Genomic DNA, 449,396 nt, shown 5'->3' with positions numbered 1-449,396 from the left:
TTACGGGCGCGCCTGCGCCCGAACAGGCGGCCAAGGCTGACCGCCCAGTTGAGCAACGCCACCAGCAGCAGGCACAGCATCATCGCCTCGGTGCCGCCGCTGACGATCAGCTGCCCGGCCAGCCAGGGAAAGCCGAACACCCCGAGAAAGTACGCCAGGCTGAATAGCAGCAAGGCCTGCGGGGTATGCCCGGGCGGTGCCTGGTTGGCGGCCAGGCCGTTGATTACCGAATAGTTCAGACCGTATCCAACCCCCAGCAGCGCCGCGGCCAGCAGATAGCCAAGGTTGCCCTGTACCCACCAGCCCAGCGCCAGCACGGCGAGCACGATAAAGCCCGAGAGCAGGCACGAGGCACGGTAGGCATCACGCTTGACCACCCAGCCGGCGATCAGCAAACGGCAACTGATGGCCGCACTCATGAAGCCGATGAAGAACAACGAATAATCCAGGCCGCGCCCGGCGGCATAAGAGGTCTGGAAGCTGCCCAGACCACCGAAGATCGCGCCGCCCAGGCCGACCATGAGAACCGGCCAGCGTGCGGGCGAGGCCAGTACGGTTGCGCCAGCGCGGCGGCTGATGCCAACCGGCTGAGTGGCGTGCCGTGGCTGGCGGGCTAGATGGTTGAAGATCAGCAGGCCCGCGACTGCGGCACCCGCGGCGGTGTAGAACGCCGTCTGCACCGGCAGTTGCAACAGCGCTGCCAGCTTGCCCGCCAGCGGCCCGGAACCGATGCCGCTCATCATGCTGCCCGAGAGCAAAGCGAAGCAGTGGGTACGCCGCTGGGCTTCGACCCGCTCGGCCACCAGGATCGGGCCCAGGGTGTAAAAAGCCCCCCAACCCAGGCCCAGCATCAGGCCGCAGAGCATCAAGCCCGCGCCGGTGCCAGGCACCAGGGCGAAGCCCAGGCAAGCCGCCACCAGGCTCAGCGCCGACAGGGCGATGGCTCGTGCCGAACCCAAGCGGTCGGCCAGATGGCCACTACCAAGTACGGCGACGATGGTGCTAAGCATGGCAACTGAAATGATCTGCCCGGCATCCTGCTCGTTGCCGCCACGGCTGCTGACCAACAGCGACAACAGGAAGGTCGAGCCATAGGACAACGACAGCAGGTAGCTGGCCAGGCACAGCAGGCCAAAGCCAGGGGCAGCTTGTTCGGTACGGATGGCGGACATGCTCGGACGTCACTCGGCGAAGTGGAGCTGCTTTGTAGCATGGCCTTGCTCCACGACCGTTATAAAACTGCCGGAGTTGGGTTCAGCCGGCAGCGAACTGTGCCTGCGCGCGGCCTATCCAGCGGTCAGTGCAACAGCTCGGCGCATTCCTTCATCACGCCAGCCTTCAACCGCAGGTAGTGCTCGAAAATCTCTCGCGCCGCCGCCTGGTCGATATTGATCTGCATGGCTTCGACAAACTGCTCGACCGCCGCCACCGCGTGGGCAAAGTGATTGCTCTCGGTGCCGCCAGTGTGCACGGTGACCCAGGCCACCGTTGCCCGCGCGCGCTCTGCCGGTATGCCCATGTCACGGACGAACCACTGCTTGAACAACGGATGAATGAACTCGACCTCGCCGTGGGTATAAACCTCATGCACCAGGGTGGTCAGCAGGCCTTGCAGCAGGTCGCGCTCGCGCAGGCGCTGGCGATCGGTCCAGTCCTTGAAGGACTGGGCCGAAGGCAGGCAGTTGGCCTTGAGCATCCACTGATCATCACCGCAGAGGGGCGTCGCCATGTTGTAGAACAAATCGGCGTGCAGGGTATTGCCCAGGGCCCCGAGGTCTTCATCGGTGATCCGCTGCAGGCTGCCGCAGGCCCGATACAGCTGGTCGGCAGCCATGGAGCCGGCGTCGGAGCGGGCCAGCAGGGTCAGGCGGTTGGCAAGGCCCGAGACACTGGCCGCGGAGTTGTTGGTTTTCGACCAGCTGGCGAAGAACTTGCGCAGCACTGCCGGTGAATGCTTGCGCTCAGTCAACAGGGCAAAGGCCTTTTCAATCTCCATCAGCTCTTCTTCTACCGCCCAGAAGGCTTCGAACAACGCGTGCTTGAGGGTGCTGGCCGGCATGTCATTGAGGACCGGCTCGACGATCGAAAGCAGCTTGCTGTGCAGGGCTATCACGGTGTTCATTGGCGTATTTACGTCCTTGTAATGGAGGGGTCAGCGGTTTCTTTGAACGCGTTCTTGTCGGTGGAATCGGTGGGCTGCCAGCCGAACCAGGCGATCAGCATCACCAGCAACTGCGCGGCCATGATCAGCGGCACACAGCCTGACCAGCCCCAGCGCTGCCACAGCAGCGCCGGCAACAGCGCACCGACGCTGCCGCCCAGGTAATAGAACGTCAGATAGCAGCCCACCGCGCCGGCCTTGTTGTGCCTGGCAGTGGACGTAACAAAGGCATTGGCCGCCGCCTGGGCCAGGAACACCCCGGTGGAACTGAGCGCCAGCCCCAGCACGATCCACCACAGGCTGCTGAGCAAGGTCAGCATCGAGCCCAGCAGCCCCAGTACCCCGGCGAATACCACCAAGTGCGCCGGCGGCCTGGCGCTGGCCAGCTTGCCGGCAATCGGCGTGACCACCAGCGCCAGCAAAAACACCGCATAAACCGAACCCAGCGCGGCAACGCCAAGGTTGAACGGCGCGGCCAGCAGGTGCAGGCCGACATAGGTGAAGGTGGCGATCTGCGAAAACAGCACACAGAAACCAACCAGATAGGCCGCCAGCAACGGTCGGTTGCGCAGCATGCTGATACGACTGTTGGCGATGGTGATTTCGATCAGGCGCGCGCCGCTGGGTAGCAGCCGGTGAATGCTCAGGCCGATCAGCACGGTCAGCAACGCCAGCAGGATGAACGCTTCGCGCCAGCCCAGGTATTGGGTCATGACCCCGGTCAGGAAACGCCCGGCGAAACCGCCGAGAATGGTCCCGGCGACGTACAGGCTGGTAACTTCGGTGACTTTCGCCCCCTGCCAGCGCTCGCCGACGTAAGCCACGCTGGTGGCGAAGATCACCGGGATCAGCATGCCCTGGACAAAGCGCCAGAACAGCAGGCTGTTGAGGTCACTGGCCCCTGCCAGCATCAAGCCCGGCACGCTGAGCAACAGGGTTGCCGCCACCAGCACGGTCTTCTGGCTCCAGCGCCGGGTCAGCACGCCGACAAAGGGCGCGACCAGGGCCACGGCCAGGGTCGTGGCGGTGATGCTCCAGCTGACGTGCCGCGCATCCACGGCGAAGCTCTGCGCCAGCTCGGCGAGGATGCCCTGGGTAGCGTAGAGCGGCAGAAACGCGGCGCATCCGCAGAGGAACATCGCGATTCGTGCGGCAGACAGGCGCGATTGCATGGGAAAACTCGTTACAGTGACGAGTATTGTTTATAAGGTGCGGTCATTGGCACTGGCCAATACCGATTTCCGACCGATTGATACCTCAAGGTGCAACATGCTCGATGTGCGAAAGCTGCGCTATTTCATTGCCGTCGCCGACGACCTGCATTTCGGCCGCGCCGCGCAGCGCCTGCACCTGGCGCAACCGGCACTGACCCGGCAGATCTCGGCCCTGGAAAGCCAGCTGGGTTTTCGCCTGTTCGAGCGCAGCAGCCGTGCAGTCAGTCTGACCGGCGAAGGCCAGCAGTTCCTGCCTTACGCCCGCGGGGTACTGGAGCAACTGACACGCAGCGAAAGCTTCGCCGCCAAGCTGGCCGCCGGCACAGCCGGGCAGTTGAGCATCGGCTATGCCAGCTCGGTGGCCTTGAGTGACCACTTCACCCAGGCAATCCAGCAGTTTTCCCACGCCTACCCGCAGGTTCGCCTGACCCTGGTTGAAGAAGCCTCCAGCGCGCAATGGCGCAACATCGTCGAAGGCACCCTGGAAATCGGCCTCAGTCGGCTGTTGCCACCCCAGGAGTTCACGGAGCTGCACGTCCAGCCACTCGACCAGGAGCCGCTGCTGGTGGCACTGGCCACGAACGATCCGCTGGCGGCACTCGACACCATCAGCCTCACCCAGCTGCAAGCGCATCCTGTGGTGCTGTACACCGACGAGCAAGGCACCGGGCTCAACGATGCCATCGAGCGCTTGTTCCAGCATTGCCAGTTGCCCTTGCTGCGGGGCCCGCGCGGACGGCAGATCACTTCGATCATTGCCCTGGTAGCCGCCGGCCAGGGCATTGCCCTGGTGCCTGCCTGCACCCGTGCCCTGAACCAGCGCGGCGTGTGCTACCGGCCCCTGAACGAAGCAGCCGCCAGCATCGACCTGCTCGCCATCAGCCACCGCCAGCGGCGCTCGCGGGCAGCCGAGGCGTTTCTGCAAATACTTGCCCGGGCAACCACTCCCTGCGCATGAGCACGGCCCTCTGGCAAGCACGCCCAGGATAAAAGTGTTTTACCGAAACCACTGGTTTTCTGGCGGGACGCTTTGCCTATCCTAGGAAGGATCTCTCATATCAGCGGAAGATCCATGAAAGCTTCGCTTCCCAGCCGCTACGCCTGCCTTGTCGGCTGTCTCGTTTTCAGTTTTGCCAGCCTGCCGTTTGTTTCTGCCCATTCCTGGTTGTGGCCGTTCACCCTGATCAGCGCCCTGCTCAGCCTGGTCGGCCTCAATGACCTGCGCCAGAGCCACCACGCGGTGCGGCGCAACTACCCGATCCTGGGCAACATTCGCTACCTGATCGAAACCATCCGCCCGGAGATCCGCCAGTACTTGCTGGAAGGCGACGATGACAAGCTGCCGTTCTCCCGGGCCCAGCGCTCGCTGGTGTATGCACGGGCCAAGAACGAGAGCGCCGAGAAGGCCTTTGGTACGCTCAACGATGTCTACCGGCCAGGCTTCGAGTTCATCAGCCATTCCATGCTGCCAGTCGAAACCCCCGACCCTGCCTCATTTCGCATCAACATCGGCGGCCCGCAGTGCCGCCAGCCTTACTCGGCGTCGATCTTCAATATCTCGGCGATGAGCTTTGGGGCACTCAGTGCAAATGCCATTGCCGCGCTGAACAAGGGCGCAAAACGTGGCCGCTTCGCCCATGACACCGGCGAAGGCAGCATCAGCCCCCATCACCGCGAGCACGGTGGCGACCTGATCTGGGAAATCGGCAGCGGCTATTTTGGCTGCCGCACCCCGGAGGGTCGTTTCGATCCGCAGCGTTTCGCCGAACAGGCCGGCGACCCACAGGTGAAAATGATCGAGGTCAAGCTCAGCCAGGGCGCCAAACCCGGCCACGGCGGGATCCTGCCTGGGCACAAGGTCAGCGCCGAAATCGCCGCCACCCGTGGCGTGCTGATGGGCCAGGACTGCATCTCACCGGCGGCGCACAGCGCCTTCCGTAGCCCCGTGCAACTGCTGCAGTTCATTGGCCAGTTGCGTGAGCTGTCTGGCGGTAAACCGGTGGGCTTCAAGTTCTGCCTTGGCCACCCGTGGGAATTCATGGGTATCGCCAAGGCCATGCTGGCTACCGGCATCGTCCCGGACTTCATTGTCGTCGACGGCAAGGAAGGCGGCACCGGCGCCGCGCCACGGGAGTTCAGCGACAACATCGGCGTGCCGATGCGCGAAGGGCTGATGTTCGTGCACAACACCCTGGTGGGCCTGAACCTGCGCGACAAGATTCGCATTGGTGCCGGCGGCAAGATCGTCAGCGCCTTCGACATTGCCAGCGTGCTGGCCATTGGCGCCGACTGGGTCAACTCGGCCCGCGGCTTCATGTTCGCCATCGGCTGCATCCAGTCGCAAAGCTGCCACACCAACAAATGCCCGACCGGCGTGGCGACCCAGGATCCGTTACGCCAACGCGCCCTGGTGGTGCCGGAAAAGGCCGACAGGGTTTACAGCTTCCATCGCAACACCCTGCATGCCCTGGCCGAAATGCTGGCTGCTGCAGGCCTGGATCACCCGGCCGAGCTCAAGCCCAAGCACCTGGTTCGGCGCATCAGCGCCAGCGAGATCCGCCTGTTTTCGCAGTTGCATGTGTTCCTCAAGCCCGGTGAGTTGCTCAGCGGCTCGATCGACAGTGAATTCTATGCACGGATGTGGCGCATGGCCCGCAGCGACAGCTTCGAGCCGGAGAGCGGCGAGGTGCAGGCGATCAAACCTGCTGTGCGGCGAAAACAAACAACCCCGGCCTAGGCCGGGGTTGCTGGAGACACCAGACAGCTATCAGAGGATGCTGATCGGGTACTCGACGAACACGCGAACTTCGTTGCCGTCGTCGTTGTAGCCGTTCTGACGAACGCTTTCGGAGGTACGCAGGAACGAGCTACGCAGTTTGACGGACAGGTCCTTGGCCGGGCCTTCCTGAACCACGTACTTGAACTGGTTGAAGATTTCGCGCTCTTTACCTTCGCCGAAGCCGTGGGTGTTGATGTTGTCACCACGCACGTAGGCCACTTTGTAGGTCAGGCCCGGTACGCCGAAGGCGCCGAAGTCCAGGCCGTAGCCCAGCTGCCAGGAACGCTCGTCTTCAGCGTTGAAGTCGGACCAGTAGGAGTTGGCCAGGTAGATGGTCGAGCCACCGTCACCCACGCCACCGGCGTTCTGGTAGAAGCCGTACTGATAACCGGTGTCGCCAGTGCTGCGCTGGTGGGCGATGGTAATCGAGTGCGGGCCGAAGGCGTAGGTAGCCGCCAGGCTCCAGATGGTGTTGGAGTCACCGGTCAGGTCGGCGGCAGCGACGTACTTCTTGTCGATGTCCGACTTGTAGCCGTTGAAGTCCAGGGTCAGCGACTGGTCGTCGGCGATCGGGTGAACGTAGTTCACGCCCAGGTAGTGCTTCTTCAGCACGTCTTCGACGTCGGAGGTGTACAGCGAAGCCGAGAGGTTTTCGCTGAACTTGTAGCTGCCGCCGAATACGTTGATCGACTTCAGGCCACCGCTGTCACGGCCTTCAGCACTTTTACGGGCTTCCTGGGTGAAACGACCGGCGTTCAGTTCCAGGCCCTTGATCTCCTTGGAGGTGATCAGGGTACCGGTGTAGCTTTCTGGCAGCAGGCGACCATCGTCGTACTGCAGCACTGGCAGCTCAGGCATCTGGTCACCGTACTTCAGTACAGTGTTGGAGATGCGGAACTTGATTGCTGCGCCACCACGGGCCAGGTTGTGCGGGGAGTTCTGCTGGTTGGTCGGCGAGTCGCCGTCCGCCGGCTTGAAGAAGTCGATACCGCCACCGCCGTTGCGGCCTTTACCACCGTCCAGACGCACTGCGTACAGGCCGAAGGCGTCGACACCGACACCAACGGTGCCCTGGGTGTAGCCGGAGGAGAACTTGCCGATGAAGGCCTGGCCCCACTCGCTCTGGTCGTTGGTATGGTGCTTCTTGTCACGATTGATGAAGGCATTGCGCAGCAGAACGCTGGCTTTGCTGTCTTCTACGAAGCCCTTGGCCTCGGCCTGGTCATTGGCCATAGCCTGAGTCGCGGCCATAAGCCCCAGCGCGACCAGACTGATCCTGGTTTTCAACATTTTATTTTCCTTATTACTTAGTCAAAGACGCTCTGCGACCAAACGCCAAAAACCACGCCCCCTGCGTGGGTTGACGCTCACGGGTCTGAAAATAAAAAGCCCGCCTGCGAGTGTTCGCAGCGGGCCTTTTTTCTGGACTCTTGGCCGATGGGCCTACAGGCGTTGACCGAATCCTATCCGTGTGCGGATCAGCATGTCAAAAATTCGTGAAAAGTAAGTGTTTCTGCTTACAGATCGCAGCCATCCGCGGCACAGAACGCCGCGTTTGCGGTATCTTTCTCCGCGCTCAGATAGAACTCCCTGTCCAGCCAATGCACGAAGGCCTCAGGCTTGCCGAGGAAAGGACCGATGTCGATGACCTGCAGCCGCCCTTCGCGTTCCAGCACCAGGGTTGGATAGCCCTGGCCACCGACGCTGGCCATGAACGCACGACTGGTGCGCATATGGCTCTGGGTATCCACATCGCGCAATGCACTGGCAAAGGCGGGTGCAGGCAGGCCCATCTCGGCGGCGATGGCCTTGAGCACGCCATCATCGGCAATCCGCCGGCCTTCCACGTAGTGCGCACGCTGCAAGCGCGCCAGCAACTCCAGGCCACGCCCGGCGAGCTGCTCTGCTGCCAGGATCGCCGCTATGGGTGGCTGTGAATCGAAGACGGCGTCGTTGTCACGCAACAGGCCCTCGAAGTAGTCCTGGCCGAAGGGCTGCCCGGTGTACTCGGCAATACGCCGGTCATGGGGCATGACGAAGTCGCGCAACTGCGCCGAGACCTTCTGGCGATTGGCTCCGGCCATCATCCCGCCACCGTGCAGCACAACCGGCATCAGCCCGCTGGCCGCATTGATCAACGGCTCGGCGCCGTAGCACCAGCCGCACAGCGGATCGAACACATAGTGAAGGGTGGTTTGTACCGGCATGAGCGCCTCCTGAAAAAATGATGACGTCAGGTTAGGCCGGATGAAGGTTGCGAAAAACGCTGCACGGGTTACAGCTTTGTTGCGAAAAACAGTACAAATTCACCGCTAAAACTAAAGGCTGATAGACAGAAATATTTTGAAACAAACAGCTCGTCGATAGATCCAGAAACAATTAACGTTAGTAAATGGCAAGCATTATCATTCGCGCAAAATTTCCTCACTCTAATAAATGCCCGGATGTCCGTCATGCTTGCCCCTTGCCGCCTCTCTCCCCTGACCCTGGGCCTGTCGCTGTTTTTCAGCTCAGGGTTGGTCACTGCTGCCACCACCACGTTGCCCGAAGTCTCGGTTACCGCCGAGTCTGACCGTGAACGCGATGACCCGCGGGTACGTGAAGTCAGCACCGCAACCCGTACCGCCACGCCCGCCCGCTACGTGCCGCAGGCTATCGATTCGGTGAAGACCAGCAACGTGCTGGATTACGGCAGCAACGACCTTGGCAAAGCCCTGAGCGGCATCCCCAACGTCAGCAGCGGCGCCGATACGCGCTTTGACAGCGTGCGCATCCGTGGCTTCGATGCCAGCAACGACTTCTACCTCGACGGTATTCGCGACGACAGCCAATACGTGCGCGACCTGCACAATATCGAGCGGGTCGAGGTGCTCAAGGGCCCTGCCGCGGTGCTCTATGGCCGTGGCAGCCAGGGCGGGATCGTCAACCGGGTGAGCAAGATGCCGGAAGCCGGCCGCCGTTCCAGCATCGAGGCCCAGGGCGGCAGCGAGGACCTGCGCAGCCTGTATGCCGACCTCAGCGCCGACCCGAGCGACAACATCAGCCTGCGCCTGAACATGGGCAACCAGGACAACAACAGTTTCCGCGACGGCATCGACGGCAGCCGCCAGCTGTTCGCTCCCTCGATGAGCTGGCAGCTGACACCGCAGCTGAACTGGCTGGTGCAATACGAGTACAGCCGCTACAACCGTACCCCCGATCGCGGCATCCCCAGTGTCAACGGCCGCCCGGCCGACGTTGGTCGCGACACCACCTACGGCGATACCCAGCGCGACTTCATCGACGACAAGGCGCAATCGCTGCGCTCGCGCCTGAACTACCAGCTCAACGACACCTGGCAAGTGCGCCACACCCTGGGCCTGTTCAAGCTCAACAGCGATTTCGACAACACTTACCTGACCGGCTACAACGCCACCACCAACCAGGTTACCCGCCAGCGCTGGCAGCAGGACCTGAACACCCGCAACCTGTTCAACAACCTGGAACTGGAAGGCAATTTCGACACCTTCGGCCTGCAGCACACCCTGCTCACCGGCCTTGAGTTCGGTAACCAGCGCCGCGATCCGATCCTATACACTGCAGCGACTTCCGGCGCAGGCGCTCGCCCGGTGCCGGGCCTGGACCTGAACAACCCCAACCGTAACCTGCAGCACAACGGCACCATGGTGGTCTCCAGCAACAACCACACCGTGGTCGACAGCCGCGGCCTGTACCTTCAGGACCAACTGCGCCTGAATGATCAGTGGCAAGTGCTGGCCGGGGTGCGTTTCGACCAGTTCGAAGTGCAAACCACCAACAAGGTCCGCGGTATCTCCGAGAAGCAGGACAGCAACAGCACCAGCCCGCGTCTGGGCGTGGTCTATTCGCCGTGGAAGGAACACTCCTTCTATGCCTCCTGGAGCAAGACCTTCTCGCCAGTCGGCGGCGGCCTGATCGGCATTACCCCGGGTGCGGCCGGCAATACCAACGAAACCAGCCCGGAGCAGACCCGGCAGAAGGAAATCGGGGTCAAGAGCGACTGGCTCGACGAACGCCTGAGCACCACTCTGGCGGTCTATGAGCTGGAACTCTACAACCGCCGCACCAGCGACCCGAACAACCCGGGCATCACCTTGCTCAGCGGCCTGCAGCGCTCACGCGGCGTCGAGCTGACCGCCACCGGCAACATCGTTGGCAACTGGTACGTACGCGGCGGTATCGGTATCCAGGATGCAACCATCGTCGAGGACAACAACGGCCAGGAAGGCAACCGCGTGAGCAACGTTGCCAAGCGCAACGGCAGCCTGTTCGTTACCTGGAAACCGGAAATGGGCTGGTACGGCGAAACCGGCCTGACCCTGGTCGGCGAGCGCTATGCCGACAACCAGAACACCGCCGTGCTGCCCGGCTATGGCCGTTGGGACGCGCTGGCGGGCTTTCGTACCAAGGACTGGGACCTGCGCGCGGCGCTCAACAACATCACCGATAAAACCTACTACAGCTCGGCCACCAGCGCCGCGCAGATCCAGTTTGGCGACCCGCGCAGCCTGATCGTGACCGGCACCTACAGCTTCTAAACACCAGGCAATAAAAAAGGGCGGCATTGTTCAGGCAATGCCGCCCTTTTCATTGTTGTTGCCGAACCCTCTAGCGGCTGCCATCACCCAGCAGCGCTTCCAGCTCTGCCTCGCTCAGCAGGCCTGCCGGATAACGCGCCAGTAACGAGCGACGCTGATCGGCCTTCCTGACCCGGTTTGCTCCATGGTGTTTCAACCATTGCGCCACGCGCTGGAGGGACTCGTGATTCACCGCTGATGGGGGCGAAGCCGGCTCACTTGCTGCATTCATTTCGACACGTACTCCCTGGGGCCGTGAGCGGCTAACCTACTCAAACTTTGTGACAGAACCATGCTGGTCTATCTGTTTGAAATACAATGCAAAACAAATACAAGAGGTGTGCCAGAAGACTATGCCGGTCGTCGTCCACGCATAAAAAAGCCCGTCAATCGACGGGCTGTTTTCTTACTGCACTTCAGCCTTTGGCTGGCGCCGGTTGTTGCTGGGTCAGGCAATGGATGTTGCCGCCGCCCAGGAGCATCTCGCGCCCGGGGATCATGACCACTTCATGGTCAGGGAACACCCGCGCCAGAATCGCTCTAGCCTCGGCATCTGCCGGGTCGTCGAAGCTCGGGGCGATGATGCCGCCGTTGACGATCAGGAAGTTGACGTAGGAGCCAGCCAGGCGCACCGACGGGTTGCGCTCCTGGCTGCCGGCCACCGGATCGACCCCGGCGCACTCTTCTTCAGTGGCGAACAGCGGCCCCGGAATCGGCATCTTGTGCACGGTGAAGGCGCGACCTTTGGCGTCACGGCTGTTTTCCAGCACCTCAAGTGCGCTATGGCAGCGTGCATAGTTGGGGTCTTGCGGATCATCGGTCCAGGCCAGTAACACTTCTCCTGGGCGGACGTAACAACAGAAGTTGTCGACGTGGCCGTCGGTTTCGTCGTTGTACAGACCATCGGGCAGCCAGATGATGCTGTCCACGGCCAGGTGGTCACGCAGGATGGCTTCGATCTGCTCGCGGTTCAGGTGCGGGTTGCGGTTGTGGTTGAGCAGGCATTCTTCAGTGGTGATCAGGGTGCCTTCACCGTCGACATGGATCGAGCCGCCTTCGAGCACGAAGCCTTCGGTGTGGTAGCGCTGGCAGCGCTCCATCTCCAGCACCTTGCTGGCCAGTTGCTCGTCGCGGTTCCACGGCGCGTACAGGCCACCCTCGAAGCCGCCCCAGGCATTGAAACCCCAGTCGACGCCGCGTACTTCACCGCTGTCGTTGATGACGAAGGTCGGGCCGGTATCACGCACCCAGGCGTCGTCGTTGCTGATTTCCACCACGCGGATGTTCGGCAGGTCCAGACGGGCCTGGGCGTTGTCGTACTGCGCGGCCGAGACGGCAACGGTCACCGGCTCGAAACGGGCGATGGCCTTGGCCAGGGTCACGTGGGCAGCCTGTACCGGCTTGCCACCCAGGCGCCAGTTGTCCGGGCGCTCGGGCCAGACCATCCAGACCTGGGTTTGTGGCGCCCATTCGGCAGGCATGTGGAAGCCGTCGGCGCGCGGGGTACTGGTAAGCGTTTTCATAGAGGATCCTTGCTGAACTTTCAGGATTGCAGCGCGCCGTCGAGGGTCTTCAGCGGGCCGTACAGATTCGGACGACGGTCGCGGAAAGTACCCCAGGCACTGCGGGTGTGCTCAAGTTTATCGAGGTCGAAAGTATGCACCAGCACACCCTCCTCGGTCTCGTTCAGCGCCTGGACCTTCTCGCCGTACTGGTCGGCGATGAAGGAGGAGCCGTAGAAGGTGATGTCGTAGCCGTCCTGTTGTTCGCGGCCGATACGGTTACTGGCCACCAGCGGCATCAGGTTGGCACCGGCATGACCTTGCTGCACACGCTGCCAGTGGTCGCGCGAGCAGATGCTCTGGTCGTGCGGCTCGCTACCGATGGCGGTCGGGTAGAACAGCACCTCGGCGCCGAGCAGGGCCATGCTGCGTGCGCACTCGGGGAACCACTGGTCCCAGCAGATGCCGACGCCGATTTTCGCGTAGCGGGTCTGCCAGACCTTGAAGCCGGTGTCGCCCGGGTTGAAGTAGTACTTTTCGTGGTAGCCGGGGCCATCCGGAATGTGGGTCTTGCGGTACACACCGAGGTTGCTGCCGTCGGCATCGATGATCGCGATGCTGTTGAAACGCGCACGCCCGGCCAGCTCGTAGAAGCTGATCGGCAGCACCACCTGCAGCTCTTTGGCGAGCTTCTGGAAATGACCGATGGCGGCGTTGGTTTCAACCGCTGTGGCCAGTTGCAGGTAGTCCGGATTGGGCTTCTGGCAGAAGTACGGGGTTTCGAACAGTTCCTGGATCAGGATGATCTGCGCGCCCTTGGCAGCCGCTTCGCGGACCAGCCGTTCGGCGGTTTCCAGGTTGCCCTGGCGGTCCCAGGAGCAGGCCATCTGGGTGGCGGCAACAGTGACAGTGCGGCTCATGCATTCCTCCTCGGCAGGTGCTCGGGCCAACAAGGCCAGGCCACCCTGGTGATAATGGAGGCATTTATATCCGATAAATATCGGCTTTAAAAGTGGAAAATGGAAAATATCAGGCGTAAAAAAGCCGGTTAATTCGATAACAATCGGATTAACCGGCTTTAGCTCAAGGGTTACAGGTCTTCCGACAGTACCCGGTCGATGCTGTCGACGAAGAAGTCCACGCTCGCGCGGGTGGTGCACATCGGCGGCTTGATCTTGAGAATGTTCAGGTAATCGCCAGTGGGCTGCATGAAGATACCCAGGTCACGCAGGCGGTTGCACAGAAGGGTAGTCTCGGCACTGGCCGGCTCCAGGCTCTGGCGGTCACGCACCAGTTCCAGCCCCAGGTAGAAGCCGGAGCCGTGTACGGCACCCGCCAGCGGATGTTTATCGACCAATTGTTGCAGCCGTGACTTGAAGTAGCCGCCGACTTCCCGGGCGTTGTCCCATAGCCCTTCTTCTTCCATGACATCAAGCACGGCCATGCCGATTCGGCAACTGACTGGGCTGCCGCCGGCGGAGGAGAAGAAATAGCCCTCGGCTTCCAGCGCCTCGGCAATCTCGCGGCGGGTGATGACCGCGCCCAGTGGCTGGCCGTTGCCCATGCCCTTGGCCATGGTGATGATGTCCGGCACCACGCCCTGCTCTTCAAAACCCCAAAACCAGGTGCCCAGCCGGCCATAGCCGACCTGCACTTCGTCGGCGATGCATACCCCGCCCGCAGCACGCACCTTGGCATAGGCTTGCTGCAGGTAACCCGCAGGCAACGAGATGCCGCCGGCATTGCCGTACACCGGCTCGCAGATGAACCCGGCCAGTTGCCGCTGCTCGGCAGCCAGCGCGTCGAGCTTGGCATCGACGTCGCGCAGATAGTCGGCGGCGCTCTCGGCGCCACGGTAGGCGCCGCGATAGGTGTTGGGCGCAATCACCGGGTGAACCCAGTCCGGCCGGGTGCTCAAGGCCTGGGGGTTGTCGGCGATGGAGGTGGAAATCGCATCGGTGGCCACCGACCAGCCGTGATAGGCCTCAAGTACGCTCAGCAGGTCACGCCCACCGCTGTAGGCCCAGGCCAGGCGGATCGCCAGGTCATTGGCCTCGGTGCCGCTGTTGACCAGAAATACCCGGTCCATGCCGCTTGGTGCCAGGGCCAGCAAGCGCTCGGAGAATTCGGCGATGGCGGCATAATGAAAACGCGAGTTGGTATTGAGCAACGACCATTGCCGCGCCGACTCGGCGACCATGCGCGGGTGCCCGTGGCCGAGCACCGCAACGTTGTTGAGCATGTCCAGGTAGGCCCGCCCCTGCATGTCGAACAAGTAGTTGCGCCAGCCGCGCTCGATATGCGGCGGCTGCTGGTAATAGTGTTTTTGCGAGCGGGCGAAACTGGCATCGCGCCGAGCCAGCAAAGCCTGGGCATCGACCAGCGGTTCGGCGTCGCAGGCAAAGCCGAGGATGGCTTGCGGCGAGGGGCACAGTGCCTGCCAGGCCTGGGCCCGCGAAGGCACGACAAAAGCTGGCGGATACAAGCCGGCCACCCGGCATAACTGGACCGTCAACAATGCGCCAGTGGCGCCCAGAGACTGTCCGATGGCCAATGCCTGCCCGTCGGCCGGCGTCTGATCCAGCCCGTGCAACCACAGGCTGCATTCACTGCCCTCAAGGCAGCCACTGTCTTCGCCATATTGGTGCCAGGTCCCGGCCCAAGGTGCCTGGAGCACCGTGGCGCAAGGCAGATGCAGTTCGACATGCAGGGCGCACGTCGCAGGTTCCGCGGGATTGTCGATGTGGGTCTGCGACAGGCGGTACTGCCCATACAGGCTGCTGGCAGCGCCTGAAGCACTGGCCTGCTGCGCCAGCACGCGCTGGTCAATGCCGGCTTGCTCCCAGTTGCCGGCCTGGTAATGCTCGCTTAGCACGCCCAGGTCCACACCAATCACCTGGGCAGCCACCGGGTTCGGCAGGAGTGGCGCCGAGCCTTCCAGCGCCAGCGCAGGCAGCTCATGCCCGCTCGACTGCAGAATCGCCGCCTGCATCAGTTCGGAAGGCACGCTGGTAGCGACGTCGAAAATTTCCCACTCATGGGCCAGATTGTCCCGGCTATAGCTGTTGCCGGGGTCGACGCTCAGTTGTTGCTCGCTGCTCAATACCAGCACCGCAGCGCGGGCCACCACCAATGGCCACAAGGCGTTGAGTTCGGCGGCGCTCAGCGGGTTGAGCGCATGATAAGCCTCGATCGCCGGCAAGATGCGCAGGGGATCGCCTTCGGCGTGGTGCAGCAAGGCCGCGCAGGTGACCGAGAGGTCGGCAATGCGCCAGGTGTGCATCAGGTCGCCGAAATCGATGACCCCCTGCAGTTGCCACTGGCGTTGCTCATCGCGCGCCCATACGGCGTTGTCATCGGTGATGTCCAGGTGCACGGCTTGCGATGGCAGATCGTTGATCAAGGGTTGCAGCTGTTCCCGGGCCTGATCTGCGGCGGCTTTTACCCTGGCTTGCTGCGGGTTGTTATCCAGTATCGGCAACAGGTGATTGATCAACGCCTGGGCATGGCGCGGATCCCACTGCAATGTGCGCTCAAGGCCCGGGTGGGTGAAACTGGCCAGAGCCTGGTCGACCCGCGCGCACAGGCGGCCGAGTTCCGCCACCAAACGCGGCTCCATGTGCTTGATGCGGGTCAGTGACTGGCCTTCTATATAGTCGAGCAGGCGCACGCGTAGCGGTTGGCCGTCGACAGTCACCGTCAGCAGTTGCTCACCGGATCGGGCAGCCTGCACCGCAGGCACTGGCAGCCCCTGATCGCGCAGGAAGCCGAGGGCGGCATGCTGGGCTTGCAGTTCCTGCTCGGCATAGGCGCCATGGCAAACCTTCAGCACGTAGCGCCCATGGTCCGAATCGATAAGAAAATTCAGGTCTTGCTGGCTGCCCAATGCCTGCAATGAGCCGCTCAGGCCAAAGTGTTCCTGCAACAGGGTTGCGGCCTGCTGTTCACTGACTTCAGGGCATGGCTGGCTGGAGCGATGGATCAGGGTACTGAGCGACATGGGCAGGGGACCTCATTTTTTTGTTGCCTATATCGCCACTGCTTGTGCCGGTTGGCAAGAATAACGGCTAAAATTGCGCAACATTTGCTCAGTTTCATCGAGCAGCCCGGGTAAGAAGGACTGTTCGGCGCTTTTTGCTTGCGCCTGCCTGCACCCGGCCACAAGCTGTGCACCCTAAGTTCAATGTCAGTTACGGAAGAAAGGCAGTCCGACATGCGAATTCTTATCACCGGCGGGGCCGGCTTTATCGGCTCGGCGCTGGTGCGTCACCTGATCACCAATACCGAGCACGAAGTGCTCAACCTCGACAAACTGACCTATGCAGGCAATCTGGAATCGCTGACCAGTATCGCGACCGACACCCGCTATGAGTTCGTCCAGGCGGATATCGTCGATCAGGCCACCGTTAGCGCTGTGCTTGAGCGCTTCAAGCCACATGCGATCATGCACCTGGCGGCAGAGTCGCATGTCGACCGCTCGATTGACGGCCCTTCGGACTTCATCCAGACCAATATCGTCGGCACCTACAGCCTGCTCGAGGCCACCCGCGCCTACTGGCTGGGCTTGCCGGCCGATGAGCGTGGCGCGTTCCGCTTCCATCACATTTCCACCGACGAAGTGTATGGCGACCTGCATGGCGTCGATGACCTGTTCACCGAAACCACGCCTTACGCTCCAAGCTCGCCCTACTCCGCCAGCAAGGCTGCGTCCGACCACCTGGTCCGCGCCTGGCAGCGCACCTATGGCCTGCCGGTGCTGATCACCAACTGCTCGAACAACTACGGGCCGTTCCACTTCCCGGAAAAACTCATTCCGCTGGTGATCCTCAATGCCCTGGCGGGCAAGCCGTTGCCTGTGTATGGCAACGGCCTGCAGGTGCGTGACTGGCTGTTCGTCGAAGACCATGCCCGCGCCCTGCTCAAGGTGGTAACCGAAGGCAAAGTTGGCGAGACCTACAACATTGGCGGCCACAACGAGCAGAAGAACATCGACGTCGTACGCGGCATCTGTGCCCTGCTCGAAGAGCTGGCGCCACAACGTCCGGCTGGCATTGCCAACTACGCCGACCTGATCACCTACGTTCAGGATCGCCCTGGCCACGACCAGCGCTACGCGATCGATGCCAGCAAGATCGAGCGTGAACTGGGCTGGGTTCCCGAAGAAACCTTCGAGACCGGGCTGCGCAAGACCGTACAGTGGTACCTGGACAACCTGCAATGGTGCCAGCGGGTACAAGACGGCAGTTATCAAGGCCAGCGCCTGGGCGCCAGCGAATTCAAGGATCTGATTGCATGACCAAAGGTATCGTCCTGGCGGGCGGCTCCGGCACCCGCCTGCACCCCATCACCCTGGGTGTTTCCAAGCAACTGCTGCCGATCTACGACAAACCGATGATCTACTACCCGATCTCGGTACTGATGCTGGCCGGTATTCGCGAAATCCTGTTGATCTCCACCCCGCAGGATCTTCCGCACTACAAGCAACTGCTGGGTGATGGCAGCCAGTTCGGTATCGAAATGAGCTATGCCGAGCAGCCCTCTCCGGACGGCCTGGCACAGGCCTTCCTGATCGGCGAAGAATTCATTGGTGATGATTCGGTGTGCCTGATCCTGGGCGACAACATTTTCCACGGTCAGGGCTTCACTCCGCAGTTGCGCAAGGCAGCCCAGCAGGGTGCCGGTGCCACCGTGTTCGGCTACTGGGTCAAGGACCCGGAGCGTTTCGGCGTCGTCGAATTCGACGATGAAGGCCGCGCCCTTTCCATCGAAGAGAAACCGGCACAACCCAAGTCCAGTTACGCAGTGACAGGCCTGTATTTCTACGATAACGACGTGGTCGAGATCGCCAAGGCGGTCAAACCTTCGCCACGCGGCGAGCTGGAGATCACCGACATCAACAACGCCTATCTCAAGCGCGGCGACCTCAATGTCCAGTTGCTCGGGCGCGGTTTCGCCTGGCTGGACACCGGCACCCACGACAGTCTCCTGGAAGCATCGCAATACGTGCAGACCATCGAACACCGTCAGGGCCTCAAGGTCGCCTGCCTTGAAGAAATCGCGTACCAGCAGGGCTGGATCGATGAAGCGCATCTGCTGGAGCGAGGCAAGATGTTCGGCAAGACCGGCTACGGTCAGTACCTGTTCGGTCTCGTAGGGAAACGTTAATGAAAGTAACAGCCAGCGCGCTGCCTGATGTTCTTGTGATCGAGCCGAAGGTCTTCGGTGATGAACGAGGCTTTTTCTTCGAGAGCTTCAATGAGCGCTCGTTCCAGGAAGCAACAGGCATCGATGCCCACTTTGTTCAGGACAATCATTCCGGCTCACAAAAAAATGTGCTGCGCGGTTTGCATTACCAGGTTGAACATACCCAGGACAAGCTTGTGCGGGTAACTGCAGGCGAAGTGCTGGATGTGGCCGTCGATATCCGCCGCCACTCACCGACCTTTGGCCGTTGGGTCAGTGTCAGGCTTTCGGCCCAGAACAATCGCCAGTTGTGGATTCCCAAGGGCTTTGCCCATGGTTTTCTGGTGCTGAGCGACTTCGCCGAGTTTCTCTACAAGACCACTGACTACTATGTGCCGTCTGCCGAGCGCTGCATCCGCTGGGATGACCCGGACCTGGCGATCGACTGGGAACTTGAAAGCGCACCGGTGCTTTCAGCCAAGGACCAGGTCGGCAAGTTCCTGCATGAGGCAGACCTGTTCCCGTGAAGCACAGCCAACCGCGCATCCTTATCGCCGGCCGCAACGGCCAGGTTTCCCAGGCGCTGCAACAGCAACTGGGCAACCTGGCGCAGTTGCACGTCCTGGGCAGTGACCAGCTCGACCTGGCGTACCCCGAAGCCATCCGTGGCCAGGTGCAGCAGCTCAAGCCCGACCTGATCATCAACGCCGCGGCCCACACTGCGGTGGATCAGGCCGAAAACGAGCCGGATCTGGCCTTTGCGATCAACGCCCAGGCCCCTGGCATTTTTGCCGAGGAAGCCGCGAAGCTTGGCATTCCGCTGATCCACTACTCCACCGACTACGTGTTCGATGGCAGCAAGGCCACCCCTTACACGGAGGGCGACGAGCCCAACCCGCTCGGCGTCTACGGCCACAGCAAGCTGGCCGGCGAACAGGCGATTGCCGCGGTAGGTGGCCAGCATCTGATCCTGCGTACCAGCTGGGTGTACTCACGCCACGGACGCAACTTCCTGCTGACCATGCAGCGCCTGCTGCAGGATAAGCCCGAGCTGCGCATCGTCGCCGACCAGATCGGCGCGCCGACCTGGGCGGGCACCATCGCCCGCAGCACCCGTGCCCTGGTCGAACGCTGGCAGGCTGGCCAGGCCGGTGCCTGGGGTGTCTATCACCTGACCGCGCAAGGGGAGACCTCGTGGTTCGGTTTTGCCCAGGCCATTGGCGAGCAACTCAAGGTTCAAGGCCTGCCCTGCGCCAAGCTGTTGCCAATCGCCTCCAGCGACTATCCGACCCCGGCTCGCCGCCCGCTGAACTCGCGCCTCGATTGCAGCCGCCTGCAACGCGAGTGGCACGTCAGCCAGCCGCACTGGCAGCAGGCGCTGATCGACTGCCTGAAGTAGCGCATAATGCGCCAGATCATTCTGGCGCAGTTGCGATGAACATAACTCCACCCGTACCCCGCCGCCCTCGCTGGCGCAGCCTGGCCATCCTTGCCGTGTGCCTGGCACCCTTGCTGTGGCCGTTGCAGCACCTCGCCGAGCGCTACTACCAGGACGAACTGGCCGGACAGAACCGCCAGACCCTCGACCTCTACGTGGCCAACCTGCTCGGCACCCTGCACCGTTACGAAACCCTGCCGCAGATCCTCGGCGACCTGCCGGCCCTGCGCGCAGTGCTGGCCGACCCGCTGCGCCTGGAAACCCTGACCAACGCCAACCGCCTGCTCAAGGACATCGCCACCCAGACCGGCGCCGAAGTCATGTACCTGATGGACGCCAACGGCAACACCCTGGCGGCCTCCAACTGGGACAAGCACGACAGTTTCATCGGCCGCAACTTTGCCTTCCGCCCTTATTTCAGCGAAGCCATTGCCGGGCGCCTGGGGCGCTTCTTCGGCCAGGGTACTACCTCGGCCAAGCGTGGTTACTTCTTCGCCGCCGCGGTGCGCGACCGCGATCAGGTGATCGGCGCGCTGGTGGTCAAGGTCGATCTGGACCATACCGAAACCCTCTGGGGCAAGACCCCGGAGCAGTTGCTGCTGACCGACCACAATGGCGTGGTGATCCTGACCTCGCGCCCCGACTGGCGCTTCCGTGCCACCCGGCCATTGAGCGACGCCGAGCGCGAAGCCATCGTTGCCATCCAGCCCTACCCGACCCAGTCACCCAAGCCGCTGACCCTCGACCCCAAGGCCTGGCTGACCCAGACCCAGGCCATCGACGAGACCGGCTGGCAGGTCAGCATCCTCGCCCCGCGCACGCTGATCGACCGCTCGGTACGCACGGTGGTGGCCATCGGCGGCGCCACCTTGCTGGTGCTGATGTTGCTGCTCGGCCTGATCATGCAGCGGCGCCGCCACTACATGGACCGCATCGACTTTGAAGCCCACGGCCGCCAGGAACTGGAAAAGCGCGTGATCGAGCGCACCGCCGACCTCGAAGGCCTCAACAGCCGCCTCAAGGAAGAAGTGCTGGAGCGCGAACAGGCCCAGCAAGAACTGGTGCGCGCCCAGGACGAGCTGGTGCAGGCCGGCAAGTTGTCGGTACTGGGCACCATGTCGGCAAGCATCAGCCACGAACTCAACCAGCCGCTGGCGGCGATCCGCAGCTACGCCGAGAACGCCGAGATCCTCCTCGATCACCAGCGTACCGACGATGCCCGCAGCAACCTTAAGCTGATCAGCGAACTGACCGGGCGCATGGCCTCGATCATCGCCCATCTGCGCGCCTTCGCCCGCCGCGACCGCCACGCCCCGGAAAGCGTGGCCCTGCAACCGGCGCTGGACGATGCACTGGCGCTGCTGGCCAAACGTCGGCGGGCAATGGCCGTGGAACTGGTGCGCGACCTGCCAGAGGCAACCCTGTGGGTCCAGGCCGGCGAAACCCGCTTGCGCCAGGTGCTCGGCAACCTGCTGGCCAACGCCCTCGACGCGCTGACCGAAAAAGCCAACCCGCGCAAACTCTGGCTCAGTGCCGAACAGCGCGATGGCAACGTCTACCTGTACATACGCGACAACGGTCCGGGCTTCAGCAGCCAGGCCCTGGCCCGCGCCCGCGAGCCGTTTTTCACCACCAAGACGCGCACCCAGGGCCTTGGCCTGGGCCTGGCAATCTGCGATACCTTGATGCGGGCGCTGGGCGGCGAGCTGCTACTGGGCAACCACCCGGAAGGCGGCGCCCTGCTTACCCTGCAACTGCGCATCGCCAAGCCCGGCGCCACCCTACCCACTTCGGAGGACCCATCGGCATGACGACCGAGCCGCTCATCGACAGCCGCACGCAGGTGATTCTGGTCGACGATGACCCGCACCTGCGCCAGGCGCTGAGCCAGACCCTCGACCTCGCCGGGCTGAAGATCCTGCCCCTGAGCGACGCCCAGGGCCTGGCCGGGCGCATCGAGCGCGACTGGCCGGGCGTGGTGGTCAGCGATATCCGCATGCCTGGCATCGACGGCCTCGAGTTGCTGCAGCAACTGCACGCCCAGGACCCGGAGCTGCCGGTGCTGCTGATCACCGGCCACGGCGACGTGCCGCTGGCGGTGCAGGCCATGCGTGCCGGCGCCTACGACTTTCTGGAGAAACCCTTCGCCAGCGATGCCCTGCTCGACAGTGTGCGCCGCGCCCTGGCCCTGCGCCGCCTGGTGCTGGACAACCGCAGCCTGCGCCTGGCCCTGAGCGATCGCCAGGAGTTGAGCACGCGCCTAGTCGGTCACTCGGCGCCGATGCTGCGCCTGCGCGAGCAAATTGGCGCATTGGCCGGCACCCGCGCCGATGTGCTGATCCTTGGCGAAACCGGCGCCGGCAAAGAGGTGGTGGCCCGCGCCCTGCACGACCTGTCGAGCCGCCGCGACGGCCCGTTCGTGGCCATCAACGCCGGCGCCCTGGCCGAATCGGTGGTCGAGAGCGAGCTGTTCGGCCACGAGCCAGGGGCTTTCACCGGCGCGCAGAAGCGTCGCATCGGCAAATTCGAATTCGCCAACGGCGGCACGTTGTTTCTCGATGAAATCGAAAGCATGAGCCTGGATGTCCAGGTCAAGCTGCTGCGCCTGCTGCAGGAGCGTGTAGTCGAGCGCCTGGGCGGCAACCAGTTGATCCCGCTGGATATCCGCATCATTGCCGCAACCAAGGAAGACCTGCGCCAGGCCGCTGACCAGGGGCGCTTTCGCGCCGACCTGTATTACCGCCTGAACGTCGCGCCACTGCGCATTCCGCCGCTGCGCGAGCGCGGCGAAGACATCCTGGTGCTGTTCCAGCACTTTGCCCACGCCGCCGGCGAGCGCCACGGCCTGCCAGTGCCGGCATTGCAACCGGCGCAACGGGCGTTGCTGCTGCGCCATGAATGGCCGGGCAACGTCCGTGAGCTGCAAAACGCTGCCGAGCGCTTCGCCCTGGGCCTGGAACTGGCCCTGGACGGTGACCTGCCGCCTGCGGCCGACGGTCCCGTGGCCAGCATCGGCAGCGGCAACCTCAGCGAACAGGTCGAGCAATTCGAACGCTCGCTGATCGCCGCGGAGCTGGCGCGCTCGCACAGTTCACTACGCAGCCTGGCCGAGGCCCTCGGCATCCCGCGCAAGACCCTGCACGACAAGCTGCGTAAACACGGCCTGAGCTTCGGCGACAACCATCACAGCGATGACCTGGAGGACAACCGTCCATGAGCACGGACAGCCACTACCTCGAATCGGTACTGCACAGCGACATCCCGCTGACCCGGCAAATGGGCCTGCAGGTGCTCGACTGGCAGCAACATTGCCTGCGCCTGCAGCTACCGCTGGAGGCCAACGTCAACCACAAGAGCACCATGTTCGGCGGCAGCCTGTACTGCGCGGCGGTGCTGGTCGGTTGGGGCTGGCTGCACCTGAGGCTGCGCGAAGCGGGGGTCGATGACGGGCATATCGTCATTCAGGAAGGCCAGATCAGTTATCCGCTGCCGGTCACCGGCACAGCCATCGCCACCTGCGCGGCACCGGAGGAGAAGGTCTGGGAGCGTTTCATCGCCACCTATCAGCGCCGGGGCCGGGCGCGGCTGAACCTGCATACCCAGGTCAGCAATGCCGGCAGCAGCGAGGCTGCCGTGCTATTCAGCGGCCAGTACGTGCTACACCGCTAGGGCTTGTTGCAGCAGCTTGTCGCGCCACGGCGCGGCCGCCGGCAAGGCCAGGAAGAACGGGTTGAGCAAGGACTCGCGCGCAGGGTAGACGAAGGCCTGGCCATCGAGGCCAAGCACTTCGCCGCCGGCGCCTTCGAGCACGCCCTGGGCTGCTGCGGTGTCCCACTGCGAGGTCGGTGCCAGGCGCGGGTAGCAATCGGCAACGCCCTCAGCCAATAAGCAGAACTTCAGCGAACTGCCGATATTGGCCAGCTCCAGCTCCCCTACCGACTGGCTCAGGCCGGCCAGCAAGGCTTCCTGTTGCGGGCTGGAGTGCCGGCGGCTGGCAACCACGGTAAATCGCTCACCCGCAGTCGGCGCGTTGCGCACGCTGATGGCCTTAGGCACGCCGCCCGCTTCCGCCAGCCAGGCCCCGAAGCCCTTGCCGCCGTAATAGCAACGCCCGTTGGTGGGAATCGCCACCACGCCAAACACCACCTGGCCTTGCTCGATGAGAGCGATGTTGACGGTGAATTCTTCAGTGCCGGCAATGAATTCCTTGGTGCCATCCAGCGGATCGACCAGCCACCAGCGCTGCCAGCCTTGCCGTTCGCCCAGGGGAATATCGCAGTCCTCTTCCGACAACACCGGGATCTGCGGCGCCAGGGCGCGCAAACCCTCGGCAATGACGTCATGGGCAGCCAGGTCGGCGGCGGTGACCGGCGATTCGTCGGCCTTGGCCGTCACCGCCACATCGGCACGCCAGAACGGCAAAATGGCCTTGCCCGCCTGGCGAGCCAGCTCCACCACGTGCTGCATCAGTTCAATGTCGTTCATAGCGGGAACACCCCACGCTGGCTCAGCAAGTCGCGCACCAGGTACAGCGCCGCCAGGGCCCGGCCTTCGGAAAACTGCGGATGCTGGGCCAGGGCCGAGAGCTCGCGCAGGTTGATCTTGTCGACACGCATCGGCTCGGGCTCATCGCCTTCCAGGCGTTCCTCGTAGAGGTCGGTGGCCAGCACCACCTGGATCTTCTGGCTCATGTAACCCGGTGACAGCGAAAGCTCGGTCAGGTGCTCCAGTTGCCGGGCACCGAAACCTGCTTCTTCCTTGAGCTCTCGGTCGGCCGCCGCCAGCACGTCTTCGCCCGGTTCGATCAGGCCCTTGGGCAACGACAGCTCGTACTCGTCGGTACCGCCGCAGTACTCCTCCACCAGCACCGCGTGCTCGGTGTCGAGCATCGCCACGATCATCACCGCGCCATAGCCGTTGCCGCGCCCGACCAGGCGCTCATAGGTGCGCTCGGCGCCGTTGGCAAAGCGCAATTGCACGGCTTCGACGCGAAACAGGCGACTGCTGGCGACAATCTCGCGAGAGAGGACGGTGGGTTTCTGGCGCATGGGGCGGCTCCTTGGCGTGAACGGGTTACTATACCGTGGCTTGCCCGGCCGCTGCCTAATGACTGTTCGAGAATTTCATATGCCCGTTTTAGCCTGGTCCACCATCGATACCGTCCTGCTGGACATGGACGGCACCCTGCTCGACCTGCACTTCGACAACCATTTCTGGCTCGAGCAGCTGCCCCAGCGCTACGCCGAACTGCACGGCATCAGCCGGGCCATGGCCGAGCTCGAGCTGCAGCCGCTGTTCGAGCAGCACGCCGGCTCGCTGAACTGGTACTGCCTGGACTTCTGGAGCCGCGAGCTGAACCTCCCGGTGCGCGAGCTGAAGCTTGAGACCGCCCACCTGATCGCCCTGCGCCCGGATGCCGACACCTTTTTGCAGGCGATCAAACAGGCCGGCAAGCGGGTGATCTTGATCACCAACGCCCATCGCGATTCGCTGTCGCTGAAACTGGAGCGGGTGGAGCTGGCGCCTTACTTCGAGCGCCTGATCAGCTCCCATGACTACGGCTACCCCAAGGAGAACCCGCAGTTCTGGAGCGCCCTGCAGGCCGATATCGGCTTCAGCCCGCAACGCAGCCTGTTTATCGATGACACCTTGTCGATCCTGCGCAGCGCCCGCGACTTCGGCGTGGCGCACCTGCTTGCGGTGCGCCAGCCCGATAGCCGCAAATGGCCGCGGGATACCGAAGAGTTCGCCGCGGTGGAAGACTACCGGGCGTTGCTCGAAGGGTTGTGATTACTCGGGGATGCGCAGGGTCTGGCCCGGGTAGATCTTGTCCGGGTGGCTGAGCAGCGGCTTGTTGGCTTCAAAAATCTTGTTGTACTGGTTGGCATTGCCGTACACGGCCAGGGAAATGGCGCTCAGGGTGTCGCCTTTCTTGACCACGACGAAGCGGGCCGCCGCAACAACCGGGCCGGTAACGGTGATCTGGTCATCCACCGACTCCACACCTGCAATGTTGCCCAGGGCCAGGAGGATTTTTTCCTTCTCTTCCTGGGTCGCCACCTCGCCGGTGACCGTCACCTTGCTGCCCTCGACAGTTGTCTGAATGTTCGGATTGCCCAAGCCTACCTTGGAGACATGCTCCTTCAACTGCTCGCTGGCATTGGCATTACCCGGGGTCAACAGGTCGATAAGTTTCTCGCCTGCTTCTTTGACGAAACTGAAAATGCTCATACCGCTCTCCTTGGTGATGAATCTCGGAGCCTGGAGTCTAGGACAGGTTAGAATGCTTCGCCTGCTTTGCGCCGTGGAGCGACGATGGACATCAAACAACTCAAATTCCTCATCGCCCTGGATGAAACCCGCCACTTCGGCCAGGCCGCCGCCCGCTGCCACGTGACCCAGCCAACCCTGTCGATGCGCTTGCGCAACCTGGAGCAAGAGCTGGACCTGGCCCTGGTCAACCGTGGCCAGCGCTTCGAGGGTTTCACCGCCCAGGGCGAGCGGGTGCTGGCCTGGGCGCGCTCGGTGATCGCCGCCTACGATGGCCTGAACGCCGAAGCGGCCGCCTGCCGTGGCCACCTGGTCGGTACCCTGCGCCTGGGCGTGGTGCCGTTGTCGAGCTTCGACCCCTTGCCATTGTTACGGCGCATGCACCAGCAGCACCCGGAACTGCGCTTCGAACTCAGCGCCCTGAGCTCCGAGCAGATCCTCGAACAGCTGACCAGCAACCAGCTGGACCTGGGCGTGTCATACCTCGACCGGCTCGACCACGAACGCTTCCAGGCGCTGCCGCTGGGCGAGACGCGCATGGGGCTTTTATATGATCCAGATCATTTCCGCTTCGACGAGCAGCCCCTAAGCTGGCAACAGCTGACCGAACTGCCGCTGGGCTTGCTCACCGCCGGCATGCATTTTCGCCAGTCGATCGACCATAACTTTCACAGCCGCGGCCTGACCCCGCAGCTGTTGCTGCAGACCGATGCCGTCCATCAGTTGGCTCAGGCCGTCAGCGGCGGCCTGTGCTGCGCGATCATGCCGTTGGCGGCAGGGCTGGAAGTGCTCACCGAACGGCTGCGCCTGCAACCGATCGAACAGGCCTGCACCCTGGCACCATTGGGCCTGATCATGCGTCGCACGGCGCCGCGCTCGGCCCTGGCCGAGGTGTGCCTGGGCGAATATCAAGCGCTGCGCGGCGAGGCTTGATCGACGCCGTCTATCAAAGCATCAGCATTAGCGATTAGACGATACCCGAGCGCAAGCCTAGGCTTAAAGCTGAACAGCCGCCGGTACCTCTGCTGATGAGCACTAAACCCCCGGCCTGTGCGGCGTCCACCCCGCTTGTGACTGCGCCCGCGGCCAGCAACACCTACGACTACTGCCACCTTGACGACGACAGCCAGGCCCATACCGCACTGGCCGAGGAAGTCGCGCTGGCGATCGCCTATAACGGCATCAGCCAGGCCGTGATGCTGGTCAGCCCCACGGACCTTGAAGACTTTATCGTCGGTTTCAGCATCGGCAGCGGCATCATCGCTTCGGCCAACGAGATCTACGACGTCAAGTTCACCGGCAACGGTTCTGCCGTGCATGCCGAAGTCGAGATTGCCAACCGCGCCTTCTGGAACCTCAAGACCCAGCGCCGGCAACTGGCCGGCACCAGTGGCTGTGGCCTGTGCGGTGTTGAGGCGGTGGAGCAGGCGCTGCCCGACCTTGCCGTGCTGCCCGGTGCTCCGCTGCCACCCGCGCAATGGCTGGCCGGCCTGCGCCAGCGCATGGATGCCTTCCAGCCCCTGGGCCAGCACTGCGGCGCGGTGCATGCGGCACTGTTCATGAACAACCAGGGCGAGATCCTCCTGGGCCGCGAAGACATCGGCCGGCACAACGCCCTCGACAAGTTGATCGGTGCCCTGGTGCGCCAGCACATCAGCCTCGACGGCGGCCTGGCGATCGTCACCAGCCGCTGCAGCCTGGAGTTGATCCAGAAGGTGCTGCGCGCCGGCATCCAGACCCTGGTCAGCCTGTCCTCGCCTACCGGCCTGGCCCTGCAGTGGGCACGGCGGCACAACCTCAACCTTATTCACCTGCCCAAACACAGCGCACCACGGGTGTTCAGCCCCGTGCGGGAGAACCGAACGTGAGCCTGCATCACCAAGCCGACCACAAGCCTGTGCCCCGCTACAAACCCTACCACGGCGCCGCTGGCGGCTGGGGCGCGCTGCGCAGCGTGGCCCAGGCCTGGATCGGCAGCGACAATGCCCTGAAGAACATCCGCGCGCTGCTCAAGACCAACCAGAACGGCGGCTTCGACTGCCCTGGCTGCGCCTGGGGCGACTCGCCGGAAAGCGGCATGGTCAAGTTCTGCGAAAACGGCGCCAAGGCGGTGAACTGGGAAGCGACCAAGCGCCGCGTCGATGCCGCGTTCTTCGCCCGCCACAGCGTCACTTCGCTGCTGGCCCAGAGCGACTACTGGCTCGAATACCAGGGCCGGCTGACCGAACCGATGGTCTACGACGCCAGCACCGACCGCTACCAACCAATCGACTGGGATGGCGCCTTCGCCCTGATCGCCGAACACCTGCAACAGCTCGAAAGCCCGGACCAGGCCGAGTTCTATACCTCTGGCCGGGCCAGCAACGAGGCGGCCTACCTGTACCAACTGTTTGTGCGCGCCTACGGCACCAACAACTTCCCCGACTGCTCGAACATGTGCCACGAGGCCAGCGGCGTGGCGCTTGGGCAGAGTGTCGGGGTCGGTAAAGGCACGGTGACTTTCGACGATTTCGAACATGCCGACGCGATCTTCGTCTGGGGCCAGAACCCCGGCACCAACCATCCGCGCATGCTCGAACCGCTGCGCGAAGCGGTCAAGCGCGGCGCCCAGGTGGTCTGCGTCAACCCGCTGAAAGAACGCGGCCTGGAACGTTTCCAGCACCCGCAGCACCCGCTGGAGATGCTCACCAACGGCGACCGCCCGACCAACACCGCCTACTTCCGCCCAGCCCTGGGCGGCGACATGGCGGTGCTGCGCGGCATGGCCAAGTTCCTATTGCAGTGGGAGCGTGAAGCCCAGGCCAGCGGTGCCCCGGCAATTTTCGATCACGACTTTCTCAACCAGCACACCCAGGACGTACTGGGCTACCTGGCCGCGGTCGACGCCACCTCCTGGGAGCAGATCACCGCGCAGTCGGGCCTGACCCTGGCCGAGATCAAGCAAGCCGCGCGCATGTACTGCAAGGCCAAGAAGGTCATCATGTGCTGGGCCATGGGCATCACCCAGCATCGCCATTCGGTGGCGACCATCCAGGAAATCGCCAACCTGATGCTGCTGCGCGGTAACCTCGGCGTTCCCGGTGCCGGCCTGTGCCCGGTGCGTGGCCACAGCAACGTGCAGGGCGACCGCACCATGGGCATCAACGAACGGCCGCCGGTGGCCCTGCTCGACGCCCTGGAGCGCCGCTTCGGCTTCAAGGTACCGCGCCACAATGGCCACAACACCGTCGAGGCGATCCGCGCCATGGCCGACGGCCAGGCCAAGGTGTTTATTGCCCTGGGCGGCAACTTCGCCCAAGCCACCCCGGACACCGAACGCACCGCCCAGGCCCTGCGCAACTGCGCGCTGACCGTGCAGATCAGCACCAAGCTCAACCGCAGCCACCTGCTGCATGGCAAGCAGGCGCTGATTCTGCCGTGCCTGGGCCGGACCGATATCGACCTGCAGGGCCAAGGCCCTCAGGCAGTAACGGTGGAAGACTCGTTCAGCATGGTCCACGCCTCCAATGGCCAGTTGCAGCCACTGTCGCGGCAAATGCGCTCAGAGCCTGCAGTGATCGCCGGGATTGCCAACGCCACCCTCGGTGCCAAGCCTGTGGACTGGAACTGGCTGATCGCCGATTACGGGCGCATCCGCGACCTGATCGACCAGACCATCCCCGGCTTTGACAACTTCAACCAGCGCCTGCAAAACCCGGGCGGCTTCTACCTGGGTAACAGCGCCGGCCAGCGGCAATGGAAGACCGCCAGCGGCCGGGCCAACTTCAAGGCCAACGCCCTGCCGGACGACCTGCTGCACGAGCGTGTGCGCGCCAGCGGCCAGGTGCCGGACCTGATCATGCAGTCGATGCGCTCGCACGATCAGTACAACACCACCATCTATGGCCTGGATGACCGCTACCGTGGGGTCAAGGGCCAGCGCAACGTGCTGTTCGCCAATGAGGCCGACATCGTCCGCCTGGGCTTCCACCCCGGGGACAAGGCCGATATCGTCTCGTTGTGGAGCGATGGTCGCGAGCGGCGGGTCAAGGGCTTCACCCTGCTGGCCTTCGATATTCCGGCTGGCCAGGCGGCGGCCTACTATCCGGAGGTCAACCCGCTGGTACCGCTGGAGAGCGTGGGCGATGGCAGCCACACGCCGACCTCCAAGTTCGTCGCGATCCAGTTGCAACCTGCCAGCGACAACGCCCGGATCCTCTGACAGAATCGGCGGCAAACAGGCACAAAAAAGGCCCTGACATCACTGTCAGGGCCGCGTTCCAAGTAAGCTCAGACACGCGAAAAACGATAAAGTTTCACAGTGAAAACAGTAACTTAGAAAATTGTGTACAACTCGTGTTACTCGTCGGATTTCGTTTGCCAGCCCCCCTCCCCAGCCTCAGGATCGCCTCGTCATCCCTATGAGGCTTTCTTGATGAAGTACTCCTCGATTCTGTTGTTGTCTCTTGGCCTGCTCAGCGGCGTTGCCTCGGCAGGTGGCACCACCGAAGCCGGTATTGGCGGCGCATTGGGTGGGGTACTGGGCTCGGTGGTCGGTCAGTCGATCGGCGGCAGCACCGGCGGTGCAATCGGTGCGGGCCTGGGCGGCGCAGCCGGCAGTGCGGTCGGTGCCGACAAGCGCCAGCGCGGTGAAGCCGCAATCGGTGGTGCCCTGGGCGCAGCCGGCGGCAACGTGGTCGGCCGCAGCATGGGCGGCACCACCGGTAGCTATATCGGTGCGGCCGCAGGCGGTGGTGCCGGCGGCGCGCTGGGTAACTACATGGGCAACAAGGCCGATGAAGACGAGCGCGATGACCGTCGCTACCGTCGCGGCTACGACGACCGTCGTTACTACGACCGTGGCCACCACTACGGCCACCGCAAGCACAAAAAGCACTGGCGTCACCGCTGAAGCCTTTCGGGCTTAAGCCAAACTCCTAGTCCCTGCCCCCATGGGCAGGGATCGCTGCATCACCCCGCGCGTTACCGATCAAGCCCTGCAGGCCGATCTTCCGGCCAGTCCCGGCAGGCCCTGAATTCCCTTCTGCTTGCCAGCCACCTGTGACCTAGGGGCAACCCCGATTCTGGCGGTTATAGCCAGTAGCTATCATCGGCCGTTCCCAATCAGCCAATGGACGCAGGGAATGCGCAGCTATCACGCAAAGACGGCCCGATTGCCCTGTGCACGAGGGGTGTGAGATGCCTGCCGGCAGCCGCCCTCCGTTACTGAGCGAAGCCCAGTTCCTGCGCTTTCGCACCCTGGTCAGCCAGCGCACCGGCGTGTTCCTCGCCGCCGACCGCCGCGCCGCCGTGGCAGCGCGCCTGGGAAAGCGCCTGCGGCACCTGCAACTGGCCTCCTTCGAACAGTACCTGCATCTGGTCGAACAGCCTGATCAGCAGCAGGAACAACAGCGGGTGCTCGACCTGCTGGTTGCCCGCGACAGCTACTTCTTCCGCGAACATCGCCATTTCGAATTCCTCGCCCAGTGGCTGCGCGACATGCCCCGCCCGTTAAGGCTCTGGAGCGCTGCCTGCGCCTCTGGCGAAGAAGCCTACAGCCTGGCCATGGTCGCCAGCGAACACGCCGTGAACGACGACTGGAGCGTGCTGGCCAGCGACGTCAGCCGCAACCTGCTCGAGCAGGCAGGCGAAGGCATCTATGACGTCGCCCAGGCCCGTTACTTTCCCGAAGGCTGGCTGCAACGCTACTGCTTGTGCGGCGTCGGCGAAATGGCCGGGCGCATGCGCATGGTGGCGTCCCTGCGCGAGCGCCTGCGGTTTCGCCCGATCAACCTGATCCAGTCGCTGCCCACCGACCTGGGCCTGTTCGATGTGATTTTTCTGCGCAATTTGCTGACCTATTTCAGTCAGGATGAGAAGCAGCGCGTGGTTCATCGCCTGCTGGCCTGCCTGCGCCCGGGTGGCCTGCTGCTGATCGGGCATAGCGAGAGCATCCACGGCCTCGACCTGCCCTTGCGGCCGATCCTGCCCTCGGTGTTCGAACGCCTATGATGGCCGGCGCTGTCGGGACCTGCGGCAGGCCCCCGATACTGATCGCGCCACCGCGCGGCAGCGCTCATCCGGACCGAGCAAACCTGCCGCCCCTCTTCTTTTGCGAAACAGGCTCGAACCCATGCTTTGCCGAATACTACTTGCCGATGACTCGCCGCTCTTTCGAGCGGGCCTGCGAGCGCTGCTCGAACAAAAAAAACAATACGCCGTAGTCGGTGACGCAGGCGACGGCATGACCGCTGTCGCCCTGGCCGAGAATCTCAAGCCCGACATCATCCTGCTGGACATGACCGCCGACACCCTCGACAGCGAGCAGATCCTGCGTGAGCTGTTTTTGCGCGTGCCCTCAAGCCATGTATTGATGCTCTCGTCGCGCTCGGAGCTGGACTTCGTCATGCGTTGCCTGCAGCTGGGTGCTCACGGGTTTCTGCTCAAGAGCGCCACCGTACTGGAGCTGGAGCAAGCCCTGCAGGCGCTGAAAAACGGCGGCCAGTACCTGTCGTCAGCGGTGCTGCCGATGGTCATTGGCCAGGCGGTGAAGCACAGCCGCAAGCGTCCCAACGGCAGCACCACGATGCAGTTGACTGCGCGCCAGCTGGAAATCCTGCGCTTGATTGCCCGCGGCGAGTCGACCCGCTCGATTGCCGACGGCCTCGGCCTGAGCGTGAAGACTATCGAGGCGCACCGCTCGCAGATCATGCATCGCCTGCAGATTCACGATGTACCCGGCCTGGTGCTGTTTGCCGTACGCGAAGGCATCATCCGCCTCAACGATTGAGCGGTCTCAGCCTTGCAAGCGCTCCAGTGCCGCCTGCAGCGTGGCCGGCAACTGCGCCGGCCGCCCTGACTCGCGCTCGACGAACACCTGCACCACCTTGCCGGCCGCGCAAGGCTGCCCGTCCTCGACCCGGAACAACGCCAACTGGTACTCCACCGAACTGCCCGCCAGGCGTGCCACCCGCAGGCCGACTTCAAGGGTGTCGGGGAAGGCCGGCAAGGCGAAAAAATCCGCCGCCGAACTGACCACGAACCCGGCCACCTCGCCTTCCTGCAAATCCAGCCCGGCCTGTTGCAGCAGGTAGGCCTGGATCGCAGTGTCGAAGTAGGCGTAAACCGTGGCACCGGCGATATGACCATTGAGGTCGCTGTCCTGCCAGCGGCTGAGGATCGGGTGCAGATGGCGGAAGGCTTGGCGTTGTGGGAGTTCGGACATGAGGGACCTGAGACACTTGTGGAAGAGTGCGAAGCTTCCCACAAACACTTCAGAAGCCCTATAGTTGCAATCAACTATAGATTGCATAGCATGGATCGACCTTATGAAGCAGAGACATTCACCCATGCCAACTCATAACATGGACCATGCCGAACTCAGCAAGATGGTCGAGATTGGCTGCATCAACACCACGCATGTAGTCGCGCAAGCGGGGGGCTGGGCTGTTCAAGTCTCCGCCAGGGACCAGGAGCACATACTCACTGCACAACGCAGTGGCAATGTCCGGTTGTTCAAAAAACTCGAGACGCTGGTGAGCTATCTCCAGGCGCTAGGCATTGACTACTTCAAGGTCGACACTTCCAGCTACGACCCCGAGACACTCCAGACCTATCAAAGACCTGATCGTGCCCAGGCCCTTAAAACAGCACATGAAGCGGCGGCCTACGAAACCTGGTTCAGCGCACAAGTCGAAGCCAGCCTGCAGGACACTACTCCGTCAATCGAGGATGATGAAGCTCGCCGCTTGTTCGCCGAGCGCCGCGCAGCGCTGAAAGCTCGTTCGCATTGATGAGACTGGTGTGGCGAGCCATGGCACTGAGCGACCGCGAACTGATCATGGACCACATTGCAGCCGACAACCCGGAAGCGGCAATCGCGCTGGACGAGGCTTTTGAAAGCAAAGCCCGGAAAGCGCAATACTCACCGACGATGTACAAAGCGGGAAGATTTCCCGGTACGCATGAAATCGTGGTTCGTCCCAACTACTTAATGATCTATCGCGTGGTGGAAGACTGCGTCGAGATCATCCGGGTGCTGCATGCCAGGCAACAATGGCCATGATTGAACAGCCGGAAAACAAAAAGCCGCCCCTGAGGGCGGCTTCTTGTTTACGCAGGCTTCAGCTTACAGCTGTGGGCCAGCAGCCTTGATGGCGTCGGACACTTCGAACTTCTTGAAGTTTTCGATGAACAAGCCAGCCAGGGCTTTTGCAGCTTCATCGTAAGCAGCCTGGTCAGCCCAGGTGTTGCGTGGGTTGAGCAGGTTGGTTTCAACGCCCGGTACGGCCAGTGGCACGTCGAGGTTGATGGTGTCCAGGTGCTCGGTTTCGCTGCCGATCAGGGCGCCGCTCTGGATCGCTGCGATCACCGCGCGGGTGGTCGGGATGTTGAAGCGCTTGCCCACACCGTAGCCACCGCCGGTCCAGCCGGTGTTGACCAGGTAGACCTTGGAGCCGAAACCGCGGATACGCTTGATCAGCAGCTCTGCGTATTCGCCAGCCGGACGCGGGAAGAACGGCGCGCCGAAGCAGGTGGAGAAGGTCGACTTGATGCCGCTGCCCGAACCCATTTCGGTCGAGCCCACCAGAGCGGTGTAGCCGGACAGGAAGTGGTAGGCCGCTTGTTCTTCGTTGAGGATCGACACTGGCGGCAGCACGCCGGTCAGGTCGCAGGTCAGGAAGATGACCGCGTTAGGCTCGCCACCGAGGTTCTTCTCGGAACGCTTGGCAACGTGCTCCAGCGGGTAGGCGGCGCGGCTGTTCTGGGTCAGGCTGACATCGGTGTAGTCGGCGTGCTTGGCATCGTCGATGACGACGTTTTCCAGTACTGCGCCGTGCTTGATGGCTTTCCAGATGACCGGCTCGTTCTTCTCGGACAAGTCGATGCACTTGGCGTAGCAGCCACCTTCGATGTTGAAGACAACGCCTTCGCCCCAACCGTGCTCGTCGTCGCCGATCAGGTAGCGGCTTTCGTCAGCCGACAGGGTGGTCTTGCCGGTACCCGACAGACCGAAGAACAGGGTCACGTCGCCCTCTTCGCCGATGTTGGCGGCGCAGTGCATTGGCAGCACGTCGGCAGCCGGCAGCAGGAAGTTCTGTACCGAGAACATGGCCTTTTTCATTTCACCGGCGTAACGCATGCCGGCGATCAGGACTTTCTTCTGGGCGAAGTTGAGGATCACGCAACCATCGGAATTGGTGCCGTCACGCTCAGGCACGCACTCGAAGTTGGCAACGTTGAGCACTTGCCACTGATCACGGCCAGCAGGGTTGTACTGTTCAGGATTGATGAACAGGCAACGACCGAACAGGTTCTGCCAGGCAGTCTGGGTGGTCATCTTCACTGGCAGGTAGTGATCGGCAGCCGCGCCTACGTGAACGTAGGAAACGAAGTGATCCTGGGCGTTGTTGAACGCCTCGACGCGGTCCCACAGGGCATCGAACTTGTCGGCCGGGAACTTGCGGTTGATCGGGCCCCAGGCGATGGCGTCCTGAGTGGACGGCTCTTCGACGATGAAACGATCCACCGGCGAACGACCGGTACGGTGACCGGTTTTCACGACCAGCGCGCCAGTATCGGCCAGCTCGCCTTCACCGCGGTTCAGCGCTTCTTTTACCAGCTCATCGACGCTCAGGTCGGTATAGACGGTGTTGTTGGCTTGCGTCATGAGATTCCCCATCCGGCCTGCGGCCGAGTGCTCCAAACGTTTTGTAGTAGAGCTTTGAAAACTACTACAGCGAAAAAAGTGGCCGGATTATGCCAGAAACGCCCAAAAAAAGTAGGGCCCTCCTGTCAGAACGGCGTGTTTCCGGCGTTAGACAGGAGATTTACCTGTGGTGAAACGTTTTAGTGACGAGTATCTGACGGTGTGTCTACACCGCCACCGGCGAACAATTGCTCGATATCGGCGGCATCAAATTGGTAGCGCTGATTGCAGAACTGGCAATCGACTTCGATCTGGCCGCCATGCTCGTTGATCAGCTCCAGCGCGTCATGCTTGCCCAGGCTCACCAGGGCATTGCCGGAGCGCTCACGGGAGCAGCTGCAGCGAAAATGCAGCGGCTGGATATCGAACAGGCGCACGGCATCCTCGTGATACAGGCGATGCAGAACGGTCTCGTTGTCCAGGCCTAGTAATTCCTCAGCCTTCAGGGTATTGGCCAGCGCCTTGACGTGGTTCCAGCTTTCCTCGCGTTCCTCAATGTCCTTCTGGCGGTCGGCCGGCAGCTGCTGCACCAGCAGACCACGGGCACGAATGCCGTCGGCGGCCAGGGTGATGCAGGTGTTGACCTGCTGGGACATGACGAAATAGTTGGTGAAGCATTCCGACAGATCCTTGCCGTCCAGTTCCACCGTGCCCTGATAGCGCTGGCCGTTGACCGGAATGATGGTCAGCACCAGGTGGCCGCCAGGCATCAGATCGGCGAGGGTTGCATCATCCTTGATCTGCTCGGCCGCATAACGGGCCAGGCCACGAATTTCGTGCTCGCTGGTGCACTCGATAGCCAGCAGGGGCACCGGCCCGCTCGACTGCGCCTGGAGGATCAGCAGGCCATCGAACTTCAGCGTACCGACCAGCAGCGCGGCTGCCGCCATCAGCTCGCCGAGCAGCTGTGCCACAGGCTGCGGATAAGGGTGCTTGGCCAGCACTTCGGCGTAGCTGCGCTCCAGCCCGACCATTTCACCGCGAACGTCGCGGTCGTCGAAAAGGAAGCGTTGTGTGTAGTCGGTATCTGGCAAATCGGACATGGGCTTTGGCTATCTGAATGATGACAAAATAATTTCAAGGGCCTATAAAGCCCAGTCTAGAGCACCAGAATGGTGCACTCGTGGTTCGCAGCAAAGAGGTAGTTTATGGACAATTCTTCACTGTTCCAAGCAAGGTGGGCTTGGGGTCCCTTGATTCTCTGCACGGTTTTGCCCGTTGCTCTACTGTGTTTCTGGTTGTGGCCTGTTGGCCAGATCATCTGCCTGACTTTCGACGAATGGCTGTTTCACCTGCTCAACCGGCCACTGGCCGACAATAGCGTCTGGCGTTACATCTGGACCGTCGGCAGCCTGCGCCCGTTCGATATTGTCGTCGGCCTGATCCTCCTCAGCCTGCTGATCCGTGGCGACTGGGTATTCAAGGCCAGCCAGGTGCGCCAGGCCTTCTTCGGCTTCTTCGCTACCCTGGTCCTGCTGCTGGTGATCCGCGCGCTGTTCTCGAAATGGATGAACGCCATGGGCTGGCAGCACAACAGCCCGTCGATGGTGTTCAGCGATGCCATTCACCTCAGCGATTTCTACCCGCAACTTGAAGCACGCTGGGAACTCAAGGACCGCTCCAGCCAGAGCTTCCCTGGCGATCACGCCTCGGTGCTGCTGATCTGGGCGATGTTCATGAGTCTGTTCAGCCGCAAGCTGCTACAGCAATTGCTGGTCTGGGCCCTGGCGCTGCTGTTCATGTTGCCGCGCCTGGTGGCCGGCGCGCACTGGGGCCAGGACGACTACATCGGCGGCGTGCTGATGGCGGTACTGGCCTTGGGCTGGAGCTGCTATACCCCGTTTGCCGCCAAGGCCAGCGCTGCCCTGATGCGCCTGAGCGCACCGCTGTTCGAGCTCATGGCGCGGCTGCCACTGCTCGGGCGCCTGAATGTGGTCAACCCGCGCGCTTAACCGGCGCTGTCATGCAACTGATGCAGCTGGCGCCGCTGTTTCTTGGTGGGCCGGCCATCAGTGCTGACCCCCAGGGCACCGGCCTTGCGCATCGCCGCAGCCTGTTCCCGGCGGGCGATGCTCTGCGCGGTTTCCTCGTATAGCGCCTGAGCTTCAGGCGCGCCGCGACGCACTACCGACAGCGCCTTGACCACCACCGTACGCTCGTCAAAGCCGGTACGCAGGACGAACTCATCGCCCAACCGCGGCTCCTTGCCCGGCTTGCAGCGCTCGCCCCGGCAATGCACCTTGCCGCTTTCGATGGCCGCCTTGGCCAGCGCCCGGGTCTTGTAGAAGCGCGCCGCCCATAGCCATTTATCCAGACGGACCTTGTCATCCTCTTCCGGCTTTTGTGCCATGACATTTCCCCACTTATTTTCGTAAAGGGAACTGTACTACCGTATCTGGCGGATGCAAAAAACACGCGGCGTGCTTACAGTTCACCGACCTGTCGTTCATGCCCGCCCTGGTGCCTGACGACTTACTACGCTGGTTGAGCATTTTGAAGACATTTGACCATTTGACCGTGATCGGCCTGCGCGAGTGGGTGGCCCTGCCGGACCTCGGCCTGGCCGGCCTGCGGGCCAAGATCGACACCGGCGCCAGCACCTCGAGCCTGCACGCCACCGAAGTCGAACCCTTCGAGCGCGATGGCGAGCAGTGGGTGCGTTTCAACGCCCATCTGGGTTCGGTGGTACAACTGCGTCACCGGCGCTGCGAGGCGCCGCTGGTGACGATGAAAACCATCAAGAGCTCCAACGGCCAGGCCCAGACCCGCTACGTGATCCGCACGCCCCTGGCGCTGGGTGACCGGGTGTGGGAGGTGGAATTCACCCTGGCCTGCCGCAAGGCCATGCGCTATCGCCTGTTGCTCGGTTCCAAAGCCCTGATCCATGGCCAGTTGGTGGTCAACCCGGGGCTCAAGTACGTTCAGGACAAGCCGGCATTCCCGGCCACTATCACTCCCTCCACAGGTGTTGCATGAAGATCGCCGTGCTGTCGCGAAACCCGCGTCTGTATTCCACTCGTCGCCTGGTCGAAGCCGGTACCGAACGAGGCCATGAGGTGGTTGTGATCGACACCCTGCGCGCCTATATGAACATTGCCAGCCATAAACCGCAGATCCACTACCGCGGCAAGCCGCTGGAAAACTTCGACGCGGTGATCCCACGAATCGGCGCTTCGGTGACCTTCTACGGCTGCGCGGTGCTGCGCCAGTTCGAAATGATGGGGGTGTTCCCGCTCAACGAATCGGTGGCCATCGCCCGCTCGCGGGACAAGCTGCGCTCGCTGCAGCTGTTGTCGCGCCGGGGTATCGGCCTGCCGGTCACCGGTTTTGCCCACTCGCCGGACGACATCCCCGACCTGATCCAGATGGTCAATGGCGCGCCGCTGGTGATCAAGGTGCTCGAAGGCACCCAGGGCATCGGCGTGGTGTTGTGCGAAACCACCAAGGCGGCCGAGTCGGTGATCGAAGCCTTCATGGGCCTGAAGCAGAACATCATGGTCCAGGAATACATCAAGGAAGCCGGAGGCGCCGATATCCGCTGTTTCGTGGTCGGCGACAAGGTCATCGCCTCGATGAAGCGCCAGGCCAAGCCCGGTGAGTTTCGCTCCAACCTGCACCGCGGCGGCAGCGCCAGCCTGATCAAGATCACCCCGGAAGAGCGCATGACCGCCATCCGCGCCGCTAAGGTCATGGGCCTGAGCGTGGCCGGTGTGGATATCCTGCGCTCCAATCACGGCCCGCTGGTGATGGAGGTCAACTCCTCGCCTGGCCTGGAAGGCATCGAAGTCACCACCGGCAAGAACGTCGCCGGGATGATCATCGAACACCTGGAGAAGAATGGCGGGCCGAACCTGACCCGCACCAAGGGCAAAGGCTAAACAGCGTCGCGCGGCAGCATCAGCCCCAGCGGCAGCCGCACCCGCGCCTCCAGGCCGCCGCCTGAACGGTTGCGCAACTGCACGTTGCCACCGTGCTGGGCGGCGATCCGCTTGACGATCGCCAGGCCCAGCCCGGTGCCCTTGCCGCTGCGGGCACGGTCGCCGCGGATGAACGGGTTGAAGATGCCCTCCAGCTCGCCCGGGTCGATCCCGGCGCCGCGGTCGAGCACGCTCAATACCACGTAGGGCGCGCCATTCTCGCCAGACACATAGGCCGCCACTTCAACGCCCTTGCCGGCGTGGTACAGGGCGTTGCCGATCAGGTTGTTGAGCAAGCGCTTGAGCGACACCCGGCGCAGCGGGAACGGCGGGATCGGCTCCAGGCACAGGCGCACCTGTTCCTCCGGCTGGTTGAACGGCGCCACCACCTCACGCACCAGTTCACTGAAATCGACCTCTTCGACCGGCTCATCGCGACCATCGCGGATGAACGCCAAAAACTGGTCGAGAATCGCGTCCATGTCTTCGATATCGCGGACCATGTCGTCGGTCAGGTCGCTTTCGTTGGCCAGCAACGACAACGACAGGCGCAGGCGCGTCAGCGGTGTGCGCAGGTCATGGGAGACCCCGGCGAGCATCAGTTCACGTTCGCGCCCGGCCTGCTCGACATCCTCGGCCATCTGGTTGAAGGCACGGTACACCTCGGTCATTTCACTCGGCGTATCGCTGATCGGCAAGCGCACGCTGCGCCCCTGGCCCAATTGCCGGGCGGCGAACACCAGACGCTTGAGCGGCTGGTTGAGCTGGCGCACGAAAATCCAGGCCGAGGCGGTCGACAACAGGCCGATGGCCAGGAACCAGCCAAGCACGCTCCAGATCTTCTGCCCACGCAGCGGATGCGGATACAGCGGCACCTTCAGCCAGCCATCGCCCAGGCTCGGCGCCCGTACCCACAAGGCCGGCGGCGCATGTACACGCAGGCGCACCTCGGTGTCGGCGCCAAGTTCGGCCTGCATCTGGCGCTGGTAGATTTCGCTGTACGGCCAGTGCTGCTCACCCTCGGGCACCCCGGAGCCAACCACCCGGATCAGCCCCGCCGCCTCGGCGATCTTGTCGCGATCGGACTCATCGGCAGCCCAGTAGGCGCGCAGGGTCAGGGCCACGCCATGGCTGTATTGGCGGTCGACCAGCACGTCCTCGTTCATCAGCAGGTACACCAGGGTCAGGGCCTTGGAGAACAGCACAACGATCAGCACCAGCCAGAGGGTGCGGGCGAAGAAGCTTTGCGGGAACCACAGGGGCGTTTTCATCGACAACGGCTACACACTATGCGGGAACGAGCGGGGCTCGCAGGCTTTGCAAAGCGCTGCACAGGCAAAAACAGGGCAACCCCGAAGGCCTGCCCTGCTGGCGGTGAGCTACTCCTGCAAACGAAATATCACTTGCTGGCATTACCATCCGGCACAAACACATAACCAACGCCCCAGACGGTCTGGATGTAACGCGGCTTGGACGGGTCGGGTTCGATCATCCGGCGCAGGCGCGAGATCTGCACGTCGATGGAGCGTTCGAGGGCGTCCCACTCGCGGCCACGGGCCAGGTTCATCAGCTTGTCGCGGGTCAACGGCTCGCGGGCGTGCATCACCAGCGCCTTGAGCACGGCGAACTCACCGGTGGTGAGCATGTGCACTTCTTCGCCGCGCTTGAGTTCGCGGGTGGCCAGCGACAGCTCGTAGTCGCCGAAGGTGACGGTTTCGTCCTCGCTGCCCGGTGCACCCGGTACTGCCGGGGCCTGGCGGCGCAGCACGGCCTTGACCCGGGCCATCAGTTCGTCGGGGTTGAACGGCTTGGCCAGGTAGTCGTCGGCACCCAGCTCCAGGCCCTTGATGCGGCTCAGCTCGTCGCCCTTGGCGGTGAGCATGATGATCGGGATCTGGTTGTTGGCGGCGCGCAGGCGGCGGCAGGCGGTCAGGCCGTCTTCGCCGGGCAGCATCAGGTCGAGCACCACCAGGTTGAAAACCTCGCGGGCCAGCAGGCGGTCCATCTGTTCGGTATTGGGTACTGCACGGGCGCGATAACCCTTGCTGGTGAAGAACCGTTCCAGCAGGCTGCTCAGGCCCGGGTCATCGTCGACGATGAGAATTTTGTCGCCTTCGGCGGTTTGTGCAGTGCTGCTCATGGGTAGCTCCTCTAATCTCGGCACGCATTATGGCTTAGCCATCAATGGCCGTGCCGTGTGCATTGTTAGCAGATTTTTCCCCGGGTGCCAGTATTGCCGGGCCGACAACTGGCCTGCTGCTATCACCGCAAGCCGGACGCGCTGGGTATAATGCGCCGCTTTCAGCCAGCGCCGCATTGACCACAAGCGCTCTACAGCGCCCGCCCGCGGCCTTTGTATTCACAATTTGTCAGGTGGTTTTATGGACAGCATCAACAGCCGCATCGCCGAGGAACTCGGTGTCCGCCCACAACAGGTCGAAGCGGCCGTGGCTCTACTTGATGAAGGTTCGACCGTGCCTTTTATCGCCCGTTACCGGAAAGAAGTCACCGGTAGCCTGGATGACACCCAGCTGCGTCACCTTGAAGAGCGCCTGCGCTACTTGCGCGAGCTGGACGAACGGCGTGTCAGCATCCTTGCCAGCATCGAAGAGCAAGGCAAGCTGACCCCGGAACTGGCCCGTGAAATCAAATTGGCCGACACCAAGACCCGCCTCGAAGACCTGTACCTGCCGTACAAGCAAAAGCGCCGCACCAAGGGCCAGATCGCCCTGGAAGCCGGCCTCGGCGAGCTGGCCGACGGCCTGCTGAGCGACCCGCAACTGAGCCCTGAAACCGAAGCCGCGCGTTTCGTCGACGCCGAAAAAGGCGTGGCCGATGTCAAAGCCGCCCTCGAAGGCGCCAAGTACATCCTCATGGAGCGCTTTGCCGAAGACGCCAGCCTGCTCGACAAGCTGCGCAGCTTTCTCAAGCAGGAAGCGGTGCTCAGCGCCCGCCTGGTGGCCGGCAAGGAAGAGGAAGGGGCGAAGTTCCGTGACTACTTCGAGCACGACGAAGTGCTCAAGAGCGTACCGTCGCACCGCGCCCTGGCGATTTTCCGCGGCCGCAACGAAGGCGTGCTGTCCGCTTCGCTGAAAGTCGGCGAAGAACTGCCGGGCACCCTGCACCCGTGCGAAATGATGATCGCCGAGCGTTTCGGCCTGCAAAATCAGAACCGTCCTGCCGACAAATGGCTGGCCGAAGTGGTGCGCTGGACCTGGAAGGTCAAGCTCTACAGCCACCTTGAAACCGACCTGTTCGGCGAGCTGCGCGACAACGCCGAAGGCGAGGCGATCAACGTCTTCGCCCACAACCTGCACGACCTGCTGCTGGCCGCCCCGGCCGGCCCGCGCGCCACCCTGGGCCTGGACCCGGGCCTGCGCACCGGTTGCAAGGTCGCCGTGGTCGATGCCACCGGCAAGCTGCTGGACACCGCCACCGTCTACCCGCACGTACCAAAAAACCAGTGGGACCAGACCATCGCCGTGCTCGCCGCGCTGTGCGCCAAGCACTCGGTCGAGCTGATCGCCATCGGTAACGGCACCGCCAGCCGCGAAACCGACAAGCTCGCCGCCGAACTGATCAAAAAATATCCAGCGCTGAAAATGACCAAGGTCATGGTCTCCGAAGCCGGTGCTTCGGTGTACTCGGCCTCGGAGCTGGCGGCCAAGGAGTTCCCGGACCTCGACGTGTCGATCCGTGGCGCTGTGTCGATCGCCCGCCGCCTGCAAGACCCGCTGGCGGAACTGGTGAAGATCGAGCCGAAATCCATCGGTGTCGGCCAGTACCAGCACGATGTTTCGCAGTTGAAGCTGGCCCGTGGCCTGGATGCGGTGGTCGAGGACTGCGTGAACGCCGTCGGCGTCGACGTCAACACCGCGTCGGTGGCGCTACTGGCGCGCATCTCCGGCCTCAACAGCACCCTGGCACAGAACATCGTCGCCCACCGCGACGCCAACGGCGCCTTCAAGACCCGCGCCGCGCTGAAGAAAGTCAGCCGCCTGGGCGAAAAAACCTTCGAACAGGCCGCAGGCTTTCTGCGCGTCATGAACGGCGACAACCCGCTGGACGCCTCGGCGGTGCACCCGGAAGCCTACCCGCTGGTGCAACGCATTGCCGCCGAGACCGACCGTGACATCCGTTCGCTGATCGGCGACAGCGGCTTCCTCAAGCGCCTGGACCCGAAGAAGTTCACCGACGAAACCTTCGGCCTGCCGACGGTCACCGACATCCTCCAGGAACTGGACAAACCCGGCCGCGACCCACGCCCGGAGTTCAAGACCGCCGAGTTCCAGGAAGGCGTCGAAGACCTCAAGGACCTGCAACTGGGGATGATCCTCGAAGGCGTGGTGACCAACGTCACCAACTTCGGTGCCTTTGTCGACATCGGCGTGCACCAGGATGGCCTGGTGCATATCTCGGCGCTGTCGGAGAAGTTCATCAAGGATCCGCGTGAAGCGGTCAAGGCCGGCGACGTGGTCAAGGTCAAGGTCATGGAAGTCGACATCCCGCGCAAACGCGTCGGCCTGTCGATGCGCATGAGCGACACCCCGGGCGAGAAGATCGACGGCGCCCGTGGCAGCCGCCCGGGCTCGGCCCCGCGCCAACAGAGTGCCCCAGCCCGCGCCAAGGAAACCCCGGCACCGGCCAACAACGCCATGGCCTCGCTGTTCGCCAACGCCAAGCAGCTGAAGAAGAAGTGATGACGGTTCCCGACGACGTCGTCTTCAGCGCCTTCAGCCAGTTGCTCGGCTGCCGTCTGCAACGCCTGGAAAACGGCGTTGCCGAGGTGGCCATGGCCCTGGAGCCGCACCTGCGCAACCGCGGCGGCAAGCTGCATGGCGGGGCAATCTTCAGCCTGGTCGACACCACCATGGGCCTGGCCTGCTCCAGTTCCCATGGTTTCGACCAGCAGAGCGTGACCCTCGAATGCAAGATCAACTACCTGCGCGCGGTCAGCGAAGGTGACGTGCTGTGCATCGCCCGGGTGCTGCATGCCGGGCGGCGCACGCTGGTGGTCGACGCCGATGTACTCCAGGGCGACAAACTGGTGGCAAAAGCACAGGGGACTTTCGTCGTCCTCTAGCCGCAAATGGCCAAACTGCGGTACTTTCGGCAGAGCGCAGGCGCTGCCGAAAGCCGGCCAAAACCAGGCGACAACGCCAGTTCCTCTGTCCACCCTTGTAGACCGTCATCTCTACCCCCATATTGGGGCGACTGACGCGTGAAGGAATCCATCTTGAGCGAACTTCTCAACCGCCGCCTGAGCCTGCTCGGCCAAGGCGACAACCTCTCCCTGCTCAAGCAGTGCCTGCACGGCATCGAGCGTGAATGCCTGCGTGTGACCGAGGAAGGTCGTCTGGCCCAGACTCCGCACCCCGAAGCCCTGGGCGCGGCGTTGACCCACGAGCAGATCACCACGGACTACTCGGAGTCGCTGCTGGAGTTCATCACCCCAGCCCTGGCGGACCCGGCGCAGACCCTCGAAAGCCTGGAGAACATCCACCGCTTCGCTTACACCAAGCTTGGCAACGAGTTCCTCTGGAGCCCGTCGATGCCCTGCCCGCTGCCGGCCGAGGAAGACATTCCGATCGCCTGGTACGGCACCTCCAACATCGGTCAGCTCAAGTACGTCTACCGCAAGGGCCTGGCCCTGCGCTACGGCCGCACCATGCAGTGCATCGCCGGGATTCACTACAATTTCTCGCTGCCAGAAAAACTCTGGCCGCTGCTGCGCGAAGCGGAACACAGCACGGTGGATGATCGCGACTATCAGTCGTCGGCCTACATCGCCCTGATCCGCAACTTCCGTCGCTACAGCTGGCTGCTGATGTACCTGTTCGGCGCCTCGCCGGCCCTGGATGCCGGCTTCTTGCGTGGCCGCCCGCACCAGCTTGAGCAGTTCGACGCCGACACCCTGTACCTGCCCTACGCCACCAGCCTGCGTATGAGCGACCTGGGTTACCAGAGCAACGCCCAGGCCGGCCTGACGCCGTGCTACAACAACCTCGCCAGCTACACCGACAGCCTGCGCAAGGCGGTGGCCACGCCGTACGCGCCCTATGTCGAGATCGGTACGCACAAGGATGGCGAGTGGGTTCAGCTGAACACCAACATCCTGCAGATCGAAAACGAGTACTACTCCAACATTCGCCCCAAGCGCGTCACCTACAGCGGCGAGCGGCCGATCCAGGCGCTGATGGCCCGTGGCATCCAGTACGTCGAAGTGCGCTGCCTGGACATCAACCCGTTCCTGCCCACCGGTATCGACCTGCCGCAAGCGCGTTTCCTCGACGCCTTCCTGCTGTTCTGCGCCCTGGAAGACAGCCCGCTGCTGGGCAACCAGGAATGCGGTAACTGCACCGGCAACTTCCTCAGCGTGGTCAAGGAAGGTCGCCGCCCGGGCCTGCAACTGCAGCGTGACGGCCAGCCGGTCGAACTCAAGCAGTGGGCCGATGAATTGCTCGAACGCATCGCGCCACTGGCCGAACTGCTTGACCGCAGCCAGGGCGGCGACGAACACGCCAAGGCCCTGCAGGCGCAGAAAGCCAAGGTCAGCGACCCTGCCCTGACGCCATCGGCGCAGGTGCTGGCGAGCATGACCGAGCACAAGGAAAGCTTCAGCCGCTTCGCCTTGCGCCAAAGCCAGGTGCATGCCGAGTTCTTCCGCGCCCAAGCCCTTTCAGCCGAGCAGCAGCAAGGTTTCGAAAGCGCAGCGCGCCAGTCCCTGGAAGCCCAGGCCAAGCTTGAGCGTGAAGAGGACAAGGCTGATTTCGACCTGTTCGTCAGCGCTTACCAGGCGAGCATCCTGGCGATCAGCAACTGACATGACCCGCACCGTTACCCCGCGCAAACCCCGGGCCCGCAGCCAGGCGAGGATCGATTCGATCCTCGAGGCGGCGCGCACGCTGCTGGCCAGCGAAGGGGTGGCCAGCCTGTCGATTTACAGCGTGGCCGAGCGCGCGCAGATTCCGCCGTCGTCGGTGTATCACTTCTTCGCCAGTGTCCCGGCGTTGCTTGAAGCACTCACCGCCGACGTGCACGGCGCCTTTCGCGCCTGCCTTGAAGCACCGATTGATTCAGCGGCGCTGAACACCTGGCACGACCTGTCGCGCCTGGTCGAGCAGCGCATGCTGGTGATCTACAACGAAGACGCCGCGGCCCGGCAATTGATTCTCGCCCAGCATGGCCTGAGCGAAGTGACCCAGGCTGACCGCCAGCACGACATCGAGCTGGGCGACCTGATGCACAGGCTGTTTGCCGCGCATTTCCAGTTGCCGGTGTTACCGGAAGATGTCGATGTGTTTGCCCTGGCCATGGAGCTGGGAGACCGGGTGTATGCCCGTTCGGTGCAGTTGCATGGGCAGATTACGCCGCGCATGGCCGAGGAAGGGATGCGGGTGTTTGATGCGTATCTGGGCTTGTACCTACCGCCCTTTCTGCCTAAACGCTGACGGCCTCATCGCGGGTCAAGCCCGCTCCTACAGGGAGCGGGCTTGACCCGCGATTTTCAGAGCTTGGCGATCGACACTTCGGTCGACTTCACAAAGGCAATCACCTCGCTGCCAATAGTCAATTCCAGCTCACGCACCGAACGGGTGGTGATCACCGAGGTGACGATACCCGAGGCGGTCTGCACATCGATTTCCGACAATACCGGGCCTTCGAGGATTTCTTTGACGGTGCCTTTGAACTGGTTGCGTACGTTGATCGCTTTGATAGTCATCTGCTTGGTTCCTTACAGGTCAGAGAGCCCAACGCAATTGCGTCGGCAAAGGTGCGACAGGTTCCGGCTCGGGCGGTGTGCCCGGAATCGACAGAACCCGGTTGAGAACTTCGGTTTCCAGTGCAGCCAGGCGATGTGAGCCGCGTACCCGCGGGCGTGGCAGGTCGACGATAAGGTCCAGGCCCACCTCGCCGTCTTCGATGAGAATCACCCGGTCGGCTACCGCCACCGCCTCGCTGACGTCGTGGGTAACCAGCAACACGGTGAAGCCGTGCTGGCGCCACAGCCGTTCGATCAACTGCTGCATCTCGATCCGGGTCAGGGCATCCAGTGCCCCCAGCGGCTCATCAAGCAGCAACAGGCGTGGCTGGTGAATCAGTGCCCGGGCCAGGGCCACGCGCTGCTTCTGGCCACCCGACAAGGCCGCCGGCCATTCATTGGCACGCTCGGCCAGGCCGACCGCTGCCAGCGCTTCCAGCGCCCGTGGCCGCCAGTTGCCCGAGAGGCCCAGGCCAACGTTGTCGATAACCTTCTTCCACGGCAGCAGGCGCGCTTCCTGGAACATCAGGCGGGTGTCTTCCTGGGCTTCGCGCAGCGGCGCGGAACCTGCCAGCAACTCGCCGCCACTGGGTTGGTCGAGGCCGGCGAGCAAGCGCAGCAAGGTGCTCTTGCCGCAGCCACTGCGCCCGACAATGGCGACGAACTGCCCAGCCGGAATGTGCAGGTCGATATCGCGCAGTACCTGGCGCTGGCCGAAGGTCTTCTGCAGGTTCTGCGCCGCCAGCGGAATCCCGCGCAGCAGCCGTGGTGGTGGATCCTTGAGGATGGTCATGCGCCCTCTCCCCTGCTCGCTTGATAGGCCGGATGCCAGCGCAGCCAGACCCGCTCGAGGCCGCGTGCGGCCAGATCGGCAAGCTTGCCGAGCACGGCATAGAGAACGATCGCCAGGACCACCACATCGGTCTGCAGGAACTCGCGGGCGTTCATTGCCAGGTAGCCGATGCCGGCGTTAGCCGAAATGGTTTCGGCAACGATCAGGGTCAGCCACATAAAGCCCAGGGCAAAGCGCACGCCGACCAGGATCGACGGCAAGGCACCGGGCAGAATCACCTGGCGAAACAGCTCGAAGCCGGACAAACCATAGCTGCGGGCCATTTCCACCAGCGCCGGGTCGACGTTGCGGATGCCGTGGTAGGTGTTCAGGTAGATCGGGAACAAAGTGCCCAGGGCCACCAGAAAAATCTTTGCCGACTCGTCGATGCCGAACCACAGGATCACCAGCGGAATCAGCGCCAGGTGAGGTACGTTGCGGATCATCTGCACCGAACTGTCGAGCAGGCGTTCGCCCCATTTCGACAGGCCGGTGATAAAGCCCAGCGCCAGGCCGATGGCACCGCCAATCACAAAACCGACGGCGGCGCGCCAGCCACTGATTGCCAGGTGGGTCCAGATCTCGCCGCTGCGTACCAGCTCGACGCCAGCGCTTAATACCGCGCTGGGCGCCGGCAAAATCCGCGTCGACAGCCAGCCGACGCTGACTGCCAGTTGCCAGACCGCCAACAACAGCAGCGGCAACGCCCAGGGCGCCAGGCGTTGCTGCCAGGGAGTGGATTTACGACTCATGGCCCGGCCCTCAGCGCTGCGCCGAGGATTTAGGCAGGATGTCGTTGGCGACCATCTCGCCGAACGGGCTCACGTAGCCACCGCTTTGCGGCAGTTGCGGGCGCTCCACGTCCAGGTGCGGGAACAGCAGCTCGGCGACCCGGTACGACTCTTCCAGGTGTGGATAACCGGAGAAGATGAAGGTATCGATGCCCAATGCTGCGTATTCCTTGACCCGCTCGGCCACGGTCGGGCCGTCGCCGACCAGCGCCGTGCCGGCACCGCCGCGCACCAGGCCGACACCGGCCCAGAGGTTGGGGCTGACTTCGAGGTTGTCGCGGTTGCCGCCATGCAGCGCGGCCATGCGTTGCTGGCCGACCGAATCGAAGCGTGCCAGCGAGGCCTGGGCGCGGGCGATGGTGTCGTCGTCCAGGTGCGAGATCAGCCGCTCGGCGGCCTGCCAGGCTTCGGCGTTGGTTTCACGCACGATCACGTGCAGGCGGATGCCGAAGCGCACCGTGCGGCCTTGCTTGGCGGCCTTGGCGCGCACTTGCTCGATCTTCTCGGCCACCGCCGCAGGCGGCTCGCCCCAGGTCAGGTACAGCTCGACCTGCTCGGCTGCCAGGTCCTGGGCCGCTTCTGAAGAGCCGCCAAAGTACAGCGGCGGACGCGGCTGCTGGATCGGCGGATAGAGCAGCTTGGCGCCTTTGACCTGGATGTGCTGGCCGTCGTAGTCGACGGTTTCGCCTTCCAGCACCCGGCGCCAGATGCGGGTAAATTCCACCGAGGCCTGGTAGCGCTCTTCATGGCTGAGGAACAGGCCGTCACCGGACAGCTCTTCCGGATCGCCGCCGGTGACCAGGTTGAACAAGGCACGGCCACCGGAAAGACGATCCAGGGTTGCCGCCTGACGCGCCGCCACGGTCGGCGAGATGATCCCCGGGCGCAGCGCGACCAGGAACTTCAGGCGCTGGGTTACCGGGATCAGCGACGCGGCAACCAGCCAGGAGTCCTCGCAGGAACGCCCGGTCGGAATCAACACGCCACCAAAACCGAGGCGGTCGGCGGCCTGGGCAATCTGCTGCAGGTAGCCGTGATCGACGGCGCGCGCGCCCTCGGCGGTGCCAAGGTAATGGCCGTCGCCATGGGTGGGAAGAAACCAGAATACGTTGAGGCTCATTGGAGTTGTCTCCTAGGGGTGGCGCAGACCGGGGCGGCGCCCCGGCGCGGGCAAATCGTCAAGGGGCGCTGGCGACCTTGGCCGGTGGGGTCCAGATCACATCCTTGATGCTCAAGGGCTTGGGAATCAGCTTGAGCGTCTTGAAGGTGTCGGCGATCTTCTGCTGGGCAGCGATCACTTGCGGGGTCAGGAAGGCAGCGCCATAGCCCTGGCGCTTGACCGAGGTCAGGGTGATGTCGCCCGGCAGGCCGAGCAGCGGCGCGACCTGGTCAGTGACTTCCTGCGGGTTGGCCTTGGACCACTCGCCCACCGCGCGCACTTCATCGACCAGCGCGCTGATCACTTCAGGGTGCTTTTGCGCATAAGGCTTGGTCGCCAGGTAGAACTGGTGGTTGTCGACGATGCCCTGGCCATCGCGCAGGGTGCGCGCCTGCAGCTGCTGCTCGGCAGCCGCCTGGTACGGGTCCCAGATCACCCAGGCATCGACGCTGCCGCGCTCGAAGGCGGCGCGGGCATCGGCGGGCGGCAGGAACACCGGCTGGATGTCGCTGTACTTGAGGCCGGCGTCCTCCAGGGCGCGGACCAGCAGGTAGTGAACGTTGGAGCCTTTGTTCAGCGCGACTTTCTTGCCCTTGAGCTCTTGCACCGACTGGATCGGCGAGCCCTTGGGCACCAGGATCGCTTCGCTGTGCGGTGCCGGCGGCTCGTAGGCGACATACAGCAGGTCGGCGCCAGCGGCCTGGGCGAACACCGGCGGGGTTTCGCCGGTGACGCCGAAGTCGATCGAGCCGACATTCAGGCCTTCGAGCAGTTGCGGGCCACCGGGGAATTCAGTCCATTGCACCTGCACGCCCTGGGCGGCAAGGCGTTTTTCCAGCGTGCCCTTGGCTTTGAGCAACACCAGGGTGCCGTACTTCTGGTAACCGATACGCAGGCTTTCAGCCTGGGCTTGAGTAATGGCGCCGAAGGACACAGCCGCAGCAAACAGAGCGACCAGACCACGACGCAAAATGACAGTGCGCATAGCGCTCTCCTTTGCTGTTGGGGTTCAGGCTGCACCTGCTTGCCCGTTGGCGGGCGAGTAAGGTGGGAATTACAGGTAACGGATGGAAAGCCTCAGATGCTCCAGCGAGCACTGAGCAGACGTTCATTCAACACGCCCGGGGCAACCGGTTTGGGTCGACGCGCCAGGGCGCTGTGGAACAGTTCGAGCGATTCCAGCAGGCGCTGCTCCAGCGCCGGCGCCAGTTGCGCGGCGGCACTGCCTTCGCCGTAGGCGATCTGGCTGTCGTCGGCGAAGATGCCTTGCAGGGTTTCCTGGGCCTTGAGCGCAGACAGTACCGGCTTGAGCGCGTAGTCCACAGCGAGCATGTGGGCGATGCTGCCGCCGGTTGCGATCGGCAGCACCACCTTGTGGTTCAGGGCGCGTTCGGGCAGCAGGTCGAGCAGGGTTTTCAGCGCACCGGCAAACGAAGCCTTGTACACCGGAGTGGCAACCACCAAGCCGTCGGCCTGCTCTACCAACTGCAGAAAATGCTGCACCCTGGGGCTGTCGAAGCGTGCATGCAGCAGGTCTTCGGCGGGAAAGTCGCGCACCTGGAATGTCACCACTTCCACGCCCTGGCCCTGCAGCCACTGGCGGCTGCGCTCAAGCAGGACGCCGGAGCGCGAACGCAGACTGGGACTACCACCGAGAGAAACAACCAGCATTGGAGCGCATCCTTGATCGTGTTCTAGAGGGCCGCGAGTTGCAGTTCTCGCTGGAGTGGAGTGACCTTAACAGCTCGATACATATATCTATAAATCATATTTTTTCATTTGTTTATTCTTTACGGAACTATAGGAGCATCGCGGGGCAAGCCCGCTCCTACCGGCCTCCAGGGGAATAAAAAAAGGGCCGTAAACGGCCCGAGTTCCCTGCTATGGCTAAAGATCAACGATTGGGTTGCGGGGTCAGGCGCAGGTATGGCTTGACCGCCCGGTAACCCTTGGGAAAGCGGCGCTTGATTTCGTCTTCATCCTTGAGCGATGGCACGATCACCACTTCGTCACCGTCCTGCCAGTTGGCCGGGGTGGCAACCTTGTGGTTGTCGGTCAGTTGCAGCGAATCGATTACCCGCAAGATCTCATGGAAGTTGCGCCCGGTGCTGGCCGGGTAGGTGATGGTCAGGCGGATCTTCTTGTTCGGGTCGATGACGAACAGGGAACGCACCGTCAGGGTGTCGCTGGCATTGGGATGAATCAGGTCGTAGAGGTCAGAAACCTTGCGATCGGCATCAGCCAGGATCGGGAAGTTGACGACAGTGTTCTGGGTTTCGTTGATGTCTTCGATCCAGCGGTGGTGCGAATCGACCGGGTCCACCGACAGGGCAATGGCCTTGACTCCGCGCTCGGCGAACTGCTCCTTGAGCTTGGCGGTGAAACCCAGTTCGGTGGTGCACACCGGAGTAAAGTCGGCCGGGTGGGAGAACAGCACGCCCCAGCTGTCGCCCAGCCATTCGTGGAAGCGGATCTTGCCGGCGCTGGAATCCTGTTCGAAGTCGGGGGCGATATCGCCGAGTCTGAGGCTCATGGTGCGGCTCCTTGGCTGGGTTCGTTATGGCTTCACTGTGCCTGCTTCCTGCTGAAATTAAAAAGAATAAATATTGATTTATTTAGAACTAACAGAAACATCAAAAAACAGGCAAAACAACGCCCGCGCGGCACAGGGCCGGGCGGGCGCGCTTTTCTCGCCTTACAGCAGCGGGATGGAGTAGCTGAGGATCAGACGGTTTTCGTCCTGGTCCTTGGTGTTGGCAATGTCGCTGCGCCAAGTGGCGTTTTTCCACATGATGCCCAGGCCCTTGAGGGTGCCTTCCGGTACCACGTAGGCCACGGTGATATCACGCTCCCACTCGGTACGGTCACCGATTGCCGAATCGATGTTATCGCCTTTGAGGTAGGTGACGCCGGCAGTAGCGCCCGCCAGGCCGACCTTGGCGAAATCGTAGGAGTAGCGAGCCTGCCAGGTACGCTCACCGGCACGGCCGAACTTCTGGATCTGCGAGTCGGTGATGGTGTAGTTGGACGAGCCGTCACCCTGGTTCAGCCAAGGGAAGTCGCTGTCACCGCTAGAGACCTGGTAACCGCCACCGAAGGTGTGACCCTGGACGGTGTAGAGGAACAGGGCGCTGTACAGATCGTTATCAACCTTGCCCTTGGTGCCGTTGCCGTACCAGCCGCTGGTGAAGTAGGCCGGATCGTTGCTGTTGGCGCCGTCGTCAGTGCTGTGGAAGTAACGGAAGTCGGACTTCAGCACGCCCGGGCCGATTGCCCAGTTGTGTACCGCACCCAGGAAGTGCTGTTTGTAGAAGTCTTCCAGGTTGCCATAGTAGTACTGCAGCAGCAGGTCCTTGGTGACCTTGTAGTCGGCACCGGCGTAGAGGAACTTGTTGCTGAACTTGCCGGTACGGGCGTTGTTGGCGCCAGCGATCGACATTTCTTCGTTGTTGCTGGAGTTACGGCCTTTGACGTGCTCGATCTGACCACCGATCAGGGTCAGGTCCTTGAACTCGTTCGAGGTGATCTGACCACCTTCGAAGGTTTGCGGCAGCAGGCGACCATCGTTGTACGAGATGACCGGCAGCTTCGGCAGCAGGGTGCCGTAGCGCAGTTCGGTCTGGGAAATCTTGGCCTTGGCGGTCAGGCCCAGGCTGGAGTACTCGTCAACTGCACGACCGTTGCTGTCGGTCGGGAACACCGAACCGCCATAGGAGGCGCTGGTCGGGTTGCCATGACGGCCCTTGCCCGAGTCCAGACGCACGCCCAACAGGGCAATAGCGTCAACACCAAAGCCGACGGTGCCCTGGGTGAAGCCCGAGGCGTAATCGACCTGGAAGCCCTGACCCCATTCTTCCTGGTAGTTGGTGCTGGTGTTGGTACCGTGGTTACGGTTGTCGGTGTTGATATAGAAGTTGCGCAGCTTCAGTGTTGCCTTGCTGTCTTCGATGAAGCCGGCAGCACCCGCCTGCTGGGCCAGAACCCCAACGGCCACGGCAAGTGCCAAGGTGGACTTGTACATGTTTTGCTCCTCTACGTTCTAATTCTTGTGTGTCGCTTACGGCAGGATCTTTGTGTCCCGCTCGACGTCGATGGGCGATTAGCACCAAAGGGTGACCGTCAAGTCAATCGTAACTATTCATTTCACTACTTTGGTCTAATGCACCAGCGGTGGGGGTGAAGGATAATGACAATCCTATAAATCCAAAAAGACTTATTTCGTAATTTTTCAGATTATTACGGAATATCACCCAAGATTTTTCTTCGCTGCCGTTATCGGCACATAAGCTAATTCCTAAAGGATATTTCAAAGCGGTTTTTTAGATCGCTTAGCTTCGCCGATCCTTCCCCTTCGACAAAGTAGCCCTCATGGCCAGGCCATCATTGCGTTTCCTCTGCGCCCTGACCTTGACCAGCGTCACTTTTGTCGCCCAGGCCGATGGCGCCTATAGGCTGGAGCGGACTTGCCCCGCGATGACTCCCCCCTTTCGCAAGCCTTAAATCAATTGGCTCCTAAGCTAATGCTAAAAAGTTATTTATTTTAACTTTCTTAGATCATCTAGTCTTATCCCACACCAACACAATCGCCCGCCTGACAAGGAGTTAACCATGACCCTGCATGCTCCCCTGCGCCTGTTCGCCGCCCTGACCCTGGCCGGCACCAGCTGGTTTGCCCAGGCGGCCGACCTGACGGTGGCCTACCAGACCACCGTCGACCCGGCGAAAGTCGCCCAGGTCGACGGCACCTACGAGAAAACCAGCAAGGCCGATATCGACTGGCGCAAATTCGACAGCGGCGCCGACGTGATCACCGCCGTGGCCTCCGGCGACGTGCAGATCGGCTACCTCGGCTCCAGCCCGCTGGCCGCCGCTGCGACCCGCAAACTGCCGGTGGAAACCTTCCTGATCGCCACCCAGATCGGCGCAGCCGAAGCCCTGGTCGCCCGCGACGGCGCCGGCATCAACTCGCCACAGGACCTGATCGGCAAGAAGATTGCCGTGCCGTTCGTCTCCACCGGTCACTACAGCCTGCTGGCCGCACTCAAGCAATGGAACATCGACCCGGCCAAGGTACAGATCCTCAACCTCGCGCCACCGGCAATCATCGCCGCCTGGAAGCGCGGCGACATCGACGCCACCTACGTCTGGGACCCGGCCCTGGGCGTGGCCAAGGAAAACGGCAAGGTGCTGATCACCTCCGCTGAGCTGGCCGAAAAAGGCGCGCCGACTTTCGATGCCTGGATCGTGCGCAAGGACTTCGCCGCCAAGCACCCGGAGATCGTCAAGGCCTTCGCCAAGGTCACCCTGGATGCCTACGCCGACTACCGCAAGGACCCGCAAGCGTGGCTGGCAAACCAGAGTAACGTCGACAAGCTGGTCAAGCTCTCCGGCGCCAAGGCGGCTGACATCCCTGGCCTGCTGCAAGGCAACGTGTTCCCGCTGGCCGCTGACCAGGTCGCAGCACTCGGTGCACCGACCACCCAGGCAATCACCGACACCGCCACCTTCCTCAAGGAGCAAGGCAAGGTCGAAGCGGTGCTGCCGGACTACGCGCCTTACGTCAGCGCCAAATTCATCGCCAACTGAGACTCGGAGCAGACCATGGCCCTGTTACAACTGGAGCGCATCAGCGCACAGTACCCCGGCGCGGCCGAGCCGGTGCTGGCCGATATCAACCTGAGCCTGGGCCCGCAGCAATTGCTGGTGGCCCTCGGCCCTTCGGGCAGCGGCAAGACCTCGTTGCTCAACCTGATTGCCGGTTTCGTGGCGCCCAGCAGTGGCCGTATCACCCTCGACGGCGAGCCGGTACAAGGTCCGGGCGCCGAGCGCGGCGTGGTGTTCCAGGATGATGCTCTACTGCCCTGGCAAGACGTGCTGGCCAACGTCGCCTTCGGCCTGGAACTGGCCGGCGTGCCACGCGCCAGCCGCGAGAAAAAGGCCCGCGAAATGCTCGCCCTGGTCGACCTGGCGGACTTCGGCAACCGGCGCATCTGGCAATTGTCCGGTGGCCAGAAGCAGCGCGTGGGCCTGGCCCGGGCGCTGGCCGCCGATCCGCGGGTTCTGCTGATGGACGAGCCGTTCGGCGCGCTGGATGCCTTTACCCGTGAACAGATGCAGGAGTTGCTGTTGCAGGTCTGGCAGCGTACCGCCAAGCCGGTATTCCTGATTACCCACGACATTGAAGAGGCGGTGTTCCTCGCCACCGAACTGGTGTTGCTGGCGCCGAACCCCGGGCAGATCGTCGAACGCCTGCAACTGGACTTTGGCCAGCGCTACAGCGCCGGCGAGTCGGCCCGTTCGATCAAGTCCGACCCGCGCTTTATCGAAACCCGCGAGCACGTGCTGGCCCGGGTGTTCTCCCAACGCAGTGCCGCAACGCGGCAGGAGTCCGCATGAGCAGCCTGGATGTCCCGGTAGCGAGCAAACGCACCGCCAGCCACACTGCGCCGAGCAAACCCCGGCGCAGCCTGAGCACCCGCTGGATCAGCGGCCTGACCCTGGCCACGCTGTTGCTGCTGTGGTGGGCGGTGACCGCCGCCGAATGGATCGAGCCACTTTTTTTGCCCTCGCCGGAAGCGGTGCTGGGCAAGGCCTGGTTGCTGCTGACCCAGGGCTACATGGAGTCCACCCTGTGGCAGCACCTGGGCGCCAGCCTGCAACGTATCGGCCTGGCCCTTGGCGCGGCGATTGTCACGGCAATCCCGATCGGCATCGCCATCGGCCATAACCGTATAGCCCGCGGCATTCTCGACCCGCTGATCGAGTTCTACCGGCCGATTCCGCCCCTGGCCTACCTGCCACTGATCGTGATCTGGTGCGGTATCGGCGAGCTGTCGAAAGTGCTGCTGATTTACCTGGCGATCTTCGCCCCGATCGCCATTGCCACCGCCACTGGCGTGCGCACCGTCGACCCGACCAGGCTGCGCGCGGCGCAGTCGCTGGGCGCCACCCGTTGGCAGCTGATTCGCCACGTGATTTTGCCCAGCGCCCTGCCCGACATTCTTACCGGCGTACGCATTGGCCTGGGGGTTGGCTGGTCAACCCTGGTGGCCGCCGAGCTGATCGCCGCCACCAGCGGCCTGGGTTTCATGGTGCAGTCGGCGGCGCAGTTTTTGGTCACCGACGTGGTGGTGCTGGGCATCCTGGTGATCGCCTTGATTGCCTTTGCCCTGGAAATGGGCCTGCGCGCCCTGCAGCGCAAGCTGGTGCCCTGGCACGGCCAGAGCCATTGAAAACGAACAGAGAACAACCATGAGCCTGACCATTACCCCGCTGAGCCCGGCGCTCGGCGCCCAGATCAGCGGCATCGACCTCAGCCGCGAAATCAACAAAGAACAACGCGACGCCATCGAACAGGCGCTGCTCAAGCACCAGGTACTGTTCTTTCGCGACCAGCCGATCAACCCGCAGCAGCAGGCCGATTTCGCCGCGCGCTTTGGCGACCTGCATATCCACCCGATCTACCCCAATGTACCGGAAACCCCGCAGGTGCTGGTGCTCGACACCGCCGTCACCGACGTGCGCGACAACGCCATCTGGCACACCGATGTGACCTTCCTGCCAACCCCGGCACTGGGTGCGGTGCTCAGTGCCAAGCAACTGCCGGCCTACGGTGGCGATACCTTGTGGGCCAGTGGCATTGCTGCCTATGAGGCACTGTCGGCACCGCTGCAGCAGCTGTTGGCTGGCCTCACCGCCACCCATGATTTCACCAAGTCGTTCCCGCTGGAGCGTTTCGGCACCACCCCTGAGGACCTGGCGCGCTGGGAAACGGCACGGCGTAACAACCCGCCGCTGTCGCACCCGGTAATCCGTACCCACCCGGTGAGCAAGCGCAAGGCACTGTTCGTCAATGAGGGCTTCACCACCCGCATCAACGAACTGAGCGAGGCTGAAAGCGAGGCGATTCTCAAGCTGCTGTTCGCCCACGCGACCCGCCCGGAGTTCACCATTCGCTGGCGCTGGCAGGAAAACGACGTGGCGTTCTGGGATAACCGCGTGACCCAGCATTACGCGGTGGATGATTACCGGCCGGCGCGGCGGGTGATGCACCGGGCGACGATTCTCGGGGATGCGCCGTTTTAAGATCCATCGCGGTCTTGCCCGCTCCCAGCAGTCCACACTGTGGGAGCGGGCAAGACCGCGATGCTTTTAGCGCACCAGATGCAAGAACTGCATATGCCGTTCGTACTGATCCAGAATGTCGTTGATGATCTGCTCCTTGCTGTAGCCCACCAGGTCATAGTCCTGGCTGCCCTCGCTCAGGTGCACCTCGGCACGGTAGTAACGACGGTTCTTCAGCTCCTGGGTACCCAGGCCGCCCAAGGCAAATGACGGCGTGAAGTAACCGCGCATCTGCACCTGGTAAATGAACGGCTGCTCTTCGCCATGGCCGATCTTCAAGCTGACGTTGTCGTGGCTCGGGTCTTCCTGGGTGATGACGTGCAGGCCCTTCTCGCTAAACACCTCGGTCACCTCGGCAATCGCCGGGCGCACCACGTCGTCCATGAAGCGGTACACCTCGTCGCGTGACGGGAAGTGCACGGCCTGGCTCAGGCGCTGACGCCAGCCACCGCGGCCGCGCCGCGAATTGGCGAACGGCGCCAGCGAATGCAACTGGGCGATCTGTCGTTGCGACTCCAGATAGAAGGCCTTGTGCAGGCCCCACATCATCAGCAACAAGATCACCGAGAACGGCAGCGAGGTGAGCACTACCGCCGATTTCAGCGAATCGATACTGCCGGCGAACAGCAAGCCGCTGGTCACCAGTGCGGTCATCGCGCCCCAGAACACCCGCAGCCAGTTCGGCCCGTCTTCATCGGCATTGCCGCCACGGGCGGAGAGGGTCGAGAGCACCACGGTGCCAGAGTCTGCCGAGGTGACGAAGAACACGAAGCTGATGAACACCGTGACGGCGATCACCGCCTTGCTCCACGGGTAGGTTTCCAGCAACAGGTAGAGGGTCATCGACGGGTTGTCGAGGGCCGACTGGCCCAGCGCGGTCATGCCGTGCTCGAGCACCTGGAACAACGCGCTGTTACCAAAGATCGACATCCACGCCAGAGTGAAGCCCAGCGGAATCAGCAACACGCCGAAGACGAACTCGCGGATGGTCCGGCCGCGGGAAATCCGCGCGATGAACAGGCCGACAAACGGCGCCCAGGCAATCCACCAGGCCCAGTAGAACACCGTCCAGCCGCCCAGCCACTCATTGGCCTGGTTGTAGGCATAAACGTCAAAGCTCTTGCGCGGCAAGGCGCCAAGATAGTCACCGAGGTTCTGGATCAGGGTGTTGAACAGGTGCTGGGTAGGGCCGGCGAACAGCACAAACAGCAGCAGCGCGCAGGCCAGGAACATGTTGATGTCGGACATCACCCGCACGCCCTTCTCGACCCCGGCAACCGCCACCGCGACCGCCGCGCCCATCATCAGGGTGATGAGGATCACCTGCACCCACTGGGTGTGCGGCACGCCGAACAGGTAGTCCAGGCCGGAGTTCAGGTGCAACACGCCAAAGCCCATGTCGGCGCCCAGGCCGAACACCGTGGCGATGATGCCGAAGCCGTCGACGGCATAACCAATCGGACCGTTGATGCGCTTGCCGATCAACGGATACAGCGCCGAGCGCAGGGCCAGCGGCAGGTTATGGCGGTAGGCGAAATAGGCCAGGGCCATGCCGACAAAGGCGAACACCCCCCAGCCATGCAGGCCCCAGTGCAGGAACAGCAACTGCATGGCCTGGCGCCCGGCCTCGACCGTGCCGGCCTCGCCTTGCGGCGGCTGCAGCATGTGGGTCAGGGGTTCGGAGACGCAGAAAAAGAACAGGGTAATGCTGATGCCGGCGGCGAACAGCATGCCGGCCCAGGACAGGTAGCTGAACTCGGGCTCGTCGTGGTCGGCACCGAGCTTGATCTTGCCGTAGCCAGACAAGGCGGTGACCACCACGAAGACCAGGTACAGGGTCATCGCCAGCATGTAGTACCAGCCAACGGTGTTGGCCGCCCAGTTCTGCGCCGCCAGCAGCCACTCGCCAGCGGCTTGCGGGTTGCTGATGACCACCAGGCCGAATATCAGGATAAAGCTCGCCGCGAAGTAGAAAACCGGCGGGTTCATGCGGATCTTGCCGCTGGATTCGGAGCTGGGTGCACTCATTGGTTGTGCACCTCGCCGAGGGGGGAGAAGCTTGGATTGAACGGGTTCAGCAAAGGGTTTCCTCCTGTTGAACACCGGCAGCGGACCACCGTTTTAACTTGAACAAGCGTTCAAGTTAAACATGGATGGGGGTCGCGATGCGACCCGTTGCCGCAAGCCAAGCCTCGGATTGCCTACTTCTGGGTACCGTCATCATGCTGCAGATTGGCCTGGGTCAGGTTGCTGCCCGGCGCCACGCTGCGGGTCAGCCAGACGTTACCGCCGATGGTCGAACCCTTGCCAATGGTGATTCGTCCCAGAATAGTCGCGCCGGCATAAATCACCACGTCGTCCTCGACAATCGGGTGGCGCGGATGGCCCTTCTGCAACTGCCCGTCCTCGTCCGCAGGGAAGCGCTTGGCGCCCAGGGTCACGGCCTGGTAGATGCGTACCCGCTCGCCGATGATCGCCGTTTCGCCGATCACCACGCCGGTACCGTGGTCGATGAAGAAGCTCGGGCCGATCTGCGCCCCCGGGTGAATGTCGATGCCGGTGGCCGAATGCGCCAGCTCCGAGCTGATCCGCGCCAGCAATGGCAGGCCAGCGCGGTACAGATGGTGGGCCAGGCGGTGGTGAATCACCGCGAGGATGCCCGGGTAGCACAGCAGCACTTCATCGACGCTGCGCGCCGCCGGGTCGCCATGAAAAGCGGCCAGCACATCGGTATCGAGGATGCTGCGCAGGCTTGGCAGGGCGGCGGCAAAGTCCTGGATCAGGCGCAGCGCCGTGGCGTCGATCTCGGCCGTGGCCTGCTTGCCGTGGCGCGCCACGTAGCGCAGCTCCAGGCGCGCCTGGGCGAGCAAGGCGGTCAGCGCGGCATCGAGGGTATGGCCAACATAGAAGTCTTCGCTCTCTTCACGCAGGTCGACCGGGCCCAGGCGCATGGGGAACAGGGCACCACACAACTGCTCGAGAATATGGCGCATGGCCTCGCGTGACGGCAGCTCGCGGCCGCCCTGCTCGCCGCTGCTGCGCCCGTTACTGCTGCGCCACTGGTCGCGGGCGGCACGCAGCTGGCCGACGATGGTCTGCAACTGCCAATGCCCTGTTTGCGCGTTGTCGCTCACGGTTACCTCTCCTGCTGCAGCGGCGGTCGGTGGATGGTGGTGCCGCCGAAGTGCCGATTACTTTACGGCAATTTCCTGCGACAGAAAAAATAACCCTTTATTCCAGAACGCAATAAAGGGGGCATAAGCCCGGGAGTTGCCCACCTGCCCCGGGCTGCCTATAGTCGAATTTTACCTAGCCGACGTGACCCCATGATCGACCGACAGCTTGCCCGCTTCAATCGTCTGGACCTGCTTGGCGCCCCTACCGCGCTGGAAAAACTGCATCGGCTGTCAGCCTGGGCCGGCCGCGACATCTACGTCAAACGCGACGACTGCACGCCGTTGGCGCTGGGCGGCAACAAACTACGCAAGCTCGAATACCTGGCCGCCGATGCCCTGGCCAAGGGCGCCGACACCCTGGTCACCGCAGGCGCCATCCAGTCCAACCATGTGCGCCAGACCGCGGCGCTGGCCGCGCAACTGGGCCTGGCCTGCGTAGCCTTGCTGGAAAACCCGATCGCCAGCGACTCAGCCAACTACCAGCACAACGGCAACCGCCTGTTGCTGGAGCTGTTCGACGCCAAGGTCGAGCTGGTCGATAACCTCGACAATGCCGACGAACAACTGCAAGCCCTGGCTGTGCGCCTGCACGCCAGTGGCCGCAAGCCCTACATCGTGCCGATTGGCGGCTCCAACGCCCTCGGTGCCCTGGGGTATGTACGCGCAGGCCTGGAGCTGGCCGAACAGATCGAACATTGCGGCGAGCAGTTCGCCGGGGTGCTGCTGGCCTCCGGCAGTGCCGGTACCCACAGCGGCCTGGCCATCGCCCTGGCAGAAAAACTGCCGAAGCTGCCGGTGATCGGCGTCACCGTGTCGCGCAGCGACGAAGACCAGCGCCCGAAAGTCCAAGGCCTGGCCGAGCGCACCGCCGAGCTGCTGGGCCTGCGCCTGCCGGCCACCTTCAAGATCGAATTGTGGGATGAGTACTTCGCCCCGCGCTATGGCGAACCGAACGCCGGTACCCTCGCCGCCATCCGCCTGCTGGCCAGCCAGGAAGGCTTGCTGCTTGACCCGGTATACACCGGCAAGGCCATGGCCGGGCTGCTTGATGGTATTGCCCGTCAGCGATTCGATGACGGCCCACTGATTTTTCTGCATACCGGTGGGGCCCCGGCATTATTCGCCTACCCTGAGGTCTGGAACGGCTAACTAACTTATTTGAAAATAATATAAGAAAATGAATTTATATTATTTTTAAGACTAAAAGCGTCACCCTATAGTCAGCGCCACACTCACAACAACATTGGGGCTAACCATGAAGATTTCCGCTTTCGGTAAACAGGCAGTCGCCGCAGGCCTCGGCTTGCTGCTCGGCGCCAGCCTGCTCGGCCAGGCTGTCGCTGGTGAGCAACTGCAGCAGATCAAAGACAAGGGCGTGATCAACATCGGCCTTGAAGGCACTTATCCACCGTTCAGCTTCGTCGACGCCGACGGCAAGCTGGCCGGCTTCGAAGTGGAGCTTTCCGAAGCCCTGGCCAAGGAGCTGGGGGTCAAGGTCAAGCTGCAGCCAACCAAGTGGGATGGCATCCTCGCGGCACTGGAGTCCAAGCGCCTGGACGCGGTGGTGAACCAGGTGACCATCTCCGATGAGCGCAAGAAGAAGTATGACTTCTCCGCGCCCTACACCGTTTCCGGGATTCAGGCGCTGGTGCTGACGAAAAAGGCCGCCGAGCTGAACATCAAGTCCGCTGCCGACCTGGGCGGCAAGAAAGTCGGCGTGGGCCTGGGCACCAACTACGAACAGTGGGTCAAAGCCAACGTGCCGACCGCGGACGTGCGCACCTACGAAGACGATCCGACCAAGTTCCAGGACCTGCGCGTCGGCCGGATCGACGCCATCCTGATCGACCGTCTGGCGGCGCTGGAATACGCCAAGAAAGCCAAGGACACCACTGCCGCCGGTGACGCCTTCTCCCGCCAGGAAGCCGGTATTGCCCTGCGCAAAGGCGAGCCGGAACTGCTGGCAGCAGTGAACAAAGCTCTCGACAAGCTACGCGCCGACGGCACACTGAAAAAGCTTTCGGAAAAGTACTTCAACGCTGACGTCACCCAATAATGGAAGCAGCTTTGCAACTGGCGCTGGAGTCCGCGCCCTTTTTGCTCAAGGGCGCGTACTTTACGGTCATTCTCAGCCTCGGCGGGATGTTCTTTGGCCTGTTGCTGGGCTTTGGCCTGGCGCTGATGCGCCTGTCGTCGATCAAGCTGCTGAGCTGGACGGCGCGGGTCTACGTGTCGTTCTTTCGCGGCACGCCGCTGCTGGTGCAGCTGTTCATGATCTACTACGGCCTGCCGCAACTGGGCATCGAGCTCGACCCGCTGCCCGCAGCGTTGATCGGCTTCTCGCTGAACATGGCCGCCTATGCCTGTGAAATTCTCCGTGCCGCGATCAGTTCCATCGACCGCGGCCAGTGGGAGGCTGCCGCCAGCATCGGCATGACCCGTGGCCAGGCCATGCGCCGGGCAATCCTGCCGCAAGCGGCGCGCACCGCCTTGCCGCCACTGGGCAACAGCTTTATTTCGCTGGTCAAGGACACAGCCCTGGCCGCCACCATCCAGGTGCCGGAGCTATTCCGCCAGGCGCAGCTGATTACTGCGCGCACCTTCGAGATCTTCACCATGTACCTTGCCGCCGCACTGATCTACTGGGTGCTGGCCAGCGTTCTCGCGCACCTGCAGAACCGCCTGGAAGCGCGGGTCAACCGGCACGACCAGGAGTCCTGAGGCATGATCGAGGTACAACGACTGAGCAAGCAGTTCAACGGCCAGACCGTGCTCGATGACATCAGCCTCAAGGTCGAGGCCGGCGAGGTGATCGCCATCATCGGCCCCAGCGGCTCGGGCAAGACCACCTTCCTGCGTTGCCTGAACCTGCTGGAAACCCCCAGCAGCGGGCGCATCAAGGTCGGCAAGGTAGAAATCGACGCCAACCGCCCGCTGGGCCAGCAAAGCGGGCTGATCCGCCAGTTGCGCCAGGAAGTCGGCTTCGTGTTTCAGAACTTCAACCTGTTCCCCCATCGTACGGCGCTGGAGAACGTCATCGAAGGCCCGCTGGTGGTCAAGAAAACTCCGCACGAACAAGCCGTGGCCCTGGGCATGAAGCTGCTGGCCAAGGTCGGCCTGGCCGGCAAGGAAGCCGCCTACCCGCGCAAGCTCTCCGGCGGTCAGCAGCAGCGGGTAGCGATTGCCCGGGCCCTGGCGATGGAGCCGGAAGTGATCCTCTTCGACGAGCCGACCTCGGCGCTCGACCCCGAGCTGGTCGGCGAAGTGCTGGCGACCATTCGTGGCCTGGCTGAAGAAAAGCGCACCATGATCATCGTCACCCACGAGATGAGTTTTGCCCGCGACGTGGCCAACCGGGTGATCTTCTTCGACAAGGGCGTGATCGTTGAACAGGGCGAAGCCAAGGCGCTGTTCGCCCACCCCAAGGAAGACCGCACACGCCAGTTCCTGAGCAAGTTCCTCGGTACGCAGAACACCGGCTACTGAGTTTTCCCCGCCCTTTCCCCGCCCCTCTTACAGCGCCTGCCCAGCTCCGGCAGGCGTTCGTCCAGCGACCGCCAAGTACTTCTATATTTATTCCTAAAAGTTAGTTTATTTAATTTTTATACGCTATTAGGGTATATGCACCGGACCACCGGACCAGCGCAATTTTGTCGTCGCAACCCGCGCCGACGTTTTCAATTCGTGAGGTAGGTATGGTCAGGAACACAATCACCCCAGTGCGTAACGCCAGGGCATTGAGTGCAGCCAAGGAGCGGTACTGATGTCCAATCTGGCAGAAACCACAGTCCACAGCGATCTGGACAGCGCCCCGCTGTTGCTGCCGGCCAAGGTGCTGAGCAACGACGAACAAGCCCTGCAGGCAGCCCACGAGCTGGCCGAAGCAGCACGCACCCAGGCGGCCAAGCGCGACCAGCAGCGCAAGCTGCCCTGGGCAGAAATCGAGCAGTTCACCCGCAGCGGCCTGGGCAGCATCAGCATCCCGCGCGCCTTTGGCGGCGCGCAGGTGTCGTTTGTCACCATCGCGGAAGTCTTTCGCATCATCAGCGCCGCCGACCCGGCGCTGGGGCAGATCCCGCAAAACCAGTTCGGCATCCTGCAACTGCTCAAAGGCACCGCCACGGAGCGGCAGAAAGAGCTGCTGTTCACCTCGGTGCTCGATGGCTGGCGCATCGGCAATGCCGGGCCGGAACGCGGCACCAAGCACACCCTGGACCTCAAGGCACGGATCACCCGCGAGGGCGATCACTATGTGCTCAGCGGCCAGAAGTTCTATTCCACCGGCGCCCTGTTTGCCCATTGGGTCGCGGTCAAGGCGTTGAACGATGACGGCCGTCAGGTCATGGCCTTTGTCCGCCGCGGCACCCCGGGCCTGCGCATCGTCGATGACTGGTCGGGTTTCGGCCAGCGCACCACCGCCAGCGGCACCGTGCTGCTGGACAAGGTGCAGGTCGATGCGGAGCTGGTGATCGACACCTGGAAACAGAGCGAAGTAGCAAACATCCAGGGCGCGGCTTCGCAGCTGATCCAGGCGGCCATCGATGCCGGTATCGCCGAAGCGGCGATTGCCGACACCATCGCCTTCGTTCGCGACAAAGCCCGGCCATGGATCGACGCCAAGGTCGATCGTGCCAGCGATGATCTCTATGTAATCGCCGACGTCGGCCGCCTGCAGCTTGAACTGCATGCCGCCCAGGCGCTGCTTTCCAAGGCTGCGCGGGTGCTCGACGAAGTCAGCGCCGCGCCGGTCGATGCCGCTGCGGCCGCTCGCGCTTCGATTGCCGTGGCCGAAGCCAAGGTGCTGACCACCGAGATTTCGCTGCTGGCTAGCGAGAAGCTCTTCGAGCTCTCCGGCAGCCGCGCCACCCTGGCCGAGTTCAACCTCGACCGGCACTGGCGCAATGCCCGCGTGCACACCCTGCACGATCCGGTGCGCTGGAAATACCACGCCGTCGGCGCCTATCACCTCAACGGTACCTTGCCTGCCCGGCACTCCTGGATTTGACCAGACCACTGGAGCCCTGTTTATGAGCCTTTTGCCACAACCGCACGCCAACGTCGCGGTCATCCACACTGACGCCCAGGCATTGCAAGTCGCCGAGGAAATCGCCGTCCAGCTGCGCCGCGACAGCGCCCTGCGCGACCGCGAACGACGCCTGCCACACCCTGAACTTGAACTGTTCTCGCGCTCCGGCCTGTGGGGCATCAGCGTACCCAAGGCCTTTGGTGGCGCAGGCGTATCGAGCGTCACCCTGGCCAAGGTCATCGCCCGCATCGCCCAGGCGGACGCCTCGCTGGGGCAGATTCCGCAGAACCACTTCTATGCCCTCGAAGTGCTGCGGGTCAACGGCAGCGCGGCGCAACAGCAGCGCCTGTACGCCGAAGTACTGGCCGGCCAGCGCTTGGGCAATGCCCTGGCCGAGCTGGGCACCAAGACCGCCCACGACCGCACCACCGCCCTTAGCCGCGACGGCGATGCTTACCGCATCAACGGGCGCAAGTTCTACGCCACCGGTGCGCTCTATGCCCAGCGCATTCCCACCTCGGTTGTCGATGAGGACGGCATCCAGCGCCTGGCCTTCGTCCCGGCAGACAGTACCGGGCTGAAGGTCATCGACGACTGGAGCGGCTTCGGCCAGCGCACCACCGGCAGCGGTTCGGTGCTGTTCGATAACGTCCAGGTTGGCGCCGAAGACGTGCTGCCGTTCCAGAGCGCCTTCGAGCGCCCGACCACGGTCGGCCCGCTGGCGCAGATCCTCCACGCCGCCATCGACACCGGCATCGCCCGCGCCGCCTACGAAGATGCCCTGCACTTCGTGCGCACCCGCAGCCGGCCATGGGTCGACTCCGGGGTCGATAAGGCCAGCGAAGATCCACTGACGCTGAAATCCTTCGGCCACCTGGCGATCCGTTTGCACGCCACTGAAGCGCTGCTCGAACGCGCCGGCGAATACCTCGACCGCGCCCAGGCCGAGCCCAATGCCGCAACCGTCGCCGCCGCCTCCATCGCCGTGGCCGAAGCGCGGGCGATCAGCACCGAGATTTCCCTCGCCGCCGGCACCACTCTGTTCGAGCTGTCGGGCAGCCAGGCCACCCTGGCCGAGCATGGCCTCGACCGGCACTGGCGCAACGCCCGGGTGCACACCCTGCACGACCCGGTGCGCTGGAAGTACCACGCCATCGGCAACTACTACCTCAACGATGAAAACCCACCGTTGCGGGGCACCATCTGATGGCCAAGAAAAAGATCCTGCTCAACGCCTTCAACATGAACTGCGTTGGCCATATCAACCACGGCCTGTGGACCCACCCGCGGGACAACTCGAGCCAGTACAAAACCCTCGAATACTGGACCGAGCTTGCCCAGTTGCTCGAGCGCGGGCTGTTCGACGGGCTGTTCATCGCCGATATCGTCGGTGTCTACGACGTCTACCAGCAGTCGGTCGATGTACCGCTCAAAGAGTCGATCCAGCTACCGGTCAACGACCCGCTGCTGCTGGTCTCGGCCATGGCCGCGGTCACCCGCAACCTGGGTTTCGGCCTGACCGCCAACCTCACCTACGAGCCGCCGTACCTGTTTGCCCGGCGCCTTTCCACCCTCGACCACCTGAGCGGTGGCCGGGTCGGCTGGAACATCGTCACCGGCTACCTCGACAGCGCTGCCAAGGCCATGGGCCTGGACCAGCAACCCGAGCACGACCGCCGCTATGACCAGGCCGACGAGTACCTGCAGGTGCTGTACAAGCTCTGGGAAGGCAGCTGGGAAGACGGCGCGGTGCTCAACGACCGCCAGCAGCGGATCTACGCCCAGCCGGACAAGGTGCACAAGGTCAAGCATCAAGGCGAGTTCTACCGGGTCGAGGGCTATCACCTCTGCGAGCCGTCGCCGCAGCGTACGCCGGTGCTGTTCCAGGCTGGCAGCTCCGAGCGTGGCCTGGGCTTTGCCGGCAACCATGCCGAATGCGTTTTCATCAGCGGCCAGAACAAGGCCGCCACCCGCGCCCAGGTCGACAAGGTCCGCGCTGCCGCCGTCGCAGCCGGGCGCGACCCGCAGGCCATCAAGGTGTTCATGGGCCTGACGGTGATCGTCGCCCGCACCGAAGAACAGGCCAAGGCCAAGCACGCCGAGTACCTACGCTATGCCAGCCCCGAGGCCGGTGTTGCGCACTTTGCCAGTTCCACCGCTATCGATTTTTCCGAGTACGAACTGGACGAGCCGATCCAGTACGTGAAAAGCAATGCCATCCAGTCTGCCACCAGGAACCTGCAGAACAACGACTGGACCCGGCGCAAGCTGCTCGAACAGCACGCTCTGGGCGGGCGCTACATCACCCTGATCGGCTCGCCGACCCAGGTCGCCGACGCGCTGGAAAGCTGGATCGCCGAAACCGGCCTCGACGGTTTCAACCTGGCGCGCACGGTCACCCCGGAAAGCTATGTCGACTTCATCGACCTGGTCATCCCCGAGTTGCAACGCCGCGGCTCGTACAAGACCGCCTACGAACAGGGCAGCCTGCGCGAAAAACTCTTCGCCAGCGACCAGCCTCACCTGCCGGCAGACCATCCTGGCGCCAGCTATCGCCACACCACCACGACCCCGACGGGAGCGCTACAGCATGCTTAAAACCTTTATTGCCCGCCCGGTCGCAGCCCTGGCCTTGAGCCTCGGCCTGCTCGGCGCCGCCCAGGCCGCCGATGCCCTGAAAGTCGGCACCACCGCAGCCTTCTCGATCCCGCTTGAAGCCGCCGTCAGCGAGGCCAAGAAACAGGGCCTGGACGTCGAACTGATCGAGTTCAGCGACTGGATCGCGCCGAATGTCAGCCTGGCGGCCGGCGACATCGACGTGAACTACTTCCAGCACATCCCGTTCCTGGAAAACGCCAAGGCTGCTGCCGGTTTCGACCTGGTGCCCTTCGCCCCGGGGATCATCAACAACGTCGGCCTGTATTCGAAAAAGTACAAGAGCTTCGCCGAGCTGCCCGAGGGCGCCAGCGTGGCCATCGCCAACGACCCGATCAACAGCGGCCGCGGTTTGCAGTTGCTGGCCAAGGCCGGCCTGATCACCCTCAAGCCCGGCGTCGGCTACAAGGCCACCGAAGAAGACATTGTCGCCAATCCGAAGAAGCTGAAGATCCTCCAGGTTGAAGCAGTACAACTGGTGCGTGCCTACGACGACGCCGACCTGGTCCAGGGCTACCCGGCCTACATCCGCCTGGCCAAGACCTTCGACGCCACTTCGGCGCTGCTGTTCGACGGCCTCGACCACAAGGAATACGTGATCCAGTTCGTCATCCGCCCGCAGAGCAAGGACGACCCGCGCCTGGCCAGGTTCATCGACATCTACCAGCACTCGCCGGTGGTGCGTGCTGCCCTCGACCAGGCCCACGGCAAGCTCTACCAAGCCGGCTGGGAGAGCTGAAATGAGCGCCATCAGCGCCCGCGTGGCGCAGGAGCAGCAGGCCACTTTCGCGCCCCTGCAACAGGCCCGGCAACGGGCCTTGCACCCGGAGCTGGGCAACGCCCATGTACGCTTCATTGGCCTCGGCAAGACGTACCCTGGCCAACAGGCCCCGGCGCTGGACCGCATCGACCTGAACATCCAGCACGGTGAGATCTTCGGCATCATCGGCCGCAGCGGCGCCGGCAAGTCGTCGCTGATCCGCACCATCAACCGCCTCGAGCAACCCAGCCAGGGTCGGGTGCTGATCGACCAGGTAGACATCGGCGAGTACGACGAAGACCGCCTGGTGCGCCTGCGCCGGCGCATCGGCATGATCTTCCAGCACTTCAACCTGATGTCGGCCAAGACCGTCTGGCAGAACGTCGAGCTACCGCTCAAGGTCGCCGGGGTGCCCAAGGCCGAGCGCCAGCGCAAGGTTGCCCAATTGCTGGAACTGGTCGGCCTGCAGGAGAAGCATCACGTCTACCCGGCGCAGTTGTCCGGCGGGCAGAAGCAGCGCGTCGGCATTGCCCGGGCGCTGGTGCATGACCCCGAGATCCTGCTGTGTGACGAGGCTACGTCGGCACTCGACCCGGAAACCACCGAGTCGATCCTCGGCCTGCTACGCGATATCAACCAGCGCCTGGGTTTGACCATCGTGTTGATCACCCACGAGATGGCGGTGATCCGCGATATCTGCCACCGGGTAGTGGTGCTCGAGCGTGGGCGCATCGTTGAACAAGGCGCTGTCTGGCAGGTGTTCGGCGATCCGCAGCATGAGGTCAGCAAGACCCTGCTCGCGCCCTTGCAGCCTGCTCTGCCAGCTGCGTTGCAGGCTCGCTTGCAGCCGCAACCGGCGGGGCCTGAGGCAGCACTGGTGTTGAGCTTGCGGGTGAGTGGCAAAGACAAGCAGGCGCCGGAATTGTCTTCATTATTCGCCTTGCTCGGCGGTCGGATCAGCTTGCTGCAAGGCGGCATCGAACCGATCCAGGGCCGCGCGTTGGGGCAGCTTGTTGTGTCGGTGGCCAACTCGCCGCACCGCCACGAGCAAGTGATTGAGCGCGCCCGGCAATGGGCGGCACAAGTGGAGGTATTGGGTTATGTGGTTTGATCGCTTGCTCCAGGGCGTGCTCGACACCCTGCTGATGGTCGGCGTCTCATCGCTGATCGCCCTGCTCGCCGGCGTGCCGCTGGCGGTGATCCTGGTCACCAGTGGCAAGGGCGGGATCTTTGAAGCGCCTGCCCTGAACCGGGTGCTCGGCGCCTTCGTCAACCTGTTCCGCTCGATTCCGTTCCTGATCCTGATGGTGGCCTTGATTCCCTTCACCCGCTTGATCGTCGGCACCACCTACGGCGTCTGGGCGGCAGTGGTACCGCTGACCATTGCCGCCACACCGTTCTTTGCGCGCATTGCCGAAGTCAGCCTGCGCGAGGTCGACCACGGCCTGATCGAAGCGGCCCAGGCCATGGGCTGCCGGCGCTGGCATATCGTCTGGCATGTACTGCTGCCCGAAGCCCTGCCGGGCATCGTTGGCGGCTTTACCATCACCCTGGTGACCATGATCAACTCCTCGGCCATGGCCGGCGCCATCGGTGCCGGAGGCCTGGGCGACATTGCCTACCGCTATGGCTACCAGCGCTTCGACAGCCAGATCATGCTGACGGTGATCGTCATGCTGGTGGTGCTGGTGGCGTTGATTCAGCTGGGCGGGGACCGGTTGGCGAAGGGCTTGAACAAGCGCTGAATTTATCGCGGGTCAAGTCGAGACGTCGTACCACCCCCACATCTATGGCACAGGGAAACATTCTGTTTTCAAGACCTCCATGCTCCCCCAGCGAGTCCAGCTACCTTGAAGTTTCAAACTCAAGGAAGTCGACATGGACCGTCCACACTCCAAGCTCCTGCGACGGGGGCGAATTTCCGAACCCGGCAGGTTGTATCTACTGACGAGCATCACTGAAAACCGGGCCCCCATACTCAGAGAGTTTGGCTTGGCCCGGCTCGTCGTTGCCCAATTCAAACTAGCTGAGCAAGAAGGCGCTGCGCGATCACTGGCCTGGGTAGTAATGCCTGATCACTTTCATTGGCTCATCGAGTTGCAGTCCTGCACATTGAAAACACTAATGCGCAGGCTCAAGTCACGCAGTGGCTGCGCCATTTGCAAGGCGTGCAAACTCAAAAGCAGACTCTGGCAGCCTGGGTTTCATGATCGTGCATTGCGCTATGAAGAAGATGTCCAGGCAGTAGCTCGTTACATTGTTGCCAACCCTATTCGTGCAGGGCTGGTGCAGCGAATTGGTGACTATCCTCATTGGGATGCGGTCTGGATCTAAAAGCATCGCGGGTCAAGCCCGCTCCCACAGAATACACCGTTGAAACTGTGGGAGCGGGCTGGACCCGCGATGGCGTAATCACTGGCGCTGCGGCTCGCGGATCTTGTACCAGGCCACGTACAGCGCCGGCAAAAACAGCAGGGTCAGCAAGGTGGCGACGATGATCCCGCCGATCATGGCGTAGGCCATCGGCCCCCAGAACACTTCGCGGGCGATCGGGATCATGCCCAGGCTCGCCGCTGCCGCAGTCAGCAAAATCGGCCGGCGCCTGTGGTTGGTCGCTTCCAGCACCGCATCCCAGGGCGAGTAGCCCTGGGCTTCGTACTCGTCGATCTGGGTCACCAGGATCACCGAGTTGCGGATGATGATGCCGATCAGCGCAAGAATCCCCAGGATCGCCACAAAGCCCATCGGCGTGCCGGTCGGCACCAGCGCCAGGACCACGCCGATCAAGCCCAGCGGCGCCACGCTGGCGACCAGGAACAGCTTCTGCACGCTGTGCAGCTGGATCATCAGGAAGGTGCCCATCATGAACAGCATCAGCGGCACCACCTTGGCGATCGGGCCCTGGGCCTTGCCGCTTTCTTCTACGGTACCGCCGGTGGCCACGGCGTAACCCACCGGCAGTTTGCTGGCGAATTCGTCGATCTGCGGCTTGAGCTCGGCCACCAGGTCGGTCGGCTGGATTTCGCCGCGCACCGAGGCCTTGATGGTGATGGTCGGTTTGCGGTCGCGACGCCATACCAGCGGCTGTTCCAGCTCATAGCGCACGGTGGCGAAGGCCAGCAGCGGGATCGAGGTGCCGTTGGGGGTGACGATCTGCAGGTTTTGCAGGGTCTGCGGCGTGCCGCGCTCGCTGTCTACGGCGCGCGCGATGACGTCGATCAGGTAGATGTTGTCGTTGACCTCGGTCACCGGCGCGCCGCTGACGATGCTGTTCATCACATTGGCCACGTCTTCGGACGACAACCCGAGCTGGCGCGCCTTGTCTTGGGCGATCTCGACCCGCAGCACCTTGCCCGGCTCGTTCCAGTCGTAAATCATCTCGCCGATGTGCTCGTTCTGGTCGAGCAGCGAGGCCAGGGCAATGGCGTGCTTGCGCACTTCATCGATGTCCTTGCCGCTGACCCGGTACTGGATTGGTCGCCCGACCGGCGGGCCCATTTCCAGTGACTGGACGTTGCTGCCAATGCCGACGAAGTCTTCACGCAGACGCTTTTGCAGGCGCGCCATCAATGCCTCGCGCGACTCCAGGCCTTTGCTGACAATCACCAGCTGGGCGTAGTACGGGTTCTGCAGTTGCTGGTCCAGCGGCAGGTAGAAACGGATCGCGCCCTGGCCGATGTAAGTGCTCCAGCGCACGATATCCGGGTCGCCCTTGAGCGTCGCTTCCAGGCGATCCACCGCCTTGCGGGTTTCCTCGATCGAGGCGTTTTGCGGCAGGTTGAGGTCGACGAGAATTTCCGGGCGGTCCGAGGACGGGAAGAACTGGTTCTGCACGAATCGCATGCAGAACACCGCCAGCACGAACAGCAACACAGTGCCGATGATGGTCAGCCAGCGATGACGCATGCACCACAGCAGGCTGTTGCCAAAGGCCTTGCCGATACGCCCCGGCTCTTCGCTGTGCGGTTTGACCTTGGTGCTGAGGATATGCACGCCGAGTACCGGGGCAAATACTACGGCCACCACCCAGGACACCAGCAAGGCGGCCGCGATCACCGCGAACAGGGTGTAGGTGTACTCCCCTGCCGAGCTGGCATTGAGGCCGATCGGCACGAAGCCCGCGACCGTCACCAGGGTACCGGTAAGCATCGGAAAGGCGGTCGAGGTGTAGGCAAAGGTGGCTGCCTGCTCCTTGCTCTCGCCCATTTCCAGGCGCGTGACCATGACCTCGACGGTGATCATCGCATCGTCCACCAACAGGCCCAGGGCAATGATCAGCGCGCCCAGGGAGATCCGCTGCATGGTGATGCCGCTGTATTCCATGAAGATGAAGACCATGGCCAGCACCAGCGGAATCGAACAGGCCACCACCAGACCGGCGCGTACCCCGAGGCTGATGAAGCTGACCACCAGGACGATCACCACCGCCTCGAACAGGGCGCTGGTAAAGCCGCCCACGGCCTCCTCTACTACCACCGCCTGGTCAGACACCGTATGCACGCCAACACCAACCGGCAACTCGGAGACCACGCGGTCCATCATCTTGTGCAGGTCGGCACCGAACACCTGGATGTTGCCGCCGGCCTTCATGCCGATGGCAAGACCAATGGCGGTCTGGCCGTTGTAGCGAAACATCGGCGCGGGTGGGTCGACAAAGCCTCGCTGGATCTCGGCGATATCCGCCAGGCGGAAAAAACGGTCGTTTATCCGCAGGTTGACCGCTTCCAGGTCTTTTTCCGAAGCGAACTGCCCGGTGGTGCGTACCGAAATGCGCTCGGGACCGGCTTCGATAACCCCCGCCGGGGTGACTGCGTTCTGGCTCTGCAGGGCCTGCAATACTTGGCGCTGGTCGATGCCGAACGACGCCAGCTTGCGGGTCGAGAAGTTCAGGTAGAGCACCTCGTCCTGGGTGCCGATCATTTCCACCTTGCCCAGGTTGGGCACTTCACGGATCTCGGCGCGCACCTGTTCGACGTAGTCGCGCAGCTGGCGCATGCTCAGGCCATCGGCGGTAAAGGCGTAGATCGAGCCGAACACGTCACCGAACTCATCGTTGAAACCCGGGCCCTGAATGCCTTGGGGAAACTCGCCGCGAATATCCTGGATCTTCTTGCGCACCTGATACCAGATCTGCGGGATGTCCGCCGCCTTGGTGGTGTCGCGCAGGTTGACGTACACGGTTGACTCGCCCGGGCGGGTGTAGCTTTTCACATAGTCGAGGGAGTCCAGCTCTTCGAGCTTCTTTTCGATGCGGTCGGTGACCTGGTACAGGGTTTCATCCTGGGTCGCACCCGGCCAGCGGGTCTGAATGACCATGGTCTTGATGGTGAACGAAGGGTCTTCCTCACGCCCCAGGTTCATGTAGGAAAACACGCCCATCAGCAAGCCGACGAACATCAGGTACCAGACAAAGGATTGGTGCTTCAGCGCCCACTCCGACAGGTTGAAGCTTCCATTCATTGCGGGTCTTCCTCGTCGACGATGACCTTCTGGCCCGGTTTGAGACTGTTTACACCGGCGGTTACTACTCGCTCGCCAGGCTGTACGCCCGAGGCCAGCACTACGCTGCCGGGGGTACGCTCAAGCAGCTTCACATCACGTGTGGCGACGGTTTTTTGCTGCGGATCGACCACCCATACCCGGGTCTTGCCGTCGCTTTCGAGCAAGGCCGACGCCGGCAGTTCGGTGCGTGGCGAAACCGCCGAGGTCAGGGTGACGCTGATAGCCGTGCCGAGACGGAACGCATTCGGCGTATCGACCAAGGTCAGGCGGGCGCGACGGGTGCGCGTGGTGGCATCGGCCTGCGGCTCCAGCTCACGCAGGGTCGCTGTGGTGTTGATATCCGGGTCCAGTTGCGAGGCCACCAGGAACTGAAGCTGCGTGTTCAATTGCTCGGCCAGGCTGGTCGGCAGGTCGATCACCGCTTCCTTGATATCCGGTCGCGCCAGGGTCACCACGGCCTGGCCGGCACTCACCGTTTGCCCGGCCTCGGCCTGCCAATTGGTGACTACGGCGCCATGGTCGGCCTTCAGCTCGCTGTAACCCAGTTGATCACGGGCCTGGTCAACCGCCGCCCGCGCCTGCTTGAGGGAGGCTCCAGTGGTCTTCAGGTCGGTCTGCGCGATGTCCAGCTGGGCCTGCGCACCCACGCCGCGATCAAACAACTGCTGCTGACGTCGGGCGTTGGCCTGGGCGTTGATCCACTGCGCCTGGATCTTCGCCAGGTCGCCCTCAGCGGCGCGCAACTGGTTGCGCTGGTCGGTGGGATCAAGGCTGGCAAGCACATCGCCTGGTTGCACTTGACTGCCGACATCGACCCAGCGCCGGGCAATCCGGCCCCCCACACGAAAGCCCAGGGTGCTTTCAAAACGGGCCTGGATGCTGCCAGCGAAACGTCCAAGATTGGCCTGTACCTGCGGCTGGGCAATGACCGACAGCACTGGTCGCACAGGTTCTGGCGCACTGGCTTGCTTGCCGCAACCTACGAGCAGTAGTGCGCCGCCCAAGACAAACGTGATTGCTTTCATTGCGCCACCCCGCTGTCCTTGAGCGGCGCGATTTCCACCTGCATGCCCGGATTTAGCAGTTGCCCGCCAGTTACCACAACGGTTTCCCCACCTTTGAGGCCATCGCCCACCACCACCTTGCCGGTCAGGTAGCGCATCACCTTGACCTTCTGCAAGCGCACCTTGTCACCCTCGCCCACCAGCCACACCGCCGGCTCATGCAGGTCTTTGGTCAGCGCTGACCAGGGCAACTCTACGCTCGGCTTGCCCTGAACTTTGCCTGTGGCAGTAACTGGCGAGCCCAGGTCCATGCCGGGCGGCACATCATTCAATGCCACCTTGACCTGCACCGTGCCGCTTTGCGCCGAAACCGTCGGGGTGACCTCACGGATGTAACCCTGAGCCTGGATTTTCGGGTTATCCACCAGGCTGACCTTGATTGCCTCACGGGTGGCCGGGGCCACCAGCAAGGCTTCGTAGACATTGAACACCGCATCGCGCTCACCATCGCGGGCCAGGCTGAAGATCGGCACCGTGGCCTGAACCACCTGGCCGACCTCGGCCTGGCGCTCGGTGATCACCCCGTCCGCCTCGGCGACCAGCGCGGTGTAGCTCAACTGCTCTCGGGCGTTGGCCAGTTGCGCCTGGGCGGCCTTGAGTGCGCTCTGGCTGCTGCGCAAGGCGGCTTCGGCCGAGTCGTACTCGCTCTGGCTGGTGTAGCCCTTGGGCAACAGTTTTTGCTGGCGAACAAAGGCCGCGGCAGTCTGGGTCACGCGCGCCTGCTCGGCGAAGACCTCGGCCTTGGCCGAGTCGACGTTGGTCTGCAGGTCCTTGGGGTCAAGCCTGGCCAGTACCTGGTTGGCCTTGATGTGATCGCCGACATCGACGCTGCGGGCAATGATCTTGCCGCCCACGCGAAAGGAAAGATCGGTCTGCACCCGCGCCTGAACATCGCCGGTCAGGGTTACGGACGCTGCGAAATCACTGGGCTGAACACGTTGAACACCAACCCTGGGCAGTTCGGCTTCAGGGGCTTTTTTTTCCCCGCATCCCGTCAGCACCAGCGACACCCCCAGGCAGACGAGCGATAAAGGACGCAACACCCTCATGCAGGCTCCTTGCATGTGCCAGATCTATTTAGGAATGCGAGTGTTAGCGTAGATCAGGGTTCCCTTGATCGCTTGTCGGTGTACACAATTCGTTCACCACGCGGAATCGGCGATACTGCCCTCTTTACCTGAATGGACGCTGCCATGCTGACCACCCTGGCTGTCGCCAACTACCGCTCGATCAATCACCTGGTACTGCCACTGGCACGCCTTAACGTCATCACCGGGCCCAACGGCAGCGGCAAGTCCAACCTGTACAAGGCCCTGCGCCTGCTCGCCGAAACGGCGCAAGGCGGTGTGGTCAACGCCCTGGCGGTGGAGGGCGGGCTGGAGTCGACGTTCTGGGCCGGCCCCGAGCAGATCAGCCGGCGCATGAGCAACGGCGAAGTCGCCATCCAGGGCGGCCCGCGCCAGCATGCACGGCGCTTGCGCCTGGGCTTTGGCGACGAAGAATTCGGCTACGCCATCGGTCTCGGCCTGCCGGAGCCGAGCAGGTCATCTTTCGCCCTCGACCCGCAGATCAAGCGCGAAAGCATCTGGGCAGGTCCGTTGTACCGCCCGGCCAGCCTGCTGGTGGACCGCCAGGGGCCGATGGTCAAGGTCCGTGAAGGCCGCCAATGGGAGGTGCTGGCGCAGCACACGCCGAGCTTCGACAGCCTGTTCGACCAGGTCGGCAACCTGCGCTCCTCACCGGAGGTGTTGCTGCTGCGCGAGCGCATCCGTGGCTGGCGCTTCTACGATCACTTTCGCACCGACCGTGATGCCCCGGCCCGCCGCCGGCAACTGGGTACGCGCACGCCGGTACTGCACCACGACGGCCGCGACCTGGCCGCCGCGCTGCAGACCATCATCGAGATCGGCGACCCGCAGGCCTTGCAGACAACCATCGCCGATGCCTTCCCGGGCGCACGCCTGGAGATCGATGCAGTGCCGGGTGGGGCGTTCGGGGTGTTGTTTCATCAAGAGGGCTTGTTGCGGCCGCTGAGCGCCGCCGAGCTATCGGACGGTACCTTGCGCTACCTGCTGCTGGTCGCCGCGCTGCTGACGCCAAGGCCGCCGACCATGATGGTGCTGAACGAGCCGGAAACCAGCTTGCACCCGGATTTGCTGCCAGCGTTGGCGCGCTTGATCGTTCGCGCCTCGGAGCAGTGTCAGGTGTGGGTGGTGTCACATGCACGCCGCCTGGTGGCAGCGCTGGAACAGGATGCGAGCTGCAATTCGATCGTGCTGGAGAAGGTGCTGGGGCAGACCCGCGTTGCCGGTCAGGGGATGCTCGATGAGCCGGCCTGGCACTGGCCGGAGTGAAAACCAATCGCGGGGCAAGCCCGCTCCTACCCATTTGTAGGAGCGGGCTTGCCCCGCGAAGGGTTTCAGATCACGCCGAAACCGGCGCCGGCGCGCGACGCACGTCCGGTTGTTTCCACGAGTCGGCAGCGCTTTCTTCGATAGCCTGCTGGATCGCCCGACGGCGACGCTCTTCGGCCTGACGGCTGAAGTACCAGACCATGAAGGTCACCAGCGACACGCTGAGCAGGATCAGGCTGGCCACGGCGTTGATTTCCGGCTTCACGCCCAGACGCACGGCAGAGAAGACTTCCATCGGCAGGGTGGTCGAACCCGGGCCCGAGACGAAGCTGGCCAGTACCAGGTCATCCAGCGACAGGGCAAAGGACATCATCCCGCCCGCTGCCAGCGACGGTGCGATCATCGGGATGGTGATCAGGAAGAACACCTTCCACGGCCGGGCACCGAGGTCCATGGCCGCTTCTTCGATCGACAGGTCGAGCTCACGCAGGCGCGCCGACACCACTACCGCCACATAGGCTGCGCAGAAGGTGGTGTGGGCGATCCAGATGGTGACGATGCCACGCTCCTGCGGCCAGCCGATCATCTGCGCCATGGCCACGAACAGCAGCAACAGCGACAGACCGGTGATCACCTCGGGCATTACCAACGGTGCGGTAACCAGGCCACCGAACAGCGTGCGGCCCTTGAAGCGGGTGACCCGGGTCAGCACGAAGGCGGCCAGGGTGCCCAGCGCCACGGCGGCGATCGCGGTGTAGCAGGCGATCTCCAGCGAGCGCATCACCGAGCCCATCAACTGGGTGTTGTCGAGCAGGCCGACGTACCACTTCACCGACCAGCCGCCCCACACCGTCACCAGCTTGGAGGCGTTGAACGAGTAGATCACCAGGATCAGCATGGGCAGGTAGATGAACAGCAGGCCCAGGACCAACATCAATTTGGAGAAACTGAAACGCTTCATGCCCTGCCCTCCATCTCTTTGGCCTGACTACGGTTGAAGAGCAGGATCGGTACGATCAGGATCGCCAGCATCACTACCGCCAGGGCAGAGGCCACTGGCCAGTCACGGTTGTTGAAGAACTCTTGCCAGAGCACTTTACCGATCATCAGGGTTTCCGGGCCGCCAAGCAGCTCAGGAATGACGAACTCGCCCACCACCGGAATGAACACCAGCATGCAGCCGGCGATGATGCCGTTCTTCGACAGCGGCACGGTGATTTTCCAGAAGCTGTTGAAGGTGCTCGAACCCAGGTCCGAGGCGGCTTCAAGCAGGCTCTGGTCATGCTTCACCAGGTTGGCGTAGAGCGGCAGGATCATGAACGGCAGGTACGAATAGACCACGCCGATATACACCGCAAGGTTGGTGTTGAGGATCTGCAACGGCTGATCGATCCAGCCCAGCCACAGCAGCAGGGCGTTGAGCAGGCCGTTGTTGCTGAGGATGCCCATCCAGGCATAGACACGGATCAGGATTGCGGTCCAGGTCGGCATCATGATCAGCAGCAACAGTACCGTCTGGGTTTCCTTGCGCGCGTTGGCGATGGCGTAGGCCATCGGATAGCCGATCAGCAGGCACAGCAGCGTGCTGACGAAGGCCATCTTCAACGACCCCAGGTACGCCGAGATGTACAGTTCGTCTTCGGTCAACAGGCCATAGTTGGCCAGGTTGAGCACCAGCTGCACCTTGTCTTCGACGTAACTGTAAATCTCGGTGTACGGCGGGATCGCCACGTCGGCTTCGGCGAAGCTGATCTTCAGAACGATGAAGAACGGCAGCATGAAGAACAGGAACAGCCAGATGAACGGCACGCCGATCACCACATGGCGCCCCTCGGGCTTTATTCGGTTGAAGGCTCGCTTGAGCTTGCGGGCGTTCATGAGCGCAGTACCACGCCGCTGTCATCCTCCCACCAGACGTAGACCTGGTCGTCCCAGGTCGGCCGGGTGCCCTGGCGCTCGGCGTTGGCAACGAACGACTGGACGATCTTGCCGCCAGGCAGCTCGACGTAGAACACCGAATGGCCACCCAGGTAGGCGATGTCGTGGACCTTGCCGCGCGACCAGTTGTGCTCGCAGGTCGGCTGCTCGGTGGTCACCAGCAGTTTTTCCGGGCGCAGGGCGTAGGTGATGCGCTTGTCTTCCACCGAAGTGGTGACACCGTGGCCGACGTAGATCTTGCGCTCAAGCTCGGGGCTGGCGATCACCGCGTGGCCTTCGGCATCGTCGACCACTTCGCCCTCGAACAGGTTGACGTTGCCGATGAACTCGCAAACCAGGCGGCTGGTCGGGGTTTCATAGATGTCGATCGGGCTGCCGATCTGGGCGATCCAGCCCAGGTGCATGATGGCGATGCGCTGGGCCATGGTCATGGCCTCTTCCTGATCGTGGGTCACCATCACACAGGTCACGCCGACCCGCTCGATGATCTCCACCAGCTCCAGTTGCATCTGCGAGCGCAGCTTCTTGTCCAGCGCGCCCATCGGCTCATCGAGCAGCAGCAGTTTCGGCCGCTTGGCCAGCGAACGGGCCAGGGCCACACGCTGACGCTGGCCACCGGAGAGCTGGTGCGGCTTGCGCTTGGCGTACTGGGTCATGTGCACCAGCTTGAGCATCTCGGCCACGCGGGCGTCGATCTCAGACCTGGGCATGCGGTCCTGCTGCAGGCCGAAGGCGATGTTCTGCGCCACGGTCATGTGCGGGAACAATGCGTACGACTGGAACATCATGTTGATCGGCCGCTCGTAGGGCGGCATATCGGTGATGTCTACACCATCGAGGAAGATACGCCCTTCGGTGGGCCGTTCGAAGCCGGCGAGCATGCGCAGCAAGGTGGATTTGCCCGAACCGGAACCACCGAGCAGGGCGAAGATCTCGCCCTTCTTGATTTCCAGGGACACATCGTCCACGGCGACCGTTTCGTCGAACTTTTTCGTGACCCGGTCGATTTTGACCAGCACCTGTTTAGGTTGCTGGTCGCCCTCGAGGGCTTTCTTATAGGCACCGGAGGCAACTGCCATTTGTGAAACTCCCAACAAGATTTTTTGCGTCCGCCCCTGCCGTGACGGACCCTGGATTTTTACTTGCCCGACTTGACCTTGGTCCAGCTACGGGTCATCAACCGTTGCACCTTGGGAGGCAGCTCGGAGTTGACGTACAACTTGTCCAGCACTTCTTGCGGTGGGTAAACCGCTGCGTCGGTTCGCACGCTCTGGTCCATCAGATCGCCAGCCTTGGGGTTCGGGTTGGCGTAACCGACGTAATCACTGACCTGGGCAATTACCTCAGGCTGCAGCAAATAGTTGATGAAGGCATGGGCCTCTTTGACATTCTTGGAGTCCTTGGGGATCGCCAGCATGTCGAACCAGAGGTTGCCGCCTTCCTTGGGAATCGCATAGGCCACCTTGACGCCCTTGCCGGCTTCTTCGGCGCGGGACTTGGCCTGGAATACATCGCCGGAGAAACCGGCAGCCACGCAGATGTCGCCGTTGGCAAGATCCGAGATGTACTTGGAGGAGTGGAAGTAGGTCACGTAGGGACGTACGGCCAAAAGCTTTTTCTCGGCATCGGCGTAGTCCTTGGGGTTGGTGCTGTTGGGGTCGCGCCCCATGTAGTTGAGCACCGCCGGGAGCATCTCGTCGGCCGAGTCGAGGAACGCGACTCCGCACTTGGAGAGCTTCTTGATGTTCTCCGGCTCGAGCAGCACGGCCCAGGAATCGATCTTGTCGGTACCCAGCGCCGCCTTGACCTTGTCGACGTTATAGCCGATGCCATTGGTGCCCCACAGGTAGGGGACGGCGTACTGGTTGCCCGGGTCGTTCTTTTCCAGGCGCTTCATCAGCGCCGGGTCGAGGTTCGCATAGTTTGGCAGCAGCGCCTTGTCGAGCTTCTGAAACGCGCCCGCCTTGATCTGCTTGCCGAGGAAATGGTTGGACGGCACCACCACGTCATAGCCGGTGCGACCAGCCAGCAGTTTGCCTTCCAGGGTTTCGTTGGAGTCGAAGACATCTTGCACCGGCTTGATGCCAGTGGCTTTTTCGAAGTCCGCGAGGGTGGTCTGACCGATGTAGTCGGACCAGTTATAAATGTGCACCGTGGGCGCCGCTTGGACGCTGATCGCCAGCGTCAGACCCGCTCCAGCCAACATGGCCTTGCGAAATACAGAAATAGACAAGTGGGAGGTCCTCACAAATGTGCCCGTGGCAAACGGCAGAAATACCTGCCGGATAAGCAAACCGGCGCGCAACTTACCTTCGATGCACTCATGCCGCAAAAAAAATTTGTGCTTTCATGCTCCCCGGGCGGGATTTACACCGCGCCCAGGGAGGTCACCGCTGTTACTTGCCCGACTTGATCTTGGTCCAGCTGCGCGTGATTTCGCGCTGGGCCTTGGCACCCGGGTCAGCAATTGCGTACAGCTGCTTCTTCACATCAGCCGGTGGGTAGATGCTCGGATCGCCCGAGATGTCCTTGTCCACCAGTGCGGTGGCCGCCTTGTTGCCGTTCGGGAAACGGACGGCATTGGTGATCTCGGCCATGATTTCCGGCTGCATCAGGAAATCCATGAACTTGTAGGCGGCGTCGACGTTGACGGCATCTTTAGGGATGGCAACCATGTCGTAGAAGGTACCGGCGCCTTCTTTCGGAATGATGTAGTCGAGCTTGACCTTGTCGCCGGCTTCGTGGGCACGTGCCTTGGACTGCTCCAGGTCACCCGAATAACCTACGGCCACGCAGATGTTGCCGTTGGCCAGGTCCGAGATGTACTTGGAGGAGTGGAAGTAGCCGATCGAAGGACGCACGCTGAGGAACAGGTCTTCGGCGGCTTTGAGGTCTTCTTTTTTCGTGCTGTTGGTCGGCTTGCCCAAGTAGTGCAGCGCCGCCGGAATCATCTCGGTCGGGGCATCGAGGAAGCTCACGCCGCAGCTTTTGAGCTTGGCGATGTTTTCCGGCTTGAACACCACGTCCCAGGAATCGATCTTGTCGACGCCCAGCGCCGCCTTGACCTTCTCCGGGTTGTAGCCGATGCCGATGGAGCCCCACATGTACGGGAACGCATGCTTGTTGCCCGGGTCGCTGGCATCGCCAACGGCCTTGAGCAGGTCTTCGTCGAGGTTCTTCCAGTTTGGCAGCTTGGACTTGTCCAGCTCCTGATAGACGCCAGCCTTGATCTGCTTGGCCAGGAAGTTGTTCGACGGTACCACCACGTCGTAACCGGACTTGCCTGCCAGCAACTTGGCTTCGAGGGTTTCGTTGCTGTCGAAGACGTCGTAGACGACCTTGATACCGGACTGTTTCTCGAACTTGGCGACGGTGTCTGGTGCGATGTAGTCGGACCAGTTATAGACGTGCAGTACTTTGTCATCCGCCTGAACAGCACTGGCCATGGCGCCCATCAGGGACACGGCCAACAACGTCTTGCCCAATTTCTTCATGCGTAATGCTCCAGAATTTTTTATTTAGCCATCTGTTCAGCGGCCGGCTTATTCGGCGCAAGCTCCGAGCGACTGAAACAGCCGCTAGTCTGGCAAGTTACAAGGCGCTCTTTCAACAACAGAGGCGCCTTGAAACCCATTGATGCCATTACGCCAGCCTAGCACCTGGCTATTTCAGCGCTTCGAGCGTCAGGTCCAGGCATTTGCGCGCCTTTTCCACCAGCTCGTCGATCTCGGCGTGGCTGATCACCAGCGGCGGCGCGATGATCATGGTGTCGCCCACGGCGCGCATGATCAGGCCGTTGTCGAAGCAGAACTGGCGGCAGATCATGCCGGCACCCTGGCCTTCGTAACGGGCACGGGTGGCCTTGTCCTTGACCAGCTCGATGGCACCGAGCATGCCCAGGCCACGCACTTCGCCCACCAGCGGGTGATCGTTGAGCTCACGCAGACGTTTCTGCAAATACGGTGCCGTTTCGGCCTGAACCCGCTCGATGATCTTCTCGTCGCGCAGGATCCGCAGGTTTTCCAGGCCTACCGCCGCCGCCACCGGGTGGCCGGAGTAAGTGAAGCCGTGGTTGAAGTCGCCGCCTTGGCTAAGCACCTTGGCCACTTCGTCACGTACGATCACACCGCCCATGGGGATGTAACCGGAGGTCAGGCCCTTGGCGATGGTCATCAGGTCGGGCTTGAGGTCGTAGTAATCGGAACCGAACCACTCGCCAGTGCGACCGAAGCCACAGATCACTTCGTCGGCAATGAACAGGATGTCGTACTTGGCGAGGATCTCCTTGATCTTCGGCCAGTAGGTTTCTGGCGGAATGATCACCCCGCCGGCGCCCTGGATCGGCTCGGCAATAAAGGCGGCGACCTTGTCTTCGCCGACTTCGAGGATTTTCTTTTCCAGCTGCTCGGCAGCCCAGACCCCGAACTCGTCCGGGGTCATGTCACCGCCCTCACCGAACCAGTATGGCTGCGGGATGTGCTCGATGCCCGGCAGCGTGCCACCCTGGGCATGCATGCCGCTCATGCCGCCCAGGGCGGCGCCGGCCACGGTGGAGCCGTGATAGCCATTGATACGGCCAATGATCACCTGTTTCTGCGGCTTGCCCTTGAGCGCCCAGTAGTGGCGGACCATGCGCAGGTTGGTGTCGTTGCCTTCAGAACCGGAACCGGTGAAGAACACATGGGTCATGCCCTTGGGTGCCACGGCGGTAACCGCCTTGGCCAGCTCCAGTGCCGGTGGGTGGGCAGTCTGGAAGAACAGGTTGTAGTACGGCAGCTCGCGCATCTGCTTGGCGGCCACTTCAACCAGCTCTTCACGGCCATAACCGACCGCCACGCACCACAGGCCCGCCATGCCATCGAGGATTTTGTTGCCCTCGCTGTCCCACAGGTGCACGCCCTCGGCTTTGGTGATGATCCGCGGCCCCTTCTCTTTCAGCTGTTGGTAGTCACTGAAAGGTGCCAGGTGATGCTCACTGCTAAGGGTTTGCCACTCACGGGTTTGCGGGTTGTTGACGCTCATGTGCTTCTCCGTTTGTTGACGGCCGCGGTCCTGCGGCTCCGGGTTGATCAGACCGCAAACAGCAGGAACTCACGTTCCCAGGAGCTGATTACGCGTTTGAAGTTTTCATGCTCGGCGCGTTTGGTGGCGACGTAGCCGGTAATGAATTTCTTGCCCAGGTAGGGTTCCAGGGCCTTGCAGTTTTCCATGCGCTCGAGGGCGTCCTCGATGGTCAGCGGCAGGCGCAGGTTACGCCGCTCGTAACCACGACCCTGTACCGGCGCGCTCGGCTTGATGCCTTCGACCATGCCGATGAAACCGCACAGCAGGCTGGCGGCGATCGCCAGGTAGGGGTTGGCGTCGGCGCCTGGCAGGCGGTTCTCGACCCGGCGGTTCTGCGGGCCGGCATCCGGTACGCGCAGGCCGACGGTACGGTTCTCTTCGCCCCACTCGACGTTCACCGGCGCCGAGGTGTCGGGCAGGAAGCGGCGGAACGAGTTGACGTTGGGGGCGAACAGCGGCAGCACCACCGGGATGAACTTCTGCAGGCCGCCGACGTGGTTGAGGAACAGCTCGCTCATGCGCCCGTCTTCGTCCGAGAAGATGTTCTTGCCGGTGTGCACGTCGATGATGCTCTGGTGCAGGTGCATGGCGCTGCCCGGCTCGCCGGTCATCGGCTTGGCCATGAAGGTGGCGGCGACGTTGTGCTTGAGCGCAGCCTCGCGCATGGTGCGCTTGAACACCAGAATCTGGTCGGCCAGCGACAAGGCATTCCCGTGACGGAAGTTGATTTCCATCTGCGCCGTGCCGTCTTCGTGGATCAGCGTGTCGAGGTCCAGGTTCTGCAGCTCGCACCAGTCGTAGACGTCCTCGAACAGCGGGTCGAATTCGTTGGCCGCTTCAATAGAGAAGGACTGGCGACCGGTTTCCGGGCGCCCGGAGCGGCCAATCGGCGGCTGCAGGGGGAAGTCCGGGTCTTCGCAGCGCTTGGTCAGGTAGAACTCCATCTCTGGCGCCACGATCGGCTGCCAGCCCTTGTCGGCGTAGAGCTTCAAAACCTTCTTGAGCACGTTGCGCGGCGACAGCTCGACCGGGTTGCCCTGCTTGTCGTAGGTGTCGTGGATCACCTGGGCGGTCGGCTCGATGGCCCAGGGCACGAGAAACACCGCGTTCTCGTCGGGGCGGCAGATCATGTCGATGTCGGCCGGGTCGAGCAGTTCGTAATAGATGTCGTCATCGACATAGTCGCCGGTCACGGTCTGCAGCAACACGCTCTCGGGCAGGCGCATGCCTTTTTCGGCGATGAACTTGTTGGTCGGCGAGATCTTGCCGCGGGTGATACCGGTGAGGTCGCTGATCAGGCACTCGACTTCGGTGATCTTGTGTTCTTTCAACCAATCGGTGAGCTGGTCGAGGTTGCTACTCATAAATACCTCAGGAGGTAAATGTCTGGACTGACGTCAGGACGTGACCCGGAGTGGGCCGTCCCAGACATTCTGGATGCCCCACGGGGCTAAAGCAAAAGTCAGGCGCAGGGAGGCCGCAACGGGCAGTTCCCGCAAGGCTGACGAGCCCGCTATAGTGATGGCAGAGGTCATTCGAAGTAGCGTCGACAGCAGGCAGGACGCCTGGGCCGTCAATTATTTCAGCCGGGGCGCAAGGTGCTGGCGCAGGGCGCAAGCCACCCGCGAGGAATGCGTGCAAACCGTTCTGTGAACGGCGGGCGATGATGCCGGTTGTCGGCAGGCGTGACATGTAACCCCCGGTATTATTGGTGTTATGGGTTGCCACCGAGCTTAGCCTTGTTCATTTTTTTACACAACACCCCCGTAAAAAATAGAACACGGCCCGCTCAAGATCGCCGTTACCGTACGAAAGCAGCCCTTGTCGGCGCCCCCAATTGCAGCAAAAATGCCGCTTGAGGGCCATTTTAGGGCATCATGGGGCTGGCTTGACTTCAGCAAGGCTTTCCGATTGACTGAACCTGCAAGCCCCCATTGATTGATATTTTTAACAACAAAGGTGTTGCATCATGTCGGTACCCCCGCGTGCCGTTCAGCTTAACGAAGCGAACGCGTTCCTTAAGGAACATCCTGAGGTTCTCTACGTTGACCTTCTGATTGCAGATATGAATGGTGTGGTGCGCGGCAAGCGCATCGAGCGCACCAGCCTCCACAAGGTTTACGAGAAAGGCATCAACCTGCCGGCCTCCCTCTTCGCCCTGGATATCAACGGCTCGACCGTCGAAAGCACCGGCCTTGGCCTGGACATCGGCGATGCCGACCGCATCTGCTATCCAATCCCGGACACCCTGTCCAACGAGCCCTGGCAAAAGCGCCCGACCGCGCAACTGCTGATGACCATGCACGAGCTCGAAGGCGAACCGTTCTTCGCTGACCCGCGGGAAGTCCTGCGCCAGGTCGTGAGCAAGTTCGACGAGCTGGGCCTGACCATCTGCGCCGCATTCGAGCTTGAGTTCTACCTGATCGACCAGGAGAACGTGAACGGCCGCCCGCAACCGCCGCGCTCGCCGATCTCCGGCAAACGCCCGATCTCGACCCAGGTCTACCTGATCGACGACCTCGACGAATACGTCGACTGCCTCCAGGACATCCTCGAGGGTGCCAAGGAACAAGGCATTCCGGCTGACGCCATCGTCAAGGAAAGCGCCCCGGCACAGTTCGAAGTCAACCTGCACCACGTTGCCGACCCGATGAAGGCCTGCGACTACGCGGTACTGCTCAAGCGCCTGATCAAGAACATTGCCTACGACCATGAGATGGACACCACCTTCATGGCCAAGCCCTACCCGGGCCAGGCGGGTAATGGTCTGCATGTCCATATCTCGGTGCTGGACAAAGATGGCAAGAACATCTTCACCAGCGAGGATCCCGAGCAGAACGCCGCACTGCGTCACGCGATCGGCGGTGTGCTCGAGACCCTACCGGCGTCGATGGCGTTCCTGTGCCCGAACGTCAACTCGTACCGCCGTTTTGGTGCCCAGTTCTACGTGCCGAACTCGCCTAGCTGGGGCCTGGACAACCGTACCGTGGCCCTGCGCGTGCCGACCGGCACCCCGGACGCCGTGCGCATCGAACACCGCGTAGCCGGTGCCGATGCCAACCCGTACCTGCTGATGGCCGCTGTACTGGCCGGTGTTCACCATGGCCTGACCAACAAGGTCGACCCGGGCGAACCGGTTGAAGGCAACTCCTACGAGCAGAACGAGCAGAGCCTGCCGAACAACCTGCGTGATGCCCTGCGCGAGCTGGACGACAGCGAGATCCTGGCCCGGTACATCGATCCGAAATACATCGATATCTTCGTGGCCTGTAAAGAGAGCGAGCTGGAGGAGTTCGAACACTCCATCTCCGACCTTGAGTACAACTGGTATCTGCATACCGTTTGATGCTTGAGGGCCTTATCGCGGGTCAAGCCCGCTCCCACAAATATCTTCTGTGGGAGCGGGCTTGACCCGCGATGCTTTACAGCGCTTTTTCGAAGATCTTCGAATTGCGCTGATAGTTGTACAGCGATGCCCGCGCCGCCGGCAGCCGCTCGACCCCGCTCGGCACAAACCCCCGCTCCCTGAACCAGTGCGCCGTGCGCGTGGTCAGCACAAACAGGGTATTGAGCCCCATCGCGCGCGCCCGCGTTTCGATGCGCTCAAGCAGCTCGTCACCGCGACCGCCGTGGCGATACTCCGGGTTGACCGCCAGGCACGCCAGCTCGCCCGCTTCGGAATCGGCAATCGGGTACAGCGCCGCACAGGCGATGATCATGCCCTCGCGCTCGACCACACTGAACTGCTCGATCTCACGCTCCAGCACCTCACGCGAACGGCGCACGAGAATGCCCTGCTCCTCCAGCGGGCTGATCAGGTCGAGCAAGCCGCCGACATCCTCGATCGCGGCTTCACGCACCTTCTCGAACTGTTCCTGGGCCACCAGGGTACCGCCACCATCGCGGGTGAACAGCTCGGTGAGCAAGGCGCCATCTTCGCCATAGCTGACGATATGACTGCGCGCCACACCGCCCCGGCAGGCTTCGGCGGCGGCATCAAGCAGCTCGCCCTGGTAGTCGCTGCCCAGACGCTGCAGGTGCGCCGGCACTTGCTGGGGGCGCAGTTCGCGTACCAGCCGGCCCTGTTCATCGAGCAGGCCGCGCTCGGCGCCGAACAGCAGCAGCTTGTCAGCATTCAGTTCAATCGCGGCGCGAGTGGCGACGTCTTCACAGGCGAGGTTGAAGATCTCGCCGGTGGGCGAATAGCCCAAAGGCGAAAGCACGACGATAGAGCGCTCGTCGAGCAGGCGATTGATACCTTTGCGGTCGACCCGGCGCACTTCGCCGGTGTGGTGGTAATCAACGCCTTCGACCACGCCGATCGGCCGCGCGGTAACCAGGTTGCCGGCAGCCACGCGCAGGCGTGAGCCCTGCATCGGCGAGGCGGCCATATCCATCGACAGGCGCGCCTCGATGGCGATGCGCAAGTGGCCTACGGCATCGATCACGCATTCAAGCGTCGCCGCATCGGTGATGCGCATGCCGCGGTGGTAGTGCGGGGTCAGGCCGCGGGCCGCCAGGCGGCTTTCGATCTGCGGGCGCGAGCCGTGGACCAGCACCAGGCGCACGCCAAGGCTGTGCAACAGCACCAGGTCGTGAACGATATTGCCGAAGTTGGGGTGCTCGACGCCGTCACCGGGCAGCATGACCACAAAGGTGCAGTCGCGGTGGGCGTTGATGTAAGGCGAAGCATGACGCAGCCAATTGACGTATTCGGGCATAACCGGAGAGCCTGTAGAAAATAGGGACAAGAACGGGAAAGCACACAGCGCTCGAAGGGTTATCGTCGGAACAGGCTTGGCGTCACGCGCAATCTCCTCTGCAAAACGGTTCAGCTCAGCGGGCAATTACCGGGCTGAGGCAATAATGTTCGATCAACTCACGCAATAGACGCACGGTAGGCTGCAAGCGTGACATTTCAAGGTATTCGCCCGGCTGGTGGGCGCAGGCGATGTCGCCGGGGCCCAGTACCAGGGTCTCGCAACCCAGGCGCTGAAGATAAGGCGCTTCGGTGCCAAAGGCTACCGCTTCGGCGCGATGGCCGGTAAGACGTTCGGCGACCCGTACCAGTTCCGCATCGGCGGCCTGCTCGAACGGCGGTACCTCGGGGAACAGCGGCGCGTAGTCGATGCGCACCTGATGCTGCTCGGCCAGCGGCGCCAGTTTGTGCCGGATGGCGTTGCGCAGTACTTCAGGGTCCATGCCCGGCAGCGGGCGCAGGTCGAACTCCAGGGCGCACTGCCCGCAGATGCGGTTGGGGTTGTCGCCGCCGTGGATGCAGCCGAAGTTCATCGTCGGTTGCGGCACGCTGAACTGGGCATTGTTGTATTCCCGCTGCCACTGCCGGCGCAGGCTCATCAGCTCGCCCATCACCTGGTGCATGGCCTCCAGCGCGCTGTGGCCCAGGCTCGGATCGGACGAATGGCCACTGCGCCCAAGAATGTCGATGCGCTCCATCATCACCCCTTTGTGCAGGCGGATCGGCTTGAGCCCGGTCGGCTCGCCGATCACCGCCGCACGGCCCAGCGGCCGGCCGGCCTCGGCCAGGGCGCGGGCGCCGGCCATCGAGCTCTCTTCGTCACAGGTGGCGAGAATCAACAATGGCTGCTTGAAGTCATGCGTCAGCAGCGGCTGCACGGCCTCGATGATCAGGGCGAAGAAGCCCTTCATGTCGCAACTGCCCAGGCCCACCCAGCGGCCGTCGACCTCGGTCAGCTTGAGCGGGTCGGTCTGCCACAGCTCAGGATCATACGGCACGGTATCGCTGTGCCCGGCCAGCACCAGGCCGCCCGGGCCGCTGCCGTAGCTCGCCAGCAGGTTGTACTTGCCCGGGGTCACCTGCTGAATGTCACAGGCAAAACCCAGGTCCCCCAGCCAGCCGGCCAGCAGGTCTATCACCGCACGGTTGGACTGATCCAGCGACGGCTGGGTACAGCTGACCGATGGCGCGGCGATCAGGGCGGCGAACTGCTCTTTGAGCGATGGCAACGGCATGCGCTTTCTCCTTGGGCGAAGCTCATCATAGGGCCATCCGGCACCGGGAATAAACCGCCGCGAGCCGACTCCTGTACACTGCACCCCCAAGACGCTCCCTGTCATTCGAGCCTGGATTACCCAGCAATGCATAAAGAAACCGAAATCAAACTGCGGGTCAGCCGCGAGACCCTCGCCGCCCTGCGTGAACACCCATTGCTGAACAAGCGCAACAAGTCCGGGTGGCAAAGCCGCGAACTGCTCAACCAGTACTTCGACACTCCGGAGCGCGACCTGGCCGCCGCCAAGGTCGCCCTGCGCCTGCGCCGCGACGGCGAGGTGGTCATCCAGACCCTCAAGACCCGCGGCCAGAGCGTCGCCGGCCTGTCCCAGCGCAACGAGTTCGAATGGCAGTTGCCCAAGGCCAAGCTCGACCTGAAAAAGCTCGACGCCGAGTGCTGGCCAGAGCAACTGGCCGATGTCGACAAAAAAACCATCAAGGCGCTGTTCACCACCGATTTCACCCGTGAGTACGCCGAAATCGCCTGGGGCCGCGGCAAGGCCAAAGTGGTAATCGAAGCCGCCCTGGACCTCGGCACCGTGGTCGCCGGCAAGCAAAAAGAAGAGATCTGCGAGCTGGAGCTCGAGCTGCGCGAAGGCGCCCCCGAAGCCCTGCTGGAACTGGCCGCCGAGCTGTCAGCCAAGCTGCCGCTGATGCCCTGCGACATCAGCAAGGCCGAGCGCGGCTACCGCCTGCTCGACGCCGGCAGCTACGCCCTGAGCCTGCCAGCCGCCGAACTGAACGCCGAAATGACCCTCGACGACGCCTTCGCCGCGTTGGCCTGGCAGTTGCTCGGCAGCAGCCAGCGCCTGGCCGAACAGTACCGTTTCAACGGTCACTGGCGCCTGCTGCAGGACTGGGTCGAAAACCTCTGGGAACTGCGTGCCCTGGCCAGCAGCCTCGGCCAGGCCGGCCCACGCGCCAGCACCCGCGAGTTGCGCAACAGCCTCGACGCCCTGCTCGAAGACTGGCGCCCGCTGGTGCTCGCCGGTGCCGACGACGAAGATGTACGCCGCGCAGCGCCCGAGCAGTTCGCCGAGGAGCTGCTGGAAACCCGCTGGGGCCAGTTCTCCCTGGAGACCTCGCGCTGGCTGCTGGCCCGTGCCTGGACCGTCGAGCGCAACAAGCGCGGCGACCGCCAGGGCGCCGCACAACTGGCCAACTGGCTGAACGTGCTGCTGGCCGAAGAAGCCAAGGCCCTCAACCTGCCGCTGTATCATCGCCAGCCCGAAGACCTGGCCGAGCAGCTGCCGCGCATCGAGCGCCTGCTGGCCTGGCTACATCATGCCCGCCAGGTGCTGGAAAGCCCGGACCTGGACCGCCTGTTCGGCGAGCTGAACAAGCTCCAGGAACTGGCCAACCTGCCGATCAGCGACGAAGTGCTCGAAGCCCGCGTCCACCAGGCCATGGCCGTGTTCCAGAGCCGCGGCTGGAAACACCTGCTGCGCAAGTAAGGCTCAAGGCAATACCGGCAAACTCGTCGTGGACTTGATTTCGGACAAGGCCACGGTCGAGTTGACCTCCTGGATCCCCGGCACCATCGACAGCTTTTCGAAAAAGAACCGTTCGTAGGCTTCGATGTCCGGGGTGACAATGCGCAGCAGAAAATCCACTGCGCCCATCAGCACATAACACTCCAACACTTCCGGAAAACCGCGGATCGCCTCGGTAAACTCGGTGAAGTTGGAGCGCCCGTGGGCGTTGAGTTTGACCTCGGCGAAGATCTGCGTGTTCAGGCCGATCTTCTTGCGGTCGAGCAGGGTCACCTGGGCGCGAATCACCCCCTCCTCTTTCAGACGCTGAATGCGCCGCCAGCACGGTGACTGCGACAGGCCTACACGCTCAGCGATCTGTGCGCTGGAGAGCGAGGCATCTTCCTGCAACAAAGCCAGAATGCGCCGGTCATAGCCGTCCAGTTCGCTGTGCATGATTTTTTCTCCAAAGTCGGTTGATTCGAATTGAGCTATTCAATAATCCGCAATATCTCACGATCATAGAGAAGAAATACCCCAGCCCGCATGTAAAAATTTCTCCACTTTCTGCGGAGAAACCCATGAGCGCTCTCGAACGGCTGGACAGCCCCCTTACGCCCTTGCGCCACGATGTCTGGGCCGCCAACAACGCCCACAGCGATGTCTGCTATCAACTGCAGGTCGAAGCCGAACCCGACAGCCTGTGCCGGGTGCTCAACCTGTTTGCCCTGCAATTTCTGGTACCACATCGCTTGAATGTCGAGCAGCAGGATGACCTGCTCAACATCGAGATTGGCATCAGCGGCCTTAGCTGGCACCGCGCCGAGCTGATTGCGCAAAAAATGCGCAACCTGATTTGCGTAAGCGAAGTGCAGTTGAGCACTGCCGGAAAAGCCTGGTAACCCTTGTTCAGCGGGAAGCCCCGGCTCAGCCGCTAACCTTGCTCAAGCCATCACTGTCGGTGGCGCGGCAAGGAAGCCCGCAGCCATGCACAACCTTAGCGAAGATCGCTGGCTTGACCTGAACACCCTGCTGGACGAGCTGCTGGCCGAGCAACGCATCAGCCCGGCTGATCGCGGCAATTGCCCGCCGGTGCCGCACGACCAGCACCCGCTGGAGTGGATCGCCAGCCAGCAGCTTGCCGACCTGCTTAATCCCGGCCAGCACCTGGACCTCGATAGCCTGTGCCAATGGCTGGCCAGGCAGGCCGGGCAGCCGTACCTGCGTATCGATCCCCTGGAGATCGACCCCGCCCGCCTCACCGGCCTGATGTCTGCAGGCTTCGCCCGGCGCCACGGCATCCTCGCGGTGGCCGCCGATGCCAGCGGCGTCACCGTGGCCAGCGCACAACCTTATGTACGCGCCTGGGAAGCGGACCTGACGCAGGTGCTGCAACGGCCAATCAAGCGCGTGCTGGCCAGCCCGGTGCAGATCCGTCAGCTCAGCCAGACGTTTTTCCAGGTCGCGCAATCGGTTAGCGGCGCCAGTCAGCAGCAGTCGACGCCAATCGCTGCGGGTAATCTTGAGCAGTTGCTTGAGCTGGGCGCGCGCGGGGCTGAAGCACAAGCCAACGATGCGCACATTGTCAGCATCGTCGACTGGCTGTTGCAGTACGCCTTCGAGCAGCGCGCCAGCGATATCCACCTCGAGCCCCGGCGCGACCAGGGCCAGCTGCGCTTTCGCATCGACGGCGTGCTGCACCCGGTCTACCAGTTTCCGGGGCCGGTGACTCTGGCGGTGGTCAGCCGCCTGAAAAGCCTGGGGCGCATGAATGTCGCAGAAAAACGCCGGCCCCAGGACGGCCGGATCAAGACCCGCCTGCCAGGCGGCGCAGAGGTCGAGCTGCGGCTGTCGACCCTGCCGACCACATTCGGTGAAAAGCTCGTACTGCGTGTTTTCGATCCACAGTTGCTGCAACAGGACTTTGCCCAACTGGGCCTCGGCGGCGCCGACCTCAAGCGCTGGCTGGCCATGCTCGACCATCGCCACGGCATTATCCTGGTCACCGGGCCTACCGGCTCGGGCAAAACCAGCACCCTGTACGCCAGCCTCAAACACCTGGCTACCCCGCAGATCAACCTGTGCACCGTCGAAGACCCGATCGAGATGGTAGAACCGGCCTTCAACCAGTTGCAGGTGCAACCAGCCATCGACCTCGACTTTGCCGCCGGCACCCGCGCCCTGCTGCGCCAGGACCCGGATGTCATCATGATCGGCGAAATACGCGACCTGGAAACCGCTCAGGTGGCGATTAAGGCCGCCCTCACCGGCCACCTGGTGCTCTCGACCCTGCATACAAACGATGCCTGCAGCGCCATCACCCGCCTGCTGGAGCTGGGCATTGCGCCCTACCTGCTCAAGGCCAGCCTGATCGGGGTCATGGCCCAGCGCCTGGTGCGTACCCTGTGCCGGCACTGCAAGGGAGCGCCGCTGGGGTGCCGGGAATGCCGGCAGACCGGGTATCACGGCCGTAGCGCGATCTTCGAGTTGCTGGGCATCAGCGATGCGCTCAAGTCACTCATCAACCGTGAAGCCGACCTGCCTGGCCTGCGCCAACTGGCGTTGAAGGAAGGGATGCACAGCCTCAGGCAAAGTGGCCTGGACAAAGTCGCGGCCGGGCAGACAAGCCAGGCTGAAGTGCTTCGCGTCACGGCCTGAGGCTGCGCCAAAGCTTTTACCCGGGCAGGGAACTAGATCTGCGCAAAGCCGATCAAAGGCCCCAGTTCACCTCACGTTGGAGTCCCCCCCGATGCGCCTCAAATTCGCAGTCGCAACCCTCGCCCTGCTGTCCCTGCCGGTTGGTTCTGCCATGGCCGATACCTTCTGGCGCAACGTCATCTCGTCCGGCGCCACCACCGGTTCCACCTACCTGACCTTCAAGGACCACAAACTGGTCATGGCGGCCCAGGATGATGCCGGCAGCTACGTCGCCAGCGAAGGCGCGATTCGCGGCCCGTACCTGGAAGCGGCGATGCACAAAGTGCGCGCCGACAACCCGGGGCTGCAAGTCAGCGACATGGAACTGGCCAATGCGATCCTGGCCAAGAATGCGCTAGCCAGCGAGTAAGCTCGCGACCGCTGTGGGAGCGGATAAATCCCCTCCCACACCAATAGCGCTTCAACGATAGTCATCCACCGGCACACAGGCGCAAAACAGGTTCCTGTCGCCATACACATTGTCGACGCGATTCACTGCCGGCCAGTACTTGTGCTGCCGCGCATGGGCACTGGGCGCCACGCCCTGGGCAATGCTGTAGGGCCGCTCCCACACCCCTAGCACATCCTCCAGCGTATGCGGCGCATGCTTGAGCGGGTTGTCTTCGGCCGGCCAGTTACCCTCCTGCACTTCACGGATCTCGGCGCGAATGCTCAGCATCGCCTCGACAAAGCGATCCAGCTCGGCCTTCGACTCGCTCTCGGTCGGCTCGACCATCAGGGTGCCCGGCACCGGGAACGACATGGTCGGCGCGTGGAAACCGTAATCCATCAAGCGCTTGGCCACATCCTCCTCGGTGATGCCGGTCAAGGCCTTGAGCGGGCGCAGATCGAGGATGCATTCATGGGCCACCCGTTCGTTGCGCCCGCGATAAAGCACCGGGAAGGCGCCGCCCAATTGCTCGGCCAGGTAGTTGGCCGAGAGGATCGCCACCTCGCTGGCATCGGCCAGTTGCGGGCCCATCATGGCGATGTACATCCAGCTGATCGGCAAAATGCTCGCGCTGCCCCAGGGCGCGGCGCTGACTGCGGTGTTCTGCGGGTCGGGGCCAGGCAGCGGGATGACCGGGTGGCTGGCGACAAACGGCGCCAGGTGTGCGCGCACACCGATCGGGCCCATGCCCGGGCCGCCACCGCCGTGGGGGATGCAGAAGGTCTTGTGCAGGTTCATGTGCGAGACGTCGGCGCCGATATCCGCTGGCCGCGCCAGGCCGACCTGGGCATTGAGGTTGGCACCGTCCATGTACACCTGGCCGCCGTGCGTGTGGATAACCTCGCAGATCTCGCTGATGCCTTCCTCGTACACACCATGGGTCGATGGGTAGGTCGCCATCAGGCACGACAGCTTGTCGCCAGCCGCCTGCGCCTTGGCTTTGAGGTCGGCCAGGTCGACGTTGCCGGCCTGGTCGCACTCGACGATCACCACCTGCATCCCGGCCATCTGCGCCGAGGCCGGGTTGGTGCCATGGGCCGAGGCCGGGATCAGGCAGATATCACGTTGCGGTTGATGACGGCTGCGGTGGTACTTGGCAATTGCCATCAGCCCGGCATACTCGCCCTGAGCGCCGGAGTTGGGTTGCATGCAGATGGCATCGAAGCCGGTGATCGCGCACAGCCAGCTTTCCAGCTCGTCGATCATCGCCTTGTAGCCCTGCACCTGCGCGGCCGGGGCAAAGGGGTGCAGCAGGGCGAAACCCGGCCAGGTGATCGGGATCATCTCGCTACTGGCATTGAGTTTCATCGTGCACGAGCCCAGCGGGATCATCGACTGGTTCAGCGCCAGGTCCTTGTTCTCCAGCTGCTTGAGGTAGCGCAGCATCTCGGTTTCGCTGTGGTGCAGGTTGAACACCGGGTGGCTGAGAAAAGCCGAGCGTCGCACCAATGCCGACGGAATGCCCTCGGGCTGCGCCAGAGCATCCAGCGCGGCGATATCCAGGCCGTGGTCGGCGCCCAGGAAGTTATCGAACAGGCGCATCACCGTGGTTTCGTCACAGGTCTCGTCGAGGCTCACGCCCAGTTGCCCGCGACCCAGAATCCGCAGGTTGATCTGCGCCGCCTCGGCGCTTTCGATAATGGCCGTCTGGCTGCCGCCGACTTCCAGGGTCAGGGTGTCGAAGAAGTGCTCGTTGAGGCGCTTGATGCCCTTGCTCTCCAGACCTGCAGCCAGCACGAAGGTCAACGCATGCACGCGCTGGGCGATGCGCTGCAGGCCTTCCGGGCCGTGGTACACCGCATAGAAGGCGGCGATGTTGGCCAGCAGCACCTGGGCGGTGCAGATGTTGGAGTTAGCCTTCTCGCGGCGGATATGCTGTTCGCGGGTTTGCAGGGCCATGCGCAACGCGGTGTTGCCGCGGGCATCCTTGGACACGCCGATGATGCGCCCAGGCATGGCCCGCTTGAATTCGTCCCGGCAGGCAAAGTACGCCGCATGCGGGCCACCAAAGCCCATGGGCACGCCGAAGCGCTGGGAGGAGCCCAGTACCACGTCGGCGCCCTGCTCACCCGGCGGCATCAGCATCACCAGGCTGAGCAGATCGGCAGCGACGCAGGCCAGCGCCTGCTGGGCATGCAGCTGAGTGATCAGCGGCCGCAAGTCACGCACTTCGCCGTGGGTATCGGGGTATTGCAGCAAGGCCCCGAACACCTGGTAGTTCGCGAGGTTATCCACAGCGTCGACGATCAGTTCGAAACCAAAGCCCTCGGCGCGGGTCTGCAGCACCGAGAGGGTTTGCGGGTGGCAGTGTTCATCGGCGAAGAAGGCATTGCTTTTCGACTTGGCCACGCGCTTGGCCAGAGCCATGGCTTCTGCCGCGGCAGTGGCTTCGTCGAGCAACGAGGCGTTGGCGAGGTCCAGGCCGGTGAGGTCGATGATCATTTGCTGGAAATTGAGCAAGGCTTCCAGGCGGCCCTGGGCGATTTCCGGTTGATACGGGGTATAGGCGGTGTACCAGCCCGGGTTTTCGAGGACGTTACGCAAAATGACGGTTGGCGTGATGGTGCCGTGATAACCCATGCCGATCAGGCTGGTCCACACCTGGTTCTGCTCGGCATAGCCCTTGAGCTTGGCCAGGGCAGCCTGTTCATCGAGGGCCTCAGGCAGCTCCAGTGGCCGGTTCAAACGGATGCCCGGCGGCACGGTCTGTTCGATCAGCTCGCGGCGGCTGCCAACCCCGAGGGTGGCGAGCATGGCCTGCTGCTCTGAGGCATCGGGGCCCAGGTGGCGACGCAGAAAAGGATTGCGGTCTTGCAGTTGGCTCAGGGACGGCGACTGGGACATAGCGGCTCTCTCTTCCTCGACCAAGCCTCGAGCACTCGAGGCATATTGAGTCTAGGAAGAGATTGCCGCCTGCGTGAAACTACTCGCCGATGGCGGCTTTGTAACCAGCGGCGTCGAGCAGTTTGTCCAGCTCGGCCTTGTCGCTTGGCTTGAGTTTGAAGATCCAGCTGGCATATGGGTCGCTGTTCAGCGACTCGGGGCTATCGGCCAGCTCTTCGTTTACCGCGATCACTTCACCGCTGACCGGTGCGTAGATATCGGAAGCGGCCTTGACCGACTCGACCACGCCCGCCGCATCGCCGGCGGCAAAGACCTTGCCCACTTCCGCCAGCTCGACGAACACCACGTCACCCAGGGCTTCCTGGGCATGGTCGCTGATCCCGACAGTCACAGAGCCATCGGCTTCCAGCCGGGCCCATTCGTGGCTTTCGGCAAAACGCAGGTCGGCGGGGATATTGCTCATAATTGTTGTCCTCGATTGGGTCAGCGGTTGGCCCGCCAGAATTGGGTTCAGATCAGGATCTTGCCATGGCGCACGAAGGTCGGCTTGACCACCCGCACCGGGTACCACTTGCCGCGAATCTCCACCTCGGCACGATCGGCGGTGGCCATCGGCACCCGCGCCAGGGCAATGGATTTGCTCAGCGTAGGAGAGAAACTACCACTGGTGATCTCCCCTTCGCCAATCCCGGCGACACGGACCACCTGATGGGCGCGTAAAACCCCGCGCTCTTCGAGCACCAGGCCGACCAGTTTCTGCTCGACGCCATGCTCGATTTCTTCCAGCAGGCCCTTGCGACCGATGAAGTCACGCGCTGCCGGCTCCCAGGCGATGCTCCAGCCCAGGTTCGAGGTCAGCGGCGTGTGGGCTTCGTCGATGTCCTGGCCATACAGGTTCATGCCCGCTTCCAGGCGCAGGGTATCGCGGGCGCCAAGGCCGCTGGGGGCGATGCCGGCGCCGACCAGGTCGTTGAAAAACGCCGGGGCCTGTACCGCCGGGAAAATGATTTCCAGGCCATCCTCACCGGTATAACCGGTGCGGGCGATGAACCAGTCACCATCGGCCAGGCCTTCGAAGGGCTTGAGTTCACGGATCAAAGCGGCGCGGGCAGCGGTTACCAGCTCCGCGACCTTTTCTCGCGCCTGCGGGCCCTGGATGGCAAGGATGGCCAGTTCCGGGCGCTCGCTCAGCTCGACCTCGAAGCCGATCATCCGCGCCTGCAGCCAGGCCAGGTCCTTGTCGCGGGTCGAGGCGTTGACCACCAGGCGGTAACCGTCTTCACAGCGGTAGACGATCATGTCGTCGATCACCCCGCCCTGCTCGTTGAGCATGGTGCTGTACAGGGCCTTGCCGGTGGCGTTCAGGCGCGCGACATCATTGGCCAGCACCTGTTGCAGCCAGGCACCGGCCTGGGCGCCACGGATATCGATCACGGTCATATGGGATACATCGAAGACCCCGCAGGCCTGGCGCACCTGATGGTGTTCCTCGACTTGCGAGCCGTAATGCAGGGGCATATCCCAACCGCCAAAATCGACCATCTTGGCGCCGAGGGCCAAGTGCAGGTCATAAAGAGGCGTACGCTGTCCCATGGGTTTCTCCTTCCGGGCGTGGCGAGGCTACGGCGGCTGGCAGCGTTGCAGCTACCCGGTCTGTAGGACCGGCCGCAGCGAATGCCGCGCATTGTAGCTGCAAGCAAGCAGGCTTACACCCTCAGCGCGTTTGACCGGGGTGGCGGGCCGAACGTCGAATCAGGCCGATGACCGGCAGCAAGCCGACCAGCACCAGGGTCAGCGCCGGTAGCGAAGCCCGCGACCATTCGCCTTCGCTGGTCATCTCGAATACCCGAACCGCCAGGGTATCCCAGCCAAAGGGGCGCATCAGCAAGGTCGCCGGCATTTCCTTGAGCACGTCGACGAATACCAGCAGCGCCGCGCTCATGGCACCGGGCACCAGCAAGGGTAGATACACCTTGAAAAACAATCTCGGGCCACTGACCCCCAGGCTGCGCGAAGCTTCCGGCAAGGACGGGCGAATCCGTCCCAGGCTGTTTTCCAGCGGGCCGTAGGCCACGGCGATAAAGCGCACCAGATACGCCAGCAACAAGGCCGACAGGCTGCCGAGCAGCAACGGCTTGCCGGCACCACCGAGCCAGCCGGACAGCGGCACCACCAAGTGGTTATCGAGGTAACTGAAGGCCAGCATGATCGACACTGCCAGCACCGAGCCGGGCAAGGCATAGCCCAGGTTGGCCAGGCCGACGCCGGCGCGGATGGTCGAGGTCGGCGCCTGGCGCCGGGCAAACGCCAGCATCAGGGCAACACACACAGTAATCAGTGCCGCCATGGCGCCCAGGTACAGGGTATGCAGGATCAGCCCGGCATAGCGCTCGTCAAGGTCGAAACGCCCCCGCTGCCAGAACCACACCAGCAACTGCAGCATCGGCACCACGAAGGCACAGGCGAAGACCAGCAGGCACCAGCTGCTGGCGGCCAGGGCCTTGATGCCCCGCAAGTGATACAAGGCCTTGCCGCGCGGGCGTTCGTTGCTGCTGCGCACGGCGCCACGGGCCCGGCGCTCGCCGTACAGCACCAGCATCACCGCCAGCAACAGCAGGCTGGCCAGTTGCGCGGCGCTTGAGAGGCTGAAGAAGCCATACCAGGTCTTGTAGATGGCGGTAGTGAAGGTGTCGAAGTTGAACACTGACACCGCGCCAAAATCCGCCAGGGTTTCCATCAATGCCAGGGCCACCCCGGCACCGATGGCCGGCCGCGCCATGGGCATGGCAACCCGCCAGAATGCCTGCAGCGGCGACAGACCCAGAACCCGCGCCGCTTCCATCAGGCCCTTGCCCTGGGCCAGGAAGGCGTTACGGGCCAGCAGGTAGACGTAGGGGTAGAACACCAACACCAGCACGGTGATGACCCCGCCGGTAGAACGCACCCGCGGCAGGCGCAAGGGTCCGAACCATTCGCGCAACAAGCTTTGCACCGGCCCGGCGAAATCCAGCAGGCCGACAAACACGAACGCCAGCACATAGGCCGGAATCGCGAACGGTAGCATCAAGGCCCAGTCGAGCCAGCGCCGCCCGGGGAACTCGCACAGGCTGGTGAGCCAGGCCAGGCTCACGCCCAGCACCGTCACACCAATGCCGACACCGAGGATCAGCGTCAGGGTGTTGCCCAGCAGGCGGCTCATCTGGGTATCGAGCAGGTGCGACCAGATCTGCAGGTCGACCGACTGCCAGGACAACAACAGCACGCTCAGCGGCAGCAGCACCAGGGCGGCGATGATGAAGACCAGGGGGTACCAGCGGCGTTGGGCGGGGTGGGCCAAAAGGAAAAATCTCTATGTAGAAGCACAGGCTCTGTGGGAGCGGCCTTGCCCCGCGATTGCATTGTGTCAGTCACATTGCAATCGCGGGGCAAGCCCGCTCCCACAGGGGGCCGATAAGGGCCCCGGAAGGATAAAGCCTGGCGCTTAGTTCCAGCCAGCCCGATCCATCAGGCGGATGGCTTCGGCCTGGCGTTTGCCGGCCACTTCCACAGCAATGCTGTCGGCCTTGAAGGTGCCCCAGGCAGCCACTTCTTCAGATGGCGCCACGGCCGGGTTGGCCGGGAACTCCTGGTTCACGCCGGCGAAGATTTTCTGCGCCTCGGCACCGGTCATCCATTCGACCAGCTTCTTCGCCGCCTCAGGGTGCGGCGCATATTTGGTCAGGCCGATACCCGAGAGGTTGACGTGCACGCCACGGTCAGCCTGGTTGGGCCAGAACAGCTTGACTGCCAGCTTGGGGTTTTCCTTGTGCAGGCGGCCGTAGTAGTAGGTGTTGACGATGCCGACGTCGCACTGGCCGGCGTTGATCGCCTGGAGCAAGGCGGTGTCGTCGGAGAACACATCGGTGGACAGGTTGTTGACCCAGCCCTTGATGATCTCTTCGGTTTTTTGCTCGCCATGGGTTTCGATCAGGGTAGCGGTCAGCGACTGGTTGTAGACCTTCTTCGCCGTACGCAGGCACAGGCGACCTTCCCAGTTTTTGTCGGCCAGGGCCTCGTAGGTGCTCAGCTCTTCGGGTTTGACCCGCTCGGTGGAGTAGGCGATGGTCCGTGCGCGCAGGCTCAGGCCGGTCCAGTCGTGGGACGAGGCGCGGTACTGGGCGGGGATGTTCTTGTCGATGACGTCCGACTTGATCGGCTGCAGGATGCCCATCTGCTCGGCCTGCCAGAGGTTGCCGGCGTCGACGGTGAGCAGCAGGTCGGCGGTGGCGTTCTCGCCCTCGGCCTTGATCCGCTGCATCAGCGGCGCTTCCTTGTCGGTGATGAACTTGATCTTCACCCCGGTTTCTTTGGTGTAGGCATCGAATACCGGTTTGATCAGCTCGTCGATGCGCGAGGAATACACCACCACTTCGTCCGCCGCCTGGGCGGCCGTGCCGAACAGGGTCAGAGCCAGGGCGGCCATTACGTGCTTGCGTGGCAACATGGTGCAGTCCTCGGAATTCATGAGAGGCGCAAATGGTAGTTAATCCCATTTGCCTTCTCAACCGAACTCACAAGGGAGGAGTTACCAGATGTTGCGGGGCCCTCAGGCCCGCGCCAGTTCCGGCAGGTCACCGCTCAAGCCCAAGGCCTGGCGCACGAACAGGGCCTTGGCTTCCGGCAATTGCTCGATCCATTTCAGGCCGCTGTTGCGCAACCAGCGCAACGGCAGTGGATCGGCCTGGAACAAGCGCTCGAAGCCTTCCATCGCCGCCATCAAGGCCAGGTTGTGCGGCATGCGTCGGCGCTCGAAACGGCTCAGCACGCGAATATCAGCCAGGCGCTCGCCACGCTCGTAGGCATGCAGCAGCTCTTCGGCCAGTACCGCGGCATCGAGGAAACCGAGGTTGACGCCCTGCCCGGCCAGCGGGTGGATGGTGTGCGCGGCATCGCCGATCAGCGCCAGGCCTTCGGCCACGTAACGCTTGGCGTGACGCTGGCGCAGCGGCACGCAAACCCGTGGGTCGGCCTGCAGGACGCCGCCCAGGCGCCCTTCGAAGGCGCGCTCAAGCTCGGCGCAGAACGCCTCGTCGCTCAAGGCCATCAAGTGTTCAGCCTGCTCGGGGGTGGTCGACCAGACGATCGAGCACCAGTCCTGCTGGCCATCACGCAACAGCGGCAGGAACGCCAGCGGCCCCTCGTCGGTAAAGCGCTGCCAGGCGGTCGCCTGATGCGGCCGGGCACAACGCACGCTGGTGACGATGGCGTGGTGCAGATAATCCCACTCGCGGGTCTCGCAGCCAGTCAGGCGGCGCACCGCCGAGTTGGCGCCGTCGGCAGCAATCACCAGCGGCGCACGCAGGGTACGGCCGTCGGCCAGGGTCAGCAGCCAGTCGTCGCCGGAGCGACGCATCTGCTCCAGACGGGCATTGGCCAGCAGGCCGATTTCGCTGTCGTGCAGACGCTCCAGCAGGCCATCCTGCACTACCCGATTCTCGACGATATGGCCAAGCACTTCGGCGTGCACGCTGGCCGCCGAGAAGTGGATCTGACCGGTGCCGCTGCCATCCCACACGTGCATGTCCGAGTAGGGGCTCAGACGTCGCTCGCTGACTCCCTGCCAGGCGCCCAGGCGTTCGAGAATGCGCTGGCTGGCCGCCGACAAGGCGCTGACCCGCGGCTCGAACGCCGACTGCTGGTCGAAGGGTTTGATCGACAAGGGGCTGCCGTCGAGCAAGAGAATTTCCAGGCCGCTGTGCTGCAACGCCAGGGCCAGGGCGCTGCCGACCATACCGGCACCGACAATCAACAGATCTGCGCGCATTTCCATGCCTTAAGCCTGTCTCGCTTGCGGCTTGAGCCGCACGTAAAGGGTTTTGTCGACCCGCGCCACCAGTTCACCGGCGGCGTCGCGGATATCGACCTGAAGTCGTGGCAGGTACTTTTTGCCGCCGGCGGTGTGCTGGCGGATGTCGTCGAGCAGGGCATCGTCGATGCGCAGGTCGGCGAACACCGGGCCCTTGCCCGGCGACACGAAATCGATGCTGGCGGCCTTGTCCCAGACGATGTACTCACGCCCGAGCAGCTCCATCAGCATCAGCATGTAGAACGGGTCGACCATCGAGTACAGGCTGCCGCCGAACTGGGTGCCGACATAGTTGCGGTTGAACCAGCGCAGGCCCATGCGCACGCGGATGTGGCGCAGGTCGGGGCTGACGCTGAGCACGCGAATGCCCGCGCCCAGGTACGGCGGGTAGATATTCAGCAGCCAGCGCAGCCTGCGCGCGCGCCGGGCCAGTTTGCGCGGGTCGCTCATGCTCAGCTCCGTGGATCCGGGCGAGTTCCCAGGCCCATGGCCTGGCGGGCGAACCAGCGCTTGGCCGGAGGCAACAGGTCGAGGCCGAGCAGGCCCAGGTTGCGGCCGGTAGCGACCAAGGGTTGGGCGCTGCCGAACAATCGGGTGACGCGGTCGGAGAAGCCCACGGTCAGGTCCTGGTCCAGGCGCTGACGCTCACGGTAGGCCTGCAGGGTGGCGAAATCACCCGGCACTCCAGGGCTGGCCAGCAAGCCGTCGGCCAGCGACTGCACATCGCGCAGTGACAGGTTGAAGCCCTGCCCGGCAATCGGGTGCAGGCTGTGCGCAGCGTTGCCAAGGACTACCAGATGCGGGCGCACCTGCTCCTGGGCCTCGACCAGCGACAACGGATACAAGTGCCGGGCGCCGACCTGGCGCAGCGCACCGAGGCGGTAGCCAAACACGTCCTGCAGCTCGCTGAGGAAGCTGCGTTCGTCCAGCTCGGCCAGGCGCTTGGCGTCCATACCGGCGCGGGTCCAGACCAGCGCGCAGCGGTTCTCCGGCAATGGCAGCAAGGCCATCGGCCCTTCGTCGGTAAAGCGCTCGAAAGCCTGGCCGCAGTGGGCTTCGCTCGGGGTGATATTGGCGATCAGGGCGCTCTGGTTGTACGGCCGCTGGCTGACATGAATACCCAGTTGCTCGCGCAGGCCGGAGCGGCCGCCATCGGCCAGTACCGCCAGGTCGCATTCAAGCGTGGTGTCGTCGTTGAGCGACAGCCGGTAACCGTCTTCCAGCGGCTGCAGGGCGGTGACCTCCGCCGGGCAGCGCCAGCTCACCACCTCAGCGTCCAGGCCCTGCCACAGGCACTGGCCAAGCCAGGCGTTCTCGACCACGTAGCCGAGCGCCGGTACCCCTTCTTCCAGGGCGTCCAGGCGGGTGGCGCCAAAACGGCCACGGTCGGAGACCTGGATCTGACGGATCGGCTCGGCGCGGCGGCTGATCTGTTGCCACAGGCCAAGACGCTCGTAGATTTGCCGGGTACCGAAAGACAACGCCGAAGAGCGGGCGTCATAGCTCGGCTGGAAACTGTCACCCGGGGCGAACGGTTCGATCAGCAGGATCTTCCAGCCACGCGCCTTGGCGCCGGCTTGCAGGGCCAGGGCCAGGCTGGCGCCGACCAGGCCGCCGCCAATGATCGCAAGGTTGACCCGGCTCATGCTGCGGCACTGCGCGCAGCAGCCATCAAGGCTTCGATTTCGGCAACCGTCTTGGGTACGCCGGAGGTCAGGATTTCACAGCCCTGCTTGGTTACCACTACGTCATCCTCGATTCGCACACCGATGCCACGCCATTTTTTCGCGACACTCTGGTTATCGGCACCAATGTAAATGCCAGGTTCAACAGTCAGGGACATGCCCGGCTCGAGCACTCGCCACTGGCCGCCGACCTTGTACTCGCCGACATCATGCACATCCATGCCCAGCCAGTGCCCGGCGCGGTGCATGTAGAAAGCCCGATAGGCTTCGCTTTCAATCAGTTCGTGCACCTGGCCCTTGAGCAGGCCCAGTTCCACCAGGCCTTCGGTAATCACTTGCACCGTGGCCTCATGGGCGTGATTCCAGTGCTTGCCCGGGGCGATGACCGCAAAGGCCGCTTCCTGGGCCTTGAGCACCAGCTCGTAGATGGCCTTCTGCTCCGGCGAAAAACGCCCGCTGACCGGGAAAGTGCGGGTGATGTCGCTGGCGTAGCAGTCAATCTCGCAACCGGCGTCGATCAGCACCAAGTCGCCGTCCTTGAGCAGCGCGTCGTTCTCCTGGTAATGCAGGATGCAGCTGTTGCGCCCGGCGGCGACGATCGAGCCGTAGGCCGGCATCTTCGCCCCGCCCTTGCGGAACTCGTAGTCGAGCTCGGCTTCCAGGCTGTATTCGCGCAGACCGGCGCGGCAGGCCTGCATGGCCCGCACGTGGGCACGGGCGGAAATCGCCGCGGCCTCGCGCATCACTTTCACTTCCGCCGCCGATTTATACAGGCGCATGTCGTGCAGCAGATGATCCAGGGCAACGAATTCGTTCGGCGGCTGCGCACCCAGCCGCGCTTTGGAGCGGATGACGTTGATCCACTCCATCAAGTGGCGGTCGAACTCGGCGTTGCTGCCCATGGCCGAATACACCCGGTCGCGACCTTCGATCAGGCCGGGGAGGATGTCGTCGATATCGGTGATGGGGAAAGCATCATCGGCGCCAAAATCGCGGATCGCCCCTTCCTGGCCAGCGCGCAGGCCGTCCCAGAGCTCGCGCTCGGGATTGCGCTCGCGGCAGAACAATACGTACTCGCCGTGCTCGCGGCCGGGGATCAGGGCGATCACCGCCTCGGGCTCGGGGAAGCCGCTGAGGTACTGGAAGTCGCTGTCCTGGCGGTACACGTGCTCGACGTCGCGGTTGCGGATGGCAACCGCGGCGGCGGGCAGGATGGCGATGCTGTTGGGTTCCATCTGCGCCATCAGCGCCTTGCGTCGACGGGCGTATTCCGACTTGGGGATGTGGCTCATGGGCAGTGGCAGTCCGTGGTTGATCAGTGCAACGAAGGTTTGGCCGCAGGCTCGACCGGCTGCTTCAGCTCGGTGTAGAGCAGCAGCGGGGCGACGCGCAGGTATTCCATGACTTCCATATAGTCGTTTTCGCCGTCTTCGGACTCTTCCAGGGCGTCCTGGACCTGAGAGATCGCGACCAGGTCCTGTAGCACTTCCTTGGCCTCGGTGCTCAGGTCCTTGCCACCGGCATTCAAACCGAAACCGGCAATGAAGCCCTGGCACCATTGACCCAGGGCGGTGGCACGCTCGGTCAGCGGCTCATCATCACCCGGCAGCAACAGCACCACGGTGATATCGTCGCTGGTCAGTTCGCCCTTGACCATTTCTTGCAGGCCGATCAAGGCGTTACGAACGTTGTCTGCCGGTTCGCTTTCCAGCAGGCCGGCGGCGTCTGCCAACCATGCCTCGGCATCGAAGCCGGCACCGGCGCAGCTGCGCCCGAGCAACAGCCCGTGCAGTTCGGCAGGGGAAACAGGATGCCCGTTGCTGCTGAGCAAGGTGGCGAAGGCGGTGTACGGCGAATTGATATTGGGCATGGGCAACTAGGCGCCAGACGGCGCAATGACTAGAATGAAGACCTTGTATCCTAGCACCGGCAGGCGCGCCAAGACCATCGACGCGGCCAACTCCGGGCCGGCCAGGGCATAAACCGGGCAACCACCCGCACGACCGAATCGAGTGGCAACCAATGCAAGAGAACGATCTGCAAGCGCTGATGGGCCGATTCGAACTGCTGATTGAGCGGGTCGAGCAACTAAAACGGCAAAACGCACTCTTATTAGCTCAGGAAAAATCCTGGCGCGAAGAGCGCGCCCACCTCATCGAAAAAAATGAAATCGCCCGGCGTAAGGTCGAATCGATGATTTTGCGACTCAAGGCCCTGGAGCAAGACTCATGAGCTCAAGCAATAGCGTCACTGTTCAGATTCTCGACAAAGAATATTCGATCATCTGTCCGCCGGAAGAACGCAGCAACCTGGTCAGCGCCGCGCGCTACCTGGACGGCAAGATGCGCGAAATCCGCAGCAGCGGCAAAGTCATCGGTGCCGACCGCATCGCCGTGATGGCTGCGCTGAACATTACCCACGACCTGCTGCATAACCAGGAACGCCCGCAAGCGACCGGCACTGGCGTCAACCGTGAACAGGTACGCGACCTGCTTGAACGCGTCGATCAGGCATTGGCCGACGATCAAGATTCAAATAAGGGTTGAGTATCGGTATACTGGCGCCACTCCCTGGAGTGCTTGCCAGTCGGTCATGTCCCTGAGCCGATACGCACAACCACGGGGGTTGCACGTGGGGCCGGTGTGCATGTCCGCTTGACGGAAAGCCTTAACGCCTCCTGCAATCTCCACCTTGAACTTTCGGGTTCAAGGGCTACACCGACAGCGGTTCGTCGGGGAGCCTGAATTCTTTGCCCGCCCTTCTGCGCGGGCAATCGAGCTGTCACCCGGCGGGTGGCAGCCCTCTCTGGGACCGCCCGTGCCATGACCGACACCGCGCCGCTGACCCGCCCCCAACTTCGCCGCCTGCTTCGCGATGCCCGCCGTGCCCTGACGCCGGCCGAACAACGCCAGGCAGCCCGTGGCCTGTATCGTCAGCTGGCACAGCATCCGTTGTTTCGCCGGGCCCGGCACATCGCCCTGTACCTGCCCAATGATTGCGAGATCGACCCGCGCCTGCTGATGCGTGAAGCCCAGCGCCGTGGCAAACGCACCTACCTGCCGGTACTGCACGCCTGGCCAAAAACCAAGATGGTGTTCCAGCGCATCGAAGCCGGCGAGAAGCTGCGGCGCAACCGCTTTCGCATCCCCGAGCCGCACATCAGCCTGGCCCGGCAACGACCGATCTGGGCGCTGGACCTGATCCTGCTACCGCTGGTGGGTTTTGATGAAGTGGGTGGCCGGCTGGGCATGGGCGGCGGTTTCTATGACCGCAGCCTGGCCTATCAGGCCCGCCGCAAGGCCTGGAAAAAACCCTTGCTGCTGGGCCTGGCGCATGAATGCCAGAAGGTCGAACGACTGGCGCAAGCCAGCTGGGATGTGCCGCTGCAGGGGACGGTCTCGGACCGTGGCTGGTACCTGGCTATCAACGTTGTTGCGGATTGACCGGCATTTCGTAAGGGGCGTCGAGTTTGCGTTCCCAAAGGCTTTGCGCATAACCGGTAGTGACAACACCCAAACCGAACAGAAACACCAGAATCCAGAGCAAATCCGGTTTGCGATTCATCGATTGCCCCCCTCAGGCAAACTGATCACGTTGTCAGCAACGTTTTTGTTGTTGCAGCAGCGTCAAGCTTAAAATGCGCGCATTCTCCGACAACCTGAGGCGACACGCAAACGTTGACGCCAACCGACCGTCGGTTTCCTGAAACAGGTTATTTCAAACATTGTCTGGAGCACCACCCATGGCCTACTGGCTGATGAAATCCGAGCCCGACGAACTCTCGATCAAGGACCTCGCGCGGCTGGGCGAAGCGCGCTGGGATGGCGTGCGCAACTACCAGGCGCGCAATTTCTTGCGTGCCATGGCAGTCGGTGACCAGTTCTTCTTCTACCACTCCAGTTGCCCGGAGCCGGGCATTGCCGGCATTGCCCGCATCAGTGCCGCAGCCTATCCCGACCCCACTGCACTCGACCCGCAAAGCCACTACTTCGACGCCAAGGCCAACGACGCCAAGAACCCCTGGAGCGCTGTCGATGTCGCCCATGTCGAAACCTTCGGCAGGGTCCTGCAACTGGGCTACCTCAAGCAGCAAACCGCCCTTGCCGAACTGGCGCTGGTACAGAAAGGCAGCCGCCTTTCAGTGATGCCGGTGACCGCCGAACAGTGGGCAGCGGTACTCGCACTGCGTTAAACAGGGTAGGATGGCCGCTCATTTGACGAACATCAACGCACCAGGACCGGTGCGGCGTCACAATTTGACGTTAATGCAGCAAGGATTGCCCAACCATGTCGATGAGCCAACACGCCCCGAAATTCTTCGCCGGTGCCTTGATCGCCCTGCTCCTGGCCGCGGGTGGCCTGGGCTACTGGAAGTCCCTGCATGACCGCCTGCCCGAAGGCCTGAGCATGGGCAACGGCAGGCTCGAAGCCACCGAAGTGCAGATCGCCAGCAAGATCCCCGGGCGCCTGGCCGAGGTGCTGGTCGACGAAGGCGATACCGTCAAGCAGGGCCAGTTGCTCGCCCGCATCGACACCCGCACCCTCGAAGCCCAGCGCAACCAGGCCGAAGCCGAAGTGCTACGGGCCCGGGAAAACTACTCCGCCGCCCAGGCCACGGTGCAATTGCGCCAGAGCGAACAACTGCTGGCCAGCCAGGAGCTCAAGCGCGTCCGCGAGATCTTCCAGCGCAAATATGCCAGCCAGCAGCTGCTCGACCAGCAGCAGGCCCGCTACGACACCAGCAACTCCGCCGTGGTCGCCGCCCGCGCGCAACTGGCGGCAATCAAGGCCGCCATCGGCGCCGCTGAAGCCCAGGAGGCACAGCTGACCAGCGAAATCGACGACAGCAGCCTGCGCGCGCCAATCAACGGCGTGATCCAGCTGCGCCTGGCCGAGCCAGGTGAAGTGCTCGGTGCCGGCGGCCGCGTGCTGATGCTGATCGACCCCAGCGACCAGTACATGAACCTTTACCTGCCCGCCTCCACGACCGGCCGCCTGACCGTCGGCGACCAGGCGCGCATCGTTCTCGACGCCCTGCCCGACCGGGCCTTGCCGGCGAAGATCGCCTTCGTCGCGGCCAAGGCGCAGTTCACCCCCAAGCAGGTGGAAACCCGTGACGAGCGCCAGAAGCTGGTGTTCCGGGTCAAGCTGCGCCTGACCGAACCAAGCGCCGTGCCCCAGGCCAAACCCGGCATGCCGGGCGCAGGCTATGTGCGCACCGCTGATGTGGACTGGCCGGCCAACCTGCAATGAGCGCGCTGGCGCTGCACGCCGAGGGCATCAACCACCGCTACGGCGGGCTGAACGCCCTGCAGGACATTGCCTTCAGCCTGCCGGCCGGCACCCGCTGCGGCCTGATCGGCCCGGACGGCGCCGGCAAGTCGAGCCTGCTCGGGCTGATCGCCGGGGTGAAGAAGCTGCAAAGCGGCGAACTGCAGGTGCTTGGCGGCTCGATCCGCCAGCGCCGCCATCGCAACAGCCTCTACCCGCGTATCGCCTTCATGCCCCAGGGGTTGGGCGGCAACCTTTACCCCGAGCTGTCGATCAGCGAGAACATCCGCTTCTTCGCCACCCTGTTCGGCCTTGGCGCCACGGAGTGCGAGCAGCGCATGCACAACCTGCTGCTGGCCACCGACCTGCTGCGCTTTGCCGAACGCCCGGCGGGCAAGTTGTCGGGCGGCATGAAGCAGAAGCTCGGCCTGTGCTGTGCGCTGATCCACGAACCGGACCTGCTGATCCTCGACGAACCCACCACTGGCGTCGACCCGCTGTCGCGCCGGCGCTTCTGGGAGCTGGTCGAGCAGGTGCGCCAGGAACGCCCGCAACTGACCCTGCTGGTCGCCACGGCCTACATGGAAGAGGCCGAACAGTTCGAACACTGTCTGATGCTCGATCGTGGCCGGCTGATTGCCGCAGGCTTGAGCGAAGAGCTGGCCGCAGCCACCGCCAGCCACAAGCTCGATGACGCCTTTACCCACTTTCAGGGCGACAGCCAGCGCAGCCAGCAGCCCCTGGTGATCCCGCCGCGCGATAGCGGCGATGCCGAGATCGCTATCGAAGCCCATGAACTGACCTTGCGCTTTGGTGACTTCACCGCCGTGAACAAGGTCAGTTTCGCCATCGGCCGTGGCGAGATCTTCGGTTTTCTCGGCTCCAACGGCTGCGGCAAGACCACCACCATGAAGGTGCTCACCGGGCTGATGCCGGCCAGCGAGGGCAGCGCCACCCTGCTCGGTCGCCCGGTGAACGCCAAGGACCTGGCCACGCGTAAGCGCGTTGGCTTCATGTCCCAAAGCTTCTCGCTGTATGGCGAACTCAGCGTGCGGCAGAACCTTGAACTGCATGCGCGGCTGTTCGACCTGCCCAAGGCCGACAGCGGCCCGCGCATCGCCGAGCTGATCGAGCGTTTCGATCTGGGCGCCATCGCCGACCAGCAGTCCGGCGCCCTGCCCCTGGGTTTGCGCCAGCGCCTGTCGCTGGCAGTGGCGGTACTGCACCGTCCGGAAGTGCTGATCCTCGACGAACCGACCTCAGGTGTGGACCCGGCAGCGCGCGACGACTTCTGGCGCCTGCTGATCGAGCTGTCGCGCGATCAGGGGGTGACGATCTTCCTCTCTACTCATTTCATGAACGAGGCCCTGCGCTGCGACCGGATCTCCCTGATGCATGCCGGCAAGGTCCTGGCCTGCGACACCCCGGCGGCGCTGCAGCAGCAGTTCGGCGGTGAAACCCTGGAAGATGCCTTCGTCACCTGCCTGGAACAGGCCCAGGGCGCCAGCGAAGCGCCAACGGCCCCAACCCAGTTCGACAGCCCGGCCAATACAGCAACGCAACCCCTGCGCCATGGCTTCAGCCTCAAGCGCCTGGTCGCCGTCGCCACCCGCGAAGGCAAGGAACTGCTGCGCGACAAAGTGCGCCTGGCGTTCGCCCTGCTTGGCGCGCTGTTCATGATGGTGATCTTCGGCTACGGCATCTCCCTGGACGTGGAAAACCTCGCTTTCGCCGTTTATGACCAGGACCAGAGCCCGCAAAGCCGCGCTTATCTTGAAGCCTTCCGCGGCTCGCGCTACTTCGCCGAACAGACGCCGATTCGCGATGCCGCACAGTTACACAAACGCCTGCAGCGCTCGGAAATCAAGCTGGCCCTGGAGATTCCACCAGGTTTTGGTCGCGATCTGCACGCCGGTCGCCAGCCGGTGGTAGCAGCCTGGCTGGACGGCGGCATGCCATTTCGCGCCGAGACCAGCCGTAACTATGTCGAAGCCGTGCACCAGGGCAACCTCGAACAACTGGCAGCGCTGAGCAGCAAGGCCCGGGCCGGGCAAACTCCAGTGCGCCTGGAAACCCGCTTTCGCTACAACCAGGACGTGGTCAGCGTCAACGCCATCGGCCCCGGGGTCATGGCGCTGATCCTGGCGTTCATTCCGGCAATGCTCACCGCACTGGGGATCGTGCGCGAAAAAGAGCTGGGCTCGATCACCAACTTCTATGCCACGCCCCTGACCCGCCTGGAGTTCCTGCTCGGCAAACAGGCGCCCTACCTCGCGGTAAGCCTGGTCAACCTGGCGCTGCTGGTAGCAATGAACCGCTGGCTGTTCGGCGTGCCGTTCAAGGGCAGCGCCCTGGCCCTGGCCTGCGGCGGCGTGCTCTACCTGCTGGCGACCACCAGCCTGGGCCTGCTGATCTCGGCGTTCACCCGCACGCAGATCGCCGCGATCCTCGGCACCATGATCATCACCAGCCTGCCGACCATTCAGTTCTCCGGGCTGATCGTGCCGCGTTCCTCGCTCGATGGCGCGGCGGCCTTGATGGGCCAGTTGTTCCCGGCCGGTTACTTTCTCGATATCGCCGTCGGCACCTTTACCAAAGCCCTGGACCTGCGCGAACTCTGGCCCCAGTGCCTGGCGCTGCTGGGCTTCTTTGTCGGTTTCACTGGCCTGAGTCTGGCCATGCTGAAGAAGCAGGAGGTCTGATGCATCGTCTGGCACATACCCTGCGCCTGGGGCTCAAGGAGCTGACCAGCCTGCGCCACGACAGCGTGCTGCTGTTGTTCCTGCTGTACGCCTTCAGCGTGGCGATCTACATGCCGGCCGCAGGCTCGGTGATCGGCGTGCACAACGCCAGCGTGGCGATCATCGACGAAGACCACAGCCTGGTCTCGCGCAAGCTCGCCGAGGCCCTGCAACCACCGGAATTCCAGCACGCCGTGCCGTTGCCCTACGACCAGCTCGACCAGGCCCTGGACAGCGGCCGCTACACCTTCGTGATCAACGTACCGGTGAACTTCCAGACCGACCTGCTGGCCGGGCGCTCGCCCGAGCTGCAAGTCAACGTCGACGCCACGGCCATGAGCCAGGCGTTCATGGGCGCCGGTTACATCGGCAGGATCGTCGAGCGCGAGCTGCTCGACTATGCCAAGCAGGGCTCGGCTACCGCCGGCAGCCCGGCGCTGCTCAGTGCCCGGGCGTTGTTCAACCCCAACCTTGAGGGCGGCTGGTTTCTGGCGGTGATCCAGATCGTCAACAACATCACCATCCTGGCCATCATCCTCACCGGCACGGCACTGCTGCGCGAGCGCGAGCACGGCACCCTCGACCACCTGCTGGTGCTGCCGCTGACCGCGCTGGAAATCATGCTGGCGAAGATCGCCAGCAACGCCCTGGTGGTGGTGCTGTGCACCTGGGTATCGCTTGAGGTGATCGTCAAGGGCGCGCTGGGGGTACCGCTGGCGGGATCGTTGGGGTTGTTCCTGGCGGTGACGGCGCTGTACCTGTTCGCCAGCACCGCATTGGGGATCTTCCTCGCCACCCTGGCGCGCTCGACTCCGCAATTCGGCCTGCTGGCGATTCCGGTGATCATCCCGATGCTGTTGCTGTCAGGCGGCAGCACGCCGCTGGACAGCATGCCGCAATGGCTGCAGTGGGTCATGCAGGGCTCGCCCTCGACCCACTTCGTCAGCCTCAGCGCGGCGATCCTGTTCCGTGACGCCGGGCTGGCAGTGGTCTGGCCAGACATCGCGGCGCTCGCCGCCATTGGCCTGGCCTTCTTCGCCATTGCCCTGGCGCGTTTTCGCCGCAGCCTGACCTCGTGATTACTGGACGATCAGGTTGTTGAACAGCAGGTCGTCGACGGTCGGCTTGCCTTCTTCGGATTCGAGCACCTGCTGGACCTGCTTCAGAGCTTCCTGACGCAGTTTTTCCTTGGCCTCGACGTTACTCATGGCCTCCAGGTTCTGCTGGGTGAACAGCGCCACCAGCTGGTTGCGGATCAGCGGCTCATGATGCTTTACCGCTGCGGCGGCGGCATCGCTGTTGACCCGCAGGGCCACGTCGGCCTTGTACACGCGCAGCTTCGGCCCGCCATCAAGGGCGTAGTTGCCCACAAAAGGCGGGCTCAGGGAAATGTAGGAGACCTTCGGTTCCCCTTCCTTGGCTTCCTCGGCCATGGCCGCCATCGGCAGCATCAGCGCCAGTACCATCAAGATCCACGCTTTCACGAATTCGCTCCTCATACAGTTGGCGCCAGCATACCCAGCGCACCGGTCAAACCCAAGCCCGGGCTTATGCCGGCCTATCAGGGCGGGCCATGCTCGTTGACCCGGCACCTCGCCCACCTACACTTATCGGCCACTACGCGCAAAGGAATAGTCCCGATGAAAGCAGTGTTGTGCAAAGCCCTTGGCCCGGCGCAAAACCTGGTCCTGGAAGAAGTCGCCAGCCCCGTGCCGAAAAAGAACGAGATCCTCCTCGACGTGCAGGCCGCCGGGGTCAACTTTCCCGACACCCTGATCATCGAAGGCAAGTACCAGTTCCAGCCGCCGCTGCCGTTCTCCCCTGGGGGCGAAGCCGCCGGCGTGGTCAGCGCCGTGGGTGAAAAAGCCGGCAACCTGAAGATCGGCGACCGGGTCATGGCCCTGACCGGCTGGGGCAGCTTTGCCGAAAAAGTGGCGGTGCCGGCCTACAACGTATTGCCGATCCCGGCGCAGATGGACTTCACCACGGCGGCGGCCTTCGGCATGACCTACGGCACCTCGATGCATGCGCTCAGCCAGCGCGGCCAGCTCAAGGCCGGGGAAACCCTGCTGGTGCTGGGCGCCTCGGGCGGGGTTGGCCTGGCGGCGGTGGAAATCGGCAAGGCCATGGGCGCGCGGGTGATTGCCGCCGCCAGCAGCGCCGAGAAACTTGCCGTAGCCAAGGCGGCAGGCGCCGACGAGCTGATCAACTACAGCGAAACCAGCCTCAAGGACGAAATCAAGCGCCTGACCGGCGGCAACGGCGCCGATGTGATCTACGACCCGGTTGGCGGCGATCTGTTTGACCAGGCGGTGCGCGGCATTGCCTGGAATGGCCGGCTGCTGGTGGTCGGTTTTGCCAGCGGGCGCATCCCCGAGCTGCCAGTGAACCTGGCGCTACTCAAAGGTGCAGCGGTGCTCGGGGTGTTCTGGGGCGCCTTTGCCCAGCGCCAGCCGGCCGACAATGCGGCGAACTTCCAGCAGCTGTTTGCCTGGTTCGCCGAAGGCAAGCTCAAGCCGCTGGTATCGCAGACCTTCCCGCTGGCTGAAGCAGGTGCAGCCATCGAGATGCTGGGCCAGCGCAAGGCGGTGGGCAAGCTGGTGGTGACCATGGCCTGAACAGCTGAGCCCGCTCCTACCTGGAATGGCAGCGCCGAAAACGCGCCTCCAGGTTGCGATCGGGCATGGCATGGCTGCGCAAGGCATTGAGGGTCTGCTCGACATAATCGCGAGTGCTGCCGTAACGGCCCTTGGCATTGGCAAATATCTGGCTGAGCAAGGTGTCCGGCAGGTTGCCGGCATAGCATGGCAAATGCCGCTCCAGCACAAACCCCAGGGCCTGGACCTTGCTGCCGTCCTCAAGCCGGCAATTGAGCCAGTGCGGGCGGTACGCAGGGTAAGGCATTTCTCGTTGCCACAAGGCCAGCAACGAATCTTCCAGGCAGTCGTCCGGCAGGCGGTAGGCAAAACCGCTGCATGAACCACCACGATCAAGACCGAATACCAGCCCGGGGCATTCCGGCGTGCCGCGGTGCTCGTGGGACCACAAATACAGCCCGCGATGATAGCCGTGCACCCGTGCCCGTCGCCGTTCGGCGGCATTGCACTCCGGGCGCCAGATCAATGAGCCGTAGGCAAACAACCATACCGGGCCACCCTGGTGCCGGGACATGGTGTGTTGAACTGAATGCACAAGTTGCTCGCGAGTTAACTGTTCGCCGAAATCAAGCAACGGCGGATAGGCCACATTCAAAGATACCGTTTCGATCGCCGACATAGCTGCCGCCACACTTCCCCATGAATTACCAACGCATTGCACTATAAAGCAACGCACTGTGCACAGAGTTACCGTACGGCAGATAAGCGCCGCAATACAAGCCCCCAGACGCCATGAGACGGCGATAAAGGCCGCACCGGTGCGATAACAGGTGCACTGTTTCAAGTGTAGCGAAAGTTATTTTCGTTGCCGGCAATAATTAGTGGCTTATAACCGCTGGCGGCACCGGCAGTTATTTAAACCGGCACGCTGTTGCAGCGTGCCTTATTCCGTCAATCAATTGCGCGGGGCATAAGCGAATACATCGGCGCGCATTTGATGCGCGTCCATGCCGGCGTCGACCAGTGCGTCGAGGGTGGCGTAGATCATGTTTGGCGAACCGCTGGCGTACACATGCACGCCGGCCAGGTCACTGATGTCTTCGCATACCGCCTCGTGCAACAGGCCGCAGCGCCCTTCCCAGCCGCACAGGTCGCTGACCACCTTGTGCAGGAACAGGTTGGGCAGACTCTCCCACTCGGCCCAGTGCTCGATCTGGTAGAAGTCGTCCGGTAGGCGCACGCCCCAGTACAGGTGCACCGGGTGCTTGAAGCCGCTGGCCCGGCAATGTTCGATCAGGCTGTGCATCTGCGCCATGCCGGTGCCGGCCGCGATCAGCACCAGCGGGCCGTCCGGCAATTCGGCCAGGTGGGTGTCACCAAAGGGCATCTGCAGCCGCGCCATGCCGTTGCGCCGCAACTGAGCGATCAGCTCCAGGGCACTGTTCTCGCGGGCCAGTACATGCAGCTCGAGGTCGCGGCCACTGTGCGGCGCCGAGGCCAGCGAGAAGGCAGCCTTGTCGCCGCTGTCTCGCTCGATCATCAGGTACTGGCCAGCATGGTAGCGCGGTGGCTTGCCGGCAGGCGCCCGCAGGCGCACGCGCCAGACGTCGCCGCCGACTTCGACACACTCGCTGAGCTGACAGGCCAGGGTCCGTACCGGCAGCTCGCCCAGGGCCAGCACGCCATCCCACAACAAGACGCAATCCTCCAGTGGCTCGGCGATGCAGGTGAACAGCTCGCCATGATCACGCTCGACGCCATCCTGACGCACCCGGCCCTCGACCAGCAGCGCGGCGCAGACATGGCAGTTGCCATTGCGACAGCTTTGCGGGCAGTCGTAGCCCAGGCGTCGCGCCGCATCCAGAATCCTTTCTCCGGGCTTGAGCGCCAACACGGCCCCGGACGGCTGCAAGGTTACCTGCATTTAGTCTATTCCCAACTGGTTCCACAGCTCATCGATCCGCCGGGTGACGGCTTCGTCCTTGACGATGACCCGTCCCCACTCGCGGGTGGTTTCACCCGGCCACTTGTGCGTCGCATCCAGGCCCATCTTCGACCCCAAACCGGACACCGGCGAAGCGAAGTCCAGGTAGTCAATCGGGGTGTTGTCGATCATTACCGTGTCGCGCTTGGGGTCCATGCGCGTGGTAATCGCCCAGATCACGTCGTTCCAGTCCCGCGCGTTGATATCGTCGTCCGTGACGATAACGAACTTGGTGTACATGAACTGTCGCAAAAACGACCAGACACCCAGCATCACGCGCTTGGCGTGTCCTGGGTACTGCTTTTTCATGGTCACCACCGCCATGCGGTACGAGCAGCCTTCCGGCGGCAGGTAGAAGTCGGTGATTTCCGGGAACTGCTTTTGCAGGATCGGCACGAATACTTCGTTCAGCGCCACGCCGAGAATCGCCGGCTCATCCGGCGGACGGCCGGTGTAGGTGCTGTGATAGATCGGCTTGCTGCGGTGAGTGATGCGCTCGACGGTGAACACCGGGAAGCTGTCGACTTCGTTGTAGTAGCCGGTGTGGTCGCCGTACGGGCCTTCCGGGGCCATTTCACCCGGATGGATCACGCCTTCGAGAATGATTTCGGCGGTGGCTGGCACCTGCAGGTCGTTGCCACGGCACTTGACCAGCTCGGTACGGTTGCCGCGCAACAGGCCGGCGAAGGCGTACTCGGAGAGGGTATCGGGCACCGGGGTCACGGCGCCAAGGATGGTCGCCGGGTCGGCGCCCAGGGCCACCGCCACCGGGAACGGCTGACCCGGGTGCTTCTCGCACCATTCGCGATAGTCCAGGGCGCCGCCGCGATGGCTCAACCAGCGCATGATGACCTTGTTGCGGCCAATCACCTGTTGACGGTAGATGCCGAGGTTCTGGCGGTCCTTGTTCGGCCCGCGGGTCACTGTCAGGCCCCAGGTGATCAGCGGCGCAACGTCGCCCGGCCAGCAGTGCTGCACCGGCAGCAGGCCGAGGTCGACATCATCGCCTTCGATGACCACTTCGTGGCATGCCGCGTCCTTGACCACCTTCGGCGCCATGGACACGACCTTCTTGAAGATCGGCAGCTTCGACCAGGCGTCCTTGAGGCCTTTCGGCGGCTCGGGCTCTTTGAGAAAGGCCAGCAGCTTGCCGATTTCACGCAGCTCGCTGACCGACTCGGCGCCCATGCCCATGGCCACCCGCTCCGGGGTGCCAAACAGGTTGCCCAGCACCGGGATGTCGAAGCCGGTAGGTTTTTCGAACAGCAGGGCCGGGCCTTTGGCGCGCAGGGTGCGGTCGCAGACTTCGGTCATTTCCAGGACTGGAGAGATCGGCACCTGGATGCGCTTGAGTTCGCCGCGCTGTTCCAGGCCACGGATAAAGTCGCGCAAATCGCGATACTGCATGCAAAAGCCTCGTATTGGCTGCCGTAGCGGTCGGGCTGCAGAGTGTAGCGCCGAACTCGGCTGCTCAGAATAGCCAAAGTACAGATAGCAAAAAGCCGGGTCGCCCCGGCTCTTGCCCAGCGCAACAGTTTACTTGCGCTTCATCGACAAGAAGAACTCGTCGTTGGTCTTGGTCTGCTTGAGTTTGTCGATCAGGAACTCGATGGCAGCCACTTCATCCATCGGGTGCAGCAGCTTGCGCAGGATCCACATGCGCTGCAGCTCGTCGTCGGCGGTCAGCAGCTCTTCGCGACGGGTACCCGAACGGTTGATGTTGATGGCCGGGAAGACGCGCTTCTCGGCGATCTTGCGGTCCAGGGGCAGTTCCATGTTGCCGGTACCCTTGAACTCTTCGTAGATCACTTCGTCCATCTTCGAGCCGGTTTCAACCAGCGCGGTGGCGATGATGGTCAGCGAGCCGCCCTCTTCGATGTTACGCGCGGCGCCGAAGAAACGCTTCGGCTTCTCCAGGGCGTGGGCATCGACACCACCGGTGAGGACCTTGCCGGAGCTCGGGATCACGGTGTTGTAGGCACGGGCCAGACGGGTGATGGAGTCGAGCAGGATGACCACGTCTTTCTTGTGTTCAACCAGGCGCTTGGCCTTCTCGATAACCATTTCGGCAACCTGCACGTGGCGGGTTGGCGGCTCGTCGAAGGTCGAGGCAACCACTTCGCCGCGCACGGTGCGCTGCATTTCGGTTACTTCTTCCGGGCGCTCGTCGATCAGCAGGACGATCAGGTGGCACTCGGGGTTGTTACGGGTGATGTTGGCCGCGATGTTCTGCAGCATGATGGTCTTGCCCGCTTTTGGCGGAGCGACGATCAGGCCGCGCTGGCCTTTGCCGATCGGGGCGCAAAGGTCGATAACCCGGCCGGTGAGGTCTTCGGTGGAGCCGTTGCCGGCTTCCATCTTCAGGCGCTCGTTAGGGAACAGCGGCGTCAGGTTTTCGAACAGGATCTTGTTCTTCGCGTTTTCCGGCCGGTCGAAGTTGATGGTGTCGACTTTCAGCAGGGCGAAGTAACGCTCGCCTTCTTTTGGCGGGCGGATCTTGCCGACGATGGTGTCGCCGGTACGCAAGTTGAAGCGACGGATCTGGCTTGGCGACACGTAGATGTCGTCCGGGCCGGCCAGGTACGAGGCATCGGCCGAGCGCAGGAAGCCGAAGCCGTCCTGGAGAATCTCCAGCACGCCGTCACCGGAGATTTCCTCGCCGCTTTTCGCATGCTTTTTCAACAGGGAGAAAATCACATCTTGCTTGCGCGAACGGGCCATATTTTCTATGCCCATCTGTTCGGCCATTTCGAGCAGATCGGTAATCGGCTTTTGCTTGAGTTCAGTCAGGTTCATAAGGGGAGTGACGTAATCATGTAAGAAGGGGGAATTAAGCTTCTGGCTTAATGAAGCCGCGCCGCAAAGAAGGCGACAGGATCGCGTACTGATTCGAATTAGGGATGCGTCGGCGACGGCGTGCAGAGGGCACCGAAGAAACAGTGCGAGGCCGAATGTAACACCTGCTTTTTCTGGCGTCTAGTCACCAGATAAAGAAAAGCCCCGACGAATGCGGGGCTAATTTCACTCAGATATTGGCGTCCAGGAAGGCTGCCAGCTGAGATTTCGACAGCGCGCCGACCTTGGTGGCCTCGACGTTGCCGTTCTTGAACAGCATCAGCGTCGGGATGCCACGCACGCCGTGCTTGGCCGGGGTTTCCTGGTTGTCGTCGATGTTCAGCTTGGCGACGGTCAGTTTGCCCGCGTAGGTAGCGGCGATGTCGTCCAGAACCGGAGCGATCATTTTGCAAGGGCCGCACCATTCAGCCCAGTAGTCGACCAGCACCGGGCCTTCAGCCTTCAGGACTTCGGCTTCGAAGGTGGCGTCGGTGACGTGTTTGATAAGATCGCTGCTCATGGAAGTCTCCAAGGTCGTAAGCAAAAAAACGTGGCCCATCATAGCTGCACCGGCTGCCTACAGGAAGCCAGGAACGATTGAGTGTAACTATAGTTGTGCATGACCGCGCATATCGCTGCTGTCACGGGAAAGTCATAATTCCCGCACAACCTGCCCCATATCAAGCCTTGATACGCTGCGCGTTGGCGCCAGCGCCGGATCGTGGCAGGATTGCCGGGTTATCGACCGAGAACCCATGACCATGCCGCAAACCACAGCCAAGAATCTGTCCTTGATCGCTGCCATAGACCTGGGCTCCAACAGTTTCCACATGGTGGTCGCCAAGGCCCACCATAGCGAGATCCGCATCCTTGAGCGGCTCGGCGAAAAAGTTCAGCTGGCCGCCGGCATCAATGAAGAGCGCCAGCTCAGCGAAGAGTCCATGCAACGCGGCCTGGACTGCCTCAAGCGGTTTGCCCAACTGATCAACGGCATGCCCGATGGCGCCGTGCGCATCGTTGGCACCAACGCCCTGCGCGAAGCCCGCAACCGCGGCGAATTCATCCGCCGCGCCGAAGCCATCCTCGGCCACCCAGTGGAAGTCATCTCCGGTCGTGAAGAAGCGCGCCTGATCTACCTCGGCGTGTCCCACACGCTGGCCGACACGCCAGGCAAGCGCCTGGTCGCTGATATCGGCGGCGGCAGTACCGAATTCATCATTGGCCAGCGCTTTGAACCGCTGCTGCGCGAAAGCCTGCAGATGGGCTGCGTCAGCTATACCCAGCGTTATTTCCGCGACGGCAAGATCACCCCGGCGCGTTATGCCCAGGCCTACACCGCCGCACGCCTGGAGCTGATGAGCATCGAGAACGCCCTGCATCGCCTGACCTGGGACGAAGCCATCGGCTCCTCGGGGACCATCCGCGCCATCGGCCTGGCGCTCAAATCCGGCGGCATGGGCAGCGGCGAGGTCAATGCCGAAGGCCTGGCCTGGCTCAAGCGCAAGCTGTTCAAGCTGGGAGAAACCGACAAGATCGATTTTGACGGGGTCAAACCCGACCGCCGGGCGATCTTCCCGGCGGGCCTGGCGATTCTCGAAGCGATTTTCGACGCCCTTGAGCTACAGCGCATGGACCACTGCGACGGCGCCCTGCGTGAAGGCGTGCTGTACGACCTGCTCGGCCGCCACCACCACGAAGACGTGCGCGAGCGCACCCTGACCTCGCTGATGGAGCGTTATCACGTTGACCAGGGCCAGGCGGCACGGGTCGAGCGCAAGGCGCTGCACGCCTTCGACCAGGTGGCCAAAGCCTGGGACCTGGAAGACGGCATCTGGCGTGAACTGCTGGGCTGGGCAGCCAAGGTGCATGAAGTGGGCCTGGACATCGCCCACTACCATTACCACAAGCACGGCGCCTACCTGATCGAGCACTCCGACCTGGCCGGCTTTTCCCGGGAAGACCAGCTGATGCTGGCGCTATTGGTGCGCGGCCATCGCCGCAACATTCCCAAAGATAAATTCGCCGAATTCGGCGAGGACGCCGCCAAGCTGATTCGCCTGTGCGTACTGTTGCGCTTCGCGATCCTGTTCCATCACATCCGCGGCACCCAGCAGATGCCCACGGTCACCCTGCACGCCAAGGGCGACAGCCTGGACGTCGAGTTCCCGGCCGGCTGGCTGGAAGAAAACCAGCTGACCCAGGCCGACTTCGGCCTGGAGGCAGAATGGCTGGCCCGGGTCGGCTTCGTCCTCAGCGTACGATAAGCACCGGGTTGCTCAGGCGCTCGAGCAGAGCGGCCTGGGCACTGCGCGGGTTCTGGTTGCCGGTTGGCGTGCTGCGTACGTAACGGCCATCCGGTTGCAGGATCCAGGCGTGGGTGTTGTCGGTCAGATACCCTTCGAGTTCCTTTTTCACCCGCAGGATCAGTTTCTTGCCCTCGACCGGGAAGCAGGTCTCGACGCGCTTGTCGAGGTTGCGCTCCATCCAGTCGGCGCTGGAGAGGAACATCTGCTCTTCGCCGCCATTGAGGAAGTAGAACACCCGCGTGTGCTCGAGGAAGCGGCCGATGATCGAGCGCACCTGAATGTTGTGCGACACCCCGGCAATGCCCGGACGCAGGCAGCACATGCCGCGCACCACCAGGTCGATACGCACCCCTGACTGGCTGGCCTTGTACAGCGCGCGGATGATCTTCGGATCGGTCAGCGAGTTGAACTTGGCGATGATGTGCGCAGGCTTGCCGTCGAGGGCGAACTGGGTTTCGCGCGCGATCATGTCGAGCATGCCCTTTTTCAGGGTGAACGGCGCGTGCAGCAGCTTCTTCATGCGCAGGGTCTTGCCCATGCCGATCAGCTGGCTGAACAGCTTGCCGACGTCTTCGCACAGGGCGTCGTCGGAGGTCAGCAGGCTGTAGTCGGTGTACAGGCGGGCGTTGCCGGCGTGGTAGTTACCGGTACCCAGGTGCGCATAGCGGACGATCTCGCCGGCTTCGCGGCGCAGGATCAGCATCATCTTGGCGTGGGTCTTGAAGCCCACCACACCGTAGATCACCACCGCACCGGCGGCCTGCAGGCGGCTGGCCATCTGCAGGTTGGACTCTTCGTCGAAACGCGCACGCAGCTCGATCACCGCAGTGACTTCCTTGCCGTTACGCGCGGCGTCGACCAGCGCGTCGACGATCTCCGAGTTGGCACCGCTGCGGTACAGGGTCTGGCGCACAGCCAGTACATGCGGATCCTTGGCGGCTTGGCGCAGCAGGTCGACTACCGGGGTGAACGACTCGAAGGGGTGCATCAGCAGGATGTCCTGCTTGCTGACCACGCTGAAAATGTTCTCGCTGTTCTGCAACAGCTTGGGGATTGCCGGGGTAAACGGCGTGTATTGCAGCTCCGGATGGCTGTCCAGGCTGGTGATGCTGAACAGCCGGGTCAGGTTGACCGGGCCGTTGACCTGGTACAGCTCGCTCTCGCTCAGGCTGAACTGTTTGAGCAGGTAGTCGGAGAGGTGTTTGGGGCAAGTGTCGGCCACTTCCAGGCGCACCGCATCGCCGTAACGACGCGAGAACAGCTCGCCGCGCAGGGCCCGGGCCAGGTCTTCGACATCTTCGGAGTCCAGCGCCAGGTCGGCGTTGCGGGTCAGGCGGAACTGGTAGCAGCCCTTGACCTTCATGCCCTGGAACAGGTCATCGGCGTGAGCGTGGATCATCGACGACAGGAACACATAGTTGTCGCCAGGCCCACCGACCTCTTCCGGCACCTTGATCACCCGCGGCAGCAAACGCGGCGCCGGGATGATCGCCAGGCCCGAATCGCGGCCGAAGGCGTCGATGCCTTCAAGCTCGACGATGAAGTTCAGGCTCTTGTTCACCAACAACGGGAACGGGTGAGTCGGATCGAGGCCGATCGGGGTGATGATCGGCGCGATTTCGTCGCGGAAGAAGCGCCGCACCCAGGTCTTGAGCTTGGTGTTCCAGTGGCGGCGGCGAATGAAGCGGATCTGGTGCTTTTCCAGCTCCGGCAGCAGCACGTCGTTGAGGATCGCGTACTGGCGATCGACCTCGCCGTGCACCAGCTCGCTGATCCGCGCCAGCGCCTGGTGCGGCTGCAAGCCGTCGGCGCCGGCCTGTTCACGGGCAAAGGTGATCTGCTTCTTCAGGCCCGCCACACGAATTTCGAAGAACTCATCCAGGTTGCTGGAGAAGATCAGCAAGAACTTCAGTCGCTCCAGCAGCGGATAGGACTCATCCAGCGCCTGCTCAAGCACGCGGATGTTGAACTGCAGCTGGGACAATTCGCGGTGAATGTACAGGCTGCTGTCGTCCAGACCGGGAATGACGATGGCAGGCGCAGCCACTGGCGCCGGCGCCGGGGCCTCGACCACCGGCTCGGCAACCGCAGGCGGCTCCGGCGGGGTCTCGACCAGTTGCTCGGGCACGGGCTGGGCGTCTTTGACTGCAACGTCGGTAAGTACTTCGTTATTCATCTAGCGTTCCTGAAGGGCGTTACTGCCCTCTCATCAATTGAGCAGCGCGAACAGCGAAATAGGTGAGGATGCCATCGGCGCCCGCCCGTTTGAAAGCGGTGAGGGATTCAAGGATAACCCCTTCACTGAGCCAGCCGTTCTGAATCGCCGCCATGTGCATGGCGTACTCGCCGCTGACCTGGTAAACGAAGGTCGGCACTTTGAATTCGTCTTTGACCCGGTGAAGGATATCCAGGTACGGCATGCCCGGTTTGACCATGACCATATCGGCGCCTTCCGACAGGTCGGCGGCCACTTCGTGCAGGGCCTCGTTACTGTTGGCCGGGTCCATCTGGTAGGAGGCCTTGTTGGCCTTGCCCAGGTTCAGCGCCGAGCCGACCGCATCGCGGAACGGACCGTAGTAGGCACTGGCATACTTGGCCGAGTAGGCCATGATGCGGACGTTGACGTGACCGGCCAGCTCCAGCGCTTCACGGATGGCCTGGATGCGCCCGTCCATCATGTCCGATGGCGCGACCACCTGGGCACCGGCATCGGCGTGGGACAGCGCCTGGCGCACCAGGGCGTCGACGGTGATGTCGTTCTGAACGTAGCCTTCTTCGTCGAGGATACCGTCCTGGCCGTGGGTGGTGAATGGGTCCAGGGCAACGTCGGTGATCACCCCAAGTTCCGGGAAGCGCTCACGCAGGGCGCGGGTGGCGCGCTGGGCGATGCCGTCGGGGTTCCAGGCTTCAGCGCCGTCGAGGGATTTTTTCTCTACCGGGGTGACCGGGAACAGCGCCAGGGCTGGAATCCCGAGGTTTACCCACTCTTGCGCAGCTTCCAGCAACAGGTCGATGGACAGACGCTCGACGCCCGGCATCGAAGCGACTTCTTCGCGGCGGTTTTCGCCATCGAGGACAAACACCGGGAGGATCAGGTCATCGACAGTCAGAACATTTTCGCGAACCAGACGACGGCTGAAGTCGTCACGACGGTTGCGACGCAGACGGGTGGCAGGAAACAAACGGTTAGCGGGGGTAAAGCTCACGGCAGACTCCTGAGCCCGCGCAGGCGGGCGAGCGCGACAGTTATAAGCGGCCATTATGACGCCTGTATGACAGGCAAGGGCAACCCTGCGACTTGAGGACGCAGTCATTGTCCTTGTAGGAAATGTTCACGTCGAGACACATTTGGACACTTTCCCCAAAGGCCACGAAGGGTTAGGCTGCGCGTTCATTTCGCCAGCACCCAGAAAATGCTCCAACAATTCCTGCAGGATTTCGGCTACTTTGCCCTTTTTCTCGGCACGTTTTTCGAAGGTGAGACCATCCTGGTTCTCGCAGGCTTCCTTGCGTTCCGCGGATACATGGATATCAACCTGGTGGTCGTGGTGGCCTTCTTCGGCAGCTATGCCGGCGACCAGCTGTGGTACTTCATGGGGCGCCGTCACGGGCGCAAGTTGCTGGCACGCAAACCGCGCTGGCAGATGATGGGCGACCGTGCGCTGGAGCACATTCGCCGCCATCCGGACATCTGGGTCCTGAGTTTCCGCTTCGTCTACGGTTTGCGCACGGTGATGCCGGTGGCCATCGGTTTGTCCGGCTACCCGCCGCGCCGCTACCTGCTGCTCAACGGCATTGGTGCGGCCATCTGGGCCCTGGCCCTGGGCGCCGCCGCCTATCACTTCGGCGCCATCCTCGAAGGCCTGCTGGGCAACGTGAAGAAATACGAGCTATGGGTGCTCGGCGGCCTGCTGGTGCTCGGTGGCTGCCTGTGGCTGCGCCGGCGCTTCAAGGCCGCGCGCATTGCGCGCAAGGAAGCGGCTGCCATAGAGGCCGAAAAGGCTGAGCAGGCTGTAGCCAAGCAGCAGGACCCAAGCCAGGGCAGTGACCGGCCCTGAGCCCGTCATCCCGGCCAGGACCATGGCCGGGACATTCAGCCCCAGGCGCAGTAGCTCCAGCCGCAAAGCCCAGGGGCGGTTCTCCAGGGCCGTGCCAAGCACGAACAAGCCAAATGCCATCAAGCCGCAGCCCAGCACCAGGGCAGCCACCGACAACTGCTCGGCGTGCTCCATCAAGTAACTGCCCAAGCCCACGTACACCGCGAACTGCAGCGCCACATACAACTGTTGCGGCCAGGCCAGCGGCACCTCGAATTTCTGGAAGCGGCTCAGGTCCTGCTTGGCTTGCGCAAACCTCCTGACCACGTCATCCGGGCGCCAGCCGGTAGGCATGAACCAGATTCGCAGCTTGTCCCACCAGTGCTCGGCATGCCGCGCATCGCTCCACAGCTGGGCATAGAACTGCAGGTTGGCCCACAGCGGGTTCCAACTGGCCAGCGGCGTGGTCACGCCGAAAATCACCGGCTGATTGTCGTCCTCCTCCTGGAACGTGCCGAACAGACGATCCCAGACAATGAACACTCCGCCGTAGTTGCGATCCAAGTACAGAGGGTTCTGCGCATGGTGGACGCGATGATTGGACGGGGTAATGAACAGCCATTCCAGCCAGCCCAGCTTGGGGATGTGCCGGGTGTGCACCCAGAACTGGTACAGCAGGTTCAGCGCCGCGACGGTGATGAACACCAGCGGCGGCACCCCCAACACGGCCAGCGGCAGGTAGAAGATCCACGACAGCAAGAAGCCGCTGCTGGTCTGGCGCAGGGCCGTCGACAGGTTGTAGTCCTCGCTCTGGTGATGCACCGAATGGGCGGCCCAGAGGATGTTGCGCTCGTGGCCCATACGGTGCAGCCAGTAATAGCAAAAGTCATAGACGACGAACGCCAGTACCCACACCCACAAGGCTTCGCCCGGCAGTTTGAACAGTGCCAGGTGCTCCCAGGCCAGCGCATAGGTCACCAGGCCGACGCCCTTGGTCAGCAGGCCGGTAGTGGTCGACAGCACGCCGGTGCTGAGGCTGTTGATGGCATCTGCCAGGCGATAGGTCCGCATGCCGCGCAATCGATCGGCGAGCAACTCGGCAACGATCAGAACAATGAAAAACGGTACCGCCAAGAGGATCAGGTCCATGGGTCTTTTCATCTCCAGCCTATCCAGCAAGATTAGGCCGGGAATGGCATAAACCCTATGGCGACATCTGCCAAACTAGAGGACATTTAGCGCCTCGAATCGGGAGTAGTGAGCATGACCCAGAAAAAAGTTGCTGTGATTCTTTCCGGCTGTGGCGTGTATGACGGCGCCGAAATTCACGAAAGCGTGATCACCCTGCTGCGCCTGGACCAGCGCGGTGCGCAGGTGCAGTGCTTTGCGCCGAACATTGCGCAGATGCACGTGATCGACCACCTGACCGGCGAAGAAATGCCCGAGACCCGCAACGTGCTGGTGGAATCGGCGCGAATCGCTCGCGGCGAGGTCAAGGACCTGCGCGAAGCCGACGCCAAGGACTTCGACGCGCTGATCGTGCCGGGCGGCTTTGGCGCGGCGAAAAACCTTTCGAACTTTGCCGTTGAAGGCGAAGGCTGCAGCGTGCACCCGGACGTCCTGGCCCTGGCTGAAGCCTTTGCCGAAGCCGGCAAACCGGTCGGCCTGATCTGCATCTCGCCGGCCCTTGCGGCGAAAATCTACGGCCCCGGCGTGGTCTGCACCATTGGCAGCGATGCCGGCACCAGCGCGGCCATCGTCAAGATGGGCGGCACCCATGAGGAATGCGATGTCCATGACATCGTCGAAGACACCCAGCGCAAGCTGGTCAGCACCCCGGCCTACATGCTGGCGAAAAGCATCAGCGAAGCCGCCGGCGGCATCTACAAACTGGTCGACCGGGTGCTGGAACTGACCCACGAGAATGACTGAACACCCCTGTAGGAGCGGGCTTGCCCCGCGATCGAGCGCGAAGCGGTCGTCGTCCAGGCACCACATGATGCGCTGAGATCACGGACCTCATCGCGGGGCAAGCCCGCTCCTACTCAGCCGCGTAAGAATGCGGTCCAGGGCGTTGGCAAACGCCTGCTTCTCGCGATCGCCATACGGCGCCTGGCCGCCGCCGACCTGCCCCTGCTCGCGCAGGTCGGTGAACAGGTTGCGCACCGCCAGCCGCTCACCCATATTGCGCTCGTCGAACTCCTTGCCGCGCGGGTCGAGGCAGGCAACGCCTTTCTTGACCAGGCGATCGGCCAGCGGCACGTCGCTGCAGATCACCAGTTCGCCGGGCACCGCGTGCTCGACCAGGTAATCGTCGGCGGCATCCGGCCCGCTGGGCACGACGATCAGCTTGACGCAGGCAAAAGCCGGCTTGATCTGGCTCTGGCCGGCTACCAACACCACTTCCAGCTGACGCTTGAGGGCGAACTTGACCAGTTGATCCTTGGCCGCCTTGGGGCAGGCGTCGGCATCGATCCACACACGCATGGCACAGATTTCCAACAAAAACGGGCGAACAGTATCCCTGCTCGCCCGTTTGCCTTCAAATCAGCCCGCTGGCTGGCGGCGCTTCTCGGCCAGGCGGCTGCGCCCGTAAAGGATGGCAATGGCCAACAAGGCCACCAGCTGGGCGGCCAGTGAATAGGCGTCGGCGTGAATGCCCAGCCAGTCGAAATCGAAGAACGCCACCGGCCGGGTACCGAACACCCCGGCCTCTTGCAGCGCCTTGACCCCGTGCCCGGCAAACACCACCGACAAGGCGCACAGCAGCGCCGCGTTGATGCTGAAGAACAACGCCAGCGGCAGTTTGGCCGAGCCGCGCAGGATCACCCAGGCCAGGCCCACCAGCAGCACCAGTGCCGTGGCACCACCGGCCAGTACCGCGTTGTGCCCGGCAGGGCCGGCCTGCAGCCAGAGGGTTTCGTAGAACAGGATCACCTCGAACAGCTCACGGTACACCGAGAAAAACGCCAGCACGGCAAAACCAAAGCGCCCGCCACCACTGACCAGGCTGCTCTTGATGTAATCCTGCCAGGCCGCCGCGTGCCGGCGATCGTGCATCCACACACCCAGCCACAGCACCATGACGCTGGCAAACAGCGCCGTGCAGCCTTCGAGCAGTTCACGCTGGGCGCCACTGACGTCGATTACATAGGCCGCCAGCGCCCAGGTACCCAGCCCGGCCAGCAAGGCCAGGCCCCAGCCGACGTTGACGCTGCGTACGGCCGATTGCTGGCCGGTATTGCGCAGGAAGGCGAGGATCGCCGCCAGCACCAGAATCGCTTCCAGGCCTTCGCGCAGCAGGATCAGCAAGCCCGAGATGTAGCTCAGCGACCAGCTCAGGCCATCGCCGCCGAGCAGGCCGGCGGCGTCCTTGAGCTTGGCCTTGGCGGCATCCAGGCGTTGCTGCACCTGCTCAAGCGGCAAGCCGTCCTGCAGCGACTGACGGTAGGCCATCAGGGATTTCTCGGTGTCTTTGCGTACGTTGGCATCGACGTTGTCGAGCGAGCTTTCGACCAGCTCGAAACCTTCCAGGTAGGCCGCTACCGACAGGTCGTAGGCTTGCTCGTGATCACCGGCCTGATAGGCCGCCAGGCTCTTGTCCAGGGTGCTGGCGGTGTAGTCCAGCAGTTGCGCCGGGCCGCGCTGGACCTGCGGCGGTTGCGCACGCTGGGCGCGGAACCGGGCGAGCGCCTCTGGCCCTTCGCTGGCTTCAATTTCGGCCGGGGTCTGGCGGGCCAGGTCGGCCAGGTTGTAGGTTTTATCGCCTTTGGCCTTGGCCGGGTCGGCAGTGAAGCTGGCGACATAGGTCGCCAGGTCCCAGCGTTGGCGCTCGTCGAGCTGGTCGGCGAACGACGGCATGTCGGTGCCTTCGATGCCCAGGCCGAGGGTGTTGTACAGGTCGAACAGGCTCAGGCGATCCAGCCGTTCGAGGCTGCGCAGGTTGGCCGGCGGCGGGGTCAGGCCGAGGCCGGCGGGGCCGTCGCCGGCGCCAGTGTCGCCATGACACACTGAGCAATGCTGGGCATACAGCGGCGCGCCGCGACTCGGGTCCGGGGTAATGATCGGCGCCTGGCTGACCTCATAGGCCACCGCCAGTTGCGCGCCAAGCTGACGGGCCTGGCGGGCGACCACCGCGCCGTCCTGGCGCTGGCTGACCGCCGTACGCAAGTTGACCACGCCCTGCTCCAGGGCCTGGCGCTCAGCGCGTGCCGGCAAGGCGCCGATCAATCCCTGCAACACATCGAGGAATTCGAGCTGTTCGCGGTATTCGCCGTCGTCGATTACCTTGCCCGCCTCGACGGTGGCCGGGTAATCGGCACCGATGTAATCGAGCAGGTGCAGGGCCTTGGCAGCGCCATCGGGGCTGTCGGCCAGCAGCGTGGCACTGCTCAGCGCCAGCACCGGCCAGAGCAGCCAGGCGAGTAAGCGGGAACGGGGAATCATGAGCGACTCTCAAATGGAAATACGAGGTAAAGCATTGTTCACTTCCACTGCCGTTCGCTCAAGGCTTGCCAGATGAATCCTTGAAAAATTTTGTGACAAATACCCTGCGACACCTCCCGATTAAAGAACGACCGTTCGTCGGCCGATAGCTGAATGCTGGCACGACGGCAAATTCCTAAAGCACAACGCCATTATTTAGCCAGCAAATGCGTTTATAATGCCGCGCCGCTATATAGCGGATCAGAATTTCGGCTCTTCTTTTAAGAGGATTTGGCGATATTGCCAAAGGGATGACAGCCTTCTCGCCCCCAGGCTTTTCATCAATTCAGGGAAGAAGAATTCAGATGGCATCCCGTGTCCTCACCGTCGCGACACTGCTCGCGGCCGTTCAACTGGCTGGTTGCTCGGCCTTTCGCAGCTATGACAGCGAACTTCAGGAAACCAACCAGCACCTGACCAGCGGCAACGTCGACGCTGCCCTGGCGCTGCTGGAAAAAAACAACAAGGGTGAGGACAAAGACCTTCTCTACTACTTCGAGAAAGGCGAGCTGCTGCGCTCCAAGGGCGACCTGGCCGGCAGCCAGCTGGCCTGGCGCAGTGCCGATGACGTGGTGTTCAAGTGGGAAGAGTCGGTCAAGCTCGACACCGACAAGTACCTGAGCCAGTTCGGCAGCTACCTGGTCAACGACAAGGTGCGCCGCTACGAAGGCTATGACTACGAAAAAGTCATGCTGACCACGCAGATGGCCCTCAACCTGCTGGCCCAGAACGACTTCGACGGCGCCCGTACCGAAATCAAGAAGACCCACGAGCGCGAAGCGGTGATTGCCGAGCTGCGCGACAAGGAATACCTCAAGCGCGAAGAAGAGGCCGAGAAAGAAGGCGTCAAGACCGAGTACAAGGACCTTCAGGGTTACCCGGTCGCCAGCCTCGACGCGCCAGAAGTGGTGGGCCTCAAGAACAGCTACCAGAGTGCGTTCAGCCACTACCTGTCTGGCTATGTCTACGAAGCCCTGGGTGAGAAAGGCCTGGCCGCACCGGGCTACCGCAAGGCTGCCGAACTGCGCCCGAACACCCCGCTGCTGGAAAAAGCCCTGCTCGACCTGGACAAGCCAGCGGCGAAAGCCACTGAAAGCGATGTGCTGATCGTGATCCAGAGCGGCCTCGCTCCGGCCCGCGACTCGGTGCGCGTCCCGCTGCCGCTGCCGATCAGCGGCAACCTGGTGATCACCCCGCTGTCGTTCCCGGTGATCAAGGAAGACACTTCCACCGCGCATTTCAGCGAAATCTACCTCAACGACCACTCGCTGAAGCTGACCGCACTCAACAGCACCACTGCCATGTCCCGCCGCGCCCTGCGTGACGACATGCCGGGGATCATCCTGCGCACCAGCGTGCGGGCTATCTCTCGTGGTGTGGCGCAAAAGCAACTGAACGACGCCAACCCGCTGGCTGGCCTGGCACTGGGTATCGCCTCGACCATCACCGAAGGTGCCGACACCCGTACCTGGCGCACCCTGCCGGATGAAACCCAGGTAGCCCGCGTGCGCCTGCGTCAGGGCGAACACCAGTTGAGCCTGCCTTCGAGCCTGGGCGGCAGCCAGGTCAGCGTGAAGATTGACCGGCCGTTCCAGGTGGTCACCCTGCGCGTAGTCGGCAACCAGGTCTTCGCCGGTGGCCCTGCCCTGCAGGTGGCACCAAAAGCCACTGGCCAGGCCGTCGCCAGCCTCAAACAACCTTAAGGAAACGCCATGCGTATCAAATTGCTCGCCGTTCTCGTCACAGCCCTGCTGGCCGGTTGCGCGACCCCGCCACCACCAGAGCCGGGCAGCGCTGCCAGCAAAGTGGTGAAAATGGGCAACCTGAAGAACATCGAGACCGGCCCGATGCGCGTTGCGCGCGAGAACGGCTTCTTGACCGTCAAGGTGTCCCTGAACAACACCAGCAGCAGCAACAAGACCCTGTTCTACCGCTTCGCCTGGCTGGGCAACGACGGTTTCCCGGTGGCCGATGAAGAGAGCTGGAAGACCGTCACCCTGTATGGCAAGCAGGCCAGCGTGTTGCCGGCGATTGCCCCGGTATCCCAGGCCACCGACTTCCGTATCGAAGTTCAGTCTCAGTAATCATTTTTGCAGGAGCACATTTTCATGATTGCACGCATTTCCCTCGCCGCCATCGCCATTGCCCTGGTCAGCGGCTGCAGCACCCCGTCGCCGGTCCTGGGCGGCAAGAACATCGGCTACGGCGACAGCAAGGCCGTAGAACTGGTTACCAACGAGTTCGGTTCGACCGACCTGCAGATGATCGCCGAGTCCATGACCCGCTCGCTGGCCCAGTCCGGCATCCTCCAGGGTCGCCCGGTGGTGCAGGTCTATGACGTGAAGAACAAGACCAGCGAGTACATCGATACCCGCGAGATCACCACGTCGATCAAAACCCAGCTGATGAAGTCCGGCACCGCCCGCTTCGCCAGCGACAACACCCAGATGCAGAGCCAGGTTGACCAGCTCAAGCTGCAGAACCAGAGCGGCCTGTACAAGAAAGGCACCGTGGCCAAGACCGGCAACATGATCGCCGCCAAGTACCGCCTGGAAGGCTCGATCAGCTCGATCGTCAAGCGCAGCAGCGACTACAAGGACGTGTTCTACAAGTTCAGCCTGCAGCTGATCGATGTCGAGAGCGGCCTGGCCGAGTGGATGGACGAGAAAGAAATCCGCAAGACCACGGAGCGCTAAGCAATGCGTGCATGGATGGGCATTCTGGGCCTGGCTTGCGCGTTCAGCGTGCAAGCGGCCCCAAAAGTCGCAGTAACCGACCTCGCCTACCAGGAGCGTGTGGAGCAGTACATCCACATGGTCTCGGCGCAGAACAGCAGCCAGGCGAGCATGTACCACGCCAGTGGTTCGTCGAGCTACAGCGAGTTCGAAAGCAGCGAGAGCTACATCGAGCAGACCGAGCTGCGCAAGTTCAGCGGCGACATCAAGGGCGAGATTCTCAAGTCCGGGATGTTCCAGCTGGTCCAGGGTACGCCGTACACCGCCGATGCCAAGGCTGACGTCTACGACGTTATCCGCCGCATCAAGAACGGCAACTTCAAAGGTGCTGACTACGTGCTGTTCGGTACCTTGTCGGATATCGACTTCCAGCGCGATATCACCTCCCTGGACAACACCAACAGCTATTCGGCGATCCTCGGCCTGAGCCTGGTGGCCGACTTCAGCCTGATCAACACCAAGACCTACGAGATCACCTCGGCGTTCACCGCCATGGGTGAGGGCCAGGACACCAAGCTGGTCAACAGCCAGGATGTTCGGGTCACCCTCAACCGCCCACGGGTGGTACGTGAGGTTTCCAAGGAACTGGGCATGGACGTTGCCAAGCAACTGGCCGAACAGCTGGTAGGCGCGATGCCGGAGCGTGAACGCACCCCGGCGCGCAACAACCTGCCGCCTGACGAGCCAGCGCAGATCCTGCGTTGAGAAAGTAAAAAGGCGACCTTCGGGTCGCCTTTTTTTATGCTGATTGTTTTCCTACACCGGCGCCCGGCGAATGGTCGCCAGCAAGGTCGCAGCCCCCAGGAACAGTCCGGCAAAGGTGCGGTTCATCCGCCGCTGCTGCCGGGGCGTACGCAACAGGCGCAGCACTTTGGCCGCAAGCCCGGTGTAACCGGCCATGACCATCAGATCGACCGTGACCATGGTCGCGGCAATGATCAGGTACTGCGGCACCAGCGCCGCATGCGGATTGATGAACTGCGGCAGCACCGCGAGCATGAAGATCAGCGCCTTGGGGTTGCTGACGTTGACCAGAAAGCCACGGAACACCAGGCTCAACGGCTTGCCGATCGGGCGCACGGCGGATTCGTCGCTGATGTCAGCCGGCAGCGCGCGCCACTGTTTGACCGCCAGGTACACCAGGTAGGCCACGCCGAACCATTTGATCACCTGGAATGCGGTGGCCGATGCCGCGAGGATGGCACCGACGCCGGCGGCAATGATCGCAATCTGCAGCACCAGGCCCAGCTGCAGGCCTAGCGCGTTCCAGTAGCCGCGCCAGAAGCCGTATTGCAGGCCGCAGGACATCGAGGCAATGGCCCCGGCACCCGGCGACAGACTGATCACCCAGCAAGCGGCAAAAAATGCCAACCACGTTTCCAATGACATCGCGCACCTCGGCACTAACTTGTTACAAACCTCTAAGCTAGTGCCCTGGCGAAAAAATCACCACGATTTTTTTCTGCGATCGATCAATTGCCCGGGGTTTTGCTCTCGCTCACCAGCGGCAGCACTTCGGCACCGCGCCAGCGCCGCACCGATTTCTGGAAGAACTGGCTGTTGGGCACTTGCACCAGCGCACCGCCCGCTTCCGGCAGTTCGATCAAGGTGGTGAACAACAGGTTGATGGCCACCACCCGGCCTTTGACGCCCGGCTTGTCGATGGTTTCCACCAGTTCCACCACATCGCCGATGCGAAACGGCCCGACGGTAAAGATCAGCACCGCGCACAGCAGGTTCGACAGCACGCTCCACATGGCGAAGAACGCCACTGCGGCAACCGCCACGAACCCGGACAGTGCGGTCCACAGCACCGTGGCGGAAACCCCCAGGCGCTCGAGCACGAAGATCAGCGCACTGCCCATGATCAGCCAGCGCAGGCCACCACGCAGCGGCATCAGCAGCTCCGGTGGCAACGGGTAGCGCTCGCCCAGGCGCTTGAGGCAACGGGCAACCACGCGCTGCAGGATGAACGCCGCCGAAAGTATCAGCAGGATCTGCAAACCCAGCCAGAACGGAGCGATCCATTCCACCGGCAATGGCAACTGCAAAGACTCCATCAGGACAACGCCTCCAGCTCCGCCTGCATGCCCTCGAGGGTCTCCAGGGCGGCCATCCAGGCTTCCTCGAGCTCCCCTTCACGAACCTTGAGCTTGGCCTGCTGGGCCAACAGTTCACGCAACTCGTCCTTGCGCGCGGCTTCATACAGGGCGCTGTCAGCCAGGCTGGCATCGACCTTGGCCAGTTGCTCATGCACGGAGCCCAGCTCGCGTTCGAGCTTGTCGGCTTCACGCTTGTGCGGTGCCAGTTGCTGACGCAGGGCGGCAGCGGCCTGGCGCTGGGCCTTTTTGTCGGTTTTGTCGGCACTGACCGGCGCAGTGCTGACCGGGGCATTGCGTTGACGGTACTCGACCAGCCAGCGGGTGTAGTCGTCCAGGTCACCGTCGAAGGTCTCGACCTTGCCGTCGGCGACCAGCAGGAAGTCATCGGTGGTGCTCTTGAGCAAGTGACGGTCGTGAGAGACCACCAACACCGCACCACTGAATTCCTGCAGGGCCATGGTCAGCGCCAGGCGCATTTCCAGGTCCAGGTGGTTGGTCGGTTCGTCGAGCAGCAACAGGTTCGGCCGCTCCCAGGCGATCAGGGCCAGGGCCAGGCGGGCTTTTTCGCCACCGGAGAAATTCACCACCGGCTCGTCGATGCGCGCGCCGCGGAAATCGAATCCACCCAGGAAGTCTCGCAAGGTCTGCTCGCGCTCGGTCGGCGCCAGGCGCTGCAGGTGCAGCAACGGGCTGGCCTTGTTGTCCAGCGAGTCGAGCTGGTGCTGGGCGAAGTAGCCAACCGAGAGGTTCTCGCCGCGTACCAGGCGCCCGCTGAGCGGCTCCAGTTCGCCGGCGAGGTTCTTGATCAGGGTCGACTTGCCCGCGCCGTTGGGGCCGAGCAGGCCGATCCGCGCCCCCGGGGTGAGCTGCAACTTGACCTTCTCGAGGATGGTCTTGTCGCCATAGCCCAGGCGGGCTTCGGACAGGTCGAGCAGCGGGCTGGAGATTTTCTCCGACTCGCGGAAAACGAAGTCGAACGGCGAATCGACATGCGCCGCCGACAGCTCCTCCATGCGCTCCAGGGCCTTGATCCGGCTCTGCGCCTGACGGGCCTTGGTGGCCTGGGCCTTGAACCGGGCGATGTACTTTTCCATGTGCGCGCGCTGCGCCTGCTGTTTCTCGTAGGCTTGTTGCTGCTGCGCCAGGCGTTCGGCACGGGTGCGCTCGAACGCGGTGTAGCCACCACGGTAGAGGGTCAGCTTGCACTGCTCTACATGGGCGACGTGATCGACCACGGCATCGAGGAAGTCACGGTCGTGGGAGATCAGCAGCAGCGTGCCCGGATAGCCCTTGAGCCAGTCTTCGAGCCAGAGGATGGCGTCCAGATCCAGGTGGTTGGTCGGTTCGTCGAGCAGCAACAGGTCAGACGGGCACATCAGGGCCTGGGCCAGGTTCAGGCGCATCCGCCAGCCACCAGAGAAGTCGCCGACCCGGCGGTCCATCTGCTCGTTGGTAAACCCCAGGCCTGCCAGCAGCTTGCGCGCCCGCGCATCGGCGGTATAACCGTCGGCGCTGTCGAGCTCGATATGCAGGCGTGCCAACGCAGTGCCGTCGTGGGCAGCTTCGGCCGCAGCCAGGTCGGCCTGGACCTTGCGCAGGCGGGCATCGCCGTCGAGCACATAGTCGACCGCCAGGCGCTCGAGGGTGTCGACCTCCTGGCGCATGTGCGCGATGCGCCAGTCGCCAGGCAGCTGGCAGTCGCCGGAGTCGGGCGTCAGCTCACCGCGCAGCAAGGCGAACAGGCTGGATTTACCGGCGCCGTTGGCACCGATCAGGCCGGCTTTCTGGCCGGCGTGCAGGGTCATCTCGGCGCCTTCTAGCAGGCGCTGTGGACCACGCTGTAAAGTGAGGTTCGATAGTCTGATCATAATGGCCGCGGAGTCTACCAGCTTCGTCGGCAACTGGCGCGAGTGGGACCATGCACACCGACCTGTGGAATTTTGCCCTGAAGCTCTACGCTCGACCGGGCGTAGAAGCCGCCTGCCTGCAATGGCAGGCCCGGGGTGGCGACGTCTGCCTGCTGCTGTGCGGCGTGTGGCTCGGCGCACGCGGTATCGCAGCGAACGAACAACGGGTTAAACAACTCAAGGAACTCGCCGAGGCTTGGCAAACCGAGGTGGTGAAACCGTTGCGCGCACTGCGCCAATCCTGGCGTGACGAAGCAGCCAAGGATGTGCAACTGGCGGTATTGCGCGAGCAGGTAAAAGGCCTGGAGTTAGCGGCAGAACGCATCCTGCTGGAGCGCCTGGAGACGGCCTGCAAAGACTGGGCAGCAACGCCCGAAGCCGAAGTGGACTGGATAGGCTGGCTGGCACCCGAAGGCGCCGGTGCGCATCACGACGCGCTGCAAAGGCTGCGCGCCGTGATGCTGACGACTCAGGACGCCGAAGACGGGGTCTGAGTGGTCGATGCTACCGAAGCTGCTGGCGCAGTGGTTGCCGGTGCAGAAGCAGCGGGTGCTGCAGGTGCTGCTGGAGTAGCAGGCTTGGCAGCTACAGGCTGAGCTGGCTTGGCAGCGGCTGGCCTGGCTGCAGGTTTAGCGGCTGCCGGTTTGGCAACGGGTTTGGCCGGCGCTTTAGCTGCGGCAGGTTTAGCGGCCGGCTTGGCTGCAGGTTTTGCCGCTGCTGGTTTGGCTGCAGGCTTGGCAGGTGCTTTCGCCGCTGCTGGTTTGGCCGCTGGCTTGGCGGCAGGCTTGGCCGCTGCGGTTTTAGCCGCTGGCTTGGCTGGCGCTTTAGGCGCAGGTTTGGCCGCTGGCTTGGCTGCTGCGGTTTTTGCCGCAGGTTTAGCCGGGGCTTTAGCGGCGGCAGGCTTGGCTGCTGCAGTTTTTGCTGCAGGCTTGGCAGGTGCTTTCGCCGCTGCTGGTTTGGCCGCTGGCTTGGCGGCAGGTTTAGCCGCTGCGGTTTTCGCCGCTGGCTTGGCTGGCGCTTTGGCCACAGGTTTAGCCGCTGGCTTGGCTGCGGGTTTGGCTGCTGCGGTTTTAGCCGCAGGTTTGGCCGGTGCTTTGGCGGCAGGTTTTGCTGCGGGCTTGGCTGCTGCAACAGCAGGTTTGGCCGAACGCACGCTCAATGCCTTGGCGGCAGCTTCCTTGACCTTGCCAACGCCCTGGGCCAGTTTCAGGCTTTCCTGAGCGTCACGCTTGAGCTGCAGGATGTAGGTGCGGGTTTGCGTTTGGCGGTCTTTCAGCGAGTCGAGCAAACCTTCCAGTTCACTCACCCCGTCCTTGGCTTTTTTCTGCGCCTTGGCTTTGCCAGCCTTGGCAGCGTCCTGCAGTTTCAGCCGCGACTTGTGCAGTTTTTCCTGGGCCTTGCCACGTTGTTTTTCCAACTTGGCGAGTAGTTTTTCAGCATCAGCCAGCGCTTGCGAGCAGGCATTTTCCAAATGATCGAGCAGGCTGCCCGAGAGTTGCTGGAGCAGGTGCAACGGCGTACTTACTGGCTTCTTATTGGCCGACATGGTTTACCTCCTGGCTGACGAGATTGCGGCTCATACTATGCTTCTGCTGCTACCGCCGCTAGGGCATGTTGACAGTATTAAATGCGCCGCGTTGCATGCCTGGGCAAAGTTGTTATCGCTGCAGCTGGAAACAAGTGTAGATGCTGCACAAAGTGTTGCTGATATTTACACGAAGTGACGAGCGAAGGCTGGCATACTTTATTTCCTCTGAAGCAGGAGCGAGCCTGTGCCGCGTTATCTAGTCCTTACCCTGTTGCTGTTGCCAACAGCGTTAATTGCAGCGCCTGATACTAAACCCGCCAGCGACCATGACCTGGCTTACAGCCTGGGTGCCAGCCTGGGCGAGCGCCTGCGCACGGAAGTTCCCGGCCTGCAACTCGATGCCTTGATCGAAGGCTTGCGCCAGGCTTATCAGAACAAGCCATTGGCCCTGAGCCAAGAACGCATGGCGGCAATACTCAGCGAACATGATGCCCAGGCCAACCAAGCTGCAGTTCAAGCACAAAGCGAACAATTGCTGAGCGCGGAAAAACGATTCCTGGCCACTGAACGGGCCCGGGCCGGAGTGCGTGAACTGGCTGAAGGGATACTCGTGAGCGAGTTGCAGGCCGGTACTGGCAGCAAGCCAAAAGCCGGCGGCAAAGTCCAGGTTCGCTATGTTGGCAAGTTGCCGGATGGCACGGTGTTCGATCAGAACCAGCAGCCGCAGTGGTTCAATCTGGACAGTGTGATCGAGGGCTGGCAAGTGGCATTGCCACAGATGGCGAGCGGATCGAAATGGCGACTGGTGATTCCTTCGGCGCAGGCCTACGGAGCCGAAGGCGCGGGCGACCTGATTGCGCCCTATACGCCGCTGGTGTTCGAGATCGAGTTGCTCGGGGTTGCCGACTGAAGGTCGGCAGCACCCTCAAGCCTGGACTGCGCCTTCTTCGCTGTGCGCGGTGTGCAGCACTTCGATCAGGCAGTCTTCGAGTTCGAAACGTTCGTGCAGCAAACTGCCCAGCTCGCGAAGCTTTTTCGCGAAGCGCTCAGAGTCATTGCAGTCGCCCTTGTCGCAATGATCGTTGAAGGCCGACGCGATTTCGGTAATTGCATCAATGCGCGGGCTGATCTGCTTGGCCAGCTCGAGCCCGCGAGTATCGCCAAACGCCTTGGCTTCGCTGACCAGTTGCTCGCTCACTTCGAAATGCCAGGCTGACACGTAGTCGACCAGTACCGCACAGAAGTCCCGGCTCTTGTCCTTGTCGGCAAAGGCCGGTTTGGCATCACGCAGCTCGCGGAAAGCCGTCACCAGCTCTGCACGCTCATCCAACCAGCGGTCAATGAGTTTATGGACCCCACCCCAGCGTTCCTGAGCATTCTGACAACTATCTAGCATGGCGATCTCTTCCCTTCTGGGTAATGCCCCCTGCCCCCGCGCCGCAAATGTGCAGAGCAAAGGTGAAGTCAGCAGAGCGGCATCGAGCAGCTGTGTTTTCGGTATGCGTGCAGGGAGATTATTCCCGTGCGCCCTAGCCTTCAAGGTACGCACGCGACAAAGTTCATACAAGTGTTTAATCCGCCCATCCTTTGCCGCCGGTCGCTTGCACAGTGAAAAACTTCGCCTCAGTTTTTTACCGAGCGACTGAACAGTGGACGGGTGCGCCCGAGCAGGCGACAGGTCGGCAGGGTTGCCAGCAAGACGAACGACAAAAGGCTCCACTCAGGGATGGTCAGGTCGAGGAAACTCCAGGTGATTGGCACGCAATCCGGGCTGCCGATGATCATTGCCTTGACGACCTGAAGCATAGGCATGCTTTCGAGGACATAGTCAAAAGCCGGTTCGCATTCGATGCTCGAGAGCGCCGGATTGCCTTGCAGCCAGACATGCCGGGCGGCCAACAGTGCCCCGCCGGTGGCGAAGAACAACGCCAGCGCGGCATAGATGCGGGTGCCCAGACGCCCTGGGGAATGCACTACCGCGCACAGGCAAACCAGAGCAAAGGCGCCCAAAAACAAACGTTGGCTGTAGCACAGCGGGCAAGGCACCAGGCCCATGCCGAATTCCAGGTAATAGGCGGCAGCCTGGACCAGTACCGATGCCAGCAACGCCGGGAAGAACAGTGAACGCAAGCGGGCCAACGACATGGCGAATCCAGGAGCGCGATGGACAGGCGACAACGGTAGAGGAAAGGCGCGGCTTGTATCAAGGCAAGACAGCCGGGACAAGTCCCTGAACGACAAGGGAAGTATCCCGAACTAAGCAAGAAAGATAGCTGGGCATCTGAAGGAAAAATTACCGGCTAAAGCAGGAGATATGCTCGAGCCCATGGGCACGCGTTTTTTCGCGCGCCCATGGGTAGCTCAAGCTCGCACGGCCTCTGGCAACGGCAATGCCAGCAGACGCTGATCAAGCATGCCCAGGCCTTCCTGGAACAGCTGGTTGCTGCGCTCGGTATCGCCCAGGCCAGCGAGCAAGCGCGCAAGTTCTGCACAGGCTTCAGGATTGCGCTGCACGCGCAGGCTGCTTTCCAGGTAATCCCGTGCCTTGCCCCACAGGCGGTTCTGCAGGCTCAAACGGCCCAGGGTCAGCAGCAGGCTGGGGTCGTCGGGATGGTCCTTGAGCCAGCCTTCGGCAGTTTGCAGCTGGCGCGCCAGGTCACTGCCGCGCACCAGCCCGTACAAGCGCGCCAGGTGACTTTCGTACTGGCGCTTGAGGGCGGCGCGCAGGGCTTGCTCGGCTTCGCTTTCGGCGCCCAGCTGGCGCAGTTGCTCGGCATAGGCCAGCACCAGCTGAGGCTCCTGGCGCTGCGCAGCAGTGAGCTGCTGCCAGGCGCGCTCAAGGGATTGCCGGGCGGTTTGCTCATCGCCTTCGCGGCTGGCCGCCAGGTTGAGGTTCTCGCCCCAGGCGCGACGCTCAAGCTCGGTCAGCTCCGCTGCCGGCAGCACTTTATCCTTGCGCAGGTCGGGCAGCAGGCGGATCAGTGCCGACCAGTCGCCACGCTCGCGGTACAGGCGTTGCAACAGGCGCAGCACCTGAACGTTATGCGGATGACGCTCCTGCATGGCCTGCAGGGTTACCAGGGCAGCGTCGCTGTCGCCGCGGTCCATCTGCAACTGGGCATGACTCAGGGCAATGGCCAGTTCCGCTTCGGGCTGGCGCTCCAGTGCCCGCTCCAGGAGGTTGTCGCTGTCTTCGCTGCGGCCCAGCTCGTTGGCGGCACGCGCAGCGCCGAGGTAGTACAGCAGCGGTTGACGCTCGGCTTCGGCAGCGCGGTGCAGGTGGCGCTGGGCACTGGCCCAGCGACCCTCGGCGAGATCCAGTTGGCCCTGCTCGATCGCCAGCTGGGTACGACGGCTGCGGTTACGCCGCGACCAGGGGTTGACCACCCCGCCGGAGGTCAGCACCAGGCCCACCAGGTAGCGCACCAGCAACAGCGCCAGGATGATCCCGGCCAAGGCTGCGAGCGCTGCCCACAGGCCCGATTGATAGCGAAAGCTGCCGTAGGAAATCAGCACATAACCGCTGTGCTTGGCGATCGCGATGCCGAGCGCGGCTGCCACGGCAATGGCCACCACCGCCAGCAGGTAGACGCGCTTCATGGCTTGGCCCCCTCGACTGGCTGATGCCGGCGCTCAAGGTAGGCCTGCACGGCACTGATGCTGTCGGCCAGGTCCGGCACCAGCACGGTGACCGGCTGCTCGGCCAGTTCGTTGAGGGCGGCAAGCATCGCCTGGCTCTGCGGGTTGTCCGGGTTGAAGTTGGCCAGCAGTACGCTGCGGGCGTCGTCCAGGGCCTGGGTATAAACCTTGGCCTCGCCGTTGAGCGCCGCCCACTGGGCTTGTTCGATGGTCAGGCTCAGAGCCAGGCGCAGCTGGTTGAGTGACTGCCCGGATAGTAACGGACGAATATTGTCGTCAGCATCGAAATCGATCTGGAAGTACTTCGACAGCTCTGCCCACCACTGCGACCAGCGGCTGGCGCCATCGCCGTCGGCGGTCAAGGCACCCAGCGCATCGGCATTGCTGGTGAATTCCGGCGATTGCGCACTGAGCTGCAACACCTGCTCGCGCTGGGCCGCCAGCTTGAGGAAGAGGCCGGTGCGGTCGGGCTGCTGGACGCTGTTGAGGGTCGCCAGGCTCTTGGCCAGTTGCTCACGGGCGGCAAACGAACCGGGGTCGCTCTGTTCACGAAGGATTTCATCGGCGCCCTTGACCAGCTCGCGCGCACTGGCGATGTCCTGCAAGGCAGACAGGCGCAGGCTGGCCAGGCGCAGCAGGTGCTCGGCCTCGGCCAGGCGCCAGTCCTTGCGGCTGGCGCCGAGGATGGTTTCCAGACGCTGGCTCAAGCGTTGCTGATCGCCTTGCAACTGCGCCACCAGGCGCCGGCGATCTTCAAGCTCGGATGCGGGCGGCAAGCCGGCCAGCTGCGCAGACATCTGCTGTTCACGTTGTTGCAGGGCCAGGGCTTGCTGGCTCAGGGCCTGCAGGCTCTGCACCTGGCCCTGCTCGCTACCCTGGAGCTGGCGAACCTGCCATACGCCCCATCCGCCAACGGCGACACCTGCCGCGCCCAGCAGCAAGGCCAGGACTGCCAGGCCGTTGCCGGAGCGTTTGGCAGGTTCCACGGGGGTTTGCGCAGGAGCCTCTGGGGCCTTCAGTTCATCGTTGGGCAAGACAGTTTCGCTCACGTATCCATCCTTTGCTTTGTGGCACGTCGCCAATCAGCTTAGCGCCTTAGGGGGCTGGTGCAGGAGTTTCCTGCAATGTTGCCAGCAAAGCCGCGGCGCTGGCACCACGGCAATCCACTACATTCTGTGCGCCACTGGCGCGGGCAAGTTCCGCCACCCGTGGGCTGGGCACGAACAACGGCAATTGCGCCAACTGCGGCCAGTGTTCACCGGCCAGTTGGCGCAAGTGTTGAAAACCCTGCCCACTGCTGACCACCAGGCCGTTCAGGCGTTCCCCGGCGATACACCGGACCAGGGTGGCCTCAGGGTAATGCGGCAGGTAGCGGCGATACAACTCAAGGTAATCGACCCGCGCGCCGAGTGCCGCCAGACGCTCGGCGAGCAGCTCGCGCCCGCCTTCGCCACGGATGATCAGCACCCGGGATTGCGGGCGCTTGATCGCGGCGGTCAACGCCGGCAGTTGCAGCAGCGCTTCGCTGTCATCACCTTGTGCCGGGTAGCTGACATTCAGACCGTGGTCGTCGAGGATCTGTGCGGTGGCAGCGCCAACGGTGAACCAGGCTTGCGCGGGCGGCTGCGGCCAGTGCGCGTTCAGTTGCTCAAGCGCCAGGCGCGCCGCCGGCTTGCTGACGACGATGATCGCGCTGTACTGGTCGAGCGCCTGCACCTGGCCAAGCTGCGCCGGCGTCAGCGCCAGCGGCTCGGTTTCCAGCAACGGCAGGCTGCTGCTGAACACGCCCTGCTCAGCAAGCGTGCGGGCCAGCGCGCTGCACTCTTCGGCCGGCCGGGTCAGCAGCAGGCGCCAGGCGCTCACGGGTGCCCGGCCTCGCCGTAGACCGCCTTGAGGATGTCTTCGGCACCTTGAGCCAGCAGGTCTTCAGCGACCTTGATACCGAGCGCTTCGGCCTCCTCGCGCGGCGCACGGGCCTGAGCCGTGAGCAGCTTGCCGCCAGCCGGTTCGCCAACCAGGCCGCGCAGCCACAGCTGCTCGCCTTCGAGCACCGCGTAGCAGGCAATCGGCACCTGGCAGCCACCATTGAGGTGTTTGTTAAGGGCGCGCTCGGCAGTCACCCGGTCGGCGGTGTCGGCGTGATGCAGCGGCGCCAGCAGCGCATGGATTTCGCTGTCGGCACTGCGGCACTCGATGCCCACTGCGCCCTGGCCGCCTGCGGGCAGGCTGTCGTCGACGCTGATGCTGGAGGTGATACGGTCTTCGAAGCCCAGGCGGATCAGGCCGGCGGCGGCGAGGATGATGGCGTCGTACTCGCCGGCATCGAGCTTGGCCAGACGGGTGTTGACGTTGCCGCGCAAGAAGCGGATCTCGAGGTCCGGGCGGCGGGTCAGCAACTGCGCCTGGCGGCGCAGGCTTGAGGTACCGACGATACTGCCGGCCGGCAACGCCTCAAGGCTGTCGAAGGTGTTGGAAACAAAGGCATCGCGCGGGTCTTCGCGCTCGCAGATGCAGAACAGGCCCAGGCCTTCGGGGAAGTCCATCGGCACGTCTTTCATCGAGTGCACGGCGATGTCGGCCTGGTTTTCCAGCAGCGCGGTTTCCAGCTCTTTGACGAACAGGCCCTTGCCGCCGATTTTCGACAGCGGCGAGTCGAGCAGTTTGTCGCCACGGCTGACCATCGGCACCAGGGTCACGACCAGGCCGGCGTGAGCCTGTTCCAGACGGGCTTTGACATATTCGGCCTGCCACAGGGCCAAGGCACTTTTGCGGGTGGCAATGCGGATTTCGCGAGTGGACATGGAACGATCCGTACGAGATAGATTCGCCCGATGATAACAGCTCAGTCCAGACCGCTAGCAGATCTAAATCATGGTAGGAGCCGACCATCCCTGGCCGTCGACCGCTCCCTGGTCCCCGCCCTTAAAGCTGTTGCATCATTTTGCGTACACCAGCCACATGCCGGCGGCTGACGATCAGGGCATCACCGTTGAGGCCCTTGAGGAATAGCTGAAAATGCCCAAGCGGCGTGCGTTGCAGACGTTCGATGCGGTTGCGGGCGACCAGCGCATTGCGGTGAATGCGCACAAAGCGTTCACCAAACTCGTCTTCCAGAGCCTTGAGCGGCTCGTCCAGCAGCACTTCGCCGGCCTCGTGGCGCAAGGTCACGTATTTGTGATCGGCAATGAAGTAGATCACCTGGTCGAGCGGAATCAGCTCGATACCCTTGCGGGTGCGCGCGCTGATATGGCTGCGCGGGCCGCTGCCGCTCTCGGCGGCCGGGCGGGTCAGGGCCGCCAGTTGCACGCGGTTGGGCCGTTCGGCCTTTTTCAAGGCGTCGCGCAGGCTGTCGGGCTGCACCGGCTTGAGCACGAAGCCCAGGGTGCTGTCCTTGAACGACTCGACGGTGAACTCATCGTCACCGGTGCAAAACACCACCGCAGGCGGTGCTTCGCGTTCGCACAGCCGGGCAGCGACCTGCAGGCCATCCAGGCCCGGCATGCGAATGTCGAGCAGGACCACCTCAGGCTTGAGGCTGTCGATCAGGGCCAGGGCCTCTTCGCCATTGGTGGCGCTGGGCTCCAGCACGGTATAGCCCTCCAGTTCGCCGAGCAGTCGGCTCAGGCGTTCCCGGGCTTGGGGTTCGTCATCAACGATCAGGACATTCATATAGCGCTGGATTCCTGCGTGAGTCTCGCACAAGGATAGCGTAGACAGGTGAGGTGACGACCGTCACGGCGATCCACGCTCAGACTCGCACGATGGCTAAAGATTCACTGGCCCGGCAGGAAACATGCCGCGCCTCTGTCCAACTGTAGACGGTTGCCGCAACACTGCCGTTCAATCGATAAATATCCTGTTGCAAGCGCGCTGTCGCGGGCCTGTGCTGCGACATAAACCCGCATTTGCCCCGACCGCCGCACTCCGGCAGCCCCGCCAATCCTGCTATGATCGACGCCACTTTTTCCGTTCACGCCTTCAAGAGTGAATCCATGAGCACCGACAAGACCAATCAGTCCTGGGGCGGCCGCTTCAGTGAGCCCGTCGACGCCTTCGTCGCCCGTTTCACCGCCTCCGTCAATTTCGACCAGCGCCTGTACCGCCACGACATCATGGGTTCGATCGCCCACGCCACCATGCTGGCGAAGGTCGGCGTCCTCACCGACGCCGAGCGCGACACCATCATCGATGGCCTGAAAACCATCCAGGGTGAAATCGAGGCCGGCAACTTCGACTGGCGCGTCGACCTTGAAGACGTGCACATGAACATCGAAGCGCGCCTGACCGACCGCATCGGCATCACCGGCAAGAAGCTGCACACCGGCCGTAGCCGCAACGACCAGGTCGCCACCGACATCCGCCTGTGGCTGCGTGACGAAATCGACCTGATCCTGGCCGAGATCACCCGCCTGCAGCAGGGCCTGCTGGAGCAGGCCGAGCGCGAAGCCGAGACCATCATGCCCGGCTTTACCCACCTGCAAACCGCGCAGCCGGTGACTTTCGGCCACCACCTGCTGGCCTGGTTCGAAATGCTCAGCCGCGACTATGAGCGCCTGGTTGATTGTCGCAAGCGCACCAACCGCATGCCCCTGGGCAGCGCCGCGCTGGCCGGCACCACCTACCCGATCGATCGCGAACTGACCTGCCAGCTGCTGGGCTTCGAAGCTGTGGGCGGCAACTCGCTGGACGGCGTTTCCGATCGCGACTTCGCCATCGAGTTCTGCGCCGCCGCCAGCGTGGCGATGATGCACCTGTCGCGTTTCTCCGAAGAGCTGGTGCTGTGGACCAGCGCGCAGTTCCAGTTCATCGACCTGCCTGATCGCTTCTGCACCGGCAGCTCGATCATGCCGCAAAAGAAGAACCCGGACGTCCCGGAGCTGGTGCGCGGCAAGACCGGCCGTGTGTTCGGCGCCCTCACCGGCCTGCTGACCCTGATGAAAGGCCAACCGCTGGCCTACAACAAGGACAACCAGGAAGACAAAGAGCCGCTGTTCGACGCCGCCGACACCCTGCGCGACTCGCTGCGCGCCTTTGCCGACATGATCCCGGCGATCAAGCCTCGCCACGCCATCATGCGCGAAGCGGCCCTGCGCGGCTTCAGCACCGCCACCGACCTGGCCGACTACCTGGTGCGCCGCGGCCTGCCGTTCCGTGATTGCCACGAAATCGTTGGCCACGCGGTGAAGTACGGCGTCGATACCGGCAAGGACCTGGCCGAGATGAGCCTGGAGGAACTGCGCCAGTTCAGCGACCAGATCGAGCAGGACGTGTTCGCCGTACTGACCCTCGAAGGCTCGGTCAACGCCCGTGACCACATCGGCGGGACTGCGCCTGCGCAAGTACGCGCCGCCGTAGCCCGCGGCAAGGCGCTGCTCGCCGCGCGCTAAGCCCTTCCTGCGTCTTGCTACCCAGCCAGTTCTGCCTGGGTAGCCGCACGCAAGCGCTGAAGGAAAGCCGGCGTTTCGGCTTTCCTGTCAGCTGCGACCTTGTGCACATTCGGATTTTCCCCCAGTCGCTCGAACAGTGCCCGGGCGCCCGGCAATGGCTGCAGGTAATCAATGCCGAACAGACGCTGGCCAACCTGGCAGGCCAGGTCGACGCTATAGAGAAAGTACAGGTCCGCCAGGGTAAGACACTCGCCTGCCACATACGGGGCGAATCGACCGCGCTGGGCCAGGGCGGCAAAGCCCTTGTCCAGATCACGCCGGGCCTTGGCCTTCAAGGCCTCCGGGGTCGCCCTGCCGGCAAAGAACACTTCGACATAGCAGTAGCGGGCGGGCAGCTCGATGTACAGCTCGATTTCCTTGGCCAGCGCGCGCACCTGGGCGCGCTGGAAAGGATCGGCCGGCAACAGCGCCACCTCAGGGCAGGCCTCTTCGAGGTAATCGAGGATGGCGTCGGTTTCGCTGATAAAGCCCTGCGCCACCTCCAGCACCGGCACCTTGCCGCGCGGGCTGATCGCCAGCACTTGCGGGTTCTGGCAACCATGCAGGGGCACCTCCTCGAACGGCAGGCGTTTTTCCAGCAGGGCGAGCTTGACCATGTTGTAGTAGTTGCTTGCAGAGAATCCGTGCAGTCGGAACATTTCCGGCCTCCTAGCCGTGTGAAGTCTCTGCATTTTTGGAACGAATCAAGCCAGAAAGCTGCCGTATGCTTCCGATAGATAAGTAGGAGCTTTCTGCTTTTGCCTCAATAGTGCTCCAATCAGCGCTTGCCCGAGCGCACCATCTCGAGGAAAGCCGGCATCTGCGCTTCCTTGTCGGCGACGATCTTCTGTACGTTCGGGTTGTTCTTGAACTGCTCCAGCAGCGCCTTGGCCTGTGGGAAGTCTTCCAGCACATCGATGGCAAAAACCTTCTTGCCCACGGCATAGGCCAGGTCGACGCTGAAGCAGAACAGCAAGTCGGCGATGGTCAGGCTGTCGCCGGCCACATAAGGGCTGAACTTGCCGTTGCGCTTGAGGGTAGCGATACCGGCCAGCAGTTCGGTCTTGGCCTTGGCCTTGATGGCTTCATCGACCTGGGCGCCGAAAAACGCTTCGGGGTAGCAGGCACGTGCGGGCAGCTCGATGTACAGCTCGATTTCCTTGGCCAGCTCGTGAACCTTGGCCTGGGCAAATACCCCCTCCGGCAGCAATGCCTTGCCTGGCTGGGTCTGCTCGATGTAGTGGAGGATCAGGCTGGTTTCACTGAGAAAACCGTCTTCGCTCTGCAGCGCCGGTACTTTGCCGCGCGGGCTGATTTTCAGCGCTTCGGGGCTCTGGCCACCGAAAAACAGCACTTCCTCAAACGGTACGCCCTTTTCCAGCAGCGCCAGTTTGACCATGTTGTAGTAGTTGCTGACCGCGAATCCATGAAGCTTGAGCATGAAACAGCCTCCAGGCCGAAAAGGGGTTGGCCGGGTTGTTATAGACCCAAGTGCCGGGTACTGACCAGCATCATGAAGATTGTCGATAACAAGGCATTGCTGCCGGGCCCGTGGCAAACTGGGCACCCCAAAAGAGGAAAGCGCCCATGAGCGAACCTACCGATATCGACAACGACGAAGAAGCGTTCGCCGAGTCGACCCTGATCGAAGCGATCGAGAACCAGATCGAAAGCGACAACCCGCCAGCGGCCAAGGCCACGTTCAACAAGCTGACCCTGGTGGGTTACGAGCGTGAAGACATCCTCAACCTTATGGCCCACGTGCTGGCCTACGAGATTGATGCGATGCTTGAAGACGACCGCGCGTTCAACACCGAATGGTACGAAACCGCCTTGCGCGCCCTGCCCGAGCTGCCGCCGGAAAAGGACTGAAGCAAAGCAGGATTTCCCTGACTACACTGCAAAACCAGGCACCGGCGACGGTGCTGCCCTCCTTGTCTGGAAGTCGGAGTCTTTATGTCGTTTACCCCCGAACTGATTGCCGAGCTGGAAGTCCTTGCCTTGTTCAACCTGGATAGCAGCCAGGAAGGCATCAAGGTGCATAACACTGCCTCCAAGGAGGTGATCGCCGCTGCGCGTCGCCTGTACGAGAAAAAGCTCACCGACCAGCCCGATGGCGGTTATCTGACCAGCCTTGGTCACGATGCTGCCGAGAACGTGCAGGTGTTGCTGAACATTCTGAACGTCGTCGAACCTGCCTGATAACTGCAATCGCGGGGCAAGTCGGAACGCCGCACCGCCGCTCCTACCGGCCTGGTGGGTGCGGCGGTGCGGCGACCCGACTTGCCCTGCGATGCGTTAAGCGCTAATAAAATGGCGTCAAATTCCAAATACCACTTAAACTCGCCATTGCTCCCTAGACGGCCGGTTTCAGCTCGCCATGAACCACCCCCACGAAATTCGCCCCGACCTCGACCAGGGCATTGACCGCAAGGTGCTCAGCCAGCTGCGCCAACGCTTCCTGAAGCTCAACCAGGGGCGCCTGGGGCGGGCCATGGACGGGCTGTCGAGCCGCCAGCAGCAGGTCTTGACCCTGCTGCCGCTGTTTTTTCACGTCAATCACCCACTGTTGCCCGGTTATGTCTCCGGCACGACGCCAGCGGGGGTCGCCAACTTCGAGCCTGATGCGCAACTGCTGGCCGAAGCCCAGCGCCTGACCCGCTCATTTTCGTACAAGGCCCGGCGCGGCAACCCGCCCCAGCCGATTCACGGGCTGTTCCTGATGGGCAGCCTGGGCACCCTGGCCCAGGCCGAGCAGAGCGACATGGACGTCTGGGTCTGTCACGCCGCCGACCTGAGCGAAAGCGACCTGGCGGAGTTGCGCAAGAAATGCCTGCTGCTGGAAATCTGGGCCGCCAGCCAGGGCGCCGAAGCCCACCTGTTCTTGATCGAGCCGCAAGGCTTCGTCCAGGGCGAACGCGACGGCCAGCTCAGCTCCGACGACTGCGGCACCACCCAGCATTACCTGCTGCTCGACGAATTCTACCGCACCGCCATCTGGCTGGCCGGGCGCACACCCTTGTGGTGGCTGGTGCCGGTCTATGAAGAACCACGCTACCGGCAATACATCCAGACCCTGCTGTCCAAGCGTTTCGTGCGTGCTGAAGACCACCTCGACCTCGGCCACCTGGCGCACATCCCTCCGGGCGAATTCGTCGGCGCCGGGCTCTGGCAACTGTTCAAGGGCATTGAATCGCCCTACAAGTCGGTGCTCAAGCTGCTGCTTACCGAGGTCTACGCCAGTGAACACCCGCAGGTGCAGTGCCTGAGCCTGCAGTTCAAGCAGGCGGTGTTCAGCAATCGCCTCGACCTCGACGAGCTCGACCCCTACATGATGGTCTACCGGCGTATCGAGCAGTACCTGCAAGGCCGCGGCGAACGCGAGCGGCTGGAGCTGGTGCGGCGCAGCCTGTACCTGAAGGTCAACAAGAAGCTCAGCGGCCTGGCCCGCCAGCGCAGTGCCAGCTGGCAGCGGGACCTGCTGCAGCGCCTGAGCCAGGAATGGAGCTGGGATCAACGCCAGCTGGCGCTGCTCGACAACCGCAGCCAATGGAAAGTCCGCCAGGTGGCGGTCGAGCGCCGGGAGCTGGTAGCCGAGCTGAACTACAGCTACCGCTTCCTCTGCCAGTTTGCCCGCAGCCAGAACGCCACCAGCCGCATCGACCAGCGCGATCTCAGCGTGCTCGGCCGGCGCCTGTACGCCGCCTTTGAACGGCGCGCCGGCAAGGTTGAGTTCATCAACCCGGGCATCGCCCCGGACCTCGCCGAAGACACCCTGACCCTGGTGCAGTCACCCAACCGCAAAGAGCCCGGGCAGACCCACTGGGGCCTGTACAACGGCAACCTCGGCGTGCACGAGTGGGAGCACTTCGCGCCGATCAAACGCTGCCGCGAACTGCTCGAACTGCTGACCTGGGCGCACCGCAACGGTGTGATCGACAGCAGCACGCGCCTGGCCCTGCACCCGGGCAGCAGCGACCTGAGCGAGTATGAGCTGTTCAACCTGCTCGGCAGCCTGCAACAGAGCGTCGCCCTGCCCCTGACGGTGGTCAGCGAACAGCGCCTGCTGCAACCGAGCGTGGTGGACGAGATCCTGCTGCTGGTCAATGTCGGCATCGACCCGCTACAGCACCACCGCGACCTGAACATCCTGATGACCACCGAGCGCACTGACTCGCTGAGCTACGCCGGGGTGCGCGAAAACCTGGTGCTGACCCTCGACCAGGTCACCCTCAACAGCTGGAACGAAGTGCAGGTGCACCGCTACGACGGCGAACATGCCCTGCTGCGTTGCCTGCGTGATTACCTCAACAGCCTGGGCGCCGGCCACACGCCCAGGCTGCGGGTCCGCTGCTTCTGCCACAACCGCGCCCAGGCCATCGCCCTGCGGGTCGAGGAAGTGTTCGCCAGCACTCAGGCGCTGCTGGCGCAGAACCTCAACCAGCGCTACTTGTTGCAAGTCGAGCAGCACACCCATGTACTGGAACTGCAACGCGGCGCGGTAAACCTGGTGACCCTCGACGATCCGGACGCGGTGCTGCGCTACCTCGGTGAAGAACGCAGTGACTACAGCCCCCTGCACCTGGACGCCAATGCCCTGCAGGAGCTCGACCTGGCGCAACTGCTGCCGCTGGGCCAGCCGCAGTGCATCCAGCTGTTCTATCGGCTGCAGGACACCTGGGCGGATGTCTACGTACTCGATGAGCACAATGCCCTGTGGCAGCAGCGCTTGCCGTTTCACGATGAAAACAGCCTGTTGCTGCCGCTGCAGCGCTTCTTGCAATCGATCGTGTTTCGCCGCGATGCGCGCCTGCCACTGGACAGCCTGCAGGCCCAGGGTTCACTGGATATTCTTTATTACCAATTGTTGCCATCAGGCACTGGCAAGGTTCGCCAGGTAGAAGCGCGCCAGGTCGAGGTCAAGGCCATCGACCGGCCCTACTACGAAGTGCAGGCGATTCTGCAGGCCGGCGCCAGCGATGACGTGCAAGTCACGCTGTACTGCAATCAGCGGGAGTTTTCCCAGCTCGAGCATGGCGACCAGCTGTATGCGGTGGTCGCCCGCGAGATCATCGAGCAGCGCCGCGAGGCTGAGCGCTACCGCTGCTACATCACCGACCTGGACTTGTCGGGCCTGCTGGCCGATGGCCTGGGCTCGAGCATTCTCTACCTGCGCTACAAGGGCGAACTGGAGCGGGCGCTCAACGAGGCCCTGGCGCAGGCTTGAGGCTCAGAGGTCGAAGTCACCAGCCGCTTCTGGCTGGTATTCGACTTCAAGCAGTTTGAGCTTGAGGGTCTTGCCGCCCGGGGCCGGCCAGTCGATCTGCTCGCCTACCGACAAGCCCAGCAGCGCGCTGCCGATCGGCGCGAGGATGGAGATCTTGCCTTCGTCGGCGTTGGCGTCTTTCGGGTAGACCAGGGTCAGGTGGTAGTCCTTGCCGCTGGCTTCTTCGCGGCAATGAACCCGGGAGTTCATGGTCACGACACCGGCCGGAACTTCCTCGTGACCGACCTGTTCGGCGCGGTCGAGCTCGTCCTGCAAGGCGAGCACACCCGGCGAGTCCTGCGTCTTCTCATCGAGGCTGTCGATCAGACGCTCGAGACGCTGCACGTCCAAGCGGGTGACGATAATGGAAGGGTGGGTGCTCATGATCCGGTCAGACTCCTTTTTTTGGGCGATATAAAGCAAAACCCCGCCCAAGGGCGGGGTTTGCAGGAATTCGGCACAGCCGAAACAGGTTCGACACTACCACAGCCAAGTAAATACACAATACCCGCAGGGTCTATGCCAACCCGGCCAGCTGTCGACGCGCCAGCGCCTCGCGGCAGATCTGCCGGCGCTGCTCGTCATCGGCCGCGCGCCACTGGCGAATGTCCTCGACATGGCGATAGCAACCGATGCAGACCTTGTGTTCATCCAGCCGGCAGGTGCTGATGCACGGCGACGGTACTGCCGGGCTGACGTTACTGTAGAGCGGCTTGGCCGGCTTGGCTGCGCTGCTCATCAGATGTCGTCGAAATCGAGCTTTTCACCCGCCCGCTCCCAGACGATGCGCTCCAGCATCTCGCCCAGCAGCTCCTCGGTCTTTTCACAGGTCCACTTGCCGTTCTGCTCGTCGTAGTCGAAGTGGAAACCACCGGACTTGTCGGCCAGCCACAGCTGGCGCAGCGGTTCCTGGCGACTGAAGATCAGCTGGCTGCCGTTGTCGAACTTGATGGTCAGGACCCCTGCCGAGTTCTCCATGTCCAGATCCAGGTCAGTCTCGTCGAACAGGTCTTCCAGCGCCTGTTGGGTCGCGTCGACCAGGTCGTGAAAACGCGCTTCGGTCAAACTCATTGCAAGAACCTCAAAAATGTCTGCACACACGCAAGCCGGGCAAGATACGAGCGCGGCGCGCCGAATGCAAAGGATACCGACCTGCGCCAGGCAGCGCAGCCACCACCCCGCCCGACGGCGGGTTGCCCGCATAGGCAAGGGGCCGGGCGCTCGGTATACTCGGGCGCAATACTGCTTATTACAAAGGATTACGCCATGAAGCGCCTGATCTCCACCCTCGCGGCGCTCGTCGCGGTTGCCTGCCTCGTTTCCGCCTGCGGCCAGAAGGGCCCGCTGTACCTGCCAGACGACAGCAAAGACGGTAAAAAGTCGCAATCGCACAAGCACCAGTAAGGGTAACCCATGGACGCTTTCAACTACCGCGACGGTCAGCTGTTCGCGGAAGGCGTGGCCCTGTCGGCCATCGCCGAACGTTTCGGCACGCCGACCTACGTCTACTCGCGCGCCCACATCGAGGCCCAGTACCGTAGCTACGCCGATGCTCTGGAGGGTGTTTCGCACCTGGTGTGCTTCGCCGTCAAGGCCAACTCCAACCTCGCTGTGCTGAACCTGCTGGCCCGCCTGGGCGCAGGTTTCGACATCGTTTCCGGCGGTGAGCTGGAGCGTGTACTGGCCGCGGGCGGGCGTGCCGATCGCGTGGTGTTCTCCGGCGTCGGCAAAACCCGCGAAGACATGCGCCGCGCCCTGGAAGTCGGCGTGCACTGCTTCAACGTCGAATCCACCGACGAGCTCGAGCGCCTGCAGGTAGTGGCCGCCGAAATGGGCGTACGCGCGCCGGTTTCGCTGCGGGTCAACCCGGACGTCGATGCCGGTACCCACCCGTACATCTCCACGGGCCTGAAAGAAAACAAGTTCGGTATCGCCATCGCCGATGCCGAAGAGGTGTACATCCGCGCCGCGCAACTGCCGAACCTGGAAGTGGTCGGCGTCGACTGCCATATCGGCTCGCAGCTGACCACCCTGGAACCCTTCCTCGATGCCCTCGACCGCCTGCTGGCGTTGATCGACCGCCTCGGCGACTGCGGCATCCTCCTGCGTCACCTGGACCTGGGTGGCGGCGTCGGTGTGCGTTATCGCGACGAAGAGCCGCCGCTGGCCGGCGACTACATCAAGGCCATCCGCGAGCGCGTCGGCGACCGCGACCTGGCCCTGGTGTTCGAGCCGGGCCGCTATATCGTCGCCAACGCTGGCGTGCTGCTGACCCAGGTCGAGTACCTCAAGCACACCGAGCACAAGGATTTCGCCATCGTCGATGCGGCGATGAACGACCTGATCCGCCCAGCCCTGTACCAGGCCTGGATGAACGTCACGGCGGTGCAGCCGCGTGCCGGCGAAGGCCGTGTTTACGACATCGTCGGGCCGATCTGCGAAACCGGCGACTTCCTCGCCAAGGAGCGCGAGCTGAACCTGGCCGAAGGCGACCTGCTGGCGGTGCACTCGGCGGGCGCCTATGGTTTTGTCATGAGCTCGAACTACAACACCCGTGGTCGTTGTGCCGAAGTGCTGGTCGATGGTGACCAGGCCTTCGAAGTGCGTCGTCGCGAAACCGTGGCCGAGTTGTTCGCCGGCGAAAGCCTGCTGCCGGAGTAAACCCATGCTGCTGCGTTTTACCAAGATGCATGGGCTGGGCAACGACTTCATGGTCCTCGACCTGGTCAGCCAGCATGCGCACATTTTACCCAAGCACGCCAAGCAATGGGGCGACCGCCACACCGGCATCGGTTTCGACCAGTTGCTGATCGTCGAGGCGCCGAGCAATCCGGAAGTGGATTTCCGCTACCGGATCTTCAACGCCGACGGCTCCGAGGTCGAACAGTGCGGCAACGGTGCGCGCTGCTTTGCGCGCTTCGTGCTGGACAAGCGCCTGACTGCGAAAAAACGCATCCGCGTTGAAACCAAAGGCGGCATCATCGAGCTGGACGTGCGCAACGACGGGCAGATCAGCGTCGACATGGGCCCGCCGCGGCTGGTGCCGGCCGAGATCCCGTTCGACGCGCCGGCCCAGGCCCTGAGCTATCCGCTCGAGGTTGCCGGGCGCAACGTCGAACTCTTCGCCGTGTCGATGGGCAACCCCCATGCCGTGCTGCGCGTCGACGACATCAACGCCGCGCCAGTGCACGAGCTGGGCGCGCAGATCGAACATCACCCGCGCTTCCCGCAGCGGGTCAATGTCGGTTTCATCCAGGTCATCGACCGTCACCGCGCGCAACTGCGGGTGTGGGAACGCGGCGCGGGCGAAACCCAGGCCTGCGGTACCGGTGCCTGCGCCGCTGCCGTGGCGGCGATCAGCCAGGGCTGGATGGATTCACCGCTGTTGATCGACCTGCCGGGTGGGCGCCTGTCCATCGAATGGGCAGGCCCGGGCAAACCGGTGTTGATGACCGGCCCCGCCGTACGTGTGTTTGAAGGACAGGTTCGTCTATGAGTGAGTACCAGCCATGACCGATCAGCCCCAGGCTCCCGCCGAACAGCCCACCGACCTTAGCGCCGAGGGCTCGACGCCCACCCTCGGGGCTGAGGCCGTGGTTGCCTACCTGCGCGACAACCCGACGTTCTTCGCCGAGCACGACGAACTGCTCAGCGAGCTGCACATTCCCCATCAGCGTGGCGATAGCGTGTCGCTGGTCGAGCGCCAGCTCAAGCTGCTGCGCGACCGCAATATCGAGATGCGTCACCGCCTGTCGCAACTGATGGACGTGGCCCGCGACAACGACCGGCTGTTCGACAAGACCCGCCGGCTGATCCTCGACCTGCTCGATGCTGACAGCCTCGAAAGCGTGGTGATGGCTGTCGAAGACAGCCTGCGCCAGGAGTTCAAGGTGCCCTTCGTCAGCCTGATTCTGTTCGGTGAAGCCGCCGCGCCGGTCGGCCGCTGGGTCAACAGCGGCGACGCCCAGCAAGCCATTGGTGGCCTGTTGTGCGCCGGCAAGACGGTCAGCGGCAACTTGCGCGATCATGAGCTGGACTTCCTGTTCGGCGAAGAGCAGCGCAAGGAAGTCGGCTCCAGCGCCGTCGCCACCCTCAACCACCAGGGCCTGCACGGCGTACTGGCGATCGGTAGTCGCGACCCGCAGCATTACAAGAGCACGGTCGGTACCCTGTTCCTCAGCTACATCGCCGAAGTGCTCGGCCGGGTCGTCCCGCGCCATACCCAGACCCTGCGTCCGGTGCGCTAGTGGAACGCCAGCTGGAGGCCTTCTGCGCGCACTTGCGCAACGAGCGCCAGGTGTCCGAACACACCCAGCTGGCCTACCGACGCGACCTCGAAAGCGTCCTGGCGTTCTGTGCCAAGGGCGGCATCGACAGCTGGAACGCCCTGCAGATCCAGCACCTGCGCCAACTGATCGCCCGCCAGCATCACCAGGGCCAGTCCTCGCGCAGCCTTGCCCGCCTGCTCTCAGCGGTGCGCGGTTTCTACCGTTACCTCAACCGTGAAGGCCACTGCAGCCACGATCCGGCCAACGGCCTGTCAGCGCCCAAGGGCGAACGGCGCCTGCCCAAGACCCTCGACACCGATCGCGCCCTGCAACTGCTGGAAGGTGCGGTCGAGGATGAATTTCTCGCCCGCCGCGACCAGGCCATGCTCGAGCTGTTCTACTCCTCCGGCCTGCGCCTGTCGGAGTTGACCAGCCTCAACCTGGAGCAGCTCGACCTGCCCGGCGGCCTGGTGCAAGTCCATGGCAAGGGCAGCAAGACCCGCGTGCTGCCGGTCGGGCGCAAGGCCCGCGAGGCGCTGGAGCAATGGCTGGTGCTGCGCGCTGGCAGCGGCCCGCAGGACGGCGCGGTGTTCGTCAGCCAGCAGGGCCGGCGCCTGGGCCCACGGGCCATTCAACTGCGGGTGCAAGCCGCTGGCGCCCGCGAACTGGGCCAGAACCTGCACCCGCACATGTTGCGACACTCCTTCGCCAGCCACTTGCTGGAATCGTCCCAGGACCTGCGCGCCGTGCAAGAGATGCTCGGCCACGCCGACATCGCCACCACGCAGATCTACACTCACCTGGACTTCCAGCACCTGGCCGCCGTGTATGACAGCGCCCACCCCCGGGCCAAACGCAGTAAGGGCAGTGACTCATGAGCATCAAGCTGATCACCTTCGACCTCGACGACACCCTGTGGGACACCGCACCAGTGATCGTCAGCGCCGAGACCACCCTGCGCGACTGGCTGGCAGCCAATGCGCCAACCCTGGGCGCGGTTCCGGTCGAGCACCTGTATGCCATTCGCGAGCGCCTGGTGCAGGCAGAACCCGGGCTCAAGCACCGCATCAGCGCCCTGCGCCGGCGCGTACTGTTCCATGCCCTGGAAGAGGTCGGCTACAGCGAGAACAAGGCCCGTGAGCTGGCCAACGAAGGCTTTGAAGTGTTCCTCCACGCCCGCCACCAGATCGATATCTTCCCTGAGGTGCAGCCGGTGCTGGAGATCCTCCGTCACCACTACACCCTGGGCGTGGTCACCAATGGCAACGCCGATGTGCGCCGCCTGGGCCTGGCCGATTACTTCAAATTTGCCCTGTGCGCCGAAGACCTAGGCATCGGCAAACCCGACCCGCAACCCTTCCTCGAAGCCCTGCGCCAGGGCGAAGTCGAGGCGACTGCGGCGGTGCACATTGGCGATCACCCCGGCGATGACATTGCCGGGGCCCAGCGCGCCGGCCTGCGGGCGATCTGGTTCAACCCCCAGGGCAAGGCCTGGGAAGCCGAGAACCGCCCTGACGCGGAGATCCAGCGCCTGTCGCAGCTGCCTGAACTGCTCAACAGCTGGCGCTGAAGCGCAGACACAAAAAAGCCCGCAGCGACGGCGGGCTTTCTTGCTGACGGGGCCACTCAGATAGGGCGGCTACCGTACTTGTTGTCCGGCTTCTTGGGCGGATCGGCGACCACGTTGGCCTCCACTTCCTGCACCTTGCCACCACGGGAGAGAAACTCTTCCATGGCCTTGGCCAGGGCATCACGCTCCTTCTGCTTGGCTTCCATGCTCGGCATGTCTTCTACCGAGACTGCCGCCGACTTCGACTTGCCTTTGGCTACGGGAGCCGGGCTGTCGTCGCCGCTGTCGTCAGCCACATCATCGGCTGCCGCTTCGAGGCCTTCATCGCCTTCGTCTTCATCGCCTACTTCGAGGTCGTCATTTTCCAGATCGTCGTCGCTCATGTTCTACCTCATGACTTGCGAAAAGCAGATTAGTTATAGACCAGCAACGTCGAAAATCGACAGCTGCCAGAAAAAATTCAAGGACCGCAGGCAGGCTGCGGGCCGTGGTTGCGCCACAACGAATGGCGAGAACCGGGCAAACCCCACGTCACGGGCGAGGTCTGTACAAATAAAGAGCGGGCGGCGGTAATGCGCCGACATACCCTGGCATGATCGACTCGCTTATTGGCAAGCCTAGCAAAGGGTACGGAAGTTTGCGGACAGCTCGTCAGCACCCTTCGGCGCGCATTCTAGCGTGCTCAGAGAAAAAGCAAAGTGCCTAAATTTCACTGAGCGCTGTAAGTTTTCTGCCCACGTCGCATGCAGCCATCTAAGCGCGGCAAGAAACCGTTTGCGCCTGAGAGAAGTGACAAAATCCGGACAAAAAAATGCCCGGCAAGCCGGGCAAGATTTTTTCGAGGACGTTACAGGTTGTAGCCGCGCTCGTTGTGTTGCGCCAGGTCGAGACCGACCGACTCTTCTTCTTCGTTGACCCGCAGGCCCATGACCAGATCCAGCACCTTGAGAATCACGTAGGTGACGATCGCGGTGTAGATCACGGTAAAGCCGACGCCCTTGGCCTGAATCCAGACTTGCGCGCCGATGTCTTCGACGGTGCCGAAGCCGCCCAGTGCCGGGGCTGCGAACACGCCGGTGAGGATCGCGCCGACAATACCGCCGATGCCGTGCACGCCGAAGGCATCCAGGGAGTCGTCGTAACCCAGCTTGCGCTTGAGGCTGGTGGCGCAGAAGTAGCAGATCACGCCCGCCACCAGGCCGATTACCAGGGCGCCCATCGGCCCGACAGTGCCGGCAGCCGGGGTGATGGCCACAAGACCTGCGACCACGCCCGAGGCGATGCCCAGTGCGCTTGGCTTACCGTGGGTCAGCCACTCGGCGAACATCCAGCCCAGGGCCGCTGCGGCGGTAGCAATCTGGGTCACCAGCATGGCCATGCCGGCGGTGCCGTTGGCGGCAGCGGCGGAGCCTGCGTTGAAGCCGAACCAGCCAATCCACAGCATGGCCGCGCCCATCAGCGTATAGCCGAGGTTGTGCGGCGCCATTGGCATGGTCGGGAAGCCCTTGCGCTTGCCCAGTACCAGGCAGGCCACCAGGCCGGCAATACCGGCGTTGATGTGCACCACGGTGCCGCCAGCGAAATCGAGCACGCCCCAATCCCACATCAGGCCGCCGTTACCGCTCCAGACCATGTGGGCGATGGGCGCATAGACCAGGGTGAACCAGATGGCCATGAAGATCAGCATCGCCGAGAACTTCATGCGCTCGGCAAAGGCGCCGACGATCAGCGCCGGGGTGATGATCGCGAAGGTCATCTGGAAGGTGATGAACACCGCTTCAGGGAACAGCGCCGCCGAAGAGGTCAGGCTCGCCGGGGTCACGCCGGCGAGGAACGCCTTGGACAGACCGCCAACGAAGGAATTGAAGTTGACGACACCTTGCTCCATACCGGTGGTATCGAAGGCCAGGCTGTAGCCGTAAACCACCCACAGGACGCTGATCAGGCCGGTGATCGCAAAGCACTGCATCATCACCGACAGCACGTTCTTGGAACGCACCATGCCGCCGTAGAACAGGGCCAGACCAGGGATGGTCATGAACAGCACCAGGGCTGTAGCGGTCAACATCCAGGCGGTGTCGCCGGAGTTGAGCACGGGGGCTGCCGCCTCCTCTGCCAGGGCCAGGCCAGGCATTACGAGGGACAAAAGGGCTCCTAGCCCTGCGAACTGACGCAGAGTCATATTGTTATCTCCTGGGGCGTTGGGGTTTGGTGAGGCTTTTTTTAGATCGCGTCGGTATCGGTTTCGCCGGTACGGATGCGAATCGCCTGCTCCAGATTGACCACGAAAATCTTGCCGTCACCGATCTTGCCGGTGTTGGCCGCCTTGGTGATCGCCTCGATGACCCGGTCCAGATCCTTGTCGTCGATGGCGACGTCGATCTTCACCTTGGGCAGAAAATCGACCACATACTCAGCGCCGCGATACAGCTCGGTGTGACCTTTCTGCCGGCCGAAACCTTTGACTTCAGTGACAGTAATGCCCTGCACGCCGATTTCGGACAGCGACTCGCGCACGTCGTCCAACTTGAACGGCTTGATGATGGCAGTGACTAGCTTCATGAAACTCTCTCCCGAATTGGTGGACTTGCCCCAGGAAAACAAACCCGACTCAAGTCTAAGCGCAGTGCCTGGCTTTGTAACGCGTCGTCATGGTGACTGCATCAGTGCATGGGTCATGAAGGACATAGCAGAAACCTTGCCAGAATGGTTAAAGCCCCGGATTACAGGGACTTAGGTTGCACAACCCGACTTGGCCAGTCGCCAGCACGGGTTTGCTGCACAACAACGGTGCGCGGCGTTTCGCCGCCATGCGCGAAAAGCGTGCAGCATTGGGGCGCTGAGGCTGCGTGTTACACTGGCGCCCCATTGCATACTGTGGACAGCCGAACATGCTCGCGCCCAAAGCCTTTCTTGATGCCCTGAGCGACCAGGCCTCGCGCCTGTTCAGCGGCGACACCTCGCAGCCTCGCAGCGAAATCGAAAGCCAGTTCAAAGCCCTGCTGCAAAGCGGCTTCAGCAAACTCGAGCTGGTCAGCCGGGAAGAATTCGACAGCCAGATGGTCGTCCTGGCCCGCACCCGCGCCCGTCTTGAGGCGCTCGAAGCCAAGGTCGCGGAAATGGAAGCACGCCTGAACCCGCCTGCTGCCGAGTGAGCTTGCGATGACGCCTTCTACTGAGTACCCGGTGCTGTTGTTCTCCTATGGCACCCTGCAGGACAAAGCTGTGCAGTTGGCCAACTTCGGCCGTGAACTGGTCGGCCAGGAGGACCAGATGCTCGGTTACAGCCAGGCCTGGGTGGAAATCACCGACCCGCAAGTCCTGGCCACCAGCGGCAAGACCCACCACCCGATCGTCACCCCCAGCAGCAATGCCGACGACAGCGTACCCGGCATGGTCTTGCAGATCAGCGAAGCCGAACTTGCCGCGGCGGATGCCTATGAAGTGTCCGACTACAAGCGGGTTGCGGTGACCCTGGCCTCTGGTCTGACGGCCTGGGTTTACGTGCGCGCCTGAGCGACGCGGTAGTGGTCAAGGCGTCGCACATAACGCTCGGCGTGGCTGGCTGTACTGGCCTCATCGCGGGTCAAGCCCGCTCCTACAAGCCTGAGAACAGTGCTGAACCTGTCGGAGCGGGCTTGTTCTGGTCAAGTTTTACCGGACACCGATTACGGTGATCAAGCTGCCAACCGCTCCATTGCTATTGGCGACAGATAGTTGTTGTAGCTATGGAGCCTGATTTGGTTGTAGCGCAAGAAGAAGCTGGTCATATCCTGTCTGGCTTCTTCGATCGTTGCATAGCCCTTGGCGGGCACCCATTCTGATTTGAGCGTGCCAAATAAGCGCTCCGTTGGTGCGTTGTCCCAGCATTGGCCTCTGCGGCTCATGCTTTGGGTTATGCCATGCTCAAGCAGTTCGGATTGGAAGCGTTGGCTGGTGTATTGGCAGCCTTGATCCGAATGAAACATCAAGCCCGCATATTTGCCTCGTACTTCTACCGCCATGCCCAAGGCCTTGCTGACCAGATGGGCATCATTGATCAGAGAAAATGCCCAGCCAATGACCCGACGGGCGAACAGGTCAATGACCACGGCCAAGTGATACCAGCGCTTCCCAATCATCAGGCTGGTTACGTCACCGCACCACACCTGATTGGTTGCCGTGGGCTGGAAGTTACGTTCAAGGACATTCTTGGCCACAAATGCCTCTACACCTCTGGAGCGATACTGGTGGCGACGGCGCTGCCTGCTGGTCAGGTTCGCCTCCGCCATAAGTCTTCCAGCTAGATACCTTCCAACCTTTAGCTGCTGGGCCTTCAAATACTGAGAAATCATTCTCGCACCGGCACTTCCCCTGCTTTCAGCATGTAGTTGCACGACCTTTGCCCTGAGCACATCACGCTCGGTATTGGGTACCGAGCGGCGATCAAGCCAGTCATAAAACGCACTGCGGGAAACGCCCAGAGCGCTGCAAAGCTGGCTGGTCGGATACGAGCCTGACTCTCTCAGCTCCTCGATCAGGAAAAACGATCGGGATCCGACATCAAGAGAGCGGTAGCCTTTTTTAGGATTTCGGCCTCGGTCTCTAAACGCTTGATCTTGGCGCGTAACTGCTGGAGCTCCCGCTGCTCATCGCTAATTGCCTTGGTGCCTGGCACTGGTTGCCCTTTCTGACGCTCTTTACGAACCTGGTCTACCCAGCGGCGCAGAGCTGTGGGGCCGACGTCCATTGATGCGCAGACGTCGGGAACCGAGCAGTTGTCGTCAAGAACCATGCTTGCAGCACGTTGCTTGAACTCGCGGGTATAAGTCTTTCGTTCTTGCATGGAACCTCCTGGTTGGGCGAATCATATCGCCCTTAAGAGGTGTCCGGGATCATTAGGCCAGTTCAGCTTGCCGGCGATCGAGTGCGCAGCGCTCGCACTAGTGGTCCTGTAAAAACCAGACTCACTCTTCCCCGCCCCGATCCGCTCCACCCCACTACGCTTGCAGAGCCGCAGGACGCGGCTTTGTCTAGATCATGGAGCGTTCATGTCCCTCGCCCTTGTCCACAGCCGTGCCCAGGTCGGTGTTTCGGCCCCGGCGGTCAGTGTTGAAGCGCATCTGGCCAATGGTCTGCCGGCACTGACCCTGGTTGGCCTGCCGGAAGCGACCGTGAAAGAAAGCAAGGATCGGGTGCGCAGCGCGATCCTCAATTCCGGCCTGGAATTCCCCGCCCGGCGCATCACCCTTAACCTTGCACCCGCGGATTTACCCAAGGATGGCGGACGCTTTGACCTAGCCATCGCCCTGGGGATCCTTGCCGCCAACGGCCAGTTCCCGATTGCAGCGCTTGGCGAGGTGGAATGCCTGGGTGAACTGGCGCTGTCCGGGGCAATCCGCTCGGTGCAAGGCGTACTGCCCGCTGCCTTGGCGGCACGAGAAGCCGGCCGGGCCTTGGTGGTGCCGCAAGAGAATGCCGAAGAAGCCTGTTTAGCATCGGGCCTGGTAGTGTTTGCAGTCAGTCACCTGCTGGAACTGGTCGCCCACTTCAACGGCCAGAGCCCGCTCAATCCCTACGCTGCCAACGGCCTGTTGCTGCAGATCCGCCCCTACCCCGACCTCAACGAAGTACAGGGCCAGCAAGCCGCCAAGCGCGCACTGCTGGTTGCCGCCGCCGGTGCGCACAACCTGCTGTTCAGCGGCCCACCGGGCACCGGCAAGACCCTGCTCGCCAGCCGCCTGCCCGGCCTGTTGCCACCGCTGGATGAACGCGAAGCGCTGGAGGTGGCGGCGATACAGTCGGTGGCCAGCCATGTGCCGCTGAACAGTTGGCCGCAGCGGCCGTTTCGCCATCCGCATCACTCGGCCTCCGGTGCTGCACTGGTCGGCGGTGGCAGCCGACCGCAACCAGGAGAGATAACCCTGGCCCATCACGGCGTGCTGTTCCTCGATGAGCTGCCGGAGTTCGAGCGGCGGGTACTGGAAGTGCTGCGCGAACCGCTGGAATCCGGCGAAATCGTCATCGCCCGGGCCAAGGACAAAATCCGCTTTCCAGCGCGCTTCCAGCTGGTCGCCGCCATGAACCCCTGCCCCTGTGGATATCTTGGCGACCCCACCGGCCGCTGTCGCTGCAGCAGCGAACAGATCCAGCGCTACCGCAACAAACTCTCCGGGCCCCTGCTCGACCGTATCGACCTGCACCTGACCGTCGCCCGCGAAGCCACGGCACTGTCCACCAACAGCAGCCACGGCGAAAGCAGCGCCACCATTGCCGCGCAAGTCGCCGCCGCCCGCGACATCCAGCAACAGCGCCAGGGCTGTGCCAACGCCTTCCTCGACCTGCCCGGCCTGCGCCATTACTGCGGGTTATCCACAGCCGACCAGAGCTGGCTGGAAAGCGCCTGCGAACGCCTGACCCTGTCCTTGCGCGCCGCCCATCGCCTGCTCAAGGTGGCGCGCACCCTGGCCGACCTGGAACAGGCTGAAAACATCGGACGCGGGCACCTGGCTGAAGCGCTGCACTATCGCCCGAGCAACCAGTAGTAATTGCCCGCATTCTGCTCTTAACTTGGCAACAGCCCACCGCACCGAGACCGGTATGTTCGCATTCGCCCAGAGTTACCCGCTGTTGCTCGGCATTACCCTGATCGTGCTCGACCTCACGCTCTGGCAACTGATACCCGTCAATCGCCGGCCCTGGCGCATCGCTGCGCGTTTGCTGGTGTTTTCGCTGTTCACCTGGGTGCTGATCAGCGCCGGGGTCAGCCCGCTACAACCTGCGCCCTGGGTCGAGGATGTGCCGCGTAATCTGCTCGCTACGGTGCTGGGGATTGCCTGGTGGCTGTTTGCGGCGCGTACCGCGACGGTGGTGATTGGCTTGGTGCTGGTGGCCCGTAGCGGCCACACCGGGCGCTTGCTGCAGGATGTGCTGGGGGCGGTGATTTTCCTGGTGGCCATTGTGGCTGCGGCGGCCTATGTGTTGCAGTTGCCGGTCAAAGGCCTGCTGGCAACCTCGGGGGTGATGGCGATCGTCATCGGCCTGGCGCTGCAGAGCACGCTCAGCGACGTGTTCTCCGGCATTGTGCTGAACACCACCCGCCCCTATCAGATCGGCGACTCGATCAGCATCGACGGCACCGAAGGCAAGGTCATCGAGATCGACTGGCGCGCCACCCGCTTGCTGACTGGCAACGGCAGCATGGCGGTGATTCCCAACTCGGTGGCGGCCAAGGCCAAGCTGCTTAATTTCAGCCAGCCCAGCGATGTGCATGGCGTCTCCATCAGCGTCGTGGTGCCGGCCAAGGTACGCCCGCGACGGGTGCTCGATGCCCTGGAAAAAACCCTGCAAGGCACACGTACCTTGCTGACCAGCCCGGCACCGAAAGCCACGATCAAGAGTTCGAGCCTGGAATCGGTGGAGTACGAGGCCAGCGGTTTTGTCAGTGCCATGAGCCAGAAGACCGAGGTGCGTAACCATATGTTCGACCTCGCCCACCGGCACCTGGAAGCCGCCGGCGTAGTGTGGAACAGCGACTCCCAGCAAGGCCAGGTGTGGAACCGTCAGCGCGCCCTGCTCGAAGACGTGCGCATCTTCCGTTCGCTCAGCAACGAGGAAAAAGACAACCTCAGCCAGCGCATGACCGCTGTGGAATACCTGGCCGACCAGGTGATCCTCGGCGTCGGCGACAGCTCGGACTACCTGCTGGTGATTGGCACCGGGGTAGTGTCGGTGGGTGTTAGTGATGGTGACAAGCAGCTCGAAGCCGGGCGCATGGGCCCGGGTGAGGTGCTGGGGGTGGAAGGCCTGCTCGAAGCGGAAGACTCCACTGCCGAGTTCCGCACCCTGACCAGCTGCATCCTCTACCGTATCGACAAGGACGAAGTACGCAGCTGCCTGGAACAACGCACCGAGGTCAAGACCGCTCTGATCAAGTTGCAACGCATCCGCCAGCAAACCCGCCAGTCACTGCTCGAGCAAAAACCTGCAGCCATCAAGAAAGGCGGCTTTCTCAGCTGGCTGCACAAGTAGCGGTCAGAGCACCACGCGCAAGCACTGCCCGGCGTGATACAGCGAGAACCCGGTTTCGTAGAAGCCGGTCCGCAGCGCCGGCGCCGACACCGGTTTCATTGCCGAGAACGGAATCGGCAAGGCATCCGGGTTATCGCACAACAGGTACTGGGCGAAGGCTTTGCCGATCACTGTGCCGGTGGTGTTGCCACGGCCGTTGTAGCCGGTAACGGCGACGATGCCCGGCGCTGGCTCGAACAGGCGCATCAGGTGGTCCGGGGTGAAGTCGATGCAACCGGTCCAATGCATTTCCCACTCGACTTTGCCCAGTTGCGGGAAGTAATGGTTCTGGATGCGATCGGCCCAGCTGCGGATGAACCAGGCCGGCTTGTTGTCGACCCGTCCAAGGCTGCCGAGCAACAGCCGCCCTTGATCATCGCGACGGATGCTGCTGAGCACCGTGCGCGTATCCCATGAACCCTGGCCGTGCTTGAGCACGTTGTCGGCAGCGGCGCCTTGCAGCGGTACCGAAGCGACCTGGTAGTAGTAACCGCGGAAGAACTGGCGTTGCAGGTTGGTCCAGTCGCCCTCGGTGTAGGCGCCGGTGGAGATCACCACCTTGTCGGCACTGACCGAACCCTGGGCGGTTTTCACTCGCCAATTGCTGCCTTCACGCTCCAGGCCTTGCACGGCGGACTGCTGGAAGATCTGCCCGCCCAGGCGCTCGACCGCAGCGGCCAGGCCCTGGGTATAACCCATGGGGTTGATGGTGCCGGCGCGGCGATCGAGCAGCGCGGCGGAAATCTTGTCAGTACCGCAATATTCTTCGCACTTTGCCCCGGTCAGCAGTTCGACATCGGCACCGCGACTGCTCCATTGCTGGTGACGGGCTTCGAGGTCGGCAACGCCGGTGGCGTTGTGGGCCATGTGCAGGGTGCCGCTGTTGTGCGCCTGGCAGTCGATACCCAGGCGTTCGATGGTGGCGAACACCTCGCCCGGCGCTTCGCCCAGCACCTTGTTCAGGCGGCTGCCTTGCTTCTGGCCCAGGGTCGCTTCGACGTCGTCCGGGCGAATCCAGGTGCCGGCGTTGACCAGGCCAACGTTGCGCCCGGAACCTCCGTGGCCGATTTTCCAGGCTTCGAGCAGGATGACTGACTTGCCCTGCTCAAGCAGGTGGATGGCTGCCGACAGGCCAGTGATGCCGCCGCCGATGATGCACACATCGGCCTTGAGTTCGGCGCTCAGCACACGGGACGGCGCGGCGGGCTGGGTGACGTGCTCCCAGAGGCATTGTTGACGCAGTTCTGGCATGGCCGGCTTCCTGTTTTATTCTTGTACAGTGGTGTTCTGATCGCGGGGCAAGCCCGCTCCCACAGAGATCACCTCCCCTGTGGGAGCGGGCTTGCCCCGCGATAGGGCCCGTCAGTCGAACACGATCCCCTGCGCCAACGGCAGCTCACGGGAATAGTTCACGGTATTGGTCTGCCGGCGCATGTAGGCCTTCCACGAATCCGAGCCCGACTCACGGCCACCGCCGGTTTCCTTCTCACCGCCAAAGGCGCCGCCAATCTCCGCACCGCTGGTGCCGATGTTGACGTTGGCAATCCCGCAGTCACTGCCCGCGGCGCTCTGGAAGCGTTCAGCTTCGCGCAAGTCGGTGGTGAAGATGCACGACGACAAACCTTGCGGCACTTCGTTGTTCAGGCGCAGGGCTTCTTCGAACTCGTCGTAGGCCAGCACGTAGAGGATCGGTGCAAAGGTTTCATGACGAACCACGGCGCTCTGGCCAGGCATCTCGACGATCGCCGGGGCCACGTAGTAGGCATTCGGGTACTGGTCCTGAATCTGCCGCTCACCGCCAAACACCTGGCCGCCTTCATCGCGGGCGCGCGCCAAAGCGTCCTGCATGCCTTCGAACGAAGCCTTGTCGATCAGCGGGCCGACCAGGTTGTCCTTGCGCGGGTCGCCGATACGAACCTTGGCGTAGGCGGCTTTGACCCGGGCAACCACTTCGTCCTTGATCGAGCGATGGACGATCAGCCGGCGCAAGGTGGTGCAGCGCTGGCCAGCAGTACCGACGGCGCTGAAGAGGATGCCGCGCACGGCCAGATCCAGGTCGGCACTCGGTGCAAGAATCATCGCGTTGTTGCCACCGAGTTCGAGGATGCTGCGGCCGAAACGTGCAGCCACCCGCGGGCCGACTTCACGGCCCATGCGGGTGCTGCCGGTGGCGCTGACCAGCGGCACGCGCGGATCGTCGACCAGCGCTTCGCCGGCCTCACGATCACCGATGATCAACTGGCTCAGGCCTTCTGGCGCATCACCAAAGGCTTTCAGGGCTTTTTCGAACAGCGCCTGGCAGGCCAGCGCGGTCAGCGGGGTTTTCTCCGACGGCTTCCAGACCACGGCGTTGCCGCACACCAATGCCAGGGTGGTGTTCCAGGCCCAGACCGCGACGGGGAAGTTGAAGGCGCTGATCACTCCAACCACGCCCAACGGGTGCCAGGTTTCGCGCATATGGTGGCCCGGGCGCTCGGAGGCGATAGTCAGGCCATAGAGCTGACGCGACAGGCCGACGGCGAAGTCGCAGATGTCGATCATTTCCTGCACTTCGCCCAGGCCTTCCTGGGTGATCTTGCCGGCTTCGATCGACACCAGCTCGCCGAGCTCGGCCTTGTACTTGCGCAATACTTCGCCGAACAGGCGGATCAACTCACCGCGGCGTGGGGCCGGGACGTTGCGCCAGGCCTGGAAGGCTTTTTCGGCCTGATCGATCTTGGCGGTTACCTGGGCTTTGCTTTCCAGGTGCACCGCGGCAATCGCGCTGCCATCGATAGGGGTGTGAACGGGATGGTTACCGTGGGTGTAGGCAGTGGCCGGGACACCGAGGCGGTCAAGCAGTCCATCAACCATTTTCTTCTCCTGCATGCGATGAGTGGTTGAAATAGTGATAGGGATCAGTATTAATCCGATCACTCTGGCGCAACAAACGACCTTTATTCTGCATATCATTCCGCCAGGTAATGATCTACTGGCTTAGAGACCGCTATGTCCAAACGTCTGGTGCCATCGATGGCCGCCCTGCAGTGTTTCGAAGCTGCCGCCCGGCACCTGAGCTTCACCCGCGCCGCCGAGGAGCTGCACCTGACCCAGAGCGCAGTGAGCAAGCAGGTGGCCCAGCTTGAAGAGATGCTCCGCCATCATTTGTTTCTGCGCATCCGCCGGCGCCTGCAGCTGACACCAGCAGGCGCGCTGTACCTGGCCGAGGTCAACAAGATTCTCACTCAGGTCGATATGTCCAGCCGTTACATCATGTCCTACGGCGAGCAGACCGAAGTCCTCAAGGTAGCCACTCAGCCGAGCTTTGGCGTGCGCTGGCTGATTCCGCACCTCAAGGGCTTCGGCAAGCAGCACCCGAACATCCACCTCGACATCCGCAACGAAATGGAACCCTTCGCCCTGTTGCAGGCGACCGCCGACGTGGTGTTCTTCTTTGGCCAGGGCACCTGGCCTGGCGCGACCTGCATCGAGCTGTTCGGTGAAGAAGTGCTGCCGGTGTGTGCGCCAGAGCTGTTGCAGGGGCGCACGCTCAAGGACGCCAGCGAACTGGCCGAACTGGTGCTGCTGCAAAGCACCTCGCGCCCGGAGGCCTGGCATGAGTGGTTCCTGGAGCAAGGCCTGCACTCGGCCCACAGCTATCACGGGCCGCGCTTCGACACCTTCTATATGAGCCTCAGTGCTGCCCAGTCCGGCTGCGGCGTGGCCCTGGTGCCGCGCTACCTGGTGGCCCAGGAGCTGGCCGAGGGCAAACTGGTCGTGCCCTGGCAGCACAGCATGCGTAGCAATGGCGCGCATTTCCTGGCGTTTTCCGAGCATGCCGCCGAAGTGCCGAAGGTGCGCGCCTTGGTCGACTGGATTCGCGCTGAGCTCGCCCGGCAAGATTGATAATTTTTGGAATGACGCATCGACTTTTTTTCGCTTGTGCAGGTACTGCATTCCTCGCTTTCATGTAAGGGTGCCCACTTACCAGGAAGCTTTCGATGCCCGCTCAAGATTTCGTCAGCCCGGACAGCATTCGCGCGCAGTTCTCGGCCGCCATGTCGCTCATGTACAAGCAAGAAGTGCCGCTGTACGGCACGCTGCTGTCGCTGGTGAGCGAAATCAATCAGCAGGTGATGGCTGAGCAACCCGAAGTTGCCCAGGCCCTGCGCTGGACCGGCGAAATCGAGCGCCTCGATCAGGAACGCCACGGCGCCATTCGCGTCGGAACCGCCGAAGAGCTGGCGACCATCGGCCGCCTGTTCGCGGTAATGGGCATGCAGCCGGTGGGCTACTACGACTTGAGCTGCGCCGGTGTACCGGTGCATTCCACCGCCTTTCGCGCCGTGCACGAGCAAGCGCTGCACATCAGCCCGTTCCGGGTCTTCACCTCCTTGCTGCGCCTGGAACTGATCGACAACCCGGCGCTGCGTGAACTGGCGCGCGAGATTCTTGCCCGGCGGCAGATCTTCACTGCGCGCGCGCTGCAACTGATCGAACAGTTCGAGCGTGCTGGCGGCCTGAATGCCGACGATGCCCAGGCGTTTGTCGACGAAGCCCTGCATACCTTCCGCTGGCACCGGGACGCCACGGTGACCGCCGAGCAGTACCAGCAACTGCACGACCAGCACCGCCTGATTGCCGATGTGGTGGCCTTCAAGGGCCCGCACATCAATCACCTGACCCCACGCACCCTGGACATCGATGCCATTCAGCTGGGCATGCCGGCCAAGGGCATTCCGCCCAAAGCCGTGATCGAAGGGCCGCCACCGCGCCGCTGCCCGATACTGCTGCGTCAGACCAGCTTCAAGGCGCTGCAGGAAAAGGTCGCGTTCACTGACCAGCACGGGGAAGGCAGCGGCAGCCATACCGCGCGCTTTGGCGAGATCGAACAACGGGGTGCGGCGTTGACGCCGAAGGGCCGCGAGCTTTACGACCAACTGCTCGATGGCGCCCGCGCGGCACTAGGTGGTGTGCCGGCCGAGGCCAATGCCGAACGCTATATGAGCCTGCTCAGCGACAGCTTCAAGGCCTTCCCCGATGACCTGGCGCAGATGCGCGAGCAGGGGCTGGCGTACTTCCGCTACTTTGCCACCGAGCGTGGCCTGGCAGCCCGCGGCGATGCTCAGCGGCCGACGTCACTGCAGGCGTTGATCGATGCCGGGCATATCCACTTTGAGGCCCTGGTGTACGAGGACTTTCTGCCGGTCAGTGCGGCGGGAATCTTCCAGTCGAATCTGGGTGATGATGCGCAGAGCGAGTACGGCAGCAACGCCAACCGCGACGCCTTCGAACAGGCGCTGGGCAAGCCGGTACAGGATGAGTTGGCGTTGTATGCCGAGAGTGAGCGGCGCTCGCTGATGGCCTGTGCGCAGACGCTGGATATGCCTGGGCTTTGAGGGCCTCATCGCGGATCAAGCCCGCTCCTACAAAGTCTGTGGGAGCGGCGGTGCGACGCCTCGACTTGACCCGCGATGGCGTCACCGCCCAACCCGAAACCTGTCCACTTCCTGCCGCAACTGCCCCGCCAACCCCTCAAGCTCACGCGCGGTAGCCGCCAGGTTAGTCGCCACCTCATGCTGCTCGCTGTTGGCCAGGGCAATGCTCTGCAGGTTGCGGCTGAGCACGTTCGCCGTGCTGCTCTGCTCCTGGGTAGCGGTGGTAATGGCGGCAAACTGCTCCCCCGCCGAGCGGCTGCGCTCATCGATCTGCGCCAGCGCTGCGGCAACCTTGGCATTGCGCTCCAGGCCTTCCTGCATCAGGCGGTTGCCCTGCTCCATGGTGCTGATGGCATTGCCGGTTTCCTGCTGGATGCTGCCGATCATCGCCGAGATTTCATCGGTGGCCTGACGGGTGCGCGAGGCCAGGTTGCGCACCTCGTCGGCAACCACGGCAAAGCCCCGGCCCTGCTCACCGGCCCGCGCCGCTTCGATGGCAGCGTTCAAGGCCAGCAGGTTGGTCTGCTCGGCAATCGAGGTGATCACGCCGACGATGCCGCCAATTTCTTCGGAGCGCAGGCCCAGGGTGTCGATCACCGTGGCGGTGCCGGCCAGGGCGCTGGCGATCTGCTCCAGGGACGATGACGCCTGGTCCATCGAGGCACGGCCAATGCGGGTTTGCTGGACATTGTCCTGGGCCATGCGTTCGGTGCTGCCCATGTTCTCGGCGATGTTCATCGAGGTGGCGCTGAACTGCTCGACAGCGCCGGCCATGCTGGTGATTTCGCCAGACTGCTGCTCCATGCCCTCACAGGCCCCGGAGGACATGCCCGACAAGGCCTGGGCGCGGCTGCTGACTTGCTCCGCTGCTGCGCGAATATGCTCGACCATGCTCGCCAGGGCTTCGCCCATCTGGTTGAAACTGTGCGCCAACTGGCCGATTTCGTCATCGCTCGATACCCGCAAGCGCGCCTGCAGGTCACCGGCGCCAAGGGCCTGCGCCTGCTGCAAGAGGTCAGCCAAGGGGCGCAGACGGCGGCGCAACAGCCACAGGGTGGCGGCGACCGCCAGCAACATCGCCAGCAAACTGCCGATGGCCAGGCGCGTGCCGACGCTCCAGGTCACTGCGCGGATTTCCGCCTTCGGCATGCTTGCCACCACCGTCCACGGCCCGCCGGCAAACGCCACGGTCACGCTGAACAGCTCTTCGACGCCGTCATGCCAGAAACGCCCTTCGCCCGCAGTGAACCCGGCAAGCGCCTGCGCCGCCTGACTGTCCGCACGCACACCTGCTGGCGGCACCAACCAGTGCTGCTTGTCGTCGAGCAAGGCCAGTGAACCGGTCTGGCCGATACGAAAACGTCCGAGGTTGGCAAACTGAGCCTTCTGCGCGTCGGTGTAGTCGAAACCGACAAACAGCACCGCAATCACCCGCCCGCTGCCGTCACGCACCGGGGTGTACTGGGTCATGTAGTCGCGCTCGAACAGGTTGGCCCGGCCAACGTAGGCTTGACCGGCTAGCAAGCGCGCGTAGGCCGGATGCTGGCGATCCAGCAGGGTGCCAATGGCGCGGCTGCCGTCCTGCTTCGTCAGCGAGGTGCTGATGCGAATGAAGTCGTCGCCGCTGCGCACGAACAAGGTGGCAACGCCTGCGGTCATCTGGCGAAAATCATCCACCTGGCGAAAGTCGTTGTTGAGCAGTTGCTCGCCCAGGTACAGCGCGGGCGTGGAAACCCCGGCAACCGTCACCGACTCCCCTGGATGCAGCTGCAAACCGGCAGCAAAGCGCTTCTCGAACAGCCCGCTGAGGCGCTGGGTGCTTTCGCGCAGGGTACTGTGGAAAGTGTCGAGCTGATCGGCGAGCAGGCGCGCTTCACTGGCCAGGTGTTCCTGGCGGGTATTCAGGTTGGCGTTGTCCAGCGAACGCAGGGCAAACAGGGTGCTACCGGTAATCACCACAGCAAGCACGATGGCAAGGGCGATACCGAGTTGCGAGGCAATCCGGGCACGGGGTTGAGACATGGAAGCTCCTGGCAAGAGGGGCCGGGATCGTCCTGATCACGCTGACCGTCCGCATCGATACGGGAATCGAACCATCTAGGCGTGGCTCTGATGCCTCTGCTTCGGCGGCCTGACGCAATACTTGAGCGTGCAACAGGGTTATCCTGCGCAAACGGTCAACTCGCTCCGATTGCCGCTGATGTCCCCAGAATTTGAACCTTGGGCAGGTCCATCGAATCCGCCTCGCCCTGCAGGAAGTCGCTCAGACGCCGCAGCCGCTCGCCACCGGGGCGGGTTCGCGGCCAGACCAGGTAGTAATCCAGGCCGCTGGCAACCGCTGTCGGCCACGGCAGGCTCAGGCGGCCCTGGGCGACGTCTTCGGCAACCATCAGCAGGTCGCCCATGGACACTCCATAACCGCGAGCGGCGGCGATCATGCCCAGCTCCAGGGTATCGAATACCTGGCCGCCCTTGAGCGACACCTTGTCGGTGAGGTCCATGCGCGCCAGCCAGCTGCGCCAGTCGCGCTTGTCGGGGGTTGGATGCAGCAGCTCGACACCGGCCAGGCGCCGCTCGTCCCACTGCCCTTCCTTGAGCAGCTCGGGCGCGCCTACCGGGATCAGCAGCTCGGAAAACAGCCGCTTGACCTCCCAGTCCGGCGGAAAGTGACCGTCGCTGAGCAATACCGCGCAGTCGAAAGGCTCATGGTTGAAATCGACATGATCGACATCCATCCAGGCGCTGGTCAGTTGCACTTCGTTGCCCGGCTGCAGGTGGCGAAAGCGACTGAGGCGCGCCAGCAGCCAGCGCATGGTCAGGGTCGAAGGGGCTTTCATGCGCAGGATGTCGTCTTCACTGCGCAGGGTGTTGCAGGCCCGCTCCAGCGCGGCAAAGCCTTCGCGCACCCCTGGCAACAGCAAACGCGCCGCTTCGCTGAGTTGCAAGCTGCGGCCATTGCGCACGAACAAACGGCAGGCAAAGTGCTCTTCAAGGGTGCGGATGTGCCGGCTGACTGCACTCTGGGTTATCGATAACTCATCTGCGGCGCGGGTGAACGAGCTATGCCGGGCCGCCGCTTCGAAGGCCCGCAGTGCATACAGAGGCGGTAAACGGCGAGACATGGCGGCGGGCTCCGGGTTATCCACAGGCAATCGACTGGATCATACTCCCATGAGTTTTAATCATGCCAACCATCGCTATTATCCTTTTGTGGATAACCGCACCAAGCCTCAGACTTTCACGCTTTGAATCTATCGCGTAAGAAAAGGACGACTCCATGCAGGCTGCGCCTACCCAAGAACTCAAGGCTTTGCTGCGCCTGGCCGGGCCGCTGATTGCCTCGCAGTTGGCGCACATGCTGATGGTGCTCACCGACACTCTGATGATGGCCCGCATCAGCCCGCAGGCCCTGGCCGGTGGCGGCCTGGGCGCGGCGAGCTATTCGTTCGTGTCGATCTTTTGCCTGGGCGTGATCGCCGCCGTCGGCACCCTGGTGGCGATTCGCAAGGGTGCTGGCGACATCGCCGGCGCCACCCGCCTGACCCAGGCCGGGTTGTGGCTGGCCTGGGTCATGGCCCTGGTGGCGGCTTTGGCGCTGTGGAACCTGGAGCCGGTACTGCTATTGCTCGGCCAGAGCCCGAACAACGTCGAGGCGGCCGCGCAGTTCCTGCTGCTGCTGCCCTTCGCCCTGCCCGGCTACCTGAGTTTCATGGCCCTGCGCGGCTTTACCAGCGCCATTGGCCGCTCGACGCCGGTGATGGTCATCAGCCTGATCGGCACGGTGGCCAACTTCCTGCTCAACTATGCGCTGATCGAAGGCATGTTCGGCCTGCCGAAGCTGGGCCTGGTGGGCATCGGCCTGGTGACCGCAATCGTTGCCAACTGCATGGCCGTGGCCATGGCGCTGTATATCCGCTGGCACCCGGCCTATGCACCCTACCCGATTCGCCAGGGCCTGAGCCGCCCGTCATGGCCAGCCCTGCGTGAGCTGTGGCGCCTGGGCCTGCCGATTGGCGGCACCTACACCGTCGAGGTCGGCCTGTTCGCCTTCGCCGCGCTGTGCATGGGCGTGCTCGGCAGCACCGAGCTTGCCGCGCACCAGATCGCCCTGCAGATCGTCTCTACCGCATTCATGATTCCGGCCGGCCTGTCGTACGCCGTGACCATGCGTGTAGGGCTCTATTACGGCGCCGACAACCTGTTGGGGGCACGGCATGCCGGCCGCGTGGGTATCGGTTTTGGCGCGGCGATGATGCTGATGTTCGCCATCCTCTTCTGGCTGCTGCCAGACCCGCTGGTGGGGCTGTTCCTCGACCACGGTGACCCGGCCTTTGCCGACATCATCCAGCTGGCGGTAAGCCTGTTGATGGTCGCCGCCTGGTTCGAGCTGTTCGACGGCGTGCAGACCATTGCCATGGGCTCGATCCGAGGCCTCAAGGATGCCAAGACCACCTTCCTGGTCGGGCTGTTCTGTTACTGGGTGATCGGTGCACCGGCGGCCTGGCTGCTGGCCTTCAACCTCGGCCTGGGCGCGGTAGGCGTGTGGTGGGGGCTGGCGCTGGGCCTGGCGTGTGCGGCGGTGAGCCTGACCCTGGCATTCGAATGGCGGATGAAGCGCTTGCTGGGCAGTGCCGCTGGGGTGAACAAGGTGACTGCTTCAGTGGTTTGAAGGGCCCCATCGCGGGTCAAGCCAGCTCCTACATGACCCGCGATGCTGCTTGCTGCGCCGGCCCGCGCAGCAAATACTCCATCAACTCATCAATCGGCAATGGCCGGCTGATCAGAAACCCCTGCACCTGATCGCAATCGAAACTGCGCAGCAGGTCCATTTGCTCCGGGGTTTCCACGCCCTCGGCCACCACCTCGAGGTTGAGGTTGTGCGCCAGGTTGATCATCGCGTGCACCAGCTTGCGGTTCTCTTCACGCTGCTCCATGCCGCCGACAAAGCTGCGATCGACCTTGAGCAAGGTGATCGGCAGGCTGTTGAGGTGCACGAACGACGAAAAGCCGGTGCCGAAATCGTCCAGCGAGAAGCGCACGCCCAGGCGCCCAAGGGCGTCCATGGTCTGTTTGACCAGGTCATTGCGGCGCATCACGGCGGTTTCGGTCAGTTCGAATTCCAGCCAGCGGGCATCGACGCCGTGTTCGATGATCAGCCGGCTCAGGGTCGCCAACAGCTGGCTGTCCTGGAACTGGCGAAACGACAGGTTCACCGCCATGTGCAACGGCGCCAGGCCCTGCTCACGCAGCGCCTGCATGTCGCGCAGGGCCCGGGAGATGACCCAGTAGCCCAAAGGCACGATCAGCCCACTCTGCTCGGCCAGCGGTACGAACTCGCTGGGCGGCAGCAGCCCGCGTTCGGCATGGCGCCAGCGCACCAGGGCTTCGAGGCCGACAATGCGCCCGTCGGCCAGGTTCAGTCGCGGCTGGTAATGCAGCTCCAGCTCGTCGCGGCGCAGCGCCCGGCGCAGCTCGCTTTCCAGGTCGGCAAGGCTGCGGGCGTTGCGGTTGATGCGTTCGTTGAAGACGTGAAAGGTACAGCCCTGGGTGCTCTTGGCCTGCTGCATGGCGATGTGCGCATGCCACATCAGCGGGTCGGCGCCACCCTGGGCGCGGGCGTGGGCAACCCCCAGGCTGCAGCCGAGCAACAGGCTTTCGCCGTCGATCCAGTAAGGTTCGGCCAGGGCTTCGGTGATGCGTTCGGCCATCCATTCGGCGCGCTGCGGCTCGCGGCGGGTATCGATCAACAGGGCGAATTCGTCGCTGCCCAGACGTGCAACCTGGTCGCCGGCTTCAAGCTGGCTCTTCAGCCGGCCCACCACCTGCAGGATCAACCGGTCGCCGGCCTGGTGGCCGAGGGCGTCGTTGGCATGGCGAAAGTTGTCCAGGTCCAGGTGCCCGAGGGCGACGCCGCGCCCTTCGTTGTCGGCCAGGCGCGCAGCCAGCAGGGTCTGGAAACCCTGGCGGTTGGCGATGCCGGTCAGCGGGTCCTGTTCGGCGAGGCGTTGCAGGGTCGCTTCGAGGACGCCGCGCTCGCGGACATGGCGCAGGCTGCGGCGCAGGATATTGCTGGTCAGCTGGTCGCGAATCAGCCAGTCGCTGACACCCGGCGGCGGCACCTGCGGTTCATGCTCGAGCAGCAGCACCATCGGCAGCACGCAGCGCCCGGGCGCCGGCTGCAGTTGCGGGGTCGCCAGCACCAGCGCATTGCGGTCATTGGCAAACAGGCTGTCGACCGCCTCCCAGTTCGGAGCGGTCAGCAATACCGCCTGGCCCGCCATCGGCAGCAGACACTCGCGCAACACAATGGCCCATTCCGGCTCATCGGCCAGCAGGAGCAAACGCAAGGGTTCGACGGGCGTAGACAAGCTGGCTCCTTAGGACGTAGACACAGTCAAATGACGATGGGCAGCGAGAATGCGTATCCTAAACCATTAATGAAAATGATTTTCACTTAAAGTCATGCCATTCCATTGCCGACATCCCGCAGGTTTCGCCACGCATCCTGCGGGAAAGTATCAAATGCGGCAAATTTAGATCGCGTGGTACGTCACACTGTCAGACGGTCGCGGCAGAAACTTTCTACCCCTGCTAAAATGCCCGGCTATTTTTCTAGCGTCCCCGGTTTTCGTCATGTCCCGACTCAACCCCCGGCAACAAGAAGCCGTGAACTACGTCGGCGGCCCTCTTTTGGTGCTCGCCGGTGCAGGCTCCGGCAAAACCAGCGTGATCACCCGCAAGATCGCGCACTTGATCCAGAACTGTGGCATCCGTGCCCAGTACATCGTGGCCATGACCTTCACCAACAAGGCCGCGCGGGAGATGAAAGAGCGGGTCGGCACCCTGCTGCGCAAGGGCGAAGGCCGCGGCCTGACCGTGTCGACCTTCCACAACCTGGGCCTGAACATCATCCGCAAGGAGCATGAACGGCTGGGCTTCAAACCGGGCTTCTCGATTTTCGACGAGACCGATGTCAAAGCCCTGATGACCGACATCATGCAGAAGGAATACTCGGGCGACGACGGTGTCGACGAGATCAAGAACATGATCGGCGCCTGGAAGAACGACCTGATCCTGCCGCCCGAAGCCCTGGAAAACGCCCGCAACCCCAAGGAGCAGACCGCCGCGGTGGTCTATGCGCACTACCAGCGCACCCTGCGGGCGTTCAACGCGGTGGACTTCGACGACCTGATCCTGCTGCCGGTCAAGCTGTTCCAGGACAACCCCGATGTCCTCGAAAAGTGGCAGAACAAGGTCCGTTACCTGCTGGTCGACGAATACCAGGACACCAACGCCAGCCAGTACCTGCTGGTGAAGATGCTGATCGGCACGCGCAACCAGTTCACCGTGGTTGGCGACGACGACCAGTCGATCTACGCCTGGCGCGGCGCCCGGCCCGAGAACCTGATGCTGCTCAAGGACGACTACCCGTCGCTGAAAGTGGTGATGCTCGAGCAGAACTACCGCTCCACCAGCCGCATTTTGCGCTGCGCCAACGTGCTCATCTCGAACAACCCGCATGCCTTCGAAAAGCAGCTGTGGAGCGAGATGGGCCACGGCGACGAGATCCGCGTGATCCGCTGCAAGAACGAGGAAGCCGAGGCCGAACGGGTAGCCATGGAAATCCTCAGCCTGCACCTGCGCACCGACCGGCCCTACAGTGACTTCGCCATTCTTTACCGGGGCAACTACCAGGCCAAGCTGATCGAGCTGAAGCTGCAGCACCACCAGGTGCCGTATCGCCTGTCCGGCGGCAACAGCTTCTTCGGACGCCAGGAAGTTAAAGACCTGATGGCCTACTTCCGCCTGCTGGTAAATCCGGACGATGACAACGCCTACCTGCGGGTGATCAACGTACCGCGCCGGGAAATCGGCTCGACCACCCTGGAAAAACTCGGCAACTACGCCACCGAGCGCAAGGTTTCGATGTATGCCGCCAGCGAGGAGCTGGGCCTTGGCGAGCACCTGGACAGCCGTTATACCGACCGCCTGCAGCGCTTCAAGCGCTGGATGGACAAGGTCCGCGAACAGGTTGCCCTGGAAGACCCGATCGCAGCCCTGCGCAGCATGATCATGGACATCGACTACGAAAACTGGATTCGCACCAACAGCTCCAGCGACAAGGCTGCGGATTTTCGCATGAGCAACGTCTGGTTCCTGATCGAGGCGCTGAAGAACACCCTCGAGAAAGACGAAGACGGCGGCATGACCATCGAAGAGGCCATCGGCAAGCTGGTTTTGCGCGACATGCTCGAGCGCCAGCAAGAAGAGGAAGACGGTGCCGAAGGCGTGCAGATGATGACCCTGCACGCCTCCAAGGGCCTGGAATTCCCCTACGTGTTCATCATGGGCATGGAGGAGGAAATCCTCCCGCACCGTTCCAGCATCGAAGCCGACACCATCGAAGAAGAACGGCGCCTGGCCTACGTCGGGATTACCCGCGCACGTCAGACCCTGGCCTTCACCTTTGCTGCCAAGCGCAAGCAGTACGGCGAAATCATCGATTGCTCGCCGAGCCGCTTCCTGGACGAGTTGCCCGACGACGACCTGGCCTGGGAGGGCCTGGACGACGCGCCAACCGAAGTGAAGGCCGCTCGCGGCAACAACGCACTGGCCGATATCCGTGCCATGCTCAAACGTTAGATAATCAACCTTTGCTGCGGCGTATTGCCGTGGCCACTCTTGCTACATCGAGGAAATACCACAGTGGAAGCACTGCACCAGAAGATTCGCGAAGAAGGCATCGTGCTTTCCGATCAGGTTCTCAAAGTCGATGCGTTTCTCAACCATCAGATCGACCCTGCGCTGATGCAACTGATTGGCGACGAGTTCGCCCGCCGGTTTGCCGATTCGGGCATCACCAAGATCGTCACCATCGAAGCCTCGGGCATTGCCCCGGCGGTGATGACCGGCCTGAAACTGGGCGTCCCGGTGATTTTCGCGCGCAAGCACCAGTCGCTGACCCTGACCGAAAACCTGCTGGTGGCTTCGGTGTATTCCTTCACCAAGCAGACTGAGAACACCGTGGCGATCTCCCCGCGCCACCTCAACAGCAGCGACCGCGTGCTGGTGATCGACGACTTCCTGGCCAACGGCAAAGCCTCCCAGGCGCTGATCTCGATCATCAAGCAAGCCGGCGCCACTGTTGCCGGCCTGGGTATCGTCATCGAGAAATCGTTCCAGGGCGGTCGCGCCGAGCTGGACAGCCAGGGCTACCGCGTTGAATCGCTGGCCCGGGTCAAGTCGCTGAAAGATGGCGTGGTTACTTTCATCGAGTAATCAACGCCGACTTTTTCGCGGGGCAAGCCCGCTCCTACCAGCCTGTAGGAGCGGGCTTGCCCCGCGATCAGTTAAAAGCTGTCGCCTGCAACCCCGCCAGCAACAGCCGCTGATACAGATCTTCCTTCAGCCCCTGCGGCTGCGCCAGGTTCATCCGCGCCAACTGCGCAGGAAACGCCTCGGGCGCCGGTGCATCCAGCGCCGCCTTGCCCAGCTCCAGCACCTCGCTCAACTTGAACTTGCTCTTCAGCCAGTTCAGCGCCCGCAGCAAATCGCGCTCCTCGGCGGTGAAATCACTGCCCAGTGGATACTCGGGGAACAACCGTGCATGGCGGTCACGCAGCGCCTGCAAACGCTGCGGGGTGTTGTCGCTGAAGCGCGGGGCCAGGCAAAAGTCCTTGGGCAACTTGCCGGCTTTCTGCGCCCGCTCGATCAGTTCGGGCTGAAAGCGCGAGTCCGTGATCGCCAGCAAACGGGCAATCACCTCGGCATCGGTCTGCCCGCGCAGGTCGGCGATTCCGTATTCGGTGACGACGATATCGCGCAGGTGGCGGGGAATGGTGCAATGGCCGTATTCCCAGACCAGGTTGGAACTGACCTCGCCGCCTGACTCACGCCAGCTGCGCAGCAGCAGGATCGAACGCGCGCCTTCCAGGGCATGGCCCTGGGCAACGAAGTTGTACTGCCCGCCGACCCCGCTGAGCACCCGGCCGTCTTCCAGCTGGTCGGCGACCCCGGCGCCCATCAAGGTCATGGTGAACACCGTATTGATAAAGCGCGCATCCCGGCGCTGCAGGCGCTTGAGCGACTCCTGGCCATACAGCTCGTTGATGTAGCTGATGGCGCTCATGGCGAAGCGTTTGCGCTGGCTTGGCGGCATTTCCCGCAGGCGCTGGTAAAACGCCTGAGGGCCAAGAAAGAAGCCGCCATGCACTAGCACACCCTGGTCATCCAGCTCGCCGTTGTTGGCCGCCTGCTGGCGCGACTCGTCCGGGTACACCGGGCGGCGGATGATTCCAGCTTCGACCAGTGCCAGCAGGCCGTTGACGAACATTTCGCTGCAGCCGTACAGGCCGCGGGCAAAGGGCTGGAGGCCGCCTTCGCGTTCGATCAGGCTATGCCAGGGCGTCAGGTTGATATCTGCCAGCAATGCCTGGTACGCCTCGCTGTCAGCCTGTCGCGCCAGCAACCCTGCGGTCAGCGCATCGCCCATGGCACCAATGCCGATCTGCAGGGTGCCGCCATCGCGCACCAGGGTGCTGGCATGCAGGCCGATGAAATGGTCCTGGGTGGTCACCGGCATGTTCGGCGTGGAGAACAACCGGGTGTTTTCCGGGCGGTCGATCAGCAGGTCGAAGTCATTGCGGGGCAGCTCGGACGCGCCCGGCATGTACGGCAGTTCGGCATGCACCTGGCCGAGCATGAGGATGGTTTCGCCGGCTGCCCGGCGGCGGGCAATCATTGGCAGCAGGTCGAGGGTGATGTCCGGGTTGCAGCTCAGGCTCAACTGGCCGGGATGTGCCGGATCTTCGGCTACCAGCTGCGCCACCAGGTTCAAGCCCTTGGCGTTGATATCGCGGGCGGCATGGCTGTAGTTGCTGCTGACGTAGTCCTGCTGGGCCATGGTGCTGTGCAACAGGCTGCCGGGTTGCATGAAGAACTGCTCGACACGGATGTTGGCCGGCAACTGGTCGCGGCGCAGGTCGTGCAGGTAGTCCAGCTCAAGGTAGTCGGCGAACACCCGCTCGATGAAGGGCTCAAGAAAGCGCCGCTGCAAGCCGTCGCCCAGGTCCGGGCGGCCCAGGCTCAAAGCGGTGTAAATGGTCAGTTGCCGCTCGGGCAACTGGCGGATTCGCGCATACAGGGCGTTGACGAAGCGGTTGGGCTTGCCCAGCCCCAGCGGCAGGCCCATGTGGATATGCGCGGGCAGGCGCGCCAGCACCTGGTCTACGGCATCGTCGATCGAACAGCTGTACGCCATCGCGGCCTCCTGTGGCATTCCTTGAACAGGTTGGACCGAGCATGCCGCCAGATTGCTGCGCTGGCCAGCGCTAAAAAGCACAAAGCCCGCACGCGGCGGGCTTTGTTGGGCAAGCGCTGGGCTTACAGGCCGGACATCTTCTTGATGGCGCCCATCAGGTCGTCATCCGAGCAGTCGGCGCAGGTGCCTTTCGGCGGCATGGCGTTGATACCGGTAATGGCCTTGGCGAGGATGCCGTCCAGACCACCCTGGTGGTCGGAGCGCTCTTTCCAGGCGGCGGTATCGCCGATTTTCGGCGCGCCGAGCAGGCCACTGCCATGGCAAGCATTGCAGTGCTTGGCGATGATTTCATCCGGGGTCTTGGCACCGCCGCCAGCAGCAGAGGCTGCGACTTCCATTCCCTTGCATTCCTGCCCCTGAACACACACCTGGCCGACCGGTTCCAGTCGCTTGGCGATGTCGTCGTTGGTCGCAGCTTGAGCGCTGACTGCCCAAAGGGCCAATACGGCAGCTGGTACGGCCAGCATTTTCTTGATTAGATTCACGCGTACACCCTCATGGTGGCTAGTCACGCCCGCGGCCACGGTTTCGCAGGCGGCGCAAGTATAACGGGAACCCTGCCTCACCGAAACAACCCTAGAGTCCAAAGGGTCTTAGCCGCGACAATCCGCCGCGCAATACCCGCTAGAAGTTGGCCGGAGTCGCCGCGCTGATCAGCCGGGCCGGCTCATCGTAAGGATTGCGGAAACGGTGCGGCTTGGTACTTTCAAAATAGTAGCTGTCGCCCGCTTCGAGGATGAAAGTTTCCAGGCCTACTACCAGTTCGAGACGACCTTCAAGAAGGATGCCGGTCTCTTCGCCGTCGTGGGTGAGCATTTCTTCGCCGGTGTCGGCACCCGGTGGGTAAACCTCGTTGAGAAAGGCAATGGCCCGGCTCGGGTGCGCCTTGCCGACCAGTTTCATGGTCACCGCGCCGTCCGAAATGTCGATCAGCTCGTGAGCTTTGTAGACGATCTGGGTGGGGTTTTCCGGTTGCAGCTCTTCGGAAAAGAACTCGACCATGGACATCGGAATACCGCTCAACACCTTGCGCAACGAGCTGATGGAAGGGCTGACGCTGTTCTTCTCGATCATCGAGATGGTGCTGTTGGTGACGCCCGCACGTTTGGCGAGTTCACGCTGTGACAGGCCCTTGAGCTTGCGTATGGCTTGCAGTCGTTCACCGACGTCCAAAGCTGGAGCCCTCCTAAACGAACGAGTGGGGTCGAAATTGAACGTTATCATCGCAACAGCGTTCAGTATTTACAACACTTCGACCCGCAGCCTGTCCGCTTTGGCGCCTTAATCGCCGCTGTAGTCCAGCGGCACGCGCTTGAGGTTGCAGAAAATCTGGTAAGGGATGTTGCCAGCGTGCATGGCCACTTCGCTGGCCAGCACGTTTTTGCCCCACAGTTCCACCGGGCTGCCGAGGCCCGCTTCAGGCACGTCGGTGAGGTCAATGCAGAGCATGTCCATCGATACCCGGCCAATCAGCTGGGTACGTTTGCCGGCCACCAGCACCGGCGTACCGTTTGGCGCCTGGCGCGGGTAGCCATCGGCGTAACCCATGGCCACCACACCAACCCGGGTCGGCCGCGGGCTGACAAACTTGGCACCGTAGCCTACCGGCTCGCCGGCTGGCAGCTCACGCACGCTGATCACCCGTGATTGCACGGTCATCACCGGCTGCAGGCGCGCCGCTTGAGCCTGGGGCACTTCGAACGGCGTAGCGCCGTACAGCATCAGGCCCGGGCGCACCCAGTCGCTGGGCATGTTCGGCCAACCGAGCACGGCCGGCGAGTTGCGCAGGCTGACCTCGGCGCTCAAGCCCTGGCGTGCGGCCTGAAATACCGCCAGTTGTTCGTTGCTGGCCTCGCTGTCGAGCTCATCGGCACGGGCGAAGTGGCTCATCAGCACAATGCGCGCAACCTTGCCGCTGGCCAGCAGGCGCTGGTACGCGGCCTGGTAGTCCTTGGCATGCAGGCCAACCCGGTGCATGCCCGAGTCGAGCTTGAGCCAGACTGTAATCGGCTTGCTCAGGTGCGCCTGTTCGATCGCCTCCAGTTGCCACAGCGAATGCACCACGCACCACAGGTCATGCTCGGCGATCAGTTGCAGTTCGCTGGCTTCAAAGAAGCCTTCGAGCAACAGCACCGGCGGCTTGATCCCGGCTGCGCGCAGCTCCAGCGCCTCTTCGATGCAGGCCACGGCAAAACCATCGGCGTGCTGCTCCAGGGCCAGGGCGCAACGCACGGCACCGTGACCATAGGCATCGGCCTTGATCACGGCCAGGGCTTTGGCTCCGGTCAGTTCGCGGGCAAGTTGATAGTTGTGACGCAGGGCTTGAAGATCGATCAGGGCACGGGCGGGACGCATGACGGCAGCCTTCTGGGCAGTCTGGTTAGAAGTAAAAAGCCCGGTGCTCGAAGGCAGCTGGTCGGCCGCCGGCGGCACCGGGTTAGGGATCGGGTATTACGGCAGTGCGGCGACCACCGACAGCTCGATAAGGATTTCCGGCTCGCACAGCTTGGCTTCAACGGTGGCACGGGCCGGGGCGACGCCTTTTGGCAGCCACTTGTCCCACACCGCGTTCATGCCCTGAAAATGCGCGTCGATGTCCTTGAGATAGATGGTCACCGAAAGCAGGCGGCTCTTGTCGGTGCCGGCCAGGTCCAGCAGGCGCTCGATGTTGGCCAGGGTCTCGCGGGTTTGCTGCTCGATCCCGGCGTTCATGTCGTCACCGACCTGGCCCGCGAGGTACACGGTGCCGTTGTGGGTAACGATCTGGCTCATGCGCTCATTGGTGAGCTGGCGCTGGACTGACATGCTTGGCAGGCTCCTGGTGTTTTCCGTAGCGAGAGATATCGAGGCCTTCAGCGCTGATTTGCGGCTTCTTGCGCGCAATCAGGTCGGCCAGCAGGCGACCGGAACCGCAGGCCATGGTCCAACCCAGGGTACCGTGACCGGTGTTGAGGAACAGGTTACGGAACGGGGTAGCACCGACGATCGGCGTACCGTCCGGGGTGGTCGGGCGCAGGCCGGTCCAGAAACTGGCCTGGCTCAGGTCGCCGCCACGAGGATAAAGGTCGTTGACGATCATCTCCAGGGTTTCGCGCCGACGCGGGTTCAGCGACAGGTCGAAACCTGCGATTTCAGCCATGCCGCCGACGCGGATGCGGTTGTCGAAACGGGTGATCGCGACCTTGTAGGTTTCGTCGAGAATGGTCGAGGTCGGGGCCATGGCCGGATCGGTGATCGGCACGGTCAGCGAGTAGCCTTTGAGCGGGTAGACCGGGGCCTTGATGCCCAACGGCTTGAGCAACTGCGGCGAGTAGCTGCCCAGGGCCAGCACGTAGCGGTCGGCGGTTTCCAGCTTGCCGTCGATCCATACACCGTTGATGCGATCACCGGCGTAGTCCAGGCGCTGAATGTCCTGGCCAAAGCGGAACTCGACACCAAGCTTGATCGCCATTTCCGCCAGGCGGGTAGTGAACAGCTGGCAGTCGCCAGTCTGGTCGTTGGGCAGGCGCAGGGCGCCGGCAAGGATATCGGTCACGTTGGCCAGGGCCGGCTCGACGCGGGCAATGCCTTCGCGGTCGAGGACTTCGTACGGCACGCCGGACTGCTCGAGGACGGCGATGTCCTTGGCGGCGTTGTCCAGTTGCGCCTGGGTGCGGAACAGCTGGGTAGTACCCAGGGTACGGCCTTCGTAGGCAATGCCGGTTTCGGCGCGCAGCTCGTCGAGGCAGTCACGGCTGTACTCGGACAGGCGCACCATGCGCTCCTTGTTCACCGCGTAACGGTTGGCGGTGCAGTTGCGCAGCATTTGCGCCATCCACAGGTACTGGTCGATGTCGGCGGTGGCCTTGATGGCCAGGGGCGCGTGGCGCTCCAGCAGCCACTTGATGGCCTTGAGCGGCACGCCCGGGGCAGCCCAGGGCGAAGCGTAACCAGGCGAGACCTGGCCGGCGTTGGCAAAGCTGGTTTCCATGGCGACTGCCGGTTGACGGTCGACCACGACGACTTCGAACCCTTGCCGTGCCAGATAGTAGGCACTGGCGGTTCCGATCACACCGCTACCAAGTACCAGAACTCGCATGTTTATTACCCTCGACGCAGCGTACCGCTGACATTTGTTGTTAATGGTGTAGATGCGCGCAGTATAGGAAGGTATGACCAGTGCTTTTCACTATATAAAAGCCTATATTTGGCGAGAATTCTCGGCAAGGTTGGCTTTTACGGAGGGGCATCCACTATGAGAACCCAGCACCAAAGCAAGCGTGAACTGGACAAGATCGACCGCAATATCCTGCGCATCCTGCAGGCCGATGGACGCATCTCGTTTACTGAACTGGGCGAAAAGGTCGGCCTGTCGACCACCCCCTGCACCGAGCGGGTCCGGCGCCTGGAGCGCGAAGGGATCATCATGGGCTACAACGCCCGGCTCAATCCGCAGCATTTGAAGGGCAGCCTGCTGGTGTTCGTCGAGATCAGCCTCGACTACAAGTCGGGCGACACTTTCGAAGAGTTCCGACGTGCCGTGCTGAAGTTGCCGCACGTGCTCGAGTGTCACCTGGTATCGGGCGACTTCGATTACCTGGTCAAGGCGCGGATTTCCGAGATGGCCTCGTACCGCAAGCTGCTTGGCGACATCCTGCTCAAGCTGCCGCATGTGCGCGAGTCGAAGAGCTACATCGTCATGGAAGAGGTGAAGGAAAGCCTCAACCTGCCGATTCCGGACTGAGGTTCAGACCAGCACCTGGCGGGTGCTGGCGATGTACTGGTGGACCAGCTTCTCGGCCTGCGGATCGATCATCTCGGCCGGGCCGCGGCCATTGGGGCATGGCAGCTTCGGCGTGGTACCGAACAGGCGGCAGATCAGCGGCCGCTCTTCGTACACGGTGCAACCGTTGGGGCCCAGGTGCACGCAGTTCAGTTCCGCCAGCGCGGCTTCCTGCTCGGCGGCGCTCTTGCGCGGCAGGCGGGCCATTTCTTCTGACGAAGTGGTGACCGGCCCGCAACAGTCGTGACAGCCCGGCACACATTCAAACGACGGGATCTGCTCGCGCAGGAAGCGGATCTTGTGGCTGTTGCAACTCATGGCGGCCTGCGGCAAAGAAGTCTGGCGCTCTATTTTGCCCTACGGTTGCCCACCCCTGAAAGCGCAGCTTATCCTGCGTAAAATTTTCCAAACACTCAGAACCAGGACATCGCCATGAACGCCGGCGTTCAGCAGCCCGCCTCGCACACCGCTTCCTACTACGCTGCCAGCAGCGCCCCACAAGCGGATTATCCACAGCTGCAGGGCGAACTGAGTTGCGACGTCTGTATTGTCGGCGGTGGTTTTTCCGGGCTGAACACGGCGATCGAACTGGCCGAGCGCGGCCTCAATGTGATCCTGCTGGAAGCGCGCAAAATCGGCTGGGGCGCCAGTGGGCGTAACGGCGGGCAGCTTATTCGTGGCGTCGGCCACGGCCTTGAGCAGTTCACGTCGATCCTTGGTTGCGACGGCGTGCGCGAGCTCAAGCTGATGGGCCTGGAAGCGGTAGACATCGTCCGCGAGCGTATCGAGCGGCACAGCATAGAGTGCGACCTGACCTGGGGTTACTGCGACCTGGCCAACAAACCGCGCGACCTGCAAGGTTTCGCCGAGGATGCCGAAGAACTGCGCAACCTCGGTTACCGCCACGAGCTACGCCTGGTAGCGCCGGAGCAGATGCACAGCGTGGTCGGCTCGGACCGCTACGTTGGCGGCTTGATCGACATGGGCTCCGGGCATTTGCACCCGCTCAACCTGGCCCTGGGCGAGGCCGTGGTGGCTGGCAAGCTGGGCGTGCGCCTGTTCGAGCAGTCTGCGGTGACGCGCATCGACTATGGCCAGCAGGTGCGCGTGCACACCGCGCAAGGTTCGGTATTGGCCAGCACCCTGGTGCTCGGTTGCAACGCCTACCTTAACGACCTGAACCCCGAACTCGGTGGCAAGGTGCTGCCCGCCGGCAGCTACATCATCGCCACCGAGCCTCTGAGCGAAGCCCAGGCCAGCCAGTTGCTGCCGCAAAACATGGCCGTCTGCGACCAGCGCGTGGCCCTCGATTACTACCGTCTGTCGGCCGATCGCCGGCTGCTGTTTGGCGGTGCCTGTCATTACTCCGGACGCGATCCGCAAGACATCGCCGCCTACATGCGGCCGAAAATGCTCAAGGTGTTCCCGCAGCTCGCCGATGTGCGCATCGACTATCAATGGGGTGGAATGATCGGCATCGGTGCCAATCGCCTGCCGCAGATCGGCCGCCTACCCAACCAGCCCAACGTGTACTTCGCCCAGGCGTATTCCGGCCATGGCCTGAATGCCACGCACCTGGCCGGCAGGCTGCTCGGTGAAGCCATCAGTGGCCAGCACAGCGGGCGCTTCGACTTGTTCGCACGGGTGCCGCACATCACCTTCTCGGGTGGCAAACACCTGCGCTCGCCGCTGCTGGCTCTGGGCATGCTCTGGCATCGGATGAAAGAGCTGGTCTAAGACCTCCAGAACGGCTTCAAGCCTTCCTCACGGGCCTGCTCAGGAGTCAGGCCGACGTCGCGCAGTTGCGCTGCGTCCAGCGCCAGTAGTGCCCTGCGGGTATGCCAACGGTGCGCCATCAGGCCCCAGCGACTGAGACCGGTGGGCGCACTGAACAGCTGGGTACGCTGCTCGCGGCTCAGTTCTTCGGCATACAGTTTCAGGCGCACATCGCTCATGCCGCTCATTGCTTGTTACCTCTAGGGTGTGTGAACCGTGGAGAAAGCATGCGCGTCAAGGCAAAACCATTACAGATCCAAAGACCGACTATTATTTCCATACAGAATTGGCAGATTTCCTACTGAATGCTGTATTTTTTCCTCATCTGTATTGGTCTGTTGCTGTAGTCGTTTTCCGGAGTATGCCATGACGTTGTACATCAACCTCGCCGAGCTGCTCGGTGCCCGTATCGAACAAGGCCTATACCGTCCCGGCGACCGCTTGCCTTCGGTACGCGCCCTGAGCATCGAACATGGTGTCAGCCTGAGCACGGTGCAGCAGGCCTATCGCCTGCTGGAAGACAACGGCCTGGCCGCACCACGGCCAAAATCCGGCTACTTCGTGCCCAACAACCGCAGCCTGCCCGCCCTCCCCGATGTCAGCCGCCCGGCACAACGGCCGGTGGATATTTCCCAATGGGAGCAGGTCATCGAGCTGATCCGCAGCGAGCCGAATAAAAACGTGGTGCAACTGGGCCGCGGCATGCCCGATATCGACAGCCCGACTCTCAAGCCGCTGCTGCGCAGCCTGGCCCAGCTCAGCCGGCGCCAGGACATGCCCGGCCTGTATTACGACACCATCTCTGGCACCCGCGCCCTGCGCGAGCAGATCGCCCGGCTGATGCTCGACTCCGGCTGCACTGTGAGCCCGGCCGACCTGGTGGTGACTACCGGTTGCCACGAAGCGCTGTCGAGCAGCATCCGCGCGGTGTGCCAGCCTGGCGATATCGTCGCGGTGGATTCGCCCAGCTTTCATGGCGCCATGCAAACCCTCAAGGGCCTGGGCATGAAGGCCCTGGAGATCCCCACCGACCCGCTCACCGGGATCAGCCTCGAAGCCCTGGAACTGGCCCTGGAGCAATGGCCGATCAAGCTCATCCAGATCACCCCGAACTGCAACAACCCGCTCGGCTACATCATGCCCGAGGCGCGCAAGAAGGCCTTGCTGACCCTGGCGCAACGCTTCGACGTAGCGATCCTGGAAGACGATGTGTATGGCGACCTTGCCTACACCTATCCCAGACCGCGGACCATCAAGTCGTTCGACGAGGACGGTCGAGTGCTGCTCTGCAGCTCGTTCTCCAAGACCCTGGCGCCAGGCCTGCGCATTGGCTGGGCGGCCCCGGGACGGTATCTGGAGCGGGTGCTGCACATGAAGTACATCAGCACCGGCTGCACCGCCACCCAGCCGCAACTGGCAATTGCCGACTTCATCGAAGGCGGCCACTACCAGCCGCACCTGCGGCGCATGCGCAGCCAGTACCAGCGCGGGCGCGACCAGATGAGCGACTGGGTTACCCGCTACTTTCCACCGGGCACCCGCGCCAGCCGGCCCCAGGGTGGTTTCATGCTGTGGGTGGAATTGCCGGAAAGTTTCGACACGCTGCGCCTGAACCGGGCTTTACTTGGGCAGGGCGTGCAGATTGCAGTCGGCAGTATTTTCTCGGCCTCGGGCAAGTACCGTAACTGCCTGCGGATGAACTTCGCCGCACGCCCCAGTGCCGAAATCGAAGCGGCAGTGCGCAAGGTTGGCGAAACCGCCATTCGTCTACTGGCCCAGGAGCACGGCGCCGGGTAACTTTGCGCCGCCGCTCGCGGTCCATATTCTTACGCCTCAGTTGTAACAGGACGATCTTTTTGAAAAGCCAGCGGGTGCTGCCACTACTGCTGTCGCTACTGCTCGGCCTGGGCGGCTGCGCCAGCGTCAGCCAGCCACGGGAAGTCAGCCAGGCGCTGCCGGCCAGTGACTCGGCCTTTGGCCGTTCAGTGCAGCGCCAGGCCTCGGCCTATGACGGGCGTTCCGGCTTTCGCCTGCTGCCCAACAGCAACGAAGCCTTCCGCGCCCGCGCCGAGCTGATTCGCAACGCCCAGTCGAGCATCGACCTGCAGTACTACATCGTCCACGACGGCCTCAGCACCCGCGCGCTGGTGCACGAGCTGCTGCAGGCCGCCGACCGCGGGGTGCGCGTGCGCATCCTGCTCGACGACACCACCAGCGATGGCCTCGACGAAATGATCGGCACCCTGGCCGCGCATCCGAACATTCACATCCGCGTGTTCAACCCCTTGCACCTGGGCCGCAGCACTGGCGTAACCCGGGCCATGGGCCGGCTGTTCAACCTGTCGTTGCAGCACCGGCGAATGCACAACAAGCTGTGGCTGGTGGACAACAGCATGGCCATTGTCGGGGGACGCAACCTGGGCGATGAGTATTTCGATGCCGAACCCAACCTCAACTTTACTGACATCGACCTGCTCGGCGTCGGCCCGGTGGCCGAACAGCTGGGGCACAGTTTCGACCAGTACTGGAACAGCGCGCTGAGCAGGCCGATTGGCGATTTTCTGTTCACCCAACCCGATGCCGACGACCTGCGCAACAGCCGCCAGCGCCTTGAGGCGTCACTGGCCGATGCGCGGGTCAAGCGCAAGGCTCTGTATGAGCGGCTGATGGCCTATCAAGCCCGGCCGCGCCTCGACGTGTGGCGCAACGAGCTGATCTGGGCCCATAACCAGGCGCTCTGGGACGCGCCGAGCAAGGTACTGGCCCGTGACGAGCCGGACCCGCAACTGCTGATGACCCAACAACTGGCACCGGACCTGAACAACGTCCAGCACGAGCTGATCCTGATCTCGGCCTATTTCGTGCCCCGCGAGTCCGGCCTGCTCTACCTGACCAGCCATGCCGACAAAGGCGTATCGGTAAAATTGCTGACCAATTCACTGGAAGCCACCGATGTGCCGGCGGTGCATGGCGGCTATGCACCCTATCGCAAGGCACTGCTCGAGCACGGCGTGCACCTGTATGAACTACGCCGCCAGCCAGGCGATCCGGGCTCGCGCCGCGGCTTGCGCTTTCATGGCAGCTCGGACTCGAGCCTGCACAGCAAGGCGATCGTCTTCGACCGCAAGAAGACCTTCATTGGCTCGTTCAACTTCGACCCGCGCTCGGTGCTGTGGAACACCGAGGTCGGGGTGTTGGTCGACAGCCCGGAACTGGCCGAATACACCCGCGAGCTAGCCGCCCAGGGTATGGCCCCGGCGGTCAGCTACCAGCCACAATTGGTCGATGGCCAGCTGGTCTGGGTGACCGAGGACAACCACCGCCTGCACACCCTGACCACCGAGCCCGGCGGTCTGTGGCGTCGCTTCAACGCCTGGATCAGCAAGGCTGTGGGCCTGGAGAAGATGCTCTAGACCGGCGCCGGCTCAAAAGCATTGGGCCGCCGCGCGAGCAGCACCAGGCCAAAGGCCCCCACGGCCATGAACAGCGGCAGCGCATGCCCGCTGACCCATTGGCTGCCCGCCCCTGCCGCCAGCGGTCCGATCAGGCAACCGATGCCCCACAGCTGCGCAACATGAGCATTGGCGCGCACCAGTGCGTCGTCGCGGTAGCGTTCGCCAATCAGCACCAGCGACAAGGTGAACAGGCCGCCGGCACTGGCGCCGAACAACACCCACAAAGGCCAGATCAGCGGCGTTTGCAGCGCCAGCGGGATTGCCAGGCTCGAAGCCAGCAGCGTCAAGGCACAGCCACTGAACAGCGTGCGCCGCGACATGCGGTCGGCCAGTGCGCCGATCGGCAGTTGCAGCAGCGCATCACCGACCACCACGGTACTGACCATGAACAGGGCGATTTCGGTAGTGAACCCCTGCTGCAGGCAATAAACCGGCAGCAAGGTCAGGATCATCGCCTCGAAGGCAGCAAACAGGGCAATAGCCCAGGCGATCACCGGCAATCGCCGGCAGAAACCGAACAGGTCGGTGAAGGTCACGCTGCAGGCTTCGGCACTCGGTGCACCGTCGCGCCCGAGCAGCACCAATGGCGCGGCAATCAGCAGACCGGCACCGATCCAGAAGCCCAGGTCATCCTCCGAACCCACCACGCCAAGCAACAATGGCCCGGCCAACTGGCTCAAGGCATAACTGCTGCCATACAGCGCCACCAGACGCCCGCGCCATTGCTCTACCACCAGCTGGTTGATCCAGCTTTCGCCGAGGATGAACACGATAGTCAGGATGATCCCGATCAACAGGCGCAAGGCCAGCCACAACGGATAGCTCGGCAGCAACGCCAGCAAGCCGATAGACAACGCCCCAGCCCACAGGCACAGGCGCATCAGCCCCGGCGTACCAAAACGCGCGGCCAGACGGCTGGACAGGCTGGCACCGACCAGCACGCCAATGGCCGGCATCGCCGCCATCACACCAATGGCAAAGCTGCCGTAGCCCCAACCCTCCAGGCGCAACGACACCAGCGGCATACTGACGCCCAGGGCCAGGCCGACACTGAGCACGGCCGCCAGCACGGCGAAATAGGTTCCCCAACGCATCGGCGTCTTCCTCGCAAAAAAATCGCGGGGCAAGCCCGCTCCCACACTGTGGAAGAGGGCTTGCCCCGCGACAGGTCCGTCTGGATTTACAGCTTGATCCAGGTCGCCTTCAGCTCGGTGTACTTGTCCAGCGCGTGCAGCGACTTGTCACGGCCGTTGCCCGACTGCTTGAAGCCGCCGAACGGTGCGGTCATGTCGCCGCCATCGTACTGGTTGACCCACACGCTACCGGCACGCAGGGCCTTGGCGGTCAGGTGCGCCTTGGAGATGTCGGCGGTCCACACACCGGCAGCCAGGCCGTATGGGGTGTCGTTGGCGATGTTGATCGCCTCGATGGTGGTGTCGAAGGTGATCACCGACAGGACCGGGCCGAAGATCTCTTCCTGGGCGATCTTCATGGCGTTGGTCACGCCGTCGAAGATGGTCGGTTCGACATAGGTGCCGCCGGTTTCTTCGAGAATGCGCTTGCCGCCCACCAGCAGCTTGGCACCATCGCTGTGGCCAGCGTCAATGTAGGACAGCACGGTGTTCATCTGCTGGGTATCGACCAGAGCACCGACGGTGGTAGCTGGGTCAAGCGGGTTGCCCGGCTTCCAGGCCTTGAGTGCTTCGAGCACCAGCGGCAGGAACTTGTCCTTGATCGAGCGCTCGACCAGCAGGCGCGAACCTGCGGTGCAGACTTCGCCCTGGTTGAAGGCAATGGCGCTGGCGGCGGCCTCGGCGGCGGCGTTGAGGTCGGGGGCGTCAGCGAAGACGATGTTCGGGCTCTTGCCGCCGGCTTCCAGCCAGACGCGCTTCATGTTCGACTCACCCGCGTAAATCATCAGCTGCTTGGCGATCTTGGTCGAACCGGTGAACACCAGGGTATCGACGTCCATGTGCAGGGCCAGGGCCTTGCCAACGGTGTGGCCATAGCCTGGCAGCACGTTGAGTACGCCCGCCGGGATGCCGGCCTCGATCGCCAGTTGGGCGATACGGATGGCAGTCAGCGGTGATTTTTCCGAAGGCTTGAGCACCACCGAGTTACCGGTGGCCAGGGCCGGGCCGAGTTTCCAGCTGGCCATCAGCAGCGGGAAGTTCCACGGCACGATGGCGGCAACCACGCCCACCGGCTCGCGGGTCACCAGGCCGAGCTGGTCGTGCGGGGTAGCGGCGACTTCGTCGTAAATCTTGTCGATCGCTTCGCCGTTCCAGCTCAGGGCCTGGGCGGCGCCTGGCACGTCGATGTTCAGCGAGTCGCTGATCGGCTTGCCCATGTCCAGGGTTTCCAGCAGGGCCAGCTCTTCGACGTTCTGCTTGAGCAGCGCGGCGAAACGAATCATGGTGGCCTTACGCTTGGCCGGGGCCAGGCGCGACCAGACGCCAGAGGCGAAGGTGGCACGGGCGTTTTCAACGGCGCGGTTGGCGTCGGCCTCGTCACAGCTGGCGATCTGCGCCAGGAGGCGTCCGTCGACCGGGCTGAGGCACTCGAACGTGGCGCCGGAAACGGCAGCGGTGTATTCACCATTGATGAAAGCACGGCCTTCGATCTTCAGTTGCTGGGCACGCTGTTCCCAGTCCGCACGAGTCAGGGTGGTCATACGAAACTCCTCCTCTTGTTAAGGTGCAGTGCCGCGCGAGGGCTTGGGGGCACTGTCGAAAATTCTGGCTGGGCGACACAGGCGCACAGGCACCTGCCACCCTAAACCACCGGCGCCCTAATTTTCAATATATTTGACATAATCACACCAAACACCTACTGATGTTCATTTTATTAAACAACAAAAAGGGGACCCGATCATGCGCATTGACCAGATCATCGACTTCGCCCAAGTGCTGACCGAGGCTGAACGCTACCGTCCTGCCGCGGAAAAGATACTCAAGGGCGAACCGGATCAAGCCGTCTATAACCACTATGCCAGCCCTTGCGGACAATTCGCCGCCGGCGTCTGGGAAGGCGAAGTCGGTCAGTGGACCGTCAATTACACCGAACACGAGTATTGCGAGATCGTTCAAGGCGTCTCGGTGCTTCGCGACGAGGCAGGCGGGGCAAAAACCCTGCGCGCGGGCGACCGCTTCGTGATCCCGGCGGGCTTCAAGGGCACCTGGGAAGTGCTGGAGCCGTGCCGCAAGATCTATGTGATGTTCGAGCAGAAGTAAATAACTACCACTCGGGCTGGACCTGACCGACGGAGCATGGCGCTGCCCAATTGGGTATGTACTCAATGAAAGGAAGCAACGCCATGACCAACGAAGAAGCCCTGCAACACATCAATCACCTTGTCGGCACCCGCTATGTACCTAGTGCCAAGGCCTACATCAGCGAACTGACCGGCCGCGCTCACGTGGTCGGTGCGGGTGAGTTCTCCACCCGCGAGTACGACCCGAGCCGTATCCAGGTAATTGCTAACGACGAAGGCATCATCCAGTCGTTTCATTTCAGCTAATTTCAAAGCGGCATAAAAAAAGGGCCCGTATCCTGAGATACGGGCCCTTTTTTCGTCAGCCGGATCAATTACTTGATCTTGGCTTCCTTGTAGATCACGTGCTTGCGAACAACCGGATCGAATTTTTTGATTTCGATTTTGTCCGGAGTGGTGCGCTTGTTCTTGTCGGTGGTGTAGAAGTGGCCGGTATTAGCGGTCGACACCAGACGGATCAATTCACGCATGATTCTCTCCCTTAGACCTTAGCGCCGTTACGGCGAATGTCGACCAGAACGGCATCAATGCCGCGCTTGTCGATGATACGCATGCCTTTGGCAGATACGCGCAGACGCACGAAACGCTTCTCGGACTCGACCCAGAAGCGATGATGCTGCAGGTTCGGCAGGAAACGACGACGGGTTTTGTTGTTTGCGTGGGAAATGTTATTCCCGGTTACCGGACCCTTACCGGTAACTTGACAGACTCTCGACATGCCTCAGCCCTCTAAAACCACATGCCCAACCCGGCATGGGTTGGCCGCTTAATCTCTCAGTCTTTGGCGCCAGGCGCCGTGTTTCTTCAGGGTCTTATCGACTCGGTCAGCAGATGCGACAAGCCGAGCCCCTAGAAAAGAGCGCTGCTTTATACCAGAAAGACCAGAGCACAACAACAGAAGATGTGCTTTGACTTGCTGTTCGACACGCCGGACCAGCATAACCACTGGCCCGGCCGGCTGTCGACCGCCCGTCGCTCGATCGGCAAAAAAGGATATGGTCATTTGTCTCACGGCACACTAGGGTAGGACTTTTCCAGACTGCACTGGCAGATGGGCCATCGATCAGCCAAGGAATCCCCATGCGTGCTGCCGCTCTACCCCTGTTGTTCGCCACCTTGCTCGGCCCGGCTTTCGCCCAGGCGGCTGCGCTGAGTGTGTGCACCGAAGCCAGCCCCGAAGGCTTCGACGTGGTCCAGTACAACTCGCTGACCACCACCAATGCCTCGGCCGACGTACTGATGAACCGCCTGGTCGAGTTCGATGCGCGCCAGGGCCAGGTGGTGCCGAGCCTGGCCGAAAGCTGGACGGTTTCGCCAGACGGTCTGATCTATGAGTTCAAGTTGCGCCCGGGGGTAAAGTTCCATAGCACCGGCTACTTCAAGCCCGGGCGCACGCTGGATGCCGACGACGTGCTGTTCAGTTTTCAGCGCATGCTCTACCCCGCCCATTCCTGGCACAAGATCGCCCAGAGCGGCTATCCGCACGCCCAGTCGCTGCAGCTACCCAGCCTGATCAAGCAGATCGAGGCCGTCGACCCGCTGACCGTGCGCTTTACCCTCGACCATCCCGACGCCACGTTCCTGGCCACCCTGAGCATGGGCTTTGCCTCGATCTATTCTGCCGAGTATGCCGACCAGTTGCTCAAGGCCGGCACCCCGGAGAAGCTCAACAGCCAGCCGATCGGCACCGGGCCGTTTGTGTTCAATCGTTTCCAGAAGGACGCGGTGATCCGCTACCGCGCCAACCCGGACTACTTTGCCGGCAAGCCGGGCGTCGACCCGCTGATCTTCGCCATCACCCCCGATGCCAACGTGCGCCTGCAAAAACTCAAGCGCAATGAGTGCCAGATCGCCCTGTCGCCGAAACCGCTGGATATCGCCGCGGCCAGCGAGGATCCGACCCTCAAGGTGGAAAAGACCGAAGCCTTCATGACCGCTTTCGTCGCCATCAATAGCCAGCACGCACCGCTGGACAAGCCGGAAGTACGCCAGGCCATCAACCTCGCCTTCGACAAGGCCAGCTACCTCAAGGCCGTGTTCGAAGGCACCGCCGTCGCCGCCAATGGCCCGTATCCGCCCAACACCTGGAGCTACGCCAAGGACCTGCCAGGCTATCCGGCCAACCTCGACAAGGCCCGCGCCCTGCTGGCCAAGGCCGGCCTCAAGGACGGCTTCAGCACCACCATCTGGACCCGCCCGCAAGGCAGCCTGCTCAACCCCAACCCCAGCCTCGGCGCGCAATTGCTGCAGGCCGACCTGGGCAAGATCGGCATCAAGGCTGAAATCCGCGTGATCGAATGGGGCGAGCTGATCCGCCGGGCCAAGGCTGGCGAGCACGACCTGCTGTTCATGGGCTGGGCCGGTGACAACGGCGATCCGGACAACTTCCTCAGCCCGCAGTTTTCCTGCGCGGCGGTCAAGTCCGGGACCAACTTCGCCCGTTACTGCGATCAGCGCCTCGACCAGTTGATCAGCGCCGGCAAGACCACCAATGACCAGAGCGTGCGCAGCCGTCTGTACCAACAGGCGCAGACGCTGATTCAGCAGCAGGCCTTGTGGCTGCCCCTGGCCCACCCGACCGCCGCCGTACTGGCGCGCAAGGATGTCCAGGGTTACCAGGTCAGCCCGTTCGGTCGTCAGGACTTCGCCGGGGTCAGCACCTCGCGCTAGAGCCAGCCGTGCTCGGCCATCGACAGTGGCTCGCCGTCGCCGATGACGAAGTGGTCGAGCACGCGCACTTCGATCATGTCCAGCGCTTTGGTCAGGCGCCGGGTCAGGACCAGGTCGGCATCGCTGGGCTCGCTCACGCCTGAAGGATGGTTGTGGCAGAGGATCAACGCCGCGGCGTTATGGGCCAGGGCGCGCTTGATCACCTGCCGCGGATAGACGCTGGCGCTGTTGATCGAGCCCTGGAACAGCGCCTCGAAGGCCAGCACCCGGTGCTTGCTGTCGAGAAACAGGCAACCGAAGACCTCATGCGGCTCGTGGCGCAGGCGCGCCTTGAGGTAGTCCTTGACCGCCTGCGGGCTCTGCAGGGCTGAATCGCGCCGCAGGCCCTCGGCCAGGTGGCGCCGGGACATTTCCAGCACGGCCTGCAACTGGGCGAACTTTGCCGGGCCCAGGCCGAGCTCGCCATTGAAGCTGCGGCTGTCTGCCTCCAGCAGCCCGCGCAGGCTGCCGAAGCGCCCGAGCAGATGCCTGGCCAGGTCGACCGCGCTACGCCCACGCACCCCGGTGCGCAAAAAAATCGCCAGCAGCTCGGCATCCGACAGGTTACCCGCCCCCGACTCCAGCAGTTTTTCCCGCGGGCGCTCCGCCGCAGGCCAATCCCTGATACTCATGACAATTCCCTCTGTCTTTCGGTTACTGCTCCCGGTTTGAGCCCTGTGCTACATTAGCCGCTCATTTTTACGCGACGAACCGGCCTGGGGAGGCGTCGTCGCCGCGTGCAATCACTGAGCAAAAGGCAAGCCTATGCAGCGGCTGTATCGGAAGCGCATCGTTCTCGGCGTCGGCGGCGGCATTGCCGCCTACAAGAGTGCCGAGCTGGTTCGCCGACTCCTGGAACACGGCGCCCAAGTGCGCGTCGTCATGACCCGTGGCGGGGCCGAATTCATCACCCCGCTGACCATGCAGGCCCTGTCCGGCCACCCGGTGCACATGGACCTATTGGACCCTGCTGCCGAAGCGGCGATGGGCCATATCGAGCTGGCCAAGTGGGCCGACCTGGTACTGATTGCCCCAGCCACCGCCGACCTGCTCGCGCGCCTGGCCCAGGGTGTCGCCGATGACCTGCTGACCACCCTGGTGCTGGCTACCGATGCCACCGTGGCCGTGGCCCCGGCGATGAACCAGGCAATGTGGCGCGACCCGGCCACCCAGGCCAACCTTGAGCTGCTGCAAAGCCGCAATATCCAGGTGTTCGGCCCGGCTTCCGGCAGCCAGGCCTGTGGCGACGTCGGCCTGGGCCGCATGCTCGAAGCCACCGACCTGGCCTGGTGCGCCGCCGAGACTTTCAAGCGCGAGTCGCTGACCGGCAAGCACGTGTTGATCACTGCCGGCCCGACCCAGGAAAACATCGACCCGGTGCGCTACATCACCAACCACAGCTCGGGGAAAATGGGCTTTGCCCTGGCTGAAGCCGCCGTGGAAGCTGGCGCCAAGGTGACCCTGGTGACCGGCCCGGTGAATCTGCCGACACCCGACCGCGTCACCCGCATCGACGTGGTCAGCGCCCGCGACATGCTTGCCGCCTGTGAAGCCGCCATCCCCTGCGATGTGTTCATCGCCTCGGCAGCAGTCGCAGACTACCGCCCAGAAGTGGTAGCCCCGCAAAAACTCAAGAAAGACCCTACGACAGGTGACGGCCTGCTGCTGCAGATGGTCCGCAACCCGGACATTCTTGCCAGCATCTCCACCCGTCCTGACCGCCCGTTCAGCGTCGGCTTTGCCGCCGAGACCGAACACTTGCTCGATTACGCCGCGCGCAAGCTCAAGGACAAGAACCTCGACCTGATTGTCGCCAACGATGTGGCCAACCCCAGCATCGGCTTCAACAGCGAGGAGAACGCCTGCAGCGTCATCGACCGTCAACTTCACGCAACAGTTTTCGCGCAGACCAGCAAGGGCAAGATCGCCCGCCAGCTGGTAGCCTTCATTGCCGAACGTCTCAACCAGGTTTAATTTCGCATGCACGCTCTACAAGCCAAGATTCTCGATCCACGCATCGGCAGCGAGTTCCCGCTGCCGCAGTACGCCACCCCGGGTTCGGCCGGCCTTGACCTGCGCGCCATGCTCAAGCAAGACACCGTCCTCGAGCCAGGCCAGACCCTGCTGATCCCTACCGGCCTGTCGGTGTACATCGGCGATCCGGGCCTGGCGGCGCTGATCCTGCCGCGCTCGGGCCTTGGCCATAAACATGGCATCGTCCTCGGCAACCTGGTCGGCCTGATCGACTCCGACTACCAAGGCGAGCTGATGGTCTCGTGCTGGAACCGCGGCCAGACCCCATTCACCATCGCCATCGGCGAGCGCATTGCGCAGCTGGTGCTGGTACCCGTGGTACAGGCGCACTTCGATATCGTCGAAACCTTCGACGAAAGCCAGCGTGGCGCTGGCGGCTTCGGTCATTCCGGTAGCCATTGAGGCGCTTCCAGCAGGTGCTGCCGGGGCTATTGATAGCCCTGGCTGGCCTGCTTGCGGGCGTACTACTGACTTGGTTCACCGCAGTACTGACTGGCCAGCGTGAGCACCGCAACAACCTGGCTTACGCCCAGGCCGGTGCACTCGTATCGCGCCTGGACGCCTCGATCATTGCCGTCAGCAACGAAGTGAACGCCCTGGCGAGAAGCCCGGCGGTACTGGCATTGGTTCAATCACCTGACCCAAAAAAGCTGCTTGGCGCATTCGCCCACCTCGACGGCCTGGTGGCGGCACAGTTGCTCAAACCTGGACAGGCCGCCTCGAGCCCACCCATGAGCGAGCCCGTGCTCGACATGGTCCGGCGCGCCGAGCGCGGCGTTCCACCTGCCCTTGAAGCCTATCCTGAGGCTGGACAGCAACGGGTTTTCAGCGTCACCGCACTGTGTGAGTCTGCTGACGCCCCCGTACAGGCCATTCTGGTGCTCACATTCGCGCTCTCACGCTTCACTGACCCACTGCAGCGCGATGCGGGTACGATTGGTCAGATGCGACTGACACAATTGGTATTCAACGACCCACCCATCGAGCTTTTCAACCACGGCCACAGCCAGGCGCCGGCATTGCACCAGTTGGGCACTGCCAACGCCACCTGGGCCTTGGGGTTTCAGCCCGGCCCCTTGATCGAGAACGCCTCGGCATACAGGTTCAACCCCTGGCTGCTGCTCGCCGCCTTTCTAGCGTTGTCCGGCCTGTTCGGCGGCTTTTGGTTAACCGCCAGACGCTCCCAGAATGGGGCCGTAAACATCAGCTGAATGTAGACAGAACAGACTTTACCGGCGAACTCTGTCGCGAAAATGCCGTCAAAGGCGGACATATTGACTCGCGCAGTGGCTGCCGCTGACGCTCTCAGCAACCCTTTTAGATTGGAGTTTCCCAGGTGACCAGCATGGAACGAGTGACCCCGAACCTTCCCGCCAGCATCTTCCGCGCCTACGATATCCGTGGCGTGGTCGGTGACACCCTGACCGCCGAAACCGCTTATTGGATCGGCCGCGCCATCGGCGCCCAGACGCTGGCCCAGGGTGAGCCGAACATCTCGGTCGGCCGCGACGGGCGCCTGTCGGGGCCAATGCTGGTCGAGCAACTGATCAAGGGCCTGGTCGAAGCCGGCTGCAAGGTCAGTGACGTCGGCCTGGTGCCGACCCCAGCCCTCTACTACGCCGCCAACGTACTGGCCGGCAAGTCCGGAGTGATGCTCACCGGCAGCCACAACCCGCCGAACTACAACGGCTTCAAGATCGTCATCGCCGGCGACACCCTGGCCAACGAGCAGATCCAGGCTCTGTTGATCCGCCTGCAAACCAACGACCTGAGCCGCGGCGAAGGCAGCGTCGAGAAAGTCGAAATCCTCGAGCGCTATTTCAAACAGATCGCCGGCGATATCAAGCTGGCGAAGAAGCTCAAGGTGGTGGTGGACTGCGGCAACGGTGCGGCTGGCGTGATTGCCCCGCAGCTGATCGAAGCCCTGGGCTGCGAAATGATCCCGCTGTTCTGCGAGGTCGATGGCAACTTCCCCAACCACCACCCGGACCCGGGCAAGCCTGAGAACCTGGTCGACCTGATCGCCAAGGTCAAGGAAACCGGCGCCGACCTGGGCCTGGCCTTCGATGGCGATGGCGACCGCGTCGGCGTGGTCACCAACACCGGCAACATCGTCTACCCCGACCGCCTGCTGATGCTGTTCGCCCAGGACGTGCTGGAGCGCAATCCGGGCGCCGAGATCATCTTCGACGTCAAATGCACCCGCCGCCTGACCCCGCTGATCGAGCAGTACGGCGGCCGCGCGCTAATGTGGAAAACCGGTCACTCGTTGATCAAGAAGAAGATGAAACAGACCGGCGCCCTGCTCGCCGGTGAAATGAGCGGCCATATTTTCATCAAGGAACGCTGGTACGGTTTTGACGATGGTATTTACAGTGCCGCGCGCCTGCTGGAGATCCTCAGCAAGGCCAAAACCGATGCCGAACAGCTGTTCGCGGCGTTCCCGAACGATATTTCCACGCCGGAAATCAACATTGATGTGACCGACGAGGGTAAATTCAGCATCATTGATGCACTGCAACGCAACGCCGACTGGGGCAACGACGCCAACCTGACCACCATCGATGGTGTGCGGGTCGACTACCCACAAGGCTGGGGCCTGGTTCGCGCCTCCAACACCACGCCGGTGCTGGTATTGCGCTTCGAGGCCGACACTGACGCCGAACTGCAGCGTATCCAAGAGGTATTCCGCGCCCAGCTAAAGCGCGTTGCCCCTGACCTGCAACCCGAGTTCTGACCGACTATCTGTTCCAACTGGAGCCCTGCATGACCCTCGATCGCGATGCCGCCACCCATGTCGCCCAGGTTTTGTCCGAAGCGCTGCCTTATATCCGCCGCTTTGTCGGCAAGACCCTGGTGATCAAATACGGCGGCAACGCGATGGAGAGCGAAGAGCTCAAAACCGGTTTTGCCCGCGACGTGGTGCTGATGAAAGCGGTCGGCATCAACCCGGTGGTCGTGCACGGTGGCGGCCCGCAGATCGGTGACCTGCTCAAGCGCCTGTCGATCGAAAGCCACTTCATCGACGGCATGCGCGTTACCGACGCGCAAACCATGGACGTGGTGGAGATGGTCCTCGGCGGCCAGGTCAACAAGGACATCGTCAACCTGATCAACCGTCATGGCGGCAGCGCCATCGGCCTGACCGGCAAGGATGCCGAGCTGATTCGCGCGAAGAAGCTCACCGTCAGCCGCCAGACGCCAGAGATGACCACCCCGGAAATCATCGACATCGGTCATGTGGGCGAAGTGGTCGGGGTGAACACCGACCTGCTCAACATGCTGGTCAAAGGTGACTTCATTCCGGTGATCGCGCCGATCGGCGTGGGCGCCAACGGCGAGTCGTACAACATCAACGCCGACCTGGTGGCCGGTAAGGTTGCCGAAGCACTGAAAGCTGAAAAGCTGATGCTGCTGACCAACATCGCCGGCCTGATGGACAAGCAAGGCACCGTGCTCACCGGCCTGACCACCGAGCAGGTCAACGAACTGATCGCCGACGGCACCATTTACGGCGGCATGCTGCCGAAAATCCGCTGCGCCCTTGAAGCGGTGCAAGGCGGGGTCAACAGCTCGCACATCATCGATGGCCGGGTGCCGAACGCGGTACTGCTGGAGATCTTCACCGACAGCGGCGTAGGCACCCTGATTACCAACCACAAGCCGCGCTAAGGCACAAAAAAGGCGACCCTCGGGTCGCCTTTTTGTTTGCCTCAGATACCGTACTGAGCCCGGTAGGCCTCGACGGCCGGCAAGTGCTGCTTGAGCGCCGGGTCGTCGGCGAGGAACTCCAGCACCTGGGTCAGCGAGACGATGCTCACCACCGGAATGCCGAAGTCGCGCTCCACTTCCTGGATCGCCGACAGCTCGCCGTTGCCGCGCTCCTGGCGGTTCAGTGCGATCAACACGCCAGCAGCCTTGGCTTGCTGGCCCTGGATGATCTGCATGACTTCGCGGATGGCGGTACCGGCAGTGATCACGTCGTCGATGATCAGCACATCGCCGGTCAGCGGTGCGCCGACCAGGCTGCCGCCTTCACCGTGGGCCTTGGCCTCTTTGCGGTTGAAGCACCACGGCAGGTCGAGGTCATGGTGCTCGGCCAGGGCCACGGCAGTGGCTGCCGCCAGGGGGATACCCTTGTAGGCCGGGCCGAACAGCACGTCGAACGGGATCTTGCTGTCGACGATTGCCGCAGCATAGAAACGCCCGAGCTGAGCCAGGGCCGAACCGCTGTTGAACAGGCCGGCGTTGAAGAAGTACGGGCTGGTGCGCCCGGACTTGAGGGTGAACTCACCGAAGCGCAGAACCCCGCGGTCGATGGCAAAACGAATGAAGTCGCGCTGATACGGCTGCATGAAGAGTCCCGGATACCACGGATTTAGCTAATTGAGTACAGCTCGGGTATCATACACGCACGAGATTTTTGGGGCCATTTATGCGGATCATCAGTGTGAACGTTAATGGCATTCAGGCTGCCGTTGAGCGTGGTTTGCTCAGCTGGCTACAAGCCCAGAATGCTGACGTCATCTGCCTTCAGGATACCCGCGCCTCGGCCTTTGAACTCGACGACCCAGCTTTCCAGCTCGATGGCTACTTCCTTTATGCCTGCGACGCAGAAGTTCCCGCCCAAGGCGGCGTGGCACTTTATTCGCGGTTGCAGCCCAAGGCAGTCATCAGCGGCCTGGGCTTCGAGACAGCCGACCGCTACGGACGTTACCTGCAGGCCGATTTCGACAAGGTAAGTATTGCAACCCTGTTGCTACCTTCGGGAATGAACGGCGATGAAGACTTGAACCAGAAGTTCAAGTTGATGGACGACTTCGCCAAGTACCTGGACAAGCAGCGGCGCAAGCGTCGCGAGTACATCTATTGCGGCTCGTTGTACGTGGCGCAGCAGAAGCTCGACGTCAAGAACTGGCGCGATGGCCAGCAGTCTCCAGGCTTCCTGGCGCCGGAACGCGCCTGGATGGACGAGATTGTCGGCAACATGGGCTATGTCGATGCCCTGCGCGAAGTCAGCCGTGAAGGCGACCAGTACAGCTGGTGGCCAGACAACGAGCAGGCCGAGATGCTCAACCTGGGCTGGCGCTTCGACTACCAGTTGCTGACCCCGGGCCTGCGCCGCTTTGTTCGCAGCGCACGCCTGCCACGCCAGCCGCGCTTCTCCCAGCACGCGCCGCTGATCGTGGATTACGACTGGACGCTGACCATCTAAGTCGTGCAGCCACAAAAAAACCGACTTCATGTCGGTTTTTTTGTGGCTTCAGCTTTTATCAGATCATTATTTGATCGGCCGCCAGGTCAGCGGGTAGCGATAGGGCTGGCCTTCGTTGGCCTTGACCCCGGCAATGATGGTCAGGATCAGCACGGCGATCATCAGCATGCCAAACAGCACGATGCCGATCAGGACAAACATCAGCAGCCCACAGATGATTCCGGCGATGAATACTGTGATCTGGAAGTTCAGTGCCTCCTTGCCCTGGGCATCGACGAACGGGTCGACGTCCTTTTTCCAGATCCACATCGCCAGCGGCCCCAACAGGCTACCGAAGGGGAAGACCAGGCCGAGCAAGGCAGCCAGGTGACAGAACATCGCCCATTGCCGGACTTCGGCGTTGGGAGTGGGCAACTGCAAGGGCTGCTCGGTCATGCTCTGCTCCTGGGCTTGGGTGTATCAGTCAGCCAGCGAGGCCTGCTGCAGTTCGAACAGGTCAACCATGCCTTTTTGCGCCAGTGCCAACATGGCGTTGAGCTCTTGCGGCTGGAATGGCGCGCCTTCGGCAGTGCCTTGTACTTCGATGAAGCCGCCTGCGCTGGTCATCACCACGTTCAGGTCGGTCTCGGCGGCCGAGTCTTCGAGGTAGTCCAGATCGAGCACCGGCTCACCCTGGTACATGCCTACCGAGACGGCTGCGATCATGTGCTTGAGCGGGTCACCGCCCTTCAGGCCGCCGCGCTTCTTGACCACGCGCAGGGCATCAACCAAGGCAACCATGGCGCCGGTGATCGAAGCGGTGCGGGTGCCGCCGTCGGCCTGAATCACGTCGCAGTCGACGTACAGGGTGATGTCGCCCAGCTTGCTCATGTCCAGCGCAGCGCGCAGGGAGCGGCCAATCAGGCGCTGGATTTCGAGGGTGCGACCGCCTTGCTTGCCACGGCTGGCTTCGCGCTGGTTACGCTCGCCGGTAGAACGCGGCAGCATGCCGTATTCGGCCGTCAGCCAGCCCTGGCCCTGGCCTTTGAGGAAGCGCGGGACACCGTTCTCGACACTGACGGTACAGATGACTTTGGTGTCACCGAACTCGACCAGTACTGACCCCTCGGCGTGTTTGGTGTAGTTGCGGGTGATGCGGATCGAGCGGAGCTGATCGGCAGCGCGACCACTTGGACGTTTCATTTGGGATACCTGTACTGGACTTGAATCTGCCCAGCATTATAGAGCGCGCCGGGCGATGAGGACACGCCTATTGTCGCAGGCCCCGAAACAGACGGCCCAGGGCCGCAGGTCGGGTTTTTCCGGGAACCGCGTGAGGGTTTGTAACATCAGTTGATTGGGAGCCAGCGCCGCACTGCGCTACAATCCTGCGCCTTCAGCCGCTTGGCTTTCCTTCATCTTTTGCGCGAGGTACTTCCCATGGTGCACAGCATGACCGCTTTTGCTCGCGTCGAGCGCGCCGGTAGCCAGGGCACCCTGATCTGGGAACTGCGCTCAGTCAATCATCGTTACCTGGAGCCGCACCTGCGCCTGCCAGAAGCCTTCCGCGACCTCGAGGGCGCCGTGCGCGAAAGCCTGCGCCAGGGCCTGTCGCGCGGCAAGGTCGAATGCACCCTGCGCTTCAACGAAGAAAACAACGGCAAGGCCCTGCAGGTTGATCGCGAGCGCGCCGCGCAACTGGTTGCCGCCGCCGAGACAGTCGCCAGCCTGATCAAGCAGCCGGCGCCGCTCAACCCGCTCGAGGTTCTGGCCTGGCCCGGCGTGCTGGTGGCCGATGCCGCCGACCCGCAGGCGCTCAACAGCGAGGCCATGGCCCTGTTCGAAGAGGCCCTGAACGAGCTGAAGAACGGCCGCAACCGCGAAGGCGCAGAACTCGCGCGACTGATCAACGAGCGCCTGGACAACATGGCCAGCGAGGTCACCACCTTGCGCGCCCTGGTGCCGCAGATGCTCGCGGCGCAACGGCAGAAGATCCTCGACCGCTTCAGCGACATGCAGGCCGAGCTCGACCCGCAGCGCCTGGAGCAAGAGATGGTCATGCTCGCGCAAAAGAGCGACGTCGCCGAAGAACTCGACCGCTTGAGCACCCACGTCACCGAAGTGCGCCGCGTGCTCAAGTCCGGCGGTGCCGCCGGCCGGCGCCTGGACTTCCTGATGCAGGAGCTCAACCGCGAAGCCAATACCCTGGGCTCCAAAGCCTTCGACCCACGCAGCACCCAGTCCGCGGTCAACCTCAAGGTACTGATCGAGCAGATGCGTGAACAAGTACAGAACATTGAGTAAGGCCACCCCGACCATGAATCACAGCAGCGGCACCCTTTACATCGTTTCGGCCCCCTCCGGCGCCGGCAAGACCAGCCTGGTCAAAGCCCTGATCGATGCTGACAACAGCATCCAGGTGTCGGTCTCACACACCACCCGGGCCATGCGCCCGGGCGAAGTGCACGGCGTGAACTATCACTTCGTCGAGCACACCGAGTTCAAGCTGATGATCGAGCAAGGCGACTTCCTCGAGCAGGCCGAGGTCTTCGGTAACTTCTACGGGACTTCGCGCAGCGCGCTGCAACAGGCGCTCGACCAGGGCCAGGACCTGATCCTCGAGATCGACTGGCAAGGCGCCCAGCAGGTGCGCACGCTGATGCCCGAGGCGCGCTCGATCTTCATCCTGCCGCCGACCCAGGAAGCCCTGCGCCAGCGCCTGACCAACCGCGGCCAGGACAGCGACGAGATCATCGAAGGACGGATGCGTGAAGCAGTGAGCGAGATGAGTCACTACGACGAGTATGACTTTGTCATCATCAACGATGACTTCGCCACGGCACTGGAAGACCTCAAGGCGGTGTTCCGCGCCAATCGCCTGCTGCAAGCCAACCAGCAGCAGCGTCATGGCCAGTTGCTCAAGCAATTGCTTGCCTGAGCAACCTGCCGCTCCAGCCGCTTAGCGGCGGCTGGAGACCGTGGCGTGACGATGCAGGGTCATGCCCAGGAAGAACGCCGGCGCACGCAGACGCGACAGCATCATCAGCACCAGGCCGAGTACGGTGATGATCATTGCGATCACGAACACCAGGCCCAACCCGCCCACATGCGAACCGCTGCCGAACGACGGCGAAGCGCTGTCGATGGCTGTCTGCAGGAAAATCACCGAAAGGATGCCACCGCCAAGCAGCGGGCACAGGCCGCGCATCAGGAAATGCCGCACGCTGTCGAACAGGCTGTGGCGGAAGTACCAGACGCAAGCATAGGCAGTCAGCGAATAGTAGAAGCAGATCATCATGCCCAGGGCGGTGATGGTGTCTGCCAGGACGTTTTCGCTCAAGGTACGCATGGTCACGTAGAACACACCTGCCGCCATGCCGGCGCAGATGGTGGCGTAGCGCGGGGTTTTCGAGCGCGGGCAGATGCTGGCGAAACGCTCGGGCACAGCGCCGTAGTAACCCATGGCCAGCAACGTGCGCGCCGGCGATACGAAAGTGGACTGCAGCGAGGCGGCAGTGCTGGCCAGCACCGCGATCGACATCAGGATAGCCAGCGGCCCCATGACCGGGCCGGCCAGGTGAGCGAAGACGTTTTCCTGGATGCGCGGGTTGTTCAGGCCCAGGCCAATGTCACCGATACCGGCGAATTGCAGGGTAGCGATTGCTGTGACCAGGTACAGGCCAAGAATCAGCAGCACCGTCAGGGTCGCCGCACGGCCAGGGGTATCACCGCTGCCGACCGATTCTTCACTGATGCTCAGGCACACGTCCCAGCCCCAGAAAATGAAAATCGACAGCGACAGGCCGGCGGTAAAGGCCGAGAACGACTCAACGCCGAAGGGGTTGAACCAGTCCAGGTCGAACGCCAACGGTGGCGTCGCCGACGACTCGCCAAACGCAGCCATGGCAAAGCCCACCAGCACCACCAGTTGCAAGGCCACCAGGCCGTACTGCACGGTCATGGTCGTGGCGATGCCGCGACAGCAGATCCACACCGCCATGGCGATGAACACGCAACAGGTGACGACATTGATCAACAGGTTGTCGCTGAGCGCAGCCACCTCGTGGCTGCCGGTGATCTGCCCAAGGAATAGATAGAAGAAGTCGACGGCCACCCCGGCCAGGTTGGACAGCACGATGGTGGTTGCGGTAACCAGCCCCCAGCCGCCAATCCAGCCGATCATCGGGCCGAACGCCCGTGCCGACCAGGTAAAGGAAGTACCGCTGTCAGGCTCGGCCGCATTCAGTTCGCGGTAACCCAGGGCCACCAGCAGCATCGGCAGGAAGCCAACGATGAATACCGCCGGCAGATGAGCCCCGACTTCACGCACGGTCGGGCCCAACGCACCAGTCAGGGTGTAGACCGGAGCGATGGTGGAAATGCCCAGCACGATGCTGGCCAGCAGTCCGAGCCGGCCCTTGGCCAGCCCCTTGGATCGCCCGCCCTCACCTGGGGACAGGCCTGCTTTGTGTTCACTCATGAGTAGTTGCCGCCAATATTGGTATTGTTTTTCAGGACGCCCCGCGGGGTGTCCGCTTTCACTCATTGAAACCTGTTGCGTGGTACTTCAAGCCCGGATCAACCGGCTGACCTCATAGGATCTTCTCCCGGATCCGCTCGCCCATGGCACGGGTCAGGCATGCCTCACGAAACGCCTGGAACAGGCGCAGCGAGACCGGGTTGTCGGCAAAACGGTACTCGGGGTGCCATTGCACGCCGACCACAAAGCCTGGGGCGTCTTGCATCGACACCGCTTCGATCAGCCCGTCGGGGGCCAATGCCTCGGCGCGCAAGCCGCCAGCCAGGCGATCGATACCCTGGCTGTGCAGCGAATTGACCATGAAGCTGTGCTCCATCCCCAGGCGTTCGAACAACCCGCCGGGCTGGACAGTGACCAGGTGACGGGGGCTGTACTGTTCTTCCAGCGGGGCGTCCTGCGGCTCGCGATGATCCAGGTAACCCGGCAGTTCCTGCACCCGCTGGTGCAGGGTGCCACCGAGGGCCACGTTGAGTTCCTGGAAACCACGGCAGATGCAGAACACCGGCACGCCGTCGGCAATCGCCGCCTGCAGCAGCGGCAGGGTCAGTCGATCGCGAAACACGTCGTGCTGGGTCCCTTCCACGCTGGGGGCGCCATTGTAATGATGCGGCTCGACATTTGAAGGCGAACCGGTAAAAAGAATGCCATCGAGCCGCTCCAGTACGCGGCGCGGGTCGCTGGGCTCGGCCCTGGCCGGGAGGATCAGGGGGATCCCGGCAAAGCCTGCGGCCTCGACATATTTGTCGCCCACGGTGTGCGACGAGTTCTTGCCCAGTTGCTGGCGGCAAGCGGAAACGCCAATCAAAGGCGGCATTGCTGCGGTAGTTTGCATGGGTTCACCCTCCCTTACAGCTTGATCCAGGTCGCCTTGAGTTCGGTGTATTTGTCGAAAGCGTGCAACGATTTGTCCCGGCCATTACCCGACTGCTTGAAGCCGCCAAACGGTGCGGTCATGTCGCCGCCGTCGTACTGGTTGACCCAGACACTGCCAGCACGCAGGGCGCGAGCGGTGTTGTGGGCACGGGAAATGTTGCTGGTCCACACCGCCGCCGCCAGGCCGAAGGGCGAATCGTTGGCAATGTCGATGGCTTGTTCGGCGCTATCGAAGGTGATCACCGACAGCACCGGGCCGAAGATTTCTTCGCGGGCGATACGCATGGCATTGGTCACGCCATCGAAGATCGCTGGCTGCACGTAAACACCGCAGGTGTCTTCCAGCACCCGCTCGCCACCGGTGACCAGGGTGGCACCGTCAGCCTTGCCGGCTTCGATGTAACCGAGCACGGTGTCCAGTTGGGTGGTGTCGACCAGGGCGCCGACGCGGGTGTCCGGGTCCAGCGCATGGCCAGGCTTCCAGGCCTTGAGGGCCTCGACCACCATCGGCAGGAACTGGTCCTTGATCGAGCGTTCAACCAACAGGCGCGAACCGGCAATGCACACTTCGCCCTGGTTGAAGGCGATAGCGCTGGCCGCAGCTTCGGCGGCGGCCTGCAGGTCCGGGGCGTCGGCGAAGACGATATTCGGGCTCTTGCCACCGGCTTCGAGCCAGACGCGCTTCATGTTCGACTCGCCGGCGTAGACCATCAGCTGCTTGGCGATGCGGGTGGAACCGGTGAACACCAGGGTATCGACGTCCATGTGCAGGGCCAGGGCCTTGCCGACGGTGTGGCCGTAACCTGGCAGCACGTTGAGGACACCCGCCGGCAAACCGGCTTCGATCGCCAGTTGAGCGATACGAATGGCGGTCAGCGGCGATTTTTCGGACGGCTTGAGGATCACCGAGTTACCGGTGGCCAGGGCCGGGCCGAGTTTCCAGCAGGCCATCATCAGTGGAAAGTTCCACGGAACAATGGCCGCGACCACGCCGACCGGCGAGCGGGTGACCAAACCCAGCTGGTCGGACGGGGTCGCAGCAACTTCATCGTAAATCTTGTCGATGGCTTCAGCGTTCCAGCGGATGGCGTTGGCCGCCGCCGGAATGTCGATGCTCAGGGCATCGGCAATCGGCTTGCCCATGTCCAGGGTCTCGAGCAATGCCAGTTCTTCGGCATTGGCCAGAAGCAAATCTGCAAAAGCAATCAGCACCCGCTTGCGCTGGGCCGGCGCCTGGTTGGCCCAGACGCCACTGTCGAAACTGCGCCGGGCCGCAGCGACGGCGCGTTCGGCATCGGCGCTGTCACAGCTGGCGATCTGCGCCAGCTGGCGGCCGTCGACCGGGCTTGAACACTCGAAAGTCTCACCGGACACACTGGCGCAGTACTGGCCGTCGATAAAGGCGCGGCCTTCGATGTTCAGGCCCTGGAAAAGCTGTTCCCAGTGTTGGCGTGGTGCTGTTGTCATTGTTGTTTTCTCCGGCGTCACACCGTGTGCAGGTACCAGTTGTATTCGAGGTCGGAAATCGACACCTCGAACTCGGCCATCTCGCTTTCCTTGCAGGCGACAAAAATATCGATGTAGTCGGGGCTGATGTACTTGTTCAGCACTTCACTGTCATCGAGCTCACGCAGCGCATCGCGCAGGTTGTTCGGCAGGCTCTGCTCCAACTGCTCGTAGGAGTTGCCCTCGATAGGCGCTCCCGGCTCGATCTGGTTGGTCAGGCCGTGGTGGATGCCGGCGAGAATGGCCGCCATCATCAGGTACGGGTTGGCATCGGCGCCGGCAACCCGGTGCTCGATACGCACGGCATCGCTGCTGCCGGTCGGCACGCGGACCGCTACGGTGCGGTTGTCCAGCCCCCAGCTCGGCGCGTTGGGCACGTAGAACTGGGCACCGAAACGCCGGTAGGAGTTGATGTTCGGGCACAGGAAGGCCATCGACGCCGGCATGGTCTCAAGCACGCCACCAATGGCGTGGCGCAGGGTTTCGCTTTGCTCGGGGTCTTCGCTGGTGAAGATGTTCTTGCCGGTTTTCTTGTCCAGCAACGAGATATGCACGTGCAGGCCGTTACCGGCCTGGCCCGGATAGGGCTTGGCCATGAAAGTGGAGTCCATTTCATGGTCGTAGGCGATGTTCTTGATCAGGCGCTTGAGCAACACCGCGTAGTCGCAGGCCTTCATCGGGTCGGCAACGTGGTGCAGGTTGACCTCGAACTGCGCCGGGGCGCTTTCCTTGACGATCGCATCCGCCGGGATGCCCTGCTCCTTGGCGGCTTCAAGCATGTCCTGCAGGCAATCGACGTATTCGTCGAGATCGTCGATCAGGTACACCTGGGTCGACTGCGGGCGCTTGCCGGAGATCGGCGAACGCGGCGGTTGCGGGCGGCCGTTGAGGTTGTCCTGGTCGATCAGGTAGAACTCAAGCTCAAACGCTGCGCAAATATCCAGGCCCAGCGCATCGAACTTCTCCACCACGCTGCGCAGCACTTCCCGCGGGTCGGCGAAGAATGGCGTACCGTCCAGTTCGTGCATGGTCATCAGCAATTGCGCGGTCGGACGCTTCTGCCACGGCTCGTAGGCCAAGGTACCGGGGATCGGGAAGCAGATGCGGTCGGCATCGCCGATGTCCAGGCCCAGGCCGGTGCTTTCGACGGTCGAGCCGTTGATGTCCAGGGCAAACAGCGAAGCCGGCAGGTTGATGCCTTTTTCGTAGACTTTAACCAGGCTTGCACGCTCGATGCGCTTGCCACGCACCACGCCGTTCATGTCTGCAATCAGCAGATCGACAAATTGCACCTCAGGGTGGGCCTGGAGAAATTCGCCCATCTCATCGAGAGGGATGGCGCACGGGGAGACCGACGTCATGGCTAGGCATCCTTTGATTTTTTATCGAACGACATGGAGGAGGTACTACTGCGCTATCGAGAGCGGCGATGGTTTCATTTGTTCTTTTTAAGTGGTCCCATCGTGGGGAACAGCTGAACGCCGTGGGTTCGCACGGACGTTCCAGATTTTTCTGACAACGTCGCGACTTGATTCACGACTGCCGCCTCACTATAGAATGGCCCCCACGCAACAGACATTGGCATTTAGGCAAGTAAAGAGTGCATCCATGCAATATCAGATCAGCCACGCCGACCTTTCCCTGGTGCTTGCACTGGTCCGCGGCCGCTCCCTGGCCAAGGCCGCCGAGCTGCTGAAGGTCGATGTATCGACTGTTTTTCGTTCGATCCGGCGCATGGAAGCCGCCCTGGGTACCGCGTTGTTCGTCAAAAGCCGCAAAGGCTACATCCCCACCGGTACCGCCCAGGCCCTGGCCGAGCAGGCCGAACGCGCCGAGCAGGCACTGGATGCCGCGCGGGTGGCGCTGGAACTCGGTGAGCAGGTGGTCAGCGGCACGGTGCGCCTGACCTGCACCGACGCCGTGCTGCACAGCCTGTTGCTGCCAGCGCTGGCCGAGTTCATGCCGGCGTATCCGGCGCTGTCGCTGGAGCTGGCGACCTCCAACACCTTTGCCAACCTCAGCCGGCGCGATGCCGACCTGGCGCTGCGCCTGACCAACACCCCGCCGGAGCACCTGGTCGGGCGCTGCCTGGGATCGGCGTCCTATGTGGTGTGCGGCCGCGAAGAGTTTCGCGACAAGCTCAAGGACGCGCCGGCGGCGCTGCCGTGGATAGCCCCGGACGACACCATGCAGGACCACCCCACCGTGGTCTGGCGCAGCGAACACCTGCCCGGGGTCATGCCGCGCTACCGTTGCAGCAGCATCTCGGCGATTGCCCAGCTGGTAACCGCCGGCATGGGCGTGGCGGCCCTGCCAGACTACATGGCCCATACCCTGCCCGGCGTCGAATCGCTGAGCGCTGCCCTGCCCGGCTGCGACACCGAAGTCTGGCTGCTGACCCGCCCCGATTGCCGCGCCTTGCGTTCAGTGCAGACGCTGTTCGACGAATTGACCCCGCGCCTGCGCGATGCCTTGGGTCGCCAGTGAAATCGTCCTCGCGGGGCAAGCCCGCTGCCACAGAACCTCTGTAGGAGCGGGCTTGCCGCGCGATGCTATTGAATTGAGCACGCATACAAGACAGTTGTGCTAGAGCCCTGCAAGTAGGTATCGTCGAGGTATCAAGGACTCGAAATGAAATCAGCGCTTCCCTAAAGGCTGGTGATTTTTTAAACTATCGAGTCCGCTCGCCCTTTCGGGCTGAACTCCGCATTTGCTACTTGAGGAAGACCATGGCCCGCGTAACCGTTGAAGACTGCCTAGAACACGTGGCTAACCGTTTTGAGCTGGTCATGCTCTCCACCAAACGTGCCCGTCAACTGGCCACCGGCGGCAAAGAGCCGAAGCTGCCATGGGAAAACGACAAACCTACCGTCATGGCCCTGCGCGAAATCGCTGAAGGCATCTGCACTGATGAGTTCATGGCTGCAGAGTCGATCCAGACTCAAGTTGAGCCAATGTTCGCGTTCGGCGAGGGTGACGAGACCAACGAGGCGGTCTAAGCCCATGCCTGGTCGACGTAGTACGGCACCGGTCATCGTCCCTTGGCAAGAGGTCATCCCATGCCGAGCATAGACGCCCTCGCCGATCGCTTGTCGACCTACCTCGGCGCCGACCAGGTCAACCTGGTGCGCCGGGCGTATTTCTACGCCGAACAAGCCCACGACGGCCAGCGCCGTCGCAGCGGCGAAGCCTACGTCACGCACCCGCTGGCGGTGGCAAGCATCCTTGCCGACATGCACATGGACCATCAGAGCCTGATGGCCGCCATGCTTCATGACGTGATCGAAGACACCGGCATCGCCAAGGAAGCACTCAGCTCGCAATTTGGCGAAACCGTGGCCGAACTGGTCGACGGCGTCAGCAAGCTGACCCAGATGAACTTCGAGACCAAGGCCGAAGCCCAGGCGGAAAACTTCCAGAAAATGGCCATGGCCATGGCCCGGGATATCCGTGTGATCCTGGTCAAGCTGGCCGACCGCCTGCACAACATGCGCACCCTCGAAGTGCTGTCCGGCGAAAAGCGCCGGCGCATCGCCAAAGAAACCCTGGAAATCTACGCCCCCATCGCCAACCGCCTGGGCATGCACAGTGTGCGCGTAGAGTTCGAAGACCTCGGCTTCAAGGCCATGCACCCGATGCGCTCGGCGCGCATCTACCAGGCGGTCAAGCGCGCCCGCGGCAACCGCAAGGAAATCGTCAACAAGATCGAAGAGTCGCTGGCCCACTGCCTGGCGGTCGACGGTATCGAAGGCGAAGTCAGCGGCCGGCAGAAGCACCTCTATGGCATCTACAAGAAGATGCGCGGCAAACGCCGGGCCTTCAACGAGATCATGGACGTCTACGCGTTCCGCATCATCGTCGACAAGGTCGACACCTGCTACCGCGTGCTGGGCGCCGTGCACAACCTGTACAAGCCGCTGCCGGGGCGCTTCAAGGATTACATCGCGATCCCCAAGGCCAACGGCTACCAGTCGCTGCATACCACGCTGTTCGGCATGCACGGGGTCCCGATCGAGATCCAGATCCGCACCCGCGAAATGGAAGAGATGGCCAACAACGGCATCGCCGCCCACTGGCTGTACAAGTCCAGTGACGACGAGCAGCCCAAGGGCACCCATGCCCGGGCGCGCCAATGGGTCAAAGGCGTGCTGGAAATGCAGCAACGCGCGGGCAACTCCCTTGAATTCATCGAGAGCGTGAAGATCGACCTGTTCCCGGACGAGGTCTATGTGTTCACGCCCAAGGGCCGGATCATGGAGCTGCCCAAAGGCTCCACGGCGGTCGACTTCGCCTACGCGGTGCACACCGACGTCGGCAACAGCTGCATTGCCTGCCGCATCAACCGCCGCCTGGCGCCGCTGTCCGAACCGCTGCAGAGCGGCTCGACGGTCGAGATCGTCAGCGCCCCGGGGGCGCGACCGAACCCGGCCTGGCTCAACTTCGTGGTGACCGGCAAGGCCCGTACGCACATCCGCCATGCGCTCAAACTGCAGCGCCGCTCGGAATCCATCAGCCTCGGCGAACGCCTGCTGAACAAGGTTCTCAACGGCTTCGACAGCGCCCTGGACAAGATCCCCCAGGAGCGCATCCAGGCCATGCTCGGCGAATACCGCCTGGAGCTGATCGAAGACCTGCTCGAAGACATCGGCCTGGGCAACCGCATGGCCTACGTAGTGGCCCGCCGCCTGCTGTCCACCGAAGGCGAGCAACTGCCAAGCCCGGAAGGCCCGCTGGCCATTCGCGGCACCGAAGGCCTGGTGTTGAGCTACGCCAAATGCTGCACGCCGATCCCGGGCGACCCGATTGTCGGTCACCTGTCGGCGGGCAAAGGCATGGTGGTGCACCTGGAAAACTGCCGCAACATCAGCGAAATCCGCCACAACCCGGAAAAATGCATCCAGCTGTCCTGGGCCAAGGATGTCACCGGCGAATTCAACGTCGAGCTGCGCGTCGAGCTTGAGCACCAGCGCGGCCTGATCGCGCTGCTGGCCAGCAGCGTCAACGCCGCCGACGGCAATATCGAGAAAATCAGCATGGATGAACGCGATGGTCGCATCAGCGTGGTCCAACTGGTGGTCAGCGTGCACGACCGTGTGCACCTGGCACGCGTGATCAAGAAACTGCGCGCCCTGACCGGGGTGATCCGAATCACCCGCATGCGTGCGTAGCCCAATAACAGCAAGGAGTCATCATGACCAAGACCGTCATCACCAGTGACAAGGCCCCAGCCGCCATCGGCACCTATTCCCAGGCGATCAAGGCCGGCAACACGGTGTACATGTCCGGGCAGATCCCGCTGGACCCGAAAACCATGGAACTGGTCGAAGGCTTCGAAGCCCAGACCGTCCAGGTCTTCGAAAACCTCAAAGCCGTTGCTGAAGCCGCTGGCGGTTCGTTCAAGGACATCGTCAAGCTGAACATCTTCCTCACCGACCTCAGCCACTTCGCCAAGGTCAACGAGATCATGGGCAAGTACTTCGACCAGCCGTACCCGGCCCGCGCCGCCATTGGCGTTGCTGCCCTGCCGAAAGGCTCGCAGGTTGAAATGGATGCCATCCTGGTCATCGAGTAACACCCCCGAGGGCGCGCCGCCCGGTGCGCCCTCATCCCCCGCCCCTGCAAGGACCCCCGCCATGCGCTACGCGCTCGCCCTGTCGCTGCTCGCCACCCTGTTGAGCGGCTGCGCCAGCCACAGCCCGGAAGACCTCAACGGTACCTGGATCAACCAGAACGCCATCGACGCTGCCGCCAAAGGCTCCAACCTGCGCCAGGCCCTGCTCGCCAACGGCCCGAACCTTGAGTGGAAGGTCAACGTTGCCGCCAGCCAGGCCACCTTCAGCAATGGCTTTGAAGCGGGCGACGGCAAGCTCAAGGCGCTCAAAGATGGCCAGTGGGAAGTCGATTTCTACGGTAACTACGCCGAGACGCTGAGCCTGGACGGCGACGAACTGGTTCAAACGGCCAGTGACGCCAACCCGCAGCAGAGCTTCCAGCGCGCCGAAACCCCGGCACCCATTGATGCGCCAGCTGGCACCACCTTTGAAACCGAGCTGTACAAGGCTTACATGGGTGGCGACTGGAAGATTATCGAGGGCCCGGGACAGGGTGCAGTGGCGCATTTTCGCGCCAACGGCAGCCTCGACGGCCTGCCCGGCCTGGATCGCTACGCGCTGTGCCTGGCTGGTGATTGCGCGGCCATGAGCGGCGAGCACGACAGCCTGTGGCTGGAACGCAACCAGCAGGGCAACCCGTGGATTTTCACGCGTGACGGCAAACAGCTGGAAATCTTCCAGGCCGTCAACAAGGCCCAGGCCGACGAGATGCCCGATCTGCAACCTGGCCCTCGTCGCTGGCTGCTTGAGCGTCAGTAAGGGTTAATTGCTACCGGCAAGGATGGCCGCATAGCCTTCCTTGTAGCTTGGGTACTGTGGCGCCCAGCCCAGTGCCCGGGCCCGGGCGTTGCTGCAGCGCTTGCTGCCGGCACGGCGCACCCGCTCCTGTTCCGACCACTGGGTAACGCCCATGTACTCGCGCAGCCAGGCAACCACGTCAAACAGCGGCGCCGGCGCGTCATCGACACCGATGTAGCAGTCGTCCACAGCCTTGCCTTGCTGATCGCTCTTGAGCAAGAACGCCAGCAGCCCGGCAGCATCTTCAGCGTGAATGCGGTTGCCGTACAGCGGCGGCTCTTCGGTTACTCGATAACCCTGGCGGACCTGGCTGAGCAGCCATTCGCGACCCGGGCCGTAGATGCCCGTAAGGCGCACGATGGTCGCCGGGATGCCGCTGGCCAGGGCCAGTTGCTCGGCTTCGAGCATGACCTTGCCCGAATAGCCTTCAGGCGCCACGGCAGCAGTTTCGTCAATCCACTCGCCGTCCTTCTGCGCATACACGCTGCTGCTCGAGACAAACAGCAGGCGCCGCGGCTTTTGCCCGCGCTCGGCCAGCCAGGCCAGCACGTTGCGCAGGCCCTCGACATAAGCGGCCTGATAACCGGCTTCGTCATGCTGGCTGGCGGCAACGCTGTAGACCAGGTAATCCGGAGCGTCAACCGGCCAGTCGGCCGGGCAACGCGAGTCATTCAAGTCGGCAGCGATCGCCGTCACCCCCTCTGGCAATTGGCCAACACTGCGGCGCAAGCCGCTCACCGGCCAGCCAGAGGCCAGCAATTGCTTGGCCAGACGGCCACCGACATCGCCACAACCGACGATCAGAACTGAGGGCGCAGACATCCTGAAACTCCGCAAATCAAAGGCCCAGCCTATCCAAATAAATCGATAGGCGGCTAGCTATGATGGAAAAAAAGTAACTTTATTACTTCTGCTAACAAGAATTACTTGCAATAATGGCCACCCAATTTTGTTCTCGGCCTGTCTCGAGGCCTGGAAGGACAACCACCTCTTTCTTCTTCATCAGGTCAGGCCAGCATGACACGTATCCAACCTTCCGCTTCGCCAACCACGTCGCGCGCATGGCGCGCCGTTGCCGCGCTGATGCTCAGCCTGGTGATGGCACCCGCCGCCCTGGCCGATGAGCCGACCACCGCACCCGCCACTCCAGCCGCCGCCGTTGCACCGGCCGCACCGGGTGCCGAACAGGCTGCTGCGCCGACCGATCCGGCTGCCGCGCCTGCTGTTGCTCCGGTTGATGGCCAGGCCGCCAGCCCGGCTGACGAAAGCGTTGAAGCACTGGTTGAAGATACCAGCCTGGGCATGGCCCACGACCTGTCGCCATGGGGCATGTACAAGAACGCCGACATCGTGGTGAAGATCGTCATGATCGGCCTGGCCATCGCCTCGATCATTACCTGGACCATCTGGATCGCCAAAGGCTTCGAGCTGCTGGGCGCCAAGCGTCGTCTGCGTGGCGAGATCGCCGCCCTCAAGCGTGCCACCACCCTCAAGGAAGCCAGCGACAGTGCCAACAAAGAAGGCACCCTGGCCCACATCCTGGTTCACGATGCCCTGGATGAAATGCGCCTGTCGGCCAATACCCGCGAGAAAGAAGGCATCAAGGAGCGCGTCAGCTTCCGCCTTGAGCGCCTGGTAGCTGCCAGCGGCCGCAACATGAGCAGCGGCACCGGCGTCCTCGCCACCATCGGTTCCACCGCGCCGTTCGTCGGTCTGTTCGGTACCGTCTGGGGCATCATGAACAGCTTCATCGGCATCGCCAAGACCCAGACCACCAACCTCGCCGTGGTTGCCCCGGGTATCGCCGAAGCCCTGCTGGCCACCGCCCTGGGCCTGGTCGCAGCGATCCCTGCGGTGGTCATTTACAACGTCTTCGCCCGCTCCATTGCCGGTTACAAGGCGCAGGTGTCCGATGCCTCGGCCGAAGTCCTGCTGCTGGTCAGCCGCGACCTGGACCACCAGCCAGGCGATCGCGCCGCGGCACCTCACATGGTTAAAGTGGGCTAAGCCATGGGCCTGCATCTTAACGAAGGTGGCGACGACCTCGCCGAAAACCACGAAATCAACGTCACGCCGTTCATCGACGTCATGTTGGTCCTGCTGATCATCTTCATGGTGGCAGCGCCGCTGGCAACCGTCGACATCAAGGTCGACCTGCCAGCCTCGACCGCAAAACCGGCGCCGAGGCCCGAGAAGCCGGTGTTCCTCAGCGTCAAGGCTGACCAGAACCTGTACGTCGGTGACGAGCAGGTCCAGCGTGACCAGCTCGGCGCGATTCTCGACGCCAAGACCAAGGGCGACAAGGACACCACGATCTTCTTCCAGGCCGATAAAGGTGTCGATTACGGCGATCTGATGGAAGTCATGAACACGCTGCGCGCGGCCGGTTACCTGAAAGTCGGTCTGGTCGGCCTTGAGACGGCAGCCAAGAAATGATCAAGACGCGGCATAAGCTGGCGCGTTACAGCAGTAGTCTGGCGATTGTGCTGGGTATCCATGCCGTTGCCGTGTTGCTGACGCTCAATTGGTCGGTGCCCCAAGCGATCGAGTTGCCGCCTGCGGCAATGATGATCGAAATGGCCCCGATGCCCGAACCGGCCCCGCCACCTCCACCCAAGGTGGTCACCCCGCCACAGCCGCCAGCGCCGGTCGAAGAACCGCCGCTGCCGAAACTGGCCGAGGCGCCGAAACCGAAAATCGCCATTGCCAAGCAGGTCAAGCCAAAGGCCAAACCGCAGCCGCCCAAGCCCGAGAAAAAGCCTGAGCCGCCGCAGGAAAAGCCGGCCGACGAGGAAGTGGTCGATACACCGCCAACCACCGCACCGTCGCAGAAATCGGCGGCTCCGGCGCCGAGCATCGCCACCAACAGCAATGCCCTGCCGACCTGGCAGAGCGATCTGCTGCGACACCTGGCGAAGTACAAGCGCTACCCGGAAAACGCCCGGCGCATGCGTATGGAAGGCATCAACCGCCTGCGCTTCGTGGTCGATGGCGAGGGCAAGATCCTCTCCTATGCCCTGGCTGGTGGATCGGGCAGCGCGGCACTGGATCGGGCGACCCTGGAGATGATCCGTCGCGCGCAACCGGTGCCACCGCCGCCTAAAGAACTGCTCAACAACGGCAGCATTGAAGTGATCGCGCCTTTCGTCTACTCGCTGGACAAACGCTAACGCTTTGTTTCTGTCACAAACGAGCAAGTCTGATAACGTGCGTCTATCGATTGCAGCCGCTATGCTGGGGCCGCAACTTCATGGACGCACGTTATGACCCTCACAGAATTGCGCTACATCGTCACCCTCGCCCAGGAGCAGCACTTCGGCCACGCCGCCGAACGCTGCCACGTCAGCCAGCCGACCCTGTCGGTCGGCGTCAAGAAGCTTGAGGACGAGCTGGGTGTACTGATCTTCGAGCGCAGTAAAAGCGCGGTACGCCTGACCCCGGTCGGCGAAGGCATCGTTGCCCAGGCGCAAAAGGTACTCGAGCAGGCCCAGGGCATTCGCGAGCTGGCCCAGGCCGGCAAGAACCAGCTGACCGCCCCGCTGAAAGTCGGCGCGATCTACACCGTCGGCCCCTACCTGTTCCCGCACCTGATCCCGCAACTGCACCGGGTCGCCCCGCAGATGCCGTTGTACATCGAAGAGAACTTCACCCACATCCTGCGCGACAAGCTGCGCAATGGCGAGCTGGACGCAGTGATCATCGCCCTGCCGTTCAACGAAGCCGACGTACTGACCCTGCCGCTGTACGACGAGCCGTTCTACGTGCTGATGCCCAGCGAGCATCCATGGACCCAGAAAGAAACCATCGACGCCAGCCTGCTCAACGACAAGAGCCTGCTGCTGCTCGGTGAAGGCCACTGCTTCCGTGACCAGGTGCTCGAGGCGTGCCCGACCCTGGCCAAAGGCAGCGACGGCGCCAAGCACACCACGGTCGAGTCCAGCTCGCTGGAAACCATTCGCCACATGGTCGCTTCGGGCCTGGGCGTATCGATCCTGCCGCTGTCGGCAGTGCACAGCCACCATTACGCCCCGGGCGTGATCGAAGTGCGCCCGCTGAGCCCACCGGCGCCGTTTCGGACCGTGGCCATCGCCTGGCGCGCCAGCTTCCCGCGGCCCAAGGCCATCGAGATCCTCGCTGACTCGATCCGCCTGTGCTCGGTCGCCAAACCCGCCGCGAGCCAGTAGGAAAGCACCATGCCGGAGTTGTCCCAGGTCTCGGTGACCGCGCTCAAGGGAGTCGGCGAGGCCATGGCCGAAAAACTCGCCAAGGTCGGCCTGGAGAACCTCCAGGACGTGCTGTTCCACCTGCCGCTGCGCTATCAGGACCGCACCCGCGTGGTGCCCATCGGCGCCCTGCGCCCGGGCCAGGATGCAGTGATCGAAGGCGTGGTCAGTGGCACCGACGTGGTCATGGGCAAGCGCCGCAGCCTGCTGGTGCGCCTGGGCGACGGCAGCGGCGTTCTGAGCCTGCGCTTCTACCACTTCAGCAACGCGCAGAAGGAAGGCCTCAAGCGCGGCACCCACCTGCGCTGCTACGGTGAAGCGCGCCCGGGTGCTTCCGGGCTGGAAATCTACCACCCGGAATACCGCGCGCTGACCGGCGACGAGCCGGCCCCGGTGGAGCAGACCCTGACCCCGATCTACCCGACCACCGAAGGCCTGACCCAGCAGCGCCTGCGCCAGCTGTGCCAGCAGAGCCTGGCCCTGCTCGGCCCGCGCAGCCTGCCGGACTGGCTACCGGACGAACTGGCCCGGGATTACCAACTGGCGCCGCTGGACGATGCGATCCGCTACCTGCACCACCCACCGGCCGATGCCGACGTCGATGAGCTCGCCGAAGGCCACCATTGGGCCCAGCACCGCCTGGCGTTCGAAGAGCTGCTGACCCACCAGCTGTCCCAGCAGCGCCTGCGCGAAAGCCTGCGCGCCCAGCGTGCGCCGGTATTGCCCAAGGCCAGCCGCTTGCCCCAGCAGTACCTGGCCAACCTCGGCTTTGCACCAACCGGTGCCCAGCAACGCGTGGGCAACGAGATCGCCTACGACCTCAGCCAGCCAGAGCCGATGCTGCGCCTGGTGCAAGGCGATGTCGGCGCCGGCAAGACCGTGGTCGCTGCCCTCGCTGCCCTGCAAGCGCTGGAAGCCGGTTACCAGGTGGCGCTGATGGCACCCACTGAGATCCTCGCCGAGCAGCATTTCATCACCTTCAAGCGCTGGCTGGAGCCGCTGGGCATCGAAGTCGCCTGGCTGGCCGGCAAGCTCAAGGGCAAGGCACGCAGCAGCGCCCTGGAACAGATCGCCGCCGGCGCCCCGATGGTGGTTGGCACCCATGCCCTGTTCCAGGAAGAAGTGAAGTTCAAGAACCTGGCCCTGGCGATCATCGACGAACAGCACCGCTTCGGCGTGCAGCAGCGCCTGGCCCTGCGCCAGAAAGGCGTGGGCGGTCAACTGTGCCCGCACCAGCTGATCATGACCGCCACGCCGATCCCGCGCACCCTGGCCATGAGCGCCTATGCCGACCTGGACACCTCGATCCTCGACGAATTGCCGCCAGGCCGCACCCCGGTCAACACCGTGCTGGTAACCGACAGCCGGCGCTTCGAAGTGGTCGAGCGGGTGCGCGCGGCCTGCGCCGAAGGGCGCCAGACCTACTGGGTCTGCACCCTGATCGAAGAATCTGAAGAGCTCACCTGCCAGGCCGCCGAAACCACTTACGAGGAACTTAGCAGCGCCTTGGGCGAGTTGCGTGTCGGCCTGATTCACGGGCGCATGAAACCTGCGGAGAAAGCCGCGGTGATGGCCGAATTCAAGCAGGGCAATTTGCAGCTGCTGGTGGCAACCACGGTGATCGAGGTTGGTGTCGACGTGCCCAATGCCAGCCTGATGATCATCGAGAACCCCGAGCGTCTGGGCCTGGCCCAATTGCACCAGCTGCGCGGCCGGGTTGGCCGGGGCAGCGCGGTGAGCCATTGCGTGCTGCTGTATCACCCGCCGCTGTCGCAGATCGGCCGCGAACGCCTGGGGATCATGCGCGAGACCAACGACGGCTTCATCATCGCCGAGAAAGACCTGGAGCTGCGCGGCCCGGGTGAAATGCTCGGCACCCGCCAGACCGGCCTGCTGCAATTCAAGGTCGCTGACCTGATGCGCGACGCTGACCTGCTGCCCGCCGTGCGCGACGCCGCCCAGGCCCTGCTGGCCCGCTGGCCGTCACACGTCAGCCCCTTGCTGGAACGCTGGCTGCGCCACGGCCAGCAATACGGCCAAGTGTGACGCCCGTCCCAGATTGCGGCCAGCCCGGGGTTCAAGCTGGTTATACTCATGCGATTGAAAAAATTTTGGATACAGACCATGACTGAAGTTGCTCTGGACACCGCAACCCCCCACGCTCCGTCTGTTATCCGGTTGCTGCTCGACAAGCTCGGCATCGCCTACCGCGAAGTGACCGACCATCCGCAGCTGCCGGCCGCCGCCAAAGTGCAGGCCGTACTGCTGGACGACGAAGTCGGCGCGTTGATGGTGCTGTTCCCGCAAAACCAGTTGCTCGACCTCAGCCGCCTGACCGAGCTGACCGGCCGCAAGCTGGCTGCGGTACCGCTGGAACGCCTGCGCCACATGCTGGAAAAGCACGGCCTGAAGATCCTCCCGGGGATTCCGGCGCTGACCAGCTCACCGTGCCTGTACGAAGAAAGCCTGCTGCGTCCCGAGCGCCTGCTGATTCACTCCGGTGAAGCCGGGTTGTTGCTGGAGATCGAGCGCGACGACTTCAAGAAGATGCTCAGCAAGGCCAGCGCCGGCAACTTCGGCGAACTGCTGACCAGCATCCGCCCAAATCTCGACCGCCCCCACGACGACCGCGAAGAAATTTCCCAGGCCGTCCAGGCATTCACCGCCCGGCGCATCCAGCAGCGCCTGGAAAGCACCATCGAGATCCCGCCGCTGGCGGAAACCGCGCAAAAAATCATCAAGCTGCGGGTCGACCCCAACGCCACCATCGATGACATCACCGGCGTGGTCGAAACCGACCCGGCCCTTGCTGCGCAAGTGGTCAGCTGGGCGGCTTCGCCCTACTACGCCTCACCGGGCAAGATCCGCTCGGTGGAAGACGCCATCGTTCGCGTACTCGGCTTTGACCTGGTGATCAACCTGGCCCTGGGCCTGGCGCTGGGCAAAACCCTGAGCTTGCCCAAGGACCACCCGCAACAGACCACGCCGTACTGGCAGCAATCGATCTACACCGCTGCGGTGATCGAGGGCCTGACCCGGGCCATGCCACGGGCCGAGCGCCCGGAATCGGGCCTGACCTACCTGGCCGGGCTGCTGCACAACTTCGGCTACCTGTTGCTGGCGCATGTGTTCCCGCCGCATTTCTCGCTGATCTGCCGGCACCTGGAGGTCAACCCGCACCTGTGCCACAGCTACGTCGAGCAACACCTGCTGGGCATCAGCCGCGAGCAGATCGGCGCCTGGCTGATGCGCTACTGGGACATGCCGGATGAGCTGTCCACCGCCCTGCGCTTCCAGCACGACCCGACCTATGCCGGCGACTGCGCCGCCTTCCCCAACCTGGTGTGCCTGGCGGTACGCCTGCTGCGCTCGCGCGGAATCGGCTCGGGGCCGCAGGAAAGCATCCCCGACGAGCTGCTCGAGCGTCTGAACCTGACCCGCGAAAAAGCCGAGGACGTGGTCAACAAGGTGCTGGAAGCCGAAGCCATGCTGCGTGAGCTGGCCTCGCAATTCAGCCAGCACTGAGGCGTAAGCCTGACCTTGGCGGTCAGGCCTTCTTTTTCGGTTTCAGGTACTTCATCAGGCCCTGGAACCAGATCACCAGCGCCGGGTTGCCCTTGATCTGGATGCTTTTGTCCTGAATCCCCTGCATGAAGGCCAGTTGCTTGTTCTTGGCCTGCAGGGTGGCAAAACCGAACGCGGCATCCTTGAAGGCGATAGCGAAAGCTGGCGCAGGGTGAGTGCCGGATTTGCTGCTGATTCGCAGGTCCTTGACGATGAAATGGCGCGCCGCCTTGCCATCGAGGGTCTGCAGCTGGAACACCAGGTCCTTGTCGGCCAGTTGCTGCTGAAAGGCAGGGTTGTTGCGGCTGGCTTTGGCCATCAGCAGGCCCATGGCCCAAAGGAGAAAGCGAAACTTCATGTGCACGCCTCGGCTAAAAAGTGACTGGCGAAGCAGTTTATAGTCTCGCTACAAAAACGCCATAGTTCTCTACGCTTTACCCGATGATAGCCGCCGTTGGCCTTGTAACCGGGTTATTCACTGACGCCTGAACCTGCTCAACGCGTACAGAATCAACTGGTTCGCGCCGACAGCCGCCAGTGCCGTAGACAACCCCAGCACGCTGCAAAACATTGCGCGCAGCGGATGCTGGGGCAACAGGTAGAGCAGGATTGCGGCAGGAATGGCCGCCGCCAGCAGCAACCGCCACTTGAGCCGCGGCACCAGCGCGATCGCCAGGTTCATCAACACCACGAAGTAGAAGATCAGGTACATGCCCATGCCGATCGCGACGCCGCGCGACATCAGCCCGCCGGCCATCTGCCGGTACATTGTCATGCCAGTGTTGTGCAGCCACAGGTAAGTGACAATGGCCAACAGGTGCACAACCAGAGCGATTGCCAGGCGGTAAGGGCGAGTTACAAGCATTTCTGTGTCTCGTCTTCGACCACGCCTTTGTCGCTCAGGCGCTTGATACCGTCCACGGCGCTGTCGCGGTAACCGCTGGCCTCCAGTGCCGCTTGCTGGTAGCAAGCCATGGCGCGGTCATTGTCCTGCTGGCCAAGCTTGCCTGCCTCGTAGGCAAAGCCAAGCTCCACCAGCCCCCGCGGCGACTCCAGCTTCGCCGATTGGCGCAAGGCTTGAAGCGCTTTGCCCGGGTCCTGGCAGACCCGGTCCTCGGCATACTCTTCGCCGTAGCAAACGAAGTGCGCCAGCATGGCCCCGGCGTCCCGTTCAGTGACCATAGCCGCCTCCAGGAGCTGCACGATGGTCGAGTCCGGCAGTCGTTCGGCATCCCCTGAAAAAATCAGGATGACCGCCTGGACTGCGGCCTCGTTGTTGCCCTTGGTAGCGGCACTGAGCAGACTGTTGAGGGCGGCGTTCATCAGTTGCCCAGGGTTGTCGTAGAGCCCTGCCCTGCCCAGATTCTCATAGAGCCTGGCGCGCTCGACATCCAGCTCGCCGGCAACCTTCTCCTGGCGCCCGGTAAAGAAGCCCGCCAGCGACCAGTCATCGATCCGCTGTAACACCCAGCATTGGCCGCGGGTAAAGGTATAGACCTTGAGCAGTTCGCCCTTGGTGTCGTGCAACACCACTTGCCGGCTACCCTCCTGCTCGACCACCAGCCCCAGCGCGGCACGCTTGGCCGGCTGTAGCAAGGCCAGCGACGGGCGCTGCTCCGGGGCCAGCTTGCGGATCGCCACACGCGGTTGCTTGCGACCGGGGTAGATCCGCTGCTCGATCAGCGGGTCAGCCACCAGCGACTGCTGCAGCGCTTCGCTCTGGGCAAAAGCGGCGAAAAAGGCGCCAAAATCGTTGTCGGAGCAGTCCGGCATGTCCGCCGGGGCACCAGCGCAGGTTGTCGCCCCGGCCAGCAGCAGGAACGAGCAGAACCACTGCCGCCACGTCGTCGCAAAGCCTTTCATGGTTTGCCTCTGTCGATCAGCTGTTGAGTGGGAGTACACCAGTAGTCACTGAAACCCAGCCAGTAACCCAGCACATCGCGGATAAAGCGCAGGGCGTTTTCCGGCTTGCGGCAATCGGCCTGCTCGTCGGCCACGTCATAGGGCGTATTGCTGATGAAGTAGTTGAGCCAATGGGGCTTCCAGTTGGGTATGGCGATCTCGATATGCCCATCAGCCTTGTACAAGCTGATCCAGACGATGCCGACAGTGCCGTTGTCTTCGTAATCGCGCATGTCCAAAGAGGTCTGCGAGAACAGCGGCGTGCGGTAAACCTGCTTTTGATTGCTGCGGTCAATGAAACGCAGGTAGGCCAGGTCATCGAAAGGCACCAGCAAGCCACCAACCGGCACATTCTCCATGAGATAACGGCCCGATTCGCTGACCACCCTGACTTCGCCTGGCCGGTCGATCAATACCTGGATGTTGTGTCCCACCCAAAGTACCAATGCCCCAACCATCGCCAGGGCAAAATAGTGCCTACGTTTCAAGACTGATCCTTGTTGAATACATTCAGCCGGCCCAACCAGTGGGCAAGCATTATCGCCAGGAAAGTCAGACCACCGGCCAGCGGGCTGAAAAACATCGTACGCACCGGGTGATCCGGCATCAGCCAGTAGATGATCAACGCCACCAGCGCGCCATTGATCATGAGTTTGTGCTTGAGCCGCGGCACGAAAACGATCACCAGGCTGAAGATCACCATCACATCGAACACCAGCCAGAAAATGGCGCCAGACGCCACGCCGCGGGCGGTGAAGCCGCCGTAGATCTGCTTGTAGTAATGAACCCCGATGTCGTTGAGCACCAGGAACAGGAAGCAAGCCAGCGCATGCACGGCCAGGGCGATCAGCCAGCGTTTGATCATCGGGAGTTTCCTTGCAAAGCCTGGCACCAGCTGCGCACATCGTTCCTGTCGAAGCCCGGGCAGTTGTTGTCGCGGGGGATATAGCGATAGGGGTGCGCGGCTTCGTAGGTGAAGTGGTAGTAGTTGTGCTTGTCCTGGCCGTACAGCCAGTAGGACGAGGAGCCCTGGGAAATCTGGTAGGGCTCGAAGGTCAGCATTGAGGATTCGGCGGGGATGAAGTTGTCAGGCTCCATCCACAGCAGCAGCGCGTTCGAATACAACGGCGTGGTCACGCCTGGCAGCAGCAGGAGTACCAGCAACGCCAGGGCCAACCCTTTGCCTTTGCTCATGCCGGCGGCAGGTTCGCATAGTAGGAACCCACCAGTTCCATGACCACCACGGTGGTCAGGCAAATGAACGTCAGCAGTCGATGCCAGAGCTGGTCACGCCAGCGTCGGTGCAGGCTGGTGAGTATCAATATCAGGCAGACAAAGGCCAGGCTGCCGAACAGGTCGCTGTCGGCAACGCCCGCCAGGTAGTTGGGCAAGGTCAAGCCGTCATACATGGCGTTGCCCTGCGCTAGCGGTTAGTGCGAATCCTTCGGTCTTCATCACGGCCCTCCCTGGACACTTCCCCGTCCTTGCGACGGCGGCCGCGTATGCTAGCCAGATGCCAGGGCGGCGGCAATAAAAAACGGGCACCTTGTGCGGTGCCCGTTTTTCACTGCAATCGATCTGTGCGAGGCATCACGGATTGACGCTGTCCTTCAGGGATTTGCCTGGTTTGAAAGCAACGGTGTTGCTGGCCTTGATCTTGACCGGCTCGCCGGTTTGCGGGTTTTTGCCCGTGCGGGCACCGCGGTGGCGCTGCAGGAAGGTACCGAAGCCGACCAGGGTCACGCTGTCCTTGCGGTGCAGGGCGCCGGTGATTTCTTCGAGCACGGCGTTGAGCACGCGGTTGGCTTGCTCTTTGGTGAGATCAGCCTTTTCCGCAATGGCGGCGGCGAGTTCTGGTTTACGCATAGTGAAGCCTCTTTGACGGTTTTTTTGTTGTTATGCCGTGCTGCTCTTGAAGAACAGCGCCCAAGGCACCGCAGGCTCTAAACTGCGGCAGACGGAGTGAGAATGGCATGCCCTCAGGGGCCGCGCCAGTCTCTGGGCGGCCATTGTTGGGGCAAAGGCAGGGGAAATCCGACAGAACGCCGGTTATTTACGCCATCAGCGCCGGAAGTTGCCGATTTAGAGCCAGCTTGTCCATGACGGCGGTGCCGGTCAGGGCATAGCCCAGCAGTTGGCCGTCTGCGTCATGGCAGAGCACCTTGAGGTCGGCGCCCTGGCCTTCAACGCTCCACTGGCCCTCACGGCCATGGGGCACAGGCGACACCACCAGCGGGCAGGCCGGGGTTTTAACCGTAACCGGCATCGGCCCGTAGGCGACCGCTGTCGGGTTGCCGGCCAGGGTTTGCGCCAGCGCCCGGGCGCAACTCATCAACGGCATCACATACAGCAGATTGAGGCCATCGACTTCGGCGCAATCACCGAGGGCGAAGATGTTGGCGTGGGAGGTACGCAGCTGGCGATCAACCACTACGCCGCGATTGACCTGCAACCCCGCAGCCGAGGCCAGGTCGATGCGTGGGCGCAGGCCAACAGCCGAAACCACCAGGTCGCAAGCAATCACACTGCCGTCGGACAAGTGCGCTTCCAGGCCCTGCTCCAGCCGCTGCAGGCGGGTCAGTACCGGGCCCAGGTGGAAACGCACGCCCAGCTCTTGAAGGCCGGCCTGAACCGCGGCTGCCGCCATCGGGTGCAGCAAGGTCGGCATGACCTGCTCGCACGGCGCCACCAGCTCGACCTGATAGCCACCCAGGCTCATGTCGTTGGCGAACTCACAGCCGATCAGGCCGGCGCCGAGGATCAGCACCCGTTGCTTGCCAGCGGCGGCGGCACGGAAACGGGCGTAGTCTTCGAGGTCGTTGATCGGGAAGATCAGCTCGCCTGCATCGCCTTCGACCGGCACCCGCACGGTTTCGGCGCCCCAGGCCAGGATCAGGTCGCGGTAGTGAACCTGCTCTTCACCGATCCACAGGCGTTTGTGGCCCGGGTCGATGCCGCTGATGCGGGTGTGGGTGCGCACCTCGGCCTTGAGCTGCTCGGCCATGGCGCCGGGTGCGGCCATGCTAAGGCCGTCGGCGTCCTTGTTCTTGGCGAAACCGGTGGAAAGCATCGGCTTGGAGTAGGAGCGGCCGTCGTCGGCGGTAATCAGCAACAACGGCGTATCGCCGTCGAGCTTGCGAAACTCGCGAGCCAGGTTGTAACCCGCCAGACCTGTACCGACAATCACCACTGGAGCCGTCATGCGCTGCCTTCCTTGAAATCTGATTGAAATGTGATCAGTTGATTTCGATCATCTCGAAATCCATCTTGCCGACACCGCAGTCCGGGCACAGCCAGTCTTCGGGTACGTCTTCCCACCTGGTGCCTGGAGCGATGCCGTCGTCCGGCCAACCGTCAGCTTCGTTGTAGACCAGGCCACAGACAATACATTGCCACTTTTTCATAACGCACTTCCTCGAAAGACTCAGGCATTGGAGTGGCCGCTCTCGTGAAGATTACAGTGGCGGCCATCAAAGAAAGGGCTTTGTACTGGAGCCAGGTGCCAGCATGCAAGCCGGATCGGGCAATCATGCTAAGCTCGGCGTCTCTCTGGCCTGTTATTCGATACCGCCGTGCCGTACGAAACATTGCAAGCGCCCGCTGCACTCTGGCTGCAGCACCCTGACCTGGCAGACAGCACATCGCCCACGACTCGCGACTGGTTGTACGACCAGGGCTCCCTGACCCGCCGCCTGATTCAATTATCCGCCGATCACTTTTGCGTGACACCCCTTTGCGAGGGCTGGCAACGCCTGCGCGAAGACGAATGCCAGGCCCTTGACCTGCCGTTGGGCAGCGAAGGCTGGGTGCGCGAAGTGTACTTGCGCGGCCATGGCCAGCCCTGGGTGTTTGCCCGCAGCGTGGCCGCGCGCAGCTCGCTGGAAAGTGGCGGCCTGGACATGGAAGCGCTGGGCAGCCGCTCATTGGGCGAACTGCTGTTCTGCGAACAGGGCTTTGTCCGCCGGCCCATCGAGGTCTGCCACTATCCGCAGGCCTGGCTGCCGCTGGAGCAGTGCCATGCAGGCTTGTGGGGGCGCCGTTCGCGCTTTGATCGCGACGCCTTGAGCGTGCTGGTGGCCGAGGTGTTCTTGCCTACACTGTGGATTGCCGCCGACACCCCATCGGAGACCCGCTGATGTACCTGCAGTTGCTCAAGTCGTTCAATCGCCTGCACCCCCGGGCCTGGGACTTCATCCAGCTGAGCCGGATGGACCGTCCGATTGGCATCTACCTGCTGCTGTGGCCGACCCTTTCGGCCGTCTGGATTGCCGCCAAGGGCGCGCCGACCCTGGCCAACGTGCTGATATTCACCCTCGGCGTGGTGCTGATGCGCGCTGCCGGCTGCGCCATCAACGATTTCGCCGACCGCAAGGTCGATGGCCACGTCAAACGCACTGCCGACCGCCCGCTGGCCGCCGGACGGATCAACGCCCGCGAGGCGCTGACCCTGTTTGCGGTATTGGTCGGGGTGAGTTTCTTGCTGGTGCTGTGCACCAATGCCACCACGGTGTGGCTGTCGTTCGGCGCTGTGGCGCTGGCGGCCTGTTACCCGTTCATGAAGCGCTACACCTACTACCCGCAGGTGGTGCTGGGGGCGGCCTACTCCTGGGGCATCCCCATGGCCTTCACCGCCGCCACCGGCGAGCTGCCGGCCATCGCCTGGCTGCTGTACATCGCCAACCTGCTGTGGACCGTGGGCTACGACACGTACTACGCCATGGTCGACCGCGATGACGACCTGAAAATCGGGGTCAAATCCACCGCCATCCTGTTCGGTGAAGCCGATCGGGTGATCATCCTCACCTTGCAGGTATTGTCCCTTGGCTGCCTGTTACTGGCCGGCAACCGCTTCGAGCTGGGCGGCTGGTTCCACCTGGGACTGATGGCAGCCTTGCTGTGCTTTGCCTGGGAGTTCTGGTCGACGCGCAAGCTGGACCGCGAATCGTGCTTCAAGGCCTTCTTGCACAACCACTGGGCCGGGTTGCTGGTGTTTGTCGGCATCGTGCTGGATTACAGCTTCTGATTCATCGCGGGGCATGCCCGCTCCTGCACCTGTAGGAGCGGGCTTGCCCCGCGACTGAAGGCACTATTACTTGATCACGTGCCAGACGTCTTTCATGCCATCGCCGGTCATGTCACCGGCTTTCTTGTCCTTGATGAAGGTGTACACCGGCTTGCCTTTGTAGGCCCACTGCATCGAACCGTCATCGCGCTTGATTTGTGTCCAGCCCTCTTCAGCCATGTCGCCAGATTTGACCATAAGCGGCGGCCAGTTCTTGGCACACTCATCGTTGCACATGGACTTGCCGCCCGAATCCTTGTCAAAGGTGTAGAGCGTCATTCCAGCATGGTCGACCATCATGCCGTCCTTCATCATGGCATGATGGGCCGACGCTATCCCTGGCAACGCCAGTGCCACTGCAGCGAAAAGCGTCATCCAGTTCAGCGTATGTCGTGTCATTGGATTCACCGTAATTCTCGGGAGAGGGAATTTAAGCCTAGCCCAGTAACAGAATGTTGCTGCAATGGCCCACGAGCTGTCACACGACTGCAATAATTCCGTTATCTAATGCGGGCCAAGACACCTTTAATGGAAGAGGTTTAAGCATGGTTGGCAGAAACATTCTGATCGTTGACGACGAAGCGCCAATTCGCGAGATGATCGCCGTTGCATTGGAAATGGCCGGCTATGACTGCCTGGAAGCCGAAAACTCCCAGCAGGCCCACGCCATCATCGTCGACCGCAAGCCGGACCTGATCCTGCTCGACTGGATGCTCCCGGGCACCTCCGGTATCGAACTGGCCCGCCGTCTCAAGCGCGACGAGCTGACCGGCGACATCCCGATCATCATGCTCACCGCCAAGGGTGAGGAAGACAACAAGATCCAGGGCCTGGAAGTCGGCGCCGACGACTACATCACCAAGCCTTTCTCGCCGCGCGAGCTGGTGGCCCGGCTCAAGGCCGTGCTGCGCCGCGCCGGCCCGAGCGATGGCGAAGCGCCGATCGAAGTCGGCGGCCTGCTGCTCGATCCAATCAGCCACCGGGTGACCATCGATGGCAAGCCGGCCGAAATGGGCCCGACCGAATACCGCCTGCTGCAATTCTTCATGACCCACCAGGAGCGCGCCTACACCCGTGGCCAACTGCTCGACCAGGTCTGGGGCGGCAACGTCTATGTCGAGGAACGCACCGTCGACGTGCATATCCGCCGCCTGCGCAAGGCGTTGGGCGATGCCTACGAAAATCTGGTACAAACCGTCCGCGGCACCGGTTACCGGTTCTCAACTAAAAGTTGAGAAAGCTGCAAGCTGTAAGCCCCAAGCTGCAAGAAAGAGCAAAAGCACACGCAGATCCGCTTCAACCTTGCAGCTTGTAGCTTGCAACGTGCAGCTGATCCGCTAAGGATCCCAATTGAACCAGAACTGGCATGGCACCCTGATTCGCCACATGCTGTTGCTGATCACCGTCTGCCTGCTGGCCGGCCTGATCAGCGGCTACTATGGCTGGAGCCTGGCCCTGGGCCTGGCGATCTACCTGGGCTGGACCCTCAAGCAACTGCTGCGCCTGCACGAATGGCTGCGCCTGCACAAACCCGATGAAGCACCGCCCGATGGCTATGGCCTGTGGGGCGAGGTGTTCGACAGCATCTACCATCTGCAACGCCGCGACCAGCGCGTGCGCGGGCGTCTGCAGGCGGTGATCGACCGGGTGCAGGAGTCCACCGCCGCCCTCAAGGATGCGGTGATCATGCTCGACAGCGATGGCAACCTGGAGTGGTGGAACCGCGCCGCGGAAACCCTGCTCGGCCTCAAGACCCCGCAGGACAGCGGCCAGCCAGTTACCAACCTGGTACGTCATCCACGCTTCAAGGAGTACTTCGAGCAGGAGAACTACCTCGAACCGCTGGAGATCCCCTCGCCGATCAACGACCGCATGCGCGTGCAACTGCACATCACCCGTTACGGCAACAACGAGCACCTGATGCTGGTACGCGATGTCACCCGCATCCATCAGCTGGAGCAGATGCGCAAGGATTTCGTCGCCAACGTCTCCCACGAACTGCGCACGCCGCTGACGGTGATCGCCGGCTACCTGGAAACCCTGCTCGATAACGTCGAAGAGGTGAACCCGCGCTGGGTTCGTGCCCTGCAGCAGATGCAGCAGCAAGGCGGGCGCATGCAAACGCTGCTCAACGACCTGCTGTTGCTGGCCAAGCTGGAAGCCACCGACTACCCCTCGGACAACCAGCCAGTAGCGGTCGAGACCCTGCTGCAATCGATCAAGGGCGACGCCCAGGCATTGTCCGGGCAGCGTAACCAGCGCATCAGCCTGGAGGCGCAGCCGGGCATTCGCCTCAAGGGTAGCGAGGCGGAGCTGCGCAGCGCCTTCTCCAACCTGGTGTTCAATGCAGTCAAATACACCCAGGACGAAGGCCAGATCCGCATCCGCTGGTGGGCCGACGAGCAAGGCGCACACCTGAGCGTGCAGGACTCGGGCATCGGCATCGACCCCAAGCATCTGCCACGCCTGACCGAGCGCTTCTACCGCGTCGACTCCAGCCGTGCCTCCAATACCGGTGGCACCGGCCTGGGCCTGGCGATCGTCAAGCACGTGCTGCTGCGCCATCGCGCGCGCCTGGAAATCAGCAGCGTGCCAGGCCATGGCAGCACCTTTACCTGCCATTTCGCCCCGGTGCAGATAGCCTCGCGCCAGGCATCCTGAGCCGCCGCCCTTTAAATTTGCGCAGTCAGCCGCTACATTGGCTGACTCGCGCCAGCTCATGCTGGCATTGCTGTACTCCCTTTCTTAAAAGACGGACCCCGTAAAACTCCATCATGGACCCTTCCCCTGGTTTCAACCTCGCTGCACTTTTCGCCGATTTCGGCATGATTCTTTTCGCTCTGCTGCTGGTTCTGCTCAACGGCTTCTTCGTTGCCGCCGAGTTCGCCATGGTCAAATTGCGCTCGACCCGGGTCGAGTCGATTGCCGAGCAGCATGGCTGGCGCGGGCAGATCCTGCGCACCGTACACAGCCAGCTGGACGCCTACCTGTCCGCTTGCCAACTGGGCATCACCCTGGCCTCGCTGGGCCTGGGCTGGGTCGGTGAGCCGGCCTTCGCGCACCTGCTCGAACCCCTGCTGGCCGCCGTCGGCGTTGAATCGCCGGAAGTCATCAAGGGCATCTCGTTCTTCAGCGCCTTCTTCGTCATCTCCTACCTGCACATCGTTGTCGGTGAGCTGGCGCCCAAGTCCTGGGCGATCCGCAAGCCCGAACTGCTGTCGCTGTGGACGGCGGTGCCGCTGTACCTGTTCTACTGGCTGATGTACCCGGCCATCTACCTGCTCAACGCCAGCGCCAACGCCATCTTGCGTATTGCCGGCCAGGGCGAGCCCGGGCCGCACCACGAACACCACTACAGCCGTGAAGAACTCAAGCTGATCCTGCACTCCAGCCGTGGCCAGGACCCTAGCGACCAAGGCATGCGGGTACTGGCCTCGGCGGTGGAAATGGGCGAGCTGGAAGTGGTCGACTGGGCTAACTCGCGGGAAGACATGGTCTGCCTCGATGCCAACGCGCCGCTCAAGGAAATCCTCGCGATGTTCCGTCGGCACAAGTTCAGTCGCTACCCGGTACTCGATGCCGAGCGCGGCGAATTCATCGGCCTGCTGCACATCAAGGACCTGCTGCTGGAGCTGGCCGATCTCGACCATATCCCCGAGTCTTTCAACCTGGCCGAGCTGACCCGGCCGCTGGAGCGCGTGTCGCGGCACATGCCGCTGGCGCACCTGCTCGAGCAGTTCCGCAAAGGCGGTGCGCACTTTGCGCTGGTCGAGGAAGCCGACGGCAAGGTCATCGGCTACCTGACCATGGAGGACGTGCTGGAAGTGCTGGTTGGCGACATCCAGGACGAACACCGCAAGGCCGAGCGCGGCATCCTCGCCTACCAGCCGGGCAAGCTGCTGGTACGCGGCGACACCCCGCTGTTCAAGGTCGAGCGCCTGCTTGGCGTGGATCTGGACCACATCGAGGCCGAAACCCTCGCCGGCCTGGTCTACGAGACCCTCAAGCGGGTTCCGGAAGAGGAAGAGCTACTGGAAGTCGAAGGCCTGCGCATTATCATCAAAAAGATGAAGGGGCCGAAGATCGTCCTGGCCAAGGTGCTCAAGCTCGATTGAGCCGCCTCAGGGGTTGCCGGCGGTAAAGTTCGGCAGCCCGCCGACGGGCTGGTTGAACTGGTAGGGTATCGACTCCAGCGCCAGCCCGACGTTGCGCTGCACCACAAAGTGCAAGTGCGGGCCGCTGCTGTTGCCGGTATTGCCGGATTTTGCCAGCGGCGTGCCGTACACCACCCGCTGCCCTTCCCTGACCACCACTGAGCCGCGCATCAGGTGCAGGTACACGCCCATGGTGCCGTCTTCGTGAAGGATGCGCACAAAGTTGCCTGACGGATGACTGCCACGGCCGCTCTGGCTGTTTTCGGTCTTGATCACCACCCCTGCCCGTGCGGCGATGATCGGCGTGCCTTCAGGCATGGCGATGTCCATGGCATAACGGCCCTTGGGCCCGAAGTGGCTGTAGCGGCCATTGGGCCCCTGGGTCAGGCGAAAGGGCCCGCCGCGCCAGGGCAATGGGTAACGGAACGCCTGTTGACGCTGGCCCGGGTTGCCCAGGGCAAAATCGAACTTGCTCTTGTAGCTCACCGGCTTGCCGGGCTGGCGGGCACTGAGCAGCGTCAGTGCCACCGTGCTGCGCGCCGGCACCACTCGCCGCACCAAACGCGACGCCCCACCCTGGACATTGCCCAGGCGCTCCAGGCGCAGCTCTACCTCGACCGGCGCGTAGGTGTCGTTACGCGCACTGAAGCGCACGCCTGCGGCAAAGCGGTTGGCCTGCAACTGCACCTGGGTTTCCAGTTGCTCAACCATCCTGTCGCCAAAGACAAACGCCCGGCCGCCGGGAATCGGTCGATCGGAATAAGACACCACGCCGTAGGCGTCGGTACTTTTGTAAAGGGTCATGGCCAGCACAGGGCCGCAGGCCATGAGCAAGGCGCAGAACAGCAGCGTGCGTGCAGGCATGAGTAGTGGCTTTTTGACAGTGAGTGGTCTGTCGAAGCCTAGCAGCGGATTTTGGCGGGGGTATGGCGAGAGTGTTTCAGGGGTGTACCAGGAGACGAACGGTGCATTGATCGCCGGCAAGGCCGGCTCCTGTAGGCGCCGGCTTGCCCCGCGAAGAGGCCAGCCCAGTCAATACATCAGGTGTTGTCTGGATTGCGACCGCTGCGCGCTCGATCGCGGGCAAGGCCCGCTCCCACAGGGCCTTCAGGCCCCTGGCACGAAGTGCTTCTGCGCCGAACCGCGGGCGATCAGGCGCGACAGGTAGTCGAGCTTCTGCGCATCCTGGTCAACGAACTTGAAGGTCAGTTGCAACCAGTCGCTGTCGGGTTTCGGCTCCAGCGCGGCAACCGCATGCAGGTAGCCGTTGAGGCGGGCGATCTCGGCGTTCTCGCCCTGCTCCAGGTCGAGTACCGCGCCTTCCAGAACCTGTGGCAGGGTTTCGCCACGGCGCACCACCAGCAGCGCTTCCTTGAGGCTCAAGGCCTTGATCACACACGGCTGCACGCCGCTTGGCAGGCGCAGTTGGCCCTGGCCACGCCCTGCCGGCGCCGCAGCTGCAGGCTTGGGAGCGCTCACCAGGGGTTTGGCCGCGGCTACCGGGGCCACCGGGGCTGTCGGCTTGACCGTTTCGGCACGGCCGCCAGTCAGGGCGCTCAGCGAGTCGTTGGCAAACGCCGACGTCGCGCGGGTCGGCGCACTGGCCAGCAAGGTGTCGAGCTTGCCGACCTTGGTCAGGGCTTTTTTCACCTTGGTCAGCAGTTGCTCGTTGGTGAACGGCTTGCCGACGAAATCCGAGACCCCGGCCTGAATCGCCTGGACCACGTTCTCCTTGTCGCCACGGCTGGTCACCATGATGAACGGCAGGGTCTTCATCGACTCTTGCTGACGGCACCAGGTCAGCAGCTCAAGGCCGGACATTTCCGGCATTTCCCAGTCGCACAGGACCAGGTCGAAAGCCTCACGGCTCAGCAAGGTCTGGGCCTTGCGGCCGTTGACCGCATCTTCGATGACGATACCGGGGAAGTAGTTACGCAGGCACTTCTTGACCAGGTCGCGAATGAACGGCGCATCATCCACAACCAACACACTGACTTTACTCATCGCCACTCCTATTGAATCCCGACTAGCATAACGCTGACTGATGGCCATTTGCCAAACATTGGGTCACGCCGGGACTCGTTGTTTCGTTCGCGGCTGCCTCACCCGCAAACGAAAACGCCCGGCCAAGGCCGGGCGTTCATTCTCGGGCAGTCTTAGTTATCGTCAGATTTGCCCGGAACATTAGCCTTTTCGCCGCTGCGCTGAACCTCTTCCTGCATACGCTTGAGGCCCAGGTGACGGACGTCGGTACCGCGCACCAGGTAGATCACCAGCTCGGAGATGTTGCGCGCGTGGTCGCCGATACGCTCCAGCGAACGCAGCGCCCAGATCACGCTGAGAACGCGCGAGATCGAGCGTGGATCTTCCATCATGTAGGTGACCAGCTCGCGCAGCGCGGTCTTGTACTCGCGGTCGATGGTCTTGTCGTACTGGGCCACCGACAGCGCCAGGTCGGCGTCGAAACGGGCAAAGGCATCCAGGGCATCACGGACCATGTTGCGCACCTGGTCGCCGATGTGACGCACTTCAACGTAACCGCGAGGCGATTCGCCTTCTTCGCACAGCTGGATGGCGCGACGGGCAATCTTGGTCGACTCGTCGCCGATGCGCTCCAGGTCAATTACCGACTTTGAAATGCTGATGATCAGGCGCAGGTCAGACGCCGCCGGCTGACGTCGGGCCAGAATGCGCACGCACTCTTCGTCGATGTTGCGCTCCATCTGGTTGATCTGCTCGTCGACTTCGCGCACTTGCTGGGCCAGGCCCGAGTCGGCCTCGATCAGCGCGGTAACCGCATCGTTGACCTGCTTCTCGACCAGGCCGCCCATCGCCAGGAGGTGGCTGCGAACCTCTTCGAGTTCGGCGTTGAACTGCTGGGAGATATGGTGGGTAAGGCTGTCTTTATCGATCATGCTTTCGCTCCGCGAAAAAGCTTCAAGTAGCAAGCTTCAAGCTTCAAGTTTGTTCGTGTCGTTCCCGGGCTTCACGCTCGCCACTTTCTTGCAGCTTGCGGCTTGAAGCTTGCAACTGCCGCTAGCCATACCGGCCGGTGATGTAGTCTTCGGTCTGCTTCTTCGCCGGGTTGGTGAACAGCGTGTCGGTATCACCGAACTCCACCAGCTTGCCCATGTACATGAATGCGGTGTAGTCGGAGACCCGCGCCGCCTGCTGCATGTTATGGGTAACGATGACGATGGTGTACTTGGACTTGAGCTCGTAGATCAGCTCTTCGACCTTCAGCGTCGAGATCGGGTCGAGTGCCGAGCACGGCTCATCGAGCAGCAGTACCTCCGGCTCCACGGCAATGGTACGGGCAATCACCAGGCGCTGCTGCTGACCACCGGACAGGCCCAGCGCCGACTCGTGCAGGCGGTCCTTGACCTCCTCCCACAGCGCCGCACCCTTGAGCGCCCACTCCACGGCTTCGTCGAGCACGCGCTTCTTGTTGATGCCCTGGATACGCAGGCCGTAGACCACGTTCTCGTAAATGGTCTTGGGGAACGGGTTGGGCTTCTGGAACACCATGCCAACCCGGCGGCGCAGTTCGGCGACGTCTTCGCCCTTGCGGTAGATGTTGTTGCCGTAAAGGTTGATCGCGCCGTCCACGCGGCAGCCGTCAACCAGGTCGTTCATGCGGTTGAAGGTGCGCAGCAAGGTCGATTTACCGCAGCCGGACGGGCCGATGAAAGCGGTCACACGCTGCTTGGGGATGTTCATGCTGACATCGAACAGCGCTTGCTTGTCGCCGTAGTACAGGCTCAGGCCTGGCACTTCGATGGCTACGGTTTCTTCAGCCAGGCGCAGGCTCTGTTTGTCGCGACCCAGGGCCGACATGTCTATACCGTGAGAATGGGTTTCATGTTGCATGATTTCACTCCGTTTGTAGCTGCATGCTTCTAGCTGCAAGCTGCAAGTTTGAGCAAAAGCGGCGTGTAGCTTGCCGCTTATGGCTAATAGCTTTCAGTCAACTGTCCAGCGCCTTGTACTTCTCGCGCAGGTGGTTACGAATCCATACCGCCGAGAGGTTCAGGGTGGCGATTACCAGCACCAGCAGCAATGCCGTGGCGTACACCAGCGGCCGCGCGGCCTCGACGTTCGGGCTCTGGAAGCCGACGTCATAGATGTGGAAGCCCAGGTGCATGATCTTCTGGTCCAGGTGCAGGTACGGGTAATTGCCGTCCACCGGCAGCGACGGCGCCAGCTTCACCACACCTACCAGCATCAGCGGCGCCACTTCACCGGCGGCGCGGGCCACGGCGAGGATCATGCCGGTCATCATCGCCGGGCTGGCCATTGGCAGGACGATCTTCCACAGGGTCTCGGCCTTGGTGGCACCGAGCGCCAGCGAGCCTTCACGGACCGTACGCGGAATCCGCGCCAGACCTTCTTCAGTGGCCACGATCACCACCGGCACCGCCAGCAGCGCCAGGGTCAGCGAAGCCCAAAGCAGCCCCGGGGTACCCAAGGTCGGCGCCGGCAGCGCTTCGGGGAAGAACAGCCGGTCGAGCGAGCCACCCAGCACATAGACGAAGAAGCCCAGGCCGAACACGCCGTAGACGATCGCCGGAACACCGGCGAGGTTGTTCACCGCAATACGGATCAGGCGGGTCACCGGGCCCTGACGCGCATATTCACGCAGGTACACCGCCGCCAGCACGCCGAACGGGGTGACGATCACGGCCATGATCAGGGTCATCATCACGGTACCGAAGATCGCCGGGAAGATCCCGCCTTCGGTGTTGGCCTCACGCGGGTCGTCGCTGAGGAATTCCCAGACCTTGGCAAAATACACGCCCAGCTTGGTGAAGATACCCATGCCGTTCGGCTGGTAGGCATGCACCACCTTGCTCAGGTTGATTTCCACCTCACGACCATTACCGTCCTTGGCCACCAGGCTGTCGCGGCCGAAGTCCTGGTGCAGGCCGCCCAGACGCTCTTCGATGGCCTTGTAGCGGTTGTTCAGCTCGGCGCGCTCGGCTTCGATATCGGCCTGGGCAGCGGCGTCCAGCTTGCCGTCCAGCTCCAGCTTGCGGGTCTGCAGGCGCAGACGCTCAAGACCGTAGTTGATCGCACCGATGTCCTTCTTCTCGAGCTTCTGCAGCTCGCCGGCCAGCTTGTCGGCACGCTTGAGGCGATCTTGCAGCTCGCGCCAGGCCGCCTGGCCTTCGGCGACGACCTTGCCGTTTTCCTTGACGCTGACCAGGTAGCCATAGAAGTTGCCCCACTCGCGGCGCTCCAGGGCGATCAGGTCGACCGGCTTGTGCTGGTCGGTCAGCCATTCGCCGACCACCCAGGTGAAGTCGCTACCGTTGAGGTCGCGGTTACCGACCTTGATCAGCTCGCGGGTCATGAACTCCGGGCCTTCATCAGGCACCGGCAGGCCGGCACCTTTCAAACGGGCACGGGGTACCTCTTCCTTCTGCACCACTTCGCCAACGACGATGTGGTTGGCCTGGCCAGGCACGTTGTAGCTGGCTTGCAGCAGGTCGGCCGGCCAGAAATGGCCCAGGCCGCGCACGGCGATCACGGCGAGCAGACCGATGGTCATGATCACCGCGATGGCGACCGCGCCACCGCTCATCCAGACGCCGGGGGCGCCGCTCTTGAACCAGCTTTTGAGGGAATCCTTTTTCACGGATCGCTACCTTTCTATCAAAGCGACGAGTATTTCTTGCGCAGACGCTGGCGAATCAGCTCGGCCAAGGTGTTCATCACGAAGGTGAACATCAGCAGCACCAGCGCGGCGAGGAACAGCACGCGGTAGTGACTGCCACCGACTTCCGACTCGGGCATCTCCACCGCAACGTTGGCCGCCAGGGTGCGCATACCTTCGAACAGGTTCATTTCCATGACCGGGGTGTTGCCAGTGGCCATCAGCACGATCATGGTTTCACCCACCGCGCGGCCCATGCCGATCATCAGCGCCGAGAAGATCCCCGGGCTTGCGGTCAGGATGACCACGCGGGTCAGGGTCTGCCATGGCGTGGCACCGAGTGCCAGCGAACCCAGGGTCAGGCTGCGCGGCACGCTGAACACGGCGTCTTCAGCGATCGAGTAGATGTTCGGGATCACCGCAAAACCCATGGCGATACCGACCACCAGGGCGTTGCGCTGGTCGTAGGTGATACCCAGGTCGTTGGTAATCCACAGGCGCATGTCGCCGTCGAAGAACCAGGTCTCGATGAACGGGCTCATGTACAGGGCGAACCAGCCGGTGAAGAGGATCACCGGGATCAGGATCGCCGCTTCCCAGCCATCCGGAACCCGCAGGCGCAGCGACTCGGGCAGGCGGCTCCAGGCGAAGCCGGCGACCAGGATGCCCAGCGGCATCAACAGGAACAGGCTGAACACACCCGGCAGGTGGCCTTCAAGGAACGGCGCCAGGAACAGGCCGGCGAAGAAGCCGAGAATCACCGTCGGCATCGCCTCCATCAGTTCGATCACCGGCTTGACCTTGCGGCGCATGCCCGGGGCCATGAAGTAGGCGGTGTAGATGGCGGCGGCAATGGCCAGCGGCGCAGCGAGGATCATCGCGTAGAACGCGGCCTTCAAGGTACCGAAGGTCAGCGGCGACAGGCTCAGCTTGGGTTCGAAGTCGGTGTTCGAGGCGGTCGACTGCCAGACATACTTGGGCTCGTCGTAGTTCTCGTACCAGACCTTGCTCCACAGCGCGCTCCAGGACACTTCCGGGTGCGGGTTCTTCAGGGTCAGCGGCAGCAGCTTGCCGCCTTCTTCGATGATGATGCGGTTGGCCCGTGGCGACAGCGCCAGAATGCCCGCGCCTTCAGCGGCCGGCTCGACCAGCAGGGTACGGTGCGCGGTGCTGTGGAACACGCCGAGCTTGCCGTCAGCGTCGAGGGCAACGAAGCCCTTGCGGCGCTCTTCGGCATCGATCTGCACCACCGGCGCCTTGCCCATCTGGAACTCGCGAATGCGCTTGAAGCGCTGCTCGCCATCCGGGTCGCGGGCCATGAACCACTGGGCCAGGCCACCCTTGGAGTCACCGATGATCAGCGAGATACCACCCACCAGCTGAGTGCTGGCGGTGACTTCGGCATTGCCGTCGTCAAGCAGCTTGTAGCGGCCGTTGAGGCTCTTGTCGCGCAGGCTGAAAACGTCAGCCTGGGCACGACCGTTGATCACATACAACCACTGCTGGCGCGGGTCGATGAAAATGGCTTTGACCGCTTCGGTCATCTGCGGCAGCTCGATACGGCTCTGCTCGCTGGTGACTTCGCCGGTCATCATGTTCTCTTCGCGGCTCAGCGACACCACCTGCAGGTGCGCACCGGTGGAACCGGCCACCACCAGGGTCTCGCCATTGACGTTGAGGCTGACATGCTCCAGCGCCCGGCCCTGGTCATCCAGGGCGAAGGGCTCCTGGCCATAGGGGTAGTCGATGGCCGGAGTGATGGTTTTCTTGTTGTCCGGGTAGGTGATCTTGTAGCTATGACTGAACACCAGCGCCTGGCCATTGGACAGGCCCAGCACCACCAGCGGGTTACCCGGCTGATCGGCACCGATCGAGGTCACCTGGGTGCCAGCCGGCACCGGCAGTTCGACGCGCTTGAGCTCGGCACCGCTCTTGGTGTCGAAGAACAGCGCCTGGCCCTTGTCGGAAACCCGCATGCCGACCAGGTTCTGCTCTTCCAGGGCGATCATCAGCGGCTTGCCGGCGTCCTGCTGCAGCCAGGTCGGCTCCAGGGCCTTCTTGCTGGTCAGGGTAGCGCCCTGGAACAGCGGTACGACCACATAGGCCAGGTAGAAGAAGATCAGGGTAATGGCTGCCAGCACGGCAAGCCCGCCCACCAGTACATACCAGCGGGTCAGGCGATCCTTGAGCGCACGCATGCGCCGCTTGCGTTGCAGTTCGGGCGTATTGAAGTCAATCCGCACGGGGGGAGAATTTTGGGTCATGGTGGAGTTGGCCAGATCATTCATGCGCACACCCTAGCGGTCCCGTATGACAAAAACATGACAATGCAGTGACGCAAAAAAGCCCGCCGCGCAGATACCCCTGGCAGCGGACTCGCAATGAGTGGCGAGACCGGGACAAAACCCGCCCCCGCCGGTCCTTCAGTTACTTCTTCGCAACGTTGCCGTTGTGATTCAGGCCCAGGTCAGCCAGGGCTTTATCAACCACTTTGGCTGGCAGCGGGATGTAACCATCCTTCACCACCACTTGCTGGCCGGCTTGCGACAGCACCAGCTTGACGAACTCGGCTTCCAGCGGGGCCAGAGGCTTGTTCGGCGCCTTGTTGACGTAGACGTAGAGGAAGCGCGACAGCGGGTAGGTGCCGTTCAGGGCGTTGGCTTCGTTGTCTTCAACGAAGGCACCGCCTTCTTTCTTGGCCAGGGCTACAGTCTTGACGCTGGCGGTCTTGTAGCCGATGCCCGAGTAACCGATGCCGTTCAGCGAGCTGCTGATCGACTGCACGACCGAAGCCGAGCCAGGTTGTTCGTTGACGTTAGGCTTGAAGTCGCCTTTGCACAGGGCTTCTTCCTTGAAGTAGCCGTAGGTGCCGGACACCGAGTTACGGCCGAACAGCTGCACTGGCTTGTTGGCCAGGTCGCCGGTCACGCCCAGGTCACCCCAGGTTTTCACGTCGGCCTTGGCGCCGCACAGGCGGGTCGAAGAGAAGATTGCATCGACCTGGGCCATGGTCAGGCCTTTGATCGGGTTGTCCTTGTGTACGAATACGGCCAGGGCGTCGACGGCAACCGGGATGGCGGTTGGCTTGTAGCCGTACTTCTGTTCGAAGGCCTGCAGCTCGACGTCCTTCATCTTGCGGCTCATCGGGCCGAGGTTGGCGGTGCCTTCAGTCAGCGCGGGTGGCGCGGTGGAGGAGCCGGCAGCCTGAATCTGGATGTTGACGTTCGGATATTCCTTTTTGTAGGCCTCGGCCCACAGGGTCATGAGGTTGGCCAGGGTATCGGAACCGACGCTGGAGAGGTTGCCCGACACACCGGTGGTCTTGGTGTAGGTCGGAATAGCAGGGTCAACAGCGGCAACCGCATTGGCGGTGGCAACGCCAGCGGCGACGAAAGTCAGGGCCGCCATCAAACGCTTCAGTTTCATGCCTTGCTCCTAGCAGGAATTGGGGTGAGATGGATCGGGCCCAAGTATCTGCAGGCCGTATGACTACTCTATGAATCGAATGTGACAATTAGATGAAAGGCCATCACCGGCGAGCGGTGATGGCCTTTTCAAAATGTTGCGAGGTTTGATTTAGAGCGGTTTCAGCGCTTTTTCGCGGTCAGATAAATACCCACCAGCAGACCAATGGTGCAGATACCAGCAACGTAATAAGCCGGCGCCATCGGGCTGAACTTGAGCATCGCGGTGACGGCCATCGGCGTCAGGCCGCCGAAGATCGCGTAGGCCAGGTTGTAGGAAAACGACAGGCCACTGAACCGAACTACCGGCGGGAAGGCTTTAACCATGACATACGGCACGGCGCCGACGATGCCGACACACAAGCCGGTCAAGGCATACAACGGGAACAGCCACTCGGGGTGGGTAGGCAGCGTGTGATAAAAGGTCCAGGAGGTCACCAGCAGCGCCAGGCTGCCAACAATGAACACCCGCCCGGCGCCAAAACGGTCGGCCAGCGCGCCGGTGCCGATGCAACCGAGGCTGAGCAGGACGATGGCCAGGCTGTTGGCCTTCAGCGAATCGGTCGGACTGACCTGATAAAGGCTCTGCAGCAGCGCCGGGGTCATCAGGATCACCACGACAATGCCGGCCGACAGCAGCCAGGTCAGCAGCATCGACAGCACGATGGCGCCACGGTGGTCGCGCAATACCGCGCGCAGCGGCACTTCTTCGGCCAGCGCCTTGCGCGCCTGCATCTCGGCAAACACCGGGGTTTCGTGCAGCCAGCGGCGCAGATAGACCGCGAACAAGCCAAACACGCCGCCGAGCAGAAACGGAATACGCCAGGCGTAATCGGCCACTTCCTGCTGGCTGTAAACCGTGTTGATCAGCGTCGCCACCAGCGAACCGAGCAGAATCCCGGCAGTCAGCCCCGCCGTCAGCGTGCCGCAAGCGTACCCGGTGTTGCGCGCCGGCACGTGCTCGGAGACGAACACCCAGGCGCCCGGCACTTCACCGCCAATCGCCGCGCCCTGGATCACCCGCATCACCAGCAACAGGATCGGAGCCCACAGGCCGATCTGCGCATAGGTCGGCAACAGCCCCATGATCAGGGTCGGCACCGCCATCATGAAAATGCTCAGGGTGAACATCTTCTTGCGCCCCAGCAGGTCGCCGAAGTGGGCCATGACGATGCCGCCCAGCGGCCGCGCCAGGTAGCCGGCGGCAAAGATGCCAAACGTTTGCATCAAACGCAGCCATTCAGGCATTTCGGCGGGAAAGAACAGCTTGCCGACCACCGTGGCGAAGAACACGAAGATGATGAAATCGTAGAACTCCAGCGCACCGCCCAGGGCGGAAAGCGACAAGGTCTTGTAGTCACTGCGGGTCAGCGGCCTCGAAGGCTGCGCGATACTGCCGGGCACGGAGGTCATAGGTCTCTCTTGTTTGGCATTTCTTATTGGGGGTGCAGGCCGCCTGGCACGCGGGTTTGGGCCTGGGCAGCCTGGAAAGATAGCAAATTGGCAGAAAAAGCACATAGCAGTACAAATTCAATACAAGTATTCATGACTGCATGGTCGTCGCTGCGCTTTCGGCTCTATATACTGGCCGCTTGTAGGAAAGGGTTGCGCCTTCTGAAGGATGTTGTGCGAAAACGCCGCTAGGTATGCTTAGTCGGTTTCGCAGAGTTTCCCTTCGCCGCCTGGCAAAGCGAAAGCAGCGTAGAATAGTTGTGCTGAATCGTTTTTCGAGGCGTCTGTCATAGCGCCAACCAACGAAGCGTCATGGGTCAGAGGCACCCCCGGCATGATTGAACTCGAACAAGAAGATCCTATCCCGCAAGGCGACCTGGCCTTGCAGATCACCGCATTGCCCCGTGAAACCAACGGTTTCGGCGATATCTTCGGCGGCTGGCTGGTCGCCCAGATGGACCTGGCCGGTACCGCCATGGCCAGTCGCGTTGCCGGTGGCCGGGTAGCTACCGTGGCCATCGATCGCATGGCATTCCTGGTGCCGGTGGCAGTCGGCGCGCAATTGTCCTTCTATACCCAGACCCTGGAAATCGGCCGCAGCTCGATCCAGATGATGGTCGAGGTGTGGAGCGACGACCCGCTGTCCAGCGAGTGGCGCAAGGTGACCGAAGCGGTATTCGTGTTCGTCGCCATCGACGGCAGCGGGCGCACCCGCTCGGTTCCTCCTCGTCGCTGAGACCGCTGCGCGGTAAACTCGAAGGTATGCAAGCGGTCCAAGGCCGTACGGCAAACCTACGAGATAAAGCGCATGTCCACACCCAAGGTCGAATCCGAAAAGCACGGCGAGCTCAATTGCTGGCGCATCACCAGCGACACGGCTGAATTGCTGGTCGCCCAGCAAGGCGCGCAGGTGCTCAGCTATCAGCGGCTCGGCGAGCCACCTTTGCTGTGGCTCAGCGAACAGGCCATCTTCAGGCAGGGCAAGTCCGTGCGCGCCGGGGTTCCGGTGTGCTGGCCCTGGTTTGGCATTTTCAAGCGCAACCCCGATGCCGTGCAGGCCATGTATCGCGCTGAAGACGGCCCGGCCCATGGCCTGGTGCGCGGTCGTGACTGGCAATTGCTGGGCATCGCCGTGAAGGACGGCAATGTAACAATCGAATTCACCCTGCCAGAGGCCAAAGGCGACCTGCCCGGCTGGCCACACATCGTTGAGCTCAAGCTGACCATCGTCATGGGCGAACAGCTGAGCATCACCCTCTCCAGCTATAACCTCGACAACGTCCCGGTCACCCTCAGCCAGGCGCTGCACAGCTACTTCGCGGTCAGCGATGTGCGCGAGGTCCAGGTCGAAGGTGTCGATGGTCTGAACTACATCGAAACCCTGGCCAACTGGGAGCAGCGCCAGCAGCAAGGCGCGCTGGGCTTTGCCGGTGAAACCGACCGCATTTATCTGCAGGCGCCCGAGCAACTGAGCATCGTCGACCCGGCCTGGAATCGTCGCGTGGTGATAACGGCCCAGGGTTCGCGTACGGCTGTGATCTGGAACCCCTGGACCGAGCGTGCCGCTGAGTTGCCGGACATGGCCGACGATGGCTGGCAGCGCATGCTCTGCATCGAGACCGCGAACGTGTGGGACGATGTGGTGACACTGGCGCCTGGGGCAACCCATTCGCTGAGTCTGAAAATCGATAGCGAACAGCTCTAGATCACTATCGCGGGGCAAGCCCGCTCCCACAGTATCCGGTGGGAGCAGGCTTGCCCCGCGATCATTCAAAGATCGGCGTCTTCCACCACCCGCACCTTGGCTGCATCCATTGCATAGGCCGCATCCGCCAGGTCATTGCTGACCGTCTCCACCTTCAACGTACCGTTGACCCACAGCGGCGTGTAGATATCGTCGAGCTTCAAGCCCTTGGGATAGCGCACCAGCACCAGCTGGTTCGGTGGTGGCGGCGGTACGTGGATGCAGGCGCCGGGGTAAGGCACCAGGAAGAACAACGTGCTGTTGCCCTTGGCGTCGGTTTCCAGCGGCACCGGATACCCGCCCAGGCGGATGTGCTTGCCATTCATGGCGGCCACGGTCTTGGTCGAATACATCACTGCCGGCAAGCCCTTGCTCTGCTTGAGGCCACCCTTTTCGCTGAAGGTGCCCATGGCTTCCGGGGAGTTGTGGTCGATTTCGGGCATCTGCTCGAGGGCTTTCTGGTCCGACTTGGGCATCAGCTCCAGCCAGTCGGTTTCCGGCAACTCAGCCCGGGCCAGGCCGCTCAGCAGCAACAGAGAAAGCAGTAATACACGGCGCATGAAAAAGCTCGGCAACGAAGGAATTCGGTGCCGAGCATTCTAGCCTGCCGTCAGCTCTTTTTGACGACCAGCCCGTAGATCACCAACAGGATAATCGCGCCCACCAGCGCGCCGAGGAAACCTGCACCCTCTCCAGCCTGATAGATGCCCAGCGCCTGGCCGCCGTAGGTCGCGGCGAGCGAACCGGCAATGCCCAGCAGAATGGTCATGATCCAGCCCATGCTGTCGTCGCCAGGCTTTAGAAAGCGTGCCAGCAGACCGACGATCAGGCCGATGAAGATGGTTCCGATGATACCCATGGCAATCCCTCTGAGTTGAATGGCGCATGCCAAAGCCTAGTCAGCGCTTTGGCATCCTGCCATCAGAGGGACAGCGGGGCGGGAAGGTTCCCTTCAGCCCTTGATCAGGGCTTCGACTTGCTGGATTTTTTGCTCCAGGGTCGTCAGGTCGTCGCAGCGCAGGGTGGCGTGGCCAACCTTGCGACCGACCTTGAAGGCCTTGCCGTAGTGGTGCAGGTGGCATTCGTCGATGGCGATCACCTGGTCGACTGCCGGCACTTCGCCGATGAAGTTGAGCATGGCGCTTTCGCCGACCTTGGCGGTCGAACCCAGCGGCAGGCCGGCAACGGCGCGCAGGTGGTTCTCAAACTGGCTGCACTCGGCGCCTTCGATGGTCCAGTGCCCGGAATTGTGCACCCGCGGGGCGATCTCGTTGGCTTTAAGGCCGCCATCGACTTCGAAGAACTCAAAGGCCAGCACACCGACGTAGTCGAGCTGCTTGAGCACGCGACCGGCGTAGTCTTCGGCCAGGCCCTGCAGCAGGTGGTCTTCGCTGGCCACCGACAAACGCAGGATGCCGTTCTCGTGGGTGTTGTGCACCAGCGGGTAGAAGCGGGTTTCGCCATCGCGTGCACGCACGGCGATCAGCGACACTTCGCCGGTGAACGGCACGAAGCCTTCGAGCAGGCACGGCACGCTGCCCAGTTCGGCGAAAGTACCCACAACATCTGCGGCAGTTCGCAGCACTTTCTGACCTTTGCCGTCATAACCCAAGGTGCGGGTCTTGAGCACGGCAGGCAAGCCGATGCTGGCAACGGCGGCCTCCAGGTCGGCTTGCGACTGGATATCGGCGAAGGCCGGGGTGGGAATGCCCAGATCCTTGAACATGCTCTTTTCGAACCAGCGATCGCGGGCGATACGCAGCGACTCGGCGCTCGGGTAGACCGGCACGAACTGCGAAAGGAAGGCCACTGTTTCTGCCGGGACGCTTTCGAACTCGAAGGTCACCAGGTCAACTTCGTCGGCCAACTGCCGCAGGTGGTCCTGGTCACCGTAATCGGCGCGCAGGTGCTCGCCCAGGGGCGCCGCGCAGGCGTCCGGAGCCGGGTCGAGGAAAGCGAAGTTCATGCCCAGCGGAGTACCTGCCAGGGCCAACATGCGGCCCAGCTGGCCGCCACCGATTACACCGATTTTCATGCTTTTGACCTCAAGCCTGGCGCGGATCTGGATTGTCCAGAACGTTGTCTGTCTGCTCAGCGCGGAACTGTTTGAGCACAGTGTGGAACTGCGGGTGCTTGGCGCCGAGGATGCTCGCCGAGAGCAGCGCGGCGTTGATCGCGCCAGCCTTGCCGATCGCCAGGGTGGCAACCGGAATGCCGGCCGGCATCTGCACGATCGACAGCAGCGAATCGACACCCGAGAGCATCGACGACTGCACCGGTACGCCCAGCACCGGCAGGTGGGTCTTGGCCGCGCACATGCCTGGCAGGTGGGCAGCGCCACCGGCGCCGGCGATGATCACCTCGATGCCACGGCCTTCGGCCTCTTCGGCATACTGGAACAGCAGGTCCGGGGTACGGTGGGCAGAGACCACCTTGACCTCGTAGGGAATGCCGAGTTTTTCCAGCATATCGGCGGTGTGGCTAAGGGTGGACCAATCGGACTTGGAGCCCATGATCACGCCAACCAGTGCACTCATCGTCGAGCCTCTTCTCTTGGGCGCCCGCAGGCGCGTCAAAAAACAACAAGCCACGCGGGGACAACCGGCGTGGCTTGTTATACGAATTAGGGCCGGGTGAAACCGACCGAAGGCCGCGCAGTATATCGCAAAGCGGTGCGCTTAATGCACTCCGACGACCAACTGTCGGCCTTATTTTTCGGGGCTTTGGCTGACTTTCGGGTCAAGCCGGCGTCGCCGGCCCACCCTCCAGCTTGCGCCACAGCAGGCGCACGTTGGCCTTGCGCACCAGGGCGCAGCGATACAGGCGGATTTCCAGCGGTACGTGCCACTGGCTACCGCCGCAAATCACCAGCTCACCGCGTTCAAGTTCGGCCCGCGCCGACAGCCTCGGCACCCAGGCGATGCCCAGGCCTTCGAGGGCCATGCTCTTGAGGCTGTCGGCCATCGCCGTTTCATAGACAGTGGTAAAGCGCAGGTTGCGCTGGCGCAGCAGCAGATTGACCGAACGCCCAAGGAACGCCCCGGCGCTGTAAGCCAGCAATGGCACACTGCCCTCGCCTTCCAGGTCGAACAGCGGCTTGCCGTCGGCATCGGCGGCGCACACGGGCAGCATTTCAGTGTGGCCCAGGTGCAACGAGGGGAAGATCTCCGCATCCATCTGCAAGGCGGCATCGGGGTCGTAGAACGCCAGCATCAGATCACAACCGCCTTCGCGCAGGGCATGCACAGCGTCGCCGACGTTGGTCGCGACCAAACGCGTGGCGATGTTCAGGCCGTCGTTGCGCAACTGCGCGATCCAGCGCGGAAAGAACCCCAGCGCCAGCGAGTGCGCCGCCGACACCTGGATCACCTCGCCCTGCCCGCCTTCCAGGTGATGCAGATGGCGCAGCACCTCGCCCAGCTGATCGACCACCGTACGCGCCGTCACCAAAAACAATTGCCCCGCCGCCGTCAGCTCGATCGGCGTGCGCGAGCGGTTGACCAGGGTCAGCCCCAATGCCGCTTCCAGGCTGCGAATGCGTCGGCTGAAGGCCGGCTGGGTGACAAAGCGGCGCTCGGCGGCCTGGGAAAAGCTGCGGGTGGCGGCCAGGGCACTGAAATCTTCCAGCCATTTGCTCTCAAGGTTCATGGGCTCTCCAGGCATGCACCAAAATTGAACACGCTCGATCGGCAGTTGGCGTCACATCAACCCGTATGCCGTTTGTGCATAGGTTAGCGTGCAACAGCATTGGCCGCAAAATCGGCGCGGGCCTAGGATTGGCGCCATTCCGGCATGTGCCGGGTCAAAATCGAGATGATATCCATCATGTCCGCTGCTGCATCGTTCCGTGTCGAAAAAGATCTGCTTGGCACCCTCGAAGTTCCTGCCGATGCCTACTACGGTATCCAGACTCTGCGTGCTGCCAACAACTTCCACCTCTCCGGCGTTCCGCTGTCGCACTACCCTAAACTGGTTGTGGCCCTGGCCATGGTCAAACAGGCTGCTGCTGACGCCAACCGCGAGCTGGGTCACCTGAGCGATGCCAAGCACGCTGCCATCAGCGAGGCTTGCGCCCGTCTGATCCGCGGCGACTACCACGAGCAGTTCGTGGTCGACATGATTCAAGGCGGTGCTGGTACTTCTACCAACATGAACGCCAACGAAGTGATCGCCAACATCGCGCTGGAGGCCATGGGCCACCAGAAGGGCGAGTACAAGTACCTGCACCCGAACAACGACGTGAACATGGCGCAGTCGACCAACGACGCCTACCCGACTGCGATCCGCCTGGGTCTGCTGCTGGGTCACGACGCCCTGCTGGCCAGCCTCGACAGCCTGATCCAGGCCTTCGCTGCCAAAGGCCAGGAATTCGACCACGTACTGAAGATGGGCCGTACCCAGCTGCAGGACGCCGTGCCGATGACCCTGGGCCAGGAATTCCGCGCCTTCGCCACCACCATGACCGAAGACCTCAACCGTCTGCGTTCGCTGGCGCCAGAGCTGCTGACTGAAATCAACCTGGGTGGTACCGCCATCGGTACCGGCATCAACGCCGACCCTGGCTACCAGCTCTTGGCCGTTCAGCGCCTGGCCACCATCAGCGGCCAGCCGCTGGTCCCGGCTGCCGACCTGATCGAAGCCACCTCGGACATGGGCGCCTTCGTCCTGTTCTCGGGCATGCTCAAGCGCACCGCGGTCAAGCTGTCGAAGATCTGCAACGACCTGCGCCTGCTGTCCAGCGGCCCACGTACCGGCATCAACGAAATCAACCTGCCAGCGCGTCAGCCAGGCAGCTCGATCATGCCAGGCAAGGTCAACCCGGTAATCCCGGAAGCGGTCAACCAGGTGGCCTTCGCCATCATGGGCAACGACCTGGCCCTGACCGTCGCCGCCGAAGGTGGCCAGCTGCAGCTGAACGTCATGGAGCCGCTGATCGCCTACAAGATCTTCGACTCGATCCGCCTGCTGCAACGCGCCATGGACATGCTGCGCGAGCACTGCATCGTCGGCATCACCGCCAACGAACAGCGCTGCCGTGAACTGGTCGAGCACTCGATCGGCCTGGTCACCGCCCTGAACCCGTACATCGGCTACGAAAACGCCACCCGTATCGCTGCCATCGCCCTGGAAAGTGGCCGTGGCGTGCTGGAGCTGGTACGCGAGGAAGGCCTGCTGGACGAAGAGATGCTCAACGACATCCTGCGTCCGGAAAACATGATTGCTCCGCGTCTGGTGCCGCTCAAGGCGTAACCGATGCTGTAACACGCTCACCAGGTCGAGGGACTAGACACCTCTCACCTTTTGAGGGCCCAGGGATCATTCCCCGGGCCCTTTTTTTATGCCCTTTCAGATGGCATATCCGCCACGCCAAGGCAGACGCGCGGCGCTCGCATCGGTATAGTGCCCGCCCTCTTGCGTGCCAGCCCCCTGGCGCTACACGCAGCAAAAGTCATCAAAAGCGAGGAACACTCCATGCTTGAAGTCATCAACGACTTCCTCTCGGGCAAGGTACTGATCGTGCTCATTGTCGGTCTGGGCAGTTACTTCACGATCCGCTCGCGTTTCGTTCAGTTGCGGTACTTCACCCACATGTTCGCGGTGTTTCGCGACAGCCTGCGCAGCAGCAGCGAGCAACTGAGCTCGTTCCAGGCGCTGATGCTCAGCCTGGCCGGCCGGGTCGGTGCCGGTAACATTGCCGGGGTCGGTATCGCCGTGACCCTTGGCGGCCCCGGTGCGGTGTTCTGGATGTGGGTGACCGCGCTGGTCGGCATGTCCAGCAGCTTCATCGAATGCACCCTCGGCCAGCTGTACAAGCGTTGCGACAGCGAAGGCCAGTACCGCGGCGGCCCGTCGTATTACATCGAGCACGGCCTGGGCAAACGCTGGCTGGGCATGGTCATGGCCTTCCTGCTGCTGGTGACCTTCGGTTTCGCCTTCAACGGCCTGCAAGCCCACGCCGTGACCCACTCGCTGAACAACGCCTTCCAGTTCGACACCACCTACACCGGCATCGCCCTGGCGGTGCTGCTGGGCCTGGTGTTCATCGGCGGCATCAAGCGCATCGCCGCCGTCGCCGACCTGCTGGTACCGGTCAAGACCCTGGCCTACATCGCCGTGACCCTGTACGTGATCGTGCTGCAGTTCGACCAGGTGCCGGACATGCTGATGACCATCGTCAAGAGCGCCTTCGGCCTCGATCAGGCCTTCGGTGGCCTGGTTGGCAGCGCCATCATCATGGGCGTCAAACGTGGCGTGTTCGCCAACGAAGCCGGCCTTGGCAGCGCACCCAACGTCGCCGCCGTGGCCGAAGTCGACCACCCGATTGCCCAGGGCGTGGTCCAGGCGTTCTCGGTGTTCCTCGACACCTTCATTATCTGCACCTGCACCGCCTTGCTGATCCTGCTGTCGGGCTTCTACACCCCGGGCTTCGAAGGCGACGGCATTGCCCTGACCCAGAACTCGCTGGCGGCGGTGGTCGGTGACTGGGGGCGGATCTTCATCAGCGTCGCCCTGGCGCTGTTTGTGTTCACCTCGATCCTCTACAACTACTACCTGGGCGAGAGCAACCTGCGCTTTCTGGTCGGCGACAACCGCAAAGCCCTGATCGGCTACCGCGCCCTGGTGTTGCTGCTGATCTTCTGGGGCGCGGTGCAGAACCTGGGCACGGTGTTCGCGTTCGCCGACATCACCATGACCTGCCTGGCCTTCGTCAACCTGATCGCCCTGGCCCTGCTGTTCAAGGTGGCCATGCGCGTACTGCGCGATTACGACGACCAGCGCGCAGCCGGGATAAAAACGCCGGTGTTCGATTCGGCCAAGTTCGCCGACCTCGACCTGGACACCAACGCCTGGCCTGCCAAGGTCGAAGACACCAAGCGCTGACAGCCAGCCCGGTGTTCGCGTACTGTGGTCGGCTTAACCCAAGCCGACCACGGAGACAGGCGAATGGCAATTGCGCAACCGGCCCGCAACATCATGGTGCTGTACACCGGCGGCACCATCGGCATGCAAGCCAGCGCCAACGGCCTGGCTCCGGCGTCCGGCTTCGAACAGCGGATGCGCGCGCAACTGGCCGGCCAGGCCGGCATTCCCACCTGGCAGTTCCGTGAACTGCTGCCGCTGATCGACAGCGCCAACATGACCCCGCAGTACTGGCAGCGCCTGCGTGCGGCGATCATCGACGCCGTCGACAGCGAAGGTTGCGATGCCGTGCTGGTATTGCATGGCACCGATACCCTGGCCTACAGCGCCGCCGCCATGAGCTTCCAGCTGCTGGGCTTGCAGGCCCCAGTGCTGTTCACCGGCTCGATGCTGCCGGCCGGGGTCGCCGACAGCGATGCCTGGGAGAACCTCACCGGCGCATTACAAGCCCTGGCCACCGGCGTCGCGCCGGGTGTGCAGCTGTATTTTCACGGAGAGTTGCTAGCCCCGCACCGTACCGCCAAGGTCCGCAGCTTTGGCCGGCATCCGTTCGTTACCCTCAAGCGCTTTGCCGGCGCTGACGCAACGATGCCCGGGCCTGCAGCGCTCGATTATCGCCAGCCCAAGCAAGTCGCCAATGTCGCCGTTCTGCCTCTGGTGCCGGGGATCGGCGCGCCAATGGTGCAGGCCGCGCTCGCCAGCGGTGCCCAGGGCTTGATCCTGGAATGCTTTGGCAGTGGCACCGGCCCTTCCGACAACCCCGACTTTCTCGCCGCTCTGGCCGAGGCTCAGGCAAGCGGTGTGGTCGTGGTCGCCATCACCCAGTGCCATGAAGGCGGGGTCGAACTGGATGTCTATGAGGCCGGCAGCCGCTTGCGTCAGGCCGGCGTGCTGTCGGGTGGCGGCATGACCCGCGAAGCGTTGCTTGGCAAGTTGCAGTTGCTGCTGGGCAGCGGCTTGCCGGTTGGCGAGGTAAGGCACCTGGTGGAGCAGGACCTTTGCGGGGAATTGCTGTAAGCGGCTCAAGGCATACAAATTGCTCGATTTGCTCGGCCAACCTGTCGAAAGAAGCCGAGCATGCTCCATTCACACCTCACCACCCTCAACGCTGTGTCGCTGGTTCTGCAAGCCTTTCAAGGCCAGGGTCCCGGCGCTGAAGCGCTGCTGGCCGGCAGCGGCATCAGCCCGGCAGACCTGGGCCGCGCCGACTCGCGCATCACCACCCGCCAAGAGATGCTGGTGTGTGCCAATGCGGTGGCCCGACGCCGCGAAGTAGGCCTGGAGCTGGGCCGGCGCATGCATGTTTCCTGCTACGGCATGCTCGGTTACGCCCTGCTCTCCAGTGCCACCTTAGGTGACGCTTTGCGCCTGGCGATGCAGTACCCGGCGCTACTGGGAACACTTTTTCAGCTGCGTCTGGTCGAGGAGGGCGAGCGGGTCTGGTTCAGCGCCAGCGATTATCGCGAAGACCCGCATTTGGCTGCATTCAACGCCGAGTTCTGTCTGACCTCGCTGAAAGTGATCTGCGACGACCTGCTTGGCCAGCCATTGCCGCTGACGGCTGCACGCTTCGCCCACCCAATGCCGGATTACCATGCACTGTACGGCGACAGCTTTGCCTGCCCATTGCGATTCGAGGCCACCGACAATGCCTTCGCCTTCGCCCGCACATGGCTGGACCAGCCCCTGCCGCTGGCCGACCAGATCACTCACCAGGCCATGAGCGAGCGCTGCCGGCGGCTTAACCTGGAGTTCACCGGCCGCCAGGCCTGGCTCGGGCGGATCCGCCAACTGCTGCTCGAACAACTCGATGCGGCGCCCGGCCTCGAGGGCCTGGCGCGGCAAATGAACTGCTCGTCGCGCACCTTGCGCCGGCACCTGCAGGAGCTGGGCAGCAGTTATCAACAGCTGCTCGATGAACTGCGTTTCGAGCGCGCCAAGCAACTGTTGGCCGAAGATCAGTTGCCCATCTACCGCATCGCCGAACTACTCGGCTTCAGCGAGACCGCCAGCTTTCGCCACGCCTTCATGCGCTGGAGCGGGGTGGCGCCGAGTCACTTCCGCGCCTGAACATCGCGCTTGCACCGCCGGGGGCGAAATCCGGACAGTCAGGTTGGCCATATCGATCCCCTTTTGGCCGTTTCCGTCGTTCTGCAGCAGGCCCGTGCCACCAACAATGGAGCGACGCCAGTGACCCGGAGAACAACAACATGCTGACGATCTATTCCGATGACCACCGCCTGCACCACGGCCGCTGCGAGCTGATCGACGGGCAACTGATGCCCTGCTTCGAAATGCCCTCGCGCGCCGACCATGTCCTGGACCGGGTAAAGACCCGTGAACTGGGGGCCATCAAGGGCCCTGCCGATTTTGGCCGCGCGCCCTTGCTGCGGGTGCACAGCGCCGATTACCTGAACTTCTTCGAAGGCGCCTGGCTGCGCTGGACCCAACTGGGCCACGAAGGCGACCTGCTGCCCTTCACCTGGCCGGCGCGCACCCTGCGCAGCGTAAAACCCAGCGGCCTGCATGGCGAGCTTGGCTACTACAGCTTCGACGCCGGCGCGCCCATCACCGCGGGTACCTGGCAAGCGGCCTACAGCGCCGCACAAGTAGCCCTTACCGCCCAGGCGGCAATCCAGACCGGCGCCCACAGCGCCTTCGCCCTCTGCCGGCCACCCGGGCACCACGCCGCCAGCGACGTCATGGGGGGTTATTGCTACCTGAACAACGCCGCCATCGCCGCCCAGGCGTTCCTCGACCAGGGCCGGCGCAAGGTGGCTATCCTCGATGTCGACTACCACCACGGCAACGGCACCCAGGAAATCTTCTACCAGCGCAGCGATGTGTTCTTCGCCTCGATCCATGGTGATCCGCAGGCCGAATTCCCGTTCTTTCTCGGCTATGCCGACGAGCGCGGCGAAGGCGAGGGTCTGGGCTACAACGTCAACTACCCGCTGCCAGCCGGGAGTGACTGGCCGACCTGGAGCAAGGCCCTGGACGAGGCCTGTGAGCGCATCGCCGCCTACGGCCCGGACGTGCTGGTAATTTCCTTGGGCGTGGATACCTTCAAGGACGATCCGATTTCCCAGTTCAAGCTCGACAGCCCCGACTACCTGCAGATGGGCGAACGCATTGCCCGCCTCGGCAAGCCGACGCTGTTCGTCATGGAAGGCGGTTATGCGGTCGAGGAAATCGGCATCAACGCGGTGAACGTACTCGAAGGTTTCGAACGCGCCCAACAGGAAGCTCAAGCATGACCCGACTCCAGCGCCTGCTCGCCCCGCTGCTGTGCAGCACCCTGCTCGCCGGTAGCCTGCAAGCTGCCGAACAACGCACCCTGCGGGTCTACAACTGGTTCGACTACATCACCCCGCAAACCCTGGTGGACTTCCAGAAAGACAGCCAGGTCAAACTCATCTACGACATCTTCGACACCAACGAAGCCCTGGAAGCCAAGCTGTTGACCGGCAACTCCGGCTACGACGTGGTGGTGCCGTCCAACGTGTTCCTGGCCAAGCAGATCGAAGCCGGGGTATTCCAGCCCCTGGACCGCAGCAAGTTGCCGAACTGGCAGCACCTGGACCCGAAGCTGATGAAGCTGATCGAGGCCAACGACCCCGGCAACCAGTTCGCCGTGCCCTACATGTACGGCACCGTGCTGATCGGCTTCAACCCGGCCAAGGTCAAGGCGGCGCTGGGCGACAACGCCCCGGTCGACAGCTGGGACCTGATCTTCAAGGAGGAGAACATCGCCAAGCTCAAGCAGTGCGGCGTGGCCTTGCTTGATTCACCCTCTGAAATCCTGCCACTGGCCCTGCAGTACCTCGGCCTGCCACCGAACAGCACGAAACCTGCTGATTACAAAAAGGCCGAAGAGCTACTGTTGAAAATCCGCCCGCACGTCACCTACTTCCATTCCTCCAAATACATGGCGGATATTGCCAATGGCGACATCTGCGTAGCGGTCGGCTACTCCGGCAGCTTCTCCCAGGCCGCCAACCGCGCCAGCGAGGCGAAGAACGGCGTGGTCGTCGACATGCGTCTGCCCAAGGAAGGTGCGCCAATCTGGTTCGACATGCTGGCAATCCCCAAAGGCGCGGCCAACCCGGAAGATGCCTACACCTTCATCAACTACCTGCTGCAGCCAAAGGTGATCGCGCCCATCAGCGACTTTGTCGGTTACCCCAACCCGAACAAGGACGCCACCGAACGGGTTGCCCCGGCCATCCGCAATAACCCCAATCTGTACCCCACCGAAGAAGCCATGGCCAAGCTTTATACCCTGCAACCGCTGCCGCGGGATGCCGAGCGCGCACGCACCCGCGCCTGGAGCAAGATAAAGTCCGGCAAATAACCGCAATACCTCCCGCCAACAATGGCGGGAGGTATGTCGAACCTATCCGTCAGGACAATTCGACAGTTTGACCGACCTTGAAACAGGCTTCGGTAATCGCCTTGTACGGCGAACTTTCGACCAGTGTTGCATTGAACTGCCCGGAAAATTCGGTATTTGCCGCACTCGACATGGCGATACAGCCCGTCTCTGCGGAGTATTCGTTATTACCCTCAGGGTTCTCGACGACATAACCGATGGTAACTTCTCCTTCAAGCGTTACATCATATTCGCCGGCCGCCAGGTAATCATCGGCTGCCACCGTGATGTAGCGGCGCTCACTACCTTCATCAATCAACCCGACGACAATTCTTACACCGAAGCTGTGGAAGCCACGGACGTCTGTTGCAACGAAGGGCTCACCATCGATCAACGCAGTGAAACTATCACCTGCAGGTATCGAAAAATTTCGTTTTCCAGGCTTGCTGAATTCCTTCAAGGCCGCTTTCATGCAGTGTTTATGGGATTCTTTCATTATTGACCCTATATACAGAGCAAAAACCATCAGGCGAGCTAACACGCCGCGCCACCAATAAAAGTGTGACTAATGATTTTCGAATTAAATGACGTAACAATCTTGAACTGAAATAGTACGGGCTTACCCTGAGCACATGAAAGTTCTACCACGTGAGAAGGCAACGTCAATCAAGTTAAAAATTTAACTTGTAACCTAAAAATTTAGCCCAACGGGCATGTAACACATGCCCAGCGAAGGAACTCACTGTAAATCCCTTCAGCTCTTTGAGTGGCCCCAAACTTCAGCCAAATGCCGCACTGCGACCTCAATCGCAGCTTCCGGAACAGCGGCAAACCCCAGGACCAGTCCAGCACGCTCATCCTCCGGCGTATCCGAGTCTGGCAGCCAGAAATCACTCAAGCCGTTAATCTCGACGCCAACGCTTTCGGCTTCCCCGATCAACGTACGTTCGCGCGCAAGCGAATCAACCCGCACTGCCACATGTAGACCTGCAGCTACATGTGGCAGCGGGCCGATGCCGCTGATGCCCTGTGGCCATCCTGCCATCAACGTATTTCTTCGGCTGAGCGCCGCTTTGCGCATGCGCCGGATATGCCGTTGAAAATGCCCCTGGGCCATGAACTGGGCCATCACTGCCTGAGTGCCTATTTCAGAGTGGCGCACGGCCAGCGCCCGGCAGCGGGAAAACACCTGCACCAACTGCCTGGGCAGCACCAGGTAACCCAGGCGCAGCGCCGGAAAGGCTATCTTGCCGAAGGTGCCGACATATAACACCCGCCCACTGCGATCCAGCGCCGCCAGAGGTGCTAGCGGGTCGCCGCTGTAGCGGTACTCACCGTCGTAGTCATCTTCGATGATCCAGCCGTCCTTGCGCTCAGCCCAGGCCAGCAACTGCAGACGACGGGCCAGGCTCATGGTGACGCCGGTCGGATACTGGTGCGATGGCGTCACATAGCTGAGGCGACAATGTTCCACGGCATTGAGCGCAGCGCAGTCCAGGCCCTCATCGTCGACCGCCACGCCTTGCACTTTTGCCCCGGTCAAGGCGAAGGCGTTTCCAGCAGCGCGGTAACCGGGGTTTTCCACAGCCACCACTTCGCCAGGCTCCAATAACAGCTGTGCACAAAGGCTGATGGCCTGCTGTGCGCCACTGGTGATCACAATTTGTTCAGCCGTGCAGGAAAGTCCGCGAGATCGACGCAAATAGGTCGCGATCAATTGACGAAGTTGCGGCTCTCCAGCCGGATCGCCATAGCCCAAAGCAGCGCGATCGGGGTTGCGCCAGAAACCCGCCTGGAGCTTGGCCCAGACGTCGAACGGGAACAAATCGAACGCCGGCAAACCGACGCGAAAAGCCCGTGGCGGACCACTTTTCGGTGGCGGTAAATGGTGGCTTTCCAGACGGTTGCAAGGACCATTGTGGATAAGTTTGCTGGATGAATCCACAGTGTTATTTGCTGTTTTTGTGGATAACCCTGTGGAAAAACCCAGGGATAACCCTGTGGATACTTTTGTGGATAGTTTTGGCAGCTGGCTGACATAGGTGCCATCGCCGACCCGGCTTTCGATATAGCCTTCAGCGTACAACTGGTCGTAGGCACGCACCACGCTGTTGCGCGACAACGACAGCGCCGCAGCCATATCACGGCTGGCCGGCAAGCGCGTGCCACTGCTCAGGCGACCGTCCAGCACGCGCATGCGAAGCGCCTGGTAAAGCTGGCGGCTGAGCCCCTGGCGGCGATCAAGAACGATACCAGTCGGGTCGAACGGCAAGGTGAAGGGGCGCTCGCTCATGACAATGGACCTATAAAATTAGCTGGAAATGGCTCTTACCTTAGTCCAATAGCCTGCCTAGGATTGAGCCATTCGCCAAGGACAATCCACATGTTCACACCTTCGAGCTACAAGGAAACCGACCTCGAGCGTCTGCACCAGCAGATCGAGCAAACGCGCCTGGCCGTATTGGTCACCCACGGTGAACAGGGCTTGCAGGCCAGTCACCTGCCGCTGCTGCTGGATCGCAAACAGGGCAGCAACGGCACCCTGTACGGCCACTTCGCCCGCGCCAACAAGCAATGGCAGGATCTGGCCAACGGCGCCGAGGCGCTGCTGGTGTTTGCCGGGCCCGATGCTTATGTCAGCGCCGGCTACTACCCCAGCAAGGTCGACGATCCGCGCACGGTTCCGACCTGGAACTACGTGGCTGTGCACGCCTGGGGCAAGGCTGAGGTTTTCCATGACGCCGAGCGTCTGCTGGAGATCGTCCGCCGCCTGAGTGATCACCACGAACAACGCCAGGCCAAACCCTGGTCGGTGGACGAAGCGCCTGCCGACTACATGGCCGGCATGCTCAAGGCAATCGTCGGCTTCGCCCTGCCCATCGAGCGCCTGCAAGGCACACGCAAACTCAGCCAGAACCGTTCGGCCATCGACATCGAAGGCGTGCGCACCGGCCTGGCCAACAGCAGCGATCCTCTGGACAACCAATTGGCAGCCCTGATGGGCCAACCTTGAAGGAACACACCTATGCCTAACGTCACCATCCGCCCTGTCACCGCCGACGATCACAGCGCCTGGCTACCGCTATGGCAGGCCTATCAACAATTCTACGAAACCCGTATCGATGACGAGGTCAGCGCCGTGGCCTGGGCGCGCATGCTCGACCCGGCCGAGCCGACCAACGCCGCCCTGGCCTGGGTCGACGGCAAGGCACTGGGCATGGTCCACTGGATCTATCACCGCTCCAACTGGAGCATCGAGAACTCCTGCTACCTGCAGGACCTCTACGTGCAAAGTGAGCAACGCGGCCTGGGTATCGGCCGCCAGCTGATCGAATACGTCTACGCTACGGCAAAGGCGGCAGGTTGCGCCAAGGTGCACTGGTTGACCCACGAAACCAACGCCACGGCCATCAGCCTGTACGAGCAGGTCGCCGAGCGGCCCGGCTTCATCCAGTTTCGCAAACCGCTGTAAGCCAGAGGAGCCACCCCATGAGCAGCCCATTGCACTGGCATCCGGCCAAGCGCCCGCAACCTGCAACATTGACCGGGCGCTTCGTGCGCCTGGAAAAACTCGACCCCAAGCGCGACACCGAAGACCTCTGGGAAGTGTTCCAGGGCTCCCAGGCCGACCGCACACTGTGGGACTACCTGGCCTACGGTCCGTTCACCGAGCGCGAAGACTTCGATCACTGGCTTGACACCAATGCCGCCAGCAGCGATCCGCTGTTCTACAGCGTCATTGACCTGGCCAGCGGCCAGACCCAGGGCATCCTCAGCCTGATGTCGATCGTGCCCGAACAGGGCCGCATCGAGATTGGCCATATCGCCTTTGGTGCTGCCATGCAGCGCACACCTAAAGGCACCGAAGCGGTGTACCTGCTTGGCAAACTGGCGTTCGAGCTGGGCAACCGCCGCCTGGAATGGAAATGCAACAACGACAACGCCCGCTCCAAGCGCGCCGCGCTGCGCTTTGGCTTCACCTTCGAGGGGGGGTTTCGCAAGCACATGGTGATCAAGGACCGAAACCGCGACACCGCCTGGTTCTCGATTACCGATGATGAATGGCCGGCGATTGCGGCGGGGTTCGAACGTTGGTTGGCGGCAGATAACCAGCGGCCCGAGGGACAGGTACAGACCTTGGAGGCGTGCCGGTAGGAGCAGGCAAAAAAAGGGAGGCATACGCCCCCCAGAGGTTAACCGCTTGTAGATGAGGGCCTGAAAATCAGCCCTCAATCTCGATCAGGATCTCGCCCGGGTTGACCCGGTCGCCCTTGGCCACGTGAATGGCGGTGACCTTGCCGGCGATTGCCGCCTGCACCTCGGTCTCCATCTTCATGGCCTCGGTGATCAGCACCGGCTGGCCGGCCTTGACCATGTCGCCTTCCTTGACCAGCACATCGACGATGTTGCCCGGCATGGTGGTACTGACATGGCCAGGGGCGCTGGCCTGCTTGCGTTTGCTGCTGCCACCGCCGACAAATTCGTTGAGCGGCTCGAACACCACTTCTTCCGGCATGCCGTCGATGGACAGGTAGAAGTGGCGCTTGCCTTCGGCCTTGACGCCAACACCGGTGATATCCACCCGGTAGGTCTCGCCGTGCACGTCGATGACGAATTCGGTCGGCACGCCTTCGCCGCCGGCCGAGGCCACGGCGCCGGCTTCCGGAATCGGCAGCAGCACTTCAGGGGTCAGGGTGCCGGCCTCACGCTCTTCGAGGAACTTGCGCCCGATGTCGGGGAACATGGCGTAGGTCAGTACGTCTTCTTCCGACTTGGCCAGGGCGCCGATGTCGTTGCGCAGCTTGGCCATTTCCGGCTTGAGCAAATCGGCCGGGCGCACGTCGATGACTTCTTCGCTACCGATGGCCTGGCGCCGCAGATTTTCGTCGACCACACCCGGAGCCTTGCCGTAACCGCCTTGCAGGTACAGCTTCACCTCGTTGGTGATGGTCTTGTAGCGCTCGCCGGCAAGCACGTTGAAGAACGCCTGGGTACCGACAATCTGCGAGGTCGGGGTCACCAGTGGCGGGAAGCCGAGGTCTTCGCGCACCCGCGGGATTTCCGCCAGCACTTCGTTCATGCGGTTGAGCGCGCCCTGCTCCTTGAGCTGGTTGGCCAGGTTGGAAATCATCCCGCCCGGTACCTGGTTGACTTGCACACGGGTGTCGACGGCAGTGAATTCACTTTCGAACTGGTGGTACTTCTTGCGCACGGCATAGAAGTACAGGCCGATTTCCTGCAGCAATTCCAGGCTCAGGCCGGTGTCGAACTCGCTGCCCTTGAGGGCCGCGACCATCGACTCGGTGCCCGGGTGGCTAGTGCCCCAGGCGAAGCTGGAGATGGCGGTGTCGATATGGTCGGCGCCGTTCTCGATCGCCTTGAGCTGGCACATGGCAGCCAGGCCGGCGGTGTCGTGGGAATGGACGAACACCGGCAGCGACTGCTCGGCCTTCAGCGCCTTGACCAGCTCGCCGGTGGCGAAGGGAGTCAGCAGGCCTGCCATGTCCTTGATGGCCACCGAGTCGCAACCCATGGCTTCCATCTGCTTGGCCTGGGCGACGAAGGCGTCGATGGTGTGTACCGGGCTGGTGGTGTAGGCAATAGTGCCCTGGGCGTGCTTGCCAGCGGCCTTGACCGCTTCGATGGCCACGCGCAGGTTACGCACATCGTTCATGGCGTCGAAGATGCGGAACACGTCAATGCCGTTGACCGCCGCCTTGGCGACGAAGGCTTTGACCACGTCATCGCTGTAGTGGCGGTAGCCCAGCAGGTTCTGCCCGCGCAGGAGCATCTGCAGGCGGGTGTTGGGCAGTGCCGCACGCAGTTTGCGCAGGCGCTCCCACGGGTCTTCCTTGAGGAAGCGCACGCAGGCGTCGAAGGTCGCGCCGCCCCAGACTTCCAGCGACCAGTAGCCGACCTTGTCGAGCTTGTCGCAGATCGGCAGCATGTCTTCGGTACGCATGCGGGTGGCCAGCAGGGACTGGTGGGCGTCGCGCAGGATTGTGTCAGTGACAAAGATCTTCTTGGACATTCTTATCTCCTCATAGCGGCAAGCTTCAAGCTACAAGCCGCAAGAAAAAGCCGATCGGCTCTGACTTGTCGCTTGCAGCTAACAACTTGCAGCTGGCTTATTCATAAGCCCGCATGTGCGGCGATGGCGGCGGCGATGGCCAGGGCCAGCTCTTCGGGTTTGCGCTTGATCGAGTAGTTGGTCAGTTCCGGATGGCTTTCAACGAAGCTGGTATTGAACTGACCACTGCGAAATTCCGGATTGCGCAGGATTTCCTGGTAATAGGCAGCCGTGGTCTTCACCCCCTGCACACGCATGTCGTCCAGGGCCCGCAGACCGCGGTCCATGGCTTCTTCCCAGGTCAGCGCCCAGACCACCAGTTTCAGGCACATCGAGTCGTAGAACGGTGGAATGGTGTAGCCGGTATAGATCGCCGTGTCGGTGCGCACGCCGGGGCCGCCGGGGGCGTAGTAACGGGTGATCTTGCCGAAGCTGGGCAGGAAGTTGTTCTTCGGGTCTTCGGCGTTGATCCGGAACTGCAGGGCAAAGCCGCGGTGCTGGATGTCTTCCTGCTTGACCGACAGCGGCAGGCCGGAGGCAATACGGATCTGCTCGCGAACAATGTCGATACCGGTGATTTCTTCGGTGATGGTGTGTTCCACCTGCACCCGGGTGTTCATCTCCATGAAGTACACTTCGCCATCGGCGAGCAGGAACTCCACGGTACCGGCGTTCTCGTAGCCCACGGCCTTGGCCGCGCGCACCGACAGGTCGCCGATATAGGCACGCTGTTCAGGGGTCAGTTGCGGGCTTGGGGCAATTTCAATGAGCTTCTGGTTGCGGCGCTGGATCGAGCAGTCGCGCTCGAACAGGTGGACGACGTTACCGAAGCTGTCACCGAGGATTTGCGCCTCGATGTGTTTCGGGTTGACGATGCATTTTTCCAGGAACACTTCCGCAGAACCGAAGGCCTTGGTCGCTTCGGAGATTACCCGCGGGAAGGCTTGCTCCAGCTCTTCACGGCTGTTGCAGCGGCGAATACCGCGGCCGCCACCGCCGGAAGTGGCCTTGAGCATCACCGGGTAACCGATGCGGTCGCCTTCGAGCAGCGCTTCGTGGATATCGGCGACGTTGCCTTCAGTGCCCGGGGTCACCGGCACACCGGCCTTGATCATGCTGCGGCGGGCTTCGGTCTTGTCACCCATGCGGCGAATGACTTCAGCCGCCGGGCCTATGAATTTGATACCGCGTTCGGCACAGATGTCCGCAAGTTCAGCGTTCTCAGACAGAAAACCATAACCGGGATGCAGCGCATCACAACCGGTTTCCACGGCCAGGTTCACCAGCTTGCGCGGGTTGAGGTAGCCGGCCAGGGGCTCGGCACCAATGCTGTGGGCCTCGTCGGCACGTTTGACGTGCAAGGCATGGCGGTCGGCGTCGGAGTAGATCGCCACGGAACGGATGCCCATCTCGGCGCAGGCACGCACGATTCGAACAGCAATTTCACCGCGGTTGGCGATCAGGATCTTTTTTATCACTGGAGTATTCCCAAGGCCGCTAGAACAAACGAGCCGGCAACGCCGGTCGGCGCGTGACCAATCGTCGCTGGCCAGTCGCATCTTTACCCTAGCGCTGTCTCTGGATAAACAAAAATCAATATTTATTAGGGTGTGCATAAGCAAAAGCTTATAGTGCTGTTACAAGGTTTTGCCGGGGCTTGAGAGAAATGCGTAAGTCATTGATGCGTATGACATTGCGTCAACTTCAGATCTTCAATGAGGTCTGTGATTTGCGTTCCTACAGCCGGGCGGCCGAGGAGATGAACCTGACGCAACCCGCCGTTAGTCTACAGATCCGCCAATTGGAAGAACTGGTCGGCCAGCCGCTGTTCGAGTATGTCGGCAAGAAGCTCTACCTGACCGAAGCCGCTGAAGCGCTGCAACGCGCCAGCCGCGATATCTTCGGGCGCCTGGAGAGCCTCGACATGCAGCTCTCCGACATGCAGGGCTCGCTGCAGGGGCAATTGAAGCTGGCGGTCGAATCCAGCGCCAAGTACTTCGTCCCGCATCTGTTCGCGGCCTTCAAGCGTTTGCACCCCGAGGTCAATCTTACCCTCACGGTGGTCAACCGCGCCCAGGCCATACGTCGCCTCTCGGACAACCGTGATGACCTGATCATTATGTCCATGGTGCCCCAGGACATGGGCCTGGAGTTCCTGCCGTTCCTCAACAATCCGATCGTTGCCGTGGCGCCGCCCGATCATCCGCTGTGCAAGCTCGACAGCCTGCGTTTGCAAGACCTTGAGCCGCACACGCTATTGGTACGCGAACAGGGCTCGGGCACACGCAAGGCTTGCGAAGAGTACTTCAAGGAAAAGCGCGTGCACTTCACTCAGACGCTGGAAGTGGCCTCGGCCGATGCCCAGCGCGAGTGCGTGATTGCCGGCCTGGGCATCGCCCTGCTGACCCGCCATGCATTGAACCTGGAACTGGCCACCGGCGTGCTGCGCGAGCTGCCGGTCGAAGAGCTGCCGCTGTACCGCAGCTGGTGTGTGGTGCAGTCCAAGGCCAAGCGGCAATCGCCGGTGGCCCTGGCCTTTCTAGCGTTCATTCGCAGCGAACGTACACAGATCAGCGGGCTTGTTGAGCGTTTCTCGGGGATTCTGCCGCCGATACCTGCCACACGCTGACGGCCTGCAAATCGGGGTAGTCGGTGATGTCCTGCAGCAGACGGCGCTGCTCGGAGTAGCTTTCGATCGCGCGGCGAAACTCCATGCGGCGCTGGTCTTTTTCCTGCTGTTTGCGGGATTTGGCGTTGGGTTGGTACGAGCCATCGAATTCACGAGCCATTGCATATCTCCCTTATCGAGTGCGGGAGCTTCAGCCTGACGTCGTGGCATTACGGTTTGGCGGCGGGCCAATGACAAATCAATGAACCCGCGCCTACAGGTCTCAGTCGTCCATCGCCTTGATCGACTTGGGCGACAGGCGCAGGCTGCGCAAGCTGCGCTTGACGCTCTTGAGGTGGTTGACCAGGCTCGGCCCGCGGGCCATGGCCACGCCCATGGCCAGCACGTCGATCACCACCAGGTGGGCAATGCGCGAGGTCAGCGGGGTGTAGATTTCGGTGTCTTCGTGCACATCGATGGCCAGGTTGACGGTCGACAGCTCCGCCAACGGCGTCTGGCTCGGGCACAGGGTGATCAGCGTGGCGCCGCTTTCACGCACCAGGTTGGCGGTGATCAGCAGGTCTTTGGAGCGCCCCGACTGGGAAATGCAGATGGCCACATCGCCCGGTTTGAGGGTGACCGCCGACATCGCCTGCATGTGCGGGTCGGAATACGCCGCCGCCGTCAGCAGCAGGCGGAAGAACTTGTGCTGGGCATCGGCCGCTACCGCGCCGGAGGCACCAAAACCGTAGAACTCGACACGCTGGGCCTGGGCCATGGCGGATACCGCACGCTGCAAAGCCTGTGGATCGAGGTGCTCGCGCACTTCCATCAGGGTATGCAGGGTGGTGTCGAAGATCTTCAGGCTGTAGTCGGCAACCGAGTCGTCTTCGTGAATGGCGAACTGGCCAAAACTCGCGCCCGCCGCCAGGCTCTGGGCCAGCTTGAGCTTGAGGTCCTGGAAACCGGAACAACCGATCGCACGGCAAAAACGCACGATGGTCGGCTCGCTGATGCCGACGCTGTGGGCAAGGTCGGCCATGGAGCTATGCATGACGGCCGCTGGATCAAGCAGCACGTGATCGGCAACCTTGAGTTCCGATTTGCGTAGCAGATGGCGCGACTGGGCGATGTGTTGCAACAGATTCAAGGGCAGGACTCGGTTATGATCGACTGACCGGGTTGTAGCTTTCTTGTAGTTATACTACATGACCGGCGACCCGCCCAGCTAAACGAACTAGGAGAGTGGTGGTATTGACTATCCCTTGCGACATCATGGTGTTCGGCGGCACCGGTGACCTGGCCCTGCATAAACTGCTTCCGGCGCTCTACCACCTGTATCGCGAGGCTCGCCTGCACCCCGCCGTGCGCATCATCGCCCTGGCCCGCAGCAATCTGCCACGTAATCAATTCCTCAAACTCGCCGAACGCCGTTGCCGGGCACAGATTGCCCGTGCCGACTTCGACGAGGATGTCTGGGCGCGGTTCTCGGCGCGCCTGGACTACTTCCCCATGGACGCCTCGCAAAGCGCCGATTTCGTCCGCCTGGCGCGCTTTCTCGGTGAAGCCGGCGGCCTGACCCGGATCTACTACCTGGCCACCGCACCGAACCTGTTCGTGCCGATTGCCAACCACCTGAAAATCGCCGGGCTTGCCGATCACGATGCGCGAATCGTCCTGGAAAAACCCATCGGCCACTCGCTGGAGTCGGCCACGGCGATCAACGAGGCCTTCGGCGCGGTGTTCGCCGAGTCGCAGGTGTTTCGTATCGATCACTACCTGGGCAAGGAAACGGTGCAGAACCTCATGGCCCTGCGCTTTGCCAATGCCCTGCTCGAGCCGGTGTGGCGCAACAACCAGGTCGATCATGTGCAGATCAGCGTCTGTGAAACCCTCGGCGTCGAAAACCGTGGCGCCTACTACGACCGCGCCGGCGCCACCCGCGACATGCTGCAGAACCACCTGCTGCAGCTGCTGTGCCTGGTGGCCATGGAGCCGCCGGCACAATTCGAGGCTGAAGCGGTTCGCGACGAGAAGGTGAAGATCCTCAAGGCCCTGCAACCGATCACCGGCCAGGACGTGCAGGACAAGACCGTGCGCGGCCAGTACAGCGCCGGCAAGATCGGCGGCCAGGAAGTACCGGCTTACTACTTCGAAAAAGATGTCGACAACGACAGCGATACCGAGACCTTTGTCGCCGTAGAAGCCCACATCAACAACTGGCGCTGGGCCGGCGTGCCCTTCTACTTGCGCACCGGCAAACGCCTGGCCAAGCGCTCGTCGCAGATCGTCATTCAGTTCAAGCCGGTACCCCACCGCCTGTTCGACGGCGATCAGGCCAACCAGCTGCTGATCCAGCTACAACCCGACGAGCGCATCAGCCTGCAGATGATGACCAAGACACCCGGCAAGGGCATGCGCCTGGAGCCGGTGGAACTGAACCTCAACCTGGCCCAGGTATTCGGCCAGACCCGTCGCTGGGACGCCTATGAGCGGCTATTGCTGGATGTGCTCGAAGGCGACTCGACGCTGTTCATGCGCCGTGACGAGGTCGAGGCGGCCTGGGCCTGGATCGACCCGATCCTTAACGGCTGGCAGGAACACTTCCAGGCCCCGCGCCCCTACCACGCCGGTAGTAACGGCCCGGACCAGGCCCACAGCCTGCTGGCCCACCAGGGCCGCGCCTGGCACCTTTAAAAGCTGTAGCGGCTGGCCAGTAAACCGGCCAGTTCCTGCGCCGGCACCGGCCGGCTGATCAGGTAGCCCTGCACTTCGTTGCAGCCTTGCTTGCGCAGGAAGTCCAGCTGTTCAGCGGTCTCGACGCCCTCGGCAACCACCTGCAGGTCCAGGCTCTGGGCCATGGCGATGATTGCCCGGGTGATCGCCGCGTCCTCGCTGCCCTCGCGCAGGCCCCGGATAAAGGCCTGATCGATCTTCACGTAGTCCACCGGGAAACGCTTGAGGTAGCTGAGCGATGAATAGCCGGTGCCAAAGTCGTCGATCGCAAGCTTCACCCCCAGCTCATGCAATTGGCGGAAGGTGGCGATGATGTGCTCGACGCTGTCGAGCAACTGGCTCTCGGTCAGTTCCAGCTCCAGCAAGTGCGGGGCCAGGCCGCTTTCTTCCAAAACCTGGCGCACCAGGCTGACCAGCTTGCCCTGGCGCAACTGATATACCGACAGGTTCACCGACACGCGAATCGGCGCAAGGCCCATGCGCTGCCACTCGCAAGCCTGCCAGCAGGCCTGGCGCAGGACGAATTCGCCCATCGGCGCAATCAGCCCGGTTTCTTCGGCCAGGCCGATGAAGTCCGACGGCGGCACCATGCCCCACTGCGGATGCTGCCAGCGCACCAGCGCCTCGGCCGCATGCAGGCGGCCAGTGGCCAGGCACAGCTTGGGTTGGTAGTAGACCTGCAGTTGCCGCTCTTCGATGGCCTTGCGCAGGTGGTTTTCCAGCTGCAGGCGCTGCAGGGTGCTGGCCTGCAGGCTCTCGGTGTAGAACTGGAAGTTGTCGCCACCCAGGTGCTTGGCGTGCTGCATGGCGGTATTGGCCTGGCTGACCAGCACCGTGACATCCCGCGAGGTGTCGGCCAGCAGGCTAATGCCCACCGAAGCGCTGATCACCAGCTCGTGACCATCGACCCGCAGGGGCACGCGTAGCTTGTCGAGCAGGCGGCTAGCCACTCGCACCAAGCTCGACAGGTTGCTGTAGGCATCGAACAGCACGGCAAACTCGTCGCCGGAAAGCCGCGCCACGGTGTCGGCCTCGGGCATGGCATTACTGATGCGCTGGGCCATCTGCTTGAGCAAATGGTCGGCAACTTCATGGCCAAGGCTGTCGTTGAGCAGCTTGAAGCGGTCCAGGTCGATGTGCAGCAGGGCCAGGCCGCGACCGCTCTGACGCAGGCGCTCGCCGGCCTCGTGCAGGCGCAGGCGGAACAAGGCGCGGTTGGCCAGGCCCGTCAGTTCATCATAGTGGGCCAGGTAGCGCAGGCGCTCTTCAGACTCACGGCGCGCCGACAGGTCGGTAAAGAAGCCGACGATGCTGGTCAGGTTGCCGCGGGCATCACGTACACCGTTAAGCTGCAGCCACTGAGGATAAAGCTCACCGTTCTTGCGCGCCTCGACCAGTTCGCCTTGCCAGCTGCCCTGTTGCTCCAGGGCCAGTTCGATAGCCTGTGAATGCCGACGAGCATCAAGGCTGCACGCCAGCTCCAGCAACCGCCCTTGCAATAGTTCTTCGCGGCTGTAGCCGGTAACCCGGCAGAAGGCCTGATTGACGGCCAGCAGTACATAGTCAGGGTCAAGAATCACAATGCCTTCACTGGCGGCTTCAAACACCGTGGCGGCCAGGCGCTGCTGTTCCTCCTGGGCTTTTTGCGCGCTGATTTCCCGGCGGGTGCCGAGCATGCGCAGCACCCGCCCGCTGGCATCACGTTCCACCGCCCGGCCACGGTCCTCAATCCAGCACCAATGGCCCTGGCGGTGACGCACCCGGTAGTCGATGCGGTAGTCCTCGCTGCGGCCCTTGAGGTGTTCGACCAGGGTACGCTTGAGCAGCGGCACGTCATCGGGATGCAAACGTGGCTTGAGGTGCGCGAGCATTTCCTGGACTTGTTCAGGCTCCAGGCCAAACAGCTCGCGCAATTGCGTGTGGTGGATCTCGTCGGTGTCCAGGTTCCAGTCCCAAAGCCCCAGCTCGCTGGCCTCTAGCGCCAGGGCCAGGCGCTGCTCGCTTTTGCTCAGGGCCTGGTTGGCGACATCGAGTTCCTGGCTGCGCTGGGCCACCCGCGACTCCAGCCCAACCTGCGCCTCACGCAGCTGTTCCTCGATCAACCGGCGCTGTTCGACCTCCTCGGCCAATGCCTGGTTGAGGCTCTCGCTGCGGCTTTGCGCCGCTTGCAGGTGTTCGATCAGCTCCTGATTCTGAAAGCGTCGCAGCAATCCGCGTTCGATCAGCCGGTTGACCTGCCAGGCCACCACCGACAGCGCAATCAACAGAATCAGCCCAAGCCAGCCCCAGCCGCGCTGCTGTTCGTCGCCACTCCAGAACAGGAAAGCAATCGGCGGCAGCAGGCAGGGCAAGGTAAAACTGAGAAACGCTGGCAGGCTGACGGCATAGGCAACGCTGGCCGAAAGCGTCGCCGCCCCCAGCAGGCCAAACACCCAGGCCTGCTGGACGAAGTTGTCCACCGGCACCAGGGCAATCGCCGCGCTGGCCAGGGTCAGGCCGCTGAAGGCCGAACCGAGCAAAAACATCCGCCACCAGGTCGGCTGGGCTTGCCGGTCGGGCATGGCAGCATCGAAAGCGGCCACCTGGATCACCCGCAACGCCACCAGCGCCATCAGCCAGACCACCCAGACGCTGACCAGCAGGTAACGCGCCGGGTTCCATAGCAGCCAGGCACAGACAAGGCCGTTGAGCAGCATGAACAGGGTCGGCAGCAACGAGCCTTGATACAGCAGGCGGGTGCGCTCGACAGCCAGTTGCGGTGCGAAGTGTTTGCGAATACTCCGGCGCGCTTGGGCTGGGGCGCTCAGGGAGTCGGAACCGAGTGTCATAGGCGGTGTTCTTGTAATGGTTAGCCTTAAACGTGCACGGAGCATACACAAGCAAGCCCCTGGGCCAAACTGCTCTGGATCATAATTATTTCATCGCATTTCCCGACGGCAGGTGCTCAAGCACGCAGGCCTTGGGCTGCAGCCGGTGACCGGCCGGTCGTCAGCGCCAAGTTTTTCTACTGTATATTTGCCCAAGGGTCGCCTGCGCCCCTAAAATGGCCGGATGCGCGATGATCTCTCTCTCCTGTTGAACTCTCTCAACGACGCCCAACGCCAGGCTGTAGCTGCGCCGGTCGGTCGTCAGTTGGTCCTGGCCGGTGCCGGCTCCGGCAAGACCCGTGTGCTGGTGCATCGCATCGCCTGGTTGATCCAGGTGGTGCAGGCCTCGCCGCACTCGATCCTGTCGGTGACCTTCACCAACAAGGCCGCTGCCGAGATGCGCCAGCGTATCGAACAGCTGATGGGCATCAACCCGGCCGGCATGTGGGTCGGCACCTTCCACGGCCTGGCGCACCGCCTGTTGCGCGCGCACTGGCAAGAGGCCGGGCTGAACCAGAACTTCCAGATCCTCGACAGCGACGACCAGCAGCGTCTGGTCAAACGCGTAATCCGCGAGCTGGGCCTGGATGAACAGCGCTGGCCGGCGCGCCAGGCACAGTGGTTCATCAACGGCCAGAAAGACGAAGGCCTGCGCCCGCAACATATCCAAGCCAGCGGCGACCTGTTCCTGGGCACCATGCGCAGCATTTATGAAGCCTACGAGGCAGCCTGCCAGCGCGCCGGCGTCATCGACTTCTCCGAGCTGCTGCTGCGCGCCCTGGACCTGTGGCGCGACCACCCCGGCCTGCTCGAGCACTACCAGCGGCGCTTCCGCCATGTGCTGGTCGACGAATTCCAGGATACCAACGCCGTGCAGTACGCCTGGCTGCGGCTGCTGGCCAAGGGCGGCGACAGCCTGATGGTGGTCGGCGATGACGACCAGTCGATTTACGGCTGGCGCGGTGCCAAGATCGAGAACATCCACCAGTACACCGCCGACTTCCCTGACGCCGAGCTGATCCGCCTGGAGCAGAACTACCGTTCCACCGCCGGCATCCTCAAGGCGGCCAACGCCCTGATCGCCAACAACAGCGGGCGCCTGGGCAAAGAGCTGTGGACCGATGGCGGCGATGGCGAACCGCTGAGCCTGTACGCTGCCTTCAACGAACACGACGAAGCCCGCTACGTGGTCGAGAGCATCGAAAGCGCACTCAAGACCGGCCTGGCACGCAGCGACATCGCCATCCTCTATCGCTCCAACGCCCAGTCGCGGGTGCTTGAAGAAGCACTGCTGCGCGAACGCATTCCTTATCGCATCTATGGCGGCCAGCGCTTCTTCGAACGCGCCGAGATCAAGAACGCCATGGCCTACCTGCGCCTGCTCGAAGGCCGCGGCAACGATGCCGCCCTTGAGCGGGTGATCAACGTGCCGCCGCGCGGTATCGGCGAGAAAACCGTCGAAGCGATTCGCGAGCACGCGCGCCACGCCCAGGTTTCGATGTGGGAGTCGATGAGCCTGCTGATCGCCAACAAGGCGCTCAAAGGCCGTGCCGCCAGTGCCTTGGGCGCGTTCATGGAAATGATCGAGAACCTTGCCGCCAAAGTCCTGGAGATGCCCCTGCACCTGATGACCCAGACGGTTATCGAGCAGTCCGGGCTGATCGTCTATCACCAGGAAGAGAAAGGCGAAAAAGGCCAGGCCCGGGTGGAAAACCTTGAGGAACTGGTCAGCGCCGCGCGCAACTTCGAAAACAGCGAAGAAGACGCCGAATTGTCGCCACTGGCGGCCTTCCTCGGCCATGCCTCGCTGGAAGCCGGCGACGCCCAGGCCGACGAGCACGAAGACAGCATCCAGCTGATGACCCTGCACAGTGCCAAGGGCCTGGAATTCCCTCACGTCTTCCTGGTCGGCATGGAAGAAGGCCTGTTCCCACACAAGATGAGCCTGGAAGAGCCCGGCCGTCTTGAAGAAGAACGCCGCCTGGCCTATGTCGGCATCACCCGCGCCATGCAGCAGCTGGTGATGACCTACGCCGAAACCCGCAGGCTGTACGGCAGCGAGACCTACAACAAGGTCTCGCGCTTCGTACGCGAAATTCCGGCCGGCCTGGTGCAGGAAGTGCGCTTGTCCAACAGCGTCAGCCGCCCGTTCGGCTCCGGTCAGCAGCAGAACTCGAGCAGCCTGTTCGCCAACGCCAACATCCCGCAGACCGCCTTCAACCTTGGCCAGCGGGTGCAGCATGCGGTATTTGGCGAAGGTGTGATCCTCAACTTCGAAGGCTCCGGCGCCCAGGCCCGGGTCCAGGTCAACTTTGCCGAAGGCAGCAAGTGGCTGATGCTCGGTTACGCCAAGCTCGAAGCGCTGTAAAGCAGAAAATCCTGTAGGAGCGGGCTTGCCCCGCGATGCAATGTGACTTGCACGCCGCAATCGCGGGGCAAGCCCGCTCCTACAGCGTATTCAGATCATTCAGGCAAAAGCTGGAAACATTATGGCGCTGGTCATGTGTCCTACAACCTGTGCACCATGACGCGCGTGCAATCCACAAAACGGGAATACCCTTCTATGCAACGTTTTCTTAGCATCGCTTTGGCGCTGTGCATCGGCCTGACGATGAGTCTCGACGCCAACGCCAAACGCTTCGGCGGCGGCAAGAGCTCGGGCGCCGCGCCGACCCACCAGACCCGCCAGGCAGCCCCAGCTACCCCGGCTGCCTCGCCAACCGCGCCAGGTCGCGCACCTGCCGCCGCCAGCGGTGCTTCGCGCTGGCTCGGCCCGCTGGCCGGCCTCGCCGCCGGTGGCCTGCTGGCCTCCATGTTCATGGGCGACGGCTTCCAGGGCATGCAGATCTTCGACATCCTGATCATGGCGCTGATTGCCTTCCTGGCGTTCCGCTTCATCGCCGCCCGTCGCCGCAAGCAGCAGCCACAAATGGCCGCCGCCGGCCACGCGCCTTTCCAGCGTGAAGCGCACCAGCCTGCGCAGCCGTCGATCTTCGGTGGTTCGGCTGCACCTGCCGCCGCCCGTCCGGTAATAAACGCCCCGGCCTGGTTCAACGAGCAAAGCTTCCTGGCGGCTGCCCGCAACCACTTCCAGTCGCTGCAGCAGCACTGGGACGCCAACGAAATGGACAAGATCGCCGAGTTCGTCACCCCGCAGATGCTGCAGTTCCTCAAGCAGGAGCGTGCTGACCTGGGTGATGCCTTCCAGTCCACTTACATCGACGACCTGAATGTGCAGCTTGAAGGTGTCGACGACCGCGCCGACAAGACCATCGCCACCCTGACCTTCAGCGGTGTATCGAAGACTTCGCGCTTCGACCAGGGCGAACCGTTCAGCGAAAGCTGGAACATGGAACGCGCGCCGGGCGAGAACCAGCCTTGGCTGGTTGCCGGGATCCGTCAGAACGGCTGATCTTGAGGCATTGCACAAAAAACCCCGGGCTTGTCCCGGGGTTTTGCTTTTAGCGCAGCAGGCTACTAGGGTATAACGCGCAGCGTGTCGTAAAGGTTAGAGGATAGAACCGTGGAAGAAGTCATCGAACAGCTCCGAGAAGCCAATGAACCGGTACCGGTGCCGCTGGAGTTGCCGGACGAAGACCAACTGGTCGAAATCGAAGAAGAGTTGTTCATCAACATTCCGTTCGTCTTCAAGGAATTCCTGCTGACGGTCAGCGACGTGGTCTACGGCAGCCTGGAGCCGGTCACCGTCACCGACCCGCAGTCGCATACCTATTTGCCGGACGTGGCAGCCAATGCCTGGGACGCCGGCGTGCCGCGCGACCTGATCCCGATCTGCCAGGACGGCGACGACTTTTACTGCGTCGAAGAGGACGGCACCGTGGTGCTGTGGTCCGGCGAAGAAGAGATCGTTACCGAGGAAAGCTGGGAATCGGTCTGGCACTGGGCGCGGGACGTCTGGCTGGAAAGCTGAATGAGAAATACCCGCATAAAATAATGGCTCTTGGCTATTAATGCTCGTAGAATCGCCACGCCTTCCCGCGCGTGGCGCTTCGCTACCGCTCCATCCCCTCGGACATTCGAACCGCCCCGCGCAGGAAGCGCCTCTTATTGGTGGTTTTCCTGGTTGTTTTCCAGGGTCTCCAGCAAAGCGATCTGCATGCGTGTATGCACACGGATGAACCAGCGCCACAGCACCGCCACCACCACTGCCGCGACTACCACGATCAGCAACAGCAGCTCGCTGGTGGGCAGAATGCTGGCCGACAGCGCCGACAGCAGCAAAAAGATCACCAACAGCGACAGCAACGGAATTACCTCGGCAATCACCCGTCGAACCCGCTGGGTGTGGCGCCCGGCCATCTCCGGCTTGACCCCCATCTCCGCCAGCAGCATCGACAGCGCCTTGAGCTTGCGGTACGCAGCGATCAGGAAAGGCAGCGACAGCATCAGCGCCACGCCCCAGATCAAGGCCTTCTGCTGGCCGACATCGCTGACCCATTCGCTCAGGTAGTCACCGATGCGCGCGGCGAAATAACCACCGCTGAAGAAGATCGCCACCACCAACGCCAGGTTCACCCCCACCTGCAGCAGAATCCGTCGGATCATCGACGCCAGCAATGCCCCTTGGCCATGGGGCTGGATGCTGCGCAGCCATTCGCCGTACAGCGACAGCACCCGCGACAGGCGCCCCGGCACGACCTTGGCGAGCTTCAGCGACAGCGGGTCGGCGGCGCGAATCAGATACGGGGTAAGCAGCGTGGTGATGGCCGAAACGGCTACCGCCACCGGGTAAAGGAAGTCGCTGGTGACCTGCAGGGTCATGCCCAGTGCGGCGATGATGAACGAGAACTCGCCAATTTGTGAAAGCCCCATCCCGACCCGCAGTGAGGTACGTCCGTCGTTGCCGGCGATAAAGGCGCCCATGCCGCAGGACAGCATCTTGCCCAGCACCACGGCAATGGTGATGACCACGATCGGCCAGGCATACTCGACCAGGATCGACGGATCGATCATCAAGCCGATGGCGACAAAGAAGATGGCGCTGAACAGGTCGCGTACCGGTTCGATCAGGCGCTCGATCTTCAGCAATTGGCGCGACTCGGCCATGATCGCGCCAATCAGAAAGGCGCCCAGGACCATGCTGTATTCAAGCTTGACCACCAGCAGGCAGAAGCCGAAACACAGGCCCAAAACGGTAATCAGCAGCATCTCGTTGCTTTCGAAGCGGGCCACGTAAGCCAGCAGGCGCGGCACCAGCAAAATGCCGATGACCAAGGCAACGATCATGAACAGCGACAACTTGCCGACCGTGGAAAACACCTCGCCCGAGCTCACCGTGCCACTCACGGCAATACCCGAGAGCAAGGCGATGATGCCGATGCCAAGGATGTCTTCGACGATCAGCACGCCGAAGATCAGTTGGGCAAAACGCTCGTTCTTCATCTTCAGGTCGTTGAGCGCCTTGACGATGATGGTGGTCGAGGAAATCGCCAGGATGGCGCCGAGGAACAGTGAATCCATGGTGTTCCAGCCGAACCAGCGGCCGATCTCGAAGCCGATCCAGATCATCAGCACGATTTCCAGGAACGCGGCGATGAACGCCGTGGCCCCGACCTTGAACAACTTGCGCAGGCTGAACTCCAGGCCCAGGCAGAACATCAGGAAGATCACGCCGAGCTCGGCCAGGGTCTTGATCGTCTCTTCGTCGTGAATCAGGCCGAACGGCGGGGTGTGCGGGCCGATGATGAAGCCGGCAACAATGTAGCCAAGCACTACCGGCTGTTTGAAACGGTGGAAGAGGATAGTGACCACCCCGGCAACCAGCATGATCACTGCCAAATCCTGGATAAAGCTGATGGCATGCACGGCGTGGGACTCCTTACCTGGTATCCAGAGACAAGCCGCAACTCACCCGATGAATTGTCTGATTGAGTTGCGGGTACATAGCGTTTTAAATGTAGGAATGCCCACCTTGCATGGGCTTCTTCAGGTTAACACCGCCGCTTGTCGCGAAAAGCCGGTGCAATATGAAGAAACAGATCGACCAAAGCATCGCCGCAAATGGCACAAATAGCGTGACGGCAAGGCCGCTGTCAGCGTCCCGTCTACTTAGATGGGAATCGTATTGGGGGAAAGAAGCGTGAACAGCAATCGCCACCCCGCCTCAGCGCAACCTTACCGTGAGCACACTATGGAACCTGGAAACGCCCAGCTGTCGATGACCGTCCTGATGACCCCGGACATGGCCAACTTTTCTGGCAACGTCCACGGCGGCACGCTGCTCAAATACCTCGACGAAGTGGCCTATGCCTGCGCCAGCCGCTACGCCGGTCGTTATGTGGTGACCCTGTCGGTCGACCAGGTGGTCTTTCGCGAGCCGGTGCATGTCGGCGAGCTGGTGACCTTCCTCGCTTCGGTCAACTACACCGGCAACACCTCGATGGAAGTCGGCATCAAGGTGGTCACTGAGAATATTCGCGAGCGTTCGGTGCGCCACAGCAACAGCTGCTTCTTCACCATGGTCGCCGTCGACGACGACCGCAAGCCGGTTGCGGTGCCGCCGCGCCAGCCTGAAAGCAGCGAAGAGAAGCGCCGTTTCCTCCAGGGTAAACAGCGCCGGCTGATACGTCAGGAGCTGGAGAAGCGTTACCAGGAGCTCAAGGGCGAAGCCCTTTAAGACCGCCCTTTAAAAGGCCAGAGGCTGCGCCGCAAAGCGCAGCCGCGGGTGCACGATGCGATCTTGCGCCCGCACCAGTTCCAGCTCGTAGCTGGCACAGGCCTGGGTTTCCAGCAGCACTTCGTGCACCGCGGCGGCAGTGAATTCAAACGCCGCTACCCAGTCATCGCCGAGCAGCAAGCGCGCCAGGAACAAGCCTGATGTCAGGTCACCAACGCCTACCGGCTGGCGGGCGAATGCCAGCAGCGGGCGGCGGATGTGCCAGCTCCCTTCGCCGGTCACCAGCAGCATCTCGAAATCTTCCGCGCCACGCCCCGGGTACGCCAGGTGCTTGACCAGCACCGCTTTCGGGCCGCGCTCCAGCAGGCTGCGGGCCATGTCGACACAGTCTTGCAACGACTCGGCACGGCGCCCGCAGAAGCTGTCCAGTTCCAGCTGGTTCGGGCACAGCACATCAGCACGGGCCAGCGCTTCTTCGAGCAGAAACTCGCTGACCTCGGCCGGAACGATACAGCCCTTCTCGGGATGGCCCATCACCGGGTCGCAGAGGTACAAGGCGCGCGGGTTGGCCGCCTTGATCCGGGCCACGCCGCTGAGGATCGCCCGCCCCTGCTCGGCACTGCCCAGGTAGCCGGACAACACCGCATCGCAGTTGCCCAGCTCACCGATCGTCGCAATCCCTTCTACCAGTGCAGGTATTTGCGCTGGAGCAAGCACTTCTCCGGTCCACTGGCCATACTGAGTATGGTTGGAGAACTGCACGGTATTGAGCGGCCAGACCTTCACCCCGACCCGCTGCATGGGAAACACTGCGGCGCTGTTGCCGGCATGGCCGAAAACCACGTGGGACTGGATGGCGAGCAGATGCGGTGTACGTTTCATGCAGGTCTTCCGAAAGCGTAGGAATGAAAAACAAGGCGCGCAGTATGGCGCTAAATGCCACCTGTACGACAGACCGGGGAGGCAGTTAAGCTGGGCATACCTCGTTGGAGCATATGTAAATGTTGACCCTGGGAAATCTCTTCGTGCTGATGCTGCTGGCCACGGCAGGCGCTTGGTTGTGGCATAACCACGGCTTGCGTGAAAAGGCTCTGGAGCGGGTCAAGCAGCACTGCGCCAAGCTCGACCTGGAGCTGCTCGATGGCAATGTCGCGCTCAAGCGCATCGGCTTTGTTCGCGATGCCAACGGCCGCAAACGCCTGGCCCGGGTGTACAACTTCGAATTCACCGTGACCGGCGAACAGCGCCACCCCGGTACCGTCACCCAGTTCGGCGCCCATACCATGCAGATCGAACTGGCGCCCTACCCGTTCGAGATCAAGACGCCGCAACACCACGATAACGTGGTCGAGATGAACCAGTGGCGTCAGGACCATAACCGCTGGCGTAACTAGACGCGGCAGGCCAGCATGGCCTGTTTTAGCGCTTCAGGAGCTTGCGGCTCGGCGAAAATCAGCTCCAGCCGCGAGTCACGCCGCCATTCGCTGCGGCTCCACAGCAAGGACGGCTGTCCAGCCAGGGCATTGAGCGCTTGCCAGCCGTCCAAGCTGTGGATAACTGCCTTGGCCCGGCGCCAGTCCAACTCCCGCAGAAATTGCTCGATGCGGGCACGATCAAACACCTGAGCCGGGTGCCAGCGCCAACCAATGCTCCAGCCCTCCGCCGCCTCCTGGATGCTGCAAATTGGCTCCTGCGGATTTGTCCACAGGCTGCCTATGACTGCGGAAACACTGGCTGATGCCAGTTTATCCACAGCCAGGGAATGGCTTGGCGGAGCACTTGCCATCGGCACTTCGGACAACGGCAGATGGCCGAAATCGGTCCAGTACAGGCGAGCATCCGCCAGCCGGGAAGTTATCCACAAGCGCTGTTGTTCGTCCAGACCAGCGGATTTGTTCAGCACCAGCAGCCCGGCGCTGGCCAGGGTCGAGTGCTGAGCTTGCGGCAAGGCAACACCCGCAGCCAGCTGCTCGGCATCGAGCACCAGTACCGCCGGTTGTACCGCCAGCACCCCCTGCCAGGGCGGTAAGCGCAGTTGCTGCAACAACTGCAACGGATGGCCCAACCCGGATGGTTCGATAAACAGCCTATGCGGCCTGGCCTTGCGCAGCAGGCGACCCAGGCCGACCTGGAATGGCATGCCGTTGACGCAGCACAAGCAACCGCCGGCCACCTCTCCCAGGGCAATCCCATCGTCATCGGTTGCCAGCAGCGCTGCGTCCAGGCCGATCTGGCCGAACTCGTTGATCAGCACCGCCCAGCGCTCATCGGCGGGCCGCTGCGCCAGCAACTGGTGAATCAGGCTGGTCTTGCCGGCGCCAAGCGGGCCGGCAATCACGTGGGTAGGAATGTTCTGCAGCATGAGACGGAGAGTGCCTGAAATTTTCGTCACTATGCCGCTAAATCAGGCCATCCAGTCAAGGCTGAGGATCAAACGCCGCTCACCATTGGCCAAGGCCGGCGAACGATGGACCAGCCCGCATCCCTGATTACCAAGCCATTTCTCGCCCTTGAGCAAGGCCACCTCACCCTCGGCCAATTGGCGGATTGCCTCGGCATGCGGTTGCTCCCGAGCCAGTTGCGTACGGTCGATTGCACCTTCTCCCAGCCATTCACTGCCCGGCCCGGCGTAGGTGCTTAGCAAACGCAGAGGGACGTGATCGACATGAAACCGCGGGCACATGGCGTTGCCCAGCGCCTGCAGGCGCAAGCCGACTCGTCGGGCGTCGAGCAAGCAGGCGTAGGCAGCCACCAGCCAGGCAACGTCGGTAACAAACGCCACATGGCCTTCCAGGTCGGCATACCCGCCCAGCAAGCCACTGAGGTCCGGCAACTGTTGTTGCTCATCCAGCTCGATGACCCGGCGTTCACCCAGTGGCTGGTTCAGCGACAGCAGCAAGCGGGCAAAGTCTTCGATCTGCACCGGCAAGCGGCGCTGCCATACCGCGAGATTGACGCCATCCTGCAACGCCTCGGTGAGCACTTGAGGCGTTTCGCCGAAGGCCTGGCGCATCACGCCGCGTCCTCGTCAAACCACGGGCCGAACGGGTCGGGCAGTTGCCGCCAACTGTTCACGCCTGCGGCCATTTCTGCATCGTCGAGCAGGCAGCTCGAGAGCTCGGCATCGAGCCGGGCGAAGTCGATATTCTGACCGATGAATACCAGCTCCTGGCGGCAATCACCACACTCTGCAGTCCAATTCTTGAAGATCTGCGCGCTGCTCTGTTCATCCTGCGGCCACTGCTCACGGGGTACGAAGCGCCACCAGCGCCCGGCAAAACCGTGGCGCATCATGCCGCCGGCCTGCGACCAACTGCCGGCATCCTGGTGCTTGCTGGCGAGCCAGAAGAAGCCCTTGGAGCGCAGCAACCGGCCGTTGTCCCAGGGCCTGTGGATAAAATCGTAAAAGCGCTGTGGATGCAGCGGCCGGCGCGCTTGCCAGGTGGTCGCGGCAATTCCGTATTCCTCGGTTTCCGGCACGTGTTCGCCGCGCAGTTCCTGCAGCCAGCCAGGCGCCTGGGCGGCGCGGTCGAAGTCGAACAGACCGGTGTTGAGGATCTGCTGCAGCGCTACCTGACCCATGACCATCGGCACGATCTGCGCCTGGGCGTTAAGGCTGTGCAAGATCGCGCTGAGCTCTTCGCGCTCGGCGCTGCTGATCAGATCGATCTTGCTCAACAGAATCACGTCAGCGAACTCCACCTGCTCAATCAAGAGGTCACTGATCGAGCGCTCGTCTTCGTCACCAAGGGTTTCGCCGCGGCTGGCCAGGCTCTCGGCCGCCTGATAATCACGCAGGAAGTTCAAGCCATCGACCACCGTGACCATGGTGTCCAGGCGCGCCTGATCGGCCAGGCTGCGGCCTTGCTCGTCACGAAAGGTAAAGGTTTCGGCGACCGGCAACGGCTCGGAGATGCCGGTGGACTCGATCAACAGATAATCAAAACGCCCCTCGCGGGCCAGGCGTGCGACCTCTTCAAGCAGGTCTTCGCGCAGGGTGCAGCAGATGCAGCCGTTGCTCATCTCCACCAGCTTTTCTTCGGCGCGGTTGAGACTGACGTTGCGCTGCACCTCGCTGGCATCGATGTTGATTTCGCTCATGTCGTTGACGATCACCGCGACCCGCAGGTTGTCGCGGTTTTTCAGCACGTGATTGAGCAGAGTACTTTTGCCGGCACCCAGAAAGCCGGAAAGCACAGTGACGGGAAGACGGTTGGGCATGGGGGCTATCCTCATCGGGGCGAGTGCATTCGAACGATGCATTGCACAATGTTATATTATAACAATACAATCTCGCCAACCCACTTCGCTCAGAACATGACCAAAGGCCGACCTGGAAGATGAAATCACGTTGCCTTTTTGCCTTCGCTGCATTGCTGCTGTGCGAATCCGCCGTTGCAAACGGCGCGCCCCTCAGCAACGGCCTGGCACTTTGTACCCGCAGTGCAACCTTGCTTGCCTGCAGCGATGCCCAGGGCAATTACTACAGCGTGCAAACCCAGGGCAGCACCACCTACCTGCGCGGCTTCGAAATGGAGGGCCGCCGACTGTGGGCACAAACCAATAGCCGCTACGGCCAGCTGACCTTCTTCACAGGCGTGGCGAGCAACGGCGAAACCTGGGTCGGATACAGCCAGCGTGTGGGCTGGACCACCTTGAACAAGGTCTCCAGTTCCAGCGGGCAGCGTTTCAATCTGCGCTGCAATCGTCTGAGCGGCTGCCAATAGCCTTCTTGAAAAGTGAACCCCTGATGAGCGCTTTCACCCTTCCTGACATCGCTGCCCAAGCCACCACTTCCCAGTTGCCATTGGATTGGGTCGGCATGTGTGGCATTGCCCTGCCGCTGCAGATCGATGGGCAGATATCGCCAGCAACAGCCGACGCAGGCGTCAGCCTTGATGATGGCGCCTCCCGGGGCATTCACATGTCACGCTTGTACCTGGCGCTGGAAGCCCTGGAACATCAACCCTTGAGTCCGGCGCTGATCAATGAAGTTCTGCAGGGTTTTCTCGACAGCCACATAGGCCTTTCCGCCAGTGCGTTCCTGACCCTGCGATTCGAACTGATGCTCAAACGCCCTGCGCTAATCAGCCCCTTGGCAGGTTGGAAAGCCTATCCGGTTACTCTGGATGCGCAGATAAAAGACGGAGTGTTCCACGTGGAACTATTTGTCGATGTGGCGTATTCCTCCACCTGCCCCTGCTCAGCCGCCTTGGCTCGGCAGCTGATTCAACAGCAATTCATCAGCGATTTTGGCAATCGCAGCTTGAGCCATGAAGCGATCTTGAGTTGGCTGGGTAGTGCCGAGGGTATTGTGGCCACGCCCCATAGCCAACGCAGTGCGGCAAAGCTGCAGGTTCGTCTGCGCCCAGGGGTTAACGAACTGCCGATAGAAACGCTGATCAACCAGGCCGAGAGCGCCTTGGGCACCGCTGTTCAAACTGCGGTAAAGCGCGCCGACGAACAAGCCTTTGCCTTGGCCAACGGGCAGAATTTAATGTTCTGTGAAGATGCCGCCCGGCGCTTGAATGTGGCGCTGAAAACCCTGCCGTGGCTCAGCGGCTTCAACCTGCGTGTGGAGCATGCCGAAAGCTTGCATGCCCACGACGCAGTCGCTCACAGCCAATGGCGATGGTGAGACGCTTCAGCTACGCGGTTTAACCGTACCGCAGTCATTACCAAGCCACACTGCCCGGGTGTTCATACTGCCCTGCTGCTGCACACCGGACGCGTTGAAGGTACCGTTGACCTGGGTTGTGAACTCACGATCGCTGACGAACGTGGCTTCTCCATTGCCTTGGGCTTTCGGGCAGCTGAAGGTGAACTTCCAGACATTGCCGGTGCGCTCGGTGATCTTCTGGGTACAGCCAGACTTGGGATCCTGCAGCGGGATGTCATTGCTTTTTACCTGCTCCGGCGTCAGGCAAGAGCGCACACCTTGACCGGCGACGCTGATCCCTTGCTTGGCCAGGCCACCTTCGATCATCGCCCGTTGCTCCGGCGGCAGGTTCTTCAACTGACCGAGCATGAAGCCCATGTCTGGAAGCGGCTTGCCATCAACCTGCATGTTGCTGGTGGTCAGCTCCCAAAGGCCAGGTTGCAACATCTGCGCATGCACCAACGGGCTTGCCAGACCGAACATCAGTGCCAGCAGCGGCAGACGATTTTTCATGTAGTGACTCCTCGAAACTCCAGCCCCAAGCTGGAACACAGCTTAGACGTCAATTTGTGCTTTCGGTTGCAAGTGCTGCCATGAACATGCTCTGTTAGGGGTAGAGCCTTCGGACAGCAGGATGCGTATGGATTACCACAGCCCGTACTTCTTCGGTTACCTCATTGGCGTGATTCACTTGCTCGGGGCAATCGCCGCCTTGCACGCGGTGTTCACCGTACGCACCGCTCAGGGGGCAATTGCCTGGGCCTTATCGCTGCTGTTCATTCCCTACTTCACCCTTATTCCCTACCTAGTGTTTGGCAGCCGTACCTTCGACGCCTACATCCAGGCCCGGCGCCAGGCCAACCGTGAAATGCACGTGGCCATGGCCGATCTCAACTGGCGACCCTGGGTCGAAGAGGCCTTGGCAGCCCGCAATTCAGAATCCTATGCCGCGCTGCGGGCGATGCCCAAGCTGGGACGCATGCCGTGCCTGGCCAACAATCAGGTGCGTTTGCTGATCGACGGCAAGGCTACTTTCGACGCCATCTTTCACGCCATTGCCGGCGCACGCGACACGGTGCTGGTGCAGTTTTTCATTATTCACGACGATAACCTGGGGCGGCAGCTACAGGCCCTGCTGCTGAAAAAGGCCACCGAAGGCGTCAAGGTCTACGTGCTCTACGACAGCGTCGGCAGCCATGCCCTACCCTCTGCCTACAGCCATAAACTGCGTGCAGGCGGCGTCAATATCCGCGCTTTCGCCACTCGCCGCGGCTGGTTCAACCGCTTCCAGGTCAACTTTCGCAACCACCGCAAAATCGTCGTGGTCGATGGCCTGCAGGGTTTTCTGGGTGGCCACAACGTTGGCGATGAGTACCTGGGTGGCAATCCCAAGCTCTCCCCTTGGCGTGATACTCACGTCCAGGTCAGCGGGCCAGTGCTGGCCTGCCTGCAGGAATCGTTCGCCGAGGACTGGTTCTGGGCGTCGCGCCAACTGCCGCCCTTGATCCTGCCGGACACCTACCCGGAAGATGGCGTGCTCTGCCAGGTATTGGCCAGCGGGCCGGCCGATCCGCAAGAAACTTGCTCGCTATTCTTCGTCGAAGCCATCCACTCGGCGCGCGAACGCCTGTGGATCACCAGCCCCTACTTCATCCCTGACGAAGCGGTGTTCGCAGCCCTGCGCCTTGCAGTGTTGCGCGGGGTAGATGTGCGCATCCTGATTCCTTCGCGTGCAGACCACCGTATCGTCTACGCCGCCTCCAGCCTGTTCGCCTTTGAGGCGGTGCGCGCCGGGGTGCGGATGTTTCGTTTCGAACCTGGATTCCTGCATCAGAAGGTGGTGCTGATCGACAACGAGATCAGCGCCATCGGCAGCGCCAACCTCGACAACCGATCGTTTCGCCTCAACTTCGAGATCATGTTGCTGACCGTAGACCGCGCATTTGCCGATCAGGTCGAAGCGATGCTCAGCCATGACTTCGACCAATCCCGGGAAATCACCGCCGAAGACAGCCGCGATACACATCGCCTGCAGCAGCTGGGGATGCGTATCGCCCGGCTGATTTCGCCGATTCTGTAAGGTGCTTTAACGGTAGAAGTCTTCGCGGGTCAGCGGCAAATCGTGGCTGCCATCGGCAAAGGGTTTGACCGCAAGGATCTGGTGCAAATTGATCCAGCCCCTGGCAAAGGCATAGGAGCAACCAGCCAGGTACAGGCGCCAGATGCGCAGGGCTTTCTCTGGCACCAGCGCGCCAGCCTTGTCCAGCTGTGCTTCGAGGCGGTTGCTCCAGTGCTCGAGGGTGCGCGCGTAATGCAGGCGCAGGCTTTCGACGTCGACAATCTCCAGCCCCGCTTCACTGATGCGTGCACTGATCATCGACAGGTGCGGCAGCTCGCCATGGGGGAACACGTAGCGCTCGATGAAGCTGCCCGCGCCGCGCCCGACCGGTCGCCCGTCGGTGTGCCTGGCGGTGATGCCATGGTTCATCACCAGGCCACCTTCGCGCACGGCGCCAAACAAGCGCTGACAATACAGCGCCAGGTTGGCATGACCCACGTGTTCAAACATGCCGACACTCACCACCTTGTCGAAGCGACCGTCCTGGGGCAGGTCGCGATAATCGAGTATCTGCAGCTCAACCTGCCCTTCCAGGCCATCGGCCTTGACCCGCTCACGGCCGAGTTTGAGCTGCTCTTTGCTCAGAGTGATGCCGAACACCTTGGCACCGAACTCCCTGGCTGCGTAGCGCGCCAGCCCGCCCCAACCACAACCGACATCCAGCAGGTAGTCGCCCTTCTTCAAGCGCAGCTTGCGGCACAAGTGCTCGAACTTGTTCTGCTGGGCTTGCTCCAGGGTGTTGGTGGGCGATTTGAAATAGGCGCAGGAGTAGGCCATGTCGCTGTCCAGCCACAGCTGGTAGAAGGCGTTGGACAGGTCGTAGTGGTAGGAAATTGCTGCCGCATCGGTAGCCTTGTCATGCTCGGTGCGCACCGGCTGATCGTCTTCTTCATCCTTGAGCAAAGCCACGCTAAGTTCGTCACAGACGCGGATCACCTCACTGATGGAGCCCTCCAGTTCCAGCTTGCCTTCGACGAACGCTGCCCCCAACTCATCCAGGCTTGGATGGGTCAACTGAGTAATCAGCTGCGGGTCCTTGACCAGGATGGTCACCTGCGGCTTGGGCCCCAGATCGAACGCATTGCCATCCCAAAGTTTGAGTCGCAGTGGCAGTCGCAGGCTTTGCAGAACAGGTGGAAGTTGCGCAAGCATGAAATGAGCCTCCTTTTTTCATCGGACGTCTGCCCAAAAGGGTAGTTCATCTGCCGGAACTTTCAGCTTATGCCGACCATAGTCTGAGCCTATCTAGCCCGTTGCAGACCTTGCGCCGGGGGCTGGAACCTACGATTTATTGTATACAATCGAGCGATTTGCAGATTAGTCTTGGCGCCATTGTCGATTCTTCATCCTGGAGTACAACAATGAAAACCTATGATGTAGTAATCATTGGCGGCGGGCCTGGTGGGTACAACGCGGCTATTCGTGCCGGTCAACTGGGCTTGAGCGTGGCGTGCGTGGAAGGTCGTTCGACCCTCGGCGGCACTTGCCTTAACGTCGGCTGCATGCCGTCCAAGGCCCTGCTACATGCCTCCGAGTTGTATGAGGCGGCGGTTGGCAGCGAGTTCGCCAACCTCGGCATCGAGGTCAAACCGACCCTCAACCTTGCGCAGATGATGAAGCAGAAGGATGAGAGCGTCAGCGGCCTGACCAAGGGTATCGAGTTCCTGTTCCGCAAGAACAAGGTCGACTGGATCAAGGGCTGGGGCAAGCTCGATGGTGTTGGCCGGGTCAAGGTGACCGACGACCAGGGCGCGGTAACTGAGCTGGAGGCCAAGGACATCGTCATTGCCACTGGCTCCGAACCGACGCCGCTGCCTGGCGTGACCATCGACAACCAGCGCATCATCGACTCCACCGGCGCCCTGGCCCTGAGTGAAGTGCCCAAGCACCTGGTGGTAATCGGCGCCGGGGTCATCGGCCTGGAGCTGGGTTCGGTGTGGCGCCGGCTGGGCAGCCAGGTGACCGTGGTCGAGTACCTCGATCGCATCTGCCCCGGTACTGATGAAGAAGCGGCAAAAACCCTGCAACGCGCCCTGGCCAAGCAAGGCATGAAGTTCAAGCTCGGCAGCAAGGTCACCCAGGCCAGCGCTTCAGCGCAAGGGGTGAACCTGAGCCTGGAGCCTGCCGCAGGCGGCAGCGCCGAAACCCTCGAGGCCGACTACGTACTGGTTGCCATCGGCCGGCGCCCCTATACCCAGGGCCTTGGCCTGGAAAGCGTCGGCCTGGAAACCGACAAGCGCGGCATGCTCGCCAACCGGCACCACCGCACCAGCGTCCCGGGGGTGTGGGTAATTGGCGATGTCACCTCCGGAGCGATGCTCGCGCACAAGGCCGAGGACGAGGCTATCTCCTGCATCGAACAGATTGCCGGCAAGGCCCACGAGGTCAACTACAACCTGATTCCGGCGGTCTTCTACACCCGCCCGGAACTGGCCAGCGTCGGCAAGACCGAAGAGCAGCTCAAGGCCGAAGGCCGCGAGTACAAGGTCGGCAAGTTCCCCTTCAGCGCCAACAGCCGGGCCAAGATCAACCACGAGACCGAAGGCTTCGCCAAGGTCCTCGCAGATGCCCGTACCGATGAAGTATTGGGCGTGCACCTGGTTGGCCCAAGCGTCAGCGAGATGATCGGTGAGTATTGCGTGGCCATGGAGTTCAGCGCCTCGGCTGAAGACATCGCCCTCACCTGCCACCCGCACCCGACGCGCTCCGAAGCCCTGCGCCAGGCGGCGATGAACGTCGACGGCAAGGCGATGCAGGTCTGATCAGTCAGTCCGGTCGAACGGATGAAGCCGGCCTTCAAGGCTGAAGGCCGGCTTATCCACAATCAGGCCAGGGCAGCCTGTTGGTTTTCCACAGCCAGCAGGTCAAAACGCGAGGCCAGGAACGGGGTGATATCCAGCGGCAGGGTTTCCTGGTTCACGACCTTGTCGATCAGCACGCCAGTGATGGCCGAGGTAAGGATGCCGGTGCGAAAGTGTCCACAGGCATTCACGTAGCCACTGACTTCGCTGACCGGCCCCAGGATCGGCAGCTCGTCCGGCGAGCCCGGGCGCAAGCCGGCCCAGGTGCGCTTGAGGTTGATCTGCGCCAGCTCCGGCACGCAGCGCACCGCGCCCTGAACCAGGCCGTTGATCTCCGGGAAGGTGTTGCTGACGTCGAAGCCTTTGTCTTCGGTGGTGCTGCCGATCAGGATCTCACCGTTGTCCTTCTGCGCCATGTAGCAGTCGCTGGTGGTCAGGCAGCCTTGCAGCAGCTTGGGCATGCGCTCGGTGAGGATGATCTGGCCTTTGACCGGCTTGACCGGAATCCGCAGGCCCGTGGCCCACTCGCTCAAGTCTGCGGCCCAGGCGCCGGCGGCGTTGATCAGGGTATCGCAGTGAAAGGTGCCCTCTTCGGCGGTTTGCACGCCGCTGACCCGCGAACCCTGATGCAGCACACCCGTAATGTTGGTGTTGTGGAACAGGTCGACACCGTTCTGGCGCGCCGCCTCCATATAGGAATCAGCCAGGCGGAACGGGCTGACCTGGTGATCGCAGAGAAACTCCAGGGCACCATGGGCCTCATGGCTCACCGCAGGTTCGGCCTGGCGCAGGGCATCGCGGTCGAGCCAGCGCACCTGGTCGGCCAGGTGCGGGATCTGCGCAACGATGTGCTCGGCGTAGAGGCGGTCTTCATCGTCGTAAATCACGTACTTGAGGCCCGTGCGCTCGAACTTGAAGTCCATGCCGTGGCGCTCGATCAGCTCGCGGTGCAGCTGTGGATAAAGTGCGTTGGACTGCAAGGCAAAGTCGAAGAACGACTGCGGCAGGATGTGCGGCGTGCTCGAATCCACCGCCACTGCCGCGCCATGGGCTTCACGCTTGTGCTTGGCCGACATCATGCGAAAGAAGATTACCCCGCAGCCCAGGCCCACGGACTCACCAATGGCCCACAGGCCGCCGGCAGACGCGCGGGTGGCATTGCCCGGGCGCTTGGCATCGATCAGGGCGATCTTCAGGTTCTTGCGTTTGGACAGCTGGTAGGCGCAGGACGCACCGATCACACCGCCACCGGCGATGACCACATCATAGGTTCTGTTCATGCTTCAGGCTTCCGTGCCGAGTTGCTGGAATGCAGAGAATGGAATCGGGTCGATCGGGAAACGCGGCCGCAGCCAGCCGACATCGGCGCGTCCGGTCGCTTCGCGCAGGCGATCGCTGCAATAGCCGACGCACATGCGCCCCTGGCAGTCGCCCATGCTCACCCGGGTGCGCATCTTCAACCCGGCCATGTCCTCGACGCCCTGCTCCAGGGCGCGATCGATGTCGCTGCGGGTGACATGCTCGCAACGACAGATCACCGTGTCCGCCTGCGGCAGCTCGATCTGCTTGGTGCCGCGGTGGGTGTAGCGCTCTACCCCGGCGCGAAAGCGTTTGATCGCTGCCAGCTGGCCGAGGTATTTCTCGCGCAGTTCGATCGCCTCTTCTGCGTTGAGTACCTCCTGCTGCAGCAGGATCGAAACAGCCGCGATGCGCCCGGTGAGCATTGCCGCCTCACCACCACGGATGCCGCCCATGTCACCGGCCAGGTGGATGTGCGGCTGGCTGCTTTGCTGCCAGACGTTGCTTTCTGGACGCAGGTAGCCGTCTTCGTTGAAGCCATGGTCCAGGCCCAGTTGCTGGCTGAGCTGGGTGCGCGGGATAAAACCGTAGCCCACCGCCAGGGTTTGCGCCGGCTCGCGCTGGGCGCGGGAAAGGTCCGGCTGCCAATCGTCACCGTAGGGCGCCACGGTCACTTCAGCCAGCTCACCCTCACCCTTGGCTTCGACAATCCCCCAGCCGTAGTACATGGGGATGCCGTTGAGCTTCATGTAGCCAAGCATGCTCAGGCCATCGAGGAACAGCTGCGGCTTGTTCATCAGCGCCAGACTTTCACGGGCAATCTTGCTGAACGGGCAGGCTTCATAGACGCCCTCAACCTTCGCCCCGGCCGCGTGCAACTGGCAGGCCACCAACGGCAACAACGGCCCGGTGCCAGCGATCACGGTACCGCCCAGGGGTTTGACCACACCGCTTTTGATCTGCAACTGAAGCCCGCCGAGCAACATCACACCCGGCAAGGTCCAGCCGGCAAACGGGACGTTGCGCTCGTGGCAACCGGCCGACAGCAACAGATGGGAAAAATCGATTTCGTGCAGGGTTTCTTCGCCATCGAGTACCATCAGGCGCTGCTCGTCCCCACCGACCACACGGCTGTTCAGGCGCAGGTCGATGCGATCGGCGCAGGCGGCGAAGTCCTTGTGCAGTTTTTTCAGCGCCTTGCTATAGCGGGCACCCAGGTAGCCCAGGTCGACGCCGCTGCGCAGCGGTCCGCGAAACACCACGCCACCCGGGCGTGAGGCTTCATCAAACAACAGGCTCGAGACGCCGTGCCTGGCCAGCTCGATCGCCGCTGCCATACCTGCCGAACCACCACCGACAATAACTGGACGCAAGCTCATGGTGCCTCCTGCCCGGCAAAACGGTTGGTCCCGGTTTCGACCCGCATGCCCGGCTGTACCTCGGTTTGGCAGGCGCGGCGCTTGGGCCGGCCGTTGATCGACACCAGGCAGCAATGGCACACGCCCATGCCGCAGAAAGCGCCGGTCAATTGTTGGTGATCGTTAAGCGCCACCTGGCGCAGGCCCACGGCGTTAAGCACGCTGAGCACGGTTTCACCGGCAGCGACCGCCACCGCCTGGCCGTTGAGTTCGATGGTCATGTCCGCCCGCGACAGGGGCTGGATATCTAGCTTTCGCTCCAGAGTCTGCATAGCTTTTCGTCCGTGAAAAAGAAACATGGACTGCGCACACTAAGCCAAGCGCGCGTCAGGACTATTGATCCAGGCCAGCTAAAGGGTCCGATTGCCGGACAAACTGGCAGTACTGCGCTCAGGCCATCGTCATGGACGCTGTCATCCACTCGTGGCACAGCTGTACATCAGGCACAACATTTGACCAGTTGCTCCCTGACAGTGACAGGATCGAGGGTCCAGGTGTCCATGTCGATCAGGCCCTCTTCGGTGAGGCGAACATGCAGCCGGTCCAGTACACGATCCAGGGTGCCATCGTCACGCCAGTCGCGAAAACGTTGATACACCGTCGACCAAGCGCCAAAGCGTTCCGGCAAGTCACGCCAGGCTGCGCCAGAGCAAAGAATCCAGAAGATGCCGTTGATCATCTGCCGGTCGTCATTACGAGGCCGGCCGGTCTTTTGTGTGGTTGAAACCAGATCCATGATCAATATCCACGCCGCATTGGGGAGTTCGTAGCGCCTAACCATTCGGGGCCTCCTGCCACTCGGGTTTACTTGTTGGTTACCAGGGAAGCTCTAATTGAATATCGTCCTGGATCTTTCTTTTGACCTTTACCGACAACCCGATCAAACGCACCGAGCGGCCCTCGCGCCTGGTGTCCCAGAGCAACCGGCACAGGGTGGTCACTGTCTCCTGACTGAGGGTGTTGGAAGCCGCCTCGGTCGACGAAATCGAGAAGTCCGAGAACTTGAGCTTTACCAGGTTTTTGATGATCAGGTAGTCATCGCCCATTTCGGAAATGCGTTCCCTCAGACCTTCCAGCAATCTGTCCAGCTCTTGCAGGCAGCTGGAAAAATCGTGGCAATCGAAGGGGAGTGTTCGTTCAATACCAATCGACTTGATGTGGGTTACTCGCTCTTCCTGCTCTTCTATTCCCTGACATCGCTCCCACACATAAAACCCATGCACGCCGAGGTAGCGCATGAGCAACGGGATTTTCTCTTCGGTGACGTGTTTGCATTGCCGACAGCCCAGGTTCTCAAGCACGGCGTAAGTTTTGGGACCAACGCCAGGAATCTTGCGTACATCAAGTTCATCGAGAAAGCCGCGGACATCCTTGGGCACGATGACAAACAGGCCATTGGGCTTTTGCACCTCGGAGGCGATTTTTGCCAAGTACTTCAACGGCGCGACTCCGGCAGAAGCCGTCAGCCCCAGCTCCTGCTCGATCGCAGCACGGATGTGCATGGCCATATGAGTTGCCGAGCCGTTGAATGCAGACTGACCGGTGACCTCGAGCGACGCCTCATCCAGTGACAGGAACTCAACCTTGTCGGTATAGCGTCGGAATATTGCATCGAGCCTTCGAGTCACGGCTTCATACACTTCAAACCGGGTCGGCAGCAGGACCAGATCCGGGCAGAGCCGTTGTGCCGTTGCAGTGGCGATACCACTTCTTACTCCATATTCCCTGGCCAGGTAGTTCGCAGTGCTGATCACCCCTCGCTCAGCCGCTGTCCCGCCCACGGCCACAGGGCGCCCAACCAGGTGCGGAGCATCCAGAAGTTCTACTGAGACAAAGAACGAGTCCATGTCGACATGGATGAATTTGCGCTCGTTCGTACCTTTGGTTGATTCCACCAATGGCGCCCTTGCACCTTTCAACATCAGCCAGTGGCCAGAACGTGAACCTGCAGGCTCACGCTGGCGTCATTGTTAAGGCATTGGTATACGCCTTGAATATGCGGAGCAAATTCCGGGTATTGGTTACTCAGTGCTTCAATGGCGCTCAGGTAGCGAATCAACGAGCTGTTCCAGCGTTCCCCAGGCGCGATGCACATAACCCCCGGCGGGTAAGGGATTACGCCTTCTGCGGCAATACAGCCTAAAGCTTGTTCGAGTGCGACCAATTGGTAGTTACCACGGATGAAAGCCTGCTGCGCCGCATAGGGCGTCAACTCGGCCTGCGCCGACGTCACCGAACTGAAAATGTCTGATTGCAGTTGCTCAATCTGATACTGCGAGAACAGGGTGTTGATGGCGCAGCACAATTCGCGCAGCGATAAATCGTTATAGCGAGCTTGGCCGCTTGCCAGTGAAGGTAACGCCTCAGCCACCGGGACTTCACCCTCGATCATCTGCTCAAGTTGCGCCAGCGTGTGCGCCAGGCGAGAGAGCTGCGCAGCCTCGGTAGAGGGCGAAACCAACAGGGTAACGTTGTAGAAGTCAGATTTCTCCGGAGTGAAATTCATCTCGCGCAGGTAGGCGGTGACGATACTCGCTGGAATAGCGGGCAACCCGCCCTGCTCGTCAGTGTGCAACTTGCGCGTTGTAAAGATGACCTTGCAAGGGTCCAGGTAGTGCAAGTCAGACTCGATCGGGCTGGCCCCCAGCGTCTCGTGGCGAACCGGTTGAAACACTTGGGCATACACCTCCAGCGATGTATCGCCCTGCCCCGCCGGCAACCGCCTGTCGCCATAGTAAGGCTGAATAACACGGCAACGCTGGGCAACCTCGCGCCTGAAACCCATGGCCATTGCCACTGCCGCACTCCACGCGCGCTTGCCGTTGCCATTGGCATGGATCGCGGCATTGACTTCCAATGACATCAACAATGGATAGAACGGGCTGGTCGAGGCGTGCAGCATGAACGCGCTGTTGAATACCGATCGTGAGCAGTAGCGTGGCTGGTTACGTATGTGACTGTCTTTTTTATGGATCTGCGAGGTCTGGGACAGGCCTGACATCTGCTTGTGGACCGATTGCGTGACGATGATCCCCGGGCAATCCGCCGTCAGGGCAATGTTCAACGGCGAGCGCTGCGCCAGTAGCTCAACAAAAGGTTCGTAGCCCAACCAGGCGGAATCGAAGAGTACGTAGTCACACAGGTGACCAATCCGTTGCAGCAGAGCAGCGGCGTCGACCACAACGCCATCGCAGGTTGCGTGCTGAACAACTGCCAGACGAAATGGGCGCTGCTGCCGCGCCTTGGACGGATCGATACGGGCCGCCTTCAGGCGTAGTTGTTGCTCATCCAGGGCATGTCTTTTGTAGCCACCCAGCACGCCACACCCATCGCGGAAATTATCGAGGTATACCGGCCTGGCGGCACTTTGTACCAATGCGCCCAGGTACACCGACTTGTGGTTGTTGCGATCCATCAATACCAGATCGCCCGCAGCCAGCAACGCGCTGGTGACGACTTTGTTTGCGGTGGAAGTACCATTGAGCACGAAGTAGGTTTCATCGGCGTTGAACACTTCTGCGGCCAGCCGTTCAGCCTGGGCCACCGGACCTTCATGGCTGAGTACGTCACCCAGCTCGGGAGCCGCGTGCGGCACATCGACCTTGAATACCTCGCTGCCAAGCAATTGCTTGAAGCGCAGCCCGGCCGGATGCAGGTCCAGGCACTGGCCGCCCTGATGCCCGGGGCAAGCAAAGGTAGGCCGTTTGCGCGAGACAAACTCTGCGACTGCCGAGGTAAAAGGTGGCAGTGAAGCCAGGTCAAATGCCTTGGCAGTTTCAACTACCCGCGCAATATCGTGCGCACTCAGCGGTACCTGGAGCAAGGTTGGTTGAAGATCCGCAAGCACTGCCGGAAGTGCAGCGTACCCGTTGCCATGGAGCACAAACAGTGGCGTGCCCCAGGCCGCGACGCAATCGACCACATCTGCCGACAGCGCATCCTCAACGCACAGCACCAACGCCGATGCTGACGCCAACCGACCGCGCCCTGCAAATGTCCCAAGCGCCACGCCGGGAAGTGCTTCAATCCCGACTGCCGCACTACAAACAATCCTTGTCTGTAACATCTTTTTTTGCGCTCCAACCTAGCGGTGCAATACACAGCATGAACGTCATGCCAACAAACGTAGCCGGCCCCACAAGCAGAAACATAAGGCTGGCGATCAGCCCGGACACTGCATCACCAATAACCGCCGTGAAGTAGTACAGGGAAAAATTCTTGCCGACTTCATTGGGACTGGACAGCGTCTGGATATTGGTAATGATGGCAATATCAACAAAGGCGCCGACAAAACCCACGCACAGCAACAGAACTATAAACAGGTACGTATTGAACTGCAGGGCGACGGCAGCCAGTAAAAATAGCCCGCCATACAGTAACCAATAAATAATCACCGAGCGGGCGGTGGTTGACTTGTTGAGTGTTACATACAGCATGCCACCGATAACCGTACCGAAAGCCAGCAGGGAAAAGATATACCCCACCGCAGCCTCGGACTGAAAATGGTCCATAACCGATGCCGGCAATATGAAGCGAATAACCGACGTGGCAAACATTGCACACACGGTGGTGCAACAGATCACGGTAAACAGGGGTGTATTGAGCTTGCGTAAACTACCCACGCTGCGTGTGGTGTCCTTGTAGATTGCCCAAACATCGAAGCGCCCCTTCGAAGTTGTCACGCTCGAGACCAGGGTGGCGCTACAGGCGGCCGACAGCAACAAACTGACCGAGAAAAACGCAAACGCATAACTGGCATCGAGCACGATCGAAATCAGTGAAAATATCAACGGTCCGATAATCGAAGACACATCTTCGATCACTTGCACCCCGCTGTTTACCGACGCCAGATGGCCGTCGTCCACTATATCGGGGAAATAGGCACGAAAGCTCGGCGTGTACAGGCAATCAAGTGCGGTCATCACCATCGAGGCGATAATAACCACCGCCACCGTAGCCTCGGCAAATTCAAACAACACAAACAGCAGTGCGGCCACTACGCTTTTTAAAAGTTCTGCCGAAATCAGTGTGTGTTTTTTCTGCCGATGGTCTGCTAGCCAGCCACCAATCGGCGAAAACAATGCACTGGGCAAGTAACGAAAAAAGTACACCAGGCCAATCAGCAAAAAGTCGGCCTCAGTCAAGGTCACCACGGCCACTGCAAAGGCTGTTTCGAAAGCAAACTCACCGCATTTTGAAAAAAAGTAGGCGGCTGACAGCCGTTGTGTACCGTGGTTTAACGCTAGTGCCTGCATATCCATTGCCTGCTGGGTGGTTCTAGCCTGCGGAGTAGATTAACTCGTCCCGAGTAATGTCGCGTCCGTTGGCATTAAGCTTCTCGAAGACTATCTTTTTCAAGATGTTTTGTTCACTTTCAGGAATTAAGTAAAACATAATGTTGCTGTACCATAACCAACCCAGCCTGGTCAGTTCGAAGGTCGCATCCGTTTCAACTATCAGGTCGGCCTTGACCAGTTCCTGAACCCTGTCCAGTAGCCCTTGCGGCATCTGGCTCATCGCCACTTTGGATTTTTCGATTTCGCCGTGATACGGCAGGCGCAGTACCAGTGGCTTGACCAGATCAAGCACCGGAGCATGCTGGCTGACCTGGCAGACATAGTCACCTTCGGTCATCTTGGCGATGTATTGCTCACGCAATGAGGTGTTGGTAATCACATTTTCAGCCACCGACGAGATGGCGCCGACGCCGAAGCCCAGCAGGTCATGGTTTGTATAGCCATAGACGTGCTCGTGGTAAATGAACGAGTAGTCGCGGGTGATCAGAGGCGACGCTGCGCTCGCCTGGCGCACGTAGCCATGGCCGTTATACGGGACAAAACCCTTGTGGCGCATATGCTCGTCAATCATCAGCTTCATGTTCAGCTTGCGCATGGCCGGGAACACTTCCGCCGTACGCTCCCTGATTTGCTTGTGCAGCTTTACCGAGGTGGCGACATTGTTGATCGGGTAAATGTCGATGTTGCTCAGGCCCAGTTCGACCGCTTTGTCGATGTCACACAGGGTCTGGTTTTCGTTACTGCCGTTCATCCCATACATGATGTCGCACAACACGTGCCTGAAGGTCGGCACCAGCAACGCGGCGGCGCGTTCGATTTCGCGGATGTCCTCATTCAGGTTAAACAGCTTGCGCCAGGTCGGGTCGATGGTCTGCAAACCGAAGCGGGCATGGGTCACGCCAATGTCCGCGAGTGCAAGGGTGCGTTCTCGGGTGACACTGGTGATATTGAACTCGAAGGAGAACTCTTCCACCGTCGACATATCGAAGTAGTGGTGTAATGCCTCACCGATGTCATAGATATTCCGCGGCGACAATAGCGACGGCGTTCCCCCGCCAAAGAAAATGGCCCTGACCGATACTGCCTTGAAGTCGACCAAGCGCGATTTGTACTCAATTTCCTTGATCAGCGCCTTGGTGTAACGGTTAATATCCTCTTCGTTTTTGTACAAGCCGCGGGTAAACGGGCAGAACGAACAGATCGCTTCACAGAACGGAATATGAAAGTACAACGCCCGTGAGGTTGATTGGCTGTTGGCATGGTTCAGCAGCGTCGTCAGTTGTGTTTCACTGGGGCGAAACACGTCCAGTGATTGCGAAGGAAAAAAGAAATTGTACAAGGGGAACTGGTAATCGAACTTGACCATTCCGTTATTGACAAGTTTCATTCACCACCCCTTCTTCCACAAGCACATGACTGCCGCGCAGCAACGTGCGCGTCGTTATCTGCACTTCGTTGCCGAAGAAGCCCTGAATGCCTTCATTGATTGAGACATTGTTGGAACCGCAGGTATAAACGTCGATGCTGATGTAATGAGTTTCCGGGTAGGTGTGGTAGGACAGGTGCGACTCAGACAACAAGTACAGACCGGTAACGCCTTCACCTCCGGCACTGAACTTGTGCGTCAAATGGTCCAACACCGTGAAACGCGAACGTTGCAAGGTACCGAGGAAAAAGTTATGCAACGCCGGCGCGTCCTTCAACAAGCGTGCATCAGCACCGGTAATATCCCAAATAGTATGATAGCCAAAGTCGTCCATGAAGGTCGTTGCTCCTGTCCCTGAGAGGCCGAGTAAGTACAATTAAAAAGAGGGGGAAATTTCTTTCCCCCTCTTTTATCACGCTCTTACCACAAGCAAACACCCTTGGTGGTAACGCCAGTCACTTCAGTTTGAAACAGGTCAATTGCAGAGTTCATAATACATTCCTTGTTTACGATTTTGAGTTGGCCTGTAACAGCAGGCGTCACAAAACTAGCAGGAAGTATTTCGCGGAAAAGTCGAAATTTGTAAATAAATCTTTCTAAGCGAGTTACACTTTAAATATCGCCGACGTTTCCAAACAATTAGCTAACGTGCTGCCTTCAAGATGCTCCATGGAAATGGGCATTGGCTACCGCTCCACTCACAGTGAAGTAGTCCTTTTCGCACAAGCATAGGCGGGGAAGAAGATGCGAAAAAAAGTGTGTCTGACGCGAGGTCGAGTATTTTTCTGGCACGCCGAATCGCTCACGTAGCACAAAAAACCGAACGATTGGCTACGAACAAGCGAGTCGATTTCAGCACTGCTGATCAACAGGCAGCGTCCGGAATCAGCCGCTGCCTGAGAATCAGAAACCAGGCCCCTGCTCCCATCACTGTCAGGAAAAGGGACCAGGCACAGCACTCGTTACTCGACAGTTACCGATTTCGCCAGGTTACGCGGCTGGTCGACGTCGGTGCCCTTGAGCACAGCGACGTAGTAAGACAGCAACTGCAGCGGAATGGTGTAGAGGATCGGCGCCAGGGCGTCGATGATGTGCGGCACGGCGATCACGTGGGTGCCTTCGCCATTGCTCATGCCAGCCTGCTCGTCGGCGAAGACGATTAGCTCGCCGCCGCGGGCACGGACTTCCTGCAGGTTAGACTTGAGCTTTTCCAGCAGCTCGTTGTTCGGCGCCACAGTGACTACTGGCATGTCGCTGTCGACCAGTGCCAGCGGACCATGCTTGAGCTCGCCGGCAGGGTAGGCTTCGGCGTGGATGTAGGAGATCTCTTTGAGTTTGAGCGCACCTTCCATGGCTACCGGGAATTGCGCGCCGCGGCCCAGGAACAGAGTGTGGTGCTTGTCGGCAAATAGCTCGGCGGTCTTCTCGACGATCGCATCCATGGCCAGGGCTTCGCCCAGGCGAGTTGGCAGGCGACGCAGCTCTTCCACCAGCTCCGCTTCGACGCCTGCAGCCAGGGTGCCGCGCACCTGGCCCAGGGACAGGGTCAGCAGCATCAGCGAGACCAACTGGGTGGTGAAGGCCTTGGTCGAGGCCACGCCGATTTCCGGGCCGGCCTGGGTCAGCAGGGTCAGGTCCGACTCGCGCACCAGCGAGCTGATGCCGACGTTGCAGATCGCCAGGCTGCCGAGGAAGCCCAGCTCCTTGGCGTTGCGTAGGGCCGCGAGGGTGTCGGCGGTTTCACCCGACTGCGAGATCGAGACGAACAGGGTGTCCGGCTGCACCACAACCTTGCGGTAGCGGAACTCGCTGGCGACTTCGACCTGGCAAGGGATACCGGCCAGGCTTTCCAGCCAGTAACGGGCAACCATGCCGGCGTGGTAGCTGGTGCCGCAGGCAACGATCTGTACATTGCGCACCTTGGCGAACAGCTCGGCAGCTTGCGGGCCGAAGGCCTGGACCATGACGTGGTCCTTGCCCAGGCGGCCTTCCAGGGTGCGTTGCACCACGGTTGGTTGCTCGTGGATTTCCTTGAGCATGAAGTGACGGTAGGCGCCCTTGTCGGCAGCTTCGGCACCTTCGTGGTACTGCACGGTCTCGCGCTGCACTGCAGTGCCGGCGACGTCCCAGATGGTGACCTGGTCGCGGCGAATTTCGGCGATGTCGCCCTCTTCCAGGTACATGAAGCGGTCGGTAACCTGGCGCAGGGCCAACTGGTCGGAAGCCAGGAAGTTCTCACCGTGGCCCAGGCCGATTACCAGCGGGCTGCCGCTGCGAGCGGCCAGCAAACGGTCAGGCTGCTTGGCGCTGATCACGGCCAGGCCGTAGGCGCCATGCAGTTGCTTGACTGTAGCCTTGAGGGCATCGGCCAGGTCCGGCAAGGTTTTGAGGGTGTGCGCCAGCAGGTGAACGATCACCTCGGTGTCGGTCTCGGAGCTGAAGACGTAGCCCAGGCCCTTGAGCTGTTCACGCAGTTCTTCGTGGTTCTCGATGATGCCGTTGTGCACCACTGCCAGTTCATGACCAGAGAAATGCGGGTGGGCGTTGTGTTCGGTTGGCGCGCCGTGAGTCGCCCAACGGGTGTGGGCGATACCCAGGTTGCCGGCCAGCGGTTCGGCGGCAACGGCGGCTTCCAGCTCGCTGACCTTGCCGATACGGCGACGGCGCTCAAGGTTGCCCTGCTGGGTGAAGACGGCCAGACCTGCGCTGTCATAGCCGCGGTACTCGAGGCGCTTGAGGCCTTCGATCAGAATGGTTGTGATGTTACGTTCGGCGACGGCACCAACAATTCCACACATTATTCATGCTCCTGGGTGATAGCGGCGCAAATCACGTTGATGCCGCGGGCTTCAATCTGTACGCGTGCCTCATGGGGCAGGCGCTCATCGGTAATCAGGGTGTTGACGCTGCTCCAGGGCAGCTCAAGGTTGGGAATCTTGCGCCCGACCTTGTCGGACTCGACCATGACGATCACTTCCCGGGCGACTTCAGCCATCACCCGGCTCAGGCCCAGCAGTTCGTTGAACGTGGTGGTGCCGCGCGCCAGGTCAATGCCGTCGGCGCCAATGAACAGTTGGTCGAAGTCGTATGAGCGTAGTACCTGCTCGGCCACCTGGCCCTGGAACGATTCGGAATGCGGGTCCCAGGTACCGCCGGTCATCAACAGTACCGGCTCATGCTCCAGCTCGCTAAGGGCGCGGGCCACATTCAACGAGTTGGTCATGACCACCAGGCCCGGTTGATGACCCAGCTGCGGGATCATCGCGGCGGTGGTGCTGCCGCTGTCGATGATGATGCGGGCATGTTCGCGGATACGGCCTACGGCAGCCTTGGCGATCGCTTGTTTATAAAGCGAAACCGGCTGGCCCTGTTCGGTAAACAGTTCCTGCGGCAGGGTCACTGCCCCACCGTAGCGGCGCAACAGCAGGCCATTGGCTTCGAGGGCTGCGAGGTCCTTGCGAATGGTCACTTCGGAGGTTTCGAAACGCTTGGCCAAGGCGTCGACGCTCACCTCGCCCTGCTCATTGAGCAAAGCCAGGATGTTATGACGTCGTTGGGGGGTGTTACGTTTCGACATGGCGCGCTTAAGTTTCGATTCGAAAGATAATGATGCCAATCAAAACCTATAGTGGCTGATGCGTCAAGAACAGCGGAGAAAAAATTTTCCTGTGAATAACTTGCATAGCAGCAAAATTTTATCCACAGAACGAAAAAGGCCGACTTATGCACAATGCAGTCGGCCCTTTCTATTAGCTGTGAGTAACTCAGCTCTTTTTGAGCTTCTCCGGCCGCTTCCAGCCATCAATGTTGCGCTGACGCGCACGACCGACTGCCAGCTGCGCCGCCTCGACGTTCTGAGTAATGGTCGAACCGGCGGCAGTGGTAGCGCCGTCGAGGATATCCACAGGCGCGACCAATGAGTTGTTCGAACCGATGAACACGTCTGCGCCAAGTACTGTCTTGAACTTGTTGGCGCCATCGTAGTTGCAGGTGATGGTACCGGCACCGATGTTGGTGCGTGCGCCGACCTCGGCATCGCCCAGATAAGTCAGGTGACCGGCCTTGGCGCCTTCACCGAGGTGGGCGTTCTTCAGTTCAACAAAGTTACCCACATGGGCGCGAGCGTCGAGCACGCTGCCAGGGCGCAGGCGGGCAAACGGGCCGGCATCGCTGCCCTCACCCATGATTGCGCCTTCCAGGTGGCTGTTGGCTTTGACCACCACGCCTTTGCGCAGGGTGCTGTTCTTGATCACGCAGTTCGGGCCGATGACCACGTCGTCTTCGATCACCACGCGGCCTTCAAGGATCACGTTGATATCGATGAGCACATCGCGACCAACGGTCACCTCACCGCGCACATCGAAGCGCGCCGGGTCACGCAGGGTCACACCCTGGGCCATCAGACTGCGGCCTGCGCGCAACTGGTAGTGACGCTCCAGCTCGGCAAGCTGACGACGGTCATTGGCGCCCTGCACTTCCATCGGGTCCAGCGGCTGCTCGGTCGCGACCACCAGGCCATCGGCTACAGCCATGGCGATGACGTCAGTGAGGTAGTACTCGCCCTGGGCGTTGTTGTTCGACAGACGGCCCAGCCAGTCAGCCAGGCGCGCGCCCGGGACGGCGAGAATACCGGTGTTGCCTTCCTTGATGGCTTTCTGTGCGTCGCTGGCATCTTTGTGCTCGACGATCGCTGCCACCTGGCCCTGCGCATCACGGACAATACGGCCATAACCGGTCGGATCATCGAGGGTCACAGTCAGCAGGCCGAGCTGCTGTGGGGTGACCTTGGCAAGCAGGCGCTTGAGGGTATCGACTTCGATCAGCGGAACGTCACCGTAAAGGATCAGTACGGTTTCGGCGCTCAACGCCGGCAGTGCCTGGGCGACGGCGTGGCCGGTACCCAGTTGCTTGTCCTGGAGGACAAAATTAAGGTCATCGGCGGCCAGGCGCTCACGTACCAGCTCCGCACCGTGCCCGATCACCACATGAATGCCCTGCGGCTGCAACTGGCGGGCGCTGTGGATAACATGGCCGAGCATGGAGTCGCCGGCGACCGGATGCAGTACCTTGGGCAGCGCCGAGCGCATGCGGGTACCTTGGCCGGCGGCGAGAATTACGATATCGAGAGACATTGACTGGCTACCAATCCTGGAAGGTCAGCGCTGTGACCAGAAGAAGAAATTCGGAAAAAGAAAAAGGGTAGCCGAGGCTACCCTTTAACTCAATCGCAACAGAAAGTGATCGGCGAGTGCCGGTTACTTCATTTTGCGAATTTGCTGGACGGTACGCAGCTGGGCTGCGGCCTCGGCCAGACGTGCGGCAGCGGCGCCGTAGTCGAACTCCGCGCCTTTTTCGTTCAGGGCGTTCTCGGCAGCCTTGAGGGCTTCCTGAGCCTGAGCTTCATCCAGGTCGCTGGCACGTTGCACGGTATCGGCAAGCACCTTGACCATGTTCGGCTGAACCTCGAGGAAACCACCAGAGATGTAGAACACCTCTTGGGCGCCACCCTGCTTGGTCAGCGTGATCGGACCTGGCTTCAGATTAGTGATCAGCGGGGCGTGGCCTGGAGCGATACCAAGATCACCCAGGTTGCCGTGCGCAATCACCATCTCGACCAGACCGGAGAAAATTTCCCCTTCCGCGCTGACGATATCGCAATGGACTGTCATAGCCATCTGCTTGCCTCAACCTGATTAGCGCCCCTTGCGGGGCGCCGGGATTACAGTTTCTTGGCTTTCTCGACGGCTTCTTCGATGCTGCCGACCATGTAGAACGCTTGTTCTGGCAGGTGGTCGTAGTCACCTTTGAGGATGCCGCTGAAGCCTGCAATGGTGTCTTTCAGGGAAACGTATTTGCCTGGAGAACCGGTGAAGACTTCGGCCACGAAGAACGGCTGGGACAGGAAGCGCTGGATCTTACGAGCGCGCGATACCAGCTGCTTGTCGGCTTCGGACAGTTCGTCCATACCGAGGATGGCGATGATGTCCTTCAGCTCTTTGTAGCGCTGCAGAACATACTGAACGCCACGAGCGGTGTCGTAGTGCTCGTTGCCGATCACGTTCGGGTCCAGCTGGCGCGAAGTCGAGTCCAGTGGATCGACCGCTGGGTAGATACCCAGGGAGGCGATGTCACGGGACAGTACGACGGTAGCGTCCAAGTGGGCGAAGGTGGTCGCTGGCGACGGGTCGGTCAGGTCGTCCGCAGGTACGTATACGGCCTGGATCGAGGTGATCGAACCTTCCTTGGTCGAAGTGATACGCTCTTGCAGAACGCCCATCTCTTCAGCCAGGGTCGGCTGGTAACCTACTGCCGAAGGCATACGGCCCAGCAGTGCGGATACTTCGGTACCGGCCAGGGTGTAACGATAGATGTTGTCGACGAACAGCAGAACGTCGTTACCTTCGTCACGGAACTTCTCAGCCATGGTCAGGCCGGTCAGCGCTACGCGCAGACGGTTTCCTGGTGGCTCGTTCATCTGACCGTAGACCAGCGCTACCTTGTCGAGAACGTTGGAGTCCTTCATCTCGTGGTAGAAGTCGTTACCCTCACGAGTACGCTCACCCACACCGGCGAACACGGAATAACCGCTGTGCTCGATGGCGATGTTACGGATCAGTTCCATCATGTTTACGGTTTTGCCTACACCGGCACCACCGAACAGACCGACTTTACCACCCTTGGCGAACGGGCAAACCAGGTCGATAACCTTGATGCCGGTTTCCAGCAGGTCGTTGCCGCCTGCCTGGTCAGCGAACGAAGGAGCGTCGCGGTGGATACCCCAGCGCTCTTCTTCACCAATCGGGCCAGCTTCGTCGATCGGGTTACCCAGTACGTCCATGATCCGGCCCAGGGTCGCTTTACCGACTGGTACGGAGATGGCTGCGCCGGTGTCTGTAACGTCCAGACCGCGCTTCAAGCCTTCGGTCGAGCCCATCGCAATGGTACGAACCACGCCGTCGCCCAGCTGCTGCTGAACTTCCAGGGTGGTTTCCGCGCCTACTACTTTCAGCGCGTTGTAAACACTCGGCACGGCGTCACGTGGGAATTCCACGTCGATGACGGCGCCGATGATTTGAACGATACGTCCGCTACTCATAGCTGGATCCTCTGAATATTTGAACCGTTAAACCGCGGCAGCGCCGCCGACGATTTCCGAGATCTCTTGGGTGATCGCAGCCTGACGCGCCTTGTTGTAGATCAGCTGCAATTCGCTGATCAGGTCACCGGCGTTGTCGGTGGCGTTCTTCATCGCGATCATCCGGGCAGCTTGTTCAGCTGCGTTGTTCTCGACCACCGCCTGGTAGACCTGCGACTCCACGTAACGCACCATCAGGCCGTCCAGCAGCTCTTTGGCGTCAGGTTCGTAGAGGTAGTCCCAGTGGTGCTTGAGTTCTTGATCCGGGGTTGCAACCAACGGAATCAACTGCTCGACCGTTGGGGTTTGCGTCATGGTATTGACGAACTTGTTCGATACCACGGACAGACGATCGATACGACCATCCAGGTAAGCGTCCAGCATGACCTTGACGCTGCCGATCAGATCATTGATCGACGGCTCTTCGCCCAGGTGGCTGATCGCTGCAACGACGTTACCGCCGAAGCTGCGGAAAAACGCCGCACCCTTGCTGCCAACCACGCAAAGATCGATCTCGATACCTTGCTCGCGGTTGACCGCCATGTCCTTGACCAGGGCCTTGAACAGGTTGGTGTTCAAGCCACCGCACAGACCACGGTCACTGCTCACGACGACATAACCGACGCGCTTTACTTCGCGTTCGATCATGAAGGGGTGGCGGTATTCCGGGTTGGCGTTGGCCAGATGACCGATAACCTGGCGGATACGCTCCGCGTAAGGACGGCTAGCAGCCATGCGCATTTGTGCCTTGCGCATTTTACTGACCGCCACTTTTTCCATGGCGCTGGTAATTTTTTGCGTGCTTTTGATGCTCGCAATCTTACTGCGAATCTCTTTTGCGCCTGCCATGTAACACCTATCAGGTTAGCAAGCGGGGGCCGCAAAGCCCCCGCTGCGGCTTACCAGGTTTGGGTGGCCTTGAACTTCTCGATACCGGCTTTGATGCCAGCGTCGATTTCGTCGTTGAAGTCACCCTTCACGTTGATCTTCGCCATCAGTTCGGCGTGATCACGGTTGAAGTAAGCGATCAGTGCTTGTTCGAAGCTACCGATCTTGGCGATTTCAACGTCGGTCAGGAACCCACGCTCAGCGGCATACAGCGACAGCGCCATGTCCGCGATGGACATTGGAGCGTATTGCTTCTGCTTCATCAGCTCGGTAACACGTTGACCGTGTTCGAGTTGCTTACGGGTGGCTTCGTCCAGGTCAGAAGCGAACTGGGCGAATGCCGCCAGTTCACGGTACTGAGCCAGAGCGGTACGGATACCACCGGAGAGCTTCTTGATGATCTTGGTCTGAGCGGCACCACCCACACGGGATACCGAAACACCGGCGTTCACTGCAGGGCGGATGCCCGAGTTGAACATGGCCGATTCCAGGAAGATCTGACCGTCGGTGATGGAAATCACGTTGGTCGGAACGAACGCGGAAACGTCGCCAGCCTGGGTTTCGATGATCGGCAGTGCGGTCAGGGAACCGGTCTTGCCAGTTACAGCACCGTTGGTGAACTTCTCGACGTACTCTTCGGAAACGCGCGATGCACGCTCCAGCAGACGGGAGTGGAGATAGAACACGTCACCTGGGTACGCTTCACGTCCTGGTGGACGGCGCAGCAGCAGGGAGATCTGACGGTAGGCAACGGCCTGCTTGGACAGGTCATCGTATACGATCAGCGCGTCTTCACCGCGGTCACGGAAGAACTCGCCCATGGTGCAACCGGCGTATGGCGCCAGGAATTGCAGTGCGGCGGATTCCGAAGCACTGGCAACCACCACGATGGTGTTGGCCAGGGCGCCGTTTTCTTCCAGCTTGCGAACGATGTTGGCAACGGTGGAACGCTTCTGGCCGACAGCAACATAAACACAGAAAATACCGGAGTCTTTCTGGTTGATGATGGCGTCGATCGCCATGGCGGTCTTACCGATCTGACGGTCACCGATGATCAGCTCGCGCTGGCCACGGCCGACCGGGATCATGGCGTCGACGGATTTGTAGCCAGTCTGTACAGGCTGGTCTACCGACTTACGCCAGATCACGCCCGGAGCAACTTTCTCGACCGCGTCGGTCTCGGTGTTGCCCAGTGGGCCTTTGCCGTCGATTGGGTTGCCCAGTGCGTCAACAACGCGACCCAGCAGTTCCTTACCAACTGGAACTTCGAGGATGCGGCCGGTGCACTTGGCGCTCATGCCTTCAGCGAGGGTGTCGTAGGCGCCCAGGATTACCGCACCAACGGAGTCTTGCTCCAGGTTGAGGGCCATACCGAACACGCCACCTGGAAACTCGATCATTTCGCCGTACATGACGTCGGCCAGACCGTGAATCCGCACGATACCGTCAGAAACGCTGACGACGGTACCCTCGTTGCGGGCTTGGGAGGTCACGTCGAGTTTCTCGATGCGACCCTTGATGATTTCACTAATTTCGGAAGGATTGAGTTGCTGCATTGCTCTGCTGCCCCTTCAAACTCAAGATTTCAATGCTTCGGCCAGTTTCGCGATTTTGCCGCGAACCGAGCCATCGATTACCAGGTCGCCGGCGCGGATCACGACACCACCGATAAGGGAGGCGTCCTCCGTCGCATGCAGGCGCACTTCCCGGCTGAGCCGTGCACTGAGAACCTTGGCGAGTTTGTCTTGCTGTTCTTGGTCCAACGCAAAAGCACTAGTGACTTCCACGTCCACGGATTTCTCTTGTTCAGCCTTGTACAGGTCGAACAAAGCCGAAATCTCCGGCAACAGCAGGAGACGGTCGTTTTCCGCGGCAACATGAATGAAATTCTGTGCCTGTGCATCGAACTTGTCACCGCACACGTCAATAAACGTGGCGGCCTTTTCTGCGCTCGTCAGTCGCGGGGCCTTGAGCAGGCGCTGCATCGTGTCGTCTTCCGACACTGCAGCAGCCAGGCCGAGCATGGCTGACCAATTGGCCAGTTGCTGATGGGCCTGGGCGTGCTCAAAGGCCGCCTTAGCGTAAGGTCGGGCCAACGTGGTCAGTTCTGCCATGATCGCCCTCGCTTAAATTTCAGCGGCCAGTTTATTAACCAGCTCCGCATGCGCGTTTTGATCGATTGTGGCGCCAAGGATCTTTTCAGCACCGCCGACAGCCAGCAGACCCACTTGGGCACGCAGGGCGTCTTTGACACCGTTAATTTCCTGTTCGATCTCGGCCTGAGCCTGAGCCTTCACACGGTCAGCTTCGACGCGGGCCTGATCACGGGCTTCCTCGACGATCTGAGCACCGCGCTTCTTGGCTTGCTCAATGATTTCGGCTGCCTGAGCTTTCGCTTCGCGCAGTTGCTGACCCGCTTTGTCTTGGGCCAACTCCAGGTCGCGAGCTGCTCGGTTGGCAGCGTCCAGTCCATCCGCGATCTTCTTCTGACGTTCTTGCAATGCCGCGATGACCGGAGGCCACACGAACTTCATGCAGAACAGCACAAAAATGAAGAACGCAACGGACTGACCAATCAGGGTTGCATTAATGTTCACGCCAACACCTCGCTCGTTCTTTGTCCATCACACCAAACCACTCGAGAATTCGAGTGATTAGCCGGCGATTTGACCAACGAAGGGATTAGCGAAGGTGAAGAACAGAGCGATACCAACACCGATCATGGTTACGGCGTCGAGCAGACCGGCAACGATGAACATTTTAACTTGCAGCATTGGAACCATCTCTGGCTGACGAGCAGCGCCTTCCAGGAACTTGCCGCCCAGCAGGCCGAAACCAATGGCGGTACCCAGAGCACCCAGGCCGATCAGCAGAGCAACAGCGATAGCGGTAAGACCAACTACAGTTTCCATCTTTCCTCCCGACTTTTACGTCGTATTGGTTAGGTTTTTTAGTTTGAAGCGGTAAAACAAAATCGTTTGGTACAGCTGCCCTTGCGGACTTTTTCGACCCTCCCCCGTGCTGGCGGAAGGGTCATCAGACACGCCAGGCGGTCTTAATGGTTATCTTCGTGAGCCATCGACAGGTAGACGATGGTAAGCATCATGAAGATGAACGCTTGCAGGGTGATGATCAGGATGTGGAACACAGCCCACGCCCACTGCAGCACCACGCCCAGGCCGCTGAGCCAGAGCAGGCCGCTGCCGAACATCACGGCAATCAGGATGAACACCAGCTCGCCGGCATACATGTTGCCGAACAGACGCAGGGCCAGCGAGATTGGCTTGGCAATCAGGGTGACGAATTCGAGCAGGAAGTTGACCGGAATCAGCAGGATCTGAACGAAGATATTCTTGCTGCCGAACGGGTGCAGGGTCAGTTCGCCGAGGAAGCCGCCGATGCCCTTGACCTTGATGCTGTAGAAAATGATCAGGGCGAACACGCTGAAGGCCATGGCCAGGGTCGCGTTCGGGTCGGTGGTCGAAACGGCACGGAACGGAATGTGCGGATCACCGGAGATCAGGATGGCCAGCTGTGGAATCCAGTCGACCGGGATCAGGTCGACGGCGTTCATCAGGAAGACCCAGACGAAAATGGTCAGCGCCAGTGGGGCGATCACCGGGCTGCGGCCGTGGAAGCTGTCCTTGACGCTGCCGTCGACGAACTCAACCAGCACTTCTACGAAGTTCTGCAGGCCGCCAGGCTGGCCGGAAGTCGCCTTCTTGGCTGCCATGCGGAACAGGAATACGAACAGCAGACCCAGTGCGACCGACCAACCCAGGGTGTCCAGGTGGAAAGCCCAGAAGCCCATTGCCTTGGCTTCTGCTGCGGAATGGGCAAAGCCCCAACCGCCGTCTGGTAGTTGACCGAAGGTCAGGTTCTGCAAGTGGTGCTGGATATAGCCCGAAGCGGTTTCTGCTGCCATGGTTGCCTCAAACGCCCTAAGGTCTCGAAAGTCTTATATTCATCAGCAGGGGCGCGAACCAGCTGACCAACTGGGTCAGCAGAAAGACACCGAAGACTGCTAACGGCGCCAATGGCTTCACTCCTGCAAACGTCAGTGCAAAAAGCACTGCCGTCAAAATCAATTTGCCTGCCTCGCCAGCGTAGAACGACTTGACGATGGCCTGCGCTGCCCTGGCTCCGGTATACCGAAAAGCCTTCCAGGCGAAATACACATTCGGCAGCCAGGCAATCAGCCCTCCGCAGAGTGCCGAATATCCACTGACCGCCCCGTGCCACTGCCACAACGCCAAAGTTGCCAGCAGAAACACGACACATTGAGCCAACAGTACCGGAAAAACCGCCCAGCGATGGAAAGGCAAGCGGTTTGGCGTGCGGGTTTCCATCACAACTGCTCCTCGAAAGTCGACCAACCAGTCAGCTATGACTTGGCATAATTTGTGCCGACAAAATGCGCGCAGAGTATAGGGGCGGTTTAACCCCTATTCAACTGCCGGGTAGTGATTTCCGACTGCGCGCTACAAAAGGAATTGTTTCAGCGGATGTGAGCAAGCACACCTTGCAACTCATCTAGTGAGTTGTAACGGATAACTAACTGACCCTTGCCCTTGTTGCCGTGGCGAATCTGTACGGCCGAGCCCAGACGCTCTGCCAGACGCTGTTCAAGGCGGGTGATGTCCGGGTCCGGCTTGGCAGGTTCTGCAGCCTCTGGCTTGCCGTTGAGCCACTGGCGAACCAGTGCTTCGGTCTGGCGTACGGTCAGGCCGCGTGCGACAACGTGACGCGCCCCGTCGACCTGCTGTTCATCCGGCAATCCGAGCAATGCCCGGGCGTGACCCATCTCCAGGTCGCCATGGGACAGCATGGTCTTGATCACTTCCGGCAACGAGATCAGGCGCAGCAAGTTGGCCACGGTGACCCGCGACTTGCCCACGGCATCGGCGACCTGTTGCTGGGTCAGCTGGAACTCCTGCTGCAGGCGCTGCAGGGCGATGGCCTCTTCCACCGGGTTGAGGTCTTCGCGCTGGATGTTCTCGATCAGGGCCATGGCGATAGCCGCTTCATCGGGCACATCGCGGACCATGGCCGGAATGGTGTCCATGCCGGCCTGCTGGCTCGCGCGCCAGCGGCGTTCACCGGCGATGATCTCGAATTTGTTGTCGGCGATCGGGCGCACCACGATCGGCTGCATCACGCCCTGGCTCTTGATCGAGTGGGCGAGTTCTTCCAGTGCCTGCGGGTCCATGTCCCGGCGCGGCTGGTACTTGCCGCGCTGGATCAGGTCGAGCGGCAGGTGTTGCAGTTCCTTTTGGTCGACCTGGACAGCCTGCTCTTCGAGCGCGCTGACGGTCGGACCACTGAGCAGTGCATCCAACCCACGTCCGAGACCCCGTTTCTTAACGGCCATGCGGATTCCTTAAGTTGTCTGTGCAGTGCGGGTTTGACGACGTTGGCGACGAACCAGTTCCCCGGCCAGGGCCAGGTACGCCAGGGCGCCACGCGATTGCTTGTCGTAGGCCAGGGCCGGCATGCCGAAGCTCGGAGCCTCGGCCAGGCGGATGTTGCGTGGAATCACGGTGTCGTACAGCTGGTCGCCGAAGTGTTCCTTGAGCTGCGCGGACACATCGTTGATCAGGCTCAGGCGCGGGTCGTACATGGTCCGCAGCAGGCCTTCGACCTTGAGCTGCGGGTTCAGACGCTCGCCGATCCGCTTGATGTTATCCACAAGGTCGCTCAAGCCTTCCAGGGCAAAGTATTCACATTGCATCGGAATGATCACGCCATCGGCAGCGACCAGGGCGTTGAGGGTCAGCATCGACAGCGACGGCGGGCAGTCGATCAGGATGTAGTCGTAATTCTCGCGGATCGGCGCCAGCGCGGTGCGCAGGCGGCTCTCCTTCATCTGCATTTCCAGCAGAACCACTTCGGCAGCGGTCAGGTCGCGGTTGGCCGGCAGCAGTTGATAGCCGCCGTGCTCGGAGAAGTGCATGGCCTGGGCCAGGTCGCATTCGCCGATCAACAGGTCATAGACCGAATGTTCCAGGACGTGTTTATCCACACCGCTACCCATGGTGGCGTTGCCCTGTGGATCGAGATCGATCAGCAGCACGCGGCGCTTGGTTGCCACCAGCGATGCTGCGAGATTGATACAGGTGGTGGTTTTGCCCACACCACCTTTCTGGTTCGCGATAGCGAATACCTTAGCCATTCTTGCTTGTGTTCCCAATCATGCCGTGCGGCGCAGTATCAGCAGATGGCGTTGGCCTTGGCAACCCGGAACGGTCAAGGCCTGCTCGCTATCCACTCTGAAATCTGCCGGCAATGCTACCAGCTCATCGGCAGGATGCAGCCCTTTCATTGCCAGCCACTGCGTCTGGGCGTCGCCGAGGTGGCGCGTCCAGTTGGTGAAGTTCTCCATGCTGCTGAAAGCACGGGAAACAATTCCGGTGAAAGGCAGCTCCGGTTGGAACTCCTCGACCCGCTTGTGGATAACTGTGAGGTTATCCAGTTTGAGCTCCAGCTTTACCTGGGTCAGGAAGCGGGTTTTCTTGCCGTTGCTGTCGAGCACCGTGACTTGCTTGTGCGGATGCAGGATAGCCAATGGAATGCCCGGCATGCCACCGCCGCTGCCGACATCCAGCCAGCGCTCGCTGTGGATAAACGGCATGACGCTGAGGCTGTCGAGCAGATGGCGGGACACCATTTCGTCCGGATTGCGCACGGCGGTCAGGTTGTAGGCCTTGTTCCACTTGATCAGCAAGGCCAGGTAGGCCAGCAGTTGTGCATGCTGGGCCTCGCTCAGCTCGACACCGAGCTGGCGGGCGCCTGTGGACAACTCTTCGGCGTGTTGAGGGGTGACCTGAGAACTCAAGCGCTTTGCTCCAACTCGCGGCCTGCGCCGCGTTTTTTCAGATGAATCAGCAACAGGGAAATCGCCGCCGGGGTCACGCCGGGGATACGCGAAGCCTGGCCCAGGGTCTCGGGCCGGGTCTGGCCGAGCTTGCCCTGGATTTCCTTGGACAACCCGGAAATACCGCTGTAGTCGATATCGTCGGGCAGGCGGGTGTCTTCGCTGGCGCGCAGCCGGGCGATTTCTTCCTGTTGCCGGTCGATGTAGCCGGCGTATTTGGTTTTGATCTCGACCTGTTCGGCCACTTGTGGGTCGATATCCGAGCCGCCGGTGACTTCCATCAGCCCGGCGTAATCGATTTCCGGACGGGTCAGCAGGTTGAGCAGGTTGTATTCATGGCTCAACGGCGTGCCGAATTTTTCGGCAATGGCCTGGCCTTGCGCGGTGTCTGGGCGTACCCAGGTGGACTTCAGGCGCTGCTCTTCCAGGGCAATGCCTTCGCGCTTGGCGCTGAATGCGGCCCAGCGCGCGTCATCGACCAAGCCCAGCTCGCGGCCTTTTTCGGTCAGGCGCAGGTCGGCGTTGTCTTCGCGCAGGATCAGCCGGTACTCGGCCCGCGAAGTGAACATACGGTAGGGCTCCTGGGTACCCAGGGTAATCAGGTCGTCGACCAGCACACCGATGTACGCCTCGTCGCGACGCGGGCACCAGCTTTCACGGCCCTGGGCGCGCAACGCGGCGTTGGTCCCGGCAAGCAAACCCTGGGCGCCGGCTTCTTCGTAACCGGTGGTGCCGTTGATCTGGCCCGCAAAGAACAGGCCGCCGATGACCTTGGTTTCCAGGCTGTACTTGAGATCACGCGGATCGAAGTAGTCGTACTCGATGGCATAGCCCGGGCGCACGATGTGGGCGTTTTCCATGCCGCGGATCGAACGCACGATCTGCAACTGCACATCGAACGGCAAGGATGTGGATATCCCGTTCGGGTACAGCTCGTGGGTGTTCAGGCCTTCCGGCTCGATGAACACCTGGTGGCTTTCCTTGTCGGCAAAGCGGTGGATCTTGTCTTCGATCGACGGGCAATAGCGCGGGCCGATGCCTTCGATGACGCCGGAGTACATCGGCGAACGATCGAGGTTCGAGGCAATGATCTCGTGGGTACGGGCGTTGGTATGGGTAATCCAGCAGCTGACCTGACGCGGGTGCTGTTCCTTGGAGCCCATGAACGACATCACCGGAATCGGCGTATCCCCCGGTTGCTCGGTCATGACCGAGAAATCCACCGAGCGACCATCGATGCGTGGCGGCGTGCCGGTTTTCAGCCGGCCAACACGCAGCGGCAATTCCCGCAGGCGGCGCGCCAGGGCAATCGAGGGTGGATCGCCGGCACGGCCACCGGAGTAATTCTGCAAACCGATGTGGATAAGTCCGCCGAGGAAGGTGCCGGTGGTCAATACCACGGAGTCGGCGAGAAAACGCAGACCCATTTGTGTCACCACGCCGCGTACCTGGTCCTGCTCGACGATCAGGTCGTCGCACGACTGCTGGAATATCCACAGGTTGGGCTGGTTCTCGAGAATCTCGCGCACCACCGATTTGTAGATGGCGCGGTCGGCCTGGGCGCGAGTAGCGCGCACTGCCGGGCCTTTGCGGTTGTTCAACACACGGAACTGGATACCGCTCTTGTCAGTGGCCAGTGCCATGGCACCGCCGAGCGCATCGATTTCCTTGACCAGGTGGCTCTTGCCGATGCCACCGATGGCTGGGTTGCAACTCATATGACCGAGGGTTTCCACGTTGTGGGTCAGCAGCAGGGTTTTTACACCCATGCGTGCAGACGCAAGCGCAGCCTCGGTACCGGCATGGCCGCCGCCGATGACGATCACTTCAAAACGGGAAGGGAAATCCACCACGCACCTCGTGCCTGTTTCGGGAATAGATAGGGATAACGCACAAGTATAGGGACTTACACCCCTCTAAAGGAACCTTTTGCACAAAATTTAACCAGGCTGTGGATGAATGGCGTGCAATAGAAATTAAAAGAGAGAAATTTATTAAAGCTTTGTTTTTATGTTTATTCTTAGTCAGCCACCTTTCTGTGGATAAGGTTCTACAGGCCTTTATTTACCTTATGTACAGAGATTCAAAACCCTGTGGTCTACCGGACATGAGCGTTCTGGATAAGCGCTTTAAGCCTGTGGATTAAATGGCCAGTTACCCACAAGCGCAGTTATCTCCAGCTTTGAAGGCCAGTTATCAACGGAGCTGAAGGTGGGTTTTCCACAGGGCTTATTTCAGAGAATTGTGGATAGACACGCAGGAGTGAGTACAGCGCGAGCACTGTGGCTGTACTGACCAGGAGAGAGGATTGGTGAAAATTTGATGCTGCAGCCGGGTCCGTTGCAGACCCGGCTGTGGATAACGACCTTTACTTGCCGATGCAGAAGCTGGAGAAGATTCGCCCGAGCAAGTCATCGGAGCTGAAAGCCCCGGTAATTTCACCCAAGGCCTGTTGTGCCTGGCGTAGATCCTCTGCCAGCAGCTCACCCGCACCGGCCAGGGTCAACTGCGCACGACCGTGCTCCAGGTGCGCGCTAGCCTGGCGCAATGCCTCCAGATGGCGCCTGCGGGCGCTGAAGCTGCTTTCGGCAGTCTGTTCATAACCCATGCAGGCCTTCAGGTGCTCGCGCAGCAGCTCCAAGCCCATGTCGCTGTCCTTGGCACTGAGGGTAATGGTGACGTGGCCATCTTCGCTCTGCTCCATGGCAATGGCTTCGCCGCTCAGGTCAGCCTTGTTGCGAATCAGCGTGACCTTGGCCGGATCCGGACGCAGATCGAGGAATTCCGGCCACAGGGCAAACGGATCACTGGCTTCCGGCGCTGTGGAATCCACCACCAGCAACACCCGGTCGGCTTCGTTGATGGCCTTGAGGGCGCGCTGCACACCGATCTTTTCCACATGATCGTCGGTGTCGCGCAACCCGGCGGTGTCGACCACATGCAGCGGCATACCGTCGATGTGGATATGTTCGCGCAGGATGTCGCGGGTGGTACCGGCGATATCGGTGACAATCGCTGCCTCGCGACCCGCCAGTACGTTAAGCAGGCTCGACTTGCCGGCATTCGGCCGGCCGGCAATCACCACTGTCATGCCGTCACGCAGCAAGGCGCCCTGCCCGGCTTCACGCTGCACTGTGGATAAATTATTGCGCACGTCATCGAGCATGCTCAGCACATGACCGTCGGCAAGAAAGTCGATTTCTTCCTCGGGGAAGTCGATCGCAGCTTCCACGTAGATGCGCAGGCTGATCAATTTCTCCGTGAGGTTATCCACACGACGGGAAAATTCGCCCTGCAGCGAGCGCAAGGCATTACGCGCCGCCTGTGTAGAACTGGCTTCGATCAGGTCGGCGATTGCCTCGGCCTGGGCCAGGTCGAGTTTGTCATTGAGGAACGCACGCTCGCTGAATTCACCCGGGCGCGCCAGGCGGCAACCCAGTTGTACACAGCGCTGCAGGAGCATATCGAGCACCACCGGGCCGCCGTGGCCCTGCAGCTCCAGCACGTCTTCACCGGTGAAAGAGTTGGGCCCGGGAAAAAACAGCGCGATGCCTTCATCCAGCACCAGGCCATCTTCCGCGCGGAACGGGCCGTAATGGGCGTGCCGCGGTGTTAGCGGTTTTCCACAGATGGCCAGCCCGGCTTGTTTGGCCAGAGGCCCGGATAGCCGCACGATCCCCACACCCCCACGTCCCTGGGCGGTAGCGATGGCGGCAATGGTTTCACGCACAGTGTTCATGCTCGAAGGCCTCACGACAAAAACGACAGATAGCAAAACGCCCCACGAGGGGGCGTTTATCCACAGGTTAGCTGGCTAACCCGTCAAGCAGCGGCTTTCTTGGTAGCCTTTTCGATGCTGCGGGTGATGTACCACTGCTGTGCGATCGACAGGCAGTTGTTCACAACCCAGTACAGCACCAGACCTGCAGGGAACCACAGGAAGAAGAAGGTGAAGATGATTGGCATCAGCTTCATCACCTTGGCCTGCATCGGATCCGGCGGAGTCGGGTTCAGTTGCTGCTGGATGAACATGGTTGCGCCCATGATGATCGGCAGGATGAAGAACGGATCCTTGATCGACAGGTCAGTGATCCAGAACATCCACGGCGCCTGACGCATCTCGACGCTTTCCAGCAGAACCCAGTACAGCGAGAGGAAGACCGGCATCTGCACCAGGATCGGCAGGCAGCCGCCCAGCGGGTTGATCTTCTCTTTCTTGTACAGCTCCATCATGGCTTGCGACATTTTCTGCCGGTCATCGCCATGCTGCTCTTTGAGGATTGCCAGTTTCGGCGCAACGGCACGCATGCGCGCCATCGAACGGTAGCTGGCAGCCGACAGCGGGAAGAACAGACCTTTGATCAGCATGGTCAGGACGATGATCGACCAGCCCCAGTTGCCGAGCAGGCTGTGGATATGTTGCAGCAGCCAGAAGATTGGCTGGGCAATGAACCACAGGATGCCGTAGTCGACGGTCAGTTCCAGACCTGGGGACAACTCTTTGAGCTTCTCCTGGATCTTGGGACCGGCGTACAGCATGGTGCTGGTTTCGCCTTTACCACCAGCGGCAACGTTCAGTGCCGGGCCGGTGAAACCGATGATGTAGTTGCCCTGGCTGTCTTTACGGGTCTGAACGATGTTGTTGTCAGACTTGTTTGGAATCCAGGCTGTTACAAAGTAGTGCTGCAGCCAGGCAACCCAGCCGCCGGTAACATTTTCTTTCAGATTTCCCTTGTCGATGTCTTTCATCGACACCTTTTTGTAGGGCTCCGAACTTGTCCACAGGGCCGCACCGAGATAAGTCGCGGTACCGGTTGCGGTGCTCGAGGAAGGATCCGAGCTCGCGTCGCGCTTGAGTTGCGCGAACAGGTTACCGGTCCAGGGCTGGGCGCTCTGGTTGTCGATCAGGTAGGTGACGGTCAGGTCGTACTCACCGCGCTTGAAGCTGAAGCGCTTGATGTAGTTGACGCCGGCATCGCTGAACTTCAGGTCGACGACCAGTTGGTCCTGACCATCGGCCAGTTGGAAACTTTTCTGATCAGCGGCATACAGCGGACGGCCGGACGAACGCGCATCCGGGCCGTTGGCGCCAGTCAGACCGCTCTGTGCCAGGTAAGTACGCTCGCCACCGTTGTCGAACAACTGGAACGGAATGTCCGGATGATCCTGGCGGCGTGGGTATTTCGGCAGCGTCAGCTGGGCGATATCACCACCGTTTGGATCGATAGCCAGATCGAGGACATCAGTCTTGACCCGAATCAGGTCCTTGCTGACCACTACCGGGGCAAGTTCTGCTGGGCTGGATTCAGCGTTGGCGCTCGGTACATCGGCGCTGGCGCCAGTGTTACCGGCCTGCGCGGTGTCCGGCAGGGCCGGGGCAACGTTGCTGGCAGCAGTATTCTGAGTCGGCAGGGCAGCCTGGCCATAGTCCTGGTTCCAGTTAAGGACCATGACGTAGGACACGATTGCCAGGGCGACGATCAGGATCGTGCGTTTAATATCCATGATTACTCGGCTATCGAAGAAGTACGGGAAGAGGAGGCAGGTGGAACCGGGTCAAAACCACCGGCATTCCACGGATGACAACGCCCCAGGCGACGAACGGTAAGCCACCCGCCGCGTAAAAGGCCATGTGTTTCGATGGCTTCGTACGCATAGCAGGAGCAACTGGGGTAGAAACGACAGTGACTGGCCATCAGTGGACTAATGGCATAGCGGTAAAACTGGATCGGAACGAGCGCCAGTTTACGCATCTTGACTGTCTACCCCCACAGAGTCGGTGTTAACCACTGGAGCGGGCCGACTGCGTGCAAGGCGCTTCCAGAGCTTGCCAAAATGTTGGTGCAATTCTGGGTTTTCAATCTCGCCCAACCCTTTGCGCGCGACGATCACGATATCCCAACCAACAAGCGAATGCTGGTTCAGGCGAAACGAATCGCGCATCAGGCGTTTCAGGCGATTGCGTTGAACGGAGAGCTTGACGCTCTTTTTCCCGATCACAAGCCCCAGGCGGGGATGATCAAGACCGTTCTCGCGAGCAAGGATCAGCAGGCATTTCCCTGGAACCTTGCCGGTTGGGGAGTCGAAGACCGCTTTGAAGTGTCGGGGAACAAGCAGACGCTTTTCCCGACTGAAGTCCTGACTCACCACCAGTGCCGAAAAATCAAACTGCCAGGCGCTTACGGCCTTTGGCACGGCGACGCGACAGAACGGCACGACCGTTCTTGGTGGCCATACGGGCACGGAAACCGTGAGTGCGAGCGCGCTTGATGGTGCTTGGTTGGAAAGTACGTTTCATGGCGTGTTACCTGGTTCGTCGACAACGGGCCGGAATGGCCCCCGTTTTAAGAGACCGGCGATTCTAGAGAAAGCAGGGCCGTAGGTCAATTTCCAACCAGCTTTTCCTTATGGACGGAAAATCGGCTTCGTTCCAGGCACCGCTCGGGGTGTGCTGACAGGTTGCGAGTAACGGATCACTTAAACATAGAAAAAAAGAGAGGACTTATTTAAAGCTTTTTAGTGAATCTTATAAAGCTTATGTGGAAGATTTCTGTGGATAACACGCTACAGCCCTTTAAATATCGTATGTACAGAGAAAAGAAACTCTGTCGAGAAGAGGTGCTCTGACTGTGCTGTAGCCTCGGAAAAGCTGTGGATCAAATGGCCTGTTATCCACAGGCGGGTTATCCACCGATTTCGACCCCCAGTTGTGCAAAGACCTCAGGGTCGGTTATCCACAGGGCTTATTCACAAGCTCAAAACGACATTTTGGTCACTAAACTGCTGATTTATCGCCATCCTCAACGCAGCTGCATGTGGATAACTGCGCTGGCGCTGGGTACAATGGGCGCTTGTTTTTGCCTCACCGGCTTTCAACTCAGGGGATATCCGTGTCAGTGGAACTTTGGCAGCAGTGCGTGGAGCTTCTGCGCGATGAACTGCCTGCCCAGCAATTCAACACCTGGATCCGTCCGCTACAGGTCGAAGCCGAAGGCGACGAGTTGCGCGTCTATGCGCCTAACCGTTTCGTTCTCGACTGGGTCAATGAAAAGTACCTGAGCCGTCTGCTCGAGCTGCTGGGTGAACACGGCAACGGTATTGCGCCTGCCCTTTCCTTATTAATAGGCAGCAGACGCAGTTCGGCACCACGTGCCGCACCCAATGCGCCGCTGGCTGCAGCCGTCGCCGCCTCGCAGGCCCAGGCTGCCCAAACCGCGGTGGTCAGCGAACCGGTCGCCGCACCTGTTGCAGCGCCGGCACCGGTGGCAGAAGTCGAGCAAGCGCCTTCGCGTGACAGCTTCGATTCCATGGGCGAGGCCAACGCCGCGCCAGCTCCAAGTGGCCGCACCGAACAACGCACCGTGCAGGTCGAAGGTGCGCTCAAGCACACCAGCTACCTGAACCGCACCTTTACCTTCGAGAACTTCGTCGAAGGTAAGTCCAACCAGCTGGCCCGCGCCGCGGCCTGGCAGGTTGCCGACAACCCCAAGCATGGCTACAACCCGCTGTTCCTGTACGGCGGCGTGGGCCTGGGTAAAACGCACTTGATGCATGCTGTGGGTAACCACCTGCTCAAGAAGAACCCGAATGCCAAGGTGGTGTACCTGCACTCCGAGCGTTTCGTCGCCGACATGGTCAAGGCGCTGCAGCTCAATGCCATCAACGAATTCAAGCGCTTCTACCGTTCGGTCGACGCGCTGCTGATCGATGACATTCAGTTCTTTGCCCGTAAAGAGCGTTCCCAGGAAGAGTTTTTCCATACCTTCAACGCCCTGCTCGAAGGCGGCCAGCAAGTCATTCTGACCAGCGACCGTTATCCGAAGGAAATCGAAGGCCTGGAAGAGCGCCTGAAGTCGCGCTTTGGCTGGGGCCTGACCGTTGCGGTAGAGCCTCCGGAGTTGGAAACCCGGGTAGCGATCCTGATGAAGAAGGCCGACCAGGCCAAGGTCGACCTGCCCCACGATGCGGCTTTCTTTATCGCCCAGCGTATTCGCTCGAACGTGCGTGAACTCGAAGGCGCCCTGAAGCGGGTGATTGCTCATTCACACTTCATGGGCCGCGACATCACCATCGAGCTGATTCGCGAATCGCTCAAGGATCTTCTGGCACTGCAGGACAAACTGGTGAGTGTGGATAACATCCAGCGCACCGTTGCCGAGTACTACAAGATCAAGATCTCCGATCTGTTGTCCAAACGTCGTTCCCGTTCGGTAGCCCGTCCGCGGCAGGTCGCCATGGCCTTGTCCAAAGAGCTGACCAACCACAGCCTGCCGGAGATCGGCGACGTATTCGGCGGCCGCGATCACACCACCGTGTTGCATGCGTGCCGCAAGATCAACGAACTCAAGGAATCCGACGCGGATATCCGCGAGGACTACAAGAACCTGCTGCGGACTCTGACGACTTGATGAACGTCAGCGCAGCTTATTAAAGGCAAGGGACTAGACCATGCATTTCACCATTCAACGCGAAGCCCTGTTGAAACCCCTGCAACTGGTCGCAGGCGTCGTCGAGCGCCGCCAGACCTTGCCGGTACTGTCCAACGTACTGCTGGTGGTACAGGGTCAGCAATTGTCGCTGACCGGTACTGACCTGGAAGTGGAACTGGTTGGCCGCGTGCAACTGGAAGAGCCGGCCGAGCCAGGCGAAATCACCGTGCCTGCGCGCAAGCTGATGGATATCTGCAAAAGCCTGCCCAACGACGTGCTGATCGACATCAAGCTCGATGAGCAGAAGCTCGTGGTCAAGGCTGGCCGTAGCCGCTTCACACTGTCGACCCTGCCGGCCAATGACTTCCCGACTGTCGAAGAAGGCCCAGGCTCGCTGACCTGCAACCTGGAGCAAAGCCGTCTGCGCCGCTTGATCGAGCGCACCAGCTTCGCCATGGCCCAGCAGGACGTACGCTACTACCTCAACGGCATGCTGCTGGAAGTGTCCACCGACACCCTGCGCGCTGTCGCCACCGACGGTCACCGTCTGGCCATGTGCTCGATGCGTGCCGATATCGGCCAGGCTGATCGCCACCAGGTCATCGTGCCGCGCAAAGGTATCCTCGAACTGGCGCGCCTGCTTACTGAGCCGGATGGCATGGTCAGCATCGTGCTGGGTCAGCATCACATTCGTGCTACTACTGGTGAGTTCACCTTCACCTCGAAGCTGGTCGATGGCAAGTTCCCGGACTACGAGCGCGTGCTGCCCAAAGGCGGTGACAAGCTGGTCGTCGGTGACCGCCAGGCACTGCGCGAGGCCTTCAGCCGTACCGCGATTCTGTCCAACGAGAAGTACCGCGGCATCCGTCTGCAACTGGCCAATGCCCAGTTGAAGATCCAGGCCAACAACCCTGAGCAGGAAGAAGCGGAAGAAGAAATCAGCGTCGAGTACAACGGTAGCTCGCTGGAAATCGGCTTTAACGTCAGCTACTTGCTCGACGTCCTGGGTGTCATGACCACTGAGCAGGTTCGTCTGATCCTGTCGGACTCCAACAGCAGCGCCCTGCTGCAGGAAGCTGACAACGACGACTCCGCTTATGTTGTCATGCCGATGCGTCTGTAATTTGTCCAGCAGACTCTAGATGTCCCTCAGTCGCGTTTCTGTCACCGCGGTGCGTAACCTGCACCCGGTGACCTTCTCTCCCTCCCCCCGCATCAATATCCTGTACGGCGCCAACGGCAGCGGTAAAACCAGCGTGCTGGAAGCCGTTCATCTGTTGGGTCTGGCCCGTTCGTTTCGCAGCACCCGCCTGACACCGGTGATTCAGTACGAGCAATTGGCTTGTACTGTGTTCGGCCAGGTCGAGTTAAGTGAAGGCGGTTCCAGCAACCTGGGGATTTCGCGGGATCGGCAAGGTGAGTTCACCATTCGCATCGATGGGCAGAATGCTCGCAGTGCAGCCCAGTTGGCAGAGATTCTGCCCCTGCAACTGATCAATCCGGACAGCTTTCGCCTGCTCGAAGGCGCGCCGAAAATACGCCGGCAGTTCCTCGATTGGGGGGTGTTCCACGTGGAACCCCGCTTCATGGCCACTTGGCAACGCCTGCAGAAGGCTTTGCGGCAGCGGAACTCATGGTTGCGGCATGGTACACTTGACGCTGTTTCGCAAGCGGCCTGGGACCGGGAACTGTGCCTGGCCAGCGCGGAAATAGATGAATACCGTCGCAACTACATCAAGGCCTTGAAGCCAGTCTTTGAGCAAACCCTGAGCGATTTGGTCGAGCTCGAAGGGCTGACCCTGAGCTATTACCGTGGCTGGGACAAGGATCGCGAACTCAGTGAAGTGCTCGCCTCCTCCCTGCAACGTGATCAGCACATGGGCCACACCCAGGCCGGCCCACAACGTGCAGACCTGCGCCTGAGACTCGGCGCCCATAACGCGGCTGACATTTTGTCTCGCGGCCAGCAGAAGCTGGTGGTCTGTGCATTGCGTATTGCTCAAGGCCATCTGGTTAGCCAAGCGCGTCGCGGCCAATGTATTTATCTGGTGGATGACTTGCCGTCGGAACTCGACGACCAGCACCGCCGCGCACTTTGTCGCTTGTTGGAAGACTTACGCTGCCAGGTGTTTATCACCTGTGTAGATCAAGAATTATTGAGGGAAGGCTGGCAGACGGAAACGCCAGTTGCTTTGTTCCACGTGGAACAGGGCCGTATCACCCAGACCCACGACCATCGGGAGTGAAGGCATGAGCGAAAATCAAACGTACGACTCCTCCAGCATTAAAGTGCTGAAAGGGCTAGATGCCGTGCGCAAGCGTCCCGGTATGTACATTGGCGACACCGATGATGGTAGCGGCCTGCACCACATGGTGTTCGAGGTGGTCGATAACTCGATCGACGAGGCACTCGCCGGCCACTGCGATGACATCACCGTAATTATTCACCCAGACGAATCCATCAGTGTTCGCGACAACGGTCGCGGCATTCCGGTCGACGTGCACAAAGAGGAAGGCGTATCTGCTGCCGAGGTCATCATGACCGTCCTCCACGCCGGCGGTAAGTTCGATGACAACTCCTACAAAGTATCCGGCGGTCTGCACGGTGTAGGTGTGTCGGTGGTTAACGCCCTTTCCGAACAGTTGATCCTCACCGTTCGCCGCAGTGGCAAGATCTGGGAACAGACTTACGTCCACGGTGTTCCACAAGCGCCGATGAAAATCGTTGGCGACAGTGAAACCACCGGTACCCATATCCACTTCAAGCCGTCGGCTGAAACTTTCAAGAACATCCACTTCAGCTGGGACATCCTGGCCAAGCGGATTCGCGAACTGTCCTTCCTCAACTCCGGCGTCGGCATCCTGCTGAAGGACGAGCGCTCCGGTAAAGAAGAACATTTCAAATACGAAGGCGGTCTGCGTGCGTTCGTCGAGTACCTGAATACCAACAAGACCCCGGTCAACCAGGTCTTCCACTTCAGTGTTCAACGCGAAGACGGCGTGGGCGTGGAAATCGCCCTGCAGTGGAACGACAGCTTCAACGAGAACCTGTTGTGCTTCACCAACAACATTCCGCAGCGCGACGGTGGTACCCACCTGGTCGGTTTCCGTTCGGCGTTGACCCGTAACCTGAACAACTACATCGAGCAGGAAGGCCTGGCCAAGAAGAACAAGGTTTCGACCACCGGCGACGACGCCCGTGAAGGTCTGACCGCGATCATCTCGGTGAAGGTACCTGATCCGAAGTTCAGCTCGCAGACCAAAGACAAGCTGGTGTCCTCGGAAGTGAAAACAGCCGTGGAACAGGAGATGGGCAAGTACTTCTCCGACTTCCTGCTGGAGAACCCGAACGAAGCCAAGGCCGTTGTCGGCAAGATGATCGACGCCGCGCGTGCTCGTGAAGCTGCTCGTAAAGCGCGGGAAATGACTCGCCGCAAAGGTGCGCTGGATATCGCCGGCCTGCCGGGCAAACTGGCGGATTGCCAGGAGAAGGACCCTGCCCTTTCCGAACTGTACCTGGTGGAGGGTGACTCCGCGGGTGGTTCGGCCAAGCAGGGTCGTAACCGCAAGACCCAGGCGATCCTGCCGCTCAAGGGCAAGATCCTCAACGTCGAGAAAGCACGCTTCGACAAGATGATCTCGTCCCAGGAAGTGGGCACGCTGATCACCGCGCTGGGCTGTGGTATCGGCCGCGAAGAGTACAACATCGACAAGCTGCGCTATCACAACATCATCATCATGACCGATGCTGACGTCGACGGTTCGCACATTCGTACCCTGCTGCTGACTTTCTTCTTCCGTCAGCTGCCGGAACTGGTCGAACGTGGCTACATCTACATTGCCCAGCCACCGCTGTACAAGGTCAAGAAAGGCAAGCAAGAGCAGTACATCAAAGACGACGACGCCATGGAAGAGTACATGACCCAGTCGGCTCTGGAAGATGCCAGCCTGCACCTGGACGAATCCGCACCACCTGTTTCCGGCGTCGAGCTGGAGCGTCTGGTCAACGAATTCCGCACCGTGATGAAGACCCTCAAGCGCCTCTCGCGCCTGTACCCGCAGGAGCTGACCGAGCACTTCGTCTACCTGCCGGCGGTATCGCTGGAGCAGTTGGGCGACCACGCTGCCATGCAGGAGTGGCTGGGCAAATTCGAAGAGCGTCTGCGCACCAGCGAGAAGTCCGGCCTGCTGTACAAGGCCAGCCTGCGCGAAGACAAAGAGCGCAATGTCTGGCTGCCGGAAGTGGAAATCACCTCTCACGGCCTGGCCAGCTACGTCACCTTCAACCGTGACTTCTTCGGCAGTAACGACTACCGCACCGTCACCGCCCTCGGTGCACAGCTGAGCACCCTGCTGGGTGAAGGCGCCTACGTGCAACGTGGCGAGCGCAAGAAAGCCATCACCGAGTTCAAGGAAGCACTGGACTGGCTGATGACCGAAAGCACCAAGCGCCACACCATCCAGCGATACAAAGGTCTTGGTGAGATGAACCCGGATCAGCTGTGGGAAACCACCATGGACCCATCCGTGCGCCGCATGCTCAAGGTGACCATCGAAGACGCGATCGCTGCCGATCAGATCTTCAACACCCTGATGGGCGACGCCGTTGAGCCACGTCGTGAGTTCATCGAGAGCAACGCCCTGGCGGTGTCCAACCTGGACTTCTGATCAGCTGTAGGTTCAAAGTAAAGCAACATCATCAAGCCCGCTCACGCGGGCTTTTTGTTGTGCTGTTTTTCCTGTGTTGAGCTGTTCGGTTCAGCGCCCCTCTTCCTCGTCCTTTACTTCGCTCCAACTGCTGTCGGGGTCGAAACGGGTAATCGCGGCAGCGCGCTTGGCGCTGTCGCGGCCGAGGTCTTTCTCGAACAGTTCGCCGTCGTGGCTGATCATGAAGCTCATCACGCCCGTGTCGCCATAGTCCGCCGGCCAGGCGATCACGGCAAAGCCGCGGGTCATGTGATTACCGATCTTGTAGTCATAGGCGCCGCCCGGCGCCGAAGGGCCTTGGCCAGTGAGGATGCGATAGTGGTAGCCGTGCCAATCATCGCCCTTTGCGGTATCACCAAAAAGCGGTCCGAGCGGACTTTCTTCAACGCCCTCCTCTTGCGGCCAGTACAAACCGTCGAACTGCCCGTCGCTGCTGATGAGTTTCTGCGCGTACTCGAGTATCCCATCGTCATTGCGATCAACCTCGGCGTAATCCATCTGCGCGTCGTGATAGGCGCGCACTGATTGAATGGTCGCCAGCTCGTTGCGTCCGATGCGGCGCAGGCGGATTTCCGCGGCGCCGGCTTTGGTGTCGAATGCCCAACCGTCAGTACTGTGTCTGATGGGAATCGGGAACACCCAGGGCGTGTCGCCGACGACCAGATGTGCACGCTTCGGGTTGTCGGACTGAACCTGATTTTTTTCCTTGTAGAGGGCGAGAAAGGCATCGACATCTTTGCGATCGATGTTCTTGGTCGGGATGTAACTCTCCCAGTCGTTGCCAAGCAATTTCGCCAACAGTTGGCTATCGGCCTTTTCGCTACCAAGCGCCTGCACCAGTGCTTCGCCGGCGGCTTCGGGGTGTGGGAAATGTTCCTGAGCGTAGCTGCTGGACGTCCAGCACAGCAGCAGAATCAGCACAATTCGGCTAGCAGCATTCATGACTGATTCTCCTCTCAACGGCGACGGCCGCCACCGCCGGATTGCATCCGCGCGGGTCGTTGTACCTGGTGGCCCGCAGCGGCTGCAGATGGTCGGCTGGCGCTGCGTTGGCTGAGCTGGCCACGATTGCTTGCGATGCGTGACTGCGAAGGGTTGCGCACACCGGCCAACGCATTGTTGCGCGGTGCCTGGGCGCTAACATGTTGCTGACGAGCTTGCTGGCGTACTTGTTGGTTGCGCCCCGTTTGCTGAGGCTGGCGGTTGTTCTGCGGCGCCTGTGCTCGCTGGCGGGCCTGACCGTCATTTTTCAGTTGGCGGTCGGCAACCTGAGCGCGCTCGCGTGCGTTGCCGGACGGGTTGATGCCCTGTTTTTCCAGGCGCTGTTGGGCGCGCTCGCGGTCGGCACTCTGCACCCGTTGGCGGGCTTCAAGGTTGCTGGTTGCAGGTGCTTCGATGCCGCGCTGTGCCAGGGTTTCACGGGCTCGTGCGCGATCTTCGACCCGGGCCGGGGTGTCACCGCGGTAGGCTGTGCGCTCTGCACTGCCGGGTAAGCGTCGGTCGAACTGGGCTCGACTGGCCTGGTCGCGGTACGGGACGCCGTCGCGATACGCAGGATTATGGCGCCAGGTGTTCTGGTTGGCATCGAGCCTGCGGTTGACGTTGTTGATATTGTTGTAGCGATTGACGTTGATATCGACGTCATGATCGTCCCAGTCGCAATCCCCCCAGAGTGAATTGACGATTGCGACGCCTGCACCAAAAGCCAGGCCGGAGGCTAACGCCGTGCCGATGGCATACCCCGGTGGCGGCGGATAATACGCGGGTGGGTAGGACGGCGAGGACCAACTGCCGTACACCACGGAGGGGTTGTAGCTTGGTACGTATACAACCTGCGGGTTGGTAGGCTGGATAACGATAGTCTGTGCTGGCGCGGCACCTTGTACCACCGTGGTCGTGCCGCCTGCGGGGGCGCTTGATGGTTGCACGATAACCGTCTGCTGTTCGTTGGACTCCAGGTGCCCGGCAGCCTTGGCCTTGGCGCGCAGGCGCTGCACCGAGTTCATCACCGCGTCGGGCTGGGCGAGAAAGGCATCGCCGACGCGCTGCACCCAGACCGGGTCCTGGCCAAGTGTCGCCAGCACCTGCGGGAAAGCCACCAAGGATTGCACGCTGGGGTCCCACGGCTGCTCGGCGACCTGCTTGACCGCGGCATCACCGCTGACGTTCGGATGCGCCTTGGACCAGGCAACCGCGTCGGCGACATTGCCTGGATAGGTGGTGGCCATCAGTACCTGTGCGAGTAAAGCGTCCGGATACAACGCCAACGGTGCGAGCATTTGATCGAGCTGTTCGGTGCTGAACACCGCCTCGCTCGGCGCCGCCGGCGCGGCTGGTGTAGCCGGTGCAGCCGCTGCGGGTGCCGTAGCCGTGGCCTTGGGTTGCGCGTCCTCTTCGAAACAACCAGAAAGCGCGAGCATGGCGATGCTGAGCAGGATCGCCCGGTGAAGGCAGGAAGACATGACGATGCTCCTGTGGCAGAAAAGACAGAGCGGAACGTCAGGCGTCCTGGCACCTGGTTACCGACTCGGCAATCGACGCATGGAACGCTTTGCGGTGGGTGAGCAGTTTCAGCGTAGAAGAAAAAGCCGCAGTTGGTTGTCTTGCGTCAGTCTCAAAGACCCAGTTCGCGCAGGCGCCGGTACAAAGTGCGTTCACTCATGCCCAGGTGACGCGCCAGCTCGCTGCGTGATCCATTGAAGCTGTCCAGGGCCTGGGCCAGTTGCCCGAGGCTGTCTTTGCTGCGGCGGCTGATGCTTGGCGTCGGCTCAAGTCTCGAACCGAGCTCAGCAGGCAGGTGCTCGGCACGGATCAGTCCGTCGTCGGCGAACAGCCGCGCTCGTTCGAGGATATTACGCAGCTCGCGAATGTTGCCAGGATAGGCGTACAAGCTCAGTCGATTCATCGCATCTGGGTTGACCTTCGGTGCCGCCGCCCCTGCCATCCGTTGCAACAGGCTCTCGATCAACAACGGCAGATCGTCGACCCGTTCGCGCAATGCCGGCAAGCGGATCGGAAAACCGCTGATGCGGTAATACAGGTCTTCACGGAAGGTGCCCGCTGCAGCCATTTCCTTGAGCGGTTTGTGGGTCGCCGAGACCAGCCTGAAGTCGGAGTGAACCGTACGCAGGCTGCCGACCGGGCGAAAGCTGCCAGACTCGATTAGGCGCAGCAGTTTGACCTGCATCGCCAACGGTACTTCGCCGATTTCATCGAGGAACAAGGTGCCGCCATGGGCCGCTTCCGCCAGGCCGATCTTGCGCTGATGGGCGCCGGTAAAGGCGCCCTTCTCGTAACCGAATAGCTCGCTCTCGAATAACGACTCAGTCAGGCCGGTGCAGTCGACCACCACCAGTGGGCCGCTGGCCCGAGGGCTGCCCAGGTGCAGAGCGCGCGCAAACAACTCTTTGCCGGTCCCGGATTCACCCTGGAGCAACACCGGAATTTGCGCAGGTGCCGCGCGCTGCAGGCTGGCCAGTGCGTCCTGGAACGCCGCTGAGCGGCCGACCAAGCCTTGTTGCTGGGGCTGCGCCGAGGCGACGGTGATGCTGGTCAGGCGCTCGACGAACGCCACCACCTCACCTTGCTCATCGAGGATCGGGCGCAACTCGACATCCACATGTTCCGGCCCGCGCGGGGTGTGGTGCACATGCAGAACACGCTCGGGGACACGGCTGTCCCAGGCCTTGCGCATCGGGCAGTGTTCGCCGGCCTGGTCGCAAGGCACGGCGTAGTGATGGGACACCCGGTGGCACTTGGCGCCGATGGGCGGTTGGCCGTCGATGCCGAACTGGCGTCGGTAGGCGCCGTTGGCGGCAAGAATGTTGTAGTCGGTGTCCAGCACGATGGTCGGCTGGGCGTCGTGTTCGAGGTAGGACACCAGGGCCTGCACGGCAGGATGAGGAACAACAGTGGACGAGAAGGACATGGCGACACCTGGGCAAGCTCGGGCGAAGCTTAACTGAAGCTGCCAGGGACTGCCAAAAACTGCCAACTGCTGCCATGTCACTGCCAACTATGCTGACAGTCTGGCAGTGTTTTTCCCTACGCAGCCCGCGAACATTGGGAAACAGCCTACCGGTTCGATGGCACATATCTTGATGACAGCCTGTCCATTGCCAGCAAGGCTTGATAGCTGGCACCTGTGATGAATTCGGAGCGTGGTAAATGATCATCGGCGGCAACTTGTATGTGGAGGCACTGTTCGACAGTGTCACCTCGACCATCAGCTATTTGCTGATGGACCGGAGCAGTGGCGACTGTGCCTTGATCGACAGTGTGCTGGATTACGATCCGAAGTCCGGACGCACCAGCAGTGCTTCGGCAGACAAGCTGATCGAGCGGGTGACTGAACTGGGCGGCAAGGTCCAGTGGATTCTCGAAACCCACGTGCACGCCGATCACCTGTCGGCGGCGGCTTACCTCAAGCAGGCGCTGGGCGGCCAGATTGCCATTGGCAGCCAGATCACCCAGGTGCAGAAAGTCTTCGGTGCGCTGTTCAATGCCGATGGCGGCTTCGCCCGCGATGGCAGCCAGTTCGATGTGCTGTTCGACGACGAGCAGCCCTTCACCATCGGCAACCTCAAGGCACGTGCCCTGCACACGCCCGGCCACACGCCGGCGTGCATGACCTACGTGGTGGAGGTCGACGGGCAAAGCATCGCCTTTGTCGGCGACACGCTGTTCATGCCCGATTACGGCACCGCCCGTTGCGACTTCCCTGGCGCCAGTGCGCGCACTTTGTATCGCTCGATCCAGCGCATCCTTGCCCTGCCCGCCGAGACGCGCCTGTTCATGTGCCACGACTACCTGCCGGGTGGCCGCGAACTGCGCTACATGACCACGGTGGCCGAACAGCGCGCCAGCAACATCCACATCCGTGAAGGCATCAGCGAAGACAGCTTCGTCAGCATGCGCGAAGCCCGCGACGCCACCCTGGAGATGCCGGTACTGATCCTGCCTTCGGTGCAGATCAACATGCGCAGCGGCCAACTACCTGAACCTGAAGACAACGGAGTGCGCTACCTGAAGATCCCGCTCAACGTGCTCTGAGTTTCACCCCAGAATTATTATTAGAAGGACCCTGCCATGCTTGCTCAACTCTCCCCTGCCGAGGTGCCGAAAGGCGACCACCATAAAGTGCTGATCGTCGGTGCCGGTGCTGCCGGTGTCGCTGCCGCCTCCAGCTTGATCTGCCGCGACCCTTCGCTGGATGTCGCGATCATCGACCCGGCCGATGTGCACTATTACCAACCGGGCTGGACCATGGTCGGCGCCGGTATCTTCCAGGCGCCTTCGACGGCGCGCACCATGGCCTCGACCATTCCCGGCGGCGTGCAGTGGATCAAGGCGCGGGTCGAGAGCTTTGATCCGCAGGCGCAAACGGTGACGCTGAATGACGGGCGACTGCTCAGTTACGAACAGCTGGTGGTCTGCCCTGGGCTGAAGCTCGACTGGGATGCCATCGAGGGCTTGAGCGAAACCCTTGGGCGTAACGGCGTGACTTCCAACTACCGCTATGACCTGGCGCCCTACACCTGGCAACTGGTGCAGAACCTGCGTGAAGGCCGGGCGTTGTTCACCCAGCCGCCGATGCCGATCAAATGTGCCGGCGCACCGCAAAAGGCCCTGTACCTGTCGTGTGACCACTGGCTGCGCAACGGTCGGCTGGGCAACATCCAGGCGCAGTTCTTCAATGCCGGTGGCGTGCTGTTCGGGGTGCCTGACTATGTGCCGGCCTTGATGGAGTACATTGACAAGTACGCGGTAGACCTGCAGTACGCGCATCGCCTGGTGGCGGTCGATGGCCCGGGCAAGCGCGCTACCTTTGTGCGCACCTTGCCCGATGGCAGCAGCGAAACCCGGGTGCAGCCTTTCGACATGCTGCATGTGGTGCCGCCGCAGGTTGCCCCTGATTTTATTCGCAACAGCCCACTGGCTGACCAGGCCGGCTGGATCGATGTCGACCCGGCTACCCTGCGTCATAAACGCTATGGCAACATCCACGCCTTGGGCGATGGCATCAACACCAGCAATGCCAAGACTGCAGCGGCTGCGCGCAAGCAAGCGCCGGTGGTGGCCAACAATGTGCTGGTGGCGCTGGGGCGCCTGCCCAACCTCGCCCACTACGATGGTTATGGCTCCTGCCCGTTGACTGTCGAACGCGGCAAGATCGTGCTGGCCGAATTTACCTATGGCGGCAAGCTGGCGCCGAGCTTCCCGCGTTGGCTGCTCGATGGTCGCCGGCCAACGCGCCTGGCTTGGCTTCTGAAGGCGCAGATCCTGCCACCGCTGTACTGGCGTTGCATGCTCAAGGGCCGTGAGTGGCTGGCCAAGCCGCGGGTTGCCGCCGAGGGCCTGCGGTGATCGAGCATCAATTTCTTGCGGCTGGGCTGGGCGCGATCATTGGTGCGGTGCTGGCGCTGACCGGCGCCGGTGGCGGCATTCTGGCCGTACCCTTGCTGGTATTCGGTCTGGGCTTGTCGATGGTCGAGGCGGCGCCAGTCGGCTTGCTCGCCGTCGGCATGGCGGCGGCGGTGGGTGCCCTGTTGGGCCTGCGCCAAGGTCTGGTGCGTTATCGTGCGGCGTTGTTTGTGGCGGTGATCGGCATCGCGATTGCGCCCTTCGGCTTGATGCTTGCCCATCGCTTGCCGAACGGGCCGTTGGCTCTGACTTTCGCCGTGGTGCTGGTCTATGCCTGTGCACGCATGCTGCTCAAGGCGCACCGCGAACTCCGTGGCCAGCCACCACTGGGCCAACGCATGGTCATGCCCTGTGTGCTCAACCCCTTGCAGGGGCGGCTGCGCTGGACCCTGCCCTGCGCCCGCGCCCTGGCGTTTACCGGCGCGATGTCCGGATTGCTGTCGGGGTTGCTCGGGGTTGGCGGCGGCTTTGTAATCATCCCGGCGCTGAGCCGTTACACCAACCTGGACATGAAGAGCATCGTTGCCACTTCGCTGGCAGTGATCGCCCTGGTGTCGACCGGCAGCGTGGTCAGCGCCACGGTTGGCGGCGTCATGCATTGGTCTGTGGGCGCGCCGTTTGCCGGCGGTGCGGTGCTCGGGCTGCTGCTGGCGCGTCAGGTCGCCAGCAAACTGGCCGGGCCACGACTGCAGCAGATGTTTGCGACCGTGGGTATCTGTGCGGCGGTGCTGTTGGCGGCGAAAACCCTGGGCGGCTGAGGCCCTACTCCGCCAGCAAGGCGTCCTGCTCCTGCGCGCACAGGGCCAGGAGAAAATCCCAGACCACGCGCAGGCGCACCGACTTGTGCAGCTCACGGCGGGTACAGATCCAGTAGCTACGCTGGATGGTCTCGCTGGGCAGCACCCGCACCAGCGCCGGATCGTGGCGGGCCATGTAGTTGGGCAACACGGCAATGCCCAGGCCGGCGCGGGCCGCTTGTTGCTGGGCGATCACGCTGGTGCTGCGAAACACCACGTTGGGTGCCCGGCAGAAGCTGTTCAAAAACAGCAGCTCCTGGCTGAACAGCAGGTCGTCGACGTAGCCGATCCAGCTGTGCTTGGCCAGGTCTTCGCGGTGATTGAGCGCTGGTGCGTGGGCCAGGTACTCGGGGCTGGCGTACAGCGCCAAGCGGTAATCGGTAAGTTTGCGGGTTATCAACAGGTCGGCGTTGGGCCGCTCCAGGTGAATGCTGATCTCCGCTTCGCGGTTGAGGATGCTGACAAACCGCGGTACCGCCACCAGCTCCACCTCAAGGCCTGGGTAGCGTTCGAACAGGCTGCCCATGCGCGGGGTGAAGAACATGATGCCGATGCCTTCGGTGACTCCCAGGCGAATCTTGCCCAGCGGGGTGATGGCCTGGGTGATTTCTTCCTGGGCCAGCAGGGCGACGTTTTCCATGGCTTCGGCGTGCTTGAGCAGGGCCTGGCCGGAGGGCGTCAGTTCGTAGCCCTGGGCGTGCTGGACGAACAAGGCGGTACCCAGGCTCTGTTCGATATTGTCGATATGCCGGGCCACGGTGCTGTGGGTGGTGTTCAGACGTTTGGCCGCAGTCAGCAGCCGGCCGCTGCGCTGCAACTCGAGAAAAAACCGCAGATCATTCCAGTCGAACATGCTTTTCCTTGTGAATCAGGTGTTCACGGACGTTGTGTTAAAACGCACAGCACTTGAGTGAAATCTAACGTTTTCATCCCGAAATTAATCAATAACATGGGCTGGGACAAGAATAATAATCAGGCGCGAGGTTGCCCATGCCATCAGCCGATCCTGTCTACGACTATGTGGTGGTTGGTGCCGGTCCTGCCGGGTGCCTGCTAGCCAATCGCTTATCCGCCGACCCAGGCTGCCGGGTGCTGTTGCTCGAAGCCGGTGGGCGCGACAACTACCCCTGGATTCACATTCCGGTGGGTTACCTCTACTGCATCGGCAACCCACGCACCGACTGGTGCTTCAAGACCGAAGCGCAACCCGGCCTCAATGGCCGTGCTCTGGGTTATCCACGGGGCAAGGTGCTCGGTGGCTGTTCTTCGATCAACGGCATGATCTACATGCGTGGTCAGGCGGGCGATTACGATCGCTGGGCCGAGCAGGGCAATGCCGGTTGGGCGTGGAAGGATGTGCTGCCACTGTTCAAGGCCAGCGAAAACCACTTCGGTGGCGCCAGCGAAGCCCATGGCAACGAAGGCGAGTGGCGGGTCGAGCAGCAGCGCTACTCCTGGCCGATCCTCGATGCCTTCCGCGAAGCCGCGGCGCAGAGTGGTATCCCTAACGTTGCTGACTTCAACACTGGGGATAACCAGGGCTGTGGATACTTTCAGGTCAACCAGCGTTCCGGCATTCGCTGGAACTCGGCCAAGGCGTTTTTGCGCCCGATCCTTAAGCGCCCCAATCTGACGGTACTGACCGATGTACTGGTTGACCAGGTGGTGCTGGTAGAAGGCCGCGCTTCGCAGGTACGTGCTCGCTGGCAAGGCAATTGGCAGAACTTCAGCGCACGCCGGGAGATTATCCTGTGTGCCGGCTCCGTGGGTTCACCCGGTATTCTCCAGCGCTCGGGCATCGGCCCGCGTGGCTTGCTCGAGAGCCTGGGGATAACTGTTAGCCACGAATTGCCCGGGGTTGGCGGCAACCTGCAGGACCATCTGCAACTGCGCCTGATCTACCAGGTTACCCAGGCGCGCACCCTCAACCAGGTTGCCAACAGTCCCTGGGGCAAGCTCGGCATGGGCCTGCGTTACCTTTACGATCGCAGCGGCCCGCTGGCGATGGCGCCGAGCCAGTTGGGGGCGTTCGTGCGCTCCGGTCCGGAGCAGGCTTCGGCCAACCTGCAGTACCACGTGCAGCCCTTGTCGCTGGAGCGCTTTGGCGAGCCGCTGCACCGCTTCCCGGCGTTTACCGCCTCGGTGTGCAACCTGCGCCCGGCCAGCCGCGGGCGTATCGATATCCGCTCGGCCAACCCGGACGACGCGCCACTGATCGACCCCAACTACCTGAGCGACCCTGAAGACCTGCGCGTCGCCGCCCAAGCCATTCGCCTGACCCGCAAGATCGTCCAGGCCCCTGCCCTGGCGGCGTTCAGCCCGCGTGAGTATCTGCCAGGCCCCGACCTACAAAGCGAACAGCAGTTGCATGAAGCCGCCGGGCAGATCGGCACTACCATTTTCCACCCGGTAGGCACCTGCCGTATGGGCAACGGGCCGCTGGATGTGGTCGACGACCAGTTGCGCGTGCACGGCGTGCCGGGGTTGCGGGTTGCCGACGCCTCGATCATGCCGCAAATCGTCTCCGGCAATACCTGCTCCCCTACCCTGATGATTGCCGAAAAGGCGGCGCAATTGATTCGCCGGGAAAGCTTATCCACAAGCCGCATCGATGAAAAAAACGCAGTACCGACGCCCTGAACAGGGTGCGTAGCAACAACGACGCCGGACGCAGTCTGCCGGCGTCGACAGTGGAACAACAAGAATAATCACTGGGGCCTGCAGGCCGAGGACAGCAACGATGTCGGATTACATTCAAGAGCAGGGCGCTGCAACGGCGAGCACCAGCCGCCGGGAAGAACGCAAGATCATTTTCGCGTCATCCCTCGGGACAGTTTTCGAGTGGTATGACTTTTTTCTTTATGGGGCATTGGCCGCGGTCATCAGCAAGCAGTTCTTTGCCGGGGTGAACGACACCACTGCCTTTATCTTTGCCTTGATGGCCTTTGCCGCCGGCTTTCTCGTGCGGCCCTTCGGCGCGCTGGTGTTCGGCCGCCTGGGCGACATGATCGGGCGCAAGTACACCTTCCTGGTGACCATCGTGCTGATGGGCTTGTCGACCTTTGCCGTCGGCCTGTTGCCGACCTACGCCAGCATCGGCATTGCTGCACCGATCATTCTGGTGGTGTTGCGCATGCTGCAGGGCCTGGCGCTGGGTGGTGAGTACGGCGGCGCGGCGACTTACGTTGCCGAACACGCACCACCTGGCAAACGCGGCTTCCACACCGGTTTTATCCAGTCCACCGCGACCCTCGGCCTGCTGCTGTCGTTGTTGGTGGTGCTCGGCAGCCGTTACATCAGTGGCGACCAGTTCGAAGTCTGGGGCTGGCGCCTGCCGTTCCTGCTGTCGATCGTGCTGTTGGGGATTTCCACCTGGATCCGCATGAGCATGCACGAGTCGCCAGCCTTCGTGAAGATGAAGGCCCAGGGCAAGGCCAGTAAAGCGCCGATCCGTGAATCGTTCGGCTCCTGGCCCAACCTCAAAGTGGTACTCACTGCCCTGTTCAGCATCAACGCCGGGCAAGCGGTGACCTTCTACACCGCGCAGTTCTATGTGCTGTTCTTTCTTACCCAGATGCTCAAGATGGACCCGGCCCAGGCCAACACTTTGCTGATTATCAGCGTGGTGATCGGCGCGCCGTTCTTCGTGTTCTTCGGTTGGTTGTCGGACCGGGTCGGGCGCAAGCCAATCCTGATGCTCGGCTTGCTGCTGGCCACGGTACTGTACTTCCCACTGTTCAAGGCTCTGAGCCATTACGCCAACCCGCAGATCGACGCCGCCAGCCGCCAGGCCCCGATTGTGGTGATGGCCGATCCGCAAGGCTGCACCTTCCAGTTCGATCCGGTGGGCAAGGCGCGTTTTGACAGCCCCTGCGACAAGGTCAAAACCTTCCTGGTCAAACAGGGCCTGCCCTACAGCTCGGCTGAAGCGGCTGCTGGTGCCGAAGTGGTGGTGAGCATTGGCGAGCAGAAGATCAATGGGTTTGACGAAGCAGCCCTGCGTGCAGCGATCGAAAAAGCCGGCTACCCGGCCAAGGCCGATCCAGCCAGCGTCAACCAGCCGATGGTGGTGGTGCTGATCGTCGCCATGATCCTGATCGCGACCATGACCTACGGCCCGCTGGCGGCGGTGATGGTCGAGCTGTTCCCAACGCGTATCCGCTACACCTCGATGTCGCTGCCCTACCACATTGGCAACGGCTGGTTCGGCGGCTTCCTGCCCACCGTGTCCTTTGCCCTGGTGGTGTACACCGGCGACATCTTCTACGGGCTCTGGTACCCGGTACTGATCACCGGTATCAGCCTGGTGGTGGGGCTGTTCTGCCTGAAAGAAACCCGTGATGTGGATATCGACAAGGTGTGAGGATTTGCAGGCATAAAAAAAACCGGCGTAAGCGCCGGTTTTTTTATGCCGCGAAAAAACTTATGCACGATTTTCAGAAAACAGTCATACAGAGAAATAAGTAGCTAAATTAATCACTTAGCGCATTTTTCGTTAAGAAATCCAAATACTGTACACAAGTTATCCACAGATCGGTCAGGCCACGCCCTGCGCCGCGTTCGGCGCCGCTGCAGGCAGTGAGCCGAGCTCGCGCTGGGTCTGTTCATTCCAGGCTGCAGCACGATCGTTTAACTCGGCAATCGCCCGTGGGCCGCTGCCTTCGGCAAACATCGGGGCGCCAATTACCACCTCGATGGTGCCGGCACGTTTGCCCCAGCCCTGCTTGGGCCAGAACTTGCCGGCGTTGTGGGCGATCGGCAGTACCGGTAGGCCAGCGTTGACCGCCAACGCGGCCCCGCTGCGCGAGAACTTGCCAATCTGGCCGAACGGCACACGGGTGCCTTCGGGGAAGATCAGCACCCAGACGTTCTCCTTGAGCAATTTATCGCCCTTGCTGGCGACTTGCTTCAAGGCTGCCTTGGGGTTATCGCGGTCAATGGCGATCGGCCGCAGCATGGCCATGGCCCAGCCGAAGAACGGCACGTACAGCAGTTCACGCTTGAGCACTTGGCTCAAGGGCGAGAAATAGGCGGAAAGGAAAAAGGTTTCCCAGGTGCTCTGGTGGTTAGAGAGGATCACACAGGGTTGCTTGGGGATGTTTTCAGCCCCGGTGACCTTGACCTTGATGTTGAGAAACACCCGTACCAACACCAGCGCAAAGCGGCACCAGTAGACGTTGATGAAGCGGTAGCGGGCGCTGAAAGGCAAAAACGGCGCGATAAAAAAGCTCAGGGTGCACCACAGCAAGGAGCTGGTACCCAGCAGCAGGTAAAAAAGAAAAATTCTGATCGCCTGCAAGATCGACATAGCGGCATGTACCGTTGCGGGCTTGCCCGCCTAGTAAAAGTGCGCCTGTTATGCAGACGCGCTATTTGTGGATAAGTTCTCTGGCGATGGCTGCCAGATCATCGAAAATCAGCGTGTTTTCTGGAATTCCCTTGCTCAGGGTCTTCTCGCCTTTTCCGGTTTTTACCAGAACTGGTTGAGCATCGACGGCCAAAGCGGCTTCCAGGTCACCCTTACTATCACCGACAAACCACACGCCGGCCAGATTCACGCCGTAGTGCGCGGCAATGGTGGTGAGCATGCCCGGCTTGGGTTTGCGGCAGGCGCAGCCCTCATCGGGCCCGTGCGGGCAATAGACGATCAGCCCGACCTCGCCGCCCTGCTCGGCCACCAGCGTGCGCAATTGCGCGTGCATGGCCTCGAGGGTCGGCAGGTCGTAGTAGCCACGGGCAATGCCGGACTGGTTGGTGGCCACCGCCACCGTCCAGCCGGCTTTGCTCAACTGCGCAATCGCTTCGATCGAACCCGGGATCGGAATCCACTCGTTCAGCGACTTGATGTAGGCGTCGGAGTCCTGGTTGATCACCCCGTCCCGATCGAGAATCAGCAGCTTCAAGACTTACCCCAGCAGCGAAATGTCGGCCACGCCCAGGAACAGACCGCGCAGGCGGCTGAGCAGGGCATAACGGTTGGCGCGGACATTGGCGTCGTCGGCATTGACCATCACCGCCTCGAAGAAGGCGTCGACCGGTTCACGCAGAGCGGCCAGGCGTGCCAGCGATTCGCTGTACTGGCGCGCCGCAGCCATTGGCTGAACGGCCTGGTCGGCTTGCTGGATCGCCGAGTACAGGGAGAACTCGTTGGCGTTGTCGAAGTACTTCGGCTCGACCGTGGTGGCGACAGCGCCTTCGGCCTTGCTCAGCAGGTTTGACACGCGCTTGTTCACCGCGGCCAGGGCAGCGGCTTCCGGCAGCTGGCGGAAGGCCTGTACGGCCTGCACGCGCTGGTCGAAGTCCAGGGCCGAGCCTGGCTTGAGGGCACGCACCGACAGGTAGGTGGCAACGTCAATGCCTTCGTCTTCGTAACGGGCACGCAGACGATCGAAGACGAATTCCAGCACCTGCTCGGCCAGGCCCGCGGCCTTGACCTTGGCACCGAACTGGCTGACGGCGAAGTTCACTGCTTCGTTCAGGTCCAGGTCCAGCTGCTTCTCGATCAGGATGCGCAGTACGCCCAGCGCTGCACGACGCAGGGCATAGGGGTCTTTGCTACCGGTCGGGAGCATGCCGATACCGAAGATACCGACCAGGGTGTCGAGCTTGTCGGCAATCGCCACGGCCGCGCCGGTCAGGGTCGACGGCAGTTCGGCACCGGCACCGCGCGGCATGTACTGCTCGTTCAGGGCCAGGGCGACGTCTTGCGGCTCGCCGTCGTTGAGGGCGTAGTAGTAACCGGCAACACCCTGCATTTCAGGGAATTCACCGACCATCTCGGTGGCCAGGTCGCACTTCGACAGCAAACCTGCACGCGCCGCGCGCTGGGCGTCGCCGCCAATGCGCTGGGCGATGAAGGCGGCCAGTTTGGCAACCCGCTCGGCCTTGTCGAAGACGCTGCCCAACTGGGCCTGGAACACCACGTTCTGCAGGCGCTCGTTGAAGCTTTCCAGCGGCTGCTTCTTGTCTTGCTTGAAGAAGAACTCGGCGTCGGTCAGGCGCGGGCGCACGACCTTCTCGTTGCCTTCGACGATCTGCTTCGGATCGCGGCTCTCAACGTTGGCCACGGTGATGAAGCGCGGCAGCAGCTTGCCGTCGGCATCCAGCAGGCAGAAGTACTTCTGGTTGTCCTGCATGGTGGTGATCAGCGCTTCTTGCGGCACTTCCAGGAAGCGCTCTTCGAACGAGCACACCAGCGGCACAGGCCATTCAACCAGGGCGGTCACTTCATCGAGCAGGGCTGGCGGCGCGATGGCGCTGCCTTCCTGCTGCAGGGCGAGTTCGGCGGTACGCTTGCTGATCAGCTCGCGGCGCTCGGCAAAATCGGCCAGCACGTAGGCCTTGCGCAGGTCTTCCTGGTAATTGGCCGGGGCGCTGATGCGCACGTTTTCCGGGTGGTGGAAGCGGTGGCCACGGGATTCGCGACCGGCTTTCTGCGCCAGCAAGGTGCAGTCGACCACCTCGTCACCGAGCAGCATCACCAGCCACTGGGTTGGACGCACGAACTCTTCCTTGCGCGCACCCCAGCGCATGCGCTTGGGGATCGGCAGGTCGTTGAGCGAGTCTTCGACGATGGTTGGCAGCAGGCTGGCGGTGGCCTTGCCCGGAATGTGCTGGGAGAAGCGCAGCTTGGCGCCGCTCTGGTCGATATCCGACAGCTCTACACCGCACTTCTTGGCAAAACCCAGGGCGGCCTGGGTCGGGTTGCCGTCAGCGTCGAAGGCGGCCTGACGCGGCGGGCCGTCGAGGTTGACGCTGCGGTCCGGCTGCTGGGTGTCGAGGTTGCGGATGAGTACGGCCAGGCGGCGCGGCGCGGCGAACACCTGCTTGTCGGTGTAGTTCAGGCCAGCGGCCTGCAGGCCTTTCTCGATACCGGCGAGGAAGGCGTCACCGAGGCTGCTCAGGGCCTTGGGTGGCAGTTCTTCGGTGCCCAGTTCAACCAGGAAATCTTGAGCACTCATTGTGCAGCCTCCAGCTTAGCCAACACTTCATCACGCAATTCAGGGGACGCCATCGGGAAGCCCAGCTTGGCGCGGGCTTGCAGGTAGCTCTGGGCCACGGCCCGGGCCAGGGTCCGTACGCGCAGGATGTAACGCTGACGCTCGGTCACCGAGATGGCGCGACGGGCATCGAGCAGGTTGAAGGTGTGCGAGGCCTTGAGGACCATTTCATAGGTCGGCAGCGGCAGTTCCAGCTCGATCAGGCGGTTGGCTTCGCTTTCGTAGAAGTCGAACAGTTCGAACAGCTTCTCGACGTTGGCGTGCTCGAAGTTGTAGGTCGACTGCTCCACTTCGTTCTGGTGGAACACGTCGCCGTAGGTCACCGTGCCGAACGGGCCGTCGGTCCAGATCAGGTCGTAGACCGAATCTACGCCCTGCAGGTACATGGCCAGGCGCTCCAGGCCGTAGGTGATTTCACCAGTGACCGGGAAGCATTCGATGCCGCCCACTTGCTGGAAGTAGGTGAACTGCGTGACTTCCATGCCGTTGAGCCAGATTTCCCAACCCAGACCCCAGGCGCCGAGGGTCGGCGATTCCCAGTTGTCTTCGACGAAACGGATGTCGTGCACCAGCGGGTCGAGGCCGATGGCTTTCAGCGAGCCCAGGTACAGTTCCTGGAAATTCGCCGGGTTCGGCTTGAGGACCACCTGGAACTGATAGTAGTGCTGCAGGCGGTTCGGGTTTTCGCCATAACGGCCATCCGCCGGACGACGGCTAGGCTGCACATAGGCGGCGTTCCAGGTTTCCGGGCCGATGGCGCGCAGGAACGTGGCAGTATGGAAAGTGCCGGCGCCTACTTCCATATCGTAGGGCTGAAGCACCACACAACCTTGCTCGGCCCAGTAGTTCTGCAGGGCGAGGATCAAGTCTTGGAAGGTACGCACGGCTGGCGTAGGCTGGCTCACGAAATTCACCTGTTTCTAGGGCTGCGAATATAAAGAGCGGGAGTATAACCCGATTCGCGCAGGCCTCTACCCTTGGAGCCTTATGCCACGTTGCTTTTGGTGTACCGACGATCCGCTTTACCAGGCGTACCACGACCAGGAATGGGGCACGCCGCAGCGCGATCCGCGCCAGCTGTTCGAGATGCTCCTGCTCGAAGGCTTCCAGGCCGGGTTGTCGTGGATTACCGTGCTGAAAAAGCGCGAACGCTACCGCCAGGTGCTGTTCGGCTTCGACCCAGAGCGTCTGGCGCAGATGAGCGACGACGAAATTGAAGAGCGCATGCTTGATCCGGGCATCATCCGTAACCGCCTCAAGCTCAACGCCGCGCGGCGCAATGCGCGGGCCTGGCTGGCGCTGGAAAACCCCGGGCAATGGCTCTGGTCGTTCGTCGGCGGCGCGCCGAAGATCAATCATTTCGTCCAGCGCAGCGAGGTGCCGGCGGTCACCGACGAGGCCAAGGCAATGAGCAAGGCGCTGCAGAAAGCTGGCTTCACCTTTGTCGGACCGACCATTTGCTATGCCTTCATGCAGGCCACCGGCATGGTCATGGACCACACCACCGATTGTGATCGCTACGCCGCTCTGCTGCGCTGAGGGTTACAATGGCCGGCTTGCAGAAAGAGGAACCAGCCTGTGGATAAATTCAAGGGCGCCTTGATGGTCGGGGCGTTGCGGTTGTTTGCCAAGCTCCCTTGGGGCGCGGTACAGCGGGTCGGCGCAGCCATCGGCTGGATCATGTGGAAGGTGCCGAACAGTTCGCGCAACGTGGTGCGCATCAACCTGGCCAAATGCTTCCCGGAAATGGACCCGGTTGCCCGTGAGCAACTGGTGGGCCGGACCCTGATGGACATTGGCAAGTCCTTTACCGAAAGCGCCTGCGCCTGGATCTGGCCGGCCCAGCGTTCGCTCGACCTGGTGCGCGAGGTCGAAGGCCTGGAAGTGCTTGAGGCGGCCCTGGCCTCGGGCAAGGGCGTGGTTGGCATCACCAGCCACCTGGGCAATTGGGAAGTGCTCAACCACTTCTATTGCAGCCAGTGCAAACCGATCATTTTCTACCGCCCGCCCAAGCTCAAGGCGGTCGATGACCTGCTGCGCGAACAGCGCGTGCAATTGGGCAACCGCGTCGCGGCGTCGACCAAGGAAGGCATCCTGAGCATCATCAAGGAAGTGCGCAAAGGCGGTCAGGTGGGCATTCCGGCCGACCCGGAGCCGGCCGAGTCGGCGGGTATCTTCGTGCCGTTCTTCGCCACCAAGGCGCTGACCAGCAAGTTCGTGCCGAACATGCTCGCTGGCGGCAAGGCGGTCGGGGTGTTCCTGCATGCCTTGCGCCTGCCGGATGGTTCGGGCTTCAAGGTCATCCTGGAAGCCGCGCCCGAGGCGATGTACAGCGAAGACACCGAGACCTCGGCGGCGGCCATGAGCCAGGTGGTCGAGCGCTATGTGCGGGCATATCCGAGCCAGTACATGTGGAGCATGAAGCGCTTCAAGAAGCGCCCGCCGGGCGAGCCGCGCTGGTATTGAAAGCCCTATCGCGGGGCAAGCCCGCTCCCACAGTTATCCACAATCCCTGTAGGAGCGGGCTTGCCCCGCGATGGCTCAACTAGCCTTATCGAGCTTCTTCAGAAACACCGTCATCTCTTTCTCTGCCTGCTTGTCGCCGTGCGCGCGAGCCGCTTCCAGCCCCTGCTCCCAGGCCTTGCGCGCAGCTGCCAGGTCACCTTCGAGCTGATGCGCCTTGCCCAGCAGCTTCCACGCCGCCGAATACTTCGGGTCCTGCTCGACGCAGCGCTGTAAATGCACGGCCGCCTCGGCGCCGTTGCCTTCATCGAGCCAGGCCTTGCCCAGGCCAAAGCGCAACAGGGCGTTATCCACACCCTTGGCCAGCATCTTTTCCAGTGATTCGCGCATTCCAGCTCCCTCTTTAGAAGAAGCTCAACCCTACATGGAAGAGCTTCTCGACGTCACGGATGTACTTTTTATCCACAACGAAGAGGATCACGTGGTCGCCCGCTTCGATCACCGTGTCGTCATGGGCGATCAGCACTTCTTCGTCGCGGATGATTGCGCCGATGGTGGTGCCTGGTGGCAGGGCGATGTCTTCGATGGCCTTGCCGATTACCTTGCTCGACTTCGAGTCGCCATGGGCGATCGCCTCGATGGCCTCGGCCGCACCGCGGCGCAGTGAGTGCACGCTGACGATATCGCCGCGGCGCACGTGGGCCAGCAAGGTGCCGATGGTGGCCAGCTGCGGGCTGATGGCGATGTCGATTTCGCCGCCCTGGACCAGGTCGACGTAGGCCGGGTTGTTGATGATGGTCATCACCTTGCGCGCGCCCAGGCGCTTGGCCAGCAGCGAGGACATGATGTTGGCTTCGTCGTCGTTGGTCAGGGCCAGGAAGATGTCGGCTTCGGCGATGTTCTCTTCAAGCATCAGGTCGCGGTCCGAGGCACTGCCCTGCAACACCACGGTGCTTTCCAGGGTGTCGGACAGGTGCCGGCAACGGGCCGGGTTCATCTCGATGATTTTCACCTGGTAGCGGCTTTCGATCGCCTCGGCCAGGCGCTCGCCGATTTGCCCACCGCCAGCGATGACCACGCGCTTGTTGGTTTCGTCGATGCGCCGCAACTCGCCCATCACCGCGCGGATGTGCGCCTTGGCGGCAATGAAGAACACTTCGTCGTCGGCTTCGATGACCGTGTCGCCCTGCGGCAGGATCGGCCGGTCGCGGCGGAAGATTGCCGCTACGCGGGTGTCGACATTGGGCATGTGCGCGCGGATCTGGCGCAATTGCTGGCCCACCAGCGGCCCGCCGTAGTAGGCCTTGACGGCTACCAGCTGGGCCTTGCCCTCGGCGAAGTCGATCACCTGCAGGGCGCCGGGGTGTTCGATCAGGCGCTTGATGTAGTGGGTGACCACCTGCTCGGGGCTGATCAGCACGTCGACCGGAATGGCGTCGTTGTCGAACAGCCCGGCGCGGGTCAGGTAGGCCGATTCGCGCACCCGGGCGATCTTGGTCGGGGTGTGGAACAGGGTATGGGCAACCTGGCAGGCGACCATGTTGGTCTCGTCGCTGTTGGTGACCGCCACCAGCATGTCGGCATCGTCGGCGCCGGCCTGGCGCAGCACGGTCGGGAAGGAGGCGCGGCCCTGCACGGTACGGATGTCGAGGCGGTCGCCGAGGTCGCGCAGGCGGTCGCCATCGGTGTCGACCACGGTGATATCGTTGGCTTCGCTGGCCAGGTGTTCAGCCAGCGTGCCGCCGACCTGCCCTGCGCCGAGGATGATGATCTTCATCCGCTGTTCCTTTCTCTTGTTATCCGCGCGCGGCGGCGATTTTGATCAGCTTGGCATAGTAGAAGCCGTCGTGTCCGCCTGCCTGGGCCAGCAACTGGCGGCCATGGGGCTGGCGGATACCGGCCTGGGTCGCCAGGTCCAGCTCACGGGCGCCGGGAGTGCGGGCGAGGAAGGCCTCGATCACTTCGGTGTTTTCCGTCGGCAGCGTCGAGCAGGTGGCGTAGAGCAGGATGCCGCCGACCTCAAGGGTTGGCCACAGGGCGTCAAGCAGCTCGCCTTGCAGGCTGGCCAGGGCGGCAATGTCATCGGCCTGGCGGGTCAGCTTGATGTCCGGATGGCGGCGGATTACGCCGGTGGCCGAGCACGGCGCGTCGAGCAGGATGCGCTGGAAGCCCTTGCCGTCCCACCAGCTGGCGGTGTCGCGGGCGTCGCAGGCGATCAACTGGGCGTCGAGGCCGAGACGATCGAGGTTCTCGCGCACGCGGGTCAGGCGCTTGGCTTCCAGGTCGATGGCGACCACGGCGTCGAGCCCGGCCTGGGCTTCGAGCAGATGGCAGGTCTTGCCGCCCGGGGCGCAGCAGGCGTCGAGCACGCGCTGGCCGGGGGCCAGGTCGAGCAAGTCGGCGGCCAGTTGTGCGGCTTCGTCCTGGACGCTGATCCAGCCCTGGTCGAAACCGGGCAGGCCACGTACATCGCAGGCTTCAGCGAGCAAGATGCCGTCGCCGCTGAACTGGCACGGCGCCGCTTCAAGGCCGGCTTCACCCAGCAGTTCGAGGTAGGCATCACGGCTGTGATGGCGTCGGTTGACCCGCAGGATCATCGGCGGGTGGGCATTGTTGGCGGCGCAGATGGCCTCCCACTGCTCGGGCCAGAACGCCTTGAGCGACTTTTGCAGCCAGCGCGGGTGCGCGGTGCGCACGACCGGGTCGCGCTCAAGCTCGGCGAAGATATCGCCGCTTTCGCGTTGCGCACGGCGCAGCACGGCGTTGAGCAAACCCTTGGCCCAGGGCTTTTTCAGCTTGTCGGCGCAGCCGACGGTCTCGCCGATGGCGGCGTGGGCGGGGATGCGCGTGTAGAGCAACTGGTACAGGCCGACCAGCAGCAGCGCCTCGACGTCGGCATCGGCGGCCTTGAACGGTTTTTGCAGCAGGCGTTCGGCCAGGGCCGACAGCCGTGGCTGCCAGCGCGCAGTGCCGAAGGCCAGGTCCTGGGTCAGGCCACGGTCACGCACTTCGACCTTGTCCAGCTGGCTTGGCAGCGAGCTGTTCAGCGACGCCTTGCCACTGAGTACTGCCGCCAGGGCGCGGGCGGCTGCCAGACGTGGATTCATTGGCCAAGCACCGTGCCGGTGGTGAATTTCTCGCGGCGGCTGTTGAACAGGTCGCTGAAGTTCAGCGCCTTGCCACCCGGCAATTGCAGGCGGGTCAGGCACAGCGCCTGCTCGCCGCAGGCGACGATCAGGCCGTCCTTGCTGGCAGAGAGGATTTCACCCGGGTTGCCGGAGCCTGTGGATAAGTTCGCGCCGAGCACCTTCAGGGCTTCACCGTTGAGGGTGCTGTGGCAGATCGGCCACGGGTTGAAGGCGCGAATCAGGCGCTCCAGCTCAACGGCCGGGCGGCTCCAGTCCAGGCGCGCTTCGTCCTTGTTCAGCTTGTGTGCATAAGTGGCCAGGCTGTCGTCCTGGACTTCACCCTGCAAGGTGCCCGCGGCGAGACCGGCAACGGCTTCGAGCACGGCCGGCGGGCCCATTTCGGCCAGGCGGTCGTGCAAGCTGCCACCCGTGTCGCTGGCGCTGATCGGGGTGCTGACCTTGAGCAGCATTGGCCCGGTGTCCAGGCCTGCTTCCATGCGCATCACGGTGACGCCGCTTTCGCTGTCACCAGCTTCGACCGCGCGCTGGATCGGCGCTGCGCCACGCCAGCGCGGCAGCAGCGAGGCGTGGCTGTTGATGCAGCCCAGGCGCGGAATATCCAGGACCGCCTGGGGCAGGATCAGGCCATAGGCGACCACTACCATCAGGTCCGGCTTGAGCGCCGCCAGCTCCGCTTGGGCCTCGGCATTGCGCAGGGTCGCTGGTTGCAGCACCGCAATGGCGTTATCCACAGCCAATTGCTTGACCGCGCTGGGCATCAGTTTTTGCCCACGACCGGCCGGACGGTCCGGTTGGGTGTAGACCGCTACCACTTCATAGGGGCTGGCGATCAGGGCCTTGAGGTGTTCGGCGGCAAACTCTGGGGTGCCTGCGAAGACAATGCGCATGGAGTTCTCGCTTAAAAAGAAAAAGGCTTGCCGGAGCAAGCCTTTGGGAAGAGCAGATCAAGCTTGCTGGCGATGCTGTTTTTCCAGCTTCTTCTTGATCCGGTCGCGTTTGAGCGTCGACAGGTAATCAACGAACAGCTTGCCGTTGAGGTGATCGCATTCGTGCTGGATGCACACCGCCAGCAGGCCTTCGGCGATCAGCTCGTACGGCTTGCCGTCGCGGTCCAGCGCCTTGACCTTGACCCGCACCGGGCGGTCGACGTTCTCGTAGAAGCCGGGCACCGACAGGCAGCCTTCCTGATACTGGTCCATTTCGTCGGTCAGCATCTCGAGCTCGGGGTTGATGAACACCCGTGGCTCGCTGCGATCTTCGCTCAGGTCCATGACCACGATGCGCTTGTGCACGTTGATCTGGGTAGCGGCAAGGCCGATGCCAGGGGCTTCGTACATGGTTTCAAACATGTCATCGATCAACTGGCGAACGCCGTCGTCGACTTCGGTCACCGGCTTGGCGATGGTGCGAAGGCGCGGGTCCGGGAATTCGAGGATGTTCAGAATGGCCATAAGCGTATGAGCTGCACTGTGCGATGAATTACAAACATGAGTACACATAATAAAGGGATTCGGCGCATTCGGCACCTGGCAAAGGTCAGCTAAGGTTTCAGGGTGCTTTTCCACCCATGGCGCCAAGCCTGAAAGAATGCCGCCGAGGGAAATCCGTCAACCGGTTGTCAAAGTATTATCAACAGAGTTATCCACAGCTTGTTCACGGCTGGCCCACGCTTCCCGATCAAGGATGATCGTCATGTCGCAACCCTTATCGCCGGCGTGTTCTCCCGCCGAACTCGAAGCGCGATTGCGCCTTCACTTGCTGCCGTCCCTAGGGCCGCGGCGTTTTCACACATTGATCCAGGCCTTTGGCAATGCCTCGGCAGCGCTCAGTGCGCCGGCCACGGCCTGGCGTACGCTGGGCGTACCCGCAGACAGCAGCGATGCCCGGCGCAGCCTTGAAGTACGCGAAGGCGTCGCCGCGGCAATGCGCTGGCTAGAGGCCCGCGACCAGCATTTACTGATGTGGGACGACCCTGGCTATCCAGGTTTGCTGGCGGAACTGGGCGACGCCCCACCGCTGCTGTTCATCGCCGGCAACCCGGCGATTCTGGAAAAACCCCAGCTGGCGATCGTCGGCAGCCGCAGGGCATCGAGGCCGGCGCTCGATACGGCTGCGGCCTTCTCGCGCAGCCTCGCTCGGGGTGGTTTTGTCATTACCAGCGGCCTGGCCCTGGGCGTCGATGGCGCCGCACACCAGGCTGCCCTGGACGCTGGCGGGCAGACCATCGGCGTGCTCGGCACAGGGCTGCAAAAACTTTATCCACAGCGGCACAGAGCGCTGGCGGCGGCGATGATCGAGCAAGGTAGCGCGGTGGTCTCCGAGTTTCCGCTGGATGCCGGGCCCGTTGCGGGCAACTTTCCCCGGCGTAACCGGATCATCAGTGGCCTGTCGCTGGGTGTATTGGTGGTCGAGGCGAGCCTTGCCAGTGGCTCGCTGATCACCGCGCGTTTGGCGGCCGAGCAAGGCCGCGAGGTATATGCCATTCCGGGTTCGATTCATCACCCGGGATCCAAGGGGTGTCACCAGTTGATTCGCGACGGCGCCTTGCTGGTGGAGACTGTCGATCAGATCGTCGAAACCCTGCAGGGTTGGCAACGCTTGCCGCCGTTGCAGGTGGACGCCATTGCCGGCCATGAACTGGTCGATCTGTTGCTGGCCGCACCGCAAACTACCGAGGGCCTGGCCAGCAGCAGCGGCTGGCCGTTGCCCCGGGTGCTGGCGGCGCTGACCGAGCTGGAACTGGCTGGAAGGGTCTGTAGTGAAGCCGGGCGTTGGTTTGCCCGGCCCGGCTAAGTACACTGCTCATCTGCCTTTATGCGGAGTGAAAACAATGGTGAGCAGTTGGCGTGTGCAACAAGCCGCGCGTGAAATTCGGGCCGGTGCGGTGATTGCCTATCCGACCGAGGCGGTCTGGGGCCTGGGCTGTGACCCATGGAACGAAGAGGCGGTGGATCGCCTGCTGGCGATCAAGTCGCGTTCGGTCGATAAGGGTCTGATCCTGATCGCCGACAATATCCGCCAGTTCGACTTCCTTTTCGAGGATTTCCCTGAAACCTGGCTCGACCGCATGTCTGCCACCTGGCCGGGGCCGAACACCTGGCTGGTGCCACATCAGAACCTGCTGCCCGAGTGGATAACCGGGGTGCACGACACCGTGGCGTTGCGCGTTAGCGATCACCCGGTGGTACGTGACCTTTGTGCATTGGTCGGCCCGCTGATTTCCACTTCAGCCAACCCGCAAGGTCGCCCGGCAGCCAAGACCCGCTTGCGCGTCGAGCAGTACTTCCGTGGACAGTTGGACCTGGTGCTCGGTGGCGCTTTGGGCGGGCGGCGTAACCCGAGTGTGATTCGCGATTTGGCGAGCGGTGAGGTTGTGCGGGCTGGTTGAGGCCAATCGCGGGACAAGCCCGCTCCTAGCGACTGTGTAGGAGCGGGCTTGTCCCGCGATCAATTCACCACTGTTTCAAGGCAGCAACACCGTCGACCCCACTGTCCTGCGCGCCGACAGCTCGCTCTGCGCCTTGGCCGCCTCGCTCAGTGGATAACGCTGGTGGATATCCACAGCCAGCTTGCCGCTGGCGATCATCGCAAACAGGTCGTCGGCCATGGCCTGGGTGTTCTCGGCGTTGTTGGCGTAGCTGGCCAGGGTTGGCCGGGTGACATACAGCGAGCCCTTCTGCGCCAGTATTCCCAGATTAACCCCGCTCACCGCCCCTGAGGCATTGCCGAAGCTGACCATCAGCCCGCGCGGCGCCAGGCAGTCCAGTGAGGTCAGCCAGGTGTCCTGGCCAACGCCGTCGTACACCACCGGGCATTTCTTGCCGTCGGTCAGCTCCAGCACTCGCTGGGCGACGTCTTCCCGGCTGTAGTCGATGGTTGCCCAGGCGCCCAGGGCCTTGGCCCGCTCGGCTTTCTCGGCAGAACTGACAGTACCGATCAACCTGGCGCCCAGGGCTTTGGCCCATTGGCAGGCCAGGGAACCGACGCCACCAGCGGCGGCGTGGAACAAAATGGTCTCGCCCGGCTGCACTGCGTAGGTCTGCTTGAGCAGGTACTGCACGGTCAGGCCCTTGAGCATCACCGCCGCCGCCTGCTCAAAGCTGATGCTGTCGGGGAGTTTGACCAGATTGGCTTCGGGCAGCACGTGCACTTCGCTGTAGGCTCCGAGCGGGCCGCCGGCGTAGGCGACGCGATCGCCAACCTTGAGCCGGCTGACCTGCTCGCCTACCGCCTCGACCACCCCGGCGCCTTCGGTACCCAGCCCGGAGGGCAGCGACGGCGGAGCATAGAGGCCGCTGCGAAAGTAGGTGTCGATGAAGTTCAGGCCGATCGCCTGGTTTCGCACGCGAACCTGCTGCGGGCCGGGCGCTGCCGGCTCGAAGTCGACCAGGGTCAGGACTTCGGGGCCGCCATGCTGGCTGAACTGGATACGCTTGGCCATCTGCACTCTCCTGAAGCTAGCGGGAAAACCCCTATCGGACGCCTTTGCTTGATCGCCGTCAACTGCGGCCAGCCCGCCGCCGGTGGTATGCTACGCGCCGAATTTGCCTTAGCCCGCTTCCAGGTGACCTGATGACTAGCCGCACCGAGGCCGTGAAAGCCTACCTGCTCGACCTGCAAGACCGTATCTGCACCGCCCTCGAAAACGAAGACGGCGGCGCCCGTTTTGTCGAGGACGCCTGGACGCGCGAGGCCGGCGGTGGCGGGCGGACCCGGGTGATCGGCGACGGCAAGGTCATCGAAAAAGGCGGTGTGAACTTCTCCCACGTATTCGGCAGCGGTTTGCCGCCGTCGGCCAGTGCTCATCGACCAGAACTGGCCGGGCGCGGTTTCGAAGCCCTGGGGGTGTCGCTGGTGATCCACCCGCACAACCCGCATGTGCCGACTTCCCACGCTAACGTGCGGTTTTTCATCGCCGAGAAAGAAGGCGAAGAAGCGGTCTGGTGGTTTGGCGGCGGCTTCGACCTGACCCCCTACTACGGCAACGAAGAAGACTGCGTGCACTGGCACCAGGTTGCCGAGCGCGCCTGTGCGCCGTTCGGTGCCGATGTTTATCCGCGCTATAAGGCCTGGTGCGACCGCTACTTTCATCTCAAGCACCGTGGCGAGCCTCGCGGCATCGGCGGTCTGTTCTTCGATGACCTCAACGAGTGGGACTTCGACACCTGCTTCGCTTTCATCCGCGCCATCGGCGATGCCTATGTCGAGGCCTACCTGCCGATCATCCAGCGCCGTAAAGACCAGCCCTATAGCGCCGAGCAGCGTGAGTTCCAGGAATACCGTCGCGGCCGTTATGTCGAGTTCAACCTGGTTTACGATCGTGGCACGCTGTTCGGCCTGCAATCGGGCGGGCGTACCGAATCGATCCTCATGTCGCTGCCACCGCAGGTGCGTTGGGGGTACGATTGGAAGGCCGCGCCAGGCAGCGAAGAAGCGCGCCTGACCGAGTATTTCCTGCAGGACCGTGACTGGCTTGGTGAGGCCAAGGCCAGCCACTGAGCCGTTGTGGATAACTTTCCGGCCCTGCCCGACCTTGACCCAGGAACCGCCTGAATGGACCAGTACGTTGTATTCGGCAACCCGATCGGCCACAGCAAATCACCGCTGATCCATCGCCTGTTCGCCGACCAGACCGGCCAGCAACTGGAGTACAGCACCCTGCTGGCGCCGCTGGATGACTTCAGCATGTGCGCCCAGGGCTTTTTCAAGCAGGGCCTGGGTGCCAACGTCACCGTGCCGTTCAAGGAAGAAGCCTATCGCCTGGTCGATAGCCTGACCCCACGGGCCCAGCGCGCGGGGGCGGTAAATACCCTGAGCAAGCTCGCCGATGGCACCTTGCAGGGCGACAACACCGATGGCGCCGGCCTGGTCCGCGACCTTACCGTCAATGCCGGGGTGCCACTGAGTGGCAAGCGCATCCTGTTGCTCGGCGCCGGCGGTGCCGTGCGCGGGGTGCTGGAGCCATTGCTGGCGCACAACCCGGCTTCGCTGGTAATCGCCAACCGCACGGTGGAAAAAGCCGAGCAACTGGCCCGTGAATTCGCCGACCTGGGGCCGGTGGCTGCCAGCGGCTTCGACTGGCTTGAAGAGCCGGTCGACCTGATCATCAACGCCACCTCGGCGAGCCTTGCCGGTGAGCTGCCGCCGATCTCCCCTAGCCTGATCGAGCCCGGCAAGACCGTGTGCTACGACATGATGTATGGCAAGGAGCCTACGCCTTTCTGCCGTTGGGCCAGCGAGCACAAGGCGGCCAAGGTCCTCGATGGCTTGGGTATGCTTGCCGAGCAGGCCGCCGAGGCGTTCTACATCTGGCGCGGCGTGCGCCCCGACACCGCGCCGGTGCTCGACGAACTGCGCCGTCAACTGGCGCGCGGCTAATCTTCGAAGCGGATCGGGCAGTGCGCTGCCCCCTCCAGCTTGTGCAACTCCTCGATCACTTGCGCCCGCGCCCGGCGCAGCGTCAGGCTGCCGCCAGCACGACCCAGGCGGCGCGCTTCGCGATGAAGCATGTCGACCCCGGAATAATCGATGAAGTTGATCTGCCGGGCATCGATCACTACCTGCGGCCCTGGGCAACGCTGCAAGCGCACCTGCAGGTAGTGGCTGGCGCCGAAGAAGATTGACCCACCCACCCGCAACACGTCGGCATCCCCTTCGCGGGACTGCTGCACCCGTGGCCGTGAGGTGCGTTTGAGGTAAAAGAACAGCGACGCCAGCACCCCGGCGTAGATCGCCGTTTGCAGCTCGAGCAACAGTGTTGCTGCTGCCGTTAGGGCCATCACCAGGAATTCCGAACGGCTGACGCGAAACAGCGCGCGGATCGCCCGATGATCGACCAGGCCCCAGCAGATCAGCAGGATGCTGCCGGCCATGGCCGGGATCGGAATATGCGCGATCAGCCCCGCCCCTGCTACTGCAAACAACGTTACCCACAGGGCGGAAAACACCCCGGCCAGGGGCGAGCGGGCGCCGGCCTCATAGCTGAGCCCGGAGCGGGTGAAGGAACCGGATGACAGGTAGCCGGAGAAAAACCCCCCGACCATGTTTGAAAGGCCCTGGGCGCGGATTTCCTGGTTGGCATCGATCAGTTGCTCGGAGCGTGCTGACAGCGAGCGGGCAATCGACAGGCTGGTAACCAGGCCAAGCATGCCGACCGCCACGGCGCTGGGTAGCAGACGCAAAATCAGCTCCAGGTCCAGCAGCGGCAAGGGGCTTATCGGTGGAAGCTGACCGATGAAGCCGGGCACCAACTGCACATGGCCGAAAACACCTGGGAGCAGCCAGACCAGCACGCTGGCCACCGCCAGAGTTATCAACAGGCCCGGCCAGCGCGGCTGCAACAGCTTCAACGCAATACCCAGCAGCAGCGTACCCAGCCCCAGCAACAACGAGGGCCAATCCACCTCCGGGGCATGCGCCAGCAGGTTTTGCACGGTCTTCAGCGCGGTGGCCTGGCTGGGCAAGTCGATACCCATCAGGTTGGGCAATTGCCCGAGGGCAATGACCAGCGCAGCACCGAGGGTGAAACCCAGCACTACCGACTGCGAGACGAAATTGACCAGCGCGCCGAAGCGCAGCAGCCCCAGCAACCACTGAAACACCCCGGCGAGGAAGGTCAGCAGCAGGATCAGGGTGATGTAGTCACTGCTGCCCGCAACTGCCAGGGGGCTGATGCTGGCATAGAGGACAATCGAGATTGCCGCCGTCGGCCCGCAGATCAGGTGCCAGGACGAGCCCCACAGGCAGGCGATGATCACCGGTACGATCGCTGCGTACAGCCCGTACTCGGCCGGCAGCCCGGCAATCAGGGCATAGGCGATTGATTGCGGCAGGGCCAGGATCGCCCCGCTCAGGCCCACCAGCAGATCGCGACGCACGCTGGCCCCGGTCTGGGGCGCCAACCAGGTGAGAAACGGCAGCAGTCGGTGGCGGTCAGGCCAGGCCATGAGCACTCTCTATTGCAGGCGGAAGCTGTTCAGGGTGCGATGTCGGGCGCTCGGGTGCAAGCCGCGTCAGAAAACAAAGTTCACATGCTCGCCATGGTGCAGCTTGAGCTCCAGGGCATCGACCATGGCCGCTGCCACTCGGGCCAGGCGTTGCAGTGGTTCGGCCAGGCCCGGCTCGAGGGTGCCATGGGTCTGGTGAAAATGCTCGATGCCCAGGCCGGCAACTTGCTGCGGGGTGTTGATCAGGGTCCAGTGCAGCGGGCTGCGCTGCAACAGGTCGACGATCCGCTCGGCGCAGGCCCGTTGCTGCCGATTGTGCCCCTCGCTTTGCTCCAGTACGGTGAAATCGCCCACCAGCAATAGCCGGCGTATAGTGGTGCGGGACATGCCGGCGATCAGCGCCTGGCTCATGCGCAGTTGCGTGGCAAAGTCATCGGGCGCCAGTGCTGGCAACAGGCAGACCACCGCCGAGCCGCCGGCCACGCTTTGTTCGGCCTGATCGGCAGTATCGAGGCCGCCGGTCTTGAAGTGCAGGCCGGGGCGCGGTGCCAGGGTATTGAGATCATCGACCACGGCGATCACCTCATGCTGGCGCTTGAGCAATTCGGCCATCAGGGCGCTGCCCAGGCTGCTCAAACCTCCAAGCAGGACCAGTTTGAACACTGGGGTTTCGGCATTTTTCACCAGATCACTCCATTGGCAACGGGTGATCGTTTGACCCGCGTAGCCAGGCGCAGGTTCGTTGCGATTAAGGAGTTTTCGTGCAAAGGATCAAGGGCTATCACGCGCATATCTACTATGACGCCAGCACCCTGGAGCAGGCTCGCCAGTTGTGCGAAGAAGCCGCTCGGCTGTTTCCGGTGACCATGGGGCGCATGCATCAGAAGCCGGTCGGGCCGCACCCGGACTGGAGCTGCCAGTTGGCCTTCGGGCCTGAAGTGGTGGGGGTGGTGCTGCCCTGGCTGGCGTTATATCGCCAAGGGCTGGTGGTGTTTCTGCATCCGTTGACTGGTGACGAGCTGGCCGATCATCGTGATCATGCGATCTGGATGGGGGCGGTGCGGCCGCTGGATCTTTCGATTTTCAAGTAATTTTTGGTTCCGGGGTAGGAGCGGGCTTGCCCCGCGATTGCGATCTGTCTGATGGACCGCAATCGCGGGGCAAGTCGAGGCGTCGCACCGCCGCTCCCACAGGGATCAGGCCTTGCGTGCACCCCGCACACCCTGGGCCAGCGCCGAGCACAGCTCGAGCACATCACCCACAGCCTGCTCGGCAGTGGCCGCATTGGCTATCTTGTCGACCAGCGCCGAACCGACCACGACGCCATCCGACAGCCTGGCAATCGCCGCAGCCTGCTCTGGCGTGCGGATACCGAAGCCGACGCTGATCGGCAGGTCGGTGTGTCGGCGCAGACGCTCGATAGCGCTGCTGACGTGTTCAGTGGTCGCAGAACCGGCACCGGTGACACCGGCAACCGACACGTAGTAGACGAAGCCCGAGCTGCGTTCCAGCACGCGCGGCAGGCGCACGTCGTCGGTGGTCGGGGTGGTCAGGCGAATGAAGTCGATGCCCGCAGCCTGGGCCGGGGTGGCCAGCTCGGCGTCGTGCTCCGGCGGCAGGTCGACGATGATCAGGCCATCCACGCCCACTGCCTTGGCCTGGGCCACGAAGGCCTCGACACCAAAGCGGTGGATCGGGTTGTAATAGCCCATCAGCACGATCGGCGTGGTTTGGTTGTCGACGCGGAACTCTCGAACCATTTGCAGAGTTTTCGCCAGGGTCTGACCGGCGTCCAGGGCGCGCAGGGTGGCGAGCTGGATTGCCACGCCGTCGGCCATCGGGTCGGTGAACGGCATGCCCAGTTCGATGACGTCGGCGCCAGCAGCCGGCAGGCCTTTGAGGATCTGCAGCGAAGCGTCGTAGCCAGGGTCGCCTGCGGTGATGAAGGTGACCAGTGCCGAGCGGCCTTCGGCCTTCAGTTCGGCGAAGCGTTGTTCAAGACGGCTCATGCCTGTTTCTCCTGGGCGGCCATATGGCTCATCACGGTTTGCATGTCTTTGTCGCCGCGCCCGGACAGGCACACCACCATCAGGTGATCCTTGGGCAGGGTCGGTGCGCGTTTGATCGCTTCGGCCAGGGCGTGGGAGGTTTCCAGGGCCGGAATGATGCCTTCCAGGCGGCAGGTAGTGTGGAACGCGGCCAGGGCTTCGTCGTCGGTGATGCTGACGTACTCGACGCGTTTCACTTCGTGCAACCAGGCGTGTTCCGGGCCGATGCCGGGGTAGTCGAGGCCGGCGGAAATCGAGTGGGCGTCGGTGATCTGGCCGTCGGCATCCTGCAGCAGGTAGGTGCGGTTGCCGTGCAGCACGCCCGGTACGCCACCGTTGAGGCTGGCGGCATGCTTGTCGGTGTCGACCCCGTGGCCACCGGCTTCGACGCCGATGATTTGCACACTGGCGTCATCGAGGAAGTCGTGGAACAGGCCCATGGCGTTGGAGCCGCCGCCGACGCAGGCGATCAGGCTGTCGGGCAGGCGCCCTTCCTTGGCCTGTAGCTGTTCACGGGTCTCTTTGCCGATGATCGACTGGAAGTCGCGGACCATTGCCGGGTACGGGTGCGGGCCCGCTACAGTACCGATCAGGTAGAAGGTGTCGTCGACGTTGGTGACCCAGTCGCGCAGGGCTTCATTCATCGCGTCCTTGAGGGTGCCGGTGCCGGCGGTGACCGGTACGATTTCGGCGCCCAGCAGCTTCATGCGGAACACGTTGGCTTGCTGGCGCTCGATGTCGGTGGCGCCCATGTAGATCACGCAAGGCAGGCCGAAGCGCGCGGCGACGGTGGCAGTGGCCACGCCGTGCATGCCGGCGCCGGTTTCGGCGATCAGGCGTTTTTTGCCCATGCGCTTGGCCAGCAGCACCTGGCCGATGCAGTTGTTCACCTTGTGCGCGCCGGTGTGGTTGAGCTCTTCACGCTTGAAGAAGATCTTCGCGCCGCCGCAGTGTTCGCTCAGGCGTTCGGCGAAGTAGAGCGGGTTCGGGCGGCCGATGTAGTCGCGCTGAAAGTACGCCAGTTGCTCGAGAAATTCCGGGTCGGCTTTGGCTGCTTCATATTCGCGGGCAAGGTCGAGCACCAGCGGCATCAGGGTTTCTGCCACGTAGCGGCCGCCGAATGCGCCAAACAGGCCATTGGCATCGGGGCCGGCGCGGAAGTTGGTCTGGGTCATGGGTCGCTCCAGGGCGGTAGTGAAGTCGGGAATGGCTTTACTCTAACCACGACACGCGCAACTGAAAACCGATAAGATTGCGACAACCTGTCAGGAAAACTCACACGTCATGCGCCAGGACCTGCCCCCACTCAATGCCCTGCGGGCCTTTGAAGCCACTGCCCGGCTCAATAGCGTCAGCCAGGCGGCCGAACAGCTACACGTTACCCACGGCGCGGTCAGCCGGCAATTGAAGGTGCTCGAAGAACACCTTGGGGTGGCCTTGTTCGTTAAGGAAGGACGTGGCCTTAAACTCACAGATGCCGGGGTGCGTTTGCGCGATGCCAGTAGTGATGCCTTCGAGCGCTTGCGCGGCGCGTGTGCGGACATCAGCCAGAGCGGCGCCGATGCGCCGTTCGTCCTCGGTTGCTCCGGCAGCCTGCTGGCGCGCTGGTTCATCCCACGGCTGGGGCGATTAAAAGCGGATTTGCCGGAACTGCGCCTGCACCTGTCGGCCGGTGAAGGTGATCTCGACCCGCGTCGCCCAGGGCTGGATGCCTTGCTGGTGTTTGCCGAGCCGCCCTGGCCTGCGGATATGCAAGTGCATGTGCTGGCGCAGGAGTGTATTGGCCCGGTGCTCAGCCCGCACTTTGCCGGGTTCAGCCGCTTGCAGCAGGCGCCAGCCGAGGCGTTGCTGACGCAAACCCTGTTGCAGACCACTTCGCGCCCGCAAGCCTGGCCAAGTTGGGCGGCGCAGCAAGGTATCGACCCGCAGGCGCTGCGTTACGGGCAGGATTTCGAGCATTTGTATTACTTGCTGGAGGCTGCAGTGGCAGGGCTGGGCGTGGCGATTGCGCCGCAACCGCTGGTAGCCGACGACTTGCGCGCCGGGCGCCTGGCGGCGCCATGGGGTTTTTGCGAAACCCAGGCCGCGCTGGCCCTGTGGGTGCCGCGACGCGCCGCAGACGGGCGCGCCGAGCAATTGGCCGGCTGGTTGCGCGCGGAGCTTGCGCGCCAGGCCGCTTAGTTACCGCGTTTGCACATCAGGTAGGCGGCCAGCAGGCCGAGGGCGCCAACGGCGACACCGGCGGTGGTCCACGGGTGTTCCTGGGCGTAATCGCGGGTGGCCAGGCCAGTCTCGCGGGTCTTGGTTTTTACTTCTTCGTAGGCATCGCTGAGCAGGCTGCGCGAATGGCGCAGGGCATTCTCGGCGTTGCCCTTGAGCGTCTTGAGGGTTTTGCGCGACTCATCCGAGGCATCGTCCTTGAGGCTTTCCAGTGACTTGAGCAGGCTTTCGATTTCCGCTTCCATGCTTTGCAGCGAAGCTTTACGCAGCGAGGTGTTGGCCATGGTGACTCTCCTTCGAGGTTGAGTTGAGCTGTGTAGGTTCCGACTACAGGCTGCTGGGAAAGTGCAGTCGAACTTTTAACGGCATTTACCCCTCGCAGGTAAAACAGCCCGGCGCTGCTAGGCTCTATCTCACATTCAAAAAGGAGAATGCTTATGTCTGATCATCACACCTACAAGAAAATCGAGCTGGTCGGCTCGTCGCCCACCTCTATCGAAGAGGCGATCAACAATGCCCTGGCCGAAGCAGGCAAGAGCATCAAGCACCTTGAGTGGTTCGAAGTGGTCGACACCCGAGGCCATATCAAGGACAACAAGGCCGCGCATTTTCAGGTCACGCTCAAAGTGGGCTTTCGCATCGTCAACAGCTGATGCGGCGACACTGGCTTGTGCGGGTCAATTGCGTTACACAGTCCTGAGGCGCCCGGCCTTCCTGGCGCCCTTCTCTATTTTGATCTGAACAAGGAAAGCGATCGATGAAGAAGTTGGTAGTAGCGATAGGTTTAATGACGCTGGCCGGTACCGCGCTGGCAGCCGGCAAGCCATGTGAAGAGCTCAAGGGCGAAATAGCAGCCAAGCTGGACGCCAAGGGTGTCAGCGGCTACTCGCTGGAGATCGTCGATAAAGGCGCTGCCGCAGACGGCAAGGTCGTGGGTAGCTGCGAAGGCGGCACCAAGGAAATCGTCTACAAGCGCGGCTGATCGATATTGAATCCATCGCGGGGCAAGTCGAGTCGTCGCACCGCCGCTCCTACATGTGGGGGCGGCGGTGCGACGACTCGACTTGACCCGCGATGGGGCCTTCAGCTGCGCAAAACCGTCTGCGCCAGCAGCTCATAAGAGCGTATGCGGTCGGCATGCTCATACAGGTCGCAGGTGAAGATCAGCTCATCCGCCTCGGTCTGCTCCAGCAACACCTCCAGTTTGGCGCGGATTTTCTGCGGGCTGCCGACCATCGCCAGGCCCAGGAAGCTGCCCACCGCTTCCCGCTCATGCGGCAACCACAGGCCGTCCATGGTCTCCACTGGCGGGCGTTGCACCAGGCTTTGCCCGCGCATCAGGGCGAGGATGCGCTGATACACCGAGGTGGCCAGGTAGTCGGCCTGTTCATCGGTCTCGGCCGCCACCAGTGGTACGCCAAGCATCACATAAGGCTTGTCGAGCACCGCCGAGGGCTGGAAGTGGTTGCGGTACACGCGAATCGCCTCGTGCATGTAACGTGGAGCGAAATGCGAGGCGAAGGCGTAGGGCAAACCGCGCATGCCGGCCAGTTGTGCACTGAACAGGCTCGAACCCAGTAGCCAGATCGGCACTTCGGTACCGTAACCCGGCACGGCAATGACCTTCTGCTCCGGCGTGCGCGGGCCCAGGTAGCGCATCAGTTCTTCGACGTCATCGGGAAAGTCGTCGGCACTGCCCGAGCGTTCGCGGCGCAGGGCGCGGGCGGTCATCTGGTCGGAGCCCGGCGCGCGGCCCAGGCCCAGGTCGATTCGCCCGGGATACAGGCTGGCGAGGGTGCCGAACTGTTCGGCGATCACCAGTGGCGCATGGTTGGGCAGCATCACCCCGCCGGCGCCAACACGAATGGTTGAGGTACCACCGGCCAGGTAGCTGAGCAGCACCGAGGTTGCGGAGCTGGCGATACCATCCATGTTGTGGTGCTCGGCCACCCAGAAGCGGTTGTAGCCAAACTTCTCGACGTGTTGCGCCAGGTCCAGTGAGTTGCGCAGGGACTGCGCCGGGCCGCTGTCGGCGCGTACTGGCACCAGGTCGAGGGTGGAAATCTTGATATCGGCAAGTTGCTTCATGGGCGTTGGCGCCTCCTGGGCAGTCGAGTGGCCGCAAACAATCCAACGGCCTTTCTAGCTCTGTATGGGCACATCTGCAGGAATCAATGCCGGGGCTTGTAATCCTTCTGAACTTGCCTGCGTCAGGGCTCTCTGAAATTAAGGCAAGGCGCGATATCCCGCGCCCCAGGGAGCTCAGGAGGCTTTATGAAAAAGACAGCATCAGCTATCTGGCAAGGTGGCTTGAAGGATGGCAAGGGCCTGCTTTCCACTGAAAGCGGCGCTCTCAAGCAGAACCCTTATGGCTTCAATACCCGCTTCGAAGGCCAGCCGGGTACCAATCCGGAGGAACTGATTGGCGCGGCGCATGCAGGCTGCTTCTCCATGGCCCTGTCAATGATGCTCGGTGAAGCGGGCCTGACCGCCGAGCGCATCGATACCATCGCCGAAGTGACCCTCGACAAACTGCCGGATGGCTTTGCCATTACTGCCGTGAACCTGATCCTCAAGGCCAAGGTCCCCGGGGCTAGCGAAGCGCAGTTTCTTGAGATTGCCAACAAGGCCAAGGCCGGTTGCCCGGTGTCGAAAGTGCTCAACGCGAAAATCAGCCTGGATGCGACGCTGCTGAGTTAAGGCAGAACCGGGGCGCGCTTCTTGTGGTCAAATGAGGGTCGGTAGAACGACTGCCGCCACAAGGAGCTGTCCCATGATCCGTGTTGCAATCGCTGTGCTGGCTTCGCTGCTGGCAACCGCTGCGCTGGCCGCGCCGAAACCCTGTGAAGAGCTCAAGGCCGAGATCGAAGCCAAGATCCAGGCCAACAACGTGAGTTCCTACACCTTGGAAATCGTCAAGAATGACGAGGTCCACGACCAGAACATGGTGGTCGGCAGCTGTGAAGGCGGCACCAAGAAGATCATCTACCAAAAGAACGATCGCTAGGCCTCAGGGGGTGCAGAAGACGTCGTTGGACTCTTCGGCGACCATCTTGCGCTGGGCATCATAGAGGTAGGCGCTGGGCTGCATGGCCGGGGCCCGGGCTTCCAGGCGATAGCGCTGGCCGGCCTTGAAATGCGCGAACTTGATGGTCAGGTAGCAGGTGCGCTCGGTCGGGTCGGTACTGAATCCACCGGAGTAGATCTCGTAGTCGAACCGCACCACCAGCTCGTGGGCACCGGGCGTCACCTGAAAGAACCGGCCGTCGGTCAGGCGTTTGCCATCGAGCCGTTCGGCCATCAGTGTCTTGCCCGGCGTGATGGTGTAGAGGTCGACCCAGGCCTGTTTGTTATCCACAGGTGGCAGGGGGCTAACGCAAGCTCCCAGGGTACTGATTGCGAGCAGCATCACAGGCTGGCGCATGGCGAACTCCGACGTGCGGGTTACAAAGCATAAGCATAGCGCCATTCACGCCTTTAGGTACGCTGGCAGCCCGCCGGCTGGCCTTTGCCGACCACTTTGCGCTGTTCGTCATAGAGCTTGGCCCAGGGGCGGAAGCCGATGCTACCGGCTTCAAGCTGGTAGCGCTGGCCGGCACTGAAATCCTTGAATTTCACATTGAGCTGGCAATCGCGCCACAGTGGCTCTTCGACCGGGCCGATATTGCTTGGCGTAACCGCAAACAGATAGCGCACGGTCAGCTCATGGCTGCCTGGCGGTACTTCGAAATAGCGTTTGTCGGCCCAGGCGCGCTCGTCTACTTCGACGGCGTGCAAGGTGTCGTCCTCACCAGGGGCAAGGTCGATCCAGGCCAGGTTGGGGTCAGGCGCAGGAAGGCCGGCGCAGCCGGACAGAAGCACAACAGTGCTGACGACGAGCAGTGTACGCATGGCAAAACTCCAGCCGGGCAGGATAGTCTTGAAGCGGATGAGTACTTGAGCGGATACAGGACACCAATGCTTCGACTATTTCTTTTGTTGCGCTCAAGTCATGGGGCACTCGACCGTCTTTTTCGCTACTTGGTTCCCTTGTTGGCCATCGGGCTGCTGAGCGGTTGTGCCAGTGTCAGTTACTACGGGCAACTGGCCAGCGGTCAGTGGCAGCTGTTGCGGGCGCGCCAGCCGGTTGCCGAACTGGTAGCAGACCCGGCCACCGACAGTAAATTGCGCCAGCAGTTGCTGCACGCCGAGCAAGCTCGCGCCTTCGCCAGCGCGCAGCTGAAGCTGCCGGACAACCGCAGCTATCGGGTTTATGCCGATATCGGTCGGCCCTTCGTGGTCTGGAACGTATTCGCCACACCCGAGTTGTCGCTGGAGCCGCAGACCCATTGCTTCCCCATTGCCGGCTGTGTTGCCTACCGTGGTTATTACAACCAGGGCGCCGCGCGCGGGGCGGCTGCGCTGCAGAAACAACAAGGGCTGGATGTCTATGTCGGCGGTGTCGAAGCCTATTCGACCTTGGGCTGGTTCGACGATCCGATCCTCAGCTCCATGCTTGGCTGGGGTGATGAACGCCTGGCCACGGTGATCTTTCATGAGTTGGCCCATCAACGCGTCTATGTCCAGGACGACACTGCGTTCAACGAGTCCTTCGCCACTTTTGTCGAGCAGGAAGGCACTCGCCAATGGCGGGCGGCGCGGGGCCTACCAACGCTGGTCGAAGATGGCAGCCAACAGCGCGAGCAGTTCGTCGCCCTGGTGCTGGCCAGTCGCGAACGGCTCAAGGCGTTGTATGCGGCGCCGCTCACCGAACCCGCCAAGCGTGCGGGCAAGCAGGCCGAATTCGAACGCTTGCGCCGTGAATACCGGGCCTTGCGCGATAACCAGTGGGGCGGTGTCGGACGCTATGACGCCTGGATCAATGCGCCGATGAACAATGCCAAGTTGTTGCCGTTTGGTCTGTACGACCAGTGGGTGCCGGCGTTTTCCCAGCTGTTTGCCGAGGTGGGCGGCGATTGGCAGGTGTTTTATCAGCGAGTAGAAGCATTCGGGCGGCTACCCCTTGAGCAGCGTCAGCAGGCGCTGAAAAGCATTGCGGGGCAAGTCGAGTCGTCGCACCGCCGCTCCTACAGTGGGAGCGGGCTTGCCCCGCGATAGGGTCTCAGCCGCGCTGGAACGCCTGGTGCAGTTGCGCCAAGGTCGCAAAGTGGTAGGCCGGCTGCTCCGCCGTCAACTCTTCATGGCTACCAAAGCCATACCCCACCGCTACCGCTTCCAGGCCGTTGCTGCGGGCGCCGATCAGGTCGTGCTTGCGGTCGCCGATCATCAGGGTGTGCGCAGGGTCCAGGGCTTCTTCGGCCAGCAGGTGGCGGATCAGCTCGACCTTGTTGGTGCGGGTGCCATCCAGCTCGCTGCCGTAGATCACCTTGAAGTGCTTGGCGAAGTCGAAATGGCGGGCGATCTCGCGGGCAAACTCCCAAGGTTTGGAGGTGGCGATATACAGGGTGCGGCCCTGCCCTTGCAGGGTTTCGAGCATTTCGCTGACGCCGTCGAACACCTGGTTTTCGTATAGGCCGGTGACCTTGAAGCGTTCGCGATAGAAATTCACCGCGTCCCAGGCCTTGGCCTCATCAAAATCATAGAACTGCATGAAGGCCTGCAGCAGCGGCGGGCCGATGAAGTGTTCCAGGCGCGTCAGGTCCGGCTCGTCGATGCCCAGCTTGGCCAGTGCGTACTGGATCGAGCGGGTGATACCCAGGCGCGGGTCGGTCAGGGTACCGTCGAGGTCAAAGAGGATGTTTTGCTGGTGCATGGCGGTCTCGAATAAGGCGGTGGACAGGTTCACTCGGGCAGGTGATAGCCTTCGGCCAGGTGTTGGTCCTTGAGTTTGACGTAGTTGCCGGCGCTGTAGGGGAAGAACGCGCGCTCCTTCTCGCTCAGGGCGCGGGCCTGCTTGACCGGGCTGCCGACGTACAGAAACCCGCTTTCCAGGCGCTTGCCCGGCGGTACCAGGCTGCCAGCGCCGATGATCACTTCGTCTTCGACCACGGCGCCATCCATGATGGTGCTGCCCATGCCGACCAGGATGCGGTTGCCCAGGGTGCAGCCGTGGAGCATGACTTTGTGACCAATGGTTACCTCATCGCCGATCAGCAGCGGGAAGCCGTCCGGGTTGAACGGCCCGGCATGGGTGATGTGCAGCACGCTGCCATCCTGCACGCTGGTGCGCGCACCGATGCGGATGCGGTGCATATCGCCGCGGATCACCGTCAATGGCCACACCGAGCTGTCGGCACCGATCTCGACATCACCCAGTACCACGGCACTGCGGTCGACAAAGGCGCGTTCGCCAAGCCTGGGAGTGTGATGCTGGAAGCTACGGATGGCCATGATAGGAATTCTCTTTGGTATGGATAGGGCTGCGGTCGGCGTCGATTGTAATTAAGATGGGGAAGTGTTTCTTCTGCCAAGGTGTTTAACCGTGAGTGCGAACAACCCGCTTCTGCAGTCTTATGACTTGCCGCCCTTCTCGGCGATCCGTGCCGAGCATGTGCAGCCGGCGATTGAACAGATCCTGGCCGACAACCGTACAGCCATTGCCGACATCCTCAAGGCCCAGGGCAAGAGCCCGAGCTGGGCCGGCCTGATCCTGGCCATGGACGAACTCAACGACCGCCTGGGCGCCGCCTGGAGCCCGGTCAGCCACCTCAATGCCGTGTGCAACAGCGCCGAACTGCGCGAAGCCTACGAGGCTTGCTTGCCGGCGTTGAGCGCGTATGCCACCGAAATGGGCCAGAACCGCGAACTGTTTCAGGCCTATGAGGCATTGATCGCCAGCCCCGAAGCTGCCGGCTTCGATGTGGCACAAAAAACTATTCTTGAACACGCCCTGCGAGACTTCCGCCTGTCGGGTATCGACCTGCCGGCCGAAAAGCAGCAGCGTTACGCGCAAGTGCAGAGCAAGCTCAGCGAGCTGGGCAGCCGTTTCTCCAACCAACTGCTAGACGCCACCCAGGCCTGGACCAAGCATGTCAGCGACGAAGCGGCGCTTGCCGGCCTGACTGATTCGGCCAAAGCACAAATGGCCGCCGCGGCGCAGGCCAAGGGCCTCGACGGCTGGCTGATCAGCCTGGAGTTCCCCAGCTACTACGCGGTAATGACCTACGCCGAAGACCGCGCCCTGCGCGAAGAAATCTACGCCGCCTACTGCACTCGCGCCTCCGACCAGGGCCCGAATGCCGGCCAGTTCGACAACGGCCCGGTGATGGCCGAGATTCTCGACCTGCGTCAGGAGCTGGCCGAGCTGCTCGGTTACGCCAACTTCGCCGAGCTGAGCCTGGCGACCAAGATGGCCGAGTCCAGCGACCAGGTGCTGAGCTTTCTGCGTGACCTGGCCAAGCGCAGCAAGCCGTTTGCCACCCAGGACCTGGCCCAGCTCAAGGCCTATGCCGCCGAGCAGGGTTGCCCGGACCTGCAGAGCTGGGACAGCGGCTTCTACGGGGAAAAACTCCGTGAACAGCGCTACAGCGTTTCCCAGGAAACCCTGCGCGCCTACTTCCCGATCGACAAGGTGCTGAGCGGCCTGTTCACCATCGTCCAGCGCCTGTACGGCATCGAAATTGCCGAACTCAAGGGCTTCGACAGCTGGCACCCGGACGTGCGCCTGTTCGAAATCAAGGAGCACGGCCAGCACGTCGGGCGCTTCTTCTTCGACCTCTATGCCCGCGCCAACAAGCGTGGCGGTGCCTGGATGGACGGCGCCCGCGACCGTCGCCTGACCGCTGACGGCCAGCTGCAGAGCCCGGTGGCCAACCTGGTGTGCAACTTCACCCCGGCCGCCCCCGGCAAGCCGGCGTTGCTGACCCACGACGAAGTCACCACCCTGTTCCATGAATTCGGCCATGGCCTGCATCACCTGCTGACCCGCATCGAGCATGCCGGTGTCTCCGGTATCAACGGCGTGGCCTGGGACGCGGTCGAGCTGCCGAGCCAGTTCATGGAAAACTGGTGCTGGGAGCCTGAAGGCCTGGCGCTGATTTCCGGCCACTACGAAACTGGCGCAGCCCTGCCCCAGGATTTGCTGGAGAAGATGCTGGCGGCGAAGAACTTCCAGTCCGGGCTGATGATGGTCCGCCAGCTGGAATTCTCGCTGTTCGACTTCGAACTGCATGCCAGCCACGGCGACGGCCGCAGCGTGCTGCAAGTGCTCGAAGGCGTGCGCGACGAGGTTTCGGTCATGCGCCCACCGGCGTACAACCGCTTCCCTAACAGCTTTGCGCATATCTTTGCCGGTGGCTACGCAGCCGGTTACTACAGCTACAAGTGGGCGGAAGTACTGTCGGCCGACGCCTTCTCGCGCTTCGAAGAAGAAGGCGTGCTCAATGCCGACACCGGCCGCGCCTTTCGCGAAGCGATCCTGGCCCGTGGCGGTTCCCAGGAGCCGATGCTGCTGTTCGTCGACTTCCGTGGCCGCGAGCCGTCAATCGATGCACTCTTGCGCCACAGTGGCCTGAGTGAGGAAGTGGCGGCATGAGTGATGGGCCTGTGGTAACGAAAAAGCGCTTTATCGCCGGGGCGGTCTGCCCGGCGTGCAGCGAGCCGGACAAACTGATGATGTGGAGCGAAGACAGCGTTCCGCACCGGGAATGTGTGGCCTGCGGTTTTTCTGACACCCTTAACGAGCAAGGGCTGTCGGTGCCCAAGGAACTGGGTACGCGGGTCAACAAGGTCGAGGTGAAACCTGCCGCGACCACGGTGCAGACGGTGCAGTTCTTCCCCAATCCGAAGTTGAAGAAGACAACCGAGTAAACGCGCCAGCGCCAGCATTTTCGGCTGGCGCCCAGCGGTACTGGAATCGAACACTAGCCCCGTGTACTGTATATAAAAACAGTATCCGGGGTTTTTCATGTTCAATCCTCAAGGGCCGGTGCGGGGTCGTGGCACCGCGAGCAATCCCCATAACCGCTTCGCCCCGAATCGCTCGGTGGCCGAGGATGACGGTTGGTACCAGGAAGTGCCCCTGACCCAGGGTACCGAAGTACGCATCGAAACCGCCAAGACCATCATCACCCGCAACAACTCGCCCGACCTGCCCTTCGATCGCTCGATCAATCCTTATCGCGGCTGCGAGCACGGCTGTATCTACTGCTATGCCCGGCCCAGCCACGCTTATTGGGATCTGTCGCCGGGGCTCGACTTCGAAACCAAGCTGATTGCCAAGACCAACGCTGCCGCCGTGCTCGAACAGCAACTGAGCAAGCCTGGCTATGTGTGCGCACCGATCAACCTGGGCTCCAACACCGACCCCTACCAGCCCATCGAACGCGAGCAACAACTGACCCGGCGCCTGCTCGAAGTGCTGCTGCGCTACCGGCACCCGGTCACCATCGTCACCAAGGGCTCACTGATTCTGCGCGACCTGGACCTGCTCGCCGAGCTTGCCCGGCAGAATCTGGTACAGGTGATGATCAGCCTGACCACCCTGGACGACGAGCTCAAGCGTACGCTGGAGCCACGGGCAGCGGCGCCCAAGGCACGTCTGCGGGCGATCCGGGTGCTGACCGAGGCCGGTGTGCCGGTGGGTGTGCTGTGTTCGCCGATGATCCCGATGATCAACGACAGCGAGCTTGAGCACTTGCTCGAGGCGGCCAAGGCCAGCGGCGCCCTGAACGCGGCCTACATGATGCTGCGCCTGCCACTGGAGGTGGCGCCGCTGTTCGAGCAATGGCTGCAGGACCATTACCCGCAACGGGCCAGTCATGTCCTTAGCCTGATTCGCCAGAGCCGCGGTGGTGAGTTGTACGACAGCCGCTTCGGTGCGCGCATGCGCGGCGAGGGGGTATTTGCCGAGTTGCTGGCGCAACGCTTCAGCAAGGCGATCCGCCGCCTGGGGCTGAATCGGCGCGAAGGCTACGCGCTTGATTGCACAGCGTTTTGTCCTCCAGGCGGGCAGATGTCGCTGCTCTGATTTCATTAATGGGTATTGGCCATTAATGTTTTTTTGCTATTATCCAGACACCTCTTTGAATCTCTGGAACGCCCGTTCTAAAGCCTCGCAATTCAGTTTGAGTTAAGTTTCGCCGAGTAGCGTAGGAATTCAGTCAACAACTGATGTGATGGTTGGCGCGCGTATTTCATCCAACTGTCATACGCCGTTTGAATCATCAACCCGGTAAAATGGACTTAACCCAAAACCGTCAAAGAGGATGAATCATGCCCGTCAAGGACCCATCCAAGGTTGTCCCGCAAGCCCCAGCCGAGAGCGCCGATGCCGCTCTGAAGCATATCGTCGACGGCTTCCTGCGCTTCCATCATGACGTTTTTCCCGAGCAGCAAGAGCTGTTCAAGAAACTCGCCACCGCGCAAAAGCCCCGTGCGATGTTCATCACCTGTGCCGATTCACGCATTGTGCCCGAGCTGATTACCCAGAGCTCCCCTGGCGACCTGTTCGTGACCCGCAACGTCGGTAACGTCGTGCCTCCTTACGGGCAGATGAACGGCGGTGTGTCCACCGCCATCGAATATGCGGTGCTGGCCCTGGGTGTTCACCACATCATCGTCTGCGGTCACTCCGATTGCGGCGCCATGCGCGCGGTGCTCAACCCCCAGAGCCTGGAGAAAATGCCGACGGTCAAAGCCTGGCTGCGCCATGCCGAGGTCGCCCGCACGGTGGTCGAAGACAACTGCTCCTGTGGTAGCGAGCATGAAAGCATGCAGGTGCTGACCAAAGAAAACGTCATCGCCCAGCTGCACCACTTGCGCACTCACCCGTCGGTGGCTTCGCGCCTGGCAGCCGGCCAGCTGTATATCCATGGCTGGATCTACGACATCGAAACCAGCCAGATCGAGGCTTATGACGCCGCCAGCGACAGCTTCCTGCCGCTAGCCCAAGGCCAGCCGATCCCCTGCGCCACCCCAAAAGGCCGCTACTAAGCGTCCCTGACACCCCCGCGAATCGCTGATTGACGGCTGCACCTGCCTGGTGCGGCCTGGTCATCGGCTGCCTTGAATCTCCCTGATTGCCGTGCCGGCGCCCGCTGGCGGTATGCGGCTGCGCGTAAGTCAGGGGTTGTGCCAGCGGCCATTGGAATGGCCATGAAACGTGAGAGAAGGAGTAACAGGGTGAACAAGACACAAGTGAAAGCGGCCTTGCCGCGTGAATTACTGGCGTCAGTAGTCGTGTTTCTGGTCGCCCTGCCCTTGTGCATGGGCATCGCTATCGCCTCGGGCATGCCACCGGCCAAGGGCCTGATCACCGGGATCATCGGCGGTATCGTCGTTGGTTGGCTGGCCGGCTCGCCGTTGCAGGTCAGCGGTCCGGCCGCCGGCCTGGCGGTGCTGGTGTTCGAACTGGTGCGCCAGCATGGCGTGGCGATGCTCGGCCCGATCCTGCTGTTGGCCGGCCTGCTGCAACTGCTCGCCGGCCGTTTGCGCCTGGGCTGCTGGTTCCGGGTCACGGCGCCGGCGGTGGTGTACGGCATGCTCGCCGGTATCGGCGTGCTGATTATCTTGTCCCAGGTGCATGTGATGTTCGACAGCGCCCCGCAACCTTCGGGCCTGGCCAACCTGCTGGGCTTTCCGGCGACCCTGGCCCAGGCGTTGCCGCTGGAAAGCCCGGGCAACGGCTGGCAGGCCGGTGCGCTCGGGCTCGGCACCATCGCCATCATGTGGGGGTGGGAGCGCTTGCGCCCGCAGTCGCTGCGCTTCGTGCCTGGGGCTTTGCTAGGCGTGGCCTTGATGACCGCGATCAGCATCTGGCTGGCATTGCCGGTGAACCGCGTCGAAGTGCCGGCTAACCTCAGCGAAGCCATCGACTGGCTGAGCCCGGCCGACCTGCTCCACTTGGCCGACCCCAACCTGCTGGTCGCCGCCTTTGCCCTGGCCTTTATCGCCAGCGCCGAAACCTTGCTATCTGCAGCCGCTGTCGATCGCATGCACAACGGCCAGCGCTCGGACTTTGACCGCGAACTGTCGGCCCAGGGCCTGGGCAATATGCTCTGTGGCGTTCTGGGGGCACTGCCAATGACCGGGGTTATCGTGCGCAGCTCGGCCAACGTCCAGGCCGGGGCGCAAACGCGCCTGTCGGCGATCCTGCATGGGGTCTGGTTATTGGCTTTCGTGGTGGTGCTCAGCAGCGTGCTGCAGCAGATTCCGGTGGCTAGCCTGGCGGGTGTGCTGGTCTACACCGGGATCAAGCTGGTCGACTTCAAGGCCTTTCGCGGGCTGGGGCGGTATGGCCGGATGCCGATGTTCACCTATGCGGCGACAGCGTTGGCGATCATCTTCACCGACCTGCTGACCGGCGTACTGCTCGGTTTTGCCCTGACCCTGCTGAAGCTTGCGCTCAAGGCCGCACGCCTGAAAATCAGCGTGGCCAGCCTTGATCAACCGGGCCATATGCAACTGCGCCTGAGCGGTGCGGCGACCTTTCTCAAGGTGCCGGCACTGGCCCAGGTGCTGGAAGGCATTCCGCCCGGGACCACCCTGCACGTGCCGTTGGCCAACCTCAGCTACATCGACCACTCCTGCCTGGAGCTGCTCGAGGACTGGGGCCGGGCCAATTCCGGCAAGGGCTCGCGGCTGCTGATCGAGCAGCGGCGGCTCAAGCGCCGGGTCGAAGGGCGGGTGCGGACAACCGCCGGGTTGGGGGCTTGAACCGAATCAGCCTCAAGCCGACTGATCCAGCTCCAGGCCCACACCCAGCTGACGCGACAGGCACGGCCAGCGCTTCCAGGCTTCGCCGGTGTTCGGGCTGCTGAGCTTGTCGCGGTACTGCTCGACCGACTCCAGGGCAAAGCTTTCTTCGTTGAGCATCTCGTCCACCGAGTGGTGCACCACTTCATCCAGCTGATTGGCAAACTGCTCGCCGATCAGCTGGTGGGCGATCAGGTTGGCCACCGTGGTGTCGAGCGGGATCAGCGGCTGGTTGAAGTGCTTGATGTACAAGTCGTTAACTTCTTCCACCAGGCGATGGGCCAGGTAGGCCTCATCCAGCAGGCAGCCCAGGCCGAGGTGGGTATCGGTGATGGCGGGCGGTTGCAGGAAGTACTGCTCGGCGATTTTCAGCACCGGTTTGATCTGCGACTCGATGCCGGCTTCGCGGGCAACCTCGTTGGCCGCCTCCAGCAGTTCCGGTACCTGATCGATATAGGCGTCGACGAAGCGCACCAGGGCGCCTTGGGCATCGGCCTCTGGCAGATGGATCGAAGGGTGCAGGCGGGGCAGCTGGTTTTCCAGTTGAGTTTTCAGTTGGCCGGTTTCGGTCTCATGTTGACGGGCACGGGTAATCTGCTCGCGCAAAGCGGCGATGTTCATGACAACTCCAGGGTAAAGGCGTGACAAACGGAAGACATAAGGTAGCTCGGTTCTGAAAATGCCTAAGACGCATTTGGCATAACCATTAACAACTTAATATTCGCCAATTATATCTAAATGCCATCATTGTGCCTCAAGCCAGGTAATTAGCGGCTTTGCGCGCAAACGTTCAACTTCTGCCGATGTTTTCCCTGTGCGCATTGCGGCGCCGGGGTCGCTGTCTATACTCCGGTTTGAAAGTGATTCGCTGATGAGGCCCGACTGCAGTTCGCAGGGGCTCGGTCGTCGAAGTTCGCAGTCTTGGCCGCCGTACCCTTAGCCGTAGGTCCACGCCTCCGGGATAACAAGAACGATAAGGGGAACCCGCAATGATGCGACATCCACATGTCTGGATGGGCCTCCTGTTGTGGTCGGTATTCGGTCAGGCGCACGCCGCCTGGACCGTGAACATGGCGCCAGGGGCGACTGAAGTCAGCAACGCAGTGTTCGACCTGCACATGACCATTTTCTGGATTTGCGTGATCATCGGCCTGGTGGTCTTTGGCGCAATGTTCTGGTCGATGATCATCCACCGTCGTTCCACCGGCCAGCAGCCCGCGCATTTTCACGAGCACACCTGGGTCGAGATCATGTGGACGGTGGTGCCGTTCCTGATCCTGGTGGCCATGGCCATTCCGGCGACCAAGACCCTGATCGATATCTACGATGCCAGCGAGTCGGACGTCGATATCCAGGTCACCGGCTACCAGTGGAAATGGCATTACAAATACCTGGGCCAGGATGTCGAGTTCTTCAGCAACCTGGCTACCCCCGCCGATCAAATCCACAACAAAGCGCCCAAGGACGAGCACTACCTGCTCGAAGTCGACCAGCCGCTGGTGCTGCCGGTGGGTGCCAAGGTGCGCTTCCTGGTCACCGCCGCCGACGTTATCCATTCCTGGTGGGTGCCGGCCTTTGCGGTCAAGCGCGATGCCATTCCAGGCTTCGTCAACGAAGCCTGGACCCGGGTCGAGAAGCCCGGCATCTACCGCGGCCAGTGCACCGAGCTGTGCGGCAAGGACCACGGCTTCATGCCGGTGGTGGTCGAAGTCAAGTCCAAGGCCGACTACGACACCTGGCTCGGCGAGCGCAAGGCCGAGGCGGCCAAGCTCAAGGAGCTGACCAGCAAGGAATGGACCCTGCAAGAGCTGGTCGAGCGCGGCGACAAGGTTTACCACACCACCTGCGTGGCCTGTCACCAGGCCGAAGGTCAGGGCCTGCCGCCGATGTTCCCGGCGCTCAAGGGCTCGAAAATTGCCACCGGGCCCAAGGAAGATCACCTGAGCCTGGTCTTCCACGGCAAGCCGGGCACGGCCATGGCCGCCTTCGGCAAGCAGCTCTCGGAAGTCGATATCGCCGCCGTAGTGACCTACGAACGCAACGCCTGGGGCAACAACAAGGGCGATATGGTCACGCCAAAAGACGTGCTGGCGATCAAACAGGCAGAAAGCAAATGAGCCGGGTTGATGCCTATCCGCGCCCCCGCCACCGGACTGCAGGAGACAGGACATGAGCGCAGTGATCGACGACCACAGCCACGGTCATGAGCACGCCCACGGGCCGGCCAAGGGCCTGATGCGCTGGGTGCTGACCACCAACCACAAAGACATCGGCACCATGTACCTGTGGTTCAGTTTCATGATGTTCCTGCTTGGCGGCTCGTTCGCCATGGTCATTCGCGCCGAGCTGTTCCAGCCCGGGCTGCAGATCGTCCAGCCGGAGTTCTTCAACCAGATGACCACCATGCACGGCCTGGTGATGGTCTTCGGCGCGGTGATGCCGGCCTTCGTTGGCCTCGCCAACTGGATGATCCCGCTGATGATCGGCGCGCCGGACATGGCCCTGCCACGCATGAACAACTTCAGCTTCTGGCTGTTGCCGGCCGCGTTCCTGCTGCTGGTCTCGACCCTGTTCATGCCCGGTGGCGGACCGAACTTCGGCTGGACCTTCTACGCCCCGCTCTCAACCACCTACGCGCCGGAAAGCGTGACCTTCTTCATCTTCGCCATCCACCTGATGGGCATCAGCTCGATCATGGGCGCGATCAACGTCATCGCCACCATCCTCAACCTGCGTGCCCCGGGCATGACCCTGATGAAAATGCCGCTGTTCGTCTGGACCTGGCTGATCACCGCCTTCCTGCTGATCGCGGTGATGCCGGTACTGGCGGGCGTGGTGACCATGATGCTGATGGACATCCACTTTGGCACCAGCTTCTTCAGCGCTGCCGGCGGTGGTGACCCGGTATTGTTCCAGCATGTGTTCTGGTTCTTCGGCCACCCCGAGGTGTACATCATGATACTGCCGGCCTTCGGCGCGGTCAGCTCGATCATCCCGGCGTTCTCGCGCAAGCCGCTGTTCGGCTACACCTCGATGGTCTATGCCACCGGCGCGATTGCCTTCCTGTCGTTTATCGTCTGGGCCCACCACATGTTCGTGGTCGGCATTCCGGTGGTCGGCGAGCTGTTCTTCATGTACGCGACCATGCTGATCGCGGTGCCCACCGGGGTGAAGGTGTTCAACTGGGTGAGCACCATGTGGGAAGGCTCGCTGACCTTCGAGACCCCGATGCTGTTCGCCATCGCCTTCGTCATTCTCTTCACCATCGGCGGCTTCTCCGGATTGATGCTGGCGATTGCTCCGGCGGACTTCCAGTACCACGACACCTACTTCGTGGTGGCTCACTTCCACTACGTGCTGGTGCCCGGGGCGATCTTCGGCATCTTCGCCTCGGCCTACTACTGGCTGCCGAAGTGGACCGGGCACATGTACGACGAAACCCTGGGCAAGCTGCACTTCTGGTTGTCGTTCATCGGCATGAACATGGCCTTCTTCCCCATGCACTTCGTCGGCCTGGCCGGCATGCCGCGCAGGATCCCCGACTACAACCTGCAGTTCGCCGACTTCAACATGATCTCCTCGATTGGCGCCTTCACCTTCGGCGCCACGCAGATCTTCTTCCTGTTCATCGTCATCAAGTGCATTCGCGGCGGCGCTCCGGCGCCGGCCAAACCCTGGGATGGCGCCGAAGGGCTGGAATGGTCGGTGCCGTCACCGGCGCCTTACCACACCTTCCAGACTCCACCGGAAGTGAAATGAACCGCTTCGGCCTGAGGATGCAGCCATGAGTGAAGGGACCTCGCTCAAGCGCCTGGTGTGGCGGCTGATGCTGCTGACCGTGGTGATGTTCGCCTTCGGTTTTGCCCTGGTGCCGATCTACGACGTGATGTGCAAGGCGTTCGGCATCAACGGCAAGACCGGCGGCCAGTACGAAGGCACCCAGGTCAGCGACCTGAACCGCACGGTGAAGGTGCAGTTCATGTCGACCAACGCCAGCGACATGGTCTGGGATTTTTATTCCACCGCCGACCAGATCGACGTCAACCCGGGGGCGGTCAACCAGATGGTGTTCATCGCTCGCAACCCGACCGACAAACCCATGAGCGCCCAGGCCATCCCCAGCATTACCCCAGCCGAGGCGGCGGCGTATTTCCACAAGACCGAATGCTTCTGCTTTACCCAGCAGGTGCTGCAGCCGGGGGAGCGCATCGAAATGCCGGTGCGTTTCATCGTCGACCGTGACCTGCCCAAGGATGTGAAACACCTGACGCTGGCTTACACGCTGTTCGATATCACCGCTCGCCACCCGCCGGTCGCACACCTGGCGGACCCGGTTGCACAGGGCGCCCGATAAGGAGAACACCACGATGGCTTCCCATGAGCACTATTACGTACCGGCGCAAAGCAAGTGGCCGATCATTGCCACGGTCGGCATGTTCATCACTGTGTTCGGCCTCGGCACCTGGTTCAACGACCTCAAGGCCGGGCGGCCGGAGTCCCACGGGCCGTGGATCTTTTTCTTCGGTGCCTTGTGCCTGGCCTACATGTTGTTCGGCTGGTTCGGCGCGGTGGTCAAGGAAAGCCGCGCCGGGCTCTACAGTCCGCAGCTGGACCGCTCGTTCCGCTGGGGCATGTCGTGGTTCATCTTTTCCGAGGTGATGTTTTTCATCGCCTTCTTTGGCGCGCTGTTCTACGTGCGCAACCTGGCCGGACCCTGGCTTGGTGGTGACGGCGCCAAGGGCGTGGCGCACATGCTGTGGCCGAACTTCGAGTTCTCCTGGCCGCTACTGAACACGCCAGACCCGAAACTGTTTCCGCCGCCCAAAGACATCATCGACCCCTGGCACTTGCCGCTGATCAACACCATTTTGCTGGTCAGCTCCAGCGTCACCATCACCATCGCCCACCATGCCCTGCGCAAGAACCATCGCGGGCCACTCAAGGCCTGGCTGGCGCTGACCATCCTTCTTGGCTTGTCTTTCCTGGTGCTGCAGGCCTACGAGTATCACGAAGCCTATACCGAACTGGGGCTGACCCTGGGTTCGGGTATCTATGGCGCAACCTTCTTCATGCTCACCGGGTTCCACGGCGCCCACGTGACCATGGGCACCCTGATTCTGATCGTGATGCTGGTGCGCATCCTGCGCGGGCATTTCAACGCCGACAAACACTTCGGTTTCGAGGCGGCCAGCTGGTACTGGCACTTCGTCGATGTGGTCTGGGTGGGGCTGTTTATCTTCGTTTACGTGCTGTAGCCGGGTTCAGAACGGCGCGTGGGAAACCAACTGGCCGCTGTAGAAACCCCAGGTCACCAGGGCCAGGGTCAAGGCGGCCAGGGTGACACGAATAGTCAGGGCTTTGAGCAGGCGAGTCGACTGTCCGTCGTCCTTGACCAGAAAGAACAGGCCGCTGAACAGGCTGGCGATGGTCGCCAACAGCATCAGGACAATCGCGGCTTTGAGCATGGCGAAACTCCGGGGGGATGCAGTGATGAGTTCAAGTATAGCGACTGACCTTTCGAGGGCCCGGTGAAGCGCTTTCGCCCCGGCATCGTGCCGACCCTGGTGGTGCTGTTGCTGCTGCCGGGGTTGATCGCGCTGGGCTGCTGGCAGCTGGCGCGCGCCGAGCAGAAGCGCCAGCTGCTGCAGGTGTATGCCGAACGCAGTGCCGGCGACGCGGTGGGCAGCACGCAGTTGCTGCAGATCGCCGATCCGGCCTATCGCCGGGTGCACCTGTACGGCCAGTTCGATAGCCAGCACAGCTTGTTGCTGGATAACCGCATGCGCGATGGCCAGGTTGGCGTCGAGCTGCTGCAACCCTTTCTCGACCAGGCCAGCGGCCTGTGGCTGTTGATCAATCGCGGCTGGCTGCCGTGGCCGGACCGGCGCATCCCGGTGCAGTTCAGCACCCCTGGGCAAGCCTTGAGCCTGGACGCCTCGGTGTATGTCGCCCCGGGCACCACCTTCCAGCTGCATGCCGACCCGCAAGGCGGCAGCTGGCCGCGGCTGATCACGGCGATTGACGCCGGCGCGCTGTGGCCGCAACTGGGCCGCGAAGGTTTTGCCCATGAATTGCGCCTGGAACCAGGCCCGGCCAGCTACCGGCTGGACTGGCCGGTGGTCGCCTTGGGCCCGGAAAAACACCTGGGTTACGCCGTGCAGTGGTTTGCCCTGGCGTTGGCCCTGGTGCTGCTCTACCTCTACTTCGGCTGGCATAACAACAAGGAGAAACAGCATGGGAGCCGCCACAAGTCCACTCAACATGTCTGAGGGCAGGCAACCGCGCAATCGTGCGCGTGGGCGCCTGCAACTGCTGCTGATCCTGCTGGTGGTCCTCGGCCCGATGATCCTCGCCACCAGCATGTACAAACTCAAATTCTGGGTGCCCGACAGCCGCAGCTACCACGGCGAAATGATTGGCAACGGCCAGACCCTCGCCGACCTCGGCGTCAGCGCTGAGGAAGGACGCTGGCAACTGCTGGTGAGCACGCCCAAAGAGTGCGGGCTGGACTGCCAACAGTTGGTGTACCTGGCCCGGCAGATCCAGATCGGCCTGGGCCGCGATGCCAGCCGTGCCAGCCATGCCCTGGCCACCGCCCAGCCACTGACGGCGGACTACCAGGCCAAGCTCGAGCGCGAGTACCCGCAACTGCAACGCTACCCCCTGGACCTGTCGCGCTATGGCGCGCTCAGCCAGGGCAAACAGGATGCCCAGCTGTGGATCGTCGACCCGCACGGCAACCTGGTGCTGCGCTACGACGCCAGGGTCAAGGGCAAGGACTTGCTCAATGACCTGCGCCACCTGCTGAAGCTGTCCAATATCGGGTAGGACATTGCCATGGCCAGACCTGGATTTCGCCTCGCTGTCTTCGCCACCCTGCTGGCACTGGTTGTCGTGTTGCTCGGTGCCTACACCCGTCTGACCCATGCCGGCCTGGGCTGCCCTGACTGGCCCGGCTGCTATGGCTTTATCAGCGTGCCCAAGACTGAAGCACAGCTGGCCCACGCCGAGTTGCACTTTCCCGACACTCCGGTGGAAGCGCACAAAGGCCGCAACGAAATGGTCCATCGCTACTTTGCCGGCACCCTGGCCCTGGTGATCACCCTGCTCGCCCTGCAGGCCTGGCGCCGCCATGGCCGCGACGGCCAGCCCTATCGCCTGCCGCTGTTGTTGCTTGGCGTGGTGTTCGCCCAGGCGGCTTTCGGCATGTGGACGGTGACTCTCAAGCTGTGGCCGCAGGTGGTCACGGCACATCTGTTGGGCGGTTTTGCCACCTTGAGCCTGTTGTTTTTGCTCAGCCTGCGCCTGTCACGGGCCTTTGCGCCGTTGCCCAAGCTGCCTTTGAGCGTGCGCCGGGTGGCGGCGCTGGGCTTGCTGGTGGTGATCGGCCAGATCGCCCTGGGCGGTTGGGTCAGCGCCAACTACGCGGCAGTGGCCTGCATCGACCTGCCGACCTGCCATGGCCAGTGGTGGCCGCAGGCAGACTTCGCCAACGGCTTTCACCTGACCCAGCATATCGGCCCCAATTACCTCGGTGGCCAGCTCGACAGTGACGCGCGCACGGCGATCCATATGAGTCACCGCCTGGGCGCTTTGCTGGTGACGGCGGTCATGCTGGTCTTGAGCTGGAAGCTGCACCGTCATGGTTTGAGCCGGCTGGCCGGGTTGGTATTGGCGGCGCTGGCGCTGCAGGTGAGCCTGGGCATCAGCAACGTGCTGTTCCATCTGCCGCTGGCCGTGGCCGTGGCCCATAACGCCGGTGGCGCGCTGCTGTTGCTGAGTATGGTGCTGGTCAATTACCGCATTCGACTGGTTGCCCAGGCAAAGGTCCGCCGGGTCAGCCAGGGCTGGCGCCTGACCCCGCTGGCGAGCGGCGGAGTCGTTCATTATCTGGGAGATAATTCATGGCGACGCTTCTGAGCGAGCGCAGGCTGCAGGCAGGCTGGCGCGATTACCTCGAGCTGACCAAACCCAAGGTGGTGGTGCTGATGCTGATCACCTCGCTGGTCGGCATGTTCCTCGCCACCCGTGCCGGGGTGCCGTGGACCATCCTGCTGTTCGGCAACCTGGGCATTGCCTGTTGCGCCGGTGGTGCGGCAGTGGTCAACCATGTGGTCGACCGGCGCATCGATGCCTTGATGGCGCGTACCCATAAACGCCCGATTGCCGAGGGCCGCGTGGCACCGGCGGCGGCGCTGACCTTTGCCCTGCTGCTGGCGACCCTGGGCATGGCATTGCTGCTGGTGTTCACCAACGCCCTGACCGCCTGGCTGACCCTGGCCTCGCTGCTCGGTTACGCGGTGATCTACACCGGCTTTCTCAAGCGCGCCACGCCGCAGAACATCGTTATCGGCGGCCTGGCCGGCGCTGCGCCGCCGTTGCTGGGCTGGGTGGCGATCAGCGGGCACATCAGCGCCGAGCCATTGCTGCTGGTGCTGATCATCTTCGCCTGGACCCCGCCGCACTTCTGGGCCCTGGCCATTCACCGCAAGGAAGAGTACGCCAAGGCTGATATTCCGATGCTGCCGGTGACCCACGGCGAGCACTACACCAAGGTGCATATCCTCCTGTACACCCTGGTGTTGCTGGCGGTCAGCCTGTTGCCCTACGCCATCCACATGAGCGGGCCGTTGTACCTGGCCTGCGCCCTGGCCCTGGGCGGGCGCTTCCTGCAGTGGGCCTGGGTGTTGTACCGTGGCAGTCGGCCGCACGCGGCGATCAAGACCTTCAAGTACTCTATCTGGTACCTGTTGCTGCTGTTCATCGCGCTGCTTGTTGACCACTACCTACTGTTGAACCTATGACTCGAACCCAGAAAACCGTCTTTATTCTCGTTGCCCTGGTCGCCGTGATCCTCGGGCTTACCGTCAACAAGGTGCTCAATGGCCGCAGCGAAGGCAACCCGACCGAGCTGATCGATGCTGGCATCATCCTGCTGCCGCAGAGCCGCACCGTGCCTGCCGTGCAAATGACCGACGAGCAGGGCCAGCCTGTGGTGATGGACGAGCTCAAGGGCAAGTGGTCGCTGCTGTTCTTCGGCTACACCTTCTGCCCGGACATCTGCCCGACCACCCTCGCCCAGCTGCGCCAGGTTAAAAGCGAGCTGCCCAAAGAGGCTGTTGAGCGTTTGCAGGTGGTGTTGGTCAGCGTCGACCCGAACCGCGACACCCCGGCACAGCTGAAGCAGTACCTGGGTTATTTCGACAAGGATTTTCGCGGGGTGACCGGCTCGCTGGAAAACATCCAGAAGCTGGCCAATGCGGTGAGCATTCCGTTCATTCCGGCCGATACCAGCAAGCCGAACTACACGGTCGATCACAGCGGCAACCTGGCGCTGCTGGGGCCGGACGGCAAGCAGCGCGGGTTTATCCGCGCGCCGTTCAACAACCAGAAGCTGGTTGCGCAGTTGCCTGGGCTGGTTAAGCGCGACTAAAAGCATCGCGGGTCAAGCCCGCTCCCACAGAGATCACCTGACCTGTGAGAGCGGGCTTGACCCGCGATAGGTCTTTGAATCAGAACGCCGGCTTGACCGCGCCCTTGTACTTCTCTTCGATGAACTTCTTCACCTCAGGCGAGTGCAGCGCAGCCGCCAGCTTCTTCATGTCTTCCGAGTCCTTGTTGTCCGGGCGGGCAACAAGGATGTTCACGTAAGGCGAATCGCTGCCTTCGATGACCAGTGCGTCCTTCTCAGGGTTGAGCTTGGCTTCCAGCGCGTAGTTGGTGTTGATCAGCGCCAGGTCGACCTGGGTCAGCACGCGCGGGATGGTTGCCGCTTCCAGTTCACGGAACTTCAGGTTCTTCGGGTTCTCAACGATGTCTTTGACGCTCGAGAGGATGTTGCTGTTGTCTTTGAGCTTGATCACACCGGCCTTGTCCAGCAGCAGCAAGGCGCGACCGCCGTTGGTGGCGTCGTTGGGGATGACCACGGTAGCGGTCGATGGCAGCTCGTCGAGCTTCTTGTACTTGCTCGAGTAGGCGCCCAGCGGCTCCAAGTGCACGCCGGCAACGCTGACCAGATGGGTGCCCTTGGCCTTGTTGAACTCATCCAGGTACGGCTGGTGCTGGAAGAAGTTGGCGTCCAGGCGCTTCTCGGCCACTTGCACGTTCGGCTGGATGTAGTCGGTGAACACCTTCACCTTCAAGTCCACGCCTTCTTTGGCCAGGGCCGGTTTGACGAACTCGAGGATCTCGGCGTGCGGCACCGGGGTGGCGGCGACGGTCAGGGTCTCGGCCTGGGCCGAGAAGGCCGCGACGGCGGCGACAACAGCAAGCAGCTTTTTCATCAAATCACTCCTTGTGAGGGCCAGTCCGGCCCCCGGTGCGTCGGCAGTGCCGACCCATGGGGTTACTTACGGGAAAAATGCACAACCAGTTTGTCGCCCACGCTCTGCAGGACTTGAACCAGTACCAGCAGCAGGACCACGGTGACCACCATCACGTCGGTCTGGAAACGTTGGTAACCGAAGCGGATCGCCAGGTCACCGAGGCCGCCAGCGCCCACCACACCGGCCATCGCGGTGTACGACACCAGGGTAATGGCCGTGACGGTAATGGCCGCGAAGATGCCCGGACGGGCCTCGGGCAGCAAGGCATTGGTGATGATCTGGCGAGTGGTGGCGCCCATCGACTGGGTGGCTTCGATGATGCCGCGGTCGACTTCACGCAGCGCGGTTTCCACCAGGCGCGCGAAGAACGGCGTGGCTCCGACCACCAGGGGCGGAATGGCCCCGGCGACGCCCAGCGAGGTGCCGGTGATCAGCACGGTGAACGGAATCATCACGATCAGCAGGATGATGAACGGCAGCGAGCGCAGGACGTTTACCACCAGCGACAGCAGCGCGTACACGCCCTTCTGCTCGAACAGCTGGCGCGGGCCGCAAAGAAACAGCAACACGCCCAGCGGCAGGCCGAGCAGCACGGTGAAGAACAGCGAGCCGAACAGCATGATCATGGTGTCGATGGTAGCCAGCCAGATTTCGGCCCAGTCGACGTTGGCAAAGAAACTCAAGGCGTCCATCAACGCAGTACCTCCATATGAACATCAGCCGCAGTGAAGCGGGCGAACGCCGCTTCCATGTCGCCGCCAGTGACGGCCAGGGTCAGCTGCCCATACGGGGTGTCCTTGATGCGATCGATGCGGCCAGCGAGGATGCTGTAGTCCACACCGGTTTCCCGGGCGACGGTGCCCAGCAGCGGCGCGTAGGTCGAATCGCCCTGGAAGGTCAGGCGCACGATGCGTCCTGGCACATGGGCGAAGTCGTCGCGCTGTTCGTTTTCGTCGATCTGCTCGTCTTCCTGGACGAAGCGCTTGGTGGTCGGGTGCTGCGGGTGCAGGAATACATCGGCCACCGGGCCGTGCTCGACAATCTGCCCGGCATCCATCACCGCCACGCGGTCGCAGACCCGGCGGATCACGTCCATTTCGTGGGTGATCAGCACGATGGTCAGCTTCAGTTCGCGGTTGATCTCGGCCAGCAGTTGCAACACCGAGGCGGTGGTCTGCGGGTCGAGGGCGCTGGTGGCTTCGTCACACAGCAGGATCTTCGGCTTGGTGGCCAGGGCGCGGGCGATGCCGACGCGCTGCTTCTGGCCGCCGGAAAGCTGTGCCGGGTATTTTTTCGCGTGATCGGCCAGGCCGACGCGGGCCAGCAACTCGTTGACGCGGGTGTCGATTTCCTTGCGTGACAGCTCGCCGGCCAGGGTCAGCGGCAAGGCCACGTTATCGGCAACGGTCTTGGAGGCCAGCAGGTTGAAGTGCTGGAAGATCATCCCGACTTGCTGGCGGAATCGACGAAGATCGTTGGCGTTGAACCCAGTGACGTCTTCGCCGTCGACGATGATCTTGCCGCCGCTTGGCGCTTCAAGGCGGTTGATCAGGCGCAGCAGGGTACTTTTACCGGCGCCGGAATGGCCGATCAGCCCGAACACCTGGCCGTCTTCGACGCTCAGGTTGGTCGGGTGCAGTGCGGGGATATCCCTACCGGCTACGCGGTAGGTTTTATGAACATTTTGAAACTCGATCACGTAGCGAACCTTGTGGGGCGCATGGGAATGGGGTCAGCGGTTAGCCGGGCGCGCATTTTAGCCTGTTCGTATAGAGGTTCTTAGCATTTATTTCGCAATTGACCAATGCTACTGGAATAACGCGATCAGTGGTCAATCCGAAGGAACGCCTGCAGGGGCCATCAGTCACTACTGAATAGGGCCCGCCGTGGGGTCGAACCGTAGGACTGATTGAGTGAGGAGAGCACACTGATGCCCAGCAAGAAGAACCCACCCAAGGAAAGCCAACTCGCCGGTACCCAGACCCCGGACCGCGCCAATACCAACGCCAAGCTGCAAAGCCTGGAAACATTTCGCAGTGACGCCACCGGCCAGGCGCTGCGCACCAACCAGGGGGTCAAGGTTGCCGACAACCAGAACACCCTGAAAGCCGGTGACCGTGGCCCGTCGCTGCTGGAAGACTTCATCATGCGTGAAAAGATCACGCATTTTGACCATGAGCGCATCCCCGAACGCATCGTCCATGCCCGCGGTACCGGGGCCCATGGCTACTTCCAGGCCTATGAATCGCATGCCGCGCTGACCAAGGCCGGTTTTCTCCAGGACCCGGAGAAAATCACCCCGGTGTTCGTGCGCTTTTCCACCGTTCAGGGCCCGCGTGGCTCGGGTGATACCGTGCGCGATGTGCGCGGTTTTGCCGTGAAGTTCTTCACCGACGAAGGCAACTTCGACCTGGTCGGCAATAACATGCCAGTGTTTTTCATCCAGGATGCGATCAAGTTCCCCGACTTCGTCCATGCAGTAAAACCTGAGCCGCACAACGAAATGCCCACCGGCGGCTCGGCCCACGACACCTTCTGGGACTTCGTCTCGCTGGTGCCGGAGTCGGCGCACATGGTGATCTGGGCGATGTCCGACCGCGCCATTCCTAAAAGCCTGCGGACCATGCAGGGCTTCGGCGTGCATACCTTTCGCCTGATCAATGCCGAGGGCAAATCCAGCTTCGTCAAATTCCACTGGAAGCCCAAGGCCGGCGTGTGTTCGCTGTTGTGGGACGAAGCGCAGAAGCTGGCGGGCAAAGACACCGATTACCACCGCCGCGATCTGTGGGAAGCGATTGAAACCGGTAATTACCCGGAATGGGAGTTCGGCGTGCAGATCGTCGCCGAAGAAGACGAGCACAAGTTCGACTTCGACTTGCTCGACCCAACCAAGATCATCCCCGAAGAGCTGGTACCGGTGACGCCGCTGGGCAAGATGGTGCTTAACCGCAACCCGGACAATTTCTTTGCTGAAACCGAACAGGTTGCCTTCTGCCCTGGGCATATCGTCCCCGGCATCGACTTCTCCAACGACCCGCTGCTGCAGGGCCGGTTGTTTTCCTACACCGATACCCAAATCAGCCGGCTAGGCGGGCCGAACTTTCACGAGATCCCGATTAACCGTCCGCTAGCCCCTAACCACAACGGCCAGCGCGATGCGCAGCACCGCACCACGCTGGACAAGGGCCGTGCCTCTTACGAGCCCAACTCGATCGACGGTGGCTGGCCCAAGGAGACTGCGCCGGCAGCCAGCGATGGTGGTTTCGAGTCGTATCCGGAGCGCATCGAGGCGCACAAAGTGCGCCAGCGCAGCCCGTCGTTCGCCGACCATTTCTCCCAGGCGCGATTGTTCTTCCAGAGCATGAGCCCGACCGAGCAGGAGCACATCATCAGCGCCTACAGCTTCGAACTGGGCAAAGTTGAGCGGGAGTACATCCGCACCCGTGAGGTCAATGAAATTCTTGCCAACATCGACCTCACGCTGGCGGCTCGAGTGGCTGCCAATCTTGGCCTGCCGGCGCCGAAGAAAGGTACGGTGGATGTGCCCCAAACCAGCCTCAAGGAGTCACCGGCGCTGAGCCAGATGAACCTGCTCGGCGAAGGCATCAAGGGCCGCAAGGTTGCAGTGCTGGTGGCTGATGGCGTGGATGGCGACAGTGTCGATAGCCTGGTCAAGGCGCTGGAAGCCGAGAGCGCGCAGATCAAGATCCTTGGCCCGAGCTCGGCGCCGGTAAAAACCGCCCAGGGCAAGGCGCTGGCCGTGGATGCCTCGATGGAAGGCATGCCGTCGGTGATCTTCGATGCGGCCTGGGTGCCGGGCGGCAAGGCTTCGCTTCAGGCCCTGGCCGGTGACGGCGTGGCGCTGCACTTTCTGCTTGAAGCCTACAAGCACCTCAAGCCGATTGGCCTGGCCAGCGAGGCGCAAGCCGTGCTCGACAAGCTGGGGCTCAAGGCCGACAGCGGTTTGCTGCTGGGCAATGATGACAAAGCCTACAAGGCCTTCATCACGGCAATCAGCAAACATCGGGTGTGGGAGCGTGAGGCCGCGGCGAAAGCCATTCCGGCGTGATGCACAAACAGGGTGCCCATCAGGGCACCCTGTTTCGTCATGGGCGGCGTGGGATCAGCACCGCCTGGGCAGGTTGGTTGCGGTGAATCTCGTGGCTTTGCTGCAAGGCAAAATCACCGTCGAGTTTTTTAACGCGTTTGCCCAGCAAGGTTTGCAGCCAGGGTGCGTCCTGCTTGCGCGGCACCTGGAACACCACATCGCACTGGTAATTGATCACATCACTGGCGATGTCATCGAGTTGCTTGCGCATTTCGCGAATATTGGTGGTTTTCAACGCAACCACGGTGCTTGGCGCGGTCGGGTCGATCAGCTTGGCGGCAGGGCGGGCTTCGGCGGCTTTCAGGGCGGCCTCGGCTTTGTCGAGCTCGGCCTTGCGCGCTTGGGCGATAGCACCGTTGACGCCGCCCGTCAGCGCCGGCGCCTTGGGCATCAGCGCACGGGCGCGGGCCAGGGCAGTGGCCGCCGCGTTCACATCGCCCTTTTGCAGGACGATCTGGCTGCGTTGCAGATAGGCTTCGGCCAATTGACGCTGGTACTGCTCGATCCGGCTGTCATTCGGCGCCTGGCTTTGCAGGGTGGCGAGTTGATCTTCGGCAGTGGCCAGCTCGCTGCTGGCGATGCTTTGCTCCAACTGCTGCCAGGCATCAGGCTGGGCAGGCACGGCAGCGTTGTCGGCCGGGGTGCTGGAGCACGCGGCGAGGATCAGTGAAAACGCGGCAAGGAGCAGATAACGGGAGGCGAACGGCTTCATTCCTGCGACTCTCTATTTGCGCAAAAAGCGAGCAAGTCTACACCCAGTCCGCAGACTCGAAAATAACTCTTCAGGACCCCGCGCGTTTTTAAATGTCGCAGGGTGCAACTGCTTTGGCTGCACCCCACGTCTTCAGCGCCGGGGCAGTGCCAGGCTCAGCAAGAATAGCACTGCGGCGCAGACCACGATGGACGGCCCGGCCGGCGTGTCCTTGAACCACGACAACGCCAGGCCGCCGCACACCGCGGTAACCCCCAGCAGGCTGGCGCCCAGGGCCATTTGTTCCGGCGAGCGGGCGTGACGTTGCGCCGCAGCGGCGGGAATAATCAATAGCGAGGTAATCAGCAGGACGCCGACGATCTTCATCGCCACGGCAATCACCACTGCGATCAGTAGCATCAGCGCCAGGCGCAGCGCGGCGACCGGCAAACCTTCGACCATGGCCAGTTCTTCGTGCACGGTGACTGCCAATAGCGGGCGCCACAGCACCACCAGCAACAGCAGCACCGCAGCGCTGCCGCCGAGAATCCAGGCCAGATCCCCCGTGCTGATCGCCAGCAGGTCGCCGAACAGGTAGGCCATCAGGTCGATGCGCACATCGTGCATGAAGCTCAGCACCACCAGGCCAAGGGAAAGCGTGCTGGGTGCCAGAATCCCCAGCAGAGTGTCGGAGGCCAGCGGCTGGCGTTGTTGCAAGGTCACCAGCAAGATCGCCAGCAACAGGCAGCCGACAGTCACCGCCAGCGCCGGGCTGACATCCAGCACGAAACCCAGGGCGACGCCGAGCAACGCAGCGTGGGACAGGGTGTCGCCAAAATAGGCCATGCGCCGCCAGACCACGAAGGATCCCAGAGGGCCGGCGACCAGTGCCAGGGCCAAACCTGCGAGCAGGGCGTAAAGCAGAAAATCAGCCATGCTTGCAGTGATCTCCATGAACGTGGCCGCCTTTGGCCGGGGCAACCACCGAGCCGTGCAGGTCGTGGGCGTGGTCGTGATGGTGGTGATAGATCGCCAGGCTCGGCGCGTTGCTGCCGAACAGCTCGACGAACGCCGGGTCGCCGCTGACCTGCTCGGGGTGGCCGGAGCAGCAGACATGGCGGTTGAGGCAGACCACCTGGTCGGTGGTGCTCATGACCAGATGCAGGTCATGGGAAACCATCAGCACGCCGCAGCCATGGCGGTCGCGCAGACGGGTGATCAGGCTGTACAGCTCGGACTGGCCGGCGACGTCGACGCCCTGCACCGGCTCATCGAGCACCAGCAGCTCGGGCTCGCGCAGCAGTGCGCGGGCCAGCAGCACACGCTGCATCTCGCCGCCGGAAATCCCCTGGATCGGGCTGTCGATGACCTTTTCGGCGCCGACTTCCATGAGTGCCGACAACGCTGCGGCGCGATCAACGCCGGGCACCAGGCGCAAGAAGCGCAGTACCGAAAGCGGCAAGGTGGCATCGACCTGAAGCTTTTGCGGCATGTAGCCGATGCGCAGCCGCGGCTTGCGCCAGACCGTACCGGTATGCGGCTTGAGCAGGCCGAGCACGGCGCGTACCAAGGTAGTCTTGCCGGCGCCGTTGGGGCCGATCAGGGTGACGATCTGCCCCGGTTCCACGGCCAGGTCGATGCTGTCGAGCACCGCTTGGCCGGCGAAGCTCACGCCCACCTGCTCGAGGCGAATCAGCGCATTGCTCATCAGGCGCTCCGGCAGTTGCTGCACAGGCCGACCACTTCGACCGTTTGTGCTTCGACGCTGAAGCCGACGTCTTTAGCGCTGGCGACGATGGCGTCGCTGATGCTGCGCTGCTCAAGCTCGATGGCCACGTGGCATTCGCGGCAAATCAGGAACTGGCCCTGGTGCGCGTGCTCGGGGTGGCTGCAGCCGATAAAGGCGTTGAGCGAGGCAATGCGGTGCACCAGGCTGTTTTCCAAGAGGAAATCCAGCGCCCGGTACACGGTCGGCGGCGCGGCCCGGCGACCGTCCTGCTCGCTCAGCACGGCGAGGATGTCGTAGGCGCCCAGCGGCTTGTGGCTCTGCCACACCAGCTCCAGCACGCGGCGGCGCAAAGCGGTCAGGCGCACACCCTGGCGTGCGCACAGCGCATCGGCCTCGGCCAGGGCGCTGTGTACGCAATGGGAGTGGTCGTGGGGGCGGTTGGCCAGCGGGGTTTTAGGCATGAGCGGCGACGGTTCTGATTGGAGACGTTATTATGTTACCTGTTTCAGCCCCTGTGAGTGGTCATCGTGTCCCGAATTTTTGCCCTTTTTGTCGCTTTTATCGCCACTCTGGTGATGGCCCAGGCACAGGCCGAAGTGCGTGTGCTGACCAGCATCAAGCCCCTGCAACAGATCGCTGCGGCGGTTCAGGACGGCGTCGGTACGCCTGAAGTGCTGCTGCCGCCAGGCGCCTCGCCGCACCATTACGCCCTGCGTCCTTCCGACGTACGGCGGGTGGCCGACGTCGACCTGCTGTACTGGATCGGCCCGGACATGGAGGGCTTTCTGCCGCGTGTGCTCAAAGGCCGCAGCAAGCCAAGCGTTGCCGTGCAGGAACTGCCCGGCCTGCACCTGCGCCATTTTGGCGAAGATAGCCACTCCCATGACGAAGATGGCGACGATCATGACCATGATCACCGCCCCGGCAGTCTCGATGCCCACCTCTGGCTGTCATCGGTCAACGCCCGGGTGATCGCCGCCAGGATCGCCGCAGACCTCAGCACTGCCGATCCGGCCAATGCCGCGCGCTACCAGAGCAACCTCAAGGCCTTCGGCGAGCGTCTGGATGCGCTGGACGGGCGCCTGAAAAAGCGCTTGAGCGGTGTCAGCGGCAAACCGTTCTTCGTTTTTCACGAGGCATTTGACTACTTCGAGTCGGCCTATGGTCTGAAACACACCGGGGTGTTCAGCGTGGCCGCCGAAGTGCAGCCGGGTGCCCAACACGTGGCGGCGATGCGCAAACGCCTGCAGGAAGTGGGCAAGACCTGTGTGTTCAGCGAGCCGCCACTGCGCCCACGTTTGGCTGAGACGCTGACGGCGGGGCTGCCGGTGACCCTGGCGGAGCTGGACGCGCTGGGTGGTACGGCGCCGGCCAGTGCCCAGGGCTACGAGCAGTTGCTGGAGACGCTGGGGAATGATCTGGCGGGGTGCCTGGAGAAGTTGTGACGCCCCGATCGCAGGGGCAAGCCCGCTCCAACCTATTGTAGGAGCGGGCTTGCCCCGCGATGTTTCACAGCGCGAACGGCAACGCTATCTCTACCTGCTGGCGCGCCGCCAGGCGTACTTCGAAGTCGGCCGGGTCGTGAATCAGCACGTCCATCCCGGCAAACGATTCGGCGGCAATCAGGCGCGACAGCCAGAAGCGCACGCAGGCAATGCGCAGCATCACCGGCCACAGGTTGGCCTCGGCCGAGGTGAACGGTCGCAGCGCTGCATAAGCGCCGAGCAACGCCCGCGCCCGTGGGCCGTCGATGATGCCGGCGTCGTCGCAGCACCAGTCGTTCAGGGTAATCGCCAGGTCGTAGAGCATCGGCCCCGAGCAGGCGTTGTAGAAGTCGATCAGGCCGGTCAGGTGAGTGCCTTCGAACAGCACGTTGTCGCGGAACAGGTCGGCATGCAGGTTGGCCCGCGGCAGGGCCATGATCTGCGCCTTGTGCTCGACAACTTCGTCCAGGCACGCCTGCAGCAACTGGCGTTGTTCGGCGTTCAGGCGCGGCATCAGTTCGGCGCCGGTTTCCAGCATCCAGTCCAGGCCGCGGTCGGTCTTGCGTTCCAGGACCTTGTCGCGGGTGGCCAGGTGCAGGTGCCCGAGCAGTTCGCCAACCTGTACGCAGTGCTGATTATTGGCGCTCTTGATGTGCTTGCCCGGCAGCCGTGGTTGCAGCAGCGCAGGTTTGCCGGCCAGTTCGCGCAGGGCTACGCCGTCGTTGCCACGCAAGGCGTAGGGCACCGGCAGGTCGGCCTCATGCAGTACGTCGAGCAGTTCGATGAAGAACGGCAGGTCCTGGATCGGCCCGCGTTCGACCAGCGTCAGCACGTACTCGCCCTGTTCCAGACTGACAAAGAAGTTGCTGTTCTCGGTACCGGCGGCAATGCCCTGGAAGTCCCGCAGGCGGCCCAGGCCGTACGGCGCCAGAAAGGTTTCCAGCTCAGGCCGGGTCAGGGGGGTGAAGACTGACATGATCAAAAATTGCCCATACGGGCACTTCAGCAGGGAAGTGCCAGGTTGATGTAAAGGGTACGGCCTACTTCCACTCGAAGATTTTCCACGACGGGATCAGCATGTCCGGCTGGTCGGAGCGGACGAAATTGCCGTCCGAGCCATCGGCACGTACCAGGAAATAAGGTTTGCCGCCTTTGGGCGTCACCTTGATTGCATACAGGAAGCCATTTTGCCGGTATTCCTGGATGGTTTTGTCGCCTTCCGTGCGAATGGTTACCTCTGGATCAGCAGATGGCGCGTCATCCGCTGCCACGGCGACGACCGGAGTGACTGCCAACAGGCTGAGCAGCAACAGGCGATTTAGTGTACGCATGATAACCTTGTCCCTTTGTCGTCAATGTTCCGGACATTCTAGCGCCGGGCCCGTCGAAAAGGTTGATTCTGCACATGAGCCAAGCTCCCCTCGTCCTGGTGGACGGTTCCTCGTACCTGTACCGCGCCTTTCACGCGCTGCCACCACTGACTACCTCCAAGGGCCTGCCGACCGGCGCGGTCAAGGGCGTGCTGAACATGCTCAAGAGCCTGCGCAAGCAGTATCCGAACAGCCTGTTCGCGGTGGTCTTCGACGCCAAGGGCGGCACTTTCCGCGACGAAATGTTCGCCGAATACAAAGCCAACCGGCCGAGCATGCCCGACGACCTGCGCGTGCAGATCGAGCCGCTGCACGCCAGCGTACGCGCCCTGGGCTATCCGCTGCTGTGCGTCGAAGGCGTAGAAGCCGACGATGTGATCGGCACCCTGGCGCGCAGCAGCGCCGCGGCCGGGCGCCCGGTGATCATCTCCACCGGCGACAAGGACATGGCCCAGCTGGTCGACGGCCACATTACGCTGGTCAACACCATGACCGGTACCGTGCTCGACGTCGCTGGCGTGCACGAGAAATTCGGCGTCGGTCCTGAACACATCATCGACTTCCTCGCCCTGATGGGCGACAAGGTCGACAACATCCCAGGCGTGCCGGGCGTGGGTGAAAAGACCGCGGTGGGCCTGCTGACCGGTATCGGTGGCGGCCTGAGCGACCTGTACCAGAACCTCGACAAGGTGCCGACCCTGGCCATTCGCGGCGCCAAGACCCTGCCGGCCAAGCTGGAAGAACACCGCGACGCGGCGTTCCTGTCCTACGAGCTGGCCACCATCAAGATCGACGTGCCACTGGACGTCGAAGTCGATGCGCTGGTGTGCGGCGAGCCTGATCGTGACGCGCTGCTGGCGCTGTACACCGAGATGGAGTTCAAGAGCTGGGTCGACGAAGTTCAGCGCGACGCCAAGCGTGCCGGCCAGGAAGTGGTGGTCGAAGCGCCGCAGGAAGTGGTCGAGGCCCAGTACGAAACCATCCTCGACCAGGCCCGTTTCGATGCCTGGCTGGAGAAGCTGCGCCAGGCGCCGCTGTTTGCCTTCGACACCGAAACCACCGGCCTCGATGCCCAGCAGGCGCAACTGGTCGGTGTGTCGTTCGCGGTCCAGGCCCATGAAGGCGCTTATGTGCCGCTGACTCACTCCTACATGGGCGTGCCCGAGCAGCTTGACCGCGACAGCGTGCTGCTGGCGCTCAAGCCGCTGCTGGAAGACCCGGCCAAGGTCAAGGTGGCGCAGAACGCCAAGTACGACATGAACATCCTGGCCAACTGCGCCATCGGTGGCGACATTGCCAATGGCATCCAGATGCAGGGCGTGGCCTACGACACCATGCTCGAGTCCTACGTGCTTGACTCCACCGCCACCCGTCACGACATGGACAGCCTGGCGCTCAAGTACCTGAACCACACCACCATCGGCTTTACCGACATCGCCGGCAAAGGTGCCAAACAACTGACCTTCGATCAGATCAGCCTGGAGCAGGCCGGCCCCTATGCCGCCGAAGACGCCGACGTCACCCTGCGCCTGCACCAGACCCTGCAGCAGAAGCTGGCGAGCATTCCGAGCCTGCAGTCGGTACTGACCGACATCGAAATGCCGCTGGTGCCGGTGCTGGCCAAGATCGAGCGCCAGGGTGCGCTGGTCGATGCCAAGCTGCTGGGCGTGCAGAGCATCGAGTTGGGCGAGAAAATGGCCGAGCTGGAGCGCCAGGCCTTCGAAATCGCTGGCGAAGAATTCAACCTCGGTTCGCCCAAGCAGCTTGGTGTGATCCTCTACGACAAGCTCGGCATGCCGGTGCTCAACAAGACCGCCAAGGGCCAGGCTTCCACTGCCGAAGCGGTGCTGGCGGAACTGGCCGACATGGACTTCCCGCTGCCCAAGGTGCTGATGCAGTACCGCTCCCTGAGCAAGCTCAAGAGCACCTACACCGACCGCCTGCCGGAGCAGATCAACCCGCGCACCGGGCGTATCCACACCTCCTACCACCAGGCGGTGGCGGCCACCGGGCGCCTGTCGTCCAGCGACCCGAACCTGCAGAACATCCCGATCCGTACCGCCGAAGGCCGGCGTATTCGCCAGGCCTTCGTCGCTGCGCCGGGCTACAAACTGCTGGCGGCGGACTATTCGCAGATCGAACTGCGGATCATGGCCCACCTGGCCCAGGACGAAGGCCTGCTGCACGCGTTTCGCAACGACCTGGACGTGCACCGCGCCACCGCTGCCGAGGTTTTCGGCGTCGAGCTGGAGCAGGTCACCATCGACCAGCGCCGCAGCGCCAAGGCCATCAACTTTGGCCTGATCTACGGCATGAGCGCCTTTGGCCTGGCCAAGCAGATCGGCGTCGACCGCAAACAGTCCCAAGCCTACATCGATCGTTACTTCGCCCGTTACCCGGGCGTGCTGGCCTACATGGAGCGCACCCGCGCCCAGGCTGCCGAGCAAGGCTATGTCGAAACCCTGTTTGGCCGGCGCCTGTACCTGCCGGAGATCAACGCCAAGAACCCGGCCCTGCGCAAAGGTGCCGAGCGCACGGCGATCAACGCGCCGATGCAGGGCACGGCAGCCGACATCATCAAGCGCGCGATGGTCGCTGTGGATAACTGGCTGAGCGATTCGGGGCTGGATGCCCGGGTGATCCTCCAGGTGCACGACGAATTGGTGCTGGAGGTGCGCGAAGACCTGATTGAGCAAGTGCGCGAGCAAATTCGTCCACACATGAGCGGTGCCGCGCAGTTGGACGTTCCGCTGCTGGTTGAGGTCGGTGTGGGGTCAAATTGGGACGAAGCACACTAAAAATGCGCTGAAATTCGGGGAAAAGCTGCGGCATATCGTCGCGGCTTTTTAGCTGGCCTGATGCCATTAGCGCCGGAAATTTCCCATCTATCGCAAATAGTTTTTAAACGTCAGGAACTAAACCGGTGAACCGCGACTCAGAGTAACTGAATGGCTGGTGAAGCCCTTCGATGCTCCTATGTTGTGTTAAGTGTTGGCAGATATCTGGACCCCGCCCTAGCGGTCCGGAACTTGGACCCCGAACTTCCCCCTCCCCATACGAAGTCCGGGGTTTTTTTTGCCCGGCGTTTGCCGGGCAGCCCTTATTCTGCGGGCTTGTCCGCCAGTTCCATCCAGCGTGCCAAAACGCCGTAAGCCTCTTCCAGGCCCTGGCGCTTGGGCGCCGAGAACAGCTGGATCGAGACGCTGTCGCCCCAGCCTTTGCGAATTTCCGCCTGCACCTTGAGCAGGGTGTTCTTGGCCGCGCCGAAGGTCAGTTTATCGGCTTTGGTCAGCAGGATATGCATCGGCATGCCCGAAGCGCGCGACCAGTCGAGCATCATCATGTCGAAGTCGGTCATCGGATGGCGCACGTCCATCATCAAGATCAAGCCCTTCAAGGCCTCGCGGCTGCCCAGGTAGGCCTCCAGGTGGCGCTGCCAGTGCTGCTTGAGCGGGATCGGCACCTTGGCATAACCGTAGCCCGGCAAGTCGACCAAACGCCGTTCATCGTCCAGACTGAAGAAGTTCAACAGCTGGGTGCGCCCCGGGGTTTTCGAGGTGCGCGCCAGGCTGGCGTGGGTCAGGGTGTTCAGGGCACTGGACTTGCCAGCGTTGGAGCGGCCGGCAAAGGCCACTTCATAGCCCTGGTCGGGCGGACACTGGTCGACCTTGGCAGCACTGATGGCGAATTTGGCCTGTTGGCAGAGGCCGAGGATGGGGTTTTTGACTTGCATGGGATATCCGGTGTGGGCGTTGCCAGAGGCGGGCTCGGCAAGCGGTGTCGTTTCCGTTTCAGTAACGGGAGTATATAATGCCCCAGATTTTGTGTGCGCATTATCCCAGCGTAGGAGGATGTGCACGGGGGCATCGGATTCAAGCTTGCGCATTAGAACGCAGTGCAGCCCCCAACCCTGAAAGGTCGTTCGCATGACGAAATGGCTGCTTGTTGTCGGTGTCTTGATACCGTTATTCAGCGCTCAGGCTACACAGGATCCCGAGGCGTTGTACAACCGCACGTGTGCGGCTTGTCACGCCGGGCAGCTGCCACAGGCACCGAAAGCGGGTGATCGTGCGGCTTGGGAGCCAAGACTGGCGAAGGGTATGGAGATACTGGTGGTGCATGTCACCCAGGGTTTCAAGGCTATGCCAATGCGTGGATTGTGCATGGACTGCAGTGCCGAGGACTACCAGGCGATCATCCAGTGGATGAGCCGGAGTCCCGATACATAACTCTTTCACCCTTAGCCGTAGTTGGATTAGCTGATGAACAAACTACTCGTGAGTCTGCTGTTGACCTTGGGCATCACCGGTGCAGCCAATGCCGCAGAGCCTATCAAAGGGGATGCCGCTGCTGGTCAGGCCAAAACTGCTGTATGTGGCGCTTGTCACAATCCGGACGGCAATAGCCTGGCGCCGAACTTCCCGAAACTTGCAGGCCAGGGTGAGAAGTACCTGGAAAAACAATTGCACGACATCAAGTCGGGCAAGCGCACCGTGCTGGAAATGACCGGCATGCTGGCCGCCTTCAGCGACCAGGACCTGGCCGACATCGCCGCCTACTTCTCCAGCCAGAAAGGCAGCGTTGGCGCGGCTGATCCGAAGCTGGTCGAGCGAGGTCGCGCGCTGTTCAATGGCGGCGACGTCGAAAAAGGCCTGCCGGCCTGCACCGGCTGCCATTCGCCTAATGGCGCAGGCATCGCCCTGGCCGGTTTCCCGCACCTGGGTGGACAGCACTCCAGCTACGTAGCCAAGCAGCTGACCGACTTCCGCGAAGGCAACCGCACCAACGATGGCGATGCCACGACCATGCGCACCATTGCCGCCAAGCTGAGCAACAAGGACATCGAAGCACTGTCCAGCTACATCCAGGGTCTGCATTGATCCGTGCTTTAACGCTGGGTTAATACTGCGGCGCAAAGATGAAAAGGGTGGCTTCGGCCGCCCTTTTTTGTGCCCGCTGCCGTTACACTAACGAACTCGGGCCAGCCTCGGCCTGTCCTACGACCGGTCGCGCCAAGGCGACTCAATAGACTGCTCAGGAGTAAAGCATGCGTAATCTGATTCTCGGCGCCGCGCTGGTCACCGCCAGCCTCTTCGGCATGACTGCCCAGGCCGCCGAACCGGTAGCCTTCGACCAGTATACCGAGCTGAGCAACCCGGTTCCGGTGTCGGTCCCTGGCAAAATCGAGGTGGTCGAGCTGTTCTGGTATGGCTGCCCGCACTGCTACAGCTTCGAGCCGGTAATCAATCCGTGGGTCGAGAAGCTGCCGAAAGACGTCAACTTCAAGCGCATTCCGGCCATGTTCGGCGGCCCTTGGGATGCCCACGGGAAGATGTTCCTGACTCTCGAAGCCATGGGCGTTGAACACAAGGTTCACGCTGCCGTGTTCGAAGCGATTCAGAAGCAGCGCAAGCAACTGACCAAGTTGGACGACATGGCTGATTTCCTCGCCACTCAAGGCGTGGATCCTGACAAGTTTCGCGCGACCTTCAACTCCTTCGCCATCAATGGCCAGGCCACCAAGGCCAAAGAACTGGCCAAGAAGTACGGGATCACCGGCGTACCGAGCATGGTCGTCAACGGCAAGTACCGCTTTGACCTGGGCACCGCCAAAGGTCCGCAGGGCGTGCTGAATGTCGCTGACTACCTGATCGCCAAGGAGCGCGCCGCTAAGTAAGCGGCGCCAGCCATGCGCCGCTGGAGAACCGAGCGAGGCGTTGGCCTGTGTGATCCGCAGGTCAATGAACATCACCTGCAGGCTAACGGCCTGCCAGAGGACGGCCGGCTGCGGCTGCTCAGTTTCAACATCCAGGTCGGCATCAGCACCGAGCGTTACCGCCATTACCTGACCCGTGGCTGGCAGCATCTGCTGCCGCACACCGGGCGGGCCGGCAACCTGCAGAAAATCGGCGACCTGCTCGCCGACTTCGACCTTGTTGCCCTGCAAGAGGCCGATGGCGGCAGCCTGCGCTCAGGCTACGTCAATCAGGTCGAGCACCTGGCCCAGCTCGGCGCCTTCCCTTACTGGTACCAGCAGCTCAACCGCAACCTCGGACGCCTGGCCCAGCACAGCAACGGTGTGCTCAGCCGCCTGAAGCCGCAACTGCTTGAAGACCACCCGCTACCCGGCCCGGCTGGCCGCGGGGCGATCCTGGTGCGTTTCGGCGAGGGTGAAGACGCCCTGGTGGTGGTAATGATGCACCTGGCCCTGGGGTCCAAGACCCGCGCCCGGCAGCTTGCCTACATTCGCGAACTGATCGGCGGCTACCGCCATCAGGTTTTGATGGGCGACATGAACACCCATGCCACCGACCTGCTAGAGCACTCGCCGCTGCGCGACCTGGGCCTGATCGCGCCCCAGGTTCAAGCCACCTTCCCCAGTTGGCGGCCGCAACGCTGCCTTGACCATATTCTGCTCAGCCCGAGTCTGACCCTGGAGCGGGTCGAGGTTCTGGCCCAGCCTATTTCCGATCATCTACCGGTCGCGGTTGAGATTCGTTTGCCTGATGCCCTTGCTGTGGATACGCTGCCCGCTTTGAGCTAATTGCCATTACCCTCTGCGGACCCAGGCATGACCGACGAAGCCCAGCGCTGGAAAGAAAAATACCTAAAGAGTATCGAACAGCAAGAGAAGCTGGAGCGCCGTTGGGAGGCTCGTCTCGACCTGTTGCGCCGTGGCCTTGTGCGCAGCACCCTGGCCGCCGAAGGCAGTGACCGCGCGGTGGACCAGTGCATGAAGGAAATGCGCGAGGTGATCCGCACCGACAACATGGACGCCGCCCTCGCAGGCTTGATCCCGCGCCTGGAAAAGGCCGTGCTCGATTCCGAGCAGCGCCGGGAAACCCGGATCGCCCAGGTCACCACCGCCCTCACCTCACTGGTCAGCCAACTGCAGACCCTGCCCTTGCCCAGCGACGTCAGCCGGCCGCTGAAAAAGTTCGCCAAGCAGGTCGAGGCCCGCGCCAGCCAGTCGCGCGAGATGCCCCTGCTGCTGGGAGAGTTGAGCGGCTTGCAGGGCCAGGCGCTGTCGGCGCTGGAGCGGCCTGAAGAAGCGCAACGCCCGGGTTTGTTGCAGCGCCTGTTCGGTAATCGCGACGGCGAGCCGGAAGAAGCCCTGCAACCGGCTCTCGCCGTTGCGGTACCGGCGGCAACTGATGTCAGAGAACAGCCCGTGGCCGTGGCGCCCGAACCCGCCGCTGTCGATGTTGATGAGCTGCAGCCCTTGCCGGTTGCTGCAGAGGTCGTTGCCGAGGCGTATGAGTCTGCAGCCGTGGAGCCCCAAGCCAGCGCGCAGCCGCAGTTTGAAGGTACATCCGAGCCTGAGCCGGTTGCCGAGCTGCCAATCGAGCCAGCAGCTGAAGTTGAACTGCCAGCGCTAGCCGAGCCGGTCACACTGGACTCCGAGCAGGATGTACTGGCCTTGCTCGAGCACAGCCCGGACGAGCCGCAGGCTGACCTGGCAGAAGCAGAGCCGGTAGATGACGAAGAGGCCCAGTTCGCCCTGCCCGACGGCACCGAGCCCACCTATAGCTCGGTCGCGGCGCATATCGAAGACACCCTGCTCGGCCTGCTCGACGACCTGACCCTGCCCGAACGCCACAAGGCCCAGGCGCAGTCGATGCGCGAGCGCCTGGAGCACGGCCTGAACTGGTACGAGCTGCTGCCGGTGCTGGATGACCTGGCGGTGCTGATGCTGGCAATCAACGACAGCGGCCAGCACGAGTTCGAAGCCTACCTGCAGCAACTCAACGAACGCCTGGAGTCGTTCCAGAGCCACCTGCACGAAGCCAGCGCAGGCCACGCCGACAACACCTCGGCAGCCCGCGACCTCGACAGCCAGCTGCGCGAGCAGGTCGATGGCCTGCAAAGCAGTGTGCAGGGCGCGGCCGACCTGGGCAGCCTCAAGCACATCCTGGAAAACCGCCTCGAAGGTTTGCTCGGCACCATGGACGAGCACCAGCAGCAGCGTGACCAGCGCGAGCAGGACATGGCCAGCCGTCTGCAAGGCCTGGCCGAGCGGGTGGCGAGCATGGAGCAGGAAGCCCTGGGCTACCGCGAGCACCTTGAAGAGCAGCGCCAGAAAGCCCTGATTGATCCGCTCACCGGGCTGCCCAACCGCGCCGCCTGGTCGGAGCGGGTTGATCAGGAAGTGCTGCAATGGCAGGAAAGCGGCGGCCATCTGTTGATGGCGATCCTCGACCTCGACCATTTCAAGCGTATCAACGACAGCTATGGCCACCTGGCCGGTGACAAGGTTTTGAAAATAGTCGCCAGCGTGCTGCGCAAGCGCCTGCGCAGCCAGGATTTCATCGCCCGCTTTGGTGGTGAGGAGTTTGTTTTGCTGATCCCGCAAACCTCGCTGCCAGCTGGCTGTCAGCTGGCGGAAGCTCTGCGGGCAGCCATCGAAGCCTGCCCGTTCCACTTCAAGGGCGAGCGGGTGACCATTACCCTGTCGATCGGCATCAGCGCGTTTCGCAGCGGTGAGCGCAGCGAGGTGGTGCTCAAGCGGGCAGACGAAGCGCTGTACCGGGCGAAACATCTTGGTCGAAATCGCGTCGAACAGGGCTGAGTGGCAAGGGCGAGGATACGTTAAGCTTACGCTTTGCAGACTCTCATCACAGTGCCCTCTTCATGAAAGCGTTTTTCACCGCCCTCCTGCTGCTGACGCTGGCAGGTTGCACCAGCGGTTTGCGGATCGACCGCAGCCATACTTCGGTCAACCAGGACGAACGCATCCAGTTCGTCGTCCTGCATTACACCAATGCTTCGCTGGAGCGTTCGCTGAACTTGCTCACCCACGGCGAAGTCAGCAGCCACTACCTGATCGGCGACTCGCCGGCCACTGTTTACCAACTGGTGGACGAGAGCCGTCGTGCCTGGCACGCCGGTGACAGCCAGTGGGATGGCCGCACCTGGCTCAACTCCACCTCGATCGGCATCGAGATCGTCAACCCCGGCTATACCGACACGCCGACCGGGCGGGTCTGGCACCCCTACACCGAGGCGCAGGTCCAGGCGCTGATCGTCCTGCTCAAGGACATCGTCAAGCGCAACAACATCAAGCCGCGCTACATCATCGGCCACAGCGACATCGCCCCGCTGCGCAAGCTCGACCCGGGCCCGATGTTCCCCTGGAAGCGCCTGGCGGACGCAGGCCTTGGGGTCTGGCCGAATGCCCAGGCCGTGGCCCAGCAGCAGGCGTACTTCAGCGTCAATCCACCGAGCATCAGCTGGTATCAGCAGCAGTTGAAGCGCTTCGGCTACGCCATCGAGCAAACCGGCGAGAATGATGTCAGCACCAAGCACGTGCTGGCAGCCTTCCAGATGCGCTTTCGCCCGCAGCGTTTCGATGGCGTGCCGGATGCCCAGACGGCGGCCATGTTGCAGGTGCTCAACAGCCGTCGTTGAGCCCCCACCGCCCAACGGGCAGGCTGACTTGACTGGCAGTTGCTATACCTCTTGGTATTCAACTGGATAATTATTGATGTCAGCTGCCCTCTCGGTGTTGCGCCATTTGCTCTATCGTCCCTGGTTACTGGCCACACTCGCGGCTACGGCCAGCGCGATCCTGCTGCTCATGGCCAGCGTCGGTGTGGCCATGCACCAGATGCAGCAAAGCGAAATCGAGCAGATGAACGCCAAGGGCGAGCGCTTTCTGGTGCGCCTGGAGCAGATCTTCGGTCAGCTGCGCGAAGGCGTCGATCAACTGCAGTCGCAACCCGTGCGCGGGTGCGATGCCAGCATGCTGACGGCTTTGCAGCAGGTCGCCTTCAATTATCGTTTCGTCTACGAAGCCGCTTACGTCGATGGTAATGTTGCCTGTTCCAACCGGGTTGGCGAGCGCACCATCAACCCGCTGCGGCCTGCGGATATCCAGGGCCCGACCTATAGCTACTGGCTTAACACTACCACCGAGCCGGATGACAACCTGGCGGCGCTGATGCTGGGCCGGGGCAAGTTCCTGGTCGCCACCTCACGCGGGCACATCACCGACGTGGTTGACCTGCCGCCCGAAGGCAGCCTGCTGGTGGTGCTCGACAACGGCACACGGGCGGTACCGGTGCTGGGCCCGCCGCAGGTCTGGCCGCCGTCCGCCGATTGGCCGCCGGCCTCAAGTGGTTCGCTGCTGGAGCTCCCGGATCGGCTGATCTACCGCATGCCGACCAAGTCACCGGACTATCAACTGGTGCTGATCGCGCCCAGGGCCAGCATGCCGCTGAAGATGAACGGCATTCTCTGGCTGCTGTTCCCCGGTAGCCTGGTACTGGCCTGGTGCATTGGCTGGCTGGTGTTACAGCTGATTCGCCAACGTCGCTCGATGAGTTCGGAGCTGCAGGGCGCGCTGCGCCGGGGCGAATTGCAGGTGCTTTACCAGCCTATTTTCGAGCTCAACAGCCGCCGCTGTGTCGGAGCCGAAGCACTGGTGCGCTGGCGTCGCTCGGATGGCACGCTAACCAGCCCGGACCTGTTCATCCCGTTGGCGGAGAACACCGGGCAGATCCGCCAGATCACCGATTTCGTCCTGCAGCGGGTGCTCGAGCAACTCGGCCAGTTGCTGCGCGCCAACCGCCAGCTGTACATCTCGGTCAACCTTGCCGCTTGCGATGTGATGGTGCCGAGAATCGGCCGGGTGGCGGCACGCCTGCTGGCCATGCACCACGTGGCGGCCAGCCAGATTGCCTTCGAGGTTACCGAGCGTGGGTTGATCGATGTGGTGGTGGCCCGGGACAACCTGCAAGCCTTGCGCGCGGTCGGGCACCAGGTGTTGATCGATGATTTTGGTACTGGCTACTGCAGCCTGGCCTACCTGCAAACCTTGCCGGTCGACTGCCTGAAGATCGACAAGGCCTTTATCGATGCCCTGGGCCATGACGCAGCCAGCAGCGGCGTGGCCCCGCACATCATCCGCATGGCCCATGCCCTGCAGCTAAGGGTGATTGCCGAAGGCATCGAGTACGAAGACCAGGCCCTGCTGCTCAATAGCGAAGGGGTCAATTATGGCCAGGGCTGGTTGTTCGCCCATCCGCTCAATGCACGCCAGTTCATCGAGCTGATCACCCGCGGCCGGCGGCTCGGGCCCCGGCGCATCGACGACGAAGCCTGAGCCGCAGGCGATTCAGACTGGCAAGGCCATATAGAACTGAGTGCCTTGCCCGGGCCGCGAGTACACACCCATGCGCCCGCCGTGCAACTGGACAATCTCCTTGCACAGCGCCAGGCCCAGGCCGGCACCGCCCTTTTTGCGCCCGACCTGGACGAAAGGTTCGAAGATTCTGCCCTGCTGGCCGTAGGCAATGCCCTCGCCGTTGTCTTCGATGCTGATAATCACCCGCTCGGCGTGGCGGCGTGCATGCAAGCGGATGCGCCCGGCGGTTGGCGTATGGCGCACGGCGTTGTCGAGCAGGTTGTCCATGACCCGGTCCAATTGCGCCGGATCGGCCTGGATACGCGGTAGCGGCGCAGTCAGCTCGACCTGCAGCTCGATCTGTTTGTCGTTGGCCGCGGCGGCAAAGCGTTCGCAGGCCCGGCCGAGCAGTTCGTCGATGGCGCAGGGGGTCAGTTCGAGTTTTTGCAGGCCGCTCTGGTAACGGGAGAAGTTCAGCAGGTCGTTGATCAGCTGGTTCAGGCGCTGCATTTCTTCGCCGATGGTGTCGGACAGGTCCGCTTCCCGCGAGCCGGGGGCAAACTTCAGGCGTTCGCGCAGCAGGCCGAAGGCCATGTGCATGCCGGTCACTGGCGTGCGCAGTTCATGAGACGCGCGCAGGACGAACTCGCTGCGTACCCGTTCGAAGGCACGTTGCTCGGTGACATCGTGCAGCACCATCACCGCGCCGAGGATTTGCCCTTGTGGGTGGCATACCGGCGTCAGGCTGTAGGAAAGCAGCCGGGTTTCTTCATCTATTTCCAGGCTGAGGTCGTCAGGCACGCGGTCGAGGGTGCCGCCGCGCAGTACCAGGCGCAGTTGCTCGTCCAGCTCCGGGCGTTGCAGGGCATCGCCAAGGCCTGTGCCCAGACGCGCATCTTCCCAGCCCAGTTGGCGCTGGGCGACCGGGTTGAGATGCTCCAGATGACCCTGGCGATCGATGATCAGCAGGCCGTCGTCGATACTGTCGAGCACCGCCTGCAAGCGCTGCTGGCCGGCCAGCACTTCGTCGATGTTGGTTGCCTGATGCTTGCGCAAAGCCTCGGCCATCAGGCCAAAGCGGCGGGTCAGCTGGTTCAGCTCCAGGGCGTGGGACACCGGCAGGGTGACCTCGAAGTTGCCTTGGCCGATCTGGTCGGCCGCCTTGGCCAATGCTTCGATCGGCTGGCCGACCCGGCGGGCGATACCATGGGCGGTGACAAAACCGAGAATCAATACTGTCAGGCCCACCAGGCCGAGCAAACCGCCAATCAGCAGGGCGCGGTCATGGGCTTTCTGCTCGCTTTCATTAATGTGCTGCAAGGCGCGCTTGTGCGATTCGACCAGGTCGCTGCGCAACAGGTTGAAGGCATGGCCCAGGGGCTGGTCGGCGCCCAGGCTTTTCGAGGTTTCAGCGCTGTTGCGGTAAGCCTGCAAAAAGGCCTGGTAGTCGAGGTTGGCCTTGGCAAAACCCTGGTCGCCCGGGCTTTCGTCGTCATGGTTGATGCCTTCGTCCAGTAGTTGCTGGAACTGGCGTTGCAAGGTTTCGAGGGCTGGCCTGTCCGGGGCGTCATCCAGCAGCAGGGTCAACTGCTCGCCCAGGTTCTGCCGCAGCTTCAGGCCCAGGTCGAGGGTTACCGAGTTTTCCCGCACCAGCGCCTGTTGCGCGCTGGCCATCTGCAGCACGCTGACCAGGCCCAGCAGCAAGCCGAACAGGGCGACGGTGATCAGCGCCGAAATGCTGAGGAAAAGCCGCGTGCGCAGCTTCATCGCCAGTTTCATAAGTTGTACTGCTTGCGCTTGCGGTACAGGGTCGAGGCGTCGATACCGAGAGTCTTGGCGGCCTGGTCGAGGGTTTCGCTGGTGGCCAGTACCGCACCGATATGGGCGCGTTCCAGTTCATCCAGGCTCAGTGCCGCGCCAATGCGCGGGGCATTGCTGGCCGGTTGTTCGGCCATGCCCAGGTGGCTGATCTCGACGCGCTCCTGGGCACAGATGATGCTCGCCCGCTCGACCACGTTGCGCAGTTCGCGGATGTTGCCCGGCCAGCGGTAGTTGAGCAGCGCGGCGCGGGCCTCCTCGCTGAAGGCGCGGGCCGGGCGCGAGTATTCCTTGACGAAGCGGGCAAGGAAGCGATCGGCCAGGGTGAGGATATCTTCACTGCGCTCGCGCAGGGGCGGCAGGTGCAGGGTGATGACGTTCAGGCGGTACAGCAGGTCTTCGCGAAAGCGCCCTTCGCGGACCATGTCCTCGAGGTTGAGGTTGGTCGCGGCCAGAATCCGCACATCGGCGCGGCGGGTCACCGGGTCGCCGACGCGCTCGTATTCTTTGTCCTGGATAAAACGCAGCAGCTTGGGCTGCAGGGTCAGCGGGAAATCGCCGATTTCATCGAGGAACAAGGTCCCGCCGTCAGCCTGGTTGACCCGCCCCAGGGTGCTTTCGCTGGCACCGGTAAAGGCCCCGCGGCTGTGGCCGAACAGCTCGCTTTCCATCAGCTCGGCAGTCAGCGACGGGCAGTTGATGGTCACGCAGGCTTTGCGCGCGCGTTTGCTCCAGCCGTGAATGGCGCGGGCCAGTTCGCCCTTACCGGTGCCGGACTCACCGAGAATGAGGATGTTGGCGTCGGTGGTGGCGACCTGGCGGGCGGTTTCCAGCACCACCATCATGGCCGGGCTGTGTGAGTCGAGGCCGTCCTTGGGCTTACGCACTTCGCCTTCCAGCGCTTCGAGGCGCGCCGACAGCTGACGGACTTCCAGTTGCTTGGCCGTGGCCAGGCGCAACTGGTCCGGGCTGCAGGGCTTGACCAGGTAATCGGCGGCGCCGGCCTGGATCGCATCCACCGCCGTGTCGACCGCCGAATGCGCGGTGACGATCACCACGCGCATCCATGGCGCCTGGATACGCATCTGCGCCAGAACATCCAGGCCGTTGTCTTCGCCCAGGCGCAGGTCGAGGAAACACAAGTCGAAGACTTGCCGTTGCAGCAGGGTTTCGGCCTGCGCCGCGCTGTTGGCGGTGGCAACGCTGTAGCCTTCATCTTCAAGACAGTAACGAAAGGTTCGCAGGATGGCGGACTCATCGTCGACCAGCAGAATACGGCCTTGATGTTCCTGGGCTGACTCCATTTCCTACGCTCCTTTGAGAATGATCTAGGTTAGTGTCGGAAAAATCGGGCAAGTTGCATGGTTCATTCTGATTCATTCCGTTGCCTGCATGGTAGCCGTTCGCCCAACACTTATCTAACTCACTGAAAAATCAGCGGTTGTTTATCCGAAAGGAACTGGCACGAGTACTGCGAAGACAAAAGACTCTGAGCCCTCGGAGGTTTTCTCATGTTCGCGCCCTATCCGTTGGCAGTCGCCACTGCCCTGTTCCTGCTGCTGCCGATGGCCAGCAGCGCCGCCGAATCACCGGCTTCCAGCGTGCAGCAGGCGCGCCAGGAAGGCGCCTTGCAAACCGCCCTGGCGCTCAACCGCTTGCTCAACCCATACAAGATCGAGGTCAGGGTCGAGGGCAGTACGGCGCATTTGCGCGGCGAGGTCGAAAACCAGGTCGAGCGCCAGCTGGCCGAAGCCGTTGCTCTGGCCACCCGCGGCATCGAAGCGGTGCAGAACGACCTCAAGGTCAATGCCGAACTGGTCGAGCAACCTTTGGAGCGGCGCGCCTATGCCCAGCGCCTGGAAGACGCGACCCTCGCCTCGATCATTCGCGCGCGTCTGCTGTGGAGCACCCACACCCAGGCAGCACCTATAGAAGTCGACAGCCGTGAGGGCGTGGTGACCCTGCGCGGCCAGGTCAGTAGCGCCGAAGCCAAAGAGCTGGCGGGGGTACTGGCCAGCTCCACCGAGGGCGTTTACCTGGTCAACAACCTCATCAGCCTGAGTGCGGCCGATCTGGCCAGGCAGCGTGAAGAGCGCCAGCAACAGGTGACCGAACCGCAGCTCAGCGACGCCTGGATCAATGCCAAGGTGCAGACCAGCTTCATGTACAGCCGCAACCTCGATGGCCCGAACATCAAAGTGGCGACCCAGGATGGCGTGGTGCGGTTGTCCGGCGAGGTGGTCAGCAGCGAACAGAAGACCATCGCCATCGAGGTCGCCCGGCAGATTCGCGGCGTGCGCGGGGTGGATGCCGACATGCTCAAGGTAGCAACCAAGGTGCAGGGCTGATCATGCAAAACGCACGAACGCTTGAGCCCGATCGTGCAGGATACGTTTTAGGCTGAACCGATGTATGTACATAAGTTGTTGATTTATAATGATAAAAAATAGTTTCAAAGGCTGGCATGCAGGCTGCAATGACTACATCAAGTCAACAATAAAAGCAGCAGGAGGAGCACGGCATGAACCGCCAAACCGCCACCCTAGTGCAGGTTTCTTCGCTTCAGCTGCGCCAGGGTCTGTTTTTCAGCCTGGCGCTGCTGCTGACCCTGATTGCCGGCCAGCTCTACAACAGCTGGGAAACCGCGCGCAGTGCCGAGCAGCTGGCTGCCCAGGCCGCGCTGGTGGCGCAGGTTCAGGCACAACGCCCGGTAGCTGCGCTGCAGGCCAGGGTCGCACTGTCTACGCCGGTGACCACTCCTGCCGTTGTCGACACTGCTGCACCACGTGATCGCTGGGTGTTTTAACCGAGCACCCAAGGACCTCTTCCAAAAACGGTAAGGAGAATCACCATGTTGAGTTGGGCCATCACCTTCCTGATTATCGCCATTGTCGCTGCCGTGCTGGGCTTCGGTGGTATCGCCGGCGCCGCTACCGGTATCGCGAAGATTCTGTTCATTATCTTCCTGGTGCTGTTCGTGGTGTCCTTCTTCTTTGGTCGCCGCGGTAGGGGCTGAGTATGAGCACAACGCTAGGCAGAGCCCTGGTTGCCGCCCTGATCATGGGCGGCAGCGCAGCGGCAATGGCGGCCAATGACGGCCAGGTCCGGGCCAACCAGATTCTTGGCTCGGACCCCGAATACCGGGAAACCTGGCAGGACGTGGTCAAAAACGAAGAACGCTTGCCCGAATGGGTCCTCAACCTGAGTGGTACTTCCGAGCAACAGATGTCGGCGGTTGAGGAAGATGGCGACAAGTATCTGGTCGGACCGTTGTGCGAATCCGAGCAGAAGTGCCTGAACAAGCGTCTGATTGTCGCCTTCAGTTGGGACAAGGACGAAGCCTACGGAATGCTGGTAGAAGTGCCCGAAGGCCTGCCGTCCGACAAGTCGCCCACACGCCACGCCGACTACCGTTGGCTGGGCAAGCCGGACGAAGGCATGCAGGCCCTGCTCAAGGAACAGCTCAAGCGTGATCCGAACTGGTACTGAGGTGTTGCTCACACTTCTGTACATATATAGAAGCTGAACCTTTTTTCATTTCAGGCTTCTATGCTGCGCCGCCCGAGGAAGGCAGGCGCATGACCAGGGGGCCGGGCTGCTCTGATTGTTTCAGGATCGGAGGGGCCTAGGGGTACAGGGAGTACCTCCGATGAGGGCCGGGTCAGGTGAAGCGGTAGCGGAAGTTGCGGGTCGGACAACTGCCTTCAGGCAGAGGTGTCCGACCGGACTTCCGTAGCGCTCTTTACGGCGATCGCTTTTTCCCCCGCAACAAATTCGTTTTTCCTACCGAAGCTGTCGACGCATATTTTTGCCCGACCGTACATCGATATTTTTTCGCCCCGCCGTCCTGGCAAAGTCGCTGCGATTTCACCCATTCGGATTGTCGAACAAAGCCCTTTGTCACTCGGGCGCATACCTCTATATCGGCCGGATTATGGCGCTTTGGCCATCGTCGGATTTCCGAACGGTAGGCGAATAACCCATTGTGACGTACGTTTTGGCCGATAAACCTCATGCCGATTCGGCATGGGGTAGTCGTTTACGGCATTAGACGGAGCCCCCCCACGTGGGAATAGTTGCGCCTTTTTTCGCTGGCCTGAGCGTTCCTACGCTCGCTTGCGGTGACCTTTTACGGTGCCATCGGTAGATAACAAGAAACGATACGGATTGCTGGCAACAGCTCTGGGTCGCGGTTATCAGCCTGGTGGCCGTTTCCACTTGAAGAAAAGGTAACGACATGAAGAAGGCAAAGCTAAGCCTCGCCTGGCAGATCCTCATCGGTCTGGTACTGGGGATTGCAATCGGCGCTTTACTGAACCATTTCAGTGCAGAAAAGGCATGGTGGATCAGTAACGTCCTGCAACCTGCCGGTGACATCTTCATTCGCCTGATCAAGATGATCGTCATCCCGATCGTGATTTCGTCGCTGATCGTGGGTATCGCCGGGGTTGGCGATGCGAAAAAACTCGGCAGTATCGGCCTCAAGACCATTATCTACTTCGAGGTGGTTACCACCATCGCCATCGTCGTCGGCCTGGTCCTGGCCAACCTGTTCCACCCGGGCGCCGGCATCGACATGAGTACCCTGGGTACCGTCGATATCTCCAAGTACCAGGCTACGGCGGCCGAGGTTCAGCATGAGCATGCGTTCATCGAAACCATCCTCAACCTGATCCCGTCGAACATCTTCGCAGCGCTGATGCGCGGTGAGATGCTGCCGATCATCTTCTTCTCGGTGCTGTTCGGCCTGGGCCTGTCGAGCCTGCAGGCAGACATCCGCGACCCGCTGGTGAAAACCTTCCAGGGCGTCTCCGAAGCCATGTTCAAGGTCACTCACATGATCATGAACTACGCGCCAATCGGTGTGTTCGCGCTGATCGCGGTGACCGTCGCCAACTTCGGCTTCGCCTCGCTGCTGCCGCTGGCCAAGCTGGTGCTGCTGGTGTACTTCGCCATCGCCTTCTTCGCCTTCATGGTCCTTGGCCTGATCGCCCGCCTGTTCGGCTTCTCGGTGATCAAGCTGATGCGCATCTTCAAGGACGAACTGGTCCTGGCCTACTCCACCGCCAGCTCCGAGACCGTCCTGCCGCGCGTGATCGAGAAGATGGAAGCCTACGGTGCGCCGAAAGCCATCTGCAGCTTCGTGGTACCGACCGGCTACTCGTTCAACCTTGACGGTTCGACCCTGTACCAGAGCATCGCGGCGATCTTCATCGCCCAGCTGTACGGCATCGACCTGTCGCTGAGCCAGCAGTTGCTGCTGGTGCTGACCCTGATGGTCACCTCCAAAGGCATCGCCGGTGTACCGGGCGTGTCCTTCGTGGTCCTGCTGGCCACCCTGGGCAGCGTCGGTATCCCGCTGGAAGGCCTGGCCTTCATCGCCGGTGTCGACCGCATCATGGACATGGCCCGTACTGCCCTGAACGTAATCGGCAACGCCCTGGCGGTTCTGGTTATCGCTCGTTGGGAAGGCATGTACGACGATGCCAAGGGCCAGCGCTACTGGAACTCGCTGCCGCACTGGCGCAGCAAGGAAGCCGTACCGGCTGGCAAAGCTGCCAGCAAGTAAGCGCTAACCTGGCTGTACGAAAAGCCCCGACCTGGTCGGGGCTTTTTTGTGGGGCTGTCGTGGGTAAGTCGACGTTTATGGCGCGAAGCCAACCCGGCCCGCTATCATTTGCGCCATCTTTGGGGGGAACAACGGATGCTCAACGGCCTTTGGCTTGGTTTTTTCATTGTCGCGGCCATTTCGGCCATGGCCCAATGGCTGGTGGGCGGTAACGCCGGGATCTTTGCGGCAATGGTCGAAAGCATCTTTGCCATGGCCAAGCTTTCGGTCGAGGTCATGGTCCTGCTGTTCGGCACCCTGACCCTGTGGCTGGGCTTTTTGAAGATTGCCGAAAAGGCCGGCATCGTCGAATGGCTGGCCAAGGTCCTCGGCCCACTGTTTGCCCGGTTGATGCCGGAAGTCCCGCCCGGCCACCCGGCCCTGGGCCTGATCACCCTCAACTTCGCCGCCAACGGCCTGGGCCTGGACAATGCCGCCACGCCCATCGGCCTCAAGGCCATGCGTGCGCTGCAGGAGCTCAACCCCAGCTCGACCACGGCCAGCAACGCGCAGATCCTCTTTCTGGTGCTCAACGCCTCGTCGCTGACCCTGCTGCCGGTGACCATCTTCATGTACCGCGCCCAGCAGGGGGCGATGGACCCGACCCTGGTGTTCCTGCCGATCCTGCTCGCCACCAGCGCCTCGACCCTGGTCGGCCTGCTGTCGGTGGCGGTAATGCAGCGCCTGCGCCTGTGGGACCCGGTGGTGCTGGCGTACCTGATTCCCGGTGCGTTGCTGCTGGGCGGTTTCATGGCGTTTCTCGGCACCCTGTCGGCTACCGCGCTGGCGGGGCTGTCGTCGATTCTCGGCAACCTGACCCTGTTCGGCCTGATCATCCTGTTTTTGGTGGTCGGCGCGCTGAAGCGGGTGAAGGTCTATGAAACCTTCGTGGAAGGCGCCAAGGAGGGCTTTGACGTCGCCAAAAGCCTGTTGCCCTACCTGGTTGCCATGCTCTGCGCCGTCGGCGTGCTGCGCGCCTCAGGGGCGCTGGAGCTGGCTCTGGATGGTATCCGTCATGCAGTCGCGTGGCTGGGCTGGGACACGCGCTTTGTCGAGGGCCTGCCCACCGCGCTGGTCAAGCCGTTCTCCGGCAGTGCGGCGCGAGCAATGCTGATCGAAACCATGCAGACCCACGGCGTCGACAGCTTCGCGGCCCTGGTGGCAGCGACCATCCAGGGCAGCACCGAAACCACTTTCTATGTGCTGGCGGTGTATTTCGGCGCCGTCGGCATCCAGCGCGCCCGCCATGCGGTGGGTTGTGCGCTGCTGGCCGAGCTGTCCGGGGTGATCGCGGCGATCTTCGTCTGCTACTGGTTCTTCGCCTGAAGCTGATCGGCCTGGTTTACCGTCCAGTCGACCAGTTGCTTCATCAACTGGTCGCTGGCTGAGCCGAAGCCGCTGACTACCGCGGCTACCTGCTTGTCGCTCAACGGCTGGCGTACTTCGAAGCGCTGGCTGGCAAGGATGCGCTGGCTACGGCCCTGCACCAGGCGGGCGTCGTAGCGGATCACCACAGCCAGGCCGTCGGCGCTGTACTCGCTCTGGAAGGCCTGCAGTTCGCCGGCAATTTCATAATCGCTTTGCAGGTTGCTGTCGTCGGCGCTCAGGCGCTGCACGCGGCCGTCACGCTGGAAGGCATCGAGCATGCGGTTGCGCAGCAGGGTCGGTGCCGGGTCGCTCCAGCGCGCGCCCTTGTAGCTGCTGATCAGGTTGCCCTGCGGCACCACGGCGATGCGCGGGCTGTTCAAGGCATCACTGGCGATTGGCTTATTGATCCGCAGCGACCACGGCGCGCTCTGTGTCAGCGAGCGGGTGCTTTGCGCCGAAGGCAGGCGATAAACATCGGCAGGCTCGGCCTGCGGCAGGATCGAGCAGGCGCTGCCCAGGCTCAGTGCAGTGGCCAGGGCCAGGTAGCGACAGGTACGGCTCATGGCTCGAACTCCTTGTTTTTGTCACGGCCCAGCAGGTAGCCGCTGGGGTTGGCTTCCAGGCGCTGGGAAATGCCCTTGAGCGAGGTCAGAGTGTCGCGCAGCTCGCGGATGGCCGGCGCCAGCTGGTTGAAGCCCTGGGCGCCGCCATCGATGGCTTCGCGGTTGTCATTGAGCAGCTTGTTGATGGTTTCGGTGCTTTGCGCCAGCGACTGCATGGCTTGTTCGGCACTGCCGAACATCTGCTTGCCCTGGCTGCTGAGCAGGCCATTGGCGTTGCGCATCAGTTCGCTGGTCTGTTCGAGCATGGCGCCAGCCTGCTTGCCGACCTGGGCCAGTTGCTGGATACCCTCGCGGATGTCACCACGCTGGTCGTTGAAGGCGCCGGTGGTCTGTTCAAGGTTGCTCAGGGTGTTGCTCAGGCGGGTGACGTTGTCTTCGGAGAACAGCTGGTTGGCGTTGTGCACCAGGGCGTTGATGTTGGTCATCAGGTCGCTGCTGTCGTCCAGCAGGCGGGCAATCGGCGACGGTGAGGCGACGATCACTGGCAACTTGCCGTCCTTGCCCTTGAGCTCCGGGCTTTGCGGCGTGCCGCCACTGAGCTGGATGAACGAGGTGCCGGTGATGCCGGTCAGGGTCAGCTTGGCCAGGGTGTCTTCCTTGACCGGCGTATCGGCGCTCAGGCGCACCTGGGCCAGGACCCGGCGCGGGTCGTTGGGGTCCAGGCGCAGGCTGGTGACGTCGCCAACCTTGATACCGCTGTACTGCACCGAGCTGCCCCGGGACAAACCGGACACGGCCTCGTTGAACACTACTTGGTAGTCCTTGAAGGTGCTGTCGACACTCGACTTGGTCAGCCACAGGCCGAACAGCATGGCGCCGGCCACCACCAGCACGGTGACCAGGCCGATCAGGACATGATGTGCACGGGTTTCCATCTCAGAGCTCCTTGGGCGCTGTAGCGGCCTGATACGCCGCGCGGCCACGCGGGCCATGAAAATAATCGTGAATCCAGGCGTCGTCGGTGTCTTCGACCTCGGCGATAGGCCCGGCCACCAGCACCTTCTTCTGCGACAGCACGGCGACGCGGTCGGTGATGGTGTAAAGGGTGTCCAGGTCGTGGGTGATCAGGAACACGCTCAAGCCCAGGGCGTCGCGCAGGGTCAGGATCAACTGGTCGAAGGCCGCTGCGCCAATCGGGTCGAGGCCGGCGGTGGGTTCGTCGAGGAACAGGATGTCCGGATCCAGCGCCAGCGCCCGGGCCAGGGCCGCGCGCTTGATCATGCCGCCGGACAGCGACGAGGGGTATTTGTCTGCCGCCGAAATCGGCAAGCCGGCCAGCGCCAGCTTGACCCCGGCCAGGTGCTCGGCATCGGCGCGGCTCAGGCCTGCGTGTTCGATCAGCGGCAAGGCGACGTTCTCGGTGACAGTCAGCGACGAGAACAACGCGCCCTTCTGGAACAGCACGCCGAAACGCCGCTCGACCAGCGAGCGTTGCTCGTCGCTGGCGCTGCTCAAGTCCTGGCCGAACACTCGCACCTGGCCTTCGTTGGGTCGGCGCAGGCCGACGATGCTGCGCAGCAACACCGACTTGCCGCTGCCCGAGCCACCGACCACGGCGAGGATCTCGCCGCGGTAAAGGTCCAGGTCGAGCTGCTCGTGCACGCTCTGGGTACCGAAGCGGTTGCAGATGCCGCGGGCCTCGATCACCGCTTCACGTGGCTTTGTGTGGATCTCGCTCACCAGCCCATCTCCATGAAGAACAGCGCCGCCACGGCATCCAGGACTATGACCACGAAGATCGACTGGACCACGCTGGAGGTGGTGTGGGCGCCGACCGATTCGGCGCTGCCACTGACCTTGAAGCCCTCAAGGCAGCCGATGGCGGCGATCAGGAAGGCGAAGAACGGGGCTTTGACCAGGCCGACCAGAAAGTGCTGCACGCCGATATCGCTTTGCAGCAGCGACAGGAACATCGCCGGCGAGATACCCAGTGACAGCGCGCAGACCACCGCGCCGCCGATAATGCCGCAGAGCATGGCGACAAAGGTCAGCAACGGCAGTGCGATCAGCAGTGCAAGCACCCGCGGCACCACCAGCAATTCAACCGGGTCGAGGCCCAGGGTGCGGATGGCGTCGATCTCTTCGTTGGCCTTCATCGAGCCAATTTGCGCGGTGAAGGCACTGGCGGTGCGCCCGGCCATCAGGATGGCGGTCAGCAGCACGCCGAATTCCCGCAGGAACGAGAATGCCACCAGATCGACGGTAAAGATGCTCGCGCCAAAGCTGGCCAGCACCGTGGCGCCAAGAAAGGCCACCACCGCCCCCACCAGAAAGGTCAGCAAGGCAACAATGGGCGCGGCGTCCAGGCCAGTCTGCTCGATATGCGCAACCACCGAGGTGACCCGCCAGCGCTTGGGCTGGAACAGGCGCAGGAACAGGGTTTGCAGGATCAGGCCGACGAAGCCGAGGATCTGCAGGGTGTCTTGCCACAGGGTGTCAACTGCGCGGCCGATGCGGGTGAGCAGCTGGATCAGTACCGAGCGCTCGGGTTGTTTTTCCGGGATGCAGAAGTCTTGCACCGAGCAATACACGGTCTTGAGCAGCGCCTGGCTGGCGGCGGGCAAGTGCGTGGCGGTTTCGGTCAGCCGCGCCAGGCGTTCGGCGCCCAGCAGCTCGACCAGCAACGCCGCACCGGCGGTGTCGAGCTTGCCGAGCTGGTCGAGGTCGACCTCGGTAGAGGCGTCGTACTGACCGGCCAGGCTGTCGCTGCTGCGCTTGAGGCTGGTGTAGTTGGCCAGGGTCCAGTCACCGACGATCCGCAGCCGTGGCGGGCTGCTTGCAGTGTCCAGGGTGGCGCTGGCGTGTGTAGTCATAGGCTCCATGCAGTCCGACCAACGGTTCGCAGCCTCAGAGCATAGCGTTACTCGGCCGCGGGTGCTTGACCATCGTCAACCACCTTGAAGCGCAGTACACCGATGACCTGGCCGTCTTCGGTGAGCACCCGCACCTGCCAGCGCCCCACCGGGTTGCCGGGGAAGTTCTGCTTGTGGGTCCAGGCGCGGTAGCCTTCCTTGCGCCCGCCATGGATGTCCAGGGCAATGCGGTCAACCTCTTTGCCCTCGAATTGCCAGACGTGGTAAATCCGCTCGTTCAGCCCGCGTGGGGCGTTGATCGCGGTGAAGGCATAGAGGCCTGCGCGTATTTCACTGGCTTTGATCTGCTCCAGGCTCTTGCCCGGGGTGCGGTTCTCGACCTGGGTGCTGACTGCCACTTCGGTCATCCACAGGGTTGCCGGCGGCACCCAGGAACGCAGCATCCAGCCGCCGGCGCCGACGGCCAGGGTCATCACCACCAGCATGATCCCCCGGCGCCAGTGGCTGATCGGGAAGCTGCTGGCAAGGCTTGGGAACGACAGCAGCATGGCGATGCCCAGGGCCAGCTTGAAGCTCTGCGAGGTGGTCAGGTGGAGGATGATCGGCAGCGCGGTGAGCAACGCGGCAAACAGCGTCAGGGTATGCAGCGCCAGGTACAGCCAGCGCCGCGGCGCCAGCCACTTGTAGTACAGCGGGTCGATGATCGAGATCAGCCCGGCGGCGGCGAGAATGCCGGTGAACACCAGTTGGCCGCTGTTCCAGGTGGTGGTGACGAAGAAAAACGGCAGGACGAAGAACAGGCTTTCCTGGTGAATCATCTGCGTCGCGTAGCGCAGCAGTGGCTGGGGGATTTCGCGTTTGAAGACCTTGGCGAAAACCTTGGTGAAGGTGTTCTCGAGCATCAGCCAGATCCAGCTGATGAGCATGACGATGGCAATCCAGCTGGCCAGGCTTTCCTGGCGATCGACCAGGATGAAGCTGCCGACACCGGAGATGAAACCGCCGAGGGCGATGACCCCGGGGTAGCGCTTGATCAGCTCGATCAAGCGCTGGAGGTAAAGAGGCATGAAGGTGTTCGCAAGGTCAGGTAAAAACCTGCACAGGATACTCTGTAGGAGCGGGCTTGCCCCGCGATGATTTCAGCGCGAACGTCGCCGCCCCCAGATAAGCACCCCGGCCAGCAATACCCCCACTGCCAGCGCCACCCAGCCATACAACTCGTCGTAACTGAGCAGTGGCTTCTCGATCCGCACATAGCCGGGCTCGGCCAGCAGTTGCTGCAAGGCCCGGTTGGCATCCTCCAGGCTGATCCGGCGCAAGGCCCGCGCCGGATCGGCAAAGCGCCCTTCGTCAAAGTCGTTCAAGGCGCCCCAGTAGTAATCGGCCAGGGCGCTGTTGCCCTGGGTCGACCAGGCTTCGCGGTCGATGGCAGCCTGCTTGATGCGCTGGAAGGTCGCCGGGTCCAGGCCGTTTTTGCGCAGGCGCTCGAGCATGGCCGCCAGGGCTTGCTCGGCAGCATCGACATCGGCGCGGTCGAGGTCGGCGTTGAGTACCATCAGCCCGGTATCGCCGAAGCTCTCGCGTTGGCTGAACGGGCCGTAGGAAAACCCGTGCTTGAGCCGCAATTCGTCGTACAGCGCCCAATCCAGGTAGCGCTGCAGCAGGTCCCAGGTCTGGCTGTGGTCGTTGTTCAGCACCGGTTCGAGAAACAGCCAGTGCAGGCGGGCGCTGTCGCCCAGCCAGCCGCGAATCAACTCCCGGCGTGCCTCGGCTTTGTGGGTGACGCCGTCCAGTACCCGGCGCTCGCCTGGTTCGACCGCTGGCAGCTCGCCATAGGTGCGTTCCAGATAAGCCGGCAGCAGGCGGTCGAGGCCGCCAACCACGATCAGGGTCATGTTGTTGGCCGCGTACCAGTGCTGGCGCAGGTCGTTGACCTGCTCCAGGGTCATGTCCTCGATCGACGAACGTTCGGCGCATTTGAGCCCCAACTCCACGGCCAGCTGGTCGCTGGCGCGATGGCCGAGGTCCTGGCGATCGAGCCAGCGCTGCAGGTGCGAGTAATGGCCGCCGTCTTCGCGCTCGACGATGCGCTTGGACAGCTGCAGGGCTTTTTCATCGATCTGGGTGTCGTTGATCACCGCCAGCAGCAGGTCGAGCACTTTGCGCTGGTTGCGTGCCGGCGCCTCGATGACGAAGGTGGTATCGGCGCTGCTGGTATAGGCGTTCCACTCCCCGCCCAGGGCTTGCATGCGCTCTTCCAGGCCGCCCTCACCGCCCTCGTCGATACCGCTGAACAACAGGTGTTCGAGCAGGTGTGGCAGCTCCTGGCGCTCGCAGGGAAAATCATCGAAGCCAACGCCGACCACCAGGCGAATCGACACATGGTTGCGTTCGTAACCTGACTTGAGCACCACCTGCAGACCGTTGGGCAGCAGGTAGCCCTCGACCTGGGAGCGGTCGAGGGCAAAGCCGGGCGCGCAGCCCAGCAGCAGGCAAATGAACATCAGGCAACGCATGGCGAGCTTCCTTGCGGGAGTTCTTGGGGTGTCGCGATCACGGTGAATGAGCGTCGTCCGGCACGCTGTCGAGCAGCAGGCCGCCAGTATCGGCGCCGCCCAATACCACATAGGCACTGCTGCAGAACAAGGAGTTCAATCGTTTCATGTCGGCGATCAGCTCCAGGTGCAACGAACTGGTCTCGATACTTTGCACCACTTTACGTTGCAACCGGCTGACATGGGCATGGGCCAGGCGCCGCTCCTGGGCGCGGAAGCGGCGTTTTTCCCGCAGCAGCTGGCGGGCGCTTTCCGGGTCGGCGCTGAGAAACACCGACAGGCCCAGGCGCAGATTGGCCAGCAACTGGCTGTGCAGGCCGGTCAGTTCTTCCAGGCCCACCTCGGAAAACTCGCGGCGCTGCGAAGTCTTCTGCTGCTGGACCTTGCGCAGCATGCGCTCGATGAGGTCGGCAGCCAGCTTGAGGTTGATCGCCAGCTCAATGATCTCGGCCCAGCGCCGGCTGTCCTGCTCGCTGAGGTCTTCGCGGGGCATTTGCGCCAGATACAGCTTGATGGCGTTGTACAGCGCCTCGACGTCCTCGCCCAGGCCGCGCATCTGCTGGGTCATGGCGGTCTGGGTACCGCGCAGCACGTTGAGCATGGCATCGAGCATGCTGTCGACCAGGTCGCCCATGCGCAGGGTTTCGCGCACCGCGTTGGCCAGGGCCAGGCTTGGCGTGGTCAGTGCGGTCGCGTCGAGGTGACGCGGACGGGCGCGGCCGTTGGCTTCTTCGCGCTCGGGCAGCAACCATCTGCACAGGCGGCCCATGGGCGTCACCGTCGGCAACAGGATCAGGCAGCGCAGGGTGTTGTAGAGCAGGTGAAAGCCGATCACCAGCTCCTGGGGGCTGAAACTCAGGCTGTCCATCCACGCCACCAGCGGATGCAGCACGGGAATGATCAGCACCAGGCCGATCAGCTTGTACAGCAAGCTGCCCAGTGCCACCTGGCGCCCGGCGGCGTTTTGCATGCTGGTGCTGAGAAAGGCCAGCAGGCCGCTGCCGATGTTGGCGCCAATGACCAGGCCGATGGCCACCGGCAGGCTGATCAGCTCGGCGCCGGCCAGGGTGGCGGTGAGCAGCACGGCGGCAAGGCTGGAGTAGGAAATCAATGCGAACAGGGCGCCGACCAGGGCATCGAGGAGGATATCGCCGGTCAGCGAGGCGAACAGTACCTTCACCCCCTGGGCATGGGTGATCGGCGCCGCCGCTTCGACGATCAGCTGCAGGGCGAGGATGATCAGGCCCAGGCCGATACCGACGCGGCCCAGTTGCCCGGCGCGGGTTTGCTTGCGGGAAAGAAAGAAGATTACCCCGAGAAAGATCAGCAGCGGCGACAGCCATGACAGGTCAAAGGTCAGCACCCGCGCCATCAGCGCGGTACCGACATCGGCGCCGAGCATGATCGCCAGCGCCGGGGTCAGGCCCATCAGGCTCTGGCCGACGAACGAGGTCACCAGCATCGCCGTGGCGTTGCTGCTTTGCACCATCGCCGTCACCAGGATGCCGGCGATAAACGCAAGCGGGCGCTTGGACATGTTCTGGCTCAGTACCCGGCGCAGGTTCGAGCCGTACACCCGCAGGATACCGGTACGCACGATGTGCGTGCCCCAGATCAGCAACGCCACGGCGGAAAGCAGATTGAGCAGGGTCAGCATTGAAAAGGCCCCCTGTTGTGCGCCCCAGCGGGGCAAATGGATGATGCCGTGAGCCTGTCCTGCTGCCAGGCGGTTTTTCCCAGTGCTCACTTAAGCTGTAGTCGGCCAATGGCCGTGGCGCCAGCATCGCATAGCCACGCCAGCCTTTGAAACAAAACTGTCATGACGCAAGATGAAAAAAGGGCCCTGCGCAGGGCCCTTTTCACCAGCACCGGGATTACTGACCCGGGATGTCCTTGCGAAGTTTCACCGGATCGCTCTGTTGCTTCTTCTTGGCCATGGCCGTGCGCATCTTGATGTTGATCGCCTCGACCGCCAGCGAGAACGCCATGGCGAAGTAGACGTAGCCTTTGGGTACGTGAACGTCGAAGGATTCGGCAATCAGCACGGTCCCGACCACGATCAGGAACGACAGGGCGAGCATCTTCAGTGACGGGTGCTTGTCGATGAAGTTACTGATGGCGCCGGCGCAGAGCATCATCACCAGCACGGCGACGACGATCGCGGCGATCATCACCGGTACGTGGGAAACCATGCCCACCGCGGTAATCACCGAGTCCAGGGAGAAGACGATGTCGATGATGGCGATCTGGATGATGGTGTAGAAGAACTTGCCGCCGGCGCCGCTTGGCTCGTCGCTGGTTTCGTCTTCACCTTCCAGGCCGTGGTAGATCTCCTGGGAGCTTTTCCACAACAGGAACAGGCCGCCGAAGAACAGGATCAGGTCGCGCCCGGAAATACCCTGGCCGAACACCACGAACAGGTCGGCGGTCAGGCGCATGACCCAGGTGATCGACAGCAGCAGGAGGATGCGGGTGACCATGGCCAGCGCCAGGCCGAAGATCCGGGTGCGCTGCTGCATGTGCTTGGGCATGCGGCTGACCAGGATCGAGATCATGATGATGTTGTCGATACCGAGAACGATCTCAAGCGCCGTCAGAGTAAAAAAGGCAACCCAGATCTCTGGGCTGGTCAGCCATTCCATGTGTATTCCTTCGAACGATGTAAGCACAACGCCCCAGGCGATGGGGCGCGGCAGCGGTTAGGTGATTCTGTTGTCTTATAGGCTACTGAACAGGGGGAAAATTCCCATGAGCAGCGCGGCGAGCATTATGCACAGGCAGATCAGCACTGCCCACTTCAGGGTGAAGCGCTGATGATCGCCGAACTCGATGCCGGCCAGGGCCACCAACAGGTAGGTAGAGGGTACCAGCGGGCTGAGCAGATGCACGGGTTGGCCGACGATCGACGCGCGGGCCATTTCCACCGGCGAGATGCCATAGTGGCTGGCCGCTTCCGACAATACCGGCAACACCCCGTAGTAGAAGGCGTCGTTGGACATGAAGAAGGTGAACGGCATGCTTACGACTGCGGTAATCACCGCCAGGTAAGGCCCCAGCGCATCCGGAATGACCGCCAGCAGGCTCTTGGACATGGCGTCGACCATGCCGGTGCCGGAGAGGATGCCGGTGAAGATACCGGCGGCAAAAATCAGCCCGGTCACCGCCAGCACGCTGCCCGAATGGGCGGCGATACGGTCTTTCTGCTGCTGCAGGCACGGATAGTTGACGATCATGGCGATACTGAAGGCGATCATGAACAGCACCGGCAGCGGCAGCAGACCCATGATCAGCGAGACCATCAGCACGGCGGTCAGCGCGCTGTTGAACCACAACAGTTTCGGGCGACGGGCGTCGGGGAACTGCGAAACGCTGATTTCGCTGTGATCTATCTCATCACCGGGCAGGTGCAGTTCACCCAGGCGCGCGCGTTCCCGCTTGCCGTAGGCGTAGGCAATCGCCAACAGGGCGACGACACCAGCGAGCATCGCCGGAATCATCGGTACGAAGATGTCCGAGGGGTCGACATGCAGGGCGCTGGCGGCGCGCGCGGTCGGGCCACCCCAGGGGGTCATGTTCATGATGCCGCCGGCAAGGATGATCAGGCCGGCCATGATCCGTGGGCTCATGCCCAGGCGGCTGTACAGCGGCAGCATGGCGGCCACGCAGATCATGTAAGTGGTGGCGCCGTCGCCATCCAGCGACACCACCAGGGCCAGCACGGCAGTGCCGACCGAGACTTTCAGCGGGTCGCCCTTGACCAGCTTGAGGATCTTGCGCACGGCCGGGTCAAACAGGCCGGAGTCGATCATCAGGGCGAAATACAGGATCGCGAACATCAGCATGACCCCGGTCGGCGCCAGTTTGCTGATGCCTTCGAGCATCATCGGGCCGATCTTGGCGGAAAAACCACCGAACAGGGCGAACAGGATCGGTACCAGGATCAGCGCGATCAAGGCCGACAGGCGCTTGGTCATGATCAGGTACATGAAGGTGATGACCATGGCAAAGCCGAGGAAGGTCAGCATGGGAGTACTCCAGGCGTAGCGCGGCGAAGGAAGAACGATTCGGGCGGATCAGCGCACAGGGCGCAGCGCGTGGAATAACGGAGGGAGTGCTGCAGGGAGGCGGGCGTAGGAAAGCATCAGTATCACCATTGTTGTTGTTAATTGGGCCGGGCGCCGCATGCAACGAACGGGGCCCTGGCTGACCGGTCTTGTGCCGGTAGTGGTGGCAATCCTAAGGTGGGAAGCTTTCAGCCAGCTTTCGCTGGCCCAAAGCCGACGAGAGGTGCATTGTTGGTTATCAGCCTGTAGGCAACAGGAGGGAGCGATGAGTGATACGTACGAAGGCGGCTGCCATTGCGGCGCCCTGCGCTACCGGATTCAAGGTCCGTTGACGGATGTTGCCCACTGCCATTGCTCGGTGTGCCGACGGGTCAGTGGTGGTTTGCTGATCACCTGGCTGACGGTGAGTTGCGAGGATTTCCAATGGTTGAGCGGTACGCCGCAGCGCTACGACTCGTCTGCCAGTTGCGTGCGCTATTTCTGCAGCCGGTGCGGGGCGCATGTGGCGCTGACCACCGATCTGAGCCCGCAGAGCATCGATGTTACCGTGACCACTCTCGACCAGCCGCAGCTGGCGGCACCGAACCGACATATCTGGATCGATAGCCGCCTACCCTGGTTGCACCTGGACGAGCATCTGCCCGGCGAGCCCGGGGAGACGCTCTAGGCTTTCAGCGGCTTACTCGATGATCACCCCGCCCAGGCCCTTGGGAGTGTTGAACGACTGACCGCGCAGCTGTTCGGCCTGGCGCAGGATGATCTGCGCCTGACGGTTGCCCGGATCCTGGCTGAGCACCCGGTTGGCCAGTGAGCGCGCGGTGGCGCCGTCGCGGCGGGCCAGGGCACTACGCGCCTGGCTCAGCTGCTGGCCCACCAACCCGGCGTTGGCTGCCGGCGCCACCGGTCGTTGCACCGGCCGGGCAACAGGTGCCACCCGCGGCTGTACTGGCGGTGCCGAGCGCGCCTGCTGCTCCAGTTGTTGCTGGCGTTTGGCAAGCTGGGTCTGTTCGTCATGAAGCTGTTGCTCCTTGGCCGCCAGCTCACGGGCTTGCTGCTCGCGCTGCGCCTGTTCGGCTGCTGCCTTGCGCGTTGCTGCAGCGCTTGCGGCAGCGGCGGCGGCCTGGGCTTGGGCCTGCTGATCGCGTTGCTGACCCTCTAGCCCGGCCTGTGCGCGTTGCAGCAAGCTGATGGCGCGCGGGTCCTTGCTTTCGATGCGCAGGGCGCTTTCGGCCTTTTCCAGTGCGCAGTTGTACTGGTTCAGGCGCAGGCAGCCCTGCCCTGCGGCCAGTTCTGCCTCGAACTGCTGCAAGGCCTTGCGAGCGTTCATCTGATAGGCCGCATAACCACCCACCGCAACCAGTACGGCGATGGCCAGGGCGGCCTGGCGCGCGACATTGCGTGGTTTGCTCACCTGGGCCACGACCGGCGCTTGCGGCGGCGCGGTGGCTGCCACGGCGCGCTCGATCTCGGCGCTGGAGATGGTCACTTGCCGTGGCGGCTCGGGCGCTTTGGCCACCGGTGCTGGGGCTGTCGGCGTTTCGCTCGCGACAACGGCCGCTGCCACGGCTGCCGGAGCGGCAACCGGTGCGCTGGTCACCACCTGGCTGCTGGCACCGCAATATGGACAGAACAGCACCGGGCCACACAGGGCCTTGCCACACTCGCCATTGGCGCAGTTGAGGGGGAAGGCCGGTTTTTTCGCAGATGCGGACATAGGGCTCAGGCCTTCCTCAGTTCACAGGCGGTGGCGCCATCGGCGCGACGGGCGGTGGCGTGCCTACCGGCGGCGCCGCAGCAGGGGCCGGGGCAAACAGATGGGCAAGTTCGAGGATCTGCCCGGCGCTCAGCCAGGCAGCCATGCCTTCGCGCCACAGCAGGCTGTCGCGGGTGATCTGGCCGGTTTGCACATACTGTTGCAGCTGGCTGCTGGTGTACGGGCCGTAGTTGCTGCCAGCCACGCTCAGGTGATAGCTGAACTGCGGCGTAACCACCGGTGGCGGCGCGATACCGGCAACACCTGGCGGTGGCGCAGCCATGCCCGGCATCGGTGCCGGTGCGGCGCTGGCGGCCGGCAGGAACAGCGCGTCGAGCCAGCCGCTGCTGAAGCACTCCTTGCGCAGGGTGCGTTTTTCGCTGTGCTCGTCATGCACTTCGTCGCGATAGACGTCGGCGCGTGAGCCGTTGACCGGTTCGGCGAATTGCTCCAGCAGCGCTCGCGCCTGCTCTACCAGGCGTTCCGCGGTATCCGGGGCCTGGCGCTTGAGGCGGTTGTCGTACTCGTTCTTCAGCAGCTCAGCGATCTTGTACGGGAAGGTCTGGTACAGCGACGACACCCCAAGCTCGTTCTGGCGCATCTGCGGCTTGTAGGCGCCGCGGCGCAGGTCTTCGAACAGCGCGACCATGGCCGCCAGCTGCTGCGGGCTGCGCAGTTGCTCGTAACGCTGGCGCAACTGGTCCTCGATGTCTTTGCGTTGCACCTGGTTCAGACCGTTCTGACGGATCGCGAACTCGTCACCGATGCTGAAGTAGTCCTGGTCGATCATCAGCTCGTAACGTTCCGACGGGTTGCGCCGCAACACCCCAACGGCCACCGCGTGCAGGTACAGCTTGAAGTCTTCGGCGAACTGGCGGTACTGCTCCTGGGTGAACTGGATCGGCTGTACGAACTGGCTGATACGCTTGTGGCTGTGCAGCGGAATCGTCGTGCTTTCCTTGCGGTAGCTGGCCAGGTAGGTCGGCAGCGGGGTCAGGGCCGGCAGCGGGAAGCCGCTCAGCTCAGTGAAGCAGATCAGCTTGCCCGGGGTGCCGGACTCGACGAACTGGATCTGCCCGGCAGTCATGCCGGTGCCCTGCGGCAGGCACTGGGCGAGCATGGCGCCGTAGGTGCGCTTGAATTCGTTGGCATCCTGCACGCCCACCAGGCAGGTGTAGCGGTCCTTGACGATGCCGAAGCCGCCGGTGAGGTTCAGCGGCGCCCAAGGCATGGCCCGTTGCAGTAGCTGACGGAATTTTTCCCGCTGTTCGTCCGGGGTCAGCGCGGCCAGGGCGCTGAGCAGCGGGTCGATGCCCTGGTTTTGCTTGGGCAACTGCTGCACGGCCTTGCTGCGCAGTTTGCCCAGCAATTCTTCCTGGCCCTCTTCGTCCTGCAGTTTGCCGAACAGCACCTTGGAGCCGCCAAAGTCCTTGAAGGCGTCCTTGGCCCATTCGCGCACCTGGGCGCCATCGACGACCTGTTCCTCGCTGCTTTGCACCAGCGCCAGCGGGATCAGGGTGGCGTGTTTTTCCTTGATGCTGGCGTCGATCTTGCTGATATCGGTTTCGATCCGGCGCAACAGCTGGTCAACCGCATTGCGTCCGTCCTGCAGGCGGCCAACGAAGCCGTTCCATACTGCACGGCCGCTGTGGTCGACCGACTCCTTGCGGCCCAGCCACTCGGACAGCTCGCGCAGCAGTTGCGCCGCTTCACGGGCAGCGACATGGCGCACGTAGAACAGCAGGCTGTCGCGCAAGGTGTCCTTGACCTGGGTGAGTACGGTCTCGGCCTGTTTGTCCTTGCCGCTCAGGCGGGCCATCAGGCCGCCGCCGGTGGTTTCCTTGAGGCGTTCGAACTCGCGGGCCAGCTCCGAGGACTCCAGCTTCTCGGCCAGTTCCTTGAAGCGCGCGGCGTTCTTTTCCAGCGCCGGGATGATCCCGCTGCCTTCGTTTTCGAGGCGGTCCTTGAGCATCTCGACCAGCGCCAGGGTGTAATCCAGGCCGCCACGCTCATCGTCGTCCAGGCGCCGGAAGAGTTTTTCCGGCAGGGCGTCTTCGCGTACCAGTTCGGCCAGGCGGCGCTGGCGGTTTTCCTTGATGCGCACTTCGTGGTTGCGTTCGGCGCTGTCGATGTTGCTGCCCTTGGTGTCGCGCTCCAGCTGCTGCTGGATTTCACGCACGTGGGTCAGCCACTGGTCCTTGTCGGCGCCGCCATTTTGCAGGCGCTCGAAGAGCATCTCGACCTTTTGCTCGATCTGCGCGGTGACGCTGTTGTCGCCCTCGACCAGCAGCAGGTCGTCAGCCACCTGATAGTGGGTGAACTCACCGGTGGCCAGGGTCAGCTCGACCTTGGAAAGGAAGTCCGGCAGCTCGGTGAAGGTGCGCGCAGTGACGTTCAGTTGTTCGCGCAAAAAGTCATCGCGCTCGCGGTCGGTTGGCCGGTTGTCGTTGGCGGCGGCGTTGGCGATGCCGAAGAAGGCCTTGAGCATCTGCTGCACCTGACGGCTCAGGCGCACGTTCTGCCGTGCATCGATCTGGGTGTCGAGCACCGCCTGGCCCAGCGCGGAGTACGAGCACGGGAAGCGCAGCTCGGTATCGTCGCCGTAGTCCTGCGGCAGGCGCACGGTGTAGGAGCGGATCTTGTGCTGGTTCTGGTTGACTGCGATCGAGCGCTTCTTGTTGGCGAAGTCCTGGGAGGTGAAGTCGGTGAACAGCACGTCCGACAGCATCTCGTAGATGTCTTCCTGGTCACTGGTCTTGGCCTGGGCGACGTTGCTGTTGTCGACGATGTAGACGTCGTCGTACGGACGGCTGTCGATGAACAGGTTGTCGGTTGCGTCCCAGTGCTTGACCAGGCGGTTGCCGCGCATGCTGGTTTCCAGCTCCATCAGTGCTGCGTAGCCGTTGGCCTGCACGCGCTCGGTGTTGAAGGCATGGAAGCCGCCGGGGAGGACGAAGAACAGGTCGACCTTGCCGGCAATGTTGTTCTCCTTGAGGATCGCCTTGGCCAGGTAACCCATGTCGAGGAACGAGCCGGAACCGGTGCCGCCGGCGGCCGAACCGCTGATGACGATGCGGATCTTGCCCGGGTCGATTTCCAGGCCGAGCTTTTTCAGCTTGTCGGCATGGCCACCGATGTTGGCCAGCAGGCGGTTGACCTTGTCGCGCAGCTTGTCGCGGATCACCGGGTACTTGTCGTAGAAGTACAGGCGCGACAGCGCGCGGATCTGCCCGGCACCCTTGGACGGGTCGATACCCAGGGCGCGGATCTTGTCCGGGGTCAGCGGGAACCACTCGGCCACTTCCCGGTGGCGGTTGAGCTCGTCCATCGAGTGGGTGTACTTGCTCAGGTTGAGCGGCTCGATGATCTTTTCTTCGGAGGTGAAGGCGACCTGCTCGGCGAGCACGTCGGTCTTGATCGACTTGCCGTCCTGAGTGACTTCGCCGGCATCCAGGTCGAAGTTGACGAACTGTACCAGGGGGAAATCGGCAATCTGCTGAACCTGGTTGTTGCCGCCCCAGATCGCATTGAGAATGCGCCGGCGCAGGCGGATGTTCACCTTCATGCCGGTACCGCCCAGGGCGATGAACAGCGTCGGGTGGATCTTCTCGCTGACCGCGTTCAGCGCCGCCGGGCCGGAAGGTTGTGCATTCTCGTTCATCTTCAAACTCCATGAGCCCTGGCTGGGCTGGCCGAGTCAGCTCGGCGTACTAAATCCATCATCGGTTGAAGCGTCAGGCCTGGCCTGACGCGGGCGCAGCAAGCCTGGCTCAGCGTTTGGCCGAGAAGGTCATCAGCCAGGCCACCAGCGAAATGCCGGCCACGCCAGCCAGTGGCGCCAGGTACAGCGGGGTCAGGAACTGCCCGGAGTTGATTACTGCCAGCACCGCCATGGCCGAAACCAGCAGCAGGCCGAGGAACAGGAACCAGCCAGACGCGTTGGCACGGCTTGGCGCCACGCGCTCACGCACGCGCCAGTTGGCGTAGGCATTCTTGATCACGAAGAAGATCAACGCCAGCACCACCAACACGGCCACGCCGACCAGGGCATCGCGGCTGTCGACTTTTTTCGGGCCCAGGTCCAGCACTGGCGTCGGCACGCTCAGGGTGGAGGTGCTGGTGGCCGGAGCGGCTTCGTTTTCTACTGGGGCTGGCAGGGAGCTGGTTTGGGTCATGACAGGGTCCTAAGGTTATTTGAGGCGCACGGCGACGTCGGCGGCGAGCTTTTCAAGGGTGGCGCCGAACAGGCCGCGCTTTACCGTCGCGACTTTGTTCTGCCGGGCGTCGTAGACGCTGGCGCTGCTGAACGGCTTGAGCGGGTACTGCTGGGCCACGCCTTCGACCATGACCGTGACCGGCTTCTTGCCGCCGACCAGGCTCTTGGCCAGCAGCAGGCCGAACAAGGCGAACACGAACAGGGCCAGCAACAGCAGCACCGGGCCCAGCGGGTAGCTGATCTGCAACACGATCGGCAGGCGGGTAGCCGAGGCGCTGGCCTCGCTGGAGGGCAGGAACACGTCCGGCAAGGCATCGTTGGGGAACAGTTCGTTCATGCGCTCGATGAACTGCTGGGAAATCTGCAACTGCTGTTCGCTCAGGCGCACTTCGATGGCGCCGGCACGCTGGTAGCCGCTGGACAGCAGCACTTCGCTGGACCACTGCGAAGGCAGCGGTGGCAATTGCAGGCTGATCGACAGCTCTTCGGAGCGGGCGCCTGGCTCGAGGTTTTCGATGCGGTCCAGGGAGATCGACGACTGCAGGGCTTCGCCCGGCATATCGAGGCTCATCGCGACCTTGGCTGAGTGGATCTGGTAGGGGTTGAACTGGTTCTCGAAGCGGCCTAGCAGCACCGCGGTTTTCGGCGAGCCGTCGACATCGATGTTGAGCGCCACGGTTTGCTGGTCGGGTGCGAGCTCGGCGCTGACGTCCGGGGTGTCTTTTACCCCGGTCGGAATAAAGCGCACGGCCGCCTGGGTCAGTGGCTTGAGGCGCACCCCGGCGTCTTTGAGCAGTGTTGCCAGGGCCGGCTGGGCCAGCACCTGCTCGAGCGCGGCACCGGCGTTGGCGCCATAGGCCAGGGCGTAGATCATCAGGCCGTTAGCCTCGAAATTGCTGCTTTTGACCGGCATCTTCTGCGGGAAGGCGGCGATGCGGCTGATCACTGCTTCCTTGTGCAGCAGGTCGTAGAACTCGCGGTTCTTGAGCTGGGTTTCGTTACTGTTGTTGGGGCTGTTCTTGTTGTTGGTGACGATCCAGATGATGCCTTCGCGCCCTTCCAGGCCGGTGTTGATCGCCGCCAGCAAGGCTTCCTTGAAATCGGTATCGGCATAGGCGCCGCTGGCCTTGCGGGCCAGGCTCAGGGCATTGACGCTGTCGGCGAGCTTGGCGTGGGTGCCTGGCCCGCGGTAGGTCCATTGCGGCGAGGGGTGGCTGCTGTCGGCCTGGTTGAAGGCACCAATTACCACTTCGCCGCTGCCGGCGGCGCTGGCCGCCAGTTGCGTGACCAGCGGTTTGAAGCCCGAGGCCGGGTCGAGGTAGAACGGCTCCATCCAGCCGGAGTTCTGTACCAGCAACACCTGGCGCAGTGGCGCCGCATGGGCGCTTATGCAGACCAGGCTCAGGACGAGCAGCAGGCTGTGGCGTAGCAGGCGGTTCAGGCGTTCCATCGGTAAAGCGCTCCAGTCGAATCGATGTACAGCCACAGGGCGTTGTCGTAGCAGAACCACTGCGCGTTCCACGGTTGCGCCACCTTCAGCAGCAGGCTCAAGGCCGGCTGGCCGATGCGCTCAAGGCAGTACTCGGTCTCGACGGGCTGCTCATTGCCGAAGAACTGCTGCAGGCTCGAGGGCCAGCGCACCCGGCACGACAGCAGGTGCGGGTTGTCGCTGAACTCGATGAACGGGTACACCACTTCGCGGTCGGCGGGGTTGTTGTCGACGTCGTGTTCACCCCACGGGGCGTCCAGGCGCACGTTGAACATGTAGTTCAGCTGCCCGGTGCTCAGGCGCGAGCCTTTGACTTCCTTGCGCTCGTCGGAGTCCAGGCGCAGGCAGTACTGCTCGCTGCCTTCGAACAGTTGCTGCCAGATGCCGTAGCCATTGACGAACGGCGGGCCATATTCGGGGCGCGCCTGGGCGCCGGGCGGCCAGCTCAGCCATTGGGCTTCGAGGCTTTCACCGAGCTTGACGCTCAAGTAGCCGTGGGCGCCGATCCACAGCAGGCGCCGCGAGGCCGGGTCGCGCAGCGGCGCCGAGAGATTGTGCAGGTGTTGCGGATTGGCCAGGGCAATCGGGTGTGCGAGCCACTGATCATTCTGGCGGGCGACCACGCAGAAGCTGCCATCGGGCATCTGCTGGGGAATCAGCACCTGCTCTTCAAGTTCGCCGGGGGCGGCGATAGCGCGGCCAGGGCAGCGCTCCAGGTGGTAGCGGCCAGCGAGCGGATCGACGCGCACTTCGGTGGCGCCTTCATCACAGGCTAGCAGCAGGCATTGCTGGCTGCCCTGCTCGCGCAGGCTCACGCCCCAGGCCCAGCTTTGCAGGCTGCAGCGACCGATCGGGGTGCTGTGCGGCAGCACTCCGACCCATTCTTCGGCCTTGCGCTGCCAGCGGAACAGGCTGCCATCGCGCGCCAGCGCAAACAGCGCTTCGCGATGGCCGCCGAGGTTGGCGACGAGGAAATTCAAACCGTTGCTGCGCGGCAACTGGTCGAACTTGCGCGCGGCATTGAGGTTGCGCGGGCTGGCGCGATCAAGGCGCTGGTACACGGCGGCGACAGTCTGCTCGGCAGCATCGAGCTTGCAACTGCCCTCCACCACCCGTCGGCCGCTACCGTTGCCATAAGGTGGCAACCAGCGCTGCTGGGGAGCGTAACGAACAGGTTCAAGGGGCGCGCCGGTCTGCGGGCAATGGCGGAAGCTGGCCGGCAGCCAGGACTGCCCGTCAGGCGCCTGCTGCGCCCCGACGAGGAAATCCAGGTCAGGCTGATCGCCTTCCAGCGCCTTGCCAGCGACGTGGGTCAGGGAGAACCTGCCGTGGGCATCCTGCAACCAGCGTTGCCCATCCAGCGACCACTCGTACTCGCGGTCGTCTCCGACTACGTCCATATAATCCCACCATGCCAACGGTCGTTCGTGCGCAGCCCTGCCCTTCACAGCCAGGCTGTCACGTCGATAGAAAGAGATTTTGCGAGAGGCCCCGAAGCGAGGCCTTCATCTAGCAAAATGGCATCAAAACGCCATTTTTATAGCGGCGAAATAGTGGCACAGACAGTTACAAAGTCAACCACCGGCTCAGGGCAATTGCAGCCCGCCTGCGGCTTTGTGCAATGCGCGCAGGTGCTCGCCGACCTGCTTGATGTTGGCCTCGACCGCTTTGATTTGCGCGGCGCGGTCCGGGCCGAGCAAGGCCCGCACCTCTTTGTCGAGGTCGGCACTGAGGGTTTGCAGCTGTTTTTGCCGCTGGCGGGTTTCGCTCAGCAGTTTCTCGCGCTCGCTGGCCTGGGGCAGACCGTAGCCGCTGCTGCCCAGCAGTTCGGCCGGGCGGCTGAGAAAGCCGCTGTTGGCGAGAATCTGCTGCAGGGTGTTGTTGGCCTTGCCGACGCTGGCGTCGTTGCGCTCGCGCCCGCTCAGGTAGCGCTGCTTGACCTCGTCCTGGGCCAGCAGCAATTGGCGGCGCAGGCTCGCTTGTTCAAGCAGCAGCAAGGCTGCGCTGGTACGCAGGTCGGCCTGGGCAAACCACTGCTGGCGCTGCTCGGCCGATTGCTCGAGCCAGGCTTCGACGCTGTCCTGCTTGATCGGCAGTTGCTTTTTCAGCACCAGGAACATGGCCTGGTAGCGGTCACGGTAGGAGTCGAAGCGGTAACCCAGGCGCAGTGCCTCGCGTGGGTCGTCGAGCACGCTGACATCTGCCAGGCCGCGGCCTTCGAGCACTTCGAGCAAGCCATTGGGGACGATGCTGTCCAGGTCGTTCAGGCGCGGGTTGGCAGTACCGCTGCGCAACAGCTTGAGGGTTTCGACCGCACAGTTGTTCGACAGGAAGTAATAGTTGCCGTCGTAGCTCCAGTGCATCTCGGCAGCCTGGCGCACCAGGCTTTCCAGCTCGTCGCGGTTGAGCTTGAGCGGAATCGAGGCCAGGCTGCGCAGTTCGGTCTTGGTGTACTCGTCGATCACCTGCGCCAGTGGCAAGACGAACAGCCGCGACGGATAGGCGCCGGTCAAGCCGTCCCAGCTCGACAGCTGCACGTCGTTGACGAACGCCCGGTACGACAGCACCAGGTGCTGGTCCAGGTCCAGGCGGCAGTCCGGCCCGCGTGGGCGCCCGGGGGCGCAGATGACCAGGCGCAACATGCTGTGGCCCCAACGGCTGACCCAGTTCTGATTGGCTTCGGCCAGCAGGTAATCCACCGCGTAGACGCGCTCGGGGTCGATCTCGCCCAGCGGCGATTTGGCAAAGTCGTTGCCGGCATTGAGGAACGGCAAGGCGCCCGGGCACGCTGGATGTTCGGGTGCCCAGTCGAAATGGGCTTTCAGGTAGGCCTGCAAGGCCGGGCGGCGGCAGGCAAAGCTTGGGTCAAGGAGGAAGTACTCCATGTTGACCGCAATGAATTCCTTGGGGCTGCTCAGCTCATAACTGTCGGGGCTGCGCGCCACCTGGCGGTTGTGCTGCTCGCGCTCGCCACGGCGGCCGACATATTGCGGCCAGCCGGCCAGGTCGAGCAGTCGCGGATCATCGCTGAGGGTAAAGCGGCGTTCGGTCTGGCCGCGGCACTGCTCAGGCAGGCCGATTTTGCCCTGGCTGTTCTGCTGTCGGGTGCAACGGGTGATCAGCTGTCGCTCGGCACCCTGCCACAAACGGGCGCGATCATAGATGTGGGTCAGCTCATGCAGGACGGTGGCCAGCAACTCCTGGCGCACGGTGCCGTGGGGGCGGCCGGTCTTCTGGGTGGCAGCGCTGCCATCGGCAAGGCCCGGCAGCAGGCGGCTGTTGAGCTCCAGGGTGGAAACCAGCGACGCCTGGCCATAGGCATCGGCCGGCATACGGCTGCTCCAGCTGACCTGGATACGTCGGTCAAGGCGAGTCTTGAAGCTCGGTGGCAGGGCCTGCAGGGCTTCATCCAGCAATGCCTGGCTGGCCCGCTGTTGCTGCGGGCTCAAGCCATCGGCCTGCAGCACCAACTGCAGGTCGGCCAGTGCCGGGCTGCCGCACAGTATCAGCAGGCAGCCCAGCAGCCAGGCACGCATTGGCTTCACAGGGCGAGAATGGCTTCAGCCAGCACCTGGTCGCTGGCCTGGCGCGCTTCTGGCACACGCTGGCGCAGGGTATCGAAGGCGGCTTCGAGTTGCGCACCACGGATCTCGCCACGGCTGGCGACGTAGCTGGCGGCATCATCGCGGGCTTCGCGCACGACTTTCGAGTCGCGAATCGAGGTGGTGGTGTCGGAGGTGAAGTCGATCGAGCGTCCAAAGGCGCGAACGATGATGTTGCTGGTGGCCACCAGGGTTTGTGCCTGGGCCACATCGGCCAACAGCAGAAGGCCAAGGGTGGCGGCAATCAGCGGGTTACGCATGGAGCATCTCCGGGAGAACAGAAGTAATCATTGGACGAGAATTGCCTGTGCCAGTTCAAGGTCGCTGGCATGAAGTTCCGGGTTGGCCTGGCGCAACTGCTGCAGTGCTGCCTCAAGGCGCGCGCCCCGCCATCGGCCATCGCTGGCGACAAAAGCGGCGGCATCGTCATGGGCGGCCAGCAGCAGTTTGCGATCGAAGGGCACCGACGTCACTTTGCTGGTGACGTAACCACTGACGACAAGGTTGTTGGTGCTCAGGTCCAGCGCCTGGGCGGCGCTGCTCCAGCACACCACGAGCAACAGCAATGACAGATAACGCATGGGTCTCGAACGGCAGCTGAATCAGGCGGCAAAGGCTATCCCAATGCGCCGGTGAGGACCAGCGCAGAGGGCCCGGCTTAGTTGCACGTTGTTACATGCACGGCCGGGAACGAGCGGCTTCAGAGCGCCAGGATGGCCTGTGCCAGTTGCGCGTCGCTGGCCTGCAGGCTTGGGGTCTGCTGGCGAATGTGGGCGAAAGCGCTCTCCAGTTTCGCGCCGCGGATGTCACCGTGGCTGGCAACGAAGCTGGCAGCGTCGTCACGGGCGGCCTGGACGATCTTGTCGTCACGGAACGAGGACGACACATCGGAGGTGGCATCGGTGGAGGCGGCAACACCACGAACGACGGTATCGGTGGTGACGACGAAGCTGGTGGCGTTGGCAGTCGAAGCCAGGGCCAGCAGCAGCGCGGCGCCAAACAAGCGTGAATGGAACATGGTCGATCTCCTGGATAGGCTTTTGGTGGTTCTTATGTCAGACGCACGCTCAGCTTGTTGCGCTACTTTTTACCAAGCTGGGTACGTTAAGGGTATCACGCGGGTGTAATCCGCGGCTTGGACCGGATCGTAGCAAGATTTATCAACTGTACCTGTCAATTTAATTAAATTAAAAATTGTACTGGTATGTTGTTCAGCCGCTCTATTCCGGGCCTTTAAACGACAAAACCCGTCAGCAGTCACCTGCGACGGGTTTTGGGGAATTCGTGGTGCCGGCCTTGGCCGGCGAGCCCTGCATTAACGCCAGAAAGGCTTGCTCAGCTCTTCGTAGCGTTGTGCTTCGCTGATACCGGCATCAGCCAGCAGACGCGAGTCCAGGCGAGCCAGTTGGTGGCGGCTGGCAATGCGGCGTTGCCACAGCATCAGGTTGGCCAGCAGGCGCAGTGGCAGCGAGGCCTTGGATTGTTCGGCGGTGTTTTCGAAAACCAGATCGGAACTGAGGGTACGTTCCATGATGTCATCCTTCCGCTTGTGGCGGCATTAGGTAGTGATTTAACTGATGCCAATGATCCTCCTCTGTCGTCCATAACAGTAGATACAGTTCACCTACATTGTGATGGGCCAGTTAACTGTTTTAGACGACTGTTGCACTCGGAATAGGCGCAACTGTACTGGTCAGCACTGAAATGGTGCATTTTTGATCAGAGAGGGGGCAAGAGGATGAAAAATGGCGGTGAAATCACCGGTACAGTAGAACAGTTTTTGTCTGGATAAATAAATCAGTTACCCGACCGGTTGGCATTGCGCACAACCGGCCGGTCACTGTGCAGGTCAGCCGGCGAGCATGCGCCCGGTTTCTTCCAGGTTTTCGTGCCAGGCCAGGGCTTCGCGCAGGATGTGCGGGGTGTGGCCGCCGCGTTCGCAGGCGCGGGTGAAGTAGTCGTTCAGCGCCTCGCGGTAATCCGGGTGCACACAGTTGTCGATGATCACCCGCGCACGCTCGCGTGGCGCCAGGCCGCGCAGGTCAGCCAGGCCCTGCTCGGTGACGAGGATATCGACGTCGTGCTCGGTATGGTCGACGTGGCTGACCATCGGCACCACGCTGGAAATCGCCCCGCCCTTGGCAATCGACTTGGTGACGAAGATCGCCAGGTGCGCGTTGCGGGCGAAGTCGCCCGAGCCACCGATGCCGTTCATCATCCGCGTGCCGCAGACGTGGGTGGAGTTGACGTTGCCGTACAGGTCGAATTCAAGCGCGGTGTTAATGCCGATGATGCCCAGGCGGCGGACCACTTCAGGGTGGTTGGAGATTTCCTGCGGGCGCAGGACCAGTTTGTCCTTATAGCGCTCCAGGTTACCGAAGACGTCGGCGTTGCGGCGGGTCGACAGGGTGATCGAGCTGCCCGAGGCGAAGCTCAGCTTGCCGGCGTCGATCAGGTCGAAGGTCGAGTCCTGGAGTACTTCGGAGTACATGGTCAGGTCTTCGAACGGCGAGTCGATCAGGCCGCACATCACCGCGTTGGCGATACTGCCGATACCGGCTTGCAGCGGGCCGAGCTTGTTGGTCATGCGCCCGGCGTCGACTTCCTGCTTGAGGAAGTTGATCAGGTGGTTGGCGATGCCTTGGGTTTCGTCGTCTGGCGGCAGTACGGTGGACGGCGAGTCCGGCTGCTCGGTGATGACGATGCCGACGATCTTGGCCGGGTCGATCGGGATTGCGGTGCTGCCGATGCGGTCATCGACTTTTACCAGCGGGATCGGCGTACGGGTCGGACGATAGGTCGGGATATAGATGTCGTGCAGGCCTTCCAGGTTGGCGTTGTGCGCCAGGTTGATCTCGACGATCACCTGTTTGGCGAAAATCGCGAAGCTGGCCGAGTTGCCCACCGAGGTAGTCGGCACGATGTGGCCCTGTTCGGTGATGGCGACCGCTTCAATCACCGCGATGTCCGGCAACTTGAGCTGCTGGTTGCGTAGCTGCTCGACGGTTTCCGACAGGTGCTGGTCAATGAACATGACCTCGCCGGCGTTGATCGCCTTGCGCAGGGTGCTGTCGACCTGGAACGGCATGCGCCGGGCCAGCACGCCGGCCTCAGTCAGTTGCTTGTCGAGGTCGTTGCCCAGGCTTGCGCCGGTCATCAGGCTGATTTTCAGTGGCGACTGCTTGGCGCGTTCGGCCAGTGCATGGGGCACCGCCTTGGCTTCACCGGCGCGGGTAAAACCGCTCATGCCGACGGTCATGCCGTCCTCGATCAGGCCAGCGGCATCAGCCGCACTCATTACCTTGCTGTGCAGGGAGGACAAGCGGATACGATCACGGTACATGGATTGTTATCTCGGGCTACTAAAGCTAGATGCGCAGTCTAGTGTTTTCGCCTGGCTTCGTCCCGCGACCAAGGTCGAATGCGAAGCCCTGAAATAGAGCCTTCTGTCGGCTGGCCGGGCATGAAAAAGCCCCAGCCGGTACCGCGCTGGGGCTATTTGTCACAGCAGTTTGAACGGCTTATTCGACCGCTTTGACCATGTCTTCGATGACCTTCTTGGCGTCGCCGAAGACCATCATGGTCTTGTCCAGGTAGAACAGCTCGTTATCCAGGCCGGCGTAGCCGCTGGCCATCGAGCGCTTGTTGACGATGATGGTCTTGGCCTTGAACGCCTCGAGGATCGGCATGCCGGCAATTGGCGACTTCGGATCGTTCTTCGCCGCCGGGTTGACCACGTCGTTGGCGCCCAGCACCAGCACCACGTCGGCCTGGCCGAACTCGGAGTTGATGTCGTCCATCTCGAACACCTGGTCGTATGGCACTTCGGCTTCGGCCAGCAGTACGTTCATGTGCCCGGGCATGCGCCCCGCCACCGGGTGGATCGCGTACTTCACGGTCACGCCGTTGTGGGTCAGCTTCTCGGTCAGCTCTTTCAGCGCGTGTTGGGCACGGGCCACCGCCAGGCCGTAGCCGGGGACGATGATCACGGTGTCAGCGTTGCTGAGCAGGAAGGTGGCGTCGTCGGCCGAGCCGGATTTCACCGGACGGGCTTCCTTGGCACCGGCCGGGCCGGCCGCTTCTGTCGCGCCGCCGAAACCGCCGAGGATCACGTTGAAGAACGAACGGTTCATCGCCTTGCACATGATGTACGAGAGGATCGCACCAGACGAACCGACCAGGGAGCCAGCGATGATCAGCATTGAGTTGTTCAGCGAGAAGCCAATACCGGCTGCCGCCCAGCCCGAGTAGCTGTTGAGCATCGACACCACCACCGGCATGTCGGCGCCGCCAATCGGGATGATGATCAGAACGCCCATGACGAACGCCAGGATCAGCATCAGGGCGAAAGCGCTGTAGCTGCCGGTGAAGGTGAACACCAGGCCCAGGCCAATGGTGGCAAGGCCCAGGACCAGGTTCAGCTTGTGCTGGCCGCTGAACTGTACCGGTGCGCCCTGGAACAGGCGGAACTTGTACTTGCCCGAGAGCTTGCCGAAGGCAATGACCGAACCTGAGAAGGTGATCGCACCGATGGCGGCGCCGAGGAATAGCTCAAGGCGGTTACCGGTAGGGATCGGGTCGCTGATGCTGGCAACGATGCCCAGCGATTGCGGCTCGACCACCGCGGCAATGGCGATGAACACCGCGGCCAGGCCGATCATGCTGTGCATGAAGGCGACCAGTTCGGGCATCTTGGTCATTTCAACGCGCTTGGCCATGATCGAGCCGGCAGTACCACCGATCAGCAGACCGACAATCACGTAGCCGATGCCGTCGGTAGCCAGCTCTGCGCCCAGCTTATAGATGAGGCCGACGGTGGTGATCACCGCCAGAGCCATGCCGAGCATGCCGAACAGGTTGCCGCGCCGTGACGTAGTCGGGTGCGACAGGCCCTTGAGTGCCTGGATGAAGCACACCGAGGCGACAAGGTAGAGAAGTGTTACCAGGTTCATGCTCATGTTTACTTCTGCCCCTCTTGCTTCGCTGCGCCCTTGCCTGGGGCTTTCTTCTTGAACATCTCCAGCATGCGCCGGGTGACGAGGAAACCGCCGAATACGTTGACCGCTGCCAGGGCCACCGCGAGGGTGCCCATGGTTTTGCCCAGCGGCGTGACGGTCAGCGCGGCAGCCAGCATGGCGCCGACGATGACGATGGCGGAGATGGCGTTGGTGACCGCCATCAACGGCGTGTGCAGTGCCGGGGTGACGTTCCAGACCACGTGGTAACCGACATAGATCGCCAGCACGAAGATGATCAGGTTATAGACGCCGTGAGAGATCAGCATGTCTTCCATTGTCTGGCTCCTTATCCGTTCTTGCGGATGACCTGGCCGTCGCGGCACATCAGGCACGCGGCGACGATGTCGTCTTCGAGGTTGATCGTCAGCGCGCCGTCCTTGTCGAACAGCAGCTTCATAAAGTCGAGCAGGTTGCGTGCATACAGCGCCGAGGCGTCCGCGCCGACCTGCGCTGGCAGGTTGGTCGGGCCGACGATGGTCACGCCCTGCTCCACCACCACCTGGTCGGCGACGGTCAGCGGGCAGTTGCCACCCTGGGCTGCGGCGAGGTCGATGACCACCGAGCCGGGTTTCATCTGCGCCACGGTCTCGGCGCTGAGCAAGGTCGGAGCCTTGCGGCCAGGGATCAGTGCGGTGGTAATGACGATATCGGCCTGCTTGGCGCGCTCGTGCACCGCCAGGGCCTGACGCTGCATCCAGCTGGCCGGCATGGGTCGGGCGTAGCCGCCGACACCTTCGGCGCACTCGCGCTCTTCATCGGTCTCGTAAGGGACATCGATGAACTTGGCGCCCAGCGACTCGATCTGCTCCTTCACCGCCGGACGCACGTCCGAGGCTTCGATCACCGCACCCAGGCGCTTGGCTGTGGCGATAGCCTGCAGCCCGGCTACACCGGCGCCGAGGATCAGCACACGCGCAGCCTTAACAGTACCGGCAGCGGTCATCAGCATCGGCATGAAGCGCGGATAGTGGTGAGCCGCCAGCAACACTGCCTTGTAACCGGCAATGTTGGCCTGCGACGACAACACATCGAGGCTTTGCGCCCGCGAGGTACGCGGCGCCGCTTCAAGGGCAAAGGCGGTGATGCCGCGCTCGGCCATCTTGGCGATGGTTTCGTTGTTGAACGGATTGAGCATACCCACCAGCACGGTGCCGCTCTTGATCTGGGCCAGTTCGCTATCGTCAGGGGCTACAACCTTGAGAACCAGCTGAGCTCCAAACGCATCGGCAGCGCTGCCAATAGTGGCGCCTGCTGCTTCATAGGCACTGTCCGGAACGCTGGCATTGATGCCGGCGCCGCTCTGGACGGTGACCTGATGCCCCTGGCCAATCAGTTTCTTGATGGTTTCCGGGGTTGCAGCAACCCGTGTTTCGCCCGTCTGCGTTTCGAGAGGAACACCAATGTGCACGTCATTTCTCCTGCGTGATCTTTTGTTGGTAAACCAGCGCACTGCGGATGGTGCGCTGGGGCGGCCGATCAGCACGATCCCGCCGAATCCAGGCGGGGCGCGGCATTTTGCAGGTGATTCCTGAATCGCTTCAACCAGTTTTGAAGGGTGACGGCAATCAAACTACAAGTCACCCTGTGACCGAATGTCGCAATAACAGGCCTGGAGCCCGCCAAACGCGGGCTTCAGGGAGATTACGGCAAAATTCGAAAATTTTCCGCCGAATTTGCTGAATGCCTGGCTGAAAGCGCGATTTATGCTGTGAAGGCCGCATAAACAGCAGGGTTAAGGGCTTTTCAGAGGGTGCCTGAAACAGTTGGCCTAAATGCGACATTTCCTTATATCTGTAGGGTTTCAGTTTTATTGACTACGGGGTCAGGTTGTAGCTGTCATCCTTATGGGCTGCGGCGTAGCGCCCCGCCTCCCCTACCAGCCAATCGCGGAAGGCGCGCAGCGAAGCCGACTCCACCTTGCGCTCGGGGATCATCAGGTAATACGCCTTGATGCTCGACAGCGCATGTGGGCTGGCCACCACCAGGCGCCCTTCTGCCAGTTCACGCTGGATCAGGAAGGGCGGAATCAGTGCCACGCCCATCTCGTGCATGGCCGCCTGTGCCAACATCGAGAATAGCTCATAGCGTGGGCCGGTCATGTCACGAGCGACGTTCATTTCCAGGCTGTCGAACCACTGGCGCCAGGCGTAGGGCCGGGTGGTCTGCTGCAGCAGCGGCAGCTGGGCGATCTGCGCGGGGCTCAGTTGCCGGTTGCCGGCCAGCAATGCCGGGCTGCACACCGGCACCGGGTTCTCGCCCATCAGCCGATGGGACTCGGTACCCGACCAGTCGGCATCGCCGAAGTAGATCGCCGCGTCGAAGCTGGTATCGGCAAACAGGAATGGCCGGGTGCGGTTGGTCAGGTTGACCGTGACTTCCGGGTGGCGCTGCTGGAAGTCCTTGAGCCGGGGTAGCAGCCACTGGGTGCCGAAGGTCGGCACCACTGCCAGTTCGATGACGTTGGCGCCCTGCTGGCCCATCACCGATAAGGTGTCGCGCTCCACCGCATCCAGCTGGGTGGCGACCCGGCGGCTATAGGAAAGCCCGGCCTCGGTCAGCTTCACCCCGCGGCGCGAGCGGCGAAACAGTTCGACATTGAGAAACTCCTCCAGCCCGGCGATTTGCCGACATACGGCGCCCTGGGTCAGGGACAGCTCCTGGGAAGCCTTGGTAAAGCTCTCGTGGCGGGCGGCGGCCTCGAAGCAGACCAGGGCCGCTGTGCTGGGGATCTTGCGCCGCATGTACATCAACCTCACTAATAGGGCGTAAAGAAGGCCTTTGCGGCCATTACGAAGTGAGAAATTATCACAAGAGCATGCGCAATCCTCGTTTGTCTCGTCGCTTGAACGGGCCTAGGATCAATGCACAACAACTCTGGTCCCATTTCTCGAGGATTCGCTCATGGCCGGTAAAGCAAGCTTCAACTGGATCGACCCGCTGTTGCTCGACCAACAGCTCACTGAAGAAGAGCGCATGGTGCGTGACAGCGCTTATCAGTTCGCCCAGGACAAGCTGGCCCCGCGCGTGCTGGAGGCCTTCCGTCACGAGCAGACCGACCCTGCGATCTTCCGCGAGATGGGCGAAGTCGGCCTGCTGGGCGCAACCATTCCCGAGCAGTACGGCGGCAGTGGCCTGAACTACGTGTGCTACGGCCTGATTGCCCGGGAAGTGGAGCGTATCGACTCCGGCTACCGCTCGATGATGAGCGTGCAGTCCTCGCTGGTCATGGTGCCGATCAACGAATTCGGTACTGAGGCGACCAAGCAGAAGTACCTGCCCAAGCTCGCCAGCGGTGAATGGATCGGCTGCTTCGGCCTGACCGAGCCAGACCATGGCTCCGACCCGGGCTCGATGATCACCCGCGCCAAGAAGGTCGACGGTGGCTATCGCCTGAGCGGCAGCAAGATGTGGATCACCAACAGCCCGATCGCTGACGTGTTCGTGGTCTGGGCCAAGGATGACGCCGGCGACATCCG

The 449,396-nt window shown here is 62.3% G+C and carries 427 protein-coding genes, 1 other RNA gene and 4 pseudogenes (2 of these 432 only partly in view); 191 read left to right on the top strand and 241 right to left on the bottom strand.

Features of this window, described 5'->3' with window-relative positions:
* The 3 genes from BLR26_RS04770 to BLR26_RS04760 form a co-directional block, all read right to left on the bottom strand.
* Positions 1-1,172 carry the 5' portion of an MFS transporter gene (locus tag BLR26_RS04770; RefSeq protein WP_093378464.1) on the bottom strand. It extends 43 nt beyond the left edge of the window, so 1,172 of the gene's 1,215 nt are visible here — the first part of the coding sequence; the start codon lies at positions 1,170-1,172; the stop codon falls past the left edge of the window.
* Positions 1,173-1,297: 125 nt separating this feature from the next.
* Positions 1,298-2,122, bottom strand: a complete 825-nt coding sequence (locus tag BLR26_RS04765; RefSeq protein WP_045201193.1) for a hypothetical protein — start codon at positions 2,120-2,122, stop codon at positions 1,298-1,300.
* A gap of 8 nt (positions 2,123-2,130) precedes the next feature.
* Positions 2,131-3,333, bottom strand: coding sequence for an MFS transporter (locus BLR26_RS04760; protein ID WP_045201192.1), 1,203 nt, complete (start codon positions 3,331-3,333; stop codon positions 2,131-2,133).
* A gap of 97 nt (positions 3,334-3,430) precedes the next feature.
* Between BLR26_RS04760 and BLR26_RS04755 the strand changes: the two genes are divergently transcribed.
* Both BLR26_RS04755 and BLR26_RS04750 read left to right on the top strand, forming a co-directional pair.
* Positions 3,431-4,333, top strand: a complete 903-nt coding sequence (locus tag BLR26_RS04755; protein WP_093378461.1) for a LysR family transcriptional regulator — start codon at positions 3,431-3,433, stop codon at positions 4,331-4,333.
* Between the two features lie 114 nt (positions 4,334-4,447).
* Complete coding sequence (locus BLR26_RS04750; protein ID WP_093378458.1) at positions 4,448-6,112, top strand: FMN-binding glutamate synthase family protein; 1,665 nt, start codon at positions 4,448-4,450, stop codon at positions 6,110-6,112.
* A 30-nt stretch (positions 6,113-6,142) separates the two neighbouring features.
* On the opposite strand, the gene BLR26_RS04745 is transcribed toward BLR26_RS04750, so the two are convergent.
* A complete protein-coding gene (locus BLR26_RS04745; protein WP_045201189.1) occupies positions 6,143-7,444 on the bottom strand; it encodes an OprD family porin in 1,302 nt (433 codons plus the stop codon).
* A gap of 227 nt (positions 7,445-7,671) precedes the next feature.
* On the bottom strand, positions 7,672-8,361 hold the full coding sequence (locus BLR26_RS04740; RefSeq protein ID WP_093378455.1) for a DsbA family protein: 690 nt from the start codon (positions 8,359-8,361) through the stop codon (positions 7,672-7,674).
* A 246-nt stretch (positions 8,362-8,607) separates the two neighbouring features.
* Between BLR26_RS04740 and BLR26_RS04735 the strand changes: the two genes are divergently transcribed.
* Positions 8,608-10,710: a TonB-dependent receptor gene (locus BLR26_RS04735; RefSeq protein WP_093378453.1), complete on the top strand. Its 2,103-nt coding sequence runs from the start codon at positions 8,608-8,610 to the stop codon at positions 10,708-10,710.
* 70 nt (positions 10,711-10,780) lie between these two features.
* Here BLR26_RS04735 and BLR26_RS27420 read toward each other — a convergent pair whose 3' ends face one another.
* From BLR26_RS27420 to BLR26_RS04715, 4 genes are all read right to left on the bottom strand, one after another.
* Complete coding sequence (locus tag BLR26_RS27420; protein ID WP_045201186.1) at positions 10,781-10,981, bottom strand: hypothetical protein; 201 nt, start codon at positions 10,979-10,981, stop codon at positions 10,781-10,783.
* Positions 10,982-11,165: 184 nt separating this feature from the next.
* Positions 11,166-12,272: an agmatine deiminase gene (aguA, locus tag BLR26_RS04725; protein WP_093378450.1), complete on the bottom strand. Its 1,107-nt coding sequence runs from the start codon at positions 12,270-12,272 to the stop codon at positions 11,166-11,168.
* 20 nt (positions 12,273-12,292) lie between these two features.
* Positions 12,293-13,171: an N-carbamoylputrescine amidase gene (aguB, locus tag BLR26_RS04720; RefSeq protein ID WP_093378447.1), complete on the bottom strand. Its 879-nt coding sequence runs from the start codon at positions 13,169-13,171 to the stop codon at positions 12,293-12,295.
* A gap of 170 nt (positions 13,172-13,341) precedes the next feature.
* Entirely contained in the window at positions 13,342-16,251 is a 2,910-nt protein-coding gene (locus BLR26_RS04715) for an aminotransferase (RefSeq protein WP_093378443.1), read from the bottom strand.
* A 213-nt stretch (positions 16,252-16,464) separates the two neighbouring features.
* Between BLR26_RS04715 and rfbB the strand changes: the two genes are divergently transcribed.
* The 7 genes from rfbB to BLR26_RS04680 are packed head-to-tail and all read left to right on the top strand — an operon-like array spanning position 16,465 to position 23,541.
* A complete protein-coding gene (gene rfbB / locus BLR26_RS04710) occupies positions 16,465-17,547 on the top strand; it encodes a dTDP-glucose 4,6-dehydratase (RefSeq protein WP_093378440.1) in 1,083 nt (360 codons plus the stop codon).
* Positions 17,544-18,416, top strand: coding sequence for a glucose-1-phosphate thymidylyltransferase RfbA (rfbA, locus tag BLR26_RS04705; protein WP_093378435.1), 873 nt, complete (start codon positions 17,544-17,546; stop codon positions 18,414-18,416). The genes rfbB and rfbA overlap by 4 nt, the downstream gene beginning before the upstream one ends.
* A complete protein-coding gene (rfbC, locus tag BLR26_RS04700) occupies positions 18,416-18,961 on the top strand; it encodes a dTDP-4-dehydrorhamnose 3,5-epimerase (RefSeq protein ID WP_045201180.1) in 546 nt (181 codons plus the stop codon). The genes rfbA and rfbC overlap by 1 nt, the downstream gene beginning before the upstream one ends.
* Positions 18,958-19,833 (top strand): dTDP-4-dehydrorhamnose reductase, encoded by an 876-nt coding sequence (gene rfbD, locus BLR26_RS04695; protein ID WP_093378430.1) that lies wholly within the window; start codon positions 18,958-18,960, stop codon positions 19,831-19,833. The genes rfbC and rfbD overlap by 4 nt, the downstream gene beginning before the upstream one ends.
* Before the next feature lie 35 nt (positions 19,834-19,868).
* Positions 19,869-21,683 carry a sensor histidine kinase gene (locus BLR26_RS04690; protein ID WP_045201178.1) on the top strand — a complete coding sequence of 605 codons (1,815 nt, stop codon included), beginning with the start codon at positions 19,869-19,871 and terminating at the stop codon, positions 21,681-21,683.
* Entirely contained in the window at positions 21,680-23,089 is a 1,410-nt protein-coding gene (locus tag BLR26_RS04685; RefSeq protein ID WP_093378425.1) for a sigma-54-dependent transcriptional regulator, read from the top strand. Before BLR26_RS04690 ends, BLR26_RS04685 begins: the two co-directional genes overlap by 4 nt.
* On the top strand, positions 23,086-23,541 hold the full coding sequence (locus BLR26_RS04680) for a YiiD C-terminal domain-containing protein (RefSeq protein ID WP_093378422.1): 456 nt from the start codon (positions 23,086-23,088) through the stop codon (positions 23,539-23,541). The genes BLR26_RS04685 and BLR26_RS04680 overlap by 4 nt, the downstream gene beginning before the upstream one ends.
* On the opposite strand, the gene cysQ is transcribed toward BLR26_RS04680, so the two are convergent.
* A complete protein-coding gene (gene cysQ, locus BLR26_RS04675; protein WP_093378418.1) occupies positions 23,530-24,357 on the bottom strand; it encodes a 3'(2'),5'-bisphosphate nucleotidase CysQ in 828 nt (275 codons plus the stop codon). The genes BLR26_RS04680 and cysQ overlap by 12 nt on opposite strands.
* Positions 24,354-24,920 (bottom strand): ADP compounds hydrolase NudE, encoded by a 567-nt coding sequence (nudE, locus tag BLR26_RS04670; RefSeq protein ID WP_093378415.1) that lies wholly within the window; start codon positions 24,918-24,920, stop codon positions 24,354-24,356. The genes cysQ and nudE overlap by 4 nt, the downstream gene beginning before the upstream one ends.
* 79 nt (positions 24,921-24,999) lie before the next feature.
* Here nudE and yrfG point away from each other — a divergent pair, with 79 nt between their 5' ends.
* Positions 25,000-25,662, top strand: coding sequence for a GMP/IMP nucleotidase (gene yrfG, locus BLR26_RS04665; RefSeq protein ID WP_093378411.1), 663 nt, complete (start codon positions 25,000-25,002; stop codon positions 25,660-25,662).
* On the opposite strand, the gene lysM is transcribed toward yrfG, so the two are convergent.
* Positions 25,663-26,103 (bottom strand): peptidoglycan-binding protein LysM, encoded by a 441-nt coding sequence (gene lysM, locus BLR26_RS04660; protein WP_093378408.1) that lies wholly within the window; start codon positions 26,101-26,103, stop codon positions 25,663-25,665. It abuts the gene before it with no gap.
* A gap of 84 nt (positions 26,104-26,187) precedes the next feature.
* Between lysM and BLR26_RS04655 the strand changes: the two genes are divergently transcribed.
* From BLR26_RS04655 to BLR26_RS04630, 6 genes are all read left to right on the top strand, one after another.
* Positions 26,188-27,075, top strand: a complete 888-nt coding sequence (locus BLR26_RS04655; protein WP_045201172.1) for a LysR family transcriptional regulator — start codon at positions 26,188-26,190, stop codon at positions 27,073-27,075.
* A 95-nt stretch (positions 27,076-27,170) separates the two neighbouring features.
* Positions 27,171-28,010, top strand: coding sequence for a formate dehydrogenase accessory sulfurtransferase FdhD (gene fdhD / locus BLR26_RS04650; RefSeq protein WP_045201171.1), 840 nt, complete (start codon positions 27,171-27,173; stop codon positions 28,008-28,010).
* A complete protein-coding gene (locus tag BLR26_RS04645; RefSeq protein ID WP_093378405.1) occupies positions 28,007-30,343 on the top strand; it encodes an FdhF/YdeP family oxidoreductase in 2,337 nt (778 codons plus the stop codon). Before fdhD ends, BLR26_RS04645 begins: the two co-directional genes overlap by 4 nt.
* 210 nt (positions 30,344-30,553) lie before the next feature.
* A complete protein-coding gene (locus BLR26_RS04640) occupies positions 30,554-31,033 on the top strand; it encodes a glycine zipper domain-containing protein (protein ID WP_176794206.1) in 480 nt (159 codons plus the stop codon).
* A gap of 287 nt (positions 31,034-31,320) precedes the next feature.
* Positions 31,321-32,133, top strand: coding sequence for a CheR family methyltransferase (locus tag BLR26_RS04635; protein ID WP_093378402.1), 813 nt, complete (start codon positions 31,321-31,323; stop codon positions 32,131-32,133).
* Positions 32,134-32,254: 121 nt separating this feature from the next.
* Entirely contained in the window at positions 32,255-32,911 is a 657-nt protein-coding gene (locus tag BLR26_RS04630; RefSeq protein ID WP_093378398.1) for a response regulator, read from the top strand.
* A 6-nt stretch (positions 32,912-32,917) separates the two neighbouring features.
* Here BLR26_RS04630 and BLR26_RS04625 read toward each other — a convergent pair whose 3' ends face one another.
* Positions 32,918-33,346: an acyl-CoA thioesterase gene (locus BLR26_RS04625; protein WP_093378395.1), complete on the bottom strand. Its 429-nt coding sequence runs from the start codon at positions 33,344-33,346 to the stop codon at positions 32,918-32,920.
* Between the two features lie 103 nt (positions 33,347-33,449).
* On the opposite strand from BLR26_RS04625, the gene BLR26_RS04620 reads away from it, so the two are divergent.
* Together BLR26_RS04620 and BLR26_RS04615 are read left to right on the top strand one after the other, a co-directional pair.
* Positions 33,450-33,914 carry a hypothetical protein gene (locus BLR26_RS04620; protein WP_230090912.1) on the top strand — a complete coding sequence of 155 codons (465 nt, stop codon included), beginning with the start codon at positions 33,450-33,452 and terminating at the stop codon, positions 33,912-33,914.
* Positions 33,914-34,186: a type II toxin-antitoxin system RelE/ParE family toxin gene (locus tag BLR26_RS04615; RefSeq protein ID WP_093378391.1), complete on the top strand. Its 273-nt coding sequence runs from the start codon at positions 33,914-33,916 to the stop codon at positions 34,184-34,186. The genes BLR26_RS04620 and BLR26_RS04615 overlap by 1 nt, the downstream gene beginning before the upstream one ends.
* Positions 34,187-34,249: 63 nt before the next feature.
* On the opposite strand, the gene BLR26_RS04610 is transcribed toward BLR26_RS04615, so the two are convergent.
* Both BLR26_RS04610 and hslO read right to left on the bottom strand, forming a co-directional pair.
* On the bottom strand, positions 34,250-35,791 hold the full coding sequence (locus tag BLR26_RS04610; protein ID WP_093378388.1) for a phosphoenolpyruvate carboxykinase: 1,542 nt from the start codon (positions 35,789-35,791) through the stop codon (positions 34,250-34,252).
* A gap of 179 nt (positions 35,792-35,970) precedes the next feature.
* Positions 35,971-36,873, bottom strand: a complete 903-nt coding sequence (gene hslO / locus BLR26_RS04605; RefSeq protein ID WP_045201165.1) for an Hsp33 family molecular chaperone HslO — start codon at positions 36,871-36,873, stop codon at positions 35,971-35,973.
* Between the two features lie 105 nt (positions 36,874-36,978).
* Between hslO and BLR26_RS04600 the strand changes: the two genes are divergently transcribed.
* Positions 36,979-37,782 carry a phosphatase PAP2 family protein gene (locus BLR26_RS04600; RefSeq protein ID WP_093378385.1) on the top strand — a complete coding sequence of 268 codons (804 nt, stop codon included), beginning with the start codon at positions 36,979-36,981 and terminating at the stop codon, positions 37,780-37,782.
* Here BLR26_RS04600 and BLR26_RS04595 read toward each other — a convergent pair.
* The gene (locus tag BLR26_RS04595; protein WP_038998195.1) at positions 37,779-38,180 is read right to left on the bottom strand and encodes an RNA-binding S4 domain-containing protein; all 402 of its coding nucleotides are present in this window, start codon (positions 38,178-38,180) and stop codon (positions 37,779-37,781) included. The two genes, BLR26_RS04600 and BLR26_RS04595, sit on opposite strands and share 4 nt — an antisense overlap.
* A 209-nt stretch (positions 38,181-38,389) precedes the next feature.
* On the opposite strand from BLR26_RS04595, the gene BLR26_RS04590 reads away from it, so the two are divergent.
* Entirely contained in the window at positions 38,390-38,806 is a 417-nt protein-coding gene (locus BLR26_RS04590) for a retropepsin-like aspartic endopeptidase RimB (RefSeq protein ID WP_371128664.1), read from the top strand.
* A complete protein-coding gene (rimK, locus tag BLR26_RS04585) occupies positions 38,803-39,708 on the top strand; it encodes a 30S ribosomal protein S6--L-glutamate ligase (protein ID WP_010221234.1) in 906 nt (301 codons plus the stop codon). The genes BLR26_RS04590 and rimK overlap by 4 nt, the downstream gene beginning before the upstream one ends.
* Here the strand turns inward: rimK and BLR26_RS04580 are convergent.
* Positions 39,705-41,018 (bottom strand): ATP-binding protein, encoded by a 1,314-nt coding sequence (locus tag BLR26_RS04580; RefSeq protein ID WP_038998193.1) that lies wholly within the window; start codon positions 41,016-41,018, stop codon positions 39,705-39,707. The two genes, rimK and BLR26_RS04580, sit on opposite strands and share 4 nt — an antisense overlap.
* Before the next feature lie 128 nt (positions 41,019-41,146).
* Positions 41,147-41,887 carry an osmolarity response regulator transcription factor OmpR gene (gene ompR / locus BLR26_RS04575; RefSeq protein ID WP_045201163.1) on the bottom strand — a complete coding sequence of 247 codons (741 nt, stop codon included), beginning with the start codon at positions 41,885-41,887 and terminating at the stop codon, positions 41,147-41,149.
* A gap of 241 nt (positions 41,888-42,128) precedes the next feature.
* Here ompR and BLR26_RS04570 point away from each other — a divergent pair, with 241 nt between their 5' ends.
* The 4 genes from BLR26_RS04570 to BLR26_RS04555 all read left to right on the top strand — a co-directional run bounded on the left by BLR26_RS04570 (position 42,129) and on the right by BLR26_RS04555 (position 47,198).
* Entirely contained in the window at positions 42,129-44,447 is a 2,319-nt protein-coding gene (locus BLR26_RS04570) for a Tex family protein (protein WP_093378382.1), read from the top strand.
* Positions 44,447-44,830 carry a PaaI family thioesterase gene (locus BLR26_RS04565; RefSeq protein WP_045201161.1) on the top strand — a complete coding sequence of 128 codons (384 nt, stop codon included), beginning with the start codon at positions 44,447-44,449 and terminating at the stop codon, positions 44,828-44,830. The genes BLR26_RS04570 and BLR26_RS04565 overlap by 1 nt, the downstream gene beginning before the upstream one ends.
* Positions 44,831-44,983: 153 nt before the next feature.
* Positions 44,984-46,570 (top strand): glutamate--cysteine ligase, encoded by a 1,587-nt coding sequence (gene gshA, locus BLR26_RS04560; protein WP_045201160.1) that lies wholly within the window; start codon positions 44,984-44,986, stop codon positions 46,568-46,570.
* A 1-nt stretch (position 46,571) separates the two neighbouring features.
* Complete coding sequence (locus BLR26_RS04555) at positions 46,572-47,198, top strand: TetR/AcrR family transcriptional regulator (RefSeq protein WP_045201159.1); 627 nt, start codon at positions 46,572-46,574, stop codon at positions 47,196-47,198.
* A 56-nt stretch (positions 47,199-47,254) separates the two neighbouring features.
* Here BLR26_RS04555 and BLR26_RS04550 read toward each other — a convergent pair whose 3' ends face one another.
* From BLR26_RS04550 to BLR26_RS04515, 8 genes are all read right to left on the bottom strand, one after another.
* Positions 47,255-47,470: a TOBE domain-containing protein gene (locus BLR26_RS04550; protein WP_010221227.1), complete on the bottom strand. Its 216-nt coding sequence runs from the start codon at positions 47,468-47,470 to the stop codon at positions 47,255-47,257.
* Positions 47,471-47,489: 19 nt separating this feature from the next.
* Positions 47,490-48,302, bottom strand: coding sequence for an aliphatic sulfonates ABC transporter ATP-binding protein (ssuB, locus tag BLR26_RS04545; RefSeq protein ID WP_093378378.1), 813 nt, complete (start codon positions 48,300-48,302; stop codon positions 47,490-47,492).
* Positions 48,299-49,093, bottom strand: coding sequence for an aliphatic sulfonate ABC transporter permease SsuC (ssuC, locus tag BLR26_RS04540; protein WP_045201157.1), 795 nt, complete (start codon positions 49,091-49,093; stop codon positions 48,299-48,301). Before ssuC ends, ssuB begins: the two co-directional genes overlap by 4 nt.
* Positions 49,094-49,103: 10 nt before the next feature.
* The gene (ssuD, locus tag BLR26_RS04535; RefSeq protein ID WP_045201156.1) at positions 49,104-50,252 is read right to left on the bottom strand and encodes an FMNH2-dependent alkanesulfonate monooxygenase; all 1,149 of its coding nucleotides are present in this window, start codon (positions 50,250-50,252) and stop codon (positions 49,104-49,106) included.
* Between the two features lie 58 nt (positions 50,253-50,310).
* A complete protein-coding gene (locus tag BLR26_RS04530) occupies positions 50,311-51,276 on the bottom strand; it encodes a sulfonate ABC transporter substrate-binding protein (protein WP_093378374.1) in 966 nt (321 codons plus the stop codon).
* A gap of 92 nt (positions 51,277-51,368) precedes the next feature.
* The gene (ssuE, locus tag BLR26_RS04525; RefSeq protein ID WP_045201154.1) at positions 51,369-51,962 is read right to left on the bottom strand and encodes an NADPH-dependent FMN reductase; all 594 of its coding nucleotides are present in this window, start codon (positions 51,960-51,962) and stop codon (positions 51,369-51,371) included.
* Between the two features lie 223 nt (positions 51,963-52,185).
* Entirely contained in the window at positions 52,186-52,824 is a 639-nt protein-coding gene (locus BLR26_RS04520; protein ID WP_045201153.1) for a peroxiredoxin, read from the bottom strand.
* A 162-nt stretch (positions 52,825-52,986) separates the two neighbouring features.
* A complete protein-coding gene (locus BLR26_RS04515) occupies positions 52,987-54,312 on the bottom strand; it encodes an OprD family porin (RefSeq protein ID WP_093378368.1) in 1,326 nt (441 codons plus the stop codon).
* A 587-nt stretch (positions 54,313-54,899) separates the two neighbouring features.
* Between BLR26_RS04515 and tauA the strand changes: the two genes are divergently transcribed.
* From tauA to tauD, 4 genes are read left to right on the top strand one after another with little or no spacing between them, the layout of a single operon-like run.
* A complete protein-coding gene (tauA, locus tag BLR26_RS04510; RefSeq protein ID WP_045201151.1) occupies positions 54,900-55,877 on the top strand; it encodes a taurine ABC transporter substrate-binding protein in 978 nt (325 codons plus the stop codon).
* 15 nt (positions 55,878-55,892) lie between these two features.
* On the top strand, positions 55,893-56,687 hold the full coding sequence (gene tauB, locus BLR26_RS04505; RefSeq protein WP_045201150.1) for a taurine ABC transporter ATP-binding subunit: 795 nt from the start codon (positions 55,893-55,895) through the stop codon (positions 56,685-56,687).
* Positions 56,684-57,523 carry a taurine ABC transporter permease TauC gene (tauC, locus tag BLR26_RS04500; protein ID WP_093378363.1) on the top strand — a complete coding sequence of 280 codons (840 nt, stop codon included), beginning with the start codon at positions 56,684-56,686 and terminating at the stop codon, positions 57,521-57,523. Before tauB ends, tauC begins: the two co-directional genes overlap by 4 nt.
* Positions 57,524-57,542: 19 nt before the next feature.
* Positions 57,543-58,376, top strand: coding sequence for a taurine dioxygenase (gene tauD, locus BLR26_RS04495; protein ID WP_093378359.1), 834 nt, complete (start codon positions 57,543-57,545; stop codon positions 58,374-58,376).
* Positions 58,377-58,442: 66 nt separating this feature from the next.
* Here tauD and betT read toward each other — a convergent pair whose 3' ends face one another.
* Together betT and epsC are read right to left on the bottom strand one after the other, a co-directional pair.
* Positions 58,443-60,443 carry a choline transporter BetT gene (betT, locus tag BLR26_RS04490; RefSeq protein WP_045201147.1) on the bottom strand — a complete coding sequence of 667 codons (2,001 nt, stop codon included), beginning with the start codon at positions 60,441-60,443 and terminating at the stop codon, positions 58,443-58,445.
* A gap of 173 nt (positions 60,444-60,616) precedes the next feature.
* Complete coding sequence (epsC, locus tag BLR26_RS04485) at positions 60,617-61,549, bottom strand: serine O-acetyltransferase EpsC (RefSeq protein WP_045201146.1); 933 nt, start codon at positions 61,547-61,549, stop codon at positions 60,617-60,619.
* 192 nt (positions 61,550-61,741) lie between these two features.
* On the opposite strand from epsC, the gene BLR26_RS04480 reads away from it, so the two are divergent.
* The 11 genes from BLR26_RS04480 (at position 61,742) to BLR26_RS04430 (ending at position 72,366) form a co-directional block, all read left to right on the top strand.
* Positions 61,742-62,740, top strand: a complete 999-nt coding sequence (locus BLR26_RS04480; protein ID WP_093378354.1) for a D-cysteine desulfhydrase — start codon at positions 61,742-61,744, stop codon at positions 62,738-62,740.
* 106 nt (positions 62,741-62,846) lie between these two features.
* Positions 62,847-63,647, top strand: a complete 801-nt coding sequence (tcyJ, locus tag BLR26_RS04475; RefSeq protein WP_093378350.1) for a cystine ABC transporter substrate-binding protein — start codon at positions 62,847-62,849, stop codon at positions 63,645-63,647.
* Positions 63,647-64,312 carry a cystine ABC transporter permease gene (tcyL, locus tag BLR26_RS04470; protein WP_045201143.1) on the top strand — a complete coding sequence of 222 codons (666 nt, stop codon included), beginning with the start codon at positions 63,647-63,649 and terminating at the stop codon, positions 64,310-64,312. The genes tcyJ and tcyL overlap by 1 nt, the downstream gene beginning before the upstream one ends.
* Before the next feature lie 3 nt (positions 64,313-64,315).
* Positions 64,316-65,077 (top strand): L-cystine ABC transporter ATP-binding protein TcyN, encoded by a 762-nt coding sequence (tcyN, locus tag BLR26_RS04465; protein ID WP_045201142.1) that lies wholly within the window; start codon positions 64,316-64,318, stop codon positions 65,075-65,077.
* Positions 65,078-65,354: 277 nt separating this feature from the next.
* Positions 65,355-66,596, top strand: a complete 1,242-nt coding sequence (locus tag BLR26_RS04460) for an SfnB family sulfur acquisition oxidoreductase (protein WP_093378342.1) — start codon at positions 65,355-65,357, stop codon at positions 66,594-66,596.
* A gap of 22 nt (positions 66,597-66,618) precedes the next feature.
* Positions 66,619-67,824, top strand: coding sequence for an SfnB family sulfur acquisition oxidoreductase (locus BLR26_RS04455; RefSeq protein WP_093378338.1), 1,206 nt, complete (start codon positions 66,619-66,621; stop codon positions 67,822-67,824).
* On the top strand, positions 67,824-69,215 hold the full coding sequence (locus BLR26_RS04450; RefSeq protein WP_093378335.1) for an LLM class flavin-dependent oxidoreductase: 1,392 nt from the start codon (positions 67,824-67,826) through the stop codon (positions 69,213-69,215). The genes BLR26_RS04455 and BLR26_RS04450 overlap by 1 nt, the downstream gene beginning before the upstream one ends.
* Complete coding sequence (locus BLR26_RS04445) at positions 69,208-70,011, top strand: MetQ/NlpA family ABC transporter substrate-binding protein (protein WP_093378331.1); 804 nt, start codon at positions 69,208-69,210, stop codon at positions 70,009-70,011. The genes BLR26_RS04450 and BLR26_RS04445 overlap by 8 nt, the downstream gene beginning before the upstream one ends.
* 1 nt (position 70,012) lies before the next feature.
* Positions 70,013-71,143: a methionine ABC transporter ATP-binding protein gene (locus BLR26_RS04440; RefSeq protein WP_093378328.1), complete on the top strand. Its 1,131-nt coding sequence runs from the start codon at positions 70,013-70,015 to the stop codon at positions 71,141-71,143.
* On the top strand, positions 71,133-71,777 hold the full coding sequence (locus BLR26_RS04435) for a methionine ABC transporter permease (RefSeq protein WP_093378325.1): 645 nt from the start codon (positions 71,133-71,135) through the stop codon (positions 71,775-71,777). The genes BLR26_RS04440 and BLR26_RS04435 overlap by 11 nt, the downstream gene beginning before the upstream one ends.
* Positions 71,778-71,910: 133 nt before the next feature.
* Positions 71,911-72,366: an REP-associated tyrosine transposase gene (locus tag BLR26_RS04430; RefSeq protein ID WP_093378320.1), complete on the top strand. Its 456-nt coding sequence runs from the start codon at positions 71,911-71,913 to the stop codon at positions 72,364-72,366.
* Positions 72,367-72,444: 78 nt separating this feature from the next.
* Here the strand turns inward: BLR26_RS04430 and BLR26_RS04425 are convergent, their stop codons facing one another.
* Genes BLR26_RS04425 through BLR26_RS04415 form a run of 3 tightly spaced genes read right to left on the bottom strand, consistent with a single transcriptional unit; the run spans position 72,445 to position 77,647 of the window.
* On the bottom strand, positions 72,445-75,492 hold the full coding sequence (locus BLR26_RS04425) for an efflux RND transporter permease subunit (protein ID WP_093378316.1): 3,048 nt from the start codon (positions 75,490-75,492) through the stop codon (positions 72,445-72,447).
* Positions 75,489-76,559 carry an efflux RND transporter periplasmic adaptor subunit gene (locus BLR26_RS04420; RefSeq protein WP_045201126.1) on the bottom strand — a complete coding sequence of 357 codons (1,071 nt, stop codon included), beginning with the start codon at positions 76,557-76,559 and terminating at the stop codon, positions 75,489-75,491. The genes BLR26_RS04425 and BLR26_RS04420 overlap by 4 nt, the downstream gene beginning before the upstream one ends.
* Positions 76,556-77,647: an efflux RND transporter periplasmic adaptor subunit gene (locus BLR26_RS04415; RefSeq protein WP_093378311.1), complete on the bottom strand. Its 1,092-nt coding sequence runs from the start codon at positions 77,645-77,647 to the stop codon at positions 76,556-76,558. Before BLR26_RS04415 ends, BLR26_RS04420 begins: the two co-directional genes overlap by 4 nt.
* 144 nt (positions 77,648-77,791) lie before the next feature.
* On the opposite strand from BLR26_RS04415, the gene BLR26_RS04410 reads away from it, so the two are divergent.
* Positions 77,792-78,952, top strand: a complete 1,161-nt coding sequence (locus BLR26_RS04410) for an AAA family ATPase (protein WP_093378306.1) — start codon at positions 77,792-77,794, stop codon at positions 78,950-78,952.
* A 70-nt stretch (positions 78,953-79,022) separates the two neighbouring features.
* On the opposite strand, the gene BLR26_RS04405 is transcribed toward BLR26_RS04410, so the two are convergent.
* The 7 genes from BLR26_RS04405 to BLR26_RS04375 all read right to left on the bottom strand — a co-directional run bounded on the left by BLR26_RS04405 (position 79,023) and on the right by BLR26_RS04375 (position 87,318).
* Positions 79,023-79,913, bottom strand: a complete 891-nt coding sequence (locus BLR26_RS04405; protein WP_010221198.1) for an ABC transporter permease subunit — start codon at positions 79,911-79,913, stop codon at positions 79,023-79,025.
* Positions 79,910-80,830 (bottom strand): ABC transporter permease subunit, encoded by a 921-nt coding sequence (locus BLR26_RS04400; protein ID WP_093378301.1) that lies wholly within the window; start codon positions 80,828-80,830, stop codon positions 79,910-79,912. The genes BLR26_RS04405 and BLR26_RS04400 overlap by 4 nt, the downstream gene beginning before the upstream one ends.
* On the bottom strand, positions 80,827-81,969 hold the full coding sequence (gene potA, locus BLR26_RS04395) for a polyamine ABC transporter ATP-binding protein (protein WP_045201117.1): 1,143 nt from the start codon (positions 81,967-81,969) through the stop codon (positions 80,827-80,829). Before potA ends, BLR26_RS04400 begins: the two co-directional genes overlap by 4 nt.
* A gap of 59 nt (positions 81,970-82,028) precedes the next feature.
* Complete coding sequence (locus BLR26_RS04390; RefSeq protein WP_093378296.1) at positions 82,029-83,123, bottom strand: polyamine ABC transporter substrate-binding protein; 1,095 nt, start codon at positions 83,121-83,123, stop codon at positions 82,029-82,031.
* 163 nt (positions 83,124-83,286) lie between these two features.
* Entirely contained in the window at positions 83,287-84,384 is a 1,098-nt protein-coding gene (locus BLR26_RS04385) for a polyamine ABC transporter substrate-binding protein (protein ID WP_045201113.1), read from the bottom strand.
* Between the two features lie 169 nt (positions 84,385-84,553).
* Complete coding sequence (locus tag BLR26_RS04380) at positions 84,554-85,912, bottom strand: aspartate aminotransferase family protein (protein WP_093378291.1); 1,359 nt, start codon at positions 85,910-85,912, stop codon at positions 84,554-84,556.
* Between the two features lie 47 nt (positions 85,913-85,959).
* Positions 85,960-87,318, bottom strand: a complete 1,359-nt coding sequence (locus tag BLR26_RS04375) for a glutamine synthetase family protein (protein ID WP_045201108.1) — start codon at positions 87,316-87,318, stop codon at positions 85,960-85,962.
* Positions 87,319-87,923: 605 nt separating this feature from the next.
* Here BLR26_RS04375 and BLR26_RS04365 point away from each other — a divergent pair.
* Positions 87,924-89,300: a glutamine synthetase family protein gene (locus BLR26_RS04365; RefSeq protein ID WP_045201104.1), complete on the top strand. Its 1,377-nt coding sequence runs from the start codon at positions 87,924-87,926 to the stop codon at positions 89,298-89,300.
* A gap of 76 nt (positions 89,301-89,376) precedes the next feature.
* Here the strand turns inward: BLR26_RS04365 and argA are convergent, their stop codons facing one another.
* Complete coding sequence (gene argA, locus BLR26_RS04360) at positions 89,377-90,675, bottom strand: amino-acid N-acetyltransferase (protein WP_093378282.1); 1,299 nt, start codon at positions 90,673-90,675, stop codon at positions 89,377-89,379.
* Between the two features lie 115 nt (positions 90,676-90,790).
* Positions 90,791-91,948 carry an acetylornithine deacetylase gene (gene argE, locus BLR26_RS04355; RefSeq protein WP_093378277.1) on the bottom strand — a complete coding sequence of 386 codons (1,158 nt, stop codon included), beginning with the start codon at positions 91,946-91,948 and terminating at the stop codon, positions 90,791-90,793.
* A gap of 126 nt (positions 91,949-92,074) precedes the next feature.
* Between argE and BLR26_RS04350 the strand changes: the two genes are divergently transcribed.
* A complete protein-coding gene (locus BLR26_RS04350) occupies positions 92,075-93,442 on the top strand; it encodes a CYTH domain-containing protein (RefSeq protein ID WP_093378272.1) in 1,368 nt (455 codons plus the stop codon).
* Between the two features lie 3 nt (positions 93,443-93,445).
* Here the strand turns inward: BLR26_RS04350 and BLR26_RS04345 are convergent, their stop codons facing one another.
* Positions 93,446-93,916, bottom strand: coding sequence for an Lrp/AsnC family transcriptional regulator (locus BLR26_RS04345; protein ID WP_093378268.1), 471 nt, complete (start codon positions 93,914-93,916; stop codon positions 93,446-93,448).
* A gap of 125 nt (positions 93,917-94,041) precedes the next feature.
* Between BLR26_RS04345 and BLR26_RS04340 the strand changes: the two genes are divergently transcribed.
* The 3 genes from BLR26_RS04340 to BLR26_RS04330 all read left to right on the top strand — a co-directional run bounded on the left by BLR26_RS04340 (position 94,042) and on the right by BLR26_RS04330 (position 96,527).
* Positions 94,042-94,362, top strand: a complete 321-nt coding sequence (locus BLR26_RS04340; protein WP_093378264.1) for a hypothetical protein — start codon at positions 94,042-94,044, stop codon at positions 94,360-94,362.
* Between the two features lie 85 nt (positions 94,363-94,447).
* Entirely contained in the window at positions 94,448-96,118 is a 1,671-nt protein-coding gene (locus tag BLR26_RS04335) for a GspE/PulE family protein (protein WP_093378259.1), read from the top strand.
* Between the two features lie 91 nt (positions 96,119-96,209).
* Positions 96,210-96,527 (top strand): DUF2388 domain-containing protein, encoded by a 318-nt coding sequence (locus tag BLR26_RS04330; RefSeq protein ID WP_045201089.1) that lies wholly within the window; start codon positions 96,210-96,212, stop codon positions 96,525-96,527.
* Between the two features lie 51 nt (positions 96,528-96,578).
* On the opposite strand, the gene gcvP is transcribed toward BLR26_RS04330, so the two are convergent.
* The 10 genes from gcvP to BLR26_RS04280 all read right to left on the bottom strand — a co-directional run bounded on the left by gcvP (position 96,579) and on the right by BLR26_RS04280 (position 108,852).
* Positions 96,579-99,452: an aminomethyl-transferring glycine dehydrogenase gene (gene gcvP, locus BLR26_RS04325; protein WP_093378254.1), complete on the bottom strand. Its 2,874-nt coding sequence runs from the start codon at positions 99,450-99,452 to the stop codon at positions 96,579-96,581.
* A gap of 79 nt (positions 99,453-99,531) precedes the next feature.
* On the bottom strand, positions 99,532-99,915 hold the full coding sequence (gcvH, locus tag BLR26_RS04320; protein ID WP_093378249.1) for a glycine cleavage system protein GcvH: 384 nt from the start codon (positions 99,913-99,915) through the stop codon (positions 99,532-99,534).
* Positions 99,916-99,962: 47 nt separating this feature from the next.
* Positions 99,963-101,045 (bottom strand): glycine cleavage system aminomethyltransferase GcvT, encoded by a 1,083-nt coding sequence (gene gcvT, locus BLR26_RS04315; RefSeq protein WP_045201083.1) that lies wholly within the window; start codon positions 101,043-101,045, stop codon positions 99,963-99,965.
* Positions 101,046-101,166: 121 nt separating this feature from the next.
* Positions 101,167-102,789, bottom strand: a complete 1,623-nt coding sequence (locus BLR26_RS04310; RefSeq protein ID WP_093378244.1) for an ABC transporter permease — start codon at positions 102,787-102,789, stop codon at positions 101,167-101,169.
* A 144-nt stretch (positions 102,790-102,933) separates the two neighbouring features.
* On the bottom strand, positions 102,934-103,935 hold the full coding sequence (locus BLR26_RS04305) for an extracellular solute-binding protein (protein ID WP_045201202.1): 1,002 nt from the start codon (positions 103,933-103,935) through the stop codon (positions 102,934-102,936).
* Between the two features lie 102 nt (positions 103,936-104,037).
* Positions 104,038-105,255: a 2-octaprenyl-3-methyl-6-methoxy-1,4-benzoquinol hydroxylase gene (locus tag BLR26_RS04300; protein ID WP_176794311.1), complete on the bottom strand. Its 1,218-nt coding sequence runs from the start codon at positions 105,253-105,255 to the stop codon at positions 104,038-104,040.
* A 9-nt stretch (positions 105,256-105,264) separates the two neighbouring features.
* Positions 105,265-105,747, bottom strand: coding sequence for a DUF4442 domain-containing protein (locus BLR26_RS04295; protein ID WP_045201076.1), 483 nt, complete (start codon positions 105,745-105,747; stop codon positions 105,265-105,267).
* Between the two features lie 2 nt (positions 105,748-105,749).
* Complete coding sequence (ubiH, locus tag BLR26_RS04290) at positions 105,750-106,943, bottom strand: 2-octaprenyl-6-methoxyphenyl hydroxylase (RefSeq protein ID WP_045201074.1); 1,194 nt, start codon at positions 106,941-106,943, stop codon at positions 105,750-105,752.
* Positions 106,940-108,274 carry a Xaa-Pro aminopeptidase gene (gene pepP / locus BLR26_RS04285; RefSeq protein WP_093378235.1) on the bottom strand — a complete coding sequence of 445 codons (1,335 nt, stop codon included), beginning with the start codon at positions 108,272-108,274 and terminating at the stop codon, positions 106,940-106,942. The genes ubiH and pepP overlap by 4 nt, the downstream gene beginning before the upstream one ends.
* A gap of 23 nt (positions 108,275-108,297) precedes the next feature.
* Positions 108,298-108,852: a YecA/YgfB family protein gene (locus BLR26_RS04280; protein ID WP_093378230.1), complete on the bottom strand. Its 555-nt coding sequence runs from the start codon at positions 108,850-108,852 to the stop codon at positions 108,298-108,300.
* Between the two features lie 152 nt (positions 108,853-109,004).
* On the opposite strand from BLR26_RS04280, the gene BLR26_RS04275 reads away from it, so the two are divergent.
* From BLR26_RS04275 to BLR26_RS04260, 4 genes are all read left to right on the top strand, one after another.
* A complete protein-coding gene (locus BLR26_RS04275; protein WP_010221172.1) occupies positions 109,005-109,214 on the top strand; it encodes a TIGR02449 family protein in 210 nt (69 codons plus the stop codon).
* Complete coding sequence (locus BLR26_RS04270; RefSeq protein ID WP_045201068.1) at positions 109,211-109,528, top strand: cell division protein ZapA; 318 nt, start codon at positions 109,211-109,213, stop codon at positions 109,526-109,528. Before BLR26_RS04275 ends, BLR26_RS04270 begins: the two co-directional genes overlap by 4 nt.
* 18 nt (positions 109,529-109,546) lie before the next feature.
* Positions 109,547-109,724, top strand: a non-coding RNA gene (ssrS, locus tag BLR26_RS04265) — 6S RNA.
* 80 nt (positions 109,725-109,804) lie between these two features.
* On the top strand, positions 109,805-110,425 hold the full coding sequence (locus BLR26_RS04260) for a 5-formyltetrahydrofolate cyclo-ligase (RefSeq protein ID WP_093378227.1): 621 nt from the start codon (positions 109,805-109,807) through the stop codon (positions 110,423-110,425).
* Here BLR26_RS04260 and BLR26_RS27265 read toward each other — a convergent pair.
* On the bottom strand, positions 110,406-110,546 hold the full coding sequence (locus BLR26_RS27265; RefSeq protein ID WP_165392175.1) for a hypothetical protein: 141 nt from the start codon (positions 110,544-110,546) through the stop codon (positions 110,406-110,408). The two genes, BLR26_RS04260 and BLR26_RS27265, sit on opposite strands and share 20 nt — an antisense overlap.
* 178 nt (positions 110,547-110,724) lie before the next feature.
* Here BLR26_RS27265 and BLR26_RS04255 point away from each other — a divergent pair, with 178 nt between their 5' ends.
* The 4 genes from BLR26_RS04255 to BLR26_RS04240 all read left to right on the top strand — a co-directional run bounded on the left by BLR26_RS04255 (position 110,725) and on the right by BLR26_RS04240 (position 116,073).
* The gene (locus BLR26_RS04255; protein WP_093378222.1) at positions 110,725-111,174 is read left to right on the top strand and encodes an EVE domain-containing protein; all 450 of its coding nucleotides are present in this window, start codon (positions 110,725-110,727) and stop codon (positions 111,172-111,174) included.
* A gap of 101 nt (positions 111,175-111,275) precedes the next feature.
* The gene (locus tag BLR26_RS04250; protein WP_093387236.1) at positions 111,276-112,235 is read left to right on the top strand and encodes an HlyD family secretion protein; all 960 of its coding nucleotides are present in this window, start codon (positions 111,276-111,278) and stop codon (positions 112,233-112,235) included.
* Positions 112,232-114,955: a ribosome-associated ATPase/putative transporter RbbA gene (rbbA, locus tag BLR26_RS04245; protein ID WP_093378219.1), complete on the top strand. Its 2,724-nt coding sequence runs from the start codon at positions 112,232-112,234 to the stop codon at positions 114,953-114,955. The genes BLR26_RS04250 and rbbA overlap by 4 nt, the downstream gene beginning before the upstream one ends.
* Entirely contained in the window at positions 114,955-116,073 is a 1,119-nt protein-coding gene (locus BLR26_RS04240) for an ABC transporter permease (RefSeq protein WP_045201059.1), read from the top strand. Before rbbA ends, BLR26_RS04240 begins: the two co-directional genes overlap by 1 nt.
* On the opposite strand, the gene BLR26_RS04235 is transcribed toward BLR26_RS04240, so the two are convergent.
* On the bottom strand, positions 116,074-116,478 hold the full coding sequence (locus BLR26_RS04235) for a flagellar basal body-associated protein FliL (RefSeq protein ID WP_045201057.1): 405 nt from the start codon (positions 116,476-116,478) through the stop codon (positions 116,074-116,076).
* 156 nt (positions 116,479-116,634) lie between these two features.
* On the opposite strand from BLR26_RS04235, the gene BLR26_RS04230 reads away from it, so the two are divergent.
* Entirely contained in the window at positions 116,635-117,612 is a 978-nt protein-coding gene (locus tag BLR26_RS04230; protein ID WP_093378214.1) for an NADPH:quinone oxidoreductase family protein, read from the top strand.
* Between the two features lie 16 nt (positions 117,613-117,628).
* On the opposite strand, the gene BLR26_RS04225 is transcribed toward BLR26_RS04230, so the two are convergent.
* From BLR26_RS04225 to trxA, 5 genes are all read right to left on the bottom strand, one after another.
* Positions 117,629-118,270, bottom strand: coding sequence for a gamma-glutamylcyclotransferase (locus BLR26_RS04225; RefSeq protein WP_045201052.1), 642 nt, complete (start codon positions 118,268-118,270; stop codon positions 117,629-117,631).
* 276 nt (positions 118,271-118,546) lie between these two features.
* Positions 118,547-119,515, bottom strand: coding sequence for a CDP-6-deoxy-delta-3,4-glucoseen reductase (locus BLR26_RS04220; RefSeq protein WP_045201050.1), 969 nt, complete (start codon positions 119,513-119,515; stop codon positions 118,547-118,549).
* The gene (gene ubiD / locus BLR26_RS04215) at positions 119,516-120,982 is read right to left on the bottom strand and encodes a 4-hydroxy-3-polyprenylbenzoate decarboxylase (protein WP_045201047.1); all 1,467 of its coding nucleotides are present in this window, start codon (positions 120,980-120,982) and stop codon (positions 119,516-119,518) included. It abuts the gene before it with no gap.
* Between the two features lie 129 nt (positions 120,983-121,111).
* Positions 121,112-122,371, bottom strand: a complete 1,260-nt coding sequence (rho, locus tag BLR26_RS04210) for a transcription termination factor Rho (RefSeq protein WP_028942380.1) — start codon at positions 122,369-122,371, stop codon at positions 121,112-121,114.
* Between the two features lie 229 nt (positions 122,372-122,600).
* Positions 122,601-122,930, bottom strand: a complete 330-nt coding sequence (trxA, locus tag BLR26_RS04205; protein ID WP_093378210.1) for a thioredoxin TrxA — start codon at positions 122,928-122,930, stop codon at positions 122,601-122,603.
* A gap of 241 nt (positions 122,931-123,171) precedes the next feature.
* Here trxA and ppx point away from each other — a divergent pair, with 241 nt between their 5' ends.
* Entirely contained in the window at positions 123,172-124,674 is a 1,503-nt protein-coding gene (gene ppx, locus BLR26_RS04200; protein WP_045201201.1) for an exopolyphosphatase, read from the top strand.
* Here ppx and ppk1 read toward each other — a convergent pair.
* The gene (gene ppk1 / locus BLR26_RS04195) at positions 124,661-126,892 is read right to left on the bottom strand and encodes a polyphosphate kinase 1 (protein WP_093378207.1); all 2,232 of its coding nucleotides are present in this window, start codon (positions 126,890-126,892) and stop codon (positions 124,661-124,663) included. The two genes, ppx and ppk1, sit on opposite strands and share 14 nt — an antisense overlap.
* Positions 126,893-126,911: 19 nt before the next feature.
* Positions 126,912-127,922 (bottom strand): porphobilinogen synthase, encoded by a 1,011-nt coding sequence (gene hemB / locus BLR26_RS04190; protein ID WP_045201037.1) that lies wholly within the window; start codon positions 127,920-127,922, stop codon positions 126,912-126,914.
* 207 nt (positions 127,923-128,129) lie between these two features.
* Here hemB and BLR26_RS04185 point away from each other — a divergent pair, with 207 nt between their 5' ends.
* Positions 128,130-128,774, top strand: a complete 645-nt coding sequence (locus BLR26_RS04185; RefSeq protein WP_176794205.1) for a DedA family protein — start codon at positions 128,130-128,132, stop codon at positions 128,772-128,774.
* Positions 128,775-129,275: 501 nt separating this feature from the next.
* On the opposite strand, the pseudogene BLR26_RS27415 reads toward BLR26_RS04185, so the two are convergent.
* Positions 129,276-129,824: pseudogene (locus BLR26_RS27415) on the bottom strand (sterol desaturase family protein); the annotation flags it as partial.
* 192 nt (positions 129,825-130,016) lie between these two features.
* Here BLR26_RS27415 and elbB point away from each other — a divergent pair.
* Entirely contained in the window at positions 130,017-130,685 is a 669-nt protein-coding gene (gene elbB / locus BLR26_RS04175) for an isoprenoid biosynthesis glyoxalase ElbB (protein ID WP_093378198.1), read from the top strand.
* A gap of 87 nt (positions 130,686-130,772) precedes the next feature.
* On the opposite strand, the gene BLR26_RS04170 is transcribed toward elbB, so the two are convergent.
* On the bottom strand, positions 130,773-131,240 hold the full coding sequence (locus BLR26_RS04170; protein WP_093378193.1) for a YaiI/YqxD family protein: 468 nt from the start codon (positions 131,238-131,240) through the stop codon (positions 130,773-130,775).
* Between the two features lie 60 nt (positions 131,241-131,300).
* Entirely contained in the window at positions 131,301-133,199 is a 1,899-nt protein-coding gene (locus BLR26_RS04165) for a cytochrome c/FTR1 family iron permease (protein ID WP_093378188.1), read from the bottom strand.
* A 344-nt stretch (positions 133,200-133,543) separates the two neighbouring features.
* Between BLR26_RS04165 and BLR26_RS04160 the strand changes: the two genes are divergently transcribed.
* The 4 genes from BLR26_RS04160 to BLR26_RS04145 are packed head-to-tail and all read left to right on the top strand — an operon-like array spanning position 133,544 to position 136,678.
* Positions 133,544-134,941, top strand: a complete 1,398-nt coding sequence (locus BLR26_RS04160) for a COG3014 family protein (RefSeq protein WP_045201029.1) — start codon at positions 133,544-133,546, stop codon at positions 134,939-134,941.
* Between the two features lie 9 nt (positions 134,942-134,950).
* Entirely contained in the window at positions 134,951-135,322 is a 372-nt protein-coding gene (locus BLR26_RS04155) for a YcfL family putative periplasmic lipoprotein (protein WP_045201027.1), read from the top strand.
* Between the two features lie 24 nt (positions 135,323-135,346).
* On the top strand, positions 135,347-135,934 hold the full coding sequence (gene lpoB / locus BLR26_RS04150; protein WP_045201026.1) for a penicillin-binding protein activator LpoB: 588 nt from the start codon (positions 135,347-135,349) through the stop codon (positions 135,932-135,934).
* Positions 135,935-135,937: 3 nt separating this feature from the next.
* Positions 135,938-136,678: a hypothetical protein gene (locus tag BLR26_RS04145; RefSeq protein WP_045201024.1), complete on the top strand. Its 741-nt coding sequence runs from the start codon at positions 135,938-135,940 to the stop codon at positions 136,676-136,678.
* Between the two features lie 51 nt (positions 136,679-136,729).
* On the opposite strand, the gene BLR26_RS04140 is transcribed toward BLR26_RS04145, so the two are convergent.
* The 3 genes from BLR26_RS04140 to BLR26_RS04130 all read right to left on the bottom strand — a co-directional run bounded on the left by BLR26_RS04140 (position 136,730) and on the right by BLR26_RS04130 (position 139,943).
* Complete coding sequence (locus BLR26_RS04140) at positions 136,730-137,362, bottom strand: LysE family transporter (RefSeq protein WP_045201023.1); 633 nt, start codon at positions 137,360-137,362, stop codon at positions 136,730-136,732.
* An 83-nt stretch (positions 137,363-137,445) separates the two neighbouring features.
* Positions 137,446-138,033 (bottom strand): mechanosensitive ion channel family protein, encoded by a 588-nt coding sequence (locus BLR26_RS04135; RefSeq protein WP_045201021.1) that lies wholly within the window; start codon positions 138,031-138,033, stop codon positions 137,446-137,448.
* Positions 138,033-139,943, bottom strand: coding sequence for an ATP-binding cassette domain-containing protein (locus tag BLR26_RS04130; protein ID WP_093378183.1), 1,911 nt, complete (start codon positions 139,941-139,943; stop codon positions 138,033-138,035). The genes BLR26_RS04135 and BLR26_RS04130 overlap by 1 nt, the downstream gene beginning before the upstream one ends.
* A 50-nt stretch (positions 139,944-139,993) precedes the next feature.
* On the opposite strand from BLR26_RS04130, the gene BLR26_RS04125 reads away from it, so the two are divergent.
* Positions 139,994-140,476: a TIGR02444 family protein gene (locus BLR26_RS04125; protein WP_093378179.1), complete on the top strand. Its 483-nt coding sequence runs from the start codon at positions 139,994-139,996 to the stop codon at positions 140,474-140,476.
* Here BLR26_RS04125 and BLR26_RS04120 read toward each other — a convergent pair.
* Positions 140,452-141,528, bottom strand: coding sequence for an AlgP family protein (locus BLR26_RS04120; protein WP_093378174.1), 1,077 nt, complete (start codon positions 141,526-141,528; stop codon positions 140,452-140,454). The two genes, BLR26_RS04125 and BLR26_RS04120, sit on opposite strands and share 25 nt — an antisense overlap.
* Before the next feature lie 226 nt (positions 141,529-141,754).
* On the opposite strand from BLR26_RS04120, the gene BLR26_RS04110 reads away from it, so the two are divergent.
* Complete coding sequence (locus BLR26_RS04110; RefSeq protein WP_093378169.1) at positions 141,755-142,420, top strand: FKBP-type peptidyl-prolyl cis-trans isomerase; 666 nt, start codon at positions 141,755-141,757, stop codon at positions 142,418-142,420.
* A 15-nt stretch (positions 142,421-142,435) separates the two neighbouring features.
* Here BLR26_RS04110 and BLR26_RS04105 read toward each other — a convergent pair whose 3' ends face one another.
* The 8 genes and pseudogenes from BLR26_RS04105 to BLR26_RS27050 all read right to left on the bottom strand — a co-directional run.
* On the bottom strand, positions 142,436-142,906 hold the full coding sequence (locus BLR26_RS04105) for an Rsd/AlgQ family anti-sigma factor (RefSeq protein ID WP_045201014.1): 471 nt from the start codon (positions 142,904-142,906) through the stop codon (positions 142,436-142,438).
* A gap of 227 nt (positions 142,907-143,133) precedes the next feature.
* A complete protein-coding gene (locus tag BLR26_RS04100; protein ID WP_045201012.1) occupies positions 143,134-143,655 on the bottom strand; it encodes a disulfide bond formation protein B in 522 nt (173 codons plus the stop codon).
* A 216-nt stretch (positions 143,656-143,871) separates the two neighbouring features.
* Complete coding sequence (locus tag BLR26_RS04095) at positions 143,872-145,110, bottom strand: heme biosynthesis protein HemY (RefSeq protein ID WP_093378165.1); 1,239 nt, start codon at positions 145,108-145,110, stop codon at positions 143,872-143,874.
* The gene (locus tag BLR26_RS04090) at positions 145,107-146,198 is read right to left on the bottom strand and encodes a uroporphyrinogen-III C-methyltransferase (RefSeq protein ID WP_093378160.1); all 1,092 of its coding nucleotides are present in this window, start codon (positions 146,196-146,198) and stop codon (positions 145,107-145,109) included. Before BLR26_RS04090 ends, BLR26_RS04095 begins: the two co-directional genes overlap by 4 nt.
* 46 nt (positions 146,199-146,244) lie before the next feature.
* The gene (locus tag BLR26_RS04085; protein WP_093378157.1) at positions 146,245-147,012 is read right to left on the bottom strand and encodes a uroporphyrinogen-III synthase; all 768 of its coding nucleotides are present in this window, start codon (positions 147,010-147,012) and stop codon (positions 146,245-146,247) included.
* The gene (gene hemC, locus BLR26_RS04080; RefSeq protein ID WP_045201004.1) at positions 147,009-147,950 is read right to left on the bottom strand and encodes a hydroxymethylbilane synthase; all 942 of its coding nucleotides are present in this window, start codon (positions 147,948-147,950) and stop codon (positions 147,009-147,011) included. The genes BLR26_RS04085 and hemC overlap by 4 nt, the downstream gene beginning before the upstream one ends.
* A gap of 121 nt (positions 147,951-148,071) precedes the next feature.
* Positions 148,072-148,818 (bottom strand): LytR/AlgR family response regulator transcription factor, encoded by a 747-nt coding sequence (locus BLR26_RS04075; protein ID WP_045201002.1) that lies wholly within the window; start codon positions 148,816-148,818, stop codon positions 148,072-148,074.
* Positions 148,815-148,922: pseudogene (locus BLR26_RS27050) on the bottom strand (sensor histidine kinase); the annotation flags it as partial. The gene BLR26_RS04075 and the pseudogene BLR26_RS27050, both read right to left, overlap by 4 nt.
* Positions 148,923-149,141: 219 nt before the next feature.
* Here BLR26_RS27050 and argH point away from each other — a divergent pair.
* Positions 149,142-150,536, top strand: coding sequence for an argininosuccinate lyase (gene argH / locus BLR26_RS04070; RefSeq protein WP_093378152.1), 1,395 nt, complete (start codon positions 149,142-149,144; stop codon positions 150,534-150,536).
* Positions 150,537-150,553: 17 nt separating this feature from the next.
* Here the strand turns inward: argH and BLR26_RS04065 are convergent, their stop codons facing one another.
* Both BLR26_RS04065 and BLR26_RS04060 read right to left on the bottom strand, forming a co-directional pair.
* Positions 150,554-151,234 (bottom strand): glutathione S-transferase family protein, encoded by a 681-nt coding sequence (locus BLR26_RS04065; RefSeq protein WP_093378148.1) that lies wholly within the window; start codon positions 151,232-151,234, stop codon positions 150,554-150,556.
* A 119-nt stretch (positions 151,235-151,353) separates the two neighbouring features.
* Positions 151,354-152,016 carry a glutathione S-transferase family protein gene (locus BLR26_RS04060; protein WP_093378143.1) on the bottom strand — a complete coding sequence of 221 codons (663 nt, stop codon included), beginning with the start codon at positions 152,014-152,016 and terminating at the stop codon, positions 151,354-151,356.
* Positions 152,017-152,162: 146 nt separating this feature from the next.
* On the opposite strand from BLR26_RS04060, the gene BLR26_RS04055 reads away from it, so the two are divergent.
* The 3 genes from BLR26_RS04055 to BLR26_RS04045 all read left to right on the top strand — a co-directional run bounded on the left by BLR26_RS04055 (position 152,163) and on the right by BLR26_RS04045 (position 155,802).
* The gene (locus BLR26_RS04055) at positions 152,163-152,447 is read left to right on the top strand and encodes a hypothetical protein (protein ID WP_093378138.1); all 285 of its coding nucleotides are present in this window, start codon (positions 152,163-152,165) and stop codon (positions 152,445-152,447) included.
* Positions 152,448-152,531: 84 nt separating this feature from the next.
* Positions 152,532-152,777, top strand: coding sequence for a TIGR02647 family protein (locus tag BLR26_RS04050; RefSeq protein ID WP_045200993.1), 246 nt, complete (start codon positions 152,532-152,534; stop codon positions 152,775-152,777).
* 178 nt (positions 152,778-152,955) lie between these two features.
* Positions 152,956-155,802, top strand: coding sequence for a class I adenylate cyclase (locus BLR26_RS04045; RefSeq protein WP_093378134.1), 2,847 nt, complete (start codon positions 152,956-152,958; stop codon positions 155,800-155,802).
* A gap of 3 nt (positions 155,803-155,805) precedes the next feature.
* Here BLR26_RS04045 and rnk read toward each other — a convergent pair whose 3' ends face one another.
* From rnk to cyaY, 3 genes are all read right to left on the bottom strand, one after another.
* Complete coding sequence (gene rnk, locus BLR26_RS04040; protein ID WP_093378130.1) at positions 155,806-156,225, bottom strand: nucleoside diphosphate kinase regulator; 420 nt, start codon at positions 156,223-156,225, stop codon at positions 155,806-155,808.
* Positions 156,226-156,358: 133 nt separating this feature from the next.
* Positions 156,359-156,580, bottom strand: coding sequence for a DUF1289 domain-containing protein (locus BLR26_RS04035; protein WP_045200987.1), 222 nt, complete (start codon positions 156,578-156,580; stop codon positions 156,359-156,361).
* Positions 156,580-156,912 carry an iron donor protein CyaY gene (gene cyaY / locus BLR26_RS04030; RefSeq protein ID WP_045200985.1) on the bottom strand — a complete coding sequence of 111 codons (333 nt, stop codon included), beginning with the start codon at positions 156,910-156,912 and terminating at the stop codon, positions 156,580-156,582. The genes BLR26_RS04035 and cyaY overlap by 1 nt, the downstream gene beginning before the upstream one ends.
* A gap of 195 nt (positions 156,913-157,107) precedes the next feature.
* Here cyaY and BLR26_RS04025 point away from each other — a divergent pair, with 195 nt between their 5' ends.
* From BLR26_RS04025 to BLR26_RS04000, 6 genes are read left to right on the top strand one after another with little or no spacing between them, the layout of a single operon-like run.
* Positions 157,108-157,245 carry an LPS translocon maturation chaperone LptM gene (locus BLR26_RS04025; protein ID WP_045200983.1) on the top strand — a complete coding sequence of 46 codons (138 nt, stop codon included), beginning with the start codon at positions 157,108-157,110 and terminating at the stop codon, positions 157,243-157,245.
* A 9-nt stretch (positions 157,246-157,254) separates the two neighbouring features.
* A complete protein-coding gene (gene lysA / locus BLR26_RS04020) occupies positions 157,255-158,502 on the top strand; it encodes a diaminopimelate decarboxylase (protein WP_093378127.1) in 1,248 nt (415 codons plus the stop codon).
* A 4-nt stretch (positions 158,503-158,506) separates the two neighbouring features.
* Positions 158,507-159,337: a diaminopimelate epimerase gene (gene dapF, locus BLR26_RS04015; protein WP_093378122.1), complete on the top strand. Its 831-nt coding sequence runs from the start codon at positions 158,507-158,509 to the stop codon at positions 159,335-159,337.
* A gap of 13 nt (positions 159,338-159,350) precedes the next feature.
* Positions 159,351-160,088, top strand: coding sequence for a DUF484 family protein (locus tag BLR26_RS04010; protein WP_093378118.1), 738 nt, complete (start codon positions 159,351-159,353; stop codon positions 160,086-160,088).
* Positions 160,088-160,987 (top strand): tyrosine recombinase XerC, encoded by a 900-nt coding sequence (gene xerC / locus BLR26_RS04005; RefSeq protein ID WP_045200974.1) that lies wholly within the window; start codon positions 160,088-160,090, stop codon positions 160,985-160,987. The genes BLR26_RS04010 and xerC overlap by 1 nt, the downstream gene beginning before the upstream one ends.
* A complete protein-coding gene (locus BLR26_RS04000; RefSeq protein ID WP_045200972.1) occupies positions 160,984-161,679 on the top strand; it encodes an HAD family hydrolase in 696 nt (231 codons plus the stop codon). The genes xerC and BLR26_RS04000 overlap by 4 nt, the downstream gene beginning before the upstream one ends.
* 56 nt (positions 161,680-161,735) lie before the next feature.
* Here the strand turns inward: BLR26_RS04000 and sutA are convergent, their stop codons facing one another.
* The 3 genes from sutA to glnK all read right to left on the bottom strand — a co-directional run bounded on the left by sutA (position 161,736) and on the right by glnK (position 164,241).
* Positions 161,736-162,062: a transcriptional regulator SutA gene (gene sutA / locus BLR26_RS03995; protein ID WP_093378113.1), complete on the bottom strand. Its 327-nt coding sequence runs from the start codon at positions 162,060-162,062 to the stop codon at positions 161,736-161,738.
* 464 nt (positions 162,063-162,526) lie between these two features.
* Positions 162,527-163,861 carry an ammonium transporter gene (locus BLR26_RS03990; RefSeq protein WP_093378108.1) on the bottom strand — a complete coding sequence of 445 codons (1,335 nt, stop codon included), beginning with the start codon at positions 163,859-163,861 and terminating at the stop codon, positions 162,527-162,529.
* A 41-nt stretch (positions 163,862-163,902) separates the two neighbouring features.
* Entirely contained in the window at positions 163,903-164,241 is a 339-nt protein-coding gene (gene glnK, locus BLR26_RS03985; protein WP_002555808.1) for a P-II family nitrogen regulator, read from the bottom strand.
* Positions 164,242-164,570: 329 nt separating this feature from the next.
* On the opposite strand from glnK, the gene BLR26_RS03980 reads away from it, so the two are divergent.
* A complete protein-coding gene (locus BLR26_RS03980; protein ID WP_010221117.1) occupies positions 164,571-164,834 on the top strand; it encodes an accessory factor UbiK family protein in 264 nt (87 codons plus the stop codon).
* A gap of 7 nt (positions 164,835-164,841) precedes the next feature.
* Entirely contained in the window at positions 164,842-165,195 is a 354-nt protein-coding gene (locus BLR26_RS03975; protein WP_093378104.1) for a gamma-glutamylcyclotransferase family protein, read from the top strand.
* A gap of 161 nt (positions 165,196-165,356) precedes the next feature.
* Here the strand turns inward: BLR26_RS03975 and BLR26_RS03970 are convergent, their stop codons facing one another.
* Both BLR26_RS03970 and BLR26_RS27410 read right to left on the bottom strand, forming a co-directional pair.
* Positions 165,357-166,187, bottom strand: coding sequence for an IS3 family transposase (locus tag BLR26_RS03970; RefSeq protein WP_256326767.1), 831 nt, complete (start codon positions 166,185-166,187; stop codon positions 165,357-165,359).
* Positions 166,188-166,195: 8 nt separating this feature from the next.
* On the bottom strand, positions 166,196-166,504 hold the full coding sequence (locus BLR26_RS27410) for a transposase (protein ID WP_256326695.1): 309 nt from the start codon (positions 166,502-166,504) through the stop codon (positions 166,196-166,198).
* Between the two features lie 205 nt (positions 166,505-166,709).
* Between BLR26_RS27410 and BLR26_RS03965 the strand changes: the two genes are divergently transcribed.
* Positions 166,710-168,203 carry a YifB family Mg chelatase-like AAA ATPase gene (locus BLR26_RS03965; protein ID WP_093378099.1) on the top strand — a complete coding sequence of 498 codons (1,494 nt, stop codon included), beginning with the start codon at positions 166,710-166,712 and terminating at the stop codon, positions 168,201-168,203.
* Between the two features lie 55 nt (positions 168,204-168,258).
* Complete coding sequence (locus tag BLR26_RS03960; RefSeq protein ID WP_093378095.1) at positions 168,259-169,689, top strand: mechanosensitive ion channel family protein; 1,431 nt, start codon at positions 168,259-168,261, stop codon at positions 169,687-169,689.
* Between the two features lie 3 nt (positions 169,690-169,692).
* Here BLR26_RS03960 and BLR26_RS03955 read toward each other — a convergent pair whose 3' ends face one another.
* The gene (locus BLR26_RS03955) at positions 169,693-170,979 is read right to left on the bottom strand and encodes an L-pipecolate oxidase (protein ID WP_045200959.1); all 1,287 of its coding nucleotides are present in this window, start codon (positions 170,977-170,979) and stop codon (positions 169,693-169,695) included.
* A gap of 111 nt (positions 170,980-171,090) precedes the next feature.
* On the bottom strand, positions 171,091-172,581 hold the full coding sequence (locus BLR26_RS03950; RefSeq protein ID WP_093378090.1) for an L-piperidine-6-carboxylate dehydrogenase: 1,491 nt from the start codon (positions 172,579-172,581) through the stop codon (positions 171,091-171,093).
* Between the two features lie 135 nt (positions 172,582-172,716).
* Here BLR26_RS03950 and BLR26_RS03945 point away from each other — a divergent pair, with 135 nt between their 5' ends.
* A complete protein-coding gene (locus tag BLR26_RS03945) occupies positions 172,717-173,613 on the top strand; it encodes a LysR family transcriptional regulator (RefSeq protein WP_093378085.1) in 897 nt (298 codons plus the stop codon).
* 95 nt (positions 173,614-173,708) lie between these two features.
* Positions 173,709-175,106: a 2-oxoadipate dioxygenase/decarboxylase HglS gene (locus tag BLR26_RS03940; RefSeq protein ID WP_093378080.1), complete on the top strand. Its 1,398-nt coding sequence runs from the start codon at positions 173,709-173,711 to the stop codon at positions 175,104-175,106.
* A gap of 81 nt (positions 175,107-175,187) precedes the next feature.
* On the opposite strand, the gene BLR26_RS03935 is transcribed toward BLR26_RS03940, so the two are convergent.
* Both BLR26_RS03935 and BLR26_RS03930 read right to left on the bottom strand, forming a co-directional pair.
* Positions 175,188-177,167: a methyl-accepting chemotaxis protein gene (locus BLR26_RS03935; protein ID WP_093378075.1), complete on the bottom strand. Its 1,980-nt coding sequence runs from the start codon at positions 177,165-177,167 to the stop codon at positions 175,188-175,190.
* Between the two features lie 155 nt (positions 177,168-177,322).
* Entirely contained in the window at positions 177,323-178,267 is a 945-nt protein-coding gene (locus tag BLR26_RS03930) for a LysR substrate-binding domain-containing protein (protein WP_093378071.1), read from the bottom strand.
* A gap of 155 nt (positions 178,268-178,422) precedes the next feature.
* Here BLR26_RS03930 and BLR26_RS03925 point away from each other — a divergent pair, with 155 nt between their 5' ends.
* Complete coding sequence (locus BLR26_RS03925; protein WP_093378066.1) at positions 178,423-179,814, top strand: NorM family multidrug efflux MATE transporter; 1,392 nt, start codon at positions 178,423-178,425, stop codon at positions 179,812-179,814.
* 28 nt (positions 179,815-179,842) lie between these two features.
* Here BLR26_RS03925 and BLR26_RS03920 read toward each other — a convergent pair whose 3' ends face one another.
* Positions 179,843-181,513 (bottom strand): putative bifunctional diguanylate cyclase/phosphodiesterase, encoded by a 1,671-nt coding sequence (locus tag BLR26_RS03920; protein ID WP_093378061.1) that lies wholly within the window; start codon positions 181,511-181,513, stop codon positions 179,843-179,845.
* A gap of 265 nt (positions 181,514-181,778) precedes the next feature.
* Between BLR26_RS03920 and rep the strand changes: the two genes are divergently transcribed.
* Entirely contained in the window at positions 181,779-183,788 is a 2,010-nt protein-coding gene (rep, locus tag BLR26_RS03915; protein WP_038998055.1) for a DNA helicase Rep, read from the top strand.
* A gap of 63 nt (positions 183,789-183,851) precedes the next feature.
* Positions 183,852-184,424 (top strand): xanthine phosphoribosyltransferase, encoded by a 573-nt coding sequence (locus BLR26_RS03910; protein WP_045199628.1) that lies wholly within the window; start codon positions 183,852-183,854, stop codon positions 184,422-184,424.
* A 67-nt stretch (positions 184,425-184,491) separates the two neighbouring features.
* Here BLR26_RS03910 and BLR26_RS03905 read toward each other — a convergent pair whose 3' ends face one another.
* The 6 genes from BLR26_RS03905 to dadA form a co-directional block, all read right to left on the bottom strand.
* A complete protein-coding gene (locus BLR26_RS03905) occupies positions 184,492-186,405 on the bottom strand; it encodes an acetyl-CoA hydrolase/transferase C-terminal domain-containing protein (RefSeq protein ID WP_093378056.1) in 1,914 nt (637 codons plus the stop codon).
* A gap of 122 nt (positions 186,406-186,527) precedes the next feature.
* Complete coding sequence (locus BLR26_RS03900) at positions 186,528-186,932, bottom strand: c-type cytochrome (RefSeq protein ID WP_045199625.1); 405 nt, start codon at positions 186,930-186,932, stop codon at positions 186,528-186,530.
* 157 nt (positions 186,933-187,089) lie between these two features.
* Positions 187,090-187,638 carry a cupin domain-containing protein gene (locus BLR26_RS03895; protein WP_010225839.1) on the bottom strand — a complete coding sequence of 183 codons (549 nt, stop codon included), beginning with the start codon at positions 187,636-187,638 and terminating at the stop codon, positions 187,090-187,092.
* A gap of 108 nt (positions 187,639-187,746) precedes the next feature.
* On the bottom strand, positions 187,747-188,820 hold the full coding sequence (gene alr, locus BLR26_RS03890; RefSeq protein WP_093378051.1) for an alanine racemase: 1,074 nt from the start codon (positions 188,818-188,820) through the stop codon (positions 187,747-187,749).
* A gap of 96 nt (positions 188,821-188,916) precedes the next feature.
* Positions 188,917-189,270: a RidA family protein gene (locus BLR26_RS03885; protein ID WP_010225843.1), complete on the bottom strand. Its 354-nt coding sequence runs from the start codon at positions 189,268-189,270 to the stop codon at positions 188,917-188,919.
* Positions 189,242-190,543 (bottom strand): D-amino acid dehydrogenase, encoded by a 1,302-nt coding sequence (dadA, locus tag BLR26_RS03880; RefSeq protein WP_045199621.1) that lies wholly within the window; start codon positions 190,541-190,543, stop codon positions 189,242-189,244. The genes BLR26_RS03885 and dadA overlap by 29 nt, the downstream gene beginning before the upstream one ends.
* Positions 190,544-190,699: 156 nt before the next feature.
* Here dadA and dadR point away from each other — a divergent pair, with 156 nt between their 5' ends.
* Entirely contained in the window at positions 190,700-191,188 is a 489-nt protein-coding gene (gene dadR, locus BLR26_RS03875) for a transcriptional regulator DadR (protein ID WP_008366790.1), read from the top strand.
* A 3-nt stretch (positions 191,189-191,191) separates the two neighbouring features.
* Here dadR and BLR26_RS03870 read toward each other — a convergent pair whose 3' ends face one another.
* Positions 191,192-191,545: a YkgJ family cysteine cluster protein gene (locus tag BLR26_RS03870; protein WP_038998046.1), complete on the bottom strand. Its 354-nt coding sequence runs from the start codon at positions 191,543-191,545 to the stop codon at positions 191,192-191,194.
* Positions 191,546-191,659: 114 nt separating this feature from the next.
* Between BLR26_RS03870 and BLR26_RS03865 the strand changes: the two genes are divergently transcribed.
* Positions 191,660-192,964 (top strand): NAD(P)/FAD-dependent oxidoreductase, encoded by a 1,305-nt coding sequence (locus BLR26_RS03865; RefSeq protein ID WP_093378046.1) that lies wholly within the window; start codon positions 191,660-191,662, stop codon positions 192,962-192,964.
* Here BLR26_RS03865 and BLR26_RS03860 read toward each other — a convergent pair.
* Positions 192,961-193,191, bottom strand: a complete 231-nt coding sequence (locus BLR26_RS03860; RefSeq protein ID WP_045199613.1) for a YjiS-like domain-containing protein — start codon at positions 193,189-193,191, stop codon at positions 192,961-192,963. The genes BLR26_RS03865 and BLR26_RS03860 overlap by 4 nt on opposite strands.
* Before the next feature lie 178 nt (positions 193,192-193,369).
* Here BLR26_RS03860 and BLR26_RS03855 point away from each other — a divergent pair, with 178 nt between their 5' ends.
* Together BLR26_RS03855 and BLR26_RS03850 are read left to right on the top strand one after the other, a co-directional pair.
* Positions 193,370-194,800 (top strand): aminotransferase-like domain-containing protein, encoded by a 1,431-nt coding sequence (locus BLR26_RS03855; protein WP_093378042.1) that lies wholly within the window; start codon positions 193,370-193,372, stop codon positions 194,798-194,800.
* A 59-nt stretch (positions 194,801-194,859) separates the two neighbouring features.
* Positions 194,860-196,416, top strand: a complete 1,557-nt coding sequence (locus BLR26_RS03850; protein ID WP_045199609.1) for a phospholipase D family protein — start codon at positions 194,860-194,862, stop codon at positions 196,414-196,416.
* On the opposite strand, the gene BLR26_RS03845 is transcribed toward BLR26_RS03850, so the two are convergent.
* Together BLR26_RS03845 and BLR26_RS03840 are read right to left on the bottom strand one after the other, a co-directional pair.
* On the bottom strand, positions 196,413-197,552 hold the full coding sequence (locus BLR26_RS03845; protein WP_045199607.1) for an MFS transporter: 1,140 nt from the start codon (positions 197,550-197,552) through the stop codon (positions 196,413-196,415). The genes BLR26_RS03850 and BLR26_RS03845 overlap by 4 nt on opposite strands.
* A gap of 86 nt (positions 197,553-197,638) precedes the next feature.
* Entirely contained in the window at positions 197,639-199,132 is a 1,494-nt protein-coding gene (locus BLR26_RS03840; RefSeq protein ID WP_045199605.1) for an aldehyde dehydrogenase, read from the bottom strand.
* Positions 199,133-199,331: 199 nt separating this feature from the next.
* Between BLR26_RS03840 and BLR26_RS03835 the strand changes: the two genes are divergently transcribed.
* Together BLR26_RS03835 and BLR26_RS03830 are read left to right on the top strand one after the other, a co-directional pair.
* On the top strand, positions 199,332-199,691 hold the full coding sequence (locus BLR26_RS03835; protein ID WP_045199603.1) for a cupin domain-containing protein: 360 nt from the start codon (positions 199,332-199,334) through the stop codon (positions 199,689-199,691).
* 83 nt (positions 199,692-199,774) lie between these two features.
* Complete coding sequence (locus BLR26_RS03830; protein WP_093378037.1) at positions 199,775-199,978, top strand: hypothetical protein; 204 nt, start codon at positions 199,775-199,777, stop codon at positions 199,976-199,978.
* A 68-nt stretch (positions 199,979-200,046) separates the two neighbouring features.
* Here the strand turns inward: BLR26_RS03830 and rpmG are convergent, their stop codons facing one another.
* Positions 200,047-200,202 carry a 50S ribosomal protein L33 gene (gene rpmG / locus BLR26_RS03825; protein ID WP_010225867.1) on the bottom strand — a complete coding sequence of 52 codons (156 nt, stop codon included), beginning with the start codon at positions 200,200-200,202 and terminating at the stop codon, positions 200,047-200,049.
* Between the two features lie 11 nt (positions 200,203-200,213).
* Entirely contained in the window at positions 200,214-200,450 is a 237-nt protein-coding gene (gene rpmB, locus BLR26_RS03820; RefSeq protein ID WP_010225868.1) for a 50S ribosomal protein L28, read from the bottom strand.
* A 362-nt stretch (positions 200,451-200,812) separates the two neighbouring features.
* Here rpmB and BLR26_RS03815 point away from each other — a divergent pair, with 362 nt between their 5' ends.
* Positions 200,813-202,402: an ABC transporter substrate-binding protein gene (locus BLR26_RS03815; RefSeq protein ID WP_093378032.1), complete on the top strand. Its 1,590-nt coding sequence runs from the start codon at positions 200,813-200,815 to the stop codon at positions 202,400-202,402.
* On the opposite strand, the gene radC is transcribed toward BLR26_RS03815, so the two are convergent.
* Positions 202,399-203,073: a RadC family protein gene (gene radC, locus BLR26_RS03810; protein WP_010225870.1), complete on the bottom strand. Its 675-nt coding sequence runs from the start codon at positions 203,071-203,073 to the stop codon at positions 202,399-202,401. The two genes, BLR26_RS03815 and radC, sit on opposite strands and share 4 nt — an antisense overlap.
* Positions 203,074-203,206: 133 nt before the next feature.
* Between radC and coaBC the strand changes: the two genes are divergently transcribed.
* From coaBC to argB, 5 genes and pseudogenes are all read left to right on the top strand, one after another.
* Positions 203,207-204,415 carry a bifunctional phosphopantothenoylcysteine decarboxylase/phosphopantothenate--cysteine ligase CoaBC gene (gene coaBC / locus BLR26_RS03805; protein WP_045199598.1) on the top strand — a complete coding sequence of 403 codons (1,209 nt, stop codon included), beginning with the start codon at positions 203,207-203,209 and terminating at the stop codon, positions 204,413-204,415.
* A gap of 6 nt (positions 204,416-204,421) precedes the next feature.
* Positions 204,422-204,877, top strand: a complete 456-nt coding sequence (dut, locus tag BLR26_RS03800) for a dUTP diphosphatase (RefSeq protein WP_010225872.1) — start codon at positions 204,422-204,424, stop codon at positions 204,875-204,877.
* A complete protein-coding gene (locus tag BLR26_RS03795) occupies positions 204,874-205,686 on the top strand; it encodes a hypothetical protein (protein WP_093378026.1) in 813 nt (270 codons plus the stop codon). Before dut ends, BLR26_RS03795 begins: the two co-directional genes overlap by 4 nt.
* Positions 205,687-205,835: 149 nt before the next feature.
* A pseudogene (locus BLR26_RS03790) lies at positions 205,836-207,212 on the top strand (phosphomannomutase/phosphoglucomutase); the annotation flags it as partial.
* Positions 207,213-207,241: 29 nt separating this feature from the next.
* Positions 207,242-208,147 carry an acetylglutamate kinase gene (gene argB, locus BLR26_RS03785; RefSeq protein WP_045199591.1) on the top strand — a complete coding sequence of 302 codons (906 nt, stop codon included), beginning with the start codon at positions 207,242-207,244 and terminating at the stop codon, positions 208,145-208,147.
* Between the two features lie 41 nt (positions 208,148-208,188).
* Here the strand turns inward: argB and pyrE are convergent, their stop codons facing one another.
* Positions 208,189-208,830, bottom strand: coding sequence for an orotate phosphoribosyltransferase (gene pyrE, locus BLR26_RS03780; RefSeq protein ID WP_010225878.1), 642 nt, complete (start codon positions 208,828-208,830; stop codon positions 208,189-208,191).
* An 80-nt stretch (positions 208,831-208,910) separates the two neighbouring features.
* Between pyrE and BLR26_RS03775 the strand changes: the two genes are divergently transcribed.
* Entirely contained in the window at positions 208,911-209,690 is a 780-nt protein-coding gene (locus BLR26_RS03775) for an exodeoxyribonuclease III (RefSeq protein WP_010225880.1), read from the top strand.
* Between the two features lie 66 nt (positions 209,691-209,756).
* On the opposite strand, the gene BLR26_RS03770 is transcribed toward BLR26_RS03775, so the two are convergent.
* Entirely contained in the window at positions 209,757-210,125 is a 369-nt protein-coding gene (locus BLR26_RS03770; RefSeq protein WP_093378015.1) for a DUF4870 domain-containing protein, read from the bottom strand.
* Positions 210,126-210,149: 24 nt separating this feature from the next.
* Entirely contained in the window at positions 210,150-210,872 is a 723-nt protein-coding gene (rph, locus tag BLR26_RS03765) for a ribonuclease PH (RefSeq protein ID WP_045199585.1), read from the bottom strand.
* A 237-nt stretch (positions 210,873-211,109) separates the two neighbouring features.
* On the opposite strand from rph, the gene BLR26_RS03760 reads away from it, so the two are divergent.
* On the top strand, positions 211,110-211,973 hold the full coding sequence (locus tag BLR26_RS03760; RefSeq protein WP_045199583.1) for a YicC/YloC family endoribonuclease: 864 nt from the start codon (positions 211,110-211,112) through the stop codon (positions 211,971-211,973).
* 13 nt (positions 211,974-211,986) lie between these two features.
* Positions 211,987-212,607 (top strand): guanylate kinase, encoded by a 621-nt coding sequence (gene gmk, locus BLR26_RS03755; RefSeq protein WP_045199581.1) that lies wholly within the window; start codon positions 211,987-211,989, stop codon positions 212,605-212,607.
* 21 nt (positions 212,608-212,628) lie between these two features.
* On the opposite strand, the gene BLR26_RS03750 is transcribed toward gmk, so the two are convergent.
* The 4 genes from BLR26_RS03750 to BLR26_RS03735 all read right to left on the bottom strand — a co-directional run bounded on the left by BLR26_RS03750 (position 212,629) and on the right by BLR26_RS03735 (position 217,949).
* Positions 212,629-214,149 (bottom strand): APC family permease, encoded by a 1,521-nt coding sequence (locus BLR26_RS03750; RefSeq protein WP_093378011.1) that lies wholly within the window; start codon positions 214,147-214,149, stop codon positions 212,629-212,631.
* 112 nt (positions 214,150-214,261) lie between these two features.
* The gene (locus tag BLR26_RS03745) at positions 214,262-215,041 is read right to left on the bottom strand and encodes a gamma-glutamyl-gamma-aminobutyrate hydrolase family protein (protein ID WP_045199578.1); all 780 of its coding nucleotides are present in this window, start codon (positions 215,039-215,041) and stop codon (positions 214,262-214,264) included.
* 14 nt (positions 215,042-215,055) lie between these two features.
* Positions 215,056-216,549: an aldehyde dehydrogenase gene (locus BLR26_RS03740; protein ID WP_045199576.1), complete on the bottom strand. Its 1,494-nt coding sequence runs from the start codon at positions 216,547-216,549 to the stop codon at positions 215,056-215,058.
* 17 nt (positions 216,550-216,566) lie between these two features.
* A complete protein-coding gene (locus BLR26_RS03735; RefSeq protein ID WP_045199574.1) occupies positions 216,567-217,949 on the bottom strand; it encodes a glutamine synthetase family protein in 1,383 nt (460 codons plus the stop codon).
* A 247-nt stretch (positions 217,950-218,196) separates the two neighbouring features.
* Here BLR26_RS03735 and BLR26_RS03730 point away from each other — a divergent pair, with 247 nt between their 5' ends.
* The 5 genes from BLR26_RS03730 (at position 218,197) to BLR26_RS03710 (ending at position 222,959) form a co-directional block, all read left to right on the top strand.
* Positions 218,197-219,075 carry a LysR family transcriptional regulator gene (locus BLR26_RS03730; RefSeq protein ID WP_093378006.1) on the top strand — a complete coding sequence of 293 codons (879 nt, stop codon included), beginning with the start codon at positions 218,197-218,199 and terminating at the stop codon, positions 219,073-219,075.
* A 242-nt stretch (positions 219,076-219,317) separates the two neighbouring features.
* Positions 219,318-219,587, top strand: a complete 270-nt coding sequence (gene rpoZ / locus BLR26_RS03725) for a DNA-directed RNA polymerase subunit omega (protein WP_045199570.1) — start codon at positions 219,318-219,320, stop codon at positions 219,585-219,587.
* A 60-nt stretch (positions 219,588-219,647) separates the two neighbouring features.
* Positions 219,648-221,756: a bifunctional GTP diphosphokinase/guanosine-3',5'-bis pyrophosphate 3'-pyrophosphohydrolase gene (gene spoT, locus BLR26_RS03720; RefSeq protein WP_045199568.1), complete on the top strand. Its 2,109-nt coding sequence runs from the start codon at positions 219,648-219,650 to the stop codon at positions 221,754-221,756.
* A gap of 23 nt (positions 221,757-221,779) precedes the next feature.
* Complete coding sequence (locus BLR26_RS03715; RefSeq protein ID WP_003229509.1) at positions 221,780-222,160, top strand: RidA family protein; 381 nt, start codon at positions 221,780-221,782, stop codon at positions 222,158-222,160.
* A gap of 61 nt (positions 222,161-222,221) precedes the next feature.
* The gene (locus BLR26_RS03710) at positions 222,222-222,959 is read left to right on the top strand and encodes a hypothetical protein (protein ID WP_093378001.1); all 738 of its coding nucleotides are present in this window, start codon (positions 222,222-222,224) and stop codon (positions 222,957-222,959) included.
* Between the two features lie 3 nt (positions 222,960-222,962).
* Here the strand turns inward: BLR26_RS03710 and BLR26_RS03705 are convergent, their stop codons facing one another.
* Positions 222,963-223,820, bottom strand: a complete 858-nt coding sequence (locus tag BLR26_RS03705; protein ID WP_093377997.1) for an SDR family oxidoreductase — start codon at positions 223,818-223,820, stop codon at positions 222,963-222,965.
* Positions 223,821-224,015: 195 nt separating this feature from the next.
* Between BLR26_RS03705 and exbB the strand changes: the two genes are divergently transcribed.
* The 6 genes from exbB (at position 224,016) to BLR26_RS03675 (ending at position 230,746) form a co-directional block, all read left to right on the top strand.
* A complete protein-coding gene (exbB, locus tag BLR26_RS03700; protein ID WP_093377992.1) occupies positions 224,016-225,005 on the top strand; it encodes a tonB-system energizer ExbB in 990 nt (329 codons plus the stop codon).
* A 3-nt stretch (positions 225,006-225,008) separates the two neighbouring features.
* Entirely contained in the window at positions 225,009-225,434 is a 426-nt protein-coding gene (gene exbD / locus BLR26_RS03695) for a TonB system transport protein ExbD (RefSeq protein WP_045199557.1), read from the top strand.
* Positions 225,431-226,168, top strand: a complete 738-nt coding sequence (locus tag BLR26_RS03690) for an energy transducer TonB (RefSeq protein ID WP_045199555.1) — start codon at positions 225,431-225,433, stop codon at positions 226,166-226,168. Before exbD ends, BLR26_RS03690 begins: the two co-directional genes overlap by 4 nt.
* Positions 226,169-226,261: 93 nt before the next feature.
* Positions 226,262-227,182 carry a hydrogen peroxide-inducible genes activator gene (locus BLR26_RS03685; RefSeq protein WP_045199553.1) on the top strand — a complete coding sequence of 307 codons (921 nt, stop codon included), beginning with the start codon at positions 226,262-226,264 and terminating at the stop codon, positions 227,180-227,182.
* Positions 227,183-227,191: 9 nt separating this feature from the next.
* Positions 227,192-229,267 (top strand): ATP-dependent DNA helicase RecG, encoded by a 2,076-nt coding sequence (recG, locus tag BLR26_RS03680; RefSeq protein ID WP_093377989.1) that lies wholly within the window; start codon positions 227,192-227,194, stop codon positions 229,265-229,267.
* 78 nt (positions 229,268-229,345) lie between these two features.
* Positions 229,346-230,746, top strand: a complete 1,401-nt coding sequence (locus BLR26_RS03675) for an aminoacyl-tRNA deacylase and HDOD domain-containing protein (protein WP_045199549.1) — start codon at positions 229,346-229,348, stop codon at positions 230,744-230,746.
* A gap of 22 nt (positions 230,747-230,768) precedes the next feature.
* Here BLR26_RS03675 and BLR26_RS03670 read toward each other — a convergent pair whose 3' ends face one another.
* From BLR26_RS03670 to BLR26_RS03625, 10 genes are all read right to left on the bottom strand, one after another.
* Positions 230,769-231,143 (bottom strand): helicase, encoded by a 375-nt coding sequence (locus BLR26_RS03670; protein WP_045199547.1) that lies wholly within the window; start codon positions 231,141-231,143, stop codon positions 230,769-230,771.
* A gap of 117 nt (positions 231,144-231,260) precedes the next feature.
* Complete coding sequence (locus BLR26_RS03665; protein ID WP_045199545.1) at positions 231,261-231,650, bottom strand: hypothetical protein; 390 nt, start codon at positions 231,648-231,650, stop codon at positions 231,261-231,263.
* Complete coding sequence (locus BLR26_RS03660; protein WP_093377984.1) at positions 231,641-232,648, bottom strand: SEL1-like repeat protein; 1,008 nt, start codon at positions 232,646-232,648, stop codon at positions 231,641-231,643. The genes BLR26_RS03665 and BLR26_RS03660 overlap by 10 nt, the downstream gene beginning before the upstream one ends.
* Entirely contained in the window at positions 232,645-233,175 is a 531-nt protein-coding gene (locus BLR26_RS03655) for a hypothetical protein (RefSeq protein WP_093377979.1), read from the bottom strand. The genes BLR26_RS03660 and BLR26_RS03655 overlap by 4 nt, the downstream gene beginning before the upstream one ends.
* The gene (locus BLR26_RS03650) at positions 233,172-233,552 is read right to left on the bottom strand and encodes a hypothetical protein (protein WP_093377974.1); all 381 of its coding nucleotides are present in this window, start codon (positions 233,550-233,552) and stop codon (positions 233,172-233,174) included. The genes BLR26_RS03655 and BLR26_RS03650 overlap by 4 nt, the downstream gene beginning before the upstream one ends.
* On the bottom strand, positions 233,549-233,881 hold the full coding sequence (locus BLR26_RS03645; protein WP_045199539.1) for a hypothetical protein: 333 nt from the start codon (positions 233,879-233,881) through the stop codon (positions 233,549-233,551). The genes BLR26_RS03650 and BLR26_RS03645 overlap by 4 nt, the downstream gene beginning before the upstream one ends.
* Positions 233,878-234,096, bottom strand: coding sequence for a hypothetical protein (locus tag BLR26_RS03640; RefSeq protein WP_045199537.1), 219 nt, complete (start codon positions 234,094-234,096; stop codon positions 233,878-233,880). The genes BLR26_RS03645 and BLR26_RS03640 overlap by 4 nt, the downstream gene beginning before the upstream one ends.
* A 181-nt stretch (positions 234,097-234,277) precedes the next feature.
* Positions 234,278-234,553, bottom strand: coding sequence for an HU family DNA-binding protein (locus BLR26_RS03635; RefSeq protein WP_003213368.1), 276 nt, complete (start codon positions 234,551-234,553; stop codon positions 234,278-234,280).
* Positions 234,554-234,740: 187 nt separating this feature from the next.
* Positions 234,741-235,889, bottom strand: a complete 1,149-nt coding sequence (locus tag BLR26_RS03630; RefSeq protein WP_093377970.1) for an NAD(P)/FAD-dependent oxidoreductase — start codon at positions 235,887-235,889, stop codon at positions 234,741-234,743.
* Positions 235,890-235,923: 34 nt separating this feature from the next.
* A complete protein-coding gene (locus tag BLR26_RS03625; RefSeq protein WP_045199533.1) occupies positions 235,924-236,091 on the bottom strand; it encodes a rubredoxin in 168 nt (55 codons plus the stop codon).
* Positions 236,092-236,259: 168 nt separating this feature from the next.
* On the opposite strand from BLR26_RS03625, the gene BLR26_RS03620 reads away from it, so the two are divergent.
* Together BLR26_RS03620 and ubiA are read left to right on the top strand one after the other, a co-directional pair.
* Positions 236,260-236,823 (top strand): chorismate lyase, encoded by a 564-nt coding sequence (locus BLR26_RS03620; protein WP_045199531.1) that lies wholly within the window; start codon positions 236,260-236,262, stop codon positions 236,821-236,823.
* Positions 236,823-237,710 carry a 4-hydroxybenzoate octaprenyltransferase gene (ubiA, locus tag BLR26_RS03615; RefSeq protein ID WP_093377965.1) on the top strand — a complete coding sequence of 296 codons (888 nt, stop codon included), beginning with the start codon at positions 236,823-236,825 and terminating at the stop codon, positions 237,708-237,710. The genes BLR26_RS03620 and ubiA overlap by 1 nt, the downstream gene beginning before the upstream one ends.
* Before the next feature lie 66 nt (positions 237,711-237,776).
* Here ubiA and BLR26_RS03610 read toward each other — a convergent pair whose 3' ends face one another.
* Positions 237,777-238,148 (bottom strand): COG4315 family predicted lipoprotein, encoded by a 372-nt coding sequence (locus BLR26_RS03610; RefSeq protein WP_093377960.1) that lies wholly within the window; start codon positions 238,146-238,148, stop codon positions 237,777-237,779.
* 146 nt (positions 238,149-238,294) lie between these two features.
* On the opposite strand from BLR26_RS03610, the gene phoB reads away from it, so the two are divergent.
* The 3 genes from phoB to BLR26_RS03595 all read left to right on the top strand — a co-directional run bounded on the left by phoB (position 238,295) and on the right by BLR26_RS03595 (position 241,864).
* Positions 238,295-238,984: a phosphate regulon transcriptional regulator PhoB gene (gene phoB, locus BLR26_RS03605; RefSeq protein ID WP_010225936.1), complete on the top strand. Its 690-nt coding sequence runs from the start codon at positions 238,295-238,297 to the stop codon at positions 238,982-238,984.
* Positions 238,985-239,099: 115 nt separating this feature from the next.
* Positions 239,100-240,410 (top strand): phosphate regulon sensor histidine kinase PhoR, encoded by a 1,311-nt coding sequence (phoR, locus tag BLR26_RS03600; protein WP_093377956.1) that lies wholly within the window; start codon positions 239,100-239,102, stop codon positions 240,408-240,410.
* Between the two features lie 113 nt (positions 240,411-240,523).
* Positions 240,524-241,864: a hemolysin family protein gene (locus tag BLR26_RS03595; protein ID WP_045199523.1), complete on the top strand. Its 1,341-nt coding sequence runs from the start codon at positions 240,524-240,526 to the stop codon at positions 241,862-241,864.
* 6 nt (positions 241,865-241,870) lie between these two features.
* Here BLR26_RS03595 and BLR26_RS03590 read toward each other — a convergent pair whose 3' ends face one another.
* The 8 genes from BLR26_RS03590 to BLR26_RS03555 form a co-directional block, all read right to left on the bottom strand.
* Positions 241,871-242,767, bottom strand: a complete 897-nt coding sequence (locus BLR26_RS03590; protein ID WP_093377951.1) for a peptidoglycan DD-metalloendopeptidase family protein — start codon at positions 242,765-242,767, stop codon at positions 241,871-241,873.
* 243 nt (positions 242,768-243,010) lie between these two features.
* Complete coding sequence (locus tag BLR26_RS03585) at positions 243,011-243,907, bottom strand: response regulator (protein WP_045199519.1); 897 nt, start codon at positions 243,905-243,907, stop codon at positions 243,011-243,013.
* Between the two features lie 152 nt (positions 243,908-244,059).
* Positions 244,060-244,818 carry a phosphate signaling complex protein PhoU gene (phoU, locus tag BLR26_RS03580; protein WP_038997986.1) on the bottom strand — a complete coding sequence of 253 codons (759 nt, stop codon included), beginning with the start codon at positions 244,816-244,818 and terminating at the stop codon, positions 244,060-244,062.
* 121 nt (positions 244,819-244,939) lie between these two features.
* Positions 244,940-245,773 (bottom strand): phosphate ABC transporter ATP-binding protein PstB, encoded by an 834-nt coding sequence (pstB, locus tag BLR26_RS03575; RefSeq protein WP_045199517.1) that lies wholly within the window; start codon positions 245,771-245,773, stop codon positions 244,940-244,942.
* Positions 245,774-245,870: 97 nt separating this feature from the next.
* On the bottom strand, positions 245,871-247,487 hold the full coding sequence (gene pstA, locus BLR26_RS03570; RefSeq protein ID WP_176794310.1) for a phosphate ABC transporter permease PstA: 1,617 nt from the start codon (positions 247,485-247,487) through the stop codon (positions 245,871-245,873).
* A 71-nt stretch (positions 247,488-247,558) separates the two neighbouring features.
* Positions 247,559-249,847, bottom strand: a complete 2,289-nt coding sequence (locus BLR26_RS03565) for an ABC transporter permease subunit (RefSeq protein WP_045199513.1) — start codon at positions 249,845-249,847, stop codon at positions 247,559-247,561.
* Positions 249,848-249,986: 139 nt separating this feature from the next.
* Positions 249,987-250,985 carry a phosphate ABC transporter substrate-binding protein PstS gene (locus tag BLR26_RS03560; protein WP_045199510.1) on the bottom strand — a complete coding sequence of 333 codons (999 nt, stop codon included), beginning with the start codon at positions 250,983-250,985 and terminating at the stop codon, positions 249,987-249,989.
* Positions 250,986-251,146: 161 nt separating this feature from the next.
* Entirely contained in the window at positions 251,147-252,436 is a 1,290-nt protein-coding gene (locus BLR26_RS03555; protein WP_045199508.1) for an MFS transporter, read from the bottom strand.
* 373 nt (positions 252,437-252,809) lie between these two features.
* On the opposite strand from BLR26_RS03555, the gene BLR26_RS03550 reads away from it, so the two are divergent.
* Positions 252,810-253,211 carry an acyl-CoA thioesterase gene (locus tag BLR26_RS03550; protein WP_009402429.1) on the top strand — a complete coding sequence of 134 codons (402 nt, stop codon included), beginning with the start codon at positions 252,810-252,812 and terminating at the stop codon, positions 253,209-253,211.
* 72 nt (positions 253,212-253,283) lie between these two features.
* Positions 253,284-254,180: a D-hexose-6-phosphate mutarotase gene (locus tag BLR26_RS03545; protein WP_093377946.1), complete on the top strand. Its 897-nt coding sequence runs from the start codon at positions 253,284-253,286 to the stop codon at positions 254,178-254,180.
* Positions 254,181-254,245: 65 nt separating this feature from the next.
* On the opposite strand, the gene BLR26_RS03540 is transcribed toward BLR26_RS03545, so the two are convergent.
* The 5 genes from BLR26_RS03540 to BLR26_RS03520 all read right to left on the bottom strand — a co-directional run bounded on the left by BLR26_RS03540 (position 254,246) and on the right by BLR26_RS03520 (position 257,867).
* Entirely contained in the window at positions 254,246-254,779 is a 534-nt protein-coding gene (locus BLR26_RS03540; protein ID WP_045199652.1) for a DUF3299 domain-containing protein, read from the bottom strand.
* A 50-nt stretch (positions 254,780-254,829) separates the two neighbouring features.
* Positions 254,830-255,078, bottom strand: coding sequence for a GlsB/YeaQ/YmgE family stress response membrane protein (locus BLR26_RS03535; protein WP_045199503.1), 249 nt, complete (start codon positions 255,076-255,078; stop codon positions 254,830-254,832).
* A gap of 93 nt (positions 255,079-255,171) precedes the next feature.
* Positions 255,172-256,254, bottom strand: coding sequence for a 5-(carboxyamino)imidazole ribonucleotide synthase (locus tag BLR26_RS03530; protein WP_093377936.1), 1,083 nt, complete (start codon positions 256,252-256,254; stop codon positions 255,172-255,174).
* A gap of 10 nt (positions 256,255-256,264) precedes the next feature.
* Entirely contained in the window at positions 256,265-256,756 is a 492-nt protein-coding gene (gene purE, locus BLR26_RS03525) for a 5-(carboxyamino)imidazole ribonucleotide mutase (protein WP_038615995.1), read from the bottom strand.
* Between the two features lie 202 nt (positions 256,757-256,958).
* On the bottom strand, positions 256,959-257,867 hold the full coding sequence (locus BLR26_RS03520) for a LysR substrate-binding domain-containing protein (protein ID WP_045199499.1): 909 nt from the start codon (positions 257,865-257,867) through the stop codon (positions 256,959-256,961).
* Positions 257,868-258,044: 177 nt separating this feature from the next.
* Between BLR26_RS03520 and aspA the strand changes: the two genes are divergently transcribed.
* From aspA to BLR26_RS03490, 6 genes are all read left to right on the top strand, one after another.
* On the top strand, positions 258,045-259,469 hold the full coding sequence (aspA, locus tag BLR26_RS03515; protein ID WP_045199650.1) for an aspartate ammonia-lyase: 1,425 nt from the start codon (positions 258,045-258,047) through the stop codon (positions 259,467-259,469).
* 222 nt (positions 259,470-259,691) lie between these two features.
* Entirely contained in the window at positions 259,692-261,101 is a 1,410-nt protein-coding gene (locus BLR26_RS03510) for an alanine/glycine:cation symporter family protein (RefSeq protein ID WP_045199497.1), read from the top strand.
* 63 nt (positions 261,102-261,164) lie between these two features.
* Positions 261,165-262,157, top strand: coding sequence for an asparaginase (locus tag BLR26_RS03505; protein WP_093377931.1), 993 nt, complete (start codon positions 261,165-261,167; stop codon positions 262,155-262,157).
* Positions 262,158-262,217: 60 nt separating this feature from the next.
* Positions 262,218-263,210: an AraC family transcriptional regulator gene (locus BLR26_RS03500; RefSeq protein ID WP_093377925.1), complete on the top strand. Its 993-nt coding sequence runs from the start codon at positions 262,218-262,220 to the stop codon at positions 263,208-263,210.
* 140 nt (positions 263,211-263,350) lie between these two features.
* Positions 263,351-264,397, top strand: coding sequence for a histone deacetylase family protein (locus BLR26_RS03495; RefSeq protein WP_093377920.1), 1,047 nt, complete (start codon positions 263,351-263,353; stop codon positions 264,395-264,397).
* A complete protein-coding gene (locus BLR26_RS03490; protein WP_093377915.1) occupies positions 264,394-265,494 on the top strand; it encodes a polyamine ABC transporter substrate-binding protein in 1,101 nt (366 codons plus the stop codon). The genes BLR26_RS03495 and BLR26_RS03490 overlap by 4 nt, the downstream gene beginning before the upstream one ends.
* Before the next feature lie 49 nt (positions 265,495-265,543).
* Here the strand turns inward: BLR26_RS03490 and BLR26_RS03485 are convergent, their stop codons facing one another.
* A complete protein-coding gene (locus BLR26_RS03485) occupies positions 265,544-265,984 on the bottom strand; it encodes a hypothetical protein (RefSeq protein ID WP_093377911.1) in 441 nt (146 codons plus the stop codon).
* 282 nt (positions 265,985-266,266) lie between these two features.
* Positions 266,267-267,805 (bottom strand): MocR-like pyridoxine biosynthesis transcription factor PdxR, encoded by a 1,539-nt coding sequence (locus BLR26_RS03480; protein WP_093377908.1) that lies wholly within the window; start codon positions 267,803-267,805, stop codon positions 266,267-266,269.
* A gap of 90 nt (positions 267,806-267,895) precedes the next feature.
* On the opposite strand from BLR26_RS03480, the gene BLR26_RS03475 reads away from it, so the two are divergent.
* Genes BLR26_RS03475 through BLR26_RS03465 form a run of 3 tightly spaced genes read left to right on the top strand, consistent with a single transcriptional unit; the run spans position 267,896 to position 269,667 of the window.
* The gene (locus tag BLR26_RS03475; RefSeq protein WP_093377905.1) at positions 267,896-268,525 is read left to right on the top strand and encodes an FMN-binding negative transcriptional regulator; all 630 of its coding nucleotides are present in this window, start codon (positions 267,896-267,898) and stop codon (positions 268,523-268,525) included.
* 12 nt (positions 268,526-268,537) lie between these two features.
* Complete coding sequence (locus BLR26_RS03470; RefSeq protein WP_093377901.1) at positions 268,538-268,984, top strand: GNAT family N-acetyltransferase; 447 nt, start codon at positions 268,538-268,540, stop codon at positions 268,982-268,984.
* Between the two features lie 17 nt (positions 268,985-269,001).
* On the top strand, positions 269,002-269,667 hold the full coding sequence (locus BLR26_RS03465) for a GNAT family N-acetyltransferase (protein ID WP_093377896.1): 666 nt from the start codon (positions 269,002-269,004) through the stop codon (positions 269,665-269,667).
* 67 nt (positions 269,668-269,734) lie between these two features.
* On the opposite strand, the gene oadA is transcribed toward BLR26_RS03465, so the two are convergent.
* Together oadA and BLR26_RS03455 are read right to left on the bottom strand one after the other, a co-directional pair.
* Entirely contained in the window at positions 269,735-271,543 is a 1,809-nt protein-coding gene (gene oadA, locus BLR26_RS03460) for a sodium-extruding oxaloacetate decarboxylase subunit alpha (protein WP_093377891.1), read from the bottom strand.
* A gap of 101 nt (positions 271,544-271,644) precedes the next feature.
* On the bottom strand, positions 271,645-273,060 hold the full coding sequence (locus BLR26_RS03455; RefSeq protein ID WP_045199475.1) for an acetyl-CoA carboxylase biotin carboxylase subunit: 1,416 nt from the start codon (positions 273,058-273,060) through the stop codon (positions 271,645-271,647).
* A 203-nt stretch (positions 273,061-273,263) separates the two neighbouring features.
* Between BLR26_RS03455 and BLR26_RS03450 the strand changes: the two genes are divergently transcribed.
* Positions 273,264-274,211 carry a LysR family transcriptional regulator gene (locus BLR26_RS03450; protein ID WP_176794202.1) on the top strand — a complete coding sequence of 316 codons (948 nt, stop codon included), beginning with the start codon at positions 273,264-273,266 and terminating at the stop codon, positions 274,209-274,211.
* Here BLR26_RS03450 and BLR26_RS03445 read toward each other — a convergent pair.
* Positions 274,153-274,371, bottom strand: a complete 219-nt coding sequence (locus tag BLR26_RS03445) for a PA3496 family putative envelope integrity protein (RefSeq protein ID WP_045199472.1) — start codon at positions 274,369-274,371, stop codon at positions 274,153-274,155. The two genes, BLR26_RS03450 and BLR26_RS03445, sit on opposite strands and share 59 nt — an antisense overlap.
* A 102-nt stretch (positions 274,372-274,473) precedes the next feature.
* Positions 274,474-275,340: a transcriptional regulator HexR gene (hexR, locus tag BLR26_RS03440; protein ID WP_038616018.1), complete on the bottom strand. Its 867-nt coding sequence runs from the start codon at positions 275,338-275,340 to the stop codon at positions 274,474-274,476.
* Positions 275,341-275,444: 104 nt separating this feature from the next.
* Here hexR and zwf point away from each other — a divergent pair, with 104 nt between their 5' ends.
* Entirely contained in the window at positions 275,445-276,887 is a 1,443-nt protein-coding gene (gene zwf, locus BLR26_RS03435) for a glucose-6-phosphate dehydrogenase (RefSeq protein WP_045199468.1), read from the top strand.
* On the opposite strand, the gene BLR26_RS03430 is transcribed toward zwf, so the two are convergent.
* Positions 276,884-279,754 (bottom strand): EAL domain-containing protein, encoded by a 2,871-nt coding sequence (locus BLR26_RS03430; protein ID WP_093377881.1) that lies wholly within the window; start codon positions 279,752-279,754, stop codon positions 276,884-276,886. The genes zwf and BLR26_RS03430 overlap by 4 nt on opposite strands.
* 223 nt (positions 279,755-279,977) lie before the next feature.
* On the opposite strand from BLR26_RS03430, the gene uvrD reads away from it, so the two are divergent.
* From uvrD to BLR26_RS03415, 3 genes are all read left to right on the top strand, one after another.
* Positions 279,978-282,161, top strand: coding sequence for a DNA helicase II (gene uvrD / locus BLR26_RS03425; protein WP_045199464.1), 2,184 nt, complete (start codon positions 279,978-279,980; stop codon positions 282,159-282,161).
* Between the two features lie 195 nt (positions 282,162-282,356).
* Complete coding sequence (locus BLR26_RS03420) at positions 282,357-283,205, top strand: Tim44 domain-containing protein (RefSeq protein ID WP_045199463.1); 849 nt, start codon at positions 282,357-282,359, stop codon at positions 283,203-283,205.
* Positions 283,206-283,316: 111 nt separating this feature from the next.
* A complete protein-coding gene (locus tag BLR26_RS03415) occupies positions 283,317-283,724 on the top strand; it encodes an SMI1/KNR4 family protein (protein ID WP_093377876.1) in 408 nt (135 codons plus the stop codon).
* 134 nt (positions 283,725-283,858) lie between these two features.
* On the opposite strand, the gene BLR26_RS03410 is transcribed toward BLR26_RS03415, so the two are convergent.
* The gene (locus tag BLR26_RS03410; RefSeq protein ID WP_093377871.1) at positions 283,859-285,619 is read right to left on the bottom strand and encodes a cation:proton antiporter; all 1,761 of its coding nucleotides are present in this window, start codon (positions 285,617-285,619) and stop codon (positions 283,859-283,861) included.
* A gap of 325 nt (positions 285,620-285,944) precedes the next feature.
* Between BLR26_RS03410 and BLR26_RS03405 the strand changes: the two genes are divergently transcribed.
* Entirely contained in the window at positions 285,945-286,430 is a 486-nt protein-coding gene (locus BLR26_RS03405; RefSeq protein ID WP_093377865.1) for an acyl-CoA thioesterase, read from the top strand.
* A gap of 9 nt (positions 286,431-286,439) precedes the next feature.
* On the opposite strand, the gene pdxY is transcribed toward BLR26_RS03405, so the two are convergent.
* Positions 286,440-287,312: a pyridoxal kinase PdxY gene (gene pdxY, locus BLR26_RS03400; protein WP_045199459.1), complete on the bottom strand. Its 873-nt coding sequence runs from the start codon at positions 287,310-287,312 to the stop codon at positions 286,440-286,442.
* 119 nt (positions 287,313-287,431) lie between these two features.
* On the opposite strand from pdxY, the gene BLR26_RS03395 reads away from it, so the two are divergent.
* Complete coding sequence (locus BLR26_RS03395; protein WP_010222780.1) at positions 287,432-287,824, top strand: DUF3301 domain-containing protein; 393 nt, start codon at positions 287,432-287,434, stop codon at positions 287,822-287,824.
* Here the strand turns inward: BLR26_RS03395 and BLR26_RS03390 are convergent.
* The 3 genes from BLR26_RS03390 to zigA are packed head-to-tail and all read right to left on the bottom strand — an operon-like array spanning position 287,821 to position 290,651.
* A complete protein-coding gene (locus BLR26_RS03390; protein WP_093377860.1) occupies positions 287,821-288,792 on the bottom strand; it encodes a CobW family GTP-binding protein in 972 nt (323 codons plus the stop codon). The two genes, BLR26_RS03395 and BLR26_RS03390, sit on opposite strands and share 4 nt — an antisense overlap.
* Before the next feature lie 42 nt (positions 288,793-288,834).
* Positions 288,835-289,443, bottom strand: coding sequence for a DUF1826 domain-containing protein (locus BLR26_RS03385; RefSeq protein ID WP_093377855.1), 609 nt, complete (start codon positions 289,441-289,443; stop codon positions 288,835-288,837).
* Positions 289,443-290,651 carry a zinc metallochaperone GTPase ZigA gene (gene zigA / locus BLR26_RS03380; RefSeq protein WP_093377850.1) on the bottom strand — a complete coding sequence of 403 codons (1,209 nt, stop codon included), beginning with the start codon at positions 290,649-290,651 and terminating at the stop codon, positions 289,443-289,445. The genes BLR26_RS03385 and zigA overlap by 1 nt, the downstream gene beginning before the upstream one ends.
* A 119-nt stretch (positions 290,652-290,770) precedes the next feature.
* Between zigA and BLR26_RS03375 the strand changes: the two genes are divergently transcribed.
* On the top strand, positions 290,771-291,157 hold the full coding sequence (locus BLR26_RS03375; protein ID WP_045199449.1) for a hypothetical protein: 387 nt from the start codon (positions 290,771-290,773) through the stop codon (positions 291,155-291,157).
* A gap of 23 nt (positions 291,158-291,180) precedes the next feature.
* Positions 291,181-292,068 (top strand): GTP cyclohydrolase FolE2, encoded by an 888-nt coding sequence (gene folE2, locus BLR26_RS03370; protein ID WP_093377845.1) that lies wholly within the window; start codon positions 291,181-291,183, stop codon positions 292,066-292,068.
* 6 nt (positions 292,069-292,074) lie between these two features.
* Here folE2 and BLR26_RS03365 read toward each other — a convergent pair whose 3' ends face one another.
* Positions 292,075-292,602, bottom strand: coding sequence for a DUF3617 domain-containing protein (locus BLR26_RS03365; protein ID WP_093377840.1), 528 nt, complete (start codon positions 292,600-292,602; stop codon positions 292,075-292,077).
* A gap of 127 nt (positions 292,603-292,729) precedes the next feature.
* On the opposite strand from BLR26_RS03365, the gene cls reads away from it, so the two are divergent.
* Positions 292,730-294,169 (top strand): cardiolipin synthase, encoded by a 1,440-nt coding sequence (cls, locus tag BLR26_RS03360; RefSeq protein ID WP_093377835.1) that lies wholly within the window; start codon positions 292,730-292,732, stop codon positions 294,167-294,169.
* A 6-nt stretch (positions 294,170-294,175) separates the two neighbouring features.
* On the opposite strand, the gene cfaB is transcribed toward cls, so the two are convergent.
* A complete protein-coding gene (cfaB, locus tag BLR26_RS03355; RefSeq protein ID WP_093377830.1) occupies positions 294,176-295,360 on the bottom strand; it encodes a C17 cyclopropane fatty acid synthase CfaB in 1,185 nt (394 codons plus the stop codon).
* Positions 295,361-295,569: 209 nt separating this feature from the next.
* Here cfaB and lpdA point away from each other — a divergent pair, with 209 nt between their 5' ends.
* A complete protein-coding gene (gene lpdA, locus BLR26_RS03350; RefSeq protein WP_093377825.1) occupies positions 295,570-296,970 on the top strand; it encodes a dihydrolipoyl dehydrogenase in 1,401 nt (466 codons plus the stop codon).
* Between the two features lie 62 nt (positions 296,971-297,032).
* Here lpdA and hcnC read toward each other — a convergent pair whose 3' ends face one another.
* The 30 genes and pseudogenes from hcnC to rpmH form a co-directional block, all read right to left on the bottom strand.
* Entirely contained in the window at positions 297,033-298,289 is a 1,257-nt protein-coding gene (gene hcnC / locus BLR26_RS03345; protein WP_093377819.1) for a cyanide-forming glycine dehydrogenase subunit HcnC, read from the bottom strand.
* A 3-nt stretch (positions 298,290-298,292) separates the two neighbouring features.
* A complete protein-coding gene (gene hcnB / locus BLR26_RS03340; protein WP_093377814.1) occupies positions 298,293-299,687 on the bottom strand; it encodes a cyanide-forming glycine dehydrogenase subunit HcnB in 1,395 nt (464 codons plus the stop codon).
* Positions 299,684-299,998, bottom strand: a complete 315-nt coding sequence (gene hcnA / locus BLR26_RS03335) for a cyanide-forming glycine dehydrogenase subunit HcnA (RefSeq protein ID WP_093377810.1) — start codon at positions 299,996-299,998, stop codon at positions 299,684-299,686. The genes hcnB and hcnA overlap by 4 nt, the downstream gene beginning before the upstream one ends.
* A gap of 194 nt (positions 299,999-300,192) precedes the next feature.
* Positions 300,193-300,507: pseudogene (locus BLR26_RS03330) on the bottom strand (transposase); the annotation flags it as partial.
* A 34-nt stretch (positions 300,508-300,541) separates the two neighbouring features.
* Complete coding sequence (dinB, locus tag BLR26_RS03325; RefSeq protein WP_249744387.1) at positions 300,542-301,621, bottom strand: DNA polymerase IV; 1,080 nt, start codon at positions 301,619-301,621, stop codon at positions 300,542-300,544.
* 26 nt (positions 301,622-301,647) lie between these two features.
* Complete coding sequence (locus BLR26_RS03320; RefSeq protein ID WP_093377800.1) at positions 301,648-303,792, bottom strand: Orn/Lys/Arg family decarboxylase; 2,145 nt, start codon at positions 303,790-303,792, stop codon at positions 301,648-301,650.
* A complete protein-coding gene (locus BLR26_RS03315; protein ID WP_093377795.1) occupies positions 303,767-304,981 on the bottom strand; it encodes an MFS transporter in 1,215 nt (404 codons plus the stop codon). Before BLR26_RS03315 ends, BLR26_RS03320 begins: the two co-directional genes overlap by 26 nt.
* 22 nt (positions 304,982-305,003) lie before the next feature.
* Complete coding sequence (locus BLR26_RS03310; protein WP_093377789.1) at positions 305,004-306,410, bottom strand: coproporphyrinogen-III oxidase family protein; 1,407 nt, start codon at positions 306,408-306,410, stop codon at positions 305,004-305,006.
* Positions 306,394-306,783, bottom strand: coding sequence for an adenosylmethionine decarboxylase (gene speD, locus BLR26_RS03305; protein ID WP_045199423.1), 390 nt, complete (start codon positions 306,781-306,783; stop codon positions 306,394-306,396). Before speD ends, BLR26_RS03310 begins: the two co-directional genes overlap by 17 nt.
* Before the next feature lie 628 nt (positions 306,784-307,411).
* Positions 307,412-309,247: a glutamine--fructose-6-phosphate transaminase (isomerizing) gene (glmS, locus tag BLR26_RS03300; RefSeq protein ID WP_093377784.1), complete on the bottom strand. Its 1,836-nt coding sequence runs from the start codon at positions 309,245-309,247 to the stop codon at positions 307,412-307,414.
* Entirely contained in the window at positions 309,247-310,026 is a 780-nt protein-coding gene (locus BLR26_RS03295) for a DeoR/GlpR family DNA-binding transcription regulator (protein WP_045199419.1), read from the bottom strand. Before BLR26_RS03295 ends, glmS begins: the two co-directional genes overlap by 1 nt.
* A gap of 187 nt (positions 310,027-310,213) precedes the next feature.
* Entirely contained in the window at positions 310,214-311,581 is a 1,368-nt protein-coding gene (gene glmU / locus BLR26_RS03290) for a bifunctional UDP-N-acetylglucosamine diphosphorylase/glucosamine-1-phosphate N-acetyltransferase GlmU (RefSeq protein WP_093377778.1), read from the bottom strand.
* A gap of 123 nt (positions 311,582-311,704) precedes the next feature.
* A complete protein-coding gene (locus tag BLR26_RS03285; protein WP_045199415.1) occupies positions 311,705-312,124 on the bottom strand; it encodes a F0F1 ATP synthase subunit epsilon in 420 nt (139 codons plus the stop codon).
* Positions 312,125-312,168: 44 nt separating this feature from the next.
* Positions 312,169-313,545 (bottom strand): F0F1 ATP synthase subunit beta, encoded by a 1,377-nt coding sequence (atpD, locus tag BLR26_RS03280; protein ID WP_045199413.1) that lies wholly within the window; start codon positions 313,543-313,545, stop codon positions 312,169-312,171.
* 27 nt (positions 313,546-313,572) lie between these two features.
* On the bottom strand, positions 313,573-314,433 hold the full coding sequence (gene atpG, locus BLR26_RS03275) for a F0F1 ATP synthase subunit gamma (protein WP_045199412.1): 861 nt from the start codon (positions 314,431-314,433) through the stop codon (positions 313,573-313,575).
* Positions 314,434-314,483: 50 nt separating this feature from the next.
* Complete coding sequence (gene atpA, locus BLR26_RS03270) at positions 314,484-316,028, bottom strand: F0F1 ATP synthase subunit alpha (RefSeq protein WP_010222735.1); 1,545 nt, start codon at positions 316,026-316,028, stop codon at positions 314,484-314,486.
* A gap of 21 nt (positions 316,029-316,049) precedes the next feature.
* Positions 316,050-316,586 (bottom strand): F0F1 ATP synthase subunit delta, encoded by a 537-nt coding sequence (locus tag BLR26_RS03265; RefSeq protein WP_045199409.1) that lies wholly within the window; start codon positions 316,584-316,586, stop codon positions 316,050-316,052.
* Positions 316,587-316,598: 12 nt separating this feature from the next.
* Positions 316,599-317,069 (bottom strand): F0F1 ATP synthase subunit B, encoded by a 471-nt coding sequence (locus BLR26_RS03260; protein WP_010222733.1) that lies wholly within the window; start codon positions 317,067-317,069, stop codon positions 316,599-316,601.
* A gap of 57 nt (positions 317,070-317,126) precedes the next feature.
* On the bottom strand, positions 317,127-317,384 hold the full coding sequence (gene atpE / locus BLR26_RS03255) for a F0F1 ATP synthase subunit C (protein ID WP_003097235.1): 258 nt from the start codon (positions 317,382-317,384) through the stop codon (positions 317,127-317,129).
* Positions 317,385-317,527: 143 nt separating this feature from the next.
* On the bottom strand, positions 317,528-318,397 hold the full coding sequence (atpB, locus tag BLR26_RS03250; protein WP_045199403.1) for a F0F1 ATP synthase subunit A: 870 nt from the start codon (positions 318,395-318,397) through the stop codon (positions 317,528-317,530).
* Positions 318,398-318,413: 16 nt separating this feature from the next.
* Positions 318,414-318,821: a F0F1 ATP synthase subunit I gene (locus BLR26_RS03245; RefSeq protein WP_010222722.1), complete on the bottom strand. Its 408-nt coding sequence runs from the start codon at positions 318,819-318,821 to the stop codon at positions 318,414-318,416.
* 149 nt (positions 318,822-318,970) lie between these two features.
* On the bottom strand, positions 318,971-319,843 hold the full coding sequence (locus tag BLR26_RS03240; RefSeq protein ID WP_045199401.1) for a ParB/RepB/Spo0J family partition protein: 873 nt from the start codon (positions 319,841-319,843) through the stop codon (positions 318,971-318,973).
* Between the two features lie 9 nt (positions 319,844-319,852).
* A complete protein-coding gene (locus BLR26_RS03235) occupies positions 319,853-320,644 on the bottom strand; it encodes a ParA family protein (RefSeq protein WP_010222720.1) in 792 nt (263 codons plus the stop codon).
* 18 nt (positions 320,645-320,662) lie between these two features.
* Entirely contained in the window at positions 320,663-321,307 is a 645-nt protein-coding gene (gene rsmG / locus BLR26_RS03230; RefSeq protein WP_045199399.1) for a 16S rRNA (guanine(527)-N(7))-methyltransferase RsmG, read from the bottom strand.
* Positions 321,304-323,196 (bottom strand): tRNA uridine-5-carboxymethylaminomethyl(34) synthesis enzyme MnmG, encoded by a 1,893-nt coding sequence (gene mnmG, locus BLR26_RS03225; RefSeq protein WP_045199648.1) that lies wholly within the window; start codon positions 323,194-323,196, stop codon positions 321,304-321,306. Before mnmG ends, rsmG begins: the two co-directional genes overlap by 4 nt.
* Before the next feature lie 518 nt (positions 323,197-323,714).
* A complete protein-coding gene (mnmE, locus tag BLR26_RS03220; protein ID WP_093377774.1) occupies positions 323,715-325,085 on the bottom strand; it encodes a tRNA uridine-5-carboxymethylaminomethyl(34) synthesis GTPase MnmE in 1,371 nt (456 codons plus the stop codon).
* An 83-nt stretch (positions 325,086-325,168) separates the two neighbouring features.
* Positions 325,169-326,851 carry a membrane protein insertase YidC gene (gene yidC, locus BLR26_RS03215; protein ID WP_045199395.1) on the bottom strand — a complete coding sequence of 561 codons (1,683 nt, stop codon included), beginning with the start codon at positions 326,849-326,851 and terminating at the stop codon, positions 325,169-325,171.
* Positions 326,852-326,853: 2 nt separating this feature from the next.
* Positions 326,854-327,099: a membrane protein insertion efficiency factor YidD gene (gene yidD, locus BLR26_RS03210; RefSeq protein ID WP_080764817.1), complete on the bottom strand. Its 246-nt coding sequence runs from the start codon at positions 327,097-327,099 to the stop codon at positions 326,854-326,856.
* A complete protein-coding gene (gene rnpA / locus BLR26_RS03205; protein WP_213604342.1) occupies positions 327,092-327,496 on the bottom strand; it encodes a ribonuclease P protein component in 405 nt (134 codons plus the stop codon). Before rnpA ends, yidD begins: the two co-directional genes overlap by 8 nt.
* Positions 327,497-327,509: 13 nt before the next feature.
* Positions 327,510-327,644 (bottom strand): 50S ribosomal protein L34, encoded by a 135-nt coding sequence (gene rpmH / locus BLR26_RS03200; RefSeq protein ID WP_002551315.1) that lies wholly within the window; start codon positions 327,642-327,644, stop codon positions 327,510-327,512.
* A gap of 592 nt (positions 327,645-328,236) precedes the next feature.
* On the opposite strand from rpmH, the gene dnaA reads away from it, so the two are divergent.
* Genes dnaA through gyrB form a run of 4 tightly spaced genes read left to right on the top strand, consistent with a single transcriptional unit; the run spans position 328,237 to position 334,443 of the window.
* Complete coding sequence (gene dnaA, locus BLR26_RS03195) at positions 328,237-329,754, top strand: chromosomal replication initiator protein DnaA (protein ID WP_093377769.1); 1,518 nt, start codon at positions 328,237-328,239, stop codon at positions 329,752-329,754.
* 40 nt (positions 329,755-329,794) lie between these two features.
* Positions 329,795-330,898 (top strand): DNA polymerase III subunit beta, encoded by a 1,104-nt coding sequence (gene dnaN, locus BLR26_RS03190; RefSeq protein WP_038997897.1) that lies wholly within the window; start codon positions 329,795-329,797, stop codon positions 330,896-330,898.
* A 19-nt stretch (positions 330,899-330,917) separates the two neighbouring features.
* Positions 330,918-332,021 carry a DNA replication/repair protein RecF gene (gene recF / locus BLR26_RS03185; RefSeq protein ID WP_010222707.1) on the top strand — a complete coding sequence of 368 codons (1,104 nt, stop codon included), beginning with the start codon at positions 330,918-330,920 and terminating at the stop codon, positions 332,019-332,021.
* A 4-nt stretch (positions 332,022-332,025) separates the two neighbouring features.
* Positions 332,026-334,443 (top strand): DNA topoisomerase (ATP-hydrolyzing) subunit B, encoded by a 2,418-nt coding sequence (gene gyrB, locus BLR26_RS03180; protein ID WP_093377764.1) that lies wholly within the window; start codon positions 332,026-332,028, stop codon positions 334,441-334,443.
* Between the two features lie 90 nt (positions 334,444-334,533).
* Here the strand turns inward: gyrB and BLR26_RS03175 are convergent, their stop codons facing one another.
* The 3 genes from BLR26_RS03175 to BLR26_RS03165 all read right to left on the bottom strand — a co-directional run bounded on the left by BLR26_RS03175 (position 334,534) and on the right by BLR26_RS03165 (position 338,410).
* On the bottom strand, positions 334,534-335,424 hold the full coding sequence (locus BLR26_RS03175; protein WP_093377759.1) for a DUF2950 domain-containing protein: 891 nt from the start codon (positions 335,422-335,424) through the stop codon (positions 334,534-334,536).
* A gap of 14 nt (positions 335,425-335,438) precedes the next feature.
* Complete coding sequence (locus BLR26_RS03170; protein WP_093377754.1) at positions 335,439-336,944, bottom strand: DUF3300 domain-containing protein; 1,506 nt, start codon at positions 336,942-336,944, stop codon at positions 335,439-335,441.
* 152 nt (positions 336,945-337,096) lie between these two features.
* Complete coding sequence (locus BLR26_RS03165) at positions 337,097-338,410, bottom strand: sigma-54 interaction domain-containing protein (protein ID WP_093377751.1); 1,314 nt, start codon at positions 338,408-338,410, stop codon at positions 337,097-337,099.
* Positions 338,411-338,649: 239 nt separating this feature from the next.
* Between BLR26_RS03165 and BLR26_RS03160 the strand changes: the two genes are divergently transcribed.
* Genes BLR26_RS03160 through BLR26_RS03150 form a run of 3 tightly spaced genes read left to right on the top strand, consistent with a single transcriptional unit; the run spans position 338,650 to position 341,663 of the window.
* On the top strand, positions 338,650-339,534 hold the full coding sequence (locus tag BLR26_RS03160; protein WP_045199380.1) for an MBL fold metallo-hydrolase: 885 nt from the start codon (positions 338,650-338,652) through the stop codon (positions 339,532-339,534).
* A gap of 36 nt (positions 339,535-339,570) precedes the next feature.
* Positions 339,571-340,848, top strand: a complete 1,278-nt coding sequence (locus BLR26_RS03155; RefSeq protein ID WP_093377746.1) for an NAD(P)/FAD-dependent oxidoreductase — start codon at positions 339,571-339,573, stop codon at positions 340,846-340,848.
* Positions 340,845-341,663 (top strand): sulfite exporter TauE/SafE family protein, encoded by an 819-nt coding sequence (locus BLR26_RS03150; RefSeq protein WP_093377741.1) that lies wholly within the window; start codon positions 340,845-340,847, stop codon positions 341,661-341,663. Before BLR26_RS03155 ends, BLR26_RS03150 begins: the two co-directional genes overlap by 4 nt.
* A 4-nt stretch (positions 341,664-341,667) precedes the next feature.
* Here BLR26_RS03150 and BLR26_RS03145 read toward each other — a convergent pair whose 3' ends face one another.
* Positions 341,668-342,555, bottom strand: a complete 888-nt coding sequence (locus BLR26_RS03145) for a LysR family transcriptional regulator (RefSeq protein WP_093377737.1) — start codon at positions 342,553-342,555, stop codon at positions 341,668-341,670.
* 137 nt (positions 342,556-342,692) lie between these two features.
* On the opposite strand from BLR26_RS03145, the gene BLR26_RS03140 reads away from it, so the two are divergent.
* Together BLR26_RS03140 and BLR26_RS03135 are read left to right on the top strand one after the other, a co-directional pair.
* Positions 342,693-344,342: a GMC family oxidoreductase gene (locus tag BLR26_RS03140; protein ID WP_093377733.1), complete on the top strand. Its 1,650-nt coding sequence runs from the start codon at positions 342,693-342,695 to the stop codon at positions 344,340-344,342.
* A gap of 100 nt (positions 344,343-344,442) precedes the next feature.
* Positions 344,443-346,065 (top strand): MFS transporter, encoded by a 1,623-nt coding sequence (locus BLR26_RS03135; protein WP_045199370.1) that lies wholly within the window; start codon positions 344,443-344,445, stop codon positions 346,063-346,065.
* A gap of 174 nt (positions 346,066-346,239) precedes the next feature.
* Here BLR26_RS03135 and BLR26_RS03130 read toward each other — a convergent pair whose 3' ends face one another.
* The 4 genes from BLR26_RS03130 to glyQ form a co-directional block, all read right to left on the bottom strand.
* The gene (locus BLR26_RS03130) at positions 346,240-347,010 is read right to left on the bottom strand and encodes a lysophospholipid acyltransferase family protein (RefSeq protein ID WP_045199369.1); all 771 of its coding nucleotides are present in this window, start codon (positions 347,008-347,010) and stop codon (positions 346,240-346,242) included.
* A gap of 61 nt (positions 347,011-347,071) precedes the next feature.
* The gene (gmhB, locus tag BLR26_RS03125) at positions 347,072-347,605 is read right to left on the bottom strand and encodes a D-glycero-beta-D-manno-heptose 1,7-bisphosphate 7-phosphatase (protein WP_093377728.1); all 534 of its coding nucleotides are present in this window, start codon (positions 347,603-347,605) and stop codon (positions 347,072-347,074) included.
* 3 nt (positions 347,606-347,608) lie between these two features.
* Positions 347,609-349,663, bottom strand: a complete 2,055-nt coding sequence (gene glyS, locus BLR26_RS03120) for a glycine--tRNA ligase subunit beta (protein WP_093377723.1) — start codon at positions 349,661-349,663, stop codon at positions 347,609-347,611.
* Positions 349,660-350,607, bottom strand: coding sequence for a glycine--tRNA ligase subunit alpha (gene glyQ, locus BLR26_RS03115; RefSeq protein WP_045199646.1), 948 nt, complete (start codon positions 350,605-350,607; stop codon positions 349,660-349,662). Before glyQ ends, glyS begins: the two co-directional genes overlap by 4 nt.
* Before the next feature lie 82 nt (positions 350,608-350,689).
* Between glyQ and BLR26_RS03110 the strand changes: the two genes are divergently transcribed.
* Complete coding sequence (locus tag BLR26_RS03110; RefSeq protein WP_045199362.1) at positions 350,690-351,241, top strand: DNA-3-methyladenine glycosylase I; 552 nt, start codon at positions 350,690-350,692, stop codon at positions 351,239-351,241.
* 39 nt (positions 351,242-351,280) lie between these two features.
* A complete protein-coding gene (locus BLR26_RS03105; protein ID WP_093377718.1) occupies positions 351,281-352,168 on the top strand; it encodes a lysophospholipid acyltransferase in 888 nt (295 codons plus the stop codon).
* A gap of 75 nt (positions 352,169-352,243) precedes the next feature.
* Here the strand turns inward: BLR26_RS03105 and BLR26_RS03100 are convergent, their stop codons facing one another.
* From BLR26_RS03100 to def, 5 genes are read right to left on the bottom strand one after another with little or no spacing between them, the layout of a single operon-like run.
* The gene (locus tag BLR26_RS03100; protein WP_093377714.1) at positions 352,244-352,555 is read right to left on the bottom strand and encodes a tetratricopeptide repeat protein; all 312 of its coding nucleotides are present in this window, start codon (positions 352,553-352,555) and stop codon (positions 352,244-352,246) included.
* A gap of 13 nt (positions 352,556-352,568) precedes the next feature.
* Complete coding sequence (trkA, locus tag BLR26_RS03095) at positions 352,569-353,942, bottom strand: Trk system potassium transporter TrkA (protein WP_010222685.1); 1,374 nt, start codon at positions 353,940-353,942, stop codon at positions 352,569-352,571.
* A gap of 19 nt (positions 353,943-353,961) precedes the next feature.
* Positions 353,962-355,272, bottom strand: coding sequence for a 16S rRNA (cytosine(967)-C(5))-methyltransferase RsmB (rsmB, locus tag BLR26_RS03090; RefSeq protein ID WP_093377709.1), 1,311 nt, complete (start codon positions 355,270-355,272; stop codon positions 353,962-353,964).
* Positions 355,269-356,201 (bottom strand): methionyl-tRNA formyltransferase, encoded by a 933-nt coding sequence (gene fmt, locus BLR26_RS03085; protein WP_093377705.1) that lies wholly within the window; start codon positions 356,199-356,201, stop codon positions 355,269-355,271. Before fmt ends, rsmB begins: the two co-directional genes overlap by 4 nt.
* Before the next feature lie 57 nt (positions 356,202-356,258).
* Positions 356,259-356,765: a peptide deformylase gene (gene def, locus BLR26_RS03080; protein WP_038605133.1), complete on the bottom strand. Its 507-nt coding sequence runs from the start codon at positions 356,763-356,765 to the stop codon at positions 356,259-356,261.
* A 241-nt stretch (positions 356,766-357,006) separates the two neighbouring features.
* Here def and dprA point away from each other — a divergent pair, with 241 nt between their 5' ends.
* Together dprA and BLR26_RS03070 are read left to right on the top strand one after the other, a co-directional pair.
* The gene (dprA, locus tag BLR26_RS03075; protein WP_093377700.1) at positions 357,007-358,107 is read left to right on the top strand and encodes a DNA-processing protein DprA; all 1,101 of its coding nucleotides are present in this window, start codon (positions 357,007-357,009) and stop codon (positions 358,105-358,107) included.
* 37 nt (positions 358,108-358,144) lie between these two features.
* A complete protein-coding gene (locus BLR26_RS03070) occupies positions 358,145-358,702 on the top strand; it encodes an L-threonylcarbamoyladenylate synthase type 1 TsaC (protein WP_045200754.1) in 558 nt (185 codons plus the stop codon).
* Positions 358,703-358,777: 75 nt separating this feature from the next.
* Here the strand turns inward: BLR26_RS03070 and BLR26_RS03065 are convergent, their stop codons facing one another.
* Positions 358,778-359,755 carry an NADPH:quinone reductase gene (locus BLR26_RS03065; RefSeq protein WP_045200753.1) on the bottom strand — a complete coding sequence of 326 codons (978 nt, stop codon included), beginning with the start codon at positions 359,753-359,755 and terminating at the stop codon, positions 358,778-358,780.
* Positions 359,756-359,886: 131 nt separating this feature from the next.
* Here BLR26_RS03065 and hemF point away from each other — a divergent pair, with 131 nt between their 5' ends.
* Entirely contained in the window at positions 359,887-360,813 is a 927-nt protein-coding gene (gene hemF, locus BLR26_RS03060) for an oxygen-dependent coproporphyrinogen oxidase (protein ID WP_045200751.1), read from the top strand.
* A gap of 54 nt (positions 360,814-360,867) precedes the next feature.
* On the top strand, positions 360,868-361,692 hold the full coding sequence (aroE, locus tag BLR26_RS03055; protein WP_093377696.1) for a shikimate dehydrogenase: 825 nt from the start codon (positions 360,868-360,870) through the stop codon (positions 361,690-361,692).
* Here aroE and BLR26_RS03050 read toward each other — a convergent pair.
* Together BLR26_RS03050 and BLR26_RS03045 are read right to left on the bottom strand one after the other, a co-directional pair.
* Positions 361,689-363,260, bottom strand: coding sequence for a SulP family inorganic anion transporter (locus BLR26_RS03050; RefSeq protein WP_093377691.1), 1,572 nt, complete (start codon positions 363,258-363,260; stop codon positions 361,689-361,691). The genes aroE and BLR26_RS03050 overlap by 4 nt on opposite strands.
* 66 nt (positions 363,261-363,326) lie before the next feature.
* On the bottom strand, positions 363,327-363,944 hold the full coding sequence (locus tag BLR26_RS03045) for an NAD(P)-dependent oxidoreductase (protein ID WP_045200745.1): 618 nt from the start codon (positions 363,942-363,944) through the stop codon (positions 363,327-363,329).
* Positions 363,945-364,021: 77 nt separating this feature from the next.
* On the opposite strand from BLR26_RS03045, the gene BLR26_RS03040 reads away from it, so the two are divergent.
* Positions 364,022-364,351 carry a DOPA 4,5-dioxygenase family protein gene (locus BLR26_RS03040; RefSeq protein ID WP_093377686.1) on the top strand — a complete coding sequence of 110 codons (330 nt, stop codon included), beginning with the start codon at positions 364,022-364,024 and terminating at the stop codon, positions 364,349-364,351.
* 105 nt (positions 364,352-364,456) lie between these two features.
* Here BLR26_RS03040 and trpA read toward each other — a convergent pair whose 3' ends face one another.
* Together trpA and trpB are read right to left on the bottom strand one after the other, a co-directional pair.
* Positions 364,457-365,269, bottom strand: coding sequence for a tryptophan synthase subunit alpha (gene trpA / locus BLR26_RS03035; protein ID WP_093377681.1), 813 nt, complete (start codon positions 365,267-365,269; stop codon positions 364,457-364,459).
* A complete protein-coding gene (gene trpB, locus BLR26_RS03030) occupies positions 365,266-366,483 on the bottom strand; it encodes a tryptophan synthase subunit beta (RefSeq protein WP_045200738.1) in 1,218 nt (405 codons plus the stop codon). The genes trpA and trpB overlap by 4 nt, the downstream gene beginning before the upstream one ends.
* Before the next feature lie 109 nt (positions 366,484-366,592).
* Here trpB and BLR26_RS03025 point away from each other — a divergent pair, with 109 nt between their 5' ends.
* A complete protein-coding gene (locus tag BLR26_RS03025) occupies positions 366,593-367,489 on the top strand; it encodes a LysR family transcriptional regulator (protein WP_176794201.1) in 897 nt (298 codons plus the stop codon).
* Here BLR26_RS03025 and BLR26_RS03020 read toward each other — a convergent pair.
* Positions 367,486-367,812, bottom strand: a complete 327-nt coding sequence (locus tag BLR26_RS03020; protein ID WP_045200734.1) for an ElaB/YgaM/YqjD family protein — start codon at positions 367,810-367,812, stop codon at positions 367,486-367,488. The two genes, BLR26_RS03025 and BLR26_RS03020, sit on opposite strands and share 4 nt — an antisense overlap.
* Before the next feature lie 153 nt (positions 367,813-367,965).
* Here BLR26_RS03020 and BLR26_RS03015 point away from each other — a divergent pair, with 153 nt between their 5' ends.
* The gene (locus BLR26_RS03015; RefSeq protein ID WP_010222667.1) at positions 367,966-368,181 is read left to right on the top strand and encodes a dodecin; all 216 of its coding nucleotides are present in this window, start codon (positions 367,966-367,968) and stop codon (positions 368,179-368,181) included.
* A gap of 104 nt (positions 368,182-368,285) precedes the next feature.
* A complete protein-coding gene (locus BLR26_RS03010; protein WP_093377672.1) occupies positions 368,286-368,510 on the top strand; it encodes a DUF1161 domain-containing protein in 225 nt (74 codons plus the stop codon).
* A gap of 101 nt (positions 368,511-368,611) precedes the next feature.
* On the opposite strand, the gene BLR26_RS03005 is transcribed toward BLR26_RS03010, so the two are convergent.
* Positions 368,612-369,616, bottom strand: a complete 1,005-nt coding sequence (locus BLR26_RS03005) for an LLM class flavin-dependent oxidoreductase (protein ID WP_093377667.1) — start codon at positions 369,614-369,616, stop codon at positions 368,612-368,614.
* A 186-nt stretch (positions 369,617-369,802) separates the two neighbouring features.
* On the opposite strand from BLR26_RS03005, the gene BLR26_RS03000 reads away from it, so the two are divergent.
* Together BLR26_RS03000 and BLR26_RS02995 are read left to right on the top strand one after the other, a co-directional pair.
* Complete coding sequence (locus BLR26_RS03000) at positions 369,803-370,228, top strand: OsmC family protein (RefSeq protein WP_093377662.1); 426 nt, start codon at positions 369,803-369,805, stop codon at positions 370,226-370,228.
* Between the two features lie 73 nt (positions 370,229-370,301).
* Complete coding sequence (locus tag BLR26_RS02995; RefSeq protein WP_045200726.1) at positions 370,302-370,535, top strand: DUF1161 domain-containing protein; 234 nt, start codon at positions 370,302-370,304, stop codon at positions 370,533-370,535.
* Positions 370,536-370,538: 3 nt separating this feature from the next.
* Here BLR26_RS02995 and BLR26_RS02990 read toward each other — a convergent pair whose 3' ends face one another.
* Together BLR26_RS02990 and BLR26_RS02985 are read right to left on the bottom strand one after the other, a co-directional pair.
* Positions 370,539-370,952: a PA0061/PA0062 family lipoprotein gene (locus BLR26_RS02990; protein ID WP_045200724.1), complete on the bottom strand. Its 414-nt coding sequence runs from the start codon at positions 370,950-370,952 to the stop codon at positions 370,539-370,541.
* Between the two features lie 53 nt (positions 370,953-371,005).
* Entirely contained in the window at positions 371,006-371,419 is a 414-nt protein-coding gene (locus BLR26_RS02985; RefSeq protein WP_093377657.1) for a PA0061/PA0062 family lipoprotein, read from the bottom strand.
* Between the two features lie 84 nt (positions 371,420-371,503).
* Between BLR26_RS02985 and BLR26_RS02980 the strand changes: the two genes are divergently transcribed.
* Entirely contained in the window at positions 371,504-372,625 is a 1,122-nt protein-coding gene (locus tag BLR26_RS02980) for an aminopeptidase (protein ID WP_093377652.1), read from the top strand.
* 4 nt (positions 372,626-372,629) lie between these two features.
* Here BLR26_RS02980 and BLR26_RS02975 read toward each other — a convergent pair whose 3' ends face one another.
* Entirely contained in the window at positions 372,630-373,280 is a 651-nt protein-coding gene (locus BLR26_RS02975; protein ID WP_093387231.1) for an HAD family hydrolase, read from the bottom strand.
* 29 nt (positions 373,281-373,309) lie between these two features.
* Positions 373,310-373,858, bottom strand: coding sequence for a gamma carbonic anhydrase family protein (locus BLR26_RS02970; RefSeq protein WP_045200720.1), 549 nt, complete (start codon positions 373,856-373,858; stop codon positions 373,310-373,312).
* A gap of 91 nt (positions 373,859-373,949) precedes the next feature.
* Between BLR26_RS02970 and prlC the strand changes: the two genes are divergently transcribed.
* The 5 genes from prlC (at position 373,950) to BLR26_RS02945 (ending at position 380,122) form a co-directional block, all read left to right on the top strand.
* Positions 373,950-376,001: an oligopeptidase A gene (gene prlC / locus BLR26_RS02965; protein ID WP_045200718.1), complete on the top strand. Its 2,052-nt coding sequence runs from the start codon at positions 373,950-373,952 to the stop codon at positions 375,999-376,001.
* The gene (locus tag BLR26_RS02960) at positions 375,998-376,276 is read left to right on the top strand and encodes a YheV family putative zinc ribbon protein (RefSeq protein WP_045200716.1); all 279 of its coding nucleotides are present in this window, start codon (positions 375,998-376,000) and stop codon (positions 376,274-376,276) included. Before prlC ends, BLR26_RS02960 begins: the two co-directional genes overlap by 4 nt.
* A gap of 97 nt (positions 376,277-376,373) precedes the next feature.
* Positions 376,374-377,435 (top strand): PA0069 family radical SAM protein, encoded by a 1,062-nt coding sequence (locus tag BLR26_RS02955; RefSeq protein ID WP_093377647.1) that lies wholly within the window; start codon positions 376,374-376,376, stop codon positions 377,433-377,435.
* Between the two features lie 245 nt (positions 377,436-377,680).
* Positions 377,681-378,400: a carbonic anhydrase gene (locus BLR26_RS02950; protein ID WP_045200712.1), complete on the top strand. Its 720-nt coding sequence runs from the start codon at positions 377,681-377,683 to the stop codon at positions 378,398-378,400.
* Positions 378,401-378,589: 189 nt separating this feature from the next.
* Entirely contained in the window at positions 378,590-380,122 is a 1,533-nt protein-coding gene (locus BLR26_RS02945) for a SulP family inorganic anion transporter (RefSeq protein WP_093377642.1), read from the top strand.
* 12 nt (positions 380,123-380,134) lie between these two features.
* Here BLR26_RS02945 and BLR26_RS02940 read toward each other — a convergent pair whose 3' ends face one another.
* Positions 380,135-380,782: a hypothetical protein gene (locus BLR26_RS02940; protein ID WP_093377637.1), complete on the bottom strand. Its 648-nt coding sequence runs from the start codon at positions 380,780-380,782 to the stop codon at positions 380,135-380,137.
* Between the two features lie 368 nt (positions 380,783-381,150).
* Between BLR26_RS02940 and coxB the strand changes: the two genes are divergently transcribed.
* The 4 genes from coxB to BLR26_RS02920 are packed head-to-tail and all read left to right on the top strand — an operon-like array spanning position 381,151 to position 385,416.
* A complete protein-coding gene (gene coxB / locus BLR26_RS02935) occupies positions 381,151-382,278 on the top strand; it encodes a cytochrome c oxidase subunit II (RefSeq protein WP_045200706.1) in 1,128 nt (375 codons plus the stop codon).
* 52 nt (positions 382,279-382,330) lie between these two features.
* Entirely contained in the window at positions 382,331-383,920 is a 1,590-nt protein-coding gene (gene ctaD / locus BLR26_RS02930) for a cytochrome c oxidase subunit I (protein WP_045200704.1), read from the top strand.
* Positions 383,921-383,945: 25 nt separating this feature from the next.
* On the top strand, positions 383,946-384,515 hold the full coding sequence (locus BLR26_RS02925; RefSeq protein WP_038997842.1) for a cytochrome c oxidase assembly protein: 570 nt from the start codon (positions 383,946-383,948) through the stop codon (positions 384,513-384,515).
* A 13-nt stretch (positions 384,516-384,528) separates the two neighbouring features.
* A complete protein-coding gene (locus tag BLR26_RS02920) occupies positions 384,529-385,416 on the top strand; it encodes a cytochrome c oxidase subunit 3 (protein ID WP_045200702.1) in 888 nt (295 codons plus the stop codon).
* A gap of 6 nt (positions 385,417-385,422) precedes the next feature.
* On the opposite strand, the gene BLR26_RS02915 is transcribed toward BLR26_RS02920, so the two are convergent.
* On the bottom strand, positions 385,423-385,626 hold the full coding sequence (locus BLR26_RS02915) for a twin transmembrane helix small protein (protein ID WP_045200700.1): 204 nt from the start codon (positions 385,624-385,626) through the stop codon (positions 385,423-385,425).
* 63 nt (positions 385,627-385,689) lie between these two features.
* Between BLR26_RS02915 and BLR26_RS02910 the strand changes: the two genes are divergently transcribed.
* Genes BLR26_RS02910 through BLR26_RS02890 form a run of 5 tightly spaced genes read left to right on the top strand, consistent with a single transcriptional unit; the run spans position 385,690 to position 389,594 of the window.
* Complete coding sequence (locus BLR26_RS02910; RefSeq protein WP_093377631.1) at positions 385,690-386,430, top strand: SURF1 family protein; 741 nt, start codon at positions 385,690-385,692, stop codon at positions 386,428-386,430.
* Entirely contained in the window at positions 386,396-386,989 is a 594-nt protein-coding gene (locus tag BLR26_RS02905) for a hypothetical protein (RefSeq protein WP_093377627.1), read from the top strand. The genes BLR26_RS02910 and BLR26_RS02905 overlap by 35 nt, the downstream gene beginning before the upstream one ends.
* 9 nt (positions 386,990-386,998) lie before the next feature.
* Complete coding sequence (locus BLR26_RS02900; RefSeq protein WP_045200695.1) at positions 386,999-388,081, top strand: COX15/CtaA family protein; 1,083 nt, start codon at positions 386,999-387,001, stop codon at positions 388,079-388,081.
* Positions 388,066-388,965, top strand: coding sequence for a heme o synthase (cyoE, locus tag BLR26_RS02895; RefSeq protein WP_045200693.1), 900 nt, complete (start codon positions 388,066-388,068; stop codon positions 388,963-388,965). Before BLR26_RS02900 ends, cyoE begins: the two co-directional genes overlap by 16 nt.
* Entirely contained in the window at positions 388,962-389,594 is a 633-nt protein-coding gene (locus tag BLR26_RS02890) for an SCO family protein (protein ID WP_093377622.1), read from the top strand. Before cyoE ends, BLR26_RS02890 begins: the two co-directional genes overlap by 4 nt.
* Positions 389,595-389,673: 79 nt before the next feature.
* Here the strand turns inward: BLR26_RS02890 and BLR26_RS02885 are convergent, their stop codons facing one another.
* The 3 genes from BLR26_RS02885 to BLR26_RS02875 form a co-directional block, all read right to left on the bottom strand.
* Positions 389,674-390,444: a MetQ/NlpA family ABC transporter substrate-binding protein gene (locus BLR26_RS02885; RefSeq protein WP_093377617.1), complete on the bottom strand. Its 771-nt coding sequence runs from the start codon at positions 390,442-390,444 to the stop codon at positions 389,674-389,676.
* 62 nt (positions 390,445-390,506) lie between these two features.
* Positions 390,507-391,178 carry a methionine ABC transporter permease gene (locus BLR26_RS02880; RefSeq protein ID WP_045200686.1) on the bottom strand — a complete coding sequence of 224 codons (672 nt, stop codon included), beginning with the start codon at positions 391,176-391,178 and terminating at the stop codon, positions 390,507-390,509.
* Positions 391,178-392,185 (bottom strand): methionine ABC transporter ATP-binding protein, encoded by a 1,008-nt coding sequence (locus BLR26_RS02875; RefSeq protein WP_045200684.1) that lies wholly within the window; start codon positions 392,183-392,185, stop codon positions 391,178-391,180. Before BLR26_RS02875 ends, BLR26_RS02880 begins: the two co-directional genes overlap by 1 nt.
* 231 nt (positions 392,186-392,416) lie before the next feature.
* Between BLR26_RS02875 and katE the strand changes: the two genes are divergently transcribed.
* A complete protein-coding gene (katE, locus tag BLR26_RS02870; protein ID WP_093377612.1) occupies positions 392,417-394,555 on the top strand; it encodes a catalase HPII in 2,139 nt (712 codons plus the stop codon).
* Positions 394,556-394,592: 37 nt separating this feature from the next.
* On the opposite strand, the gene BLR26_RS02865 is transcribed toward katE, so the two are convergent.
* The 4 genes from BLR26_RS02865 to zur form a co-directional block, all read right to left on the bottom strand.
* Positions 394,593-395,306 (bottom strand): PA5502 family lipoprotein, encoded by a 714-nt coding sequence (locus BLR26_RS02865; RefSeq protein WP_045200680.1) that lies wholly within the window; start codon positions 395,304-395,306, stop codon positions 394,593-394,595.
* A 132-nt stretch (positions 395,307-395,438) separates the two neighbouring features.
* Positions 395,439-396,221 (bottom strand): zinc ABC transporter permease subunit ZnuB, encoded by a 783-nt coding sequence (znuB, locus tag BLR26_RS02860; protein WP_093377607.1) that lies wholly within the window; start codon positions 396,219-396,221, stop codon positions 395,439-395,441.
* Positions 396,214-396,993, bottom strand: a complete 780-nt coding sequence (gene znuC, locus BLR26_RS02855; RefSeq protein ID WP_045200677.1) for a zinc ABC transporter ATP-binding protein ZnuC — start codon at positions 396,991-396,993, stop codon at positions 396,214-396,216. The genes znuB and znuC overlap by 8 nt, the downstream gene beginning before the upstream one ends.
* Positions 396,993-397,475, bottom strand: coding sequence for a zinc uptake transcriptional repressor Zur (gene zur / locus BLR26_RS02850; protein ID WP_045200675.1), 483 nt, complete (start codon positions 397,473-397,475; stop codon positions 396,993-396,995). The genes znuC and zur overlap by 1 nt, the downstream gene beginning before the upstream one ends.
* Before the next feature lie 66 nt (positions 397,476-397,541).
* Between zur and BLR26_RS02845 the strand changes: the two genes are divergently transcribed.
* Positions 397,542-398,459, top strand: coding sequence for a zinc ABC transporter substrate-binding protein (locus BLR26_RS02845; protein WP_045200771.1), 918 nt, complete (start codon positions 397,542-397,544; stop codon positions 398,457-398,459).
* 64 nt (positions 398,460-398,523) lie between these two features.
* Here BLR26_RS02845 and BLR26_RS02840 read toward each other — a convergent pair whose 3' ends face one another.
* Entirely contained in the window at positions 398,524-399,474 is a 951-nt protein-coding gene (locus BLR26_RS02840; protein ID WP_045200673.1) for a homoserine kinase, read from the bottom strand.
* A 64-nt stretch (positions 399,475-399,538) separates the two neighbouring features.
* A complete protein-coding gene (locus BLR26_RS02835) occupies positions 399,539-399,829 on the bottom strand; it encodes a DUF2782 domain-containing protein (RefSeq protein ID WP_045200671.1) in 291 nt (96 codons plus the stop codon).
* 74 nt (positions 399,830-399,903) lie between these two features.
* On the opposite strand from BLR26_RS02835, the gene polA reads away from it, so the two are divergent.
* Entirely contained in the window at positions 399,904-402,666 is a 2,763-nt protein-coding gene (gene polA, locus BLR26_RS02830; protein WP_093377602.1) for a DNA polymerase I, read from the top strand.
* Positions 402,667-402,968: 302 nt separating this feature from the next.
* On the opposite strand, the gene yihA is transcribed toward polA, so the two are convergent.
* Positions 402,969-403,601: a ribosome biogenesis GTP-binding protein YihA/YsxC gene (gene yihA / locus BLR26_RS02825; protein ID WP_045200667.1), complete on the bottom strand. Its 633-nt coding sequence runs from the start codon at positions 403,599-403,601 to the stop codon at positions 402,969-402,971.
* Positions 403,602-403,794: 193 nt separating this feature from the next.
* Between yihA and BLR26_RS02820 the strand changes: the two genes are divergently transcribed.
* The 7 genes from BLR26_RS02820 (at position 403,795) to BLR26_RS02790 (ending at position 410,972) form a co-directional block, all read left to right on the top strand.
* Positions 403,795-404,097: a c-type cytochrome gene (locus BLR26_RS02820; RefSeq protein ID WP_045200664.1), complete on the top strand. Its 303-nt coding sequence runs from the start codon at positions 403,795-403,797 to the stop codon at positions 404,095-404,097.
* A 33-nt stretch (positions 404,098-404,130) separates the two neighbouring features.
* A complete protein-coding gene (locus BLR26_RS02815; RefSeq protein ID WP_045200661.1) occupies positions 404,131-404,748 on the top strand; it encodes a c-type cytochrome in 618 nt (205 codons plus the stop codon).
* A gap of 167 nt (positions 404,749-404,915) precedes the next feature.
* Positions 404,916-405,545 (top strand): thiol:disulfide interchange protein DsbA, encoded by a 630-nt coding sequence (dsbA, locus tag BLR26_RS02810; protein ID WP_093377597.1) that lies wholly within the window; start codon positions 404,916-404,918, stop codon positions 405,543-405,545.
* 12 nt (positions 405,546-405,557) lie between these two features.
* Entirely contained in the window at positions 405,558-406,412 is an 855-nt protein-coding gene (locus tag BLR26_RS02805; RefSeq protein WP_045200657.1) for an endonuclease/exonuclease/phosphatase family protein, read from the top strand.
* 27 nt (positions 406,413-406,439) lie between these two features.
* On the top strand, positions 406,440-408,437 hold the full coding sequence (locus tag BLR26_RS02800) for a GGDEF domain-containing protein (protein WP_093377592.1): 1,998 nt from the start codon (positions 406,440-406,442) through the stop codon (positions 408,435-408,437).
* Between the two features lie 62 nt (positions 408,438-408,499).
* Positions 408,500-409,276, top strand: coding sequence for an N-acetylmuramoyl-L-alanine amidase (locus tag BLR26_RS02795; protein ID WP_045200653.1), 777 nt, complete (start codon positions 408,500-408,502; stop codon positions 409,274-409,276).
* A 76-nt stretch (positions 409,277-409,352) separates the two neighbouring features.
* Positions 409,353-410,972 carry an EAL domain-containing protein gene (locus BLR26_RS02790; RefSeq protein ID WP_045200651.1) on the top strand — a complete coding sequence of 540 codons (1,620 nt, stop codon included), beginning with the start codon at positions 409,353-409,355 and terminating at the stop codon, positions 410,970-410,972.
* Positions 410,973-410,984: 12 nt separating this feature from the next.
* Here the strand turns inward: BLR26_RS02790 and BLR26_RS02785 are convergent, their stop codons facing one another.
* Together BLR26_RS02785 and algB are read right to left on the bottom strand one after the other, a co-directional pair.
* A complete protein-coding gene (locus BLR26_RS02785; protein WP_093377587.1) occupies positions 410,985-412,772 on the bottom strand; it encodes a KinB sensor domain-containing domain in 1,788 nt (595 codons plus the stop codon).
* Positions 412,769-414,115 (bottom strand): sigma-54-dependent response regulator transcription factor AlgB, encoded by a 1,347-nt coding sequence (gene algB / locus BLR26_RS02780; protein WP_045200647.1) that lies wholly within the window; start codon positions 414,113-414,115, stop codon positions 412,769-412,771. The genes BLR26_RS02785 and algB overlap by 4 nt, the downstream gene beginning before the upstream one ends.
* A gap of 207 nt (positions 414,116-414,322) precedes the next feature.
* Between algB and BLR26_RS02775 the strand changes: the two genes are divergently transcribed.
* The 6 genes from BLR26_RS02775 to BLR26_RS02750 all read left to right on the top strand — a co-directional run bounded on the left by BLR26_RS02775 (position 414,323) and on the right by BLR26_RS02750 (position 419,745).
* A complete protein-coding gene (locus tag BLR26_RS02775) occupies positions 414,323-415,159 on the top strand; it encodes a BON domain-containing protein (protein ID WP_045200645.1) in 837 nt (278 codons plus the stop codon).
* Positions 415,160-415,332: 173 nt separating this feature from the next.
* Positions 415,333-415,617, top strand: coding sequence for a hypothetical protein (locus tag BLR26_RS02770; protein WP_093377582.1), 285 nt, complete (start codon positions 415,333-415,335; stop codon positions 415,615-415,617).
* 45 nt (positions 415,618-415,662) lie between these two features.
* The gene (locus BLR26_RS02765; protein ID WP_010222609.1) at positions 415,663-415,827 is read left to right on the top strand and encodes a DUF1328 domain-containing protein; all 165 of its coding nucleotides are present in this window, start codon (positions 415,663-415,665) and stop codon (positions 415,825-415,827) included.
* A 2-nt stretch (positions 415,828-415,829) separates the two neighbouring features.
* Positions 415,830-416,300 (top strand): inhibitor of vertebrate lysozyme family protein, encoded by a 471-nt coding sequence (locus tag BLR26_RS02760; RefSeq protein WP_045200641.1) that lies wholly within the window; start codon positions 415,830-415,832, stop codon positions 416,298-416,300.
* Positions 416,301-417,048: 748 nt separating this feature from the next.
* Positions 417,049-418,380 (top strand): glutamate/aspartate:proton symporter GltP, encoded by a 1,332-nt coding sequence (gltP, locus tag BLR26_RS02755; RefSeq protein WP_093377577.1) that lies wholly within the window; start codon positions 417,049-417,051, stop codon positions 418,378-418,380.
* 135 nt (positions 418,381-418,515) lie between these two features.
* Positions 418,516-419,745, top strand: a complete 1,230-nt coding sequence (locus tag BLR26_RS02750) for a nucleoside recognition domain-containing protein (protein WP_093377573.1) — start codon at positions 418,516-418,518, stop codon at positions 419,743-419,745.
* Here BLR26_RS02750 and BLR26_RS02745 read toward each other — a convergent pair.
* The 9 genes from BLR26_RS02745 to BLR26_RS02705 all read right to left on the bottom strand — a co-directional run bounded on the left by BLR26_RS02745 (position 419,727) and on the right by BLR26_RS02705 (position 429,803).
* A complete protein-coding gene (locus tag BLR26_RS02745; RefSeq protein ID WP_093377568.1) occupies positions 419,727-420,350 on the bottom strand; it encodes an ABC-type transport auxiliary lipoprotein family protein in 624 nt (207 codons plus the stop codon). The genes BLR26_RS02750 and BLR26_RS02745 overlap by 19 nt on opposite strands.
* The gene (locus BLR26_RS02740) at positions 420,347-421,285 is read right to left on the bottom strand and encodes an MlaD family protein (RefSeq protein WP_045200632.1); all 939 of its coding nucleotides are present in this window, start codon (positions 421,283-421,285) and stop codon (positions 420,347-420,349) included. The genes BLR26_RS02745 and BLR26_RS02740 overlap by 4 nt, the downstream gene beginning before the upstream one ends.
* Position 421,286: 1 nt before the next feature.
* Positions 421,287-422,081, bottom strand: a complete 795-nt coding sequence (locus BLR26_RS02735) for an ABC transporter ATP-binding protein (RefSeq protein WP_176794308.1) — start codon at positions 422,079-422,081, stop codon at positions 421,287-421,289.
* 5 nt (positions 422,082-422,086) lie between these two features.
* Positions 422,087-423,232: an ABC transporter permease gene (locus BLR26_RS02730; RefSeq protein WP_045200628.1), complete on the bottom strand. Its 1,146-nt coding sequence runs from the start codon at positions 423,230-423,232 to the stop codon at positions 422,087-422,089.
* Between the two features lie 38 nt (positions 423,233-423,270).
* Positions 423,271-424,290 carry a DUF5924 family protein gene (locus BLR26_RS02725; protein WP_045200627.1) on the bottom strand — a complete coding sequence of 340 codons (1,020 nt, stop codon included), beginning with the start codon at positions 424,288-424,290 and terminating at the stop codon, positions 423,271-423,273.
* A 72-nt stretch (positions 424,291-424,362) separates the two neighbouring features.
* A complete protein-coding gene (locus BLR26_RS02720) occupies positions 424,363-425,739 on the bottom strand; it encodes a M16 family metallopeptidase (RefSeq protein WP_093377564.1) in 1,377 nt (458 codons plus the stop codon).
* A gap of 37 nt (positions 425,740-425,776) precedes the next feature.
* Positions 425,777-427,435: a Na/Pi cotransporter family protein gene (locus BLR26_RS02715; RefSeq protein ID WP_093377559.1), complete on the bottom strand. Its 1,659-nt coding sequence runs from the start codon at positions 427,433-427,435 to the stop codon at positions 425,777-425,779.
* A 217-nt stretch (positions 427,436-427,652) separates the two neighbouring features.
* Positions 427,653-428,420: a TerC family protein gene (locus BLR26_RS02710; protein WP_045200621.1), complete on the bottom strand. Its 768-nt coding sequence runs from the start codon at positions 428,418-428,420 to the stop codon at positions 427,653-427,655.
* A gap of 75 nt (positions 428,421-428,495) precedes the next feature.
* Positions 428,496-429,803, bottom strand: coding sequence for a CitMHS family transporter (locus BLR26_RS02705; protein WP_093377555.1), 1,308 nt, complete (start codon positions 429,801-429,803; stop codon positions 428,496-428,498).
* A gap of 304 nt (positions 429,804-430,107) precedes the next feature.
* Here BLR26_RS02705 and BLR26_RS02700 point away from each other — a divergent pair, with 304 nt between their 5' ends.
* The gene (locus BLR26_RS02700; RefSeq protein ID WP_093377550.1) at positions 430,108-430,509 is read left to right on the top strand and encodes a GFA family protein; all 402 of its coding nucleotides are present in this window, start codon (positions 430,108-430,110) and stop codon (positions 430,507-430,509) included.
* 12 nt (positions 430,510-430,521) lie between these two features.
* Here BLR26_RS02700 and BLR26_RS02695 read toward each other — a convergent pair whose 3' ends face one another.
* The 15 genes from BLR26_RS02695 to BLR26_RS02625 form a co-directional block, all read right to left on the bottom strand.
* Entirely contained in the window at positions 430,522-431,556 is a 1,035-nt protein-coding gene (locus BLR26_RS02695; RefSeq protein WP_045200615.1) for a hypothetical protein, read from the bottom strand.
* 16 nt (positions 431,557-431,572) lie between these two features.
* On the bottom strand, positions 431,573-435,256 hold the full coding sequence (locus tag BLR26_RS02690) for a tubulin-like doman-containing protein (RefSeq protein WP_093377545.1): 3,684 nt from the start codon (positions 435,254-435,256) through the stop codon (positions 431,573-431,575).
* Between the two features lie 109 nt (positions 435,257-435,365).
* The gene (locus tag BLR26_RS02685) at positions 435,366-435,770 is read right to left on the bottom strand and encodes a hypothetical protein (protein WP_045200613.1); all 405 of its coding nucleotides are present in this window, start codon (positions 435,768-435,770) and stop codon (positions 435,366-435,368) included.
* 15 nt (positions 435,771-435,785) lie between these two features.
* Positions 435,786-437,261, bottom strand: coding sequence for a hypothetical protein (locus BLR26_RS02680; RefSeq protein WP_093377540.1), 1,476 nt, complete (start codon positions 437,259-437,261; stop codon positions 435,786-435,788).
* On the bottom strand, positions 437,249-438,700 hold the full coding sequence (locus BLR26_RS02675; RefSeq protein WP_093377535.1) for a hypothetical protein: 1,452 nt from the start codon (positions 438,698-438,700) through the stop codon (positions 437,249-437,251). Before BLR26_RS02675 ends, BLR26_RS02680 begins: the two co-directional genes overlap by 13 nt.
* A gap of 186 nt (positions 438,701-438,886) precedes the next feature.
* Positions 438,887-440,845, bottom strand: a complete 1,959-nt coding sequence (locus BLR26_RS02670) for a DUF7844 domain-containing protein (RefSeq protein ID WP_093377531.1) — start codon at positions 440,843-440,845, stop codon at positions 438,887-438,889.
* Positions 440,842-441,162, bottom strand: a complete 321-nt coding sequence (locus BLR26_RS02665; protein ID WP_010222593.1) for a DUF2388 domain-containing protein — start codon at positions 441,160-441,162, stop codon at positions 440,842-440,844. The genes BLR26_RS02670 and BLR26_RS02665 overlap by 4 nt, the downstream gene beginning before the upstream one ends.
* Before the next feature lie 27 nt (positions 441,163-441,189).
* Positions 441,190-441,483 carry a DUF2388 domain-containing protein gene (locus BLR26_RS02660; protein ID WP_093377526.1) on the bottom strand — a complete coding sequence of 98 codons (294 nt, stop codon included), beginning with the start codon at positions 441,481-441,483 and terminating at the stop codon, positions 441,190-441,192.
* A 119-nt stretch (positions 441,484-441,602) separates the two neighbouring features.
* Positions 441,603-441,920 carry a DUF2388 domain-containing protein gene (locus tag BLR26_RS02655; RefSeq protein WP_045200598.1) on the bottom strand — a complete coding sequence of 106 codons (318 nt, stop codon included), beginning with the start codon at positions 441,918-441,920 and terminating at the stop codon, positions 441,603-441,605.
* A 297-nt stretch (positions 441,921-442,217) separates the two neighbouring features.
* Entirely contained in the window at positions 442,218-442,433 is a 216-nt protein-coding gene (locus BLR26_RS02650; protein WP_010222590.1) for a DUF1127 domain-containing protein, read from the bottom strand.
* Between the two features lie 318 nt (positions 442,434-442,751).
* Positions 442,752-444,245: an acetyl-CoA hydrolase/transferase family protein gene (locus BLR26_RS02645; RefSeq protein ID WP_045200596.1), complete on the bottom strand. Its 1,494-nt coding sequence runs from the start codon at positions 444,243-444,245 to the stop codon at positions 442,752-442,754.
* A gap of 178 nt (positions 444,246-444,423) precedes the next feature.
* Positions 444,424-445,860, bottom strand: a complete 1,437-nt coding sequence (locus tag BLR26_RS02640) for an NAD(P)(+) transhydrogenase (Re/Si-specific) subunit beta (RefSeq protein ID WP_045200595.1) — start codon at positions 445,858-445,860, stop codon at positions 444,424-444,426.
* Between the two features lie 2 nt (positions 445,861-445,862).
* Entirely contained in the window at positions 445,863-446,195 is a 333-nt protein-coding gene (locus BLR26_RS02635) for an NAD(P) transhydrogenase subunit alpha part 2 (protein WP_038997786.1), read from the bottom strand.
* A gap of 11 nt (positions 446,196-446,206) precedes the next feature.
* Positions 446,207-447,328: a Re/Si-specific NAD(P)(+) transhydrogenase subunit alpha gene (locus tag BLR26_RS02630; RefSeq protein ID WP_010222584.1), complete on the bottom strand. Its 1,122-nt coding sequence runs from the start codon at positions 447,326-447,328 to the stop codon at positions 446,207-446,209.
* A gap of 406 nt (positions 447,329-447,734) precedes the next feature.
* Positions 447,735-448,661, bottom strand: a complete 927-nt coding sequence (locus tag BLR26_RS02625) for a LysR family transcriptional regulator (protein WP_093387226.1) — start codon at positions 448,659-448,661, stop codon at positions 447,735-447,737.
* A 160-nt stretch (positions 448,662-448,821) separates the two neighbouring features.
* On the opposite strand from BLR26_RS02625, the gene BLR26_RS02620 reads away from it, so the two are divergent.
* A protein-coding gene (locus BLR26_RS02620) for an acyl-CoA dehydrogenase (protein ID WP_045200593.1) crosses the window boundary here: on the top strand, positions 448,822-449,396 show its beginning. It continues 607 nt past the right edge of the window; the window shows 575 of its 1,182 coding nt (coding positions 1-575); its start codon is at positions 448,822-448,824; its stop codon lies beyond the right edge, outside the window.

Origin of the sequence: Pseudomonas sp. UC 17F4, from assembly GCF_900101695.1 — a bacterium.
In the GTDB taxonomy this organism is placed as follows: domain Bacteria; phylum Pseudomonadota; class Gammaproteobacteria; order Pseudomonadales; family Pseudomonadaceae; genus Aquipseudomonas.
The sequence above is the reverse complement of the archived record's forward strand: the minus strand, read 5'-3'. Positions and strand labels throughout refer to the sequence as shown.

What these genes read in the sequence shown, in the direction of transcription:
- BLR26_RS04765 (WP_045201193.1), bottom strand. Translation starts at nt 2,122, where the DNA reads ATGAACACCGTGATAGCCCTGCACAGCAAGCTGCTTTCGATCGTCGAG.
- BLR26_RS04760 (WP_045201192.1), bottom strand. Translation starts at nt 3,333, where the DNA reads ATGCAATCGCGCCTGTCTGCCGCACGAATCGCGATGTTCCTCTGCGGA.
- BLR26_RS04755 (WP_093378461.1), top strand. Translation starts at nt 3,431, where the DNA reads ATGCTCGATGTGCGAAAGCTGCGCTATTTCATTGCCGTCGCCGACGAC.
- BLR26_RS04750 (WP_093378458.1), top strand. Translation starts at nt 4,448, where the DNA reads ATGAAAGCTTCGCTTCCCAGCCGCTACGCCTGCCTTGTCGGCTGTCTC.
- BLR26_RS04745 (WP_045201189.1), bottom strand. Translation starts at nt 7,444, where the DNA reads ATGTTGAAAACCAGGATCAGTCTGGTCGCGCTGGGGCTTATGGCCGCG.
- BLR26_RS04740 (WP_093378455.1), bottom strand. Translation starts at nt 8,361, where the DNA reads ATGCCGGTACAAACCACCCTTCACTATGTGTTCGATCCGCTGTGCGGC.
- BLR26_RS04735 (WP_093378453.1), top strand. Translation starts at nt 8,608, where the DNA reads ATGCTTGCCCCTTGCCGCCTCTCTCCCCTGACCCTGGGCCTGTCGCTG.
- BLR26_RS27420 (WP_045201186.1), bottom strand. Translation starts at nt 10,981, where the DNA reads ATGAATGCAGCAAGTGAGCCGGCTTCGCCCCCATCAGCGGTGAATCAC.
- aguA (WP_093378450.1), bottom strand. Translation starts at nt 12,272, where the DNA reads ATGAAAACGCTTACCAGTACCCCGCGCGCCGACGGCTTCCACATGCCT.
- aguB (WP_093378447.1), bottom strand. Translation starts at nt 13,171, where the DNA reads ATGAGCCGCACTGTCACTGTTGCCGCCACCCAGATGGCCTGCTCCTGG.
- BLR26_RS04715 (WP_093378443.1), bottom strand. Translation starts at nt 16,251, where the DNA reads ATGTCGCTCAGTACCCTGATCCATCGCTCCAGCCAGCCATGCCCTGAA.
- rfbB (WP_093378440.1), top strand. Translation starts at nt 16,465, where the DNA reads ATGCGAATTCTTATCACCGGCGGGGCCGGCTTTATCGGCTCGGCGCTG.
- rfbA (WP_093378435.1), top strand. Translation starts at nt 17,544, where the DNA reads ATGACCAAAGGTATCGTCCTGGCGGGCGGCTCCGGCACCCGCCTGCAC.
- rfbC (WP_045201180.1), top strand. Translation starts at nt 18,416, where the DNA reads ATGAAAGTAACAGCCAGCGCGCTGCCTGATGTTCTTGTGATCGAGCCG.
- BLR26_RS04690 (WP_045201178.1), top strand. Translation starts at nt 19,869, where the DNA reads ATGAACATAACTCCACCCGTACCCCGCCGCCCTCGCTGGCGCAGCCTG.
- BLR26_RS04685 (WP_093378425.1), top strand. Translation starts at nt 21,680, where the DNA reads ATGACGACCGAGCCGCTCATCGACAGCCGCACGCAGGTGATTCTGGTC.
- BLR26_RS04680 (WP_093378422.1), top strand. Translation starts at nt 23,086, where the DNA reads ATGAGCACGGACAGCCACTACCTCGAATCGGTACTGCACAGCGACATC.
- cysQ (WP_093378418.1), bottom strand. Translation starts at nt 24,357, where the DNA reads ATGAACGACATTGAACTGATGCAGCACGTGGTGGAGCTGGCTCGCCAG.
- nudE (WP_093378415.1), bottom strand. Translation starts at nt 24,920, where the DNA reads ATGCGCCAGAAACCCACCGTCCTCTCTCGCGAGATTGTCGCCAGCAGT.
- yrfG (WP_093378411.1), top strand. Translation starts at nt 25,000, where the DNA reads ATGCCCGTTTTAGCCTGGTCCACCATCGATACCGTCCTGCTGGACATG.
- lysM (WP_093378408.1), bottom strand. Translation starts at nt 26,103, where the DNA reads ATGAGCATTTTCAGTTTCGTCAAAGAAGCAGGCGAGAAACTTATCGAC.
- BLR26_RS04655 (WP_045201172.1), top strand. Translation starts at nt 26,188, where the DNA reads ATGGACATCAAACAACTCAAATTCCTCATCGCCCTGGATGAAACCCGC.
- fdhD (WP_045201171.1), top strand. Translation starts at nt 27,171, where the DNA reads ATGAGCACTAAACCCCCGGCCTGTGCGGCGTCCACCCCGCTTGTGACT.
- BLR26_RS04635 (WP_093378402.1), top strand. Translation starts at nt 31,321, where the DNA reads ATGCCTGCCGGCAGCCGCCCTCCGTTACTGAGCGAAGCCCAGTTCCTG.
- BLR26_RS04630 (WP_093378398.1), top strand. Translation starts at nt 32,255, where the DNA reads ATGCTTTGCCGAATACTACTTGCCGATGACTCGCCGCTCTTTCGAGCG.
- BLR26_RS04625 (WP_093378395.1), bottom strand. Translation starts at nt 33,346, where the DNA reads ATGTCCGAACTCCCACAACGCCAAGCCTTCCGCCATCTGCACCCGATC.
- BLR26_RS04620 (WP_230090912.1), top strand. Translation starts at nt 33,450, where the DNA reads ATGAAGCAGAGACATTCACCCATGCCAACTCATAACATGGACCATGCC.
- BLR26_RS04615 (WP_093378391.1), top strand. Translation starts at nt 33,914, where the DNA reads ATGAGACTGGTGTGGCGAGCCATGGCACTGAGCGACCGCGAACTGATC.
- BLR26_RS04610 (WP_093378388.1), bottom strand. Translation starts at nt 35,791, where the DNA reads ATGACGCAAGCCAACAACACCGTCTATACCGACCTGAGCGTCGATGAG.
- hslO (WP_045201165.1), bottom strand. Translation starts at nt 36,873, where the DNA reads ATGTCCGATTTGCCAGATACCGACTACACACAACGCTTCCTTTTCGAC.
- BLR26_RS04600 (WP_093378385.1), top strand. Translation starts at nt 36,979, where the DNA reads ATGGACAATTCTTCACTGTTCCAAGCAAGGTGGGCTTGGGGTCCCTTG.
- BLR26_RS04595 (WP_038998195.1), bottom strand. Translation starts at nt 38,180, where the DNA reads ATGGCACAAAAGCCGGAAGAGGATGACAAGGTCCGTCTGGATAAATGG.
- rimK (WP_010221234.1), top strand. Translation starts at nt 38,803, where the DNA reads ATGAAGATCGCCGTGCTGTCGCGAAACCCGCGTCTGTATTCCACTCGT.
- BLR26_RS04580 (WP_038998193.1), bottom strand. Translation starts at nt 41,018, where the DNA reads ATGAAAACGCCCCTGTGGTTCCCGCAAAGCTTCTTCGCCCGCACCCTC.
- ompR (WP_045201163.1), bottom strand. Translation starts at nt 41,887, where the DNA reads ATGAGCAGCACTGCACAAACCGCCGAAGGCGACAAAATTCTCATCGTC.
- BLR26_RS04570 (WP_093378382.1), top strand. Translation starts at nt 42,129, where the DNA reads ATGGACAGCATCAACAGCCGCATCGCCGAGGAACTCGGTGTCCGCCCA.
- BLR26_RS04565 (WP_045201161.1), top strand. Translation starts at nt 44,447, where the DNA reads ATGACGGTTCCCGACGACGTCGTCTTCAGCGCCTTCAGCCAGTTGCTC.
- BLR26_RS04555 (WP_045201159.1), top strand. Translation starts at nt 46,572, where the DNA reads ATGACCCGCACCGTTACCCCGCGCAAACCCCGGGCCCGCAGCCAGGCG.
- BLR26_RS04550 (WP_010221227.1), bottom strand. Translation starts at nt 47,470, where the DNA reads ATGACTATCAAAGCGATCAACGTACGCAACCAGTTCAAAGGCACCGTC.
- ssuB (WP_093378378.1), bottom strand. Translation starts at nt 48,302, where the DNA reads ATGACCATCCTCAAGGATCCACCACCACGGCTGCTGCGCGGGATTCCG.
- ssuC (WP_045201157.1), bottom strand. Translation starts at nt 49,093, where the DNA reads ATGAGTCGTAAATCCACTCCCTGGCAGCAACGCCTGGCGCCCTGGGCG.
- ssuD (WP_045201156.1), bottom strand. Translation starts at nt 50,252, where the DNA reads ATGAGCCTCAACGTATTCTGGTTTCTTCCCACCCATGGCGACGGCCAT.
- BLR26_RS04530 (WP_093378374.1), bottom strand. Translation starts at nt 51,276, where the DNA reads ATGCGCACTGTCATTTTGCGTCGTGGTCTGGTCGCTCTGTTTGCTGCG.
- ssuE (WP_045201154.1), bottom strand. Translation starts at nt 51,962, where the DNA reads ATGCTGGTTGTTTCTCTCGGTGGTAGTCCCAGTCTGCGTTCGCGCTCC.
- BLR26_RS04520 (WP_045201153.1), bottom strand. Translation starts at nt 52,824, where the DNA reads ATGAGCCTCAGACTCGGCGATATCGCCCCCGACTTCGAACAGGATTCC.
- BLR26_RS04515 (WP_093378368.1), bottom strand. Translation starts at nt 54,312, where the DNA reads ATGTACAAGTCCACCTTGGCACTTGCCGTGGCCGTTGGGGTTCTGGCC.
- tauA (WP_045201151.1), top strand. Translation starts at nt 54,900, where the DNA reads ATGACCCTGCATGCTCCCCTGCGCCTGTTCGCCGCCCTGACCCTGGCC.
- tauB (WP_045201150.1), top strand. Translation starts at nt 55,893, where the DNA reads ATGGCCCTGTTACAACTGGAGCGCATCAGCGCACAGTACCCCGGCGCG.
- tauC (WP_093378363.1), top strand. Translation starts at nt 56,684, where the DNA reads ATGAGCAGCCTGGATGTCCCGGTAGCGAGCAAACGCACCGCCAGCCAC.
- tauD (WP_093378359.1), top strand. Translation starts at nt 57,543, where the DNA reads ATGAGCCTGACCATTACCCCGCTGAGCCCGGCGCTCGGCGCCCAGATC.
- betT (WP_045201147.1), bottom strand. Translation starts at nt 60,443, where the DNA reads ATGAGTGCACCCAGCTCCGAATCCAGCGGCAAGATCCGCATGAACCCG.
- BLR26_RS04480 (WP_093378354.1), top strand. Translation starts at nt 61,742, where the DNA reads ATGATCGACCGACAGCTTGCCCGCTTCAATCGTCTGGACCTGCTTGGC.
- tcyJ (WP_093378350.1), top strand. Translation starts at nt 62,847, where the DNA reads ATGAAGATTTCCGCTTTCGGTAAACAGGCAGTCGCCGCAGGCCTCGGC.
- tcyL (WP_045201143.1), top strand. Translation starts at nt 63,647, where the DNA reads ATGGAAGCAGCTTTGCAACTGGCGCTGGAGTCCGCGCCCTTTTTGCTC.
- tcyN (WP_045201142.1), top strand. Translation starts at nt 64,316, where the DNA reads ATGATCGAGGTACAACGACTGAGCAAGCAGTTCAACGGCCAGACCGTG.
- BLR26_RS04460 (WP_093378342.1), top strand. Translation starts at nt 65,355, where the DNA reads ATGTCCAATCTGGCAGAAACCACAGTCCACAGCGATCTGGACAGCGCC.
- BLR26_RS04455 (WP_093378338.1), top strand. Translation starts at nt 66,619, where the DNA reads ATGAGCCTTTTGCCACAACCGCACGCCAACGTCGCGGTCATCCACACT.
- BLR26_RS04450 (WP_093378335.1), top strand. Translation starts at nt 67,824, where the DNA reads ATGGCCAAGAAAAAGATCCTGCTCAACGCCTTCAACATGAACTGCGTT.
- BLR26_RS04445 (WP_093378331.1), top strand. Translation starts at nt 69,208, where the DNA reads ATGCTTAAAACCTTTATTGCCCGCCCGGTCGCAGCCCTGGCCTTGAGC.
- BLR26_RS04440 (WP_093378328.1), top strand. Translation starts at nt 70,013, where the DNA reads ATGAGCGCCATCAGCGCCCGCGTGGCGCAGGAGCAGCAGGCCACTTTC.
- BLR26_RS04435 (WP_093378325.1), top strand. Translation starts at nt 71,133, where the DNA reads ATGTGGTTTGATCGCTTGCTCCAGGGCGTGCTCGACACCCTGCTGATG.
- BLR26_RS04430 (WP_093378320.1), top strand. Translation starts at nt 71,911, where the DNA reads ATGGACCGTCCACACTCCAAGCTCCTGCGACGGGGGCGAATTTCCGAA.
- BLR26_RS04425 (WP_093378316.1), bottom strand. Translation starts at nt 75,492, where the DNA reads ATGAATGGAAGCTTCAACCTGTCGGAGTGGGCGCTGAAGCACCAATCC.
- BLR26_RS04420 (WP_045201126.1), bottom strand. Translation starts at nt 76,559, where the DNA reads ATGAAAGCAATCACGTTTGTCTTGGGCGGCGCACTACTGCTCGTAGGT.
- BLR26_RS04415 (WP_093378311.1), bottom strand. Translation starts at nt 77,647, where the DNA reads ATGAGGGTGTTGCGTCCTTTATCGCTCGTCTGCCTGGGGGTGTCGCTG.
- BLR26_RS04410 (WP_093378306.1), top strand. Translation starts at nt 77,792, where the DNA reads ATGCTGACCACCCTGGCTGTCGCCAACTACCGCTCGATCAATCACCTG.
- BLR26_RS04405 (WP_010221198.1), bottom strand. Translation starts at nt 79,913, where the DNA reads ATGAAGCGTTTCAGTTTCTCCAAATTGATGTTGGTCCTGGGCCTGCTG.
- BLR26_RS04400 (WP_093378301.1), bottom strand. Translation starts at nt 80,830, where the DNA reads ATGAACGCCCGCAAGCTCAAGCGAGCCTTCAACCGAATAAAGCCCGAG.
- potA (WP_045201117.1), bottom strand. Translation starts at nt 81,969, where the DNA reads ATGGCAGTTGCCTCCGGTGCCTATAAGAAAGCCCTCGAGGGCGACCAG.
- BLR26_RS04385 (WP_045201113.1), bottom strand. Translation starts at nt 84,384, where the DNA reads ATGAAGAAATTGGGCAAGACGTTGTTGGCCGTGTCCCTGATGGGCGCC.
- BLR26_RS04380 (WP_093378291.1), bottom strand. Translation starts at nt 85,912, where the DNA reads ATGAGCGTCAACAACCCGCAAACCCGTGAGTGGCAAACCCTTAGCAGT.
- BLR26_RS04375 (WP_045201108.1), bottom strand. Translation starts at nt 87,318, where the DNA reads ATGAGTAGCAACCTCGACCAGCTCACCGATTGGTTGAAAGAACACAAG.
- BLR26_RS04365 (WP_045201104.1), top strand. Translation starts at nt 87,924, where the DNA reads ATGTCGGTACCCCCGCGTGCCGTTCAGCTTAACGAAGCGAACGCGTTC.
- argA (WP_093378282.1), bottom strand. Translation starts at nt 90,675, where the DNA reads ATGCCCGAATACGTCAATTGGCTGCGTCATGCTTCGCCTTACATCAAC.
- argE (WP_093378277.1), bottom strand. Translation starts at nt 91,948, where the DNA reads ATGCCGTTGCCATCGCTCAAAGAGCAGTTCGCCGCCCTGATCGCCGCG.
- BLR26_RS04350 (WP_093378272.1), top strand. Translation starts at nt 92,075, where the DNA reads ATGCATAAAGAAACCGAAATCAAACTGCGGGTCAGCCGCGAGACCCTC.
- BLR26_RS04345 (WP_093378268.1), bottom strand. Translation starts at nt 93,916, where the DNA reads ATGCACAGCGAACTGGACGGCTATGACCGGCGCATTCTGGCTTTGTTG.
- BLR26_RS04340 (WP_093378264.1), top strand. Translation starts at nt 94,042, where the DNA reads ATGAGCGCTCTCGAACGGCTGGACAGCCCCCTTACGCCCTTGCGCCAC.
- BLR26_RS04335 (WP_093378259.1), top strand. Translation starts at nt 94,448, where the DNA reads ATGCACAACCTTAGCGAAGATCGCTGGCTTGACCTGAACACCCTGCTG.
- BLR26_RS04330 (WP_045201089.1), top strand. Translation starts at nt 96,210, where the DNA reads ATGCGCCTCAAATTCGCAGTCGCAACCCTCGCCCTGCTGTCCCTGCCG.
- gcvP (WP_093378254.1), bottom strand. Translation starts at nt 99,452, where the DNA reads ATGTCCCAGTCGCCGTCCCTGAGCCAACTGCAAGACCGCAATCCTTTT.
- gcvH (WP_093378249.1), bottom strand. Translation starts at nt 99,915, where the DNA reads ATGAGCAATATCCCCGCCGACCTGCGTTTTGCCGAAAGCCACGAATGG.
- gcvT (WP_045201083.1), bottom strand. Translation starts at nt 101,045, where the DNA reads ATGGGACAGCGTACGCCTCTTTATGACCTGCACTTGGCCCTCGGCGCC.
- BLR26_RS04305 (WP_045201202.1), bottom strand. Translation starts at nt 103,935, where the DNA reads ATGTTGCCACGCAAGCACGTAATGGCCGCCCTGGCTCTGACCCTGTTC.
- BLR26_RS04300 (WP_176794311.1), bottom strand. Translation starts at nt 105,255, where the DNA reads ATGCGCGCAGATCTGTTGATTGTCGGTGCCGGTATGGTCGGCAGCGCC.
- BLR26_RS04295 (WP_045201076.1), bottom strand. Translation starts at nt 105,747, where the DNA reads ATGAGCGACCCGCGCAAACTGGCCCGGCGCGCGCGCAGGCTGCGCTGG.
- ubiH (WP_045201074.1), bottom strand. Translation starts at nt 106,943, where the DNA reads ATGAGCCGGGTCAACCTTGCGATCATTGGCGGCGGCCTGGTCGGCGCC.
- pepP (WP_093378235.1), bottom strand. Translation starts at nt 108,274, where the DNA reads ATGAGCCACATCCCCAAGTCGGAATACGCCCGTCGACGCAAGGCGCTG.
- BLR26_RS04280 (WP_093378230.1), bottom strand. Translation starts at nt 108,852, where the DNA reads ATGCCCAATATCAATTCGCCGTACACCGCCTTCGCCACCTTGCTCAGC.
- BLR26_RS04275 (WP_010221172.1), top strand. Translation starts at nt 109,005, where the DNA reads ATGCAAGAGAACGATCTGCAAGCGCTGATGGGCCGATTCGAACTGCTG.
- BLR26_RS04270 (WP_045201068.1), top strand. Translation starts at nt 109,211, where the DNA reads ATGAGCTCAAGCAATAGCGTCACTGTTCAGATTCTCGACAAAGAATAT.
- BLR26_RS04260 (WP_093378227.1), top strand. Translation starts at nt 109,805, where the DNA reads ATGACCGACACCGCGCCGCTGACCCGCCCCCAACTTCGCCGCCTGCTT.
- BLR26_RS27265 (WP_165392175.1), bottom strand. Translation starts at nt 110,546, where the DNA reads ATGAATCGCAAACCGGATTTGCTCTGGATTCTGGTGTTTCTGTTCGGT.
- BLR26_RS04255 (WP_093378222.1), top strand. Translation starts at nt 110,725, where the DNA reads ATGGCCTACTGGCTGATGAAATCCGAGCCCGACGAACTCTCGATCAAG.
- BLR26_RS04250 (WP_093387236.1), top strand. Translation starts at nt 111,276, where the DNA reads ATGAGCCAACACGCCCCGAAATTCTTCGCCGGTGCCTTGATCGCCCTG.
- rbbA (WP_093378219.1), top strand. Translation starts at nt 112,232, where the DNA reads ATGAGCGCGCTGGCGCTGCACGCCGAGGGCATCAACCACCGCTACGGC.
- BLR26_RS04240 (WP_045201059.1), top strand. Translation starts at nt 114,955, where the DNA reads ATGCATCGTCTGGCACATACCCTGCGCCTGGGGCTCAAGGAGCTGACC.
- BLR26_RS04230 (WP_093378214.1), top strand. Translation starts at nt 116,635, where the DNA reads ATGAAAGCAGTGTTGTGCAAAGCCCTTGGCCCGGCGCAAAACCTGGTC.
- BLR26_RS04225 (WP_045201052.1), bottom strand. Translation starts at nt 118,270, where the DNA reads ATGTCGGCGATCGAAACGGTATCTTTGAATGTGGCCTATCCGCCGTTG.
- BLR26_RS04220 (WP_045201050.1), bottom strand. Translation starts at nt 119,515, where the DNA reads ATGCAGGTAACCTTGCAGCCGTCCGGGGCCGTGTTGGCGCTCAAGCCC.
- ubiD (WP_045201047.1), bottom strand. Translation starts at nt 120,982, where the DNA reads ATGCAGTATCGCGATTTGCGCGACTTTATCCGTGGCCTGGAACAGCGC.
- rho (WP_028942380.1), bottom strand. Translation starts at nt 122,371, where the DNA reads ATGAACCTGACTGAACTCAAGCAAAAGCCGATTACCGATCTGCTCGAA.
- trxA (WP_093378210.1), bottom strand. Translation starts at nt 122,930, where the DNA reads ATGAGCAGCGATCTTATCAAACACGTCACCGACGCCACCTTCGAAGCC.
- ppx (WP_045201201.1), top strand. Translation starts at nt 123,172, where the DNA reads ATGCCGCAAACCACAGCCAAGAATCTGTCCTTGATCGCTGCCATAGAC.
- ppk1 (WP_093378207.1), bottom strand. Translation starts at nt 126,892, where the DNA reads ATGAATAACGAAGTACTTACCGACGTTGCAGTCAAAGACGCCCAGCCC.
- BLR26_RS04185 (WP_176794205.1), top strand. Translation starts at nt 128,130, where the DNA reads ATGCTCCAACAATTCCTGCAGGATTTCGGCTACTTTGCCCTTTTTCTC.
- elbB (WP_093378198.1), top strand. Translation starts at nt 130,017, where the DNA reads ATGACCCAGAAAAAAGTTGCTGTGATTCTTTCCGGCTGTGGCGTGTAT.
- BLR26_RS04170 (WP_093378193.1), bottom strand. Translation starts at nt 131,240, where the DNA reads ATGCGTGTGTGGATCGATGCCGACGCCTGCCCCAAGGCGGCCAAGGAT.
- BLR26_RS04165 (WP_093378188.1), bottom strand. Translation starts at nt 133,199, where the DNA reads ATGATTCCCCGTTCCCGCTTACTCGCCTGGCTGCTCTGGCCGGTGCTG.
- BLR26_RS04160 (WP_045201029.1), top strand. Translation starts at nt 133,544, where the DNA reads ATGGCATCCCGTGTCCTCACCGTCGCGACACTGCTCGCGGCCGTTCAA.
- BLR26_RS04155 (WP_045201027.1), top strand. Translation starts at nt 134,951, where the DNA reads ATGCGTATCAAATTGCTCGCCGTTCTCGTCACAGCCCTGCTGGCCGGT.
- lpoB (WP_045201026.1), top strand. Translation starts at nt 135,347, where the DNA reads ATGATTGCACGCATTTCCCTCGCCGCCATCGCCATTGCCCTGGTCAGC.
- BLR26_RS04145 (WP_045201024.1), top strand. Translation starts at nt 135,938, where the DNA reads ATGCGTGCATGGATGGGCATTCTGGGCCTGGCTTGCGCGTTCAGCGTG.
- BLR26_RS04140 (WP_045201023.1), bottom strand. Translation starts at nt 137,362, where the DNA reads ATGTCATTGGAAACGTGGTTGGCATTTTTTGCCGCTTGCTGGGTGATC.
- BLR26_RS04135 (WP_045201021.1), bottom strand. Translation starts at nt 138,033, where the DNA reads ATGGAGTCTTTGCAGTTGCCATTGCCGGTGGAATGGATCGCTCCGTTC.
- BLR26_RS04130 (WP_093378183.1), bottom strand. Translation starts at nt 139,943, where the DNA reads ATGATCAGACTATCGAACCTCACTTTACAGCGTGGTCCACAGCGCCTG.
- BLR26_RS04125 (WP_093378179.1), top strand. Translation starts at nt 139,994, where the DNA reads ATGCACACCGACCTGTGGAATTTTGCCCTGAAGCTCTACGCTCGACCG.
- BLR26_RS04120 (WP_093378174.1), bottom strand. Translation starts at nt 141,528, where the DNA reads ATGTCGGCCAATAAGAAGCCAGTAAGTACGCCGTTGCACCTGCTCCAG.
- BLR26_RS04105 (WP_045201014.1), bottom strand. Translation starts at nt 142,906, where the DNA reads ATGCTAGATAGTTGTCAGAATGCTCAGGAACGCTGGGGTGGGGTCCAT.
- BLR26_RS04100 (WP_045201012.1), bottom strand. Translation starts at nt 143,655, where the DNA reads ATGTCGTTGGCCCGCTTGCGTTCACTGTTCTTCCCGGCGTTGCTGGCA.
- BLR26_RS04095 (WP_093378165.1), bottom strand. Translation starts at nt 145,110, where the DNA reads ATGAAGCGCGTCTACCTGCTGGCGGTGGTGGCCATTGCCGTGGCAGCC.
- hemC (WP_045201004.1), bottom strand. Translation starts at nt 147,950, where the DNA reads ATGTCCACTCGCGAAATCCGCATTGCCACCCGCAAAAGTGCCTTGGCC.
- BLR26_RS04075 (WP_045201002.1), bottom strand. Translation starts at nt 148,818, where the DNA reads ATGAATGTCCTGATCGTTGATGACGAACCCCAAGCCCGGGAACGCCTG.
- argH (WP_093378152.1), top strand. Translation starts at nt 149,142, where the DNA reads ATGAGCACCGACAAGACCAATCAGTCCTGGGGCGGCCGCTTCAGTGAG.
- BLR26_RS04065 (WP_093378148.1), bottom strand. Translation starts at nt 151,234, where the DNA reads ATGTTCCGACTGCACGGATTCTCTGCAAGCAACTACTACAACATGGTC.
- BLR26_RS04060 (WP_093378143.1), bottom strand. Translation starts at nt 152,016, where the DNA reads ATGCTCAAGCTTCATGGATTCGCGGTCAGCAACTACTACAACATGGTC.
- BLR26_RS04055 (WP_093378138.1), top strand. Translation starts at nt 152,163, where the DNA reads ATGAGCGAACCTACCGATATCGACAACGACGAAGAAGCGTTCGCCGAG.
- BLR26_RS04050 (WP_045200993.1), top strand. Translation starts at nt 152,532, where the DNA reads ATGTCGTTTACCCCCGAACTGATTGCCGAGCTGGAAGTCCTTGCCTTG.
- BLR26_RS04045 (WP_093378134.1), top strand. Translation starts at nt 152,956, where the DNA reads ATGAACCACCCCCACGAAATTCGCCCCGACCTCGACCAGGGCATTGAC.
- rnk (WP_093378130.1), bottom strand. Translation starts at nt 156,225, where the DNA reads ATGAGCACCCACCCTTCCATTATCGTCACCCGCTTGGACGTGCAGCGT.
- BLR26_RS04035 (WP_045200987.1), bottom strand. Translation starts at nt 156,580, where the DNA reads ATGAGCAGCGCAGCCAAGCCGGCCAAGCCGCTCTACAGTAACGTCAGC.
- cyaY (WP_045200985.1), bottom strand. Translation starts at nt 156,912, where the DNA reads ATGAGTTTGACCGAAGCGCGTTTTCACGACCTGGTCGACGCGACCCAA.
- BLR26_RS04025 (WP_045200983.1), top strand. Translation starts at nt 157,108, where the DNA reads ATGAAGCGCCTGATCTCCACCCTCGCGGCGCTCGTCGCGGTTGCCTGC.
- lysA (WP_093378127.1), top strand. Translation starts at nt 157,255, where the DNA reads ATGGACGCTTTCAACTACCGCGACGGTCAGCTGTTCGCGGAAGGCGTG.
- dapF (WP_093378122.1), top strand. Translation starts at nt 158,507, where the DNA reads ATGCTGCTGCGTTTTACCAAGATGCATGGGCTGGGCAACGACTTCATG.
- BLR26_RS04010 (WP_093378118.1), top strand. Translation starts at nt 159,351, where the DNA reads ATGACCGATCAGCCCCAGGCTCCCGCCGAACAGCCCACCGACCTTAGC.
- BLR26_RS04000 (WP_045200972.1), top strand. Translation starts at nt 160,984, where the DNA reads ATGAGCATCAAGCTGATCACCTTCGACCTCGACGACACCCTGTGGGAC.
- sutA (WP_093378113.1), bottom strand. Translation starts at nt 162,062, where the DNA reads ATGAGCGACGACGATCTGGAAAATGACGACCTCGAAGTAGGCGATGAA.
- BLR26_RS03990 (WP_093378108.1), bottom strand. Translation starts at nt 163,861, where the DNA reads ATGACTCTGCGTCAGTTCGCAGGGCTAGGAGCCCTTTTGTCCCTCGTA.
- glnK (WP_002555808.1), bottom strand. Translation starts at nt 164,241, where the DNA reads ATGAAGCTAGTCACTGCCATCATCAAGCCGTTCAAGTTGGACGACGTG.
- BLR26_RS03980 (WP_010221117.1), top strand. Translation starts at nt 164,571, where the DNA reads ATGCTCGCGCCCAAAGCCTTTCTTGATGCCCTGAGCGACCAGGCCTCG.
- BLR26_RS03975 (WP_093378104.1), top strand. Translation starts at nt 164,842, where the DNA reads ATGACGCCTTCTACTGAGTACCCGGTGCTGTTGTTCTCCTATGGCACC.
- BLR26_RS27410 (WP_256326695.1), bottom strand. Translation starts at nt 166,504, where the DNA reads ATGCAAGAACGAAAGACTTATACCCGCGAGTTCAAGCAACGTGCTGCA.
- BLR26_RS03965 (WP_093378099.1), top strand. Translation starts at nt 166,710, where the DNA reads ATGTCCCTCGCCCTTGTCCACAGCCGTGCCCAGGTCGGTGTTTCGGCC.
- BLR26_RS03960 (WP_093378095.1), top strand. Translation starts at nt 168,259, where the DNA reads ATGTTCGCATTCGCCCAGAGTTACCCGCTGTTGCTCGGCATTACCCTG.
- BLR26_RS03955 (WP_045200959.1), bottom strand. Translation starts at nt 170,979, where the DNA reads ATGCCAGAACTGCGTCAACAATGCCTCTGGGAGCACGTCACCCAGCCC.
- BLR26_RS03950 (WP_093378090.1), bottom strand. Translation starts at nt 172,581, where the DNA reads ATGGTTGATGGACTGCTTGACCGCCTCGGTGTCCCGGCCACTGCCTAC.
- BLR26_RS03945 (WP_093378085.1), top strand. Translation starts at nt 172,717, where the DNA reads ATGTCCAAACGTCTGGTGCCATCGATGGCCGCCCTGCAGTGTTTCGAA.
- BLR26_RS03940 (WP_093378080.1), top strand. Translation starts at nt 173,709, where the DNA reads ATGCCCGCTCAAGATTTCGTCAGCCCGGACAGCATTCGCGCGCAGTTC.
- BLR26_RS03935 (WP_093378075.1), bottom strand. Translation starts at nt 177,167, where the DNA reads ATGTCTCAACCCCGTGCCCGGATTGCCTCGCAACTCGGTATCGCCCTT.
- BLR26_RS03930 (WP_093378071.1), bottom strand. Translation starts at nt 178,267, where the DNA reads ATGTCTCGCCGTTTACCGCCTCTGTATGCACTGCGGGCCTTCGAAGCG.
- BLR26_RS03925 (WP_093378066.1), top strand. Translation starts at nt 178,423, where the DNA reads ATGCAGGCTGCGCCTACCCAAGAACTCAAGGCTTTGCTGCGCCTGGCC.
- rep (WP_038998055.1), top strand. Translation starts at nt 181,779, where the DNA reads ATGTCCCGACTCAACCCCCGGCAACAAGAAGCCGTGAACTACGTCGGC.
- BLR26_RS03905 (WP_093378056.1), bottom strand. Translation starts at nt 186,405, where the DNA reads ATGGCGTACAGCTGTTCGATCGACGATGCCGTAGACCAGGTGCTGGCG.
- BLR26_RS03900 (WP_045199625.1), bottom strand. Translation starts at nt 186,932, where the DNA reads ATGCTGGCCGTACCAGCTGCCGTATTGGCCCTTTGGGCAGTCAGCGCT.
- alr (WP_093378051.1), bottom strand. Translation starts at nt 188,820, where the DNA reads ATGCGTCCCGCCCGTGCCCTGATCGATCTTCAAGCCCTGCGTCACAAC.
- BLR26_RS03885 (WP_010225843.1), bottom strand. Translation starts at nt 189,270, where the DNA reads ATGTCAGTCCAGCGCCAGCTCACCAATGAGCGCATGAGCCAGATCGTT.
- dadA (WP_045199621.1), bottom strand. Translation starts at nt 190,543, where the DNA reads ATGCGAGTTCTGGTACTTGGTAGCGGTGTGATCGGAACCGCCAGTGCC.
- dadR (WP_008366790.1), top strand. Translation starts at nt 190,700, where the DNA reads ATGAGAACCCAGCACCAAAGCAAGCGTGAACTGGACAAGATCGACCGC.
- BLR26_RS03870 (WP_038998046.1), bottom strand. Translation starts at nt 191,545, where the DNA reads ATGAGTTGCAACAGCCACAAGATCCGCTTCCTGCGCGAGCAGATCCCG.
- BLR26_RS03865 (WP_093378046.1), top strand. Translation starts at nt 191,660, where the DNA reads ATGAACGCCGGCGTTCAGCAGCCCGCCTCGCACACCGCTTCCTACTAC.
- BLR26_RS03860 (WP_045199613.1), bottom strand. Translation starts at nt 193,191, where the DNA reads ATGAGCGGCATGAGCGATGTGCGCCTGAAACTGTATGCCGAAGAACTG.
- BLR26_RS03855 (WP_093378042.1), top strand. Translation starts at nt 193,370, where the DNA reads ATGACGTTGTACATCAACCTCGCCGAGCTGCTCGGTGCCCGTATCGAA.
- BLR26_RS03845 (WP_045199607.1), bottom strand. Translation starts at nt 197,552, where the DNA reads ATGCGTTGGGGAACCTATTTCGCCGTGCTGGCGGCCGTGCTCAGTGTC.
- BLR26_RS03840 (WP_045199605.1), bottom strand. Translation starts at nt 199,132, where the DNA reads ATGACCACCCTGACTCGTGCGGACTGGGAACAGCGTGCCCAGCAACTG.
- BLR26_RS03835 (WP_045199603.1), top strand. Translation starts at nt 199,332, where the DNA reads ATGCGCATTGACCAGATCATCGACTTCGCCCAAGTGCTGACCGAGGCT.
- BLR26_RS03830 (WP_093378037.1), top strand. Translation starts at nt 199,775, where the DNA reads ATGACCAACGAAGAAGCCCTGCAACACATCAATCACCTTGTCGGCACC.
- rpmG (WP_010225867.1), bottom strand. Translation starts at nt 200,202, where the DNA reads ATGCGTGAATTGATCCGTCTGGTGTCGACCGCTAATACCGGCCACTTC.
- rpmB (WP_010225868.1), bottom strand. Translation starts at nt 200,450, where the DNA reads ATGTCGAGAGTCTGTCAAGTTACCGGTAAGGGTCCGGTAACCGGGAAT.
- BLR26_RS03815 (WP_093378032.1), top strand. Translation starts at nt 200,813, where the DNA reads ATGCGTGCTGCCGCTCTACCCCTGTTGTTCGCCACCTTGCTCGGCCCG.
- radC (WP_010225870.1), bottom strand. Translation starts at nt 203,073, where the DNA reads ATGAGTATCAGGGATTGGCCTGCGGCGGAGCGCCCGCGGGAAAAACTG.
- coaBC (WP_045199598.1), top strand. Translation starts at nt 203,207, where the DNA reads ATGCAGCGGCTGTATCGGAAGCGCATCGTTCTCGGCGTCGGCGGCGGC.
- dut (WP_010225872.1), top strand. Translation starts at nt 204,422, where the DNA reads ATGCACGCTCTACAAGCCAAGATTCTCGATCCACGCATCGGCAGCGAG.
- argB (WP_045199591.1), top strand. Translation starts at nt 207,242, where the DNA reads ATGACCCTCGATCGCGATGCCGCCACCCATGTCGCCCAGGTTTTGTCC.
- pyrE (WP_010225878.1), bottom strand. Translation starts at nt 208,830, where the DNA reads ATGCAGCCGTATCAGCGCGACTTCATTCGTTTTGCCATCGACCGCGGG.
- BLR26_RS03775 (WP_010225880.1), top strand. Translation starts at nt 208,911, where the DNA reads ATGCGGATCATCAGTGTGAACGTTAATGGCATTCAGGCTGCCGTTGAG.
- BLR26_RS03770 (WP_093378015.1), bottom strand. Translation starts at nt 210,125, where the DNA reads ATGACCGAGCAGCCCTTGCAGTTGCCCACTCCCAACGCCGAAGTCCGG.
- rph (WP_045199585.1), bottom strand. Translation starts at nt 210,872, where the DNA reads ATGAAACGTCCAAGTGGTCGCGCTGCCGATCAGCTCCGCTCGATCCGC.
- BLR26_RS03760 (WP_045199583.1), top strand. Translation starts at nt 211,110, where the DNA reads ATGGTGCACAGCATGACCGCTTTTGCTCGCGTCGAGCGCGCCGGTAGC.
- gmk (WP_045199581.1), top strand. Translation starts at nt 211,987, where the DNA reads ATGAATCACAGCAGCGGCACCCTTTACATCGTTTCGGCCCCCTCCGGC.
- BLR26_RS03750 (WP_093378011.1), bottom strand. Translation starts at nt 214,149, where the DNA reads ATGAGTGAACACAAAGCAGGCCTGTCCCCAGGTGAGGGCGGGCGATCC.
- BLR26_RS03745 (WP_045199578.1), bottom strand. Translation starts at nt 215,041, where the DNA reads ATGCAAACTACCGCAGCAATGCCGCCTTTGATTGGCGTTTCCGCTTGC.
- BLR26_RS03740 (WP_045199576.1), bottom strand. Translation starts at nt 216,549, where the DNA reads ATGACAACAGCACCACGCCAACACTGGGAACAGCTTTTCCAGGGCCTG.
- BLR26_RS03735 (WP_045199574.1), bottom strand. Translation starts at nt 217,949, where the DNA reads ATGACGTCGGTCTCCCCGTGCGCCATCCCTCTCGATGAGATGGGCGAA.
- BLR26_RS03730 (WP_093378006.1), top strand. Translation starts at nt 218,197, where the DNA reads ATGCAATATCAGATCAGCCACGCCGACCTTTCCCTGGTGCTTGCACTG.
- rpoZ (WP_045199570.1), top strand. Translation starts at nt 219,318, where the DNA reads ATGGCCCGCGTAACCGTTGAAGACTGCCTAGAACACGTGGCTAACCGT.
- spoT (WP_045199568.1), top strand. Translation starts at nt 219,648, where the DNA reads ATGCCGAGCATAGACGCCCTCGCCGATCGCTTGTCGACCTACCTCGGC.
- BLR26_RS03715 (WP_003229509.1), top strand. Translation starts at nt 221,780, where the DNA reads ATGACCAAGACCGTCATCACCAGTGACAAGGCCCCAGCCGCCATCGGC.
- BLR26_RS03710 (WP_093378001.1), top strand. Translation starts at nt 222,222, where the DNA reads ATGCGCTACGCGCTCGCCCTGTCGCTGCTCGCCACCCTGTTGAGCGGC.
- BLR26_RS03705 (WP_093377997.1), bottom strand. Translation starts at nt 223,820, where the DNA reads ATGTCTGCGCCCTCAGTTCTGATCGTCGGTTGTGGCGATGTCGGTGGC.
- exbB (WP_093377992.1), top strand. Translation starts at nt 224,016, where the DNA reads ATGACACGTATCCAACCTTCCGCTTCGCCAACCACGTCGCGCGCATGG.
- exbD (WP_045199557.1), top strand. Translation starts at nt 225,009, where the DNA reads ATGGGCCTGCATCTTAACGAAGGTGGCGACGACCTCGCCGAAAACCAC.
- BLR26_RS03690 (WP_045199555.1), top strand. Translation starts at nt 225,431, where the DNA reads ATGATCAAGACGCGGCATAAGCTGGCGCGTTACAGCAGTAGTCTGGCG.
- BLR26_RS03685 (WP_045199553.1), top strand. Translation starts at nt 226,262, where the DNA reads ATGACCCTCACAGAATTGCGCTACATCGTCACCCTCGCCCAGGAGCAG.
- recG (WP_093377989.1), top strand. Translation starts at nt 227,192, where the DNA reads ATGCCGGAGTTGTCCCAGGTCTCGGTGACCGCGCTCAAGGGAGTCGGC.
- BLR26_RS03675 (WP_045199549.1), top strand. Translation starts at nt 229,346, where the DNA reads ATGACTGAAGTTGCTCTGGACACCGCAACCCCCCACGCTCCGTCTGTT.
- BLR26_RS03670 (WP_045199547.1), bottom strand. Translation starts at nt 231,143, where the DNA reads ATGAAGTTTCGCTTTCTCCTTTGGGCCATGGGCCTGCTGATGGCCAAA.
- BLR26_RS03665 (WP_045199545.1), bottom strand. Translation starts at nt 231,650, where the DNA reads ATGCTTGTAACTCGCCCTTACCGCCTGGCAATCGCTCTGGTTGTGCAC.
- BLR26_RS03660 (WP_093377984.1), bottom strand. Translation starts at nt 232,648, where the DNA reads ATGAAAGGCTTTGCGACGACGTGGCGGCAGTGGTTCTGCTCGTTCCTG.
- BLR26_RS03650 (WP_093377974.1), bottom strand. Translation starts at nt 233,552, where the DNA reads ATGATCAAACGCTGGCTGATCGCCCTGGCCGTGCATGCGCTGGCTTGC.
- BLR26_RS03645 (WP_045199539.1), bottom strand. Translation starts at nt 233,881, where the DNA reads ATGAGCAAAGGCAAAGGGTTGGCCCTGGCGTTGCTGGTACTCCTGCTG.
- BLR26_RS03640 (WP_045199537.1), bottom strand. Translation starts at nt 234,096, where the DNA reads ATGTATGACGGCTTGACCTTGCCCAACTACCTGGCGGGCGTTGCCGAC.
- BLR26_RS03635 (WP_003213368.1), bottom strand. Translation starts at nt 234,553, where the DNA reads ATGCGTAAACCAGAACTCGCCGCCGCCATTGCGGAAAAGGCTGATCTC.
- BLR26_RS03630 (WP_093377970.1), bottom strand. Translation starts at nt 235,889, where the DNA reads ATGACGGCTCCAGTGGTGATTGTCGGTACAGGTCTGGCGGGTTACAAC.
- BLR26_RS03625 (WP_045199533.1), bottom strand. Translation starts at nt 236,091, where the DNA reads ATGAAAAAGTGGCAATGTATTGTCTGTGGCCTGGTCTACAACGAAGCT.
- ubiA (WP_093377965.1), top strand. Translation starts at nt 236,823, where the DNA reads ATGTACCTGCAGTTGCTCAAGTCGTTCAATCGCCTGCACCCCCGGGCC.
- BLR26_RS03610 (WP_093377960.1), bottom strand. Translation starts at nt 238,148, where the DNA reads ATGACACGACATACGCTGAACTGGATGACGCTTTTCGCTGCAGTGGCA.
- phoB (WP_010225936.1), top strand. Translation starts at nt 238,295, where the DNA reads ATGGTTGGCAGAAACATTCTGATCGTTGACGACGAAGCGCCAATTCGC.
- BLR26_RS03595 (WP_045199523.1), top strand. Translation starts at nt 240,524, where the DNA reads ATGGACCCTTCCCCTGGTTTCAACCTCGCTGCACTTTTCGCCGATTTC.
- BLR26_RS03590 (WP_093377951.1), bottom strand. Translation starts at nt 242,767, where the DNA reads ATGCCTGCACGCACGCTGCTGTTCTGCGCCTTGCTCATGGCCTGCGGC.
- BLR26_RS03585 (WP_045199519.1), bottom strand. Translation starts at nt 243,907, where the DNA reads ATGAGTAAAGTCAGTGTGTTGGTTGTGGATGATGCGCCGTTCATTCGC.
- phoU (WP_038997986.1), bottom strand. Translation starts at nt 244,818, where the DNA reads ATGATCGATAAAGACAGCCTTACCCACCATATCTCCCAGCAGTTCAAC.
- pstB (WP_045199517.1), bottom strand. Translation starts at nt 245,773, where the DNA reads ATGCAACATGAAACCCATTCTCACGGTATAGACATGTCGGCCCTGGGT.
- pstA (WP_176794310.1), bottom strand. Translation starts at nt 247,487, where the DNA reads ATGAGCGGTGGCGCGGTCGCCATCGCGGTGATCATGACCATCGGTCTG.
- BLR26_RS03565 (WP_045199513.1), bottom strand. Translation starts at nt 249,847, where the DNA reads ATGAATGATCTGGCCAACTCCACCATGACCCAAAATTCTCCCCCCGTG.
- BLR26_RS03560 (WP_045199510.1), bottom strand. Translation starts at nt 250,985, where the DNA reads ATGAAACTGAAGCGTTTGATGGCGGCCCTGACTTTCGTCGCCGCTGGC.
- BLR26_RS03555 (WP_045199508.1), bottom strand. Translation starts at nt 252,436, where the DNA reads ATGACCTCCGTGCCCGGCAGTATCGCGCAGCCTTCGAGGCCGCTGACC.
- BLR26_RS03550 (WP_009402429.1), top strand. Translation starts at nt 252,810, where the DNA reads ATGATTGAACTCGAACAAGAAGATCCTATCCCGCAAGGCGACCTGGCC.
- BLR26_RS03545 (WP_093377946.1), top strand. Translation starts at nt 253,284, where the DNA reads ATGTCCACACCCAAGGTCGAATCCGAAAAGCACGGCGAGCTCAATTGC.
- BLR26_RS03540 (WP_045199652.1), bottom strand. Translation starts at nt 254,779, where the DNA reads ATGCGCCGTGTATTACTGCTTTCTCTGTTGCTGCTGAGCGGCCTGGCC.
- BLR26_RS03535 (WP_045199503.1), bottom strand. Translation starts at nt 255,078, where the DNA reads ATGGGTATCATCGGAACCATCTTCATCGGCCTGATCGTCGGTCTGCTG.
- BLR26_RS03530 (WP_093377936.1), bottom strand. Translation starts at nt 256,254, where the DNA reads ATGAAAATCGGTGTAATCGGTGGCGGCCAGCTGGGCCGCATGTTGGCC.
- purE (WP_038615995.1), bottom strand. Translation starts at nt 256,756, where the DNA reads ATGAGTGCACTGGTTGGCGTGATCATGGGCTCCAAGTCCGATTGGTCC.
- BLR26_RS03520 (WP_045199499.1), bottom strand. Translation starts at nt 257,867, where the DNA reads ATGAACCTTGAGAGCAAATGGCTGGAAGATTTCAGTGCCCTGGCCGCC.
- aspA (WP_045199650.1), top strand. Translation starts at nt 258,045, where the DNA reads ATGTCCGCTGCTGCATCGTTCCGTGTCGAAAAAGATCTGCTTGGCACC.
- BLR26_RS03510 (WP_045199497.1), top strand. Translation starts at nt 259,692, where the DNA reads ATGCTTGAAGTCATCAACGACTTCCTCTCGGGCAAGGTACTGATCGTG.
- BLR26_RS03505 (WP_093377931.1), top strand. Translation starts at nt 261,165, where the DNA reads ATGGCAATTGCGCAACCGGCCCGCAACATCATGGTGCTGTACACCGGC.
- BLR26_RS03500 (WP_093377925.1), top strand. Translation starts at nt 262,218, where the DNA reads ATGCTCCATTCACACCTCACCACCCTCAACGCTGTGTCGCTGGTTCTG.
- BLR26_RS03495 (WP_093377920.1), top strand. Translation starts at nt 263,351, where the DNA reads ATGCTGACGATCTATTCCGATGACCACCGCCTGCACCACGGCCGCTGC.
- BLR26_RS03490 (WP_093377915.1), top strand. Translation starts at nt 264,394, where the DNA reads ATGACCCGACTCCAGCGCCTGCTCGCCCCGCTGCTGTGCAGCACCCTG.
- BLR26_RS03485 (WP_093377911.1), bottom strand. Translation starts at nt 265,984, where the DNA reads ATGAAAGCGGCCTTGAAGGAATTCAGCAAGCCTGGAAAACGAAATTTT.
- BLR26_RS03480 (WP_093377908.1), bottom strand. Translation starts at nt 267,805, where the DNA reads ATGAGCGAGCGCCCCTTCACCTTGCCGTTCGACCCGACTGGTATCGTT.
- BLR26_RS03475 (WP_093377905.1), top strand. Translation starts at nt 267,896, where the DNA reads ATGTTCACACCTTCGAGCTACAAGGAAACCGACCTCGAGCGTCTGCAC.
- BLR26_RS03470 (WP_093377901.1), top strand. Translation starts at nt 268,538, where the DNA reads ATGCCTAACGTCACCATCCGCCCTGTCACCGCCGACGATCACAGCGCC.
- BLR26_RS03465 (WP_093377896.1), top strand. Translation starts at nt 269,002, where the DNA reads ATGAGCAGCCCATTGCACTGGCATCCGGCCAAGCGCCCGCAACCTGCA.
- oadA (WP_093377891.1), bottom strand. Translation starts at nt 271,543, where the DNA reads ATGTCCAAGAAGATCTTTGTCACTGACACAATCCTGCGCGACGCCCAC.
- BLR26_RS03450 (WP_176794202.1), top strand. Translation starts at nt 273,264, where the DNA reads ATGCGTATGACATTGCGTCAACTTCAGATCTTCAATGAGGTCTGTGAT.
- BLR26_RS03445 (WP_045199472.1), bottom strand. Translation starts at nt 274,371, where the DNA reads ATGGCTCGTGAATTCGATGGCTCGTACCAACCCAACGCCAAATCCCGC.
- BLR26_RS03430 (WP_093377881.1), bottom strand. Translation starts at nt 279,754, where the DNA reads ATGACACTCGGTTCCGACTCCCTGAGCGCCCCAGCCCAAGCGCGCCGG.
- uvrD (WP_045199464.1), top strand. Translation starts at nt 279,978, where the DNA reads ATGCGCGATGATCTCTCTCTCCTGTTGAACTCTCTCAACGACGCCCAA.
- BLR26_RS03420 (WP_045199463.1), top strand. Translation starts at nt 282,357, where the DNA reads ATGCAACGTTTTCTTAGCATCGCTTTGGCGCTGTGCATCGGCCTGACG.
- BLR26_RS03405 (WP_093377865.1), top strand. Translation starts at nt 285,945, where the DNA reads ATGGAACCTGGAAACGCCCAGCTGTCGATGACCGTCCTGATGACCCCG.
- pdxY (WP_045199459.1), bottom strand. Translation starts at nt 287,312, where the DNA reads ATGAAACGTACACCGCATCTGCTCGCCATCCAGTCCCACGTGGTTTTC.
- BLR26_RS03395 (WP_010222780.1), top strand. Translation starts at nt 287,432, where the DNA reads ATGTTGACCCTGGGAAATCTCTTCGTGCTGATGCTGCTGGCCACGGCA.
- BLR26_RS03390 (WP_093377860.1), bottom strand. Translation starts at nt 288,792, where the DNA reads ATGCTGCAGAACATTCCTACCCACGTGATTGCCGGCCCGCTTGGCGCC.
- BLR26_RS03385 (WP_093377855.1), bottom strand. Translation starts at nt 289,443, where the DNA reads ATGCGCCAGGCCTTCGGCGAAACGCCTCAAGTGCTCACCGAGGCGTTG.
- zigA (WP_093377850.1), bottom strand. Translation starts at nt 290,651, where the DNA reads ATGCCCAACCGTCTTCCCGTCACTGTGCTTTCCGGCTTTCTGGGTGCC.
- BLR26_RS03375 (WP_045199449.1), top strand. Translation starts at nt 290,771, where the DNA reads ATGAAATCACGTTGCCTTTTTGCCTTCGCTGCATTGCTGCTGTGCGAA.
- folE2 (WP_093377845.1), top strand. Translation starts at nt 291,181, where the DNA reads ATGAGCGCTTTCACCCTTCCTGACATCGCTGCCCAAGCCACCACTTCC.
- BLR26_RS03365 (WP_093377840.1), bottom strand. Translation starts at nt 292,602, where the DNA reads ATGAAAAATCGTCTGCCGCTGCTGGCACTGATGTTCGGTCTGGCAAGC.
- cls (WP_093377835.1), top strand. Translation starts at nt 292,730, where the DNA reads ATGGATTACCACAGCCCGTACTTCTTCGGTTACCTCATTGGCGTGATT.
- cfaB (WP_093377830.1), bottom strand. Translation starts at nt 295,360, where the DNA reads ATGCTTGCGCAACTTCCACCTGTTCTGCAAAGCCTGCGACTGCCACTG.
- lpdA (WP_093377825.1), top strand. Translation starts at nt 295,570, where the DNA reads ATGAAAACCTATGATGTAGTAATCATTGGCGGCGGGCCTGGTGGGTAC.
- hcnC (WP_093377819.1), bottom strand. Translation starts at nt 298,289, where the DNA reads ATGAACAGAACCTATGATGTGGTCATCGCCGGTGGCGGTGTGATCGGT.
- hcnB (WP_093377814.1), bottom strand. Translation starts at nt 299,687, where the DNA reads ATGAGCTTGCGTCCAGTTATTGTCGGTGGTGGTTCGGCAGGTATGGCA.
- hcnA (WP_093377810.1), bottom strand. Translation starts at nt 299,998, where the DNA reads ATGCAGACTCTGGAGCGAAAGCTAGATATCCAGCCCCTGTCGCGGGCG.
- BLR26_RS03320 (WP_093377800.1), bottom strand. Translation starts at nt 303,792, where the DNA reads ATGTTACAGACAAGGATTGTTTGTAGTGCGGCAGTCGGGATTGAAGCA.
- BLR26_RS03315 (WP_093377795.1), bottom strand. Translation starts at nt 304,981, where the DNA reads ATGCAGGCACTAGCGTTAAACCACGGTACACAACGGCTGTCAGCCGCC.
- BLR26_RS03310 (WP_093377789.1), bottom strand. Translation starts at nt 306,410, where the DNA reads ATGAAACTTGTCAATAACGGAATGGTCAAGTTCGATTACCAGTTCCCC.
- speD (WP_045199423.1), bottom strand. Translation starts at nt 306,783, where the DNA reads ATGGACGACTTTGGCTATCATACTATTTGGGATATTACCGGTGCTGAT.
- glmS (WP_093377784.1), bottom strand. Translation starts at nt 309,247, where the DNA reads ATGTGTGGAATTGTTGGTGCCGTCGCCGAACGTAACATCACAACCATT.
- BLR26_RS03295 (WP_045199419.1), bottom strand. Translation starts at nt 310,026, where the DNA reads ATGTCGAAACGTAACACCCCCCAACGACGTCATAACATCCTGGCTTTG.
- glmU (WP_093377778.1), bottom strand. Translation starts at nt 311,581, where the DNA reads ATGTCTCTCGATATCGTAATTCTCGCCGCCGGCCAAGGTACCCGCATG.
- BLR26_RS03285 (WP_045199415.1), bottom strand. Translation starts at nt 312,124, where the DNA reads ATGGCTATGACAGTCCATTGCGATATCGTCAGCGCGGAAGGGGAAATT.
- atpD (WP_045199413.1), bottom strand. Translation starts at nt 313,545, where the DNA reads ATGAGTAGCGGACGTATCGTTCAAATCATCGGCGCCGTCATCGACGTG.
- atpG (WP_045199412.1), bottom strand. Translation starts at nt 314,433, where the DNA reads ATGGCAGGCGCAAAAGAGATTCGCAGTAAGATTGCGAGCATCAAAAGC.
- atpA (WP_010222735.1), bottom strand. Translation starts at nt 316,028, where the DNA reads ATGCAGCAACTCAATCCTTCCGAAATTAGTGAAATCATCAAGGGTCGC.
- BLR26_RS03265 (WP_045199409.1), bottom strand. Translation starts at nt 316,586, where the DNA reads ATGGCAGAACTGACCACGTTGGCCCGACCTTACGCTAAGGCGGCCTTT.
- atpE (WP_003097235.1), bottom strand. Translation starts at nt 317,384, where the DNA reads ATGGAAACTGTAGTTGGTCTTACCGCTATCGCTGTTGCTCTGCTGATC.
- atpB (WP_045199403.1), bottom strand. Translation starts at nt 318,397, where the DNA reads ATGGCAGCAGAAACCGCTTCGGGCTATATCCAGCACCACTTGCAGAAC.
- BLR26_RS03245 (WP_010222722.1), bottom strand. Translation starts at nt 318,821, where the DNA reads ATGGAAACCCGCACGCCAAACCGCTTGCCTTTCCATCGCTGGGCGGTT.
- BLR26_RS03240 (WP_045199401.1), bottom strand. Translation starts at nt 319,843, where the DNA reads ATGGCCGTTAAGAAACGGGGTCTCGGACGTGGGTTGGATGCACTGCTC.
- BLR26_RS03235 (WP_010222720.1), bottom strand. Translation starts at nt 320,644, where the DNA reads ATGGCTAAGGTATTCGCTATCGCGAACCAGAAAGGTGGTGTGGGCAAA.
- mnmE (WP_093377774.1), bottom strand. Translation starts at nt 325,085, where the DNA reads ATGAACACTGTGCGTGAAACCATTGCCGCCATCGCTACCGCCCAGGGA.
- yidC (WP_045199395.1), bottom strand. Translation starts at nt 326,851, where the DNA reads ATGGATATTAAACGCACGATCCTGATCGTCGCCCTGGCAATCGTGTCC.
- yidD (WP_080764817.1), bottom strand. Translation starts at nt 327,099, where the DNA reads ATGCGTAAACTGGCGCTCGTTCCGATCCAGTTTTACCGCTATGCCATT.
- rpmH (WP_002551315.1), bottom strand. Translation starts at nt 327,644, where the DNA reads ATGAAACGTACTTTCCAACCAAGCACCATCAAGCGCGCTCGCACTCAC.
- dnaN (WP_038997897.1), top strand. Translation starts at nt 329,795, where the DNA reads ATGCATTTCACCATTCAACGCGAAGCCCTGTTGAAACCCCTGCAACTG.
- recF (WP_010222707.1), top strand. Translation starts at nt 330,918, where the DNA reads ATGTCCCTCAGTCGCGTTTCTGTCACCGCGGTGCGTAACCTGCACCCG.
- gyrB (WP_093377764.1), top strand. Translation starts at nt 332,026, where the DNA reads ATGAGCGAAAATCAAACGTACGACTCCTCCAGCATTAAAGTGCTGAAA.
- BLR26_RS03175 (WP_093377759.1), bottom strand. Translation starts at nt 335,424, where the DNA reads ATGAATGCTGCTAGCCGAATTGTGCTGATTCTGCTGCTGTGCTGGACG.
- BLR26_RS03170 (WP_093377754.1), bottom strand. Translation starts at nt 336,944, where the DNA reads ATGTCTTCCTGCCTTCACCGGGCGATCCTGCTCAGCATCGCCATGCTC.
- BLR26_RS03165 (WP_093377751.1), bottom strand. Translation starts at nt 338,410, where the DNA reads ATGTCCTTCTCGTCCACTGTTGTTCCTCATCCTGCCGTGCAGGCCCTG.
- BLR26_RS03160 (WP_045199380.1), top strand. Translation starts at nt 338,650, where the DNA reads ATGATCATCGGCGGCAACTTGTATGTGGAGGCACTGTTCGACAGTGTC.
- BLR26_RS03155 (WP_093377746.1), top strand. Translation starts at nt 339,571, where the DNA reads ATGCTTGCTCAACTCTCCCCTGCCGAGGTGCCGAAAGGCGACCACCAT.
- BLR26_RS03145 (WP_093377737.1), bottom strand. Translation starts at nt 342,555, where the DNA reads ATGTTCGACTGGAATGATCTGCGGTTTTTTCTCGAGTTGCAGCGCAGC.
- BLR26_RS03140 (WP_093377733.1), top strand. Translation starts at nt 342,693, where the DNA reads ATGCCATCAGCCGATCCTGTCTACGACTATGTGGTGGTTGGTGCCGGT.
- BLR26_RS03135 (WP_045199370.1), top strand. Translation starts at nt 344,443, where the DNA reads ATGTCGGATTACATTCAAGAGCAGGGCGCTGCAACGGCGAGCACCAGC.
- BLR26_RS03130 (WP_045199369.1), bottom strand. Translation starts at nt 347,010, where the DNA reads ATGTCGATCTTGCAGGCGATCAGAATTTTTCTTTTTTACCTGCTGCTG.
- glyS (WP_093377723.1), bottom strand. Translation starts at nt 349,663, where the DNA reads ATGAGTGCTCAAGATTTCCTGGTTGAACTGGGCACCGAAGAACTGCCA.
- BLR26_RS03110 (WP_045199362.1), top strand. Translation starts at nt 350,690, where the DNA reads ATGCCACGTTGCTTTTGGTGTACCGACGATCCGCTTTACCAGGCGTAC.
- BLR26_RS03100 (WP_093377714.1), bottom strand. Translation starts at nt 352,555, where the DNA reads ATGCGCGAATCACTGGAAAAGATGCTGGCCAAGGGTGTGGATAACGCC.
- trkA (WP_010222685.1), bottom strand. Translation starts at nt 353,942, where the DNA reads ATGAAGATCATCATCCTCGGCGCAGGGCAGGTCGGCGGCACGCTGGCT.
- rsmB (WP_093377709.1), bottom strand. Translation starts at nt 355,272, where the DNA reads ATGAATCCACGTCTGGCAGCCGCCCGCGCCCTGGCGGCAGTACTCAGT.
- fmt (WP_093377705.1), bottom strand. Translation starts at nt 356,201, where the DNA reads ATGCGCATTGTCTTCGCAGGCACCCCAGAGTTTGCCGCCGAACACCTC.
- def (WP_038605133.1), bottom strand. Translation starts at nt 356,765, where the DNA reads ATGGCCATTCTGAACATCCTCGAATTCCCGGACCCGCGCCTTCGCACC.
- dprA (WP_093377700.1), top strand. Translation starts at nt 357,007, where the DNA reads ATGTCGCAACCCTTATCGCCGGCGTGTTCTCCCGCCGAACTCGAAGCG.
- BLR26_RS03070 (WP_045200754.1), top strand. Translation starts at nt 358,145, where the DNA reads ATGGTGAGCAGTTGGCGTGTGCAACAAGCCGCGCGTGAAATTCGGGCC.
- BLR26_RS03065 (WP_045200753.1), bottom strand. Translation starts at nt 359,755, where the DNA reads ATGGCCAAGCGTATCCAGTTCAGCCAGCATGGCGGCCCCGAAGTCCTG.
- hemF (WP_045200751.1), top strand. Translation starts at nt 359,887, where the DNA reads ATGACTAGCCGCACCGAGGCCGTGAAAGCCTACCTGCTCGACCTGCAA.
- aroE (WP_093377696.1), top strand. Translation starts at nt 360,868, where the DNA reads ATGGACCAGTACGTTGTATTCGGCAACCCGATCGGCCACAGCAAATCA.
- BLR26_RS03050 (WP_093377691.1), bottom strand. Translation starts at nt 363,260, where the DNA reads ATGGCCTGGCCTGACCGCCACCGACTGCTGCCGTTTCTCACCTGGTTG.
- trpA (WP_093377681.1), bottom strand. Translation starts at nt 365,269, where the DNA reads ATGAGCCGTCTTGAACAACGCTTCGCCGAACTGAAGGCCGAAGGCCGC.
- trpB (WP_045200738.1), bottom strand. Translation starts at nt 366,483, where the DNA reads ATGACCCAGACCAACTTCCGCGCCGGCCCCGATGCCAATGGCCTGTTT.
- BLR26_RS03025 (WP_176794201.1), top strand. Translation starts at nt 366,593, where the DNA reads ATGCGCCAGGACCTGCCCCCACTCAATGCCCTGCGGGCCTTTGAAGCC.
- BLR26_RS03020 (WP_045200734.1), bottom strand. Translation starts at nt 367,812, where the DNA reads ATGGCCAACACCTCGCTGCGTAAAGCTTCGCTGCAAAGCATGGAAGCG.
- BLR26_RS03015 (WP_010222667.1), top strand. Translation starts at nt 367,966, where the DNA reads ATGTCTGATCATCACACCTACAAGAAAATCGAGCTGGTCGGCTCGTCG.
- BLR26_RS03010 (WP_093377672.1), top strand. Translation starts at nt 368,286, where the DNA reads ATGAAGAAGTTGGTAGTAGCGATAGGTTTAATGACGCTGGCCGGTACC.
- BLR26_RS03005 (WP_093377667.1), bottom strand. Translation starts at nt 369,616, where the DNA reads ATGAAGCAACTTGCCGATATCAAGATTTCCACCCTCGACCTGGTGCCA.
- BLR26_RS03000 (WP_093377662.1), top strand. Translation starts at nt 369,803, where the DNA reads ATGAAAAAGACAGCATCAGCTATCTGGCAAGGTGGCTTGAAGGATGGC.
- BLR26_RS02995 (WP_045200726.1), top strand. Translation starts at nt 370,302, where the DNA reads ATGATCCGTGTTGCAATCGCTGTGCTGGCTTCGCTGCTGGCAACCGCT.
- BLR26_RS02990 (WP_045200724.1), bottom strand. Translation starts at nt 370,952, where the DNA reads ATGCGCCAGCCTGTGATGCTGCTCGCAATCAGTACCCTGGGAGCTTGC.
- BLR26_RS02985 (WP_093377657.1), bottom strand. Translation starts at nt 371,419, where the DNA reads ATGCGTACACTGCTCGTCGTCAGCACTGTTGTGCTTCTGTCCGGCTGC.
- BLR26_RS02975 (WP_093387231.1), bottom strand. Translation starts at nt 373,280, where the DNA reads ATGCACCAGCAAAACATCCTCTTTGACCTCGACGGTACCCTGACCGAC.
- BLR26_RS02970 (WP_045200720.1), bottom strand. Translation starts at nt 373,858, where the DNA reads ATGGCCATCCGTAGCTTCCAGCATCACACTCCCAGGCTTGGCGAACGC.
- BLR26_RS02960 (WP_045200716.1), top strand. Translation starts at nt 375,998, where the DNA reads ATGAGTGATGGGCCTGTGGTAACGAAAAAGCGCTTTATCGCCGGGGCG.
- BLR26_RS02955 (WP_093377647.1), top strand. Translation starts at nt 376,374, where the DNA reads ATGTTCAATCCTCAAGGGCCGGTGCGGGGTCGTGGCACCGCGAGCAAT.
- BLR26_RS02950 (WP_045200712.1), top strand. Translation starts at nt 377,681, where the DNA reads ATGCCCGTCAAGGACCCATCCAAGGTTGTCCCGCAAGCCCCAGCCGAG.
- BLR26_RS02940 (WP_093377637.1), bottom strand. Translation starts at nt 380,782, where the DNA reads ATGAACATCGCCGCTTTGCGCGAGCAGATTACCCGTGCCCGTCAACAT.
- coxB (WP_045200706.1), top strand. Translation starts at nt 381,151, where the DNA reads ATGATGCGACATCCACATGTCTGGATGGGCCTCCTGTTGTGGTCGGTA.
- ctaD (WP_045200704.1), top strand. Translation starts at nt 382,331, where the DNA reads ATGAGCGCAGTGATCGACGACCACAGCCACGGTCATGAGCACGCCCAC.
- BLR26_RS02925 (WP_038997842.1), top strand. Translation starts at nt 383,946, where the DNA reads ATGAGTGAAGGGACCTCGCTCAAGCGCCTGGTGTGGCGGCTGATGCTG.
- BLR26_RS02920 (WP_045200702.1), top strand. Translation starts at nt 384,529, where the DNA reads ATGGCTTCCCATGAGCACTATTACGTACCGGCGCAAAGCAAGTGGCCG.
- BLR26_RS02915 (WP_045200700.1), bottom strand. Translation starts at nt 385,626, where the DNA reads ATGCTCAAAGCCGCGATTGTCCTGATGCTGTTGGCGACCATCGCCAGC.
- BLR26_RS02905 (WP_093377627.1), top strand. Translation starts at nt 386,396, where the DNA reads ATGGGAGCCGCCACAAGTCCACTCAACATGTCTGAGGGCAGGCAACCG.
- BLR26_RS02900 (WP_045200695.1), top strand. Translation starts at nt 386,999, where the DNA reads ATGGCCAGACCTGGATTTCGCCTCGCTGTCTTCGCCACCCTGCTGGCA.
- cyoE (WP_045200693.1), top strand. Translation starts at nt 388,066, where the DNA reads ATGGCGACGCTTCTGAGCGAGCGCAGGCTGCAGGCAGGCTGGCGCGAT.
- BLR26_RS02890 (WP_093377622.1), top strand. Translation starts at nt 388,962, where the DNA reads ATGACTCGAACCCAGAAAACCGTCTTTATTCTCGTTGCCCTGGTCGCC.
- BLR26_RS02885 (WP_093377617.1), bottom strand. Translation starts at nt 390,444, where the DNA reads ATGAAAAAGCTGCTTGCTGTTGTCGCCGCCGTCGCGGCCTTCTCGGCC.
- BLR26_RS02880 (WP_045200686.1), bottom strand. Translation starts at nt 391,178, where the DNA reads ATGGACGCCTTGAGTTTCTTTGCCAACGTCGACTGGGCCGAAATCTGG.
- katE (WP_093377612.1), top strand. Translation starts at nt 392,417, where the DNA reads ATGCCCAGCAAGAAGAACCCACCCAAGGAAAGCCAACTCGCCGGTACC.
- BLR26_RS02865 (WP_045200680.1), bottom strand. Translation starts at nt 395,306, where the DNA reads ATGAAGCCGTTCGCCTCCCGTTATCTGCTCCTTGCCGCGTTTTCACTG.
- znuB (WP_093377607.1), bottom strand. Translation starts at nt 396,221, where the DNA reads ATGGCTGATTTTCTGCTTTACGCCCTGCTCGCAGGTTTGGCCCTGGCA.
- znuC (WP_045200677.1), bottom strand. Translation starts at nt 396,993, where the DNA reads ATGAGCAATGCGCTGATTCGCCTCGAGCAGGTGGGCGTGAGCTTCGCC.
- zur (WP_045200675.1), bottom strand. Translation starts at nt 397,475, where the DNA reads ATGCCTAAAACCCCGCTGGCCAACCGCCCCCACGACCACTCCCATTGC.
- BLR26_RS02840 (WP_045200673.1), bottom strand. Translation starts at nt 399,474, where the DNA reads ATGTCAGTCTTCACCCCCCTGACCCGGCCTGAGCTGGAAACCTTTCTG.
- BLR26_RS02835 (WP_045200671.1), bottom strand. Translation starts at nt 399,829, where the DNA reads ATGCGTACACTAAATCGCCTGTTGCTGCTCAGCCTGTTGGCAGTCACT.
- polA (WP_093377602.1), top strand. Translation starts at nt 399,904, where the DNA reads ATGAGCCAAGCTCCCCTCGTCCTGGTGGACGGTTCCTCGTACCTGTAC.
- yihA (WP_045200667.1), bottom strand. Translation starts at nt 403,601, where the DNA reads ATGCAAGTCAAAAACCCCATCCTCGGCCTCTGCCAACAGGCCAAATTC.
- BLR26_RS02820 (WP_045200664.1), top strand. Translation starts at nt 403,795, where the DNA reads ATGACGAAATGGCTGCTTGTTGTCGGTGTCTTGATACCGTTATTCAGC.
- BLR26_RS02815 (WP_045200661.1), top strand. Translation starts at nt 404,131, where the DNA reads ATGAACAAACTACTCGTGAGTCTGCTGTTGACCTTGGGCATCACCGGT.
- dsbA (WP_093377597.1), top strand. Translation starts at nt 404,916, where the DNA reads ATGCGTAATCTGATTCTCGGCGCCGCGCTGGTCACCGCCAGCCTCTTC.
- BLR26_RS02805 (WP_045200657.1), top strand. Translation starts at nt 405,558, where the DNA reads ATGCGCCGCTGGAGAACCGAGCGAGGCGTTGGCCTGTGTGATCCGCAG.
- BLR26_RS02800 (WP_093377592.1), top strand. Translation starts at nt 406,440, where the DNA reads ATGACCGACGAAGCCCAGCGCTGGAAAGAAAAATACCTAAAGAGTATC.
- BLR26_RS02795 (WP_045200653.1), top strand. Translation starts at nt 408,500, where the DNA reads ATGAAAGCGTTTTTCACCGCCCTCCTGCTGCTGACGCTGGCAGGTTGC.
- BLR26_RS02790 (WP_045200651.1), top strand. Translation starts at nt 409,353, where the DNA reads ATGTCAGCTGCCCTCTCGGTGTTGCGCCATTTGCTCTATCGTCCCTGG.
- BLR26_RS02785 (WP_093377587.1), bottom strand. Translation starts at nt 412,772, where the DNA reads ATGAAACTGGCGATGAAGCTGCGCACGCGGCTTTTCCTCAGCATTTCG.
- algB (WP_045200647.1), bottom strand. Translation starts at nt 414,115, where the DNA reads ATGGAGTCAGCCCAGGAACATCAAGGCCGTATTCTGCTGGTCGACGAT.
- BLR26_RS02775 (WP_045200645.1), top strand. Translation starts at nt 414,323, where the DNA reads ATGTTCGCGCCCTATCCGTTGGCAGTCGCCACTGCCCTGTTCCTGCTG.
- BLR26_RS02770 (WP_093377582.1), top strand. Translation starts at nt 415,333, where the DNA reads ATGAACCGCCAAACCGCCACCCTAGTGCAGGTTTCTTCGCTTCAGCTG.
- BLR26_RS02765 (WP_010222609.1), top strand. Translation starts at nt 415,663, where the DNA reads ATGTTGAGTTGGGCCATCACCTTCCTGATTATCGCCATTGTCGCTGCC.
- BLR26_RS02760 (WP_045200641.1), top strand. Translation starts at nt 415,830, where the DNA reads ATGAGCACAACGCTAGGCAGAGCCCTGGTTGCCGCCCTGATCATGGGC.
- gltP (WP_093377577.1), top strand. Translation starts at nt 417,049, where the DNA reads ATGAAGAAGGCAAAGCTAAGCCTCGCCTGGCAGATCCTCATCGGTCTG.
- BLR26_RS02750 (WP_093377573.1), top strand. Translation starts at nt 418,516, where the DNA reads ATGCTCAACGGCCTTTGGCTTGGTTTTTTCATTGTCGCGGCCATTTCG.
- BLR26_RS02745 (WP_093377568.1), bottom strand. Translation starts at nt 420,350, where the DNA reads ATGAGCCGTACCTGTCGCTACCTGGCCCTGGCCACTGCACTGAGCCTG.
- BLR26_RS02740 (WP_045200632.1), bottom strand. Translation starts at nt 421,285, where the DNA reads ATGGAAACCCGTGCACATCATGTCCTGATCGGCCTGGTCACCGTGCTG.
- BLR26_RS02730 (WP_045200628.1), bottom strand. Translation starts at nt 423,232, where the DNA reads ATGGAGCCTATGACTACACACGCCAGCGCCACCCTGGACACTGCAAGC.
- BLR26_RS02725 (WP_045200627.1), bottom strand. Translation starts at nt 424,290, where the DNA reads ATGCCTCTTTACCTCCAGCGCTTGATCGAGCTGATCAAGCGCTACCCC.
- BLR26_RS02720 (WP_093377564.1), bottom strand. Translation starts at nt 425,739, where the DNA reads ATGCGTTGCCTGATGTTCATTTGCCTGCTGCTGGGCTGCGCGCCCGGC.
- BLR26_RS02715 (WP_093377559.1), bottom strand. Translation starts at nt 427,435, where the DNA reads ATGCTGACCCTGCTCAATCTGCTTTCCGCCGTGGCGTTGCTGATCTGG.
- BLR26_RS02710 (WP_045200621.1), bottom strand. Translation starts at nt 428,420, where the DNA reads ATGGAATGGCTGACCAGCCCAGAGATCTGGGTTGCCTTTTTTACTCTG.
- BLR26_RS02705 (WP_093377555.1), bottom strand. Translation starts at nt 429,803, where the DNA reads ATGCTGACCTTCCTCGGCTTTGCCATGGTCATCACCTTCATGTACCTG.
- BLR26_RS02700 (WP_093377550.1), top strand. Translation starts at nt 430,108, where the DNA reads ATGAGTGATACGTACGAAGGCGGCTGCCATTGCGGCGCCCTGCGCTAC.
- BLR26_RS02695 (WP_045200615.1), bottom strand. Translation starts at nt 431,556, where the DNA reads ATGTCCGCATCTGCGAAAAAACCGGCCTTCCCCCTCAACTGCGCCAAT.
- BLR26_RS02690 (WP_093377545.1), bottom strand. Translation starts at nt 435,256, where the DNA reads ATGAACGAGAATGCACAACCTTCCGGCCCGGCGGCGCTGAACGCGGTC.
- BLR26_RS02685 (WP_045200613.1), bottom strand. Translation starts at nt 435,770, where the DNA reads ATGACCCAAACCAGCTCCCTGCCAGCCCCAGTAGAAAACGAAGCCGCT.
- BLR26_RS02680 (WP_093377540.1), bottom strand. Translation starts at nt 437,261, where the DNA reads ATGGAACGCCTGAACCGCCTGCTACGCCACAGCCTGCTGCTCGTCCTG.
- BLR26_RS02675 (WP_093377535.1), bottom strand. Translation starts at nt 438,700, where the DNA reads ATGGACGTAGTCGGAGACGACCGCGAGTACGAGTGGTCGCTGGATGGG.
- BLR26_RS02665 (WP_010222593.1), bottom strand. Translation starts at nt 441,162, where the DNA reads ATGCGTAACCCGCTGATTGCCGCCACCCTTGGCCTTCTGCTGTTGGCC.
- BLR26_RS02660 (WP_093377526.1), bottom strand. Translation starts at nt 441,483, where the DNA reads ATGCGTTATCTGTCATTGCTGTTGCTCGTGGTGTGCTGGAGCAGCGCC.
- BLR26_RS02655 (WP_045200598.1), bottom strand. Translation starts at nt 441,920, where the DNA reads ATGTTCCATTCACGCTTGTTTGGCGCCGCGCTGCTGCTGGCCCTGGCT.
- BLR26_RS02650 (WP_010222590.1), bottom strand. Translation starts at nt 442,433, where the DNA reads ATGGAACGTACCCTCAGTTCCGATCTGGTTTTCGAAAACACCGCCGAA.
- BLR26_RS02645 (WP_045200596.1), bottom strand. Translation starts at nt 444,245, where the DNA reads ATGTACCGTGATCGTATCCGCTTGTCCTCCCTGCACAGCAAGGTAATG.
- BLR26_RS02640 (WP_045200595.1), bottom strand. Translation starts at nt 445,860, where the DNA reads ATGAGCATGAACCTGGTAACACTTCTCTACCTTGTCGCCTCGGTGTGC.
- BLR26_RS02635 (WP_038997786.1), bottom strand. Translation starts at nt 446,195, where the DNA reads ATGGAAGACATGCTGATCTCTCACGGCGTCTATAACCTGATCATCTTC.
- BLR26_RS02625 (WP_093387226.1), bottom strand. Translation starts at nt 448,661, where the DNA reads ATGCGGCGCAAGATCCCCAGCACAGCGGCCCTGGTCTGCTTCGAGGCC.